A 351,815-nucleotide genomic window follows, 5' to 3' on the forward strand; every position below is an offset into this window, starting at 1 on the left:
ACTCTGTATCGCAAATTATACCTGTTATATTAAAAACAAACGATATAACCTTAAAATCCCAAAAGCTACTTTTGGAAAAAGGCGTATTTGTTGGTGCAATAAGACCACCCACAGTACCAAAAAATACTTCAAGACTTAGAATATCGCTTAGGGCAGATTTAGACGAAAACGATTTAAAACTTATAAAAGATGCTTTTGTGCATTTAGGAAATGCCTTATGACATTTGTATCTGGTTGGGCAGGCTTTCGGGAAATTTTTCATAAACTTCCTTTGCAGGGGCGTTTTTTTATGCCATTTGTAGATTTTTTCCCTAGCCAAACACCAGATGTTATAAGTGCAGAAAAAGAGTTACTAATTGGCTGGTCTTTGGGTGCACACTTAGTATTAAAACACGCTTGTAGTGTAAATGCAAAAAAAGTACTGTTATTTGCCCCTTTTTTGTATTTTTGTGATCATGTTAACAAAAAACTACTAGATAGAATGATTTTGGCATTTGAAAAAGATAAATCAAAAGTCGTTAGCGATTTTTTACACAATATAGGCGCAAGAGCCTACAACAAAAACATCCCAGATAGCTTAAAAAGCGGCTTAGAGTTTCTCAAAGTATCAAAGATAGAGAATTTTGCAAAAAAAGACAATTATTACTGCGTGTGCGCAAAAAAAGACTTTTTAAATTTGGCAAGCGCTTGCAATAAAATTTGCAAAAAACCAATAATTGTTAATTCAAACCACTACTTTAGCGAGGATACAATTAATGACATTATCAAAAAACTACATAAAGCGCTCGTTTGATTTGGCTGCTAAAACATACTCAAGCTTTAGCGAGCTTCAAAATGAGATAGCAAAAAATCTTGCCTGCATAATAGAAGAAAAATTTTTTGAAAATGTCCTTGAAATTGGTGTGGGAGATGGAAAATTAGCTAATCTAATTAATTTTTGGTATAAAAATTACATTGGGATTGATTTGTCGCCAAATATGGCTAACTTCTTTAAAAAAAATCATCCCCATAAATACTGCATTGTGGCTGATGCAGAAAAGTTACCCTTTAGGTCAAACACTTTTAATTTAATAATAAGTTCATCTGTTTTCCAGTGGCTTACAAATCCTAAAGAGTCTATACTAAAACTTACAAGCTTGCTTAAAAGTAATGGTAATATGTTTTTTAGTGTTTTTTCAAAAGGCACATTCTGGCAAATGCAGGAGGTCTCTAAAATAACTGGCTTTGGCAGCGTATTAGAGTTAAAAGACAAAAATTTCTACGAAAGTTTAGGTTTTGATTGTAAAAACAAACAATACACGATCTACTATAAAAGCGTCAAAGATTTTTTGCACTCTCATAAAAAAAGCGGCGCAAGATACACAAATCACACTACATTGTGTGCAAAATCAAAATTCTTTGAGTTTTGCTCAACGTATGAAAAACTTTTTAGCACAAAAAAAGGTATAGAAGTAACCTATATTATAACTTTTTGCAAAAATCACTAAAGCTTGGAAAACGAGTCATTGTTAAGCTGTCAAGGGACTTATGTGAAGTTTTTGACTTATACTTGATATCTGCAAATGGCTGAAATTACAATAATAACTTCGCTTAATGTTAAAATTAATATACACTTGCAAATAGGTTTTAATCTTAAATTCATATGCACTATTTAGTTGTAATTTGTATTTTTTAAATCTTTTGTGTGGTGCAGTGCTAATGCAGTCAACTGAACTTTTTGATGCCCTAAAAAATCTGGTATATTTGGTGTTTTGCCTTTAAAGAAGAAGGTAAAGACTACCATTTTTTTGTTACAAAATGGCGTGAGCATATAACTTTGTATGGACAATTGACACATTTATTTTCAATATCTTCGTCTGTACACTCAAAAAACTCGCAAGAAACAATCTCATTTATTATAAATCTTAGTGTGTCTTTATAAGCTTCAAGCAACTCGCTATTAACCTTAAAACGCTTGATTTGAGAATCCTTTAAGCTCCAAAACTCAAATTTTATATCTTTAGCATTTAAAATGTCATTAACCAAAAGTGCGTATATAGGAAGCTGAAAAGACTTTATTTTGCTTAACCATTGACTTTTATTATCCATTGATGGCACGAAATCAATATTTGGTTCTTTTAGTATACCGGTTTTGTAATCCACTATTATAGTTGTGCCATTTTCACTATCTATTTTATCTAACCTGCCTTTTATGTGATACACTTTACCATTAACCTCAATATCCATCTTTAGAGGAAATTCTAAGTGTTGCACAAGCCTTTGATCTATATCTTTAAAATTGTGCCTAAAAAAACGCTTTATTGCGTATTTAACTTGTTCTTTTTGCAGCCAGATGGATTTTGAAGGCGAAAGAATCTCATTATCTACCAACATATATATTTTTTCTAATTCAGAAACCAAACTATTTGGGGCATATGCTTTCCCCTCATAATCCTTAAAGTAATTATATAAAATCTTGTGGGATAGGGTGCCTATAGCCATTGCATCTAAATCTTCTTCAAAAGAAACTTCGCTTAACCTTAAAATATATGAAAAATAAAACTTTGCCTTGCAGTTTAAAAAGGTATCTATGGCTGAAGCAGAAAAATAAAAGTCGTCGCTATTTAATATTTGTCTTGCTTTTTGAGAATTTTCTATCTTTAGTGGTTTGCTTTGGCTAAATGTTACATCTAATAATGCATCGTCTTCTTTTGGAACTTCCAAACTTTTTTCTTGTTTTTGAATTTCCCAAAAAATTGCTTCCAAAAACCTTGATTTACTTTTGTCTTGTGCGGTTTCATAAAAGAAAAACACTTCATCTGCACTGTTTACAAGATTAAAGAAGCTGTATCTCTGCATATCAAGCCTATCTTTTGATGTTGATAGACCTAGAATTTTTCTGATATCATCTGTTAAAATCGTATCTTGCTTTGGTATAGTTGGTATTATACCTTCGTTTGCGCCCAAATAAAAAACTCTATCGAATGTTAAATTTCTTGTTTCTAAACTGCCAAGCACCTGAAAACCTTGTGTTGGGTTTGATGGGAACGCAACATTTTTGGTTTTAATAAAATTTTTCAGTAAATTAAAATAACTTACACTGCTATCTAGCTTATATTTTTTAATACTTAAGCTTGAGAGTTCATCGAGGCTTTCCAATACACTTTCAATATACTTCGATTCAATTGCGTGAAAGCTTGCGTTTGAGTTATTTTGTAAAAAGTCAATCAGCGTTACTACTTTATCTAAAAAATCACCAATATTTTTTATATTTAAAAAATTATCAATAACATATGAATCTAAAAGCTTTACAAAATCCAGTAACTCATTATAAGAAACATCAAAGCCTTGCTGTTGAAGTTTGCTTATAGCATTTAAAATCAATTGTTCGGTTTCTAATTCTTTGGGTTCAACAAACGATTTGCCTTGGCCCAAGAAATAACTTTTGGCACAATAAGCATAAATTTTAACCACAAAATCAATATTGCCAAGTCTTAGACTTTTTACATACGGGTGTAAGATTACTTTTAAATAATCGCTTATGTAAATAGTGTTGTCTGATTTTTTGTGAAGATTTAAAAGGGCATCAAATAGGGATACAATGGGCGTTCTTGATAAAGGATATCCGATTGAAATGTTAAAAGTGTCTAGTTTTGGGTCCAAACAATTGTGTATTATGGGGAAAAGGTAACTTTCATTTGAAAGTACGATTAAGTCGCCCTCTTTGAAACCGTTAAACTCTTTTTTTAGCTCTTTTAGCTTAAATATTTCGTTGTGCAAATAAGGTGCTTTAATAAAATGATAACCGGTTTTATTTTGTTGTGTTTGATCGTTTATAACCTTTTGTATATTAAGTTTTGGTAGTAAATTATTTATCTTTAGACCATTTTTTGAAATAAAAATACCATTGGCAGAATCTATCAGATTTTTAAAAAGCTCTTGCTCGGTTTTTGTTAGATCGTAAAACCCGGCAAATATAATATTTTTTATATTTTCTTCTGTGTAACTCTTTGAAAATACAGAGGCTTTCTTGTACTTTACAGATCGCGTGCAAAAACCATTTGCATCTAATTTTTCATAAAAAGCGCTATATATGTTAGAAAACCTTGAAACTCTATTGGAAAAATTTTTTAAATCATTCGGTAGGTTGTTTTGTATTAAATAATCAATGCTTGATACATTAACCTGTTCTAAGTACAACTCTTCAAAATCAGAGTACATTTTATAGCCCCAAGGCCAAAAGTAATCAATATTATTGGTATTTACAAAAGAAACCCTTTTATTTATCTCAAAAAGGTAAAACACAGCTTCAAGTGTAGAAATTTGTGGGTAAACTACGTTGCTAAATTCCTCATATATCCTATCCACGAAATCATCAATTGAAAATAGCTCCATAAACCCTGTGGCTTTGTTTTTTTTGCTTGCAATGGCTTTTGATAAATAAATAACGGGCCTTCTGTTTGGAAAAATCACCGTTGTATTTTCTAAGTCTTCGTTTACAATTAGACGTGAGATAAATTCTATTAAATTGCTTGAGTTGTCAATCAAATAAGCCTTGCTCAACTTTTATAACCCCTTTTGTATTAATATTGTATATAATGCCAAATACGTTATCGCTATCAAAAAAATCTTTTAGTATATTGATATAATTTAGAACCTGTGATTTATACTCAGCAATTTCTTGCGCAGTAAAGTTACCTGTTTTGTAGTCCAAAACCGTTATATATCCATTAGAATCAATTACAACTCTATCCATTCTAAAGATTTTGCCATTTTTATCTATAAAAGTTTTTTCGGTAAATACCTTATTGCTTTTATCAAAGAGCTTTTTTAACTCATCTACATTTAAAATATGCAATATTTGCTGCTTTATCCTATCTGCATCTGATTCTATAAACTTTGTATATTTTAAAACCAACTCATCAAGCTTTAAAAAATCCTCTTCATATTTTAAATGGGCAAGTAGTTTATGATAAATCTCTCCTTTCTTTGAATCTTTTATCCGCTTTATTGTCCAGGCGGGAGATTGGGTTAGGAGTTTGTTATAGCTTACGCTAAATCGCACGAAGTTTCTATTTGCGTCTGCAGTTAATTCTTTACTAAATGATGAAAGCTTTGTGCCAACTTCTTCTTCTATTATTGGGCATTGTGGTTTATCTGTTTGCTTGTAGTATATAAAATTATACATTTGCATTTTTGCCCTTGTTAGTGCAACGTAGAGAATATTAAAGTTTTCTATGTTGCCCTTTAAAAGTGCATTACTGTATACACTATTCAAAGTGTCATTTGCTAAAAAATCTTTTTTTATAAATAAATAATCAAGTGAATTTTCATTTTCATTTTCAAAGACAAATTCGTTTTGTTTGCCTGATTTTTTATTTGGGTTTAGTGCGTAGTTTTTATCTGCATTTAATATATTTATCACTACATCAAACTGCAGGCCTTTAGACTTATGTATTGTAAGCAACTGTATACCCTCTTGTGCTTTTGAAAACTCGCAAGAAAATAAGTTAGACTCACCTTGAGCGTTGTTTTCAAAATACTCAATAAACGAACCCATATCGTTTATACCACTTTGTTCTAACTCCAGTATCTTATCAAGTAAAAAACTTAAATAATGGCTTTCTTGCTGAAAATTCTCATCTATTTTAAACCTTTTTATTATATTTAACAAAAGCTCATAAACAGGTATATGGTCAATAGAATTAAAGGTATCTTTAAAAAATGTATCCCATGTATCTTTGAATGTGTTTTTAAAGTTTATGTACAATATTTTATTTGAGCGGTTTTCTAATAAAAAATTTATTATTTTATCCCTTTTTAAAAAAAAGTTAAACACATCGCCTAATAAAAATGCAGCAAGACTTAAGTTGTCAAGTGGATTATTAAAAAATTTTAGAAGCTGCATTATCTCATTTATGATTTTTCTCTGCCTTATATCGCTTGCACTTTGAGACAGCACAGTGTAGTTTTTTTCCAAAAGCCAGCCACTTATGGTGTTGATTTCTTCATTTGTATGAGCCAGGATTGCAATTTGCTCAAGTTTGTAGCCATTTTTTAGCAAATCATCAATTGTTTTAAGCAAGCTTTCTTTTATACAATTAATGCCCTCGTCGTTTTCAAAATTAAACAGCTGAGTTTTTACATAACCTTTAGATAAATGCTCGTTAAGCGGAATTGCCTCAAAATCTAAATAATGCGTTGGATCATTGGTTTCATTTATTATGTCTTTTAAGTATTCTTTAAAAACCTTTTTGGAGTAGTTTACAATATGCTCAAAAGAGCGATAATTATAGTTAAGCGATCTGCTGATACATCTACTTTGTGGAAAAATTTTTTCTGTGTGTTCTATCAAATTTTTCATAATCTCAAAATCTGCTTTTCGAAAACCATAAATTGATTGCTTTAAATCTCCTACTATAAATAACGACCCACCTTTTGAAAGAGATTCTTCTATTAAAGGTTTTAATATTTCCCATTGCATCTTTGATGTATCTTGAAACTCATCTATTAAATAATGGTAAATGTAGCTGCCTAACGTAAAGTAAATTGTTGGCACATAGCCTTTTTCTAGCAAATTAACAATGCGCTTGTTTACGTCTGGCAAGAATGTTTTACCCAAAATATTGTATGTTTTAACAATGTGTTTTTTAAACTCCACAAATAGCTTTAAATAGGGAAAATTTTTTGTCCTTGCAATTGTATAAAGCTTTGAGTTTATTTCTTCAAAGCATCCTTTCCATTGTAGTTCTGCAAGTTTATCTTTATATGGAAATTTTATTTTATTTGCTAAAACACTTAGTACATTTTTTTCTTTTAAAGCATTTTTTAAGCTGCTAATTTTAGCAGGTCCTGTATTGCCTCGAATTTTTTGAGCAGAGTATTGCTCCAATAAATTAAGCATTTCATCAAGTATAGGCTCTAACTCTAGCTTAAGCTTATTAATAATTTGTTCATCAAAGATAAAGAAACTTTTATGCGAAGACTCTTGATCAAGCAGGTAGTTTAGTTTTTTTTTGATTGATTTAACAACCTGAAAATCTATATTTTGATTTGAATATTCATTTAAAAAAATTAAAAATTTACGCAAATCCGAGTCAGATACGCTTTCTAAAAACTCATCAAATGCATAGTCAATTATACTATTAGAACTAACATCTACTTCGAAATCCGGGTTTAAACCTAACTCAATGGCACTTGAGCGGATTATTTTTGTGATAAAGCTATCTATTGTTAACACAAGATCACTATAGTTGTTTAAGATTTCTTCAATGCTTTTAGATGCTAAACTTGTCAAATCTTTATTGTCAGTACCTATTAGTTGTATTATTTGCTTTTTTTCTTCTTTGCTAAGTTGGTCTAGATAAATTTTCTTTACCCACTCTAAAACTTTATTTTTAATATCGTTTGTTGCGTTTTTTGTAAACGTTATGGCCATTATATTGTTTATTTCGTTGTTTAATATGGACTGTGACAGTAAAAACTGCACAACCCTTTGTGTTAATGTGTAGGTCTTGCCAGAGCCTGCGCTTGCCTGTACAATTTGTATATGTGGAAAATCAGATTTTTTAAGAGGCGTCAGTATGTCATTTGAGCTTGGATTTTGTGTATTCATACCTTTATATTAGCAAATTGATTTTTTTATTCAACTTAAAAACTATAATTTTTTTAAGAAAATTTTCAAATCATGCGCATGAAAGTTTCGTTTTGAGATAAAGTGACTCTTTTATACTAACTTTGAGAAATCGCAAAAAAAAATTTTGCTGGACTTTTTGTTAAAAAAGTATTTAAATAATACTATGAAGCTACGCTTTGGATTTGTTTTTATTATATTGTTTTTCTTTCTTAATTCTTGCGGTTACCAATTAAGCGCAAATCACATTTATTTACCAGACCATATTAGCGCAGTTTATGTAGAAAACCCAAAAAACTCTACCTATGAGCCAAATATAAGCATTTACCTAAAAAATGCTATTATAAATGATTTAAGATTAGAACCAAATTTAAGGATTGTATCAAATAAATCCGATGCTCAGGCATTTATTAAAACGGATATTGTATCTTTCTCAGCGCTACCAGCCTCTTATAATGCAAGTGGCTTTGCATCAATGTATAGTTGCAGCATCATAATAAAATTATCATTAATAGCGAAAGATGGCAAAAAACTCATATCAGAAAAAACTTTGACAAGTTCTACTAATTATAGCACACCTTCAAATACAAATATAAATAATATAAATTCAATAGAATCAGCAAAATTAGAAGCAACAAAAGCAACAATATCCGATTTAGCCTCATTAATTAGAGAAGAACTGTTTATGTCGTCTGGGTTTTAGCTCCAAAAAATTGAAATTTTTGATTTAGCAAAAGTATAGCTTGGTTTGATGCTAAAAAAGCGCAACAACAAAAAACTAATTTATTGTCAATTTTTACAAGCGCAAATAATCTCTTTTAAACCATTATCTTCTAAAAACTTGTTTGGTAGGATAGTTAGAATCTTGGTAGCCTCAGGGGGAATCGAACCCCCGTTACCGACGTGAGAGGCCGGTGTCCTAACCGCTAGACGATGAGGCCATGGCTGGGAGAGGAGGATTCGAACCTCCACTAGCGGATCCAGAGTCCGCGGTCCTACCGTTAGACGATCTCCCAAAGCTAGAGCAGTATTGTACTTATTTAATGCCTTTTTGTCAAACTGTTGCAAAAAAACTTTTATTAAACAATTTACAAAGAAGTTAAGATATGATAAAATGATCCAACTTTTAATTAATGGAGGTAGTAATGATAGAAAATCAGCTTAAAGATTTGCAAATTACAAACCTAAAAAAGGTTTATCGCAATTTGCCAACACCAGTCTTAGTGGAAGAAATTTTAAAAAGGGATGAGGGTGTTCTCGCACATTTGGGTCCTATTGTTGTAAAAAGCGGTAAATACACAGGTAGGTCTCCTAAGGATAAGTATATAGTAAAACAAAATCCAAGCCAGCAGCATATTTGGTGGAGAAAGGAAAATCAAGAAATAACCTCAGAAGCTTTTGATAACCTATACAAAAAAACACTATCCTACCTTCAGCAAAAAGAGCTTTTTGTTATGGATGGCTATGCTGGTGCAGATTCACGCTATAGATTGCCAATAAGGGTAATATCTACATTTGCCTGGCAATCATTGTTTACAAGGAACATGTTTATAAGAGAGCTTGATCCTAAAAAATTAGAAAATTTTGAGCCTGGATTTACAGTAATTGCAGCACCTGAATTTAAAGCGATACCAGAAATTGATGACACAAGGAGTGAAGTGTTTGTGGTGCTAAATTTTGAAAAGAAAATTGTCTTGATTGGCGGAAGTGGTTATTCTGGAGAGATAAAGAAGTCAATTTTTAGTGTTATGAATTACTTGATGCCGCTAAAAGGCATAATGAGCATGCATGCCAGTGCGAACTTGGGTAAAGGGGGAGATGTAGCTATCTTTTTTGGATTATCTGGTACGGGCAAAACTACGCTCTCATCTGATCCTGAGCGATTTTTAATTGGCGATGATGAGCATGGTTGGAGTAATGATGGTGTGTTCAATTTTGAAGGTGGCTGTTATGCAAAGGTTATAAATTTATCAAAAGATGATGAGCCACTGATTTATGAAACCACAAGGAAGTTTGGCACGATATTAGAAAATGTTGTGGTAGATGAAAAATCACGCAGAGTTGATTTATTTGATGACTCTATAACAGAAAACACCAGGGCGTCTTATCCTATTAATTATATACCAAATGCACTAAAAGAAGGGGTGGGGCCTCATCCAAAAAATATCATAATGTTAACTTACGATGCATTTGGGGTTTTACCACCTGTATCAAAACTTACAACCCAGCAAGCCATGTATCATTTTATTAGTGGTTATACTGCAAAAGTAGCTGGCACAGAGGCTGGTGTTGAAGAGCCAACAGCTGTATTTTCAACATGTTTTGGAGCTCCGTTTATGGTATTACCACCTACTGTTTATGCAAAGCTATTAGGTGAAAAGATAAAAAAGCACAGTGTAAATTGCTGGCTTGTAAACACTGGTTTAAATGGCGGGCCATACGGCGTTGGAAAACGCATTAGTATTTCACATACCCGTGCTATAATTAGAGCTATTCTCAATAATGAATTAAATGATGTAGATTACGAAATATTACCAATATTTAACCTGCATATACCAAAGAGCTGCCCGGAAGTCCCATCCAGCATCCTAAACCCTAGACAAAGCTGGAAAGATAAAGATGCATACGATGCTCAATTAAAAAAGCTTGCTTTAGCTTTCAAGAAAAACATTGAATCATTTGGCTTTGAGATTGATAAGACCATTATCGATGCAGGCCCACAAATCTAGCTTTAAAAAATATTTTTAGGCAATTAGGGAAGTTTAATAAACTTCCCTAATTTTAGTATTTTTGTTAGTTTTGCCCTGTTGCATTAGATGCGGTTGAAGCTAAATCAGAGTTTGAGTAAAAATTCATATCTTTGAGCTTGTTTAGCGCATATTCGCACCCTAATGTATAAATCTTTATAGGTACGACACCAACCTTAATCATACCAAGCTCTTTTGCTGCACCTCTTGATAAGTCCAAAATGCGTCCCCTTATATAAGGCCCTCGATCTACAATTTTAACAAACAGCTCTTTACCGTTGTAGAGATTTTTGACTAATACTTTGCTACCAAATGGCAAAGTCTTGCTTGCTGCAAAAATCTCATCACTATTGTATGTACTTCCATTAGCTGTTTGCATAAGAGAGTCTGAAAGTCCATACCAAGAGGCATAACCTTTTTGAATTTGACATGCATTGTTTTCATTTGAAATGGATTTTAAAATGTCATCAACTGTAGCTTCACCCGCAAAAGCTCTTGAAAAACTAACAAAAAATACTACCGCTACAATTAACCAAAACTTCCTCATGTTTAAAGTATAAAAATTTTTCATAAAATTGTCAAGAAAAAACTTTAGTTTTTAAAAATCAATAATTTTCTATCTAAAATATGTATTTTTTTGTTAAAATTTTTAATAAGTAACAAAATTATATACTAAATTTAGAACTCAATGTTAATGTTTTGATTTTTTTATGATCATTTTGTATAATGCCAAATAAAAAGGGGTGGATGGATGTTATTTTCAAAAAGTGCGATTTATACAATAAAAGAAAAACCCAAAGATGCTACAATTGATAGTCACGAATTACTCATAAGAGGTGGCTTTATCAGTCAAGTTTCAAGCGGTGTATACACATATATGCCTTTAGGTCTAAAAGTTATCAAAAAGGTATCTAAAATTATAGAAGAAGAAATGGATGCAAAAGGCGCCCAACAAATACTGATGCCAGCAGTTCAGCCAGCTGAACTTTGGATTGAATCAGGCAGATGGAATGAATACGGAAAGGAACTTTTACGCTTTAAAGATAGGAATGATAGGGATTTTGTAGTTGGGCCAACACACGAGGAAGTCGTATCGGATATTGTAAGGCGGTATGTAAATAGCTATAAGCAATTGCCTATAAACTTGTACCAAATTCAAACAAAATTTAGAGATGAAATACGCCCTCGATTTGGCTTGATGAGAGCAAAAGAGTTTATTATGAAGGATGCGTATAGTTTCGATACAGATCCTTCTTTATTGGATGTAAGTTATGAAAAAATGCGTGATGCATACAATAGGATATTTAAACGTTGCGGTATGAATTTTAGAATTGTGCAAGCAGACAGTGGGGCAATTGGTGGCAAGGATTCTGAAGAATTTATGGTGTTATCAAATGTAGGAGAAGATGAAATACTTGTATGTGATACATGTGATTATGCAGCAAATGTCGAAAAGGCTACAAGCATGGTAAATGAAAAACCATCCAAAGAAGGCCATATTGAAAAAATACACACACCATTTGCAAAAACAATTGGAGAGGTGTCTAAATTTTTAAATGTTGAGGAAAGCGAGCTTGCAAAATCACTGTTCTTTAAAAATGAAAAAGGTGAGGTTTTTTGTTTTGTAATATTAGGAAGCGATACACTAAATCTCACAAAAGCCAAAAATGTGGTTTCCAGTATAGAGCTGTCTGCTTTAGACAATAGAGAATTAAAGTCATTAGGTTTAATTGCTGGATTTTTAGGACCAATTGGTTTGGATAAAAACATTCGCATTATTGCTGATACAAGGCTAAAAGATATAGATAGTGCAATCGTAGGGGCAAACGAAGAAAACTATCACTTAAAAAATGTTTCTTTTAAAAAAGATGTAAATGCAGAATTTTTTGATATTAGAAGTGCACAAGAAGGTGAAATTTGTTCACAATGCAAAAAAGGTAAGCTTAAAAAATACATGGGCATAGAAGTGGGTCATATTTTTAAGTTAGGCTTGAAGTATTCAAAATTTATGAATGTTGTTTGCCTGGATAAAGAAGGAAAACAGCAGTACATTTACATGGGTTGCTATGGTATTGGTGTGGGCCGATGTGCGCAAGCTTGTGTTGAACAAAATCATGATGCTGATGGTATAATTTGGCCAATATCCATTGCACCATTTGAAGTTGAAATCATTCAACTTGATAAAACAGAAGAAATAAGCGAACTTTGTCATTTGCTTTATGCGCAGTTAAAAAAATCCAAAATCGACTGTTTATTTGATGATAGGGATGAAAGGGCAGGTGTAAAATTTAAAGATATGGATTTAATAGGCATACCAATAAGCGTTATTGTGGGTTCTAAAAATTTTAAAAATAATGAAGTAGAGATTAGATTAAGAAAAACGAAAGAAAAAAAATTATGCAAAATAGACGAATGTTTCAATGAAATTATGAACATAAGGAATTTAATGTATAAGGAATTGGAGGTTTAAATGAAAGATTTAAAAGAAAAGCTGTTCAGAAATCAAAAGAATGGGTGGTTTGGCAATAAAGAGGAAATTTTTGAGTTTTCGAAAGAATATATCAATTTTTTGAATGTATGCAAAACAGAAAGAGAAACTGTAAATTTTGTAAAAACATTTTTTTCAAAGCATTCAAAGCAAGAACTAATTTTTGTTAATAGAAATAAAAATGTCGCGCTGGTACGACTTGGAAAAGAAAACGGTATGAGGCTTATTGCAAGTCATATTGATTCACCCCGTATAGATTTAAAGCAAAATCCGATCTTTGAAGATTCAAATTTGTGTCTGTTTCATACACACTATTACGGTGGTATAAAAAAATACCAATGGTTAAATATCCCTCTCTCGTTACATGGAATCATTGTAAAATCCGATTTAGAAATTATAGAGTTTAATCTTGGCGAGAATGAGGATGATCCTGTATTTGTAATACCTGATTTATTACCCCATCTATCTAAAAAAGTGATAGATGAAAAGGTTGTAAAAGAAGCTTTTGATGCGGACAAGCTTAATTTGATTGTAGGCTCAATACCGTTTAGTAAAGAAGAAAAAGACCAGATTAAACTCAACATCCTAAAAATATTAAGCGAAAATTATGGCATTTCTGAAGAGGATTTTATATCTGCAGAAATTACACTAACACCTGCTTTTAAAGCAAAGGATGCTGGTTTTGATAGAAGTCTTATTGCAGGGTATGGGCAAGATGATAGAATTTGTGCATATACTTCTTTAAAAGCATTTTTTGATTCAAAAAAGGCTCCACAAACACAAGTAGTTCTGATGATCGACAAAGAAGAAATTGGATCAGAAGGAAATACATCAGCGCAATCAAGCTTTTTGTTTGAAATTGCAATTGAAATCTTGAAAGCAAAAAAAATTGAACCGACATTTGAAAACATTATTTCATTTTTTAAAACTTCTGAATGTTTATCCGCTGATGTTAATGGGGCGGTTAATCCAATGTATAAAGAAGTTCACGAAAAAGACAATGCCTCATACATCAACAACGGCGTGGTTTTAACAAAATTTACAGGACACGGTGGTAAATATATGGCAAATGATGCCAATGCTGAATTTGTAGGCAAAATTAGAAAAATTTTTAATGACAACAATGCAGTATGGCAAACCGGTGAGCTGGGTAAAGTTGATGAAGGCGGTGGTGGCACCATTGCAAAATACATTGCAAATCACAATATAGAAACAATTGATTGCGGACCTGCATTAATTTCAATGCATTCTCCTTACGAAATTTCGTCTAAAGCGGATCTTTATGAGACATACAAAGCCTATAAAGCTTTTTTGAGCTACTAATATGTTTGAATTATAACAGTTTCAGATATATATTCTGCTCTTGGAAGAAATAAGACCATATAGACCGCATTCTTTAGATCACATTCAAGCAATAGAATTTCTAAATGATTTGGTCTCAAAAGGCAAAAATAAATATAGAGATTAGTTGGTATTATCCCTATTACTATTAAGCTTTGGTGCTACTAATTTGATGAGCAAAAATCAAATATTGCCATCCTTACATACACGCCGTTTTCTACTTGCCTTGTAATAAGCACGTTTCTGTCTATATAAATACACGAATCTAACTCAACATCCCTGTTTACCGGTCCTGGGTGCATGATATAGGCATTAATTGTTTTTTTGATGCCGAAAAATTTGTTGTATTCGCTTAGCGAAGGTATGTTCACGCCGCTTTTTCGCTCAAGCTGTATGCGCAACAGTATCACAAAGTCTTTATTTGATGTAGCTTGTTCTAGATTTTTTTCTATTTTTATTCCTTCAAAATTTTGTGGCAAAAATGTATTTGGGCCATAAAAACTCAAATCCCAATTAAACATCTTTGCTAAATATATGTGACTTCGTGCTACACGTGAATTAACAATATCGCCTATTATACAGACTTTAAGATTCTCTATATCTTTTGTGTGCTCATACATTGTCATCAAATCAAGCAAAGCTTGAGAAGGATGTTCATTTGTCCCATCACCTGCGTTGATTATATTGGCTTTAGTAAACTGGCTCATATATAAAGGGAAACCAGAATAGGAATGCCTCGTCACAAAAAAATTCGGGTGCATTGCATTTAAATTTGTTATTGTATCTATCCAGTTTTCACCTTTTTGCAAACTTGACTTCGTATAATCAAAGTTAACAACCTTTGCACCTAGTTTAAGCGCAGCTATTTCAAATGATGTTTTGGTTCTTGTGCTATTTTCAAAAAACATATTTATAACAATGGCATCTTGCAGGCTTTTAGTATAATTTGTGTTATTTTTAAAGTAGATAGCTTTTTCTAAAATACTTAGCACCTGATTTTTATTAAAGTATTTAAGACCCAAACAATGCATAAGCTTACCTTCCTATATCTCTGTGAATTGTATTTACTATATAATCCATATTTCTTACAAATTCCTCCAAATGCTTAACAATTGCAACCGAGCGGTGCTTGCCGCCAGTGCAACCAATTGATATCGTAATATAGCTCTTTGATATTTGTGTAAAAAGAGGTAAAATAAATTTCAAAAAGTCTTTAATTTTATCAATAAATTCTTTAGCATGCGGTTGAGTTAATACAAAATTATAAGTAACCTCATCCAACCCTGTTGTATTTTTAAGTGACTCGATAAAGTAGGGGTTTGGTAAAAATCTTGCATCAAATATATAATCGCTTTCTGCTGGTAAACCATACTTAAAACCAAACGATTCAAGCTGAACAATCGGTTTTAGTTGCTGATCATCTCCAAATTTTGCTAAAAGTAAATTCTTAAGGTTATTAACATTTAAATCGGTTGTATCTATAACAAGATCGGATATCTTAGCAACACCGTCCATAATTGACTTCTCTTCTTCTATGGCTTGCATAAGGGATAGTTGCTTAAATAAAGTTAAGGGGTGCTGCCTTCTTGTTTCTTGGTATCTGGCAATTAGCTTTTCTTTATTGGCATGCAGGTAAACTATTATAACATTTATGTTCTTGCTTTTAAGCCACTCTACTGACTCAAAAAAATACTTTTGAAAATCAATTTCTCTAATATCGCAAACTATAGCTATATCTTTAACCGCAAAAGTACCTTCTTCTGCAATGTCAATAAATTTTTTGATTAATTGCAGTGGAAAATTATCCATGCAAAAAAATCTTAATTCTTCAAAAACTTTTAGAGCGCTACTCTTGCCTGAACCAGATAAACCGCTAATAAATACAAATTTGTTAATTTTACTCATCTTCTTCTAAGGTTTTTAGATAATCTTTTATTTCTTGCGGACTTTTATTCAAAAAATGCTCCACATTCGATTTTTTTAATATTTTGGCAAGGAATGTAAGCGTTTTCAATTGCAATGATGGCTTATCAGATGGAGATAATACAACAAATATCACACTTACTGTTATATCATCAATTGAATCAAAGTCAATTGGTGCTTTTAAAACAAAAACACCAATATAAGACTTTACATCCTTAAGTTTTAAATGAGGTAAAGCAAACCCATTACCTATAGCCGTAGAGCCCAATAATTCTCTTTCTTTTAATAAGTCATAAATAATACTACTATCTACATTGACCTTTAAAGCCACAGACTGGCTGATTTTTTGAAACAAATCATACTTATCGTTTGCCACAACATTAACATCAACATCTTTTATTTGGTTTATCAGATCTTTAAAATTCATTTTAAGTTTCTATAAGCGTGAAACTACCGTCGTTATTTTTGTACAAAACATTGACATTTTCTGTTTCTGAATTGTAAAAAACCAAAATTCCTTCTAGTGATTTTTGAGCTAAACTCAGGGCTTCTTCTAAATTAATAGGCTTTTCATCAATATTTTTTCTAATAATCTCAATACCTTCAAATTCACTTTGAACTTCATTTATTGCGCTAGTTTTTCTTTTATTGGATTTTTTTTCTTTAAGTTTTTTTAATTGTCCCTCAAGGTTATCATATAGTAAATCAATACTTGCATAAAGATCGCGCGAGGTTTCTGTGGCTTTAATAATATCTTGCTTTGTGATTAATTTTGCATCGGCAATATGTCTATATTTTTCAACATTAATCATAATTTCAGCTTGCAATATATTGTATATCTTTTCAAGCCTGCTCAATTTTTTTACAACGTAATCTTTTATAGCATCTGTAAGTTCTATATTTTTTGAAGCAAAAACGAATTCCATATTACCTCCAGATGGTTAATGTTCGCAAACAGATTTGTTTGTATAAATCAATGTACCGTCTAAATAGTCCTGCATGGTTTTTGAGTGTTCCTGTGGTGCAACACCAGATATAACATCTATACCATAGCTGTTAAAAAACTCTATAGCTCTTGGCCCAACACCGCAAAGTATAACTAAATCAACATTCTGTGACTTTGCCCAAGCAGGAAAAGCGCCTTCTTGGTGCTCTATTGAGTCGTAAAATTTTTTATCTTTTACAACACCATTTTCAATTTCGTAGATTACAAACCTTTGAGCTCTGCCAAAGTGTTCACTTAAAACATCACCAATTAATGGCATCATGACCTTCATTAAACCTTTCCTCCTAATTTATTTTCGAGTGATTCCATTTTTCCTTTTAAAGTTAGCTGTTTGTCGTTTCTTTCGTCAATATATACATTCATAACAACCCTATTTAATCCTTCGCTATAAATTGTATCTCGCACTTTTGGTATAAGCTTAAGAATTTCTTCTAACTCACCTTCTATTGCTGTACCAATAGGTGTAGGCATTACTTTAAAACTGCTTTCTTTTATTAGCGATACAACTTTTGCGATGCAGGCACTTACGCTTGGTGACGATGTACCAATCGGTATAACTGTAATGCCACAGACAGCCATATTGACCTCCTTATCTAGTAAATGCTTCTGTATCGTTCGAAGTATGATTTATCATCCTTTATGTTAGCTTTTATTTTGATTATCTTTATATCAAATGCACTTATTGTAACAAATTTTTCGTTTAGAATTAAATCATCCCATTGTGTTAAAATTTTATAAGACAAAGAAATATCTTGAAATTTTTTTTTGGCTGATTCACTGCTATTAACATCTGGGTGATATTTTTTTGCTAGGACAAGGTATCTCTTTTTTATTTCCTGTGAAGATTTAGCATCCCACACATTTAGAATTTCTTTGGCTATTATTTCATAGAGTTTCTTTTGCTTAATGTTTTTTCTAAACTCAAAATCGTATATCATAACTGTACTAATTGTTTTGGAAATTTTGTTAAACTTTCTACACCATCTTTTTTTACAATATAGGTATTTTCTAATCCAACTGCACCTTCATTGAAAATAAGCTTTGGCTCAAATGCAAATACCATATTTTCTTCTAATGGATAATCCATGCCTTTGGCAATAAATGGGTACTCATCCAACTCCAAACCTAAACCGTGGCCTAAAAAACTTACCCTATCTTTACCAATGCCCATAAAGATATTTTCATACCCTGCGCTTTTTGCTTTTTCAAGAGACTTTATATATATTTCGTGAGCATTTGTGCCTACTTTTGCATAATCTTCAAACCAATTTATTAAATCAAGACAAAACTGGTAGCCTTTTTTCATCTGATTATCTAAATCGCCAATTACAAATGTGCGTGTTTGATCTGCCAAATAACCATTGTAATTAAAAACAAAATCCACAATTATGGACTTGTTTTTCTCAATCCTATTTGTGCTTGCACCTTCTGGGTAAGTAGGGTACATACCTTTGCCTGTTAGAGGTTTCATGTAGCCAGAAAAACCCACAGCGCTTGTACCGCAAATAACATGACCCATAAAAATCTCGCCATTAAACATTCGCATGCGGTTTCTGCCTTGATGGCCCCTTAGGCGTGCAAAGTATTCTAATTTTGCGCTTATATCAATTTCTCTTTTGTTTTCTTCTAAATATATTTTTGCATCAGCCATTAAACAATCAAGATTTTTAGCAGCTTGTGCTATACTTCCTATCTCTTGCGGTTCTTTTATTCTCCTTTGCCATCTAATATCATCTGAAACATCTGCTATGTGGCTTCTATCAAAAATTTCTTTAAATTTCAGATAAAAATTTGCAGGCAATACATCAAACTCAAGGCCTATTGTGTCAACCTTAAAACCTTGCTGTTGAATAAATTTTTTAATGTCTGAAAAACCATTCATATAATTTACGCTAACGTTGGTCTCTTCTTGAGCTCTATCCAAACCACGCCTGACAAATAAAAATTTTCCATTATCTTTTGTTATAATAAGTACGCCGTTTGCAAATGTACCAGTATAATAATAAATATCGGTTGATTGCATAAGTAGAGCAATATCAATATTTTTAACTCTCAAGACTTCTGAGAAAGTTTTTGTTCTCATGCAACCCCTCCATCCATTTGTCAGTAATAATACACGCAAAAAATAAAAAATTCAACTATTGTTTTAAAGTATTTGACTTAAAAACGCATAAATGGTAAAAAGTAAATGTATGGTACAAGTGGGCGAGATGTTTTCTTATATCTCAAAAACATACGATTTGTTAAATCATGTGTTGAGTTTTAATATTGATAAGTCATGGAGAAAAACTGCTATATCCTACATTAATGGCCCAAGTGTTTTGGATGTGGCAACAGGCACCGCTGATATCGCTCTTGCCATTAATAAATCTGATTTTCTAAAAAAAGTAATAGGTGTTGACATAAGCCTTGGCATGTTAAAAATCGCTAAAGAAAAAACAAAAGGCAAAGGTATAATGCTTACTTGTGCGGATGCTTTAAATTTGCCTTTTAGAGATAATTCTTTTGACAATGTCATAATTTCTTTTGGCATAAGAAATATTAAAAACAAAATACAGGCATTATATGAGTTTAAAAGGATATTGAAGCCTTCTGGGAGACTGCTTGTTTTGGAATTTTCAAAACCAAAAAATCAATTTATAAATGCCGCTTATATACTTTACAAGGATTATTGCTTACCTAATATAGCCGGGTTTGTTTCAAATAACAAAGAGGCTTATAAGTATCTTGCTAAAACAATTAGATATTTCCCAGATCCAGAATTTTTGTCAAATGCAATGTTGCAAGTTGGTTTTGAAAAAGTAAATTTTAACTTTCTCAGTTTTGGTATTGCTTGTTTGCATGTTGCATACAAGGAGGGATAGTCTATGGAGAAATATCTTTTAGATATAGAGGTCCAGCAAAATGCTGTTGACTTTTTTCAGCAGGCAGAAGTTATTAACTACTGCGTGTTTGATATTGTTTGTGATGTATTTTTAGCGGAAGAAGACAAACTATGGATGCTTTTAGCATACAACTATTTTTTTGACGATTTTACTGAGGACAGTATATATGATGAAGTATGCGTTTGGTGATGTGGTTGTAGTATCGTTTCCTTTTACGAATTTAGACAAAACAATAAGAAGACCAGCTTTGGTGCTCATTGATACAGGAGATGAAGATATTGTGGTGGCAAGGATTACCACGCATAAGCACAATGAAGAAATGGAGCTTGAAATCGAAAATTACAGAGAGAAAGGTTTACTTTTGTCAAGCTTTGTAAGATTTAATAAAATAGCTACACTAAACAGAAAAGATATGTACAAAAAAATAGGCGAATTATCTCCAAGCGAGGTAAAAAAGGCGCGAAAGATTTTAAGAAAAATGTTTTTAAATAACCAAAGGGAGAAAGATGATGACACTAAAAGAATTAAGGAAAAAACTAGATAATATAAAGGAGTATCTTTGACTTAGACAAAAAGTCTCAAGCCATAAAAGAAATTGAAGAGAAACTTCAAAATAAAGAGATCTGGAATGACTACGCTCTATTGCAAAAACTTGAAAGGACAAAAAGAAATTTTCAAAGCATTATAAGTCAAGTTAAAGAGTTAGACGACGAACTTAGCTTGATTGAAGAAATGGTTTCTCAAGAAAATGATGAAAATTTATTTGAAAGTGAAACTCAAGAATTAAGCAAAAAAATCGAAGCGTTTGAAATCCAATCGCTTTTGTCAGGACCGCACGATGAAGATGATGCAATCGTTACTATTCATTCGGGTGCGGGTGGCACTGAAAGTTGTGATTGGGTTGCTATGCTATTTAGAATGTATACAATGTGGGCCCAAAATAATAATTATAAAATTGAGATAGCTGACATGCAAGAAGGCGATCAAGCTGGGTATAAAAGTATTACCTTCATTGTTTCTTTAGGCGACCATCCGTATGGTAACTTAAAAGGTGAAAATGGTGTCCATAGGCTAGTGAGGATTTCCCCTTTTGATTCTAATAAAAGACGACATACATCCTTTGCTGCAGTTAGTGTGTTGCCAGATATTGAAGATGATATAAATATTGAAATAAAACCAGAAGATTTAAAAATTGACACATTTAGAGCAAGCGGGGCAGGGGGCCAGTATGTAAACAAAACTGATTCTGCCATAAGAATTACTCATATTTCAACAGGAATCGTTGTTACATGCCAGACCGAGCGAAGTCAGATGAAAAACAAAGCTACTGCCATGAAAATATTGAAATCAAAGCTATACAAGCTTGAAGAAGAAAAGAAAGCAGCCCAACTAAAAAATATTAGCGGAGAAAAAAAGAAAGTTGAGTGGGGCAGCCAGATAAGATCGTATGTTTTACATCCATATAAAATGGTTAAAGACCACAGAACAAATTTAGAAAAAACAAATGTCGCAGCAGAAAGTGTTTTAAATGGAGAGATTAACGACTTTTTATATGAGGATTTAAAATATCTAAAAGGAGAAGAAAATGAATGAAGACGAGAATAAACTTATAAAAAGAAGAATAGAAAAATTAGAGGAAATAAAAGCTTTAGGTATTGACCCTTACCTTAATGGTTTTTCACCAGAGTATTTCTTAAATGACATTGTAAGCCACTACATTGACGTTGATGTAGACCAGCTAAAAGAAATTCAAATAAATTTTAAGATCGCTGGAAGGATTATTTCTATTAGAGATTTTGGCAAAGCAGCGTTTTTAAAACTAAAAGATATGAGCGGTAACTTACAGATTTATTGCCAAAAAAATGTATTAGGCGATCAATACAGTTTATATAAAAAGCTAGATATCGGCGATATTATAGGTATTGAGGGCAATGTATTTAAAACAAAAACGCAAGAAATTACAATAAACGCTCAAAAATTGTATTTATTGACAAAATCTATAAGACCATTGCCTGAAAAGTTTCACGGACTTCAAGACAAAGAGTTAAGGTATAGACAGCGTTATGTAGACTTGATAGTAAATGACGATGTTAGGGAGACTTTTTTCAAACGCTCAAAAATTATTGCTTTAATTAGAGAATTTATGATTAACAATAAATTCCTTGAAGTAGAAACACCTATGCTTCACAAACTTGTAGGTGGTGCTGCCGCTAAACCATTTACTACGCATTTAAATGCACTAGATCTTGATATGTATTTGAGAATTGCACCAGAACTATATTTGAAGCGACTGGTTGTTGGTGGCCTTGAGAGGGTTTTTGAAATAAACAGGAATTTCAGAAATGAAGGCATGGATTTAAAACACAATCCCGAATTTACAATGATGGAGTTTTATTGTGCATACAAAGAGTATAATTTTTTACTTGATTTTACAGAAGAGTTGTTTGAGCACCTACTTAGTAATTTAGGCTTGGATAAAAAAATAACTTACGGTGATTTTGAAATAGATTTTTCAAGACCATACAAAAGAACAAAATTTATTGATGCACTAAAAGAAATAGGTGGTCTTGCAGATGAAGTAATTAAAGACAAAATGCAGTGTTTAGAACTTGCAAAACAACTAGAAAAAAAGGTCGATGAAAATACAACGCATGCAAAAATTTTAGCAGAACTCTTTGATGCTTTGGTGGAGCCAAAGCTTATAAACCCTACTTTTATTACAGAATACCCAGTTGAAATTAGCCCGCTTGCAAAGAAAAACAAACAAAATCCGCTTATTGCAGACAGGTTTGAGTTATTTATAGCAAATATGGAAATAGCAAACGGATTCTCTGAATTAAACGATCCCTTTGATCAAAAAGAACGATTTATCAAACAACTAGAAGAAAGAGCCAACGGTGATGAAGAGGCTTCTATGTATGATGAAGACTACATAGTTGCGCTTGAATATGGCCTTACACCAACAGCAGGTGAGGGCATTGGCATTGACAGACTCGTTATGCTTCTTACCAACAACCCATCTATTAGGGATGTAATTTTGTTCCCTTTAATGAAGTAGCTACTCTTACAAGATAATCATCTAAGTAACCTGCTTCTTTAAAGCCTTGTGCGCGCAAAATGCACGAATCACACTCACCACAAAATTCTTCTCTTCCTTCGTAGCATGAATAAGCAAAGGAGTAGTCTGCATTGTGTTTTTTACCCAGTTTTATAATCTGTGATTTTTTTAGGCCAATTAACGGCGCAATGATATTAAAAGGTTTTTTTTGACCAATTTTTGTACCAAGTGTAGCGGTTTGTTGAAAGCTTTTCAAAAAGTTTGGCCTACAGTCAGGGTAGCCTGAATAATCAATTACATTCCAACCGCCTATAATGTCTGTAATATCCAAAGTTTCTGCATATGCAACTGCAACAGACAAAAAAATACCATTTCTAAAAGGCACATAAGTAATTGGTATCTCATTGCTATTAACATCCCTGTTTTTTGGCACATCAATTGAAAAATCCGTTAATGCACTTGCACCCATTGTAGATAAATCTATTTTAAACTCAAAGTAGCTTATTTCCTTTTTCTTTATACTTTTGACTAGCTCAATTGTTTTTTGTGCCATTTCTTTTTCTATAATATGCCTTTGGTTGTAGTCAAAAGTTATTGTATAAACCTTGTCGTAATTATCCAGTGCCCAAAAAAGGCATGTTGTAGAATCAAGGCCTCCAGAAAAAATTAACAAACATTTCCTCATTTATACACCCCTTTGTTCTGCGTATATTATTTTATGATTTTGAATAATTAGTCTTACATTGCTATTTGCAAGGTTACTTTTTTTAAAAGCTTCAACAATATCTTGTGTTCGCTTTATAAATTTATTTAATGGCTCGTTTGAAAAATAGATAGGCTGTATCGTAGCCGATATTAAGTTAAGATTTTTAAAAAAAGTTTCAATGTCTTTTAATGATTGAGCATTTTGTACTAAGATTTTGAACTCCACATTCTTTAGTGTTTTATAATTTTCTAATACCTCATAATTCAAACTATCAAATTTTGGACTTACTACAATATGGTCAAACTCGCTCGCAAAATCTACCCATATTGTACCATTTGTTTCTAAAAAGAATTCATACTTCTTTTTAAATTGTTTAATAAAAAGTTCTATAAAACTTGCATGCAACAGTGGTTCTCCACCGGTAAAAATTATTCTTTTACACCTATAGCTAGAAACTACCTCTTCAACTTCTAATAAAGACATAATTTTATATTCATCAAAAGCGTACTTAGTATCGCAAAAATCACAATTGAGGTTACACCCACTAAACCGCACAAAAACGGCCGGGTACCCCAGCATTGCGCCTTCTAATTGAAGGGAATAAAAAATTTCACAAATTCTATCCTGCATCTTTAATATATTAACATAAAATTTTTATAGTGGCAAATTACTCAATCCATAAGATACAAGATAGATACAGAATATAGTCTTAAAGACGTTTCTATTTAAAAGTAATAATGGAAAAGTAAATCTAACCTACCATGTTTGATTAAGTAAATACCGCTAAATTTCATTATTTTTTTAATTTTTTCTCTATTTTGAGGGCTATAGCAATGAATGGGACATTTTTTGCACATTGGTTTAGGGTTTAGTGGACAATTATTTAATTTTTTATATGCGTAATTTAATAGTTCATAACAATCTTTACACAAACCATCTTTATAAATTTCAACATCCTTTTCTAAATGCTGTTTTTTGCAGTATATTTTTATAAATATTTTCAAAATCTTTTTGTCATGCTCAATTTTCTTTTGTTTTTCTCTCACACCTCATATTCTACTTTAAAGCTTTATAAAACAATTGACTTATGTCAAAAATTATCCTCTATGAAACGCTTAATTTTTTCTGTTTGAGCGCTTCTTTTATATAATGGTTTTTTATCCTCTTTGTAGGCAATTAAATATTCTTCAAATGGAATTTTTTCGTTTATATAAAAAATTCCAAGTGGCAGTGGGTCATTTTCAAGCGCTTTTTGTAAAGCTTGCATTTTGTCTTTTGGATTATGGTTTTGCATTATGTATGTGTGTTGGCTGTACCATTGGTAGGTATTTACTTTATTGAAGCTAACGCATGGCTGAAAAAGTTCAACGATAGAAAAACCTTTGTGATTAATTGCTTGCGCTAAAATTTCTGCAGTATGCTGTATATTACCTACATAACCCCTTGCTACAAATGAAGCATTTAGTGTTATTGCTAGAGCAATAGCGTTCAGCGGCTCTTCAAATACCCCAAAGGGTTGCGTTGTTGTGTGCTGGCCTATCATTGTTGTAGGTGAGCCTTGACCTTTTGTTAAGCCATAAATTTGATTGTTATGAATAATAACCGTTATATTTGCATTTCTTCTTATGCCGTGCAAAAAGTGATTGCCCCCTTCTGAGTACATATCACCATCACCACCTTCTGCAATCACCACTAATTCTGGGTTTGAAGCTTTTAGGGCTGTAGCTATAGGTATAGCTCTTCCATGTAGTGTGTGAAAGCCGTGAGTATTTATGTAATGAACAATTTTTGCAGCTTGGCCTATGCCGCTAATTATTGCTATGTCTGTAGGTTTTAATTCAAGCTTTTTAAAAGCTAAAGCTAAAGCATCTCTTAAGGGAAAATTGCCACAACCAGGACACCATGATACATCAAAAGAATCCGGTCTTTTTGGTTCAAACTCTCCTAAATTACTCATTTTCCCTCCAATGCATTTTGTAGACGTTCTTTTAATTCTTCAACAAAAAACTGCCTTCCTGTGTATTTATTTATCAATTGATTTGTTTTTATACCATATTCTCTCCAAATCAATTGAGCAAACTGACCAGAAAAATTTTGCTCAACAAAAATTAAATTTTGAGCTTTTGTAAGATAATCCAAACCTTTATCATTTAAGGGATACAGTTGAGAATAGGCAAGTAGTCCTGTGTCGTCTAGACCTAGCAACTCCAAAGCTTCTTTTATATTTTCATATAAAGAGCCATAACAAACAACTAAATTTTTAAATGTTTCTGGACCAATGTAGAGAGGTTCTAGTGCTTCACTTTTTATACCGTTTAGTTTTTGCATTCTTTTTTCAAGCATAAGTTTGGTTAGTTCTTCGTCCTCTGTAATATCGCCATACTCATCATGCTCATTTCCGTTTGCTACTACAATCCCACTACCAAAACCCGGAGCACCCCTTTTAGATACACCGTTTTTGGTGAATTCGTACCTTTTGTAGTCTGTTGGTGTTTGTATAATATAATTTTGAGGTTCAATAAATTCTAAATGCGACGTATCTACATTATACATCATACTCATAAAAAACTGATCGGTTAGAATATAGGAAACACATTGATGCTTATCTGCAATATCAAAAGCTTTTTGCATTACAAAAAACGCATCTTCCAAATTTCTTGGAGAAAATATAGCTCTTGGAAAATCGCCATGTGAAGAGTAAAGCACTAAATTAAGGTCACTTTGAGATGTTCTTGTGGGAAGGCCTGTTGCTGGTGCGGGCCTTTGCGCCAAATGAACAACTAAGGGCGTTTCGCTCATTGCAGCTAAACTAACGCCTTCTTCCATTAGTGCATATCCACCTCCAGATGTAGTTACAAATGATCTAGTTCCACCAAACCATGCGCCTATTGCGGCATTTACTGAAGCAATCTCATCCTCAAATTGTTCTACCACGATATCAAACTTATCCATTTGGTGTGCTAAGAAAATTGCTACGTCTGTAGATGGCGACATTGGATAAAACGATAAAAACTTGGCATTTGCGCTCAATGCGCCAAATGCTACTGCTTGCGAACCACTAAGCAAAGCGTATCTTTTTTCTGCAATTTTTTCAATATTAAGTTTAATACTTTTATATGTATTGTCTTGAAATAATTTGTAACCCTCGTTATATGCAGTTATGTTTTTTTGGACAACATCTGGAGCAAGAAAGTGATTTTTGATAGCCTTATATGCAGTATCCGTATCAATTTTAAACATAGCCGATATAAAGCCAAATGCCACAGTATTTGCAAAAACAGCACTTTCTAAATCTTTGGCTATCTTTAGGAAGTCAACTTCCAAAAATTGCGATTTGTACTCATCTGTAATAAAGTCGTTTTCTCCAAATATTATGGTATTATCTGATATGCGATTTTTTGAATGTTCAAGCGCTTGTTTTGTAAACAAAAACAGAAAGTCAGCAAATTGTTTGTAGCCTTTATTTTCTTTTGAAGATACTCGAATTGTGGTTGAGTTAACTCCTCCTCTTACGCGAGACATGTATTCTTTATCTGAAAATACAAAAAAATTTGAGTCTTTAAAAGCTTTTGATAATAGAGTTTCAATGGTTTCGACACCTTGTCCTGCAGCAGCAGTTAATACTATAGTATAATCCATAATTACTCCCCTCTTAATAGCTGATCTATATGACTAAACTCAGCTGATTCTACCCATTCTTTGCCTTTTCTTGTAAATTCCATTAAATTTTCTAATATTATCCTGTGTTTGTCCTCTTCGTTAGAGATAATTTCTAAAATTTCTCTTTCCTTTGAGTTATTAGACTCAAGTGCGCTTTGTTTGTAAAAATCTCTCGATTTTATCTCAATTTTAATTGCTTCATCATAAACTTTCAATAAATCTTCACTACCGGATAGATCAATATTTTGATTTTTAAGATTGTTAAATAAAGTAGGCATATTTTTAAAGGTTTGCGTGGGCAGGTACTCATAAACACCTTCTTTAAATTTTTCAATAATTTTATAGTGCCTATCTTCATCGCTTGCAAGCATTAAAAAAAGAGATCTAATTTCGTCTCTTTTCGATCTTAGAGATTGCTCATTATAGTATTTTTTTCCATCTTCTTCAAAAGCTAAGGCATAATCAATAGCATTCATCGACTATCTCCTTAAAAATTCAATGATTTCATTGATATCTGGTAATTCTTTTATAGGGTAAACCTTTGTAAAAATTACATTAAAATTTTCGTCAAGTAATATATTTACTCTGCCAGAAAATCCATATTTTTCAATAAAAACATCGCATTTTTTTGAAACTTCGCCGTGTGGCCAAAAATCGCAGAGAAGTTGTGTTTTTGCGATATTTAACTGCTCAGCCCATGCTTTTTTGGATGGCACTGTATCAATGCTTAAACCAAAACATACGGTATTTAATTTTTTAAAAACCTCATAATTATCTTCCAACGATTGCATTTGTTTTGCACATACATCTGTCCATGCAAGTGGATGAAAAGATAAAAGTACTTTACTGCCCTTGTAAGTCTCAAGACTAACATCTTTGGAATTTTGATCTTTCAGTGTAAAATTTTCAACTTTTGTGCCAATTGCTAATGCCATAAGGAACCTCCTACTTAGAAAATAAATTACTTAGTGACAATTTAATTAAATTTTCAAAAAAACTTTAAAGCTTTCGCCTTTTTTTACAGAACTATCAATTAGAATCTTAAAAATTACTTTTCTTCAATTTTAATAACGTGCCAAATACCCACTGGTGTTCTTAGATCATTACCAAAAGCTTCACCGGGTCTTTTATCCATTGCAAAAAAATACAAAGGCTTATTATTATATGAAATTTGTAGTTTTCCGTCTGGCCTTTTAAAAATTTTAAAATCTTTTGATTTTAATGCTCCTGGCAATGCCAATTCTTTTTCGTAAAAAATTGGCCATTTAGCTAAACAGGTTTGGTTAGCACATTTAATGTTGTTGTCTGTTTCGTCTTCTAAATAATACAAAGTCATACCGTTTGGTCCTGTAAGGTACGTTCCTATTTTTGGACTTTGTGCAATATTAACGGTATATGTAGTGATAATTGAGCAATTACCTTCAACCTTCAACCCTGTATTTGTTTTAATATTGTCAGCTAATGCACTGTTTAAACCTACAAATAGGAAAAGCCCCGCAATTAACGCATGATATTTAAGCTTCATAAAAAACCTCCATGTAACTTTCAACTTATAAAATACTCCTAAAAAACCATATTTCAATAATAATTATTAAAATGTTATTTTCCATTTTTTAACTTTCTAACATTAGCATCAATTTCTGCTAGAATCTTCCTCAAAGAGGCTTCATGTCCCTTTTCTTGATCGGCTAAAGATAAAAATAACTGTATTGATTCTGGAGTTTTAAACTTTTTTGCAGCGTTTAAGTAAAAATCCCTTGCGCTAATTTCTTTTGGTATAGCAATTAATATTGCCTGTTTCATTTCTTCCAATTCTTCAAGTGTATATTCCATACATTAACCTCCTTGTTTAAATTTAAGCCCAAGTGATCTTTCCACCTTCATAAGCTATAAACAATACAACAAGCAAATTGGCAAATATAAGTACATTGTACAAAACATATACAAAATCATGATCAGCTAGTATATTGGGATGTGTAACTCTAAGAACTATGTTAAATACTCCTATTAAAAGCAGTATAATAGAAAATGTAATTTTGTTTTTGAAAATTTTTGTAGCATGCATGTCGTAGTTTATCCACCAACTAAGAAGACCAGCTAAAATTGCAGGCACAGCCATAACAGTGGCTGCAAAAAAAGCATAAATAGCGCTATCGTCAAAACCTTTAAGCGATGTAATTAAAAATAAAGCTTGCATAAGTGCTGCAAAAAAGAATAATCCTAAAGGATAGCGAATAAGTACCGGATGTGGGTGAAACTTTTTATATAAGCTAATTAGCGCTTCCTTTGTTTTTGTAGCAGAAGATTCTTCAACTTCCAGTGTGTCTACTACTTCGAAAGATTTTAAAACTTCATCTGTGTGTGGGGCAAGAGCCAAAAAATCAGTCAAATCTTCTCCAGATTTATGGCGCCCCATATGAACGCCATTTTTCCATCTTTTGCTATTTGTAACGTCGTAAACTTTACCTTTATAGGCAATGTAGGCTTTTTCACCATTTTGACCGTTATATTTGTATAATTCTTTTAGTTTCATTCGATCCTCCCTTGCCTTGATTTCTATTTAACTAGTTTCCTTAAAACAAAACTCAAGATACCGTCATTTTTGTAATACTCGATTTCCATTGGAGTATCTAGTCTTGCAATAACATCAAACTCTACTTTTTGATTGTCAGATTTTAGTGCAGTAACACTTAATAGTTTGTTAGGTTCAAGATTTTCAAGCCCCTTTATAAAGAATACCTCACTACCGTCAAAATTTAGCGTTTTATAGTCTTGATTTTCTTGAAACTGCAATGGCAGTATGCCCATATCAATAAGGTTGCTACGGTGAATTCTTTCGTACGATTTGGCAATAACTGCTTTTATTCCAAGTAGTTTTGGTCCTTTTGCAGCCCAATCGCGAGAAGATCCGCTTCCATATTCTTTGCCGGCAATCACAATAAGCGGTATGCCTTCTTCTTTGTATTGAACTGATGCATCATATATAAACTCAATATTTTTTTGATCAAACTTTAACGTATAAGGACCTTCTTTTGGCCCAACTAAAAAGTTTTTTAACCTCACATTTCCAAAGGCACCTCGAACCATTATCTCATGATTACCTCGTCTTGACCCATATGTGTTAAAATCTTTTTCTTCTACGTCGTTATAAATTAAATATTTACCTGCTGGATAATCTTTTGGGATTTTACCAGCAGGCGAGATGTGATCTGTAGTGACAGAATCTCCAAGTAATGCAATTACTCTTGCGTTACCAATATTTGATTTTGGCTTAATGTCTATTTCAAAATTATCAAAATATGGAGCTTTTTTTATATAAGTAGAATTTTCTTGCCATTGATGCAAATCAGTTGCTTTCACAGGAAGTTTATCCCAAATTTTGTCGATAAAAATGTTTGAGTATTTGTTACTAAATATAGCTTTGTTTATATATGTATGTATATAATTGTTAATATCATCACTGCTTGGCCACAAGTCTTTTAAAAATACTTTGTTGCCGTTAACATCAACACCCAATGGATCAATTGTCATATCGATATCTACCCTTCCAGCAATAGCAAAAGCAACAACTAGCATAGGTGATGCAAGATAATTTGCCCTTACGCTATTGTGTATACGCGCCTCAAAATTTCTATTGCCAGATAAAACGCTAGCTACAACTAAATTTTCATTTTTTACAACCTCTTCTATTACTGGATGCAGCGGCCCTGAGTTGCCAATGCAGGTTGTGCAACCATGAGCTACAACATGAAATCTTAGGGCTTCTAAATATGGCAATAGGTTAGACTTTTGCAAGTATTCATCTACTACACAAGAGCCAGGTGCTAGTGATGTTTTTATATAAGGTTTGACGTTCAATCCTAATTCTACCGCCTTTTTGGCCAGGAGACCAGCGCCAATCATAACAAAAGGATTAGAGGTATTAGTACAAGAAGTAATAGCTGCAATAGCTACGCTACCATCTGCTAGCAAAAACTCTTCATTTTCAAATTCTATTTTTACAAACTTTTTACCGTTATATACTCGTGTTTCTCCTGCTTTCATATCTTTTAGGAATTCATCTGTTGAAGCGATATCTATATTTGTATTCTCTTTACTTTCTACACCTTGGTTTAACAATTTGTAAAAGTCGCGCTTCATATTTTTTAAAACAATTTTATCTTGTGGTCTTGATGGCCCAGCCAATGAAGGCTCTACAACCGAAAGATCAAAATCAATAATTTTAGAATATACTGGCTCATATGAATTATCATAAAATAAACCTTGGTGCTTTGCATATAATTCTACCAAATCAATCAGATGACCTCTATTTGTTAGCTCTAAGTAATCTAAAGTTTGTTGGTCAATAGGGAAAAAACCTAACGTAGAGCCATATTCTGGAGACATATTTGATATTGTTGCTCTATCTGGAACGCTTAAATAACTCAATGCAGGGCCAAAATATTCAATAAATTTATCCACAACATTGTGCTTTCTCAACTCATTTGTTATACTTAATGCTAAATCTGTTGGCGTTGAGCCTTCTTTTAATTTTCCTTTTAATCTTACTCCTACAACTTCTGGTATTTTCATATAGTAGGGCTCACCTAGTATTACAGCTTCTGCTTCTATACCACCTACACCCCATCCAAGTGTACTTAAACCATTTATCATTGTTGTGTGTGAATCTGTGCCAATTAATGTATCAAAGTAAGCTATTTCTTCGTTATCAATTTTTTTTACTTTTACGACTTCACCTAAATATTCAAGGTTTACTTGATGCACAATACCGGCATTGGGCGGAAAAACTCTAAAGTTTTTAAATGAAAGACTAGCCCACTTAAGTAATTCATAGCGCTCGATATTTCTTTTGTATTCTCTACCAAGGTTATATTCTAAAGCCTTAATTGTTCCATATTTATCAACTTGTACAGAGTGATCAATGATTAAATCTACAGGCACAGATAAATCTACCTCGCTGGGATCTTTTCCAAGTGCGTATATTGCATCTTTTAAGGTAGCTATATCTACTACAGCCGGCACACCTGTGAAATCCTGCATAATAACCCTTTCTGGGAAAAAGGCTATTTCTTGTAACTTTTTAGTTCTATTACTATCAATTAAATTTAAAATATCATCTTTGCTTACATATTTGCTATCTTCATGTCTTAGCATATTCTCAAGCAAGATTTTTAACGAAAATGGCATATATTTAATATTCTCGTTTATTTTTGACAATGCTTTTAGACTAAAAATAACATAATTTCTATCTTTTACTTTCAGTATACTTTTTGTGTTAAAACTATCCATTTTCCCCCCCTTATTTGTTAGTTTTTTAGACAGTATGTGTTTAAACAGGCAAACTCTTTAAATGTTTTTCGTGGTGGCCTCTCTAGTTCATCTTGTCTTTGTTTTTCGCTCAATAAAGGATCGATTTCCTTTTTATGTTTGCCAAAAATTATTAAAGCGATAATCTGCAAATCGTCTGGACTGCCAATTGCATCTTTTACTTTTATTGGGTCATAACCTGCAATGGGATGTGCAACATAACCTAACTCAGTTGCTCTTAATATCAAGAATGCCACACTCATGCCTGTATCAAACAAATAATACTTTCTATCTGACAATATACAATCATCTGTCTCTTTTGCTAAGACTGCTATAATCATAGAAGCATTGTATGCCCATTCATTGCCTTTTGATAGTGCTTTTTTAACAGAATCCAAGTAAGATTCTTCGTAGATAAATACAAACTTTTCTGGTTGTTTATTAAAACATGATGGAGCTAGCGTTGCAATTTTAGCAAGATCATAAATCAAATCTTTTGTAATAGGTGTTTTTTCTAATGATCTGTATGAGTGCCTTTTTTCAATTGTTTCTAAAACATTCATAAATTACCTCCTTGTTTTCTTAAATCGTCTATTTTTTCTACTTTTGTCTTACTATATTTTGATTTAGTCGCCATTTGTTCAAAATTTATGATTTTGTCTATAGATAACAAGAAGAGTCCGAACCTGTACTCGCCTACTTTATTTTTGTCATAGTTTTGTTGAAAAAAGGCATATTCATCTTCTTCTTCTATAATTTTCATCTGATATAATACTTCAACTTGGGCTTGAATTGGCAAATTGCAAAAATAACTAAGTTTTTCTTTAAACAGCTTACTATCTATATGGGTTATTTGTTCAATAAAAGAAAAATTATAGTTCAACTTCATAGAATTGTAAGATAAAATATTGAGCTTTAACTTTCATACCTAAACCTACCTAAAAATTAAAAACACTAAGATACAAAAAAGATATCAATACTTAAAATAAGTCTCTTTTTTATATTGTCAATAACAAGTTATATTTTTTAGTATTTGCTAAAATTAATTAGCTTGTTTTTAGTAAATTAGAGTAAACCTCAAGGTACTCTTGGGAAATCTTTTGCCATGAGTAGCTTTTTTTTATAAACTCATCGGCTTTAAAGTGGTTTCTTTTATCATTTAAGGATTGCTTAATGGCACTATATATAGAAGACAAATTACCGCTTTCGCAAAAATAAGCGTAGTTTTCAAAATATTCTTTTGTGCTATCACATTTTCCAATTACTAAATTTGCCCCAAATAAACCTGCCTCCAGGCTTGCGAGACCTGGTGTTTCAAGCCAGCTTACAAGCGCATGCGTATGGGCACACTTGTAGGCACCACAAATTTCGTTTTGTGGCAGTGTAGTATTTATATGCATGACTTTATCTGGCTTCATATATCTGAGGCATTTTTTATAATATTCTTTGTGAGTAGGATACACCTTACCTATTAGAACAATTTTAATACTATCATCATCAAAAGTTGCCTTAAGTAAGTTTAAAATGTTTTTTCTTTCGTCAATCCGAGCTACACACAAAACAAAATTATCAAAATTAATTTTGTATTTTTGTCTAAATTCTAAAGCGTCCATCGCATTAATTAAAAAATTTTCGTCAACGCCGTTTCTTATCACTTTTATTTTTGATTCATCGCTCATAAACGATTTTAAGTAATCTTTTTCAGCGATAGAGTTGGGCACTATGCAATCACAAGCATTCAGTGTATTTTTAAATAATTTATCAAAATTGTATAGGTTTTCTTTTAAAAAAATTGCATAAGATAAGCCTCTTATTACTCTGTTTGCATCTTTTGCTAAGTTAAAAAAATTTTTTGGCAACAAATTTTTAACAAGCTTATAGTACCTAGATCTGCCTTTTTCTTCCATTGTAGAAAAATCAGCATATATTGGGGAGATGACAATTTTTTTATTGTATCTTTTAGCTAATTTTACAAAAAAAGCCGTTTCACTTAAGCGTTGAATGTTAAAAATATGGATTATATCGTAATTTGGAATGATTTTTTCTATGACTAAAGGGTCTGTTTGAATATCACTGATAATTTGATTGTTTAAGTTATTGATAATAGACAGCATCTGAATTGTATCACCGCCCAAATTTTCTAAATAGTCTTTTCTATTTATAAATAAAACTTTTAAATTTTTGCAATTTTTTTCATAAATTTGATTATTCTGCAACTTGCACATCCTTTTCTGTTATATGTTGTATCAAATTCACTGATTTTGACAGTATCAATATTTCTTGAAACTTCCTTTAATGTTGTTTTTAATTGCTCTTGATCGTAGCATTTGTAGAATGGTAGACTTTCAATGTCAATATAAAACCCATCTCTTTGAACTTGATACTCTTTGATATCGTATAAAAATAGAATGGTTGGTCTTTCTAAAATTGCATAGTCAAAAAAAACGGACGAATAATCGCTAATGAGCATATCGCTTGCGATTAATAATTCTTGAATGTCAATATTTGGATTTTTAAAATATATTCTATCCCTATCCAAAGGGTGAAGTTTTACTATCAATTCAATGTCATTTTGTCTAAAAATTTCTTGAAGCTCTTTGATTAAATTTACTCTGCAGATATGTTTATCCCTGAATGTTGGAGCATATAGAGCAATTTTCTGGCTTTTTATATTTAATTCTAAAGAGATGCTTTCTTTTGTGCTTTGTGCAAATTTGGGATCACTTTTTGCCTTAAATAACACGTCGTTCCTGGGTTGGCCTGTAGGTAGAATTTTTTCTTTAGCTATACCAAAAGAACTTTTAAAAGCGTAAATTGTATGCTTTGAAGCTACGCATAGGTAATCAATATGTTTGTGCTCAAAAAGCCCAAGCTTTTTCTTTAGGTAAAATTTTTTTGAATCAACCTTAGCATCAAAACCCATTTTTTTCAATGGCGTGCCATGCCATAGGTTAATTACAGTTGTTTTTTTATTTTTTACATAATATACATCTTGGTAATTATGCGTTGTAACAAAAAATTTAGCCCTAATAGCAACAAAAAACATCCCAAACCCTATCTTTAAAACAGGCAATTGCTTACTTTTTAGAAGATTGTATGTATGAATATCGTGCGCTACCCAGTAGGCTTTAAAATCTTTTTGTTTAAGCATTGCCAAATATAAATACTTAGAGTTATCCATAAAAAAGCCATTTAGCGAGGAGAATAAAACAAGACCATTATCTGTTTTAACAAAATGTGATATTAGATCTTTAGCAAGTTTTAACAAAATAATTTCTGTATATTTTTTAAGCTTCTTTATCACTAAAAAGCGCCTTTGCCGTTTCTAAATCTTCCAAAAAATCAATTTCTATACAACGCTTAACGCCTAAGTCTAGGGGCGCAATCTTGATACCTTTTTGTATCAGTTTATTGATAGCTTCTTCAAAATAGTCTTTGTTTGTGCATTCTTGCAAGCAAGTTTTAAACAAATTTAAATCTTTTGCTTTTATAAAGTTTATACCAAGTGCTTCACCTTTTGCGTCTGTTAAATTTTTTGACACTTTTGAAATATATCCCTTTTCATTCAAAATATACTTTACTTCTTCTTGGGCGGTATTTGATACATTTGTCGCCATACAGTTTTCGTTAAAGCGTAAAATATCAGCAATAATGGCATCGTCAAATACAATATCAGCATTTAGCCAAAGCACGTCTTCGTTGTTGATTTTATTTAAAGCAAGTGAAAGACTTTTTGCAGTATTTGTAGAATGAAAATTACTATTATATACAAATAAAAGTTCCGGAAAGCTTTCCATAATCATCTCTTTTTTAAAGCCCACAACAATGATAATATCATTTATGCTAATGTATTTTGTTATGTTTTCTATTTGCTTTTCTAATATAGACTTGTTGTGAATTTTAGTCAGTGTTTTTGGGATTGAATTTTCAAGCCTCATACCAAAACCGGCTGCTAGCACTACGACTTTCATTTTGACTCCTTTAAAATACTAATTATCCTTTGAGATGTTTTTCCATCTCCATATGGATTTACTTGGTTTGACATAGAATTATAGGTGCTTGTGTCTGCAATCAGCTGTTTTGTTGCCCTTAAGATACTTTGTGTATTTGTGCCCACAAGTTTTGCAACATTTGCTTTTATGCCCTCTTGTCTTTCAGTTGTTTTTCTAATAACCAAAACGGGGATTCCAAAGGCAGGCGCTTCTTCTTGGACTCCACCAGAATCAGTTATTACAAGGTGAGATTTACTTAGGATATATACAAATTCAGGATATGTTAGAGGTTTTATAAGTTTTATGTTATCAAAGCCAGAAAGCACATCATAGGCTAAGTTTTTAACATTTGGGTTTAAGTGTACAGGATATACTATTTCAATGTCTTTAAATTCTAAAGCGATTTGTTTTATTGCTTCAAAAATTGATTGCATAGGTTTGCCAAAACTTTCTCTTCTATGAGAGGTTAAGAGTATAATGCGTTTACTAAAATCAATACTCATTAAAGCTTCTGGAGTAATATTTGTTTTTTTGAGTTTATCTAAAACAATATACAGCGCATCGACTACACTATTGCCCGTTAAATAAACATTTTTTTTAATGCCCTCATTTAGTAGATTATCGTAAGCAATTTTTGTTGGTGCAAAATGGTAAGTGGCTATAGCGGATATAAATTTTCTATTTGCTTCTTCGGGGAACGGGTTATAAAGATCAAAACTCCTAAGTCCTGCCTCTATATGGGCTATTTTAATTTTAAGGTAAAATGCAGACAATGCTGCTGCAAAAGCAGTCGTTGTATCGCCCTGCACAATTACAATATCTGGTTTTTGGGTTTCATAAATTTCTTTTATTTTAAGTAAAATATTGCTTGTTATATCAAAAAGCGATTGCGAATTTTTCATTATATGAAGATTGTAGTCTATATGGATATTAAAAAAGTTTGTAACCTGATAAAGCATTTCTTTGTGCTGTTCGCTAACGCACACAATTGTGTCAAAATGCTTTTTAGCTTCTAAAATTATGGGTGCCAATTTAATAGCCTCTGGCCTTGTGCCAAAAACAAACATTACTTTCATAAAGCTTACTTTTATCACACATTAGAGAAAAAAACAAGGAATAAAAGGTACGTGATAGCAGACACCCCTACCATTAGAGATTATAAGTTTAAAAATTCATTTTATCGCTCCCTATGTCTATACCCATCTTGTTGAATTAGAAATTTTTTATTTTCCGCTTATGCTACTTCCTCTATACCAGCCTTATAAACACTCATAGTCGTTTTATAAAATATACTTGCGTGCGGTTTTATCGTAATTGTAAAAGTAAACATACGCTTCTTTTGCCTCTCTAGCCTCCTTAATTCTATGTCATGCGGAATGATAAAATACACTAAGAAGTGCAATGGAAAATGCACCAGAAAATGATAATCTTTTAAAAAAATGAAAAAAAGCAATGATAAGTAAAAAGGTGTTGTGCAAACGATATGCACATTCACATTGCAAATGTACTCAATAAGGGCAATTTTAAGGAGATGAAAGAATTTAATAGCAGAATTATTTCTAAAGGATAAACCTCTAAAAGGTTTTACAAAAACCACTTGACAATTAAGAGTAATATAGCTATTTGTGAGAACTAATGGTGCGCCCGAGAGGATTTGAACCTCTGGCCCACGGCTTAGAAGGCCGTTGCTCTATCCAGCTGAGCTACGGGCGCATAAAGTGGTCGGGGTGAGTGGATTTGAACCACCGACCCCCTGCTCCCAAGGCAGGTGCGCTAACCAAACTGCGCTACACCCCGCAAACAGCTTCGAGTCTTTTACCATATTTATTTTAAAATTGCAACACTTTTTATAGCCTTTCAAATTAATAAAAAATCAATTTGCAAGTTTACAAAACTTGTGATATATATAAAAAGGGAGGTAAACAATGCTTAGCGAAACTCACATAATCCTTGTAGTGTTGCTTATAGCATTAATTTTTGGCGCTAAAAAATTACCAGAAATTGGTGCAGGTCTTGGAAAAGGTATAAAAAATTTTAAAAGCTCCATAAAAGACGCAAAAGAAAATGAAGAAGAGCACGAAAAAATAGAAAATAAAGAAAATAAACAATGAAATTACTCATTAAGTCAGTTATTGATAAGTATCTTGAGTTTAAACAATATAGTAATATTAATTATACTATAGATTATCCTCCCGAACCTGATTTTGGCGATTATTCAACGAACCTAGCCATGATTTTAGCAAAACCAACAAAACAAAATCCTCTAAATATAGCTAACGATTTTAAATTATATTGTCAACAAAGTAATTTTTTAGACAAGTTTGATATTAAAGTTGAGAAACCAGGGTTTATAAATTTTTTTATTGGAAAAGGGCTACTAATTCAAGAGCTAACATCGCTTTTAGAAAAAAAAAGGTTATATTTTAAACTAAATGATATTGTTGACAAAAAATTACAAATTGAGTTTGTTAGTGCTAACCCCACAGGCCCTTTGCACATTGGCCATGGAAGAGGTGCTGCAATTGGTGATAGTCTAGCAAGAATTCTGTCTTTTTTGGGCTATAATGTGGTAAGGGAATATTATATAAATGACGCTGGATATCAAATGCATATGCTTGGTTTGTCAACTTTTTTAAGATACCAAGAGCTGCTTGGCATAAATATCGAATTTCCCCAAGATGGTTATCAGGGAGATTATATCAAAGATATTGCAGAACAATTATTAAACACTTATAAAGATAAATTATTGAAAATGGATAATGCCATTGATATTTGTTTGGATACGGCAAAAAGCATTATAATGAACGATATCTTAAATGATATGGATCATTTTAGAGTAAAGTTTGATGTGTTTTTTAATGAAAGTAGCTTATTTAAAGATAATGAGGTAGAAGGCACATTGGAGCTTCTAAAAGAAAAAGGCTATACATACGAAAAAGATAGCGCTTTGTGGCTTGGGACGACTCAGTTTGGTGACGATAAAGATAGAGTGCTTATAAAACAAGATGGAAAGTACACTTACTTTGCAAGCGATATTGCATACCATAAAAACAAATTTTTATTGAGAAATTTTGACAAAGTTATTGATATTTGGGGTTCAGATCACCATGGTTATGTACAAAGGATAAAAGCTTCATTGGAAGCTCTCAATATAGATAGCCAAAAATTAGTAGTGTTGCTTGTTCAATTTGTAAATTTAATTCAAGAAAATAACAAGATCTCAATGTCAACTAGAAAAGCTAATTATATAGAGCTCAAAGAGCTTATAAAAGAAATTGGTACAGATGCTGCAAGATTTATTTTTGTATCTAAAAGTATTAATTCTCACCTGGATATCAACATATCTCTTTTAAAGCAGCATTCTATGGATAATCCTGTCTATTACATACAATATGCACATGCTCGCATAATGAGCATTTTAGAAAAAAGTGATTGCAATAATGTTTTTAATGAAAGTTTATTTGAACTTTTAAGTGAAACAGAAGAAATAAGTCTTATAAAAGCTATGCTCCAATTTAAGGACTACTTGCACGATTGCGCAAAAAACTTAGAGCCATATTTAATTACAAAATCTTTGCTTTCTATTGCTGAAAAGTTGCACCAATTCTATAATAAACATAAAGTAATTAATGAAAATAAAGACTTAAGCTGTGCAAGGATTGGGTTGGTAAAAACCGTTGCTTTTGTTTTAGCTTTAGGCTTATCTTTAATAGGTGTAGAAGCAAAGAATAAAATGTGAGGTTGACTATGGAGCAAGACAAATTTAAATTTGAGCAGCAACACCAAAATCCCCCGAAGAAAACAAGTTTTGGGATTTGGACACTTATTATTTCTATCGTAATAGCTTTTGGGTTTGGGTATGGAGTTGGTTTTGTATCATCTGCGTATTTTAGAAACGTAAGCATCAACAAAGAACTTGCAAATAATATCCAAATACTTCAGGCAAATAGCACATCTGTTAAAAACGAACAACCCCCAAAGACAATTGTTCCAACAAATCAAGCAAAAATAGCCATTCAAACAAACAATGCAAACGCTACAGAATCTGAAATAAAAGCTATTACAAGTAGCTTAACAAATCAGACTAATTCAACTAAAACAGTTAATATTCAAGCAAATCAAGAGCCAAAAGGGCCACAAATCTCTACCCAAACTAAAACAAAAACTCGAGAAAACAAAACCGCTGCTCATGCAATGACAGAAACAAAAGGCAACTTCGTGGTTCAAGTAGCATCATTTCCAGATAAGTCAAAAGCTCTTAACTTAGTGATTTCGCTAATACAAAAAGGCTTTAATGCCTCAAGCGAGCAAACAATAATAAACAATGTAGCTTATACGAGAGTAATAATAGAAGCACATAACCTATCTGAGGCAAATAAAATTGCTACAAAATTAAAAGCAGATGGCATAACTAATTTGCCCATAATCTATGAGAGAAAATAATGATACCATATCCATACATTAATCCTATAGCTTTTTCGATAGGTCCATTTAACATTTTTGGTAAAACAATCGGCCCCTTTAGTGCAAGGTGGTATGGGATTGCTTATGCACTCGGATTTTTGATAGGCTACTTTTACATAAAGCATAGAATAAAAATTTCTAGCTACTTTAAAAACAAAACCATCGCAGATGATTTAATATTTTACTCTATAATCGGTGTAATTGTAGGGGGTAGGCTAGGGTACGTTTTGATTTATAATTTAGCATATTATATGAGTCATCCTTTGAGAATATTTTATGTCTGGCAAGGTGGTATGAGCTTTCACGGTGCCTTAATTGGCTTAGTGGTTGTTGGCCTTTATGTTACAAAAAAGTACAATGTTAGATTTTACAAGCTTGCTGACGAGGTGGCAGTTATTGCACCAGTTGGGATTTTTTTTGGAAGAATCGCAAATTTTATAAATGATGAATTATGGGGTAGACCATCTAATTTACCATGGGCCATTGCATTCCCAAGAGGCGGCTACATACCAAGGCAACCCTCACAACTTTACGAAGCATTATTTGAAGGTTTGATATTATTTTTAATATTATACTTTTCTAGAGATAAACTTATTAAAAAAGAAGGGTTTTTGTTTTGGTTATTTGTTTTGCTATATGGTATTTTTAGGTTTTTTGTTGAATTTACAAGAGAGCCAGATCCGCAAATAGGTTTTATTTTAGGACTTACCATGGGTCAGTGGTTGTGCTTGGCTATGATAGTAACAGCTACAATTTTCTTTATCGTTTTAAGGAGAAAATGGAAAAATGCTGCCTGAAGAAATAAAGGCTCTAAAACTCAAAGCTATAGAAGATAAGAAAAAAAGCTTACCTGTGCATATTTTAGAAATGGGTTTAAATATGCTCTATAAAGAACCAATAAACTTAAAAGAGGTATTTTCACAAGGTTTTTGCGAAATTATAGAAATCAAAAATTTCAATCAAGCTAGATCTTACGAGATTGATAAAAATACTAGCGCTCTCATTATAAATTCTGATGAAGTTTTTTTAAATGGCTCCCTGGAAAACATTTCTTTTGCCAAAGAAAGCTTTAATCTACCTATAATTGCCAGAGATTATTTTTTAGAAGAATATCAAGTTTACTTAAGCAGAATATACCAGGCAGATGGAATCATTATAGAACCAAGTTTAATTAATAACGAGACATTAGAAAAAATTTCCCTTTTAAGCCTTGCAATGGGAATCGAGCCAATATTTAACATACGTACACAAAGTGATATAGAAAGACTAAATAAGTTTGATTTTGCCAGTACGTTTATTTTTGAGGATACAAATTTAATATCTAATATCGATAAGCCAAAATTAAATCTTTTTTACGATACAGAAAACAAAGAAAATTTAGTTAAAATGGGGGTAAGATTATTTATCAGGATTTTAATTTAAACAATTTTAAAGAGAAAATCATTTACTTCGTCGGTATTGGCGGTATTGGGATGAGTTCTATTGCTCAATATTTGCATTCGAAAGGTTTTAAAATAAAAGGCTCGGATCTAAGCGAAAATAAAAATGTGCTTGCGTTAAAAGAGATTGGTATTGAAGTTCATATAGGTCATAACCCGCAAAATATTACAAACGATGTTGCCTTTGTTATAGCATCGTCTGCTATAAAAGAAGACAACCCAGAAATTATTGAAGCAATAAAACGTAGTATAAGAGTTTTTAGAAGATATGAACTGCTGGCTTTACTCTTTAACGAAAAATTCGGTATTGCAATTGCAGGTTCTCATGGAAAAACCACAACTACATCTCTTGCAACAGAACTCTTATGTGAAGCCTCTCTAAATCCTGCTGCAATTATTGGCGGTAGAATTCAAAAAATAAAACAAAATGTTATGTGTGGAAACAGTAATTTCTTTATTGCAGAGGCGGATGAAAGTGATGGGGGGTTTTTACTTTTAAACCCAAAAATCGCTATTGTAACCAATATCGACAACGACCATCTAAATTATTACAAAATTTTTGAAAATGAAGTAGAAGCATTCAGAGAATTTATAAAAAAAAGCAATTATGCAATATTGAACATTGATGATGAAAATCTATCTAAAATTGCAAATCAATTAGATAAAGGACGTTGTTTTACTTATTCTTTACATAACAAAAGCGCTCACTTTTGGGCCGAAAATACAATTCATACTGGGAAATTTAGTCAATTTGTTGTTAATACGCCTCAAGGCAAAATTGATATAAAATTAAATATACCAGGTGCTCACAATATCTCAAACTCATTGGCAATTGTGGGTTTAGCACACATATTACGCATAGAAAAACAACATCTTCAAAAAGCACTTGAGTTTTTCAGTGGTGTTGATAGAAGATTTAGTTTCAGATCTTTTTTGAAAGATAATGTAGAAGTATATGATGATTATGCACATCACCCAAAAGAGATCGAGGCTACGCTCCAAGCAGCTAGACAAGTAACTAAATCTCGTGTGGTTGCTATTTTCCAACCACATAGATACACAAGAGTCCAATCTTTAATGGATGAGTTTTCTAAATGCTTCAGGCTTGCTGATATCGTTTTTTTACTTGACATATATCCAGCTGGAGAAAAATCAATTGAAGACATAAATTCAAAGGTTTTGGCTGAAAACATTAATAAATTTTCAAATAATTGCGTATATATAGATGATATAAACCGTATAAAGCCAATTTTGCTCAAAGAAACCAAAGCAGGCGATTTGGTAATCACGATGGGTGCAGGCGATATAACAAAACTTTCATATCAGCTAAATTCTAATGCATCAAGTTGAAATAAATACTAGCAATATAACATCTTTTAAACAACATGGTTTTTGTACATTAAATTATATAGAAACCATAGATGACTTTAACAAAATAGAGCAGGGTGGGTTAATTGGTGGTGGTAGCAATTTGCTAATTAAAACAAATCATTCTTTATTTAAGCTTTCTAAAACGTTTTCTTATATAAATATAAACAACTCTTTAGTAATCATTGGTGGCTCAACCAGCATAAGTTTTGTAAATAGAACATTAATAAAAAACGAATTCTCAGGGCTTGAATTTTTAGGTGGTATACCGGCCACTATTGGTGGTTGCGTTAGAATGAATGCCAGCGCTTTTGGAAAAAGTATAGAAGAAATTTTTGAGTATGCCATTTGCTACAGTGCAGATAAAGGTATCCATACTGTTTATAAAAATGAAGCTAGTTTTGATTATAGAGACTCTAACTTTAAAAACAAAATTATTTTGGAAGTAGGTTTGTGCCTTAAAAAAACGCATTCAGATGATATTGAAAAAAAAATTAGAGAAAACATTCAAATTAGACTTACAAAAGCTCCAATTTTAAGGACATTTGGCAGTACTTTTAAAAATCCCCCACATATGGCTGCTGGAAAATTGATAGAAGAATGCGGTCTTAAGGGGAAAACTGTAAATGATGCCATGATTAGTCAAAAACACGCAAACTATATTATAAATTTACATAAGGCCGTCGTAGATGACGTATTGCATTTAATTGACATTGCTAAAAATAATGTTTATAAAAAGTTCAATATTGAGCTGGAAGAGGAGGTCATAATATTATGAGTATTTTGGTTGTCTGCGGTGGTAACTCATCGGAAAGAGACGTATCTATAAAAAGCGGTAGCGCAATACACCAAGCTCTCCAAAATTTAAAATACGATGCGCAAAATTTTATCTGCTACAATAAAAAAGACTGCATTGAAACAATATTAGACAGAAAACCAGATATTGTGTTTATTGCCCTACATGGTGGCTTTGGAGAAGATGGTACACTGCAGGCAGCACTTGAAATGCACAATATTAAACACACTGGATCAAACTCTCTTTCAAGCAAAATTTGCATGAATAAATTTTTTACAAAAGCTATTTTAAAAGAATATCACATTCCAACCAAACCAGCCTTTTTAGTAAAAAACATAGAAGATATTGAACATATAAAAAGCTTCCCCGTATGTATAAAACCAAACAGTGAAGGCTCTTCAATTGGTGTTGAATTTGCATACGATAACATCCAACTTGAAGCAAAATGTATTGAACTAATTAAACAATTTAAAGAGTTAATCATTGAAGAAAAGATAACTGGTATAGAAGCTACACTTGGTATGGTTGATGGCGAATGCCTGCCTCTAATAGAAATTGCACCAAAGAAAGGCTTTTATGATTATAAAAATAAATACACAAAAGGTGCAACTGAGTATATAATACCTGCTAGAGTCAACCAGTCTATTATTGATGAAATTAACAGAATTGGAAAAATAATCTACAAAGCTCTTTCATGCAAAGGCGCAATAAGAATTGATATGATGCTAGAAAAAAATATACCCTATGTATTAGAAGTAAATACAATACCTGGTATGACTCTAACAAGCCTGCTGCCAAACGCAGCAAAAAATGTAAACATAAGTTTTGAAATGCTTGTAGAAAAAATACTTAAATCTGCGTATGAAGGACTTTAAGAACTTTAAAACCTATAAAAAACAAAAAAAAGATTACTCTTTAATTAAAAGAAAAATCTTTTTAATAGTATTATCTGCATGTTTATTTATAGCTTTTTTTTATGGAATATACAAAGGTTTATATTTTCTTAATAACACACAAAAGTCAAAGTTAAGATATGTATACATTAAAGGAAATAAAATTCTTAAGTCAAGCTATTTAGTTAACACTTTACATACAGGGAATAATACGAAACTTAACAACAAATTAAAAGTAGATGTTTACAATAAATTGATGAAAAACCCATTTATTGCTGAATCACGCGTAGCTATTATTAAACCTGATACACTTTATATAGATATTAAAGAAAAAGTACCATTATGTATCCTAGATTTTAACAACAAGCAGTTTGTTTTTTCTAATAGTGGTCAATACATAACAGACCGCATTGATCCCCAAAAAATAAACATATATAAAATTTTACACATTAAAATGGCAAACTTAACACCTCAAATTAATAATAAAAATGTCATATTAGCACTTGTAGATTTATACAAAAAGTTAGACAAATTAGAAAAAATTAGTTATATTATGATAGTAGGCAATGAATTTGAAGTTTTTTTAGAAAACGGTGTTATGGTAAAAGCAAATGTATTTAATTGCGATTATAATAAATCTACAGGAAGGCTTGAAACAATTTGGCCTAAACTTTTGCCAGATATCAAAAAGATAGAAAGCGTTTCAATATGTTATCCAGATAGAATTATAATAAAATGGAAAACAAAGGAGATAAACAGTGGAAGATAGCGGTAGAATTATAGTAGGCTTGGATATAGGCACAACAAAAGTATGCACAGTGGTTGGCAAATATGAAACGACAGAATTAAAAATAATAGGCATAGGAACAAACCCATCTTCCGGACTTAGAAAAGGTATAGTGATAAACATAGATCAAGCCGTTGATTCAATTAAAAAATCAATATTCAAAGCCGAACAAATGAGCGGTATTAAAATAACAAATGTCTATGCGGGTATTTCAGGTAGTCATATTCGCTCTTATAATTCAACTGGCGTGATAGCAGTAAAAGGCAATGAAGTTACAGAACCTGATATAAAAAGAGTAATAGACGGTGCTAAAGCAATTATCATACCACCAGACAGGGAAATCATACATGTTATACCGCAAGAATTTATTGTTGATGAGCAAACCGGTATAAAAGAACCCTTAGGCATGTCTTGCATTCGACTTGAAGCTAAAGTGCATGTGGTTACAGGCGTGGTATCAAATATACAAAATATTATCAAATGTTGCCAAAAAAGTAATTTAAATGTTACTGATATAGTACTTCAGCCAATTGCTTCATCTTTGGCTGTATTAACACAAGACGAAAAAGACATTGGTGTTTGTTTGGTTGATATTGGTGGTGGTACTACAGATATAGCTGTTTTCTTAAATAATTCCCTTAAGCATACTTTTATCTTATCCATTGGCGGAGATCATGTAACAAACGATATTTCTGTGGCATTTAGACTACCATACAAAGAAGCCGAAAGCTTAAAAATCAATTATGGAACCGCTTTAATTGAAGGTGAATATGAAGATCAGGTTATTGATCTTCAAAGAAACTTCTCTTCAAAAATTAAGCAAATATATAAAAGCGATTTAGCTCAAGTTATTGAGCCTCGAACGGAAGAAATTTTTTCTTTTGTCAAAGAAGAATTAGAAAAACTAAATATATTGGGTTTACTTGGTGCTGGAATAGTGTTAACAGGCGGTAGTGCAATGTTAGAAAATATTACCGATCTAGCAGAAAATGTGTTCAAATTACCAGTTAGAGTAGGCTATCCGATCAATATTGGTGGCATAAAAGATGCACTGGATAACCCAATGTACTCAACGGCAATTGGTTTAACAATGTATGCAATAGAAAATCGTCAAGAAAAGGGTGATGTTTTAGCAACACCAATTAGTGGTGATGCGTCTTTTTCTTCTATTATTTTAAAAATGAAGAAATGGATCAAGGAGATGTTCTGATGAGCGATATAAAGCAAAAAAGCAATGAATTAATTCGCGAAGGTGCTGTCATAAAGGTTTTAGGTATAGGTGGCGGTGGTTCTAACGCTGTAAATAATATGGTAAAATATGGTATAAAGCATGTAGAATTCATATCTATCAACACAGATAAGCAAGCGCTTGATTTATCGTTATCACCAAACAAATTGCAAATCGGCAGTAATTTAACAAAAGGCTTAGGAGCTGGAAGTGATCCTCAAAAAGGCAAAAAGGCAGCAGAAGAAAGCATAGAGGATATTAAAAAAGCTTTGCAAGGCACAGATATGGTCTTTATTACAGCAGGCATGGGTGGTGGTACAGGCACTGGTGCAAGTCCTGTAGTTGCCAAAGTTGCAAAAGATTTAGGAGCACTAACAATTGGTGTTGTTACCAAACCTTTCAGTTATGAAGGAAAAAATAAAGAGAAAATTGCAAAAGAGGGTTTAGAAGAACTAAAACAGATTGTTGATAGTATTATTATAGTACCTAATCAAAAGTTATTTGATTTCTATAAAAATTTAACATTAATTGATGCTTTTAAAAAAGTTGACGATATTTTAAGACAAGCTGTACAAAGCATCGTTGAGCTTGTTCAAAAACCAATCGACAGTGCATCATTTATTATTAACATTGATTTCGCCGATGCCCAAACAATAATGAGCGAAAAAGGCATTGCTTTGATGGGAATAGGTGAAGCAGCAGGTGACAATCGCATAAAAATTGCAACAGAAATGGCAATCTCAAATCCTCTGCTTGAAAACACCAGCATAGAAGGTGCAAAAGGTATCTTGATGAATATTACAGCAAGCAGCAACTTCGGCTTGCAAGAGTTAGAAGAAGCGGCTACCATAATCCAAAATGCTATGAATGATCAAGCAATCTTTAAATATGGTTTCATTGTTAATGATGCACTCGAGGAAAAAGTTCGTGTAACGATTATTGCAACTGGATTTGATGAAAAGGGCAAAGCTACTTTAACTAAAAAAGGAAGCGCACGATATAGAAACATAGATAAAGATTATTTTAATGAAATACGAAAAATATCCGAGATGCCTATTGAGGATAAATTTGATATACCAACATATATAAGGAACAAAGAAGAGTAGTAAATTGATTTGGATATTCTTAGTATCTGCTTTTTCTTTTTTGATAGGTAGCGTGCCATCTGGTTATTTAATAGGAAAAAGCAAAGGTATGGATTTAAAATCCGAGGGTAGTGGCAATATTGGAGCCTCTAACGTTTATAGAGTGCTTGGCAAAAAAGAGGCTTTACTCACTTTGTTGTTTGACATGGCAAAAGGTTTTGTTGCTGTGTTAATAGTTAAACAATTACCCTTTACACAAAATGTAAAAGAGATTTTAATTTCTATTTCCATAATATTTGTTGTTTTAGGTCATGATTTCTCAATATTTTTAGGATTTAAAGGTGGCAAAGGTGTGGCTACAACTTATGGCAGTATTTTATTGTATTCAAATTACGCTTTTGTCGGGTTATTTTTGTGGATTTTAATACTTAAAGTTACAAAATATGCGTCGCTAGCTTCTCTATTATCTTTTACCGTTACTACACTGTTAGTTATAATATTTGAGAGTAGCCTTAAGATGAAAATAGTTTTTCTTATTTTATTGGGCTTGATGGTAATAAGACACTTTAGTAATATAACTAGATTGTTTACAAATAGCGAACATAAAATAAAAGGGAGCGTTTAAAAATGGCATTAAATGAAAAAGAAATTAATTTTATCGCAGATAAGATAGTTAATGTAATGATAAAAAAAGGCTTGGTTCAATTAAAAAAAGACAAAATGGTTATTGCAGACTTTGTTCAGAAAACATTAGAACAAGATGCGCTAAAAGAAAAAGAAATTGACCAAAAAACGCTTTTATACATTGAAAATTATAAAGAACAGATTATTCAGGAAAATATCGATCAAACAAAGTTTTTTCAGATGATGAAAAGAAAAGTTGCAGAAAAAGAAGGTTTTGTTTTATGAAATACTCAAAAGATAGAATACGCAACATAGCAAGAAATATAATAAAAAATCTTGAAAATAATAAATTAGTTGACTTTTTAGTCTCAAGAGATATTCTATTATCAGAGATTGAAAATGTTATTGAGGATTATTTTAAGATAAATGCTCAAGCCTATGAAGTTGCTTTAGAGGAAATTAAAAAGAAAAAGAAAATTATGGCCGGCAGTATTGAGTGGGATATCACATTTCATCAACTATATGAGCAAGAGCTAAATAAAAGGTTATTAAAATGACAAAAGCTTATTTTATATTAGAAAATGGAACAATTTTAAAAGGTTGCTCTTTTGGCGCAAAAGGTACAACAATTGGTGAAGTTGTATTCAATACAAGTATGAGCGGATATCAAGAAATATTAACAGATCCATCCTATAAAGGCCAAATTGTTCTTATGACATACCCGCAAATTGGAAATTATGGCATAAACGATATTGATATTGAAAGCGAAAAACCTATGGCAGAAGGATTTATTGTAAAAGAATTATCGCCTATAGCATCAAATTTTCGAAGTAAATATACGCTAGATGAATATTTAAAAGCACATTCAATAGTTGGTATTTCTGATATTGATACTCGATATTTGACCAAAATTTTACGCCAAAACGGTAGCATGATGGGTATGATAACAACACAAGACTATGCAAAAGATGAACTTATAGCTCAATCGAAAAGTTTAGGCACAATAATTGGAAAAGATTTAGTTCAGTATGTCACATGCCCGTCTTCTTATAAATGGGAAGAGCCATTGTATCACTTTGATTTTGAAAATAAAAAGACACAACAAAATTTATCCAAAAGGCCAAAGGTCATTGTATATGATTTTGGTACAAAAAAGAACATTTTAAGGCACTTATACAGTGCAGGTTTTGAGGTAATTATTGTAAACGCTTATTCAAAATATGAAGACGTTAAAAAACTATCTCCAGATGCTATTTGTTTATCGAACGGTCCCGGAGATCCAAGAGGCTTGAGAGATGAGTATTTGCAAGAAATAAAAAAAACAATCCTAGAATATCCTACATTTGGTATATGTTTTGGACTGCAAATAATTGCAAGGATATTTGGAGCAGAAATTTATAAATTAAAATTTGGCCACCACGGCGCTAATCATCCAGTAAAGAATCTACTTACAGAAAAAATAGAAATAACTGTTCAAAACCACAATTACGCAGCAAAGGAAAATAGCTTAGAAAATAATGGTTTTGAAGTAACATATAAAAATCTAAATGATAATAGCATAGAAGGCGTAAAACACAAAAACTTACCAATATTTGCTGTCCAATACCATCCAGAAGCAAGTGCTGGTCCGCATGATTCGCAATATTTATTCGGTGAATTTTACAAAATGGTTATGGGAGGCGTAAATTGAGAAAACAAAGAACAATCAGTGAAATTGTCAAAGTGTCTGGCATAGGCGTTCATACAGGGAAAAAAGTAGATGTTGTAATAGAACCTGCACCAGAAAATACAGGCATAGTTTTTCATAGAACAGATAAAAATGTTTTTATTAAAGCTAATCAAGTTAATGTAGTTGATACAACTTTATCAACTACATTAGGAATAAACGGAATATATGTGAAAACTGTGGAACATTTATTGTCAAGCTTATATGCATTAAATATAGATAACTGTATTATAAAAATAGACAATGAAGAAGTACCTATACTTGACGGTTCGAGTGCGTCTTGGGTATATTTGTTAAAAAGTGCTTCGTTTGTTGAACAAAAACATTACAAAAAAGTTCTTATTGTAACCAAACCTGTAAAAATTAAAGATAGCGGCAAATTTGTTGCACTTCTACCTTGCAGAAAATTTAAAATAAGTTATTCCATTTCATTTGATGGTACTTTTATAAATAAACAAAAATATGAATTGGAAATAAACGAGCAAAGTTTTATAAAAGAAATCAGCAAAGCAAGGACATTTTGTTTTTTAAGAGATATTGAGTATATGCAACAAAATAATTTAGCACTTGGGGGTAGTTTAGATAATGCTGTTGTAGTTGATGATTATGGCATAGCAAATGAAGATCCACTAAGATATGAAAATGAGTTTGTAAGGCACAAAATTCTTGATGCAATCGGTGATTTATCAATTTTAAATTACGATATAAAAACTCACTATATTGCATACAAATCAGGTCATAATTTAAATTATAGACTTGTATCAAGTTTGCTTGAAGATAAAAAATCTTATGTCATTATAGGCTCACCAAAACAAGAAACACAAATTTTAGAAAACTTAGGTTATTTGAGCCCAGTTGTTGGTTAAGTTTTAATTGGTAAGACATTATTTTAACTTCGTATAATTTACATTATGTCAACTCAAGGTAGGTAGGTAATGAAAGTTTTGGTTACAGGTGGTGCTGGCTATATTGGTTCACATACATTGAAAGCCCTAAGAAATGAAGACATAGAAACACTAACATTTGACAATTTATCTACCGGTCATGAGTGGGCTTTACTTGGAAGTAAATTATTTGTTGGTGATTTATCTGACTTTGAATCAATAAATAAAGCTATCTTGTATTTTAAACCCGACGCTGTTATGCATTTTGCTGCATCAATACAGGTTGGAGAGTCTGTTCTCAATCCCTTATTGTATTACACAAATAATTTGAAAAATACAATAAATCTTCTAAATGCTATGGTAAAAAATAATATAGAAAAAGTTGTTTTCTCATCAAGTGCTGCGGTTTATGGTACACCGCACAACAACAATCCGGTACAAGAAATGTGCACAAATTCACCTATTAATCCCTATGGTCAAACAAAACTAATGACAGAAAAAATTTTGTCTGACATGGCTAATGCAAAACAAATTAAATATATAGCCTTGAGGTATTTTAATGCTGCAGGCGCTGACAAAGATATAGAAATTGGTCAAGCATATAAATTCGCTACACATTTAATAACAAGAGCATTAAAAACAGCTAAAGGCGAGTTTGAAAAACTCGAAATTTATGGCACTGATTACCCTACACCTGATGGCACTTGCATTAGAGACTACATACATGTTGGTGATCTAGCTTTAGCGCATGTGCTTTCACTAAAAGCACTTTTTAATAATATTAAGAATGAAGTGTTCAATGTAGGCTACGGAAATGGCTATTCTGTTAAAGAAGTTATAAGTAAGGTAAAAAAAGTAACAAATATCGACTTTAATGTTTGCAGCGCTCCACGCCGAGAAGGAGACCCTCCTTTCCTTGTAGCAGACAGCTCAAAAATCAAACAAATGCTTGGATGGCAGCCAAAATATAACGATTTAGAGTATATTATAAATACCGCATGGGAATGGGAAAAAAAATTAAGTAAAATCCAATAAGATTCTATGGATCTTGATCTATGTGACTTCAAATTAGTAAAAGTTTATCAACCAAAACATGGCTACCGATTTAGTTTTGAACCATTCGTTTTAGCCGACATTAATAACACAAAGCGAATTAACGAGGTAGCTGATATTGGCAGTGGATGTGGAATTATTGCTATCTTATTATCAAAAAAATATTCAATTAAACACATCTATGCGGTGGAAAATGATCTGGAATTCATCGACATCATCACAGAAAATTTAAAATTAAACAATATTAATAATGTTGAAGTTATTGATAGCATAGATAAATTACCAAACAATTCTTTAGACTTAGTTTTTAGTAACCCACCCTATTACACAAAATCAAGCTTCAGAATATCAAAAAAATATGAAACACAAAAATTTGAAAACACATCTCTTTCGGATATGCTTAATAAAATTAGTATAAAAATAAAAAATGGCGGACTTATTAGACTTTCATTTCACCCAACCAGATTGCTTGAATTATTTTTCGAACTGGCTAATAATAATTTTGGCGTAAAAACAATTCAACCAATATATGGCAAAAAAAATAAAATATCAAAGGCATGCATTGTTGAGGCTAAAAAAAATGCTAAAGCTTATATAACAATCAAAACACCTATTTTTTTAGAAGATTATAGACTGTATGAATAAGATTATCTGTGGATAAACCGTACTTTTGTCTTAAAAATTCTGCTTCACCCTGCTCTATAAAAGCATCAGGCAAAGCTATATGGGATATTTTAGGGCTTTTTTCTAGTTTATTTAAATACGCAAAAGCAATTAAATTTTGACCTAATGATCCAATATAGGTGTTTTCTTCCATTATAATGATATTATCAAATGTTTTTAATATGTTCAAAAATGACTGTGTATCAAATGGTTTTATAAACCTGGCATTTACAACATGAAGATCTATGCCTTTTTCTGCCAAAAAAGAAACTGCTTGCATTGCATATTTTACACAATTTCCATAGGTTATTACACAAATATCAGAAGAATCGGAGTTATTTAAAATTTGCCACTTGCCAAACTCAATTGTATCAGCAAATTGATCGCCAAAGTTAATTGATTCTCCTCGAGGATACCTTATAGCAAATGGGCCATAATTATTATTAATTGCAAACTTAAGCAAAGCATCCAATTCGGTTGCATCCTTTGGTGCAGTAATAACCATATTAGGCACTAAATTCAAGTAAGAAACATCAAATATACCTTGATGCGTTTCACCGTCATCACCCACTATCCCGGCCCTGTCAATAGCAAATACAACATTTAGTTTTTGAAGCGCAATATCATGAATGATTTGATCATAGGAACGTTGTAAGAATGTAGAGTAAATAGCAACAATTGGCCTCATACCAGATATAGCAAGCCCCCCTGCAAATGTTACGGCATGCTGCTCTGCTATACCCACATCAAAAACCCTATCTGGAAAACTAATTTTAGCTTTTTCAAGACCTGTTCCTATAAGCATTGCAGCGCTTACAGCTGCAACCTTAGGATTATCCTGCATAATGTTAATTACGCTATTTCCAAAAACTGATGAATAACTGGATCGTTTATTTTTTTCTAGTGTTTCGCCGGTTTTTATATCAAAAGGACCAATACCGTGAAATTTTGATGGGTTTTCTTCAGCGAATTTATAACCCTTGCCTTTTTTTGTCAAAATATGTACAAAGACAGGACCTCTTAAATTTTTTACATTCTCAAATATCGTAACTAGATCTTCTATGTTTTCACCATCAACTGGCCCAAAATACTTAAAGCCAAATTCTTCAAAAAGCAAACCCGGTGAAAAAAATTTAAAAGACTCTTCAATTTTCTTAGCCAACTTTAAAGCCGGCTCGTTTAAGACAGGAAAACCTTTAATAGCTTTCTCAATTTCTCTTCTTAATGTATTGTATGTAGGACCTGTTAATCTTTTTGTTAGATAGGTAGATATTGCACCTAATGATTTAGATATGGACATCTTATTATCATTTAAAACAACAATTAAATTTTTATCAAGCTCACCGGAATTATTCAGTGCCTCAAAAGTAATTCCACTTGTAAGCGCTCCATCGCCAATAACAGCTATAACTTTACTCTTGATACCTAGGAGATCATTTGCTGTTGTCATACCAAGTGCAGCGGATATAGCCGTGCTTGCATGACCTACATTAAAAGTATCGTACTCACTTTCAGTAATCTTTGGAAACCCACTCAAACCAGCGTATGTTCTTAGCGTTTTAAATTGTTCTCTTCTACCAGTAATAATTTTATGTGCATACGCCTGATGTCCTACATCCCATACAATTTTATCTTTAGGTGTATTAAAGACATAATGTAGAGCTAAAGTAATCTCCACAGCACCCAAAGAAGAAGCTAAGTGGCCACCATTTTTTGACGTAACATCAATAACAATATCTCTTATTTCACTTGCAAGAACGTTTAAATCTCTTATTTTGAGCTGTTTTAAATCATTTGGTGTATTAATATTTTCAATCATTTATATTTTTTTAAATAAACTTTTGCTTGCTTTGCTTCTTGCGAATTTGGATACGTTTTTATAACTTTTTCTAAAAGAAAACGTCCATCTATTTTATCGCCTAAGTTAATAAATGACAAAGCCTCTTTTAGCATAGCTAAACTTGCAAACTTGCTTTTTGGGTAAGCATTCACAATTTGGTCAAAATTAATTATAGCTTTATCGTATATTTTCAAATTATAATAGCTATCGGCAATATAAAAAAGTGCCTGATCGTTTAATTTTGAATTTTTATAAGTTTTTTGAAAATTACTAAAGGCCTTGATAGCTTGATTGTACCCTTTAGCATCAAATAGTGCTTTTGCTTTTTTAAAATCAGCTTCTTCTGGCGAAACTGGCAATGCTTGAGGCGATACTTGATGAACGCTAGCTTGAGTAGATGATGATGATGATAAAGGCTGAGCAGATATCTGCTGTTTTAGAGCATTTACTTCTGCATCTAATTTATCAAGTTTTCCTTTAATTTCAGGCGAAGCACCGCTGCTTGTTTGAATACTTTCTATTTTTCTAGCTAAATCATCTATTTTACCTTTCAATTCGCCATACTTTACAAGCAAATCCTCTATTTTTAAGTACAAGCTAGCTTGATTAGACTGAAGCGTCTTAATATCCTGTGTATTTTTTGATATTTGTTCTAATTGAGAGCTATATGGATTTTCTTGAGCAAAAGCACTACATGACAAACTAAGCACCGCAACCAAAACTATCAAAACCTTTTTCATAGTTTTACCTTAAAATAAAGTTATTTTGATAGTATTACAAATTGATCATTTCTATTTTTAGCCCAAGCGTATTCGTTTTGTGCCGGATCCACTGGTTTTAGCTTACCATTGCTCAGCGTTTCAATTCTGTCTGCTGATATTCCATGCATTACAAGATAATTCTTTGCTGAGTCTGCCCTTCTTTGGCCTAGGGCTAGGTTGTAGGCTTCCGTTCCGCGCTCGTCGCAGTTACCTTCAATTTTAACTTTGATATCAGGGTGTTTTGCCATATAGTCTGATATGCCGTCTAAAGATTTTGGCACATCCTGGTTAATGCCCCATTTGTCAACATGGACTAGGTTCGATTTGTCAAAATTAAAATGGATTCTTTGAAAGATCTCTTTCATGACCTCCTCTTCATTTACCTGTGGCTGAGCTACTGGTGCGGGTGCTTGCTGTTGTACCTCCTGTTTTACTGGCGCTGGTGCTTCTGCTACGGGTTTCTTTGGTGTTGTGCAGCTACAACTATAAGCCAAAAAAGATGCACTAACAATTGCTGCGAGCGAAAGATAAGTCTTCTTCATAATAATACCTCCTCTCAATTTATTTTTTTACTTACGTCTAAACCACCAAAATCAGAATACAACTTATTAGCGCCAATTGCAAGTGAAAAGTTACCGTTAATTGTATTAATTATATATATTCCTTCTTTAGAGTCAATACTACCGTATACAGCAATGTACCTTGAATCATACGACCAGCTAGGAGAATCAAGATAATAAGAGCTGATTATGTTTTCACTGTTCCCACCATTTATTCCTATTATATTTAAAGCAAAATTAGAACCTGCACAAATATAGGCTATCTTTGTACCATCCGGAGAAACAGCTGGCGATTGCGAATTTTGACAATCGTAGGTTAATCTATTTGAAACTCCTAAACTTAAATCAAGAGAATAAATTTGAGGCGATCCTTCAGAATTTGAAACATAAACCATTTTTGACAAGTCAGGCGTAAAATAAGGAGAGATGGTAATACTATGATTATTAGTCAACTGTTTTACAATTTGACCAGATTTATTAACCAAAAAAATATTTATATTGGAGTTTTTATTTATAGATACTGCATAAAGACCATCTTTATAATAAGTTGCATTTTCGCTAAAATTTGAATTTGAGGATAAATTAGTGATATGACTACTTGACAAATTTAATAAATACACACTTGGGTAATTATTTAAATATCCAGTAAAGCTCACTTCATTGTTGGTTACCCACATCGGAAGTAATAAATTGCTATTGTAATGCGTAATTTGTTGAATATTTTCGCCATCAAAATCCGCGATATATAAATTCTTAACTTTCTTGTTTCCTGCTGAAAATATAATCTTACTTTCAAATGGACCATATATACCAGTATCATATAACATAAAATTGTCCACTAACTTATGCGAAACCCATGCAAAGTTATTAGATGTTATTTTAGTATTTATAACAATTTTTTGGTTTGTTACATTGTAAACTTTTGCATCTAAAACAACATTACTATTGCTTTCACTTACACTGCCAAAAACTGCATAATTGCAACCACTAACATTAGAAGGATTGCTGAGCGTTGTATTAATATCATTTACCTGATAAAAACCACTCATATTTAAATCTCTAACTATTACGCTTTTGACTTTTTGGGCTAGTACGGGATTGGAAGATTCGAGATTATAAACATTTATCAATATTTTTTGATAATTTGGGTTTGTGATATTTAGCTCATAATTTTGAGCATACGATACACCGACAAAAGTTAAGAAAAATGCAAAAAATAAAAATATAGCTTTTTTCATCGTATCCTCCTTACTCTTTTATAAAGAAATTTAAAACTAAGTCAAGAGTATTTCGATTATTTAAATAGCGCTTTGGGACTGGAGGAAGTGTAGAGTTATTTATCGCGGTTATAACAGTTCTATCATAATAAGGATTGCCACTTGATTTGACAATGCTTGCATTAATAATCTTACCATTTGCATCAATAACAATTTTAACACGCGTTACAAGTTTGTTGTTTGGTATTAAATTTTGATCCATAAACCAATTTGAATGAATTATACCTTGCACTACAGATAAATAATCAGAAAAAAGCTTATCTTGATTACCTACGCCACTGCCTTGTGCTTTAATATTGCCCACACCAGATTGAGTTTGAGAATTTTCTTTAAGTTGTTGGGCAATTTCTCTAATTTTATTTTCTAGCATAGCTTCTTTCAATTGCGTAATTTTTTCCTGCAGAGCTTTTGCTTTTAATTGCTGAATTTTATTTTGTATATTTTTTTGTACTTCTTTCTGATTAACTGTTTTAGGTTTTGGAACCATTTTTTCAACTTTTCTCGGCTCTATTGTCGGTTTTTCTGTTATCTTTTTTTGTTCTTGTTTAACTTCCTTTTTTTGTGGGATTGCCTCTTGAGCTTTTTTAATTTCTTTATTTATTTTTGGTGGCAGTGTTGTAGCAGGAGTTGGTATTTCTTTAGGTGATGTAGTTAAGGGCTGTATAGTATGCTGGTTTCCTGCCCTACCCTCACCTGGCGTAAGCAAACTAACCGTATAAGTTGGCAAAGTATGCGTTACAATATTCCTAAATAATAAAAATAACAATCCGATAATTATTATATGTATAGCTAAAGATAATACAAAACTAATTAGTTTCATCTATGTTTTATTAGATTTATTAGTTGTTGCAAGACCTACTTTCTCAATACCGCTTTGTTTGGCTATATCAATTATTTTTACCACAAGCCCATATTCTATAGCTTTGTCTGCTTCTATTATAACTTCATTTCCGTGATTATTTTCAAATGCTTTTTTTAAGCCGTCTAAATCTGTTTGCTGTTTATTCAGGTATATTCTTCCCTGGTCATCTACGCTTACGATCAAATCTTTTTTTGTAATGTTGGTGCTACCTGAGTGCGTTTTAGGTAAATTTACTTTTATACCTTTAACTAACATTGGCGTTGTAACCATGAATATAACAAGCAATACTAACATTACATCAACTAGAGGCGTTATGTTAATATCAGAAAAAACTCCTTTAGAGCTATTTAACTTCATTCAATTGCCTCAAGAAAATTCTCTGTTTCTCTAATTATAGAAGTATACAGAGAATATAGGAGATTGTAGCCAATTACAGCCACCACAGCAACAAATATACCCGCTGCAGTCGTAATCAATGCTTCAGATATTCCTGGTGCCACCACACTTATACTTGTTGAATCGGATAAGCCAATATTTCTAAATGCGTTTATTATGCCCCAAATAGTTCCAAACAACCCAACAAAAGGCGCAGTTGCTCCTACAGATGCCAGTATACTAAAACCTCTTTCTAAGTGATTCACTTCTTTTGTTAAATAAGCTTTCGAAACAGAAAGCGATTGTTTGCTCAACATGTAAATTTTAGCATTTAAAGATTCATTTATGCGAGCAAAACTATTCAATGTACTTTCGCTTTCACCATCAATAAACCTCTCTAAAAAAACGTTATTTCTTGTTTTTAAAGAAGATAATTGGATCCATTTATATATCATTATAGTCCACGAAATAATCGACATAATAAGTAAAACACCAAGGACAATAATTGCAATAGCGCCAATGTGTTCAAATCCAATACTTGAAGACATTATTTTTCTCCTTCAAACAAAACATTTAATATGTATTTGTACTTTAATAGGTCCTTATTGATATTTTCATATTCTGATGTGTTAGGCTTTTCTTCATTAAGTTTTGATTCGAGTTCACTTAACGCTTTATTTGCCTCTTCTTTGGTAACATTGTCTTTTGTAAAAACTTCATCACATAGAATATTTGCAACATTGTTATCAAACTCTAAATAACCACCGGCCACAACATATTTATCCTGTAAATTATCATAAAAAAGCTTAACAACACCTACATCCAAAATGCTTATAAAAGGAACGTGGTTTGGCAAAACACCAAACTCACCAACAATTCCTGGTGCTATAACCTGGTCAACTTCTTTGCTTACTATCAATTTTTCAGGTGTAACTATAGTACAATTTATCTTTTCCATAATTACCCCTTAAGTGTTTTTGCTTTTTCTACAGCATCTTCAATTGTACCAACAAGGTAGAATGCCTGTTCTGGTAAATCATCGTATAAACCATCAATGATGCCTTTGAAACCTTTTATTGTATCTTGTATTTTAATATACTTACCTTTCATGCCTGTAAACGCTTCTGCAACGAAAAATGGCTGAGAAAGAAATCTTTGGATCTTTCTCGCTCTTATAACAATAAGTTTGTCTTCTTCTGATAATTCTTCCATACCTAGTATGGCTATAATGTCTTGCAATTCTTTGTATCTTTGGAGTATTTCTTGAACATTTCTTGCTACCAAATAGTGTTCTTCTCCAAGCACATATGGATCAAGAATTCTTGATGTAGAATCCAGTGGGTCAACTGCTGGGTATATACCAAGCTCAGCAAGACGTCTTGAAAGAACAGTTGTAGCATCAAGATGAGAAAACGTAGTAGCGGGTGCTGGGTCTGTTAAGTCGTCTGCTGGGACGTATACAGCTTGAACTGATGTAATTGAACCATTTTTTGTAGAAGTAATGCGCTCTTGAAGCTCACCCATGTCTGTGCCTAGTGTTGGCTGATAACCTACAGCAGAAGGTATCCTACCTAAAAGCGCAGAAACCTCGCTGCCTGCTTGAGTAAACCTAAATATATTATCTATAAACAATAGAATATCTAGTTTACTAGCATCTCTAAAATACTCAGCTATCGTAAGACCCGTTAAACCAACACGAGCCCTTGCTCCAGGTGGCTCGTTCATCTGTCCATACACAAGCGCTGTGTTTTTTAATACACCTGATTCTTTCATTTCATTCCATAAGTCGTTGCCTTCTCTTGTTCGCTCACCAACACCGCAAAATACTGAATAACCACCATGCTGCATAGCAACATTATTAATAAGTTCCATAATAAGCACAGTTTTACCCACGCCAGCGCCACCAAATAAACCTGTTTTTCCACCTTTTGCGTACGGACAAAGCAAATCTATAACTTTAATGCCTGTCTCAAACATTTCGCTGGTTGTAGACTGGTCTTCAAGTGGGGGTGAATCTCTATGAATAGGCCATCTTTCTTTAACATCAACCACTCCTAGCTCATCCACTGGATCACCCACAACATTAATTATCCTACCAAGCACTTCTTTGCCGACTGGTGCAGTTATATAGCTGCCTGTATCAATAACCTCTATTCCTCTAACAAGGCCATCTGTAGAATCCATTGCGATTGTTCTTACCCTGTTTTCACCTAAATCCTGAGCTACCTCCAAAACAAGATCAGAAGCAACATTTTCAATAAATTCTTTTTTTATTATCAATGCATTATAGATAGAAGGGACTTGGCCCTCGGGAAACTCAACATCAACTACAGCGCCTAAAACCTGAATAATTTTACCTTTATTCATACCCTTTACTCCTTTTTTATTTCATTGCTTCTATGCTTGTTGTTATCTCTATTAGTTCTTTTGTAATGGCAGCTTGTCTAGCTTTATTATAAAACAATGTTAACTTTTTAATCATATCTTGGGCATTCTTTGTAGCTGCTTCCATAGCAAGCATTCTGGCTGCATATTCGCCTGCAAGCGACTCTAAGAAACTATCATAAAGTGACATGTAGACATACTTTAACAGTATTTCATCCAAAACCGCTTCTTTAGAAGGTTCAAATGTAAATTTTTCGTATTTTTGCTCTCGATCATCTTCACTTTCAAAACTAATAGGCAAAACTTTCTTAACAGTAGGTCTTTGAACAAGCATATTTACAAACTTATTGTATATAATGTAGACTTCGTCTGTTTTTTCATCGAGAAAATCTTTAATGGCGACACTCATAATCTTTTTTGCATCAATAAACCTTGCTTCATTTTTGAGCATACCTGTGTAGAAATGCTTTGTTTCTAAGCCTTTAAAGTGAAAATAATCGTAAACTTTTTTACCTATAACTGTTATAGACACAGACTTATTCTTAGATGAAATGCTTTTTACTAGATTCTCTGTTTCTTTAATGATATTGTGATTAAAGCCACCGCATAGGCCTTTGTCTGATGCTACAACTATAATATCAACGGATTTCACATCCCTTATAAAAAGAAATTTATTTTCATACGGCGGTGTGTACTCAGACAAATACTGTATTATTTCTTCAAATTTTTCCATATATGGCCTAAACTGCAAAGCTGTATGTTGAATTTTTCTAAGTTTTGCAGCAGCTACCATTTTCATGGCTTTAGTTATTTGCTGTGTTTTGCCTATGCTGTTTATTTTTCTTTTAATATCCCTACTTGACATAATTTAACCTCAAGCCCTAAATATAGTTTTGAATTCTTCTAAAGCTTTATCCATTTTTGACTTTAGCTCGTCATTGATTGTCCTTTTATCTTTCAACTCTTGAAATATATCCGGATATTTGGTTTCAATAAACTTATAAAGCTCTTCTTCGTATTTTTTTAAAGCTTTATTTGGTAAATCATCTAAAAAGCCGTTATTGCCCGCATATATAATGAGTATCTGCTTATGAACCGTAATCGGGGCAAAAGGAGGCTGTTTTAACACTTCTACAAGCTTTGAACCTCGGTTTAGCTGTTGAAGGGTTAATTTGTCAAGGTCGCTTCCAAACTGAGCAAATGCTGCAAGCTCTCTGTACTGAGCAAGCGAAAGTCTAAGCATACCAGCAACCTGTTTCATAGCTTTAATCTGAGCTGCACCACCAACCCTTGATACAGACAGACCTACATTTACAGCAGGTCTAATACCTGCGTAGAATAAGTCTGCTTCCAAGAATATTTGACCGTCTGTAATAGATATAACGTTTGTAGGAATATAGGCTGAGATATCGCCTGCTTGCGTTTCAATAATTGGTAGGGCAGTTAGAGAACCTCCACCTAATTCATCCGACAATTTGGCCGCTCTCTCAAGTAGTCTTGAGTGAAGGTAAAATACATCACCTGGATAAGCTTCTCTGCCCGGTGGTCTTCTAAGCAGCAAAGACATTTGTCTGTATGCTTGAGCATGTTTGCTTAAATCATCGTATATCAATAAAGCGTGTTTTCCATTGTCCCTAAAATGCTCACCCATTGTAACGCCAGCATATGGGGCTAAATACTGTAGTGGGGCTGGATCTGAAGCAGTTGCTGCAACGATTGTGGTATATTCCATAGCGCCTAAATTTTCCAATTGCTTTTTCATTCGGGCTATAGTAGAGCGTTTTTGCCCAATGGCTACATATATACAGTAAACATTTTCCCCTTTCTGGTTAACAATGGTATCCAGCGCTATTTGAGTTTTGCCTACTTGCCTATCACCAATAATCAATTCCCTTTGGCCTCTACCTATTGGAATCATCGTATCTATTGCTTTGATACCTGTCTGAAGCGGCTCTTTTACGGGCTGCCTTTTAACAATACCGGGGGCTTTAATTTCTATCCTTCTATAGTGTTGAGAATTAATGGGACCCATACCATCAATAGGGTTTCCCAGTGCATCTACAACTCTACCAACTAGCGCATCCCCTACTGGCACCTGTGTAATCTTGCCGGTTCTTTTTACAGAATCACCTTCTTTAATGCCAGTATCTTCACCTAATATAACAGCACCTACATTATCTTCCTCGAGGTTTAGAGCCATACCAACTACGCCATTTTGGAATTCAATAAGCTCATTGGCCATAACATTTGTTAGGCCGTATATACGCGCTATGCCGTCACCAACGCTCAAAACTTTACCAACTTCGCTAACTTCAACAAAGTCTTTGGCTTGTTCTATTTCTTTAGCGATTATTTCACTAATTTCGCTAGGTTTGATATTCATCCATTCCCTCCTTGAGAAATGTTCAAATTATTTAGTCTATTGGCTATATTTGATAAGTAGGTCTTTATACTGCCATCGTAAATTTTACCTTCTATTTCAACTACAATGCCGCCTATTAAGTTTTTATCTGCAAAAAACTCAAAATCCAGCATCTTACCTGAGATTTTGGAAAAGATATCAGACAATACTTTTTTTTCATTGCTGACAAGCTCAATAGCGCTTGTAACTACAGCTTTTGCTTTGTTTTGGCTTTGAAGCATTAATTGGTTAAAACTATCGAGCACATCGAAAATAAGCCCTATCCTTCCGTTTATCACCATAAACTTTAGCAAGTTATAAACAACACCGTCTGAGATATCTTTGAGTATTGACAGCTTGTTTTCCATTGGATAAATAGAAACTTTCAACAATTCGAGCAATTTTTTATTTTCTTGAAACACCGCGCAAACTTTACTTAAATCACTATAAGCAGAGTCCAAACTAATAGACTTAAACTTGCAAACTTTTTCTAGAGCCCTTGCATACCTTAGAGAAATTATCTTATTTATCATACTCAACCCCGAAAGAATCAAAGTAGCGTTTGTTTATATTGCGCAGATCTTGTTCATTCAAAGATAAAAACTGCTGTCTTGCTTTTGCAATGGCTTTTGATATGATTTTCTCAATAAAGTTCTTGTAAGCTTTATTTAAAATCATAGCTTTTTCTTGCTCTATGCGCTTTTTAAAAATTTCTTCAAGCTCTTTTGCAGCATTAGCGTAATCCTCTTTCTCTTTTTCGCCCATTTGTTTGTAAATATTTATTATGCTTTCAACTTCACTTGAAAGTTTAGATAACAAACTTTGAGCCTCACTAAGCGCACTTTGAGCTTCTTCTTTGGCTTTCTTGGCATTTTCTATCTCTTCAAATATTTGTTTTTTTCGGTTTTTGAAGTAATTTACGATGGGCTTTCGCACAAAATAGACAATTAAAGCAGCAAAAATAATGAAATCGATAACACGCCAGACCATGTGTGCACTGCCTGCTTCGGATTGACTTGCAAAAGCAGCAATGGGCGTTGCAACTAAAATTACCAAAGAATAAATGAATTTCATGTCTAGCCCTCACTTTTTACAATATTTTTCAACAGAAGGCTCGATATTTGGTTCGCAATAGAATCGATGTTTTGAGCTTCTTTTTGTATATCTTGCTCAGTAGTGCTGGAAAAAGCCGCCTGTTCTTTCTTAAACAGCTCATTTATTTGAGAGAGTTTTTCTTCTTTTATCTTCTTAGCTTCTTCAAGCATAGAGTTAAATATCCTCTTGCCTTCTTCTTCTACATTGAGTTTTTCTTGATTGTACTGCTGTAGTTTTAGTTTTACTTCTTCTTTTAGCTTTTGACTTTCAGCTAACAAATTTGAAACAAACTCTTGCCTTTTTTTAATCATTTCAAGCACAGGTTTATATAAAAGGACATTGAGAATAAAAAGCAAAATGGTAAAACCAAGCATTTGTGCCAGTATAAACTGCCAAACCAAATTAACGCTTATCACGCGCACCTCCTTATCAAAAATCTGTGGTAGGTTACCAAATTTAAAAAAAAAAGTCAATTGTTATTTAATCGTGTTACGCCAAAATAAAAATGTCACCTTTACGGTAATGCTATAAAATATCCTTCTGGAATTTATTAACAAGGAGGATATAATGGCAAAGGACACTATCATGGCAACGCAAGGAGAACTGAACAGACTCCACGTAATTAAAAATGTTTTAGAAGGCAGCCTTACGCAAGGCAAAGCGGCAAAAATGCTTTCATTATCCGTAAGGCAGGTAAAAGGATTAGTTAAAAAAGTCAAATCAACCGGAGATATTGCAATTGTGCATTCCTCAAGGGGAAAGCCTTCACACAGAAAATTATCAGGCGAGATTAAAACAAAAGTGTTAAATTTGTACAAGGAGAAATATCCCGACTTCGGTCCGACTCTTTTTTGCGAAAAACTTCTCGAATATCATGACATAAAATTAAGCGACGAGACATTAAGAAAATGGTTATTGCAGGAGGGATTATGGAAAAGAAAGAGAAAAACAATAATCCGCAAACAGCTGAGGGAAAGAAAGCACTGCTTCGGCGAAATGCTTCAGCTGGACGGCTCTCATCACGACTGGTTCGAGGGCATAAGTGATAAATCCGTTCTTATATCTTTTATAGACGATGCCTCCGGTATGGTCTATGCAAGATTTTACGAATACGTTGGAACTATTCCCGCAATGAGCCTATTAAAGCAATATATTGAAGAATACGGTCTTTCCGATGAGCATTTACTCGGATAGGCATACCACATATAAATCGACCAATAAAAATAAAGAGTCCTTATCCCAGTTTGAAAGGGCTCTTTTTGAACTCGGAATAGAATTAATACATGCCAACAGCCCTCAGGCTAAGGGCAGAATAGAAAGATTGTTTAAGACACTGCAGATAGGTTAGTTAAAGAGATGAGATTAAAAAATATAAGCGATATTAATACCGTCAAATAGTTTTTTAAAAGAATATCTGCCTATTTTCAATGAAAGATTCGGCATCGTTCCCTTTGACGATACAGACGTAAATGTAAGGATAGACAAAACTGTCAATCTTGATAGTTATTTCTGCATTAAGCAGGAAAGAACCGTTAAGAACGACAATACGATATCCTATAACTCTAAGCTATATCAGTTAGAGCCTCTAATCAGGGCAAAAAAGGTAACGGCAGAAGAACATTTAGATAACTACTTGCATTTAAAATATAACGGCTCATATATTAAATACAAGGAGATAACAAAAAGGCCGGTTAAACTCATAGAGAAAGTAACTAAAATAAGAAAAAAATATATACCTCCTTCGGATCATCCGTGGAGAAAACCGTTTAAGGAATATTTTCAGGCGGCGGACGAAAAATGAATCCCTTCGCAAACTCTTTTTACTTGCGCTCAAAGAGTATTACTACTTAGTTTTCGTCCGCCATTAAACAAAGCTGAAAAGAGTTTAAAAAACGTCGGCATATTAATATTAATTTTAATTTTAACCAAAAGAAGACATTCCTATTTTGCCTTGACATTGTTAAAATTAAATTTGACTTCTAAAAAATTAATGTGATACAACACTAAATATAGGGTTAATACTGAGGAGGAAAATATGGCAAAAAACGCTATTTTTATCAGGACGCCCGAAATAAGCTGGACGCCCGCAAGTTCTATTTACGGCGAATCCGTATTGTACAACGGTAAAGAAATAGTTTTTGTAAAACAGTTGACTAACAGGCTTGAACAGGGAAAAGGAGTAGCTTATTTAATTAAACTCATCCCTCCTGAAAGCAAAATAATTAGAACGGTAGCCGTTGCCAGTTCAGACGAACACGTTTATATACTTGAAGGGGGATACTGTTACAGGAACGGAGAGCAAAGATTATTCCCCGGAGATTATGTATTGAATCCCGAAGGTCATCCGCATGCCGCTTTAGTTAATATTGAAACGGTGGCTCTTGTAGTATGCACTGGAGCAACGGACGAGGTAAAGGAAATTACTGTGATAGAACCGAAACTTTAATAAGGAACATCTTTCTCGTTTACGAGCATTTTTAAGTCGTTTAACAACTGAATCTGCATCCTTAAGGAAATAGTTTTTGCAAGAGGGAGTCTTTTCGCGGGAATAAAAAATAAAGGTGTCGAACATATCACAGAATTAAAGAAATTTGATACCTTTATTTTTTATTCCTTTTTCTTTAAAAAACGTCGGCATATTAATATTAATTGAAAGGTGGCATTGTTATTTAATCGTTTTTTTATATAAATTCTTTAATAGTAGCCAAAATAAATCTTTTGAGCTTTTTGCCCCTTTCAAATAATCAGCCAATACGCTTTCATTGCCTTTTGATAGTTTTGAAAAAACGAAATAAGGAAACTTTGCAACTATCTGGGATATATAGTAACTATACTTATTACCTTCTAAAATTTTGCTTGCAAGGCACACATAAGCTTCATAGGGGTTTTTAGGAAAACTCAAAATGGAAGCTGCAGCTAAATGGGCACTGTAAATTGCGTTATATATGCCTTCTAAACTAAAGGGGTCAGCTAAACATGCCGCGTCGCCAACGAGTAAAATATTACTTTTCCCTAAGTTATTTTTAGAAAAAGCGATAGGTATAAAATAACCTTTAACATCAAAAACATCATCTGTTTTATAATATTTGTAAAAAAGTTTGTTTATATTCTTTTTGGGTGATGCAATGCCACATGCTTGATTTTGAGGAAAAGACCAATAATAATTGATTTTCCCAAATCCTATGTCAACATTTATATAATCTATTAAAGTATTGCTTTTGCCTTGTAAAGTTTTTATTGTAAACTTTGGCTTTATATGCAAAATTTTTCTTACCGTTGAGTTTGCACCATCGGCACCTATTAGATATTTTGACTTGTAATGGTTCTTGCTAGTATATACTTCTATCATGGTATCATCGTAACTTAAGGCTATTAATTTTTCATTTTCAAATTTACAACCGCTTTTTACTGCGCTCTCAAGTAAGTAGTTGTCAAATACTTTTCTATCAACAAAATAGGCAAAAGGCTCTGTTGATTCTATACTCAAACAAGCACTTTTTTTATAGCTTAAAATAGCTTTAAAAGCTATTTTCTCTGACAAATCGCCAATATTTGGTATGTAATCGATAATTTTTGCAGAAACACAACCACCGCACAATTTAACTCTTGGAAAAGCTTTTGAATCAATAATTAAAACTTTATAGCCACATTGAGATAAAATTTTTGCAGCTGTAGAGCCCGCTGGGCCTGCACCTACCACAATACAATCATAAAACATAATTGATTTTTATACAATTATGATATAAAATGCAACAAGTTTTTTTGGAAGGTTAAGGTTGAATAGAAAAAAAGTTTTGATTTCACTATTAATAATAAGCATAGCTATCGTGCTGGGGTTGGCATATAGATTTTATAGCATCCATGTATGGAATCAAAATCCTTCCAAATACTACTATAAAGGCAATGCCCTATATACAGAGTATGACGCTTTTTACTACTCGTACTATGCAAAAGCTTTTAACGAAGGTCACTACAAGCCGCTAAAGCAAGATCCATTAAGGTTTTATCCTGATAAAATAGCTACATTTCCACCTGTAATTTTCATGATTAGCTTTTTGAGCGCTGAGCTTTCAAAACTATTACATGTGTCAATTGAAAATTTATCAGTTTACATGGTCCCAATCTTAGCTGTTTTATTTGTTATACCGCTTGTGTTTTACCTAATGGATTTAGGCTATCCATTTGCTGCTTTTAGCTCTTCTGTTACCGGTGTTTTATCTTTGATTTATATAGCACGCACACTCATAGCCAGGCTAAGGCCAGATTGCATGAATTTATTTTTTCCTTTGGCGATAGCTTATTTTTTGTATCTGAGCCAGTTTAGAAAACCCAAGAAAAGCTACATATATGCATTTTTAGCGGGGATTTTTGCCCAATTGTACTATTGGTGGTATATGCATGAAGGCATTATACTGGCATTTGCAATTGTATATATTGTTTCATTTGGTTTTATTGAAATAAGTGAAAAAAGTTTTCTGCATATATTTAGTTTTGGTATTTATAAAAAACGATGGAAAGAAATTGTTATTTTTCTTATAAGTGCAAACCCAATTATACTTTATATGGGTATTCACAATGCAATTTTTTTGATTAATGTATATTTGATTGATTTTTTTAGACCCACTATGGGAGTATTTCCCAATGTTTTTGTATCAATTGCAGAAGCTGCAAGGGTTAATTTGCATTATTTAGCTAAGCTTACAAGTGGCAATTTTGCTGTATTTGTAGCATCTTTAGCAGGATTAGCGTTGTTTTTAATGTTTAACTACAAAAAGTTTCTTGTTTTTTTACCTCTGTTTTTCATTGGTCTTATGGCTTTTAAAGGTGCTGAACGCTTTGCTATGTATTTGGCACCATTTTTAGGTTTAGGTTTTGGCTATGTGTTTGATTTGTTAATAAAACCTAAATTAGGAAAACTGACTAATGTGAAAAATGTTTTGGTTGGGCTTTTTGCCGTATCATTAACACTTATTCCGCTTGCTCCAAATATTGTTATAGCAGAACCAAAAATTACACCTCAGCTGGAAGCTGACTTTATAAATTTGGGAAAAATTACGCCAAAATCGGCTGTAATCTGGACATGGTGGGATTATGGCACTGCTATAGAATACCTTGCAAATAGAGCTACATTCCATGATGGCCAATCACAAATTTACCCAAAGACATACTTTATAGCTACAAGTTACTCTGATTCGGATCCCAAAATTGCATATAACACCATTAGCGCTATCTCAAATATTGGCAATACTGGTATAGAAAAATTGCTAAAACAAAAAAACTCACCCCAACAAATAAGAGATAAAATATTTAACGGCCAATTCAATGCACCGCTCAAAAGACCAATATATTTTTCATTTACTGGGGATGAAATTGGCAAATTTGGGTGGATAAATTATTTTGGTACATGGGACTTCAAAAAGAAAAAAGGGTTATTTGAGCCAATTGGTCAGCTTGGAAACTGCAGAGAAATTTCAAAAGACACTATTTCTTGTGGTTTAAATGAAATAGACACAAAAGAAATGTATCTAAAAACTCCATCGCTAAAACTTAATATAAACACACTTGCAATTTACAATGATAAAAAACTTACCCTTAAGAGCTTAGATACGGGAGGTTTATATATAGATATAGTGTATTTTAAAAACTCAAAAATAAATGTTTATATTCTCCAACAACAATCCTTTTACTCTATGTTTAACCAAATGTACATCTTAAGAAACTACGACCAAAAATACTTTCAGCTTGTCTATAATAACTTTCCTACAATGGTACTCTACAAAGTAAATAAAGAGCCATTAAAATAAATCTTTTACGTAGCTGAGTAATTCTTCCTTTTTTTTGTTTTTGATCTCACATTCTGGACAAATTTCAGCATCAGTATAGTAAACATTGCCACAAGAACAAATTTTTTTCGGTTTTTCACAAAGCTTTAGTGCTTTCGGTATTAAATCATCTACGAAGGCTTTTTCTTCAGATATGGCGTTTTTTGGACACGCATCGATGCAATTTTTGCAAGCGCTGCACACAGAGGGGTTAAAATAAATTGCGGCTGTTTGATCTTTTTCTATAATTATAGCACCTTTTGGACACACTGACTCACAAATTGAACAAAAATCACAATTATCGTTTATTGATAGGTTTATTGTGCCGTTATAACAAGCGCGATTTTTGATATTTTCTTTTACAAGCTCAATCAAAAAATTTCTTTTGGGTAAATTTCCTTTTATTTTAAATATATTCCTCCTTGGTATACCAAGGTTTGGCTCAAATGGCTCGCTTGATTTGGCTTGTGTAATTTTGATTGATTCAGTGCTCATATCCAAAGCTTTTAGGATTTCTCTTGCTTTGTTTAGATTTTTTTCAAAAACTTTAAGTGAGTTTTTGAATTTACAATCATTGCAATCACCTGTGTAAATGTTAATATAACCAAACTTCAATACAAAATAATCAATCAAATTTTCAGATAACCTTGCAATGCACGATAATTTGTTTTCGCCTTGCGCAAAAATACAACCAAACGAAGGCTTTTCTACACTTTTAATGATTTCAATATCCAAATTTCGATTCAAATCAATTGCGTCGTTTTCGCAAGCGCTATAGCATACACCACAGCCAATACAATCCAAAACAACTACCTTATTATTAAAATCGATAGCTAAAGCTTCAAATGGACAAGCCTTTATACACTCATTGCAGGCACTTTTCCAGTAAGTGATGTGGGAGCAAAACTCATTTATGCTGATTTTTCCTGTAAATACAAAATCGTTCATTTGTTTTCTAAATTAAGCTCCTTTAACTTTTTGCTGTAAATATCAGATATGTCAGCAAAACTCACAATACCTAAAAATTGAGAGTTTTCAACAATAGGAAGCCAAGTGGTTTTATTTGCACTCATTAATTTCCATGCATCTTCTAAAGTAGTTGAACAAGTAGCAGATGCTGTTCCTAGTTTTACAAAACCTTTTATTGTCTTATTGGTTTCATTTATGATATCGTACAAATATACAGTTCCAACAAACTTATCATTATCCACAACAGGCAAAGAAGAAAAGTAATTTTTAAACATCAAATCTTTTGCAGTTTCTATGCTATCTTTTGTATTCACAGCAATTTTTCTATACATTCCAATATCTGATATTTTTAATCTTTCTAAAAATGGAATATTAAATTCGCCAAAATGCGCCGGCGAGTCTTTTTGTGTATTCACTTGAGATTTGTATATAGTAGTGCTTCCAGATATTAGGTAAGATATAGATACTGCTATCATTAAAGCTGGCAGAAGCTGCAAGCTACCCGTCATTTCTACAACCATTAATGTAACAGCAATGGGCACTTTACCGGCAGCACCAAATAATGCTAACATACCAACAATAACAAATGCCCCAATATTGTACTGGCTAACAAGTGCAGGAAATAAATAATGAAAAATAATTCCTAGGCTAACACCAATAGATGCACCTATAAACATACCAGGTGCAAACACACCACCCGAGCCGCCAGAGCCAATTGTGAACGCAGTAGCTATAATTTTTATAAAAGGCATTAATAAAAAAATCACCAAAACAGGCAAACCAAATGAAGGGAATATACTAAATTTTCCGTTTATAAGCAATTGAAGCCAACCATACCCCACACCCATAACTTCAGGGAAAGCTAAAGATATCAAACCACTTACAAATCCACCGATCGCCGGTTTATATATGTTGTTAATATTTAGTTTTGTAAACTTATCTTTTACATAATAGAATGTTTTTGGGTATAATATTGCAATATAGCCACAAACAACCCCTAAAATAACATAGAAAGGTAACCTAAGCGGGTTAAAGGGCGATTTGTAAAACCCAAAAATTGGTTCAAATCCAACAAAACTTCCAAATATAGAGTATCCTATAGCGCTTGCAACAATAGCCGGGTAAATAATTTCGGATTGCAAATCCCTCTTGTAAAGCACTTCAGCAGCCAAGATTGCACCGCCTATTGGAGCTTTAAAAATTGTGCCAATACCTGCACCAATCCCAATTGCGACAATTATTCTCTTATCTTGCACATTAAGGTGTAAAACTTTACCAATCAACGAACCAATACCAGCAGAAATTAAAGCAGTTGGCCCTTCTCTGCCGGCTGACCCACCAGAGCCAATTGTTATAGCAGAAGCTATGGTCTTTAAAAAAATCACGCGAGGTCTAATATTGCCCTCTTTGTTATGGTAAGCATCAATTGCCGCATCCGTACCGTGCCCTTCTGCTTCGGGTGCGAACTTAAATATTAAAAAACCTGATATTAAACCACCTAAAACCACTACAAAAGGTATTAAAAAAGTTCGCTTTATTACAAAAACTTCGCTGACACCCTCACCTTTTGGCAGTGGCAATACAGCACCCAATAAATAGTGCAAAAAAAACCATTCAGCAAGCTTTATGCTATAGTAAAATACTAAAGCACCAAAACCCGCAACAATGCCAACTATAGCTCCCAAAATAAGCCACTTCAAAAAATGAGACTGACTTGAAATTAAAAAGCCCAAACCTTTAGTTAATTTGTAAAATTGAATCTTTATTACACTAAAATTACTCATTCTTAAGTTATTATAGCGCAATTTAAAGTGTTTTCAAGCTTTTGGTATTGACAAAAAAAATAAAATTTATACAATAGCGCGTAAAGAAAGGCGATGGAGTTCGCCTTAAAATGCCCACCTTGGCTGATGACTCCTGCATAAAATGTAGGAGTCATGTATGCGTTCTAAATTTCAATTTATAATAATGCGAGGGTTTATATGCTGGTTTTTTTGAGTATTTTACAATTGCTATATGTCATTGCCTTATCACCACTTGCTATTGGCATATTAAATTTTTTTGATGAAAGATTGTCTTCAAGAGGCGGTCCCTCTATATTTCAAGAATATTACAATATATTTAAGTATTTTAAAAAGCAAAGCATCTACCCAAGCACTGCTTCAGATTTTTTTTCTTATGTGCCGTACATTACATTTGCAATGTACCTATTTTTAACCTTAGTATTGCCTATAATTACAGCTTTCCCTCTAACATTTGGACCTGTTGTTGATTTTGTTGGTGGCGGGTTGGTATTTGGTGCTGCTTCCACTTTAATAAAATTAGCTTCTTTAGATTCTAAAAACAACTATTCCATTTTAGGCGCCTCAAGAGCTTCAAGCATAGGAATATTCACAGAACCTATTATACTTTTGATTTTTATTATGTTTGGTGTTATATCTGGCACGAATAACCCCTATGTAATTAACAATATTCTGCAGACATCAACAAGCTGGTTTTTTTCTTTAGTCCATTTGTTTATTGCTATAGCATTTTTCTTTGTTTTGATAATTGAAACAGGACAATTGCCCATTGAGAGCCACACACCAAACGAGCTTGGATCTATTGATAGTCTTATGAGTCAAGAATACTCAGGAAGAGAATTAGCTCTTGTGAAATGGGGAAGCTATGCAAAATCATTTATTTTAATGAATGTTTTTTTGAATGTTTATACATTTCCATTTTTTGTACCTATGAAGCTAAACCTCTTGTCTGTATTTATTTATATGTTTATAAATTTCTTTAAAATTACTGTATTGTTGGCAGTTTTTGCCATAATAAACAATATAGTTTCAAAATACAGGTTATTTAAGATTTTTGACTATATTGCCATAGCTTTTAGCTTTGCTTTGATGGCTATGCTGGTATTTTATATCGTAAATGGAGGATAAATGCACAGCGAAATATTTGTATTGGTGGGTTTTTTGGAAATTGTACTTTCAATTTTTATGCAGTGGCAAACATACATACTGAGCAACATCAAAACATTCGCCATACAGTCCTGGATTTTAGGCATCTTTTTGATGTACTTTGGTTTATTTAATGGCAACCTTTCAATGATTATTCTATCATTGTTAACAATTATTACAAGGGCGGTTTTTATACCTTTGTACTTAAGTAATACCATAAATAAACAAACATTCCGAGCAAGAGAAAATAAACATAGGGTCAGTGTTAGTCTTTCTATATTAACATCTGTTCTGCTGGCTATATTTAGTTATATCCTCTACTCTTTAGTATTATTCGAGTTTGGTAAATCCCTAATTTCTATTCCTATTACACTTATGCTACAGGGTACATTTTTAATAATTTCGCGCTCAAATGCCTATGCACAGCTAATTGGCTATCTCGTAATGGAAAATTCTATTTTTTTATTGTCATATTTGTTTAGCGGACTGCCATTTATTGTAGAAGCAGGCATCATTTTAGACATCCTGGGCGTTGTTATGATTGGAGGGATACTGATGAAAATACGTGATGAAGATATTCAAAAAGAGGAGGAACTTTACGGATGATATACACACTGCCTGCAATTTTTGCGACAATTGGCGCTATTTTAAGCTTTGTCTTTTTTAGAAAAAAAGAACGCGAAATTTCAATTTTAGTAAGTATCTTGTCCTTAATTGTATCTATTTTTAGTCTATTTAAACCCAATTATTTTACAAATTATTTTTATGTCGACAATTTATCAAAAATTTTTCTACTTATGATCTCAATTGTTTATCTAGGAGTTGTGCTATTTTCAATAGAATATATCTCAAGCATGAAAGAGCGTTTTATTAAAGTTTATCAATACTTTACACTATTAAACTTATTTGTAGCCGTTATGTTTTTTAGCGTAATTTTAAATAATTTTGGCCTTATATGGGTATGTATAGAAGCTACAACATTTACAAGCGCCTTGCTTGTGGCTGTTGAAAACGATTTTGCAGCACTTGAAGCAGCATGGCGATACATCATAATAGTTTCTGTGGGTCTTGTTATATCGCTTATTGCTACATTATTCTTGTATTCTTCAGCCAAAACGCTATTAATAGACGAACTTTTGATTCAAAAAGCACCTGGTAGTTTATTCTTGCTTGGCGGAATTTTGTTAATAGTAGGCTATGGCACAAAGGGTGGAATTTTTCCTATGAATACATGGCTTGCTGACGCACACGGAAAAGCTCCAGCTCCAATAAGTGCCATATTCAGCGCAATTTTACTACCTGTATCACTATACCCAATAATACGCCTTTTTGAGATATACAATAATGTACTACTTTCTGAATTTGCTTTTGTTTTAGGTTTTTTAAGTGTTGCCACAGCAAGTATTATGAGTCTAAATCAAAAATTATACAAAAGATTGTTTGCTTACTCATCAATCGAAAATATGGGGCTTGCGTTAATTGGAATAAGTTTAGGTTCATACGCTTTATTTGGGGCAATTATTCTGATTTTTACACATGCACTTGCAAAATCTGGTGTTTTTATGCTTACAGGTAACATCTTTCATAACTTTAAAAGCAAAAAAATCGAAGATATTAGCGGTCTTATTAAAACTATGCCCAAAACCGGCTTATTTTTATTTTTAGGTACACTCGCTGTCACAGGCGCACCGCCTTTTGCTACCTTTTTTGCAGAACTATTAATTTTAGCAAAAACTATAAATCTTTATGGTTGGCTTGTTGGGATGACCTTGTTTTTCTTTGTTGGGTGTGGTTTTTTGTTTATAAATTACAAAGTCATAAACATGGTGTTTAGTAGTAAATCTAAACCTTTAGTCAAAGAGAGTCTTTTTACACTTATACCAATTATATATATATCACTTTCTGCAATAATAATAATTGCTGTGCCTGTTTTTTACAAGCTACTTGATGGAGTTATAAAATGAAACGATTGCTTGGCATAATAAACAATAAAGGCAAAGAACAGTTACTTGTAAGCTCTGGTTCTTTTGTTGGTCTTATTGATAGCTCTCAAAGCAAAGACTTTAAAGCTTATTTGTGGCAAAAAGGCTTAAACAAAACTGGACAGGTGCAAGATGAATTGTTTAATTTTAGGCTTGGTCCCTCAAGCGGGGCGTTATTGGAATCTGTCATTTTTAACATATTTACATACGGCGAAAGAATGAAAGAAGTATATATTGATAATACTTACAAATCCCGCTCTATAGAGCAAAAAATGCGCGCGAAGTGCCCTTTTGAAGCCCTAAAGTTATCAGAGCAAATTTGCGCAAGTTTCGCTTTTTCCCATTCATGTGCTTTTTCGCGTGCAATTGAAGAGGCATTTAACATAAACATAAGCGACAATGTAAAAATAATGCGCTTAGTTTTGCTTGAAGTCGAGCGTATTTTTAATCACATATATGTCATTTCACGCTTAAGCGGCGCTGCAGCACAAAAGGTTTTAACAAACCACTTAATCTACCTATTTGATGAAATTTTAAGCCTAAATAAAACTTTTTTTGGAAGTAGATTCTTAAAAAACATAAACACCATAGGCTCAATTAAGTACATACCAAAAGCTCAAATGGAGATTTTTTCAAAAAAGCTCGAAAGTATAGTAAACGAGTTCTCAAAACTATACGAGTTTTCTCTAAAAAGCCATAATTACTTAGATAGACTTTACAATACTGGAATCCTGACAATGGATGATTTTGAAATGTTTAATTTCGATGGGCCAGCGCTTAAAGCCATAAACATTTCTTTAGATACAAGAGTTTATGAAGATTTTTTTGACAATTTTAAGAGTGTGATAGAAGAAGATGGGGATGCACTTTCAAGAATGATTGTCAGAGCAAAAGAAGTCTTCCAATCAATGAGGCTCATAAAACAATTGATAGAAAAACTCAAAGAAGATGTACCAAATAGTAATATTGTCATAGAAGACGATCAAAAAGAAAAAAACTCAATTGCTTTTGCAGAATCTCCAAGCGGAACCATTTATTATTATATTGAATTAATTGGTAACAAAATTGACTATGTGTATATTGCGGCACCTTCTATGTTTTTAATAAAAGCAATAGAAAAATCACTAGAAGGTCAAATTTTTACTGATTTTGCATTTACCGTGGACTCATTTGGCGCTTTTTTTGCGGATGCAGCAAAATAATACGGAGGAATAATGTTACTTTGGCCATTTTACGGACTTTCAAAACATTATAGCAAAAAATACAAATTTAAACTACACTCTAAGCCAAACCCATTTAGACGCTCTTTACATGTATTCGTTATTGATGCTGGGTGCGATGTTGAGTTGCTTTTAGAATTTTACAGCCTTTTATCACCAAAATACAATACGCACAGATGGGGTATTTTCTTTGTAAATACACCAAGAAGTGCTGATTTACTTGTCATTTTATCCAAACCAACACCAAAAATGCTGCCCATAGTTAAAGAGGCAATAAATCAAATGCCAAAGCCTTATGGTGTAATGCTAATAGAAAATAGTAGTTTTGATAAATATGATTTAAACTTACCTAACATCGTAGAACATTTAAAGGGCGATATAGAAGCAGAGGAAATTTTTAAAAAATTAATAGAAATAGCTCAAGGTGGTTTGATATGTTAGCATTTGGTCTTGCAATACTATTTTTTTGTATGGGTATGGCAGTTTATTTTAATAAAACTTTAAGTTACATTTTTGGATTTTTAGGGGCTTTATGTGTGGTTATTTTGGGTTTTGAAAGCTACCATGCGGGTTTTTCCTATCAGATAGACATATACAATATTTTTAAGTTAGGCATAGGCACAGACAAATTATCGTCGTTTTTTCTCATTGTTGCCTATATTTGTTTTAGTGCTATAGCAGTTTATTCTATAGATTTTGGTAAGCTGTTTAGCAAAACAATGGCTTTTTTGATTAATCTTATTATGCTTAGTATGCTTTTTATATTTTGTGCCAAAGATGCTATAACTTTTTTGATAGCCTTTGAGATAGCAAATATCTGTCTATTCTTTAGCATATTAGAGAGAGTTAACTCACATAATCAAGCCTACCGCTTTCTAGCCTTTTCCGAAGGATCTTCGGTTCTTTTAATGATTGCTTTTGCAATCGTATTTTCTGCAACAGGCTCATTTTTGTTTCAGGCAGGCCAAAATAATTTTCTATTTGCGCTTTTTGCATTTTTAGGGTTTATAATAAAAATGGATATAGTGCCAACGCATGTGTGGATTGCTCAAACTTATTCTAAAGCCCCTTCAAACATAGCAGCGATACTTTCTGTGCCTTTAACGCTTGTAGGCACATACGGCATATTTAGAATTTTATCTTTAGAAAAATCATACACACTTGCAATTTTGGCGATAATACTGGGTTCTTTGAGTGCCTTTTGGGGCGCTTTGCAATCAGCAAGAGAAACTCAGTTAAAAACGCTACCTGCATATTCGACCGTAGAAAACAATGGCATGATATTAGCAAGCCTTGGCGTAAGCATGCTTGCACAATACAGTCAATTAACAGTGTTATCAGAGTTTTCTTACCTTACAACGCTTTTTTTGATAATATCTCACTCTTTCTCAAAAACAACAATGTTCTTGTCAATTGGACATGCAAAAGAAACGCTTGGGAAAGAAACAATAGATGACGTAAGAGGTATCTTAAAAAATGTTAGTAAATCTGCTGGCTTTGGCATACTAATTTCTGGCTTATCATTTAGTGCAGTACCTCCTTTAGTAGGTTTTGTCTCTGAGTGGATGCTGCTTGAGAGCCTATTCCAATCGTACAAATTCTCTGACGCCACATTTAAATTAATTATTACATTTACAGGTATACTAATTGCCCTTGCGATAGGACTTAGCTCGTTTGGTATAAAGAAACTGATTGGTTTTTCAAGTTTGGGTGAATTTAGCTCTAAAATTAAAAAAATCCCGGACTTTAGTATCAAACTAGCCGAGAATACAATGAGCGCCCTTGTAGTTATAAGTGGTATTTTCTCGTTTGTAATTCTAATTTATCTTGGATATGGTAATTTATTAAATGGTCTTTTGGGGGTTTTCAAACCTGCCTTAATTGTTTCAAGCAAACCAGTTTTTGGTGTTTTATCACCCTTTATGTTCGCTGTTGTGTTTGTGTTTTTGCTCATTGTTGTATTATTGCTTAAATTTTCAAACAAAGATACAAAGACTACTATGCCGTGGGTTGGCGGTCTTGCTCTAAAAGACAATGAATTATACAACACGCGAGGTTATTCATTTATAGTAGAATATGTTCTAAGAGGTATTTACAGGACCAAAGAGAAAAAAACATACGTAGAAAGCTACGATATCTCAAACTCTATATACGATTTTTTGGAACGCTTATTTAAAAAATTGAGTTCTACCATATCAAAAATTATAATGAATGGTCACTTGTATTATTATGTAACATATATTGTGGCAATATTTATTATTGCATTGTTTGTTTTTAAATTTAATTAAACCCATCAGCCTTTTTAAGTCCCCCAAAATATTGGGGGCATATTTATTTTATGAAATGGTATTGTCCTTATTGCTGGAAACCGATAGATAAAGACACAACACAATGTTCACATTGCGGGCATAATTTAAGTGAATTTGAAAAAATTTCTTATGAGGATAAACTGATTTTAGCACTCAAAAACCCTATACGAGAATACAGAATGTTTTCAATTTACATGCTTGGGCAAATTGGAAGTACAAAAGCAATCAAACATTTGTGCGAACTTTCACAGTTAAGCGCTGATACGATAGAACTCTTATATATTGCAAAAACGCTCAAATACATAAACACGCAGGAGTCGCTAAATTGCCTGCATCAGCTAAGAGAAAAAAACAATGCACTGCTAAATAACTTTATTAATAAATTGGAGGCTAAAGATGGAGATTGAAATTTTTGGTATGGGAAGTGTATCTTTTAAGCGCATTATACTAGATTTCAACGGTACACTAGCAGTTAGCGGTGTGCTAAAAGAAGGTATAAAAAACATCTTAGAGAAACTTTCCAAAGAATTTGAGATCCATGTTGTAACAGGTGATACTTTTTCAAGTGCAAAAGAGCAATTAAAAGACTTAGATGTCAAGACCGTCATTGCACCACTAATAAACCAAACAGCATTTAAATTAGACTACGCTAAGTCCATTGGGCTTTCAAATTTAGTGGCTATCGGTAACGGTAAAAATGACTCATTGATGCTAAAACACGCCCACCTTGGAATTTGTGTGATTGGTCAAGAAGGTGCAAGCATTGAAGCAATCCAAAATAGCGATATAGTTGTATGTGATATAATATCAGCACTTGAGCTATTTGTTTATCCAAAAAGACTCGTTGCAACGCTTAGAACTTAATTATTTTTCGACTAGATGCGAAAGCTCATACATGCAAAAAGGGAATTGGTTTCTTGATATATTGGAATTTTTTAAGAATACAAAGGAGACTTTTTGAGCGTATATTCCTTGGAAACCGTCAAATACTTTTGATGAGACAAGGTATATTTTAGCCGAATCGGCGTTTATCTGAGCTTGCCTTTCCAATAAAGCATTCCTGAATATGCGCGTTTTGTAAATGGTAATTTGTGAGTACCTATCGGCCAAAATCCCGCTGTTATTATCAAAGATAAAGCTGTTTAAAACTTTCAAGCTGCTTTGTTTTGTTGCATAAATTACAAAAGAGTTTTTGCCAGCATACAGCAAAGATTCTGTGAGTTTTCCTTTTGAGTTTTCAATGTATACTTGAGAGAAATCTTGGTTTAACAAAGAATTATCGTAAATTTTAGCTTTTCTTATGGAAAATCTGCAATTTTCTAAATGTATGGCGCTAGCATCATTTAATAATATTTCTGTGCTGTCTAAGCTTATAAATGAGTTTTTTGCAAACAATGCAGTTGAATTTACGCCTTTTGTAATCCTTGAGTGTAAAATATTTGCTTTAGAATTTTCAAGCGATATTTGGGCACTAAATATTTCAAAGCCGTTGATACAAATATCACAGTTTTCGATATCAACTGCTGAGCCCACAGCACTAACTGCATACTCTTTATTGTAGGAAAGCCTTGATTCTCTAATTATTAAACTGCTATTTCTTGATCTTACCGCCACATTTGCGTTTTGAATGAAGCAATTTGTTATTTTTACCTTAGCGTTTTGTGCAAAAAGGCCAATATTTGCTTTTTTGCACCTATAAAACACTATCTTGCAATTTTCAAAAATTACCCTACAGCCAATACACGCAATACCAACTTGAGATCTAACTAAAAAAATAGTATTCTCAAATTTAATGTCTTCCTTTATAGCTAAAGCTTTATCAATCCTAACTACTTTGCGCTTCACCATTGGATTTTTTCAAAATACTTTTGCCTGCAAAAACAGACTTGCCACTAAGAAACTCCTCTATACGCAACAGTTGATTGTACTTTTCTACACGCTCACCCCTTGCTGGCGCACCAGTTTTTATGTGGCCTAAACCTAACCCCACAACAAAATCTGCTATAAAACTATCTGTTGTTTCTCCACTTCTATGAGACACAAAACAACCCCAATTATGTTGTCTGGCAAAATTTACCACATCTATGGTCTCAGATAGTGTGCCAATCTGATTTAGTTTTATCAAAACGGCATTTGCAATGTTATCTAAAACGCCTTTTTTAACGATATTTAAGTTTGTTACAAATATATCATCGCCTACAATTTCAATGTTTCTGCCAAGCCTGTCATTCAGTATTTTCCAATTATCCCAATCATACTCAGCAAGCCCATCTTCTAGTAATACAACTGGGTAGTCATTGACAATTTTTTCATAATAATCAATCATAGAAATTGAGTCTAACTCTAAATTTTGATTTTTTAATATATATTTGCCGTCTTTGTAAAACTCGCTTGAAGCTGGGTCTATCGCAAAACCTACATCTCTACCAATACTTAAGCCAACATTTTCAACTGCCTTAGAGATTAAATCAAGCGGCTCTTCATTTGAGCTCACAAGCGGTACAAAACCGCCTTCGTCGCCCACACTTACATTGTAGCGTTTTTCCTTAAGCAAGCTTTTTAGGGATTGGTAAATCTCGCTTCCCCATTCGTAGCTTTCTTCAAAGCTTTTAGCACCATAAGGCGCAATCATATATTCCTGAAAATCAGCACCCTGCCAATTGGCATGCACACCGCCATTTATGATATTCATAAAAGGCACTGGCAATAAATTTGCACCAAGACCCCCAATGTAGCTAAAAAGTGGTAAGTTTGCATAAATACTAGCTGCCCTACACACAGCTAGCGATACACCAAGTATTGCATTTGCGCCTAAATTTGACTTATCTTTAGTGCCATCTAATGAGATTAAAAGTTCGTCAATTTCTCTTTGTTTTGTTACATCCATGCCTATAATTTCTGGTGCGATAATGGAATTAACATTATTAACAGCCATTTTCACACCTTTGCCAAAAAAATGCTTTTTGTCATTATCGCGCAACTCAAATGCCTCTTTTGAACCAACCGATGCGCCAGAAGGCACGCCTGTTCTTACAAAAATACCGTTTTCAAGTGTGCAATCCACTTCAATCGTTGGGTTTGACCTTGAGTCTAAAATCTGTCTTGCTTTAACTTGAGAAATTTTCATAACACTACTCCTTATTAAAAATTTTTTTAAATAAATCTTCAGCGTAACTTTTTGCTTGTGGCTTTGATTCTATAATCTTAAATGTCCTTGTGCCATCGGGATTTCTCTGTGCCTTTAAAAACATTACATTATTAGAGTTTTCTTTGTTTATTAAAGAAGCAAATTCCCAAAGGTGCGTAACAAAAAAAATCCTAATTTTCTTTTCAATTAAACCTTCTGTGATGTATTTTGCTATTATCGAAGCCTCGTGGTCATTTGTTGAAGAAAATGATTCATTAAAAAGCACTAATGCGTGAGGCTTTAGAAAATCCACGATGTTGCTCAAACGCTTTAGTTCTTCGTCGAATTTTCCGCTTTTTAGTGTTTTATCTTCCTGTCTTTTAAAATGCGTAAAAATACCGCTTGACAAACTGTACTCAAAAGATTTGGCAGCTACAAACATGCCGCATTGGCTAAAAAGGCAAGCTTGCCCAATGCTGCGCAAAAAAGTCGTCTTACCACCCATATTGGCACCTGTAATCAAAACCAAATCTTTATAGTTTACACATAGTCTGTTTGCTACCACAAGACCCTTTTTTACCAAAGCTAAGCTAGGCTCACTTAAGTCTTCAAAAGATAAAACTCTCTCGCTTTGAGAGTAAATAACTGGAAAGCATAAACTAATGCCTATTTCTTGAAGTTTCTCGTATAGTTGGTTACAAGCTAGATAAAACGTTAACTCGACTTTTAACTGATTAAAAAAATCCAATAAGTAATAAACAGCATTTGCCAATATATTTGCAATTTTGTTAAGAGAATTATTTTTAAGTTCTGATAAAGCCCTAAAGCCACCTTCGTCGCGCTCTGGTATGTATATTGTATAAGCACTCTTTGACTTAAGAATTGATTTGAGAAAACTCTGCTTTTCTTTTTTAGGGTACATTATTTGAAAAAATGAAGGCTTTGCAGACATATTAAGCTTTGAACTTATTGAAATACCATCTTCAAACCTTAAATGTTTCAATATTGAGTCAACTCTATCTAAATATTCATCGCTTAATTTTGTTTTTATACGGCTAAAAAATAACTGAAAGCCTTGAGATCTAAAATTTAATTCACTCTCAAGAATAATATTTTTAAGTTTTTTTAAAATATCAAAAAAGTCTTCTAAAACTTGCCTTGAGCTATATACAATTGAATCTGGATGCTTTATAAAAATGCCAAATAGACTCTCTTTTTCTTTTTTTATAGCTTCTATTGAAAGCTCATACATGGCTTTTACCGTTTCTTTATTATTTATACAATCTTTCAGTACGTTTTGTCTATAAATAACTTCTTCTTTATCTTTTAAGCTTAAAAGTATCCCTGTTTTAATAACTTTATATGTAAACTCATCTTTGTTGCTGGCCGCTTCAAAAATAACATCCAGCCCCAAATCGCTTACTAAATCTTCCAAATACTGAGGCAAACTTTCTTTATAATCGAATTTTTTTTCTTTAAACATCAAATAAGCTTGCATTTTTAATCCTTTGGTCAATGTCTTTTTTTGTTAAATGGTATTTTGAAACAATAGACATTGCATAAGCCAAACCATCTGGGGGTTTTCTTACAATCTTAAATGTTCTATTTTGATTTTGATCGATCGCTGCAACAAAACTTGCTGTTTTTTCTGTTTTGCATAACTCATCCATAAAGGTAACCCAAATACACACACAGCCCTTTTCCAATATTATTTTTAGAACCTGTTTACTCAAAAATAAAGCGTCATCGTATGTTGTAGAAGAAAAAATCTCGTTTAATATAAGTATGCTGTCACTTGCCGTATTATCTAAAATTTTCTTTATTCTTATTAAATCATTTTCTAAACGGCTTCTTAGGCTTTGAACTTGCTCTTGCCTTTCAAAACAAGACCAAATATTATCAAACAAAAATATCTGTGCTTTGGTTGCTGGAACCTTTAAGCCCAATTTTGATAAATGAGTAATCTGGCCAATACACCTTACAAAAGTAGTTTTTCCTCCCTGATTCGGACCTGTGATAATAGCTATTTTTTCGCTTTTTTGGATATTAAAATCATTTCTTGCGCAAATTTTATTATTTTTTATGAATTCATCTGCTAAGTCTATATCACATGCGTTTTCTATATATATGGTTTCTTTAGAAAACTCTGGGTAGCTAAACTTAATATTATTTTTCTCAAAGTGCTTCATATAACCCAAGAATGCAAAATAAAACTGTATCTGGTCGACAAATGTTTCTATTATTTTGTCAATAAAATCTTGCATTTGATTAAAAAAACCGTCAAGACGCGTAAAAATGTCTGGATAAAGTTTTTCTACTTTTTCCAATATCTGATATTCTATATGATTTATGTCTGTGCTTTGTTTAAAAATAGTGTATTCTTTGTCTACATTTCCTACTAAGTGCAAAAAAGTATCTATTACATCTTGCTCAAAATCATTTACATTATCGTCACTTATTGTGATAGCTGCATCTTTGATTAATATATTGAATTTAATACTTAGTAATTTTTCTTCTAACTCTGCGGCTGTGTCTGATAAATTTACAAAATCTGGTTTTTTGGTATAATTTGTTAGATAATTTATAAAAGCTTTTAAGCCTTGTGATTTAAAATCTAACTCTAAGGATTTTCTTTGCAAGTAAAAAATAGCACTACAGTAATTATTTACCGCATTTAAAAAACAAAACTGCTTTTCATACTTGTAAAAGGACTTTTCAGATTTTGCTAGCAAATCGTTTACTGTTTCAAACTGGGAGCAAAAATTATCAAATACGTTAAAAATTTCTGAGTTTTCTAAATCCATTAACACTTTATGCCTATACTCAATATCTTCCAAATTATTAAGTGTTGTAAAAAAATATGGTTTTAAAGTATATTTGGGCTTAATTGCAACAATTTGCTCAATAATTTTGTCTAAGTTCAAGTCGTAAAAATATTCTGGCTGATTTTCAGCCAATTTAGTCGGTTTTTTAAATAAAATGCTAAAATTTTCCATCTTGCTTTAGCTGATTTTTTAAATTTTCAAGATTAGTTCTAATTGACGACAATGACTTGATACAATTATCAATTTTGTTAATCTCATTTTGCCTTTGCTCGTCATTTTGTTTCTGAAGAGCTGCGTTTAGTATATCTTTTATAGCATCAATGTTTTGGTTTAGCTTTTCTTCAACTTGAGAGCTAAATTTTTGGGCGGTTTCTTTAATGCGCTTTACAAAATCATACCTTAACCTTCCGCAATGTCTGTCAAACAATTCTACACTGCGCTCACTAATGGATTTGTAAATTACTTTTTTGCCTAAAAATAATGGTAATTTACTCTTGAAAAAGTCGACCATTATGTCAAGCACGCCAGGTTGCTCTTTTATAAGAAAATAAAATTCGCTTTTTTCAATCAATTGCTCTACTTGCGTGAGCTTTGAAAGCTCAACCTCAAATACTTCTTCAGCAGTTTTTGTGATATTGTCAATAAGGGCATTGATTTTTTCAAGAAGCTGGTTGTAAATATCTTCAACTAATTGTCCAATCTTTTGATTTTCAATCTGCAAAAATACCGAAAAGATCTCTTCTATTTGCCCTTGAAGGTAGGATTTTAATTGTTCGTTAAGCATTGAAGTGCTCGATGTGTTAAGTGTATTGAAATAATCGGTGATTTTTGATATTAATTGAGGCAGCTGTTCTTTTAGAGTTAAAATATCTTTATCTAAAACATTAATTACCTGTTTTGTCTTGTTTTCAAGCCAGTATATATACTCATCTAATTCAAGTTTTTCAAGAGAGTCTTCGAATAGCTTAATTTTTTCTTGTAGTTTTGCTTGACTCATTGATAGACTTGCTAAGTTAAGCTTAAAAAAGTTCATTTGCGTATCAATGTATCGTATGAGGTTATTTATAATTGAATACCAAAATACGCTTGCTTGCTCTTCTTTGATAAAGTTGTCCAGCCTATGATAAAGCTTTTCTATATTTGATTGCTCTTGCTTGTCTTTGTTAGACTCAAATCTAGCTTCTTGAGCAAGTTTGGCAGATATAGGTATAATATCAACCTTTTTTGAAACTAAGTTCTCTATTACTGAACGGTTGAATTCAATGATTTCTTTTAGCTCATTTGGCTTAAAATTATCGATTTTATTTAACAAAAAGAAAAATTTGTCTATATACTTTTGAGCATCTTTCAAAAATTCTATTTCTGCTTGTGTGATTGGTGGGTCTGGACTTAATACAAACAAACTTGCATCTGCTTTTGGTAAGAATTGATAAGAAACATCGCTGTTGTGTTCATATACTGAACCAATGCCCGGTGTGTCTATAATTCTTACAGAATTTTTTAAAAAATCAGCTGGGTAAAATATCTCAACATATTCCACATTTAATTTATTGTTTGGGTTGTACTTTTCTGTTACAAAAAAGCTAATCTCATTAAGCTCTATATTTTTGCATGAACCACCTTTAAAACATACAACTGCTTTTTGCTCGCCGTAGTTTATTATTGTAACAATAGAAGTAAGAGGCAATACAGATATAGGCAGTATGTCTTTGCCAATCAAAGCATTTATAAGTGTTGATTTACCTCGTTTGAATTGTCCTATGACAACAAAGTTAAACTGCTTGGATTGGATTTTATCTTCTATGGCACTCAAATGGGAAAAATCAAGTGGTAGAGCTTTTAATGCTTGAATTGAACTTTGAATCGCCTGCTCGAGGTTAACCATAAACTACCCCTCCCCTTTTAGCTAAATAACTAAAAAGTAGAGGTCATCAGCTCAAAAAAGAGCGTATAAAGGCTAACCTCATAGCCTGCCATTATTATAGGCATCTTGCGATAAAAATCAAGCCAAAACAGCTAATACAAAGTTTAAAAATGTGGCGGTGTGTATTTGAAAATATCCAAACAGATTTCATTAACGGGCGAGGCGGAAGCGAAAAGGACGATTTCAAGTTTTTCTAATTTTCCTTACTAGCTACTATAATTCTAACAAATTTTAGTCTTGGCGGCAAATTCTTTTATAAGCTTTCCACTTAATTATTTATTTGACATTGTTTATTTTGTTTGCTATATTGAATACCGATAACGCTATACGGTAATTGTAAATGCAAAATAATATGATACGTGAATTTTTCCTTGGTTTTATAAAAATACATATTCTTCATCATGCTACTAAACGGCCAGTTTATGGCCTTTGGTTAATAGAAGAATTAAGCAGGCATGGATATCAGCTTAGTCCTGGTACACTCTACCCGATCCTCCATTCATTAGAAAAAGAAAAATATCTTAAATGCCGTCAAAAAACTATTGAAGGGAAAAAACGGAAATACTACAAAATAACCCCGAAAGGCAAGAAAGCGCTTATTGAAGCAAAAGAAAAAATTAAAGAATTAATCAACGAGGTAATAATATGACTCAAAAAAACAATCAAGGGCTTACTACAAATGAAGCCCAGAAAAGGCTTTTAGAATTTGGCCCCAACCAAATTTTTAAACCGACAAAAATCAGTTTTTTGGGCATAGCTAAACATGAAGTAATGGAACCAATGATTCTTCTTTTGTTAGTTGTTGGTTTCTTCTATAGTATCTGGGGGAAACTTGAAGATGCCATTACCATTTTCGTGATAATTTCCTTGTTGGTTTTGGCGGAAGTTTATAACGAGTTTCGGGCAAAGAAGGCAATCGCTTCCTTGGAAAAAATTACTGCGCCAAAAACAAAGGTGCTAAGAGACAGCAATATTATTGAAATTGATTCGGAAAATGTCGTGCCAGATGATATTTTGATTTTAACCTCGGGGACTAAGATTGCCGCTGATGCAAAAGTAGATCACGATGTGAGTCTGCAAGTTGACGAATCGGCCTTAACAGGCGAATCCTTTCCGCTGGATAAAAATTATAATGACGAGATTTACGCTGGAACAATTGTTGTTTCCGGTGAGGGAAGAGCAGAGGTTTTTGCGACAGCTGAAAACACAAAACTTGGTAAAATCGCCAGTACCCTAAAGGAAGTAAAGCCGCCAAAAACCGCTTTGCAACTGGCGATGAAATCGTTGGCTGGGAAATTGGTCTATCTTGCTGTATTTTTCTCTATTCTAATTCCAATAATAGGAATCATGCGGGGACAAGATCTAAAAACAATGGTTTTAACGGGTCTGTCTCTTTCTTTTGCCACTATTCCCGAAGAACTGCCAATTATTATTACGATGGTTTTAGGGTTAGGCGCATATGAGCTTTCTAAAAATAATTTTCTGGTTAAAAGAATCAAAGCCGCCGAAACATTAGGCAATGCTACGGTCATTGTTACTGACAAAACGGGGACTATTACTGAAAGTCAAATGAAAATTGCTTCACTTTATCCTGGTAACGAGAAAGAAATTATAGAAAAAGCCTTTTGTGCGATTTCTCAATATTCCGTATCACCCATGGAGCTGGAAATTAAAAACAAGGCGGTAGAATTAAAAATAGATAAATCTTTACCGGAAATGATTCGCGAAAGAATTTTTGGCAATGGTAGGAAATCAAAATCGGTAATAAGGAAAAATGAGAATGAATATGAACTATTTACCAGTGGCGCGCCTGAAGAAATTTTTACTATGTGCCGTGATATAGGTGACGATATTAAAAATGGATTGGCCGAGCAAACATCCAAAGGCAGAAGAGTTATTGCGGTTGCTTACAAAAAATTAACAGCTGCGGAAAAAAATCTTGATTTTGCCGAACTTGAAAAAGATTTGAATTTTGCAGGCTTAATAAGCTTTGAAGACCCGCCAAGAAAAGGAGTTAAAGAAACGATTGCTAAAGCGGTCGAAGCCGGCATCAGAACAATTATGGTTACAGGCGATCATCCTTTAACCGCCCGTTCTATTGCTAAAGAAATTGGTATTTTAGCAGAAGACAATCAAGTATTAACTGGTAAAGATTTAGATAAATTATCAGAGGAAGAGTTGCAGAATATTATAAAATCTGCTTCGGTTTTTGCTAGAACTACTCCCCATCACAAATATCGCATAGTTCAAGCGCTCCAGAAAAACGGAGAAGTAGTCGCGGTCACCGGCGACGGTATCAACGATGCTCTGGCTCTCAAGGGCGCGGATATAGGCATTGCTATGGGTATTCGCGGTACGGATGTTGCCAAAGAGGCGGCCGAGGTCGTTTTGGCGGATGATAACTATATCACCATTATGCAGGGTATTTTTGAAGGTAGAAAGTTTTTTGATAATTTACAAAAAGGAATTAAATATTATCTCTCTGTCAAAGTCGCCCTGATATTAATATTTCTTCTGCCCGTCCTTTTGGGCATTCCTATGCCTCTTGCCCCAATTCAAATAATTATTTTGGAATTATTTATGGATTTAGCAGCCTCGGCAGGTTTTGTCGCCGAGCCCAAAGAAAGAAATATCTATTCTCGTCCGCCGCGTAATCCTAAAGAAAGCATAATTAATAATCGCGTCATTAAAGATATATTAATTAAAGGAACGGTCTTGTTTATAGCCGTAATTTCTGTTTATTTCTATGCCCGCTCTCAAAATTTAAGTCTTGTTCAATCCCAAACTTTTGCTTTCTCGGCTTGGATTTTTGGTCATATTGTTCTGGCCTTTATTTCTCGCTCAGACAAAGAATCAATTTTTTCTTTAGGAATGTTTACGAATAAAATCATCAATCTCTGGGCGCTTACGGCGATTACCTTTCTTGTTTTAGGGATTTATCTTCCATTTCTGAAAGAGAGGTTTAATCTTTTTTCGATTAGTTTCACACAATTAATATTTATTGCCTTAATAGTATCGCTCATTGTTGGTTCTTTAGAATTAAGAAAAATGTTTAATCTAAACAAAAGATGAAAAGCCCGCTTCTGGGCAAAAAATTCAATTTTGCGCCTAAAATCGGCTGGCGAGCCAAACTTCGCTTTTAGCAACTGGCGGAGAGGACAGGATTCGAACCTGCGGAAGGCTAATTGCCTTCAGCTGATTTCGAGTCAGCCGCCTTCAACCACTCGGCCACCTCTCCAGTTATGGATTGTAAACAATTTACGCTGAAAATCAATTGTATATTTAGCGCTTTAGAATACTTTCAGACTTTATAAAAACTTCCCCATTAAAAACTGCAATAAGCTTATTATCTGATTCTCTCTCGACCGTAATTACATATATACCTAATTTTCTTGTTCTGTTGAGTTCTTTTGCCTTTGCAATAAGTACATCACCTTCTTTGGCGGCATTTGCAAAATTAATATTGGCTGATATTGCAAGCGCAACATTGCCATAGATATTTGATGCAATCGCAAATGTATAATCAGATAAAGAAAAAATTACGCCCCCATGACAAACCCCTGCTGCATTCAACATACCTTTTCTTACGGTCATTTGTGTGCACACATAACCCTCTTTTGCCTCAACAACATCGATATTCAACCATTTGCTAACCTGATCATTTTCTTTTAGAAACTCAACAACATTCATCAATTGCTCCTTTTAAGAATTGCTTAACCTAAAATTAATTGGAATAACAATTTTAACATTTTTGTTAATATTTACAAGCGGTTCAATTTTTTTTATTGCATCTATAGCACTTTTGTCCAATATTGAATACCCCGAGCTTTTTACAATATTAATATCCTTAAAGCTTGAGTCTTGCAAGATAAATGATAAAACTACCGTGCCTTCATATCCATTTCTTCTTGCTAAATATGGGTATCTCAAATGTTTTTCTATTAGTTTTCTTAAAACAGTATAGTCTTCTTTTGAGATGCTTTGTGTTGCATTTTGTGTTTGTATAATATTTTCGCTTTTGTTTTCTTTTTGCAAATTTTGCTTAAGAGTTGCAGTATTTGCTTGTCTAAGCTGATTTAGAGTATCTTTGCTTGCATTTTGGGCTATATCTAATTGATTATTATTTTGAGTTTTAATTTCGTTTGTGCTTTTTATTTGAGGCTGCAATTGTTTTTCTCTAATACTTTTTTGACTTACTTCTAGAATAAGATTATTGTTAGGAATAGTAGGTAAAACTTTTCGATTAATCTTTTTTTGAACTACTTCTTTAGGAAGCCTCCAATTAGTGTAACTTTTTTCAATATCATTACTAACTAGCAAAACCACCTCTAAAGGTTTTTTAATAGAATAGACAACGTTTAAAAGCTTAATGCAAAAGAAAAAAATCAATGCATTAATTAAAACAGATATAACAAAAGACCAACTTAGGGTTTTTTTTGAATAAAATTTTTCCATACTTAAACTCAAATCTAACAAAAAACTTCTTATCAGTCAATAATTTATACTATAGATACAATATCTTTGTAAATATAATTATACTTTAAAAAACATATCGCACGTTAATAAATTTTCTTTATTTTTTTATTGACAATCTGACTAAATATATGTAGAGTGGAATAAAGTGGAATAAAGTGGAATGTTAAGAGGACATTTTGAGTGCATTTTAGACGATAAGGGAAGAATAAAAATACCCTCTAAATTCTTAGAAACTCTACGGGGAAGTGGTGTCAACACGCTCGTTATGACTTTTTTTGATCAGTCAATATACGCCTACCCTAAAAACACATGGGAAGAGCTCGAATCAAAAGCGCTAAATTTACCTTTAACAAATAAATCAGCTCGAAGGTTTAAGAGAATGTTTTTTTCAAGTGCAATAGATGTTAACCTTGACTCTCAAGGAAGGATAACAATACCACAAATCTTAAGACAGTTGGCAAATATAGAAAAAAATATAGTAGTGCTTGGGAACTTAGACCATATCGAGCTGTGGTCCAGCCAAAACTGGCTGCAAGAAATGGATCTTTTAAGGCAAGATGAAGACAAGTTGGCCCAAGAAATAGAAAGTCTTGGTATAAAACTATGATACACAAAAGCGTACTACTAAAAGAGTCAATGGAAATTTTACAACCAAAATCAGACGGCATTTATCTGGATTTGACATTTGGCGGTGGCGGACATAGTGAACAAATTTTAAAACTCAGTGAACCAAACGGTATTGTTATTGCGTTTGATCAGGACCTTTACGCAATTGACTGTGCACTAAAATTAAAAGAAACTTACAAAGATAGACTCATAGCAGTAAAAGAAAATTTTTCAAAATGTTATGTAAAGCTTTTAAGTATGGGTTATAGCTTGGTTGATGGCATAATTATGGATATTGGTGTGTCATCTTTTCAATTAGACGATGCACAAAGAGGCTTTAGTTTTTTAAAAGACGGCCCACTGGATATGAGAATGAGCAAAGATAACCCGATAAGTGCCAGAATTATTGTTAACCAGTGGAGCAGATACGAATTAGAAAATATTATACGCGACTATGGCCAAGAGCGTTTTGCAAAAAAAATTGCTGCAAAAATAGATGAACGAAGAGCTAAAGCAACTATTGAAACGACACTTGAGCTAGCTAATATTGTAAAAGAAGCAATACCCTATTCCTTCTACAAAAAAATCCATCCTGCCACAAAAACTTTTCAAGCATTAAGAATAGTAGTAAACTCTGAGCTTGATAACTTAAAAGAAGGTTTAGTCAACGCAATAAAGCTTCTAAAACCACAAGCAAGGCTTGTGGTGATTAGTTTTCATTCACTTGAAGACAAAATAGTAAAAAATATTTTTAAAGATTATTCACAGCGAAAAATAGTAACAATACTAACTAAAAAACCCATTGTGCCATCTTTAGATGAAATAAAAGCAAACTCAAGAGCTCGTAGTGCAAAACTAAGAAGTATTGAAAAAACTGGAGGTACGTATGATTGATTATTCTGACTATTGGGCAACAACTACCAAAACTTACGAAACAGCACAAGAATCAATTAGCTTTGCGCCTATTGTGCTAAGTAAAAAATTAGTGATTTTAAGCTCAATTTTCCTTATTTTGATCATACTAAATGTCGTTGTAGCTCTAAGGGTATCAATGCTAAACTACAATATAAGCAATCAAGAAAAAATACTTAAAAATCTGCAAATTGAGAAAACCGCTATGCTTAATAAAGCGGATAATATTCAAAGCGCAGACAAAGAATTACAAGAAGCAACCACGCTTGGTTTAAAACCAATAAATACTGATCAAATAAGATTTTATCAGTGAAGAAAGCACGGTTTCAATTATTATTTTTTTTTATCATAATTGGTTTTTTATTGGTCTTTTTAAAGGCTTTTTTGGTCCAGATAGCAGATAGCAAAAACTATAAGCAAGAGTATGCCAAATTCATAGAACCATTGATAGACCTGCAAGGCAAAAGGGGTAATATATATGATTGCAATAACAAAACACTTGCATTGGATGTGCCAAATTTCCAGCTTTTTGTAGATCCTAAATTTTATTTAGAATACAATAAAACAGACAATCAAAGCTTTTTTAACTACGTAAACTCACATTTTTATGTAAATGTTAAAGAAATTATAGAAAAAAATAAAAGTTTAAGGTATATCAGTTTAGGGACTATAGACCCAAAAAATATTGTTTGGGTAAAAAACAACTTACCAAAAGGGTTTGGGTTAATTAAAAATTATAAAAGATTTTACCCCTATGCTAATAATGTTTCTCAAATTCTTGGCTTTTCTGGAAAAAACAAACAAGGACTTGAAGGACTAGAAAAAGAATACGATCTTTATCTTGCAGGTCAAAGCATAAAGCAAAGGGTAAACATTACACCGTATGGAAACCTTGAGTTTTCAAAAAAACCCCTCAATGGAGCAAGTTTGCACCTTACCATTAATGAAGATATTCAAAATTACCTTCATTTCCAGCTTAAAGAGGCCTTAAAAGAACGAAAAGCAAAAATGGTAATTGGTATTATCGCCAGACCAGATGGTGCTATTGTTGCTATGGACAGCGTGCCTAGTTATGATAACAACAAATTTTCAAATTATGATTATACGCATATAAGAATCAATCCTATAAATTATTTATTTGAACCAGGCAGTGTGTTTAAAATTGTTACTATGTCAAGCGCCCTAGATTCGCATACATTTAGTGGAAACGAAACGCTGTTTTGTGAAAACGGAAAATGGAAATTTTCTGGTCATACAATTTCTGATGTTGAAAAAAATGGAGATTTGCCATTTGATAAAGTTTTTGCATACTCAAGTAATATATGCTCGGCAAAAATTGCGTTAAAAGAGGATAAAGAAATATTCTACAAGTACCTGTGGGCTTTTGGTTTTGGGAAAAAAACCCATATTGACTTACCTGGAGAAGCCGATGGTCTTGTAAAAGACTATGTAAATTTGAAACCATTTGATCTGGCTACAATGGCTTTCGGACAAGGCATTGGCGTAAGCGCAATTCAAATTATCAGAGCATATCTGGCAATAGCAAATGGTGGCTACCTAGTAGACCCATATATAGTAGATTATATAAGCAAAGATGGAAAAATTTTATATAAGCACAAAGAAACAAAAAAACAGATTGTACAACCACAAACCGTTGAAAAAGTAAAACAAATACTGACGCTTGTTGTAGAAGAAGGCACGGGCACAAACGCGCAAGTTAAATACTACGCAATGGGCGGCAAAACTGGCACAGCACAAGTTGCCTCTCATAAAGGGGGCTATAGTTTAAGCGATTATACGGGCAGTTTTGTGGGTATATTTCCTATTGATAAACCTCAATTTGTAATTTTAGTTACCGTTTTTGACCCAAAAGGTGTAAACTATGGTGGAGAAGTAGCAGCTCCTATTGTAGCAAAACTGGCATCTATGCTTGCTGCGTATTACAAAATTGAAGGGGGCGAAAATGTTATTAGGTGAAATTGAGAAAATTTGCAATTTGCAAGTATCAGAAAACCTAAAAAATAAAGAAGTAAAAGGTCTTACTTACGATTCGAGAAAAGTACAAGAGGGATTTGTATTTTTTTCAATAAAAGGCCAAAAAACAGATGGCAATTTGTTTATAGATGAAGCATTTTCGAAAAAAGCACTTGCTGTTGTAAGCCAAGACTGCTCTGGAATCAATAATTGCATTGAAGCAAAAGATACTCGCAAATGCATGGGCGAAATTGCCAACTATTTTTACAAAGAGCCTTCAAAATCACTCAATGTTGTCGGTATTACAGGAACAAATGGTAAAACAACCACCACATACTTACTTAAATCAATATTTGAAAAAAGCGGTATAATTGGAACAACCGGGTATTATTTTGACAGTATTGCAAAAAAACTCGATAACACAACCCCTGAATCAATAGATTTAAATGAGATATTTCTTGAAATGAAGCCTTTTGTTAATTATGCGTTTATGGAAGTTTCATCTCATGCTATCACATTTGAGCGTATATCAGGTATTGATTTTAAGTTAAAAGTTTTTACCAATTTAAGCCAAGATCATTTAGATTTTTACCAAACAATGGAAAATTATGCAAAAGCAAAGGCTTCTTTTTTTAAAGACAATGACTTTAGAGTAATTAACACAGACGATTATGTGGGAAAATCTTTGTTTAAAAAAGGCTACACCATAACATATGGCTTTCAATCTGCCGATATCTACCCAACTCACTACGAGTTTGATATAAACGGTTTATATTTAAAACTCAATGTATTTGGTGATACTTATGAGATTAACTCCCACCTACTTGGGTTATACAACATCTATAATATCATGGCTGCAGTAGGCTCTAGCGTGTATTTTGGTGTATCTAAATCACGCATAATACAAGCACTTTCTAGCTTCAAAAATGTACCAGGAAGATTAGAAAAATTCATAAAAGAGGGCCGATGTGCCGTTGTGGATTATGCACACACAGATGATGCTGTGAAAAATGTATTAACAACACTAAGACAGCTTGCAAAAAATAGATTGATAGTAGTCTTTGGCGCAGGAGGCGACAGAGACAAAACCAAAAGGCCCAAAATGGGCAAAGCGGCAAACGATTTAGCAGATATAATTATCATTACAAACGATAACCCAAGAACAGAAGATCCTGATTTAATCATATCTGATATTGTAAACGGCATTTACAACCATGAAAAAATTATAATTGAAAAAGATAGAAAATTAGCTATGATTAAAGCGCTTGAAATGTCAAAAGAAGGTGACATTGTAGCAATTTTAGGAAAAGGACACGAAGATTACCAAATTATCGGGGACAAAAAATATCACTTCGATGATAGAGAAGTTGTAAGGAATTTTTGGAATGTGGAATCTAAATGAGATTATTGATCAACTAAAACCCCTAGAAATTTTAAAGCCTCAAACACAGACTTTCAATAACATTTGTATAGACTCAAGGACCATTGAAAAAGATGATATTTTTTTGGCGTTTAAGGGTGAGTTCAAAGATGGCCACGATTTTATAGATGAGGCTTTCAAAAGGCAATGTGGCCTATGTATATGCGAAAAAACTATAAATAAACCTTATTTAAAGGTCAATGATTCAAAAAAAGCCCTAAAAAATTTAGCTAGCTTCAATAAACTAAGAAACAAAGCTAAAGTAATTGCTATCGTAGGCTCTGTTGGAAAGACAAGTACAAAAGAATTGTTAAAATCATACTTTAGCGCTGCAAATATTAATATTTTTTACACACAATCAAACGAAAACAATTGGATTGGTGTTTGCAAAACATTACTTAGGGCTTCTTGTAGTACACAATTTGGCATAGTAGAGGTAGGCACAAACCACAAAGGTGAGATTGCAGATATTGCTAGTTTTTTAAAACCGGACTTTGTTATTTTTACAGAAATTGGCACCTCACATTTAGGAAATTTTGACTCGATTGAAGCTATATTCAAAGAAAAAACTTCAATAGTAAACTTTCTTACCGATAAAAAAAACGTTGTTTATAACAAAGATAATGCTTTACTTAAAAGTCGATTTTCCAAAAATCATATTAGTTACTCAAACAATGATACAGATGCTGATGTTTATATAATCGATTGTAAAAAAAATGAGCAGATAAATATCTTAACAGTAAAAGTTTTTAATCAAATAATAAAATTTAGCTCACCCTTTTGGCTTAATATTTCAAATATACTATCTATACTAGCATTTGTTGGTTCTCAAAAATTACTAGACGCTGATTATTTTCAAAAAGCCCTTAATAGTATTAATTTGCCATCCTATCGAATGCAACTTGAAAAACTTAACAGCACAAACTTTATTTTAGACTGTTACAATGCAAGTTTTGAGTCAATTAAGTTTGCTATTAACGAGCTAAATACAAAAAAAGGCAAAAAACTTGCAATTTTAGGCGATGTATTGGAGCTTGGAAGCCACTCAGAAAGCCTGCATAAAGAAATTGGTGAATACATTGCTGGCTTTGATATAGATACCATAGCTTACGGAAAAGATGCAAAATATATTGCCTTAGCTAAAAATAAAGCGCTTTTTTTCGAAAACAAGGAAGAGTTATCCAAAACTTTGAAAGCTACCTACGAAAATTATGATTGGATTTTAATTAAAGGTTCAAGAGGCCTGAAAATGGAAGAAATATTTAATAATTTAAAAAAAGAGGTAACTTAGGTGTTGTACTATTTATTTTATAAACAATTAATCGCTTACGCCCATTTTTTCAATATATTTTATTATATAACATTTAGGGCAATGGCAGCAGCTGCAACGGGTTTTTTACTTTCAATGGTATTTTCGCACTACTTTATACCTTTTTTAAAAAAGAAACAGATAGGTCAAACTATAAGGGAAGATGGCCCCAAAAGACATCTTCAAAAAGCAGGTACTCCTACGATAGGTGGGGTAATAATATGGTTTGGATTTATAATAAGCGTTTTACTGTGGGCAAGACTGGATGTCAACTGGGTGTGGATTATTTTATTTACGGCAATTTCTTTTGCTTTTATAGGCTTTTTGGATGATTTTTTAAAGATAAAAAGAGGTAAGGGAAACGGCCTTAAAGCCAGAACAAAATTCTACCTTCAAATCTTTTTTGCAAGTGTTGTGTCTGTTTTAATATTTGTGGTGTACAGCAGGTATTCAAACTGCCCTGGTTGTTTTTATATGCCTTTTTTTAAAAACCTAGTGTTTAATATGGGCCTTTTTTATATACTATTTAGTATATTTGTAATAGTGGGTGCTTCAAATGCCGTAAATTTAACTGATGGTTTAGATGGCCTAGCTACAGGACCATCCCTTACAACAATATTTACGCTCGCTATTTTTGCTTATGTTTCTGGCAACTTAGTATTGGCTACTTATTTAAGGTTACCTTATGTTTTTGGAAGCGGTGAAGTTACGGTGGTTTTATCCGCGCTTTTTGGTTCGTGTTTGGCATTTTTGTGGTATAATTGCTACCCAGCTGAGGTTTTTATGGGTGACACGGGATCTTTAGGCCTTGGAGCAATTTTTGGCGTAATTGCTATTATAGTTAAAGAAGAAGTGGTACTTGTGATAGCAGGCGGTATTTTTGTTATTGAAACAATTTCAGTTATTTTGCAAGTAGCTAGCTTTAAAACAACGGGTGAGCGTATTTTTAAAATGGCGCCTATTCATCATCATTTTGAGCTTAAAAACTGGCCAGAATCGAAAGTTATCATCAGGTTTTGGATAATGTCTATTTTACTATCATTAGTTGCACTTACTGCATTAAAATTGAGGTAAAGAAATGAAAATTGCAATATTAGGCTTTGGAAAAAGTGGAAGAAGCGTACTTAATGCACTTTTAGAAAAAAATCAAGATGAAGTGTTTGTATTTGACGATTCTAAATTGCCGGATGAACCCAATTTTTTTGGTGGAGAAAATGCTAAACTTTTTTTAGAAATGGATTTTGATTTAGTTGTAGTCTCGCCTGGTATACCAAAACACCACCCATACATAAAGTATGCCAAAGAAAAAAATATGACCATAATCAGCGAACTAGAGTTTGGCTTTAGGCTTGCTAAATGCAAAATAATTGCCATTACGGGCACAAACGGCAAATCCACAACTGTAAAACTTATTGACAACATACTCAAAAAAGCTGGCAAAAAAGCGCTAATGTGTGGCAATTATGGCCTACCGTTAACAAAAGCTGCAAAAGTTTCCCATTTGCTCGACTACTTAGTCACAGAAGTAAGCAGCTTTCAATTAGAGTTCATAGACACATTTAAACCATACATTGCAATTATTTTAAACATCTCACAAGATCATTTAAGTTGGCATGGAAGTTTTGAAAAATACAAAAAAGCTAAATTAAAAATAGCAAAAAATCTCACAAATGAAGATTATCTAATAAGAAACCTCGATGAAAACTATACAGTTGCTGCTCCAAATGTTATTGGGTTTTCAACTGTAAGAGAAAATGCTCAATCCAAAATAACACAAAAAAAGGTTACTATTAATTTTAGAGAACATTTTGAGATTGAAAATACAAAATTGATCGGCATACATAATATGCAAAACATTGCAGCAGCAAGCCTTGCATGTCTAATATGCAATATGCCAAAAGATACAATCAAGGAGGTTGTTATGAATCAAGAAACATTACCACATAGATTAGAGTATGTATGCGAAATTGAAGGTGTAAAATTTTATAATGACTCAAAAAGCACAAATATAGACTCTGTTAGAAAGGCCATTGAATCGTTTGAAAACAAACAAAATATCGTAGTTATACTTGGTGGTAAGCATAAAGGCGAGTCATATGCGAACTTAATGGATTTATTAACACAAGTTACTGGCGTTGTTATTTTTGGAGAAGATAGAGGAAAAATTCTTTCTGAACTGCATAAATTAAAACCCATACCGCTTCCAGCTATTAATGTAAAAGGCGCTTGCTTGGCAGCTTTCCATATAGCAAAACCAGGCGATATAGTATTATTTAGTCCAGGTGGGTCTAGTTTTGATCAGTTTAAAAATTTTGAAGAGCGGGGCGAAGCTTTCAGGGCAGAATGTTTAGCTTTTAAAGAAGAATATGACAAAGCACCGCGCCTTTGAACCTATTGCTATAGTTTTTTGTGTTTTTATATTAGTTTTTATAGGCTTAATTGAAACATGGAGCGCATCTAATTACTTTTTTTTCCAGCATTTTAACAAACCAAATTTTTTACTTGAAAGAGACATAATATACATTATTGTGTCTTTTTTTGTAGGTTATTTTTTCTATAGATTAAACCCTCAAAAGTTAAGACAATTGATACCACTTTTACTTAGCTTAGCTATTGTTTTTTTGATAGCTCTTCATTTAGGCTTTGGCGTAAACATCAGAGGGGCTGTAAGGTGGATAAATTTTGGTATTTTTTCATTTGAACCAACCGAGTTTGCTCGCTTTGCCTTTATTTTATATTTAGCAGATTTCATTGACAGGAAATATGAGCATTTAAACAACTTAAGTGTATTTCTTCCACTTTTTTTAGTTTTTGCCGTCATAACTTTACTAATTATATCTCAGCCAGATATTGGTGGTGCTTTCCTTTTTGCCATTGTAGTGCTTTGCGTGCTTTATATTTTTGGCTTAAGGTTTAGCTATATTGGGATTATTCTCATATTGGGTGTTATACTTTTTTCTTCTGTATTTTTGATCCATCCAGAGCGTTTGGAAAGAGTTATAAGCTTTTTGCATAACCACAACCTACCCTATCAGGTTCATCAAGGTTTTGTTGCGCTTGCAGGGGGCGGGTTATTCGGCAGAGGTATCGGTAATGGAAGTTTTAAAAGTTTATTTTTGCCAGATGCTTACAATGATTTTATTATAGCCTCAATTGGCGAAGACTTAGGTTTTTTTGGCGTATCGTTAGTCGTTATCCTGCTTTTTTTGCTTGTTTATTCAATATTTTCAATCGCTACTAAATTGGATGATTATTACGAAAAAGCATTTGTTTTCGCTGCAGGTTTTGTATTTTCAATTCAAATATTAATAAACCTTTTTAGCGTATTTCATATAATACCCACAAAAGGCACTGTGCTGCCGCTTGTAAGCTATGGCGGATCAAGCCTTGTTGTAAATGCAATGTTTATTGGCGCAACACTCAGTATGTCAAGAAAATTATAGTTTGCAAATATAAATTTTTACTGTAAAATACTAAACGTGGAAAAGTTGGAATTTTTTAAGAGAAAGACAATCAGCATCTACATTGTAAGGCACCCGGAAGTTGAAAATGCTTTGTTAAAAGTGTTTAATGGTTCTTTAGATGTAGACTTATCAAAAAATGGACTGGTGCAAGCCAAAAAACTTAAAGAGTTTTTTAAAGATAAAGAAATAAAAAAAATATTCTCAAGCCCGCTAAAAAGATGTATAAAAACTGCAAGTATTATTCAAGAAGCTATAAATTGCGAGTTAATTGTTAATAATAGACTTAAAGAGAGAAATTTTGGGATTTTTGAATCACTTAGCTGGCAAGAAATAGAAAAAAATTACCCCATTGAAGCATCGAGTTTTTTAAAAGACCCATTTAATTTTAAAATTAAAAATGGTGAAAGCTTTTCTGATGTGTATAATCGTGTAAAAAGTTTTCTAGAAGAATTTGATTTTAGCGAGCATACTTTAATTGTAGCTCATGGTGGTGTTAATCGTGTTATGATAAAGCATTTTATGGATTTAAAAAATGAAAAGATTTTATCCATATCGCAAGATTTTGCTTGCATAAATCATTTTTTAACCGACGGTAACTTTTTTTTAACCAAACTAATAAATGGTGTGCTATGATTGGCGTTTTTGATTCTGGCGTTGGTGGTTTAACCGTAATAAAACCGCTAATCGAGCATTTTAAAAGCGATATAATCTATCTTGGTGACACAGCAAGAGTGCCTTATGGCAACAAATCAAGAGAAACAATCATTAAATACTCTATAGAAAATACAAGGTTTTTGCTGAAAAAAGGCGTTGATTTTATAATTGTTGCATGCAATACGGCTTCAAGTCTTGCCATTGAGGCCTTAAGAAACACTTTCAATGTGCCTATATTTGGTGTTGTAGAATCTACAGCAAAAGTAGCTTCAAATTTTTCTAGTATCGCAGTAATAGGCACAAAAGCTACCATAGAAAGCAATGCCTACAAAAAAACGATAAAAATGTTTAATAGAAACGCTCAAATAGAACAAAGAGCATGTCCTTTGTTTGTGCCGCTCATAGAAGAAGGATTAATTAATGACGAAATAACGAAAATTGTAGCAAAACGCTACTTAAGCGGTATAAATGCTCAGACGCTTGTGCTTGGTTGTACGCATTATCCTCTAATAAAACATGTTATCCAAGATATCTTACCAAATACGAATATAATAGATTCTGGCACATCTCTAATTCATACAATTGACAAAAGTATGTTCAAAGGTTCAGGCAAAGTAGAATTTTATGCAACAGACTCTCCAGAAAATTTTTCAAAAATTGGAAAATTTTTTTTGGGTAAAGATTTTAATAGTGTAAAATTAGTTGACCTGGAGGAATTATGATTGCGGTTATAGATTACGATGCTGGAAATGTTGCATCTGTTACAAAAGCCATAGAGAAAGCTGGCTATCAAACCTACTTAACCAAAGACCCAAAAACTATTAAAAATTCAAGTGGTGTAGTGTTGCCAGGTGTGGGCGCTTTTGGCGATTGTATTGATAAGCTAAAAAAGTACAATTTGATTGATAGTATATTAGAGAGTATTGAATCAAAAAAGCCATTTTTGGGTATATGCGTAGGGTTTCAATTGCTTTTTGAAGAAGGATACGAATTTGGTATACACAAAGGACTTGGTATATTTAAAGGCTCATGTGTAAAATTTACACCTAACGCTAATCAGAAAGTGCCTCACATGGGCTGGAATACCGTATATTACACCAAAGTCTGTAAATTATTCGATGGTATTAAGAATAATTCATACTTTTATTTTGTCCACTCATATTATACAGACTCTGATGACAATTGCGCAGCAAAAACAGACTACATTTGTACATTTACAAGCGCAAGCCAAAAAGACAATGTGTATGGGGTTCAGTTCCATCCAGAAAAAAGCCAAATATTGGGTTTAAAAATATATGAAAATTTTTGCAGAATGTGTGAAGAAACATGTTAGTTATACCAGCTATTGATTTAATGGGTTCAAAAGTCGTAAGACTAACAAAAGGCAAAGCAGACAGTGCAAAAACATACAGTGAGAATCCGATAGAATTTGCATTATATTTTGAGTCGCTTGGCTTTAAAAGAATTCACATAGTTGATTTAGATGCTGCATTTGGGAAAAACGATAACTTTCAAACAATTCAAAGCATTGCAAAACATACACATATCGAACTAGAGGTTGGCGGTGGCATAAGAAACTTTGTAACTGCGCAAAAGTTAGTAGATTTAGGCATAAAAAGGCTTATAATTGGCAGTCTGCCATTTAAAAACAAAAAAGAATTTGAAAATATATTAAAAGAATTTGCAGAATACATTATAATGGGCATAGATGTAGATAATAATAGAGTTAAAATTTATGGGTGGGTAGAAGATACCCAGGTAACATGCATAGATTTTTTAAAACAGGTTGAACGGTGGGGTTTAAAAGAAGCAATAGTAACCGATATCTCAAAAGACGGAACACTAAGCGGGCTAGACGAGAATTTTTATGGTAAAATAGCGCAAGAAAGCAAACTTAACATAATTGCCTCAGGTGGAATAAAAAGTATAGATGATATAAAGCGCCTCAAAAAATTCGAGCAGGATGGCGTCTTGGGTGTTATATTAGGAAAAGCTATATATGAAGGCACTATTGATCCAAGCAAGATCAAAGAGGGGGAGTTATGAAACTCTTAACACTTGTAGAAAATACCTCAACAGGGGGTATTTTAAAATCAGAACATGGCTTAAGTGTGCTGGTTGAATCAGATGGTCAATATGTATTGTTTGATACAGGCCAAAGCGACTGCATTATCCACAACGCAAAAACCTTAAATGTAAACTTAGAAATGATTAATAAAATCGTTTTAAGCCACGGCCACTATGATCATGTAGGAGGTCTTAAGTATATACTGCAGCATACAAAAGCGCCCATTATTGCCCACCCAGAAATTTTTCGCAAAAGGTACTCAAAAAAAGGCGATAAATTAAGATATATAGGCATAGAAGACAAAGAGTTTTTTGAAAATTTAAGCGCCCATTTCCAGTTTAGTACAACACCCACAGAAGTGATAAAAAATGTTTACACAACAGGTTTTGTTGATTTAAAAACCGATTTTGAAGAAGTTGACAAAGATTTTGTTTTTGAGTCAAACGGTAAATACATAAAAGACAATGTGCCAGATGATTTAAGCCTAGTACTAAACCTAAAAGAGGGCCTTTTTATTGTTTTTGGTTGTGCCCATAGGGGAATAATTAATATAATGAATCACAGCGAAAAAATATTCAACAAAAAGGTAATCGGTTTTATTGGCGGTACGCATTTGGGCCCTGCAAACAGTTTGCAAAAAGAAAAAACTATTAAACAATTGCATAAAATACTGCAGCTAAAAATTATTGGGCCATCACATTGCACAGGTATAGCTATGACTTGTGTTTTGGCAAAAGAGTTTCCAGATAAAATACTTTACAATAATGCAGGAACTATGCTTGACGTAGGTGATTAAATGTTAGCAAAACGCATTATTCCATGCCTCGATGTAAAAGAAGGCAGGGTAGTAAAAGGTATAAACTTTGTTGATCTAAAAGACGCTGGAGACCCAGTAGAACAAGCAATAATATATGATAGCCAGCTGGCTGATGAGCTTGTATTTTTAGATATTACGGCAAGTTACGAAAAACGCTCAATTATGATAGATGTGGTTGCCTCCTGTGCTCAAAATATTTTCATGCCTTTAACAGTAGGCGGCGGAATAAGAAATATTGACGACATAAGAAATCTTCTTAAAGCAGGGGCTGACAAAGTTTCCATTAACTCAGCCGCTGTTAGAAATCCTGATTTTTTAAACGAAGCTGTAAAAATTTTCGGAAGCCAGTGCATTGTGATCGCAGTTGATGCAAAAAAAGTAAATAACGATTTTTTTGTTTTTATTGATGGCGGAAGGAAAGCTGCAAACATAAAGGTTATCGATTGGTTAAATGAAGTTCAAGAAAGAGGAGCAGGAGAAATCTTGCTTACAAGCATGGATAAAGATGGCACAAAGGAAGGTTATGATTTAGAATTAACAAAACTAGTATGCAAAAATTCTTCAATCCCTGTCATTGCTTCTGGCGGGGCTGGCAATGTTGAACATATAAAGGAAGTATTTGAAATTGGAGCAGATGCTGCACTTGCCGCATCAATATTTCATTTTGGCGAAGTATCAATTATTGAAACAAAAAAATACTTGTTACAACACAATATAAACGTACGTATTTAAAAATTGAGTTATTTTTTTGTAGTTTTTTTGATCGTTTATGGTTTATTCCATATATACTTCTTTTGGTTTTTTACCTCAATAGTTAAAAATACTTATATTGACGCTTTTGTTTTTCTAATTTTAATATATATGGTTTTCTCTTTATTTATAATAAGAAAGATTGAAGAATTAAAACCGACTCTTGCAAACTTTCTTGCTCATATCAGCTTTTATTGGATGGGTTTTTTAATTTTATTTGTAGTTTTTTCGGTGGCTTTATTGTTATTTGGGATTGTCTATAAGCCATTTTTGGACAGACAAATAAACTTCACTATTGCATGTATAATTAGCCTTTCCCTTATAGGTTTTGGCTACATTAATGCGCAAAAACTGCACATAAGAACCATAACAATAAAATCTAAAAAAATCCAAAAAAACACTCGAGTTGTATTCTTTTCAGATTTGCATGCTGGTCTTATGATAAACGACAGGTATGTTGATAAAGCATCAAAGACAATCAACGATCTAAAGCCTGATTTGGTTATAGCTGGCGGTGACATTATTGACTCATCCATTGATGGTATGGAAAAAAGCATTGAACCTCTCAAAAAAATTAAACCTATCTATGGCAAATATGCCGTACTTGGTAATCACGAATTTTACAGAGGCATAAATAAGTGCCAAACACATCTTGAAAATGTTGGTTTTATTGTTTTGCGAAACAACTGTGTAAAGATAAATGGATTTTTAAATATAGCTGGTATAGATGACACTACAATAACAAATAAAAAAGATAGAGAAATTTTAAGTAAATGCGATAAAAATACTTTCATAATATTTGCAAAGCATAGGCCATTGATAGAAAATAATGATTCTTACTTATTTGATTTAACTGTATGTGGGCATACACATGCCGGCCAAATGTTTCCGTTTACTTTATTGACAAAAGCTTATTATCGCAATAGAGATTTTGGCTATTTTAATATTAATGGCTCTCATTTAATCATTAGCAGCGGCGCTGGCACTTGGGGTCCACCTTTTAGAATTTTTTCTTCATCAGAAATCGTTCTGGTTAATCTAGAAAAGCTAAATTAATTATCTGTTAAATATTACTTATTTTTTTCTACATATTTCATTAAGTTTTGTAATTCGCTAATTTTTTCATCGACATTGCCTGTTTTTGCGGCATCTTTTACGCAAGTTTCTATGTGTTTGTTTATAACAGAAATATTTGCTTTTTTTAACAAGGATATAACGGCTAATAACTGGTTAGATATGTCAATACAGTATCTTTCTTCTTCAATCATTTTAATGACACCATCGATATGACCCCTTGCAGTTTTAAGTAAGACAAGAGCCTCTTGATGCTTGGGATGTAAATTACAACACTCTTTCATTTTATGCTTTCCATATTATTTCTCGATTTTTACAACTTCATATGCAGTATCTACTAAAGCATCTGAAAATTTCTTATCTTCAACTTTAGACTTTAATATTACATCTGCATATGCGTCTTCTAGATTAACATTAACACTCTCTACACCCTCTATAGCCAAAAATGCCTTTTCAACTGCTATTTTGCAATGCTGACAACTCATACCGCTAACATAAACTCTCATTTTACCTCCTTTTTTAATATAGCCTCTATTTGCGGCTTTTGCACATCAAATGTTCCATAAAAAAACTTATCTCCAATGACTGTAATCGGAGCAACCCTTACGCCATATTTATTTTTTAAATACTCACTAATACCAGGTTCTTCAATGTCGATTTCAGTATATGGGATGTTTTTATAGTTTAACCATTGTTTGAGCCCATAACAATCTGGACAGCCTTTAGTTGTATATATGATAATTTTCATAATAGTCTCCTCAAAATTTGTATTTTTTAAGCCTTAAAGAGTTTGTAACAACATTAACTGAGCTTGCAGCCATAGCTGCTTCTGCGATAGCTGGATGCAAAAGCCCAAGCGCAGCGATGGGAATGGCAATAATATTGTAGATAAATGCCCAGAACAAATTTTGTTTTATTTTATTAAAGGTGACTTTAGAAAGCTTTATTGCCTTTACTAGTGCTTCCAAATCTGACCCAACTAAAGTTATATCACTTGCTTCTTTAGCAATGTCTGTACCTGAACCTATTGCTATGCCTATATTAGCTTGTTTTAGCGCAGGAGCGTCGTTTATACCATCACCTACCATCGCTACTACATGCCCTTGCTGAAGCTTTTTAATGTGTTCTAATTTTTCTTGAGGCATAAGGTTATAGTAAACCTCATCAATATCCAAAATACTTGCTACCTGTTTTGCGCTTGATTCATTATCGCCTGTTAACATAACTGTGCGGATACCCATGTTTTTTAATTCAAGCATAACTTTTTTAGCATTTTCTTTTAAAGCATCCTTGAAGGTAATATAGCCTAGGTAATTCCCATTTATGTCCATTACAAAACTAGATGTTTTATCCTGATCTATAACATCTTTAGGTAATGAAAAGCCAAAAATTTTTATGTAATTTGCATTGCCTATAATTATCGTTTTGTTCAAAACAGTGCCTTTAATGCCAAGACCTGGGTTAATTTCAACATTTACTGCATTTTCAAGCACTATATTGGCTGATTTTGCATAATCAATTATGGCTTCTGACAGCGGATGTTCTGAATAGTTTTCTACACTTGCTACTAACCTTAAAAACTCACTTTTATCAATTGTGCTGTGTATTTCTGACAAACCTATTTTGCCAGTGGTCAAAGTTCCTGTTTTGTCAAAGATTACTGTATCAATATCTTTTGCACCTTGAAGGGCATCGCCTGTTCTTATTAATATGCCATGGCTTGCTCCAAGACCAGATCCCACCATTAAGGCAGTAGGTGTAGCTAAGCCCAACGCGCAAGGACACGCCACAACAAGTGTTGCAACACTAGCAAATACCGCAGCAGACAATGCGTTTAAGTTAGGGTTTACCCATGGTAAAATTGAAGCTCCCCATAAGGAGATTGCATGGGTAGTTTTAGGATCTAAAATCCAAAACAAAAAAGTAGCAAGCGACACAATAAGCACAAAAGGTACAAATACGCCTATAACTTTATCAGCAAAGCGCTGTATAGGTACCTTTGTGCCCATTGCCTCTTCTACAAGCTTTATCATCTGGGACAAAAATGTATCTTCACCGACACTGGTTATTCTAACCTTTATAACGCCAAATTGATTGATGCACGACCCTATTACACGATCGCCAACAGTTTTTGTTTTTGGCAAAAACTCACCTGTAACCATAGATTCATCAATGATTGTTTCGCCTTCAATAATTATGCCATCTGCAGGTACCGCTTGTGAAGGCTTAACTAGTACCACGTCCCCTACTACAAGATTTTTAGTATCAATTGATACAATATCACCGTTGTCATCTATAAGATTAGCTGTTTTTACATTCATTGAAATAAGCTTCTTGATAGCCTCTGAAGCTTTACCCTTGGCTTTTGCCTCTAGATATTGACCAATTAAATAAAAACCCATAATCATGGCGCCTACTGCAGAATAATCTGCAATTTGTTCGCCTAATATTGATAGAATGCCGCTTAAGTAAGAAGCACAAACACCTAAAAATATCAATACATCCATATTAAAACTTCTGTGCAATATAGCTACAAACCCCGATTTAATAAGATCTTTTCCTACAACAAATATTACTATAAAAGATGCTGCAAGACTAATTTCGCTAAAGTAAGGTATAGCTAAGCCACTCATGTGAAAAATCATAAGCAATGACAAAGGAACCGTAATAGTCCAGGCCCAAATCATTTTTGACTTGGCTTTTTTTAGTTTTTGCTGAGAATCATCTTGGCTAAGAGAACGACTATCTTGGTTTATTACCAATTCGTATCCAGCATTTTTAACGGCTTTAGCCATTTCTCTTTCTGATACAATGCCTGGATCTATTGTAACATGAGCTTTTTGCGTTGCTATGTTTACATTTGCTGCTATTACGCCTGGTATTTTTTTAAGTGCTTTTTCTACATTTATAGCACACGCTGCGCAACTCATACCATTTACTTGGTATAATTTTGTGTTTTTCATAATATCTTCTTTATTTTTTTCTACGCTATCTAAACTTGCATCATAACCAGCGTTTTTTACCGATTGAATTAATATACCTGGTTCTAAATCGGTGCCAACAATTAAGGCTTTCTCAGTCATCAAGTTTACATTTACTGTTTTGACACCATCAATTTTTTTTAATGCTTTTTCTATAGATAAAGCGCAAGAAGCGCAGCTCATGCCTTCAAGGCTTAAGGTTACTCTATCAATACTCAATTATTGTCTCCTTTTTTAATAGACTTAAGAAACTTAGAGATGTAATAAATATTTTTTTGATTTTTTAATTGAGGATTTGTACTTACTGAATTCATCATTGAAACGTTTTTTAGTGCCCAGTTAATATTGCTTAGAGAAGCACCTTGGATATTTGGTCCAATTTTTCCTTGAGCATACTGACCGTGACATTGTGCACATAGTGATTCAAACAATACTCCCCCTTTTTTTGCATCTTCTGACAATTTAGCGTTAGGGAAGCTTTTGGCAGAATAGTTCTCATTATTATAATTATAACCACCATTCATCATATCTCTCATCATCATAGGCTCATAACCACTTTGTGCATAAACATACATTGCCGTACTAAGAAAGGCTAAAAAGCCGATTATTAAAAATGCGGTTATTTTATTTTTCATTTAAACCCCTTTTTTTTAAAGATGTTTTTTAATTTCTTCAAATTCATCTTTCGTTATCTCACCTTTTGCGTATCTTATTTTTAAAATCTCTAAAGCATCGTTGTTATTTTTAAGTGTATGACTTACTCCACAACCACTATATCCAAGTATCCATCTTATTGCAAAAAACAAAGCAGCTATTACTATAAAGAAAAAAACAAACATCATAACCATACCTCCAATTCCATACCATCCATGATAAAAAGGTCCACCGCCAAACCACGCCATAAATTACCTCCTAAAGTTTTAGTCCGATTATTTATAATCCTGTGCAAAGATCTTGATATGTAAGATAGTACAACTTTTAACTGCCCATCTTTTTTTGGCTCAATATAAATATGATAGCCATTGGCTTTTTCAAGCACTTTTCCACTAATAATAGGTTTCATTACTTACATCCTTACCCCTCAGGGCTAGGGGTAGTATAAATATATACTTAATTCTGATAATGTCAAGTACCAATTTATGTATGTTCATGATTATATAACGCCTAGACACAGTAAGCACAAAACTCAAAAAATATTTTTAATCTTGAAATTATAATCAGTTAGTATTATTATAAACTAATGTGAGGAGGGGTAAATTATGTTAAACAAGTTTGATATATCAATTTTTATTATTAGGTTAGCTTTGGCATTAACATTTATTTATCATGGCTCTAGCATACTTTTTGACGCTTTTGATGGTCCTGGTTTAGTTGCTTTTTCTGGCTACATGCATTTTCCTTTATTTATTGCTTTTCTTGTGGGATTAGCTGAATTTTGTGGCGGAATTTCTATGCTAATCGGCATATTTACGCGCCTTGGGGCATTGGCTATTATGATTGTAATGATTGGAGCTATATTAATCGTTCACCTGCCACATGGCTTTAATATACAAAAAGGCGGTATGGAATATGCATTAACTGAGTTTTTAATGGCTTTAAGTGTATTTATAACGCAAGGTGGAAAAATTGGAATAAAGTTTAAAAAGAAATTTCTAAATTCATTTTGAAATTTATCATAAGGAGGAAAAACTATGAGTAAGGCAAAAGTGGTTATTATTTTAGTTAATCAAAACGTTGATGTTGTAAAAACAGGCATTCTTTTTGGATCTAATGCATCAAAGTACAATTGGTTTGATGATGTTAAATTTTTTTTAATGGGTGAAAGCGAAAATACTATTTTAGGCAACGATGAGCTTATAAACACTCTAAAAGAACTTGAAGCTATTGCATGCAAATTTGTTGCAAAGGAAAAGGGCATAGATCAAATTTACAAAGAAAAAGGCTTTAAATTGGAATACATAGGTGAACCTTTATCTAATCTTATTAATAATGGCTATGTTCCTATGGTGTTTTAGTAAACTGCGTTAAGTAAAAATTGTTTTTATTGCAAAATAAAATTTCTACGCCCTTATCATTTTAGTACCACATTGTGGACACTTTTCTTGTGCACATTGGATACCAGGTTTATGGGCTATCTTTGCTCCACAGTTAGGACAAATACATTCTGCACTTGGGCCAAGCCCTCGCCCTGTCATTTTACCTTGGCCTCTTGCTCCTCTTCCTGACCCAGTGCCCACTGGTCCTAATCCATTGCCTCTTGGCATGTTATCCTCCTTATAGTTTTTAACCTAAATTTTTTACTTTAAAAAAATCAATAGTGCGGGGATAACCCCACACTAAATTAAACATTTTGCGCATCCGTTTTGCGCGAACTTAAAAGAACCTCTAAATCCTTAATTCTTCTTTCTAAAATGCGTTTTTCTTCTTCTAAATATTCTTTTTCATAAGTTGAATCCAAGGATAAGTTCCACCTGCACCCGAATCCTCTACCATAACCTAAGCCTCTACTGTACCCAACTTCTCTACCATAGCCGTATCTCTCAGTATGATAGGCCCATATTGGACCTCTGCCGTCTCCAAATGGCATAAGACACCTCCTGCTAAATTACACTTAAAGCTTGTTCTATGTTTTTCTCTTGTGTTTCAATACATTTTATACCCATCCTTTGCATATTAGCCCTCATGCCATCTCCAATTTCTCTAGCAAGAAAAACTTCTACACCCTTTTGCGCGATAAGAGATGGTATTATTCTTCCTGCACCAAGCCCCCTACCTTCATGAGTATGTAAAGGTGCTGATGATTCTTTTAAATTCTCAACTAAAGGGTTTTCAATTTTATCTACTTGTTTACTATCTTCATAAATATAAAAAAACTTACTCAACGCCACATGTTTGGATATATTTTTGCCGTCACTCGTCGGTACTGCTAATTTCATCAAAGACACCTCCTTTTTTATACAACCTTAATTATGGTCATATGTCCATAAAGAAATATATTACTTTATGGACATATGTCAAGTATAAAATTCAAATACAAAATGTAAACACTCACTACTAAAAACACATATTCCAAAATATCATATAGGCTAAACTCTTCTTTACACTGCAGTTATAATGCTAGGGAAAAAAGGGGACAGGCTACTTTTATAGGTAAAAAATGGCAAGCAAAAATCAAAAAAGTATTTGGCTTGGAATCAACCATAAAGCGAAATGGAAGACCAAAAAAGAAATAGAAAATAGAATAAAGTAGCCTGTCCCCTTTTTCCTAAATCCCACAATTGGGAGCTAAAACCAAAAACTTGTTTGTTGTGCTCAAGTAATTCCCATTCTTTAAATCCCACAATTGGGAGCTAAAACAGGCAACCATAACAATTGGTATGTTTTTCATACCAGCTTTAAATCCCACAATTGGGAGCTAAAACGTAGTAAAACAGCTTGTCACCATTGCAACAGCAATAGTCTTTAAATCCCACAATTGGGAGCTAAAACCACTGTATTTTATTTACTATGAATATAAGAAAAATACCTTTAAATCCCACAATTGGGAGCTAAAACTCAAAACATGATAGTGCCTGCATATGATAATCAAAGCTTTAAATCCCACAATTGGGAGCTAAAACTCAAAACATGATAGTGCCTGCATATGATAATCAAAGCTTTAAATCCCACAATTGGGAGCTAAAACACATTGACTTATGACTATTATAACAATGTTTTCTAACTTTAAATCCCACAATTGGGAGCTAAAACTCAAAATATGATTGTTCCTGCATTTGATAACCAAAGCTTTAAATCCCACAATTGGGAGCTAAAACTAATTTAAATAAAGATATACACGACCCAAGACAAAAAGCTTTAAATCCCACAATTGGGAGCTAAAACCTGATTTAATGCTTTTGCAAGTTCTATAACTTCTGCGCTTTAAATCCCACAATTGGGAGCTAAAACCCATTGTATTATACTAAATAAATCTTATTTGTATAGTATTTTTATATAAAAGAACGTGCGATTTCTTCGCGAATCTTAAATATGGGATTTGCTTAAATGATAGTATTTATACGCTCATTGTCTTTCCCAAAACACTCTCTTTTGCAGTTATTTTTATTGTCTATTCTATAAAAAATCAAATAATCTTCTTTATCATTTATATTTTTTTTGACTTCTATTATTAAAGATTTAAATTTTGACTCACTTAGCTCACCTTCAAATACAGATTTCTGAGTATGGTGTAAATATTTCCTAAATGTTTTCATCGTTTTTACCAATCTAGTTTGGCCTGCTGAATCAATAGTGCAAATATCATATACCGCAATGATATACATTCTTCACCACCAAAAATTTAAACTTCGGTACTTTTCTTCATTCATAAGATGTTTTATGAGCTTGTAAAGCTCAAGCCTAATTAATTTTCTATAGCTTACTACTCTGCCCAACCCTTTATGGTGAAAGGTAGTATTCAATTTATCTTCAAAAGCCTTAACTGCAATTTTTCTTCCTTCTTCTTTTAAATAAGCAAAATTTAGGTCTTTATCAAAATGGCTTTGCTTTAAAACTCCATCGTTTAGTAAAGTAAAAATTAGCCTATCGCCAAAAATCGGCTTAAAAATTTCGCTTATATCAAGTGATAAAGAAAATCTTCTTGTGCTTGGTTCGTGTAAATATGCGATCGTTGGATTTAATTGGGTTTTATAAATTTCTTTTAACACTGAGCTATAAATAAGACTATTAGTAAAAGAAATAAGAGCGTTCATCATATTATCTGGTGGATTTTTGACTCTTTTTTTAAATTCTATTTTTTGATTTATTATTTTAGGAAAAGCATTATAATAGATTTCTTTTGCGTTTCCTTCTACGCCCATTATCATAGAAATACTGTGCTGCTCTTCGATGCTTTTAATCAGGTTTTGTAATTCATCTATTTCGTTGTCAATTTTTTCTTTATATCTTTTAAGATTTAAAATAGCTCCATATATAGCACCTAGTACAAATTCTTTAGCTAACTCTATTCTTTTCTTATTAGAATAATAATGTAAAACTTGTTTAACAAGCAGATCACCAGAGAGCAAAAATTCTTTTGGATAAAAAGTCCCTGTATAAAATCCATAATAATTAAAAAAATGAATCATTATGTTATTTTGAGACAAAAAATTAATTAGCTTATTATTTATATCAATTTCGCCAAATAGATATATTGAATCTATATCGACTATAGGTATTGGAATTTTTTTTTCGACACCATCTTCTGTATATTCAAAGATAATTGAATTATCCTGTTTTTTAATTCTGCCACTTTTAAAAATATAATAATTACGCATAGCAAAACTCATAATAACTGCATTTTTTACAAATTTTTTGGGCGATTTTCTGCGGTGGCAATGGTTCTTTGAGTATCTGTTTTAATTTAGAAATAATATTTGAAATTACCATTTCGTCAGTATCGCTTAATGATATGCTTTCTGTTTTTTTCTGCAATGGATAATCTATTTTACCTTCTACATTAATACCTAATTCTTTTAAACGGTAAAGATAATATTTAATTTGCCATATATGAGATTTTTCTATTGCAGTGCTTTTTTTAACTTCGTGAATTAGTGCTTTGTTTTTTTCAAAAAAATCTATTTTAATACCATCAAATTCTATTTCTTTACGTCTTTTCTTATAAGAATCCTTATGAAGCAAACTTCCTAACTCAACCAATTCGCTATTGTGTTCCATTGTAATATTGTGAGAAAATAACCACAATTTTCGTTTGCACACAAAAAAATAATTTATTTGAGTAGCTGTAATAAAAATAGATTTTCTTTCCATACAAATCTTATATGACGTTGTCTATTTTTTCTGAATCATTGATAAATTTCAACCCTTCTTTATCATCGTAACTAACACCAGTAAGTATTTTGATTCCACTATTCCTTAAAAAATTGCTTTTAATTGTAATTGGTAAAAGCCTATGTTTATTAAAAACTTGTAACTCAGTGTAATGTAACTCAATGCAATAATTGAATAGCTTCTCTTTTTGCTCCAGTCTCTTTATGCCTTTACTTGAATCTATATTACTAATATATTCATTTATTAAGGTTTCGTTACTCTTGTAAACGGGTTCAGGTATAACTGTATATTCATTTGTAATTTTTCTAAATAACTCTTGAGACTCGACTTTACCTGTCCTAAAGCCACTTTTTAAAAGTTGCTTATAATCACTATACGATTGATAATATTTTGTAGATTCAATATCACTAAACACTTCATTTATCATTTCTTGCTTTTGTTTTTCTGTTAATAATGAGCCATTGTATTTGGAAAGCGCTTTATGTGTTCTTTCAAGTAATTCAGCATCATAAATTTTTTTGGAGATATCATCATATCGAAAGATTAAAATATTTGGAGTTATTTTACAATAGTCTCTTTTTCTATAGCATCTACCAAATCTCTGTAACATACTATCTATAGTAGAACATTCAGTTAATAATAAATCAAAATCAATATCAAGACTTGCCTCTACTATTTGTGTTGTTATCCATACACCAGTATTATTACTATTTGCAAACTTTAATATATCCTTTTCTTTTCTTGCTTTATCTAACTTAGTAAAACGCGCATGAAGCAAGTTTGCTTCAACGCTTCTTTCTTTTAATTTTTCGTAAATCGACTGAGCTTTTTTAACTGTATTGCAAATGATTAAAACCTTTTTATTATTGAAATCTACACTTGAAAAATCGTAATTTTCAATAAAGTAATCTTTAATCTCAATTTTATGCCTTCTTTCTTCTGATAATTGAGGCTCTTCAAGGCACGCGATTTTTTGAAATTCATCTTTTATAAAAGGCGGTATTGTTGCGCTCATAATCAAAAATTTTGCACCAAGCCGCGAAACCTCTTGCAAAAATACTACAATACAAGCAATTGTTTCCGGACTAAAACTTTGTATTTCATCAACAATAATTTTCGAATAACTAGCCGTTAGATAGTGCAGTTCAAAACCGTTGAATTTAAATACGCTTGTAATTAACTGGTCTGCGGTAGCAATTGTTACTGGGTAACTAAATTGCCTTATTTTAGCAAGCTTAAACTCATAATCTTTTTCACCATCTGTTTCATCAAGTAATTGATAATTTATATCCCCATGTAAAAGCGATACATTGTTATTAAAAAAATTCTTAAACCTTTCGTACATCGCATTTACAGCAATTTTTATGCCAAGCAAATAAAAAACCTTGTTTCCGTTTATCCAACTCATAGAATATTCTGTTTTGCCCATACCCGTAGATGCAACTAAGATAACATTTTTATCAGATAAATTTTTGGCATTAGATTGAAATGGCTTCAATGTGATATTTTTAGATTTCAACCCATTTATAAAATCTGTTTGGTAATTTCCTATATACCGTTGCTCTACATCAATTCCGGCAGAAGCACTGTAGTCGCATTTATGCAAAATACCTTTCAAAAAAATCAAATCAGTAAAATAATTAGTAAAATACTCATTCACTTTCTCATTAAAATCTTTATTTATGTCATAATCGGTATCCAACATATCTTCCGGTATATCTTCCGGTATATCCTTGATAATTGCATCTTTTAGCTTAGCTGCTAAATCTACTAAAAGTTCTTTGTTTCTTGTGTGATGATTTGCAATTATATAACAAAAAAGAGTATAGAAATTAATGTTATCATCATTAAATGTTTTAAGCCAATTTTCAAGTTTTTTATCAATGAAGGCGATGCTCAACCACTCATGTGGCATCTCTCCTTGCTCTTTTTTGCCATTTTTGATTTTATTTTGAAACTTTTTATTAATTTTACCAAAATCATGATACTCTATAATTTTATAAATTATATCCTTGTATCGCTTAACTTTGTCTTCTGGTAAATATGGCTCTAATTGACGAAACCTGTATTTTAAATCTTCGTTGTGTTGAAAAATTGTAATAGGTGGGTCTGATTTTGCATAGTATTTATCAAGCAATTTTTCCATTTATGAAACCTCCAAGAAGCAAACAACGTCTTCATCATCATCAATATAAAAATTATCTAATCTTGTTTCTGATGATACATACACGCAATCTACAAACTTAAAAATACGCAGGTCATTAAAATTTTGTACACTCTCGTAACAAAATGGCAATCTATAATGTGTGCCAACTACCTGATTTTTTAAAGCAGTTCGCTTATCTAAATATATTGGGTATTTTAACCTAATTTCATCTTTTTGTCTAATTTCAACTAATTTTGATCTTTCAAGATCAACCCTTGCTATGTCTTCGTTTCTGCCTAATATTACAGTATTAGTGCGTGCTTTTTCGTATAACTTTTTAGTTAATCCTTCATCATCAAAAGCTATATGCAAGATAATTTTGCAATCAACTAAACTATCCACAAACAATATACCATTGAGAGCTGTTTTTTTTGAAGTGCCAATAGTCACTCTGTATGGGTTGCTTGGCCGGTTCCTATCAAATTTTATGATCTTTTGCATATTTACGCACACACTATCAAAACTACCCTGTATGGATATTTTGAGTGGCTTATATTCTTTTAAGTCTAATAAACTATGAGCCATACCCCTAACCATAGATGGTGTTGGTAATGGGTAGCTTTGAATATAACCAAAACTATTTTCCTTCCGATAGTTCACCATATTTTGGTACAATTGCAGTTTTAAAGTAACCATAAATTAATCCCCGTAATAATTTGCTATATTATTTTTTAACGATTCAAAAAACTTTTCTATCGTAGTTTTTCTATCATTTTCGATACTTATTTTATCAACATTATTGAAATGTCCTTCTAAAAAACCTAAATAGGTCTTGTCTCTAACTGGATCGCCATTAAACATTGTTATTTCTAAAACAGAGTTGATAATTTGATCATTTATTGAAATACCATCTTTAGAAAAAAGCAGTTTTATCTGGTTATAAAAAAATGGGTTGCCACTTGTATATATACCACCAATAATAAATAATGGAGATAGGTTTTCTCTCTTGCCTTTTATATCTCTGTTTAGCACTTTAATAGCATATAACAGTGCGTTTAACCTTTTTATCTTCTCTTCTTTGTTAAGGTTAGGTTTTTTATAGTTTTCATCAATACCAACTTTATCTAAGTCAATAGTAATGCTGTATGTATAGTAGCTTTTATGGATTTCAGATTGATAAATATCATTATCTAGGTTTTTCCTGCTTGCAAGGCCCATATTTGTAGAAAAATCCATCTCACTATAAAATGGTTCCAGACTAACTGCATCAGTAAGCCTTACTACTGCTTTCCTAATTTTTGTTTTAGCTTCTTCTTGATATTGTTTATTTGGTTGTTGTTGACTTTTCTTTTCGGTTTTCATATAGCCAAAAAAATCTATTTCTGGATATTTATCAATCGTTGATCCTTCTGTAAACTGAATAACGCCTTTAGCTTTATCCACTTCAGCTTTACCATATCTACACTCTTCATCTAAAATTCTAACGATATCGTACCTTAAAGCTTGCCTACTAATATAAGAAAATGTTTTTTCTTCGACTGTTAATTTTTTGAGAGATAATATATTTCCTATACTTTCACCATAGTTTAAATTGGACGCTTTAAAAATTATACTGCAATGTAAATAACCATTATTCATTTTCATTCTCCTTGGTTGAATTATTTTGTTGGTACAAAAGTCCATTTAGAAAACTATAACCGAAATGTAAAAAAGCTTCCTTGTTATTCATTTCTTCTAAACCAAAATACAACTCTAACTCATTTGATATAGAAATTCTAAGATACTTATCTAAAAATCTATCTTTATCCCCTACTCTTAAGTCATTTAAAAACTGATAAACAAAACCATTAATCTGGTTTTCTCTTCCTTCTTTGCTAAGTTTGTTTCTAAGTTTTTTACCATTTACATAACCTGTTTTAGATATTTTTTCTAAATCCACATTAACACCTCCTTTTAACATATAAGTAATATATTTCAAAATATAGTTTACTACTTTATTTATATCATCTGCCTTAAAATTCAAATTGGTATTTTTATTTTTAGATGAAAGATACATTCTTAAATATCTATTAATATCGTCATAATAGAGTTTTTTCTCTATTGTTTTTCTTAAAACTTCATATTCAATATCAAAATAGTTATTTTTGTTAGTATAAGAACCCGTTGGTATTTTATCAATATTATTATCAATAAATTCTGCAAGTTTGCTAGTTAAAGAAAAAGAATAGACATTGTAATTTTTTGTACTCTGTCCACTCATATTATTTTCTTGACTTTCAATGAACGAAATATTTTGCAACGATTTAGCTGCTTGTTCTTGCTTGGTAAATTTAACCGCCTCTTTCACCATAATAGGATATATTTCTTGGGTTTTTATTGAATTAACTTGTTTTTCGAACTCTATATAGCTTTCTTTTAATCTGGAAATATTTCTGTTATTGTTTATAAAGTAAAAACAATTGATATAATTACCGCCTTTTTTGTGAAATATTAAACTTACGCTTGCGCTTAAATAAATAAGTGAACAAATAGAGCAAAGTTGAACTTTTGTACTATTAAAACCCCAAATCCAATTAGCATTATCTTTATTAAAACCTATAATATTTGATATTGCATTATTAAACTCAAATTTTCTTTTTCTTATTTGGCATGATATACAAGGCTTATCGGAATCTTTTTCCAATTTAAATGAGTTGTCTCTTGCATCTTTTAAGTATTTTTCTAAATTTGAAAGTCCTATTATTCCTTTTGTGACTTTTTTAACAAAATCAGTAATAAAATCTGTTGTTTTTGTTTCATCGTAAATCCGCTCTTTTGTATATTCATTTATTGTTTTTTGATAACTTACAAGATCATCGTAAGTTTCTAATTTATGACCTAAAGACTCATATAAGCCTTGAAATGGATATTTATCTATATTTCTTGTGATTAAGGGATTTTGTTTATCTTTTTTATCTTTTAATGCTTCATTATCTTTTAATGCTTTATTGATATAACTTTGATATTGATTTAGATCAAAGTATTTCAAAAAAAGTTGTTCATAAAGTTTCTCTTTAAAATTATCAAGAATTTCTAAATCAAACTCAATGTAATTTTCATCAATATGCAATTTATCACCAAAATCTTCTAATTTATCAAAATCTCCATTGCAGATGATTTTTAAAAAACCTATAATGCCTGCGTTGTAATACCAATCTCTCAAAAAAACTTTTTCCTTCATAAAATTTTCTCCACCATACCAAAACCTTGACTTCTTTTTGCACCAATACCTATATCATACAAAAGCTGTAAGTATTCCGACTTTAAACTTAATTCAATTAAACCGCTATTTACATATAGGCCGTAAAGGTTTTTATTGCTGCCAAAGCTATTTATGTTATCTGATTTCATTTTTAATACTTTAATGAAAATGCTGCTTTGATCAATGTATTGATTTTTAAAAGTTTTTATTAAACTTTTTATTGAAAGTTGAAGGTTATCAACAAATTTTTCATCGCTAAATTTTAAGGTCTTATTGCCATTTTTATTTATCATATCTCGTACCACTATTGGGCTTAGGGTTTTAAAGACAACGTAATCTTTATCAATTTTAGCTTTACTTAATAACATTGCTTTAATCAGAGTATTCTTGCAATTTTGAAAAATATTATAGGTACTTAAACGGCTTATCATAAAGTTATAAACTGACATTAAAATTAGATAATCATTTGTCGAAAAATAAAAATCAAATACATTATCTTTAAGCTCTAATTGCCCATCGCTAAAATTTTTTATTAAAAATTTTAAAGAAAATGTAAAAGGTTTTGGTTTGGCGCTTAAGTTTAGATCCTTTATTTCTTTGTTTCCACTCTGGTTAAAAGCCTCTTTAATTAATGAAACAAAATTTTTACGGTATGTTGCAGGAATTTTAGTGCAATTTAATAGACTAATTTTAAATCTAACTATCAAGGAAACCTCCTCTTTGACTAGCATATCTACGATTACCATTTGTCTTAAATTAAGTTGAACAATAAAATTGTTTTACTCTTTTTGTCCTAAATTGCAAATAAAAAATGCTAGAAAAACTAAAACAAAATTTTCTTGACAATCGATATGTATTTTTATATACTCCGATGAAACAAGGGGAAAAAGTGAAAAAACTTTTTTTAGTTCTATTTGTCCTGTTGATTTTTTTGCCAAAGGCTTGGTCTAGCACAATAACTGTTTATAATTTTGGGAAAAAAGTTGAAATTAACAATACAAAGAGGTTTGTTGTGCTATTTCCGCAGGCTTTGCCTTTTGTATTTATGATTAATGCTCAAGATGGTCTTGTAGGTTATCCTGGCATGGGTAGGGATGCTATGCCCTATTTTAGTGGTCAGCTAATTTTAAAAAAAATGCCAAGTTTTAAGCAAAAAGTTGCTGATGTAGGCTATCCCTTTGGCCCCAGTATCGAGAAAATTGTATCCCTAAAGCCAGGATTTATAGTAAATGTAAATATGCAGGCAAACAACGAACAATTTAAAAAATTGGGTATACCTGTTATAGCTTTTAGTGCTTGCTTTGGCAATTTAAACGATTTATATGAAAGTATAAAAAGTCTAGGCGAGGCAACAAACCATGCAAAAGAAGCTCAAAACCTAATTTCTTATTATAAAAATACCGTCAGTTTTGTAGGAAATCATCTAAAGGATATTAAAGAAAAGCCCAAAGTGCTTTATTTAAGCTATCAAGGACCTCAAGGTAATAAGCTTACCTCTGGTGGCCAATTTGATACACTGGTGAACGACATTATCCAAAAGGCTGGTGGCATTAGTGTATCTAAAAATGTAAAGGGTAAATTTGGTCAAATATCAAAAGAAGACATTCTTAAATGGAACCCTCAATATATTTTTTTGGGTACAGGAAACCAAAAAGCTATAAGCGATATTTATCATGATAAGGATTTGCATTTTGTAAGCGCTGTGGTGCACAAAAAAGTATTTTTAGTACCTCAAGATAGTGGAGGTCTTTATTCTAATTGGTTTGCGCCAGAGAAAGCCCCACTTGGCTTGCTGTGGTGTGCTAAAATCCTGCATACCAAACATTTTGAATCACTTGATTTAAAAGCTCAAGCACAATACTATTACAAAACTTTTTGGGGTATAAATTTAAATCAAATCCATATTAACTGGCAGGAAAATTGAAAAACACTTACTTAATTTTGCTTTCAATAATCACAATTGTGGTTTCGCTTGGCATTGGGCCTTACAGGATTGCGCCAATTGATATTGTTAAATGTTTAGTAGAGCCAAAAAACTCTGTTAATACAACAATTGTCTGGGATATTAGGCTCCCTAGAGTTTTGTTTGCTTTTTTTGTAGGAGCAGGTTTATCCGTAGCTGGAAGTGCCTATCAAGCAATGTTTAAAAACCCCCTTGTCTCGCCCGATATTTTAGGGGTCTCAAGCGGTGCCGCCTTTGGTGCCGCTTTGGCTATACTTGTGTTTAATCATTTTTATTTTGTACAAATTTTTGCTTTTGCATTTGGCCTGATAGCAGTATATACAGCTTATTTTCTTGCAAAATCAAAATACGGTTTGCCAATTCTAAACCTCGTAATATCGGGAATTATCATTGGCTCTTTTTTTTCTGCCCTTTTGGGTATAATAAAATACCTTGCAGATCCAAATAATCAATTACCACAAATAGTTTTTTGGCTAATGGGCAGTTTTGCAAATGTAAGTTTTAGCGCATGGGGCGCATTTGTAGTAATAGCATTATGCGTATTGCTTTTATATCTGCTTAGGTGGCAATTAAATATTGTTGCTTTTGGTGATGATGAAGCAAAATCTTTAGGTTTAAATATTACATTATTAAGGAAACTAATCATACTTTTATCGTCTCTAATTACAGCAGCAAGTGTCGCTATTGTTGGTATTGTTGGATGGGTTGGGCTTGTGATACCGCACATATCCAGACTTCTCGTAGGCAGTGATAATAAAAAAGTTATACCAACAAGTATATTTGTGGGCGGTATCTTTATGGTTTTAATGGATGATTTAGCGCGGAGTTTAATTTCTGGTGAGATACCCATTGGTATTTTAACCTCTTTAATTGGCGCGCCATTTTTTGCATGGCTTTACAAAAAACAAAAACACTTATGATTGAAGCTAAAGAGCTAAATTTTTCCTATTTTGATACCACTGTATTAAAAGATATTGCTTTTAGTATAAAGAAATCGTCGATATGTGCTATACTTGGCCCAAATGGCTCTGGTAAAAGCACACTGCTAAAAGTATTGGATAAATTACTAAAACCTCAAAAAGGTACAGTGCTTATCGAAAATGAAAATCTGGATAAATTATCTTTGAGAATGGCTGCAAAAAAAATAGCGTATTTATCTCAAGAAACCGACATATCTTTTTCGTTTAGCGTATTTGATATAGTATTAGCTGGCAGAGCGCATAATGTAGGTTATTTAAGCCAGCCATCAAGACAAGACTTAGAAATTGCCCAAAAAGCCATATCGCTTGTAGGCATTGATCATTTAAAGAATAAAATTTATACACAATTAAGCGGTGGTCAAAAAAGACTTGTGCTTATTGCCCAAGCCCTAGCACAGCAAGCAAAAATTTTACTGTTTGACGAGCCAACAAATCACTTAGATTTTTCAAACCAATACGTAATTTTAAACCTAATAAAAAACCTCATAAAAAATAACCATTTAACAGCGATCATAACATTGCATGATCCTAATCTAGCCGTATGGTTTAGTGATACTATAATAATGATAAAAAACGGTTCTTTGCTAAATTATGGACCTACAAAAACCATAATGACTGCTCAAAATTTAAGCGAATTGTATGATGAAAAAATAACAATATTAAACAACAACAACAGGTTGTTTATAATGCTTTCGGAGATTGTATGAGCAAGTACGAAGGTTTTATTGATGTGGCAGAAAATATTTTTAAAGACATATACCCTCAAATTGCAAAAAATATAACGGCATTTTATAAAAAACAAAGCGGCACTGTGGTAGAAATAGGCTGCGGTAGTGCTATATTATCAAGAAGCTTTTATAACTTTGGAAATTATCGCATTTTTGCACTTGATTTAGAATTCGATATGATCTTTAGTGCAAAAAAATTTATAGAAAAAGAAAACAAAAGCACAATTTTCCCCATTGTGGCAAATGTAGGAGCAATACCGTTTAAAAGCGACTTTGCTGACCTAGTTATTAGCAGAGGTTCAGTGTTTTTTTGGGAGGACAAAGTACAAGCTTTCAAAGAAATTTATAGAATTTTGAAAAAAAGTGGTATAACGTATATCGGTGGTGGGTTCGGCAACAAAGATCTAAAAGAAAAAATTCATAAAGTAATGTCAGAGAAAAACCCAAACTGGCAAAATCAGGTTCAAGAGCGTCTAAGGCAAACAAATCCACAAACAATAAAAAACATCCTGCAAAAATCAAACATTGAAACTTACAAGATCATAAATGATGAAACCGGGTTTTGGATAATAATAACAAAGGAGTAAATTAATGAAATGCAATATTTGTGAGTTTAGGTGCGACATACAAGACTCTAAATTTGGTTTTTGTGGGATGTATGAAAACAAAAACGGCCAGATAGTTGAGCGTTTTAAAAACGCTTATTTATTTATAAACCCCATTTCTATCGAAACACAGCCAATGCTGCATTTTTTTCCAAACCATAAGTTTTTGCAGCTTGGCAGCCTAGGGTGTAACTTCAAGTGTGAAGGCTGCGTGTCAAATGTATTTGTAAAACACGCGGATGTTTTTAAAGATGCTTTGAGAATTTTAAGTGCTGAAGAAATCGTACAAAAAGCGCTTAAGGAAAACTGCAAAGGTATAGTTTTTGGCATAAATGAACCCACAATGCAGTACTTTAGTCTGCTTGATCTTGCAAAAAAAGCTAAAGAAAGCAAGCTGCTTTTTGGTATATCTACAAACCTCTATTATACTAAAGATGCGCTAGAAGAACTAATTAAATATTTAGATTTTGTAAATGTAGGCTTAAAAGGGTATACACAAGCCACATACAAAAAATTTTGCAAAGCTCTGTCTTCAAAGCCGGTATTTCGAAATATTGTTTACTTGTTTAGAAACAATGTGTATTTTGAAGTTTCTATTCCCCATGTAAAAGGCAATGAAGTTGAGCTTGCAAATGCAGCAAAATTTTTATCAAAACTATCACGCCAGATACCTATGCAGGTTATGCGCTTTGTACCGTTTGATAGTGCATCGGCTGAGCTTGAGCCCTCAATTAGCGAATCAGAAAAACTAGCTGAAGAGCTTAAACAATATTTAGATTATGTATATCTACTCAACTCTCCAGGCACAAAACACCTACATACTACTTTAGATAAATTTAGCATAAAACGCTGTTTTTATGGGCCAATGGGTGCACACATTATCTCTACAACAGGCAAACCATCACACATTATAGGTAATATTTGCAAAAAAGATTTTGAAGAAGACGGATTTTTTGGCGGCTACAGGCTCACAAGGGCTATAGAGATGGTAGTAGGCATATTAAATGCCCTTGGCGTAAAAGACAAAAAAACCATAACTTTTGTTATTGGCACAATTTTAAAAGATAAAAATTTTTTAGCTTTTTTTCACGAAACCCAAGATGGCGAAAATACCAATTTAGAAAATTACTTTGACGTTGTAAATTTATTAGCAAAAATCTCAAATACGGATCCTTCAAAGCTTATCAACTTTTACAGCGAAATTTTAGAAGATGTTAAACAAAAACGCAAAAACATAGAAAAAAAACTAAAATCCTACTATGTTATGGGCACACCAATCTTTGCACTTAATACACACAGGTTTGAAAACAAACTTGCAAGCTTTGCTGGTTTAGAAACAATTAAATTAATCAAAGAAGGAAAGCCAGGCGTCAATATAACACATGAGGAACTTATTACATATAACCCCGACATTGTATTTATTTCAGGATTTATTTCTTGCAAAGAAGAAGACTTTTACGCGTACTGCCAAACACACAACATAAATATTCATGCAGGAAAAACAAAAAAAGTTTTCAGGTTACCATTTGGCTGGGATTTTGGTACAGTTGAGTGGATATTTGGCTTGATGTTTATTGCAAACGCAGCCTATCCTCACATATACAATTTTGATATTGAACGCAAATACTACTTATTTAACAATAAAAGCTACACTCAGGCAAATAAATCATTCTATGCGCATATTGTATAATTTTTTTTTAGAAGCGTTATATAAAAATTTATATATTTATTGGAGGAGTTATGGACAACATTAGACTTGCGTGTGCACCAAATTTAAGTGGTATTATAGAAGAAATTATTGATAGTTTTTACGACAAAGCAGTTTCATTTGAATTAACAATTGGTGATAATTGCAATGTTTACTACAAAGAGATATTAAGCGGCAAACCATACGATATATTTTTAGCTGCGGATGAGAAAATCACTGACGATTTATTTTTTTCAGGTCTTGCAAAAAAAAGTGCTATTTATGCCAAAAGCAAGTTATGCCTGTGGTCACTTGAATACAACATTTCAAATTTAAGTAATATAAAAATTGCACTACCCGACCCAAACTCAGCCCCTTATGGAAAAGCGGCTTTTGAATATTTGGAAAACACAAAAATATTAAACTCTGTGAAAGAAAACCTGCTTTTTGGCACAAGCCCGTTTGAAGTTTCAAGGTTAGTGCTTGATCAAAAAGCTCAAGTAGCGTTTTTACCCGTTTCTTTTGTAAAAAGTGTTTTAAAGAACGATAACTTTAAAGTCCTAGAAGATGGCTATAATCCAGTTGTCCAAAAAGGTGTTTTGCTCTTGCAGGCAAACAATAAGGCTCAAGAGTTTTTTGATTTTTTAGTAAATTCTAAACAATCAAAACAAATCTTAAATAAATTTGGTTTTTAAAAGGGTGACCTATGAAAAGAAAATTTATTTCGGTAGCTGTTTTGTGGTGCTTGTTGCTTGCACAAAAAACTTATGGCGTTGAACTGCCAAGCATAACAGTAAGTGCACCTAAAAAAACTCTTATAAATCAGTATACAAAAACACTTGATTCTCAAACGCAAAATCAATACAACCTAGATAGTTCTGCCATAAAAACATTTTCTAATACAAGCAATTCGGTATTCAATGCGATAAATATGATACCATCTGTAAATGCCCAAGGACCTGATGCGTATGGAAATGATGAAACTTTGCGATTAAGAGGCATAGATAGCACAAAAGCTGGCATAATAAACATAAATGGCGTTCCTACACCAAATGGTCCAACAGGTAGCTTAACTGCCAATGTTTTTGATTTAGAAAACATAGAAAACATAAATGTTTATGACGGTGCAATTAAACCCAATATTGGCTTTAACTCATTTGGAGATTTTCCTGGTATAATTGACTTATCTATAAAAAAACCTTCGGATAAATTTGGTATTACACTAAATCAAAGCTTTGGTAGTTTTGATTATTCAAAAAGTTTTGTAAGGCTAGATTCTGGTGATATTAATGGTTTTAGAGCATTTGCTTCTTCATCATTGGCTTATGCAAATAAATGGAAAGGCAATGGTAATTTCGTAAGGAAAAATGCTATGTTTGGGCTAACAAAAAATTTTGATAATTTTGTAGATTTTGCATTGTATTTAGGATACAACAGTGACTTTCACAATAACTATTATGGTTTAAACTACAACCAAGCTTCAAACATAAACAAAAATTATGCTCTTGACTACAACAATAACCCAAACAGCACTTCCTACTACGATTACAACAAAGTAAATAGCAGAAACTACTTTGTTTTGCCAACCTTTACAATTAATACATCAGACTCATCAAAACTCGTTTTAAAACCATATTACTGGTCAGTTGAAGGAAATAGTTATTATACTGGGAATAACCCTAAGTTTGTCCAAAAATTTTTATACAATAGCAATATTTTTGGCATAGTTTCAAATTTTGATTGGAAGATTGCAAAAAACTACACATTTACAGTTGGCTATTGGTTCAATAAACAGCAAATGCCAGGGCCCCCTTATGCAATTGAAAATTTTATTCCCAAAAATGGGTCTTTGCAATTTTCTAACTGGGCAATTCTAGCAGATCATGGTTATCATACTATAAATTCACCATTTGTAAATGTAGAGGCTAACATAGGTAAATTAAAAGTTGATGCAGGTTTAAAGTATTTAATGTACAAAACATCAGCAATTAATGGCTACAACACAAATGGTATAAGCACATCAAATGTGGATGAAGCGCTAAACCTTGCAAAGCCAGACCCTTTTGAAACAGCAAACTCCAAAATTTTTAGAAATTACCTACCCTATGTGGGCATTAATTATCAGTTAAGCAATTATGTTAATCTATTTGGGAATTACGGCAGGAGTTTTCAAGCACCCAATTTTAACTTATGGCCATCTTATGCAAGCAACAAACAAGCTTTCGAGTCAAAAGGCATAACGCTTCAATCGTTATGGGATAAATACTTCAAAATGACAACAGCAGACAATTTTGATTTAGGTCTAAGGTACAATAATGAAAATTTATTCTTTTACCCAACGTTGTTTTACAGTACTATAAAGAATATCGGCACTTACGCTCCAATAAATGTAGGAAACGGCCAAATTGCAGAAATGCCATCAAATACTGCAAAAGCAAAGTCATATGGTATAGAAATTTCTGCCGGTTATACGCCGTTTAAAGATTTATTGTTGTTTGCTTCATACAGTTATAACAGATTTTATTATACAGAGAATGTATCATTTATGAATAATTTTTATGATGTAAAAGGTAAACAAATAGTTAATGTACCCAAAAACATCATTAAAGCGGGTTTTACTTACAAATACAATACTGTTTCAATTACACCATATTTTAGCTACATTGGTAAACGCTACGGGAATTTACTCCATACACAATTAGTACCATCAGTTTTTCTTGCCAATTTAAATATTGGCTACACTCAGAAAAATTTGTGGAAATTTAAAGATGTAAATTTTAGCCTTGATTTTATAAATTTATTCAATAAACGCTATATAAGCACCATAAACTCACCTGATTCGAATTTTTCTATGTATGGTCAAACAACCTATCAAGTAGGTGCGCCATTTAGCGTAGTAGGCAGTGTCTCTATAAAGTTTTAATTAGAAAAATTTTTCTAAATTTTAAACCTCAAGCTGAGTTTTAACAAAAATCATCAAAACTCAGCTTGGGTAGATAAATTAAAGCGATATTTTTACATCTAGCACTTCTAAAAATTTCCTAATCCACTCTGGATGTGCAGGCCAAGCTGGCGCTGTAACTAAATTTCTATCTACACAAGCATTGGAAAATGTCTGATTTGGATCAACCCATTTTCCGCCAGCTCTGACAATATCTGGCTTAAGAGCTGGGTATGCGGTTAATTCATAGCCTTCAACTGCATCTGCTGCAACCAAAATTTGCGGACCGTGGCATATAGCTGCAATGGGCTTTTTGCTTTGAGAAAAATGTTTTACAATCTCAATTACTCTATTATCTAGCCTGATATACTCAGGTGCCCTACCCCCTGGAAGCACTAGCGCATCAAAACTTTCAGGCTTTATGTCTTCAAAAGTACAATTCAGCATAAAATTATGTCCGCGTTTTTCAGAGTAGGTTTGATCTCCCTCGAAGTCATGAATAGCGGTTTTTACAAATTCACCCGCTCTCTTATTTGGACAGGCACAATGAGTATCTAGACCTACCATTTGCAACATTTGAAAAGGCACCATAACTTCATAATCTTCTACATAATCACCTACCAACATCAAAACTTTTTTTGCCATAAACGTACCTCCCTTTCAGGAGAAAATAACTCACTTTTTGAAATTATCAAGCCATACTCTTTTCTACTACTTGGGCAATATCAAGCACACCTATATCATCTCTGGAGATATCTTTTACACCATCATCAAGCATTATCATACAAAACGGACAAGCAGTAATAATGTTTTGAGCATTTGTGCTTATGGCTTGTGCAGTTCTAACCTTATTCATGCGCTCACCATCCTCTTCAAGCCACATCATACCACCACCTGCTCCGCAGCAAAAGCTATTGCAGTGAGAATTTTTCATTTCTGTTAGATTAAAACCTGCTTGCGTAGCAATTTGTCTAGGTTCTTCATATATATTGGAGTGCCTTCCCAAATAACATGAGTCATGAAAGGTAGCAGTCTGATTTATCTTATTTGAAAGCTTTATTTTGCCTTCTTTTATGAGTTGGCTTATAAATTGGCTGTGATGTAGGACTTCAAACTCACCTCCAAGCTTAGAATACTCATTTTTTAGCGTATAGTAACCGTGCGGGCATGTTGTAACGATCTTTTTAATATTGTATGCTTTGAAAGTTTCTATGTTTTCTTGAGCAAGGTTGTAAAATAAATACTCGTTGCCAAGACGTCTTGCGTTATCACCACAGCATTTCTCTTTTTTGCCAAGTACAGCAAACTTGACATTGGCTTTTTGTAACACCCTTACAAAGCTTTGAGCAAGTTTTTTGCTTCTATCGTCAAATGAGCTTGCACAACCCACAAAGTATAAAACCTCTGCATCTTTCAGTTCATCTATAGTTTTTACATCAAGATCTTTTGCCCAATCAAGTCTATAATCTGCATTGATACCCCAGGGGTTAGAGTTTGTTTCTATGTTATTAAAAATAGGTACAAGTTTTTCTGGAAACTCGCCTTGGGTTAGCACAGCATAGCGCTTTAGATCGACCATATCTCTTATATGTTCATTGCTTACAGGACAAACATTCTGACATGCACCGCATGTGGTACACTGCCAGAGTGCTTTATCTGGTATTGCAAAACCATACTCAAAATAGCCGTGTGGATTTTCCTGTGGCAAATCATTTGTTACAAGCGGTGTAAGTTCTTGTTTTGTGATTAAGTTTTGGGCGTTGTGAAAAAGATTTTCTTTTATACCAAGTATAATTTCTCTTGGCACCAACACTTTGCCAGTGTTTGCCGCAGGACATACCTGGGTACATCTGCCACATTCTGTGCAGGCATAACCATCTAACAACTGCTTCCAGGTAAGCTCGTTTACATTTTTTACCCCGAAGCTTTCTGCGTTTTCATCTTCAAAATTAAGGTCTCTTAATGCCATAGAAGGACCTAAATTTGCAAAGTAGTTGTTAGGAATACCGGCTAAAATGTGCAGGTGTTTTGAGTTTGGTATAAAATCCAAAAAAGCAAACAATACGATCATATGCACCCAAAAGGCTATATGGTAGGCTACTTCGTTGTATGAGTGGATATTTAAAAGCCTATACACAAGGCCTGCAAAAGGCTCATACGGGTTTACTTTGCCAGTTTTTGCCATCTCAAGAGCAGCCATATAAAACAGTGTAAACACCACAATAGTGATAAAAATCAGTATCAAATATGCGCTAAAGTGGTAATTGAGCTTTTTGGGATGCCAAATAAAGCGCCTCACCAAAGACATTACAATAGCAACAAGCACCAAAAATGCAAACAAATCTTCTAAAAACAAATAAACGGGGTACAAAAACCCCAAAAAGCTAAAACTAAAAGATGGAGCAAAACCTTTAATAATTAGCTCTATCTCGCCAAAAAGCAAAACCACAAAACCAAAGAAAATCAGCGCATGCATTATGCCAGCGTAGTTTATATCCTTGTCATTTATCTTAAAATGACACATCTGCAAAAGTCCGTTTTTTACAGCAGTATTTAGACGCTTTAAAGGACTACAAAAGCGATTTTCTGCCTGGCCAAATTTAAGCAGTGAGTATAAATAATTTACACGGTAAAAAAAATAGCCCACACTTGCCAAAAGAACAATGCCAAAAATCAAACTCTCCATATCGACTCCTTCAAGAACCTACATATTTCTTCTGTATTTACCGCCAACCTCAAACAAAGCATTTGTAATTTGGCCTAAAGATGCGTATTTTACGGTTTCCATTAATTCTTCAAATATATTGCCTCCAGTTTGCGCAACATATCTTAATTTGTCTAAATACTGTTTTGAAAACGCTCCATTGCGTTTTTGAAATGCGATCAAGTTGTCTAATTGCCATTTTTTTTCTTCTTCGGTTGATCTTGAAAGCTCGATTTTCTCTTCTTGAATATAATTGTCGCTAACAAAAGTATTTACACCTATTATAGGTAGCTCTCCTGTGTTTTTTAATTCTTCATAGTATAGGGATTCTTCTTGAATTTTGTTTCTCTGATACCTTGACTCCATAGCACCTAGCACACCACCCCTTTTTGAGAGTCTCTCAAACTCATTCAACACCTCTTCTTCGACTAAGTTTGTAAGCTCTTCTATGATATAACAACCCTGAAGGGGATTTTCGTTCTTAGTCATTCCAAATTCGTTGTTGATTATCATTTGAATAGCCAAAGCTCTTCTCACAGATTCTTCTGTAGGCGTTGTTATTGCTTCATCGTATGCATTAGTATGAAGTGAGTTGCAGTTATCGTAAATGGCAGTTAAAGCTTGCAATGTGGTTCTAATATCGTTGAAAGCAATTTCCATAGCGTGAAGCGATCTACCTGATGTTTGGATGTGATATTTGAGTTTTTGGCTACGCTCGTTAGCTGAGTATTTATTTTTCATTGCAATTGCCCATATACGGCGTGCTACCCTGCCAATAACAGAATACTCTATATCAAGGCCGTTTGAGAAGAAAAATGACAAATTAGGTGCAAAATCATCAATATTCATACCACGCGCTAAATAGTATTCTATATAAGTAAAACCGTTAGCCAAAGTAAAGGCAAGCTGCGTTATGGGATTTGCCCCTGCTTCTGCTATATGGTAGCCTGATATGGATACAGAATAATAATTTTTTACAACATTATCTATAAAGTACTTTTGAATATCACCCATTAGCTTAAGCGAAAAATCCGTCGAAAACAAACACGTGTTTTGCGCCTGATCTTCTTTTAAAATATCGGCCTGTACTGTCCCTCTTACCACATTTAGTGTGTATTTTTTAATTTGATCGTAAGTAGCAATGTCTACAACCAAATCGCCACTTATACCAAGCAAGCCCAAACCTAAGTGGTTTTCGTCTGCATCTTTAATGCCAAATGAATTATTGTATACGGGGCGCTCTACATTGAGTTTTTTGTAGTAGTTATTGATCTTATCCTGCGCTTGCCCCCATTTATTGTTATCTTTCAAGTACTTTTCTACTTGTTGGTCAATGGCAGTATTAAAAAACATTGCAAGCATCATGGGTGCTGGACCATTTATCGTCATAGAAACAGAGGTATTTGGGTCGCATAAATTAAATCCGCTATAGAGTTTTTTTGCATCATCAACTGTAGCAATAGATACACCTGCATTACCAATTTTGCCGTAAATGTCTGGCCTCATATCTGGATCCTGACCATAGAGTGCTATAGAGTCAAATGCAGTAGATAGTCTACTAAACGGCTGACCTGTCGATAGATAGTGGAATCGTTTATTTGTGCGCTCTGGCGTGCCTTCTCCAGCAAACATCCTTGTGGGCTTTTCATCCTGCCTTTTTAGGGGAAAAGTACCAGCTGTGAAAGGGAATTTGCCAGGTACATTTTCTAACAACTGAAATTTTACGATTTCGCCGTAATCATTCGATTTTGGCAGAGATATCTTTGGTATTTTGTTGCCAGATAATGTTTTGGTCGTGAGTTCATACTTTATTTCTTTGTCTCTGATCTTTGAAATAAGATAGTCTTTAGCATAAATTTCTCTTAAGTTATTCCAATTTTCTATGAGCCTTATTGTTTGCGTATCAAGCAGTACATTTATTTGCTGTATTTCTTGCGTTATAACATTGAGTGCTTTTTCCAGATTTTCTTTTTTGAGACTTTCATCGATTTTTGTGTCAACAAAATCTGCTTCTTCACTTGGCTCAATAGAGGTATTCAACTGTAGCTGCAACAATTTTTTAGCGCCTTCAAGCGCATACAAATTACTAGAAAGTCTGATTTGCTCGTTGGTTCTGGTTTTGTAATCCATTATAGTAGAAACAATCTCACTTAAATATCTTGTACGCTGAGGTGGTATTAAAAAGTTTACAGATGCATCACTTATGGGCTCAAAAACCTTTTGGCTTTCAATGCCAACAAGCTGCATAAGTTTATAAAAAAGGTAATTTGCGCCAGCATCATTGAAATTTGAAGCAACTGTATGGTAAACAGGCATTTCTTCTAACTTTTTGTCAAAAAGCTTGTGGTTTCGCATGTACTGTTTTCTTACTTCATAGAGAGCATCTTCGGCGCTTTCCTTATCGTACTTATTTAACACGACCACATCAGCATAATCTAGCATATTGATTTTTTCAAGCTGTAATGCTGCACCGTATTCTGGAGTCATAACATATACATTGTAGTCTGCTATATCAATGACTGCTATGTCACTTTGACCAACGCCAGCTGTTTCTAATATTATTAAATCAAAACCAGACATTTTATACAAATCAATAACTTTTCGCGTAGCTTTTGAGATAGACATATTTGAACTTCTTGTTGCCATCGAACGCATATAGGCGTTTTTATGTGGCAGAGAGTTCATCCTAATTCTATCACCAAGAAGAGCACCTTTGCTTTTCTTGGTAGGGTCCACTGCTAATATACCAATTTTTTTGTCTTGATAGTTGTTCAAAAATCGTCTAAGCAACTCATCAATTAACGACGATTTGCCAGCACCACCTGAGCCTGTAAAACCAAGTACTTTAGTATCTTTTGAGAGCTTTTCAAAATACTTTTGAAACACCTCTTCATGATATGGCGTCCAACTATCTTGTGTTATGAGCTTTTCAACCAAGCTTATGGCTTTTGGAAGTGTTTTTGGCAAACTTTGCAGGTATTCTTCAAGCTTTTCTTCATCAAATGTCAAAAAGTCGCTTTGTTCAAGCATGTAATCTACCATGCCTGTTAAACCCATCTGCATACCATCTTTTGGTGAAAAAATCTTGCAAATGCCGTACTCTTGCAGTTCTTTAATCTCATAGGGGACAATAACGCCCCCTCCACCACCAAAAATATTGATATACTCAGATTTATTTTCTTTTAGTAGATCATACATATACTTGAAAAATTCAATATGGCCACCTTGGTAGGATGTTACAGCAATGGCATTTGCATCTTCTTCAAGTGCAGTTTGGATAATTTCATAAGCACTGCGGTTATGACCTAAATGTATAACTTCTGCACCACTATCTTGTATGATTCTCCTAAAAATATTTATAGAGGCATCGTGACCATCAAAAAGGCTTGTAGCTGTAACAAACCTTATATTATGTTTAGATGCATGCATAAAAAGCCTCCTAATTATTGTAGCTTAAACTCCCATGCACAGTGATAACCAGCATTCGTAATATCATCTGGAGGGCATTTTATTACGCTTGTTTTTATGCGATTATCAATTGTGCTTGCAAAATAACCATATTCAATAGTCCCAACGCTTTTACATGGAAAAAATGGTAAGTTTTTTCTCTGACGCGCCGATTGAACGCGGCATGAGGTCATTTTTAATATAAGCGTGTGATCGTCTAACCTTTCTATTGCTTGCTCATTTATGCGCCTATACATCCTAAAATTTAAAGCCTTTTCTAAACCATCAAGACCGCTATTTTGAGGCAAGTTAAGCCGCTCCATTATTCTTTTTGCCTCAATTTGCGTAAAATCTTTCCATGCTTCCTCGTCAAGCTTTATTGCAGCATCCATACCAAAGTGTGTTTCGACAGCCTGAAACCATAAACCGTCATGGGCAAGCCAGTTTTTTGCTTCATCCTCTATTACTTTTACTAACTCTTCTTTACTTAAACTATCCAATTCTGGGTATTTTGACATTAAACCCTCCTATTTTAATAGCATCTTTGATATTACTATCCTTTGAACCTCGTTTGTACCTTCATATATTTCTGTAATCTTGGCGTCTCTATACATGCGCTCTATTTCATACTCTGCTATATATCCATAACCACCGTGTATTTGAAGTGCTTCTTTGGTTACATATGTTGCCGTCTCTGAGGCGTAAGCTTTTGCCATTGAAGACTTTATTATAAGGTCATTGTAGCTTGCACCGTTTTTTAGATTGTCTTTTATCCATGCAGACTCATATACAAGCAGTTTTGCTGCTTCAATGTGCATTGCCATATCGGCTAATTTAAATTGTATTGCTTGAAACTCACTTAGCGTTTTGCCAAATTGCTTGCGCTCTTTGGCGTACTCTAGCGCTTTCTCGTAGGCTCCTTCTGCTATCCCTAAAGCTTGAGAAGCTATGCCTATTCTGCCACCATCCAAGCAGTCCATTGCAATTTTAAAGCCTTCGCTTTCTTTGCCAAGAAGATTTTCTTTTGGTATTTTGACATTTTCTAAGCTAAAGACAGAAGTGTATGTACCTCTTATGCCCATCTTGTCTTCATTTCTTTGAAGTTCTACACCTTCTGATTTTAGATCCAGTATAAATGCGTCTATGCCTTTGTGACGAAGTGATTTATCATGTGTTGCAATCAATATACCAAAGTCTCTATAACCACCATTTGTAACAAATATCTTATTGCCATTTGATACGTAGTAGTCGCCTTCTTTTTTAACCGTTGTAGATACATTTGCAGCATCAGAGCCAGCCTCAGGCTCAGTTAGCAAAATGCAGCCTATTTTTTGACCACTTGCAAGGGGCACTAAGTATTTTTCTTTTTGTTCTTTGGTGCCAAACTCGTATATGGAGTTTGCACACAGTGATGTGTGGGCACTTATAAGCACACCGGTTGAAGCACATACTTTAGAGATTTCTTCTACAGTTATTGCATAAGACAAAAATGAAAGCCCCGCTCCACCGTATTCTTGAGGTATATACACGCCAAAAAGTCCAAGCTCAGCCAAACCTTTTATTATGGAGTCTGGTATCTTGTGGTTTTTATCAATATCTGCTGCTATAGGCTTTAGCTCTTTTTGCGCAAAACTCCTTACGGTATCCTGAACCATTTTTTCTTCGTCTGTTAATTGGAAATTCATTTTATCCTCCCGTATAATTAGGTTTTCTTTTTTCTACAAATGCGCTTAAGCCTTCTTTGGCATCAACACTTGAAAATACTACACCAAACAAGCTTGCTTCATATCTTAGGCCATCTTCTTTTGATAGTCCAAACCCATCTACTATGGCTCTTTTGGCAAACCCAACGGCCAAAGGGGCATTCTTTTGGATTTGAACCGCAAGCTCTTTAGCTGCGCTTAAGAGCTCTTCTCTTGTTTGATAAATCTCGTTTACTATACCAAGCTCTTTTGCTTTGGCAGCATCTATCATCTTTGCACTAAATATAAGCTCTTTTGCTATAAGCTTGCCTGCTAGGCGAGATAGGTTTTGTGTGCCGCCAAAGCCTGGTAGTATACCAAGGCTTACTTCTGGGAAACCAAACTTAGCGTTTACTTGTGCAAAAATTATATCGCATGAAAGGGCTACTTCAAAGCCACCACCTAAAGCATAACCATTCACACAGGCTATATAGGGCTTGTTTGAGACTTCCATTAAGTGAAGCGTCTCTTGGCCCAGCCTTGCAAACTTAAGGGCTTCATTGGGTGTTAGCTTTTGCATGTATTCTATATCTGCACCTGCTACAAAAGCTTTTTCACCTGAACCTGTAACAATCACACACTTTATTGTTTTATCTTGCTCTACTTTTAAAAACGTTTCTTTTAGCTCATTTATTGTATCAATGTTTAAAGCATTTAGCTTATCTGGTCTATTTATGGTTAAATAGCCAGTGCCGTTTTTTGATTCAAACAATACATTCATAAAGCCCCCTTATTTTTTTGTGTAATCGTAAAAGCCGCGGCCGCTTTTTCTTCCTAAATAGCCAGCCTCTACCATTTTTACAAGCAACGGGCAAGGTCTATACTTTGAATCTTTAAAACCCTCATAAAGGACATTTTGTACAGCAAGACACGTATCCAAACCAATAAAATCAGCTAACACTAATGGCCCCATAGGCTGGTTTGTGCCAAGCTTCATAGCCTTATCTATGTCTTCAATAGAGGCTATACCCTCATAGTAGGCGTATATTGCTTCATTTATCATTGGTATAAGTATGCGGTTTACGATAAAGCCTGGGTAGTCTTTTGATAAAGCAGGGTTTTTGCCCAATGATTTTGCCAGTTCAAGTATCGTACTGTAAGTTTCTTCGCTTGTTGTAATGCCTCTTATAACTTCTACAAGCTCCATAACAGGCACTGGGTTCATAAAGTGCATGCCAATTACCTTATCTGGTCTTTTCGTTTGGAAAGCTAGTTTTGTAATGGATATGGAAGACGTGTTTGAAGCGATAATTGAGCCTTCTTTAACGATAGAGTCAAGCTTAGCGAAAAGCTCAAGCTTCAAAGCTTCATTTTCAGGTGAGGCTTCAATGCAAAAATCTACATCGGATACATCATTTAAGTTTGTCGTAGGTTTTATGTTCTTTAGTGTTGATTCAATCCGACTTTCTTCTATTACATTCTTTTTAGCCTGCCTTTTTAAGTTCTCTTCTATTATCTTTAGTGCTTTGTTAAGCTGAGTTTGGGCTATATCGTAGAGCACAACAGAGTAGTCGTGCAAAGCAAAAGCATGGGCTATACCATTTCCCATCTGACCTGCGCCCACAATGCCTACTTTTTTAATCATTGTAAACCTCCTTAAATGTTTTCAAAGATAGCTGCTACTGCTTCGCCGCCACCTATGCACAGTGTAGCTAGACCGTATTTTGCATTTTGTCTTTTCATTTGTTTTGTCAGCGTTGCAACAAGCCTACCACCGCTTGCACCAATGGGGTGACCCATAGACACCGCACCACCATTTACATTTACCTTATTGATATCAAGACCAAGCTGCTTTATAGCAATCAGTACTACCACAGCAAAAGCCTCATTTATCTCAAAAAGATCTATGTCTGCCAAAGATAAATTAGCCTTTTTGACGACCTTTTCTATTGCACCAACAGGAGCCTCTGGGAACTGCTGCGGTGGCAGCGAGTTTGTAGAGTAAGCAACAAGTCTAGCAAGAGGCTTTAGGTTGTAGCGCTTTAGAGCGTCTTTACTTGCTAACACACACAGCGCTGCACCGTCTGAGATTGTAGAAGAGTTTGCTGCAGTTACCGTGCCGTCTTTTACAAACGCACCCTTAAGTGTAGAAACTTTTTCAAATACCACTTTATATGGGTCTTCATCTTTATCAATAACTTTATCCCCTTTTTTGTCTTTTATCACAAAAGGCACTATTTCATCTTTAAATACTGTATCTTGAGCTTTCTGTGCTAACTTGTAGGACCTTATTGCATACTCGTCTTGTTCTTCTCTGGATATTGAGTGTTTCTTTGCCATATTTTCTGCAATGTTACCCATGTGTATATTATCGTATGGGTCCCATAAGCCATCAAAAATCATACCATCTATTAAATCACCGTTGCCCATGCGGTAGCCATACCTGGCGTTTTTTAAAACATACGGCGCTTTAGACATATTTTCTGCGCCGCCAGCTAGCACAATCTCACTGTCGCCAAGCATAATAGAACCAGCACCAAGCATAATGGCTTTTAAGCCAGAGCCGCAGACCTTATTGATTGTCATTGCATGCACTTTATAGGGAAGGCCTGCATAAATCATAGCTTGCCTTGCTGGAGCCTGACCCACACCACCACTTAGAACTTCTCCCATTATAATTTCGTCTACATCATCGCCTACAATATTTGTGTGCTTAAGCAGCTCTTTAATTACCTCACTTGCAAGCAATGGTGCTTCCACACCAGCTAGCGCTCCACCGAAAGAACCAAAAGGCGTACGTAATGCTTCTACCACGTAGACTTCTCTCATAAAACCTCCTTGTTTATTAAATTTATTGCTATCAGTTTAGTATCATTGGTATAATAAGCTAAAAAAATTACTATTATTTCCAAAAATTCAGCAAGAAGAAGGTCCGCTAAAAGTATATATTTATGGTTATATCTTTTCTTTTTCGTTTTTGAAAGTAATTTCTTGTTTTTAATTCTTTTTTTAAATTCACTCATAATACCTCCCCTTTACGTTAGTTTTACATACAAACTAACACAAAGGGGAGAGAAAGTCAAGTATAATTTAATAATTACCTATTTAGTTAATTTACTTGTTAGCATAGGTATAAACTCCAACAAATCAGCCGCTACAAATACATCTGCAACTTCTGCTATAGGTGCATCTTTGTCTTTGTTAATTGCGACAATGAAGTTTGATTTTTTCATACCAACCAAGTGTTGTATAGCACCTGATATGCCACATGCAATATAGAGTTTTGGGGCAACAGTCTGACCAGTTGTCCCAACCTGATAGCTCTCATCAAGCCAACCTGCATCTACTACCGGCCTTGAAGCACCAAGTTCTCCTTTTAGAGCTTTTGCTAAGCTTCTTACAATTTCAATGTTTTCTTTTTTGCCAACCCCTCTTCCAGCTGATATTATAACTTCGGCCTTTGTTAAATCAACGCCAGTTTTTTCTGCAACCTCATAGCCTTGAAACTCTAAATTTGTATCCTCTTCTGTGTAATCGAAAGGCTCAATTTGAGCAGTATTGTTTTTAAGCGGGGCAAATGCTCCAGACTGTAGAGTAAGGACAGCCTTTGGGGTATTGGGTTTTACTTTTCTTCTTAGCTTTGCGTTACAAAAAGGCACAATATACTCACCGTTATCTACATCTATGACTTCAGATATCTGGCCTGCCCTTAGGGCTGCTGCTAGCCTTGGCGCTAAGTCCCAGCCATATGAGGAGTGGCTAAATACAACTACATCTGGGTTTTCTTTTTCTACTAACTTTAATATCAAACCTTTGTGTACTTTGGGGTTATAATCTTTTGCCTTGCTTATATCTGCTATGTATACTTTGCCATCATACTCTGGCTTTACATCAAGTGGCGCTACCATAAAGCCCACTGAACTTGCACCAATTTTGTTTGCAAAACCCACAAGTTCATAGAAAGATTCATCTATGTGTCCATTTTTGTATTCACCGATTAATAGTGCTTTCATATCATACCTCCTACTACCTTAAAACCTGTGTTTTTTCTTTGAGTATACTTATTAGTTTATCTGCTACTTCATCAGCTTTGCCTTCAAGGAGTATACCGCCTTTTTTCTTTTCTGGTATATAGGCCTGCAGATTTACAACCTTTGGCTGTTCATTTAAAAGATCGTTTACATTTATAGTATTTAGTTCTTTCTTTTTTGCTTTCATGATATTGGGTAGTGTTGGGTATCTTACAGTATTTAAACCAAGCTGACAGGTTAAAATTACAGGCAACTTTACAGATATTTTTGCTTTTATGCCACCTTCTAGCTCTCTTTTAACATTTACTTTTGACTCTTGGTGCTCAAAACCAACAATAGTCGTTACACAATTATAACCTAATAATTCAGATAAAATGGGCCCTACCTGAGCAGAAGCCCTATCTTGAGACTGCATACCCAAAAAAACTATGTCAAAGTTTTTATCTTTCGCATAGTTTGCAATAATTGTAGCAATCTGAAGGGGATCCTTTTCATGAGAGTCATTATCCAGCACATGTACACCTTTATCTATCCCAATAGCTAGTGCTTTTCTTATGACTTCTTTAGTACGTTCCGGGCCAATAGAGAGTGCCACAACTTCTGCATTGCCTAGCTTTTCTTTAAGTCTAACTGCTTCTTCAATGGCATACTCATCGTACTCGTTGATTTTAAATGTTAGGTCTGATTGATCATACCATTGTCCATCACTTGAGATTTTAAACTTCGATTCCATATCTGGAACCTGTTTAATGCAAACCAAAATGTTCATGCTAACCTCCTTTTAAGAAAAACCTACTTAATTAAAATATTAACTATAAATATTTTACAATATCTTACGTAAATGTCAAGCCAAAATTTATTTATTTTTCTATTGACAAACTAGATTTAGTATGATAGATATAAATTATGATTTTTAACGTAAGAGTGAGTAGAGATGAATAACATTAACAATGAAGAATATTTTCAAATTGGAGAAGTTTCTAAAAAACTAGGTATAACTCCTAGAACTATAAGGTATTATGAAGAGTTTGGTTTGTTAGATCCCCCGCTGCGCATAGAAAACGGCATAAGACTATACTCTAATGAAGACATAAGGCGCATTAAATTTATTTTAAAATTAAAAGAGTTGGGCTTAACATTAAAAGAGATGTTAGAACTTGCAGATATTTATAACCAGCACAAGCAATCACTAATCATTATGCCAAAGCTAATTGAAATATTAGACGACCATATTGACAAAATTGATAGCAGAATTACTAAACTTGCATCTCTCAGAAATGACATTGTAGAATATAGAAAACGCATTTTAACCATAATTGAAGAAAATAAATAAAAGCGGGGGGTTTAAAATGAAGAGAGTATTGCTGGTAATGCTTGGCGTGCTTTTTTTGTCAAAATCTGCATTGGCAGTCAACGTAGAAGGTATAAATGTAAAGAACACATTGTTGGTAAATTCAAAACAATTACAATTAAACGGTTATGGAATAAGACATTATAGTTTCCTTGGTATAAAAATTTATATAGGTGCTTTATATACGCAAGAAAAGGTCCATTCAACAGAGCAACTTTTATCATCTAAACAAGATAAAGCAATTGTTATGTATTTTCTCTACCCAAATGTAAGTAAAAATAAGATAGTAGGTGCGTTTAAAGAAGGATTTAGAGATAATTTCTCTTCAATTTTAGGCACAAATGAAGAAAAAAGTTTTCTTGAACTGTTTAAGCATAGTGCAAAAAAAGGCGATTCGATTGAAATAGCTTTGCTAGAAAATGGCAACACACAAGTATATGAAAACAACTCTTTAATTGGCCAAATTCAATCACCAGAGCTTCAAAAAGCTATACTGATGGTTTACTTTGGGCCAAAGCCACCTGATAAATCAATGAAAGAGGGAATGCTTGGGAAATGATGGTAGAAATTCAAAAACGATTCAGTGATTTTGACATGTATGGTCACGTCAACAGCGTTGTGTATTTTTCTTACTTTGAGTATGCACGCATTCAGGCATTAGGAGAAATTTTTGAAAACGTTGCAGACACAATTTGGTTTGTAGTAGCAAAACAATCATGCGATTATTTAGAGCCTATTTTGTTTAAAGATCTAGTATTTGTCGAGATAAAAATTGCTAAAATTGGCAAATCAAGCTTTGATTTGGAATATATTGTAAAAAATGATCACAAATTATTTGCAAAAGGATTTACCACGCTTGTTGCAATAGATAAAAATACAAAAAAAGCTACACCTCTTAATCAAGATATACAAAACTACCTTTCAAAAATCTCCTAAACCCACTTGAAAAGTCCTGGGTTAGCAGGATTTTTCAGATTTAACTAATAAAATAATGAATTTAGGTTTTAACCTTTGACTCACCCCAAAGCTTATTTAGTACACTCAATGAAGCATTTTTAAAGTCGCCATTTAGTTCTTTTTCGATATATTCAAATCTCTGAACTATTTTATCTACTGACAAATGCAGAGCTTCTTGTGGATCAATATCAAAAAAACGAGCTAGATTTACCAAGCTAAAAACTACATCGCCTAACTCTTCACTTTTTTGCTCTTTCGTTTTAGATTTTTTTAACTCTTCTAACTCTTCGTAGATTTTACTAAAAATATCTTGAATATCCTCAAAATCAAAGCCAACCTTAGATAACCTCTTTTGAACTTTATAAGCCCTCAAAAGTGCTGGCATTCTTTTTGGTATGCCATCTAAGAGTGAATCCTTTTCTGTTTGCTTGATATCATCCCATTGAGATAAAACCTCTTCTTTAGTATTAAGCTGTTTTTCACCAAATACATGCGGGTGACGCCTTATTAGCTTGTTTATAAGGTTATCAACTACATCAACTAAACTAAACTCACCATTTTGATTTTTGATCACACAGTGAAAAATCACCTGAAGCATACAATCGCCTAATTCTTCTATAATTTTTTTATTATCATCTTCTTCTAAAGCTTCGTAAAGTTCAAAAGCTTCTTCTATTAAATCATTTTTTATGGACTGATTTGTTTGCTCTCTATCCCACGGACACTCTTTTCTTAAACGCTCAACAATTTTCACAAGCTCATTAAATTTTGCAGCATATACATCACACATAAAAACTCCTTATGGCTTGACAAATAAACGTTCATTTTGTATGAATTATACACGAAAGGAAAAAAAATGGAAAATTTTTTAAACCTCATTGAAAAATTCTATCAAGGAGAGATAAACGACTATTATTTGTATTTAAAATTATCTAAATCTCAAAAAGACGCAGAGCTAAAAAAACGTCTGTATGAGATTGCCCAAATAGAAAAAAATCACTCGCTATTTTGGAAAAAAATTGCCCTAAAATACAATTTAACACTAAAAGACAAAATAAACACACCTAAAATTAAAATCTCAGCTTTTTTGCAAAAAATTATATCTGCTGCAATCATTGTATCTTTGCTAGAAGCTGGTGAGAACTCAACTGTAAAAGAATACTACGACTTTTTAAAATCAAGTGCCCTGGATGAAAAAGAAAAATCAGTTTTGAAAAACATTGTTCTAGAAGAAATTGAACATGAAAGTATATTTAAAAAAGAATCAAAAAAATTTGGAGCTAACAATGTAAGGGATTTTATACTTGGCATGAATGATGGAATCGTTGAGATTTTGGGTACTGTAGCAGGGCTTAGCGCCGTATACTTTACAAATCCTTTTTTGGTTGGTATAAGTGGCTCAATCGTAGGCATTGCCGGAGCACTTTCTATGGGTATTGGCGCATTTATCTCTGTAAGATCTCAAAGGCAAATTGCCCAAAGTAAAAACGAAAGAAATGAGATGCTCTTTAGTGTTGCTCCAAAGCGCGCTTTTGAAGTACTAAAAGATGAGCTCATTGAGTCAAATATTGACGAAAATATAGCTACTGAAGTTACAAATAAATTGCAAGACTCTAAAGTTGACCTATCAAAATTTCTTACGCAAGAAGTAGAAGAAAATGAGATAAAATCGGGATTTTTTACAGCAATTGCATACTTAATTGGCGTGTTGTTTCCTGTCACACCGTTTTTTATCTTTAAAACTTCAATGAGTGCTTTGCCCTTCTCTATCTTACTTGCGTTTTTGGCATTATCCACAGTAGGGGCTATTGTATCAATTGTATCTGGCATATCTATTAGAAAAAAAGTATTCGAGATGGTTGCTTCATCATTTTTTGCAGCAGCGTTTTCTTTTGGTTTTGGAAAACTAATGCAAATCCTGTTTCATCTGAGTGCGTGATTGCTGTAATTCTAAATAGGCATTATATGCATTTTTACAATCCTGGTTTTCGTACATGAGTTTGCCGTAGTTTTGCTTGCAGTAATTAAATCTTTCAACACATTTTTGCGGATGAGATAAATAATATTCTTTAGAATGATACTCGTGACATGCGCTAAGCAAAAACGGCAAACACATAAGCATAATTAATTTTAATTTTTTTATCATTTTTTTACTTTAAAGATTGAGTTATATTGTTTAAATTTATTAAAATAGCACCCGCTCTCAACATTTTATTAATTGATTTTTTTTCATCATCTGGTTTAATATTTACAGCTTTTGAAGCATCTGATAAAAAAAACACGGTATAGTCTAAAGAAAGTGCATCTAAAACTGTTGCTTTTACACAATAATCCGTAGCAAGACCGCCTACAAATAAACGCCTAATTTTTAAATTTTTTAACTTGTTATCAAGGTCTGTACCATCAAAACCAGAATAAGCATCTTTATCGGGATTTGTTGCTTTTGAGATAATAATTGCGTTATCTGGTAATTTTAGCTCTTTATAAAACATTGAGCCAAATGTATTTTGAACACAATGAACAGGCCAAATACCTCCAAAATCTTTAAAGGATGAGTGATTTTTAGGGTGCCAATCTCGAGTTGCAAAAACTGGCCTATCGTTTTTTTTAACTAGTGCTATATAAATATTAGCTTTCTCTATAATACTGAGTGCATCCGGCACAGCCAAGCTTCCCGTGCAAAAATCATTTTGGATATCAACTAAAATCAATGCATCATTTTTAGCAATTGTCAATTTCATAATACCTGCCTACTCCAGTTTTTTTAAAAGACCCAAGGTGTAGTCTTTGCTGCACAACTCGCTAATACTTAATATTTGCCCTTCTTCTAACCGGGTAAGCAAATGAAATACTACAGCTATATCGCCTTCTTGCATTACAATGGCTACACGGTTGTATTTAATCTCAGCTTCCAAAAGATCACTCAAAAGCATTGCAGTTGCCTCATGACCCACAGCAGATATAAAGGTACTACTTTTAAGAATTTTCTTTGCCTGCAAAATAGTTATTCTTCTGTACCTAAATAAACCAAAATTTGTTAAAATAGGTCCGTTTAACACATATACCATAATGTGTATAGTAGCAAATTTCAACAGAATTTCAATATCAAAAAAATTTTTTGAAATTAAACTTTGCAAAAACACCATTACATAAAATAATGACAAATTTGAAATGCATAGCAAACGATTTATTTAAAAAAGCAAAAAATGTTGCAGATAAGTACAATTGCTGCTACAAAAGGAGGGCTATAATCAAAGGGTTTATAATTTGTTTTGCAAACGCAAGGCTATGTACTAAAAATTAAAAAATGCTTGACTAAAATTTTTAAAGCTACTATAATTTGTAAAATTTTGAAAAGGAGGTATGGCATGAAAAAAGTTTTAGCTATGTTGGTTGCATCAATGTTTCTAACTACTGCTCTTTCTCTTGGAGCAAAAGCTACTGAGGTAAAAAAAGTAGAAAAGAAAGTTGAGAAAAAAGTAGAAAAGAAAGCTCCAGCAGCTCCAGCTGCAGCTGCTAAAAAAGCTGCAAAACCAAAGATAGAAGGTTGCTAATCAACTACAAACAGGCGTTAGCGCCTGTTTGTTTTTACTTTTGTAGACGAATGTTGTATTTATGGATTCTGTAGTCTAGTTGCCTTAAAGTTAAGTTAAGTAGCCGCGCTGCTTTAGATTTTACAAAGCCTGTCTCTTTCAAAGCCATTTCTATATGTTTTTTCTCAATATTTTGTATTTGGCTAGGTAAATTTTTGTCATTTAGGTTATCTAATTCATATCTTCTTAGAGATACTTTCTGAAAAATGTAGGCTGGTAAGTGATTAATATGAATCATCTGATCATTCATTACAACAAGCCTTTCTAAAATGTTTTCAAGTTCTCTCACATTGCCAGGCCAGTTGTAATTAATTAACTCTATCAACGCCTCTTTGGAAAGCTGGATATTTTTGTTGTATTTTTCGTTGAATAACTTTAAAAAATAATCAATTAAAATTGGTATATCTTCTTTTCGTTCAACAAGCGGGGGGATTTTTATTGGTATCACATTTAACCTATAGTATAAATCTTCCCTAAATCTTCCTTCTTTGACAAGCTCAAATAGTTTTTTGTTGGTGGCTGCAATAATTCTGACATCTACAGAAATAGTTTCTAAACTACCAAGCCTTGAAAACTCTTTTTCCTGTATCACACTTAAAAGCTTTCCTTGTAATGACAATGGTGTATCGCCAATTTCATCCAGAAAAATTGTGCCTTTGTCTGCTATCTCGAACTTCCCTTTTTTTTGAGAAATTGCGCCAGAAAAAGCACCCTTTTCGTAACCAAAAAGCTCTGCTTCTAAAAGATTTTCAGGTATACTTGCACAGTTTATGCCAACAAACGCCTCTTTCCCCCTATTGCTCAGTTTGTGTATGACTTTTGCAACCAAGCTTTTGCCTGTACCGCTCTCGCCCTCTAACAGCACCGTAGAATCAACATTTACAACTTTTAAAATTGTGTTTTTTAAATTATTTATCTGCTTAGAAACGCCTATAATTTCTTTGATTGATGTTTTAAATTCTATTTTGTTTAGCAAAATCTCTTTTTCTTCCTCGAATGTTCTTTTTTGAAATTCTAGCTTTTCATTCATTTTTTGTGCAAAACCAATCAGAATACTTATCATTGATAATAGTTTAATTTCATTTTCGTATGATAAATTTCGCGTTTTCTCTTTATATACACCAAGCACACCTAACCTTTCTCCACCAATTTTAATAACAGTCCCAATAAAAACTACCTCAAAATCAAAACGGTTAAGCACGCCCATTTTATTCAAAAAAGATTTATTTTCTTTTGGATCGTATATGACAGCTGGTATTTCATTCTTAAATACGCTCCCTACAGTTCCCTCGCCTACCTTAAATACACCTTTATATTTTTCTTTTTTTAGCAACCCAAAGCTTTCTTTAATTTCTAATGTATTTTCAATAGGATTGTATAAAGCAATAAAGCTTGCAGGTATATCTAAATAAGAATAAAGCAATTTCAGTATACTTTTAAAGGCATCTTTTATATTATTTTGTCTGCTTAACACTTTACTTACTTCATGCACTATGCTAAAATAGTTTTCATTGATATTAATACTTCTCATTGTAAACAATTATACAATTTTGTTAACAAAAATACAAGGTTTTAAACATTACACACATGACAAAACGCTCTAAAAATAAGCAACATAATAAAGGAACGTTTTTTGCTTAACGTAAATTAATTATATTTAGGAGGTATTTTATGTCAGTTGAAAAAGTCTTAAAACTTATTAAAGACGAAGAGGCAAAAATTGTTGATCTGAGGTTTGTAGATTTGCTTGGTACATGGCAGCACTTTAGCGTACCAGCGCATGTAATCGAAGAAGACACCTTTACAGAAGGTCTAGGATTTGATGGTTCGTCAATTAGAGGCTGGCAGTCGATCAATGAAAGTGATATGCTGGTTGTGCCAGATGCACAAAGCGCATTTTTAGATCCATTCACAGAAGTAACAACACTTAACTTGATATGCTGCATACTCGATCCGATTACAAAACAGCCATATCCCAAACACCCACGCTATATTACATACAAGGCCCAAGAGTATCTAAAATCCACAGGTATTGCAGATACGGCTTTCTTCGGACCAGAGTTAGAGTTTTTTATACTTGATAGTATAAGGTATGATATCAAGCAAAACGCAAGCTACTACTTCCTTGACTCCCAAGAAGGCATATGGAACTCAGGCAAAGATGAAGAACCCAATTTAGGCTACAAAATTAGAAACAAAGAAGGCTATTTCCCTGTCGCGCCCACAGACAGCCTACAGGATTTGCGCACAGAAATGATACTAAACCTTGAAAAAGTTGGCATAGAAGTAGAAACTCACCATCACGAAGTAGCCACAGCAGGTCAGTGTGAAATTGACATGAAGTTTTCTACTCTTTTGGATATGGCTGATAAGGTATTAAAGTACAAATACATAGTAAAAAATACAGCCGCTATGTATGGCAAAACAGTAACGTTTATGCCAAAGCCCATATTTGGGGACAACGGCACGGGTATGCACTCACATCAAAGTTTATGGAAAGATGGCAAACCATTGTTTGCAGGAAACCTTTATGCAGGATTGAGTGAACTTGCAATGTATTATATGGGAGGCATTATAAAGCACGGAAAAGCCATAGCAGCCTTTACAAACCCTACAATCAACTCATATAAAAGGCTTGTGCCGGGGTTTGAAGCACCCATTAACCTAGCTTATTCTTCAAGAAATAGAAGCGCAGCGCTAAGGATACCAATGTACTCATCATCTCCAAAAGCAAAAAGGGTTGAAGTAAGGTTTCCAGACCCCAGTGCAAACCCATACCTTGCATTTTCTGCAATGCTAATGGCGGGCATAGATGGTATAATTAACAAAATTGACCCAGGAGAACCACTTGATAAAAACATATACGATTTGCCCCCACAGGAGTTAGCAAATGTCCCAAAAGCGCCTGCTAGCCTAGAAGAAGCCCTTCAGGCTTTGGAAGATGACCATGAGTTCTTACTAAAAGGTGATGTATTTAGCGAAGATCTCATTCGAACATGGATAGACTATAAGAAAGAAAAAGAATTAAAACCCTACAGTATGTCTATCAATCCTCTTGAATTTTTCATGTACTTTGATGCATAGCAAGTCTATGTCTATAGCAGCCACAAGGTCAAACCAGACTTTGTGGCTTTCTTTTGAAGTTTCAGAATGTAAAATTGTAAAGAAATTTTTTGAATAAAGCCCAAAAATGACTAAAAAGGCAACAGATCCTTCCAAGCGAAGGACCTGTTTTTTTCAAGTCTTAAACTTACCTACAACAGATAACAGACCATCAGATATTGTCTTTAGGTTTTGAGCATTAGCTGAGATAGACTCTACTGCCTTTGCATTTTCTTCTTGAGCTTTGCTGATTTCTTTTACCTGCATCTCAAGCTCTGAGACTGTAGAAGAAAGCTCCTGTGTTGCAGCAGATAGGGAGTTTACCTGATCTGAAACATTGGCGATTTTATCTGATACTGTCTGGACACTGTCTTGAGTTTGGGCAATGGCATCTGCTTTTTGTTGTGTATCTGATTGGGTTTGGTTCATAACGCTTACTACTTTTGAAGTTTTTTCCTGTATGGATTTTATGATTGCTGCCACTTCGTCTGTAGCTTTTTGTGTTTTTTCTGCAAGCTTTCTTATCTCATCTGCAACTACTGCAAAGCCTCTGCCGTGCTCACCTGCACGGGCCGCTTCAATGGCAGCGTTCAATGCAAGGAGGTTTATCTGATCTGTTATATCGTTTATTATCTTTAGAATGTCTCCTACTTTCTTTGAAGCTTCTCCAAGGTCATTTACATCAAGACTTGCTTTTGAGATAGAATTGGATAGCTCTCGGATTGCTTCTACATTGAGCTGGATTTCTTTTACCATCTTGTCTGTAATCTCTTTTGCTTCATCGGAAGATACTCTTATGTCTTCTGTAGAGCGGGCTATGCCAGATAGGGCGTTTGCTGTATCTTCTGTTGCATGTGATATCTCTTTTGTGTTTGATGAGACCTGCTCACTGGATGCAGAGATTTGAGCTGCAGATGATGCAAGTGAGTTTGTGGAAGATTGAACCTCTGTGGCTTTTGATAGTACCTCTTGCACTATACCTTTAAGCGTAGAGATAAATTTGTTTAAGTGGTCTGTGAGCTCACCAAACTCATCATTTGACTGCTTGGGCAGTACAATAGTTAAATCACCTCCGCCTTTGGCAAGTGTGGAGACAGTGGAGTTTATATGCTTTAGGGGGATGAAAATTTTATTAAATAAAACTCTCCAGACAATTATAACTACAACTAGCATAATAATCATTGCTGCGCCTATTATAATAATTGTTAGCATCATAGTGCTTTCCATATTATGCTTAATGTTATCAAAATTTTTGCTTTCTTTTACAATTAAGTCTAAAACAAAAGATCTAGATTTGCGCCAGGTAGGTGTTTCTTTGGTTACAAGTAAACTGTATGCTTGTTTTTGTTTACCAGACTCAGCCAAAGATTTAACCTGTAGTTGAAGCGCATCGTCTTTTGACAGCATTTCTTTTAGTTTTTGAAGTTGTAATTTTTGTGAAGAGTTTGCAGTACTGAAACATTTATCAAAAGATTTATTCATAGACTCAGTTGCATTTTTATAATTTTGCATAGCCTTTGTGTCATTTGGGTTCAAAAGAATATTTCTTATTGCTTGACCTTTTTGCAAGCCTTGGGCGTAGATGTTGTTAATATTATTTGAATACACAATCTGCTTATCAAGCTGAGTTATTGTGTCTTTGAGATTTAAGCCAGCTATACCAATAACTGTAAAAAACACTAAAGCGCTAAAAAAATAAAAACCGTTTGAAAAATTCAATAGCTTTTTAATGCTCATATATACTACCTGCTTGTTCAGCAATAGCCTCTATTTCTACAAGCGCATCTTTTGGCAAAGCAGTAACGCAAATGGCTGAGCGTGCTGGTGGATTATTTTTAAAAAACTCAGCATATACCTCATTAATTAAAGAAAAGTCTTCTTTTTGCGTAAAAAATATAGTCACCTTTACAACTTTCTCTAAACTAGAACCTGTGCTTTCTAAAATTGCCTTTAAGTTTTCCAACACTTGCTTTGTTTGTTCTTTTGTGGTTAAAGGCATATTAGCCTGATTATCTATACCCAATTGACCTGAAACAAAAATAAAACCGCCTGCCATTATAGCTTGCGAATACGGACCTATTGGCTTTGGAGCTTTGTCAGTAAAAATAACGTTTTTCATTTAAACCTCCATTAATATGAATGTAGAGTATATTAAATTTGAGTATTATTGTCAATAAAGGCCTTAAGGGCGTTTTAGCAGTAAGCCTTAAGACCTTTATGAAAGTGGGGTTTACTTTGCAATAATAGGAATATTGTAAACACGGGAGATTTCTGCCATCGAGCCATCGTAATCGCTAACTAGCTTTGTATCCAGCATAGCTTGTCCAATAAACCACAAACCGCTTGCCAGATGGCCTGTGTTGCAGTAAGAAATAATTGGCTTATTTATATCAACATCAGCATTTTTTAAAATTTGTTCGATTTGGGATTTTGGTTTTATAACCCAGTAGTTTTTCTCTTTCTGCATAAAATTAGCAACATACACCCACTTTGCGTCTTTTAAATGACCAAACCTTGCAAGTCTTTTATCTTTTGTATCTTTTCCGGTAAATTGATCATAGTTTCTTGCATCTACAAACTGTACAAGGTTTTCATGATTTAGTCCCCACTCAACAAACGGCAAAAAAGAAAATACTGTGGTTCTATTTCTATTAATCACAAAATTAGACTTTGGCAGTCTAAATTCACCTTTTGCAATAGGTCTTCCTTCATCGACCCACTTTTGATACCCTCCATCCATATAGTAAATATCTTTTACACCAGCCCAGTATAAAATGGCAGCAACACGCGTTGCGTTTGTTAAAAAGAATTGAGGCTTGTCGAAATTCTCACCAGAATATACAACATAGGAAGCATTTTCTTTTAAACCAAAATCGGACAATTTTTCTTCCAGTTGTCTGTTATAGGAAACCAACCCTACCACATCGCCTCTTTTTACGCTTAACATAGCATTTGTAAGATTAACTGCATTGGGCAAGTGGCCATTTAAGTAATCTTTATCCGCTCTTGTGTCTATTACAATAACGTTCTTGTTGTTTTGCAAAAGTTGTGCTGCTTGTTGCGTTGTAATTACCTGAAGTTTTGCAAACGCCAGATTGAAAAAACCAAAAAACAAAGTGACTAAAATGGTCATAAACGACTTGCGGAACATAGAAAACCTCCTCTTAAAAAATAATTTAGTTATATAATAACTGAGTTATTATATTTGTCAAGTACTTTAATAGCCTATTTATTTATTGCTTTTGTTGATAGTAATCTAAAGCTTTTTTTGTGGCAATTTGGCCAATCTGTATTAGCTGCTGAGCTTTATGAAAGTCATATACTTTGCAGATGCTTTGTGGAATTTCTATTAAAATGTCTACTTTGTTTTCTGCTAGCCTATAGGATTTAAGTAAATTTTGCATAATGTCTAAGGATATTGCTGCCACATCAAACATAGAATACCGATTTTGTGAGTTTTTCCCAATTTTTTTTGAAATTTTCTGAAACTGCGCAAACAGAGAATTTTGCCTTTCTTCTTCATCTTGGGTAATGTAAACATCATATTTTGTTTTAGTATTGGAGTTTATATCCACAGCAATTACATAATCGCTTTGAGCATTTTTAAGTGCACCAACAGGTAGGTTATTCAATATCCCACCATCTACATACAAGTGGCCATTAGCTTCAACAGGGTAAAATATTGATGGTATTGCGCTTGAAGCTCTTATGGCAAAAAGCAAATTACCTTCTTGAAACCAAACCTCTCTTTTGCTAATAATATCCACACAAACAGCACAAAACTTTATCGGTAGATCTTCAATTAAAGTATTTTGACCAATCATTTCTCCCAAAACACTAAAAAGTTTATCAGTGTTAATTAAGCCACCTTTTCTTGAAAAACCTAGTAAATTAATAATATCATGTTGATAAAGATTTTTTACCCATTTTTCATATTCATCTAATTTATTTGCTGCAAACATGGCACCTACCACAGCACCCATTGAGGTACCTGCTATAGCATTTATTTTAAAACCATTGTTAATAAGCTCCCTAATAACACCAATATGTGCATATCCTCTTGCAGCTGCGCCACTTAGAGCTAATGATACCGTTTTCATAATAAGTACAAAATATAATTTTTTTTCGCTATAGTCAATTTTTTGACAAAAGGCCACTAATGCCTTAAACTATAAAAAGCAGGTGGTTTATGAAAATTTTGATTTATGGAAGCGGGGCTTTAGGCCTATTGATGGGATATCATTTAAAAAAAGAAAACGACGTATTCTTTATCGGAAAAACAGCAATTCAAAAAACCTATAAAATAAAGAAAGGACCAAGCATTATTGAACATACATTTGATATTAAAGACAAGTTAGACAGCACCTATGATTGTATTATTCTTGCAACAAAATCTTTCGATGTTGACAAAGTCTTAGAAAATATTTTAAAAGCAACACGCAATACGCCAATCTTAACAATTCAAAATGGTATATATGTTGAAGAACTATTATTATCAAAGTTAGACAAAAGCCTTATTTTTCCTATTGCAAGCCTTATTGGGGCAACAAAAAATGAAGATACTATAAATAACTTTATGGACAATGGCCAGAAGTTAGGCTATTTCGAAGATAGGCAAAAAGCACTATTATTTGCACAAAATTTCAATAAATGTGGCCTAAACACGGCAGTTGTTGATAATATCATGAGCGAAAAATGGTGGAAATTTATCTTTTACTGTAGCTGTGCCACAATAAATGCACTAACGGGTATCAAAAGTTTTGATCACGATGACTTAGAGTTTTCATCAAAATTAGCAAAGGAGATTGCAGTTGTATTTAGTGGCTCTTATGGTTTGGATTTGGACATAATTGCAAAACAGGTTATAGATTTTGCAAAAAATTTTAAACCAGATACATGGAAGGCCAGTGTTGGCGAAGATTTAAGAAAATGCAAAAAGACAGAAATTGATTATCTAAACGGTTATGTTGTTAAAGTAGCAAAACAAAAAGACAAAAGCGCTCCGTACAACGAAAGTCTTTACAATATCGTTAAAATTCTGGAAAAAACAAAACTCTATGCTGGGATTGTTTAAAGCAAAATATTCATATTTGTGCTAAAAAAGTAAAAATCTCTAGCGCCTACAAATCTCTCTACGGTATTGCCGTTTTTATCAATTAGGATCGTAGTGGGGGTATAGGCTATGCCACCTAGTTTTGATAAATCTGATTGGTTTATTGTATATATGGGATATTGAATTTTATAATAGTTTATAAATGAATGAAGACCATCTGAATTTAAACTAATACCAATAATTTTTACATTGTTGTTGTTTTTATAGTGATCGTATAGCTTATTTAAAGAAGGGATCTCTTCTTGACATGCAGGACAATCTGTTTGAAAAACATTTATCAAAATAACTTTCCCTTTTAAAGAAGATAAATTTATACTTTGTGTATTTTCACCATTTAAGTGAATATCCAGATTTTTGTTCGTGCTGCAAGAGGCTATAACAAAACCTAGCAAAAAAAGCAAAAACCACTTTACCTTTAACATGCTATGTGAATAATATCATATTGTCTTGAAGAATACAATAATTTTTGATATAAGATTTAGCGGGAGGTTCAATAAATGATTAATTACAGAAATATTATACTTTGGCTTGCCATAATTGTAGCAACCATCATACTGTTTAACATATTTAACAAATCACAATATAGCCAAAATCAAATGAGCTATAGTGAATTTATTAATGCAGTTAATTCAAATACGGTTAAAAAAGTTACAATAAAAGACGATAAAGAAATTTATTTTTCTATTAACAGCGAAAATTTTAAAACCTATATTTTGCCATCGAGTGGTCAAAGTGTCATTGATTTATTAAGCAAACATAATGTGAAAATAGATATAGCTCCAAAAGAAAAAAATACAATGCTTGATATATTTTTGATGTACTGGGCTCCTATGATTGTCTTTTTATTGCTATTTTTCTACTTTTCAAACCAAATGCAAAAAGGCGGAAAAGTTTTATCGTTTAATAAAAGCAACGCTCAGCTTATAAATTCAGACAAAAACCCTATTACATTCAAAGATGTAGCGGGTGTTGAAGAGGCAAAAGAAGAACTCCAAGAGATAATAGAGTTTTTAAAATACCCCAAAAAATTTATCCAACTTGGCGCAAGAATACCAAAAGGTGTTTTGCTTGTAGGGTCACCTGGCACTGGCAAAACTTTGCTTGCAAGAGCTGTGGCAGGTGAGGCAAAAGTACCTTTTTACAGTATAAGCGGTTCTGATTTTGTAGAAATGTTTGTAGGTGTTGGTGCAAGCAGAGTAAGAGACTTATTTGCTCAAGCCAAACGCTCAGCTCCATGTATAGTATTTATCGATGAAATTGACGCTGTAGGCAGACAACGTGGTGCAGGCATCGGAGGTGGGCATGACGAAAGAGAACAAACACTCAACCAATTGCTTGTAGAAATGGACGGTTTTCAAACGCATGAAAGTGTAATTATAATGGCTGCAACAAATAGACCAGATGTTTTAGACCCAGCTTTACTCAGACCTGGCAGATTTGATAGAAGAGTAATTGTGTCAAAATCAGATGTAAAGGGAAGATTAGAAATATTAAAAGTTCATACAAAAAATATACCTCTTGCAAAAAACGTTGATCTTGAAATTATTGCTAAGTCTACGCCTGGGTTTTCAGGAGCAGACTTAGCCAACCTTGTTAATGAAGCTGTGCTTTTTGCTGCTAGAAAAGATAAAAAAGAAGTTGAGATGGAAGACTTTGAATTGGCTAAAGATAAGGTACTTATGGGTCCAGAAAGAAAAAGCGTAATCATAAGCGATGAAGAAAAAGAAATCACAGCGTATCATGAATCTGGTCATGCTATCGTTGCAAAACTTCTACCAAAAACAGATCCTATACATAAAGTAACGATAATACCGCGTGGCATGGCGCTTGGTATTACACAGCAGCTGCCAGAAGGAGATAAATATACATACGACAAAGAATATCTAATTAACAGAATATGTGTACTTTTGGGTGGCAGAGTATCAGAAGAAATAATGTTAAATACTATTACAACAGGCGCTGGTAACGATATTGAAAGGGCAACAGATATCGCAAGAAAAATGGTTTGCGAGTGGGGTATGAGTGATCTTGGTCCTTTAAATTACGCTACAAACAAAGATGAAGTTTTTTTAGGAAGAGAAATTGCAACCCATAAAGATTTTAGTGAAGATACAGCACGATTGATAGATAGAGAAATTAAAAGAATCATCGATGATGCATACCAAATTACAAAAAATATTATTTTACAACACAAAGGACACATTGTAAAAATGGCTCAGACTCTACTTGAAAAAGAAGTTATCACGTTAGCAGATATTAATGAAATACTAAAGGAACCCCAAAGTGAAGTTTGATTTGATAAAAATAAGCTCTAAAGACCAAGTAAAAAAAATAATGAAAAATATAAATGCCGACGATATTGGTATTGAACTAATGATTAACAAAACCCTAAACCTTTCTTTTTTAATTTATGAGTGTGATTTTTATATAGCAAATATTTTAAAACAAGAAGCTCTTGCTAGTGGCATTGATGCATGTGTATCAAAAGACACAATAACAGCAAAGGTTACTAAAACGGATTGTCTTGTTTTTGGAGATGTAAAAAAACTTTATACACTGGCCAATAAATTAACAAAACAAAACTTTAAAGATTTAAGAGAACTAGGCAGTAAGCTCAAACAGCAGCTTGATGCATACTTTGGTAATTTTTTGTGGCAAGTAGGCGAAAAAACCTTTGACTTAACAAACAACTATTTAATCATGGGTATATTAAATGTTACACCTGATTCTTTTTATGATGGCGGTAAATATGATACTGTTAGCAAAGCTTTGTTTAGGTGCGAGCAAATATTAAACGAAAGAGTTGATATTATAGATATAGGTGCGATTTCAACAAGGCCATTCAGCCAAATAGTTTCAGTAGATGAAGAAAAAAGGCGTTTGCTCCCTGTGCTGGAAGCAATTAAAAAAAGATTTTCAGACGCAATTTTATCTGTTGATACATTTAATTCAAGCGTTGCAAAAGAGGCGTTCAATTATAATGTTTCTATAATAAACGATATAAGCGGTTTTACCTTTGATGAAAAAATGAGTGAGTGTATTTTAGAGTGCGATTTCAGTTGCGTAATAATGCATATTAAAGACAAGCCAAAAACAATGCAAGAAAATCCAAGCTACTCTCATTTAATTACAGAAATTAATGACTTTTTTGATAGTGCAATGCAAAAATTATCAAAAAACAATTTTGATACAAAAAAAATTGTTTTGGACCCAGGCATTGGTTTTGCTAAAACCACACAACATAACCTTGAGATAATAAAAAACATTGAAAGCTTTAAAATATTTGGCAGACCAATATTAATTGGTTTATCAAGAAAAAGTTTTATAGGCAATATTTTAAATAAAGATGCAAATGAACGTCTATTTGGTACAATTGGAGCAAATGTTGCAAGTTATTTTCACGGTGCGCGCATTTTTAGAGTTCATGATGTAGCCGCAAACAAAGAAGCGCTTGAATTAGTTTACCAGTTAAATAAATAAAAACAGCAAATGCGTTATAAAAGCCAGTATTGAAGCAATAAGTATACTAGATAAAGTAATAATAAGCGTACCTTTTAGCTTTATTTCCCTATAAAGTGTTGAAATTGTAGCAAGACATGGTATGTAAAACATTACAAATATTGTAAATACAAAAATTTGCTCAACTGTAAGTACTTTTGAAACCATAGCAATTGAGCTTAAGCCTAATGCTTGAGCAAGCATAAGAAGCGTTAATTCTTTTTTAAAAATGCCAAAAATAAGCACTATACCAACCGATATTGGCAAACCCAAAAGCCCCATAAACGGCATAAAAGCGTAATTTACATATTTTGCAAAGTTAAAATAATCAATTAATGCAAGCACAATACTACCACCAACCAATAGCGGTATTGCTACATAAACAAAATCTTTGATTCTATACCAAGTTTTAACAACAGTGGTTTTTATGGTAGGTGTTCTATAAGGTGGTATATCAAACAAAATTTCAGGGTTTACGCCTGGTAAAAATTTTTTTAAGACAACCCCAGCAAAACCAATTACAATTAAATTAAGCAAATACAGCAAAATTGCATATAATGGACCTATAAAAAAAGCCACAAGTCCCATGATTACGGTAGTTCTTGCAGCACACGGCACAAGCGTAGCCAAAAAAGCACTGATAAATTTTTCTCTTTTATCTTTGATAATTCTTGTTGCCATAACGGCTGGCACACTGCATCCATATCCCATAATAAACGGTATTACGCTTGTTCCGTGAACACCAATTTTGTGCATTAAAGAATCCATTAGAAAAGCTATGCGTGATAAATAACCACTATCTTCAAGTACGCTAAGTATTACAAAAAAAGGCACCAAGTACGGTAAAGCAATACCAATAGCTGCACCAATACCATCAACTCCACCTTTTGTTACTGACAATAAAAAAGCATTGTGGATGTTTTTAGAAAGATAGTCTTCTGTAAAAGTAAAAAATTTATCAATCAAACTCTCAAATGGAGAGCCACCTTCAAAAACTATAAAAAAAATAGCTATAAATATCAAAAATAAACTTACATAGCCCCATATGGGATGTAATAAGATTTCATCAATTTTTTCACTTAAGGGTAAGCCTTGCGAATCTTTCACTTTCGCGCTATATTCAAATATCTCAAGACATAAAGCGTGTCGCTCTTTTGTTATTTCAACACCGTTATTCAACAAAACCCGTGTGGCCTCAAGTAAATTTTGACACTTAGGGTACCAGCTGACAATTTCCTCACATGCAGAAAAACCCTCAATAGCCTTAATTGCAATAAGTTTTGGAGGCAATATTAGGTTACTTGCTTGATTTTCTAAACATTGTTCTAAATTTTGAATTAAACTCTCTATCCTCTTTGAGTAAATACACTTTTTTATTGGTGGATTAGCTTTTAGGGCAGCGTTTATTAAATCTTTTATACCTTTAGCTTGCTTTGCTATAACTGGCACAACTTTAACACCGATCGAATCTTCAAGTTTAGTAATATCTATATCAATACCTTTTTTTTTTGCCTCATCCATCATATTTAATGCCACAACCATAGGCTTATTTAAAGAAATAAGCTCCAGTGTAAGCTCTAAGCCTCTTGTAATGGTAGATGCATCTAAAACGTTTATTATGCAATCAAAATCCACGCTTGATAGGGCTTTGACGCTTTCTTTTTCTGCATCATCATACCAGCTCAATGAGTATGTTCCAGGCAAATCCACAAGTTCAATGGATTTATTTTGAAAATAAAATTTCCCTATTGTATATGATACTGTAGCACCAGGAAAGTTTGCACTTATGCTTTTGTAGCCTGCAAGCTGATTGAATATAGTACTTTTACCACAATTAGGCTGTCCAATTAATGCTAACTTCATACCTTTTCTACTATTATTTTTTTAGCTATGCCTCGTCCTAAAACAACATCACTGCTTTCAATTGATACAATTAAAGGTCCAGAAAATGGAGCAAGACGTTTGATTTTTAAAACAACACCAGGTATTATACCTAATTGCAATAGCCTCTCTTTAGACCTGCATCCAGCATCAAAACCCACTATCCTCACTTCTTGCGAAACTTCACAATCTATCAACCTCATACGATAATTTATATATTAAGCAAATGCACTTGTCAACTGCGTTTATTGAGTAGTTGACAATTTTAAAAAATAGTGCATTATTTTGTAGTGTTTGGGAGATTGTTTTGAGCGCAAGTATAATTTTGGCATTGCCTGTTTTATTGCTAGCAATAGTAATCCACGAAGTATCACATGGTTATGTAGCTTATCTTTTGGGAGATTCTACAGCAAAAAGAGCAGGAAGGCTTACATTAAATCCAATAGCCCATATAGATTTATTTGGCACAATACTTTTGCCAGCACTGTTAATATTTGTTCATTCTCCTATACTCTTTGGCTGGGCAAAACCAGTGCCAGTAAACTTTTATGCTCTAAAAAACCCAAAAAAAGACTCAATTTATGTAGCAATTGCTGGTCCTGCATCAAATGTTTTAATGGCGCTTTTTTTTACATTGGTGTATTGGCTAACTTCTACTGTTAATCCCGCTAATATTTCTATTTTCATTGAAGATTTACGTCTTATGTGTTTATATGGCGTCCAAATTAACATTATATTTGCATTGTTTAATTTAATCCCAATTTTGCCTCTAGATGGTGGCAGAGTACTTGCGGGGCTACTTCCAATAAAGCTTTCATACAAATACTCAAAATTAGAACAATATGGCATGTATATTGTAATATTGCTTCTTTTTCTTGGAGTTTTAAACTTTATAGTTTCTTTATCAAATCCAATTGTTAGTTTTTTATTAGGAGGCTAAATGTCAATAGTGCTAAGCGGTATGAGACCAACCGGCAAACTTCATTTAGGAAATTTGTATGGAGCTTTGCAAAATTGGATAAATTTGCAAGATAAATATGAATGCTATTATTTTGTGGCAGATTGGCATGCCCTTACTACAGGCTTTAACGAATCAAAAGAAATCTATAATAATACACTTGAGATGATTATAGATTGGCTAGCATTTGGGCTTGATCCTCAAAAAACCACCTTATTTATACAATCGCTCGTAAAAGAGCACGCGGAATTATTTCTATTACTATCAATGATCACACCTGTTGGTAAATTAGAACGCGTACCTTCCTATAAAGATCAAATTGCTCAACTTGGAGAAAGCAGAACTGCAAATTATGGCTTTTTAGGCTATCCTGTGCTAATGAGTGCAGATATTATTATTTACAAAGCAAACTACGTACCAGTAGGCATAGACCAGCTAGCGCACCTTGAATTTACAAGAGAAATCGTCAGAAGCTTTAACCATTTAGTTCAAAAAGAAGCATTTATTGAACCAGAACCGCTTTTGAGCGAATTTCCCAAAATACTTGGTACAGATGGAAGGAAAATGAGCAAATCATACGGCAATGCAATTTATCTAGCAGATAGCGAAGAACAAACAGTCCAAAAAATCAAAACCATGTTTACAGATCCACGCAGAATTAGGAAAACTGACCCAGGCGTTCCAAAAGAATGTGGCGTTTTTATGCTTCATAATATTTTTACTGACTCTCAAGTTTACAACGAAATAGAGACTTCTTGTACAAATGCATCTATTGGCTGCACGGATTGCAAAAACATGCTCATCAAAAATCTAAACAACAAATTAAGACCTATTAGAGAAACAAGAAGATATCTCCAAGAAAACAAGAAAAACGAGATTATAGACAACATAAAAGAATCTAGCAAAACCGCTTCTTTAGTTGCTAAAGTTACGCTCGAGGCTGCCAAAGAAGCGATTTTTGGCAATTATTTAGGATGATTTAAAAACACTCTGTCTATAAAATTTGTATCGTAGGTATTATTTATAAAATCTTGAGAATTTAGTATTTTTTGAAAGAATGGTATATTTGTTTTTATACCTTCTATTTTAAACTCACTTAATTTGTTTAACATTCTTAAGCGGGCTTCTTCGCGTGTTTTGCCGCTTACAATAAGCTTTGCTATCATCGAATCATAATAGGGGCTTACATTGTAACCACAATAAATATGGGAATCTACGCGTGTATGCGAACCTTGTGGCATAAACAAAAACTTGATCTTACCAGGTGATGGTATGAATTTTTCTGAATCTTCTGCGTTAATTCTGCACTCTATTGCACAGCATTTTGGTTTCAGCTCTTCTTGCTTAAAAGACAATTCATAGCCATAGGCTACCATAATTTGCTCTTTTATTAAATCCACATCATAGACCATCTCACTTACTGGATGTTCCACTTGAATACGTGTATTAATCTCAATAAAGTAAAAATTTTTATATTCGTCAAATAAAAATTCCAGTGTACCAGCATTCCAATATTTCAAAATAGAAGCTGCCTTAACGGCTGTTTCTAAAAAATCTGCCCTTTTTTGATCGTCTAAATAAGGACTTGGAGACTCTTCCAGAACCTTTTGATGTCTTCTTTGAAGTGTACAGTCTCTTTCTCCTACATGTACAATATTGCTAAATTTATCGCCAATAATCTGAGCCTCAATGTGTCTTGGGTGTTCTATAAATTTTTCTACATATATATCTTCTCTGCCAAATGAGCTTTTAGCCTCACTTTGTGCAGCATTGAATTCATTGACAAGCCCATTTTCGTTGCGCACAATCCTCATACCTCTGCCGCCACCGCCCCAAGAAGCTTTTAATAATATCGGGTATCCTATTTCGTTTGCGACAGATTTTAATTCATCAATATTTTTTACAGCACCATCGCTTCCTGGTATTGTAGGTATACCGTTTTCATTTAATATTTGCTTTACTTTGGACTTATCCGCAAGGCGTGCAATAGTGTCTTCATCTGGCCCAATAAAAACTACATCTAAATCATTGCAAATTTTAACAAACGTTGGGTTTTCGCTCAAAAAACCATACCCTGGGTGAACTGCGTCTGCACCAGAATTGTGAATAGCTTGAGCTAAAGAAAATAAATTAAGGTAGCTCTGCATTGATTGGGCTGGACCTATGCAAATAGCTTCATCTGCAAGCATAACGGGTATTGAGTCTTTATCTTCAACAGAATAGCCAATGCAAGTTTTAATACCAATCTCTTTGCATGCTCTAAGTATCCTTAGGGCTATTTCTCCCCTATTAGCAATAAATATTTTCTTAAACATACTTTTTTAGCTAACCTTTCTAACCAAAAATAAAGGTTGGTCAAATTCTACTTTTTGAGCGTTTTCAACAAGAATCTTTTCAATTGTGCAATCAAACTCAGCTTCAAGCTCATTCATTATCTTCATGGCTTCTAAAATGCAAAGCACCTCGCCTTTTCTGATTTTTTGGCCTTCTTCAACATAAGCTTTTGCATCCGGCCCCGGTGCTCTGTAAAATGTAGCAACCATAGGTGATCTTATCTCAACTAAATTGGGATCTTGCGTAGATTCTTGAGGTGAGCTTTGGGCAGTAATAGTTTGAGTTTGATATTGAGATTGAGGTATAACTTCGGTTACTCTAAAGTTATCTGGGGCCACAACGCTTTCTGGGAACGCTTCCTTCTTTTTTAATGTAATTTCAAGCTCATCATCTTTGTAAGTAAATTCAACAAACTGACTATTCTCCACAATTTTTATAATATCTTTCAGTGTTTTGACATCCACCTTTGCTCCTCCTTCTTAATACTTATTAGACTTTAAAATATCATAAAATAAAAGTTTTTGCAAATTTTCAATTAGTAGTTAGAGTAAATATATATTTTGCATATTATTAATTAAATTTTACAATCAAACATCTAAAACGCTTACAATTATAATCATAACCGAATATAATTTATTCTATCTTCGAATTAATACGGAATTTTTGGAATTTTTATTTCTTCCAAAAATTCTTTTAATGATTTAAAATATATGAAGTGGCACAAATAGAGAATTAAGGATAAATTAGAAATTTTTAACTTGAGAAATGGCTGTACCTTAGAGGGTCTAATTAATTGGGAATAAAATTCTCTAAAAACTGATTTTAGAAAAGGAAAGCTTTCTGACTCAAAATACTCTTTTGCCTTTGCATAAAATTTCCTCCTCCCTGCATTTTATCCCACTTATTTTTTATAATCCTAGATTATATTAGAACTCATTATTCCATGCGTTTTTTGTTTTTAACACAAAACGCATCCAAAGTAAATAAAAGAATAAAAAATTATACTTTTATGAATTTAATATGATTTTTTATTGTGTTTTTTAGGTTTTTTTATATTTTACTCCTTAAGACTTTTATCAAATGCTTCATAATCAGAGTACTTTATTAGTTTATACAGCTCTTGTCTGGTTTGCATTTTATCAAGCAAGTCTTTCTGGGACCCAAACATCTTAATAAATTCAAAAGCTTCTTTTGTAGCTTTGTTTGCAACTCTTAGAGCGCTCACTGGGAGAATTACTATTTTATAACCCAACTCTTTGAATTCATCAATGCTAATGCATGGGGTTTTTTCAAATTCAGTCATATTTGCCAAAGGGTGCACACTTATAGTCTTAGAAAAGGCCAAAAACTCATCTTTGCTTTCTAGAGCTTCTGGAAATATTATATCTGCACCAGCTTTCTCATAAAGCTTGGCTTTAAAAAATCCGCTTCTTCTAAGCCATACACCGACCTTGCATCAGTGCGTGCGTGCTACAACAAGCAAATCTTTTGCACTCTTTTTTGCAGCTTTTGACTCAAACATTTCTTTTTCGGTTCTGGCAACATTTAGCGTTTCACCAAAACCAATATCTACATCAACAATAATAGGCAAGTTACAAGCCCTATAAATAAATCTCGTCATACTCGCAACATCATTATCATTAAATTTTTCAATATTAAAAATCGCATCAATAAGCCTTTCTTGATCGCTCTGGTTTAAAATCCCCAGCGTAACTCGATTTGGTATGCCATCAAGATAGCCTTTTGTAAGATCTTCACTTTATTTCAACGGAACTTGTATTTTAAGATTTTTTTTATTTTTTCATCCGAAATTCTTTCTTTGCTAAAAGAATACTTTGTAACATCACCATCAAGCAAACCTACAACGCTAATATACTGCAAGCTATGGTCTGCTGTTTCTTTTGTTTTTGGCTCCCATTTTTTTTGTCTTTTGCAATAATTTCGTATGTTGCTTTTAACCCCTCTTTACCACCTGTAGTTCGATAATGCTATTATAACAGCATTATTTTTTCTATGGGTACTACAGTATTTTTTGTTAAATTTGCAAGCAGCGAGTTTATTGGTGGCTCAAGCCTAGAAAGTGATTCAAGAGCTTTATTATCAAAACCGCAAGACCAAAATAGTTGATCAAAAAACCCATTTCTCCAACAAAAGGCTCATAAGACCCACTCATACCATATTGAGTCAAAGATACTGCAAATAACGCATTTGCAAAAATTGGCAGCTGCCGCCCCTTTCCACTTCGAAAGCTCACCAGCTCTTGTTTGCCTAAGAGAAATATTTGGTATAGCTACTATAGAAACAGCATGCTCAATTTCTTGTTTTTTTAAGCCAAACAACCTTCCAAGACCACATGCTTCATCAATAACAATATAATTAACGTGGTCAAATCCATGCGCACGCAGGCTTGCCGCATCACATAAATTCACAGAGATCTCATAGGCAATAGCAATAGCTTTTAAGAGCTCTAAACCACTTTTGTGCTTATATTGAGCTGCAGCAATAAGACCTGAGATTAAGTCTGAAGGGTGTAGAGGTTCTTTTGATAAATATGTGTCATTAAAATCCAAATATCTAACAAGTACACCATTAGAAAAAGCTGCCACCTTTGGGGCAGTATAAAAAATTAAACCAAATAAGCTCGAACCACCTTTAAAACCAAAATTGTAGGCGTAATTTCTAGCTGCTTTTGGTGCATCTTCTCCAAAAGCAAGATACATCACTCCAAAAGAATCCAATATTTGTCGCTTTGTTTCATGCAGTGTTGTCCAAGAAAAATCACCTACATTGCAAGCATAATTTGCAAACAAATTTGTGCATTTGTCCATTTTTTGCCTCCTTGCAGTCTAATTACACAAAAAAACATATAAATTAGAGGTTTGCCTTGAAAATAATTTTTTGCAATATAAAAATTTGTGTGGTATTATTTTGTTGTGGAAATTTCGAGTGGGGAAATTTTTAAAACTTCTTTTTTAGTCATCAAAAAGATATGAAAAGCGTACTGGTTGGTGTTAGTGGGGGTGTAGATAGCACCTTTAGCGCAATTTATCTTTCAAAAAAGGGTTTTAGAGTTATTGCAGTTAATTTTTTATTAACAGACCAAAACAATATTTCAAACCAAGTTTTAAATTTGCTCAAAAAACATGATATTGATTTTTATACACTAAACATAAGAGATTACTTTAAGGAAACAGTAATCGAGCGCTTTGTTAGTGATTACAAAAATGGGCTTACACCAAATCCCTGCAGTATTTGTAACCCTCTTGTTAAGTTCAAAATTTTAGCCCAGGAAGCTGATAAAAAAAATGCGGACTTTATAGCTACAGGTCACTATGCAGATATACAAGATGGTTTTATAAAAAAACATTTTTCCAACAAAGACCAAACGTATTTTTTAGCGTATTTGCCAAAGTCTATTATAGAACGCATTGTTTTTCCGCTTAAAGACTTTGAAAAAAAAGATGTAAAACTAAGCATACCTTTTAATTTAAAAGAAAGCAGTGATTTGTGTTTTGTGAGTGATTATAGAAATTTAATCAGTAACACAAAAAGCGGCTACATTCTTTACAACGGTAGGGTTGTTGGAGAGCACAACGGGTTTCATAACTACACAATAGGACAAAGAAAAGGTATTAAATTTTCTAATGAGCCATATTATGTTAAAAATATTGATGTATCAAGTGGTAATATTACGATAGCCAAAAGACAAGAGCTTTATTCAAAACAATTCATTATCACCAATACGCATTTATTAAAAGAAGAAGAGTGGTTTAAACACAACAAAGTGGAATGTCTAGTCAGACACAGAGCTAAAAGCACGACAGCCCTATATGAGCCCTACGCGAAAAAAGTTTTACTGGACGATGAGCTTTTTGCTATAACTAAAGGTCAGATCGCCGTATTTTACCATAATAACTTAATTGTAGGCTGTGGAAAAATAAATGGGTTTTGAAGATGTATTTAAAAAGTTTGTAAAAATAAAATTTATAAGAAATTTAAGATACGAACCCCACATAATAGAAGCAATTCAGTATATTAATCCAGAAAATTTTGATAATGTTTTAGTGTTTTATAAAGAAATAAATTATTTAAAGTCAATCTTGCTTGAGCATCTTACAAAAGATCACATTTTTGAGTGTAACATAGAAAGTCTCGATAAGTGCTTATTTGAAGTAAAATTTGATTGTATTATTGTGTTTCTTTGTAAAAATAGTTCAAACCAAAATGCAATATATGAAACTATAAATAAAGTGGCCAAAAAAGGAGCAAATATCTTTTTTGTTGACTACTTAATGGGAAACAAACTTTTTAATCTGGCTTTGAGGCTATCTGATAAAACTTCTTACGAAGATATAAAACATGCAACGCCGTCCATATTTGAAGAAAAAAATCGCTTAATAGATTGTCTTGAAAGCAAAAAAAACAATATCACAATTAAAAAATTTTTGGTATGAATTTATATGTTTACATACATATACCTTATTGTTATAAAAAATGTCCTTATTGCTCCTTTGTTTCTTATGAAAAATTATTAAATACAAAACAGAACTACTTAAGTGCCCTAAAAAAAGAAATTGAAAATTTTTTTTCTAATAATAATCAATGTACAATTCAAACGATTTATATAGGCGGCGGCACACCATCTCTATTGAAGTCAGATGAATTACAGTCAATTTTAGATAGTTTAAGAAAAAATATAGTCTCAAAGGATTGCGAGGTAACTATCGAGGTTAACCCAAACAATGCAAACAAAACCTACTTAAAGTTGTTAAAAGAAATGGGTATTACAAGAGTAAGCTTAGGTACCCAGTCTTTTAACAATAAAAAACTACAATTTTTAAACAGACTTCATGATTCAAAGCAAAGTTTTCAATCAGTAGAAAATACATTGGAATTTTTTAAAAATGTAAGTATTGATTTAATATATGGCTTTGAAGACTTCAGTGATTTTCAAGAAGACTTAAAATATGCAGTGAGCCTTCCTATAAAACATATCTCGGCATACATTTTATCCATCGAAAGAAGCACTTCATTTTACAGACAAAAAATTGCACTATCAGAAGAAAATGTTGAAAAGCAATTTTTATACTTAGTGAAATTTTTAAAGACTCATAAGATTTATCAATACGAAATATCAAATTTTGCCAAAAAAGGCTTTGAGAGTAAACACAACCAAGCTTACTGGCAAAATTGTAATTATGTAGGACTTGGTTTAAGCGCAAGTTCTTATATTAACGAGGTAAGATACAAAAACACAGACAAGTTAGATGAATATATTAATAAAATCTTTGAAGGAAAAGATCCTATTAAAAAAAGAGAAAAATTGGGACCAAAAAGAAAAATTAAAGAAGCTTTTATTTTAGGCTTGCGTACCATTAACGGTGTAAATATAGAGCAGTTCAATAATAAATACAATTGTAACATAGAAGATTTTTTTAAATCACAACTATCAAATCATTATCAATTAAAAACTCTAAAAAAAATTAATGGTTCAATTAAAATCGCAAACCCAAAAAAACTCCTTATATCAAATTATATACTGTCTGATTTTATTTAAATATATCAGCAGGGCTATCAAGCCCTGCTTTAAAAGAGGGATTAAAATCTGTTTCTTGAGTTAGAGTAGTTAGATCTTGGTCTTGGGTTTGACTCCCTAGGTTTTGCTTCATCGACCCTGACGTTTCTGCCGTCTAAGTCTGTGTTGTCTAGAGCATCTTTAGCCTTTTGAGCATCATCTTTTGATTCCATCTCTACAAAGGCAAAACCTTTACCTTCAATAACTTTTACCGATACCACACTGCCATAACCTGAGAAAACTTCTTTAAGTTTCTCTTCCGTTGTTCGGTAATTTAGATTACCTACATACAACTTGTTCGTATTCACAAAACACACTCCAAAAAAGAATTTTCCGATGAGACCGTTTGTACAGCCCGCACCTACGTTGTTTAATATAAACCTTAAATGATTAAAAGTCAATAAAATTTTTAAGGTCTTGACAAATTTTAGAAAGTTATTATATTACTTATGCCCCACTATAAGCGGGGGTGTATTTGGGTTCGACAGGATGTAATAGTAATTGGGAATCATGCCGATGTCTTATCTGATCGTTAAACAGATAAGAAAAAATAAACGCAAATTCTGAATTAGCTTTAGCTGCTTAGTTAATTGTAGCTAGGTGGTTTTAGTTTATCGCTTGCTTTGAGCTAAAGCTGCCTAATAATTCAGGCAAGCATCTTCCTTTGAGTTTTTTTGTGCACTCAAAGTAAGATTAAAGAGCGCAAAATCGGATTCTTGAGGTTTGGCTTTTGCCAAGAGGATCTTAAAAATCAAAAAGGGCCTAAGCATGTAAAAAGTTTCCAACTACGAGACATTACTGGACGCGGGTTCGATTCCCGCCACCTCCACCAATAAATCAAGCACCATAAACTTCGTCTTTTATAATCTTCGATTTTAAATCGTATATAAGTGTAGAAAATTCGTCTGTAGCTTTAATTAAATCAACGCACTCGTACGCTTCTTTTCTATTATTTTCTTTTACATATAATAATCCTGCTGTGTAAAAGTCACTAGCAGCGCCTTTTTGGCTATTTTCATGTTTGTAAACCAAACCTCTATTAAAATAAGCATTCGCATCATCTGGGTTAATTTCGATTGCATTTGTAAAATCAGATTTAGCCACCTTGAAGTTAGCCAATGTATAATACACAATACCTCTATTGTAATATGCTTTATAATCAAGCGGTTTTAACTGTATAGCTTTTGTAAAATCATCAATGGCGTCTTGGTAAAAAGCCAGTTCATAGTTAACTAAACCTCTATTTATATAAGCTTTATAAAAATTAGGGTCGTTTTGTATCGCTTTTGTTAACTCGTCTTTTGCTTTTTTATAAAAAAGGTAAGTATTATCATTTTCCAAAGCAGTTGAAGCCATTTTAGTATAAACTATAGCGCTGTTGTAGTAAGTATATGCATTTTTTGGGTCAATGGTTCGAGCTTTTTTAAAATTCTTTAGCGCTTCATCGTACCGATTAAGTTCAAAAAAGATTATGCCTCTGTTTATATACGCCATATAGTTATTTGGACTTTCTTGTATCGCTTTAGTATAATCATCAATAGCTTGCTGAAATTGATTTTGATCATAGTAGTTTTGAGCTTGGTTAGAATATACCATAGATTTAGCCAGATTGGATAGTTCTTGAGCGTAGCTGCTACTTGTAAGTATTAAAAATATTACGCCTATAGCTAAAATAAATCTCTTCATGGAAAACCTCCAATAAGTTTATTTACTTAAGTTTATACATAATATTTGTCTATAATGCAATAAAAAATTTAATTTTATTAAATCAAGTTGACATAATCGATCATCTATACTATACTAATATAGATGATAAACAAGTTTTTATTTGGTGATAAGTTTTTAATTCTAGGTTTAGTTGTTGCATCTTTTGTTGTAGGATTCATTTTTAGTAACTTACTTAGTAAAATATACATGATAATTGCAAAAAAAATCCCCTTGCATCAAGAAATGAAACAATATTTTTATTTTCCAGCGTGGTTTCTTATAAGCATTTTGTTATTTAGCGCAATAAGTTCAATAGTAAATTTTAAACAACCAAATAGTGATTATATTATTATAAAAATCGTTCAAATTCTATACATTTTATTTTTTGGTATAGTATCAATAAAAATAATATCGTTTTTTGAGTATGTTTTAAATGAAAAACAACCTAAAAATATTGCTGATTTTCACAAAAGACAATTAAATACACAATTAAAAATTATCAAAAATATAGCTTCAGCTATTATTTTAGTAATTTGTACCGCATTGATTTTTTTAAGCTTTAGCTCACTAAAAAGCCTTGGCTCAACAATTTTAACGTCAGCTGGAATCATTGGCATAATTGTTGGCTTTGCTGCCCAAAAAACACTCAATCTACTTTTTGCAGGTATTCAAATTGCAATAAGTCAACCTATAAAAATAGGTGATGTGCTTATAGTTGAAGGTGAGTGGGGAACTGTTGAAGAAATCACATTAACATATGTAGTATTGCGAATTTGGGATTTAAGAAGACTTGTTATACCAATTAATTACTTTGTAGACAAATCCTTTCAAAATTGGACTAAGACAAGCACGCAGCTTTTAGGAACAGTGTTTGTTTATGCAGACTATACAATTGATATTGAAAAATTAAGGAAAGCCTTAAATGATATTTTAAACAACACACCGCTTTTTGATGGAATGGCAAGTGGTATTCAAGTTACTGATGTAAATGATAAAACTATACAAATCCGTGCGCTTGTAAGTGCAAAAAATTCTTCTGATTTATGGGATTTAAGATGTTTTGTTAGGGAAAAACTCATAGAATATATAAGAAACGAAGTGCCTCAGAACTTGCCTAAGCTTAGAAATACAGTTTCTATGGAGAAAAAAATATGAGAATAGTTATAGTATCAAATAGATTACCAGTAAGTATTACAAAAGATAAAAAAAACAATAATAAATTTCAAAAAAGTGCAGGTGGCCTTGTAACAAGCATTGGTGCATATACTGAAAAAATGACCGAGCTTTCTTATGCGTGGGTTGGCTGGCCTGGTATTAACACAACAACTAAATCAGAACAAGAGGAAATAACAAGTTCACTTGAAACAATTCACTGCTACCCTGTTTTTTTAACAGAAAAAGAAATGGATAAATTTTATTTAGGTTTTTGTAATCGAACCATATGGCCTTTATTTCACTACTTTCCAACTATTGCAAGTTTTGAAAAAGAGCACTATGATATATATAAATCCGTCAATTTAAAGTTTGCAAAAGCGCTTAACAATATCATTGACCCAAAAGAAGATATTGTATGGGTACACGATTATCATTTAATGCTTTTACCAGACTTAATTAGACAAAATTTTTCTGATGTTCCTATTGGTTTTTTCTTGCATATACCGTTTCCTGCTTACGAAGTTTTTCAACTATTACCATCAAAATGGAGGATTGAAATCCTTGAAGGCTTACTTGGTGCCGACTTAATTGGCTTTCATACGCATGAATATACGGATAATTTTTTAAGAGCTACACTGCGTTTTCTTGGTTTAGAAAATCACTTTGGTGTAATTAATAACAAAGGAAGACTGACAAAAGTAGGAACTCACCCAATAAGTATTGACTATTTAAAATTTAATAAGACTGCTAATAGTATCAGTGTTGCCTTAAAAGCTGGAGAAATAAAAAATCAATTTAATAACAAAAAAATTCTCTTCAGTGTGGATCGCTTAGATTATACAAAAGGGATAATAAACAGACTCCTTGGGTTTGAATATTTTCTTGATCAATACCCTGATTGGCGAGAAAGAATAACGCTAATAATTGTGGTAGTACCGTCTCGCACAGGTGTTTATCATTACCAACAAATGAAAAAGCAGATAGACGAAACAATAGGACGTATAAATGGAAAATTGAGCACAGTTGAGTGGAATCCAATAGTATATAAATTTGGTTCACTTGATTTTGAAGATCTTGCAGCCTTCTATAGCGCAAGCGATATTATGCTTGTGACACCTCTTAGGGATGGAATGAATCTTGTTGCAAAAGAATACGTTGCATCAAGGGTAAACAAAGATGGTATGTTAATATTGAGCGAGATGGCAGGCTCTGCAAAAGAATTACTTGAAGCTTTAATTATTAACCCAAACAGTATAGAAGAAATTGGAGAAGCGATCAAAACCGCTCTTGATATGCCAAAAGACAAAGAAGCACAAATAATAGAAAGTATGCAAAATCGCATAAGTAACCATAATGTATTCAGGTGGGTTAGTGATTATTTAAACGAATTAAACAAAATTACGCTTTCACAAAAACAATTAGAATCGCAGTTTATTAATCAAACAATTGAAAATCAGATAGTACTAGAGTACCAAAAAGCAAAAAAAAGGCTTATTATGCTTGATTACGATGGAACACTTATAGAATTTGTAGATTCACCACAAGAAGCTACGCCAACTAAAGAATTAATCCATCTCATATACTTATTAACACAAAGAAACAATACCATCGTTTTGGTAAGCGGGAGGGATAAGAATACACTTGAATATTGGTTTGAAAATCTAAATATTAGCCTTGTAGCAGAACATGGTGCTTTTTATAAGCATTTTAATACAAACTGGAAGCTTTACCAAAACAACATTGATACAGGCTGGAAAAGTGCTATTATAAATATTTTGAAATTATACAGTGATAGATTACCTGGCTCTTTTATAGAAGAAAAAACTTTTTCTATTGTTTTTCATTACAGAAATACAGACCCACAAACACAAACAACATTCATACCAGAGCTTAACGGCCATCTTCAAAATTTTTTAGTAAACACTAATCTTAAAGTATACAAAGGCAATAAGATATTGGAAATCAAACCTGCAAATATCGGAAAACATTGCGTTGCCGAAATTTTTAATTTAAAAAATTATGACTTTTTGCTTGCTATAGGGGACGATTATACAGACGAAGATATGTTTAAGGCCTTGCCAGAAGAAGCCATCACAATAAAAGTTGGCGAAATTTCAACGCTAGCAAAGTACAACATTAAAAACCCTCAACAGGTAAGAAAACTTCTAGAAAAACTTACTAATGCTACTTAAATCACCAGATTACATTCGCACTAGGCTGTTGCAATATTACAAGTAGTGTCAAATATTCCCTTACGTGCCTAGTAATAAGAAAATTATCCTTAACAAATTCCTTGCCTTTTCGCTTTAGCCTTTTGAATAAATCTTGATCGCTTAATAGCTGTTTTATTCTAAGAGCTGCACCCTCTGGCGTATTAACTAAAAAACCATTATAATTGTTTATTACCTGAAGCCTAATACCGCCTGTATTGCCGCCAATAACAGGTTTGCCCTTCCACAACGACTCTGTAACAGTAAGGCCAAAACCTTCTTTTGTGGATTTTTGTATAACAATATCAGCCGCCCTTTGAAGCGCATTTATTGTAACATTAGCATCTGATGGAAGCGACAAAACATGAATATCATTATCAGAATTTGCAGCAGTAAGCGTCTCTTCTAATACAATGCTACCTTCTGGATCATCATCTGCTGAACCCCCTGCCAAAACTAGCTGAATTGATGGGATTGACTTTTTTACCAATTTATAAGCACTAATAACACCTATTGGGTCTTTAAACCTATCAAAGCGTGAAACTTGCAATAAAATCGGCCTTGTGGGGTCTAAGTTAAACTCAGTGTAGGCTTTTTCTACTTCTTCTTTGTTTAACTCTTTGTTTTTATCGCTTAATGGGTTAATACTTGGTGCTATTATATACTGTGGATGAGGCAAATTTCTTGCAAAATCAACTAACGAAAAAATACTTGCATCATACTGGGCAATAAATTGCTTTAAAAATTTCCATACCTGTCTGCTTGGTCTTGAAATGTCAATATGACATCTCCAAACCCATTTGCCTTTACGATTTGGAAAAAACTTTATCAAGGCAGCTGGTTGTGGGTCGTGAATAAACACAAAATCCGCTTCGTTAAGCAAATTAAATAATCTTTGCGCATTTTCTTCGTTTGTTTGCTCATAAATTTTTAGTAATGTATCTGGTACAATCTGATTTTTCATACCTTGCAACATGTTGTGAAACATTTTTGTGCATTTATAAAACTCCGCTTGACCAACTACAATCTCCCATGTAGCATCCAAACCTAACTCATGTTTAAGTGGTATAATATTCGTCAATAATTCTGCAACTCCACCGCCTATCTTTGTTGAGTTTATATGAACAATTTTTTTATCTTTTAGAAAATTAGCTAATCGAACTAAATGATCAATTTCGCTAAAACCTACTATTGATTCCAATTCTGCAAGCATTTAAAACCTCATTTAAAATATGTTCTAAAAATATTTGATACTTTTTCTTTTAGTTTTGATAGTGGCAAGAAAAATGGGTCAATATTTACTATCATATCAATAAGCTCATCATATCCTTCAAATAAAGCGATCCAATTTGAAAAATCATCCCTATGGTTTTGTGTGCGCCTCCTTGCGTCAACAAAATGAAAATACAAAGAACCATAAGATAGATCATCAATAAAATTTGCAAATTCTTTTGGTTCATTTATTATCTTAGATGTATCAAAAACAACCATACTTAGTTTTAAAAAATAAAAAGGTTCTTGTGCATTCGTATAGAGCAATACTGTATTTTGTTCCAAAGAAGACTGTATAATATCAAGCATTTCTTGACGCAATTCATCTAGACTTGGGTAATCTTGGGGTTCAAGTACAGAAAGCCTCTCGGCTAAAGACTTATCATGAATTTGCTCTGAAATCCACTGAGCAAAATCATTATTGAATTCGGGTGTGCTAAATGAGGTACGCAACAATTTTCCCCAAAAATGATAATATATAGAATCTTGATCAACGCTAAGCAGTTGTGTAAATAACTCTTTTGTATTCAGTGCGTGTTTGCCTATGGCAATTGATACAACCGAACAATCTTTTATTTCAAACGCTGAAATATTATTTTCAGGCATAATTTCCTCCAAAACATGCCCTTTATTATATACCAAATAAACAAATAATCAACTATCACAATTTTAGTTGCAAAAAAATAAACTACATTGTATAAATAAAACAAGGAGGCAAACAATGAAAGTAGCTGATTACATTTTAAAAATTACACCTTATGAAGGTGGCAAACCTATAGAAGAACTTCAAAGAGAACTTGGCTTAAAAGATGTAATAAAACTTGCATCAAATGAAAATCCACTTGGTCCGTCTAAAAAAGTGATTGATATAATTTGCAAAACCGCGGAGCTTGTAAATTTGTACCCAGATGGAAATATGTACTACTTGTCTCAAAAATTGGCAAATAATTTGGGTATTGGCGAAAAAAATCTAATATTTGGCAATGGTTCAGATGAAATAATAGAACTTTTATATAAGGCATTTGCTACGAATGAAAACGATGAAATTTTATACTGCTACCCTACTTTTATAGAGTATCGCATCATTGGAATGGCTTTCAATAAAAAAATTATTGAATTACCTTTAAAAAACTATGCATACGATATTGACAACTTGATTAGCCATATTAACAATAATACGCGCATTATTTTTATAAATACACCAAACAATCCCACTGGCACACTAACCACATATGATGATATATTAAGGATAATCAATAAAGCGACCAAAGATACTTTAATTGTAATAGATGAAGCATATTATGAATATGCTAAGTCGTCTTCTGATTACAAAGAGCTACTTGATCTTTACAAAAATGAAAATGTCATAATTTTAAGAACATTTTCCAAAGTTTATGCGCTAGCTGGACTCAGAGTTGGATATGGTATTGCAAGCGAATTTATAGTGCAGACACTAAACCGTGTAAGACCGCCTTTTAATGTAGATATTATAGCGCAAGCAGCTGCAATTGCTGCCTTAGATGATAAAGAGCACCTAAAAAAAACTATACAAACAAATGAAGAGGGGAAAAAATACTTATACGAGCAGTTCAATAAACTTGGTTTGTTTTATGTATCCACCTACGCTAACTTTATATTATTCTCTACCCCAAAGGATGCCCAAACCATTTATGAAAACCTTCTGAAAGAAGGTGTTATAGTAAGAAGTATGAAACCTTATGGTTACAATAATTTCTTAAGAGTTACTATTGGTACGCAAAAAGAAAATGAGATTTTTATAGAAAAACTTAAAAAGGTCTTGAATGTTTAACACTATCGGTATAGCTGGACTAGGTTTAATCGGTGGCTCTTTTGGACTTGCAATTAAACATAACAAGCTTTCAAAAGTCGTTATTGGCTTTGATACCAATGAAGAAAACTTAAATGATGCTTTAAAATTAGAACTAATAGATATAGGTGCAAGCTCATACAAATCATTTTCAATTTGCGATTTTGTAATAGTAAGCGTACCACCTTCTCAAACTGCTAAAGTGGTTTTGGGCTTATTTGAAGTTTTGAAAGAAAATACAATAATAATAGATGTTGCAAGCGTAAAAGGACCCATAATAGCTGATATTAAAAACTCTATACCAAAAGGTATTAGCTATATTCCAACCCACCCCATAGCAGGTACAGAAAACTTTGGCCCCAGATCGGCTTTTAGACAGCTTTTTAATGATAAATACTTTATAATAACACCAATTAACAATATAACATTTGCAGAAAAAAAAGTAGAAGAATTTGCAAAAAAAATTAAAATGAAAGTAAAATACATGGATGCCCAAAGACATGATGAAGTATTTGCCTATGTAAGTCACTTGCCACACGTTATAGCTTATAACCTTGTAAATCTTATATGGCACAAAAAAGAAAATGATGAAGCTTATAGCTTTGTAGGCGGTGGGTTTAAAGATTTTACGCGCATAGCAAAGTCAAATGAAAAAATGTGGAGCGATATATTTTTTCTAAACAAGAAAAACATTTTAAGTGCCATTGATGATTATATTGAAAATTTATTAGTTTTAAAAACAATAATAGAAAACAACGAGGAAAAAAAACTTTTAGAAACTCTAAAAAATATTAGATTATTTAAAGAACATTTAGATGGCTAATTTTATTGTAACAATTGACGGGCCAAGCGGCAGTGGCAAAAGCACTATTTGTAAAATGCTTGCAAAAAATGATGGCTTTATTCATATAGATACAGGAAAGATTTACAGAAGCATCGCATATCTACTTGGAGAAACATTTAGCCAAGATAAGCTAAATAAGCTAAAATTAGATTTTAAACTGCAAGACTCGCAAATCCTGTTAGTTGCAAATGGTAAAATTTTAAACGATTTATTATCTAGCGAGTATATAGCAAAAAAAGCTTCATTGATCGCCCAGAAAGAATTTGTTAGAAGTTTTGTAAATGATTTTGCAAGAAAAATTGCATATAACGGGAAATTTGTAATAGATGGCAGAGATGCAGGTAGTTTAATTTTTACAAATGCGCAGTTAAAATTCTTCTTAACAGCTAAAACAGAAGAAAGGGCAAAAAGAAGGTCGATAGAGTTGTCTATAAACTACAAAGAATCGCTAGATTCTATAATTCAAAGAGATAAACAAGATTCTGAAAGAAAAGTTTCCCCTCTTGTTGTCCCAAAAGGGGCAATAAAAATAGATTCCAGCAATTTAGCAATTGAAGAGGTTTACAGTTTAATAAAAAGCTACCTTTAAGCTTTCATTTTTTCGATGTATTTTTGGGCATTGGATGCTGCAATTGCACCATCTGCGCATGCTGTTACAACTTGCCTTAGGGATTTTTTTCTTACATCGCCTACCGCATAAATACCCGGAATGTTTGTTTCCATTTCCTCGTTTGTAATAATGTAACCATATTCATCTGTTTGTATTAAATCAGAAGCAAACTTTGAGTTTGGCGTAAGGCCAATATAAATAAATATACCATCTATATCCAACCTTGATTGCTGTTTAGTCTTAACATTTTCTATAAGCACACCTTTTACAAATTTATCGCCTAAAATTTCTTTTACAACGCTATCAAATATAATTTCTACTTTATTATTTTTCTTTATTCGATCCTGTAATATTTTTACAGCTCTAAATTGATCTCTTCTATGAATTAAATATATTTTTTTAACAAGATTGGCTAGATACAAAGCTTCTTCTAAGGCAGAATCACCACCGCCAATCACTGTAACAGTTTTTCCTTTAAAAAATGCACCATCGCATGTTGCGCAATATGACACGCCTTTTCCTAAAAACTTAGCTTCCCCTGGACAGCCTAATTTATCTGCACTAGCACCCGTTGCTATAATAACCGTTTTTGTTGTTATGCAGCTTTTGTTTTTTAAGATAACCCTCTTGCACGAAATATCATTTTCTATACTCTCAATGCCATCATAGCTAATTTCAACATCAAACTTTTTGGCTTGTTTTAAGAATTTATCTATTATATCCATTCCGCTTATACCCTCTGGAAAGCCTGGATAGTTTTCAAGATCGGCACTGAAAACAATCTGACCGCCAAAAACCTTGTCTTCTAATACAATTGCTTTTAAACCGCTTCTTGCTGCATAAATACCTGCTGTCAAACCAGCTGGACCGCCACCTATAATCACAACATCATACATCCATTACCTCTTTTAAGAATTGGACCGAGAAAATCTCGGCCCAATTATAAAATTTTATCCAACCTTTGCGTGAAATATTCTTTTGGTGCAGCGCCAATGATCTGGTCTACTACTTCGCCATTTTTAAACACCATTAGCGTAGGTATGCTCATTATACCATATTTAACGGCAATATCAGGTTCTTCATCGGTGTTTAATTTTCCAATTTTTAGCTTACCCTCGTATTCATGTGCAATTTCTGACACTACAGGAGCAACCATTCTACAAGGTCCGCACCATGGTGCCCAAAAATCTACTAAAACTGGAATGTCTGATTTTAATACCTCTTGTTCCCAACTATCAGTGGTCAATTTTACTTCAACTGCCATAATTCCTCCTTACATAAATCTTGAGTAGATTTTATAACGAAAAACATTTTTTGTCAAATGTAACTCATTAATACAGTTTTTTGAATACTTCAACAACCTGTTTTCTTGTATCTTCTAATGAATAAGAATTATCAATCACAAAATCAGCTTTTTTCTTTTTTTCTTCTATATCCACTTGCAATTTGATTAAATTTAGCGCCTCATCGTAAGTTAAATTTTGCCTTTTCATTAATCTTTCTATCTGGATATTTTTGGTTGTATAAACTACAATAATTTTATCAAAACTACCTTCTAAATGTTTTTCGAATAGCAGTGGCACATCATATATAATCATAGCATTTTTGTTTTTTTGTAATATTAATTCTTCAATTTCTTTTCTTTTTTGCTGGACATACGGATGTATAATTGATTCTAAAACCGCAAGCTTTTGCTTATCTTTTAATACTATTGAACCTAGTTTTTTTCTATCAATATTTCCTTGCTCATCTAGAATAAAAAAACCAAATACTTCCAATATCTGTTTGTATGGTTTCTCTGTTTTTTTTAGTGCCTCGTGGGCAATCTCATCTGCATCTATGATGTATGCACCCAACTCTTTCAACATATTGGCTACAGTTGATTTACCGCAAGCAATGGAGCCAGTTAAACCTATACGCATTTAATAGGGCATCCCGCACAATTAGGTTTTTTTCTGCAAAAAATTTTACCTAACTTTACAATTAAAGCATGATATTCTTTAAATAATTCAATATCATGTGGTAAGTTTTGCATAAAAAATTGCTGCACTTTATTATATTCTAACGAGTAAAAAAGCTTTTTTCGCTCAACAAGGCGTTTAGTATAAGCATCCACAACAAAAATTGGCCTAGAAAACACATAAAGCAAAATAGAGTCTGCTGTTTCAAAACCTATACCTTTAACATTCAAAAGCATTTTTCTAAAATTTGCTGTATCCGTATTATTCTTATCAAAATTTTTAAAAAAAGACGCTATTTCTTTTAAATATAAGCTTTTTTGTCTATAAAACCCAGAGGGCTTTATTAACCCTTCTATAATGCTTTGCGAGGAGTTTCTTATTTTATCTAAGCTGCAAAGATTTGTTTTTTTTAAATTTTCAATGGCCTTTTCTACATTTTGCCACGCAGTGTTTTGAGTCAAAATTGCCCCTATAATTACCTCGTCTTGACTATCAGCTGGCCACCAGTGTTGCTTACCGAAAATTTTAAAAAGCGTTTCGTATATTTCAATTAGCGTCAAGTTCAATTAATATCTCTTTCAAAATTTCAGAAGCACTGCCTTCCAAAAATACATCTACAATTTTATCCGTGTATTCAGTGAATGTTTTATTTATCTCAATGATTTTGGCCCCACTCTTGTGCGCTAGCATAGGTAAAAAAGCAGCTGGGTAAACCAGTCCACTTGTACCAATTACGATTAATAGATCACACTGCCTCATCAATTCCTCGCTTTTTTCCTGTGCTACTTTGGGTATCATCTCGCCAAAAAAAACAAAATCTGGCTTTAGTGGGAATTTGCAATCTGGGCACAAAGGTATGCTTGATAAATCAAAATCGCTTGCGTTAAACTTTTTAGCACACTTTCCGCATACTAGCATTCTTGAGTTGCCATGATATTCTATAATATTTTTGCTACCTGCCAAATAATGCAAATTGTCTATATTTTGAGTAATTATTGCTTTCATATAGCCTAATTCTTCAAGTTTAGCCAAAGCGTAATGGGCTTTATTTGGTTTTTTATCTTTTAATACTTCAAAAAAGATCCTATTAATCAAAGCCCACGATTTTTCTGGATGTTTATAAAAATAATCTATTTCAAATAAACTTTGGTCATACTTTTCCCATAGGCCATCTTCGCCTCTAAAAGAAGGCACTCCGCTTTCTACGCTGATACCTGCGCCTGTAAAACAAACAGCAAACTTTGATTGTTTTAATAAATATGCCGCCCTTTTAATCTGACTCAAACCTGCCCCCAATCCCTCAAAAATCTAAAATCCCAATTTATGCTTCGGCGGCTAACTTTTGCTATAATAGGCGGTAATCTTTTAAATTGATTTTCCCTTACTCTTTCAAAAATTCCATTTACAATTTTTTTTGAAAAACCCAAATTTACAACTTCATCAATACTAAATCGCTTGTCAAATAGGTGATATAAAATCAAATCTGCCTCGTCGTAAGAAAAACCTAATTCTTCCTCGTCGCTTTGACCAACCCATAAATCAGCTGTGGGGTTTTTATTGATGATATTTTCTGGAACATCCATGTGTTTTGATAAAATTCTTACTTGAGTTTTATACAAATCGCCTATTGGATTTAGACTCGAAGCCATATCACCATACCATGTACCGTAGCCTAGCAAAAGCTCTGTTTTATTGCTTGTGCCAACAACAAGCGCACTTAAGTCATAACTTTGATCGAATAAAACAATCATCCTTGTTCTTGCTAGTATATTGCCAATTCTAACTTTATTAAAACTCTCATCAATATAACCGTCGGCCATTTTTGTTATTTCTATTGTTTTATAATGTATCCCAAGCTCATTTACAACCTTAAAAGCATCTTCTGTGCTTTCTTTGCTGCTTAATCTATAAGGCATAATGAGAGCATATACATTGTCTTTTCCTAAAGCCTCTTTTAATAGATATACAACCAGGCTTGAATCTATACCACCAGATAGGCCAACAACCGCTTTTTTAAAGCCAACCTTTTCTATTTCATCTCTTAAAAACTCAATTAAATAATCTGCAATTACAGTCTCATTAAAGCCCAATACTTTATATGGATCCATAACTCTTATCCTTTGATAGAGGCATAAATTCTTTGGCATGAGAAATTTCGTTTAAATTTAAATCAACAATGTAGAGTTTTTCCTTTAAAAAATCAGACTTGAAAATACACTCACCATATGGATTATAAACCAAAGAACCACCAAAAAAACCAACGCCATCTTCAAATCCTACCCTATTGGCATAGATAACAAAATTGCCCGTTAAAGAAGAAATATTATTGCATATATTGTCCCATATTTTTCTTTTATCCAGTCCATTTTCATAAATCCAAAAAGGGGACGCAGATATAATAATTGTTATATCAGTCTTATTTTGCTCTATAAAATGATGAACACTTAAATGAAACGCTTCTTCGCATATTAATACATTTATTTTGCCAAATTTTGTTTGCGTAGTTTCCAATAATCCGCCCCTTGCAAAATATCTGGCTTCTTCAAACATACCATAGTCTGGCAGGTATATTTTTTTTCTGTTTGTTGCAACAATACCATTTGACAAATAAACTGCACTGTTGTAATAAAAACCTTCTTCTTTTTGTGCATAACCCAATACAATGTCTATAAAATTGCTCTTTTGAATTACATCACTCAAAATTTTACTTTTTAAATCTATACTTGAATAGCTAACTAAATCACGCAAAGCATAACCACTTGTAGATAGTTCTGGAAAAACAATTAAACCACACTGTTTACTTAAAGCACTATCTATAAAATCCAATATTCGTTTTATGTTGTCTTTGATTTTCCCCAGCTTTGGCTTAAATTGGGCAATTGCAATTTTCATCTACACACCTATTTTCATATTTACATCAACCCACACTGCATGATGTATTATAGAGCCACTTGATATAAAATCTACACCCGTTTTTGCAACCTCAACTATATTATTTTCGTCAATATTGCCAGAAGCCTCAAATAAAGCTTTATCTTGGAATGTTGAAATACATAGCCTCATAGTATCTATATCCATATTATCAAGCATTATGACATCAGCTTTTGCAAGCACTGCTTCTTTTACTTCTTCAAAATTTGATGTTTCAACTTCTATTTTTTTCATGAAGTTTGTTTTTCTTGCTAGCTCAACTGCTTTTGTTATACTACCAGCGACTTTTATATGGTTATCTTTGATTAAAATTGCATCAAATAAACCAATACGGTGGTTTAAACCACCGCCAACAAGTACCGCATACTTTTCAAAATACCTAAAACCTGGAGTAGTTTTTCTCGTTTCAACAATTTTTGCTTTATAATCTTTTATTAGCTGGCTAAAGTAGTGCGTTTTGGTTGCAATGCCAGATAGCCTTCCTATAATATTCAAAATAAGTCTTTCTGCTTGCAAAAGCGTAGTGTCTTTTGCCTCAATAACTGCAACTACACTGGTATTTTTCACAAATTGACCATCTTGAGCATAAAAATCTATCAAAACCTCTTCTTTTAAAACATCAAAAATGGGCTTTATAAAAACCAAACCAGCAACAATAAAATCCTGCTTTACTCTAATTAGCGCTTTGGCTTTTAAACCTTTACATATGCTTTCTGTTGTTACATCTGCGTAGTATATATCTTCCAATAAGTACGATTTTAATAAGTCTTCTAAAAATAGTTTGTTCATTGCCTTTTAATTGCTATCATACGCTCTATGGGTTTTCTTGCCTTTTCGATCTGCTCATCTGTAAGATTTATTTCGTAAATATCGTTTTGTAGTGCATCTGCAACATTTTTTAGTGTAGTTTTTTTCATATTCACACAAATAGCCTTTGTGCCTAAAGTGTAAAAAACCTTGTTAGGTAGCTGTTTTTTTAGCTCAAACACTATACCATTTTCTGTTGCTATTATGAATTCTTTTACGCTACTTTCTTTGCAGTATTTTATAATTCCAGCAGTTGATCCCACAAAATCGGCTAACTCAATAACTTCTAGAGGCGATTCTGGGTGAACACAAACCTTTGCATTGGGGTATTTTGCCAGTAAGTTTTCTATGTCTTGCTTGTTAAAGCTATCGTGCACAGCACAGTAGCCATCAAATAAATAAATTTCTTTATCGCTAACATTTCTCTTCACATAGGCCCCAAGGTGTTTATCAGGAACAAAAAGTATTTTTTTAGACTCAAGACTTTTTACTACATTAATAGCATTTGCAGATGTGCAGCAAATATCTGAGATCATTTTTACATCTACGTTAGTGTTAACATAAGAAACAATACTTGCATCACCAATTTCATCTTTCATTTTCATTACATTTTCGGCAGTTGCCATATCAGCCAAAGGACAACCTGCATCCAATACAGGCAACAAAACCTTTTTATCTGGTGATAGAATTTTTGCAGTCTCAGCCATAAACTTAACACCGCAAAATACAATCATGCTGGCATTAGTTTTTGAAGCTTCTATTGATAATGCCAAAGAATCACCAATAAAATCAGCAATTTCTTGAACCTCATCCCTTTGATAATAATGGGCAAGTATAATAGCGTTTTTTTCTTTTTTTAGCTTTGTTATTTTATCTTGCAAAAGTGTTTTGTCCATAAAACCTCTTTTTTTAGTATATAAAATTTCAATATTTAATCAAGCTTTTTTAACACTATTTTGCAATTTGCTTTTTAACTAATTGACAAAAACTTAACTATATGCTAAAAGTAAACTGTTGCAAGTTCAAGGGAAGGAGGGTGAGATTCCCTCGCTGTACCCGCAGCCGTGTTAAGGTAAGCGCTGAGCATAAAGTCACTGCCAAATGGTGGGAAGGCGCCTGGCGCAAAATACCTTTTAGCCGGAAGACCTACTTGCGTAACAAAACTATCTTTTTGTGCAGCGGGAGTTCTGCTAAAAAGATTGTAAACATTTATATAGGAGGCTTTATATGTTGTATAGAGTACTGACAAGTTTATTATTGGTGGGGGTTTTGTGTAATTTTTCATGGGCTGATGAAAATGTAGTGGTAACAGCTTCTAAAATTAAAACGCAAATTGCTCAAACACCTTCTTACACACAGGTATTAACGCAAAAGCAAATTGAAAACTCTGGCGCATTATTTGCTCAAGATGCGCTAAATGGTCTGCCCGGTATATCTGTTTCTTCAAACGGTCCGTTTGGTGGTCAAACCTCTTTTTATATGAGAGGACTTAATAGTTATTATACAAAGTACTTAATGGATGGTGTAAATATTGGTGATCCGTCTGCCCCACAATCATACTTTAACATGTCTTCGCTTTTGCCGTACAATTTAAGCCGCATAGAAATTGTTCAAGGCTCTCAAAGCGGACTTTATGGTGCTGATGCAATTGCCGGAGTTGTTAATTTCATTACAAAAAAAGGCAAAGGCAAACCCCATGCCACATACACGCAAATGTATGGCTCTTTTGGCACATACGCAGAAAATCTATCATATTCTGGAAAAGTTAATAATTTCTCTTTTTATTTAGACGGCACAAGGTTTGATACATCTGGCACCTCAAAAACAAACTCTTACAACCCACAAACTCAATCTTACTCCTACGGTGGAAAGCAAGATGGCTATCACAAAACGGCTTTTAATTCACGCTTAGAATACGATTTAAATGATTTTAAAATAGGTTTGCTTCTTAATGCACAAAAATCACAAAATTATATGGACCAGTATAGTCCAACTTACAATGTTCCAAATAATAGCTCGTGGGTAAATACAACATATCCAGGAAAATCATACAGAGAAGATAGCGAAAGTTATTTAACAAAAGTTTATGCACAAAAGACTTTTAATAATCTAACGCTAAAATTAGATACTTATTACTTTGAACATTTAAGGTACTATAAAGATAGTTATAGTTACCCATACCCGGCCGTTATACCAGCTCCACAAAGCGATTTCTACAGCAACAACTACAAAGGCTATCGATACGGCAGTGATTTGCAGTTAGAGTATGTTTTTAGTAAAAATTTCAAGACATTGGGTGGGATAAACTACACAGTAGATAGAATGAGCCAAGATTACCCAAGTTACTTCAGCAAAAACCGCGACAATGTAGGCGCTTTTATTGAATTTTTGCCCAGTATTGGCAATTTAAACCTACAGGCAGCTTTTCGTGAAGATCATTTTCAAACATTTGGCGATCACGGTACATATAAACTTGGCGCAAGTTATCTATTTGAACCCACAGGAACAATTTTTAAAGCAAATTGGTCAACAGGTTTTGAAGCGCCAACCCTCTATGAGCTATATGCAAGCAGCGTACCAGCTTGGTTTTTTAGCGGAGGAAATAGAAATCTCTCGCCAGAGCGCTCAAAAAGCTGGGATATAGGCTTTATGCAAAACCTTTTTAACAATAAAGTCTCTTTTGGTACCACTTACTTTAGAACAACAATTACAAACAGAATAGATTATTACACAAACCCAAATACATGGGTGTCTACTTATGAAAATGTGCCAGGAAACACTGTAGCAACAGGTATTGAATCATATGTAAAGTTTAGACCAATAAAGCAAATAGAATTTGGTATAAACTACACCTATACAGATAGCACCGACCCAACTGCGAACATGCAAGCAGCTCACATACCATACAGTGTAACTACGGGTTATATCAATTATTCACCTATAGATAAACTAACACTGCATTTAGATGGTAGATATATAGGCACAAGGTATGATGATAGCTCTCATACACACCAAACAGGCAGGTATGCAGTATTTGATGGCAACATTGCATACAACATCACAAAAGACCTAAAAGCATCTTTGGCTATCTATAATATTTTTAACAGGTTTTATCAGGATATTTGGGGTTATACCACTCTAAAACGCAGTGCCTATGCAACAGTTAGCTACACATTCTAAAAAGCTTTATATAAGCTGGGCTTTAGCTTTTGTGTTAAATATAGTAATAGCTTTTGCTTTTGCAAGAGCTATTAAACTTTACACAATAAAAACTTCCAAAGTATATGCAATCTATCTGGTTTCTCAAACAGGTTTACAAAACACACAACAAAACACTAAGACAAAAAACAACATAGAAAACCTAAATACTCAAAAAAAACTTGCAACAATTAAAACAACAAACACTAAAAAATCAGAATTAATAATTCCACAAAAAACTTATAATTTTTCAAAAACCCAAATGAACGATACATTTGATTCTAAAATAAACATCAAAGACAATCTTGAACCACTGGATATTTCAAAAAATACACAAAACGCTCAAATTAAGCCAACAAGTTCTCAGACCAACTCGGCCACTCCAGTAAATTCTTATTCTTCAACCAAAATAACTACAGGCGATAACCTTCAAAACCTCACTAATATACAAATCAAACCACAAATAGCTAATTGGATTGAAAATCACAAATTCTACCCTCAAGAGGCTGTTTTTAAAGGTGAAGAAGGCAAAATCCAGCTGGTTTTTGTGATTGATAAAAATGGCTTTCTGCAAAATATTTCAATACTAAAAAAGTCCCCATACGATAGTCTAAATAAAGCAGCAATAAAAATAGTTCACAATTCCTCACCAGTTCCTCATCAACTATTAACAAATGTAAATTTGCCTTTTTATGCAAAAATTAACATAATATTTAAGCTTGAGTAACAAACTTTAAAAAAACACGCTTGTAGCACTCAATAATTTGTTGCCTTTTTTGTTCTAGATCGCAAAATGCTAAGTTTGGCTGTTTTAAATAATTGCTTAGCTCATCTATATCATTTATTTGCGCAAGACAGCCTAATTTTTTAAGAAAACCCACCTCTTCTTTAAAACTATCCATATATAAGCCACAAAAAACAAAGTTTTTATAAATAGCTGGCTCGATTGGGTTATGACCTTTTAGAGTACCCGCTACAGATCCACCCACAAATACCTTGTCACTAATTGAATATATTGCTTCCAAAACGCCAAAACTATCCACTAAAATACAATCTTTAATAGTGTTTTTCATGGATGAGAGCAAATTGTAATCTAAACCCAAATCTTTAAGCATTTTTTCAAATAAAGGCAAATCTTCTAAATAACGAGGGGCCAAAACTACCTTATACCCAAAAGACAAAACTCTAATTATAGCTTTACTTAAAAAATCTAACTCTTGACAATGAAAGCTTGAAAAAACAAATATCTTTTTATTATGAGACTTTAAAATAGGCAAAAACTCATACTCAAATTTTTTGCTTTGTAAGGCGTATTTTACATTATCGCAAACTTTTACATTTTTGTTAAATTTATAAAATCTTTCTTTGTCATTTTGTGATTTTGCAATTATTACATCAAACTTTGAGATTGAGCTAAAAAAAACCTTTAGCTTTTTATAAAACTTATAGCTTTTTTCCGACATTCTTGCGTTTATTAGAAATATTCTTATGTGGTTATTTTTAAAAAAATTGATATAGGCTGGCCAGATTTCAGTTTCAAAAAAAATGGAAAGAAAAGGTAAGTTATCATTAAAAAGTTTTTTATATAAGAAATAAAAATCAAGGGGAGCTAAAAATACATCGAAACCTTCTTTTTTTAAATAATCATAGCCAATATTGCTTGTAACACTAAATATGATCTTTTTTTTAAATAAATTTTCAATGGTATCTTTAATGTTTAAAAATGCCTTTGCTTCTCCCAAGCTTGCAAGGTGCACTAGAATATAATCTTTTTCTTGGACCGCTTTTGGTATAACCCTGTCAAAAAGCCTATATCTAAAGCGTTTTTTGGTTATTGCCTTGTAAAGTAAAAAAGGAGAGATTATGATAAAAACTAGCAACAGTATAATATTGTAACTAAGCATTTTCAAATTGAATCTCTACAAGACCTTGGTAATAATTATTGCTTTCTAACAATTCTTTGTGAGTGCCAATACCTACAATCTGGCCTTGCTTAATAACAACAATTTTTGATGCACTAAGAGCCGTAGATAACCTATGTGCTACTAAAAATACGGTTCTGTTTTTAATTAAATTTGCTATGGCTTTTTGAACAAAATTTTCTGCTTCCGCATCAAGGGCGCTTGTAGCCTCATCTAAAATTAAAATATCAGGGTTTTTCATAATAGCACGAGCTATGGCTATTCTTTGCCTTTCCCCGCCAGAAAGGATTATGGCCTGTTCTCCAAGATTTGTATCATAGCCTTCTGGCAACTTCATTATAAAATCATGCGCATACGCTAGCTTTGCAGCTCCTATTACTTTTTCTCTATCGGGGTTTTCCAAACCATATGCTATATTGTTAAAAACTGTATCGGCAAATAATAGAACATTTTGAGACACACTGGCAATTTTTTTTCTTAAACTCTTAAGTTCAAAATCCCTTATATCAATTCCGTCTATTAGGATCCTTCCTTTTGTTGGGTCATAAAAGCGCGGTATTAAATCCATTAGCGTTGTTTTTCCACCGCCACTTTCGCCTACAAACGCCACAATTGTTTGTGCTGGAACTTCAAAATTTATATCCTTTAGAGCATATTTTGTACCATCATATGTAAAACTAACATTGTCAAATATGATGGAATCTTTTATACCATCAAAGGTATATCCATTGGATTTGATTTCTTGCGTAGACTTGGTATCTAAAATATAGAATACCCTTTCAATTGCACCAACAGAAGAATTAATACTGTTGCTTGCTTTGGCTATAGTTTTAAATGGCCTATAAAGCATAAAAAGACCAGCCATAAAAGAAAAAAAACCACCTACGCTAATTGTGCCTCTAAAGACCAGTAAACCACCAAACCAGATTAAAAATGCAATACCCAAAGAGCCAATAAATTCCATTAGAGGACTTGTAATCTCTGATATTCTAAAGCTTTTTAAGTTAATATTTAAAAACTCATGGCTTTTTTTTAAGAACTTCCCTGTTTCTTTATCTTCTGTAATAAAACCTTTGATTAAGCGAATATTAGAAAAAGACTCTTGAATAAGTGTGGTAATATTAGCTATCGAAATTTGCCTTTTTTTGCCGAGCTTTTTCATATCCTTGCCAAATTTAATAATTGGGTAAAGAGCAATAGGAAATACAATAGTAGAAATCAATGCAAGCTTAAAATCAATTGTATAGATAACAATAAATAAAAATATAATGGTAAAAAATTCTCTTATTGCTTCTGGCATAACTTTTGCAATTGCATCTTGAAGACGTTCGGTATCGTTTAAAACGCGCGACAATAATTCTGAAGTATGAAATTTCTCAAAAAAATCAATGGGCAAATTGATAATGTGTTTAAATATCTGATTCCTAATATTAAACAACACATTTTCTGCCACATACGCTGTCTGGTAGGATTGAATATATGTAAATAAACCTTTAAAAAAATAAGTGGCCATAACAGCAAAAGGTAGCAATATCAACATTTTTTTGTCTTTTGCAATAAATATTTTATCTAAAACAGGCTTAATTAAATACGCAGTAAGTGAAGTTAAAGCGCCCACTATAATCATAGCAACAAATGATAAAATTATCCTTTTCCAGTATGGCTTTAGGTATAATAAGAGTCTTTTTAGGTATTCTTTATTTATTTTCATACAACTCCTTTTAGTAGCGCGCAATAATCAAGTTTTGCTTCTATATCTAAGTAAACTATCCCAGGCTGTTCAATCTTTACAAAATCTTTGTATGTAGTAAGCAAAACTTCAGAACCAGTTTGATGTTTTAGAGATCTTAAAAGCTCTATATCTTTTTTGGTATAGTAATAGTGGTCTTTAAAACACTTAAAGCCGTTTATTTTAATGCCAAGAGTTTTTATACTTATTAAAAACTTTTGTGGATCTCCAATAGAACAAAACACAAATACACTTTTTGGTTTATCAAAAGCCCCATTTATATCAAAAAAACCTTTGATCGTAATTTCTGATTTAATCTCGCAATCTCCATCAAAACAAACTATTTTTTGGCACCTTTTAAGACTTTTTTTGCTATCGCGCAAATACCCAAAAGGCAAATAAAACCTTTCAGAATCTATTATACAAACCTCTAAATCTTTTGCAATTTTTCTGTACTGAAGACCATCGTCAAATATTATATACTCTGGTTTAAATTGATTTAGTGATTCTATAGCGCTTAATCTATCTTTGGTGCTAACTATAATTGAATGAGTTTTTTTTGCAAGCATGTAAGTTTCATCGTTTACAATAGGCGTTTTGTAAAAAATATTACTGCCATCTGATACAATTAAAGTACTTTTTTGTTTGGCTTTGTAGGCATTTGTAATAATGGCAGTTTTAAAACCAAGCGTATTTAAATAGTTAGAAATTCCTATACACAATGGTGTTTTACCTGTACCACCAGTTTTAATGTTTCCAATGCTAATAATTTTTACACCATCTACCTTTGTTGTTTTGAAAAACCCAATATCATATAAAAAATTTCTTACATTTACTATAGCCAAATACAGCATTGATATGGGAAACAAGATTGGTGTTAAAATTTTTTGAAAAAATCTAACATTAAGCATTGTTAAGCTTGTTTTCTAGCTCAATAACTTTTTCAGTTATCTCTTCTTTTGATTTTACATAAATAGGTTCTTTGTATATAAAAGTAAGTGTAGAAAGTGGCTTTGGTACAACAAATTTGTCCCAGCTATTCAATCTCCAAGCATTGCTTGGTTCAAACGCTATAGGCACAATCGGATACCCAGAAAGATAAGCTAATTCCAACACACCCAACTTTGCTTTCCTGCGCGGACCCTTTGGGCCATCTGGAGTTATGCCAATATCACACCCTTGAGTTTTAATTAGCCTTATCATCTCCAAAAAAGCTTTTTTGGGGTTTCTATTTACAGAACCGCCAATAGTACCCATTTTAAAGTACCTTATAACATCGCTTGCTAATTTACCATCTTTGTGCGTGCTTATCAAAATATTGAGATTGTTGCCTAAATAAACAAAAGGTAAAAATAGTATACTTTCATGCCAAAATGCATAAATAATAGGTGTATTGATAGATTTTATAGGATATTCTTGAGCGATTTTTATGCGTAAAAAAAGCCTGTAAAATCTCAAAAAAACATAAAAAACAAAAGGTATCATACCAAATAATCTAATATCGCTTTTGCAATCTTTGGTGTTATGGGGTATTGGCCAAGAGCATATTGTATCTGAGCAAGTTCGCGCTTTATTTGTAGCCTATATTGAGTATTTTCAAGCATTAATTTTGCTTGCTCATAGATATTTTGAGCTGTTACATTAAATTGAATCAATTCTGGTATAATATTTTCACCATGTATAATATTTGGCAAAGCAATAGAGCCTACACCATGGATAAGGGCTTTTCCTACTAGATAGCTTAAATTTGATAGTTTGTATGCTACCACAGATGGTAAACCAAACAGTGCGGCTTCTAAAGTAACTGTGCCACTTTTTGTTATTGCAAGCGTTGATTTTTTCATCAAACCGTAGGTATCTGTGTTAATCTCAATAAATGGGTATGTCTTTATAAATTGCTCAAAATAGCCTACAAAGTGCTCTTGCGTTGCTACAACAAACCTATAATCATCAAACTCTTTCTTAAGCAAATACGCAGCATCAAAAAAAACCTTTGTGTGAAAGTGCAGTTCAGACATTCTCGAGCCCGGCAAAATCAACACAATCTTTTCTGTTTTTGTCTTTTGTTCTAAATGCTTATGTAGTACGTCTATAATCGGGTGGCCAAAATAAACAACCTTTGAAGATTTAAAACCGTATTTAACTGCTTGAATGCCAAAAAATGTACGTTCAAATGGCAAGATAGGTACTATTAAATCAGCGTACTTAAACAGCTGTTTTATGCGATTCTTCCTCCATGCCCATACCTGAGGTGAAATGTAATAAATAACTTTCTTGTGATATTTCTTTGCAAACTTTGCCAGTTGAAAGTTAAAATCTGGAAAATCCATTAATATTAATGCATCTACATCTCTTTGAATGATTGTTTTTTTAATGATATTCAAAATTTCTACGGCTTTTGGGAGTATATTGAGTGCTTCTTTGAAACCTATTACACTAATATCTTGATAATCGGCTATCTTTTCTGATTGTGTAGCTAGTAAACTTGAACCAAACGATAAAATCTCAGTATTACTTAAAATATTTTTTAGCTCTTTAGCCAACAAATAAGCATATTTTTCTGCTGATCTTTCTCCTACGGACAGAAATAATTTCATCTTTCTCTGCAAAAACCACGCTCTGATTTTCTTAAAAACTCTATCATATCTATAACATGTTTTGATGGGCTTTCTTTAAGTTTATCATAGGCTTCATCAAATTTGAGATTGGACCTAAAGATAATTCTATACGCCTCTTTGAGCTTCTCTATATCAGATAAACTAAAACTATTTCTTCTTAAACCCACTAAATTCAAACCATTAAGTCTAGCCCTATTACCAACAGCGAGTGTAAAAGGAGCTACGTCGAGAGATACACCGCTCATACCGCCAATCATTGATAAACTACCAATTTTTACAAATTGGTGGATAGCACTCATACCGCCAATAACTGCGCTATCTTCTACAACTACATGGCCAGCAAATTGTACCATATTGGCAATGATTGCATTATTGCCAATAACACAATCATGCGCAATATGCACATAGGCCATAATTAGGTTACCACTGCCAATTTGAGTTTTGCCAATACCGCCTTTTGTGCCACGGTTGATCATAGCAAATTCTCTAATAGTATTGTTATCACCTATAATTAGCTCACTGTGCTCGCCAGAAAACTTAAGATCTTGCGGTATAGTTCCAAGCACAGCAGAGTGAAAAATTTTACAATTTTCCCCAATAGTGGTGAATTCATCAATTACCACATGACTTCGGATTTCACAGTTGCCACCAATTTTTACATTTGATTTTACAATAGAATAAGGTCCGATTGTCACATTTTCGCCCAATTGAACATTATCTTCAACTATTGCCGTTTTGTGTATATTTACCATATTTAACTCCTTAATCCAATTTTGCACTCATTGTTGCCTCTGCTACAAGCGTATCACTAACAAAACACTTGCCAGACATTTTCCATACTTTCATTTTATGCTTTATAATTTCAACTCTCATTAGTAAAGTATCACCTGGCACAACAGCTTTTCTAAACCTTGCGTTTTCTATACTCATAAAATAAACTACTCGATTAGCATTATCTTCTTCCTCTAAAGACAAAAATGCCAATATTCCACCTGCTTGTGCCATTGCCTCAATTATAACAACTCCAGGCATAATATGTTTTTTGGGAAAATGCCCTTGAAAGTAAGCTTCGTTGTATGTTACATTTTTTATAGCTTCTATAAATTTGAACTTCTCATAATTTAATACTTTATCTACAAACAAAAACGGGTATCTATGAGGTAATATTTCTTTTATCCTTTCGATATCAATCATTTTTTCTCAAGCTCCTTAATTCTATTTTCTAATTCCTGAATTTTTCTATAAAGCTCCGGCAATCGTGGCATTGTTGCGCTAGATTTCAGCCACTTTGCATGATCATACACCGGTATGCCACTGTAAATACCGCTTTTTTTGATATTTGTCCCAACACCAGATTTTGCTGTTATTATAGTATTATCAGCAATTTTTAAATGACCTGCTATGCCTACTTGACCTGCTAGAATAACATTGTTTCCTATTTTTGTAGAACCAGATATACCACATTGCGAAACTAAAATAGAATTTTCACCAATTTCAACATTATGGGCAATTTGGACTAAATTATCTATCTTTGAACCTTTTTTAATTATTGTTTCATCAAGCGTAGCTCTATCGATTGATGTGTTTGAACCTATCTCAACATCATCTTCTATAATTACTTTGCCAACCTGAGGTATTTTATAATGTTTACCATTATTATTTACATAACCAAAGCCATCACTGCCTATTACACTACCAGAATGAATTATCACATTGTTTCCAATTTCTACATTCTCACGAATTGTAACATTTGGATATATAATGCAATTATCTTTAATAATCGTGTTTTCACCAATATAAACCATAGGCATTATAGAGCTATGTCCTATTTTTACATTTTCTGCTATATATGTAAAATCTCCAATATAAGCTTCCTCGCTTATTTGCGCTGTTTTATCAATTGAAGCTTTATGACTTTTGAAATTGCTTTTTAATTGATTTTTATAAAAGTAACTCAAAGCTAAAGCAAACCCAAGATAAGCATCTTTGCATACGACAAAATTTTTATAATTGTAAGCTGAAATATCAAATGCTTGATCAACTATTATGCAACCTGCTCTAGTAGTAGAAATATATTTGGTGTACTTTTTATTGGAAAGAAAACTAATTTTATGTTCATCAGCCCGATTTAAGCTTGCTACGCCATCTATATCTATGTCACTTTTACCCAAATATTGTCCATTAATAATTTGGACTAATTCTTGCACTCCAATCATTTTTTGCTTTGCTCATATATTTTATTATATACTTTGATAACCTGAGGCGTTATATCTAAAGCATCGTTCCAATACACTAATCCCTGGTGTACTTCAAAAACTAAATCAATACTTTCTTTTTGACTAATATTTTTTATTGTTTCGACAAGACCGTTTATGATATTTTGAGTGTATTCTCTTTCTTTTGATACTACATCGTCTGTGGCATCAGCTTTGTATCGCTCTAAATCTCTTAATTTTGTTTGATACTCAATTTCCAATTGTTGTTTATCTTTTTTAGGCGTTGATGGGTTTTGAATTTTTTGAGATAAAGTATTTAACTCTTGCTGTTTACTGTCAATTACCATTTTCTTCGCCTCTATAATCTTTTGAAGCATAGATTTTGCATCGATGCCTGCTTGACAATCCTGTAGCGCTTTATTTAAATCTACAACAGCAACTTTAAGCGCGAATGCATTACTATTAAGCACAAGTAGTGCTGCTAAAACTACAAACCCCGAAAAAAATTTCCTCATAAGTCCTTATGCCTCCTTACTAATAATTCTAAAATAAAGCTCCCATAGAGAACTGAAAAACATAAGATTTCTCGCCATTTTTAGGTGCCAGATTCTTGCCTACCTCTACTCTAATTGGTCCAAGTGGAGATATCCATTTTATACCTACACCAACATCTTTTTTAAGGTCGCCAAAATCGTATGAATAAAGCCACGAATTACCTATATCGAAAAATGCATCACCGTATAATTTTAAAGCCTCTACTAATGGAAAAATCGTCTCAGCTTGAGCGTATGCATCCCTTGTGCCACCAATGTAGTTTCCATATTGATCTGTAGGACTTACTGTGCCATAATCAAAACCTCTCAAGCTATCTATACCGCCTAAGAAATATCTATCCGCAAGCGGCACTCCTTTCCCACCTATGCCTTTTGCAAAACCAATACTACCTTTTAAGTGGCCTATCATACCCCAAAATATAGGATGGAAATACTCCACAGTATTATCCCACTTAACATACCTTGCGTTTCCGCCAAATCCTGTAAAACCTAAACTTGACGAAGCAATCGTTCCCTTTGTCGGGAAAATAGTATTGTTAACTGAACTCCATTTTATAAAAGGTGTAATGGTACTTTCTGTCGTAGTGCCAGCTTCTTGTTGTAAATAATAGCTTGGCGTGCCAGCTGTTATATCAATTTTATTTTGAGATAAAGAATACGAAGCTCCAACACTTAACTGATCGTCATAAAATCTCTTTGCAACGGTAAATTTAAAACCGTATGTTTTTTGATTGTAATCCCAACCGTAATATTCCATATTGTACAAATCTAAGCCGACAGATATTGGCTTATTATCAACCCAAGGGTTTACTAAACTTATATCGAATAAATGGCTATTTGCAGAAAGGTTTGCGTAAAACTTTCCATATACACCTGATCCAAACAAATTCCTTTGCGTAATAGAGCCCATAACACCTACTTTGTAGTAAGAACTATAACCTACACCTAATGATAACATACCAGTCATTTTTTCTTTTACATTGACTTTCATATTTACTTCATCTTTACCTGGAATACGCTCTGTGCTTATCTTTACGTTATCAAAGTAATCCGTGTTATAAATTTTTTCCCTGGATTCTTGTATTTTTGATTCAGAATATAAACTGCCTTGATTGAGGCGAATTTCTCTTCTTATGACATTATCCCATGTTTTATCATTGCCCGTTATTTCAATTCTGTGAATATAGACTTTGTTACCCTTGTTAATATCAAATGTAACGTCAACTGTATGATTTTGTCTATCCAGTGTAACTATAGGGTTAATATCACAAAAAGCATAACCCTTGTCTGCGTAAGCCGTAGTGAGATCTCCTATGTCTTTCCTTAATTGAACACCATTGAATGTTTTTCCAACTTTTAATTTGACAATTTTTTCAAGGTCTTTTAATGTATACGGTTCAATATGCTCGTATTTTAAGCTCTTTAATGTATATTGTGCCCCCTCATCAATCGAAATGTCCATATCAATATAGCCTGTGTCTGGCTCTATATTTACAGTTGGCCCATTAACTTTTACATCAGCATAACCTTTTGACAAGTAGAGATCTCTAATTGCCTGTATATCAGAATCAAGATCCTGTGGATTTAATTTACCCGTATAAAACCACGGTAAAAAAGTCAGTATATATGGACCATATTTTTCATGATTTTTCATAACATCCAATATTTCGCTAGTTTTTATATGTTTATTGCCAATAATATTTATTTTATGAACGAAAGTTTTCTTCCCTTCTCTTATGTCAAAAACTATATCTACACGATTACCTGCAACAGGTTCTAGCTTATATGAAACATTTGTAAGGTAAATACCTTTTGACGCATAAAAGCCTACAATAGCCGATATACTTTCCTGCAAGTTTTTTTTGCTTAAAATTTGGTATTCCTTTACTTTACACACTTTATACAGTTCTTCATCCTTAAACATTTTGTTGCCCTTAAATTTAACAAACCTAATTGCGGGTTTTTCCTTGACATTAAATGTTAAAATCACGCCGTTTGAGGTATTGGTTACTTTAGCTGTTACTGTTTCAAAAAAGCCTAAGTTATAAATGTTTTTAATATCTTCGTTAACAGCTTTTATATCTAAAGACGTATTTGTTTTTTCTTTCACAGCACTTAATATTGTAGGTTTATCTATTCTTACATTACCTTCTACATTAATCTCAACAATATTTTGAGCGTATGCAAAATTTAGTAACAAAAAAAATATGAACAAAAAACTAACTATTGTCTTCATTGGTTAAAACCCCTTCTGATAAAAAATATGTAGTATCACAAAACCGCGCAATTTTATTGCTATGGGTAGAAATTACCACCGTAGTATTAAACGATTGTTGTAAATCGCGTAGCAGTGACATTAATAACTTTGCATTATTCTCATCAATATTAGATGTAGGCTCATCTGTAATTATTACTTTTGGGTTATTTATTAAAGCCCTAGCTATAGCAACTCTTTGTTTTTCGCCACCAGACAAATTATAACTCCGCTTGTTAAAAAACTCTTGATTGATTCCAACTCTCAATAAGAGCTCTTTTGCATAATCTATTTTTATTATACCATTAATCATTGTGGGAAGCAAAACATTTTCTAGTACTGAAAGCTCGTTTATAAGTGAATAGAATTGAAAAACAAAACCAATATTGGCATTTCTTAATAAAGCAAGGTTTTTTTTATCCGTAAAATTTATTTTTTCTCCAGAAAAATACACGTCTCCACTATCAGGCTCATCCAATAAACCCAATATATGAAGGAGTGTAGATTTGCCAGAACCTGAAACACCCATGATGGCTACCATCTGGCCTTCTTCGACATTAAAATTTATGTTGTTTAGTACTAACGTTTCACTTTTACCGCTTTTAAAAGATTTTTTTATATTAGAGGCGCTTAAAATCACTGTCTTAATACCTCTATTATATTCATCCTAGAAGCTTTCGATGCAGGATAAAGGCTTGCAAGTACACATAAACCAACAGAAACTATGGAAATTCCTACAACATAAGTCAAAGTAATATCTACTGGAATTTTTGTAATGTAATAAACCTGTTTGGGTAAGCTTACAATATCGTAATGCTTTAAAATATAGCCCAGAGATAATCCCAAAAAATCACCAATAATAGTACCTATAAAACCTAAAATCAACCCTTGCTTTATGAATATGCTTTTAATATTTTTTGATGTAGCACCAAGAGAAACAAGTATCGCTATATCTTTAACCTTTTCCATAACCAGCATAGTAAGTGAGTTCATGATATCAAAAGCCGCCACAATTATAATTAAAAGCAAAATAATACCCATAGCAATTTTTTCTAATTTTAAAGCAGTGAAAAAATTCTTATTCATTTGAGCCCAAGTAACAAAATAATACTGACTTGGCAGTATTTTACCCAGAAAGCTACCTACTTTATTTATATTGTATGGATTATACAAATTTACAGCTATGGTATTTATCTGATCATATGTCTGCATATTTTTCCATAATACATCTAAAGGTATATATGAAAAAGCCAAGTCATATTCATACATCCCAGAATCAAACACACCCGTGACAGGAACTTCAAATGATACGGGAGAAAAACCCATAGCTGTAGGATTAGAATAAGCTAGTGTAACTCTAACATTTTGGCCAGCAGATACACCAATTGCTTTCATTAATTCCTTACCCAACACTATCCCATTTGTCCTACCCTTTATATACTTTTCAACATATGGTTTATCGCTAAAATCTACACCGTTTAATATAGAACCACTTGATTGACCATTAGCACTTACAATACACTGTTCAACTAAAGAAGGATAAACGTTGGCAACCATTTTATCAGATTTTATTTTTCCAAGAAGTTTCCTATCTAGATTAAATGTTCCATCAAAATTTTTAATAATTATGTGTGGGTTTGCACCTATTATTTTTGATTCCAGCATTTTGTCAAAACCATTCATAATCCCTAAAACTAAAATTAGCGCGCCCACACCAATTGCAATACTAATAATAGAAAGCAAAGAAGAAAGCGAAATCAGTTTTTCCTCTTTTTTAGAACTTATGTATTTTATAGCTAAAAAGTTTTCAAAATTGAATTTCTTCATTTATCAATTAATCGTCTTTTAATGCGTATTTTAAAACCTCTTGCATGTCCTTAACAAAATAAAATTTTACGTCTTTTATCTTTAGTTGCGATTGAATTTCTGACACATCTTTTTTGTTGTCAAAAGGTACAATAATTTCTTTTATACCAACCCTCAGTGCTGCTAGAGTTTTTTCTTTAAGCCCACCAATTGGTAAAACTCTACCAGTAAGTGTAATTTCACCCGTCATTGCAATATCAGATCTGACTAGTTTATTAGTTAGAGCAGAAATAATAGCACATGCTATGGTTATGCCCGCACTTGGGCCATCTTTTGGCGTTGCACCTTCTGGTACATGTATATGGAAATCGTACTTTTCGTAAAATTCTTCCTCCAGATTTAGCTCTTTATATTGAGTTCTCGCAAAAGAAACTGCAGCTTGTGCTGACTCTTTAAATACATCGCCAAGTGAACCTGTAAGCATTAGTTTTCCACTACCTTTAACCTTTAGGGCTTCAATAAACAATACCTCACCGCCAACAGGTGTCCACGCAAGACCCGTAGCAATGCCAATATAATCTTTGTCTAGCTTTTCGCTGCTATAGTACCTTGGTATACCTAAATATTTTTCTAAATTTCCTACATTAATTTCATATATGGTTGATTGATCTTTTTTTGGAGATTCTACAATTTGTCTTGCAATTTTTCTTAAAATAGCTGTAATATTTTTTTCTAAATTCCTTACGCCTGCCTCTTTGGCGTAGTTTTCAATAACGCTTTGGATGGCTTTATCTGTAAACTTTATATTGTACTCATTAAGCCCGTGGTTTTCAATCTGCTTGGGTATAATGTATTTCTTTGCAATTTTCATTTTTTCTATCGTTGTATAACCAGAGAGTCTAACAATTTCCATTCTATCCAATAGTGGCGCAGGTATCGTATCTGTAGAGTTGGCTGTCGTTATAAAAAAGACTTTTGATAAATCAAATGGAACACCTATATAGTGGTCTTCGAATTCATAATTTTGCTCTGAGTCCAAAACTTCAAGCATGGCACTAGCTGGATCACCTCTAAAATCGCTGCCTAGTTTATCAATTTCATCTAAAACAAAAACAGGGTTATTTGTTCCTGTTTGTTTTAGACCTTGTATAATCCTTCCCGGCAGTGCCCCTACGTATGTCCTTCTATGTCCTCTAATTTCTGCTTCGTCTCTAACGCCACCCAAAGATATTCGCCACAATTTTCTTCCCATAGCACGGGCAATAGATTTTGCAAGTGAAGTTTTGCCTACACCGGGTGGTCCAATAAAACATAAAATAGGGCCTTTTATATCATTTTTTATTTTTTTAACGGCCAGATACTCCAGAATTCTTTTTTTTGCTTCTTCTATGTCATAGTGGTCTTCATTCAGAGTTTTTTCTATAGACTTTATATCTAGTTTATCTTGTGAAGAAACACTCCATGGTAAACTAACCATCCAATCAATGTATGTACGAATTACATTGGCCTCGGCAGAATCGGAGTACATTTTTTCTAATCTAGACAGTTGCTTTAGACACTCTTTCCCTGCTTGCTCGCTCATTTTTACTGCTTCAATCTTTTGCCTAAGCTCTTCTATCTCATCTGAGTCTGCCTTTTCGCCTAACTCTTTCTTTACAGCTTTTAGCTGCTCTTTCAAGAAATACTCTTTTTGTGCTTTTGAAATTTCTTCCCTGGCTTCTCTTTGGATTTTAGCCTGCATATCAAGTATTTGCAGTTCTCTATTCAAGATGCTGACTATTTTTCTTAATCGCTCTTTCACAGATAATATTTCTATTAATTCTTGCATCTGATTTATCTTTAATTGTAGATTTGCAATGATAATATCAGCAAACTGTTCGCTTTTTTCTATATTGTTTGCAATTACAACAATATCATTGGGTATATTCTTATTTAAAGCTACAAGTTTTTGGAGTTGATCTTTAATTGTCCTAATCAGGACCTCTATTTCAATCTCTTCTTCTGGTGTTGATGCTAATTGGTCTTGCAATAGCGAAACTTCAGCTTCAAAAAAGGGGTTATCTTTTATCGTTTTGGTATAGCTCACAATAGATGCTTTTCTCAATCCTTGGACCAATATTTTTACTCTACCATCTGGCATCTTAAGCATTCTTAAAATCAAGCATACTGTGCCAACGGTATTTATTTGATCTGGTGTTGGTTCATTTTCTTCAAAATTTTTCTGGCTCACGGCAAAAATCATTCTATCTTTTGATAAAGCCTCATCTATTGCCTTAATAGAAAATTCTCTACCTACCAGCAACGGTGTAACCATATAAGGAAAAACAACCATATCTCTAAGTGGCACAACAGGCAAAACACTAGGTATTTCTATATCTTGGTTGGCTAAGCTTTCGTTATTATTACTCATAAATCAAAACCTCTCTAAAATAATTTCTAATACTCCGTTGTTATAGTTTACTTTACTTACATTTTCAACATAGAATGGCAAATCTATGTATTTTTTAAAATAACCAAAAATACGCTCTGCCCTTATATATGCTACGTTACTTCTTTCTTTTTTTTTCTTAAAACCAGAGATAATCAAAGAAGTGTGATTTGTATCGATTGCCAAACTATCTAACTGCAAATCTGGTATTTCAAGCTCTATGTGTACTTTATCACCTTCTTCGTAAATATCCGCTAAAATCGAATCTGAACTTGCGTTTTTTTGTAAAACTAAAAAATGAGCAAAAAAAATCACTCTGTTATTAACCATATTATTTACTCTTTTTTTCTAACTCTTTGTAAAATAAAACAATGTATTTACTGTTTGGATATTTCTTTTTTAATTCATTAAAAAAATCCATAGCCCCTTGCTTTTTGCCTAAATGATAGTAAGAAGATGCCAGTAAATACAACATTTCATCGTTAAAATTCAAATCAGAAAAATGCTTTGCCATATAATCAAGCTCAATTTGAGCTGCCCTATACCTTCCTAAGTCATAATAGAAACGAGTAATAAACAACTGATGTTGGTAAAGTTGTTTTGCACATTCAGTTAAATAGTTATAAACTTCATCTTTGTATGGATTATCTGGATATTTATCCAAGAGTACAAGAAAATTTTTTATAGCATTTTTTGTAGGTGTTTGATCGAGTCTATATCCATTCATCATTTTGTAATAACTCATAGCAATTTTATATTGAGCAAACATGGCATCATTTGTATCTGGATACAACTCTATAAATTTTTTGTATTCGTCTATTGATAAAAGATAATCTTCCTCGCTGTAATAAACATCACCTAAAATAAGATGCGCTTTCTTTGAATAAATGCTACCTGGATGTTGTTGATTAATCATCAATAAACTATGTTCGGCTTCTTTGTAGTTATGATTAATGTAATACTGGACTCCCTCGTTGTACCATTCATAGGCACTTTTTTCTAGCTCTGTTTTAACTAATTCTTTAGGAGCAGAACATGCAGAAACAAAAAAAACAATTAAAGCAATTGCAATGTAAGTGAAAATAGTTTTTTTCATGATAATAACCCATTTTTTATATCAAGTGCTGAGCTAATCATAAGCTATCTCCTTTATAATAATTTTTTCAAATTGCATATCACTTGATAATTCATTTAACTTTTTAATAAGTTGATCCTTCATGCTTTCCATTTCTTGATGCCAAACGGAGCTAAATACACCTATAGTTAAAACACCATCTTTAAAGTTTAACACAACAACATCATCTTCACTAAAATTTAACTGTTTAAATATATCTTTAGCTTTCAGTATATATCCAGCCCTTTCTAACCCCAAATCCTTCAACAAATCAAAAGTAGCTGTAGATATATCAACTAACGCCATATTCTTTAAGCGTTTTCTGCTTGTTTTACATCGTTTCTAATCATTATAATAAAATCGCGTTCATTTTTTTTGAGCACATTTTCTATGTAAGCACCTAATTGAGGCAATTTTTGAGCAATTTTTGATATATAGTCATACTCGTTTACATATGCAAGTATATATTTACCTTTTGGAGCAGACTTAATCGAGCTGTCTAAAATACCGCAGGCCTCAGATTCATTTTTACCTCTTAAATCCACTTCTTTTGCTATATCAAAGCTATCGCCTTTGCCGTCCATAAAACCTCCTTATTTTTTTGCATATTTTTTCTGGAATTTATCAACCCTTCCGCCTTCATCAACAATTTTTTCTTTACCTGTAAAAAACGGGTGGCATTTATTACATATCTGGACCTTAAGATTTTTAATAGTTGAATGAACTTCTACTTTATTGCCACATGCACACTCGATAGTTGTTAACTCATATTTTGGATGAAAATTTTTTTTCATTAGCTACCTCCTTTTTGCTAATCGTAAAATATCACAAATTACCTATTTTATCAAGTGCTCATTGTTTATTTTTGATACATAGTCTTTTAATGTCTGGTTCAGCTTTTTAAGTTCATTTCTCATCGAAAAAAGAACAATTGGTAAAGCTATCCACATTAAAAAACTCACAGTCAAAAATACAATTAAAGCTAGAAAAAAAATATCATACATTGACGATGTAAAAGATTTAGTTAATACTGAAATCATTTTTCACCTACCAACACGCTAAATCCACCCTCACCAAAGCCTTCTTTGGGTTCTTCAACGGCATTTATTTGTCTATAATCGCCTAACAACACTTGATAGGCTTGCTTGAAAGTAAAACCCGATTTTTCCAACAAATCTATAACCTGTTTTGATGAAAAAAATCTTGCATGCTTATAGAATACACTGTTTTCTTTTTTTTCTAAGTAAAGTCTGCCTAAAGTTGTATCTGAATCTACAATACCTATGATAATTTTACCTTTTGGTTTTAATATGCGATAACACTCCTTTAAACTCTTTAGTGGATCATTTACAAAGCAAATCGTTACAGCCATTAAGGCAAAATCAAAACTATTGTCTTCAAGCGGTAAACTTTCCGCTACGCCAAATATTACATCTATGCCATTTTTCTTTGCAATATCCGCCATTTGCTTTGATGGTTCAACACCCACTTTAATACCAAGTGGCAAAGCAAATCTCCCGCTACCTACCCCAATTTCAATACCTTTGCCTTCTTTGGGCATGACTTTTTTAAGAGCCTCTACTTCTGATAAGTAAACGTACTTATTCTTTTCAAACCATTCTTCGTAATCTTCTGTATTGTTATCAAATACTTGAATCTTATCTGAATAATTCTTAAAGTACTCTAAAACTTCAACTGCATTAACAAAATCCAAAAAAATGTATTCTATGCTTTTACTTGTAATTATATTTTTAAATTCAACTGAAACACTTTTGCCGATTAATACACTATCGCCAAGCTTGTTTATATCTAATGCGCAGTCCTGAATTTTCTTTTTTTGATCGCCTTCAACAATTAAATAAAATGGCGAGTCTTCAAAATTGCCATCGAATATATCACCGTTTTCATTAATTGATATAACAGCTTTCTTCATTTTATCCTCCCTTTTTTTTCGTTTTTATTATACTTAAAATATATCCAAAACTCAACAATTTTAAGATTTTTGTTGCAAAATAGTCAATTTTTTATAGAATCACCTATGTTGAAGTAAAAAACTTTACTAAAAAAATGAGTTTACCTTGTTTTATTGGCAAAATTTTAGATAACAAAATAATCATAGAAGGTCAAGAGTACCACCACGCAATCAATGTTAAAAGATTAAAGATAGACGATAAAATTGAAGTAAACAACTTAAATGGTAATTATCTAATTGGAACAATAAGCAAAATAGAAAAAAAATATTTTATTGCCACGATTGATCGCACAATTGAAAAAGCTCTTCCACATATCAATGTAACGCTTTATCAGTGCCTGCCAAATAAATTATCAGTAATTGATGAGCTTATAGAACCTATTTCTCAGCTTAACGTAGCTACTTTTGTACCCACTATATCAGATTTTTCTAGATTAAAACTAAAAGATATTCAAAAAAAAATGCTTAAATGGGAAAAAATAGCCGTCCAGTCTCTTAAGCAGTGCAAAAGGCTATACCCGCTTACTATACAAAATCCGCAAAAACTTCCAAACATTGATTCAAAAGAATCTTTAAAAATAGTATTTTATGAAAATGAAAAAAATAAAACGCTCAAAGATTTGCCAGTTAAAAATATTGAAAGTGTTGCAGTTGCAATTGGCCCAGAAGGTGGATTTAATGAAAATGAAATTACGGTTTTACAAAAGAAAGGTTTTGTTGCGCTCAGTTTATCAACAAACATATTAAAAGCAGAAGTTGCAACAATTGCGGCACTTGCTCAGATAGAATTAATATTTAGATAGTCTTCCAGCCATCTAAAACTAGGTACTTGAAACCAAACACTTTATTAAGCTTAATGGCAAAATCCTCTTTGTCTTGCACAAACTTATCTACATAAACATCAATACCATCTATATTAAGCAAAATATACTTATCTGAGTTTTTGGGTGAACCGATTGACACTTCAGGGATCGTTTTTATATCTATGCAGGTATTTGCGACATCATGGTAAGTTATGCTAACCTTTCCACCTTTTTTAACCCGTCTTTACCACTTTTTGACAGAATCCACCAAAAAACAGGCGTTTTTTGCATATAAACCTTTTAGCTACCTTGGGCTTTTCTAAAGCCCATATTGACCTATCTATACTATCTATCATATAAAGGCTTGTTTACCCAAAAAGCGAGCATGCTGTTAAATACTGGGCGCAAAACTAAGCGCTTTGGATGTTTTACTTTCCACCGCATTTGAGCATATAAGCCAAAATGCACTCTATAGAATATCAGATAAGCTGCTTTTGCATAAAGACCAAATAGAAAGCTTGCGTAGCGCAAAAGTAAAAACGGCTTTTGAAGAAAAGCTAAAGTCTATAATAGAAAGCAAGCGTCTGAAAAGGTACGATAAAGCTTTAGAGCAAATCTCAAGACTCAAATAGAAAGAAAAAGCATAATAAAATAAACTCGCTGCTTGCAAATTTAACAAAAAATACTGTAGTACCCATAGAAAAAATAATGCTGTTATAATAGCATTATCAAACTACAGGTGGTAAAGAGGAGTTAAAAGCAACAAAATAGAAATTCTACCCGCTAAAATATAGCCTCTGTCAAAAGGTACACAATCTATGTCAGTAAGCTTGTTATTTATATAAAATGCCCTGCTAATATTTATTTTATTCTCACTGCAGACGCTATTTTGAAGCGGCTTTAAGTCTAAATTTTGTGGATAAGCAGAAATCACTTGTTTATCTGAACTTGTTATCAAAACAGCATAGATATCTGGGTGTTGATCTACAAAGTTTTTTATAGTAAAACGAGCTTTTTGTGTATAGAAATTTGTAGCAATAGAATCTTTAAGCAAATTTTCTGAATTACGTAACAGTCTTACGTAAGTTTGGATAGTAAATGCACTCTGCTGTGCTATTGTATTTAACTCAGACTATGTATAGCGCACAAAATTTCTGTAAACCCTAATAAATACTACAGAAACAATCAAAAAAGCAATGAGGCTTATGATAGCCCAACTTAGCATAAAGTATTTTGATAAATTTGCTTTAAAAGCCTTTATGTTCGCTTAAATACCACCACTTTTTTTTGTTACAACAAACCAGCTTTTTTGCTTGCAAACGTTATTGCTAGATAATTGAGAAAATAATAACCCTTATATGTCAAATTTTGTTTCACTTAGATAACTTTATTATATACTGCCAAATAATTCTTAAGTAAAAATTGTCACTAATTAAGCCTTTTGAGCGCCAGGTTTCAGCCTTGAGCCTGCAATCTGGCCTGCCACGGATGCCACTAAAAATAACGGTATAAAGTAATAGCTAATACCAAGCAAAATTCTAGGCAGTGCAATAAATGGGATTGGAATGTGAATATAAGCAAACCAGCGCCAGGAAAATTTCTTTACTTTAGATCTTAATCGCCCAAAAGGAATGTTAATTAAAAAAGCAAAAACTGCTAACAATACAAACATTGTATTATTTTAATTATTTTTATTAAAATTGCAAATTTTTCTATTTTTGAATTTATGGTTTGCAAAAAATATTTTTTTAGATATAATTTTGTTATCTTTAATGTGCTGGAGGATTATTATGAAAAAAATTTTCTTATCTATCTTGGGTCTTATTTTAATGTTTTCTTATGCAAACGCCACAGTTAATTACGCATCCATTGCTAAAAAACTTGTTCCTGCTAATGTAAACATTGAGCTTAAGCAGACTAACGATTTTCAAATTCCAGGTTTTAAAACATTTATTGCAACTCTAAAACCACAGAACGCATCGGTAACTGTTTATAAGTATTTATGGATTTCAGAGGATGGCAAATATGTAATACCAAACCTTTTAGCCTATGCAAACAATTCTGTCTCACAAATTGAGCCCAAAGTTAAAGAATCCTATAATACAGTAAATATTGAGTGGTTCAATAGAGTATTGTCAACATTAAGCTCAAACTTGAAAAAAAGCTATGGCAACGGAAAAATCGAGGTTTATATATTATCTGATCCATATTGTCCTTTCTGTAAAGAGCAGCTTGCTCAAGCAATTGAACTTGCAAAACAAAATAAAATTAAATTATATGTTATACCATTTGATGTACACGGGGAAAAATCAACACAAGCTTCAATGTTATTCTGGGATATAGAATCAAAAACAAACCTTGCTGACGCTTTAGCAAAAGTAGAAGCTGCATCATTTGAAAATGTTGACAAAATTGTCTCTCAAAATCAAAACTTAATCAAACAACTAACACCAAAATATCAAGCAAAACTTCACTACTTAAAAGAAGAATTTTTTAAACAAAAGTTAAACGGTACGCCTTCTATTATCATTAGAAAAACAAATATAACAGGCATAGTAATTGTAGGCCTAACCAATCTTGCTAATTTTGTAAAGTAAACCATGAAAAAAAAGCTTTTAATAGCTTTTATCGCTCTAATAACTCTTTTTGTTTTAATGCTAGCAGGTTACTTTAGCCTGCCCCTTTTTTTAAAAAGCCAGTACTTTTTGCATTTTGTTGAAAATAAAGCACATATAAAAATAGAAAAAATCGAAAATTACAAAATTTCTCAAACGCTAAATTCTATAAAAGTAAATATCTCTGATCTAAAAATAAGATCAAGCAAGTTTAATTCTTGTGCAAAAAATGTATCATATACACTTAAATTAGGCGAATTGCTTTCCAGAAAGCCCACATTCGGCAATCTCAAAATTCAAAACTTAGATATTACAATATACCCTTCAAAAACACCAACAAAAACTACAACACTCATAAAGCCGCTCCCTTTATCCATCGATATAGCAAATTTAAACGCATCATATGAAAACTATAAAATTAATGGCGCATTAAATGTGGTATTGAATTTGACAACAAAAAATAACAACTTTTTTTTTAAAGGTGATGTAAACAACAGCCCAATTGAGCTCGCAGGTGATATAAATCCAAACAACCTTCATATTAACTTAAATGTAAAAAAATTTTCACCAAAAGATTTCCCGGCATATCTAAAAGTCATTAATAACACAAGCTCAAAATTAAATTTAACACTCAAAAACAACCTGGAACTAATAGACGGTAAATTAAAAATAAGCGATATAAACTACAAAGGACTAAAACTTATAAGCCCAAGCGCCACTTATGCACATAACGAACTTTACTTAAATATTCCAAGTGTTATGTACAAAGAAAATATCACTGGTAAAAATGCCAATCTAAAACTCAATACTAAAAATTATAACGCTACACTTTTATTTAGCCAGATAAGTGTAGCAAACCTTAACATCAAAAAACCAACAATAAATTTTATATATGACAAAAACAACGATAATTTTTCTCTCAAAGGATCTGGAGACGGCTTTTTAGCTAAGGCAAAAGGTACACTAGATACCAAAAGTTTTGATAATACCCAGCTAGAGGGTTTTTTTGAAACACCATATATTGATTACAAACAGATAAAACCATTAATTAGCAAAAAACTTCAAGAATATATATTTTCTGGAGAAATAAAAGCAAAAAAAATTACATTTAACGGCAAAATAAAAGACAAAGAAAATATTATTAAAACTGGAGAGCTTGTTGCGCAAAATGCTAAATTTGTAGTTGAAAAAGACACATACCCATTCGTTGTTACATTTGCAAATATCAAGGTTACGCCAAAGGATGTTATTATTGACGGAACAGGCTTTAACGATGAAGTTAATTTAATTAGCTCAAAGATGGTCATTGCACGGGAAAAAGGCTATCCGGCAAACATGCATTTAGTGCTAAATGGCGAATCTACAAAAAATACTGAGGATTTTTTATACAAGGCAATACTTAGCCACGACGATGCAAAGTATATTGATTATGCCAAAGACATCAGAGGTCCATTTGGTGCAGTAATTGATATCAAAGATTATTACTGGCATCCGCAGCCACATTTTGATTTTAATGTTAATATAGATTCTCACTTAAATCTTGTGGACAAAAAAATTTCAAAAACACCGATAAGCTTGGTTGGTAAGTTTGGTATTCAAAGAAAAAATCAAACACTTAAAGTTAGCGCAAATAACTTAAAAATAAAAAACGACACATCTTTTGTTAACATTACAGGTTTTTTGGAACACTCAAATACCCTTTTCTACAATGCTAGTTTAAGCGGTAAAATAAACCCAAACGACATAAAAAACGTTTCTTATTTAAAACTAGACGAAAAATACCTGCCAACAAGCAAGATTACAATAAAGCCCTCATCTATTTGGGGTACACTGTCAAAAATTAATTTTAATGCTGATATTGAGGGTAAAAAATTATTTAAAGAACAGGGGTTTGGTGTAGATGAAATTCTAGCAAAAGGCTACTTTGAAAAAAACCTAATCAGCCTAAACCCTATAAAGCTAGATAATACAGTATCAATAAACGGCTTATACAATATTAAGGCAAAAACTTTTAATGGTGATATTGCATTAAATAATTTTAGGTTATCAAGTATAAAAAATTTGCTAAAGTTGCCAATAGATGAAGCAATACTTAACGGAAACGTCAAATTGGGTCTAAAAGATAAAAAATTTCAATATATATACTCAAATAATTTAGTACTAACAGATTTGGTGTATGATGACGATTTAAGTGTAAAATCTGCCCATATTACATTTAATAAAAATTACGCTACTATAACAGATGGCTATGCACTAGTTTTAGGCAACCCTGTAAGCTTTAATGGAAGCTTAAATTTAGAGCCACTCACTATAAGCCTAAATGCAACAAGTCAAAAATTTATAGTAAAAAAATCACAAAGTAAAACAAAAAGCTACATAGGAAACATTAAATTTAAAATACCAAATGCTCAGATTTACGCAAATGCTCACATAAATGAGCTTATTATACAAGGTTCAAAGCCACTTATATTTAATAATGTAGAGGCGCATTTAGAACTTGCAAGCAAGCGCTACCTTATTATTAAAGCACCAAAAACGCAAATAAACATACAGATGGCTAAAAACACAATTAATATTAATGCAACAGACTCATATCTTTTTGCACACTACATTCAAAGCAAAACAAAAAAACCATCTATAACAACACTTAACGCCACACTTCAAACACCATCCGCGGACGAAATAGATTTTAAAAAACTAAACGGCACGCTTAAATTTGTTTCGCAAAATGGCAATATTAAAGATTTTCCAGATATCTACAAAATTTTATCGCTTGCGGATGTTTTAGGTCTAATTACAGGACAAATAGATTTGCGGAGTGGATTTTATTTTGATAAAATGGTAGGCAACTTTGAACTTAAAGATGGTACCATAAAAACTACAAAACCATTAACAGTAAAAGGTACATCAAATAACTTGTTTATAAATGGAAATGTGAATTTAACAAACTACCATGTTGATACGTTATTTATGATAACTACATTCACTTTTATAAATCGCATTATTTCTTATATACCCATTATTGGCCATATTTTAGGCGACAAAGAAAAGAGTTTTACAGGCTTAAGCTTTAGGGTAAATGGCTACTTAGATGGAAAAATGAACATATACCCCGTCCCATGGGAAAGTCTTGGTAAAGGTTTGCTTGATATAATAACGCGTACAATTACACTTCCTGCATATTTGCTTGGTGTAAATGGAGACCATAAACAATCTAATGGAGAGAAAAAATGAGGATTTTAGTTGTAGATGATGACGAACAATTAAGAATTGCACTTTTTTCTACACTAAAACATCTATCGTGCGAGTGTAGTCTTGCTCAGAACGCCAAAGAAGCCCTAAATCTTTTAAAAAAAGAAACATTTGACCTAATCTTAAGCGACCTTAAAATGCCAAAGGTTGACGGAATAGAGCTGCTAAAACAGGTTAAACAAAACAACATAAATATACCATTTGTCATAATGACAGCATTTGGTACTATCGAAACAGCCGTTTTAGCAATAAAACTTGGTGCTTTTGATTTTATTGTCAAACCTTTTAGTAAAGAAACAATAGAAAAAATAATGTCGTTATCAGCTAACTATAACGTTTTAAAACCCATACAAGAGTTTAGTGTCGATAGTGAATATATTTTTGAAAGTAAAAAGATGCGAGAAACGCTTGAGCTTGTTGAAAAAGTAGCAAAAACTGACGTCACAGTGCTACTTAGCGGAGAAACAGGTACAGGCAAAGAAGTCATTGCAAAACTTGTTCACAAATTATCAAACCGATCAAAAGAAAAATTTGTAAGTATAAATTGCGCAAGCATACCTGCTAATCTTTTAGAATCAGAACTATTTGGATATGAAAAAGGGGCTTTTAGCGGTGCAGTGAAAACATACAAAGGCAAATTTGAGCAGGCAAATGATGGCACATTGCTTTTGGATGAAATTAGCGAGATGCCACTTGAACTTCAAGCAAAGTTACTAAGGGTGTTGCAGGAGAGGGTTGTGGATAAATTAGGCTCAAGCCAAAGTGTGGCAATTGATACAAGAATTATTTGCACAACAAACAAAAATCTAGCAGAACAAGTTAAAAATGGTTGTTTTAGAGAAGATTTATTTTATAGAATCAGTGTGTTTCCTATTTTATTAAGCCCACTTAGGGAAAGAACAGAAGACATTCCTTGCTTGATTGACTTTTTTATCAAAAAATACTCAAGGAGATTTCAAAAAGACATGCAAGGTATTTCAAACGAAGCCTTAGAAATATTGCTAAATTATGCTTGGCTAGGCAATGTAAGGGAGCTTGAAAATACGATTGAGCGCGCAATAATTTTATCTAAGCAAAATTTTTTAAGCAAAGAAGACATATTTTTGCACGGCATTTAAGAACAATTTTTGCTAGTAGATTACTAGGATTGTTTTGGGAGGTAGAGATGATTTTTAACGACCCTACAGTAAATTATATCCAGCTTGGCATGGATGTTGCCTCTATTAGACAAAATGTAATTGCAAGCAATATTGCAAATATTGATACACCGCACTACAAAGAAAAAACCGTTAAATTCAGTGATTTTTTAAATAATAACCAGTTACCTTTGTATATTACACATGAAAATGACATAAACCCTCAAAAAAACCTTCAAGACAGCATTGTTGTAGAAAAAAATGACTCGTACGGTAAAAGAAACGACAAAAACAATGTAAACTTGACATCTCAAGAAGCTGCCTTAGCCAAAAATCAAATATTCTACAATGCTCTTGTGGCATTTGCAAAATATAAGTTTAGTGAATACAAAAATATAATATCCTCATCTCAAGGAGCCTAAAGTATGAGTTTTTTTGGAAGTTTAGCCGTAGCCTCAAGCGGCATGCAGTCTCAACGATTAAGGTTAGATATTATAGCAAGCAATATTGCAAATGCAAATACAATCACTACACCCGAAGGCGGGCCATATAAACGAAAAGATGTGGTTTTTGAAAGCGAAAAATTTTCAAAGTACTTATCAGGTGTCAAAGTAGCAGATGTGGTACGGGATGATACGCCCCCAAAATTGGTTTATGATCCCACAAACCCATTAGCAGATTCAAAAGGCTATGTAGCTTATCCTAATATTAACCCAATAGTCGAGATGGTAAATTTACTGGATGCGACAAATTCATATCAGGCAAATATTTCGGCATTCAATGCGGCAAAACAGATGGCTCAAAGCATAATTGGTGTATTAAATGTTTGATTTTTTTAAAAAATGCTATATCATTAATTAGGTGATTTTTATGAAAATTGACTCGATACCTACAAATAATATACCAAATACAACAAATGATAGCAGCACGAAGAAAGATACTTCTAGTTTTGCCGATCTACTAGCTAAATCACTTAATGATGTTAATAAATTACAAATAACTGCAGATAATACTATAAAGGAAATTGCTACAGGAAAAATGGATAATATACAAGATGCGGTTATGGCTATCGAAAAAGCAGATATATCTATGAGACTTTTGTTGGAGGTCAAAAACAAGGCAGTCCAAGCATACAATCAAATTATGAATATGCAGGTTTAGTGTAAGTTTTTTATCATATGGACATAAGAAAATTTCTTGAAGAAATAAAAAGTTTTTATAGTAAAATGTCAAAAAAACAAAGGGCAGTTTTGTTTTCATCTTTTGCTGTATTAATTTTGACTTTGGCATTGGTTTTTATTATTGGTTCTCGTGTAAATTACGCTGTATTGTTTTCTAACCTTGGCGATAAAGATGCTGCAAGTATTACAAACTACCTTGATCAACAAAAAATACCTTACAAAATTGTTGGTGGCAATACGATCGAAGTACCAAGAGACTCAGTATATAAACTCAGACTAGATTTGGCAGCAAAGGGATTACCAAGCGGCGGGGTTGTAGGTTTTGAAATTTTTGATAAACAAAATTTAAGCATGACTAATTTTTTGGAAAATGTGGACTATACGAGAGCGCTTGAAGGTGAATTGACTCGCACAATTGAAAATATCTCAAGTGTTGACTCTGCGAGAGTAAACCTTGCCATACCAAAGCCTTCCGTTTTTGTAGATAAAGAACAGCCCCCTACTGCTTCTATTGTATTAAAGTTAAATTCTCCGATTAGTCACAATCAAGTGTATGCTATACAAAAACTAGTGGCAGCAAGTGTACCAAATTTAACACCAGACAATGTGACAATTGTGGATTCAAATGGAAATTTACTATCTAAAAAGCAAAACTCCGATGACGAAATAGCAAGCAATGAGCTCCAATACAAACAATTGATAGAAAAAGAATATGCACACAAGATAAAAGACCTGCTTTTGCCAATCGTAGGTGAAAATCAAATTGTAACAACAGTAAATGTGGATTTAGACTTGAGCAAAGTTACACAAAAAAGCATTAAGTATGACCCAAACAGCGTTGTTAGAAGCGAACAAACAGAAGAAGAAAAAAACTGGGCACAAACTGCAGTGGGCATACCAGGTGTTATATCAAATATCGGTGCCAATCAACCCACAGCTGCAACAACACCAACTGCTACAGGCTCTACATCAACACCTGCTACTGTCCAAACTCCAGCTAATCAACAAGGACCACTGACTAGTGAGAAAACAAAAAACACTACTAATTACGAAATCAGTCAAACTGAAACAAATGTAGTAGAGCCACTTGTAAAAATTAAGCACGTATCGGCAGCAGTCATTGTAGATGGAAACTACAAGTATGATAAAAAAACAAAAAAAGACATCTACGTGCCTCTTTCAACAGCACAAATGTCCGATATTAGAAAAACCGTAGAACAAGCAATAGGCTTTGATCCAAAACGAGGCGATACGATTAGCGTTGTTAACATGCAGTTTGAAAGCACAAAACCAAAGCAGGTGAGTGTAATGTCAAATTTAAGTCAATATTATCCGATGCTAAAATACCTACTAAGCATTATTTTATTGATTTTGTTTTACTTGCTTTTTTTGCGAAAATTTATCAACAATGTGTTGTCTTACAAAAAAGGCAGAAGTGCCTATCAGCAAGCTCAAGCTGCTAAAGCCTACGCTCAAGGGGAAGCAGAATCTAAAATCAAAGGCAAAAGCATAAAAGATCTTGAGGAAGAAATATCTAGAGAATTAGACAGCGAAAATCTATTAGACGAAGAAACCTTGAAAGATAAAGTAGTAGAAAAGAAATTAAAAGAAGAAGTAGAAAAAAATCCAGAAGAGGCATCAACTGTTTTGAAAGCCTATATTTCTTCAAAGTGAGGTTAGTAAAGTGTGCGCTCAATCGTCTTCTGCTATAAATTCAATTGATGATTTAACTCCGTATCAAAAAGCGGCTATTTTATCGGTTACTCTAGGTGACGAAGTTTCTGCAAAACTATTTAAAAATTTAAGCAAAAATGAAATAGAAGCAATTAGCCGAGAAATTGCCCTAATGAAAAAAATAGATCCAGATATAGCAAAGGCAGTTGTTAGAGAGTTTTACCAAATGCTCAAAGCAAAAGAATACGCAGCTACTGGGGGGCTAGAGTATGCAAAAGAGCTACTCATGAAAACACTTGAGCCAGAAGAAGCAAGAAAAATCATTGATAAGCTTGTAAAGTTGCTTGAATCTAATGTAGGCTTTGGGTACTTAGAAAATATTGATCCAAAACAATTGGTAAAATTTATACAAAACGAACACCCACAAACCATAGCTGTAATATTATCTCACCTTGATCAATCCAAAGCTGCAGAGGTTTTGGGTTTGTTGCCAAAAGAAACACAAATTGATATTGTACTTAGAATGGCTTCGCTAGAAAATATATCGCCAAATGTTATAAAGCGTGTTTCAGAAATGTTAGAAACAAAAATGGAGGACTTAAGTGGAAGCAATGTAGAAATTGGTGGTATAAGAGCAGTATCAGAGGTCATTAACCGAATGGGCAGAACAGAGTCAAAATCATTGGTTGATCAGATTGCTGAAAAAAACCCAGACCTTGCAAGTAAGATTCGCGATATGATGTTTGTATTTGAAGATATTATAAAGCTATCCAACTCTGATATACAAGAAATACTAAAGCATGTAGACAAAAAAGATCTCACAATTGCTTTCAAGGGTGCACCAGAAGAGCTAAATAAGAAGTTTTTCTCAAATATGTCAAACAGAGCGGCAGAAACACTCAAAGAAGAGATGGATTTCTTAGGTCCTGTAAGGGTAAAAGATGTGGAGAGGGCACAAAAAGCTATTGTTGATATTGTAAGGCGGCTTGACGAAGAAGGCGTCATATCAATCAGCGGTAGCGGAGAGGAAATGCTTGAATGAAAAACCCTCCTATTGAAGAATTTCTATTGGAAGAGTTTGAGATAAGTCAGCAAATTACACAACAAACTCAACCAGAAAAAGAACAAACAAAAGAACCAGGAAAAGCATTACCAAATATAGATGAAATATACCAAAAAGCTTTCAACGAGGGCTACGAAAAAGGTAAAAACGAAAGTGCGCTAGACTACGAACAGAAATTATCAAGCCTTAAAAACCAATATGAAGCAAAATTATTAAACTCAAACGCAGAGCTTAAACAATCAATACAATCAATAGATACAAAATTTAGCGAAATGAAAGAGGCAATCAAAAATATAGAAAATGACATAGTAAATATTGCAATTGAAATTTCGCAAAAAATAATAGAAAAAGAAATACAAAACCCAGAAACTTTGAAAAATTTAATAAAAAAAACCTTATCATTTGCAAAATCAGATAAAGTGAAATTAAAACTAAATGCTAAACAGGCAAAATTAATAGAAGGGGAATTTGAAAATATAGAAATAATAGGTGACCCTGCTTTAGAGATGGGAACTATTATTATCGAGGAAGATTCAAACATTATAGATGCAAGTATTAATACAAAACTGGAAGAACTAAAGCGCAGTTTGATCAATGAATCATAACAAGATAAAACAACTATTAGAAAATAACAGTTTTATAGTAAATTGCGGAAAAATAAAAGAGGTTGTTGGCTTAACAATAGTTTCAAGCGGCCCAGGCAATATAAAAGTAGGCGATGTATGCTTAATAGAAATCGACAATGGCTACATTGAATCAGAAGTTGTGGGGTTTAGAGATAAAAATGTCGTGCTTATGCCGCTTGGAAACATGGATGGCATAAAACTTGAAAGCGTTGTACGTTCTACTTCAAAAAGCTTAAAGATTGGCGTTGGAAGCAATATGCTTGGAAGGATACTAAACGCGCTGGGCAAACCTATTGACTCAAAAGGGTCAATAACAATAGAAAAACATCTACCACTATATCCAAAACCCATAGACCCAATGATGCGAGAAATAATAAACGAACCAATTGTTACTAAAATAGAAGCTATCGACGCTTTATTAACGCTTGGTAAAGGCCAAAGAATAGGTATATTTGCAGGAAGTGGCGTTGGCAAGTCTACGCTACTTGGCATGATTGCAAAAAAAGCTAAAGCCGATGTTAATATAATAGCGCTTATTGGCGAGCGGGGGCGTGAAGTTAGAGAATTTATAGAAAATGATTTAACAGAAGAAGGTTTAAAGAAAAGTGTCGTTGTGGTGGCAACAAGTGACGAAGCACCACTTTTGAGGCGCGAGGGGGCATTTCTTGCGAGTGCTATTGCAAAATTTTTTAGCGACCAAGGTCTTGATGTAATGTTTATGATGGATTCTGTCACACGATTTGCAATGGCGCAAAGAGAAATTGGCCTTGCCGTTGGTGAGCCTCCTACAATGAAAGGCTACACGCCAAGCGTATTCTCACTTTTACCAAGACTTATGGAAATTCCAGGTAAATTTCAAAAAGGCAGCATAACTGCTATTTACACTGTATTGGTTGATGGAGATGACTTTAACGAACCCATAGCCGATACTACACGATCAATTTTAGACGGCCATATTGTATTATCAAGAAGAATTGCAGAAAAAAATCATTACCCTGCGATAGATATCTTAAAAAGCGTCTCGAGGCTCATGCCTTCTATAGTAAATAGCGAGCACAAGTTTTTAGCAAATAAATTAAGAAAACATTTATCGGTATATGAACAAGCAGAAGACCTAATAAACATAGGTGCGTATACAATGGGCTCAAACCCAGATATAGACGCAAGCCTAAGGGTAATAAATAAAATTAATGACTTTTTAGTTCAAGGCGTTGATGAGTCATATGAATTTTCTCAAACCATTACTTTACTCAATCAGGCTGTAGAATAAATGTTTGCTTTTAAATTTGAAAAAATCAAAAATTTAAAAGAAAATCTTATAAACATTAAAATAATAAAACTTAGCGAAATAAACAACCAGATAAAACAAAAAATGCAGCGCATAAGTGAACTCAAAAACCAGATAAAAATTTTTTATAAGCGCTTTGATGACCAGATAAAAACACATGTGGATTTTAGTATTTTAAAGTATCTATCTGAAGAAATTCTAGCATGTGAGCTAGAAATTAAATCAATTCAAAAAACTATAGAAGAACTAGAAGTAAAAAAAAAGATACAAATTGAGGTTATCAAAAACCTACATAAAGAAATAAAAAAATTTGAAAAATTAAAAGAACACTATAAAGAGAGGTATATATATGAAGAAAAGCTCAAAGATCAAAATTTTATTAACGATATCAGTACTATTTTTTACAATAGGAACAGCTAAAGCCTTTGCTCAAAATATAGGCGATGTAAATCAAAAAATTAATGAACTCAAAGCTTTGGAAAAAGTAATTGACGAAAAAACTGCCCAGCTAAGAGTGCAGCAGCAAAACATAGAAAACCAAAAAAAACAACTTGAACAAAGCCAAAATACTCTTAAAAATCAGCTAAAAAATCTTAACAATCAAATAGAACAAGCCAAAAAAGAATTAGAAAGTTTACAAAAAAATATCATTAGTCAAAAAATTCAAAAATTAGCAACAATTTATGCCCAAGCAAAACCATCTGCCGCAGCAGAAGAATTATCAAATATGGATCCCCAAACTACAGCAGAAATTCTAACCTTTATGCAATCAAGGCAAGCTGGCGCAATTATCTCCAAAATGGACCCAAAGACAGCTGCAAATATATTTAGCTTATATTTAAAATCTAAACATCAATAAACTTTTTTTCTAAACTGGAAAATGCTTCCTAAACCTACTAAAAGAAGAAAAATCAATACTGCACTAAACGTATGCCATCCGTATTGCTTATAAATAAAACCCGGAGCATAAGAACCAATGACACCACCACCGTAGTATGAAGCTATATATATACCATTTATTATACCTTTTTTTTCTTTTGCTAGTTTGTTTAAAAAACCACTTGCTACAGAATGTATCAAAAACATGCCACCACAAAAAATAAACATGCCACCAAATATTATGTAAACATTTGGAATGTTTAAAATTAAAATGGAGCCCATATAAACCAAAAACCCAAACATCATAGTTTTTATTTGATTACCAAACATCTTAATAAATTTTGTAGCAAAAAAAGATACAAATATACCCATTAAGTAACCACTGTAGGCTAGCGCAATAACAATTTGAGAACTATTTTTGTCAACGCTTTCAATTCTAAATGGTAAAAAGTTCGTCAAAGCGGCAAATACAAAAAACATACAAAAAACCGCCAGATAAACAAAAAAATACAATTTATTTTTAACAATAGACAGATAATTTTTAAACAAACTCTCTGGTTTTTCGTTGCTACCAACACTTTTAGTATCCCCAATAAAATAAAAAACCAATAAAGCCCCTATAGCAAAACTCAATGTTACAAAATAAAAACTGTAGCGCCACGGCAAAATATAAGCAATAATACCAGAGATTAGTCTGCCAGAAAAACCACCCATTATGGTAGTTGCTATGTAGTATGACATATATAATGAAACTTTATCACTTTCCACGCTTAACGAAATATAAGTCATATTTGAAGTTAGCACAGCTGATATTAAAAATCCTTCGATTAACCTTAGTACAATGATCCAATAAATATTTTGTGAAATTGATATAAAAAAATTAATGAAGACAAGAACTATCAAGGATACTAGTATTAGTTTCTTTGGCGTTAAAAACGATAAAACATAGCCATAAACTATAGGTACAATGGCCAAAGGCAACAAGGCAACACTAATGGTCAAAGATACTGTGTTCATGCTTTGACCAAAATACTTGCTAATTTCTGGCAAAAGCGGTTGAGGCACGTATATGGCCCCTATCGTAACTATTGTAGTATACATTAAAACAAGAAAGACTTTCGCATTCATAGTTTTATAATAAACAAATACCATATTAAATCAAGTATTAAGTTACAATTTCATTTTTATTTAATATTGCTTTATGCTATTGAATTTAACAATTAAATATATATAATATATAATAGAATTGTTATGTTTTATTAGGAGGATTAATATGCACAACATAGAAGAACCAAAATCAAAGAAAGTGGGGCAGCTATTAAATACTTTGCGCTCCATACAAGAAAATCTTGGGCATATACCGCAAGCATCTATTCATGAATTGTGCAAGTCTTTTAATCTATCATACGCAGAAATGTACGGCTTCATAGCTTTTTATAAAGATTTTCGCTTAGAGCCAAATATTTCAAAGCACCATATACGCCTATGTCAGGCAGAAAGTTGTCAGGCAAAAAATGTCAAAACACTAACAGAATATATAAAAAACAAACTAAATTTAAATATTGGCGAGCACAATAAAGATTTTTTTTTAGATAGTGTTTACTGTTTGGGTAATTGTCCGCGTTCACCTTCAATCATGATAGATGGGCTAGTGTATGGCGATATGGGTGAAGAAAAATTTGATGAAATATTAAACAAATTGAGGAATTTATGAATGTGTATATATCGCTTGATTCTACCGCTCAATCAGTTGGCTCGCTTGAAATTTACAACAAGCTAAAAGCTCAAAATAAACCCCAATTAAACATTAAAAAATACTCAACATTAGGTTTAATGTGGCTTGAGCCTCTCTTGGAATTAGAACATAATAACCAAAGATGGGCTTTTAGAAATGTAAACGAAAAAAATATCGATGATATTTTACAAAACCCGCAAAACAGCAAAAATTATTTGGGAAATATTGAAGATCAACCTTACCTTAAAAACCAGCATAGGGTAATTTTTAGACACTTAGGCAAAAATGATCCAACAAATATCGAAGACTACATTAGATTAGGTGGGTTTTTAGCTCTAAAAAATAGTCTAAGCCAGTCCCCTCAAAGTATTATCGACAAAATAAAAAAAGCAGACATTAGAGGCAGAGGTGGTGCGTTTTTCCCAGCTTACATAAAGTGGCAGACTGTATTAAATGAGTCGTCTGATACAAAGTATGTTATTTGCAATGCAGACGAAGGAGATTCTGGTTCTTTTGCAGATAGACTAATTATAGAAAATGATCCATTTAGCTTAATTGAAGCTATGATTATTGCTGGGATTGCAGTTGGGGCAAAAGAAGGCATCATTTATTTAAGGTCTGAATACACCAATGCAAAAAATATACTTCAAAAAGCCATCGACGTTGCCTATAAAAAGAACTACTTAGGCAAAAACGAGAGCTACTGCTTTGACTTAAAGCTTGCAATTGGAGCTGGAGCTTATGTGTGCGGTGAAGAAACGGCTTTAATTGAAAGCTTGGAAAACAAAAGGGGGCTTGTGCGCCCTCGCCCACCTGTACCAGCTATAAGTGGTCTTTTAGATAAACCAACACTGTTAAGTAATGTACTAAGCTTTATTGATATTGTAAGGCTTCTTGAAGGCTCAAGAGATATGCATACAACACCCATACAATTAAGCGGTGCTTGCAAACAGTGTGGTTTGTTCGAAGTTTCAAATGATATAACAATAGAAGAATTAATAAGCGAATTTGGGGTAACACCCGTAGATGATGTGAAAGCTGTTCAAGTCGGTGGACCTCTTGGTGCATTTATCCCAAAAGAAAAGTTTTACTTAAAATTAAACAACGATGAGTTAAGCAAGGAAGGTTTTATTTTAGGTCATGCAAGTGTAGTTGTGTTTGACAAGCATATAAACATGAAAGACATTCTGCTAAATCTTATTGATTTTTATATACACGAATCCTGTGGCAAATGTACACCTTGCAGAATTGGCCAAACACGATTAAAAGAAATTTTAACGGATTTGCCAAACAACGCTCAATCAAACTTAAATCTGTTGTATGATCTTTTAGAAACAATGAAAGAAGCATCTTTATGCGCTCTTGGTGGCCTTACACATTTGAGTGTTTTAAGTGCTTTAAAATACTTTAGCGGCGATTTTAATATAGGAGAACTCAAATGAATGGAATAAGCATAACAATCGATGGCAGGCAAATTACCGCACAATCCGGCCAAACTATTCTAGAAGCAGCCAAAAATGCGGGTATAAAAATCCCTACGCTTTGCGCATACGAACATCTAAAACCGTACGGTTCCTGCAGGTTATGCATTGTAGAAATCGAAGGTAAAAAAGGGTTTTCAACAAGCTGTACGACATTTGCTCAAAATGGTATGGTAATTCGCACGCAAACAGAGCAAATTAATAAAATCAGGCGCAATATATTAGAATTGTACTTAAGCGAGCATGATTTTGATTGCACAACATGCGCAAATAATCTAAGATGCGAACTTCAAGAAGCCGCAAGTCTTGTTGGTATAAGACAGATTCGCTACAAATCAAAAACGCATATTAAAAATGTGATAGACTCTTCTAACCCTTATTTTGAGTTTGATTCATCAAAGTGTATCATGTGTGCACGTTGCGTTAGAGCATGTGAAGAAATTCAGGGTAATTTTGCCCTGACTATAATTTCTAGAGGTTTTGACTCTTATATTAGCCCTGGAATAAATGATTTTATAAATTCAGAATGCGTATCATGCGGTGCATGCGTAAAAGCATGCCCAACTGGTGCTTTGATTGAAAAAAATGTAGTTTATTTAGGGCGAGGTACAAATCTTACAAAAACAACTTGCGGTTTTTGTGGAGTTGGTTGTCATGTAATAGTAGAATCCAAAGCAAATACGATAGTAAATATTGTAGGCGATGATAACGGTCCAAATGAAGGACATTTATGCGTAAAAGGCAGATTTGCATGGGAGTTTGTAAACTCAAAAGACCGCATAACAAAACCACTCCTAAGAGAAAACTTAAAAGAAGATTTTAGGGAAGTTTCAATAGATGAAGCTTTAGATTTTATTGCCAAAAAATTTATCCAAATAAAAGAAAAATACTCAAAATACGCCCTCGCCGCTCTTGCTTCTTCAAGGTGCACGAATGAAGAGGTTTTTTTAGTCCAAAAATTAGTACGATGCGCTTTTGAAAACAACAATATTGATAATTGTGCGAGGGTTTGCCATATGCCAACAGGGTTTGCTTTAGGCAGTGCATTTGGTACAGGTGCTGGCACAGCCGATATAGAATCTCTAAAAAAAGCAGACTGTATAATGATTGTGGGTTCAAATACCACACACGCTCATCCAGTCGTAGGCTCACTAATAAAACAGCTTGCAATTGCAGGCAAAAAAATTATTGTCATAGATCCAAGAGCGATTGACTTGGCAAGCCAACCACACATACAATCGCTTTATTTGCAAATAAAACCTGGTACAAATGTTGCTTTATTGAATGCAATTGCATATACCATTGTAAAAGAAAAACTTTACGACAAAAATTTCATAGAAAATCGTTGTGATTTGGAGTCATTTAAATTATGGCTGGATTTTATATCAAGCGATGAAAATAGCCCACGCAATGTTTCCAAAATAACTGGAGTAGAAGAAAAATTAATAATAAAGGCGGCTATAGAGTTTGCCACTTCAAATAAAGCTACCATCGTATATGGACTTGGTGTTACAGAACACACATACGGTTCAAGTGGCGTTTTTTGCTTAACTAATTTAGCTATGCTATGTGGCTTTATTGGTAAAGAAGGCTGCGGTGTTTCACCGCTTAGAGGCCAAAATAATGTTCAAGGCGCTTCAGATATGGGCGCTTTTCCAACTGTATTTACATTTTACAGACACATAAGCGATGAAAAAACACGCAAACAATTTGAAAATGTTTGGCAAAAAACATTAGATACAAATGTGGGTCTAACTATACCACAAATGTTTCAAGCAGCAATTGATGGTAAGATCAATGGTATGTATATTGTCGGAGAAGATGTGTTTCAAACAGATCCAAACACTTACCATATACAAAAGGCTCTAAGCTCACTGGAACTTCTCGTTGTTCAAGAACTTTTTTTAAGCCCCACTACACAGTTTGCACATGTAGTTTTACCTGGTTCATCGTATTTAGAAAAAAACGGCACATTCATAAACTGGGAAAGACGAATATCCAAGCTAAATAAGGCAATTGAACCTCTATGTGGCATTGATGAGTACAAAATAATCACGAAGCTTTCAAAAAAACTCGGCTACCCAATGGATTATAACACTGAAGAAGAAATTTTTAAAGAAATTGCACTTTTAAGCCCACAACTTAGCACTTTAAATTATAAAAAGTTAAAAGAGTATGGTTCACTTTTGTGGCCAGTTGATAATAACAACGAAAAAGGCACGCGTATTTTACACCAAGATGAGTTTTTGAATAAAAAAGGTAAATTTTTTATAACTTCCTATATTCCAAATAAAATACCAGATGACTCATACCCATACATACTAACAACCGGTAGAAATCTTTTTCATTACAATTCCAGCAACCAAACACGCAGAACACAAAATACGCTGTTTTTTGGTGCAGACTATTTAGAAATTAACACAACAGATGCTTCGAAATTAAACGTATCCGATAATGATTTGGTAGAAGTAAAAAGCGAAAACGCCAGAATAACACTAAAAGCCAAAGTTACAGACAAAATAAAGCCTGGCGTTTTATTCACAACATTTCATTTTCCTCAACCAAAAACAAATGCACTTTTGTCACAAAATACAGATTGGGCTACAGATACCCCAGAATACAAATTTAGCCTTGTAAATATCAAAAAGATAAACAAAGATACGTATGAAACATACGAAGTCAATCACCCAACAGTTTTAGAGCAATACCTGAAGGTTTATAATTTTTTTGAAAGATATCCAGAACAATTAAAGATTGAGCTTGTGGCAGGCCATATAAAGAAAAACTGGGGTACATTCAGAATTAGCGAGCTTAAAGCGCTAAGTATTAATGATGCTAAATTAAAACAAGTAACAGATAAAATTTAAAACAGGAGGATTTATGAGTGAAATTTTAACATCAAAGGATGGCAAAATTGGTTTTATTACGCTAAATAGGCCTGAAACTTGGAACACGTTTAATGTACCATTTGCAAGGCAATTAAATGATGCTTTGATCGACTTTGACAAAGATAATGAAATACAGGTGGTTATCATTAAAGCAAATGGTAAAAGCTTCTCTGTAGGCATAGAGCTCGAAGAATTTAGAAAAGGGAAATCCCACAAAGAATACAGAGAATTTATCAAACTGATGGATGAGCACAACCATACAATTGCAAACATGAAAAAACCAGTAATTGCCCAGGTACATGGATACGCTCTAGCAAATGGAGCGGGCCTTGTTTTTGCATGCGATTTAGCCGTTGCTGCAAAAAGTGCAAAATTTGGTACCACTGCTATTAATGTAGGTCTGATCTGTCTTGGTCCAGCTGTGCCGCTTACTCGCCTTGTTGGCAGAAAAAGAGCACTAGAAATGGTATTAACTGGCGAAATCATATCAGCTCAGCAAGCTTTTGATTTTGGCCTCATAAACCGTGTTGTAGATGACGAAAAATTAGAAGAAGCTACACTTGAGCTTGCAAATACTCTTGCCAATAAGAGTCCGCTTGCTTTAGAAATAGGTAAAACAGGTATTTACAAAATGAGCGATTTAGAATATCACAAGGCTGCAGATTACATGAGTGAATTATTTGCAAGTTTGGCTGCTACAGAAGATGCACTAGAAGGCGTCAATGCATTTGTTGAAAAAAGGCAGCCAAACTTTAAGAAAAAGTAATTTAAGATTTTTTAAGTTGACAATCAAAGATTTTTTTTTATACTAGTAACTGCGTGGCCGAGATAGCTCAGTCGGTAGAGCAAGGGACTGAAAATCCCTGTGTCCGTGGTTCGATTCCACGTCTCGGCACCATTAGAAATCTTGTTTTTAAGCCAATCTTAAAAAGATTTTGAAACAAATTTTTTTCTTCTTTAAAAACCCGTCGGACGTATATTGGACAAATTTTTAAGCCTTCTATAGTGTATACACCTTGCTAAAAATATATAATGGAGTATAATAATATTATTGTTAGAATAGTAAAAAAGGAGGTTTGTTGTGAGTTTTTTAAATATAAAAAAAGCAGTAATTTCTTTGAGTTTATCGTTAGTTTTGTCTCAATTTGTTTTAATGTCTAATTCTTTTGCCTATTCTGTTAGCTATTATTCACCAGTAACAAATTTGCAAACAGTAGATTTAAATTGGCTGCAAAAAGCATTAATACCAAAAACATTGTATATCGAAATGTACAGCTTCACCGACAAAGTTTTAGCCAAAAAAATAATCCAACTTGCAAGGCAAGGCGCTAAAGTTTACATCTACCGTGATGATTCACAAATGCGTGATAAAAACGATGTAACATATATGTTTCGTGGAGTAAAAAACATTCATATCAAAGCAAAGCACGATAAAGGTTTTTGGAATATTATGCACGATAAGATTTTTATCATTCCTAATGTTGTTTTTCGTGAAGGCTCTGCTAATTGGTCTCCATCGGCAGAAGGAGCTTCCTGCTGGCACAATAGATGCGGAGACAGCGAAAATCAAGATAATAACGCAACATACATAACAGATAAATCTGCCATAAACCAAGCGATAAAAGTATTTTTGCATATGTGGAACAGAAAAAGCAATTTAATAATTCAATAAGCTATGGGGCAGTTTATGGCGGTTTTCATTGACATAGGCAACACTTTATGGAATTTTGGAGCACCCCTTTATGTTAAGCTTTACTCAAAAGGCTATAACATTTTGCCATCAAGACTTTGGGATTGCTACTTTACAAAAGGTTTTGTGCCTGATGATGAGTTTTATAATGCAATTAACGAAGTTCACGAAGAGCAAAATAACTACAAGCCATATGCTTATGTAAAAGAATTTTTAAAAAACCTAAAGGATATGGGCTATACTATCATTGCTACATCAAACAAAAGCCATGAACTATATTTCAGCACATATAAATGGCTTGAAAAAAACAACATTATTTTTGATGATTTAATTCTAAGCGACGACAAAAGAAAGCTTTTTAACAAAAATACTGAATTTGTCGTTGACGACTCGCCGATAGTTTTAGAGCATGCTTTAAAACTAGGAATTCCTGCTACGGGTTTGTTGTTTAATTGGAACAAATATTTGATGGATAAGATTACACTGCATAAAACACTGAAACATTGTAGTCAATTTATCAAAACTAATTTTGCGCCAAAAAACTGGCGTCTTCCCACGCGTGAAAGTGAAAATTCATATCTTATCAATACGAGGTGATTTTTGTTTGATTTTTTAAAAAGTAAAACTCAAAATAGACAAACAGAAAAAGTAACTGTAAAAAAAAGCAACCACAAAGTAGTTGTTTATAGTACGCCTTCTTGTGTGTGGTGCAACGAAGTTAAAAAATATCTTAAGAAAAATAAGGTTGATTATAAAGATTATGATATTAGCAACAATTTAGCGAAAAAAATGGAGATGGTTCAGTTGTCAGGACAAATGGGAGTGCCTGTAGTTACAATAGATGGCAAAGTAATAGTTGGTTTTGACAAAAAAGAAATAGACAAGATACTGGCAATTAATGGCAAATAAAACAAAAATGACTGCTAATACTGCAATATTCGTATTTGTTTTTTTATTGCTTTTCAGTATTCCAAACAGTCGTGCAAATAATATTGTAGATGCGCCGATCCCTAATTATCTTGCCGTTGTTATAAAAAGAACACAAAAAGAAATCCAAAGAATTAACAAGGCTTTTGATAACAGTAAAAGCAATAACACTATTATTTATAAAAATAGCAAATCATTCATTAGAAACAATACGGCCAATAAAATCAATGTTGCCAACAAGGACAGCAAAAAAAATCTTATAAACACCACTGCTAAAAATTACACCAACACCACTATAGTTAACCCATTGGATCTACCTACACTAACCAACAATGTCAATTTGCTTTACAAAATGGGTTATTTACCGTTTTATGCCCAAAAAGTAGATAATAAAACAGGTATTGTTATATGGCAGTGGGATACAAAAATAGTGCCAAGTAAACTTGCCTTGCTAACCCCAAAAAGCTTGCAAAGCATTTTATACAAATCAGCTATTAATCATTTTCTTAATGATATGGGCCTTAATAGTAACATTGAATCAAGAATGGATATAAGCAGTTTACTTGAAAATGAATACAAAAACCACTGGCAATCCTCTAAGCCTTTTGTGTGGGTTTTAATTAATCAAAAGTTGCCTGAAAGGTTAAAGGTTTGGCAAAATGGCAATTGGCTAATTGAATCTAATTGCAACACAGGAGTGGATCACCTAACGCCCGATGGCAATTTTATTGTTTATGTAAGGTATAAATATTTTACAATGAACGGCATATTCCCGATAAATGACAAACCATATCACGATCCTAATGTTCCTTATGTCAATTTTTTTAATGGCAACAATGCTATACATGGGTTTCCAAGACATGCCTATGGCTACCCACAAAGTGCCGGGTGCGTAGAACTGCCAATTAAAATCGCAAAGAGATTGTATCGTTATCTGTACGTTGGAACGCTTGTAACAATTATCAACTAAAGTGCATTTATTAGCAAAAACGTATTTTTGGTGTTCTTAGTAATTTATGTTTTACTTTTAAGCTTTAAAGTAAAATAAGAATATTTATATTTTACTTTTATCAATATTCTTCAAAATCTTTTAGCCAAAAGAGTATTGTTTCGTTTTTTATACCTTCTTCAATATCTCTTTCTAGTTTTTCCATAACTTCGTGGTCTGGTATTTCGTAAAGAGTGATCAAACTCCGTGATGCTTTCTAGTATTTCTTTTCTTATTTGGCCTCATTCACTTGTAGGAAACAATAAAACATTTTTGCCTATTTTGTCCATTTGTAAACCTCACAAATTTTCCATTAACTATTATGTGTTATCTCTTCTTCAGGATAGTCTTCCATTATGTAGGCATCAAAAACAATATACTGTTTTTTAGGTTATTTATGCTAGAAGATGAAAAAGGGGACAGTCCCCTTTTTCATCTTTCATTTCAATATTGTTCTTGACATTAAGTGTAGTTAACTTTATATATACTATTGACATTTAAAAAATAATTTAATAAGATCCAATTAAGTTAATTAAATTAGATGGGGGCTGTTGCATGGAAACTACGATTGACCAGAAAAGGATGGCAAGAGCAGCATTTTTAACATTTTTTATTGACATGTTTGACGTGTATCTTCCTATTACGGTACTGGCTCCAGCAATGGAATATTTTCTACCAAAATCATTGCCAGTTTCCGAAGTCTCAACTATATATTTTTTAATTTTTGCTGCCACACTTATTGGTAGACCTGTAGGAGCCTTTTTGTTTGGACACTACTCAGATGTAATCGGCAGAAAGAAAATGGGTTTAATCTCGATAGGCGGTTTTAGTGTTGTTACTTTATTGCTTATTTTTATACCAGGGTTTCAAACATTAGGTTATATTACAGTAGCGTTATTTATCTTACTAAGGTTTATTGATGGTATCTTTTTGGGCGGAGGATACACAAGCATAGTGCCATTAGCTATAGAAAATGCCCCTAAAGAAAAAAGAGGGTTATGGGGAGGCATTATAGGTTCTGGTTACCCGGTAGCTTTTGTTATAATTTCAATAATTACATTACTGGCTTTAAAAATCTTCCCAAAAGAACAGTATCAATTATACGGCTGGAGGATAATATTTGTTGTTGGTGTTATTTTAGGTCTTTCGATTGTTTATTATATTCACAAACTTGTTCCAGAATCAAAAATATGGCTTAAAACAGCTCAGAAAACTAAAGCTCCTTTGAAAGAGTTGTTTAGCGGCAAAAATTTTATTAATTTACTTCAAGTTTTGCTTTTAATGCTTGGCTTGTGGTTCCAAATTATGGTAGTTGCTGGCACAATGAGTATTGTGTTCATAAAACAACTGCACATCAGCGCATCTCTTACTACCACAGTTACATTAATTTCATATCTTTTCTTGATAGGTGGCTATATATCAGCTGGGTGGATAAGTCAAAAGATTGGCAGGAAAACCGCATTTATTATTTTAGGTTTGCTTATAGGCTTTTTTACCTCATTATTATACTATCTTTTAGTAGCAGGGATGTATCAAAATACATTTATACTGTTTTTATTCTCAATCATAATAGTCACAGTTGCAGGTATGGCTTGGGGTATTGTGCCATCCTACATAAATGAGAGGTTCCATACTTCTGTAAGAGCATCCGCCTATGGCATAGGCTACACTTTATCCATATTAATTGCTTCTTTTTATTCATTTTATATGCTTGCTTTAAAAGCATTTGTGCCTTATAAATACACTCAAATTGTTCTTCTAGTGCTTGCTGGAATACTTGTAGTTATTGGCGCTATTTTAGGTCCAGAAACAAAAGAAGTTAATATGGAAATATAGCTTAGATGGAGGCTAAAATGACCGACATAAATACTCTATCACCAAAGAATGTGAGATTAAAAATTAGAAACGCTGAATATACTAGCCAAACAAGCGGTTTGTGTAAAGGCTTCACCCAAGCAAACCTAGTTGTTCTACCAAAAAAATATGTAATTGATTTTTTTGCTTTTGCGCAAAGAAACCCAAAGCCATGTCCTATACTTGATGTTACAGAAAAAGGAGATCCCCATCCAAAACTTATAGCGCCTGATGCTGATGTAAGAACAGATATGCCGAAGTACAGAGTATATGAAAAAGGAGAATTAATTGGTGAATATACAGATATCTTAAATTTTTGGAATGAAGAAATGTACGCATTCTTACTGGGTTGCAGTTTTACTTTTGAGAATGCTTTACTTAATGCCAATATTCCGGTAAGACACATTGAAGAAAAAAGAAATGTTCCGATGTATATAACAAGTATAGAGTGTGTGCCATCTGGTGTATTTAGAGGTCCTTTGGTAGTTTCAATGAGGCCAATACCTTATCAATTAATAGTTAAGGCTGTTCAGGTAACTTCTAGGTTTCCACAAGTGCACGGTGCACCTGTTCATATTGGTAACCCAAAAGAAATAGGTATAAAAGATATTGATAAACCTGATTTTGGCGATCCAGTGACAATTAAAGACGGTGAAGTACCAATATTTTGGGCGTGTGGTGTAACTCCACAAGCTGTTGCGATGAAAGCAAAACCAGATATAATGATAACACATGCACCGGGTCACATGTTTATTTCTGATGTAAGAGATGAAAACTATTCTATTTTGTAGTTGTTAATTAAGATGAATAAACTAAAGTGGCAGGTAATTCTGAGTGGTCTACCAATCACATCGAGCAGGGGTTTTGTTGGTTGGAGCAGTGTATCCTTAATAAACTTTAACAATCATTTGGGTTTATTTGATGTAGGAGCAGAAGGTGCTAGGGAACCTTTGCTGAATAATTTAAAAAGTTTAGGAATAAAAGCATCGGATATTGAATTTGTCATTTTTTCTCATCTTCATTTTGATCACTTTATAAACATTGAACTATTCCCCAACGCAACAGTTTATACCACAAATGAAGAACTAGATTACGCTTTATCTGACGAGCCAGAGCAACATGGTGACTTTAACTACATAAAATCATCGCTCTATTACTATAAAAATAGATTTACGTTATTATACCCCCAAGATCAAGTTTATGATGGAAAAATTGTTGCCTTACCTGGCCATACAAAAGGATCGATTGGTTTTGAGTCTGAAGGCTGCATTTTTACAGGCGATGCTTTAAAATACGCGACAGAAGCAAAAAACAAAAGCACAACTTACGCGTATTACAATAAGCAAATGGCAGATTCATCAATACGCGCTATAGTTGCAAGAAACAAAATTATAATCCCAGGTCATGATCCAGTTTTTAAGCTTGAGAATGACAATATAGCGTATTTAAATGACGCTTCAGTGGAAGTATACAAGAAAAAAGATTCTTGTGTAAGTATCTTCTTAAAAGAAGTATAGGAGAGTATGGTTGTATGTTTGCTATTGATTTAAATGCGGATCTAGGCGAAAGTTTTGGTGCATATAAGATGGGTTCTGACGAAGAATTAATGAAGTACATAACTTCTGCTAATATAGCTTGCGGTATGCACGGCGGTGATCCTATTGTCATAAACAATACAATTTTAATGGCAAAAGCCCACAAAGTAAATATAGGGGCCCATCCAAGCTACCCAGATTTACAAGGTTTTGGTAGAAGAGATATGGTGCTATCAGAACTGGAAATAGAATGTTTTGTTCTCTACCAAATTGGCGCAGTCGATGCATTTTGCAGAGCCAATAGTGTTGAATTAAAACACACTAAACCACATGGAGCTTTATATAACGCAGCAGCAAAAGATTTGAATATAGCTTTAGCAATAGTAAACGCTATCAAAAAATTTAATAACAACACCATATTGGTTGGTTTGGCGAATTCAAAATTCATTCAAGCAGGCAAAGAGGTAGGCATTAAGGTAGCTAAAGAAGTATTTGCAGATCGAGCATACGATGATAGTGGTTTTTTAGTTCCAAGAAAAGTCCCAGGTTCTGTAATCACTGATATTGATTTAGCGGTTAACCAAGCACTTCAAATTGTAAAATACAAAAAAGTTCAAACAATTAGCGGAAAAATTATTGATATTCAAGGGGATACAATATGCGTACATGGAGATAACCCAAAAGCCAAAGATTTGCTAGATAGTTTATTTTATGTATTTAAAAAAGAAGGTATTACTATTTTACCTCTTTCGGAAATTGTAAATGGAGCGTAATATATTGCCAAAATTTTTACCAGCAGGCGATAGGGCTTTAACAGTAGAGTTTGGTAACGAAATATCAGAAGAAATTAATAATACAGTAATAGGTTTAAAATACATTCTCGAACAACAAAACATGCCAGAAATAGAAGAAATTATACCTACATATCGCTCGCTTTTGGTCTACTACAATCCTTTGCTTACAGATTTGGTATCATTAGAAAATAAAATAAAATACATAGCAAATAGTAAAATAAGTACTAACAATACCACAAAGACCAAAAATAAAACATGCGTCGTGCCTGTTTTGTACGGCGGAGAATATGGCCCTGATCTTGCTTTTGTCGCTAAATACAATAATCTTACAGAAAATGAAGTTATTGAAATCCACTCTTCTGTTGCTTACAAGGTTTATATGATAGGTTTTGCTCCCGGTTTTCCGTATTTGGGCGGAATGTCAAAGAAAATAGCTGCACCTAGACTAGAAACACCCCGCAAGCTAGTTTACGCTGGTTCAGTAGGCATTGCAGGATCTCAAACAGGCATATACTCTATTGATGATCCAGGCGGTTGGCGCATTATTGGAAGAACACCGCTAAAACTATACAACCCAAATAATAACCCTCCTGTGCTTTTTTCTGCAGGTGACTACATAAAATTTAAGCCTATAACAATTGAAGTATGTGAAGAAATCAAAAAACAAATTGCGCTAAAAAGCTACAATTTGGAATGGATATAGACGAATGAAGCTATTGGTTAAAAAACCTGGTTTGTTTTCAACTATACAGGATAATGGCAGAATGTTTTACCAGAAATATGGTATATCCCAATCAGGCGTTTTAGATGATTATTCTTATAAAATATCTAATATGCTTGTAGGTAATAAACTAGATGAAGCTGTTTTAGAGTTGACTTTATTCGGTGGTGAGTTCGAAGTAATTGAAAGCGGCACAATTGCAATTACAGGAGCCGATATGTCTCCAAAAGTTAATAACAAACAAGTGCCTATGTGGGAAACTCTCGAGCTTTCAAAGGGTGATGTGCTGTATTTAGGTTTTGCAAAAGAGGGGTGCAGAGCATACATAGCGCTTGGTGGTGGTATTGATGTGCCAATTGTGCTCGGAAGCAGATCTACTTATCTTAGAGGTAAAATTGGTGGCCTTAACGGAACTATACTTCAAGAAGGAGATATTGTCTCATCTTTCAAAACCAAAGCACTATCAAACAAATGCCGACTGCCTGCAGAATTTATACCAAAATATTTACAAGATAATACAGTTAGAGTTATACTAGGTCCTCAAATAAACTATTTCACAAGAAATGGAGTTAAAACTTTTTTAACGGAAAAGTTTATATTTACAAATGATATAAATAGAATGGCTTGTAGACTAGATGGAGCATCTATAGAGCATAAAATCAGTGGTAACATAGTTTCTGATGGCACCCCAAATGGAGCCATTCAAGTGCCGGAAAATGGAAAACCTATTATTCTTTTAAACGATAGACAAACAACGGGCGGTTATCCAAAAATTGCTTGTGCAATAACTGTTGATATTGAAAAGATTGCTCAAGCTAAACCAGGAGATTCGGTTGGTTTCAAAGCTATTTCTGTACCAAAAGCCCATTTGATATACAAAAATTATTTAGGTAATATTATTCTTATACGTAATGTATTAAATAGTTTTAGCACATAATGAAAGATCGATTTTTGAAGCTCGTCCATTTATTAAGTCAAAAATTTTTGACTTTTTATTCCAAACCACACATTTCCTATATACCAGTCTTATAAACACCCGTAGTGCTTATGGCTAAAACCTGTGATAACTTTCTAAAATTTTATTGTGGATTTATTATTTGTAAAGAAGAAAGATTCGCCAAGTAATCAGCACATCTATCTATATCATTTTGTAAAAAAGGATATGGTTTGCAAAATTCACATACAAATAAAATAAAAATGACAAAAATTCAAAAAATTCTGCATTGACTTTTAATTATACTATAGTTATCTAAAGATAATAACTGAAAGGAAAGCGCCTACAAAAATCACATAAAGTATATTTACTTTTTTATAAAGGGCAAAAAAACTTAACAAAACCATAAATAACTTTGTCCAACTCCAGTCTACTGATCGAGCAAATTCAATCGATGCAAAAAGGAGTAATCCTAAAAATGAGGCTAAAAGTCCTTTCTTTGCTCTCAAAAATATCTGTGAATCCTTTACTTTTGTAGAAATTTCACAAGCAAAAGCCATTATTACAAATGAAGGAGTAAATACAAAGATGGTTCCTACAATAGCGCCTGTTAGTCCTTTCAATAAATATCCCACAAAGGTTGCTGTAATTACAATCGGTCCTGGCGTTACCTGTCCAAGTGCAATTCCATTCATAAAAGTTTTGCTATTAAGCCAGTGTAGTCTACTCACAACTTCATGCAACATTAAAGGCACAGAGGCATAACCACCTCCAAAGGCAAAAAAGTCTATTTTCATCATGATTAGAGCAATACTAAAAAGAGTTTTGTCAAAGAAATAAAGAAAAGTTAATACTGTCAATACGATAAAAATAAGAGTTGCAATGCCTGTAAAATTTACTTTCTTGAAATTTTTGTTGTCTAGTGTTGTTTTGTCTTTAAAAAATAATTGGGAAATAAGAAAGCATAATATGATTATCAAAAAAGGATTAAATTTTACAAGAAAAAGAGCAAAAGAAAGAACAGCTACTGCTATTTCACCTTTTGATTTAATTACAGGCTTTGCAAAACTTAAAAAAGCATTGGCAACTATTGCGACAACTATAACCTGTAAACCTGTAAAAACTGACATAACCTGCGGTATCGTATGTATTTTTTCATAAACATATGATAAGATAAGCATAAACAAGAAAGCAGGAAATCCAAATCCTATAAAACTTAAAAGTCCACCTATAATTCCTCTTGTTTTAAGTCCAACATAAGCTGCAACCTGCATGGCAGTTGCTCCTGGAATCGCCTGTGCGAGAGCAACGCCTTCTTGAAAGGTTTTGGTGTCTATCCATTTCTTTTTTTCAACAGCAAGCTCTTTAATGTAAACAACCATTGCGGGACCACCAAAAGCAGAAAACCCGAGTTTTAAAAAGGATAAAAACAAATCTAATGTTTTATTGTTTTCATACTGATTATAACTGATAATCTTTTTAAATATCATCTTTCGTGTTTATCACAAGTAGATTTGCTTAAATATGATAGAGTGCCATTTAAACAGTCTTGTATAATTTTAGAATGCCCTTTAGGCTCAACACCAGATATTACACCTATGCCATAGCTATTAAATAGGTCTATAGCTTTTGAACCAATGCCGCTAGACAATAATAAGGTCAACATTTTAAGACTTAACCCATACTGAGAATGTTCCTTCTTGGTGCTCTAGAGCGTTGCAAAATTTTGTATCCTTTATCGTAGAATTTTCAATCTCATAAACTACAAAGTCTTGAGCTCTTCCAAAATGATCACTTAAAGTATCGCCAATAAACGGTATCATAATTCTCATTTGAACCTCTATTATGAACATATGACCAAAACAATATAACTTATTCTCATATATATGTCAAGCATGCGATGTTCTAAATACAATAGCTATTTTTAAATATCAAACTTTAATACAAAAAGTCAACTAAAATTAATCCACCTAGGAAAACAAAATCGAGCTGAACTTTTTATTGTATTATTTGTTTAATATTTCATAAAAATAATTAAAAAACAAAATATTAAATTAGTTTACACATTAAAAACTACCCAAGCCAAACTATCAAAATTTAAAGCCTTTAGAAAAAGCAAAGAATACTCCAATGTCCAAAATAAACCATAAGATTATGCCTATAATAGTGTTAACAACCTGTGAAAATTTAAGAAAATACAGGACAAACATTGTAATTGAAATAACTAGCGTAAAAGAAGCCAAATACAGCGTAGTAACGTCTGGTTTTTTAGATGCAAAATAGGTTAAAAAGGTAAAAGTTGGAAAACTGGCTAGTAAAGATAATATTAAATACTGTTGACGAGACATAAAAAAGAAAATAACAATCAAAAGCAAAAATGCAATAACAAATTTTACCAACATTTTCATCTCCATCAGTTTACATTTATGAATTGCAAATAATGGCATTGTAAGCCCTTACTGCATTTATAAATCTACACATTTTTCCATTAGTTGACTTTTAACAGTTGCACTATGTTAGGCAGCAGTGTAAAAAAATGGACCAAAAGTGTCAAATATGTAGTTCTAAAAACACTTTTTCAGGAATCACATCCTTGAGGTTTTGAAAAGAATCAAAGCTTTATAAGATAAATAGAGCTTGTTAAGCCTATTATTAAAGCATTTATTAGGTATATTGTCGTTGTAAGAGGTCTTTTGAAAAATTCTAGAAAAATGTTATAGTTTGGACTGAAAATCCCTGTGTTCCTGGTTTGATTCCACGTCTTGGCACCATGTTTAGCGAAATATTAAAAATATAAATTAAATTCTATTAATGTAGTGATAGCATGCTGTTGGAGTTTTTAGGCTATTTTCGGGTCACCGCTTCCTCCACTCAAAAATTTCTAGTTTCTTATACTCTATTTATACCCATTAATAGTTATAATTAGTGGAATTTTTTGAAATAAAAATTAAAAAAATTATGTATTGTTTTTTTAATGTAAGCTTATGAACTATAAAATATTTACAATTTTGTAAATATAGTAACAATTTTGTAAATTAGTGTATTTATTTTATATGTATTTTTAGGAGTATATACTGTTATAATAATATTGGAACATTTTATGCTAATAATGTAACATCTTGTTTTACATGGAGGGAGTATGAAGAAAGTAGAGGCCATCATCAAGCCATTTAAGCTTGATGAAGTAAAGGAAGCTTTGATTGAAGCAGGTATTGGCGGTATGACTATTGTTGAAGTAAAGGGCTATGGTAGACAAAAGGGTCATACAGAAATCTACCGCGGCGCTGAATATGTGGTCGATTTCATACCAAAGGTAAAAATTGAGGTGGTTGTAAAGGATAATCAATTGGATTTAGTTGTTGAAAAGGTTATCGAACACGCTAAAACAGGCAAGATTGGAGACGGCAAAATTTTTATCTACGACGTAAGAAAAGCTATTAGAATCAGAACACTCGATGTAAACGAAGATGCACTATAGGAGGGTTATATGAAGAAAGTTTTATTTATATTTTTTTGGATATTGGGCGTGCCTGCTTTTTCTTTTGCTGCTAGCGCTCCAGTGTTGAACTCTGGTGATACTGCATGGATGCTTATCTCAAGCGCGCTTGTTATGCTTATGACGCCAGCTGGGCTTGCTTTGTTTTACGGCGGAATGGGAAGATCAAAAAATATACTAAACACTATAGGTTTATCGTTAATTGCCTATGCGGTTGTTAGTGTGGTATGGATGCTTTGGGGATTCAGCTTTGCATTTGGACCAGATATTGACGGTATCATTGGTTCTACCAAGTACTTATTTTTGGGTGGCGTTAGCGGATCCGATATCTTTCCTGGCACTAACATACCTGTTTTTGTAGAAGCCGCATTTCAGATGACATTTGCTGCAATTACCGTCGCTCTAGCAAGCGGCTCTGTGGTAGAGCGCGTTAAATTTTCTTCATGGATATGGTTTAGCTTGCTGTGGGTTACTTTTATCTATGCTCCTATTGCCCATTGGGTATGGGGTGGCGGCTGGCTTTCCAAACTTGGGGCACTGGATTTTGCTGGCGGTACTGTAGTGCATATCAATGCAGGTGTTGCAGGTTTAGTATTTGCCTTAATGTTAGGTAAAAGAAAAGGCTACGGTACTCAAGCAATGCCTCCTGTTTCCATAACGTTAACCATTTTGGGTGCAGCGCTTTTGTGGTTTGGGTGGTTTGGGTTTAATGCAGGCAGCGCAGGTGCGGCAAATGGCCTAGCAGGCAGCGCGTGGGTTGCAACAAATACAGCTGCGGCAATTAGCGCGTTAAGTTGGATGTACTGTGAGTGGGTTGTAAACAAACATCCAACGATGTTAGGCGCAGCAAGTGGCGCTATAGCTGGCCTTGTGGCTATTACACCGGCAAGCGGTTTTGTAAATTTAGAGGGATCGTTAGTAATCGGTTTAATATCTGGCATTGTGGGCTTTTTAGGCGCTGGAGCTATAAAAAGATTTTTTAAATACGATGATTCTTTGGATGCATTTGGTGTGCATGCGCTAAACGGTATATGGGGTGCGCTGGCCACAGGCATATTTGCAGATCCTCTGATTAATGCTGCGGGCAAGGGTGCGCTATATGGCAACCCAAAGCAAATCCTTATTCAGGCAATAGCGATTGCAGCTACTATTGCCTATACTGCTGTTGGCACGTTTATAGTGGTAAAAGTGGTATCACTGTTAACAGGCGGTATAAGGGTTGATGAAGAAACGGAAACGATGGGTTTGGATTTGGCGGTACATTCAGAAAAAGGTTTCGATTTATAAGTATTTTTAAATAAGGGGGAAACTTATGAAGCGCATTTTATTAACAGCGTTTGTAGTGCTGTGTTTTAGCACAAGTGCATTTGCCTTTGATGTAAAAACAGATATAGGTAATATAAACATAAACGGTACACTATCTGGCTACAGTATATTAACAGACAATGCAAACCCTACTGGCTCGCTTGACACTAATGGAGAAGACAAACATGTAAGGTACGATATAAGTAATGCATTAGTAAATGTATCAAAAACAACAGGCATTGTAAGGTTTAATGTTTTTGGTGGAGCGTATGCTTTTCCAACTGTAGGAGTAGCGGGCAACAAAACTCTGACAGACGATGCAAACACGGGTCTTTTTGGGCCACTACCTATTGCCTATGTTGAGCTTGACCCTACTTCCTTTTTATCGATCCAAGCAGGCAAACTGCCTACAATTATAGGGTATGAATCGGCATTCACCTATCAAAACATAAACATACAAAGAGGCCTTGTGTGGAACATGGAGCCTGTAGTCTCAAGAGGTATAAGAGTTATAGTTGCAACAGGACCATTAACATTAAAAGCAGGGGCAAATGATGGTTTTTACTCTAAGGATAAGCTAGCGCTAGAGGGTTCTGTTGGGCTCACCTTAGGAAACTTTTCAACATCATTTAATGTTCTTATACCAAACAAAAACACACCCGCAAATGATACAGCGCCCATTGCAAACAAACAGGAGTACGACCTTATAGCATCCTATACTGCAGGAAAGTTAACACTGGGTTCTGATTTGCTATACGTTTATTCTCCTAAAAGTTCTAAAGCAGGTTTTAGTGATTCAGCTGCAGCTTATGGGTTGGCTGGTTTTGCAGACTACAACATAAATGATAAATTTTCTTTAGGCGCAAGACTTGAATACGCTTTCAACAAATCCACAAATAACCCAAACAGCGCAAATGCTGATTTAATAGGCTACGGACCTTCTTCAAAAGCTCTGAGTTTTACTCTAACACCTATGTATAAATACAAGTATTTGTTTGCAAGGGTTGACTTTTCCTATGTGCGTATAAATAATTATTCGGAAGGGAGCGGATTTGGAGTAAATGGCAATAAGGCAAATCAATACAGACTTGGTATTGAAGGGGGCATAATATTTTGAATAAACGCATCATCCGTATCCAAGTATCCAAATAAAAGAAGAGGCTTTACGCTTCTTCTTTGCAAAAAAGGAGTGTTGCATGAGTAAAGCGCTTGCCATAAGGCATGTTAAAATTGAACATGCAGGTCTATTAGGAGAAGTTTTATATAATATGGGCTGTCAGATACACTACCTTGATACGCCAAAAGGACAGCTCTTAGAAGAGCCGCTTGAAAATTATTCTTTAGTAGTAGTACTTGGCGGCTATATGGGAGCATATGAAGAGGACAAATACCCATTCTTAAATTATGAGTTTAAAATTATGGAATACGCTCTAAAAGCAGACATCCCGCTTATTGGCATATGTCTTGGCTCTCAAATGCTTGCAAGGGTTCTGGGCTCAAGAGTGTATAAAGGTAACAAAAAAGAGATTGGGTTTTTTGAGGTAAAAAAAGTCGAAAAACACCCATATTTTGATAATTTTCCAGATAGTTTTAAAGTCTTTCAATGGCACAACGATACGTTTGATTTGCCAGAGGGCGCTGTTAGGGTATTTACTTCAGATACCTATCAAAATCAAGGCTTTGTTTACAATAAAGCAGTAGGCTTGCAGTTTCATATTGAAGTAGATGAGAATATGATTAAAGAGTGGCTACTTGAGTATTCTGATGAGATAAACAAAGAAGGCATAAATATATCGGATATACTAAAAGATGCTTCAGTGCAAACACAAATTTTAAAAAACTACACACAGGGCTTTGGCTTGTTAACTAAAATAGCGCAAGGAAACAAAATTTTATAATGACTATCAAAGAGTTAAAAAAATAAGGAGGCTTTTTTTGTGGAGCTTTTTGATTTGTCGTTCAAAAGTTTTATCACAGTGTGCTGCGTGAAAAAGGGAGATAATCCCTTTTTCCACGCAGCACCTCTACTGTTAAATTATTCCATTTAATCAAGTCATTTAACGTATACATTCCCGTTAGATTCAAATCTTCAAATTTTCCAGATTCAGTGTAAAGTAACCTTCTATAGTTTGCACCGATTCCCATAAAAGGGACTGGAAACATTTTCATTAGTTTTATATTTGAGCTTGGTAAATCCATGAACCACCCGCCATCTCGTGGAAATAATATTTGATACGCTTTTAAAGCGTTTGGTATCTCCTCTATAGGAATTCCTGTTTTCTGAGATAGAACTTCATATTCTTTTTCCTCATAATCTTTCAAGATAAAACCTCCAAATAACCACATAAACCATTGCCAAAAAAGAGGATATTTGTGGAAATATTTATCCTTAAAAATGACATCTAAACCTTCTTTAAATGATTGTGGCAAATCCTTTAATATAATATCATCCGATATTTTTAGATTCTTTGTTTTATCTTTAATGCCAGCATCTTTATCAAGTCTATAATCTATTGCACTTTTCAATATAGCCAATCTTGCTCGATGTTCTATAAACGTGGATATTTGAATATCATTGTAACTGCACTCATAGTAAGTATCCTCATAGATTTTCTTCGGTAAGTCATAATATTCCTTATCAAAAGTGTTACCAATAAGTTCATTTCCGCATTTTGCTGAAATACGTGGAAATTCTTGGAAGATAGAGTATAATGTATGTACTTTTTGGATAATACTTTCAGTAAAGAATATCTCACTGTTTACTTTAAAATAGTAATCTTCTAAAGCTCTAAAACATTTCTTATCTGGCTGGGATTTTTTCTTATGATTTAGATGTTTCAATAAATTGCGTTCAACCCAATAAGAGAATCTCCAAACTGAAATATCCACATCTTTAATATTAGGAATCACTACTAAATCTATATTTAGCCGTTTAGCTTTCTCTTTGAAAAAATCTATTTTGTCTTTTTCTTTACTAGCGACAAATACCCACTTAGAGATATTCAGATAATCCATCCAACCCCGCACTTTAAATAAGTCTGGAAATCCCCACTCACCAGATTTTACTTCAAGAAGTTTGATCTCTGGTGGAGATGAGCGATAATCTGTGGCAACAATATCCAATTCCAAAATCTCTTCAACCTCTCTTTCAATGATGTTTCTTTCAATATAATTCCCCATTAACTGAAAAAAAGCAGAAATGTATTCTTCAAACTCCTTTCCTTTCGGCAAATCAGGTAAGCTAACAGATGTCATTTTTCATCTCCTTTGACGTAGTAAAAAAAAGGGACTGTCCCTTTTTTTTACTATCGTGGCTTGAAAAATTGAATTCCTGTTTGTTTGCGAAGGATTTGGGTGAGCCGAAGACGAATCGTTTATGCTGCGTTGTATGAAGTGGCGGTATCATTTTATCTTCTCTGGGCAGAGACTAATTCTTTAATGTTCTTAAACCTGTATTTTTCAAAATCTGCCTGATCAACTCTTATGAACGACCACTTACTTTTCATTAAGTTAGTGGCATCCTCGCACCATAATTTTATCCTCTTATCTTTGTGCTCTACATCTACATCTTCTCTACCCTTTGTCTCAATAATTATGTGTTCATCCTTATCAGTTGACACGACAAAATCTGGATAATAAAGCCTGAGGTTTCCATTTGAATCTCTGTATTCTACAAAGAACCCCATTTTGACAACGATTTTACTGAAAGCCTTTACATCCTCGGCTTTGTCTAAGAATTTGGCAAAATCTACCTCAAAATTATTATCACATGGCACATAGTTAAAAATACATCTATTGGCAGGATAAACCAATTTTGACCATACAAAAGGTATCGTATCCGAGAGTTTTATAGTATTCCTCTTTTCAGGTTTTCTTTCGATGAAAGTCATATCTCTGAATGCATTTACAAACAAATTTATCAATTGTTCCTGCACTTCAGGAGAACTCAACTTGTAAAGAACTCTGGGGTCTTCAAGATCAACTTCTTGAGTAAACAATTTTTCGACAACATATCTTTTTACCATAGGATAAAATCTGGCAAAAGCACCGCCAATTTTCAGTTGCTTAAGTATCTGGTCGGTATAATAAGCAATTACGCTTTTAGAATCCTTAGGTACAGGTAATTCCCATTTTCTCTTTATAACTTCCATCCCCTTGAGCATATCTATCGCCACATACTCCATTTCTATGATTTTGTTTTCTAAAGGAATTTTTAAGGATGGTAAATTGTTAATCTCTATTTCATCTAAATAAAATTCTCTTATGAGAATTCTTGGACTCAAGATTGGTATTTCGATATCTTTATCCAGTTTATTTTCATCTAAAAATATGGTGGTTAAATTAAGCGACTTGTCAGTATCAAATTCGACAAACTTTATTCCCTCTTGATTTTCTAATTCCTCAAGAATATCTATCAATCCTGGAGGTCCAATAACCTCAAGGACGTTTATTGATTTATCCACATTTGCATCTTCCTCAGGAAACATTTTCCTTAAGCCTCTTCCAATGACCTGTTCTGAAAGTACTCTTCTTTTTGATGTATAAGACCGTAGCCCCACAATCACATTTACATTTCTCACATCCCAACCTTCATTTAACATCAATGTACTTACTATCGCCTCATAGGGATTCTTTTCGGGGTCTGGGTCATCAATATTCTTCGCAAATTCTCTTGCCATAGGCAAGTCTGCCTTGTTTACCTCTCCTGTGCTATCAGTATGTATCCGTAATACCTTATTTTTAAGGTCTGGAACAGTAGAATTAATATATTCAAAGATTTCATCCGCCTCCTTGTTTTCAGGACATTGGAAGAAAAGCACAGGCTTCTTTGATAATGGCTTTAATGCCTTTTTGTATTCTCGCCATCTTCTTATTCCAGCATCAATCCATGCTCTATAGCGCTCAACAGCTTTCGTTGAAGCAATCTCTTTTGCATTCTTAACCATCCCCTTTAATGGAAATTTAACGATATTCATTTCAATGGCTTCTTTAAGTGAGAAGTCCACAATAATCCATGGGAATAGAGCACCAGTCTCAGTTTTAGGTGTAGCTGAGAAATCCAATTCCATATTTATGCCTTTCCCGTACCCCGAAACTAAATTTTTATTAAGACCTAAAAGTATCTTCTTCCATGCTTTTTCAAAACTATAGATATGGTGTGCTTCATCCTTCAGGATCATTATATTGGGACAAGAAGTTAAGACCTCTTTTATCCTGTTCTCCTGGTAAATATCAGAAACATTATAAACCTCAGGCAATTCCATAACATTATCTACATACTCTTCTACTTCTTTCTTTTTGCTCCGCCTTTGTTCTAACTGCTGAATATTGGTTAAAAATAGCACTTCCTCTAGGATAACATGAATAAGATCTTCTTTAAGGATTACCTTCAGGTCAAACTCTTCCTGCCATTCTGGTGGAATTAGCGGCAAATTTCTAAATATTTTTCCATCCTTAAAATCTCTTGTGAGCCTGTCATAAATGACATTTTTCTCCCCGGCGATAAGCAAAAACTTAGAGGTATAATCCTCTTTATTTTCTTTTTTATAATTAAAATACTGCCATATAATGCTTAATGCCATCACAAAAGTCTTACCTGAACCTGTGGCCATTTTGAAGGCATAAAAGGGATACTGGTCATAAGAAGGGTCATAGCCTTGTATGGGTCCGGCCCCAAAGTCTCTTGCCATATCTATAAAGTTCCTCTTTTTCATTGCCTCATAAACATAAATCAGCGTTTCAATCCCTTCTCTTTGACAAAACCAGAGTTCAAAAAGCTCATTATTTACAATATGGTCTTCACTAAACCAGAATTGAAGCAACCGTCTGGTAGTAGGAGTTGTGTTTGGATAGCCCTGTTCCCGCCAGCTAAAAATAGCCTTTCTTAGTTCATTAACCAAGTATGCCTTGCTCGGAAACCTTTGTTCAGGAAGTAAAAGTTCAGTTGGTTTCATTTTACCCTCACCTTCAAAACCTTATTTGTATCATTTCCAAATACATCGACCACTTTTACCATTACCTGATATTCACTTGCTTCTTTAAAGCATCCTTCGTTTGAAAGTTCTTGGTTCGGATATAAGGAGTTCAACATCTTCATAACTTTATTCCTAAGTTATCCAAAATCTTTTTTGTTTTTATTAACACTCTTTGAGCTAACTCAAAATCAATTGTTTTATCTTCATCATAGTCAGAATAATTCCTATTTCTCCTCAGATCATCAAGATATTTACCAACAATTTTTTCATTGTTATCATGAGAATTTTTGTATTTGTTTATGATAATCCGATGAATATTTTCGCCTTTTTTCAGTTTATAATTTTTAAAATCCTTCTTATTTCTTGAAATACAAAATACCCCATAATAAGCTCTACTAATTGCTGAGCGTAAACTTGCTTCATCATGATGGTTCATAAGATTTTCTGCTAATCTAACGAAATTTTTCCAATCAAAGTTCATAACGGTTCTTCTGTAAAATTTAATCTTCCGCTGACTTTATCTAATATACTCGCAAACCACTCTTCAAAAAGTTGATTTTCAAGATTAACTGCTTCTTCTGGGGAATGTTGTGTTTTTATCAAAATAAACAATTCATCCCATTCTTCTTCTGGGTCATGGTAAAGTTCAAGGTAAATAGGAACTTGTCCAAAAACTTTATAAATATGTTCTTGAGCACCCAGGAGGATTTGGATCAAGTCATCATTAGATATTAAAAACATCTTTATTTCTTTGGAATTTTTAAAAATATAAATATTTTCTATATAATCAATCATATTCTGGCGAAAGCAATAAACTGAGTTCTCTTCATTTATATCTATATCGCTATAAATCTCAGGTGTCCCTGGTATAGGATAAGTGACATTTTCAAATGTAACAGAAACCCCTGGTGAAATCATCAAATCGGAACTACTAAATTTTGATGGCTGTATCATAATTTTTCCTCCTCAAAAATCTCTCTGGCTTTATTTGTAATGGATGACTCAAACGCATTTTCTGCCCTCTCATGAGCTTTGTCTAACCATTCTGAAATTTGCTCGAAAGATATATATTCGGGGACAACCATTGCATAATCAATGTCTAACAAAATAGAGATTATATCTGGTTTTTTAGGAGTGAGACTGCTCAATGTTAATATAAGATTCTCATTTCCTTCTTCGTATGTAAATTCCACTCTTGTTGAAAAAGGGCCATGTAGTTGTGGCATATCACCCGGGATAAAAGGATAATATTGAAAATAGTCTTTTATATCAGCCTTTTCAAATTCTATGATATTTATATATCGCAGTCCTACTCTCCTAAACCCTTTTGGGTTAACAATTTCTTTATACACCCTAAAGCCTTCCAGAATCATCGGCTTGAATTTATTCCATGTTAGATATGGCTTTAATTGATTAACAGCAAGAAGGTCTGGAGCAACCTGAATTAACGCTGTCTTATCTTTTTTGTAAAATTGAACACGCGGTAATGCAGGTTCTACTTTGTGCTCAAGCCCTTTTTCAGTTGCTTTAAATTGAACGCCTATTCCAATTTGTTGCTTTCTATCTGGAAATTCATCCTTTAATTTCTCGTATATCAATCCTGGTATAGTTAAATCCCATGGTTGACTAGGTATAAAATTAAATTCACATAGTGTTTCAACAACTGGTGGATTTTTATATTTCTTTCCCATTATTTACCTCCAATCCCTAATTTTAAAACCTTATTTGTATCATTTCCAAATACATCGACCACTTTTACCATTATCTGATATTCATCTTCTTTATCATATTTATGGTTTGCTTCATAATCTACTCTTGGATTACTCTTTATTCTGAAACTTTGCCATTGATTGTGGAATGTATCGCTTTTATAATCCCAGTCTATTGCCCAGTAATCTATGAGTTCTCTTGAATCCTTTACCTTACTTGCAATCTCTACGAGCTCTGCGGTTGGTGGTATTTGAAAATCAGTTATTTTTAAGACGACTTCGTTATTCTCAGCCTTTATTTCAATCTCTAAATAGGCAACCTCAGCAAATTTTACGTGTTTTAGAAGTTCTTTTTCTACTGCTTGGTCAGGCACTTTTAACAAATTCAAATCAAAACCTACAAGGGAAGATTTTATTTCATTCACTGATGGGATCTGAACAAGTTTTATATCAACACCATCCTTTTTGGCCAATTCCTTTGACAGTTCATTTACTTCATAACTCCACTCCCAGCCAAGGACATCAGCCTTATTGAACTTATTATCCCTGCATTCATGGACTACCTTTTCTACTTCTTCCATCGTAACAGGGGCATTCAGAGGACCAATATGAACTGCTCTGTCTCCTTTTCTGCCATGCAAATATCTAAAGCCTGTCAAAGGCTGTGATTGATAAAGTTTGAGCATAAAGGCAAGGTATTCATCCTGCTTCTCCTGCCAGTAAACAGTCTCGTAGTTTCCTATGTTCCAGAGTTCAAAAGGTCTTGCAGGGTTATCGTATTTTCCCTTGTTCTCTTTCAGCAAATCCTTTGAGCTGTGAATATCCAAAAGTCTTTTCCTTGCCACTTGTATTGCAAACTTGGATAAATCAGAGCCTATCCATCGCCTACCAAGTTTTTCTGCAACTGCTAAGGTTGTACCTGAGCCACAGAAGAAGTCTGCTACGATGTCGCCTTCGTTGGAGGAGGCAAGGATTATTCGCTTTAATAGGGATTCGGGTTTTTGGGTGTCAAAAGCTAAAGCTTCCTGAGACTGACCTTGTAATGGATTTACTTCTTTATCAACCCATAAGTCCGAAACAATTTGACCGGTTATATCCTTCAAATAAACCTTTAATCTATATCCCGATTTTGTTTTATAAATCCTTCCTTCTTGCCAAAATATTTCAAGATTTTCTAAAGAATATAACCAAGGCGCTTTCACACCTCTAAATTCAAAAATCTTTCGACCTGCAGTTCTCTGAATACCTCCAGCAATTAATGCCGTTGTTTGATATAGACCTTTTCCATCGTGGTCGTCGTGGATAAAACTTTTAAGATATTCTTCATCCGGTTCTCTATAAATTGGATTTATATTATACGCCCCCACGTTCTTTATATAGATAAAAATTATGTCATGCTGCGTTCCTAAGCATTTAGTTTGTGCTTTAGGACTGTTTGTTTTTCGCCACACAACTTCATTAACAAAATTCTCATACCCAAAAATCTCATCCATCATCACCTTGACATAATGTCCCGCATGCCAGTCTAAATGGACATAAATAGAGCCGTTCTCAGCTAAAAGTTCTCGCATCAAAACCAATCGCTCATACATATATTTAAGATAAGAGGCAATCCCCCCGCTCCATGTGTCTTTATAAGCCCGTTCTTCTATAATAGATGGCTCTTTTTCTATTTGTTCATCACCGATTTTTGTCCTAACCGTGAAATCTGCTCCAGTAAAAAACGGCGGGTCAATGTAAATTAGATTTATCTCCCCCGCCCAGCCCTGCTTAATCAAAGAACTCATCACAAGTTTGTTATCACCCCAGACAAGTTTGTTTTTCCAGTCTTTTGAATAACTTTCAGGATATTTAGCCTTTGGGAAAAAATCTCTACCTAATCCTCTTTCCCATTCTTTCACTCGTGGTTCATTTACAGTCTCTACAACCTGAAAAGGAAGGTTTGGGTTTTTGATTGGTATCTTTTCCCCTTTCTCAAATTTATCATATTTTTCTGCCCAGAGCAGTTCTACATACTTTTTATTTTCCATCTTCATCCATCCTTTAACATTAATACCGCCATTTCATATAACGTTCCGGGGATATGTGAAGTTTGCCGTAAGCAAATTTGGAGGGTGAAAAATGGGACAGTCTCCTTTTTCACTTCTATCTCTTCCTTTTGTTCCCATTTTTATTACCTCTTTTCTTTTGATTAGTAATGCACTTTCATTTTTTAAATTTTATCATCTTTACACCCTAAGTCAACAATTTTATATAACGGCCGGCGGACATGCTAAGTTGTAACTAAAGGTCTCAATTTGTGTGGAATCAGGTCTACTAGGGGGGTAAAAAAGGGACTGGGATGATGAAAAAGGGGATAAACACCTTTTTGTTTGTCAAACCGTGTGTAAATAAGCAGATTTGTTTTCATAAAAACATCCTATGCGTAGAAATCTTAACTCAACCCCCATGCCAAGCGCATTGTATATGCTAATTATATCTTTTCTAACAAGCAGGTTTTGGTTTATGAGGTTGTATTAGCATTGAGCAAATTTATCTTGTAGTTTAGGTATGTTATGTAATCTACTGGCAGGTGGAAAAGGGGGCAGTCCTTTTTTCCACCCCTAAGAACATTGAAAAACTAGTCTCTGCCCAGAGAAGATAAAATGATACCGCCACTTCATATAACACAGCATAAAAGATTAGTGCCTTCGGCTCACCCAAATCCTTCGCAAACGAACAGGAATTCTTTTATACTAAAACCGTTATATCAAATCGTTGACTTCTGTCACAAAAATGTTAAAATACAAAATAATATAAAAATGTCGTAAGATATATTCACTAGTCTCTTTTTTTACTCCTATAATATTAGAGGAGGTGAAAGATGGTAAGAAATAAAAGTTTACGAAGTGTAAGTATATCCGACATAAAGGTCGGATATAAAGCCAGTTTGTGGGGATATATGACAAAATTGTCGTATATGAACAAGTTAGGCGACATATTACCAAGTCTCTTTTTAAAAAATAAGAAACGAGTGAGAAATTTTCTTTTTAAAATGAGGGGAAATAAGGAGTTTTCTCCGCTATCACTCCGAAAACAATATATTTATAATTTGAAACCATGGAACTAATAATAGGAATAATTGGAATAATTGGAATAGCAATAATTTGGGGAATTATTTCTTGGATTATTGAAACTATTCGAAACTCTGAGAAATACGTTAAACTAAAACCAAAGTTGGATAATTTAGAGCGTTCGGTTTCGGAACATGAAACAAAAGTAGAAAAAGATAGAGAGGAGTGGAAAATAAAGGTTGAAAAGTGGAATGAGAAAATTAAAAACGATAAAGCCGAAGTCGAAACAAAAGTAGAAAAAGATAGAGAGGAGTGGAAAATAAAGGTTGAAAAGTGGAATGAGAAAATTAAAAACGATAAAGCCGAAGTCGAAAAAATTGCTAAGCAAAAATCTATGGGATTCCCTTGGCTTGCTGAAGCATATGCTGATTATTTTGCACTAAAAGATGGGGAGCTGGAAAAGTATCTTAAATATAAAAAACATCCTGCTTACACTACCGCCGAAAATGTAAAACAAATTAAACAAGCAAAACGAGAATTACTAAAAGAGAACAAAATAGTTAGTTATAAAATAACCTATTTTGAAAAATTATTTCCTTGGCTTTCTGAACTCATTGCTGATAATGAAGATGAATATATTCCTGTGAAAATAGGCGACAATGACGAAGACGAGGGTAATGAAGACAGAGTAAATGATTTTCTTACACCAGAAGAATACAAAAGTTTACCAACGGTTGAGAGAAATCAAATGGCTTTGGATAGATACTTAAAGAATAGAAATAAATCAAAGTGGGCAATCGGTAGAGACTACGAAATGTATGTTGGTTATTTGTATGAACAAAATGGCTACTCCATTGAATACAAAGGTATTTTAGACGGCTTTGAAGACCTAGGCAGAGATGTTATCGCCAAAAAAGATGAAGAGGTTTGTATTATTCAATGTAAATATTGGGCACAATACAAAGAAATACATGAAAAACATATTTTCCAACTTTTTGGTACAACAATGGAGTACTGGATTCAAAACTTTAGATACTCTAAGAAACCAAAGACTTTTGAGGAGTTTGCCAAATTTTTAAACGAAAACAAGCTTAGACCAATATTTTTTACATCAGCCAATCTATCTGGAAAAGCTAAAGAAATAGCAAATGCATTAAATATAGAAATCAGAGAAAACGAGCCAATAGGAGAATTCCCAAGAATTAAATGCAACATTAATAGCGATGAGTTTGGACAGACAAAAATCTATCACCTTCCAATGGATCAACAATACGACCGAACTATAATTGGTAATCGTTCAGGTGAGTTTTACGCTTTTACAGTTAAAGAAGCAGAGGATGCAGGATTTAGAAGAGCTTTTAAGCATAGATTTTAAAAGATGAATAAGGTGTTTTGGGCTACGGACATTCACCTCTTTGAATAGGAAAAAGGGGACTGTCCCCTTTTTCACCATAGTTCCCATAAGAAAAATAATGCTGTTATAATAGCATTATCGAACTACAGGTGGTAAAGAGGGGTTAAAACTTATTAAATGCAACAAATTAAAATTTATGGCAAGCATGTGTCAATGCAACACACTAATAGCTTTTTTGAGCACTTTCCTTTAGAGAAACCATTATACCTGAAATGGATATTAGTATAATGCCTGCAATCTGCATAATTGTTGGTTTTTGACCTAAAAATATAAAACCCAAAGCTATGGCAAAAAAAGGGTCTAAATAGGAAAATACTGCGCTCGTTGAAACCTTTATGTAATTTAGTGAATCATACCATAAAAACAAAGCCAAAGCCGTATGAACTATGCCTGTTACAATAAGGAGTAAAATGACATACAAATTTAAGCTAAATTTGAAGAAAAAAACAAAGGGAAATGTGAAAAATATGGAGATAAATATCTGATAGATTGTTATTTTCACTGAAGAGTGACTAGATGTGGCTATCTTCGAAATAAACCCTAAAAGGCCGTACAAAAGGCCTGAAACTAAAGCAATAAAAACACCAAATACAGAACCGCCAGGTTTTATAGATGGAACAAAGGTTAAAAAAGCACCCATAAAAGCTATGATGATTGCGAAAATTAAGGTCTTATTTAAAGGTTCTTTTAAGAATATTACAGCAAGAATAATAGTAAAAACAGGGCCAAAATAATAAAGCACAACAGCCGTTGCGATATCTGTAATATTTATAGCCCAAAAGAAAAATATCCAGTTTAGAGATAAAACAATGCCAGATAAAATTAGTGGCCATATTGGCTTAACTTTTAAAAGCTCTTTAAATCCAAAACGTCTTATAGAGTAAAAAAGCATACAAGGAAAAGCAAAAAGCACTCTAAAAAAGACAAAAACCACAGACGGTAGAGCACACCAAATAGAAAAAAGCGGTATAGAACCCCATATAAATGTGGCAAAAAACATCTCAAGTAAGCCTTTATGTTTTGGCTTAATACATACACCCCTAAAAGATCAAGAATAGTAGGAAATCTTATATCACATTATTTTTACAAAGTCAAATTTGCAAATTATTTTATGCCAAGCAAGGTTTTTGATTTGTAAGCTTGAAAAAAATGCTTAAACATTTTTTTACAATTTTAAAGAGATACACATGTACCCTTTTTTTTATAAACCATCATGTCTTTAATAGCGTTTTTGGTTAACTCAAGAATAACAAAAAATTTGGCTCCCCCGGAGGGACTCGAACCCCCGACCCGCTGGTTAACAGCCAGCTGCTCTACCAACTGAGCTACAGAGGAGCAATCTTTTTTTATGATATTACAATAATTTTTTTTTGTCAAGCATTAAAAAACTTGACATTAAACGCTTTATAATCTATCTTTTTTACTAATCATACTTTTTTAGAGGTGTATATATGCGTTTTGTATATTTTTTTGGTAACGGTTTTGCAGAAGGCAATGGTTCAATGAAAGACATTCTTGGCGGCAAAGGTGCAGGCCTAGCAGAAATGGCTCTTGCAAAAATTCCCGTACCACATGGTTTTACAATTAGTGCGGAGGTTTGTGATTATTATTACAAAAACAACAAAACTTACCCGCCTTCTCTAAAAGAAGAGGTAGAGTACAACTTAAAACGCTTAGAAACAACAACTGGTAAAAAATTTGGTGACAAACAAAACCCTTTGCTTGTTTCTGTACGGTCTGGCGCAAAAATATCAATGCCTGGGATGATGGATACAATATTAAATTTAGGTCTAAACGATGAAACAGTAATTGCATTGGCTAAGTCAACCAACAACGAACGCTTTGCACTTGATTCGTATAGAAGGTTCATTCAAATGTTTGGTGATGTGGCACTTGGCATTGATAAAGAATTATTTGAAGATAAAATTAAAGAAATAAAGAAAAAAGAAAAAAGAAAATTTGACCATGAAATAAGCATTGAAGGTCTCAGGTGGCTTATTGACGAGTATAAAAAAATATACAGCGCACAAAACAAATCATTTCCTCAAGAGCCATACAGGCAGCTTTGGATAGCCATTGATGCAGTATTTAATTCGTGGATGAACAAGAGGGCAATAGACTATAGGCGCATTAATAAAATTAAAGAGAGCGATTTGCTTGGTACTGCTGTGAGTGTAGTAAGTATGGTTTTCGGCAATATGGGAGACGACAGCGGCACAGGCGTAGCTTTTACGAGGGATCCCTCCACAGGAGAAAAAAGGCGATTTGGTGAATTTTTAGTTAATGCTCAAGGAGAAGATGTTGTTGCTGGTATTAGAACCCCCTACCCGCTTGATTATTTAAAACAAATTTCGCAAGAAGCCTATGACGAATTGTTAAAGATATTCGACATATTAGAGTCGCACTATAAAGATATGCAGGATGTGGAATTTACGGTCGAGCGCAAAAAACTATACATGCTCCAAACACGCTCTGCAAAAAGAACCGCAAAAGCAGCTGTTAAAGTTGCAAAAGATATGGTAGAAGAAGGCTTAATAACAAAGCAAGAAGCTTTATCAAGAGTAAGCACAGACCAAATTGACCAGCTGCTTCATCCTTATTTTGATGAAAAAGCAAAAGCACAAGCAAAGTTAATTGCAAAAGGCCTTGGGGCATCACCTGGTGCTGCTTGCGGCAAGGTGGTTTTTAGTGCGCAAAAAGCAGAAGAGATTGGCTCTAAAGAATCGGTTATTCTTGTAAGGCACGAAACAAGCGCAGAGGATGTTGCTGGTATGGCTGCATCTTCTGGAATATTGACTGCCCAAGGCGGCAGGACATCGCATGCAGCAGTTGTGGCACGCGGTATGGGCAAAAGCGCTGTAGTGGGATGCGAAGACATTGTTATAGATTATAATAACCTCCAATTTAGCACAAATGGCACTGTTGTTAAAGAATTTGACACAATAAGCATAGATGGATCAACCGGCGAAGTTTTTTTGGGTGAAATAAAAACGCTCATACCTACTGGATTAGATAAAGATTTGGCACAAATACTGCAATGGGCAGATGAGGTAAGTAAACTTTATGTTAGGGCAAATGCAGATACACCGCAGGATGCAAAAGTAGCTCTTGAGTTTGGCGCAAAAGGCATTGGTCTTTGCAGAACAGAACATATGTTTTTTGCACCAGATAGAATAAATATCGTAAGAGAAATGATAGTAGCAAAAGACACTCAAAGCAGGCAAAAAGCACTAGATAAACTATTGCCAATGCAAAAAGAAGATTTCAAAGCCCTTTTTAAGACTATGCAAGGACTTGAAGTAACAATAAGACTCATTGACCCGCCACTACATGAATTTTTACCACAAACTGACGATGCGATACAAGAAGTTGCAAAAAGTTTAAATATTTCTGTTGATGAGCTAAAAAGTACTGTCAAAAGCCTTCATGAATTTAACCCAATGCTTGGTCACAGAGGTTGCAGGCTCACCATTACATACCCAGAAATTGCCATAATGCAAACCAAAGCAATTATTTTGGCAGCTTTAGAGTTAAAAGCAGAAGGCATTGAGTGCTTTCCAGAGATTATGATACCGCTTGTTGGTATTGATGAAGAGTTAAAATATTTAAAAAACATTATCAAGCAAACAGTCGATGATTTAATGAAGCAAAGCAATATACTATTAAAATATTTAGTGGGCACGATGATAGAAATCCCAAGAGCCTGTGCAGTTGCAGATCAAATAGCCAAAGAAGCTGACTTTTTCTCTTTTGGCACAAATGACTTAACACAAATGACATTTGGCTTTAGTCGAGACGATGCAGGCAAATTCTTATTTGATTATTTGGCAAAAGGTATATTAAAAGAGGATCCTTTTAAAACTATTGATACGCAAGGCGTTGGCGCTCTTATGAAAATCGCTGTAGAAAAAGGCAAAAATGCCAATAAAAATTTAAGGCTTGGCATATGCGGCGAGCACGGGGGCGATCCTGAATCTATTGAGTTTGTTCATTCAATAGGCCTTGATTATGTTAGCTGCTCACCGTATAGAGTGCCAGTTGCAAGGCTTGCTTGCGCGCAAGCAGCTATTAACAGAAAAGCTGAAAAAGATTAAATTAATTTGGAGAATTTTAACTTTAAAATAAGCAAGCTTAAAAACACCAGTGCAAATGGCAATAAGAGATAAAAGAGCATTGTAATGTTGAGAAAGTGCAGTATATAACCAAAAATTAGAGGCGTAAGTGTACCTATAATGTTTACAAGAGAGAAAAAGTAGCTGTTTGCTTTATTTCTCTGTTTTATATCAAAGCCTCTTGATAGGCTAATAAGTGATAAAACAAATGTAAAGCCATGAGGAAAGCCTAAGATAAACAAAGAAATTGCAAAAACTAAAGCAGAGTTTGAAATAATCATCAAAAATACGCCTACAATTGTAAGAATACCAGAAATTATCATATCGTGAAAAATTTTATTCGGTGGTTTAACAACCAGATACAGCCTACCCAAAAAAGATGCGCTAAAAAATAAGCTAAAATAAAGATTAATCGTAGAAAGATCTAGGCCAAACATATCTTTAGCGTAAATGCCTCCAAAAGCAATTAGCGCTGCAAAAGGTATATTGTAAATCAAAATGCTAAGTATCGCAGACAGAAAATATGGGTTTTTTATTACTGAAACTTTTTCATCTGAATCTTCTGATTCATTTGGAAATTGTATAAAAAAAGAAAACACAAAAGCAATAAAAGGGAAAAAAGAAAAAATCAAAAAAGACTCTCTTAAATTTACAATTTTTAGCAAAAAAGATTCTATTATTGGACCAATGATTAACGAAGTACTAAGCGTTATTGTATATATTGCAATAATACGCTCTCTTTTAGCTTTATCTTCGCACAAACCCGCTGCTGTTATTATGTTTGGCATTAAGGCACCTAAAGAAAATCCTACAATTGAAACTAAAAACCAAATATTTATTTTATTTGAAAAATAAAACATTACGAAGCTTAAAAAATATAAAAAAGCTGAAAAAATAAAAAATTTCTTTCTTGCCAAACTTTTGAGTTTAGCGTTTAAAAAAGCGCTTACCAAAAATGGAAAAACGCCAAACAAAGCGCTCAGAAACCCAATTTGTACTGTATTAAAGCCTAAATCATACTTACCAAGCAAAGGTACCATTGTAAACAACATATTGTTGCTTGCCCTTAGTGCAAAGGTCATCGATAAAATAATCAAAACAATAAATATAAGATTAAAACTTTTTTTCATATATAGTATTTTACTTAAAAATAAAATTTTTACAAATACACAATATGCAATTAATAAAAATAAAAAGCGGTAAATAATTCTTGTAAATTGGTGGACAGTAGGGGATTTGAACCCCCGACCTCATGCGTGCGAAGCATGCGCTCTCCCAACTGAGCTAACCGCCCACAGTAATTTAAGTATTGTGTTTATTTTGTTCAATTTGTCAAGGCTTGATCTTGTGGTTTGACAAAAAACAATAAAAACGCACCCCCAAGTGCAATAACGGTATTTATACCAAAAGCAATATTAAAACCAAAATTGTCTATCAAAAAGCCTATTAAAATTGGAGCAATTGAAGCGCCTACCATAACCATAGTATAGCTTATTGCAATATTTGTGTTCATTGATTTTCCACCTACTTCGGCTGCCAAAGCATGCCTTACGGGTATGGATACGCTTGTTGCAAAACCTAGCAAGAAAAGTAACACTAAGTTTGGAAACAACAAAAATAACACTAAAAATAAAGCCATTGATGTATAACTTACAAATATTACTTCTTTTCTGCCAAATTTATCAGAAAATTTACCACCAATAGGCTGCGCAATAATGCCTGCAAGCAGCATAACACTAGCCATTAAGTTAGCATCGAGTATACTCTGGCCTTTACTGTAAAAATAAGCAGGTAAAAATGCAGAAATACCCCTTGAAAAAAAAGGCGATACCATTGCAACAAAACCTACCAAGATAAGCTCTTTTGAAAAAGCGTGCTTTAGCGTAATAGAAAGCGGCTTTTCTTCTTGCTTGCAAAGCATTAGTATTGCTACCATCAAAAAACCTGGTATAGCAACAATAAGAAAAGCTTTTAAACCAAACCTCGACAATAAGTAACCCATACTAACTGGCGCTAAAAAGAAACCAATAGCACCGCCTATGCCATTTATGCCCAATGCCATACCTTTTTGGTTTTTAAACACATTGGCAAGCAGCCCCATACCTTGCGGATGGTAAATGCTAAGTCCTATACCAATGATCAAAGCTGACAAAACCATAAACAAAAAAGAATCAGAAAAGTAAAAAAGAATGAAAGACAAGCTCAGTATCAAAAACCCTAATTTTAGAGCTAACACTCTTTTTGCCTTTTTTTCTGCCATATAAGCAATGTATGTTTGCAAAATTGCACTGACAATATAAGGTGTGCTAACAAGCACACCGCTTTGGACATAACTAAGATGGTAAACAGCTTTTAATAAGGGTATAGCTGGTGGTATTAAAAGCGAGTACCAATCATTAACTAAATGTGATAGGCTAACAAGCAATAAAGTACGAGCTGGTTTTGGCATTTATTTATTTGTTTACCCTCTCAACGTACTCTCCTGTGCGTGTATCAATTCTTAGTATATCGCCTTCTTTTATAAAGAAAGGAACCTGAATGGTTGTATTTGTTTCAAGTACAGCTGGTTTTGTGCCTGTTGCTGCGGTATCACCTTTAAAACCAGGCTCTGTCTCTATAACTTTTAACTCAACAAAGTTTGGTAAAGATATGCCAATAGGCAAGTTTTTATAAAGCAAAACAAAGACATCTTTATTTTCCTGCAAAAATTTAGCTTCTTGTTCAATCACGTCTTTTGGTATTACATATTCTTCATAGTTTGAATTATCCATAAAATGATAGCCATGTTCGTCTTGGTAGAGAAATTGCATAGGCTTTTCTTCTACATCAGCTTTTGGAATTTTAACACCCGATTTGAAAGTCTTTTCAACAACATTTAAAGTCTTTAAATTTTTTAATTTTACTCTAACAAATGCCTGACCCTTGCCTGGTTTAATGTGCTCATAACTTACAATCTCATATGGCTCATCATCCATCTCAACTTTAGAGCCTTTTTTAAATTCATTTGTACTAAGCATCAACTCCTCCAACTAAATAATTTCCATAAATGGTGCATAACCTAATATTTCAACATCGTTTTCTTTAACTAAAATTGTTTGTTCAATTCTAACACCATATTTGCCAGGTATGTATATGCCTGGCTCAATTGTAAAAACCATATTTGGCACAATAAGCGTATCATTTGATAAGTCAATATTGGGTAACTCATGAATATCAAGCCCCACACCGTGTCCTGTTGAGTGAATAAAGTATTTGTCAAGACCGTATTTGGCAAGCTCATCGCGCGCCCTTTTGTCAATATCTTTGGCTTTTGTCCTATTTGGAGCAATAAACTCCCTTGCAAAAGTTTGGGCATAAAAAAGCGCATTGTAAAAATCTCTTTCTTCATCTGTGCGCTTGCCCACCAAAAAGGTATATGTACAATCACTGTTGTACCCATCAACGCAGGCACCAAAATCTATCATTAAAAAATCCCCATCTTCTATTTTTTTATCCGTTGGCTTATGATGCGGGAATGAAGTATTTACTCCACTTGCAACAATTGTTTCAAAAGCGCTTTTTTGAGCTCCATGCTTAACCATCTGATAATCTAGCTCACCTTGAAGCTCTTTTTCGCTAATACCTATTTTAATCATTGAATAAACTTTTGTAAAGGCATTGCGCGCAATTAAAGCAGCTCTTTTTATTGAGTTTATCTCACTTTGCTCTTTTATTATTCTAATTTGCTTAGAAAAGTCTGTTGCATCTTTTATCTCAAAATTTTTCCTTAATGTTTCGAGATTAAAAGCGCTTGTGCTTTTTAAATCCAGGGCAATTGAGTGAATTTTATTTTCAATTAAATACTCTTGCAGGCTTTTTACACCATGCAAAGCCTGTATTACTTCTGCATGAGGTTTTTGGTTTATTATGCTATCATAAGAAAGCTTATTTGCAAATATAAAAGTTTTTTGCTCGATAATCAACAAAATACCCTCGCTGTCTGCTTGCGTAAAATAAAGCATATCGGAATTATCAAACGATACGAAACAATCAGCACCAATCTCGTTTACTCGTTTAAAAATCTTTTCTATTCTTGTCATATAGTCTCCTTTGACGTAGTATTTCTTGTTTTTTTTGCTTCATAGAGCACTCTATCCGCTCGCTCAATAAACATTTCTATGGTATCTTTGAGTCTAAACTGTACAACCCCTAAGCTAACTGTGATATGAAACTCCTTGTCTTTGTATTTGAATTTTAGCTTTTCTGTTTCTGTCCTGATTTTTTCAGCAAACTGGCAGGCTTGTTCTAAATTAGCTTCTGGTACAATTATTAAAAATTCATCACCACCATATCGTGTCATAATATCAGAACCTCTAGATAAAGATTTAGCAGTACGCGCAAAAACTTCCAAAACTTTGTCGCCTGCTTGATGACCATAAGTATTGTTAATTTCACTAAATGTGTCCAAATCACACATTATGATAGATAAATTTTTATCATACCGTCTGGCTTTTTCTATCTCATACTCAAGAAAATGCCACAGACCCCTTCTGTTATAAACTTTTGTAAGCGAGTCAATAATTAAGCTTTCTTGTGCCTCTTTTAATTTGTTCTGTAATTCCTCTATTGTTTGTTTTGACTTTTGGATTGTTTCGCTTAGTGTTTTAATTTTGTTATTCATAGAAATTGTACTTTCTTTAATTTTTATCGCTATACCTATGAACTTTTTACTCATTTCATCTACATCTATACTTTCTACATTAACAAGGCTGTCAATTTGGTCAATATGCGTTTGAAAAATATCGCCGTAATTATTTATATCTTTTGTAAATGTATTCATAACATACGTTAGGGCTTTTACCGCTTGTTTTAACTTTTCTTGGAGTTGATTAAAGTACTCGTCTTCAAGCTTTTCTTTTTTTTCTATGAGTTTTTTTATGCTTTCTCTAACCGAATATGTATTTAAAAGTGAGCTGTTAAAATATATTTCTTTCTTAAGTGCCAAAAGCTCTTTTTTATACTCTGAAGCCTTTTCATGTTCTATAGCTACATCCAGCATAGAAAATATTATCTCAGATAATTCTTTATACACAATCTCTTTTGTGTCTTTTGTGGAAAATAAGAGATTTTTTATGATAGTATTGATGTTTTCAAGCACAGAGTATGTAATTTCTGATTTTAACAGCTCTTTGATATGTTGAAAACTCTCTTGCCAGTACTTTGATGGATCATAATCTTTTGCAATTTGAGATAGAGAATTAATAACAGCCTTTATTAGATAGTCGTTTTGTTTTTTCTTGTTATCTAGGTAGTCGCCGTATTTTATAGAAAAATTTACAATATTTTCGCGCACTTTATTCATGCTATCTTCATCTTTTATGCTTTTTATCAGATTTATGTATTTCTCAATAGCGTCGTTTATGCTAGCATCATCTGTTTTCAACAACTTAAAGACACTTATTGTTATATTTTTAAGACTATCTATATATGATAGATTACGTTCTTTTTTGAAAAACACTGATACAACCCTCGTTGACACTTCCTTCAAATAATGCTATCATTATATTACTTTTTTTAGGTGAATTTGCAAGGAAAATGAGAATAGAATACATTGAGCGCATAATACCGCCCGTATACTTAAACTTCATAATACTATTTATTAGGATCATATCTACCGTTGCCGCTGTGTTTTGGTGTATGTATAATGCGCAAAGCAATGATTTAGTTTATTATATTTTTTTGGGCTTGATTTATATCTACATCCTGTTCTATATAATAAGAATAACAATTGATAGCAAATACTGCCACCTATTTTGTTTTTTTACTTTTTTTGTAGACCAGTTTGTTATTACATACTTTATGTACAATACGGGAGGTATCTACAGCGTGTTTTACAGCGGATACTTCGTTATTATCTCTATAGCCTCAATACTCCTTGGCCTTTCTTATGGGCTTTTCCTTGCTCTTGCTGCCAGTGTATTTATATTGTATCTTGGCATAAGTGTGTCTTTTAATACCCTAGATTTGGTTTACAAAATTATACCACTTTTTATCATAGCTTTGCCTTCTGGTGTTATTAGTGAGTATATGGCGTATTACTCAATTATCAGGGAAAATTTAAAAAACGAGCTCGAAGAAAAAAATCTACAACTTACAAAATACATTAAAGAAATAGACTCACTCCAAAAACAATTAATAGAGCAGGAAAAAAGAAAAATATTAGAAACCTTCACAGAAGATATGTCGCATGTGTTAAAAAATCCATTAATGTCCATTGGTGGTATAGCAGATATCCTTGATAGAAAAATCAAAGAGGGCAAAATTGAAGATATTGACAAATATATTGAAAGAATTAAAAACGAAAGTAAAAAGCTCAATGTTGTGCTAAACAATGTTTTACAAATATCAGACGGAAAAATGGTATTTGAAGATCTTAACATCATTGCCTTGTTTGATGGAATAATTGCAGATTTTAAAAAAAGAATAAAAAATTTAAATTTTAACGTTAACATGGATGGACATGTAAAATTTGTCAAACTAGATAAAAAGAAATTTACAGTAGTAATTAACAATGTTATAGATAGTTTACTTGAGACAAAAAAAGACTCTACAACTATCTATATTCAATCATACCAAAAAACAATCTCTAACAAAAAAATATTGATCATAGAAATCTCAAATAGACAGTATGTGATCCCGCAGGCTATTCTAAACAACATATTCGAGCCATTTGTTTCTGGTGGTTCTACTAAAAAAGGTATAGCTTTGCCTGTTGTAAAAAATATAATAAATCTGCATGGTGGAACTGTTGATGTTGAAAGCGATGAAAATGGCACTATATTTAAAATAAGTTTACCAATTTTATAAGGAGTCAAATATGAAAGAAGCGTATTTATATAAGCAATTAAATAATAAAAAAGTAAGATGCGATTTATGTTCTCACAGGTGCGTAATTGAAGAAAATCAGGTAGGAATTTGCAAAGTAAGAAAAAATATCAACGGCAAACTCTACAGTTTGGTTTATGAAAAAGTCATAGCCCAAGCTGTTGACCCAATTGAAAAAAAACCTCTATACCACTTTTTGCCTGGATCTAAAAGCTACTCTATAGCCACAGTTGGGTGTAATTTTACATGTTTAAACTGCCAAAATTACGAGATCAGTCAATATATGTATTATCATGATGAGCCAGCTGGAAAATATTATTCTGTAAATAATGTGGTATCTGATGCTATATTTTTAGATTGTAGCTCTATTTCCTATACCTACACAGAACCTACCGTATTTTTTGAATATGCTATAGATTGCGCATACAATGCTAAATTAAAAGGCTTGAAAAATGTTTTTGTTACTAATGGATTTTTCACCAAACAAGCCTTAGACAAAATGACAGGTTTAATCGATGCAGTTAATATCGATCTAAAATCTATGAGTGAATCTTTTTATAAAAACATAGCTGGCGGGAGATTAAAACCTGTGCTAAATTCTATTGAATACTCAAAAGGAAAAGGCATCTGGGTTGAGATAACTACACTTGTTATGCCTACACTAAACGATACTGATGATGAAATTGAAAAAATAGCTAGATTTATCAAATCCATAGATGTAAATATACCATGGCATATCAGCGCATTTTACCCCACATATAAATTAACCAACATAGGTCCAACAAGCATTAAAACCATTCAAAAAGCCTATGAAATTGGGAAATCTGTCGGTTTAAGGTATGTTTATGGTGGTAATATAACGAAGAACAATCTTGAAAATACGTATTGCTACAATTGTGGAGAATTGTTGATTGAACGTAACGGTTTTGCTATAATAAAAAATACTACTTTAGGCAACAGGTGCCCAAAGTGTAATGCAGAAATTGCTGGAGTGTTATGAACTTAAAAAAAATTATCGATAAAAAAGATATAGAACGTCGCATAATCGAGCTTTCTAAACAGATCAATAAGGCATTTCAAAATAAACATGTAGTTGTATTTTATATAGAGAAAGGTGCAAAACCATTTTTTGATAAACTATCAAAGTATTTTGAGTTTGACTATAAATACGAATCAATTGGTGTGAAAAGTTATGAGTATGACAAAAGCGCACAGTTAAAATGGCTTAAAAAACCAACATTGGATGTCAGCGCTAATGTGTGTTTATTAATTGACGATATACTAGATACGGGTCAAACAATATCTAAAGTCAAGGATTACATTTTAGGAATGGGGGCAAAAACTGTTTATATATGCGTAGCAATAGATAAAAAAGAAAGTAGAATAATGAATATTGAGCCTGATTTTAAATTATTTGATGTGAAAAAAGGTTTTTTAGTTGGCTTCGGTATGGACTATAATGAAAAATACAGAGATTTGGAAGATATTTATGAAATTGCACTTTAAAAACAGAGAGCAAGTTGGTATAGAATTAGCAGAAAAATTAAAAGATATGGTAAAAGGAGAGCCTGCAGTTGTACTTGGCCTGCCGCGTGGGGGTGTGCCTATTGCTTCAATTATAGCAAAAACACTCAATCTAGAATTTAATATCTACGTTTCAAAAAAAATACCACATCCTCAAGACGAAGAATTTGCTATTGGGGCTATTGGTGAATTTGGCGAGGTATCGGTTAATCCTTTTTTTCCAAATGTAATTACAAAAAGCTCCATTGAAAACATTAAGAATAAAATTAATTCTTATATAAATAAATACCGAAAAAAACCTCTACCTAGTCTTGAATCAAAAATAGTTATTTTAGCTGATGATGGCATAGCTACCGGTCTTTCAATGATGGCAGCGATAAAAGATATACAACAATTTCATCCAAAAAAAATTCTAGCGGCAACAGGTGTAGCAGCACAGGATACTTTTGAAAAACTAAATAAAATGACAACAGTTGTTGCTTTAATTATTTCCAATGATCCCTTTTTTAGCGTTGGTATGTATTATGAAGATTTTCACCAATTAACCGATCAAGAGGTCGAAAGAATCCTGTCTGATGAACAATAAAGCTATAATTTTATACTCTGGCGGTTTAGATAGTTTGCTTGCTTTGCATATAGCACTAAGACTTGGCCTCGAAGTGTCAGCACTTTTTATAGAAACACCATTTTATAAAAAAGATGCAAAAACATTACAGGATGATCTAGAAAAACTTCACGTAAAACTATATATAGCAGAAATCAGCGATACATATCTGGGTATTTTAAAAAACCCCACTTATGGTTTTGGCAAAAACTTAAACCCATGTCTTGATTGTAGAATCATGATGTTTGACGAAGCTAAAAAGCTTATGGAAAAAATCGGCGCTTATTTTATCATAACAGGAGAAGTATTGAGTCAACGCCCATTTAGTCAAAGAAATAAAGCAAATATCCTTCTTATTGAAAAAAAGTCTCAACTTGAAAACCTTGTATTAAGACCGCTGTCTGCTAAACTGCTTCCTCCAACACTACCAGAGCTAAAAGGAATTGTTGATCGTAATAAGTTGTATGCCATATCGGGCAGATCTAGAAAGCCGCAACTTGCCCTAGCTAAACTTTTTAATATTGAACACTTTGAAACACCATCCGGCGGTTGTTTACTAACTGAACCGTACTTTGCAAATAGACTTAAAAATTTCTTAGATCTAGATTTACTAGAACATTATAAACTAGCCCATGTCGGAAGACACTTTAAAATTAATGATAATTTGCTTATTGTTGCCCGTCAACAAAACGAATTTGATATAATTGCCAATTATAAAAACATGTTTGATTTTTTTGAAACAAAGGATTCTCCTGGAACATGCGCTATATTCCTAAAAAAATCTACGCAAAATGAAAAAATACTTGCATCAAAAATTGTTTTAAGATATTCTAAAAAAGCAAAAAGCGTTTTATGTTTTTCAAATGGCAATTACCAGTTATTTGAAGATCTTGAGCCAATAGAAGAAAATAAATTAATGGAGTTAAGGGTAGAGGCATAGATGATAGACAAGTTAGAAGCTTTAGAAAAAAAATACAATGAAATCCAAGAGCAAATGAGTTCTCAAGAGGTATTAAACAACTATGAAAAACTAAAAAACCTAAATGAAGATCTAAAAAAAATTACACCGGCCGTTGAAAAATATAAGTTATACAAAAGCATTCAAAATCAGATAAACCAAAATGAAGAGCTCTTAAAAGACAGCGAACTCAAAGAATTAGCTAAGGAAGAAATAAAAGAGCTGGAAATAAAAAGCTCACAATTAATGGATGAACTTAAATTCATGTTATTGCCCAAAGATCCCTTAGATGAAAAAGATATAATATTAGAGATTAGAGCGGGCACTGGTGGTGAAGAGGCGGCACTTTTTGCACAGGATTTATTTAGAATGTATACCCGATATGCAGAAAATAAAAATTTCAAAGTAGAAATTTTAGAAAAAAGTTTATCAGACACTGGTGGTATAAAAGAAATAATAGCAAATGTTAGGGGAAAAGGGGTATACTCTAAATTTAAATTTGAAAGTGGCACACATAGGGTTCAAAGAGTACCTATTACTGAATCTCAGGGCAGAATTCATACATCAGCAGCGACGGTTGCAGTGCTGCCAGAAGCTGATGATGTTGAGGTAAATGTGAACCCAGATGATTTGAGAATTGATGTATACAGATCCTCTGGATCTGGTGGCCAACATGTAAATACTACTGATTCTGCTGTAAGGATAACTCATATACCAACTGGTCTTGTAGCTACTTGCCAAGACGAAAAATCCCAATACAAAAACAAAGAAAAAGCAATGAAAATTCTATATGCAAGGCTTTCTGATTTTTACAGAAGCCAGCAAGAATCGCAAATTGCACAAGCTAGAAAGGCTCAAGTTGGCAGTGGGGATAGGTCAGAGCGCATTAGAACATACAATTTTCCTCAAGGGCGCGTAACAGACCACAGGATAAATTTAACTTTATACAAGCTTAATCAGATACTTGAAGGCGAACTTGATGAACTTATTGAGGCATTATTAATTGCAGATCAAACTAAAAAATTAAGTCAAACAGAGAATTAATTGAGCAAAAACAACCTTTTTAACATTTTAACCAGTTTTTCTTTAATCACTTTTGGAGTATTGGTAGAAAGCTTTGGTATAAAAAGTTTCTTGCTACCAAATGAATTTATAGACGGCGGCATAACTGGTATTTCGATGTTAATTCATTTTGTAACACATATTGATTTGGGCTTGCTAATAATTATTCTTAACATCCCATTTTTGATATTCGGTTATTTTAGTATTTCAAGATTATTTATGATAAAAAGTATTTTTGCCATTTTATTATTGGGTTTTTTTGTATTTTTTATCAATTTCCCAATCATAACGCATGATAAATTACTAAGTGCTGTATTTGGCGGATTTTTTTTGGGTGCGGGGGTTGGCTTAGTTGTAAAAAATGGGGGTATATCTGATGGCACCGAATTAATGGCTGTAGTTTTAGGCAAAAAATTATCTGTAACAGTTGGTAATGTAATACTGTTTTTAAATATACTGATATTTATTAGCGCTTCATTTTTTTTAGGAATCGATAAAGCACTATACTCCATTTTGGCTTACTTCAGCGCTTACAAGACAATGGACTTTATTATATACGGCATAGAAGAATACAATAATGTGATTATAATATCAGACAAAAACCAAGAAATCAAAAATATGATTATTCACGAATTCAAAAAAGGCGTTACGGTTTATAAAACATACGGAGGCTTCACTGGTTTAGAACAAGAATCCTTATCATGCGTCGTTACGCGACTAGAAATGATAAAATTAAAAAAGTTAATTTTTGATATAGATGAGGGTGCTTTTGTTATAGTGCACCCGATCTCTCAGGCAACTGGCGGAATTATTACAAAGCATATTAAAGCCTGAGTTTTTAGAGATTTGAAACTTTTAAACCCATTGACCTTTTTTGCTCATATTGTCTTATCAGTTCAACAAACAAATAAGATACAAGCTCCATTTCACTTTCACTAACCACACAGGCAATCCTTGCTTGAGTGTTAGCGAAAGCATTTTGGTTTTTATAAAAACCTCTAACAGGAGCAACTAAAAGCGTCAATTTTTGACCTGATATTTCCACAAAGCCATCGTTAGCGCAATACATTACGAAATCATCCATGTCAAAATTGGGCTTTACAATATTTCTCACATCAACGATAGAGTAGATAGATGCTTGAGGCTGAGTTACGATAATATTTGGATCAAGTTTTTTAAAGTTAGTATATAGGTTTTTCAGTATTTTTTTATAGTGCTCTCTCAAACTTTTAACCCAATTTTGAAGATCACTCACAGACTCATGCGCCAAAGCACCTCCAATATACTGATCAACAACAGATGGGCAAATATACGTAGTGTTAGCAGCACGTGCTTGTTCAAAAAATAATTTGTTATCTGTAACTAAAGCACCCATCCTCAAGCCACATGCATTAAAGACTTTAGAAAGCGTCTCTATGCTTATTCTTATACCAGCACTTTCAATGCCTTTTACATCTTGCTCTGATATATTCCATATTGAAGGTGCATAATCAATTCCATCTACGTAATAAAGACCACGGTAAGCTTCATCACTAATTAAAAACATATTGTGCTTCATACAAACTTTTGCGTATTCATTTATTTGTTTTTGTGTGGTTAGTGTGCCAGATGGGTTATCGTATGGAATCATAAGCATACCGCCTGGTTTGTACATTTCTATAAGATTTTCTAAATAATCTATGCTAATTTCGCTAAAGATTCCATCTGGTGTTAAGTTTCTACTTACAGATATAACACCCACACCTAGTTCTTCACCTATTGATACATAGTTTGTATAAACTGGATCCAACACTAAAAGAGGTTTTTCTCCACTTAAAGATTTACCACAAGCGCCAAGCATTACAAGTTTCATTATGTGAGAGCCACCAGTATCGACTAAACTATAAAGGTTAGGTTTGCATTCTGGTTTTAAAAAAGATTTTATGATATTTTTAAATGCGTCATTTATTTCATCAATACCTTCTGTTTGTGTATAACGCCAGATACCTTTAATTAAATTTTCGTCTTTTGGGTTTAAAAACCTCTCAAGCATAGCCGGGTGCGTTGGTAAAGACACGTTACCTATTGCTACATTTATTGCTTTTATATTTTCGGTTGGATTTTGAGATTGTCTTTGGTTAAAGAAAATACCTGCTTTCCTAATACACGACGGCTCAATATGTTCAAAAAACTCTGATATTTTTGTACCCATACATCCCCCTTTTTTTTAAAGTTTATTAGGCCAATCTATACCACCTTTTATTATATTTTGTCAAGTATAAAATTAATTGTCATTTAATGGCAAAAAGTCATTGTTTGGCGTTTGGACATCCTTTAGGGCAAGCTGTATTTTTCTGGTCCTAACACCGACTAAGTCATCTAATTCTTTATCTGCATCTCTTATTTTGCTTTGGGCTTTTTCTAAAACACCACCAAACTTTTCAAATTCTTTTTTAACCTGCATGAGCGTTTCCATTATTTTATGGGCATTTTTTTCAATTGTTAGGGTCCTAAAACCCATTTGCAAACTATTTAAAAATGCGGCCAAAGTAGTGGGGCCTGTTATTACTACCTTGTAATCCCTCATTATGGATTCAAATAAACCATCAATGCGCAAAACTTCAGAATACAGACCTTCGTAAGGCAAAAACATTATGCCAAAATCTGTAGTGTATGGAGCTTCAATATATTTGGTCTTTATGTCTTTTGCAAATTGCTTAATATTTTGCTCAAGGGATTTTTGCGTGCTAGCAATCTCATTAAGCTGCCCTGTTTCGTAATATTCAAGTAAACGCTGATAATTTTCAATAGGGAATTTTGAATCGACAGGTAACCATACAGTTTCATTGTCACCATTTCCAGGTAATTTAATGGCAAACTCAACCACCTCAGTGCTATTGGGTTTTGTTCTAACATTTTTTTCATAAAAAGTTGTGCTCAGTATATCATCAAGTATTTTCTCAAGTTGCAATTCTCCCAGTATGCCCCTATTTTTTACATTTGTTAAAACTTTTTTAAGATCACCAACACCGTTTGCCAATGCCTGCATCTCGCCAAGACCCTTGTGCACCATCTCAAGCCTTTCACTAACCTGTTTAAAAGATTCGCCTAACTTTTTCTCAAGCGATTCATGAAGTTTTTCGTCGACGGTTTGACGCATCTGCTCTAACTTACTTTCATTATCAATCCTAATTTTTTCTAATTTTTCTTCAACCATATGTCGTATATTATCCAAATTTTTATCTATAGTTTGGCTTTGTAGCTTTAACTCTTGCGTAAACTTTTCAAGCTTGTCTTCGTTTGATGTAATAAGTTTTTCATGCTTTAAAGAAATATCTACAAGTGATTTAGAAACTATCGATTCGATACTTTCCATCTTCTCTTTTATTTCTCTACTTAACGCACCAAGCAATTTGTCGTTATTGTTAAGCATCATGCTAAAATTTGAATTTATGTCGCTTTTAGTTCTAGATAATTCGTCTTTTAAGCTTGCTTCAATTTGATTTAGTACGTTGTTTAATTGATCTAACTTTAAAAAAAGGGAATCCAATTTTGAAAGCTTAAATAACACATAAAACGCCACAAAAGTTGCTATAACCGATACAGTCAATATAACAAAATCAATCATACCTTTGATTAAATGGTGCGAGCGGGGAGACTCGAACTCCCACACCTTGCGGCACTAGATCCTAAGTCTAGCGCGTCTACCAGTTCCGCCACGCTCGCAAAAAAATCTATGTTAATATAACAAAGCACGCCAATTTTGTCAATTAGATACTCACAATTAACAAAAAAACTATTTGTCTTCACAATTACAATCTTGTGGTCTTTGGCCTGTATCGGCAAAATAATAAAAATTATTAAGCCACCTTGGAAAACCATCTTTACATTTAATAAATTTCATAAATGCTAAGATATGCTCAATTGTTTCTTTACTCAGATAATGCTCAATTTTACAGGCATCATCTTCTGCAATTTCCTCATTTAAATACAGCACTTTATGCAAAAAATCTTTTAAAAGAAGGTGCTTTTTGTAAACTTCTTTAGCAAATTCCATACCTTTTGGTGTAAGCGTAATAAACCCGTATGATTCTTGTTCAACAAGCTCATCTTTTTTTAATTTTGAGACCGCATCAACAACAGATGGAGCTTTTACCTTAAAGTAATTTGCCAGATCTTTTACCCTTGCCACTGTATTTTCTTCTTGCATGATGAGTATTCTTTCTAAGTAATCTTCCAAAACAGGCGTAATATTCATTTTACATCCACAAATTTAATTTTGATTAAATATATTAGATTTGTTTAAAAAAGTCAATACAAGAATTTACAAAATCAGCGTCACACACTTTCTTTGTAGATTTTAAGTTTATTTTTACTCCAAAAAAATATATGGTGTGAAAATTTAGTAAGTAAAATAACAACAGGTTATAAAATATATCAAAAGATAAAAAATATTTGAAAATTTTATTAAATTTTTGTACATTCTAATTTAAATTAACTCATGGAGGTTATATGGAGTTTGTCAGTGCGGTTAACTGCATGGATGGAAGAGTCCAAGAGCCAGTCATAAACTGGATGAAACAACACTATAGAGCAAAATTTGTCGATATGGTTACAGAGCCAGGCCCAATAAAAATACTCGCAGATAACAAAAATGATTGTTTGGTAAAATCTATTAAGGCAAGACTTGCTATTTCAGTTGAAAAACACGGATCAAGTGTGATAGTAGTAGTTGGTCATGATGATTGCGCGGGCAACCCATCTAGTAAAGAAACCCAAATTAGTCAGATAAGAGACAGCATAAAGTTAATTTCGAGTTGGTTTAATAATGTAACAATTATTGGTCTTTGGGTAAATCAAGATTGGCAAGTTGAACCTTTAAATTTTCAGTAATTGCAAATGAAATGTAATTTAAAAATGTGAAATTTTGATATATTAGGTATTTTTAAACATAAACATACCGAACAAATTTCTTGACAATATGCTGCAAATTAAATAAAACAATACTATGAAAAAATTAATTGTTGGACTGATATTATTGAGTCTGGTGCTTGGAAGTTGCGGAAGAAAAACAGATATAGTGCCTCCTAACTCTAATACAAAAATAGGGGTAATTAAGTGAGAGATTGTATCGTTATAGGCAGTGGGGTTGCTGGCCTTAGGGCTGCTATCAAACTTAACACTCTTGGTCTTGATATAGCTATATATACAAAAGACAGCGCAAAAGAGTCAAATACAAACTACGCTCAAGGCGGTATAGCAGTTTGCTTATCAAAAGATGATAATTTTGATTTACATATAAAAGACACTCTTATTGCTGGCGCTGGACTTTGCAATAAAAAAAGTGTTGAAATTTTAGTGAAAGAAGGTCCAGATAGAGTCAAAGAGTTAATCAATTGGGGTTGTAAGTTTGATAAAAACGAAAATGGAGAGTTAAATTTTACAAGAGAGGCTGCACATAGTGTAAACAGAATACTGCACGCACATGGCGATGCAACAGGCGCCGAAATTGAGCGGGCTTTATTGAGTAAAGCATACACAGAAAATATAGAAATTAATGAACATTATCGTTTATTAGATTTGATTGTAGAAAATAAAAAGATTGTGGGTGCAAAATTCCATAATTTACAAAATAACACGCTTGAGTATATTTACGCAAAATCTGTCATTTTAGCAACGGGTGGCTATGCAGCCATATACAACCACACTACAAACCCTTTAATTGCCACAGGCGATGGCATAGCAAGTGCATTTTTGGTTGGTTGCACAGTTGAAGATATGGAATTTGTCCAATTTCACCCAACAGCCCTAAACTACAAAAAAGCTCCTTCTTTTTTGCTATCTGAATCCATGCGCGGTGAAGGAGCAATACTAATTAACGATAAAGGTGAGCGTTTTATGGAAAAATATAGCAAACATCTCGAGCTTGCACCAAGAGACATTGTAGCAAGGAGTATTTTTTCAGAAATGCAAAATAATTTAAAAGACCATGTGTACTTAGATATTTCTCACCTTGATAGCGATTTTGTTAGAAAGAGGTTTCCAACTATTTACAACGAATGTCTAAAGTATGGCTTGGATATTACAAAAGAGCCCATACCGGTATCGCCTGCTGCACATTATACAATGGGCGGTATAAAAACTGATGTTAATTGCAAAACCAATATCAATGGACTTTTTGCATGTGGCGAGTGTGCGTGTAACGGAGTGCACGGGGCTAATCGGCTAGCAAGCAACTCTATGCTAGAGGGTCTTGTATTTGGCACAAGAGCTGCTCAATCTGCTTTTGATTATGCACAAGATAAAAATTTCACACACAAAGCCAACGAAACATTTAAGTTAGAAGAAACAGCTAAAAATTATCGAATTAAAATAAAAAACCTTAAAGACAGGATTTTTAAAGATCTTGGAATTGTAAGAAAATTATCATTAATGGAAGATTTGCTTGAGTGCGATCTTTCTAGCTTTCAGGTAATTAAAAATAATAATAGCACAGATGTTGATTACAGAAACTTGCTAATTATATCTATATTAGTATCACACTCTGCCTTAGAGCGAAAAAACTCTGTGGGAGCGCACTACTGCATTGACACACCCTGGCCTCCAACAGACAAATCTCACATTAGTCTTAACATTAAAGACTTAGAAAAATGGGCCTAGAAGATATTATTGGTTACAAATTTAAAAATAAAGCCTTACTTGATAAAGCGCTAACCCACAGGTCTTATACAAAAAATCCTTTTTATTCAAATGAATTGTTGGAGTTTTTAGGCGATGCAGTGTTAGAATTAATCATTAGTGAATATTTAGTTACCAATTATCAAAACTTAAGAGAAGGAGAATTATCAAAAATTAGAGCATCTACAGTAAACTCAGATGTTCTCTCTGATATTGGAAAAAGTCTAAAGCTTTATGATTATTGCAAATTAGGTAAAAGTGAAAGGCAAAAACAAATAGCGCAAAACAAAAAAATACTGGAAGACTCGTTAGAGGCGCTTATTGGCGCTATCTATTTAGATTCTGGTTTACAAAGTGCCAAAAATTTTATCCTGCCTCTATTAGAGGCAAAAATTGAAAAGTTTAGTGAGTATAAGCTATTTGACCCAAAGACAGTTTTACAAGAATTAACACAAAAAAAATTCACTATGCTTCCCGAGTATGTTTTAATAAAAGAAGAAGGTGAACAACACAACAAAACTTTTTACAGTAAAGTAATCATTGGTAATAAAAGCTACGGCATAGGTATAGGTAAGAGTAAAAAAGAAGCGGAAAAAAATGCCGCACTAGAAACGATGGAGATTTTAGAAAATGTTTAAATCAGGATATGTTGCATTAATAGGAAAGCCCAATGTAGGCAAATCAACATTTTTAAATTTAATGCTCGGTGAAAAATTATCAATCGTCACAAGTAAACCACAAACCACGCGAACACCAATTAAAGGTATCTTAACAGGTGATAACTATCAAATAATATTTATTGATACGCCAGGCATACACGAAAGTCTAAAAAAACTCAATCAAATAATGCTGTCAAGTATAAAATCCACGATAGAAGACGCTGATGTATGCCTTATTATAGCAGACAGCCCAAATAATAACTATATAAAAAACTATGAAGATTCGCTTTTGAAAAAAAATACTATACTGCTGATCAATACAGCTGACAAACTAACCAAAGAGCAAATAGATGCAATAAAAGCTGAATTTTTAATTATTGATCCAAAAAAAACAATCGTTACAAGCCTAACAATAGATAACCCAAAAGAAGAGACCTTGAATGCCATTTTGGACGAATTAAAAGAAGGTCCTAAATATTACGTCGAAGATGAAATTTCTACACATAGCGTTAGATTCATCGCTTCGGAGCTAATCAGGGAAACATTGATAGAAAACTTAGCAGAAGAGTTACCCTACTATGTGGCAGTAGTAATTGATGAATTTAAGGAACGCAGCGAAAATCTTACATACATTAAAGCAATCATATACACAGAAAAAGATTCTCAAAAAGCTATAGTTATTGGCCAAAATGGCGCAATGCTTAAAAAAATTGGCTCAATTGCTAGAAAAAAAATAGAAGATCTGCTTGGCACAAAAGTTTATTTAGAGTTATGGGTAAAAGTCAAAAAAGGCTGGACCAAAAATGAGAAGCTTATAAAAGAACTTCTAAATAGTTAAGGAGCATTTATGAAAATTTTTGGCACAGATGGTATAAGAGGTAAAGCGAATGTCTTTCCACTTGTTGGCGATTTAGCTTATAAACTTGGCAGAGCATTGGTTTATGCCCTAGATTCGCAAAAAAACAAAAAAAAGAAAATTATTATTGGCAAAGACACAAGAATTTCTGGATATATGCTGGAGTCTGCTATAACATCTGGGATTGTTTCAATGGGGGCTGATGCGTACTTAGTGGGTCCAATGCCAACGCCAGCTATCGCATTTTTAGTCAAAAGCATGAGAGCCGATGCTGGCGTTGTGATATCCGCATCTCATAACCCATTTGACGATAATGGCATAAAGATTTTTTCGCATGAAGGTATAAAGATTCCTGTTGAGCTAGAAGATTTAATTGAATCATACACGCTATCTGATACATTAGACAATATTAAATTTTTAGGCGCAAATATCGGCAAAGTATACAGGATAAGAGATACGCTTGGCAGATACATAGTTTTTGCAAAAAATGTATTTCCATACAACTTAGAGCTTGATGGTATAAGAATTGTAATTGATTGTGCAAATGGTGCAACATACAAAGTAGCGCCTATGGTTTTTGAAGAACTAGGCGCTGAAGTCATTGTTATAAACAACGAACCAAATGGCATAAATATAAATGAAAAATGTGGCTCCACCTACCCTAACAACATAATAGAAAAAACCACGCTCTTTAGAGCTGATGTTGGTATTGCTTTTGATGGTGATGGCGATAGAGTAATAATGGTTGACGAAAATGGCAAATTAATTGACGGTGACGCAATCTTATCAATCCTGGCCATTGGCTTAAAAAATAAAGGGAAATTAAAAAACAATACCGTCGTTGGTACAATTATGAGCAATTTTGGTCTCGAACACATACTAAAACAAAATGGCATATTACTTGAAAGGGTGGATGTTGGAGATAAATATATTATTCAGAAAATGATTGAAAAAGGCTACAATTTAGGTGGTGAACCATCTGGCCATGTAGTGCTGTCTGATTTTAACACAACAGGAGATGGCATCATTACGGCTTTGGCTGTTTTATCGATTATGGTTGAGAAAAGTGTAAAGCTTTCATCTTTGTTTCAGAGTTTCATAAAAGTGCCAGAAAAGACCAAAAATGTGCATGTTAGTAAAAAAATTAATCTGGATGAGATTGACGAAATTCAACAAGCTATAGAGCATGTTAAAGATAAACTAAATGGCCAAGGAAGGCTGGTCGTGCGTTATTCTGGCACAGAACCAGTTGTAAGAATTACAATTGAATCTAAAGATATAAATATAATAAACGATGGCATAGGTTTGATCTCAAAAACTATTGAGAAACATTTATCATGAAAACGATTATACTGCACGATTTTGAGCAAGAAGAGCTAATTAAGTTTGTAAGACTATACAAACAACTAGAAAAAGACTCACTGTTGCCTCAAGCCATAATTGCTGCCACAACAAGTAATTCTCTAAACCAAATATTAAAAGATTTATTAAACGAACTTGAAAAGGAGCACATAGAGTTTGCTTAAATGAACATATTAGGGTCTTACATAAGTGGATTTTTATTGGGTTTTGGTGCAAGCGTGCCCATTGGGCCCATCAATATATTGATAATCAACGAAGCGCTTGAATCTTATAAAAACGCATTCTTAATAGGGCTTGGCGCAATGTGTGCAGATATTACATACTTGACGCTTATTTTTTTTGGTATATTTACGCATATAAACGAACATTCTTTTATTTTTCATGCCATAAGTTTTTTTGGCAGTGTTTTTTTGATGTATTTAGCCTTCAAAATTTTTAAATCGCGTGCGATTGATAACTCAAAACTAAAGACAAAAAAATATTTCAAAAGCTCAATAAAATCTTACTCAAAAGGCTATGTACTTACAATTTTAAACCCATACACAATTTTTTTCTGGGCCAGCATGCTTGCCTATGTTAACCAGAATAATTTGCACTTTGGTTTTACAGTCATTGGGCTTGTTTGTGCAATTATGTTGTGGATTACCATTATGCCTTTTTTTGTTCATAAAACCAAATCTTTCTTTAATCAAAAAATTAGCGCTTATATAAATGTACTATCAGCATTAATCATATTTGGTTTTGGCATTTCGATATTTATAAAACTAATAATTACATTACTAATTTGAATAATTGAAGTGAGCGGATCAAAAAATATACGGAAAAACCAGCCAGTATAAAAGATAGTAGTATGTTAATTTTCTTTATGAGATCTTTATTAAAGGATTTTCTTGCATGGTTTAAAACTTTTGCTAAAAGCAAAAGATAGGCCGACAAACCTAAACCGCTAAATAAAACAAAGACTAGCAAAAAGATTGGATTATAGTAAGGTATTACACCAATATCATAAGAAAACTGAACATAAACTATCCAGAAAACTACCATTAATGGATTTGTAAATGACATAGTAAATCCCGTTATAATAGACATATGATGTGTTTTGAATTTAATTTGAGACAGTGATACATTTTTTTTAATTACATCTTTAAAAGTTAAAATTGATAAAATAGCAAGCAAAATACCACTTCCAAACAAAAGAGTTGCTTTTACCTTTTCATCATTTAAAAAGCTTGTTATACTAAAGCTTGCGATAAAGCCATATATTACATCAGAGCAAACCGAGCCCAAAGCTACCATGTATGCAGATTTTAAATTATCATTAATAGCCCTTTTAGCTACTTCAATTTGAACGGCCCCAATTGGTATAGCAATTAAAAAACCAACTAAAAAGGCAAAAACTACTATAATTATTAAATGCTCATAAAACAATATCATTTAATATACAACTTGCCAATTTTAAATCTTCTTTTGTAGTTATTTTTATATTATATCTATAGCCTTCTACAACCGCTACGCTTGATATGTAATGCTCCCACAAACTTGCTTCATCTGTAAAAATTAAATTATCATTTAAAGCTTTCTTGTAAGCTATTTTAAGTAATCTTGCATTAAAACCTTGAGGTGTTTGAGCACAAAAAATATTATCGCGCTTGATTGTAAATTTTATATGGCCACCTTGAGCAAACTTTAATGTATCCGTGCATTTGATTGCCAAAATAGCACTTTTTTTTTCATACACTTTATCTAACAACTCAAGAATTTTTTCTTTGTCAAGTATTGGCCTTGCTGCATCATGAATAAGCACTATACCACCGCTAATTAATTTTAGACCATTATAGACGGAAAAAAAACGCTCAATCGAGCCTTCAACAACTTTAGCAAAGCTAAAACGCTCTTGCACAAAATCTACATCCTCTTTTGGAACCGTGATAATAATATCAAATCCTAAATCTTTGAAAAACTCAACACTGTAATCTATAACTAGCTTTTTATTGAGTTTTTCAAACTGTTTTTTTGATCCAAAACGGCTACCGCTACCAGCCGCTGTTATTATTACAGTTTTCATAAAAATAGTTGTTTAAAATTTTAATTCCTTTAATTATATCTAAGCTGGGTCTTTCAATTAAAGTATTGTCTATAAACAGCACTTTATGTTTCTTGTAAAAGTAACCCAAAAGTTTGTTTTGCTTAAAAAAGTCATTTTTAAGACGTGAGTTTACAATTAAGAACATTGGATTCTTTTTTATTAAATACTCGCTTGTAACTTCTGGCCAGCCATTTTTTTTAATTATATTTTGACCGCCTGCTACACTTATAGCATTTGAAATAAACGTGTCATTGCCAGCAACAATTATAGGCGAAAGCCACACTAAAAATACAACAGATGGTTTTTGTTTGATATGATGCAATTCGCTTAATTCGGCATTAAAATTGCGTATTTTGTTTTTTGCTTGACCAATTTTGCCTGTAATTAATCCAATTTTCTCAACATCTTTAACGATACCTTCTATGTTTTTTGGCTCAAAAACAAATACCTTAATACCAAGTGCACTTAGAGAGCTTATTCCGTAGCGTTCATATATAAATTTTGGCATAATAACAAGCTCTGGTTTAAGTGCTATAATTTGCTCTATATTGAATGTGCCAAACGCTCCTACATTTACAGCCTTTGGGTTTGGCTTTTTTGCATAATCTGTATAGCCTACAATGAAGGATGAAGCACCAATTTCTTCCAATATATCGCATGCAGCAGGACTTAAGACTACAATGGAGCTTACTTTAGAAATATTCACTATTCTGTTTGCATCGTCTTTTATAGTCAGGGCAAAAGCATTAGAAACAAAAGTAAATAAAAACACAACTGCAATTATTGACCTTTTCATAATTTTATTATAATCTTTAACATTAAAACGCGCAAGGAGGTTTTTTCATGTTGGATGAACTTATAAAAAAAAATAGAAGCTACAGAAGGTTTACTCAAGTAAAAATTGATTGCTATACTATAAATAAAATATTGGAAGTATTGCGTTTTATACCTTCTGCTAGAAACGCTCAACCTTTAAAATACATTGCCTCTTGCAATGCTCAAAAAAATGAGCAAATTTTTAACACGCTCAAATGGGCAGGCTATTTAACAGATTGGGATGGCCCAAAAGAAGGCGAAAGACCCAGCGCTTATATAATCATTTTGCAAGACAAAAACATATCTAGAGACAATTATGTTTTAACTGATGCAGGCATAGCACTTCAAACGATACTATTAAAAAGCGTTGAGATGGGCCTTGGGGGATGCACAATCGCTGCCATAGACAAACCTAAACTTGCTTCAATATTAAACATTGGCGAAAATTTAGGCATACTGTATGTGGTGGCAATTGGCAAGCCAGCAGAAACTATAGAAATTATTGATGCCACAGATGATATTAAGTACTATAGAAAAAATGACATACATTATGTGCCAAAAAGAAGCCTCTCTGAGTTAATTTATTCTGTTATAGAATAGTTTTTGCTGTATATTTATGAAGGGGTAAATAATGTATGCTAAACGATAAAACAATTTTAATTACAGGCGGCACAGGATCTTTTGGTAAAGCCTTTACAAAAGCAATTTTAAAATCCTATAAACCAAAAAAACTAATTATTTACTCACGGGATGAGTATAAACAGTTTGTAATGCAAAAAGAGTTTTCTCGGTTCGAGTCTACTTTGCGATTTTTTATTGGCGATGTGAGGGATAAAGATAGACTTTATAGAGCATTAGATAGCGTTGATATTGTAATACATGCGGCCGCCTTAAAACAAGTACCGATAGCAGAGTACAACCCACTAGAAGCTATAAAAACAAATGTATATGGTGCAGAAAATGTAATTGATGCTAGTATTGATTGCAGTGTTGAAAAAGTTGTGGCACTTTCTTCTGATAAAGCCGTTAACCCCGTAAACTTATACGGTGCAACAAAATTGGTTTCTGATAAACTATTTATTGCAGGTAATTCCTATGTTGGCAAAAGGAAAACCAAGTTTTGCGTAGTAAGATACGGTAATGTTGCAGCAAGCAGAGGTAGTGTAATACCGTTTTTTAAAAACCTCGTAGATTCAGGAAAAAAAGAGCTTCCAATAACAGATTTTGAGATGACAAGATTCTGGATTAGTTTAGAAGAAGGTGTTGAACTTGTATTTAGCGCAATTAGAGAGGCCACCGGTGGTGAAATTTATGTTTCAAAGATACCTTCTTTTAAAATTGTAGATTTAGCAAAAGCCATGTGCGAAGATTGTACACTAAAAGAAATAGGCATAAGAGAAGGAGAAAAATTGCATGAAGTAATGATAACGCCAGAAGATGCAAGAAATACCTATGAGTATGATGATCATTTTATCATCTACCCGCAATTTAAATGGTGGGGGAATAGTAATATTAAAAGCGGTGGTAAATTGGTAAAAAAAGGTTTTCGTTATTCTTCTGATACAAACGATAAATGGCTTAGTATAGAAAATATTAAAAACAAGCTAAAGTCACTTAACATTGAATATTAGGCAAGAGGTACTTTATGTTATTGTTTATTATCCTTATCATAGCAATTTTGCTAATATCTGTGGTGGTCATTTTAATAAATAAAAAAAATGCAAAAAAAACCATTAAACCAGACATTGATGCCTATGGAGCAAGTTTTGGAGATTGTAGTTTAGATTTAGAAGAAATGCGCAAAAAAGCTCAAGAAAAAAAAGATAAACCTCAACAGTAACCTTTTATTTGACATTTAGGCAAAACTTTGTATAAATAAAGTCGGCAATGGAGAGGTGTCCGAGCGGCCGAAGGAGCACGATTGGAAATCGTGTGTAGGGCAACCTACCGCGGGTTCGAATCCCGCCCTCTCCGCCAAGTTTTACATTCAGCAAAATTGAAAGGTGTTGTTTCAGCGTTTCGCTTGATGATTTAGTGAAATAAAATTATGAAAGGAATTATTTACATAATGACAACAGCCGTTTCTGGTTTGATAAAAATAGGTCAGACTGGCACCGCTAGTTTTCAAGAACGAATGCGCTTTCTTGAGGCAAATGGCTACTATAATGTTTCCGGTCTTAAAAGATTTTTTGCGATTGAACTTGAAGATTACAACGAGAAAGAAAATCTTTTAAAAGAAATTTTTAATAAGCATCGTGTTGGTGATAGTGAACTATTTGCTCTTGATTATGATTTAGTGCGACAACTTTTGTTATCATTTGATGGCAAAGTGATTTATCCCAAAGATGTAAACAAAGAAAAGGAATTTGACGAAGTTTCAAAAGCTAGAGAACAAGGAGCAAGGTTTAGTTTTTATAAAAAAGGGATTAAGAACGGAGAAGAAATTGTTTTTATAGCTGACAAAGAAATCACCGCGAAAGTGGTTGGCGAGCATGAAGTGGAATATGGCGAACAAATTTGGAAACTTGCACCGCTGACCTACAAAATATATGAGCAAAAAGGAGAATTAAACAAAAGTGGCGCATACCAAGGGGCGGCTTATTGGCAATATAAAGGCAAAAGATTAAGAGACTTACCTGATATTAACTAAATAAAATTATGCAAAAAGAAGGAGGAAAAAGGGGACAGGCTACTTTTATAGCAGAAAAGCACAAGCCGAACAAATCACAACTGCCCTCATCTATAAATTTATGGACGATATAAAAAAAATAATTCACGGCTACGCTACAAGCGATCAAATCGAAGCAATTGACCACATTGGCAGTCATGCAAGATTACTTGCTGGACCAGGAACAGGGAAAACAAAAACGCTTACTCTGCGTGTACTTTCTTTAATTCTCCAACATAATGTTGACCCCGAATCAATTCTTTTGCTTACATTTACCCGTTTAGCCGCCACTCAACTAAAAGATGAAATCAAAAAAGCTCTAGAATCTTCAAAAAAAACAATTCCTCAAGTATCAACGCTTCACTCCTTTGCGTTGAGACAAATTCTCCATAATTCAAGTAGAATTAACACATTGCCAAGTCCAATCAGAATAGCAGATAAGTGGGAAGAAAGATATATTATCCAAAAAGATTTAAAAAAAGTATTAAGCCTCAAAAAAATTGGCGATGTTCAAAACTTGATCAATCAGCTTTCAACTGACTGGGAAACTTTAAGAATTGATGAAATTGGCTGGGAGAAACAATTTCCAAACCCCGCTTTTCTTGGTGCGTGGCAAAGCCACAAAGAGCAGTATGGCGAAACCTTGAGAGCAGAACTTGTTTATCAACTGAAAAAGCAATTAAACCAAAGCAGGGATTTCCAATTGGACAAAGAGTATAAACATATTTTGATTGATGAATATCAAGATCTGAACGCATGCGACCTTGCAATAGTCAACGAGTTGGCAAAACGAGGTGCGGAATTATTTGTTGCGGGAGATGATGACCAAAGTATTTACGGCTTCCGTTTCGCAACCCCTGAAGGTATAAGAAATTTTGGACAGATATATCAAGATTCCAAAAAATTGGCGTTAGAAATATGTTTTCGTTGTGATAAACTCATTTTACGTTCAGCTGAATTTGTTGCCAGTCTTGATCCTAAACGATTACCGAAACCAACACGCCCGAAAGACCAAGCGGAAGACGGTGAGGTTTTGATATTTGGCTTTAAAGATCAAAACCATGAAGCCGAAATCATAGCTAAGAAAATAAAAAGCTTGATTGCCAAAGATATTAAGCCAGATCAAATCACAATTTTGCTAAGGAGCGACCGCAATGCCTCGTTATCTAAACCAATTATTGAAGCCCTGAAAAAGCAAAGCGTTGATGTATCTTTGACGACTGATTCTGAGTTAGAGAACAACAATGAGTATAGAATTGTTTTATCAGTAATTCGTTTGCTAGTTGATCAAAACGATTGTTTGGCTTGGCGAACATTATTACAAGTTGATAAAACAAACGGTTTAGGTGATAAGTGCATAAAAAATATATGGAATTATGCTCAAAGTAAGGGAATACGATTTAGTGTGGCTCTACAAAAAATAGCTGAATTTCCAAACGAATTACAAAAATTTAGACAAAAAATAGCAAAATTTGTTTCCGAAAAAAACACGGCAATAGTTGGACTCAAAGCAATTCAAAATCCTATTGAAGCGATTACTGCGATAGTTGATAAATTTATGAGCGAAGGGGAGATTAAGGAACAAGTAAAAAAATATTTTATTGGAATTTTGGAGAGTCAAGAAAAAGCTGATCTCGAAAGTTTAATTAAAATAGTAAGTACTTCGTCAGGATATATTGAACAAGAAACAAAAGAAAATGCTGTTAATATACTCACTATGCACCAAGCGAAAGGTTTGTCTTTTGATGTGTGCTTCATAGTTGGTGCAGAAGACGAGTATATTCCTGGGCGAAATACTGGAGATAAGGAGGGCGATGAAAGACGGTTGTTGTATGTTTCTATGACAAGAGCAAGACATAAATTATTTATCAGTTATTGCAATAAACGAATTGGACTGCAAAGACATTCGGGAAGTAATAGCGGAACAGAAAAGAGAACATTGACCAGATTTCTTCGAGATTCCAAAATTCCGATAGAACAGGTAGAATAAGGATAGAAATTTTAATTAGTCCCGCCGAAAAGTTTTGGGGGCGAAGCCCAAAGCAGACAGGCAAAAAGAAAGCGGGGCCTTGTGGGGGAAATGCCGCCCGCCCCGCGGAAGGCAATCTTTTCTGATTGAAAAACTGCCAAAGAACCTGAAAAAATATCGGCTCAGACTTCATTTGGGCAAAAAGCGGGCTTTTTATCATCTTTCCCTTGTAAAAATTTGCTTGCTTTCATTATATTTGTTTAGTATAATAATGAAAGAAGGAAATATTAACAATTTTATGGTATCAAAATATGGAAAATAAGCAAGGTAATAAATTAAGAAAGAAAATCAAAAAGTTGAGAATTGATCTTGGTTTATCTCAAGACAAACTTGCCCATAAAGCCGGTATACCTTATACGACTTTGACCAAGGTTGAGAGAGGCGTTATTAAAAAGCCTTTGGTATATGTAGTAGCGAAGATTGCAAAAACATTAAATATTTCAATAGAGAAATTAATATAAATTATGCAAAAACCATACTACAAAAAACCAAGATTTGAATTATATCAAGCTGATTCTTTGGAATTCTTAAAAGAATTTTCGGAGAATTCAGTTAATATGGTTTTTGCTGATCCTCCGTACTTTCTTTCAAGCGGTACATTTACTTGTCAAAACGGAAAAATGGTTAACGTCAAAAAGGGTGATTGGGATTTAAGCAATGGAACAAAAAAGAATTTTGAATTTCATCTTGAATGGATAAAAGCAGCTAGGCGAATTTTGAAGCCTAACGGAACAATTTGGCTTAGCGGTACCTATCATTCTATTTATCAATGTGGTTTTGCTTTGCAACTTGCCGGATATCACATCTTAAATGATATTGCTTGGTTTAAACCAAACGCTTCTCCAAATTTGAGTTGCCGTTTCTTTACTGCTAGTCATGAAACCTTAATATGGGCAAGAAAAGAAAAAAAGGCGAAACACACTTTTAATTACAAAACAATGGTGGACTGGGAAAATAATTATACAAAAGAGATAAAATGCAGATACTGCGACAAGAAAGATAGATATGAAGTATTACACGAAAAAGGAAAACAGATGAGAAGTGTTTGGGCGATAAATACACCACAAAAAATTGAAAAGAAATTCGGCAAGCATCCAACGCAGAAACCAGAAGAACTTTTAAGGAGAATTGTACTATCGAGCACAAACAAGGATGATTTAGTTTTCGATCCATTTACTGGAAGCTCAACAACAGGGCTTATTGCTTATTTATATGGTAGAAAATTTATTGGTGTAGATACAGAAAAGAAATACCTTGATTTATCAATTAAAAGATTTGAGGACTTAGAGAAAAATTTAGAAAATAAATTTTCTAGAAAATAACCATGAAGTTTTTATCTTTCTACAAAGACATTTTGAAATGCAAAAGTGATGACCAAGTTTTTTATTACCTTATTTCCACTTTAAAACCAAGCAACACTCTTTGGTCTTATTTTGTTAATTGGGAGAAGGTTTTAAAAAACACCAAAGAAATTGAACTCGCCCTTAATACTTTTAACTACTTAATAGGAAAAGATAATTTCGACGAAGAATTTAAATTTTTGCTGAAGGAAAATCCTAATATTATTAAAGTCATTCCTGCTTTAGTGGTAAGAGACGGATCTAACAAAAAGAAATTTAAAATTCTAGTGGATTACAAAAATAAGAAATTAGTTTATGAAGATTACGATTTTACAAAGAAAGATATCGCCGATGAAGATATAGAGAAATATTTAACTTTTGTAAAAGAAACCCGGATTAAAGATTTAATTGTAAGTAAGAAGATAAAAAACCTTGTTGATTATATGATTGGTGTTGAAGCAGGGCTTGATAGCAACGGGCGTAAAAATCGTGGCGGACATGCAATGGAAAATATAGTGGAAGTATTTATCAAAGATGTCTGCAAGAATAATAATTTTAGATATTTGAAAGAAGCAAATGCTGAAAAAATAAAAAACGAATTTGGTTATGATGTACCAGTTGACAAATCATCTCGTCGTTATGATTTTGTAATAGATAATGGAGAGAAATTATTTATTATTGAGACAAATTTTTATGGTGGCGGTGGTTCGAAATTAAAATCCACTGCCGGCGAATATAGAAATTTATTCGATGTTTTAAAGGGGGATTACAATTTTTTTTGGATCACCGATGGTATGGGTTGGAAGATAACGGCAAAGCCATTACGAGAAACTTTTGATCATAATGATTATCTCTTTAATTTAGCAATGTTAGAAAAAGGTATTTTGGAATTTATATTAAAGCAGATTAAATAATAAAAAGAATTTGCCGTCAAGATCGGCAAAGCCGAGCAATCCGCCCTTGGCGGATTAGAAAAACTTGAAATCCCAATCCGAAAAAGTCGCCTTCCGTGGGGCTGGGCGGCACCCCCACCCCCACTTCCGCTCGCCCACACGAGTTTTATCGGTTTTGGGCGAAATCGGTTCGATTTTTTTCGAACAGGCACCGCCAAATTTGTTTCTTATTTAATTTGATTTTTTCGTATATTGTGTTATCTTTACAAGGAGGAAGTGCTCAATGTTTAATGCTAATATAAACGCAATCCAAAACACTTTGTTAAAACAAACAATTGTAACCCAAAATGTAGCTAATCTAAACACAAAAGGATATCAAGAAATAGATTTAAATAATAAGAATACTGCTTACGCACAAACTTCAAAAAGCACTCCAAACAATGTAAATTTAGCAAGTCAACTAGTGTATTCTAATCTTAATGCAATTGGTTTAAAAGCAAATGTTGATGTTTTAAAATCACAAAACAAAATGCTTGGATATCTTTTAGATATGAATATTTAAACTGATGGTATACATATACTTTGCATTATTGGTAGTTATCTGGTCTTATTCCTGGGTTGTAGCTAAGGTTGCTTTGGAATTTACTAGCCCTATCGCGTTTTCCCTCTTAAGAACAATTGTTGGCACATTGGCAATATTTTTATTCATTGTATCAATAAAAAAAATTCACAAACTAAAAGAACCCCTTCTTGTTGCACTGCTTGGTTTAACACAAACAACTGGTTTTTTTATTTTTGCTAATTTATCTTTGGTTTCAGGTGGTGCTGGAAAAGTTTCACTGCTTATCTATACAATGCCATTTTGGTCTATAATTTTTGCAAATATTATCTTAAAAGAAACAGTTAGTAGAGCTCAAAAAATTGCTATTGTTGGCTCTTTTTTGGGTCTTGTATTTATCGTGGAACCATGGAACCTGCAAAGTAATTTTCTGAGCGATTTTTTTGCACTATTAAGTGCCGTTTCTTGGGCAATTAGCATTACTATTGCAAAGATTATACTTAATAAACAAAAAATGAACGTGCTTAGTCTTAATTCTTACCAAATGCTTTTTGGTTTTATCGGCATTTTAATATGCTATATATTTATACCACAGCAAAAAGAAACTATCTTTTCTTCTTATCTAATATTTGCGGTTTTATATGCTGGTATCGTTGCTACAGCGCTGGGGTGGTTTTTGTGGTTATATGTATTAGAAAAAATGAAAGTAAATATTGCTAGTCTTAGTTCTCTTACCGTGCCTATTCTAACAATTTTGGAGTCATGGTTTCAGCTAGGCGAAAAACCTGATGTATTTGAAATTTGCGGTATAGTTTTGATTGCGCTGTCTTTGCTGCTAATTTATTTAGATGCTACGTTTAAAGTAAACAAAGTGGCTACTTAAAAAGCAGCCACTTTGCATTTTTAATGGGATGATTCTTCAGCTTCTACATCTTGAGCAAATTTTTTGTTTAGTATCCTATCACCAATTAAATAAAGCAGTCCTGCAACGCCAAGTGCGCTTATAAAAAGACTAATTTCTGATAAGGATGGCGTGTAGTTTACATAGAAAATTTTATCGTAATACACGCTATTTACTGGCACCAATTGGCCTGCGACAATTGTATTGTACCTTTCAAAAAATATACCAATTATAACCAGTATAGCAGCAATCAGTGCTCCAACATTTGATGGTTTTTTGATAAGCATAAAAAATGGCACAATTAACCCTAAAAGTATCTGGAAGAACCAGAAATTAAACGATAATTTACCCCATAATAAAGCCATAGCTGCGCCAGCTACTTCTGGTTGGTAAGCATAAAGGGCTGTTCCAAATCTCCAGCCGGTAAAAAACATCATTCCCAAAACAACAAAGAATAATGTTCTTCCCAATATATTTGATATACTAGATAACTTTTCTTGTAAAGCTGGCACCAACCTTTTTGTAAAGTAGCACAAAATAAGTCCAAAACCAGCACCTAAACCTAAAGCGGAAAGTATAAAAAAGATTGGAATATATGCACCAAACCAAAACGGCCTTGAAATATTTGCTGCAAAAACAAAACCCATATTGCTGTATGCGCTGATTCCTATTAAAAAGCTAATAATTGCAATTGGTAGCAACCATTTATGGTTTTTTGTAAAAATAAGGTAAATTTCAATGATGATTATAGGAAGTTCTAAAGCATAAAGCGTTGACATCCACCAAATAGCACTTTCTATATGAGGCGGAAAAAAGTTAATTACAAATCGCATAATCTGTAATTTAAAAGGCCCACCTAAATCCCAAAAGATTACATAAAATCCACCCAAGAGTGCTGTTAGAGCAAGTAAAATTAATTTTCGCTCCATTAATTGCACATGCTTTAAACCAAACAAATGACACATAATAACTAGCAAAGATAAACCTGTAGTAATACCAACCAAAAATGAATATCCAATAATTAACAAACCCCACGAGACATACCTTGTAACGCCATAACTAGACTCCTGACCGTAAAAAAATACATGCGCCATTCCATACAAACCTATAGCGGCCATTACAAAAAACAAAATAGTCCAGCTGTCCACTAAAGGCTTTCCTGCTACCTCTGAGCCACTCCTCATAAAACCTCCTTACACATGAAAAAACAAACACTTCTAACTTATTTTTAGACAATCTCAATTAATCTTTTCTAGCAACCTGTGCATATTTTAATATTTTATATTTTTTTGTCAATTAAATTTTGCCCTGTTTATTTTTTATAAACAAAGGTTTATTTTGTTAATGCGCCTGCTGCAGCCCCAAGACCAGCTCCTACTGCTGCCCCTACTGCAGCTCCTGCTGCTGGGCTTCCTGCTGTTAAACCGCCCACTACTGCACCGCCTACTGCACCAATGCCTGCACCGCTTAAAACTCGCTGCTGCGTAGGTGTCATAGTTGAGCAACTACTCAATGTTGCAATACAAAACACAACAGCTATACCTTTTATAACTGACTTTTTCAAGTTGATTGACAATACTTTAGACATATGCCCTCCTTTTTTTAAACAATCGTTCTTTATTTTATACTTTTACGATTTATTATCAAGTGTGTATTTTTTGTAACTATAAATCTTTGAAAGCCCTTTCTTTTTCAAGGTTCAACTCTCTTTCTTTTAAGGTTCGTCTTTTATCATAGAGTTTTTTGCCTTTTGCTAAAGCTAGCTCAACTTTAATAAGACCATTTTTCGTGTAAACTTTTGTGGGAATTAAAGTAAAACCCTTTTCTTTTGTTTTACCTACTAATTTAGCAATTTCTCTTTTGCGCAAAAGCAATTTTTTTGGTCTTAGAGGCGCATGGTTAAATTTTTCACTGGCAAATTTGTAAGGACTGATATGAAAATTATACAACCATACTTCACCATTTTCTATATCTGCATAAGAATCTCTTAGGTTGGCATTGCCCATTTTGATAGACTTTACTTCAGTACCTAAAAGTGCAATGCCTACTTCAAAAGTTTCTAAGATTTCATAATCATGACGCGCTTTTCTATTTAATATCTGGCTCATAGTATCTTTGGTGTTATAAAAATATAAAGTTCATTTTCTGGTTTTGTGATTTGCTGTGATTTAAACAACCACCCCAAAATGGGTATACTCTTTAAAAATGGTACACCATTCTCGCTTTTAGATGTAGCAGTCACGTATACACCACCTATTGCAATAGTCTGACCATTTTTTACAATGACCGTTGAAGTTACAGTATTTTTCATAATTATTATTTCGCCATTTGGAGCTGTTCCACCCTGAGAATCATCTTTAATATCAAGCTTCATAATGATATCACCGTTGTTTGTAATATGCGGTGTAACCTTTAGAGATAAAACTGCATCTTTAAAGCTTGTGCTTTGCGTACCTGTAGTTGTAATAGTGGTATATGGAATTTCTTGGCCACTTTCTACTGTAGCTTCCTGATTATCTAAAGTTATAATCTTTGGAGAGGATAAAGTTTTTGAGTAGCTGTTCATCTCAGCAAGTGATAGTTTCAAATCTAAATTATAATTTGCCATAACATTTCCAACCATTAAGGAGAAGTTCCCAGAAGGGTTTGCAGTAGGTGCAGGTGTATTAACAACATAATTGCTATTTGCAAATGCATTGTTAACAGAAAAACCACCTGTGTTAATACCCCCGCTTGATGCTGTACTTGGAGCATTAACAGACAATGGAAGTGTAGCACCACCTATTGCCATATAAGAATTTTGGCCAAAAGCTTTTTGAGCATAGTTTCCACCCCACTGAATGCCTAAGTCTCTCTCATACTTTTTGCTAACGATAACAATTTTTGCACTAATTTCTATCTCGCGTTTTTTCATATCGATAGCTTTTACTATGTTTTCAATTTTTTGAATGTTTTGTTTTGTATCATAGCATATGATTGAATTATTAACTTTATCTGCAACAACGAAACCAATGCTTTCTTTTTGCTTATTATATACCAACGAATCAATAATGTTTTTAGCATAATCTGGGTCTATATAATTAAGTTTAATAATTTTGGCTATTGCATCGTTTTTTCTTTCTAGGTTTTGCTGCACCGCAAGAGCTTCTAATTGTTCTTTAGTAAGCTTTGTTGCTTCAGATGCACTATTTATTAACAAAACATTTCCTTGTCTTTGCACAACAAGACCCTGCTGCTTAGCAATTAAATCTAGCGCTTCATCCCATGGTATATTCATTAAACGCATGGTTATTTTGCCTTTAACGGAGCCACCAATCATAACATCCAAATTTGCAGTAGCAGCTATTACCCTTAAAACATCCTGCAAATCGGCATCACGTACATCAAATGAAATTTTTTTACCAACAAATCTTGTATTTTCTTCTTTCGATACAATATTCAAATTTTCAACTGATTGACTTGGTGATAAAACAACAAATATTGATTTATCTGTGCTGGATATTGCATCAATATGAGCATTGTTTGTAAGTATTTTTATATTATAATCGTTTTTTTCAATGCTCGTTGTGATATTTTCAACTAGCTTTGATGTATTAGAAATAACTGGCTTCGAAGGTCCAACATTCTTTATACTAATTAAAATATTCCCATTTTCGTTTTTAACTTCGTAAACGGGTTTTTTAGTTGTTGTTATGCTAAGCTGAGTTTTATCTTTTAATGCACCTGCAGTTATGGATTCTATTGTATTTTTGTTAGAAACAGTTTCATTGCTGGTTATAACAGTATTGTCTTTTGAAGCATTTAAACTTGCTTGTGCAGGTTCTTGAGTTAATGGTTGGGGTTTTGGATTTTCTTTATTTGCTTGTTGTGCGGAATATTTGTTAAAAACTACCGTAATCGTGTTATTATTTCTATCAATTTGATATTGAGCGCTTTTTTTAATATTAAAAACTACCCTCAAGCCAATATTTCTGTCTTTGTGTAACGCTAGCTTGATTAAATTTACAGCATCAGAATCTTTTGCAAGGATAAAGGAAGGTATATCTGGGTTATAAGACTTTATGCCAAGGATATCTATAGCTACAACCTTTGAGTTATCTTTATCCAGCGTAAATGTCCTATAAAACATATAGCCATTGCCTTTAATAATGCATTTATTATTCTCAAAAGTAAGTGACTCAACATTTGTTGCTCTTTGAAGGGCATAAGAATAATTTATAGCAATTAAAAACAAAATAATACTGAAAAAATATTTTTTCATGGCTTAACCTCATTAGAAAGGATTTTATTAGGTGTATTCAGCATGTTTTTGCTTGTGTCAGTCGAGTTTTTTGATTGAGCAACAATGTTGTTTGGGTTTTTTAGTGAAATTTCTTTTATGCCGCCTGGCGTTTTTAGTAAGACTTTATTTGGCATTATTTTTAGCACCTGAGTTTGGCCTATTTTAGAACCTTGCTTTACCACATACACGATACCATTATTGTCTTCAAGTAAAGCACCTTCTAAGCCACCCCAAATCACCATTTTAAGCGTAAAATCTGAACCTGGAGATACAGAAAACTTATTAGATGGCTTTGAAGGTACACTTTGCGTTTTAACAAGTGGAGCAAAAGGGTCTCTTTGAACATTAAAGGCAAACACATTCGACACCATAATGCTAAGAAAAATGATCACTACGCTTAGTTTTTTCATTTTGCTTTCCCATTTTTTGTGTTTTGATCAGGGTTTTTTAGTGAATAAGTCTCTGCTTTAAAATCAACGTTTAAAACATTGCTATTGGCATTGCTTGAAGGACTGATTGAAAAATCTGTTACTTTAACTAGTCTTAGCATGTTGCTTAATACTTCAAATGTATTACCAATTTGGTTATACGTACCTGTTATGCTAATCTGTAGGGGTGTAGTTGTATAAGTGGCATTCTGGTTTTGAGTGCTAATAGATTGTGGCGAAAACTTATTCATTGAAACACCAACCTTTGTTATTGTAGAATGAATATCTACAAGTAGTTTTGGGATCGCTTCTTTTCCAGGCAACATTTCTTTATACCTTTGTAGTTTTTTACTTATATCGGCATATTTTTTCATCTCTAAAGGAAGTTTTTTCTCAAACTCGCTGAGTTGTGTAATTTCCGAATTAAGCTGTTTTGCTTTAGAATATAAACCTTGAAAATAGCTAAAATACCAAATGAGAGCCAAACCGATCACAATAACTACAGCTATAATGATCTTTTGGGATTGTGGTATATCGCTAAACTGACTGGAAAGTTGGCTTTTGCCAATTAATTTATTTTGCGCCATAATTACCTCGTAAGGCGCAAATAAGTGAAAATTGATAAATATTTTGCTGTGAAACGTTTGTCTTTGTCACACCCTGGTTAAACCGTACTTCGTTTATAATTTTTTCTTTCAAAAGGTTGTTCATAAATAATGAAATAGAGTCAATATCTAAGCTTGATGCAGTAATATTTAGTGTATTCCCTTGTTTTTCCACTCTGCTTAACCACACATTGTTTGGCAGTGCGCTTGACAAAGCATATAAAATTTCAACTGGAAGGTTTTTGCCAGTTTCAAGCTTTGATATTGTATTAACAAGCTGACGGGCCTTTGCCTCATCATTTTGAATAACCCTTATTTTGTTAGACAAATTACTCAAATAAGCTTTTTTTTCTTCTAAGTGTTTTATTTTTGATTTCTCAAAAGCACTTATGCCAAATAATAAAGCACACTCCACTAATACCACAATTAACAGTACAAACCAAAATCTCTCTTGTAAACCCCTTTGTTTTTGTTTTTCACCAATACTACTAAGTAAATTTATCTCTATCATGCTTTCTTCAAGGCTAAACCTAAAGCTACATCAAATAAATACTTATTATCCGTATTAAACTTTGTATCTTCTATTGTTAATGTTTCAAACGGATTCAATTTTACTACACCGATATTGAATACTGTAGCCAAATATGAAGCTACTTCGTTAATAGAACAAGCGCCGCCAGACAAAACAAAATTGTCGATATGCTGATCGGCAATAAGAGAAAAATTAAAATTCAATACATTTGATATCTCATTTTGTAAATTCATTAAATTGCTTTCAATAATGCTGATCAAATGTGTGTCTTTATTTTTTGATAATAACAAATCCAAACTTTCTGACTCTGAAATGGAAAGTTTATTTGCAATGTCTGTCACAATAGAATCTAAATTAAAATCAATATAGCTGAAATATATTGGTTTAGTGCCATTCACTAAAGCTAATTTTGTTGATTTTGCGCCAATATTAAGTATAAATACAAGCTTATCTTTTTCTGCCGTGTTTTCTAAATAAGCATTAATTGTAGAAAATATATCAACATCAACACATTCAAGCTTTAATTTTGCACCATTAAACACTTCTTTTAAAAATTCTATCTTTTCTTTCTTAGCCGCTACAATTAGTATTTCGAAGTTTTTGTTCTTTTGATCTACATTTAGAATTTGATAATTAACATTCACTTTATCAAGCTTAAATGGTATGTATTGCTCAGCTTCCCACATCACAGCCTGTTCAATTTCTGACTCATCAACCATTGGTATCGTTAAGTGTCTTGCGATGCATTCCGAAATATTCAACGCATAGGCAATGGGTTTGCTTTTCAAACCATTCTGTGTTGCCAGTACTGTTAAAAAATCTTTCATCGCAATAGGATCTTCCATGTTTATTTCTTTAGGCGTGCTAACAAGTTGAGCATTGGTTAAAAACTTTACACCGCTTTTTTCTTTGAGTTGAACAATTTTTGTAAATTTAGAGCCTATATCAAGACCTATAAGATTTCTACTTCCCATTTTTCATACCTTCTTACAAAAGTGTTGGTTAATTCTAACATTGTCACTTAACAATTGTCAATAAAAAAACACAAAAAAAATTTTATTCTATTTTTGTTTACTAGCAAATTTTATTCTTAAATTAAAATTTGATTTTTAATGTTTAAATGTATATATTTGAAAGTATGAAAGAAAAACGTTTTAATATTGATATTGTTTTAAAAAAAACAAAAAGATGGGATTTCAAAGATTTGCTAATTGAAAAAAATATAATCTATTGTGAGTGGTTTGTAGAGCTTAATGAAGATGTATCAATCATTTCTGTGGATGTAAGTATCGAAGAATTAGAGAGCTTGTATAATTTTATAATAAACGAACTTTCTGAATCAAGAATTATATTGCCAAATGGCACAAGGCTTCAAGCAAAGCTGCCGTTTGATTTTATTAAAACAAAGTTAATAAAATAGGAGTTTTTATGGGATTTCGTATTATTGAGCCAAAGGAAATTAAATTAAACATAGATATACCAAATAGCATATTTGAAGAAGATAAAGCAGATTATTTTGTAAATCAAGAACGCTTAAATCAAGCACTAAAAATGCTCGTAGACATAGAAAATCCATACTATAACCTCTATATATCTGGAGATATGGGGCAAATTAAAGACTACATAAAAGATAAAATCATAGAACTATCTAAAAATAAAGAATTTAAAATATACGATTATGCTTATTTAAATAACTTTAATAATCCAAAAATGCCACAACTGCTTGTTTTACCAAAAGGTAAAGCAAATATTCTAGCTAATAAAATGAACGAATTTGTAGAATACTTAGTGTCAAATATACCTGCAATCTTTGAGAGTAAAGAGTATGAGAACAGGATTCAAACAATTAACCTTGAGTATAACGAAAAACAAACTCAAATATTTGAAGAATTGGGTAAAAAAGCTTCAGAATTGGATTTTGCCATTAAACCAACACCTTCTGGTCTTATAGTAAATCCCGTTTTAGATGGTAAAATTATAACAGAAAAAGAGTTTTCTGCACTTGATGTAAGTATAAAAAAAGAAATAGAAGAAAAAAGAAAACAGCTTGAAGTGTTTATAAATGAATTTATGTTTGCCTCAAGGGAATTAGAAAAAGAACGATTCCAGCAAATTAAAAAAATCAATGATGAAATAGGTCTATCTATCATAAGCAATAAATTAGATGCCATAAAAGCTGAATTTGAAGGCATACAAGCTGTTGAAAATTATCTAAATGATGTAGAGCACTACACAATAAGCAATATTGCTATTTTTTTACCAAGCAAAAATGAGCCTTATCCTTTTGTGAGCCTTCCTTCTAAATATATTGAATATAAAGTTAACGTTATAGTAGATAATTCTAATATAGACATACCTATATTTTATGAACAAAATCCCACATATGCCAACCTTTTTGGTAAAATTGAAAAACAAGCTTACTTTGGAATGCTTGTAACTAATTTTACCAATATTGTAGCTGGTCAAATGGCAAAAATCAATGGCGGTTTTTTAATATTAGATGCTATAAGCGTTCTAACAAACCCATTTGTATGGGACAGCCTTAAAAAAACACTTAAATCCAGGCAATTAATCATAGAAGATCCAGTTGACAAATACGGTGCCATAACTACAGAAAGTTTAAAACCAGAGCCCATAGATTTAAATTTAAAGGTAATTTTAATAGGCGATGAGTTTATTTATGATATATTGTACGAATACGATGAAGATATGAAAAATTTATTTAAGCTAAAAACCAACTTTAATCATACAATAAAAGCAAAATCTAATACTGTAACACAGTACCTATCAAACATAATTAAGTGTTGCAAAGAAAAAAATCTCACAATACCAACAAAAGATGGTTTGGTTGCCGTTGCAAAATACGCATTTAGGCTTGCTGAAAGTTCTGATAAAATTTGGTCTAAGGTTGATGAATGTGTAGATATTATTGAAGAAGCAAATGCACTAAATAGTCAGTCAATTGGCTATAAAGAGATTCAGCAAGCAATAGAAAATAAAATTTTTATCAAAGATTTATATCGGGAAAAAATTCAAGAAATGATCAAAGACGGGACAATACTGCTTAATCTGAAGGATGAAAGGATCGGTCAAGTAAATGGATTGTCTATTTCGCAAATTGGCGATTTTTCTTTTGGTAGGCCAAATAGAATAATAGCTAAAGCTTATGTTGGAAAAGGCGGTGTAATAAATATAGAAACCGAAAGTAAGCTTTCTGGTAAAATTTTTGATAAATCTTCTTTTATTATTGGGGGCTACTTTGGATCAAAATACGCATACGACAAGCCGCTTAGCCTTCAGGCTACAATCAGTTTCGAACAATCCTACTCCTATATCGAAGGAGACAGTGCAACAGTAGCTATGACAATAGCCCTTTTATCATCAATCGCAAAAATACCTGTTAAAAACAATTTAGCTGTTACGGGTTCTATGAGTCAAGATGGCTTAGTTCAGCCCATTGGTGGCGTTAATGAAAAAATTGAGGGTTTTTTTGATATTTTAAAAATTTCTAATAATTTAGGCGATGCAGGTGTAATTATTCCTCACCAAAATAAAAAGGACCTTGTTTTAAGGGATGATGTTTTAGAAGCGATAGAAAAAGGTTTATTCAAAATATACACTATCGAAACAATTGACGATGCTATTGAGATTTTTACAGGAAAACCTGCAGGTAAAATGATTAAAAATAGGTATGAAAAAGAGACTTTCCATTATTGCGTGGATTTGTCTTTTAGAAAAACAATGAAACAGTTGAAAGACAACAATGATTAGTTACTTAGACGCAGGTGAATCGCATGGCAACAGCCTTTGTGCAATAATAGATGGCATACCTGCTGGTTTGGAAATAGATGAAAGCTTTATTAATCACTTGCTTTGCCTAAGGCAAAGCGGTTATGGTAGAGGCGGCAGGCAAAAAATAGAAAAAGATAAAATAGAAATTTTAAGTGGCGTGCGTTTTGGTAAAACCATAGGAAGTCCTATTACCTTAAAAATTAAAAATAACGATTATGAGAATTGGCAAGATATTATGGCCCCTTTTGCAACATACACAAATCGAAAGCAAATCACAAAACCAAGGCCCGGTCACGTTGATTTAGCAGGTTACCTAAAGTATAACAGAAATGATCTGCGTGACTGTTTAGAGCGCTCAAGTGCAAGACAAACTGCTATAAGAGTGGCTGTGGGAGCAATTTGCGAGTTGTGCTTAAAAGAAGCAGGTGTTGAATTTTACAATTTTGTAAGTGCTATCGGAAAGGTAAAGGCAAACGTAAATTACGCTAACTTAGATGAAATAAAAAACAGTGCAAACAATGAATTATTTTGCCCTGATAAAAACGCTCTATATGAAATGAAAAAAACTATTGATAAAGCTATAGAAAATAGCGATAGTTTAGGTGGTGTTGCTGAAGTTTTAATAAGTGGTGCGGTAGCAGGTATTGGGTCTTACAAATGGGATAAAAAACTAGATGCCAGATTGGCTTTAGCTACAATGAGTGTGCAGGCTATAAAAGCCGTAAGTATTGGCGATGGCATAGAAAACGCCTTTAAATACTCAAGCGAGGTTCAAGATGAAATCTATTATGATTTTAACTCAAAAGAATATCGACGATATACAAACCGCTTAGGTGGTATTGAAGGTGGTATCTCAAACGGAGAAAATATTGTCATAAAAGCATTCATGAAACCAATTCCAACAACGCGCAAAGGTCTAAGAAGTATTGATGTAAAAACCAAAGAAACCTCTGTGTCTGTTTATGAGCGCTCTGATGTATGTGCAACAAGCGCAGCGAGTGTGGTGGTAAGAGCTGCTGTTGCATATGAAATATTAAATGCTTATCTGGAAAAATTTGGCGGCGACTGCATGAGTGAGTTTAAAAGGAATGTGGAAAATTATAAAGAGTATTTGAAAACCAAATGAATTTAATTTTAATTGGTTTTATGGGCAGCGGCAAATCAACAATTGGTAAGCTGCTAGCAAAACAACTTAACTGTGAATTTGTTGATACAGATGTACTTATTGAGAAAAAAATGAAAATACCAATAAAAAAGATTTTTCATTTGTATGGGGAATATTTTTTTAGGCGACTTGAGCGGCATATTTTAATTAATACAAACCCCAAAAACCCTTTTGTTTTAGCAACAGGCGGGGGTATGCCCTGTTTTAAAAACAACATTGATATAATGAAAAAGAAAGGTACTGTAGTGTACTTAAAAATACCAAAAAAGCATCTATTCAAAACTGATAACAAAAATAGACCTCTGTTTAATAAAGCACAAATTCTTTTGAATAAAAGGAAAAACTGTTATGCGAAAGCAGATTTTACAATAGAAAATGATAAAATAAAAAAAACATTGAAAAATATCAAAAAATTAATGAGGTGAATGATGGCATTTGTGCATTTACATAATCACTCAGAGTATAGCCTATTGGATGGCGCTACAAAAATAAACGCAATGGTAGAAAAGGCTAAAGGTGATGGACAAGAATACATTGCGCTAACAGATCATGGCAACATGTTTGGTGCACTTGATTTTTATAAAACATGCACTAAGGCTGGGGTTAAACCCATAATTGGTTTTGAAGCATACATTGTGCAAGATAGGTTTGATAAAACAAATAAAGGTAATTTTCATTTAACTCTTCTTGCAAAAAATAACACAGGCTACCAAAATCTGCTTAAATTATCAACTTTTTCATACACTGAAGGTTTTTACTATAAACCTAGAATAGATAAACAACTGCTTAAGCAATACGGTCAAGGTATTATAGCAGGCAGTGCCTGTTTGCACGGCGAAATCAATTACTACCTATTAAACAACAATTATGATTTAGCAAAGAAAGCCTGTCTGGAATATCAAGAGATTTTCGGAAAAGACAATTTTTTTATTGAGCTTATGAGACATGATTTAGAAGAACAAAAGCAGATAGAGCCACTTTTGCTTAAACTTGCAAGCCAAACAAACGCACCCCTTGCAGCTACAAACGATTGTCATTACCTAAACAAACAAGACGCAAAAGCACAAGATGCCCTACTTTGCGTTCAAACAAACAGACTTATAGAGGAAGCCGACAGAATGAGGATGAAAACGGAAGAGTTTTATTTTAAAACACAGCAAGAAATGTACGATAAATTTCACGATTTAAAAGAAACGGTAGATAATACTTTTTTAATAGCAAAAAATTGTTCAATAGAACTTGAGCTTGGTAAGCTAATTTACCCTATTTTTTCGCAAAACATGGGAACAGACAGCGAAATGCTCGAGAAATTGGCCAAAGAAGGACTTGGAAAACGCATAAAAAATTTTGGTCTAGAAAATCAAAGAAATATCTATTATAACCGCCTTGAGTATGAGCTAAATGTAATCAAACAAATGAATTTTAGCGGATACTTTCTAATTGTGTGGGATTTTATTAATTATGCCAAAAGCCACTCTATTCCCGTAGGCCCAGGGAGAGGTTCAGCTGCTGGGAGCCTTGTGTCTTACAGTCTTGGTATTACAGATATTGATCCATTAAAATATGGTTTACTGTTTGAGAGATTTCTAAACCCAGAACGTATATCGATGCCTGATGTTGATGTGGATTTTTGTGTTGAACGAAGGGATGAAGTTATAAACTATGTTCAAAACAAATATGGCCAATACAATGTAGCTCAGGTTGCAACATTTGGTACAATGCTTTCAAAAGCTGTCATTAGAGATGTAGCAAGGGTCATGGGATTTAGCTACGCACATGCTGACAAGATAGCTAAGCTTATACCAACAAATGCAACGCTTGATGAAGCTATTAACCAGGTCGGCCAGCTAAAAAAAATGATTCAAGAAGATAAAAATATAGAAGAATTATTTAGACTATCAAAAACTCTTGAAGGTTTGAAGCGCCATGCATCAAAACATGCAGCGGGCGTGGTTATTTCTCAAGAGCCCATCTATAATAGGTGCCCTTTGTATAAGCCAGCAGGTGAAGAAGCCATTATTGCACAATTTTCAAAAGAACATTTAGAGGATGTAGGGTTAATAAAATTTGACTTTTTGGGTCTAAGAAACCTAACCGTGATAGATTTTGCCGTTAAGCTAATAAAAAAATACGAAGACGAAAATTTTGATCTGCTAAATATACCAACGGATGATAAAGAAGTTTTTAAGCTGCTTCAAAGTGGTGCCACGTTTGGAGTGTTTCAGCTTGAAAGTTCTGGGATGCAAAAGCTTATAAGCGATCTTAAGCCAACCGTTTTTGAAGATTTGATTGCGTTGGTTGCACTCTATAGACCTGGACCACTTGGCAGCGGTATGGTAAAAGATTTTATTGAAAGAAAGCACGGTGTCTCAAAAGTAGAATACCCCCTGCCACAATTAGAGCCTATCTTAAAAGAAACCTACGGGATTATATTGTACCAAGAACAAGTTATGCAAATTGCAAATGTTTTAGCTGGCTACAGCTTGGCAGAAGCTGATATTTTACGCAAAAGTATGGGTAAAAAAGATAAAGAAAAAATGGCACAGCAAAGAAGCGTATTTGTTCAGCGTTGCGTAAAAAATGGCATAGATGAGAAAAAAGCCGAAAGCATTTTTGATTTAATGGAATACTTTGCAGGCTACGGCTTTAACAAATCACACTCTGCTGCTTATGCCTACATTGCATATCAAACAGCTTATCTCAAAACGCACTACCAAGCCTACTTTATGTGTGCTCTCCTTACAAGCGAGGCAAATAATACAGACAAAGTAGCTATTTATATTGATGAGTGCAATAGGTTGAATATACCAATTCTACCTCCTGATATTAACGAAAGCTATACAAACTTTACTGTGGTTTCCAAAAAAGATTTGGATAAAAAAGCAATAAGATTTGGTTTGTCGGCAATAAAAAATGTGGGTGAAGCTGCAATTGAAAGTATTATTGAAGAAAGGGAAAAAGGTCCTTTCAAAGACTTATCTGATTTTCTAAGTCGTGTGAATCAAAGAAAGGTAAATAAGAAAGTTGTGGAAAGTTTAATAAAAAGTGGCTGCTTTGATTTTTTTGATAAAAATAGAAATCAATTACTGTTTCAAGTCGAAAATCCAAAAAAAGCATCACTTGACTTGTTTGGGATGGATAATGCTTTAATTTTACAACCCCAAGCCACAACTACACAAGAAGAAATAACAAAATATGAAAAAGAGTTATTAGGTGTATTTATAACTTACAATCCACTTAAAAAGTACGAAAACATTATAAAATCGCTCGATACAAATTACACTTCGCAGTTAGAAAATTTAAATGATGAAGCGGAAATTAAACTTATAGGTGTTATTTCAAGCTTAAAAGAAATCAATACAAAAAACAAGCAAACAATGGCTTTTGTTAACTTTAATGATTTGCATGGTAGCGTTGAGATCGTGGTTTTCCCAAGTATGTACGCAGAGCTAAAACAATTAAAAAGCATAGAACCTATTTTAATAGTTGGAAAGTTGGAAAAAAATGAAGAAAAAACTTCAATAACAGCTAAAAAAATTATCCCCATTGAACAGTTAATAAAACAAATCTCAAAAATAACCATTGAGCTTGATTCTAGTACAGCCACAGAATCTCTATTAAAAGACATAAAACAGCTTCTTGATAAGTACACAGGGAATGTAGAGCTATTTATTTGTTCAAAAAAACCGCAATTTAAGCAGACTCTATTTAGCACAAAGATTAGCCTAAAATGCGATTTTGATTTATTGGATAACCTTAAAAAATACGATGTTGAGGTAAAATTAGAGTTAGCTTCATGAAAGAAGAAGATTTTATAAATGATAAATTTTTACAAGATGCTTTATTTAGGCTCGAAACAAATTATTTTGAAAAAAGAAAGCACTTAGAAAAAATTTTTGACTATGAGTTGTATAAAAATCTCACACAAAAAATAAAGAAAAAAAATATAAATGCTTTAGAATCAAATACACAAAGCCTCATAAAAAATCTAAAGAAAAAAAATATAAATGTAATTTTTGCTGAAAATGCACACCAAGCTCAAGATGCTATGCTTAAAATATTACAAAATCACGACGCCAAATACGTTGTCAAATCAAAATCACTCACAACAGAAGAAATCCACCTAAATGAATTTTTAAAACAAAATGGCATAGAAGCATACGAAACAGACCTTGGTGAGTGGCTTGTGCAAATTGCAAACCAACCAAGCTCCCACATGACAGCCCCTGCAATTCATATGTCGAAAGAAAAGATTTGCAATTTGCTCAATGAAAAGTTCTCAGAGAATCTCTCAAGCGATTTAGACGAGCTTGTGCAGTTTTCTAAAAACAAAATTAGAGAATACTTTGATTATACGCGCATAGGTATTTTTGGATCAAATGTCGTATCGAAAGACGGTGTATTTTTTATTATAAGCAATGAGGGCAATGTAGAAAAGGTTTTGCTTAATGATGTTAATATTTGTATTGTAGGTATAGATAAAATCGTAAGCAATACACAAGAAGCGTTAAACATTGTTGATTTTCTACCAAAAGCCGCTACTGCTCAGCTATCAACATCATATGTAGACTGTTTTGAAAAACCTTTTGGCGAATTTCATGTGATTTTGCTTGATAATGGCAGATCTACATTGTCAAAAAATGCTGAGTTTTCACCAATTTTGCAATGCATAAGATGCGGTGCCTGTCAGAATGCCTGCTGTGTATATACTAGCGTAAGCGGCCTTGCCTTCAGAGGGGATGCATATGCAGGCCCTATTGGCGTTTTATTATCTTATCTAACTGGATACAAAGACATTGGAGAGTTTGCAAATTTTTGTCTTGGTTGTATGGCTTGTGATTCAATCTGCTCAAGCAAAATACCCATACAGTCTTTAATTTTGAAAATTAAATCTCTGTACCCAATAAATAATATAATTAAAGATAAAATTTTAGACAGTCTCTCAAACTATTCTATTTTGCGTCTTTCCATTAGAATCTTGTCAAAGTTTTTTAAAAACCAAACGAAATTTGGCTTTAAAGCACCTGATGAGTATTTTGGGTTTGATTTTAGGGCTTTGCCAAAACCTAACAAAAGATCATTCGACCTAACAAAAACCCACAAATCAAGTGTGGGCTTGTTTGCAGGGTGCTCTGTTAATATTTTTTATGAGGATTTAGGCAAAGATTGTTTAAATATAGGGAAAAAACTCAACATAAATGTTTCTGTGATAAAACAGCCTGCCTGCTGTGGCGCTGCTTGCTACTATAATGGAAAGCAATCTGAAGCCATAAATAGTGCAAAAAAAGTTTCAAATACAATAGAAAACTTCGATGAAGTGATTTTTTTAGATCCTCACTGCCAACACATGATCGATAGAGATTACTTTGAAATTGCAGGTATTGATCTTGAAGCAAACTTGCAAGATGCTAGCTCTTATTTTTTAAAAAAAATCAATAAAACTCAAATAAAGCCAATGGGTAAAAAAATCACATACCACCACCCATGCCACTTACTAAGAGGTTTAAAAACCTCTCTAGAGCTTGAAGTTTTTTTAAGAGAAATTGAGCCTCAATTTGTAGAGCTAAATGAAAGTGATAAATGTTGCGGCTTTGCTGGGAGCTACTCTATCATGCACAAGGGTATATCAAAAAAACTCGTAGAAAGAAAAGCACAAAATATAATAAATACACACTCAGAAATTCTTATTACAGCGTGCCCGGGCTGCATTATGCAAATTGATGGCTATTTAAAAAACAAAGGTATTAATATAAAAGTAATGCATTTTGTCTCTTACTTAAATGCAATTTTAGGAGGATAAACATGAAAGAAAAAGGCTATGTGCAGGTATACACGGGAAATGGCAAAGGCAAAACAACCGCTGCTATTGGTTTAGCCATAAGAGCCCTGGGGGCTGGTTTGAGAGTATTGTTTGTGCAATTTGTTAAAGGTTTACCATACAGTGAACACATTGCGCTTTCGAGGTTTGAAAATCTCACTATAAAGCAGTTCGGCAGACCAGAATTTATTCATTCCAAACCCTCTTTGGAAGATATACAAGCTGGGAAAGACGGTTATAATTTTGTCATGGATATTTTTAAGAATAGCAGCACAGCTTACGATGTTGTTATTTTAGATGAAGCAAATATTGCTGTATTTTTTGACCTTTTCAGCGACGATGATCTCTTAGAGCTCATCAAGAAAAAACCTCAAAATACAGAACTTGTAATAACTGGCAGATACGCCACTCAAAAAATCATTGATGCAGCCGATTTAGTTACAGAAATGAAAGAAATAAAACACTACTACTCACAAGGTGTAATAGCCAGAGATGGCATAGAAAAGTAATTAGTCAAGCAGGACCTTTTTTAATGAAAAATTAAACGCTTTGGTTGTTATCAGTATTTTATCTCCAATAGAGAGGTTTAAAAATTGTTCTGTGTTTGCTGGCATATGAACTATGCTGTTTCCAATTAACACTTTTAGCATACCAAAAAGGTCTCCAGGTTTTTTATCAATCACTGTCCCAAAAATATTCACATTGTTTGCATCAATATCAAAAATTGTTTGAGGATCGCCGTGTTTTGTAATTTTTCCGTTATTTATGAAAAAAACATGATCGCTTAGTTTTGCAACTTCAGAAATATCATGGCTTACCATTATTGAAGTAATATTGAATTTTTTTTGTAAAAGCAGCAACTCATCCTGCAAGTTTACCCTCAATGGCAAATCCAAAGCAGACATAGGCTCATCCAAAAGTAACAATTTTGGTTTTCTTGCAAAAGCCCTAATAAGTGCAAGCCTTTGTTTTTGACCACCGGATAGAAGACTGATTTTTTGGTTTTTATACTCTTTCAAATGCACAAGTTCAAGTAATTCGTCTACGACATTTAAGTCTTTTTTTGATTCTAGCGCAAACTCGATATTTTTTCCTACACTCATATTTTCGAACAAAGCATAGTCTTGAAAAACAAAACCAATTTTTCTCAACCTGACAGGCAAACTTATGTTGTCCTTGCTTGAAAACCACACCTCATTATCAACGCAAATGTAGCCCCAATCTGGCTTGTCAAGCCCAGCTATAAGACGCAATATTGTAGTTTTGCCTGCACCTGATGGCCCAAAAATCGATATAAAATTATTACTTTTTATGGTTAAATCCACATTCAACTCAAATGTAAAAAGTTTCTTTTTTAATTTAATTTCTATCATTTGATACAAACTTTTTATTCAAAAAAAACACAAACATCAAAAAACTCAAAGACACTAAAGACAACAGAAATGAGTAAAAATTTGCCAATTTATAATTAAGTGCCATTGAAGCATCAAAAATTGCAATTGAAGCAACCTTAGTAACACCTGGAATATTACCACCAATCATTAAAACAACACCAAATTCGCCAATTGTATGCACAAATGTTAAAACAACTGCACTCAAAATAGAAGGCTTTATATTTGGCAATAATACTTTAAAAAATGTTTCAAGCTTTGTTTTGCCCAAAGTGTATGCTGCTTCTTTAAGCGATTTTGGCAAAGCCCTAAAACCAGAAACTAAAGGGTTTACCATAAAAGGAAAACTATAAAGAATACTTCCAACAACAAGGCCAGAAAAACTAAAAACTATTTTAATACCAAAATACTCAAGCAATTTTCCCAAAAAAGAAGCGGGGCTAAAGAGTACTAGCATGTAAAAACCCAACACAATCGGAGGTAAAAATAATGGTATATTTACCAAAGCTTCGTATAAAAACCGCAAAGGCGAATTTGTATATGCCAAAAAATATGCTACAAAAATGCCGATAAGAAACAACACGATTGTGGCAATAGTTGCCAACTTAAATGTTAAATACAGAGGCAGCAAAAAATCACCCACAAAAAACCTCAACAGAAAGCGCTTTTACTAAAAAATAAACCCCATCATTAATTTTAATATTTAATTTTCTTAGAGACCTTTGCGTTATCAGGCTATAAAGCGATTTTTCCTTATAGGAAAGCTCAAACCTAGCAAGCAAACTGTCATTTTCTATGTTTTTTACAATTGCTTTATGAATGTTGGAAATACTAATCTCTGGGCATATTTCTTTTGCTATGCTTATATCTCCTTCACGAAACCGTAACTTAACATTACTTCCTGTCTTGTATCCATTGTGCAACTGAAGTGCAAAAAATATATCACCATCTACATTAATCTCAAAAAAATACACACCATTTGCATACCTAATATCTTGTAATATACCCTCAAGTTCATTAATCATCATATTGGGTATATTATACAATATATATCGCTATAAGTCAAGCAGTCTAAGCCTAACTAATTCTTTTTTAATACTGTGATTACTTACTAAACGAGTTTATTTAAATTTCGTTAGCCTATTTTAAAAAATTTTTTACTTGACAAATTGTTAGATTTATCTAATATTATTCGTAGGTTCTATTTTGGAGGTCTCATGAAAGAATACATACTGCATCTTTTACGAAAGCAAAAAAGTCTTACATTCGACAATCTGTTGAAAAAAACAAACCTTAGGCGGGAAATTTTGCTACAAGTTATATTTAAACTTGCAAAGGAAAATAAAATCTACTTTATAGATTTATCCAAAGCAAGTCAAAACAGCTGTTCAATGTGCAGTGCAAAAATTTTTTGTGAAAAAAAGGAGGCAAAATGACTTATTTAAGTGAAACCCAAGAGGATTATTTGCTTGATATTTTAGAGCAAACCACAATGCATACAGTTGCACGCATTAAGGATATTGCAAGATCACGTAGCGTTAGCTTGCCTACTGTTGTAAGTGCAATAAAAACACTCGCCGAAAAAAACATCATAAATCACCAAAAGTACGGATATATCACACTTACAGATTATGGTATAGAGCTTGCAAAAAATCTGCTTGAGCGCAAAAAAAACATACTGAAATTTTTGACTTTTACACTGGGCATTCAAGAGGATACCGCAATTGTCGATGCACACAAACTAGAGCATGATTTATCAAAAGAAACCTATAATAGTCTTATTAAACTAACAAGCTTTTTTGCAGCAAACCTGCATATAAAAGAGCAGTTTGAAAAATTTTCAAAAAAGGAAGCGTATATGAGGTTAAGTGAAATAAATGTTGGTGAGACAGCTAAAATAGTCAAAATAGAAAACTCATCCATAAAAGGCAAGCTACTTTCTATGGGCACAACGCCTGGTACAATAATTAAAGTAGAAAGAGTAGCACCTCTTGGCGATCCTATAGAAGTAACTTTGTTAGGTTACCATTTAACGCTAAGAAAAGACGAAGCGGAAAAAATAATTGTTGAGAGGTGAAGCTATGCCACTTATTTTAGCTAACGAAAATATTGAGTACAAAGTTGTAAGAATAGAGGGTGGGCATGGTTCGAACACAAAGTTTTTAGAAATGGGTTTAGTGCCAGGTACAAAACTTAAAGTAATTTATAATGCAAAAGGGCCCATTATTGTATCAATTAACGGCTCAAAGTATGCACTAGGCAAAGGATTAGCTTCTAAAATAATAGTCAGGGAGGCTGTATGAAAAGTTTTAATATTGCGCTGATTGGAAACCCCAATGTTGGAAAATCTGCAATATTTAATGAATTAACAGGCGCAAGCGCACATGTGGGCAATTGGCCTGGTGTTACAGTTGAAAAAAAAGTAGGCAAATTCACTTATCTTGACACAGAAATTAATGTGGTAGATTTACCTGGCATTTACAGCTTAAGTGCAGACTCAATTGATGAGCGCATAGCAAGAGACTACATAGTTAAGCAAAAACCAGATTTAGTTGTTTGCATTGCAGATTCTACAAATTTAGTAAGAAATTTATACCTATTTGTATTATTAAAAGAACTCGGTGCTAAAACCCTGCTTGCACTCAATATGATAGATCTTGTAAAAAACAAACTTGAAATAGATGATGCAAAATTATCTCAAAGCCTTAAAACACGCATTGTTAAAACATCTGCTACAAAAAAAATCGGCATAGATAAGCTCAAAGAAGCAATATTTGACGAACTACATCACGCTGAAGAAGAACTATTTGTTGATTACGGTAGCGATATTGAACGCTCAATTGAAAAGATTAAAAATTTACTAGAGGACATAGATTTGCCACAAAATAAACGTTTTTTAGCAGTAAAACTTTTAGAACAGGATGCGGCTATTACAGAAGAACTAAAGAAATTGCAAAAAGATAATATTGTTGAAAATGCACTACTAGAGATAAATAACTTAGAAAAAATATACCCTGATTTGCAAACAGAAATAATAGAAAAAAGATACGCTCTTATAGAAGGGACTGTCAAAAACACGACAAAGCATTTAGTAAGCATTGAAGACAGGCTAACCCTATCGGATAAAATAGATAAAATTGTAACAAATAGGTATTTAGGCATACCTATTTTTGCCATTGCAATGTTAATAGTCTTTGAAGCAACATTTAAGCTCGGAGGTTTTTTTGCCGGTTACATTGAGCAATCCTTCGGGTGGTTTGGCGAGGCTTCAGCGCAATACATTCATAATCCGGTTTTACAATCATTTGTTAAAGATGGGTTAATTGGAGGTGTTGGCACGGTAATTGTTTTTTTGCCAAATATACTAATTTTGTTTTTGTTTTTATCTTTCTTGGAAGATGTAGGCTATATGGCAAGGGCCGCATTTGTAATGGATAAGCTCATGCATAGCATTGGTCTTCCTGGTAGAGCTTTTATACCGCTAATATTGGGTTTTGGGTGCAATGTCCCAGCAATTATGGCAACTCGCACAATTGCCGATGAAAAAGACAGACTGCTTACAATTCTTATAAACCCTTTTATTTCTTGCACAGCTAGGTTACCCATTTATGTGCTTTTAACGAGTATTTTCTTTAGCAATAAAAATCCCGCACTAATTATATTTTCTCTTTATACTTTGGGCATAATTGTTGCAGTAGCGTCTGCAAAATTATTTAGAAGCACAATCCCAAAGCTTAAAGGCAAGGTTTCATTTTTAATAATGGAACTTCCTATTTATAGACTGCCCACTGTAAGAGCACTAGCGCTGCACTCATGGGAGAAAACAAGGGAATTTTTGAAAAAAGCAGGTACAATCATACTTTTTGGCGTTATATTAGTATGGTTGCTCTCTAGCTTACCATTTGGCGTAGAGTATGCAAGTGAAAAATCATATGTAGGCGTTTTAGGTAAATTCTTTGCACCAATTTTATCACCCGTCGGGTTTGGTTTTTGGCAAGCGGCCGTTGCTTTATTTTTTGGACTTTTGGCAAAAGAAACGGTTGTTGGCACAATGGGCACACTTTTTGGCGGGGAAGATAAACTATCAAGCACACTACCACACTTGATGGACCCTTTAAGTGCCTATGCTTTTATGGTAATGAGCTTGTTGTATATCCCATGCCTTGCCACAATCGGTGTAATTTATAGAGAAACCAGCTCTTTCAAATGGACTGCATTTAGCGTAGCTTACAGTTTGTTTATAGGCTGGGTCAGCGCGTTTTTAATCTACCAAATAGGATCAATATTTTAAGGAGGATAAGATGGATTGCAAGATTTTTGGCTCAAAAACAACCAAAGGGGCTATAGTGGTGTATATTAAAAACTGCAACGGTTTTATAGTCAAAATTTTATCTTTAATGCTTTTTTGTTTTTTTCCAATAGCAACATTTGCAGGCAGTGTTACTTCTTACGATGATACAAAAATATCGCTGTATGGATCAATTAAGCAATACTTTGTTTGGGGGAATGGCAACTACCAAGAAGGCTATCCTGCAAACACAGCCATTAGAAAATCTAACCTAACAACATTTAATTCTTACACTGGAACTACTACACTAGGCTTTGATATTGAAAGTGATAAAATTTTAGCTAACATTGAAGGCGATTTTGAAGGAGAAAACAATACGCTAATCCTTTTGAAAGCCTACTTTGCTTATAAATTATCCGATAGTCTAAACTTGCTTATTGGCCATGACATGGGGATTGGTGAGTTAAATACATTTTCTGACAACTACTACGCCATGCCAGGATTTGATAAAACAAGACCAGAAGGTGTAAGTCAGGTAAGGCTTGAAGGTAGTTTTGATCTGGGCTCTGTTAGTTTAGCACCTGCTATTGCTATAGAAAATATCTATCCGTATATGTTTAAAGATGAAGAGCAAGAAGAAAAAAATATTTCTGTAAAAATGCCTGGCGTGGGTGCAAAATTGGCTTTAGAGTTTCCATTTTTTCAACAAAAAGCAAGAACATATGCTTTTTTTGAAACACAACAGGTATATTTTAATAACAAAGATTCACACTGGCCATACATTTATGGTATTGGAATACAGCTTCCTATAAAAATGGTTACTTTGCAATCAGAGTTTTTGTATGGAAAAGGCTCAACACACTATGTTGGTTTAATTGAGGCTGTAAATAAATTGGGTATGGAAACAGAGGTACCGCGCGGCTATGCAGACAGTGGCCAGGCAAGAAGGCTTAGAGCATACAACATTGAAGCAAGTATAGCACTAAGCGACAATTGGGGTATGTACGGTGGCTTTGATAAGGTAAATTTTATGAACGCATTAAGCAATGCAAATATTCAATCTGCAGATGGTAAGTTTGTTGGCCTTTCATACAACTTAACAAAATCTACCACGCTAAAGCTTGAATACGATAATTTCAAAACTTATTATTATCATCACGAGAATCATGAGCTACAAAAAGCAACAGCCAACCAGCTATTCTTAAGTGCCCAATATGATTTTTAAAAAAGAGGGGCACGCTCCCTCTTTTTTACACATTAGCCAATATTACAATATAAAAGCTAACTTCTATATATGCTTTGCTCTTAAGTACTGATTGGGCCAGTCTATATCTACATTAAGCGCCTTTGCAGCATGCAAACACCAGTATGGGTCGCTAAGCAAAGCTCTACCTAAAACAATAATATCGGCTTGTTTTGTTGAAAGTATGTGCTCTGCTTGATATGCATTCGCAATTAAACCTACAGCGCTAGTTAAAACATTAGCCTTGTGTTTTATTGTGCTGCTAAAAAAAGTCTGATACCCAAAATCTGTTTCCAATTGAGCATAAGACACAAGGCCACCACTTGATACATCTATCAAATCGACACCTAATAACTTTAGCTGTTTTGCAAATTCCGCAGAACTTTCTAAATCCCACCCGCCTTTTGCCCAATCTGTCGCAGATACCCTCACAAAAAGCGGCATGTTGTTTATTTCTTCTTTTACTGACTTTGCAATTTCTAGCGGATAGCGCAGCCTATTTTGTAAGTTTCCGCCGTACTCGTCTTCTCTAATATTTGATAGAGGGGATAAAAACTCATGCGATAAATAACCATGTGCCATGTGAAGTTCTATAAAATCAAAACCTGCTTCTTTGGCCATTTTAGCAGAATTTACAAAACTTTCTTTCACAAAATTCAACTCTTTCTTATCCATTTGTTTTGGCACAGAAGAATCTTCATCAAAGGCAATTGGGCTTGGTGCAATTGTCTCATAGCCATTCTCTTGCTTTGTTAAAAGTTTCTCTCCAAGCCACGGCTTATCTTTTGAGCCTTTTCTCCCCGCATGGGCTAGCTGGATGCCTATTTTAGTGTCTGGGCTAAGTTTTTTAATCAATTCAACCAACTTTGAAAATGCATCCTTTTGTTCACTATTGTAGATGCCCAAATCGTATGGTGTTATGCGACCTCTAGGCTCAACTGCACTGGCTTCTACTATTATACCACCCACACCTCCAATTGCTCTTGATAGATAATGAGTAATGTGCCATTCATTTACAAGGCCATCCTGTGCGCTGTACTGACACATTGGAGACATAAAAACACGATTTTTAAAAACGACATCTTGGATTGTAATGGGCGAAAACAACAAGTTTTTCATGCAACCTCCTTAAAGTTAGCAAAATGCTATCTTAAAATATATGCTGATTTTAGCAAAAAACAATACTTCAACTTTGTCTTGATTAAAAAACGAATTTGAATAAACTCTACAGTGTGAAAAACAAAAATGCTTACTTGATAATTTTAATTATTTTGTTGATTTTAGTCTTTTTTTGGTCTTTGGGCTTGGGTGATGTTCACATCAGCACAAAAAAAATTATTGAAATTTTTGAAAATCAGATATTCGGTACAAATTATAATATAAGCTTTACCGATAAGTATGTGTTGTTAAACATCAGATTGCCAAGAATTCTTTGCGCAATGCTTGTAGGTGCAAGCTTATCGCTTTGTGGTGCAATATTTCAAGCTGTATTGCTAAACCCACTAGCTGATTCATACACACTGGGTGCTGCAAGTGGCGCAGCTTTTGGGGCCACGCTTGCTTTTGTACTTAACATATTCTATTTAAGCATATTTTCTATTTCTCTATTTGCATTTTTTGGTGCCCTACTATCACTTGCTATTGTTCTTTATGTAGCTGGCTTTAAATCAAACCTTTCAAGCATTAATTTAATCATATCTGGTATAATTGTAGCAACAATTTTTTCATCTGCCATAGCTTTGCTTGATTATTTGGCTTCAAAAGATGTAGCTTATATAATTTTTTGGCTGATGGGTAGCTTTGATGCAAGCAACTGGCAAAACATTCGTATTTTAGTTGTAACTCTTGCAATTGTGTTGTTTTTTGCATTTTTTTGGGCAGATGAACTTGATATTATTTCTCTAAATGAATTATCAGCTCAAAGTTTAGGCGTAAATGTCGTTAGGGTAAGATTCATTGCTTTAATTTTAGCTACTTTACTTGCTGCTGTTTGCGTGAGCTCATCTGGCATAATCGGCTTTATTGGTCTAATTGTACCGCATATTGTAAGATTTATGATAGGACCAAAAAATAGATGGCTTGCAATCCATTCTGTGTTGCTGGGCGCAATATTGCTCTTAATTGCCGATACATTTTCAAGGAGTTTTTCGTTCCAAGTGCCAATTGGCGTTTTGACAGGCCTTATTGGTGGTCCATTTTTTCTTTACATATATAAAATAAAGGTAAAAAAATTTGTATCAGTTGGATAATGTTTGCTTTTCTTATAAAAGGCCGATTTTAGAAAATATCAGTCTAGCCATACAAAAAAATAAGTTTTACTCAATAATAGGACCCAATGGAGCTGGCAAAACTACGCTTCTTAGGCTACTGGCTGGTTTACTAAAACCTAAAAGCGGAAATATTTTTTTGGAAAAAAAGCCCATCTCATTCTATTCAAAAAAACAATTTGCAACGAAAGTATCTTTGGTTTCTAAAGAGTATATTCATTTTGACTACACAGTTTATGAAATTGTAAGCATGGGCAGATACCCTTACAAGAAACGCTTCAATTTTTCAAACCAAGACTATATAAAAATCGAACAAGCAATTAAGATTTGCGGCCTCGGCCATCTAAAAAATGAAAACATACTTAGCCTTAGCAGCGGCGAGCACCAAAGGGTGCTCATTGCCCGTTGTCTTGCTCAAGACACACCTATACTACTGCTCGACGAAGCTTTTTCAAACCTGGATTTAAAGTATATTTTATCTATCATTGATGCTTTAATGTCTTTAAATAAAACAATAATTAGTGCCTTCCACGATATTAAGCTTGCACGCTTAGCGGATTATACAATTTTTTTAAAAAACACACAAATATTTAAAATTATTGATAAGCAAGAAATACTTTCCTCTCGCTTTTTTGAGCAATTTTACGATATAGACGCATCTAATCTCTCAAATATTGGCTTGAATTCAATACTTATTTGATTTTACAAGGTTTGATCTTGCTGGATAAAAAAGGAGGCACAAAGCACCTCCTTTTTTTTTAGCGTGATAGAGAAATTAAATATTAATACATGTCTGGCATGCCGCCTGGCATTGGGGCAGCAGGTTTATTTTCTTCTGGCATATCTGTAATCAAAGCCTCTGTTATTAGCATTAAGCCTGCAACGGAAGCAGCATTTTGCAGTGCTGTTCTTTCAACTTTAGTTGGATCGATAATGCCAGCTTTCAACATATCTACATATTCGCCTTTTCTTGCATCAAAGCCAAAAGACTTGCTACTGTTTTCTTTAATTTTATTTATAATAATAGAGCCTTCAAAGCCAGCATTTTTAGCAATTGCCCTAATAGGTTCTTCTAATACTTTAAGGATTATTGAGGCACCTATGTTTTGATCTTCATTTTCTAATTTGAGACCCTCAAGCGCTGATTCGCACTTTAGTAAAGCACTACCACCGCCTGGCACAATGCCTTCTTCAACTGCTGCTTTTGTTGCGTTTAAAGCATCTTCAACTCGTGCTTTTTTCTCTTTTAATTCCGTTTCGGTTGCTGCACCTACTTTAATTACAGCAACACCGCCTGCTAGCTTTGCTTTTCTTTCTCTTAATTTTTCTTTATCATATTCACTTGTTGATTGTTCTATTTGGGCGTCAATCTGTTTAATCCTGCCCTGAATATCATCTTTTTTACCAGCACCGTCAATTATGGTTGTATTTTCTTTATCAACTACAATTTTTTTGGCTCTTCCAAGCATTGATAAATCTGCAGTCTCTAATTTCATACCAGTTTCTTCGCTAATTACAGTGCCGCCTGTCAAGATTGCTATATCTTTAAGCATTTCTTTTCTTCTGTCGCCAAAGCCAGGAGCTTTTACAGCTACACAAGAAATTGTACCTCTAATCTTGTTTACAACTAAGGTTGCCAAAGCCTCGCCCTCTATTTCTTCTGCAATAACCAAGAAAGGCTTGCCGGCTTTTGCCATTTTTTCTACTAAAGGCAAAAATTCCTGCATAGAGGCAATTTTTTTATCTGTTATAACTATAAATGGGTCTTCTAACTCAGAAACCATCTTTTCAGTATTTGTAGCAAAATATGGAGAAATATAGCCCCTATCAAATTTCATACCTTCTACAACTTCTAGCTCTGTTTGGGTCGATTTTGCCTCTTCAACAGTAATTACACCATCTTTTCCCACTTTATCCATAGCATCTGCAATAATTTCGCCAATTTCCATTTCATTATTAGCTGAAATTGACCCTACTTCTGCGATTTCTCTTTTTTCTTCTATAGGTTTGGAAATTTTCTTTAATTCTTCAACAACTTTTCCTACAGCTTTATCTATCCCTCTTTTTAGCTCTATTGCACTCACACCAGCTGTCACATGCTTTAGACCTTCCCTGTAAATTGCCCTTGTTAAAACTGTAGCTGTTGTTGTACCATCGCCTGCTATATCGCTTGTTTTGCTTGCTACTTCTCTTACAAGCTGTGCACCCATATTTTCGTATGGATCTTTGAGTTCAATTTCTTTTGCAACCGTAACACCATCTTTTGTTATTAAAGGGCTGCCAAATTTCCTATCAATAACAACATTTCTACCCTGTGGTCCAAGTGTAGCGCTTACTGCATCGGCTAATTGATTTATACCTTTTAAAATTTTTGATCTTGCAGTATCTCCAAATTCTATTTGTTTTGCACCCATACAATCACCTCCTTATGAATTACTCAAAAATACCTAAGACATCGTCTTCTTTTAAGATAATGTAATCTTGATCATTTAGCTTTAACTCTGTGCCTGAATATTTTGCAAATAAGACAAGATCACCTACTTTGACATGCTCAACATCACCACCTACAGCTTCCACTTTTGCTTTCTGCGGTTTTTCTTTTGCAGTGTCTGGTATTATGATTCCAGACTCGGTTTTTTGTTCTTGCTCTTCGATTTTACCCAATATCCTGTCAGCCAATGGCTTAAACTTCATAAACTCACCTCCCATTTTTATTAGCAGTAAACTAACACTGTTGCTAATAATACACTTAAAATTCAAATTTTCAAGTGAAAATATTCATCTTTACGATAAATTAAAATACTCTAGAATCAATTAAATAAAAATAATTGCGGTTTTTAATTAAAAATTTGCTTGCTTTTTTTTCTGATTTAGAATAGACTGACTTGAAGAGAGGATTTATATGCATACAACTGAAAAGGGTAATTATTTAATAGAGTTCTTGCCATACATAAAGGAATTTGCTGGTAATACATTTGTGATAAAATATGGCGGTAGCGCTATGGTTAACGATGAGCTGAAAATGGCTTTTTCAAAGGACATAGCGCTGTTAAAGTTTGTTGGTATAAATCCCATCATTGTTCATGGCGGTGGTAATGAAATCGGCGATACGCTAAAAAAACTTGACATAACAACAAAATTTCACAAAGGCTTGCGCATTACTGACGAAAAAACTATGGAAGTCGTTGTAATGGTACTGGCTGGTAAAGTAAATAAAGAAATTGTGTTGAACATAAACCGTTTTGGGGGCAAAGCCGTAGGTTTAAGTGGTGTTGACGCAAACATTATAAAAGCAAAAAAATTACTCCTTGAAGACGTAGATTTGGGCCTTGTTGGAGATGTAGAAGAAGTAAACCCGGATATATTAATGAATCTATCTAAAAGTGGATATATACCTGTGGTATCACCAATTGGTTTTGATGATAGAGGCAGCAGGTACAACATTAACGCAGACACTGTAGCTTCAAGTATAGCGCAAGTTATTCAAGCAGAAAAGCTTATATATATATCAGATGTTGATGGAGTGTTGGATAACAACGGCAAACTAATTAGCGAAATAAAGATAAAAGATATTGATAAAATGATAGATAGCGTGTTAACAGGTGGCATGATCCCAAAAGTATTGTCTGCCAAAGAAGCCATAGAAAACGGAGTGAAAAAGGTGCATATTATAAATGGAAAAAAGCACCATGCCCTACTCGAAGAAATATTTACAGATGCGGGCATAGGCACGCAAATAGTGAGGTAAACATATGAGCGAGCTAAGAAAAGACCCAATTATTGAAAGATGGGTTATAATATCTACGGAGCGTGGTAAGAGACCACACGATTTTAAGCAAGAAGAGCAAATAAAAATAAGTGGTGGTTTTTGCCCGTTTGACCCAGGAAACGAAAAGTACGTACCTCCAGAGATTTATGCAGTTAGAGCACCAGGAAGCCAACCCAATGACCCAAACTGGACATTGCGTGTTGTACCTAATAAATTTCCTGCCTTAGGCATTGAGGGGGATTCAGATAAGCACGCCGTTGGAATGTACGATGTTATGAACGGTATTGGTGCACATGAAGTTATCATTGAAACGCCAAATCACGCAGAAACGCTTGATGATATGCCACTTGATAGGATGAAAGATGTAATTTTTGCTTACAAAGCCCGAATAGAAGACTTGAAAAAAGATAAACGCATGAAATACGTACTTGTGTTTAAAAATTATGGTGCTGTGGCTGGAGCTAGCCTAGAGCACTCTCACTCTCAGCTTATTGCCCTTCCTATTATACCAAAAAGACCACTTGAATTATTTGGAGGATCAAAAATCTACTTTTCCTATAAAGACAGGTGCCCATTTTGCGACATCATAAGGCAAGAGCTAAATGATAAGGTACGCTTAATCGAAGAAACAAAGCACTTTATTTCGATTACACCATTTGCATCAAGGTCGCCATTCGAGGTATCCATACTACCAAAAAAACACAATGCACATTTTGAGTTTGAAGATGCAGAAATCTTGTATGACTTCACCTACATTTTGCAAAATACGCTTAAAAGACTAAAAATTGCTTTAGATAACCCGCCTTATAATTTTGTTTTAATTAACGGCGCATTTATTTTTGATCATGACGATTACTTTCACTGGCATTTAGACATCACGCCCAGACTAACAAAAATAGCTGGTTTCGAGTGGGGCAGCGGATTTTATATTAACCCAACACCACCAGAAGATGCGACCAAATATCTAAGAGAAATTACCCTATAGGAGGAAACAATGAATGTAGTTTTAGCCTCAAGTGAGGTTTTTCCTTTCTCTAAAACAGGAGGATTAGCAGACGTTGCCGGAGCTCTACCAAAAGCGTTGGTACAAAATGGTTTGAGAGTCAGCGTATTTAGCCCACTTTATAAATCAATTGACAAAACTAATTTGACGCTTGCAATTGGTGTAGATATTGATTTTAATGGTCAGATTGTTCACACAAGAATCTATAAAACAACTAAAGAAGCTTGCGATTTTTATTTTGTAGAAAACGAAGAGTATTTTAACAGAGACCATTTATACGGTATTGGTGCGCACGATTACGAAGATAATGCGCTAAGATTTGGTTTTTTCTCAAAAGCTACCTTGGATAGCCTAAAGGCGCTTGGTATCAAGCCAGATGTTTTGCATTCAAACGATTGGCAATCTGCATTGGTTAATGTTTACTTAAAATTATTTTACAAAGAGGAATTTCCTCAAACAAAAACTGTTTTTACCATACATAACTTAGGCTACCAAGGCGTATTTGATAAATATTATATGAATAACTTGGGCCTTCTGTGGGATATATTTACAATCGATGGGCTTGAGTACTACGACAAGGTTAATTTTCTAAAAGGTGGCATTGTTTTTGCAGATGCAGTTACCACAGTAAGCAAAACTTATGCTCAAGAAATCCAAACACAAGAGTATGGTTTTGGGTTAGACGGGTTGTTGAGAAAATTTTCATACAAGTTAAGTGGCATTATAAATGGTATAGATGTAGATGTTTGGGATCCCAAAACAGATAAATTTATAGATTATAATTTTAATGATCCAAAACACAAAATAAAAAATAAAAATGCCCTTCAAAAACTGCTTAATTTACCGATTAAAGAAGTGCCAGTATTTGGTATAGTATCAAGGCTTGCTGCACAAAAAGGCATGGATATTTTCTCAAAAAGCATCAAAGAACTATTAAAATCAAATATAGATGCACAATTTATTATTTTGGGCAACGGAGAAAAGGATATAGAAGATACGCTAACAGAAGTTGCTAATAGCTATAAAAATAAAGTGTCGTTAAACTTAAAGTTTGATGAACCTTTAGCACACAAAATTTACGCTTCAAGCGATTTTTTTGTAATGCCTTCGAAGTACGAACCGTGCGGTCTAGGCCAAATGATAGCCTATAGATATGGAACTTTACCAATAGTAAGAGCAACAGGTGGCCTTAAAGATACGGTAAAGAATTATTCAAATCGTGTAAAAAACCCAACTGGTTTTGTATTTGAAAAATACGATCCTCTAGAACTTACAAAAGCTCTCAAAAAAGCTATAGATCTTTTTAACAAAAAAAACGAATTATTAAAAATTGCCCAGTATGCTATGGGGCTTGACTATTCATGGGAAAACCAGGCAAAAGAATACATAAAACTTTACAAGAAAATTTATGGATAGAGACAAAATTGTAGAAGAGTGGAAATTATTATACGAATTAGGCATAGTAATAAGCCTTACAACTGAATTAAAAAAATTGCTTCATGTTGTGCTCACTGCTGTAACAATTGGTGATGGCCTTGGATTTAATAGGGCAGCGATATTCCTGTACAATAGGCCCAGTAATACAATTGATGGCGTCTTAGGTGTTGCGCCAGATTCTATACAAGAGGCCACGGCCATCTGGAATAATTTAAAAAATCTAGATATTCGAGGCAAGATGGCCTCATGGCTACTAAATGAAATAAATATAGAAGCACAAAGCAGCTCAAACTTCAACAAAAGTATTAGCCAATTTAGAATTAGCCTCGGAAAGGACACAGTTTTTAAAAATATTGATCAAAAGCAGGCTTTTATATTTGACCTAAGTAGTTTGGGTAGTGATGATAAAATTTTTCAAGAACTCCAGTTTGAGCAGTTTGTATTTGCACCACTGATTTCCAGAGAACAACCTATTGGTGCAATTATTGCCGATAATTTTTACAATAAGCGACCCATAACGCAAGACGACATAGACACACTATTTTTGTTTTCAAACCAGTCTGCTATTGCCATAGAAAACCTAATGAGCATAGAAACATACAAAAACATGAGCAAGCGTCTCATTGAAGAACAACAAAACCTAATTCACCAAAAACACATCTTTAATTTAGGTAGAGCGGTAGCAGATATTACGCATGAAATAAAAAATGCACTTATTGGAGCTATAGGTTTTCTTGAAAGGGCTAGAAAAATTTCTGATAGCGACTCACAGGTTTTTAAATACCTTGATATTGTAAAAAAGGAATTAGATAGAGTTTATAATCTTACACTGGATATCAATAGATATGCCAAAGGCCAAAACAAAAGCATCAAAAAACAATTTGACTTAGAAAAGCTCATTTTAGAAACTATTGAAACAATAAAAAGCATTAACTTTCCAAGCATAAACTTTATAACAAACTTATCTGAATTTGCCAAGTATATCTATGGTGATCCAGATCAAATTAAGCAAGTTCTTATTAACTTAATAAAAAACTCAACAGAAGCTATAGCAAATAAAAAAGGTGGCTTTATTAAAATTTCTACATACAAAGAAGATAAGTTTATTGCCATAACTGTGGAGGATAATGGGGGTGGTATTGATATAAAGTTTTTGCCCTATGTATTCAAACCATTCTATTCTACAAAATCACATGGAACAGGCTTGGGTTTATCAATAGTTAGAGAAATTGTTCAAGAACACAATGGTGTAATCAGTTTAGATAACTTTGTAGGCATTGGAGCAAAATTTATCATTAAAATTCCCAATATGGTTGAGGAGGAGAAAAATGAAAAAAAAGATAATGGTAGTTGATGACGAAGACTCCATAAGGTTTTTGTATGAAGAAGAATTAAAAGATGAGGGTTTTTATGTAGTCTCTTACCCAGATGCACTATCTGCTATTGACGATTTTGATAACCAAAAACCTGATTTAGTGCTCTTGGACATAGCAATGCCAAAGATGAGTGGTTTAGATGCTTTAAGAATACTAAAAGACAAATCGCCAAATACACCAATTATTATGTCAACAGCATACTCGCATTACAAGCAGGATTTTTCCACCTGGATAGCCGACGCTTATATTGTTAAATCTCCTGATTTAACAGAATTAAAAGAAAAAATAAAAGAATTATTGGAACTTAACGCTTAGTATTCTTTTGTTAGCAAGCTTTCTACGTAATTTTGATCTTTGGGGTTAAGCGGGTAATATTTGCCCTTAGCTGTAGCTATTATTTGTCCGCTCTCATTAGAAATTGTGGCTTGTGCGAACGCTATTTTGCTTTTGATAGTTAAGAATTGTGCTTTAGTAAAAAGCTCCATATTTGGCTTAGCAATATTTTTGTATTTAATACAAAGCTCTACAGTGTAATAAAAATAGTTTGTTTTTACGGTGGCTACCCAACCCATTGTTTCGTCTAAAATAGCACAGACTATACCGCCATGAATCCTTTCTGGGTAGCCAATATAATGCTTATCTAGCAAGCAATTATTATACACAAATTCAAAATCTGTAAAAAACCAAGTTTTTAAACCAAAGTCATTTTCATTGCCACACACTATGCAACTATTATAGCGCGGTAGTTTTTTGTGCAAAGTTGGGTCAAATCTTACCAATGCCAACCCTTGTCAATTAATGTGCGCATAATAGGCAAAACCTTATCGTATGAACCTTCAAAATAACCCTTTACTATGTTTTTTTTTGTTAAGTCATAATTAATACCAAGGTCTTCGAGTTCTTTTTTTACTTGAGCTTCATCATGTTCATTAACCTCAGCGTAAACATCTAGTGTGCAAACACCATCCATAGCCCACTTTGCCGCATTGTAAAAACCAATTAGTCTTTTTTTCGAATCTACATGTTCATGTTCATGCTCTGCGCTCACTTCTTGCCTCCTTTAAACTCTAAATACTTCTTTATATCTTTTTCTACCAAATAAATACAAAAACCAATCAGTAAATCACTATCAATATTTGTCTTTAAAATATCTAGCTTTTTAATTTTTTTCCCAACAGCATAAGTTAAAAGCAAAATAAGTGCAATAAGTATATTTTTTGGTATAAAGCTTTTTTGTTTTAAAAAATCTCTTAACAACTCAAGTATAGTTGCTATATCGCTTTTAGAAGCAATCAAAAAATCGATGGGTTTATTTTTTATATAGACACTTCTTTCTTTAAGTAAAGACATAAATTCTTCTATATCGCTTGTTTTAATAAAACCCTGCATAATATCTAAAACTTTTTCTTTCATAAACATTTACCTTCTTTTAAAGTCTATATTTATGATAGTTAAATTTTTCTTTTTGTCAATTATTGTCAAAAAAATATATTGCAAAATAGAAAAAAGGTGGTATAATCAAAATGGATTTTAAATGCGCTTTACATAAAGCTCATTGTCTAAAAGAAATGCGGGGCTTATTTGAACGTCTTGTCTTATTTTTTTTATCTAATGACATTTGTGCTTTCTAGCGCAAAATTAAAAACATGCTTTTTAGCTAAATAAAGGTTTTTAATCTGTTTAAAATTACAAGGAAGTAATATGCAAAGGTTAGAAAAGTTTGCAAATTTGGGCATCTCGGAAAATGTTTTGAAATCTCTACTAAAAAAGGGCTATGAAGAGCCAACACCAATACAAGAACTAGTAATTCCACTGATGTTAAAAACAAATACCGACTTAATTGCTCAAGCTCAAACAGGCACTGGTAAAACAGCAAGTTTTGGAATACCACTTATAGAAAAAATCGAGGAAAAAGCTCAACATACGCAGTGTTTGATTCTTACACCCACAAGGGAACTTGCCCTTCAAATTTCTCAAGAACTTAATTCCCTAAAAGGAATAAAAAAACTCAAAATTTTGCCTATCTATGGTGGTCAGTCCATAGATTTGCAAATATCTAAGCTTAAAGGTGGCGTCGATATAATTGTAGGTACGCCAGGCAGGATATTAGACCATATTCAAAGAAAAACTATTAATTTGTCCAATATTAGCGACATGGTTTTAGATGAAGCTGACGAAATGCTAAATATGGGCTTTATCGATGATGTGGAAGAGATTTTACAACACACGAACGACAACAAAAGACTTTTGATGTTTTCTGCTACAATACCACAACAAATAATTTCTATTGCAAAAAAACACATGAAAAAATACGAAATTATAAAAACAAAAAAAGACGAAGCAACGTCAAACCTTACACAGCAAATTTACTTTGAAGTTAATTACGAGGAGAAGTTTCAAGCCTTATGTCGCATCATTGATATGCAAAAAGAATTTTATGCGCTTATTTTTTGCAAAACAAAAATTGAAACAGACGAGCTTGCCAATAGATTGCAAGATGCAGGCTATAGCGCAGCAGCTCTTCATGGCGACATGACGCAAAAATCCAGAGAAGTTGTTTTAAATAAATTTAAAAAAAGAAGTGTAGAAATACTTATTGCCACAGATGTAGCCGCAAGAGGCATTGACATAGAAAATCTCACGCATGTCATAAATTACTCAATACCAGAAAATGTTGAATCCTATATCCACAGAATAGGACGCACAGGAAGAGCTGGAAAAAGTGGTGTAGCCATAACTTTCGTTACACCAAATGAGTATAGCAGGCTCATTTATATGCTAAAAACCGCAAGACTTGATATCAAAAAACAGGGTTTACCTACAATCGATGAAATTATAAACTTCAAGATAAGTAGGATTCAAAGTGAGATTGAAAGTACAATTCAAGAAAATCCAGAAGAAAAATACACAAATTTAGCAAATCAGTTGTTAGAACAGCATTCAGCTTTAGAAATTATTGCAGCGTTGCTAAAATATAGCTTTGGTGAAGACCTTGATGAGAAAAATTATCAGGATATTAAAGAAGTTAAACCGCTTGAAGCATACTCAAAAACACGCCTTTTTATCGCCCTTGGCAGACAGGATGCCATGACGCCAAGAAAATTGATCGATTTTATAAAACAGCAAATCGAAATCAATGAAAGAGATATTAAAGACATTAGAATATTTGACAAATTCTCGTTTGTAAGTGTTCCATTTGAAGAAGCTCAAACATTACTTCAAATATTTAAAAAAAGATCCAATACAAAAAGTTTAATAACAAAGGCAAGGGAAAAAAATGTCTAAAAATTTTAACGATAGCATTAGAAATATAGCCATAATCGCACATGTTGACCACGGCAAAACAACGCTTGTTGATGCTATGTTTAAACAGTGTGGAACATTCAGACAAAACCAAAATATACAAGAACGTGTACTTGACAGTATGGAGTTAGAAAAAGAAAGAGGCATTACCATTGCAGCCAAAAACTCATGCGTGTTCTGGAATGGTTTAAAAATTAACATTTTAGATACACCCGGCCACTCTGACTTTGGTGGAGAAGTTGAACGCGCTTTATCAATGGTAGATGGAGCTGTACTGCTAGTGGATGCTGCAGAAGGACCACTGCCTCAAACACGTTTCGTATTAAAAAAAGCACTGGAAGCAAAGTTAAAAATAATTGTCGTGATTAATAAAATTGATAGACCAGACGCAAGAACAGATAAAGTTTTAGACGAAATATACGATTTATTTATTGATTTAGATGCAAATGATGAACAATTGGAGTTTAGCGTCCTTTACGCAATAGGCAAACAAGGCATAGCAAAAAGGGATCTAAATAGTACTGAAAATGATCTCTCGGCTCTTTTTGAAGAAATTATAAAACAAATACCGCCGCCTACTTACCAAAGCAAAGACAGTTTTTCAATGCTTGTAAGCGATCTAGGATATTCTGATTATTTGGGTAAACTAGCCATTGGGAAAATATTTAGTGGGTTTTTAGATAATATTAAAACCACAACTTTTTTTTATTTTGATGCAAATGGCAACAAAAAAAGCGCTTTTATAAGCAAGATGCAGACTTACGACGGCATAGTCTTAAAACCTATTGAAAAAATTGAAGCTGGTGATATTATCGTAGTATCAGGTATAGAAGACATAGCAATAGGCGATACAATTTGCTCAAGTGGCGTAGAAAAACCACTAAAGCGTATAGTTATAGATGAGCCCACCGTTTCAATGGTATTTAGCGTAAACAACTCACCTTTTGCTGGCAAAGAAGGCAAAATAGTCCAATCACGAAACATTAAAGAACGCCTAATTAAAGAAACGTTAAAAAATGTATCGATAAAATTTGAAGAAACAGACGATACTGATAGTTTTATTATAAAGGGACGCGGCGAATTCCAGATGGTTATAATTATCGAACAATTGAGAAGAGAAGGCTTCGAATTTTGCGTAAGTAGGCCGAATGTCATATATAAGTACGAAAATGGTATAAAGTTAGAACCATATGAGCATTTGTTTATAGATTGCGCTGAAGAATTCATGGGCATTGTAACACAAAAAATCCAAGCTAGAAAAGGCAAAATGATTAACCTTTCAAATAATTTTAAAGGACGCATAAGGATTGAGTTTCTTGTACCTTCACGATCGCTTATAGGCTTTAGAGATGAATTTTTAACAGACACAAAGGGTACTGGCATAATGAATTCATACTTAGAAAAATATGACGATTATGCCGGTGATATAGCAACACGCTATAGCGGATCTTTGGTAAGTGACAGGCAAGGCAGTGCAGTTGCATATGCTTTATTTAATTTGCAACCAAGAGGACAATTATTTATTGCCCCGAATGATCCTGTTTACGAAGGTATGATAATAGGCGAGCATAACAAAGAAACAGACTTAAACGTTAATCCATGTAAAGAAAAAAAGCTTTCAAATATGAGGGCTGCAGGAAAAGACGATAATGTTATACTATCAAGTCCAAATATTATGACGCTAGAAAAAGCTATAAACTTTATAAAAGACGACGAAATGGTTGAAATAACACCACTTTCTATTAGACTAAGAAAAACAGAACTGGGTGCTCAAAAAAGAAAAACTTTAAATCACACTCATGAATCAAATTAGTTTTTCAATAGGTTTACAAAATAGTTTAAAGCGCAAGCATAAGAGTATCCTTCCAACCCACTCACAACGCCTTGCGCTATATCGCTTAAATAACTTTTATGCCTAAAAGGTTCTCGCTTGAATATATTTGATAGATGAACTTCTACAAATGGTATATTCACGCTTAAAAATGCGTCTCTTATGGCAATACTTGTATGCGTAAAAGCACCCGGGTTAATAATGATTCCATCTATTTTTCCAAAAGCTTGGTGAATCTTTTCAACAATAGCTCCTTCATAGTTTGACTGGAAAAACTCAACCTCTACACCCAAGCTTTCGGCTAGTTTATTTATATTGCCTTCTAATTCGGCCAAAGAAAGTTTACCATAAATATTGGGCTCTCTTTTGCCAAGCATGTTGAGGTTTGGTCCATTTAAGACTAAAATTTTCATATTTTAGCAAATAATTTTGAGCCTAAAAAATTACCGCCCAACAAATGCATGTGTATATGATAAACTTCTTGGCCAGAATCTGGTCCATTATTTATTACAACCCTATAGCCAGACTTATCAATACCTAATTTTTTAGCTAAATTTTTTGCAATAAGTGCCATATCCGAAATTATACCAATGTCGGATTCATCGATATCGTTGAGATTTTCAATATGTTTTTTTGGTATGATTAAAAGATGTATGGGTGCTTTTGGGTTAATATCATAAAAAGCCATGTATTTTTCATCTTCGTATTCAATTTTTGAAGGCAACTCCTTGTTAGCAACCTTACAAAAAATACACATAAGAAACCTCCTTATCTAAAACCTAAAAATCGTATCGTTTCTATCTGTGCCTGTTGCTATAATGGATATTTTTGTTTGAAGGATTTCCTCTATCTCTTCAATGTAATTTTTAGCCTCTTTGGGTAATTTATCAAAGGCATTGATACCTTTTGTACCATTAAAACCATTAAATGTTTTGTAAATAGGCTTTACTTTTTCAAAATCGCTGTTTAAAGCAGGTACGTAGTCTATTGTTTTTCCGTTTAGCTCGTAGGCTACGCATACTTTTATCTCATCTAAACCGTCAAGCACATCTATTTTTGTCATTGCAATCTCATCTATGCCGCTTACCATTATGGCATACTTTACAGCTACCAAATCAAGCCAACCGCATCTTCTGGGCCTGCCAGTTGTAGCACCATACTCATTACCATTTTTTCTTAGGTATTCACCTTCACTGTTTAACAGTTCAGTAGGGAAATGGCCGTTTCCTACGCGCGTTGTATAGGCTTTCATTATGCCTATAACCTTATTTAGTGCCTTGTAAGGCAGTCCTGTGCCACAGAAAGCTCCACCTGAGGTTGGGTTTGATGATGTAACATAAGGGTATGTACCAAAATCCACATCAAGTAAAGAACCTTGAGCACTTTCAAATAGTATACTTTTGCTTTTTTTGTACGCATCATTTAAAAAGTAAACGCTGTCTTTTATGTATGCTTTTAAGATTTGCCCATATTCCACATATTCTTTGTAAATTACTTCTGCGCTTAATGGCTCTATATCGTATAGACTGTATATTCTGTTTGCATGTTCTACATTGCTTTTTATTTTTTCTTTAAGTGTGTCTTTGTCTAACAAATCACACGCCCTAATACCTACCCTTGCATATTTATCCACATAGGCTGGACCAATACCCCTTCCTGTGGTGCCAATTTTTCTATCACCTAGTATTTTTTCGCTATTTACATCCATGCTCTTGTGGTATGGCATAACAATATGACATCTATTGCTAATGAGCAACTTTGAATCCAACATTACGCCTAAACCTTCAAGCTGCTTTTTTTCTTCAAAAAAACTCTTTGGGTCAAATACTACACCGTTTCCAATAATACACGTTTTGCCATCATGCAAAATACCAGATGGGATAAGGTGTAAAACAAATTTTTTACTATCTACGCACACCGTATGACCTGCATTGCTTCCGCCCTGGTAGCGCACAACGATGTCTGCTTTTTCACTTAGAATATCTACAACCTTCCCTTTGCCTTCATCGCCCCATTGAGAACCCAAAACTAAGGTATTCATTTTAAATCTCCTTGGTATATAAAAAATCCATCAATTTATCCAAATTTATCGCAAAACCTGTAGCTGGTATATATTTACCCATAAGTTTCATTAGATTACCGTATCTACCACCTGTGCACAAAACTGAATTTTCGCTAAATATATCAAAAGAAACCCCGCTATGGTAAAGTGGGTATTCATAGTAGAAAAAATCCAAAAATACTTGGCATTTTTTGTTAATTTTTTGGGAAATTTCAATTAAATCGCTAACATTTTGTGCTATTGGTTCAATTTTTAATAAAGCATCAATATCTCTTAAAAACAACGCGTCAAGCACAGATCCAAATTTGCCTAGTGGTAATTCTTTTAGCGAGGAGAGATTTTTTTTATTAATTAAGCTCAAGACAGCTTTTTTTTTATCTATAAGATTTGTATCTAAATAAGCATCAAGCAACTTGTCAATAATCTGACTATCGGATACTCTAACAACAAGATTTTCTATATCTACAAGATTTAGCACATCTATGGCTAAATTGACTATCTCTATATCTGTTTCAATGGAGTTTTGCCCAAAGACCTCAGCACCTATCTGTTTAAACTCTCTTTTTAAGTTTGCATGCTGCTTTTCATCTCTATATATATAATGAGCGTATGAAAATTTAGCAGGCAGCTCTATATCTGCAAGCAAAACGGCTAAAGCCACCTGCAGAGTCACATCTGGTCTCAAAATAATTGTTTTACCACTGTTTCTATCAACAAATTTAAACAATTTTGATTTTAGCGGCTCGTACAAATCCTGGTAAACATTGTCTTCATAAATGAACGTGGGCGTTACTATTTCTTTGTAATCTTTTAAATCAAGATAGTCCATTATCTTATTTTCTATATTGCGGCGCTTACGTGAATATGGATAAAAGAATTGCAATACGCCCTTTGGGATATTGTGCTTAATACTCAACAAAAATCTCCAAAGCTTTTTTTGTGCCTACGCCTAGTTTATCTATACCTAGTTTTTTTAAGGATATCTCAAGCGTGCCAATGGTTAATATAATATCTGGTGGATAAAAATAACCCAAATGTGCTATTCTAAAAATCTTACCTTTCATAGAACCTTGACCATTGGATATAGAAACGCCAAAGCTGTCCATAATGTCTATAATTTGTTTTGAATCTATCCCTTGTGGTGATTTAACGGCAGTTAAAGACAACGAGGGTCTTTTTGCAAAAAGCTCTAGCCCCATTACTTTAACAGCTTCTTGCGTTGCTTTAGCTAAAAATTGGTGCCTTCTGAAAACATTTTCTAAGCCTTCTTCCAGCATCATATTAACTGCTGCATTCAAACCTAAAATCAATGTTACAGGCGGTGTAAAATGGCCTGCTTGAGCGTTAAGCTCGCCTAAAATATCAAAGTAATACCTTTTGTTTTTGTTTTGACTTGCTATTTCTTTTGCTTTTTCGCTAACAGAAGCAATCGCAAGACCGGGCGGTAACATAAAAGCCTTTTGAGATCCAGTCAAAAGTATATCAATACCCCACTCATCGGTTTTGATATCAATGCAACCCACAGCTGTAATACCATCTACAACAAAAACGATTTCTGGGTACTTTTCTTTAAGTATTTTACCAATCTCATCAATGGGATGGTACACGCCCGTGGATGTTTCGCATGCTTGCATATAAATAGCTTTTGGACTGTATTTTTTTACATACTCCTCAATCTCATCTGGACTAACAAATTCACCGTATTCTTTTTTTAATACTACAGCTTCAGCTCCAAAGCTATTTACAAGTTGACTAAATCTCTCGCCGAATTTTCCCGCTTCAACAACAAGCGCTTTATCATTGTCTGACAATATATTAGAAACAGAAGCTTCCATTGCCCCTGTGCCACTTGATGAAAAAATCACTATGTCGTTTTTAGTTTGAAATATTTTCTTTAAATTTTCCCTTGCTTGCTCATGCAGCTGTATATATTCTTTTGTTCTATGATGTATAATAGGCGCAGCCATAGCTAATGCAATTTGTTCTGGTACAGGCGTTGGACCTGGTGTCATTAAGTATTTTTTCATAGCCTACTCCTTGTTTTAGAAAGATATATCGTTAATATTACCCAAACAGGTTAAATGCATTTTATCAACGCTAATTAAATCCAAAACTTCCATTATATCGTCAAGGCTCACTCTATCAACCTTTAAAAAAATATCTCTTGGATCCTGGTATGCATTGTAAGTCAAAGAATCACTTCCAAGTTTTATCATCATGCTATTTGTGCTCTCAAGCGATAAACCATATTGGCCTTTAAAGTTAGTTTTTATATCATCTAATTCGCTTTTTGTCATACCACTTTTTTTAAATCTATCAAGCTCTTCAATACAGGCATCTACTAAGCCTTGCGCTTTGGCGTTAGAAGTTGAACTAGATATATAAAAACATCCGCCTTTTTTAAAAAACATAATACTTGAGTAAATGCTGTAACATAATGATTTTTCTTCTCTAATGGATTGAAAAAGTTTAGAACTCATGTTGCCACCAAAAAAATTATTTGCTAAGAAACTTGCGTATTTTCTATCGTCGTATATGCTAAACAACTCACAGCCCAAAATCACATTGGTCTGTTCAAGCTGCCTGTTTATAATATTTTTGCCAGGTACAAATCTAAACTCATAATCATCTGATATATCAGAGTTTTTAAAGTAATCTTTGTAGGAAAACTCGGGCGGGTTTTGATAATCAAGCTGTGCGCCCTCTCCTACATACGCAATAAGTATGTTTTCCGGCTTGTAAAATTTACCCATAAAATCAAGAAAATCTTCTCTAGTGTATGAAGCAATTTGCTCTTTTGTGCCAAGGATAGGTTTTCCTACGCTTGTAGGCATCGCACTTTCAAAAAAAGCGTCAAAAACGGCCGACTGGGGGTCATCATTTGATGAATTTATTTCTTCAATAATAACACCTTTTTCTTTTTCTAATTCCGCTTCATTTATCGTAGGGTTAACAACAATATCAATTAAAACATCCCATGCTTTCTCTATATAATCATTCAAAACTTTTACATAAAAGCACGTGTACTCTTTTGAAGTAAAAGCGTTTATAATACCACCTAGGCGATCGATTTCTTTAGCAATATCAAAGTAAGAGCGTTTCTTTGTTCCTTTAAATACCATATGCTCGACAAAGTGCGACAAACCCCTTTCTCGGTCATTTTCGAATACGCTCCCACACTTAACAAAAATACCAACACTACCTACAACGCCTGATTTCTTAAGTGTCTGAAACTTCATTTTGTTCTTCTTGTTGATTTTCTAATTTAAGAGCTTTAAGTGATAAAGAAACTCTGCCAAACTTATCTATGCCAATGATTTTTGTAGTTACCCTATCGCCAATGTTTAATATTTCGGAAACACTTTTTACTCTTTTTGTGTCAATCTGAGATATATGTATTAAGCCTTCTTGATTTGGAGAAAATTTTATAAAAGCACCATAATCTTCTATGCGGCTTACCATACCTTCTACGATTTGACCTTCTTCTAACTCACCAATTGATATTTTTATGAGTTGCATAGCCTTTTCTAAGCCTTTTGTGTTGCTTGCAAAAATATTTACCTTGCCATCTTGTTCAATGTCAATTTTTGTATTTGTCTCTTCTATGATTGATTTAATTACTTTACCACCAGGACCAATCAAATCTTTAATTTTGTCGGCACTAATGTTTATCACTGTGACCTTTGGGGCATATTCAGACAAATGAGCCCTGCATGTTGGCATTGTCTGAAGCATTTTATCAAGTATAAAAAGCCTTGCTTTTTCTGCTTTTTCAAGCGCATACATTAAAACTTTATCACCAACACCTTCTATTTTTATATCCATTTGAAGCGCATTAATGCCATCTTTTGTACCTGCAACTTTAAAATCCATATCCCCGTAATGGTCTTCGTCGCCCATTATATCTGTCAAAATATAATAATTATCTTCTGACTTAATAAGCCCCATAGCTACGCCGCTAACAGGTTTTTTAATAGGAACACCAGCATCCATTAAAGATAAGGTAGCCCCGCATACAGTTGCCATAGAACTCGAACCATTTGACTCTAGTATATCAGAAACTATACGTATGGCATATGGAAAATCTGCCTCGTTTGGAATTACAGGCTCAATAGCCCTTTTTGCCAAAGCACCATGCCCAATTTCTCTTCTTCCTGGTGCCCCAAGGCGTTTAACTTCTCCCACGCTAAATGGTGGAAAATTATAGTGAAGCATAAATCGCTCAAATGTTTCACCACCAATGTTATCTATAATTTGCATATCGGTTTTAGATCCAAGTGTAGTCACAACTAAAGCCTGAGTTTCTCCTCTTGTAAATACAGCAGATCCATGTGTTCTTGGCAAAACACCAACTTCGCAGGTAATGGGTCTTATATCATCAAGCCCTCTACCATCAATCCTTATACCCGTTGATATAATTTTATCCCTTACTAAGTTTTTTATAATACTTTCAAAAGCCGCTTTTAACTTTGTTTCAAAATTTTCTTCTTCGCTAAACTCTTCTTTTAATTTGTTAAATGCCGCTTCGAATACAGAATTTATTTTTTCATGTCTTATTTTCTTATCTGTTATGTTAAGAGCCTCTTGAAGCTCATCTATGCATAAAGCTTCCATTGATGTCAAAATATTGTCGCTAACAACCATAGGCTTGTATTGTCTTTTTGATTTAGCAGCATCTTTGATTATTTTTTCTTGCAAATCAATAAGCTTGTTAATAACTTTCTGCGCGTAAGATATAGATTCTACCATGTCTACAGTAGATATCTCAACTGAACCAGATTCTATCATATTTATAGCATTTTTAGTACCTGCTACGATTAAGTTTAAAAAAGAATCCCTAATTTCTGACTGAGTTGGTAAAGGTATAAATTCTTTACCTCTAAGGCCAATTCTGCATGCTGCAACTGGTCCAAAAAATGGTATATCAGAAATATTTAAAGCGCAAGAAGCTGCTAAAACTGAAGCAACAACAACATCATTTTCCTGGTCGGCAGATATTGTAGTAACTATAACTTGCGTTTCTTGTTTATAACCTGATGGAAACAACGGCCTAATTGATCTATCTATAAGTCTTGAAACGAGCGTTTCATAATCGCTGGGCTTGCCTTCGCGCTTTACAAAACCGCCAGGTATCTTCCCAATTGCATAAAACTTTTCTTGGTAATTAACAGTTAACGGAAAAAAATCCAAAAATTCTTTTGGCGGCTCCTTCGCTGAAACCGCGGTAGCCAAAACTACCGTATCGCCAATCGACACTACGCAAGCACCATCAGCTTGCTTTGCCCACTTTCCTGTTTGAATCGATATCTTTTTACCATATATATTGTCTTGTATTTCAAAAATCATATTTGACCTTTAACCCTTAATCCTAACTCTTTAACTACTTTCTTAAATTCTGCAAAATTGTATTTTTCTAGGTATTTCAATAATCTCCTTCTTTGGTTAACAAGCCTCAATAAGCCTCTACGTGTTTGAAAGTCTTTCTTATAATTTTTAAGATGATCTGTTAAATAGTTTATGCGCTCCGTCAAAAGCGCAATTTGCACAGATACCGAGCCACTGTCTTTTTCACCAGCACCAAATCTTTTAATTATTTCTTCTTTTTTTTCCTTAGTCAACATACACAACTCCTTTTCTTCATCTTGGTGTTATTATACTCGATATAATCTACTTTGTAAAGAATAATTAAAACAAATCGTTACTTTTGCAAAAATCAAACATACTCTTTAGAGCGCGTTTTGCCTTTTCTAATTTTGGAAAAGGCGTTTCAATCAAACCAAAATTTGGTCCCATAGGTTGCAGGGTATCTTTTGGTTGGCTAATGTAATTGATTAAACCACCAAGCATAGTGTTTGGGGGCAGTGATATTAAATTCATATCTTTTAAAAGTCTTGAGATATTTATACCAACAAACAATCCACTTGCAGCGCTGGCAATATAGCCTTCAACACCTGTTATCTGACCGGCAAAAAAAATGTTTGGCATACTCTTTAAGTTTAAATATGGCGTTAACAAATGCTGTGATTGTAAATAAGTGTTCCTATGCATAGAACCCAGTTTTGCAAATTCTGCATTTTTTAGTGCTGGAATCAATCTAAATACCGTTATTTGCTCTTTGTAGGTTAGCTTTGTTTGAAAACCTACCATTGACAATATTGTGCCTGAAGCATTTTCTTTCCTTAACTGAACCACAGCATACGGTTTAAAACCATGTTTTGCCAAACCAACGGGCTTCATAGGTCCAAAGCACAAAGTGTTAAAACCTCTTTTTGCAAGCTCTTCTACAGGCATACAACCTTCAAAAAAACGTGGTTTCTCAAAATCTTTATACGCTACACATTCAGCTTTTACCAATGCATTGTAAAACTCTTCGTATTCTTCTTTTGATAACACACAGTTAAAATAATCTAAGCCTTCTTCATACCTATTTGCAAAGAAACCTTTAGAAAAATCTACGCTTTGGGTTATTATATGAGGCGCAATTGCATCGTAGAAATACAAATTTTCCTTGCCTGTGATGTTTAAAATTTCATTTTCCAGATCTTGAGAAGTCAAAGGGCCACTCGAGATAACCACTAAGTCATAATTAACAGGCAATTTTTTCATCTCTTTTCTTATAATATTTATGTTTGGATGTTGTTCAATAATTTGTGTGATATTTTTAGCAAATAGGGTCCTATCTATAGCCAAAGCCCTTCCTGCTGGCACCACGCAGGTTTTTGCCACTGAGATTACTAATGATCCAAGCAGTTTCATCTCTTTTTTAAGTAGACCTGACGCTGTTTTTATCGATTTCGCACCAAAAGAATTAGAACAAACAATTTCAGCTAAATAATCTGTAAGATGCGCTGGTGTTTGCTTTATAGGACGCATTTCATACATATCAACTGCAAAACCATTTTGAGCTATTTTATAGGCTACCTCGCACCCAGCAAGGCCACCACCAATTATACATACTCTCATAACTGTTTTATATTATACAATATTCATATTTTTTGCAAGGCGAGAGGGGCTTTAAAAAGCCCCCGAATTTAGATAGGTCGATGAGGTGGCGCCATAAATTCTGGGCCAATAGGATCTTTGATGAAGGTATTTAATATAAGATCAATTTGGTGGCTATCTTGTTCTGATACTTTAAAATCAAACAATTCGTTTATATAGAGCAATTGAGAAGGTTTTCTTGCACCAATAAGAGCAATATCGGCTCCTTTTTGATCCAAAATCCATCTTATTGCTAAATGAATAACGCTTTTATTGTAATTTTGCTTTGCAAATTTATCCAACTCTTCAGTTGCTTTAAGGTAGTTTTCAAACCTACCTGGTTGAAATTTCGGATCAATCTTTCTTAAATCGTCGCCTTCAAACTGCGTATCTTTTTTCATTCTGCCGCTCAATAAACCTCTACATAAAGATCCATAAAGCAGTGTTTTAATATTATTTCGATAACAATAAGGCAAAATCTCTTTTCTTGATTGTTGCTCATAGAGGTTAAATGGTGGTTGTGCGCTGTGAAGTGGCACAAATTTTCTAAGAGCATCCATCTGGCCTAGAGAGTAATTGCTTACGCCTATTGCTCTAATTTTGCCTTGTTCATAAAGCCTAAGCATTGTGGAAGCGGTTTCTTCTAGCTCCACAGTCTCGTCTGGCCAATGTATCTGGTATATATCGATATAATCTGTTTGTAATCTTTTAAGTGAATCTTCGATTTCTTTTTGGATGCGATTCTTGCTCGAATTTCTAAAAACCTGACCATTTTGCCACTCCAGGCCCACCTTTGTTGCCAAAACTACTTTATCCCTTTGACCATGCATTTTTAGCGCTTTCCCAACAATTTCTTCTGACAAACCAAAACCATACGCAGGGGCTGTATCAATTAAACTAATACCTATATCCAAAGCTGTTAAGATTGTGCTAATAGATTGTTGTTCATCGCTGCCACCCCACATCCATCCACCAATAGCCCATGTTCCAAGGCCTATTCTTGAAGCCTTAATTGTGTTGTTAACATATACAAACTCCATTTTGCCTCCTCCTTTTTAAAATTTTTCTAATTGCTTTGTTATTTATAATAAACATAATTTATAAATTGTCAAGGCTATGCTTTGCTTTAACAGGAAAAAATTAAACCTAAAATATATTTGCAAAAACTGATCTTATAAAAAGCTGCAAAGGAACAAGAATTTATTGTTTGCTAGCAATCTTTAAGAAATTAGAAATTTTTGAGTTTACAAAGTGGTATTTTTAACATCAACATAATAAAAATTTTACACACACTGGGGGTTTACATAAAGAAAGTTACACTCCCCTATTAAACCCTACAGGTTAACACAATTAATGGGCTTTCCGCCACTAAAGACCCTTTTAATATTTTCACACACATAAAAAGCTATTGCTTTATAGGAAACATCGGTAACTCCAGCGATATGTGGTGTAACTATAACATTTTTGAACTTAAAAAAATCTTCCTTATCCGGCGGCTCTTTCCAAAAAACATCCAAAGCAGCACCACCTAAGTAATTTTTCTCTAAAGCTTCAATGAGAGCTTGTTTTTCAATTATCCCACCACGCGATGGATTAATCAAATATGCGCCTTTTTTAAATTTAAATATATTTTGAACATTTATTAAATTTTGTGTAGAATCATTTAAAGGTAAAGCCAAAAACACATAGTCAGAAATTTTTAAATAATTTTCCATATTTCTTAACTCATCAAGCGCATCTAATTTATACTCCTTGCTTAGCCCACTATCTATATTACGCTTAATTGCAAAAATATCCACACCAAATGGTTTTAATCTTTGCGCGATAGCCCTACCAATACCACCAAATCCTATTATCAGAGCTTTTTTTCCAATCAAACTCATCCCCACTGGACATCCCCAGCCAACAGCGTTGTAAACATTATCTTGAATATACGGAAATCCTCTTGAAAGTGCAATTGCAGCCATAATAGACCATTCAGCCACAGATTCGGCATTACCAGTATTAGCAGTAGGTACATTTGCCACATAAATGCCTTTTTTCTTAGCAGCTTGAATGTCAACGCCATCTAGTCCTGCACCCCATTGATGAATAAGTTTCAAATTGAAAGCTTTTTCTATAAGGCTTGCGCTTATTTTTGTCATTGCAGGGATAAGTACATCACACTCATGAATTCTGTATTCTAGAGCACTTTCTGGTATAAATTCAAATTCTAAATTTTCTGTACATTCACTTATAAAATTTTGCATGCCGACAAAGTGTATGCCAGCAGCAAATACCTTTATTTTTTTCATTTACTCATATCGTTTTGAAAGAATTTAAAATTTATAACATCTAAAATAAAGTTTTTTGCTAATTCAAAATCCGCGCAAGATAAGTCTATTACAATATCATAATTTCTTAAATCATACCTGTTCAAACCGGTCAACTTTTTTATATATTTAATTCTTTCTTCTTCAGTTTCTTTAACAAGATCTATTGCTTTACTCTGACTTATATTAAACTCTTTTGAAACGTTTTTTACCCTATAATCTAAATTTGCTTTTAAAAAGACAGATAAGTGTTTTGGATGGTCTTTAAAAATAAAAAAAGAACCTCTTCCCAGCGCTACGATGTTATGTTGTTGAGCAAAACTTTTCAACACTGTAGTTTGTGCTTCAAAAATCTCCGTATAATCTGGATAAGTATTGTTTGAAAGAGACCCTACTTCTGGTGTACCAATAGAAAAGACACCTAAAATACTTTCAATTAAGCTTGTTACTTTCTCTTCTTTTTTTTCTAAGTAGGCTGTATCTGTTTTTAAAATTTCTGCAGCACGAGTAACAAGCTCCCTATCAATCAATTTAAAATTAAATCTCTCAGCAATTGACCTTGCAAGATCATAACCGCCAGACCCTATTTGTCGTGCAATAGTAACCACAATATTTTCCATCAATCCCCCTTGATATCCTTAAAGCCTTTCAAGAAAAAAGCTAATGGCAAAGATAAAACGAATATAAACATTATAAGTAAATACACATGGTTGTACGAAAGCATCATAGCCTGCTGCATGACCGTCTCGTTGAGCATTTCTTTTACTTTTAAATCTGGCATTTGAAGTGGCATACCAAACAACTGCTCTAGTTTTGCCAGATACTCCAACGTGTTTCTGCTAAATATTGAAACATTTTGAGTCAAAATTGAGTAATAAGTGTTTGTTCCCCTATCAACAAATGTAGCAACCAATGCCACACCAATGCTACCCGTTATAAGTCTGAAAACGTTATAGATGCCTGTTGCAAATGTTAAATCGCTTTTTTCGATTGTAATTAATGCAGATGTGCTGACAGATACAAAAATAAAACCAAAACCTGCACCCTGTAAAAATTGTGGCATAAATATATCCCAAAAACTTGCGTTTAAATTTAAATTTGCAAATTGGAAAAATGAAATGATTACAAGTATAAGCCCAAAACTAACAAGGATTTTTGGACCAAGTTTATTAAATAGTTTCCCACCGATTGGCATCATTAAAGCCATTGCTAAGCTTCGTGGTACCATTGCAACGCCCGCATCAAATGCGGTGTATCCTAGTAAATCTTGTAAAAAAACAGGCAAAATAAACAAACTTGCAAAAAGCCCCATACCAAGTACACCACCAAGCAACGTCCCTAAAGTAAAATTTATATTTTTCAAAATTCTCAAATTTACAGCAGGCTTTTTAACCGTCAACTCCCTTATTATAAAAAATATTATACCTGCGCTTGCAATAATCGCAAGATTGGTAATATACTGAGAGGTAAACCAGTTTTTATTTTCTCCATCTGCAAGAAATACCTGCAAAGCACCAAACCCTATAGCCATAAAGATTAAACCTAGAAAATCTATCTTACTTTTTTCTCTGACTAAAAAATCAGGATCTTCTATAAATAAATTAACCATAATGAAAGCAATTATACCAATGGGTAAATTGATATAAAAAATCCATGGCCAGCTATATCTATCTATAAGCCACCCGCCAAGCGTAGGCCCAAAAGCAGGACCCATTACAACACCCATGCCGTATATACCCATTGCCATGCCTTGCTCTTCTTTTGGGAAAACCTCTCTTAAAATTGCTTGAGCGATTGGTATTAAAACGCCTCCACCGATTCCCTGTATAATTCTAAAAATAATAATGGCATACAAATTCCATGCAATGCCGCAAAGTGCAGAGCCCAATGTAAACAAAACTATGCCAAACATGTAAAAATTCTTTCTGCCAAAACGGGAGCTTAAAAGCGCAATTATTGGCATGATTATAGTATTAGAAAGCAAATACCCCGTTGAAACCCATGTAATTTCTTCAATTGAAGCACCCATTGAGCCTTGAATATAGGGTACTGCAACATTTACAATACTAGTATCTAGTGAACTCATTATTGTGCCTATCATTACAGTAACTGTAACAATCCACTTATTCATTTTATGCTGACATAGGGCTCAACAGACAGTCCAGGGTATAATGGAGTTTTTGGGTTATAGGGTGTTGTGATGTTAATTTTAACAGGAATGCGCTGGACTACTTTAATGAAGTTTCCAACGGCATTTTGCGGTGGAAGCAAGCTAAATACTGCCCCGCTGCCTGTTTGAAAACTATTTACATAACCATAAAAAGTTTTGCCAGGGTAGGCATCTACTTTTATTGCTGCTTTTGCGCCAATGTGAATATTGTTTACAGAAGTTTCTTTAAAGTTTGCTACAATCCACACATGGTGTAAATCCACAATATTCAAAACAGGCAACCCTACTTGTGCATACTGACCTACTTCTACATTACGCTTTGTTACATAACCATCCATTGGTGCAACTATGTTTGTTCTTGATAGATTTACGCTTGCTATATCAAGCTGAGCTTTGGATTGCTTTATCAGGTGCTCTTGCTTTGTAGTTTGCGTTTTTAAATCATCTATTTCGATACCCAATTGCTTTATTGCGGCAAGTTGAGCATTAAAATTAGCTTGCGCAACATTAAAATCCATCTTTATATTATCGTATTCTTGCGGGCTTATTACATGCTCTTTTAGTAGATTGTAATAGCGAGTGTTTTGTTTTTGAGCGTAGAGTAGTTTCGCTTCTTGGGCTTTGAGCTGTTCTTGGGCTTGTTCCAGACTAGCTTGTTTTTCTAATATTGAAAGCTTAAGGTTTTCAAGTTGAATTTGGTTTGCTTGATAGGCGTTTTGTGTATTTTTTACCTGTTGAATATAATCTGTTTTATCTATTTCAAATAAAATTTGACCTTTTCTAACAAACTGGTTTCTTTTTACACAAACTCTCACAACCTTGCCAGCCACTTGAGGTGATATAGGCACAATGGTGCCATCGATATACGCATCGTCTGTTGATACATGGTTAAAATCATAGACAAGCTTGGGTATAAAGTATATAGCCAAGCCCGCTAATACAATTAAAATAACTAACAGTTGTGTGAGTTTTTTTGTTTTTTTAGTCATTTTTTAATAATAGATACAAATTCATCGTTTCTATTTTTAGCCCAAGCATATTCGTTGTTTTGGGAATCAACAGGTTTGGATTTTCCGTTGCTTAATGTTTGAATTCTATCAGCAGAAACACCCTTTAATATTAAATAGTTTTTCGCTGCATCTGCTCTTTGCTGTCCAAGAGCTAAATTATAAGCATCTGTACCACGCTCATCGCAGTTACCCTCAATAACAATATTAATTTCTGAGTGATCAATCAAAAATGATGCTATTTTATCTAAAACTTCAGATGGGTTTTGCTGTATACCCCACTTATTAATATTTGTAATCGAAGCACTGTTGACTTTGAAATAAATTCTTTGCATCACTTCTTTTGCTTGCCTTTCAAGAGCACTTTCTTGTTGGTTTTGATTTTGATTTTGCATATTGTTTATGCTAGATGATGGCATATTAATAGGAGAGGTAGTGCTTGTACCATTTGAGTTTATTGCTTGCGGCACACTTGAGTGAATAGGAGCTTTTGTTCCTGGAACGCTTGAACAGCTACTAACCAATAATGAAAAGCCAGCCAAAAACAAAAATAAAAATAACTTTCTCATACATCAAACCTCCGTTCAAATTTTTATAATCCTTTTTTCCAATAATGTCAATGCAGTTTTAAAGGTTAATTAATTTAAGACTCTTTATAAATCTTTCAAAATCTTGCACGCCTTTTTGTAATTCAATAGCTGCTTGCGTGCCAATTATTACACCATCTGAGATTGAAAAGGCTTTAGCTATATCATTTGCGTTTCTTATGCCAAAACCTAAATACACTTTGGTATGCTTCTTGCAATAATTTATTTTTTGCACAGTTTGACTATCAAGAGCAAAATCACCCCCTGTTATGCCCCTTTTTGAAATAAAGTATATAAAATCCTTTGTGCTTTTGATGGCTAAATCCAAATCACTTGACCTGCTTTCTGGTGTAGCAAATTTAATAATATTGCAGCCAAGTTTTTTTTCAAAGCCAATGGCTTCCCTCACAGGTAAATCAGCCAAAATAACACCGCTTGCTAGCTTTGAATACTTATTAAACTCATCTTTTAAGCTGTAGGGAATATTTGTATAAGTCATAATATAAAGCCTTTTTTGAAACAATCTTTTTACTTCAAAAAGGCTTTCAAGAAAATCCCGCGTGGTATATTTATCAAGCATCTCAAACGATGCTTTTTCCAAAACCGCACCATCCGCTATGGGATCTGAAAACGGTATGCCAATCTCTAAAAAATCTACATCTAAACTATTGCAAATCTCAACCGCCTCTAAAAAGGTACTTTTTTTTGGGTAGTTGGATATTAAATATATACCTATATTCATTCTTGCACCATCCTTATAATATCTAAATCCTTATCGCCTCTACCAGAAAGATTAATTATAATAGTTTTATTTTTAAATTTTTCTTTTTGAGCCAATACGTAGGCTAAAGCATGAGAACTTTCAAGCGCCGGTATAATCCCTTCTAATTTTGATAAGGCAAAAAACCCCTCAAGCGCCTGATCATCAAATACATAATCGTAAATTACACGCTTTGTGTCTTTTAAAAAACTGTGCATTGGACCAACACCAGGATAATCAAGGCCAGCAGATATAGAGTGTACCGGCATAACATTTGCCTGTCTTTGCAGCAAATAGCTCAACGAACCATGTAAAATTCCCTTTGTACCCAAGCTCAAAGTTGCTGAGTGATCGCCTAAATTTATAGACCGACCACCTGCTTCTATGCCGTATAGCTCCACATCATCTTTTAAAAAGGCACTAAATATACCATAAGCATTACTGCCGCCACCTACGCACGCAACAACCGCATCACAAAGCTTCCCCTCACACTTTTTTATTTGCCTTTTTGCTTCTTTGCCAATTACTGATTGGAAATCTCCAACAATCGTTGGAAATGGGTGTGGGCCAACAACACTACCTAATAGATAATACGTGGTTTGCACATTTGCCACCCAATCCCTAAGCGCTTCATTTATAGCACTCTTAAGTGTACCACCAGATTTTTCCACGCTTATTACTTCTGCCCCCAAAATTTTCATTTTATCAACATTAGTGCTTTGGCGTTCAACATCCGTTTTACCCATATACACAACACACTCTAAGTTTAATAAGGCGCAAACCGTAGCTGTTGCCACACCGTGTTGACCTGCACCCGTTTCTGCTATAATCCTTTTTTTACCCATAAACTTTGCCAATAAACCCTGCGCTAGCGTATTGTTTATCTTGTGGGCACCTGTGTGAGCCAAATCTTCCCTTTTTAAATAGACTTTAGCACCCACATAATCGCTAAAATTTTTTGCAAAATACAGCGGGGTGGGTCTTCCCACATATGTTTTAAATAACTCATTCAGCTGTTGTTGGGTATTTTTATCTTTTTTAAACGCAATATAGCCTTCTTCTAGCTCATCTAGTGCGGGAATAAGAGTCTCTGGCACAAATTGGCCACCAAATTCTCCAAAATAGTGTTTGAGTTTCATTTTGTACTCCTTAGTTTATCAATAAAATTTTTCATTTTAACAGGATCCTTCTTTCCAGGAAAAGATTCAAGTGAACTTACCAAATCAACTCCGTATGGTTTGTGCTTTGCAATCGCTTCAATGTTGTCCAAACTTACACCTCCAGCAATAAAAGCTCTATCTATAGCACAAAAATCTTCCAATATACTCCAATCAAACTTTTGTGCGCTACCTCCAACCTGCGCAGTTAAACTATCAAGCAAAATCAAACCGTCATAAACTTTATCTGGCAAAGTATCTTTAATTCTGTAGGCTCTAATTGTACTTTGTATATTTAAATCATTATAAACTTGAGCATATTTTAGTCCACAATAATCCATTATAGATATAATTTCATTCTCATTTTCTTCTATAAATACACCAACACTTTTTGTATCTTTAGGCAATTGTTTTAGTATATTTTTTACCTCTTGTGGCTTTATAAAGCGCGGGCTTTTTTTATAAAAAACAAATCCTATAAAATCTACACCCAAATCCAGCGAATAAAACACATCTTCTAGGTTAGTCATGCCACAAAATTTCACAAGCATAAAAGCTCCTTAAAAGTTGCCTCAATATCGCTTGATTTTAAGAGTGCTTCACCTATTAAAAATACATTGGCAACAGGCAAAAAAAACTCTACATCAGGTCTATTTCTAATACCGCTTTCTGCGATTTTTACAGGCACACAAAACTTGCTTAACATTTCTTTTGCTGCTTTTTTATCTATGTTTAAAGTGTCAAGGTCCCGCGCATTGACGCCTAAAAAGTGCGGTTTAAACTCGATTTTGTGTAAGTCTTGCTGTCTGTGAACTTCAACTAATGCTTCTAAACCCAACCCGTAAGTATAATCGTACAGCTCTTTAAGCTGACCTTTGTCTAAAACCCTCGCAATAAGCAAAACTATATCAGCTCCAGCAGCTGCTGCCCAATCAATTTGTTTTTTGTCAATTATAAAATCTTTACATAAAATTGGCAAATTTGTTCGCCTTGACACCTCATGCAAAAATTCAAAGCTACCCCCAAAGTATTTTGAATCCGTTAAAACACTTATAGCTTTTGCATATTTGGAATAAATTTCAATAAGGTTCGACATATTTACATTGAAGTTTCCAAAAGAAGGTGATTTTGACTTTAATTCAGCGATAATATTTACTGTATCACTAAAATCAGGCTTTAAAATGGGTTTTGTTCGCTTATAGGGACAACTTCTTAGCGATTTCACTTCACGTGCTTTATTTGTAATAATCTGTTCAATCATTTGCTATCTCCATTAATTTTTCATACGCTTTTTTGTTTTTTATGCTTTCTCTTGCAAGCAAAAACCCGTCTTTTAAATTGTCTTCAATACCCGATAGACTAAAGGCAAATGCACAATTTATTGCAATGGCGTCCGCCAAAATTTCATGCTCACCTAAAAAAACCTCTTTGAGAATTTTTGCGTTTGTTTTAGCATCAAAACCTTTTAATTTGTCTTTTGTTGCATATATGCCAAATCCCCTGGGATCAAACTCAAATCTTTTAGTAAACATACCCTTTTTTTGGTAACACAATGTTACATCAGAAAGACTCACTTCATCCATATCAGAAGACACAAGCAATACGTTTTGAAAATCCAGTATCTCAATGGCTTCAAAGTACAATGGTAAATAATCCTTGCTAAAAACACCTATCATTTTATAAGCAGGTTTTATAGGGTTGCATAAAGGACCAATAAGGTTAAAAATCGTGCGTTTTGCAATCTTTCTTCTAATGGGCATAATTGGTTTTAGTTTTGGATGCCAAAATGGTGCAAACAAAAAAGCAAAGTTTTTGTTATCCAGGTTTTCAACAATTTTATCCTTTTCTTGCTCTATTTTGACCCCAAGTGCCTCAAGTATATCTGCAGCACCGGACAAAGAAGAAACTGCTCTATTCCCATGCTTTGATACCTTTACAAATAAGCTAGAGACAATTGAAGCTGCCGTAGAAATATTAAAGCTGTTTGAGTCATCACCTCCGCTTCCTACAACATCAAGGCACTCACCGTGGTATTCTATCAACCGAGCATTTTTTAGCATAACTTCTGCAAGCGCAGCTACATCCATTGGGTCTTCTTTTTCTTGCGCTAATTTAATTAATGCACTTTCAATTTCTTTTTCGCTCATTTTACCAGAAAGCATAGCATCAAAAAACTCTAAAGATTCGCTAAACTTTTTCATTGCACAACCTCACAAAATTTTCTATAAATTTCAAACCATCTTTTGTTTGATAAGATTCTGGATGAAATTGCAAACCATATAACCTAAGTTCTTTGTTTTCGATAGCCATAATTTCATTGTCGCTTTCTGATATTGCAGACACTTCAAAGTCACCTTGTACATTATCTACCACTAATGAATGGTATCTAACGCCCAAAAATGGAGGCTCAATACCGTCAAATAAAATGCTTTTCTTCAATACAACCATCCTTTCAACCTTTCCATGCATAATTGTTTTAGCTTTTCTTATAGTTTTTTCATATACATAGCAAATTGCCTGCATACCAAGGCAAATACCTAAAATAGGCATCTTCGAGCTAAATGCACTGATAGCCTCGAGGCTCAATAAAGCATTTTTGGGGTGTGAGGGGCCTGGAGAAACTACTATGCCTTTTAGGTTCTTGAGATTTTTTATCTGCTCAATCGAGCTATTGTTTAAAATGACACTCACATCGTCGAAATGTTTTAAGTAATCGTACAAATTGTATGTAAATGAATCAAAATTATCTATCAAGACTATCATGTATGCCTCCTGCTTGCAAAAGAGCACCCAACTTTGACAAAACCTCTTTGTACTCATTTTCTGCTACACTATCATAAACAATACCTGCACCTGCCTGGAACCTTGCTTTATCTTTCTCAAAAAATGCGGTTCTTATTGTTATTGCCATATCCATATTGCCATTTAAGCCAATATAGCCAACGCATCCTGCATAAAAGCCCCTGACTTTTTTTTCTGTTTCTTCAATTAGTTCAATAGCTCTAACTTTTGGAGCACCGCTAACGGTTCCTGCAGGGAATGTATTTGTCAAACAATCAATCAAATCAAATGATTCATCTACTTTTCCTTCAACTTCTGACACAAGGTGCATAACATGCGAGTAATGCTCTGTCTGCCTAAATGACTTCACTTCTACACTCAAAGGCACGCTCACACGGGAAAGATCGTTTCTTGCAAGATCAAGCAACATCAAATGTTCTGCGTTCTCCTTTTTATCAAGCAATAATTCTTTTTCAAGTAAGAGAGTTTTTTCTTTAGTGCTTGCAATTGGTCTTGTTCCTGCTATGGGCTTTATTGTCGCTGTATTTTTTCTTACACTTATGTGTACTTCTGGACTTGAGCCTACAATATAGCTTTGAGCATCTTTAATAAAAAACATATATGGCGAGGGATTAAATTTTCTTAGGTTTCTGTAAAACTCAAACGGGTTCAAGCCATCTACTTCAATATAATCGCTTAGCACCACCTGGATAGCTTCACCATCTTCAATCTGCCTTTTTAAAAAATTGACTTTCTCAATAAAATCTTTTTTAGGAATTTTCCTTATTATTTGTGGGTTTGAGTTGTTCTTTTCTACGCTTGTGCGCTTTAACTCTTCTTTGAGCAACAAAAGCTCTTCTTGAGCTTTAGAGTAAGCATCGGGATCTTTTGTTAATTGAGATTTTGCCAAATAAAGCTTGTTGGTGTAGTTATCGTAAACTAAAAACTTATCTACAAAATAAAATACACCAAGTGTTTGTGGTAGATTTTTTATTTTTTTTCGTAAAGTACCACACGCGTTTACAAATTCAAAGCTCAAAATGGCTATAAATCCACCTGCAAAATTGCCAAAAGCCTCAAATGACGCAGATTTGTTTTGTTTCAAAAAGCTTTTTACAAAGCTTAAACCTTCATTATAGCCTTCAAACAAACCGTCGTTTTCTAAAACAAATTTTTTTGCGTTGAATGCCAAAAAAGAAAATCTGCTGTAAATCTTTTTTTGATCAGCGCTTTCAAGCAACAAACAATTGTCTTTGTTTAATAAGCTATTAAGTAAACTTACGGGCGTGTCTAAATCACCATCCACTTCAAGATACACAGGCACTCTATCGTAGATTTTCGATAAATCTATAAACTCACTGCAAGTTGGATACATTAAACCTCCTAAAACAAAAAGGCCGCTTAAACCATCTTTGGCTTAAGCGGCCTTAAAATAAAAAAACCGCTTAAAGCTCACCTGGGCTACCCCAAGCGCGCTTTAAGCGGCAAATTAATAGGGATAGCTTTTTTAGCTATCCCACCACCATATATTTTTTACTGTTAAAGTCTTACACAACACTTTCATGGTTTGCCAGTATATCAAATCTATGCCAAAAGTCAAGAATTTTTTTCTTTTTTATAAACATTTAACACCGCATCGGCTAAACTGATAATAATTGGTCCTATAAAAATACCAATCAAACCAAAAAAAACTATACCGCCCATTATGCTAAAAAATAAAAGCAAAGGGTGAATACTCATATAAGAGCCAATCAACAATGGCCTCACATAATTATCAACACTGCCAACAAATATACCACCCCAAACAAGCAAAAAAATGCCTTTTAAGTAAGAACCTGTAAGTAAAAAGTACACGCTTGCTGGAGCCCATAAAAGTGCTGTTCCTACAACGGGAACAAACGAAATTACAGCACCTAGTGCCATCCATATAAAAAACCCACCAATACCAACAATCAAAAAACCTAAAGCGCATAAAAAACCCTGGATTAGTGCTATAATAAAACCGCCTATAAGCGTAGCTTTTAGACTTAATCTAATTGTGTCTTTTAGTTTTTCAAATGTTTGTTTATCTTTTATAAAACTTGTTATGTAGTCTAAA

The 351,815-nt window shown here is 33.3% G+C and carries 365 protein-coding genes, 10 tRNA genes, 1 other RNA gene, 1 pseudogene, 1 CRISPR repeat array and 3 riboswitches (2 of these 381 only partly in view); of the genes and pseudogenes, 172 read left to right on the plus strand and 205 right to left on the minus strand.

Features of this window, described 5'->3' with window-relative positions:
• The 3 genes from bioF to DESAMIL20_RS04610 form a co-directional block, all read left to right on the plus strand.
• On the plus strand, positions 1 to 221 hold the 3' end of the coding sequence (gene bioF / locus DESAMIL20_RS04600; protein ID WP_086033641.1) for an 8-amino-7-oxononanoate synthase. It extends 934 nt beyond the left edge of the window; the window shows 221 of its 1,155 coding nt (coding positions 935-1,155); its start codon lies beyond the left edge, outside the window; it ends in the stop codon at positions 219 to 221.
• Between the two features lie 68 nt (positions 222 to 289).
• Positions 290 to 793 carry a hypothetical protein gene (locus tag DESAMIL20_RS04605; protein ID WP_143340247.1) on the plus strand — a complete coding sequence of 168 codons (504 nt, stop codon included), beginning with the start codon at positions 290 to 292 and terminating at the stop codon, positions 791 to 793.
• On the plus strand, positions 756 to 1,487 hold the full coding sequence (locus DESAMIL20_RS04610; protein WP_086033643.1) for a methyltransferase domain-containing protein: 732 nt from the start codon (positions 756 to 758) through the stop codon (positions 1,485 to 1,487). Before DESAMIL20_RS04605 ends, DESAMIL20_RS04610 begins: the two co-directional genes overlap by 38 nt.
• Positions 1,488 to 1,776: 289 nt before the next feature.
• Here DESAMIL20_RS04610 and DESAMIL20_RS04615 read toward each other — a convergent pair whose 3' ends face one another.
• Both DESAMIL20_RS04615 and DESAMIL20_RS04620 read right to left on the minus strand, forming a co-directional pair.
• Positions 1,777 to 4,542 (minus strand): PD-(D/E)XK nuclease family protein, encoded by a 2,766-nt coding sequence (locus tag DESAMIL20_RS04615; RefSeq protein ID WP_086033644.1) that lies wholly within the window; start codon positions 4,540 to 4,542, stop codon positions 1,777 to 1,779.
• Positions 4,520 to 7,594 (minus strand): UvrD-helicase domain-containing protein, encoded by a 3,075-nt coding sequence (locus DESAMIL20_RS04620; protein ID WP_086033645.1) that lies wholly within the window; start codon positions 7,592 to 7,594, stop codon positions 4,520 to 4,522. Before DESAMIL20_RS04620 ends, DESAMIL20_RS04615 begins: the two co-directional genes overlap by 23 nt.
• A 184-nt stretch (positions 7,595 to 7,778) precedes the next feature.
• Between DESAMIL20_RS04620 and lptE the strand changes: the two genes are divergently transcribed.
• Entirely contained in the window at positions 7,779 to 8,315 is a 537-nt protein-coding gene (lptE, locus tag DESAMIL20_RS04625; RefSeq protein WP_086033646.1) for an LPS assembly lipoprotein LptE, read from the plus strand.
• A 163-nt stretch (positions 8,316 to 8,478) separates the two neighbouring features.
• Here the strand turns inward: lptE and DESAMIL20_RS04630 are convergent.
• Together DESAMIL20_RS04630 and DESAMIL20_RS04635 are read right to left on the minus strand one after the other, a co-directional pair.
• Positions 8,479 to 8,553: transfer RNA gene (locus DESAMIL20_RS04630), tRNA-Glu, on the minus strand.
• A 1-nt stretch (position 8,554) separates the two neighbouring features.
• Positions 8,555 to 8,628, minus strand: a tRNA-Gln gene (locus DESAMIL20_RS04635).
• Positions 8,629 to 8,757: 129 nt separating this feature from the next.
• Here DESAMIL20_RS04635 and pckA point away from each other — a divergent pair.
• A complete protein-coding gene (gene pckA, locus DESAMIL20_RS04640; protein ID WP_204218564.1) occupies positions 8,758 to 10,341 on the plus strand; it encodes a phosphoenolpyruvate carboxykinase (ATP) in 1,584 nt (527 codons plus the stop codon).
• Between the two features lie 64 nt (positions 10,342 to 10,405).
• On the opposite strand, the gene DESAMIL20_RS04645 is transcribed toward pckA, so the two are convergent.
• Positions 10,406 to 10,906, minus strand: a complete 501-nt coding sequence (locus DESAMIL20_RS04645) for a septal ring lytic transglycosylase RlpA family protein (protein WP_204218565.1) — start codon at positions 10,904 to 10,906, stop codon at positions 10,406 to 10,408.
• Positions 10,907 to 11,110: 204 nt separating this feature from the next.
• Between DESAMIL20_RS04645 and DESAMIL20_RS04650 the strand changes: the two genes are divergently transcribed.
• Positions 11,111 to 12,829, plus strand: a complete 1,719-nt coding sequence (locus tag DESAMIL20_RS04650) for a proline--tRNA ligase (protein ID WP_086033649.1) — start codon at positions 11,111 to 11,113, stop codon at positions 12,827 to 12,829.
• Entirely contained in the window at positions 12,830 to 14,170 is a 1,341-nt protein-coding gene (locus DESAMIL20_RS04655; protein WP_086033650.1) for an aminopeptidase, read from the plus strand.
• Positions 14,171 to 14,352: 182 nt separating this feature from the next.
• On the opposite strand, the gene DESAMIL20_RS04660 is transcribed toward DESAMIL20_RS04655, so the two are convergent.
• The 8 genes from DESAMIL20_RS04660 to DESAMIL20_RS04695 are packed head-to-tail and all read right to left on the minus strand — an operon-like array spanning position 14,353 to position 19,200.
• Positions 14,353 to 15,219 carry an aspartate carbamoyltransferase catalytic subunit gene (locus tag DESAMIL20_RS04660; protein ID WP_086033651.1) on the minus strand — a complete coding sequence of 289 codons (867 nt, stop codon included), beginning with the start codon at positions 15,217 to 15,219 and terminating at the stop codon, positions 14,353 to 14,355.
• A gap of 4 nt (positions 15,220 to 15,223) precedes the next feature.
• Entirely contained in the window at positions 15,224 to 16,093 is an 870-nt protein-coding gene (gene rapZ, locus DESAMIL20_RS04665; protein ID WP_086033652.1) for an RNase adapter RapZ, read from the minus strand.
• Entirely contained in the window at positions 16,086 to 16,538 is a 453-nt protein-coding gene (locus DESAMIL20_RS04670; protein ID WP_086033653.1) for a PTS sugar transporter subunit IIA, read from the minus strand. The genes rapZ and DESAMIL20_RS04670 overlap by 8 nt, the downstream gene beginning before the upstream one ends.
• Position 16,539: 1 nt before the next feature.
• Positions 16,540 to 17,037: a ribosome hibernation-promoting factor, HPF/YfiA family gene (gene hpf, locus DESAMIL20_RS04675; protein ID WP_086033654.1), complete on the minus strand. Its 498-nt coding sequence runs from the start codon at positions 17,035 to 17,037 to the stop codon at positions 16,540 to 16,542.
• A 15-nt stretch (positions 17,038 to 17,052) separates the two neighbouring features.
• On the minus strand, positions 17,053 to 17,388 hold the full coding sequence (locus DESAMIL20_RS04680; RefSeq protein WP_086033655.1) for a NifB/NifX family molybdenum-iron cluster-binding protein: 336 nt from the start codon (positions 17,386 to 17,388) through the stop codon (positions 17,053 to 17,055).
• On the minus strand, positions 17,388 to 17,696 hold the full coding sequence (locus DESAMIL20_RS04685) for an MTH1187 family thiamine-binding protein (protein ID WP_086033656.1): 309 nt from the start codon (positions 17,694 to 17,696) through the stop codon (positions 17,388 to 17,390). Before DESAMIL20_RS04685 ends, DESAMIL20_RS04680 begins: the two co-directional genes overlap by 1 nt.
• A 14-nt stretch (positions 17,697 to 17,710) precedes the next feature.
• Positions 17,711 to 18,055, minus strand: coding sequence for a DnaJ domain-containing protein (locus DESAMIL20_RS04690; protein WP_086033657.1), 345 nt, complete (start codon positions 18,053 to 18,055; stop codon positions 17,711 to 17,713).
• A complete protein-coding gene (locus tag DESAMIL20_RS04695) occupies positions 18,052 to 19,200 on the minus strand; it encodes a M24 family metallopeptidase (RefSeq protein ID WP_086033658.1) in 1,149 nt (382 codons plus the stop codon). Before DESAMIL20_RS04695 ends, DESAMIL20_RS04690 begins: the two co-directional genes overlap by 4 nt.
• 109 nt (positions 19,201 to 19,309) lie before the next feature.
• On the opposite strand from DESAMIL20_RS04695, the gene ubiE reads away from it, so the two are divergent.
• The 5 genes from ubiE (at position 19,310) to lysS (ending at position 23,060) form a co-directional block, all read left to right on the plus strand.
• On the plus strand, positions 19,310 to 19,981 hold the full coding sequence (ubiE, locus tag DESAMIL20_RS04700; RefSeq protein WP_158090521.1) for a bifunctional demethylmenaquinone methyltransferase/2-methoxy-6-polyprenyl-1,4-benzoquinol methylase UbiE: 672 nt from the start codon (positions 19,310 to 19,312) through the stop codon (positions 19,979 to 19,981).
• A gap of 3 nt (positions 19,982 to 19,984) precedes the next feature.
• The gene (locus DESAMIL20_RS04705) at positions 19,985 to 20,191 is read left to right on the plus strand and encodes a hypothetical protein (RefSeq protein WP_086033660.1); all 207 of its coding nucleotides are present in this window, start codon (positions 19,985 to 19,987) and stop codon (positions 20,189 to 20,191) included.
• Positions 20,172 to 20,546 carry a type II toxin-antitoxin system PemK/MazF family toxin gene (locus DESAMIL20_RS04710; protein WP_158090522.1) on the plus strand — a complete coding sequence of 125 codons (375 nt, stop codon included), beginning with the start codon at positions 20,172 to 20,174 and terminating at the stop codon, positions 20,544 to 20,546. Before DESAMIL20_RS04705 ends, DESAMIL20_RS04710 begins: the two co-directional genes overlap by 20 nt.
• Positions 20,509 to 21,595 (plus strand): peptide chain release factor 2 gene (gene prfB / locus DESAMIL20_RS04715; protein WP_409212523.1). Its coding sequence is split into 2 segments (ribosomal slippage): positions 20,509 to 20,553 and positions 20,555 to 21,595, totalling 1,086 coding nucleotides; the frame shifts between segments, so codons are not numbered across the junction. The genes DESAMIL20_RS04710 and prfB overlap by 38 nt, the downstream gene beginning before the upstream one ends.
• The gene (gene lysS / locus DESAMIL20_RS04720; RefSeq protein ID WP_086033662.1) at positions 21,588 to 23,060 is read left to right on the plus strand and encodes a lysine--tRNA ligase; all 1,473 of its coding nucleotides are present in this window, start codon (positions 21,588 to 21,590) and stop codon (positions 23,058 to 23,060) included. The genes prfB and lysS overlap by 8 nt, the downstream gene beginning before the upstream one ends.
• Here lysS and queC read toward each other — a convergent pair.
• From queC to DESAMIL20_RS04815, 19 genes are all read right to left on the minus strand, one after another.
• The gene (queC, locus tag DESAMIL20_RS04725) at positions 23,026 to 23,745 is read right to left on the minus strand and encodes a 7-cyano-7-deazaguanine synthase QueC (RefSeq protein ID WP_086033663.1); all 720 of its coding nucleotides are present in this window, start codon (positions 23,743 to 23,745) and stop codon (positions 23,026 to 23,028) included. The two genes, lysS and queC, sit on opposite strands and share 35 nt — an antisense overlap.
• Positions 23,746 to 24,396, minus strand: a complete 651-nt coding sequence (locus tag DESAMIL20_RS04730; RefSeq protein WP_086033664.1) for a 7-carboxy-7-deazaguanine synthase QueE — start codon at positions 24,394 to 24,396, stop codon at positions 23,746 to 23,748.
• Between the two features lie 95 nt (positions 24,397 to 24,491).
• Positions 24,492 to 24,812, minus strand: coding sequence for a nitrous oxide-stimulated promoter family protein (locus DESAMIL20_RS04735; RefSeq protein ID WP_086033665.1), 321 nt, complete (start codon positions 24,810 to 24,812; stop codon positions 24,492 to 24,494).
• 44 nt (positions 24,813 to 24,856) lie between these two features.
• Positions 24,857 to 25,723 (minus strand): thiamine pyrophosphate-dependent enzyme, encoded by an 867-nt coding sequence (locus tag DESAMIL20_RS04740; protein ID WP_086033666.1) that lies wholly within the window; start codon positions 25,721 to 25,723, stop codon positions 24,857 to 24,859.
• On the minus strand, positions 25,720 to 27,405 hold the full coding sequence (locus tag DESAMIL20_RS04745) for a 2-oxoacid:acceptor oxidoreductase subunit alpha (protein WP_086033667.1): 1,686 nt from the start codon (positions 27,403 to 27,405) through the stop codon (positions 25,720 to 25,722). Before DESAMIL20_RS04745 ends, DESAMIL20_RS04740 begins: the two co-directional genes overlap by 4 nt.
• Before the next feature lie 2 nt (positions 27,406 to 27,407).
• Positions 27,408 to 27,902, minus strand: coding sequence for a ferritin family protein (locus DESAMIL20_RS04750; protein WP_086033668.1), 495 nt, complete (start codon positions 27,900 to 27,902; stop codon positions 27,408 to 27,410).
• A 3-nt stretch (positions 27,903 to 27,905) separates the two neighbouring features.
• Complete coding sequence (locus DESAMIL20_RS04755; RefSeq protein ID WP_086033669.1) at positions 27,906 to 28,361, minus strand: redoxin domain-containing protein; 456 nt, start codon at positions 28,359 to 28,361, stop codon at positions 27,906 to 27,908.
• A 113-nt stretch (positions 28,362 to 28,474) separates the two neighbouring features.
• Positions 28,475 to 28,951, minus strand: coding sequence for a COG4315 family predicted lipoprotein (locus DESAMIL20_RS04760; protein WP_086033670.1), 477 nt, complete (start codon positions 28,949 to 28,951; stop codon positions 28,475 to 28,477).
• Between the two features lie 74 nt (positions 28,952 to 29,025).
• Entirely contained in the window at positions 29,026 to 29,259 is a 234-nt protein-coding gene (locus DESAMIL20_RS04765) for a ferritin family protein (RefSeq protein WP_086033671.1), read from the minus strand.
• Positions 29,260 to 29,281: 22 nt separating this feature from the next.
• Complete coding sequence (locus DESAMIL20_RS04770; protein WP_086033672.1) at positions 29,282 to 29,959, minus strand: DUF2231 domain-containing protein; 678 nt, start codon at positions 29,957 to 29,959, stop codon at positions 29,282 to 29,284.
• Positions 29,960 to 29,982: 23 nt separating this feature from the next.
• Positions 29,983 to 32,715, minus strand: coding sequence for an aconitate hydratase AcnA (gene acnA, locus DESAMIL20_RS04775; protein ID WP_086033673.1), 2,733 nt, complete (start codon positions 32,713 to 32,715; stop codon positions 29,983 to 29,985).
• A 17-nt stretch (positions 32,716 to 32,732) separates the two neighbouring features.
• Positions 32,733 to 33,296 carry a nitroreductase family protein gene (locus DESAMIL20_RS04780; RefSeq protein WP_086033674.1) on the minus strand — a complete coding sequence of 188 codons (564 nt, stop codon included), beginning with the start codon at positions 33,294 to 33,296 and terminating at the stop codon, positions 32,733 to 32,735.
• Positions 33,293 to 33,622 carry a hypothetical protein gene (locus DESAMIL20_RS04785; protein WP_086033675.1) on the minus strand — a complete coding sequence of 110 codons (330 nt, stop codon included), beginning with the start codon at positions 33,620 to 33,622 and terminating at the stop codon, positions 33,293 to 33,295. The genes DESAMIL20_RS04780 and DESAMIL20_RS04785 overlap by 4 nt, the downstream gene beginning before the upstream one ends.
• Positions 33,623 to 33,779: 157 nt before the next feature.
• A complete protein-coding gene (locus DESAMIL20_RS04790; RefSeq protein WP_158090523.1) occupies positions 33,780 to 34,949 on the minus strand; it encodes a glycosyltransferase family 4 protein in 1,170 nt (389 codons plus the stop codon).
• Complete coding sequence (locus DESAMIL20_RS04795; protein ID WP_086033677.1) at positions 34,907 to 36,037, minus strand: CDP-glycerol glycerophosphotransferase family protein; 1,131 nt, start codon at positions 36,035 to 36,037, stop codon at positions 34,907 to 34,909. Before DESAMIL20_RS04795 ends, DESAMIL20_RS04790 begins: the two co-directional genes overlap by 43 nt.
• On the minus strand, positions 36,021 to 36,704 hold the full coding sequence (locus DESAMIL20_RS04800; protein WP_086033678.1) for a phosphocholine cytidylyltransferase family protein: 684 nt from the start codon (positions 36,702 to 36,704) through the stop codon (positions 36,021 to 36,023). The genes DESAMIL20_RS04795 and DESAMIL20_RS04800 overlap by 17 nt, the downstream gene beginning before the upstream one ends.
• Positions 36,701 to 37,801 carry a non-hydrolyzing UDP-N-acetylglucosamine 2-epimerase gene (gene wecB / locus DESAMIL20_RS04805; protein WP_086033679.1) on the minus strand — a complete coding sequence of 367 codons (1,101 nt, stop codon included), beginning with the start codon at positions 37,799 to 37,801 and terminating at the stop codon, positions 36,701 to 36,703. The genes DESAMIL20_RS04800 and wecB overlap by 4 nt, the downstream gene beginning before the upstream one ends.
• A 560-nt stretch (positions 37,802 to 38,361) precedes the next feature.
• A tRNA-Arg gene (locus DESAMIL20_RS04810) sits at positions 38,362 to 38,438 on the minus strand.
• Between the two features lie 6 nt (positions 38,439 to 38,444).
• Positions 38,445 to 38,522, minus strand: a tRNA-Pro gene (locus DESAMIL20_RS04815).
• Positions 38,523 to 38,650: 128 nt separating this feature from the next.
• On the opposite strand from DESAMIL20_RS04815, the gene tatA reads away from it, so the two are divergent.
• The 18 genes from tatA to DESAMIL20_RS04905 all read left to right on the plus strand — a co-directional run bounded on the left by tatA (position 38,651) and on the right by DESAMIL20_RS04905 (position 53,717).
• Positions 38,651 to 38,836: a twin-arginine translocase TatA/TatE family subunit gene (tatA, locus tag DESAMIL20_RS04820; RefSeq protein ID WP_086033680.1), complete on the plus strand. Its 186-nt coding sequence runs from the start codon at positions 38,651 to 38,653 to the stop codon at positions 38,834 to 38,836.
• Positions 38,833 to 40,464, plus strand: a complete 1,632-nt coding sequence (gene argS / locus DESAMIL20_RS04825) for an arginine--tRNA ligase (protein ID WP_086033681.1) — start codon at positions 38,833 to 38,835, stop codon at positions 40,462 to 40,464. The genes tatA and argS overlap by 4 nt, the downstream gene beginning before the upstream one ends.
• A gap of 8 nt (positions 40,465 to 40,472) precedes the next feature.
• Complete coding sequence (locus DESAMIL20_RS04830) at positions 40,473 to 41,168, plus strand: SPOR domain-containing protein (protein WP_086033682.1); 696 nt, start codon at positions 40,473 to 40,475, stop codon at positions 41,166 to 41,168.
• Positions 41,168 to 41,986 (plus strand): prolipoprotein diacylglyceryl transferase, encoded by an 819-nt coding sequence (gene lgt, locus DESAMIL20_RS04835; RefSeq protein ID WP_086033683.1) that lies wholly within the window; start codon positions 41,168 to 41,170, stop codon positions 41,984 to 41,986. The genes DESAMIL20_RS04830 and lgt overlap by 1 nt, the downstream gene beginning before the upstream one ends.
• On the plus strand, positions 41,976 to 42,611 hold the full coding sequence (locus DESAMIL20_RS04840; RefSeq protein WP_086033684.1) for a beta/alpha barrel domain-containing protein: 636 nt from the start codon (positions 41,976 to 41,978) through the stop codon (positions 42,609 to 42,611). The genes lgt and DESAMIL20_RS04840 overlap by 11 nt, the downstream gene beginning before the upstream one ends.
• Positions 42,612 to 42,631: 20 nt before the next feature.
• A complete protein-coding gene (gene murC, locus DESAMIL20_RS04845; protein ID WP_275074320.1) occupies positions 42,632 to 43,978 on the plus strand; it encodes a UDP-N-acetylmuramate--L-alanine ligase in 1,347 nt (448 codons plus the stop codon).
• A complete protein-coding gene (gene murB, locus DESAMIL20_RS04850; RefSeq protein WP_086033686.1) occupies positions 43,965 to 44,774 on the plus strand; it encodes a UDP-N-acetylmuramate dehydrogenase in 810 nt (269 codons plus the stop codon). The genes murC and murB overlap by 14 nt, the downstream gene beginning before the upstream one ends.
• On the plus strand, positions 44,771 to 45,667 hold the full coding sequence (locus DESAMIL20_RS04855) for a D-alanine--D-alanine ligase family protein (RefSeq protein WP_086033687.1): 897 nt from the start codon (positions 44,771 to 44,773) through the stop codon (positions 45,665 to 45,667). The genes murB and DESAMIL20_RS04855 overlap by 4 nt, the downstream gene beginning before the upstream one ends.
• Positions 45,654 to 46,454, plus strand: a complete 801-nt coding sequence (locus DESAMIL20_RS04860; RefSeq protein WP_086033688.1) for a cell division protein FtsQ/DivIB — start codon at positions 45,654 to 45,656, stop codon at positions 46,452 to 46,454. Before DESAMIL20_RS04855 ends, DESAMIL20_RS04860 begins: the two co-directional genes overlap by 14 nt.
• The gene (gene ftsA / locus DESAMIL20_RS04865) at positions 46,444 to 47,682 is read left to right on the plus strand and encodes a cell division protein FtsA (RefSeq protein WP_086033689.1); all 1,239 of its coding nucleotides are present in this window, start codon (positions 46,444 to 46,446) and stop codon (positions 47,680 to 47,682) included. Before DESAMIL20_RS04860 ends, ftsA begins: the two co-directional genes overlap by 11 nt.
• The gene (ftsZ, locus tag DESAMIL20_RS04870) at positions 47,682 to 48,806 is read left to right on the plus strand and encodes a cell division protein FtsZ (RefSeq protein ID WP_086033690.1); all 1,125 of its coding nucleotides are present in this window, start codon (positions 47,682 to 47,684) and stop codon (positions 48,804 to 48,806) included. The genes ftsA and ftsZ overlap by 1 nt, the downstream gene beginning before the upstream one ends.
• Positions 48,807 to 48,810: 4 nt before the next feature.
• Positions 48,811 to 49,410, plus strand: a complete 600-nt coding sequence (gene plsY, locus DESAMIL20_RS04875; RefSeq protein ID WP_086033691.1) for a glycerol-3-phosphate 1-O-acyltransferase PlsY — start codon at positions 48,811 to 48,813, stop codon at positions 49,408 to 49,410.
• 2 nt (positions 49,411 to 49,412) lie between these two features.
• Positions 49,413 to 49,694, plus strand: a complete 282-nt coding sequence (locus DESAMIL20_RS10775) for a DUF507 family protein (RefSeq protein ID WP_086033692.1) — start codon at positions 49,413 to 49,415, stop codon at positions 49,692 to 49,694.
• Positions 49,691 to 49,966, plus strand: coding sequence for a DUF507 family protein (locus DESAMIL20_RS10780; RefSeq protein ID WP_086033693.1), 276 nt, complete (start codon positions 49,691 to 49,693; stop codon positions 49,964 to 49,966). The genes DESAMIL20_RS10775 and DESAMIL20_RS10780 overlap by 4 nt, the downstream gene beginning before the upstream one ends.
• Positions 49,963 to 51,099, plus strand: a complete 1,137-nt coding sequence (gene carA / locus DESAMIL20_RS04890; protein ID WP_086033694.1) for a glutamine-hydrolyzing carbamoyl-phosphate synthase small subunit — start codon at positions 49,963 to 49,965, stop codon at positions 51,097 to 51,099. Before DESAMIL20_RS10780 ends, carA begins: the two co-directional genes overlap by 4 nt.
• The gene (gene lpxC, locus DESAMIL20_RS04895) at positions 51,096 to 52,001 is read left to right on the plus strand and encodes a UDP-3-O-acyl-N-acetylglucosamine deacetylase (protein ID WP_086033695.1); all 906 of its coding nucleotides are present in this window, start codon (positions 51,096 to 51,098) and stop codon (positions 51,999 to 52,001) included. The genes carA and lpxC overlap by 4 nt, the downstream gene beginning before the upstream one ends.
• Positions 52,002 to 52,070: 69 nt before the next feature.
• Positions 52,071 to 53,054, plus strand: coding sequence for a UDP-glucose 4-epimerase GalE (galE, locus tag DESAMIL20_RS04900; RefSeq protein ID WP_086033696.1), 984 nt, complete (start codon positions 52,071 to 52,073; stop codon positions 53,052 to 53,054).
• Positions 53,055 to 53,060: 6 nt separating this feature from the next.
• Complete coding sequence (locus DESAMIL20_RS04905; RefSeq protein WP_086033697.1) at positions 53,061 to 53,717, plus strand: tRNA1(Val) (adenine(37)-N6)-methyltransferase; 657 nt, start codon at positions 53,061 to 53,063, stop codon at positions 53,715 to 53,717.
• On the opposite strand, the gene dxs is transcribed toward DESAMIL20_RS04905, so the two are convergent.
• From dxs to DESAMIL20_RS04975, 14 genes are read right to left on the minus strand one after another with little or no spacing between them, the layout of a single operon-like run.
• On the minus strand, positions 53,683 to 55,554 hold the full coding sequence (gene dxs, locus DESAMIL20_RS04910) for a 1-deoxy-D-xylulose-5-phosphate synthase (RefSeq protein ID WP_086033698.1): 1,872 nt from the start codon (positions 55,552 to 55,554) through the stop codon (positions 53,683 to 53,685). The genes DESAMIL20_RS04905 and dxs overlap by 35 nt on opposite strands.
• A complete protein-coding gene (ybgF, locus tag DESAMIL20_RS04915; RefSeq protein ID WP_086033699.1) occupies positions 55,551 to 56,315 on the minus strand; it encodes a tol-pal system protein YbgF in 765 nt (254 codons plus the stop codon). The genes dxs and ybgF overlap by 4 nt, the downstream gene beginning before the upstream one ends.
• A gap of 20 nt (positions 56,316 to 56,335) precedes the next feature.
• The gene (locus tag DESAMIL20_RS04920; protein ID WP_086033700.1) at positions 56,336 to 56,878 is read right to left on the minus strand and encodes an OmpA family protein; all 543 of its coding nucleotides are present in this window, start codon (positions 56,876 to 56,878) and stop codon (positions 56,336 to 56,338) included.
• Between the two features lie 14 nt (positions 56,879 to 56,892).
• Positions 56,893 to 58,134 carry a PD40 domain-containing protein gene (locus DESAMIL20_RS04925; RefSeq protein ID WP_086033701.1) on the minus strand — a complete coding sequence of 414 codons (1,242 nt, stop codon included), beginning with the start codon at positions 58,132 to 58,134 and terminating at the stop codon, positions 56,893 to 56,895.
• Positions 58,135 to 58,144: 10 nt separating this feature from the next.
• Complete coding sequence (locus DESAMIL20_RS04930) at positions 58,145 to 58,993, minus strand: energy transducer TonB (RefSeq protein ID WP_086033702.1); 849 nt, start codon at positions 58,991 to 58,993, stop codon at positions 58,145 to 58,147.
• Entirely contained in the window at positions 58,994 to 59,392 is a 399-nt protein-coding gene (locus DESAMIL20_RS04935) for an ExbD/TolR family protein (protein WP_086033703.1), read from the minus strand. It lies immediately after the preceding gene.
• Entirely contained in the window at positions 59,389 to 59,958 is a 570-nt protein-coding gene (locus DESAMIL20_RS04940; protein WP_086033704.1) for a MotA/TolQ/ExbB proton channel family protein, read from the minus strand. Before DESAMIL20_RS04940 ends, DESAMIL20_RS04935 begins: the two co-directional genes overlap by 4 nt.
• Positions 59,958 to 60,368 carry an ATP synthase F1 subunit epsilon gene (gene atpC, locus DESAMIL20_RS04945; protein ID WP_086033705.1) on the minus strand — a complete coding sequence of 137 codons (411 nt, stop codon included), beginning with the start codon at positions 60,366 to 60,368 and terminating at the stop codon, positions 59,958 to 59,960. Before atpC ends, DESAMIL20_RS04940 begins: the two co-directional genes overlap by 1 nt.
• Positions 60,369 to 60,370: 2 nt before the next feature.
• On the minus strand, positions 60,371 to 61,777 hold the full coding sequence (gene atpD, locus DESAMIL20_RS04950; RefSeq protein WP_086033706.1) for a F0F1 ATP synthase subunit beta: 1,407 nt from the start codon (positions 61,775 to 61,777) through the stop codon (positions 60,371 to 60,373).
• A 16-nt stretch (positions 61,778 to 61,793) separates the two neighbouring features.
• Positions 61,794 to 62,660, minus strand: coding sequence for an ATP synthase F1 subunit gamma (gene atpG, locus DESAMIL20_RS04955; protein ID WP_086033707.1), 867 nt, complete (start codon positions 62,658 to 62,660; stop codon positions 61,794 to 61,796).
• Between the two features lie 9 nt (positions 62,661 to 62,669).
• Positions 62,670 to 64,178: a F0F1 ATP synthase subunit alpha gene (gene atpA / locus DESAMIL20_RS04960; RefSeq protein WP_086033708.1), complete on the minus strand. Its 1,509-nt coding sequence runs from the start codon at positions 64,176 to 64,178 to the stop codon at positions 62,670 to 62,672.
• Positions 64,175 to 64,729 carry an ATP synthase F1 subunit delta gene (atpH, locus tag DESAMIL20_RS04965; protein WP_086033709.1) on the minus strand — a complete coding sequence of 185 codons (555 nt, stop codon included), beginning with the start codon at positions 64,727 to 64,729 and terminating at the stop codon, positions 64,175 to 64,177. The genes atpA and atpH overlap by 4 nt, the downstream gene beginning before the upstream one ends.
• Complete coding sequence (locus DESAMIL20_RS04970; protein WP_086033710.1) at positions 64,719 to 65,270, minus strand: ATP synthase F0 subunit B; 552 nt, start codon at positions 65,268 to 65,270, stop codon at positions 64,719 to 64,721. The genes atpH and DESAMIL20_RS04970 overlap by 11 nt, the downstream gene beginning before the upstream one ends.
• Positions 65,271 to 65,272: 2 nt before the next feature.
• Positions 65,273 to 65,707, minus strand: coding sequence for an ATP synthase F0 subunit B (locus DESAMIL20_RS04975; protein WP_086033711.1), 435 nt, complete (start codon positions 65,705 to 65,707; stop codon positions 65,273 to 65,275).
• A gap of 151 nt (positions 65,708 to 65,858) precedes the next feature.
• On the opposite strand from DESAMIL20_RS04975, the gene DESAMIL20_RS04980 reads away from it, so the two are divergent.
• A complete protein-coding gene (locus DESAMIL20_RS04980; RefSeq protein WP_086033712.1) occupies positions 65,859 to 66,485 on the plus strand; it encodes a hypothetical protein in 627 nt (208 codons plus the stop codon).
• An 841-nt stretch (positions 66,486 to 67,326) separates the two neighbouring features.
• Entirely contained in the window at positions 67,327 to 67,737 is a 411-nt protein-coding gene (locus tag DESAMIL20_RS04985; RefSeq protein WP_086033713.1) for a cupin domain-containing protein, read from the plus strand.
• 219 nt (positions 67,738 to 67,956) lie between these two features.
• Here DESAMIL20_RS04985 and DESAMIL20_RS04990 read toward each other — a convergent pair whose 3' ends face one another.
• On the minus strand, positions 67,957 to 69,009 hold the full coding sequence (locus tag DESAMIL20_RS04990) for a geranylgeranyl reductase family protein (RefSeq protein ID WP_086033714.1): 1,053 nt from the start codon (positions 69,007 to 69,009) through the stop codon (positions 67,957 to 67,959).
• A gap of 58 nt (positions 69,010 to 69,067) precedes the next feature.
• Here DESAMIL20_RS04990 and DESAMIL20_RS04995 point away from each other — a divergent pair, with 58 nt between their 5' ends.
• On the plus strand, positions 69,068 to 71,095 hold the full coding sequence (locus DESAMIL20_RS04995; RefSeq protein ID WP_086033715.1) for a hypothetical protein: 2,028 nt from the start codon (positions 69,068 to 69,070) through the stop codon (positions 71,093 to 71,095).
• Here DESAMIL20_RS04995 and DESAMIL20_RS05000 read toward each other — a convergent pair.
• A complete protein-coding gene (locus DESAMIL20_RS05000; RefSeq protein WP_086033716.1) occupies positions 71,087 to 72,061 on the minus strand; it encodes an ATP-binding protein in 975 nt (324 codons plus the stop codon). The two genes, DESAMIL20_RS04995 and DESAMIL20_RS05000, sit on opposite strands and share 9 nt — an antisense overlap.
• On the minus strand, positions 72,058 to 73,866 hold the full coding sequence (locus DESAMIL20_RS05005) for a chloride channel protein (RefSeq protein WP_086033717.1): 1,809 nt from the start codon (positions 73,864 to 73,866) through the stop codon (positions 72,058 to 72,060). Before DESAMIL20_RS05005 ends, DESAMIL20_RS05000 begins: the two co-directional genes overlap by 4 nt.
• Positions 73,867 to 73,946: 80 nt before the next feature.
• Positions 73,947 to 74,009: riboswitch (Fluoride riboswitch) on the plus strand.
• A gap of 55 nt (positions 74,010 to 74,064) precedes the next feature.
• Here DESAMIL20_RS05005 and DESAMIL20_RS05010 point away from each other — a divergent pair.
• The 8 genes from DESAMIL20_RS05010 (at position 74,065) to DESAMIL20_RS05045 (ending at position 81,405) form a co-directional block, all read left to right on the plus strand.
• Positions 74,065 to 75,012 carry a respiratory chain complex I subunit 1 family protein gene (locus DESAMIL20_RS05010; RefSeq protein WP_086033718.1) on the plus strand — a complete coding sequence of 316 codons (948 nt, stop codon included), beginning with the start codon at positions 74,065 to 74,067 and terminating at the stop codon, positions 75,010 to 75,012.
• Positions 75,013 to 75,636 (plus strand): hydrogenase 4 membrane component (E)-like protein, encoded by a 624-nt coding sequence (locus tag DESAMIL20_RS05015; RefSeq protein WP_086033719.1) that lies wholly within the window; start codon positions 75,013 to 75,015, stop codon positions 75,634 to 75,636. It abuts the gene before it with no gap.
• Between the two features lie 191 nt (positions 75,637 to 75,827).
• Positions 75,828 to 76,994, plus strand: a complete 1,167-nt coding sequence (locus DESAMIL20_RS05020; protein ID WP_204218567.1) for a proton-conducting transporter transmembrane domain-containing protein — start codon at positions 75,828 to 75,830, stop codon at positions 76,992 to 76,994.
• Positions 76,991 to 78,214, plus strand: a complete 1,224-nt coding sequence (locus DESAMIL20_RS05025; protein ID WP_086033721.1) for a hydrogenase large subunit — start codon at positions 76,991 to 76,993, stop codon at positions 78,212 to 78,214. The genes DESAMIL20_RS05020 and DESAMIL20_RS05025 overlap by 4 nt, the downstream gene beginning before the upstream one ends.
• Before the next feature lie 12 nt (positions 78,215 to 78,226).
• Positions 78,227 to 78,673, plus strand: coding sequence for an NADH:ubiquinone oxidoreductase (locus tag DESAMIL20_RS05030; protein ID WP_086033722.1), 447 nt, complete (start codon positions 78,227 to 78,229; stop codon positions 78,671 to 78,673).
• A complete protein-coding gene (locus DESAMIL20_RS05035; protein WP_086033723.1) occupies positions 78,667 to 80,520 on the plus strand; it encodes a proton-conducting transporter transmembrane domain-containing protein in 1,854 nt (617 codons plus the stop codon). The genes DESAMIL20_RS05030 and DESAMIL20_RS05035 overlap by 7 nt, the downstream gene beginning before the upstream one ends.
• A 50-nt stretch (positions 80,521 to 80,570) precedes the next feature.
• Positions 80,571 to 80,948, plus strand: coding sequence for a hypothetical protein (locus DESAMIL20_RS05040; RefSeq protein WP_086033724.1), 378 nt, complete (start codon positions 80,571 to 80,573; stop codon positions 80,946 to 80,948).
• The gene (locus tag DESAMIL20_RS05045) at positions 80,938 to 81,405 is read left to right on the plus strand and encodes an HAD family hydrolase (RefSeq protein WP_086033725.1); all 468 of its coding nucleotides are present in this window, start codon (positions 80,938 to 80,940) and stop codon (positions 81,403 to 81,405) included. The genes DESAMIL20_RS05040 and DESAMIL20_RS05045 overlap by 11 nt, the downstream gene beginning before the upstream one ends.
• Here DESAMIL20_RS05045 and DESAMIL20_RS05050 read toward each other — a convergent pair whose 3' ends face one another.
• Genes DESAMIL20_RS05050 through DESAMIL20_RS05070 form a run of 5 tightly spaced genes read right to left on the minus strand, consistent with a single transcriptional unit; the run spans position 81,406 to position 88,378 of the window.
• A complete protein-coding gene (locus tag DESAMIL20_RS05050) occupies positions 81,406 to 82,386 on the minus strand; it encodes a right-handed parallel beta-helix repeat-containing protein (RefSeq protein ID WP_158090524.1) in 981 nt (326 codons plus the stop codon).
• Positions 82,367 to 83,668 carry a phosphopyruvate hydratase gene (gene eno, locus DESAMIL20_RS05055; RefSeq protein WP_086033727.1) on the minus strand — a complete coding sequence of 434 codons (1,302 nt, stop codon included), beginning with the start codon at positions 83,666 to 83,668 and terminating at the stop codon, positions 82,367 to 82,369. Before eno ends, DESAMIL20_RS05050 begins: the two co-directional genes overlap by 20 nt.
• A 4-nt stretch (positions 83,669 to 83,672) precedes the next feature.
• Positions 83,673 to 85,151, minus strand: coding sequence for a MutS-related protein (locus tag DESAMIL20_RS05060; protein WP_158090525.1), 1,479 nt, complete (start codon positions 85,149 to 85,151; stop codon positions 83,673 to 83,675).
• Positions 85,144 to 86,664, minus strand: a complete 1,521-nt coding sequence (locus tag DESAMIL20_RS05065; RefSeq protein ID WP_086033729.1) for a MutS-related protein — start codon at positions 86,662 to 86,664, stop codon at positions 85,144 to 85,146. Before DESAMIL20_RS05065 ends, DESAMIL20_RS05060 begins: the two co-directional genes overlap by 8 nt.
• Entirely contained in the window at positions 86,651 to 88,378 is a 1,728-nt protein-coding gene (locus DESAMIL20_RS05070) for a dynamin family protein (protein WP_086033730.1), read from the minus strand. Before DESAMIL20_RS05070 ends, DESAMIL20_RS05065 begins: the two co-directional genes overlap by 14 nt.
• Before the next feature lie 30 nt (positions 88,379 to 88,408).
• Positions 88,409 to 88,473: riboswitch (Fluoride riboswitch) on the minus strand.
• A gap of 296 nt (positions 88,474 to 88,769) precedes the next feature.
• On the opposite strand from DESAMIL20_RS05070, the gene DESAMIL20_RS05075 reads away from it, so the two are divergent.
• Entirely contained in the window at positions 88,770 to 89,066 is a 297-nt protein-coding gene (locus DESAMIL20_RS05075) for a PadR family transcriptional regulator (RefSeq protein ID WP_204218568.1), read from the plus strand.
• Positions 89,063 to 91,489, plus strand: coding sequence for a cation-translocating P-type ATPase (locus tag DESAMIL20_RS05080; protein WP_086033732.1), 2,427 nt, complete (start codon positions 89,063 to 89,065; stop codon positions 91,487 to 91,489). The genes DESAMIL20_RS05075 and DESAMIL20_RS05080 overlap by 4 nt, the downstream gene beginning before the upstream one ends.
• A gap of 75 nt (positions 91,490 to 91,564) precedes the next feature.
• On the opposite strand, the gene DESAMIL20_RS05085 is transcribed toward DESAMIL20_RS05080, so the two are convergent.
• From DESAMIL20_RS05085 to DESAMIL20_RS05095, 3 genes are all read right to left on the minus strand, one after another.
• Positions 91,565 to 91,655 (minus strand) — tRNA-Ser (locus tag DESAMIL20_RS05085).
• A gap of 44 nt (positions 91,656 to 91,699) precedes the next feature.
• Positions 91,700 to 92,107, minus strand: coding sequence for a hotdog fold thioesterase (locus tag DESAMIL20_RS05090; RefSeq protein WP_086033733.1), 408 nt, complete (start codon positions 92,105 to 92,107; stop codon positions 91,700 to 91,702).
• A 12-nt stretch (positions 92,108 to 92,119) separates the two neighbouring features.
• Positions 92,120 to 92,872 carry an energy transducer TonB gene (locus DESAMIL20_RS05095; RefSeq protein WP_086033734.1) on the minus strand — a complete coding sequence of 251 codons (753 nt, stop codon included), beginning with the start codon at positions 92,870 to 92,872 and terminating at the stop codon, positions 92,120 to 92,122.
• 181 nt (positions 92,873 to 93,053) lie between these two features.
• Between DESAMIL20_RS05095 and mraZ the strand changes: the two genes are divergently transcribed.
• The 16 genes from mraZ to DESAMIL20_RS05175 all read left to right on the plus strand — a co-directional run bounded on the left by mraZ (position 93,054) and on the right by DESAMIL20_RS05175 (position 107,923).
• A complete protein-coding gene (gene mraZ, locus DESAMIL20_RS05100; protein ID WP_086033735.1) occupies positions 93,054 to 93,500 on the plus strand; it encodes a division/cell wall cluster transcriptional repressor MraZ in 447 nt (148 codons plus the stop codon).
• Positions 93,497 to 94,393, plus strand: a complete 897-nt coding sequence (rsmH, locus tag DESAMIL20_RS05105; protein ID WP_086033736.1) for a 16S rRNA (cytosine(1402)-N(4))-methyltransferase RsmH — start codon at positions 93,497 to 93,499, stop codon at positions 94,391 to 94,393. Before mraZ ends, rsmH begins: the two co-directional genes overlap by 4 nt.
• On the plus strand, positions 94,386 to 94,724 hold the full coding sequence (locus DESAMIL20_RS05110) for a hypothetical protein (RefSeq protein ID WP_086033737.1): 339 nt from the start codon (positions 94,386 to 94,388) through the stop codon (positions 94,722 to 94,724). Before rsmH ends, DESAMIL20_RS05110 begins: the two co-directional genes overlap by 8 nt.
• Before the next feature lie 50 nt (positions 94,725 to 94,774).
• Positions 94,775 to 96,388, plus strand: a complete 1,614-nt coding sequence (locus tag DESAMIL20_RS05115) for a peptidoglycan D,D-transpeptidase FtsI family protein (RefSeq protein WP_158090526.1) — start codon at positions 94,775 to 94,777, stop codon at positions 96,386 to 96,388.
• Positions 96,375 to 97,787: a UDP-N-acetylmuramoyl-L-alanyl-D-glutamate--2,6-diaminopimelate ligase gene (locus tag DESAMIL20_RS05120; RefSeq protein ID WP_086033739.1), complete on the plus strand. Its 1,413-nt coding sequence runs from the start codon at positions 96,375 to 96,377 to the stop codon at positions 97,785 to 97,787. Before DESAMIL20_RS05115 ends, DESAMIL20_RS05120 begins: the two co-directional genes overlap by 14 nt.
• Positions 97,771 to 99,096, plus strand: coding sequence for a UDP-N-acetylmuramoyl-tripeptide--D-alanyl-D-alanine ligase (locus DESAMIL20_RS05125; protein ID WP_086033740.1), 1,326 nt, complete (start codon positions 97,771 to 97,773; stop codon positions 99,094 to 99,096). The genes DESAMIL20_RS05120 and DESAMIL20_RS05125 overlap by 17 nt, the downstream gene beginning before the upstream one ends.
• Entirely contained in the window at positions 99,097 to 100,188 is a 1,092-nt protein-coding gene (gene mraY, locus DESAMIL20_RS05130) for a phospho-N-acetylmuramoyl-pentapeptide-transferase (protein ID WP_086033741.1), read from the plus strand.
• Positions 100,189 to 100,192: 4 nt separating this feature from the next.
• Positions 100,193 to 101,503 carry a UDP-N-acetylmuramoyl-L-alanine--D-glutamate ligase gene (gene murD, locus DESAMIL20_RS05135; RefSeq protein WP_086033742.1) on the plus strand — a complete coding sequence of 437 codons (1,311 nt, stop codon included), beginning with the start codon at positions 100,193 to 100,195 and terminating at the stop codon, positions 101,501 to 101,503.
• Positions 101,481 to 102,557 carry an FtsW/RodA/SpoVE family cell cycle protein gene (locus DESAMIL20_RS05140; RefSeq protein ID WP_086033743.1) on the plus strand — a complete coding sequence of 359 codons (1,077 nt, stop codon included), beginning with the start codon at positions 101,481 to 101,483 and terminating at the stop codon, positions 102,555 to 102,557. The genes murD and DESAMIL20_RS05140 overlap by 23 nt, the downstream gene beginning before the upstream one ends.
• Before the next feature lie 36 nt (positions 102,558 to 102,593).
• Positions 102,594 to 103,211 (plus strand): alpha-ribazole phosphatase, encoded by a 618-nt coding sequence (cobC, locus tag DESAMIL20_RS05145; protein ID WP_158090527.1) that lies wholly within the window; start codon positions 102,594 to 102,596, stop codon positions 103,209 to 103,211.
• The gene (gene murI, locus DESAMIL20_RS05150) at positions 103,208 to 103,954 is read left to right on the plus strand and encodes a glutamate racemase (RefSeq protein WP_086033745.1); all 747 of its coding nucleotides are present in this window, start codon (positions 103,208 to 103,210) and stop codon (positions 103,952 to 103,954) included. The genes cobC and murI overlap by 4 nt, the downstream gene beginning before the upstream one ends.
• Positions 103,951 to 104,565 (plus strand): imidazole glycerol phosphate synthase subunit HisH, encoded by a 615-nt coding sequence (gene hisH / locus DESAMIL20_RS05155; protein ID WP_086033746.1) that lies wholly within the window; start codon positions 103,951 to 103,953, stop codon positions 104,563 to 104,565. Before murI ends, hisH begins: the two co-directional genes overlap by 4 nt.
• Positions 104,559 to 105,278, plus strand: coding sequence for a 1-(5-phosphoribosyl)-5-[(5-phosphoribosylamino)methylideneamino]imidazole-4-carboxamide isomerase (gene hisA, locus DESAMIL20_RS05160; protein WP_086033747.1), 720 nt, complete (start codon positions 104,559 to 104,561; stop codon positions 105,276 to 105,278). The genes hisH and hisA overlap by 7 nt, the downstream gene beginning before the upstream one ends.
• Positions 105,275 to 106,096 (plus strand): MBL fold metallo-hydrolase, encoded by an 822-nt coding sequence (locus DESAMIL20_RS05165; RefSeq protein ID WP_086033748.1) that lies wholly within the window; start codon positions 105,275 to 105,277, stop codon positions 106,094 to 106,096. Before hisA ends, DESAMIL20_RS05165 begins: the two co-directional genes overlap by 4 nt.
• Complete coding sequence (hisF, locus tag DESAMIL20_RS05170; RefSeq protein WP_086033749.1) at positions 106,097 to 106,849, plus strand: imidazole glycerol phosphate synthase subunit HisF; 753 nt, start codon at positions 106,097 to 106,099, stop codon at positions 106,847 to 106,849.
• A gap of 216 nt (positions 106,850 to 107,065) precedes the next feature.
• Positions 107,066 to 107,923, plus strand: coding sequence for a metallophosphoesterase (locus DESAMIL20_RS05175; protein ID WP_158090528.1), 858 nt, complete (start codon positions 107,066 to 107,068; stop codon positions 107,921 to 107,923).
• A gap of 14 nt (positions 107,924 to 107,937) precedes the next feature.
• Here the strand turns inward: DESAMIL20_RS05175 and DESAMIL20_RS05180 are convergent, their stop codons facing one another.
• Genes DESAMIL20_RS05180 through DESAMIL20_RS10475 form a run of 7 tightly spaced genes read right to left on the minus strand, consistent with a single transcriptional unit; the run spans position 107,938 to position 111,985 of the window.
• A complete protein-coding gene (locus tag DESAMIL20_RS05180) occupies positions 107,938 to 108,225 on the minus strand; it encodes a metal-sensing transcriptional repressor (protein ID WP_086033751.1) in 288 nt (95 codons plus the stop codon).
• A 15-nt stretch (positions 108,226 to 108,240) separates the two neighbouring features.
• Entirely contained in the window at positions 108,241 to 108,447 is a 207-nt protein-coding gene (locus DESAMIL20_RS05185; RefSeq protein ID WP_086033752.1) for a cation transporter, read from the minus strand.
• Positions 108,444 to 108,689, minus strand: coding sequence for a glutaredoxin family protein (locus DESAMIL20_RS05190; protein ID WP_086033753.1), 246 nt, complete (start codon positions 108,687 to 108,689; stop codon positions 108,444 to 108,446). The genes DESAMIL20_RS05185 and DESAMIL20_RS05190 overlap by 4 nt, the downstream gene beginning before the upstream one ends.
• A 10-nt stretch (positions 108,690 to 108,699) precedes the next feature.
• Complete coding sequence (locus tag DESAMIL20_RS05195; RefSeq protein WP_086033754.1) at positions 108,700 to 111,141, minus strand: heavy metal translocating P-type ATPase; 2,442 nt, start codon at positions 111,139 to 111,141, stop codon at positions 108,700 to 108,702.
• Positions 111,138 to 111,557 (minus strand): c-type cytochrome, encoded by a 420-nt coding sequence (locus DESAMIL20_RS05200; RefSeq protein ID WP_086033755.1) that lies wholly within the window; start codon positions 111,555 to 111,557, stop codon positions 111,138 to 111,140. The genes DESAMIL20_RS05195 and DESAMIL20_RS05200 overlap by 4 nt, the downstream gene beginning before the upstream one ends.
• A 15-nt stretch (positions 111,558 to 111,572) precedes the next feature.
• Positions 111,573 to 111,824 (minus strand): SHOCT domain-containing protein, encoded by a 252-nt coding sequence (locus DESAMIL20_RS05205; protein ID WP_086033756.1) that lies wholly within the window; start codon positions 111,822 to 111,824, stop codon positions 111,573 to 111,575.
• On the minus strand, positions 111,761 to 111,985 hold the full coding sequence (locus DESAMIL20_RS10475; RefSeq protein WP_158090529.1) for a hypothetical protein: 225 nt from the start codon (positions 111,983 to 111,985) through the stop codon (positions 111,761 to 111,763). The genes DESAMIL20_RS05205 and DESAMIL20_RS10475 overlap by 64 nt, the downstream gene beginning before the upstream one ends.
• 196 nt (positions 111,986 to 112,181) lie before the next feature.
• Here DESAMIL20_RS10475 and DESAMIL20_RS05210 point away from each other — a divergent pair, with 196 nt between their 5' ends.
• Together DESAMIL20_RS05210 and DESAMIL20_RS05215 are read left to right on the plus strand one after the other, a co-directional pair.
• Complete coding sequence (locus DESAMIL20_RS05210; RefSeq protein WP_086033757.1) at positions 112,182 to 112,589, plus strand: DoxX family protein; 408 nt, start codon at positions 112,182 to 112,184, stop codon at positions 112,587 to 112,589.
• A gap of 24 nt (positions 112,590 to 112,613) precedes the next feature.
• On the plus strand, positions 112,614 to 112,937 hold the full coding sequence (locus DESAMIL20_RS05215) for a hypothetical protein (protein ID WP_086033758.1): 324 nt from the start codon (positions 112,614 to 112,616) through the stop codon (positions 112,935 to 112,937).
• Positions 112,938 to 113,263: 326 nt separating this feature from the next.
• Here the strand turns inward: DESAMIL20_RS05215 and DESAMIL20_RS05225 are convergent, their stop codons facing one another.
• From DESAMIL20_RS05225 to cas6, 10 genes are all read right to left on the minus strand, one after another.
• Positions 113,264 to 113,509 (minus strand): hypothetical protein, encoded by a 246-nt coding sequence (locus tag DESAMIL20_RS05225; protein ID WP_086033760.1) that lies wholly within the window; start codon positions 113,507 to 113,509, stop codon positions 113,264 to 113,266.
• 13 nt (positions 113,510 to 113,522) lie between these two features.
• Positions 113,523 to 113,858 carry a NifB/NifX family molybdenum-iron cluster-binding protein gene (locus DESAMIL20_RS05230; protein WP_086033761.1) on the minus strand — a complete coding sequence of 112 codons (336 nt, stop codon included), beginning with the start codon at positions 113,856 to 113,858 and terminating at the stop codon, positions 113,523 to 113,525.
• Between the two features lie 327 nt (positions 113,859 to 114,185).
• A CRISPR array of direct repeats spans positions 114,186 to 114,870; the repeat unit is 29 nt; unit sequence CTTTAAATCCCACAATTGGGAGCTAAAAC.
• Positions 114,871 to 114,962: 92 nt separating this feature from the next.
• Complete coding sequence (cas2, locus tag DESAMIL20_RS05235) at positions 114,963 to 115,244, minus strand: CRISPR-associated endonuclease Cas2 (protein WP_086033762.1); 282 nt, start codon at positions 115,242 to 115,244, stop codon at positions 114,963 to 114,965.
• Between the two features lie 3 nt (positions 115,245 to 115,247).
• Positions 115,248 to 116,237 (minus strand): type I-B CRISPR-associated endonuclease Cas1b, encoded by a 990-nt coding sequence (gene cas1b, locus DESAMIL20_RS05240; protein WP_086034722.1) that lies wholly within the window; start codon positions 116,235 to 116,237, stop codon positions 115,248 to 115,250.
• Complete coding sequence (gene cas4, locus DESAMIL20_RS05245; protein ID WP_086033763.1) at positions 116,230 to 116,730, minus strand: CRISPR-associated protein Cas4; 501 nt, start codon at positions 116,728 to 116,730, stop codon at positions 116,230 to 116,232. The genes cas1b and cas4 overlap by 8 nt, the downstream gene beginning before the upstream one ends.
• 7 nt (positions 116,731 to 116,737) lie before the next feature.
• Positions 116,738 to 118,897: a CRISPR-associated helicase/endonuclease Cas3 gene (locus tag DESAMIL20_RS05250; RefSeq protein ID WP_086033764.1), complete on the minus strand. Its 2,160-nt coding sequence runs from the start codon at positions 118,895 to 118,897 to the stop codon at positions 116,738 to 116,740.
• A complete protein-coding gene (gene cas5 / locus DESAMIL20_RS05255) occupies positions 118,898 to 119,593 on the minus strand; it encodes a CRISPR-associated protein Cas5 (protein WP_086033765.1) in 696 nt (231 codons plus the stop codon).
• 3 nt (positions 119,594 to 119,596) lie between these two features.
• Entirely contained in the window at positions 119,597 to 120,535 is a 939-nt protein-coding gene (gene cas7i / locus DESAMIL20_RS05260) for a type I-B CRISPR-associated protein Cas7/Cst2/DevR (protein WP_086033766.1), read from the minus strand.
• Positions 120,528 to 122,117, minus strand: coding sequence for a type I-B CRISPR-associated protein Cas8b1/Cst1 (gene cas8a1, locus DESAMIL20_RS05265; RefSeq protein ID WP_086033767.1), 1,590 nt, complete (start codon positions 122,115 to 122,117; stop codon positions 120,528 to 120,530). Before cas8a1 ends, cas7i begins: the two co-directional genes overlap by 8 nt.
• On the minus strand, positions 122,114 to 122,845 hold the full coding sequence (cas6, locus tag DESAMIL20_RS05270; protein WP_158090530.1) for a CRISPR-associated endoribonuclease Cas6: 732 nt from the start codon (positions 122,843 to 122,845) through the stop codon (positions 122,114 to 122,116). Before cas6 ends, cas8a1 begins: the two co-directional genes overlap by 4 nt.
• 182 nt (positions 122,846 to 123,027) lie before the next feature.
• Between cas6 and DESAMIL20_RS05275 the strand changes: the two genes are divergently transcribed.
• Genes DESAMIL20_RS05275 through DESAMIL20_RS05305 form a run of 7 tightly spaced genes read left to right on the plus strand, consistent with a single transcriptional unit; the run spans position 123,028 to position 131,024 of the window.
• Complete coding sequence (locus DESAMIL20_RS05275; protein ID WP_158090531.1) at positions 123,028 to 124,062, plus strand: ABC transporter substrate-binding protein; 1,035 nt, start codon at positions 123,028 to 123,030, stop codon at positions 124,060 to 124,062.
• Positions 124,059 to 125,021, plus strand: a complete 963-nt coding sequence (locus DESAMIL20_RS05280; RefSeq protein ID WP_086033770.1) for a FecCD family ABC transporter permease — start codon at positions 124,059 to 124,061, stop codon at positions 125,019 to 125,021. Before DESAMIL20_RS05275 ends, DESAMIL20_RS05280 begins: the two co-directional genes overlap by 4 nt.
• Positions 125,018 to 125,788 (plus strand): ABC transporter ATP-binding protein, encoded by a 771-nt coding sequence (locus tag DESAMIL20_RS05285; RefSeq protein ID WP_158090532.1) that lies wholly within the window; start codon positions 125,018 to 125,020, stop codon positions 125,786 to 125,788. The genes DESAMIL20_RS05280 and DESAMIL20_RS05285 overlap by 4 nt, the downstream gene beginning before the upstream one ends.
• Positions 125,785 to 126,396, plus strand: a complete 612-nt coding sequence (locus tag DESAMIL20_RS05290; protein ID WP_086033772.1) for a class I SAM-dependent methyltransferase — start codon at positions 125,785 to 125,787, stop codon at positions 126,394 to 126,396. The genes DESAMIL20_RS05285 and DESAMIL20_RS05290 overlap by 4 nt, the downstream gene beginning before the upstream one ends.
• Before the next feature lie 4 nt (positions 126,397 to 126,400).
• The gene (locus DESAMIL20_RS05295) at positions 126,401 to 128,104 is read left to right on the plus strand and encodes a radical SAM protein (protein WP_086033773.1); all 1,704 of its coding nucleotides are present in this window, start codon (positions 126,401 to 126,403) and stop codon (positions 128,102 to 128,104) included.
• A gap of 50 nt (positions 128,105 to 128,154) precedes the next feature.
• Entirely contained in the window at positions 128,155 to 128,796 is a 642-nt protein-coding gene (gene modA / locus DESAMIL20_RS05300) for a molybdate ABC transporter substrate-binding protein (protein ID WP_086033774.1), read from the plus strand.
• Positions 128,797 to 128,807: 11 nt separating this feature from the next.
• The gene (locus tag DESAMIL20_RS05305; RefSeq protein ID WP_086033775.1) at positions 128,808 to 131,024 is read left to right on the plus strand and encodes a TonB-dependent receptor; all 2,217 of its coding nucleotides are present in this window, start codon (positions 128,808 to 128,810) and stop codon (positions 131,022 to 131,024) included.
• A gap of 78 nt (positions 131,025 to 131,102) precedes the next feature.
• Here DESAMIL20_RS05305 and DESAMIL20_RS05310 read toward each other — a convergent pair whose 3' ends face one another.
• From DESAMIL20_RS05310 to DESAMIL20_RS05360, 11 genes are all read right to left on the minus strand, one after another.
• The gene (locus tag DESAMIL20_RS05310) at positions 131,103 to 131,687 is read right to left on the minus strand and encodes a DJ-1/PfpI family protein (RefSeq protein WP_086033776.1); all 585 of its coding nucleotides are present in this window, start codon (positions 131,685 to 131,687) and stop codon (positions 131,103 to 131,105) included.
• Between the two features lie 46 nt (positions 131,688 to 131,733).
• A complete protein-coding gene (locus DESAMIL20_RS05315) occupies positions 131,734 to 133,728 on the minus strand; it encodes a heterodisulfide reductase-related iron-sulfur binding cluster (protein ID WP_086033777.1) in 1,995 nt (664 codons plus the stop codon).
• A gap of 18 nt (positions 133,729 to 133,746) precedes the next feature.
• Positions 133,747 to 137,175 (minus strand): methylmalonyl-CoA mutase family protein, encoded by a 3,429-nt coding sequence (locus DESAMIL20_RS05320; protein WP_086033778.1) that lies wholly within the window; start codon positions 137,173 to 137,175, stop codon positions 133,747 to 133,749.
• Positions 137,176 to 137,189: 14 nt separating this feature from the next.
• Entirely contained in the window at positions 137,190 to 137,711 is a 522-nt protein-coding gene (locus tag DESAMIL20_RS05325; RefSeq protein ID WP_086033779.1) for a DUF6125 family protein, read from the minus strand.
• 9 nt (positions 137,712 to 137,720) lie between these two features.
• Positions 137,721 to 138,878 carry an acyl-CoA dehydrogenase family protein gene (locus DESAMIL20_RS05330; RefSeq protein WP_086033780.1) on the minus strand — a complete coding sequence of 386 codons (1,158 nt, stop codon included), beginning with the start codon at positions 138,876 to 138,878 and terminating at the stop codon, positions 137,721 to 137,723.
• Position 138,879: 1 nt separating this feature from the next.
• Positions 138,880 to 139,656: an enoyl-CoA hydratase/isomerase family protein gene (locus DESAMIL20_RS05335; RefSeq protein ID WP_086033781.1), complete on the minus strand. Its 777-nt coding sequence runs from the start codon at positions 139,654 to 139,656 to the stop codon at positions 138,880 to 138,882.
• A gap of 9 nt (positions 139,657 to 139,665) precedes the next feature.
• Positions 139,666 to 140,520, minus strand: coding sequence for a 3-hydroxybutyryl-CoA dehydrogenase (locus tag DESAMIL20_RS05340; protein ID WP_086033782.1), 855 nt, complete (start codon positions 140,518 to 140,520; stop codon positions 139,666 to 139,668).
• Between the two features lie 11 nt (positions 140,521 to 140,531).
• Positions 140,532 to 141,704 (minus strand): thiolase family protein, encoded by a 1,173-nt coding sequence (locus DESAMIL20_RS05345; RefSeq protein ID WP_086033783.1) that lies wholly within the window; start codon positions 141,702 to 141,704, stop codon positions 140,532 to 140,534.
• Entirely contained in the window at positions 141,701 to 141,898 is a 198-nt protein-coding gene (locus tag DESAMIL20_RS05350; protein ID WP_086033784.1) for a hypothetical protein, read from the minus strand. Before DESAMIL20_RS05350 ends, DESAMIL20_RS05345 begins: the two co-directional genes overlap by 4 nt.
• Positions 141,899 to 141,976: 78 nt before the next feature.
• Positions 141,977 to 142,888 (minus strand): electron transfer flavoprotein subunit alpha/FixB family protein, encoded by a 912-nt coding sequence (locus DESAMIL20_RS05355; RefSeq protein ID WP_086033785.1) that lies wholly within the window; start codon positions 142,886 to 142,888, stop codon positions 141,977 to 141,979.
• Between the two features lie 13 nt (positions 142,889 to 142,901).
• On the minus strand, positions 142,902 to 143,675 hold the full coding sequence (locus tag DESAMIL20_RS05360; protein ID WP_086033786.1) for an electron transfer flavoprotein subunit beta/FixA family protein: 774 nt from the start codon (positions 143,673 to 143,675) through the stop codon (positions 142,902 to 142,904).
• Between the two features lie 165 nt (positions 143,676 to 143,840).
• On the opposite strand from DESAMIL20_RS05360, the gene DESAMIL20_RS05365 reads away from it, so the two are divergent.
• From DESAMIL20_RS05365 to DESAMIL20_RS05375, 3 genes are read left to right on the plus strand one after another with little or no spacing between them, the layout of a single operon-like run.
• Positions 143,841 to 144,239 (plus strand): helix-turn-helix domain-containing protein, encoded by a 399-nt coding sequence (locus DESAMIL20_RS05365; RefSeq protein WP_086033787.1) that lies wholly within the window; start codon positions 143,841 to 143,843, stop codon positions 144,237 to 144,239.
• A 16-nt stretch (positions 144,240 to 144,255) separates the two neighbouring features.
• On the plus strand, positions 144,256 to 144,816 hold the full coding sequence (locus tag DESAMIL20_RS05370) for a chalcone isomerase family protein (protein WP_086033788.1): 561 nt from the start codon (positions 144,256 to 144,258) through the stop codon (positions 144,814 to 144,816).
• Positions 144,813 to 145,193: an acyl-CoA thioesterase gene (locus tag DESAMIL20_RS05375; protein WP_086033789.1), complete on the plus strand. Its 381-nt coding sequence runs from the start codon at positions 144,813 to 144,815 to the stop codon at positions 145,191 to 145,193. Before DESAMIL20_RS05370 ends, DESAMIL20_RS05375 begins: the two co-directional genes overlap by 4 nt.
• A 61-nt stretch (positions 145,194 to 145,254) precedes the next feature.
• Here DESAMIL20_RS05375 and mazG read toward each other — a convergent pair whose 3' ends face one another.
• Positions 145,255 to 146,004 carry a nucleoside triphosphate pyrophosphohydrolase gene (mazG, locus tag DESAMIL20_RS05380; protein ID WP_086033790.1) on the minus strand — a complete coding sequence of 250 codons (750 nt, stop codon included), beginning with the start codon at positions 146,002 to 146,004 and terminating at the stop codon, positions 145,255 to 145,257.
• A gap of 66 nt (positions 146,005 to 146,070) precedes the next feature.
• On the opposite strand from mazG, the gene DESAMIL20_RS05385 reads away from it, so the two are divergent.
• A complete protein-coding gene (locus DESAMIL20_RS05385) occupies positions 146,071 to 147,153 on the plus strand; it encodes a VIT1/CCC1 transporter family protein (protein ID WP_086033791.1) in 1,083 nt (360 codons plus the stop codon).
• Here the strand turns inward: DESAMIL20_RS05385 and DESAMIL20_RS10400 are convergent.
• Genes DESAMIL20_RS10400 through DESAMIL20_RS05395 form a run of 3 tightly spaced genes read right to left on the minus strand, consistent with a single transcriptional unit; the run spans position 147,121 to position 148,351 of the window.
• Positions 147,121 to 147,360 (minus strand): EexN family lipoprotein, encoded by a 240-nt coding sequence (locus tag DESAMIL20_RS10400; protein ID WP_143340251.1) that lies wholly within the window; start codon positions 147,358 to 147,360, stop codon positions 147,121 to 147,123. The two genes, DESAMIL20_RS05385 and DESAMIL20_RS10400, sit on opposite strands and share 33 nt — an antisense overlap.
• A gap of 4 nt (positions 147,361 to 147,364) precedes the next feature.
• Positions 147,365 to 147,955, minus strand: coding sequence for a nicotinamidase (locus tag DESAMIL20_RS05390; protein WP_086033792.1), 591 nt, complete (start codon positions 147,953 to 147,955; stop codon positions 147,365 to 147,367).
• Positions 147,956 to 147,964: 9 nt separating this feature from the next.
• Positions 147,965 to 148,351 (minus strand): STIV orfB116 family protein, encoded by a 387-nt coding sequence (locus DESAMIL20_RS05395; protein ID WP_158090533.1) that lies wholly within the window; start codon positions 148,349 to 148,351, stop codon positions 147,965 to 147,967.
• 231 nt (positions 148,352 to 148,582) lie between these two features.
• On the opposite strand from DESAMIL20_RS05395, the gene DESAMIL20_RS05400 reads away from it, so the two are divergent.
• Entirely contained in the window at positions 148,583 to 148,768 is a 186-nt protein-coding gene (locus DESAMIL20_RS05400) for a hypothetical protein (protein ID WP_086033794.1), read from the plus strand.
• Positions 148,769 to 148,802: 34 nt separating this feature from the next.
• On the opposite strand, the gene DESAMIL20_RS05405 is transcribed toward DESAMIL20_RS05400, so the two are convergent.
• A complete protein-coding gene (locus DESAMIL20_RS05405; protein WP_086033795.1) occupies positions 148,803 to 150,338 on the minus strand; it encodes a sigma-54-dependent Fis family transcriptional regulator in 1,536 nt (511 codons plus the stop codon).
• A 140-nt stretch (positions 150,339 to 150,478) separates the two neighbouring features.
• Here DESAMIL20_RS05405 and glnA point away from each other — a divergent pair, with 140 nt between their 5' ends.
• The gene (gene glnA, locus DESAMIL20_RS05410) at positions 150,479 to 151,891 is read left to right on the plus strand and encodes a type I glutamate--ammonia ligase (protein WP_086033796.1); all 1,413 of its coding nucleotides are present in this window, start codon (positions 150,479 to 150,481) and stop codon (positions 151,889 to 151,891) included.
• A 153-nt stretch (positions 151,892 to 152,044) separates the two neighbouring features.
• Here glnA and DESAMIL20_RS05415 read toward each other — a convergent pair whose 3' ends face one another.
• The 4 genes from DESAMIL20_RS05415 to DESAMIL20_RS05430 all read right to left on the minus strand — a co-directional run bounded on the left by DESAMIL20_RS05415 (position 152,045) and on the right by DESAMIL20_RS05430 (position 156,009).
• A complete protein-coding gene (locus DESAMIL20_RS05415; RefSeq protein ID WP_086033797.1) occupies positions 152,045 to 153,646 on the minus strand; it encodes a methyl-accepting chemotaxis protein in 1,602 nt (533 codons plus the stop codon).
• The gene (locus tag DESAMIL20_RS05420; protein WP_086033798.1) at positions 153,636 to 154,028 is read right to left on the minus strand and encodes a Rid family detoxifying hydrolase; all 393 of its coding nucleotides are present in this window, start codon (positions 154,026 to 154,028) and stop codon (positions 153,636 to 153,638) included. The genes DESAMIL20_RS05415 and DESAMIL20_RS05420 overlap by 11 nt, the downstream gene beginning before the upstream one ends.
• Positions 154,029 to 154,139: 111 nt before the next feature.
• Positions 154,140 to 155,060 (minus strand): sulfurtransferase, encoded by a 921-nt coding sequence (locus DESAMIL20_RS05425; protein WP_086033799.1) that lies wholly within the window; start codon positions 155,058 to 155,060, stop codon positions 154,140 to 154,142.
• 82 nt (positions 155,061 to 155,142) lie between these two features.
• Positions 155,143 to 156,009 (minus strand): patatin-like phospholipase family protein, encoded by an 867-nt coding sequence (locus tag DESAMIL20_RS05430; RefSeq protein ID WP_143340252.1) that lies wholly within the window; start codon positions 156,007 to 156,009, stop codon positions 155,143 to 155,145.
• 89 nt (positions 156,010 to 156,098) lie between these two features.
• Between DESAMIL20_RS05430 and DESAMIL20_RS05435 the strand changes: the two genes are divergently transcribed.
• Positions 156,099 to 156,983 carry a ketopantoate reductase family protein gene (locus DESAMIL20_RS05435; RefSeq protein ID WP_086033801.1) on the plus strand — a complete coding sequence of 295 codons (885 nt, stop codon included), beginning with the start codon at positions 156,099 to 156,101 and terminating at the stop codon, positions 156,981 to 156,983.
• Here the strand turns inward: DESAMIL20_RS05435 and DESAMIL20_RS05440 are convergent.
• A complete protein-coding gene (locus tag DESAMIL20_RS05440) occupies positions 156,980 to 157,444 on the minus strand; it encodes a TlpA disulfide reductase family protein (protein ID WP_086033802.1) in 465 nt (154 codons plus the stop codon). The two genes, DESAMIL20_RS05435 and DESAMIL20_RS05440, sit on opposite strands and share 4 nt — an antisense overlap.
• Positions 157,445 to 157,519: 75 nt before the next feature.
• On the opposite strand from DESAMIL20_RS05440, the gene ftsH reads away from it, so the two are divergent.
• Positions 157,520 to 159,316: an ATP-dependent zinc metalloprotease FtsH gene (gene ftsH, locus DESAMIL20_RS05445; protein WP_204218569.1), complete on the plus strand. Its 1,797-nt coding sequence runs from the start codon at positions 157,520 to 157,522 to the stop codon at positions 159,314 to 159,316.
• On the plus strand, positions 159,306 to 160,502 hold the full coding sequence (gene folP / locus DESAMIL20_RS05450; RefSeq protein ID WP_158090534.1) for a dihydropteroate synthase: 1,197 nt from the start codon (positions 159,306 to 159,308) through the stop codon (positions 160,500 to 160,502). The genes ftsH and folP overlap by 11 nt, the downstream gene beginning before the upstream one ends.
• On the opposite strand, the gene feoB (DESAMIL20_RS05455) is transcribed toward folP, so the two are convergent.
• The gene (gene feoB, locus DESAMIL20_RS05455; protein WP_086033804.1) at positions 160,491 to 162,383 is read right to left on the minus strand and encodes a ferrous iron transport protein B; all 1,893 of its coding nucleotides are present in this window, start codon (positions 162,381 to 162,383) and stop codon (positions 160,491 to 160,493) included. The two genes, folP and feoB (DESAMIL20_RS05455), sit on opposite strands and share 12 nt — an antisense overlap.
• Entirely contained in the window at positions 162,380 to 162,604 is a 225-nt protein-coding gene (locus DESAMIL20_RS05460) for a FeoA family protein (RefSeq protein WP_086033805.1), read from the minus strand. The genes feoB (DESAMIL20_RS05455) and DESAMIL20_RS05460 overlap by 4 nt, the downstream gene beginning before the upstream one ends.
• Positions 162,605 to 162,708: 104 nt before the next feature.
• Here DESAMIL20_RS05460 and DESAMIL20_RS05465 point away from each other — a divergent pair, with 104 nt between their 5' ends.
• Positions 162,709 to 163,341 carry a site-2 protease family protein gene (locus DESAMIL20_RS05465; protein WP_204218570.1) on the plus strand — a complete coding sequence of 211 codons (633 nt, stop codon included), beginning with the start codon at positions 162,709 to 162,711 and terminating at the stop codon, positions 163,339 to 163,341.
• The gene (gene trpS, locus DESAMIL20_RS05470) at positions 163,342 to 164,337 is read left to right on the plus strand and encodes a tryptophan--tRNA ligase (RefSeq protein WP_086033806.1); all 996 of its coding nucleotides are present in this window, start codon (positions 163,342 to 163,344) and stop codon (positions 164,335 to 164,337) included. It begins immediately after the preceding gene.
• Here the strand turns inward: trpS and accC are convergent.
• From accC to DESAMIL20_RS05490, 6 genes are all read right to left on the minus strand, one after another.
• On the minus strand, positions 164,325 to 165,674 hold the full coding sequence (accC, locus tag DESAMIL20_RS05475; RefSeq protein WP_086033807.1) for an acetyl-CoA carboxylase biotin carboxylase subunit: 1,350 nt from the start codon (positions 165,672 to 165,674) through the stop codon (positions 164,325 to 164,327). The two genes, trpS and accC, sit on opposite strands and share 13 nt — an antisense overlap.
• A 6-nt stretch (positions 165,675 to 165,680) precedes the next feature.
• Complete coding sequence (gene accB, locus DESAMIL20_RS05480; RefSeq protein WP_086033808.1) at positions 165,681 to 166,157, minus strand: acetyl-CoA carboxylase biotin carboxyl carrier protein; 477 nt, start codon at positions 166,155 to 166,157, stop codon at positions 165,681 to 165,683.
• A 593-nt stretch (positions 166,158 to 166,750) separates the two neighbouring features.
• Positions 166,751 to 167,077, minus strand: a complete 327-nt coding sequence (locus DESAMIL20_RS05485; RefSeq protein WP_086033809.1) for a beta/alpha barrel domain-containing protein — start codon at positions 167,075 to 167,077, stop codon at positions 166,751 to 166,753.
• 72 nt (positions 167,078 to 167,149) lie between these two features.
• Entirely contained in the window at positions 167,150 to 167,314 is a 165-nt protein-coding gene (locus tag DESAMIL20_RS10480; protein ID WP_158090535.1) for a hypothetical protein, read from the minus strand.
• A 143-nt stretch (positions 167,315 to 167,457) separates the two neighbouring features.
• On the minus strand, positions 167,458 to 167,640 hold the full coding sequence (locus DESAMIL20_RS10785; RefSeq protein WP_143340254.1) for an MmgE/PrpD family protein: 183 nt from the start codon (positions 167,638 to 167,640) through the stop codon (positions 167,458 to 167,460).
• Between the two features lie 209 nt (positions 167,641 to 167,849).
• Positions 167,850 to 168,521: an MmgE/PrpD family protein gene (locus DESAMIL20_RS05490; protein WP_086033810.1), complete on the minus strand. Its 672-nt coding sequence runs from the start codon at positions 168,519 to 168,521 to the stop codon at positions 167,850 to 167,852.
• 161 nt (positions 168,522 to 168,682) lie between these two features.
• Between DESAMIL20_RS05490 and DESAMIL20_RS05495 the strand changes: the two genes are divergently transcribed.
• From DESAMIL20_RS05495 to hemW, 3 genes are read left to right on the plus strand one after another with little or no spacing between them, the layout of a single operon-like run.
• A complete protein-coding gene (locus DESAMIL20_RS05495) occupies positions 168,683 to 169,645 on the plus strand; it encodes a tRNA-specific 2-thiouridylase (protein WP_086033811.1) in 963 nt (320 codons plus the stop codon).
• On the plus strand, positions 169,635 to 170,147 hold the full coding sequence (locus tag DESAMIL20_RS05500) for a hypothetical protein (protein WP_086033812.1): 513 nt from the start codon (positions 169,635 to 169,637) through the stop codon (positions 170,145 to 170,147). Before DESAMIL20_RS05495 ends, DESAMIL20_RS05500 begins: the two co-directional genes overlap by 11 nt.
• On the plus strand, positions 170,144 to 171,250 hold the full coding sequence (gene hemW / locus DESAMIL20_RS05505; RefSeq protein ID WP_086033813.1) for a radical SAM family heme chaperone HemW: 1,107 nt from the start codon (positions 170,144 to 170,146) through the stop codon (positions 171,248 to 171,250). The genes DESAMIL20_RS05500 and hemW overlap by 4 nt, the downstream gene beginning before the upstream one ends.
• Positions 171,251 to 171,291: 41 nt before the next feature.
• Here hemW and DESAMIL20_RS05510 read toward each other — a convergent pair whose 3' ends face one another.
• Positions 171,292 to 171,576 carry an RNA recognition motif domain-containing protein gene (locus tag DESAMIL20_RS05510; protein ID WP_086033814.1) on the minus strand — a complete coding sequence of 95 codons (285 nt, stop codon included), beginning with the start codon at positions 171,574 to 171,576 and terminating at the stop codon, positions 171,292 to 171,294.
• A 157-nt stretch (positions 171,577 to 171,733) separates the two neighbouring features.
• Here DESAMIL20_RS05510 and ssrA point away from each other — a divergent pair.
• Positions 171,734 to 172,100: a transfer-messenger RNA gene (ssrA, locus tag DESAMIL20_RS05515) on the plus strand.
• 5 nt (positions 172,101 to 172,105) lie between these two features.
• Here ssrA and DESAMIL20_RS05520 read toward each other — a convergent pair.
• Positions 172,106 to 172,954 carry a tetratricopeptide repeat protein gene (locus DESAMIL20_RS05520; protein WP_086033815.1) on the minus strand — a complete coding sequence of 283 codons (849 nt, stop codon included), beginning with the start codon at positions 172,952 to 172,954 and terminating at the stop codon, positions 172,106 to 172,108.
• A gap of 123 nt (positions 172,955 to 173,077) precedes the next feature.
• Here DESAMIL20_RS05520 and DESAMIL20_RS05525 point away from each other — a divergent pair, with 123 nt between their 5' ends.
• Both DESAMIL20_RS05525 and DESAMIL20_RS05530 read left to right on the plus strand, forming a co-directional pair.
• The gene (locus tag DESAMIL20_RS05525; protein ID WP_086033816.1) at positions 173,078 to 174,130 is read left to right on the plus strand and encodes a mechanosensitive ion channel family protein; all 1,053 of its coding nucleotides are present in this window, start codon (positions 173,078 to 173,080) and stop codon (positions 174,128 to 174,130) included.
• Complete coding sequence (locus DESAMIL20_RS05530) at positions 174,127 to 176,322, plus strand: bifunctional alpha,alpha-trehalose-phosphate synthase (UDP-forming)/trehalose-phosphatase (protein ID WP_086033817.1); 2,196 nt, start codon at positions 174,127 to 174,129, stop codon at positions 176,320 to 176,322. The genes DESAMIL20_RS05525 and DESAMIL20_RS05530 overlap by 4 nt, the downstream gene beginning before the upstream one ends.
• 1 nt (position 176,323) lies before the next feature.
• Here DESAMIL20_RS05530 and DESAMIL20_RS05535 read toward each other — a convergent pair whose 3' ends face one another.
• Together DESAMIL20_RS05535 and DESAMIL20_RS05540 are read right to left on the minus strand one after the other, a co-directional pair.
• On the minus strand, positions 176,324 to 177,553 hold the full coding sequence (locus DESAMIL20_RS05535; RefSeq protein WP_086033818.1) for a glycosyltransferase: 1,230 nt from the start codon (positions 177,551 to 177,553) through the stop codon (positions 176,324 to 176,326).
• A gap of 8 nt (positions 177,554 to 177,561) precedes the next feature.
• On the minus strand, positions 177,562 to 178,218 hold the full coding sequence (locus DESAMIL20_RS05540; protein WP_086033819.1) for a DUF5752 family protein: 657 nt from the start codon (positions 178,216 to 178,218) through the stop codon (positions 177,562 to 177,564).
• A gap of 115 nt (positions 178,219 to 178,333) precedes the next feature.
• On the opposite strand from DESAMIL20_RS05540, the gene hisC reads away from it, so the two are divergent.
• From hisC to cmk, 3 genes are read left to right on the plus strand one after another with little or no spacing between them, the layout of a single operon-like run.
• Positions 178,334 to 179,422 (plus strand): histidinol-phosphate transaminase, encoded by a 1,089-nt coding sequence (hisC, locus tag DESAMIL20_RS05545; RefSeq protein WP_086033820.1) that lies wholly within the window; start codon positions 178,334 to 178,336, stop codon positions 179,420 to 179,422.
• Positions 179,415 to 180,263, plus strand: a complete 849-nt coding sequence (locus tag DESAMIL20_RS05550) for a prephenate dehydrogenase (RefSeq protein ID WP_086033821.1) — start codon at positions 179,415 to 179,417, stop codon at positions 180,261 to 180,263. Before hisC ends, DESAMIL20_RS05550 begins: the two co-directional genes overlap by 8 nt.
• Positions 180,256 to 180,873, plus strand: a complete 618-nt coding sequence (gene cmk / locus DESAMIL20_RS05555) for a (d)CMP kinase (RefSeq protein ID WP_086033822.1) — start codon at positions 180,256 to 180,258, stop codon at positions 180,871 to 180,873. The genes DESAMIL20_RS05550 and cmk overlap by 8 nt, the downstream gene beginning before the upstream one ends.
• On the opposite strand, the gene trxB is transcribed toward cmk, so the two are convergent.
• The 9 genes from trxB to nadA all read right to left on the minus strand — a co-directional run bounded on the left by trxB (position 180,870) and on the right by nadA (position 187,489).
• The gene (gene trxB / locus DESAMIL20_RS05560) at positions 180,870 to 181,790 is read right to left on the minus strand and encodes a thioredoxin-disulfide reductase (RefSeq protein ID WP_086033823.1); all 921 of its coding nucleotides are present in this window, start codon (positions 181,788 to 181,790) and stop codon (positions 180,870 to 180,872) included. The genes cmk and trxB overlap by 4 nt on opposite strands.
• Positions 181,791 to 181,834: 44 nt before the next feature.
• Positions 181,835 to 182,158 carry a thioredoxin gene (trxA, locus tag DESAMIL20_RS05565; RefSeq protein ID WP_086033824.1) on the minus strand — a complete coding sequence of 108 codons (324 nt, stop codon included), beginning with the start codon at positions 182,156 to 182,158 and terminating at the stop codon, positions 181,835 to 181,837.
• A gap of 67 nt (positions 182,159 to 182,225) precedes the next feature.
• A complete protein-coding gene (coaE, locus tag DESAMIL20_RS05570; protein WP_086033825.1) occupies positions 182,226 to 182,816 on the minus strand; it encodes a dephospho-CoA kinase in 591 nt (196 codons plus the stop codon).
• A complete protein-coding gene (locus DESAMIL20_RS05575) occupies positions 182,807 to 183,421 on the minus strand; it encodes an endonuclease III domain-containing protein (protein ID WP_086033826.1) in 615 nt (204 codons plus the stop codon). The genes coaE and DESAMIL20_RS05575 overlap by 10 nt, the downstream gene beginning before the upstream one ends.
• Positions 183,402 to 184,139, minus strand: a complete 738-nt coding sequence (locus DESAMIL20_RS05580; RefSeq protein ID WP_086033827.1) for an SIR2 family NAD-dependent protein deacylase — start codon at positions 184,137 to 184,139, stop codon at positions 183,402 to 183,404. Before DESAMIL20_RS05580 ends, DESAMIL20_RS05575 begins: the two co-directional genes overlap by 20 nt.
• Positions 184,136 to 184,963 (minus strand): NAD+ synthase, encoded by an 828-nt coding sequence (locus DESAMIL20_RS05585; RefSeq protein ID WP_086033828.1) that lies wholly within the window; start codon positions 184,961 to 184,963, stop codon positions 184,136 to 184,138. Before DESAMIL20_RS05585 ends, DESAMIL20_RS05580 begins: the two co-directional genes overlap by 4 nt.
• Positions 184,950 to 185,747, minus strand: a complete 798-nt coding sequence (locus tag DESAMIL20_RS05590; RefSeq protein ID WP_086033829.1) for a nitrilase-related carbon-nitrogen hydrolase — start codon at positions 185,745 to 185,747, stop codon at positions 184,950 to 184,952. Before DESAMIL20_RS05590 ends, DESAMIL20_RS05585 begins: the two co-directional genes overlap by 14 nt.
• Positions 185,748 to 186,575: a carboxylating nicotinate-nucleotide diphosphorylase gene (nadC, locus tag DESAMIL20_RS05595; RefSeq protein ID WP_086033830.1), complete on the minus strand. Its 828-nt coding sequence runs from the start codon at positions 186,573 to 186,575 to the stop codon at positions 185,748 to 185,750.
• Positions 186,572 to 187,489: a quinolinate synthase NadA gene (gene nadA, locus DESAMIL20_RS05600; RefSeq protein ID WP_086033831.1), complete on the minus strand. Its 918-nt coding sequence runs from the start codon at positions 187,487 to 187,489 to the stop codon at positions 186,572 to 186,574. The genes nadC and nadA overlap by 4 nt, the downstream gene beginning before the upstream one ends.
• Positions 187,490 to 187,594: 105 nt before the next feature.
• Positions 187,595 to 187,761: riboswitch (cobalamin riboswitch) on the plus strand.
• A 59-nt stretch (positions 187,762 to 187,820) separates the two neighbouring features.
• Between nadA and DESAMIL20_RS05605 the strand changes: the two genes are divergently transcribed.
• Positions 187,821 to 189,773, plus strand: coding sequence for a TonB-dependent receptor (locus DESAMIL20_RS05605; protein WP_086033832.1), 1,953 nt, complete (start codon positions 187,821 to 187,823; stop codon positions 189,771 to 189,773).
• Positions 189,748 to 190,518, plus strand: a complete 771-nt coding sequence (locus tag DESAMIL20_RS05610; protein ID WP_086033833.1) for an energy transducer TonB — start codon at positions 189,748 to 189,750, stop codon at positions 190,516 to 190,518. The genes DESAMIL20_RS05605 and DESAMIL20_RS05610 overlap by 26 nt, the downstream gene beginning before the upstream one ends.
• Here DESAMIL20_RS05610 and DESAMIL20_RS05615 read toward each other — a convergent pair.
• The 20 genes from DESAMIL20_RS05615 to DESAMIL20_RS05710 are packed head-to-tail and all read right to left on the minus strand — an operon-like array spanning position 190,505 to position 208,365.
• Positions 190,505 to 191,695 (minus strand): 3-deoxy-D-manno-octulosonic acid transferase, encoded by a 1,191-nt coding sequence (locus tag DESAMIL20_RS05615; protein WP_239393480.1) that lies wholly within the window; start codon positions 191,693 to 191,695, stop codon positions 190,505 to 190,507. The genes DESAMIL20_RS05610 and DESAMIL20_RS05615 overlap by 14 nt on opposite strands.
• Complete coding sequence (locus DESAMIL20_RS05620) at positions 191,688 to 193,424, minus strand: ABC transporter ATP-binding protein (protein ID WP_086033835.1); 1,737 nt, start codon at positions 193,422 to 193,424, stop codon at positions 191,688 to 191,690. Before DESAMIL20_RS05620 ends, DESAMIL20_RS05615 begins: the two co-directional genes overlap by 8 nt.
• The gene (lpxK, locus tag DESAMIL20_RS05625) at positions 193,421 to 194,353 is read right to left on the minus strand and encodes a tetraacyldisaccharide 4'-kinase (RefSeq protein ID WP_086033836.1); all 933 of its coding nucleotides are present in this window, start codon (positions 194,351 to 194,353) and stop codon (positions 193,421 to 193,423) included. The genes DESAMIL20_RS05620 and lpxK overlap by 4 nt, the downstream gene beginning before the upstream one ends.
• Positions 194,346 to 194,927 carry a lysophospholipid acyltransferase family protein gene (locus DESAMIL20_RS05630; RefSeq protein WP_086033837.1) on the minus strand — a complete coding sequence of 194 codons (582 nt, stop codon included), beginning with the start codon at positions 194,925 to 194,927 and terminating at the stop codon, positions 194,346 to 194,348. Before DESAMIL20_RS05630 ends, lpxK begins: the two co-directional genes overlap by 8 nt.
• Entirely contained in the window at positions 194,924 to 196,039 is a 1,116-nt protein-coding gene (gene lpxB / locus DESAMIL20_RS05635; protein WP_086033838.1) for a lipid-A-disaccharide synthase, read from the minus strand. Before lpxB ends, DESAMIL20_RS05630 begins: the two co-directional genes overlap by 4 nt.
• Positions 196,036 to 196,812, minus strand: a complete 777-nt coding sequence (lpxA, locus tag DESAMIL20_RS05640; protein WP_086033839.1) for an acyl-ACP--UDP-N-acetylglucosamine O-acyltransferase — start codon at positions 196,810 to 196,812, stop codon at positions 196,036 to 196,038. The genes lpxB and lpxA overlap by 4 nt, the downstream gene beginning before the upstream one ends.
• 10 nt (positions 196,813 to 196,822) lie before the next feature.
• Positions 196,823 to 197,254 carry a 3-hydroxyacyl-ACP dehydratase FabZ gene (gene fabZ / locus DESAMIL20_RS05645; protein ID WP_086033840.1) on the minus strand — a complete coding sequence of 144 codons (432 nt, stop codon included), beginning with the start codon at positions 197,252 to 197,254 and terminating at the stop codon, positions 196,823 to 196,825.
• Positions 197,251 to 198,276 carry a UDP-3-O-(3-hydroxymyristoyl)glucosamine N-acyltransferase gene (gene lpxD / locus DESAMIL20_RS05650; protein ID WP_204218571.1) on the minus strand — a complete coding sequence of 342 codons (1,026 nt, stop codon included), beginning with the start codon at positions 198,274 to 198,276 and terminating at the stop codon, positions 197,251 to 197,253. Before lpxD ends, fabZ begins: the two co-directional genes overlap by 4 nt.
• Positions 198,273 to 198,791: an OmpH/Skp family outer membrane protein gene (locus DESAMIL20_RS05655; protein ID WP_086033841.1), complete on the minus strand. Its 519-nt coding sequence runs from the start codon at positions 198,789 to 198,791 to the stop codon at positions 198,273 to 198,275. Before DESAMIL20_RS05655 ends, lpxD begins: the two co-directional genes overlap by 4 nt.
• Before the next feature lie 28 nt (positions 198,792 to 198,819).
• Entirely contained in the window at positions 198,820 to 201,066 is a 2,247-nt protein-coding gene (gene bamA / locus DESAMIL20_RS05660) for an outer membrane protein assembly factor BamA (protein WP_086033842.1), read from the minus strand.
• On the minus strand, positions 201,050 to 201,724 hold the full coding sequence (locus tag DESAMIL20_RS05665; protein ID WP_086033843.1) for an ABC transporter ATP-binding protein: 675 nt from the start codon (positions 201,722 to 201,724) through the stop codon (positions 201,050 to 201,052). Before DESAMIL20_RS05665 ends, bamA begins: the two co-directional genes overlap by 17 nt.
• Entirely contained in the window at positions 201,721 to 202,911 is a 1,191-nt protein-coding gene (locus DESAMIL20_RS05670) for an ABC transporter permease (RefSeq protein WP_086033844.1), read from the minus strand. The genes DESAMIL20_RS05665 and DESAMIL20_RS05670 overlap by 4 nt, the downstream gene beginning before the upstream one ends.
• 7 nt (positions 202,912 to 202,918) lie before the next feature.
• The gene (gene lon, locus DESAMIL20_RS05675; RefSeq protein ID WP_086033845.1) at positions 202,919 to 205,300 is read right to left on the minus strand and encodes an endopeptidase La; all 2,382 of its coding nucleotides are present in this window, start codon (positions 205,298 to 205,300) and stop codon (positions 202,919 to 202,921) included.
• Between the two features lie 3 nt (positions 205,301 to 205,303).
• Positions 205,304 to 205,648, minus strand: a complete 345-nt coding sequence (locus DESAMIL20_RS05680; protein WP_086033846.1) for an Hsp20/alpha crystallin family protein — start codon at positions 205,646 to 205,648, stop codon at positions 205,304 to 205,306.
• A 1-nt stretch (position 205,649) separates the two neighbouring features.
• A complete protein-coding gene (locus DESAMIL20_RS05685; protein WP_086033847.1) occupies positions 205,650 to 206,414 on the minus strand; it encodes an outer membrane protein assembly factor BamD in 765 nt (254 codons plus the stop codon).
• Between the two features lie 33 nt (positions 206,415 to 206,447).
• Positions 206,448 to 206,738, minus strand: coding sequence for a DciA family protein (locus DESAMIL20_RS05690; protein WP_086033848.1), 291 nt, complete (start codon positions 206,736 to 206,738; stop codon positions 206,448 to 206,450).
• Between the two features lie 5 nt (positions 206,739 to 206,743).
• Positions 206,744 to 207,016 (minus strand): hypothetical protein, encoded by a 273-nt coding sequence (locus DESAMIL20_RS05695; protein WP_086033849.1) that lies wholly within the window; start codon positions 207,014 to 207,016, stop codon positions 206,744 to 206,746.
• 9 nt (positions 207,017 to 207,025) lie between these two features.
• A complete protein-coding gene (gene rpmE, locus DESAMIL20_RS05700; RefSeq protein ID WP_086033850.1) occupies positions 207,026 to 207,226 on the minus strand; it encodes a 50S ribosomal protein L31 in 201 nt (66 codons plus the stop codon).
• A 42-nt stretch (positions 207,227 to 207,268) separates the two neighbouring features.
• Positions 207,269 to 207,472: a hypothetical protein gene (locus DESAMIL20_RS05705; RefSeq protein WP_086033851.1), complete on the minus strand. Its 204-nt coding sequence runs from the start codon at positions 207,470 to 207,472 to the stop codon at positions 207,269 to 207,271.
• Positions 207,469 to 208,365 (minus strand): class I SAM-dependent methyltransferase, encoded by an 897-nt coding sequence (locus DESAMIL20_RS05710; protein ID WP_086033852.1) that lies wholly within the window; start codon positions 208,363 to 208,365, stop codon positions 207,469 to 207,471. The genes DESAMIL20_RS05705 and DESAMIL20_RS05710 overlap by 4 nt, the downstream gene beginning before the upstream one ends.
• A gap of 134 nt (positions 208,366 to 208,499) precedes the next feature.
• Here DESAMIL20_RS05710 and DESAMIL20_RS05715 point away from each other — a divergent pair, with 134 nt between their 5' ends.
• Positions 208,500 to 209,207: an RsmE family RNA methyltransferase gene (locus DESAMIL20_RS05715; RefSeq protein ID WP_204218572.1), complete on the plus strand. Its 708-nt coding sequence runs from the start codon at positions 208,500 to 208,502 to the stop codon at positions 209,205 to 209,207.
• Here DESAMIL20_RS05715 and DESAMIL20_RS10485 read toward each other — a convergent pair.
• A pseudogene (locus DESAMIL20_RS10485) lies at positions 209,200 to 209,430 on the minus strand (CC/Se motif family (seleno)protein); the annotation flags it as partial. The gene DESAMIL20_RS05715 and the pseudogene DESAMIL20_RS10485 sit on opposite strands and share 8 nt — an antisense overlap.
• Positions 209,431 to 209,626: 196 nt before the next feature.
• On the opposite strand from DESAMIL20_RS10485, the gene DESAMIL20_RS05720 reads away from it, so the two are divergent.
• Entirely contained in the window at positions 209,627 to 209,839 is a 213-nt protein-coding gene (locus DESAMIL20_RS05720) for a hypothetical protein (protein WP_086033853.1), read from the plus strand.
• A 101-nt stretch (positions 209,840 to 209,940) separates the two neighbouring features.
• Here the strand turns inward: DESAMIL20_RS05720 and DESAMIL20_RS05725 are convergent, their stop codons facing one another.
• Together DESAMIL20_RS05725 and DESAMIL20_RS05730 are read right to left on the minus strand one after the other, a co-directional pair.
• Entirely contained in the window at positions 209,941 to 210,261 is a 321-nt protein-coding gene (locus DESAMIL20_RS05725) for a hypothetical protein (protein WP_086033854.1), read from the minus strand.
• A 378-nt stretch (positions 210,262 to 210,639) separates the two neighbouring features.
• Positions 210,640 to 210,879: a hypothetical protein gene (locus DESAMIL20_RS05730; protein WP_086033855.1), complete on the minus strand. Its 240-nt coding sequence runs from the start codon at positions 210,877 to 210,879 to the stop codon at positions 210,640 to 210,642.
• A gap of 118 nt (positions 210,880 to 210,997) precedes the next feature.
• Between DESAMIL20_RS05730 and DESAMIL20_RS05735 the strand changes: the two genes are divergently transcribed.
• From DESAMIL20_RS05735 to DESAMIL20_RS05790, 12 genes are read left to right on the plus strand one after another with little or no spacing between them, the layout of a single operon-like run.
• Entirely contained in the window at positions 210,998 to 211,804 is an 807-nt protein-coding gene (locus DESAMIL20_RS05735) for a DsbA family protein (RefSeq protein WP_158090537.1), read from the plus strand.
• A gap of 3 nt (positions 211,805 to 211,807) precedes the next feature.
• Positions 211,808 to 215,056, plus strand: coding sequence for an AsmA-like C-terminal domain-containing protein (locus DESAMIL20_RS05740; protein WP_086033857.1), 3,249 nt, complete (start codon positions 211,808 to 211,810; stop codon positions 215,054 to 215,056).
• The gene (locus DESAMIL20_RS05745) at positions 215,053 to 216,192 is read left to right on the plus strand and encodes a sigma-54-dependent transcriptional regulator (RefSeq protein WP_086033858.1); all 1,140 of its coding nucleotides are present in this window, start codon (positions 215,053 to 215,055) and stop codon (positions 216,190 to 216,192) included. Before DESAMIL20_RS05740 ends, DESAMIL20_RS05745 begins: the two co-directional genes overlap by 4 nt.
• A gap of 47 nt (positions 216,193 to 216,239) precedes the next feature.
• Positions 216,240 to 216,632, plus strand: coding sequence for a flagellar basal body rod protein FlgB (gene flgB / locus DESAMIL20_RS05750; protein ID WP_086033859.1), 393 nt, complete (start codon positions 216,240 to 216,242; stop codon positions 216,630 to 216,632).
• Between the two features lie 3 nt (positions 216,633 to 216,635).
• On the plus strand, positions 216,636 to 217,040 hold the full coding sequence (flgC, locus tag DESAMIL20_RS05755; RefSeq protein ID WP_086033860.1) for a flagellar basal body rod protein FlgC: 405 nt from the start codon (positions 216,636 to 216,638) through the stop codon (positions 217,038 to 217,040).
• Between the two features lie 40 nt (positions 217,041 to 217,080).
• On the plus strand, positions 217,081 to 217,371 hold the full coding sequence (gene fliE / locus DESAMIL20_RS05760; RefSeq protein ID WP_086033861.1) for a flagellar hook-basal body complex protein FliE: 291 nt from the start codon (positions 217,081 to 217,083) through the stop codon (positions 217,369 to 217,371).
• A 17-nt stretch (positions 217,372 to 217,388) separates the two neighbouring features.
• Positions 217,389 to 219,065: a flagellar basal-body MS-ring/collar protein FliF gene (fliF, locus tag DESAMIL20_RS05765; protein ID WP_086033862.1), complete on the plus strand. Its 1,677-nt coding sequence runs from the start codon at positions 217,389 to 217,391 to the stop codon at positions 219,063 to 219,065.
• Positions 219,066 to 219,075: 10 nt separating this feature from the next.
• Positions 219,076 to 220,107: a flagellar motor switch protein FliG gene (gene fliG / locus DESAMIL20_RS05770; protein WP_086033863.1), complete on the plus strand. Its 1,032-nt coding sequence runs from the start codon at positions 219,076 to 219,078 to the stop codon at positions 220,105 to 220,107.
• Entirely contained in the window at positions 220,104 to 220,733 is a 630-nt protein-coding gene (locus DESAMIL20_RS05775) for a FliH/SctL family protein (protein WP_086033864.1), read from the plus strand. The genes fliG and DESAMIL20_RS05775 overlap by 4 nt, the downstream gene beginning before the upstream one ends.
• The gene (locus DESAMIL20_RS05780) at positions 220,723 to 222,024 is read left to right on the plus strand and encodes a FliI/YscN family ATPase (RefSeq protein ID WP_086033865.1); all 1,302 of its coding nucleotides are present in this window, start codon (positions 220,723 to 220,725) and stop codon (positions 222,022 to 222,024) included. The genes DESAMIL20_RS05775 and DESAMIL20_RS05780 overlap by 11 nt, the downstream gene beginning before the upstream one ends.
• Positions 222,025 to 222,462, plus strand: a complete 438-nt coding sequence (locus tag DESAMIL20_RS05785) for a flagellar export protein FliJ (protein ID WP_086033866.1) — start codon at positions 222,025 to 222,027, stop codon at positions 222,460 to 222,462.
• Positions 222,392 to 222,901 (plus strand): MotE family protein, encoded by a 510-nt coding sequence (locus DESAMIL20_RS05790; protein ID WP_086033867.1) that lies wholly within the window; start codon positions 222,392 to 222,394, stop codon positions 222,899 to 222,901. The genes DESAMIL20_RS05785 and DESAMIL20_RS05790 overlap by 71 nt, the downstream gene beginning before the upstream one ends.
• On the opposite strand, the gene DESAMIL20_RS05795 is transcribed toward DESAMIL20_RS05790, so the two are convergent.
• Positions 222,895 to 224,049 carry an MFS transporter gene (locus DESAMIL20_RS05795; protein WP_158090538.1) on the minus strand — a complete coding sequence of 385 codons (1,155 nt, stop codon included), beginning with the start codon at positions 224,047 to 224,049 and terminating at the stop codon, positions 222,895 to 222,897. The genes DESAMIL20_RS05790 and DESAMIL20_RS05795 overlap by 7 nt on opposite strands.
• A gap of 145 nt (positions 224,050 to 224,194) precedes the next feature.
• On the opposite strand from DESAMIL20_RS05795, the gene DESAMIL20_RS05800 reads away from it, so the two are divergent.
• From DESAMIL20_RS05800 to DESAMIL20_RS05870, 15 genes are all read left to right on the plus strand, one after another.
• Positions 224,195 to 224,635 (plus strand): NADH-quinone oxidoreductase subunit NuoE family protein, encoded by a 441-nt coding sequence (locus DESAMIL20_RS05800; RefSeq protein ID WP_086033869.1) that lies wholly within the window; start codon positions 224,195 to 224,197, stop codon positions 224,633 to 224,635.
• On the plus strand, positions 224,632 to 226,098 hold the full coding sequence (locus tag DESAMIL20_RS05805; RefSeq protein ID WP_086033870.1) for an NADH-ubiquinone oxidoreductase-F iron-sulfur binding region domain-containing protein: 1,467 nt from the start codon (positions 224,632 to 224,634) through the stop codon (positions 226,096 to 226,098). The genes DESAMIL20_RS05800 and DESAMIL20_RS05805 overlap by 4 nt, the downstream gene beginning before the upstream one ends.
• Positions 226,095 to 229,004, plus strand: coding sequence for a formate dehydrogenase subunit alpha (fdhF, locus tag DESAMIL20_RS05810; RefSeq protein ID WP_086033871.1), 2,910 nt, complete (start codon positions 226,095 to 226,097; stop codon positions 229,002 to 229,004). Before DESAMIL20_RS05805 ends, fdhF begins: the two co-directional genes overlap by 4 nt.
• 13 nt (positions 229,005 to 229,017) lie before the next feature.
• The gene (locus tag DESAMIL20_RS05815) at positions 229,018 to 229,791 is read left to right on the plus strand and encodes an enoyl-CoA hydratase/isomerase family protein (protein WP_086033872.1); all 774 of its coding nucleotides are present in this window, start codon (positions 229,018 to 229,020) and stop codon (positions 229,789 to 229,791) included.
• Positions 229,792 to 229,847: 56 nt separating this feature from the next.
• A tRNA-Phe gene (locus tag DESAMIL20_RS05820) sits at positions 229,848 to 229,923 on the plus strand.
• Between the two features lie 183 nt (positions 229,924 to 230,106).
• A complete protein-coding gene (locus DESAMIL20_RS05825; RefSeq protein WP_086033873.1) occupies positions 230,107 to 230,697 on the plus strand; it encodes a phospholipase D-like domain-containing protein in 591 nt (196 codons plus the stop codon).
• A 15-nt stretch (positions 230,698 to 230,712) separates the two neighbouring features.
• Positions 230,713 to 231,312, plus strand: coding sequence for an HAD family hydrolase (locus tag DESAMIL20_RS05830; protein WP_086033874.1), 600 nt, complete (start codon positions 230,713 to 230,715; stop codon positions 231,310 to 231,312).
• A gap of 3 nt (positions 231,313 to 231,315) precedes the next feature.
• Positions 231,316 to 231,624 (plus strand): glutaredoxin family protein, encoded by a 309-nt coding sequence (locus DESAMIL20_RS05835; RefSeq protein ID WP_086033875.1) that lies wholly within the window; start codon positions 231,316 to 231,318, stop codon positions 231,622 to 231,624.
• Entirely contained in the window at positions 231,614 to 232,612 is a 999-nt protein-coding gene (locus DESAMIL20_RS05840) for a L,D-transpeptidase (protein WP_086033876.1), read from the plus strand. The genes DESAMIL20_RS05835 and DESAMIL20_RS05840 overlap by 11 nt, the downstream gene beginning before the upstream one ends.
• A gap of 573 nt (positions 232,613 to 233,185) precedes the next feature.
• The gene (locus DESAMIL20_RS05845) at positions 233,186 to 234,466 is read left to right on the plus strand and encodes an MFS transporter (RefSeq protein WP_086033877.1); all 1,281 of its coding nucleotides are present in this window, start codon (positions 233,186 to 233,188) and stop codon (positions 234,464 to 234,466) included.
• A gap of 17 nt (positions 234,467 to 234,483) precedes the next feature.
• Entirely contained in the window at positions 234,484 to 235,275 is a 792-nt protein-coding gene (locus DESAMIL20_RS05850) for a putative hydro-lyase (protein ID WP_086033878.1), read from the plus strand.
• A gap of 12 nt (positions 235,276 to 235,287) precedes the next feature.
• On the plus strand, positions 235,288 to 236,001 hold the full coding sequence (locus DESAMIL20_RS05855; RefSeq protein WP_086033879.1) for an MBL fold metallo-hydrolase: 714 nt from the start codon (positions 235,288 to 235,290) through the stop codon (positions 235,999 to 236,001).
• A gap of 14 nt (positions 236,002 to 236,015) precedes the next feature.
• Positions 236,016 to 236,792, plus strand: coding sequence for a 5-oxoprolinase subunit PxpA (locus tag DESAMIL20_RS05860; protein WP_086033880.1), 777 nt, complete (start codon positions 236,016 to 236,018; stop codon positions 236,790 to 236,792).
• Entirely contained in the window at positions 236,782 to 237,516 is a 735-nt protein-coding gene (pxpB, locus tag DESAMIL20_RS05865) for a 5-oxoprolinase subunit PxpB (protein WP_086033881.1), read from the plus strand. The genes DESAMIL20_RS05860 and pxpB overlap by 11 nt, the downstream gene beginning before the upstream one ends.
• Before the next feature lie 4 nt (positions 237,517 to 237,520).
• Positions 237,521 to 238,471 (plus strand): 5-oxoprolinase subunit C family protein, encoded by a 951-nt coding sequence (locus DESAMIL20_RS05870; protein WP_086033882.1) that lies wholly within the window; start codon positions 237,521 to 237,523, stop codon positions 238,469 to 238,471.
• A gap of 308 nt (positions 238,472 to 238,779) precedes the next feature.
• On the opposite strand, the gene chrA is transcribed toward DESAMIL20_RS05870, so the two are convergent.
• The 3 genes from chrA to DESAMIL20_RS05885 are packed head-to-tail and all read right to left on the minus strand — an operon-like array spanning position 238,780 to position 240,300.
• Positions 238,780 to 239,958, minus strand: a complete 1,179-nt coding sequence (gene chrA / locus DESAMIL20_RS05875) for a chromate efflux transporter (protein WP_086033883.1) — start codon at positions 239,956 to 239,958, stop codon at positions 238,780 to 238,782.
• On the minus strand, positions 239,955 to 240,134 hold the full coding sequence (locus DESAMIL20_RS05880) for a hypothetical protein (protein ID WP_086033884.1): 180 nt from the start codon (positions 240,132 to 240,134) through the stop codon (positions 239,955 to 239,957). Before DESAMIL20_RS05880 ends, chrA begins: the two co-directional genes overlap by 4 nt.
• A gap of 1 nt (position 240,135) precedes the next feature.
• Positions 240,136 to 240,300 carry a NifB/NifX family molybdenum-iron cluster-binding protein gene (locus tag DESAMIL20_RS05885; RefSeq protein ID WP_158090539.1) on the minus strand — a complete coding sequence of 55 codons (165 nt, stop codon included), beginning with the start codon at positions 240,298 to 240,300 and terminating at the stop codon, positions 240,136 to 240,138.
• Positions 240,301 to 240,598: 298 nt separating this feature from the next.
• Here DESAMIL20_RS05885 and DESAMIL20_RS10490 point away from each other — a divergent pair, with 298 nt between their 5' ends.
• From DESAMIL20_RS10490 to DESAMIL20_RS05910, 5 genes are all read left to right on the plus strand, one after another.
• Positions 240,599 to 240,751, plus strand: a complete 153-nt coding sequence (locus DESAMIL20_RS10490; protein WP_158090540.1) for a hypothetical protein — start codon at positions 240,599 to 240,601, stop codon at positions 240,749 to 240,751.
• 856 nt (positions 240,752 to 241,607) lie between these two features.
• The gene (locus tag DESAMIL20_RS05895; protein ID WP_086033887.1) at positions 241,608 to 241,946 is read left to right on the plus strand and encodes a P-II family nitrogen regulator; all 339 of its coding nucleotides are present in this window, start codon (positions 241,608 to 241,610) and stop codon (positions 241,944 to 241,946) included.
• A 9-nt stretch (positions 241,947 to 241,955) separates the two neighbouring features.
• The gene (locus DESAMIL20_RS05900) at positions 241,956 to 243,251 is read left to right on the plus strand and encodes an ammonium transporter (protein WP_086033888.1); all 1,296 of its coding nucleotides are present in this window, start codon (positions 241,956 to 241,958) and stop codon (positions 243,249 to 243,251) included.
• Between the two features lie 25 nt (positions 243,252 to 243,276).
• A complete protein-coding gene (locus DESAMIL20_RS05905) occupies positions 243,277 to 244,386 on the plus strand; it encodes an outer membrane beta-barrel protein (protein WP_086033889.1) in 1,110 nt (369 codons plus the stop codon).
• Positions 244,387 to 244,465: 79 nt separating this feature from the next.
• Positions 244,466 to 245,167 (plus strand): type 1 glutamine amidotransferase, encoded by a 702-nt coding sequence (locus tag DESAMIL20_RS05910; RefSeq protein WP_086033890.1) that lies wholly within the window; start codon positions 244,466 to 244,468, stop codon positions 245,165 to 245,167.
• A 73-nt stretch (positions 245,168 to 245,240) separates the two neighbouring features.
• On the opposite strand, the gene DESAMIL20_RS05915 is transcribed toward DESAMIL20_RS05910, so the two are convergent.
• From DESAMIL20_RS05915 to DESAMIL20_RS05940, 7 genes are all read right to left on the minus strand, one after another.
• Positions 245,241 to 246,524, minus strand: coding sequence for a hypothetical protein (locus DESAMIL20_RS05915; protein WP_086033891.1), 1,284 nt, complete (start codon positions 246,522 to 246,524; stop codon positions 245,241 to 245,243).
• Between the two features lie 152 nt (positions 246,525 to 246,676).
• Positions 246,677 to 249,223 (minus strand): DEAD/DEAH box helicase, encoded by a 2,547-nt coding sequence (locus DESAMIL20_RS05920; RefSeq protein ID WP_086033892.1) that lies wholly within the window; start codon positions 249,221 to 249,223, stop codon positions 246,677 to 246,679.
• Positions 249,220 to 249,366, minus strand: a complete 147-nt coding sequence (locus DESAMIL20_RS10495; RefSeq protein WP_158090541.1) for a hypothetical protein — start codon at positions 249,364 to 249,366, stop codon at positions 249,220 to 249,222. The genes DESAMIL20_RS05920 and DESAMIL20_RS10495 overlap by 4 nt, the downstream gene beginning before the upstream one ends.
• Positions 249,363 to 249,725 (minus strand): hypothetical protein, encoded by a 363-nt coding sequence (locus DESAMIL20_RS05925; protein WP_086033893.1) that lies wholly within the window; start codon positions 249,723 to 249,725, stop codon positions 249,363 to 249,365. Before DESAMIL20_RS05925 ends, DESAMIL20_RS10495 begins: the two co-directional genes overlap by 4 nt.
• Complete coding sequence (locus DESAMIL20_RS05930; RefSeq protein WP_086033894.1) at positions 249,722 to 250,198, minus strand: hypothetical protein; 477 nt, start codon at positions 250,196 to 250,198, stop codon at positions 249,722 to 249,724. The genes DESAMIL20_RS05925 and DESAMIL20_RS05930 overlap by 4 nt, the downstream gene beginning before the upstream one ends.
• The gene (locus DESAMIL20_RS05935; protein WP_086033895.1) at positions 250,195 to 250,935 is read right to left on the minus strand and encodes a TIGR04255 family protein; all 741 of its coding nucleotides are present in this window, start codon (positions 250,933 to 250,935) and stop codon (positions 250,195 to 250,197) included. Before DESAMIL20_RS05935 ends, DESAMIL20_RS05930 begins: the two co-directional genes overlap by 4 nt.
• Positions 250,935 to 252,983 carry a site-specific DNA-methyltransferase gene (locus tag DESAMIL20_RS05940; protein ID WP_086033896.1) on the minus strand — a complete coding sequence of 683 codons (2,049 nt, stop codon included), beginning with the start codon at positions 252,981 to 252,983 and terminating at the stop codon, positions 250,935 to 250,937. Before DESAMIL20_RS05940 ends, DESAMIL20_RS05935 begins: the two co-directional genes overlap by 1 nt.
• A 1,069-nt stretch (positions 252,984 to 254,052) precedes the next feature.
• On the opposite strand from DESAMIL20_RS05940, the gene DESAMIL20_RS05950 reads away from it, so the two are divergent.
• Positions 254,053 to 255,381: a PDDEXK family nuclease gene (locus DESAMIL20_RS05950; RefSeq protein ID WP_086033898.1), complete on the plus strand. Its 1,329-nt coding sequence runs from the start codon at positions 254,053 to 254,055 to the stop codon at positions 255,379 to 255,381.
• Between the two features lie 202 nt (positions 255,382 to 255,583).
• Here DESAMIL20_RS05950 and DESAMIL20_RS05955 read toward each other — a convergent pair whose 3' ends face one another.
• Positions 255,584 to 256,450, minus strand: coding sequence for a DMT family transporter (locus DESAMIL20_RS05955; RefSeq protein WP_275074321.1), 867 nt, complete (start codon positions 256,448 to 256,450; stop codon positions 255,584 to 255,586).
• 229 nt (positions 256,451 to 256,679) lie between these two features.
• A tRNA-Asn gene (locus DESAMIL20_RS05960) sits at positions 256,680 to 256,755 on the minus strand.
• A gap of 116 nt (positions 256,756 to 256,871) precedes the next feature.
• Between DESAMIL20_RS05960 and ppdK the strand changes: the two genes are divergently transcribed.
• Entirely contained in the window at positions 256,872 to 259,514 is a 2,643-nt protein-coding gene (gene ppdK, locus DESAMIL20_RS05965) for a pyruvate, phosphate dikinase (RefSeq protein ID WP_086033900.1), read from the plus strand.
• Here ppdK and DESAMIL20_RS05970 read toward each other — a convergent pair.
• The 6 genes from DESAMIL20_RS05970 to DESAMIL20_RS05995 all read right to left on the minus strand — a co-directional run bounded on the left by DESAMIL20_RS05970 (position 259,511) and on the right by DESAMIL20_RS05995 (position 265,050).
• A complete protein-coding gene (locus tag DESAMIL20_RS05970; protein WP_086033901.1) occupies positions 259,511 to 260,662 on the minus strand; it encodes an MFS transporter in 1,152 nt (383 codons plus the stop codon). The two genes, ppdK and DESAMIL20_RS05970, sit on opposite strands and share 4 nt — an antisense overlap.
• A gap of 88 nt (positions 260,663 to 260,750) precedes the next feature.
• A tRNA-Ala gene (locus DESAMIL20_RS05975) sits at positions 260,751 to 260,826 on the minus strand.
• Positions 260,827 to 260,856: 30 nt separating this feature from the next.
• On the minus strand, positions 260,857 to 261,981 hold the full coding sequence (locus DESAMIL20_RS05980; protein ID WP_086033902.1) for an MFS transporter: 1,125 nt from the start codon (positions 261,979 to 261,981) through the stop codon (positions 260,857 to 260,859).
• A 4-nt stretch (positions 261,982 to 261,985) separates the two neighbouring features.
• Positions 261,986 to 262,549: an elongation factor P gene (gene efp, locus DESAMIL20_RS05985; protein WP_086033903.1), complete on the minus strand. Its 564-nt coding sequence runs from the start codon at positions 262,547 to 262,549 to the stop codon at positions 261,986 to 261,988.
• Positions 262,550 to 262,561: 12 nt separating this feature from the next.
• Complete coding sequence (locus tag DESAMIL20_RS05990) at positions 262,562 to 263,611, minus strand: M24 family metallopeptidase (RefSeq protein WP_086033904.1); 1,050 nt, start codon at positions 263,609 to 263,611, stop codon at positions 262,562 to 262,564.
• Complete coding sequence (locus DESAMIL20_RS05995) at positions 263,608 to 265,050, minus strand: GGDEF domain-containing protein (protein WP_143340255.1); 1,443 nt, start codon at positions 265,048 to 265,050, stop codon at positions 263,608 to 263,610. The genes DESAMIL20_RS05990 and DESAMIL20_RS05995 overlap by 4 nt, the downstream gene beginning before the upstream one ends.
• A gap of 56 nt (positions 265,051 to 265,106) precedes the next feature.
• Here DESAMIL20_RS05995 and DESAMIL20_RS06000 point away from each other — a divergent pair, with 56 nt between their 5' ends.
• The 7 genes from DESAMIL20_RS06000 to DESAMIL20_RS06030 are packed head-to-tail and all read left to right on the plus strand — an operon-like array spanning position 265,107 to position 271,378.
• Positions 265,107 to 266,378 (plus strand): sensor histidine kinase, encoded by a 1,272-nt coding sequence (locus DESAMIL20_RS06000; RefSeq protein ID WP_086033906.1) that lies wholly within the window; start codon positions 265,107 to 265,109, stop codon positions 266,376 to 266,378.
• 10 nt (positions 266,379 to 266,388) lie between these two features.
• A complete protein-coding gene (gene amrS / locus DESAMIL20_RS06005) occupies positions 266,389 to 267,396 on the plus strand; it encodes an AmmeMemoRadiSam system radical SAM enzyme (protein WP_086033907.1) in 1,008 nt (335 codons plus the stop codon).
• Positions 267,393 to 267,902 carry a phosphoribosyltransferase gene (locus DESAMIL20_RS06010; RefSeq protein ID WP_086033908.1) on the plus strand — a complete coding sequence of 170 codons (510 nt, stop codon included), beginning with the start codon at positions 267,393 to 267,395 and terminating at the stop codon, positions 267,900 to 267,902. The genes amrS and DESAMIL20_RS06010 overlap by 4 nt, the downstream gene beginning before the upstream one ends.
• A complete protein-coding gene (locus DESAMIL20_RS06015; RefSeq protein ID WP_158090542.1) occupies positions 267,886 to 268,506 on the plus strand; it encodes a phosphoribosyltransferase in 621 nt (206 codons plus the stop codon). The genes DESAMIL20_RS06010 and DESAMIL20_RS06015 overlap by 17 nt, the downstream gene beginning before the upstream one ends.
• A complete protein-coding gene (locus tag DESAMIL20_RS06020; protein WP_086033910.1) occupies positions 268,496 to 269,464 on the plus strand; it encodes a hypothetical protein in 969 nt (322 codons plus the stop codon). Before DESAMIL20_RS06015 ends, DESAMIL20_RS06020 begins: the two co-directional genes overlap by 11 nt.
• On the plus strand, positions 269,465 to 270,526 hold the full coding sequence (prfA, locus tag DESAMIL20_RS06025; protein ID WP_086033911.1) for a peptide chain release factor 1: 1,062 nt from the start codon (positions 269,465 to 269,467) through the stop codon (positions 270,524 to 270,526).
• Complete coding sequence (locus DESAMIL20_RS06030; protein WP_086033912.1) at positions 270,527 to 271,378, plus strand: YitT family protein; 852 nt, start codon at positions 270,527 to 270,529, stop codon at positions 271,376 to 271,378.
• A 4-nt stretch (positions 271,379 to 271,382) separates the two neighbouring features.
• Here the strand turns inward: DESAMIL20_RS06030 and DESAMIL20_RS06035 are convergent, their stop codons facing one another.
• The 4 genes from DESAMIL20_RS06035 to DESAMIL20_RS06050 form a co-directional block, all read right to left on the minus strand.
• Positions 271,383 to 272,735 (minus strand): aminotransferase class I/II-fold pyridoxal phosphate-dependent enzyme, encoded by a 1,353-nt coding sequence (locus DESAMIL20_RS06035; protein ID WP_086033913.1) that lies wholly within the window; start codon positions 272,733 to 272,735, stop codon positions 271,383 to 271,385.
• A 72-nt stretch (positions 272,736 to 272,807) separates the two neighbouring features.
• Positions 272,808 to 274,151 (minus strand): DNA recombination protein RmuC, encoded by a 1,344-nt coding sequence (gene rmuC, locus DESAMIL20_RS06040; protein ID WP_086033914.1) that lies wholly within the window; start codon positions 274,149 to 274,151, stop codon positions 272,808 to 272,810.
• A gap of 13 nt (positions 274,152 to 274,164) precedes the next feature.
• A tRNA-Leu gene (locus DESAMIL20_RS06045) sits at positions 274,165 to 274,249 on the minus strand.
• Between the two features lie 70 nt (positions 274,250 to 274,319).
• The gene (locus DESAMIL20_RS06050; protein WP_086033915.1) at positions 274,320 to 274,781 is read right to left on the minus strand and encodes a metal-dependent transcriptional regulator; all 462 of its coding nucleotides are present in this window, start codon (positions 274,779 to 274,781) and stop codon (positions 274,320 to 274,322) included.
• 254 nt (positions 274,782 to 275,035) lie between these two features.
• Between DESAMIL20_RS06050 and DESAMIL20_RS06055 the strand changes: the two genes are divergently transcribed.
• The 7 genes from DESAMIL20_RS06055 (at position 275,036) to DESAMIL20_RS06085 (ending at position 280,866) form a co-directional block, all read left to right on the plus strand.
• The gene (locus DESAMIL20_RS06055) at positions 275,036 to 275,416 is read left to right on the plus strand and encodes a carbonic anhydrase (RefSeq protein ID WP_086033916.1); all 381 of its coding nucleotides are present in this window, start codon (positions 275,036 to 275,038) and stop codon (positions 275,414 to 275,416) included.
• Positions 275,417 to 275,641: 225 nt separating this feature from the next.
• Positions 275,642 to 277,183: an L-aspartate oxidase gene (gene nadB, locus DESAMIL20_RS06060; RefSeq protein WP_086033917.1), complete on the plus strand. Its 1,542-nt coding sequence runs from the start codon at positions 275,642 to 275,644 to the stop codon at positions 277,181 to 277,183.
• Complete coding sequence (gene rnc / locus DESAMIL20_RS06065; RefSeq protein ID WP_086033918.1) at positions 277,174 to 277,839, plus strand: ribonuclease III; 666 nt, start codon at positions 277,174 to 277,176, stop codon at positions 277,837 to 277,839. Before nadB ends, rnc begins: the two co-directional genes overlap by 10 nt.
• A complete protein-coding gene (gene era, locus DESAMIL20_RS06070; protein ID WP_086033919.1) occupies positions 277,832 to 278,698 on the plus strand; it encodes a GTPase Era in 867 nt (288 codons plus the stop codon). The genes rnc and era overlap by 8 nt, the downstream gene beginning before the upstream one ends.
• Before the next feature lie 9 nt (positions 278,699 to 278,707).
• The gene (gene glmM, locus DESAMIL20_RS06075; protein WP_086033920.1) at positions 278,708 to 280,057 is read left to right on the plus strand and encodes a phosphoglucosamine mutase; all 1,350 of its coding nucleotides are present in this window, start codon (positions 278,708 to 278,710) and stop codon (positions 280,055 to 280,057) included.
• On the plus strand, positions 280,054 to 280,242 hold the full coding sequence (locus tag DESAMIL20_RS06080) for a DUF3783 domain-containing protein (protein WP_086033921.1): 189 nt from the start codon (positions 280,054 to 280,056) through the stop codon (positions 280,240 to 280,242). The genes glmM and DESAMIL20_RS06080 overlap by 4 nt, the downstream gene beginning before the upstream one ends.
• Positions 280,243 to 280,866, plus strand: a complete 624-nt coding sequence (locus DESAMIL20_RS06085; RefSeq protein WP_086033922.1) for a LysE family translocator — start codon at positions 280,243 to 280,245, stop codon at positions 280,864 to 280,866. It begins immediately after the preceding gene.
• Here DESAMIL20_RS06085 and DESAMIL20_RS06090 read toward each other — a convergent pair.
• Genes DESAMIL20_RS06090 through DESAMIL20_RS06100 form a run of 3 tightly spaced genes read right to left on the minus strand, consistent with a single transcriptional unit; the run spans position 280,850 to position 282,960 of the window.
• Positions 280,850 to 281,512, minus strand: coding sequence for a LysE family translocator (locus tag DESAMIL20_RS06090; protein ID WP_086033923.1), 663 nt, complete (start codon positions 281,510 to 281,512; stop codon positions 280,850 to 280,852). The genes DESAMIL20_RS06085 and DESAMIL20_RS06090 overlap by 17 nt on opposite strands.
• Positions 281,496 to 282,143, minus strand: coding sequence for a 2-C-methyl-D-erythritol 4-phosphate cytidylyltransferase (ispD, locus tag DESAMIL20_RS06095; protein WP_086033924.1), 648 nt, complete (start codon positions 282,141 to 282,143; stop codon positions 281,496 to 281,498). The genes DESAMIL20_RS06090 and ispD overlap by 17 nt, the downstream gene beginning before the upstream one ends.
• Positions 282,112 to 282,960 carry an ABC transporter substrate-binding protein gene (locus tag DESAMIL20_RS06100; RefSeq protein WP_086033925.1) on the minus strand — a complete coding sequence of 283 codons (849 nt, stop codon included), beginning with the start codon at positions 282,958 to 282,960 and terminating at the stop codon, positions 282,112 to 282,114. Before DESAMIL20_RS06100 ends, ispD begins: the two co-directional genes overlap by 32 nt.
• A 47-nt stretch (positions 282,961 to 283,007) precedes the next feature.
• Between DESAMIL20_RS06100 and DESAMIL20_RS06105 the strand changes: the two genes are divergently transcribed.
• The 11 genes from DESAMIL20_RS06105 to DESAMIL20_RS06155 all read left to right on the plus strand — a co-directional run bounded on the left by DESAMIL20_RS06105 (position 283,008) and on the right by DESAMIL20_RS06155 (position 291,352).
• On the plus strand, positions 283,008 to 283,580 hold the full coding sequence (locus tag DESAMIL20_RS06105) for a nitroreductase family protein (protein WP_086033926.1): 573 nt from the start codon (positions 283,008 to 283,010) through the stop codon (positions 283,578 to 283,580).
• Positions 283,581 to 283,615: 35 nt separating this feature from the next.
• The gene (gene pseB / locus DESAMIL20_RS06110) at positions 283,616 to 284,611 is read left to right on the plus strand and encodes a UDP-N-acetylglucosamine 4,6-dehydratase (inverting) (RefSeq protein ID WP_086033927.1); all 996 of its coding nucleotides are present in this window, start codon (positions 283,616 to 283,618) and stop codon (positions 284,609 to 284,611) included.
• Positions 284,612 to 284,625: 14 nt separating this feature from the next.
• A complete protein-coding gene (locus DESAMIL20_RS06115; protein WP_086033928.1) occupies positions 284,626 to 284,820 on the plus strand; it encodes a hypothetical protein in 195 nt (64 codons plus the stop codon).
• A gap of 49 nt (positions 284,821 to 284,869) precedes the next feature.
• Positions 284,870 to 284,957 (plus strand) — tRNA-Ser (locus DESAMIL20_RS06120).
• Positions 284,958 to 285,027: 70 nt separating this feature from the next.
• The gene (locus tag DESAMIL20_RS06125; protein ID WP_143340256.1) at positions 285,028 to 285,630 is read left to right on the plus strand and encodes a GIY-YIG nuclease family protein; all 603 of its coding nucleotides are present in this window, start codon (positions 285,028 to 285,030) and stop codon (positions 285,628 to 285,630) included.
• A 100-nt stretch (positions 285,631 to 285,730) separates the two neighbouring features.
• On the plus strand, positions 285,731 to 287,638 hold the full coding sequence (locus tag DESAMIL20_RS06130; RefSeq protein WP_086033930.1) for an ATP-dependent helicase: 1,908 nt from the start codon (positions 285,731 to 285,733) through the stop codon (positions 287,636 to 287,638).
• 290 nt (positions 287,639 to 287,928) lie between these two features.
• Positions 287,929 to 288,138, plus strand: coding sequence for a helix-turn-helix domain-containing protein (locus DESAMIL20_RS06135; protein WP_086033931.1), 210 nt, complete (start codon positions 287,929 to 287,931; stop codon positions 288,136 to 288,138).
• 3 nt (positions 288,139 to 288,141) lie between these two features.
• Complete coding sequence (locus DESAMIL20_RS06140) at positions 288,142 to 288,999, plus strand: DNA-methyltransferase (protein ID WP_086033932.1); 858 nt, start codon at positions 288,142 to 288,144, stop codon at positions 288,997 to 288,999.
• 2 nt (positions 289,000 to 289,001) lie between these two features.
• Complete coding sequence (locus DESAMIL20_RS06145; protein ID WP_086033933.1) at positions 289,002 to 289,931, plus strand: type II restriction endonuclease; 930 nt, start codon at positions 289,002 to 289,004, stop codon at positions 289,929 to 289,931.
• 262 nt (positions 289,932 to 290,193) lie between these two features.
• The gene (locus DESAMIL20_RS06150; protein WP_086033934.1) at positions 290,194 to 290,472 is read left to right on the plus strand and encodes a hypothetical protein; all 279 of its coding nucleotides are present in this window, start codon (positions 290,194 to 290,196) and stop codon (positions 290,470 to 290,472) included.
• Between the two features lie 4 nt (positions 290,473 to 290,476).
• The gene (locus DESAMIL20_RS06155; protein ID WP_086033935.1) at positions 290,477 to 291,352 is read left to right on the plus strand and encodes a DMT family transporter; all 876 of its coding nucleotides are present in this window, start codon (positions 290,477 to 290,479) and stop codon (positions 291,350 to 291,352) included.
• Between the two features lie 20 nt (positions 291,353 to 291,372).
• On the opposite strand, the gene nrfD is transcribed toward DESAMIL20_RS06155, so the two are convergent.
• From nrfD to pilM, 8 genes are all read right to left on the minus strand, one after another.
• The gene (gene nrfD, locus DESAMIL20_RS06160) at positions 291,373 to 292,554 is read right to left on the minus strand and encodes an NrfD/PsrC family molybdoenzyme membrane anchor subunit (RefSeq protein WP_086033936.1); all 1,182 of its coding nucleotides are present in this window, start codon (positions 292,552 to 292,554) and stop codon (positions 291,373 to 291,375) included.
• Between the two features lie 149 nt (positions 292,555 to 292,703).
• The gene (locus tag DESAMIL20_RS06165; protein ID WP_086033937.1) at positions 292,704 to 292,958 is read right to left on the minus strand and encodes a hypothetical protein; all 255 of its coding nucleotides are present in this window, start codon (positions 292,956 to 292,958) and stop codon (positions 292,704 to 292,706) included.
• Positions 292,959 to 293,034: 76 nt separating this feature from the next.
• Positions 293,035 to 293,478, minus strand: a complete 444-nt coding sequence (smpB, locus tag DESAMIL20_RS06170) for an SsrA-binding protein SmpB (protein WP_086033938.1) — start codon at positions 293,476 to 293,478, stop codon at positions 293,035 to 293,037.
• Positions 293,475 to 295,631 (minus strand): type IV pilus secretin PilQ, encoded by a 2,157-nt coding sequence (locus tag DESAMIL20_RS06175; protein WP_086033939.1) that lies wholly within the window; start codon positions 295,629 to 295,631, stop codon positions 293,475 to 293,477. Before DESAMIL20_RS06175 ends, smpB begins: the two co-directional genes overlap by 4 nt.
• Positions 295,628 to 296,062 carry a hypothetical protein gene (locus DESAMIL20_RS06180; RefSeq protein WP_086033940.1) on the minus strand — a complete coding sequence of 145 codons (435 nt, stop codon included), beginning with the start codon at positions 296,060 to 296,062 and terminating at the stop codon, positions 295,628 to 295,630. Before DESAMIL20_RS06180 ends, DESAMIL20_RS06175 begins: the two co-directional genes overlap by 4 nt.
• Positions 296,059 to 296,667 (minus strand): type IV pilus inner membrane component PilO, encoded by a 609-nt coding sequence (locus tag DESAMIL20_RS06185; protein ID WP_086033941.1) that lies wholly within the window; start codon positions 296,665 to 296,667, stop codon positions 296,059 to 296,061. Before DESAMIL20_RS06185 ends, DESAMIL20_RS06180 begins: the two co-directional genes overlap by 4 nt.
• Positions 296,654 to 297,196: a PilN domain-containing protein gene (locus DESAMIL20_RS06190; protein ID WP_086033942.1), complete on the minus strand. Its 543-nt coding sequence runs from the start codon at positions 297,194 to 297,196 to the stop codon at positions 296,654 to 296,656. The genes DESAMIL20_RS06185 and DESAMIL20_RS06190 overlap by 14 nt, the downstream gene beginning before the upstream one ends.
• Positions 297,193 to 298,191: a type IV pilus biogenesis protein PilM gene (gene pilM / locus DESAMIL20_RS06195; protein WP_086033943.1), complete on the minus strand. Its 999-nt coding sequence runs from the start codon at positions 298,189 to 298,191 to the stop codon at positions 297,193 to 297,195. Before pilM ends, DESAMIL20_RS06190 begins: the two co-directional genes overlap by 4 nt.
• Before the next feature lie 164 nt (positions 298,192 to 298,355).
• Here pilM and DESAMIL20_RS06200 point away from each other — a divergent pair, with 164 nt between their 5' ends.
• From DESAMIL20_RS06200 to DESAMIL20_RS06230, 7 genes are read left to right on the plus strand one after another with little or no spacing between them, the layout of a single operon-like run.
• Positions 298,356 to 298,637 (plus strand): hypothetical protein, encoded by a 282-nt coding sequence (locus DESAMIL20_RS06200; RefSeq protein WP_143340257.1) that lies wholly within the window; start codon positions 298,356 to 298,358, stop codon positions 298,635 to 298,637.
• 8 nt (positions 298,638 to 298,645) lie between these two features.
• Positions 298,646 to 300,988, plus strand: coding sequence for a Lon protease family protein (locus tag DESAMIL20_RS06205; RefSeq protein WP_086033945.1), 2,343 nt, complete (start codon positions 298,646 to 298,648; stop codon positions 300,986 to 300,988).
• A complete protein-coding gene (aroC, locus tag DESAMIL20_RS06210) occupies positions 300,981 to 302,135 on the plus strand; it encodes a chorismate synthase (protein ID WP_086033946.1) in 1,155 nt (384 codons plus the stop codon). The genes DESAMIL20_RS06205 and aroC overlap by 8 nt, the downstream gene beginning before the upstream one ends.
• On the plus strand, positions 302,132 to 302,599 hold the full coding sequence (locus tag DESAMIL20_RS06215; protein ID WP_086033947.1) for a shikimate kinase: 468 nt from the start codon (positions 302,132 to 302,134) through the stop codon (positions 302,597 to 302,599). Before aroC ends, DESAMIL20_RS06215 begins: the two co-directional genes overlap by 4 nt.
• A 3-nt stretch (positions 302,600 to 302,602) precedes the next feature.
• The gene (gene dnaE, locus DESAMIL20_RS06220; protein WP_086033948.1) at positions 302,603 to 305,974 is read left to right on the plus strand and encodes a DNA polymerase III subunit alpha; all 3,372 of its coding nucleotides are present in this window, start codon (positions 302,603 to 302,605) and stop codon (positions 305,972 to 305,974) included.
• Positions 305,971 to 307,974: an LUD domain-containing protein gene (locus tag DESAMIL20_RS06225; RefSeq protein ID WP_086033949.1), complete on the plus strand. Its 2,004-nt coding sequence runs from the start codon at positions 305,971 to 305,973 to the stop codon at positions 307,972 to 307,974. Before dnaE ends, DESAMIL20_RS06225 begins: the two co-directional genes overlap by 4 nt.
• Before the next feature lie 2 nt (positions 307,975 to 307,976).
• Positions 307,977 to 308,501 (plus strand): cob(I)yrinic acid a,c-diamide adenosyltransferase, encoded by a 525-nt coding sequence (locus DESAMIL20_RS06230; protein ID WP_086033950.1) that lies wholly within the window; start codon positions 307,977 to 307,979, stop codon positions 308,499 to 308,501.
• Here DESAMIL20_RS06230 and DESAMIL20_RS06235 read toward each other — a convergent pair whose 3' ends face one another.
• The 3 genes from DESAMIL20_RS06235 to DESAMIL20_RS06245 are packed head-to-tail and all read right to left on the minus strand — an operon-like array spanning position 308,502 to position 310,411.
• Positions 308,502 to 309,365, minus strand: coding sequence for a sulfate/molybdate ABC transporter ATP-binding protein (locus DESAMIL20_RS06235; protein WP_086033951.1), 864 nt, complete (start codon positions 309,363 to 309,365; stop codon positions 308,502 to 308,504).
• Positions 309,352 to 310,026 (minus strand): molybdate ABC transporter permease subunit, encoded by a 675-nt coding sequence (modB, locus tag DESAMIL20_RS06240; RefSeq protein WP_086033952.1) that lies wholly within the window; start codon positions 310,024 to 310,026, stop codon positions 309,352 to 309,354. The genes DESAMIL20_RS06235 and modB overlap by 14 nt, the downstream gene beginning before the upstream one ends.
• Positions 310,019 to 310,411, minus strand: a complete 393-nt coding sequence (locus DESAMIL20_RS06245; RefSeq protein WP_143340258.1) for a TOBE domain-containing protein — start codon at positions 310,409 to 310,411, stop codon at positions 310,019 to 310,021. Before DESAMIL20_RS06245 ends, modB begins: the two co-directional genes overlap by 8 nt.
• Before the next feature lie 189 nt (positions 310,412 to 310,600).
• Between DESAMIL20_RS06245 and DESAMIL20_RS06250 the strand changes: the two genes are divergently transcribed.
• Genes DESAMIL20_RS06250 through DESAMIL20_RS06270 form a run of 5 tightly spaced genes read left to right on the plus strand, consistent with a single transcriptional unit; the run spans position 310,601 to position 314,896 of the window.
• On the plus strand, positions 310,601 to 310,819 hold the full coding sequence (locus DESAMIL20_RS06250) for a winged helix-turn-helix domain-containing protein (protein WP_086033954.1): 219 nt from the start codon (positions 310,601 to 310,603) through the stop codon (positions 310,817 to 310,819).
• Positions 310,816 to 311,460: a metal-dependent transcriptional regulator gene (locus DESAMIL20_RS06255; RefSeq protein WP_086033955.1), complete on the plus strand. Its 645-nt coding sequence runs from the start codon at positions 310,816 to 310,818 to the stop codon at positions 311,458 to 311,460. The genes DESAMIL20_RS06250 and DESAMIL20_RS06255 overlap by 4 nt, the downstream gene beginning before the upstream one ends.
• 4 nt (positions 311,461 to 311,464) lie before the next feature.
• Entirely contained in the window at positions 311,465 to 311,686 is a 222-nt protein-coding gene (locus tag DESAMIL20_RS06260; protein WP_086033956.1) for a FeoA family protein, read from the plus strand.
• Positions 311,683 to 313,674 (plus strand): ferrous iron transport protein B, encoded by a 1,992-nt coding sequence (gene feoB / locus DESAMIL20_RS06265; protein WP_086033957.1) that lies wholly within the window; start codon positions 311,683 to 311,685, stop codon positions 313,672 to 313,674. The genes DESAMIL20_RS06260 and feoB (DESAMIL20_RS06265) overlap by 4 nt, the downstream gene beginning before the upstream one ends.
• 10 nt (positions 313,675 to 313,684) lie before the next feature.
• Complete coding sequence (locus DESAMIL20_RS06270; RefSeq protein WP_086033958.1) at positions 313,685 to 314,896, plus strand: hypothetical protein; 1,212 nt, start codon at positions 313,685 to 313,687, stop codon at positions 314,894 to 314,896.
• Positions 314,897 to 314,959: 63 nt separating this feature from the next.
• Here DESAMIL20_RS06270 and DESAMIL20_RS06275 read toward each other — a convergent pair whose 3' ends face one another.
• Positions 314,960 to 316,033, minus strand: a complete 1,074-nt coding sequence (locus DESAMIL20_RS06275; RefSeq protein WP_086033959.1) for an NADH:flavin oxidoreductase/NADH oxidase — start codon at positions 316,031 to 316,033, stop codon at positions 314,960 to 314,962.
• A 113-nt stretch (positions 316,034 to 316,146) separates the two neighbouring features.
• Here DESAMIL20_RS06275 and DESAMIL20_RS06280 point away from each other — a divergent pair, with 113 nt between their 5' ends.
• Complete coding sequence (locus DESAMIL20_RS06280) at positions 316,147 to 317,163, plus strand: FecCD family ABC transporter permease (protein WP_158090543.1); 1,017 nt, start codon at positions 316,147 to 316,149, stop codon at positions 317,161 to 317,163.
• Entirely contained in the window at positions 317,156 to 317,881 is a 726-nt protein-coding gene (locus tag DESAMIL20_RS06285) for an ABC transporter ATP-binding protein (protein ID WP_158090544.1), read from the plus strand. Before DESAMIL20_RS06280 ends, DESAMIL20_RS06285 begins: the two co-directional genes overlap by 8 nt.
• An 82-nt stretch (positions 317,882 to 317,963) precedes the next feature.
• Here the strand turns inward: DESAMIL20_RS06285 and groL are convergent, their stop codons facing one another.
• On the minus strand, positions 317,964 to 319,595 hold the full coding sequence (groL, locus tag DESAMIL20_RS06290) for a chaperonin GroEL (RefSeq protein WP_086033962.1): 1,632 nt from the start codon (positions 319,593 to 319,595) through the stop codon (positions 317,964 to 317,966).
• 19 nt (positions 319,596 to 319,614) lie between these two features.
• Positions 319,615 to 319,875, minus strand: coding sequence for a co-chaperone GroES (groES, locus tag DESAMIL20_RS06295; RefSeq protein WP_086033963.1), 261 nt, complete (start codon positions 319,873 to 319,875; stop codon positions 319,615 to 319,617).
• 208 nt (positions 319,876 to 320,083) lie between these two features.
• Between groES and argB the strand changes: the two genes are divergently transcribed.
• The 5 genes from argB to DESAMIL20_RS06320 are packed head-to-tail and all read left to right on the plus strand — an operon-like array spanning position 320,084 to position 325,081.
• Entirely contained in the window at positions 320,084 to 320,929 is an 846-nt protein-coding gene (argB, locus tag DESAMIL20_RS06300; RefSeq protein ID WP_086033964.1) for an acetylglutamate kinase, read from the plus strand.
• A 4-nt stretch (positions 320,930 to 320,933) separates the two neighbouring features.
• Positions 320,934 to 321,935 carry a galactose-1-phosphate uridylyltransferase gene (galT, locus tag DESAMIL20_RS06305; protein WP_086033965.1) on the plus strand — a complete coding sequence of 334 codons (1,002 nt, stop codon included), beginning with the start codon at positions 320,934 to 320,936 and terminating at the stop codon, positions 321,933 to 321,935.
• Between the two features lie 9 nt (positions 321,936 to 321,944).
• Positions 321,945 to 323,369: a glycogen synthase GlgA gene (gene glgA, locus DESAMIL20_RS06310; protein ID WP_086033966.1), complete on the plus strand. Its 1,425-nt coding sequence runs from the start codon at positions 321,945 to 321,947 to the stop codon at positions 323,367 to 323,369.
• A complete protein-coding gene (locus DESAMIL20_RS06315) occupies positions 323,362 to 324,744 on the plus strand; it encodes a sensor histidine kinase (RefSeq protein ID WP_086033967.1) in 1,383 nt (460 codons plus the stop codon). Before glgA ends, DESAMIL20_RS06315 begins: the two co-directional genes overlap by 8 nt.
• Entirely contained in the window at positions 324,719 to 325,081 is a 363-nt protein-coding gene (locus DESAMIL20_RS06320; protein WP_086033968.1) for a response regulator, read from the plus strand. The genes DESAMIL20_RS06315 and DESAMIL20_RS06320 overlap by 26 nt, the downstream gene beginning before the upstream one ends.
• On the opposite strand, the gene DESAMIL20_RS06325 is transcribed toward DESAMIL20_RS06320, so the two are convergent.
• From DESAMIL20_RS06325 to DESAMIL20_RS06335, 3 genes are read right to left on the minus strand one after another with little or no spacing between them, the layout of a single operon-like run.
• On the minus strand, positions 325,078 to 325,545 hold the full coding sequence (locus DESAMIL20_RS06325; RefSeq protein WP_086033969.1) for a PaaI family thioesterase: 468 nt from the start codon (positions 325,543 to 325,545) through the stop codon (positions 325,078 to 325,080). The genes DESAMIL20_RS06320 and DESAMIL20_RS06325 overlap by 4 nt on opposite strands.
• Entirely contained in the window at positions 325,539 to 325,814 is a 276-nt protein-coding gene (locus tag DESAMIL20_RS06330) for a hypothetical protein (RefSeq protein ID WP_086033970.1), read from the minus strand. Before DESAMIL20_RS06330 ends, DESAMIL20_RS06325 begins: the two co-directional genes overlap by 7 nt.
• Complete coding sequence (locus DESAMIL20_RS06335) at positions 325,811 to 326,179, minus strand: hypothetical protein (protein WP_086033971.1); 369 nt, start codon at positions 326,177 to 326,179, stop codon at positions 325,811 to 325,813. The genes DESAMIL20_RS06330 and DESAMIL20_RS06335 overlap by 4 nt, the downstream gene beginning before the upstream one ends.
• Positions 326,180 to 326,467: 288 nt before the next feature.
• On the opposite strand from DESAMIL20_RS06335, the gene DESAMIL20_RS06340 reads away from it, so the two are divergent.
• Together DESAMIL20_RS06340 and typA are read left to right on the plus strand one after the other, a co-directional pair.
• Positions 326,468 to 328,051, plus strand: a complete 1,584-nt coding sequence (locus DESAMIL20_RS06340; RefSeq protein ID WP_086033972.1) for a DEAD/DEAH box helicase — start codon at positions 326,468 to 326,470, stop codon at positions 328,049 to 328,051.
• On the plus strand, positions 328,044 to 329,882 hold the full coding sequence (typA, locus tag DESAMIL20_RS06345) for a translational GTPase TypA (RefSeq protein ID WP_086033973.1): 1,839 nt from the start codon (positions 328,044 to 328,046) through the stop codon (positions 329,880 to 329,882). Before DESAMIL20_RS06340 ends, typA begins: the two co-directional genes overlap by 8 nt.
• Here the strand turns inward: typA and aroQ are convergent.
• The 23 genes from aroQ to DESAMIL20_RS06460 all read right to left on the minus strand — a co-directional run.
• Positions 329,879 to 330,313: a type II 3-dehydroquinate dehydratase gene (aroQ, locus tag DESAMIL20_RS06350; protein WP_086033974.1), complete on the minus strand. Its 435-nt coding sequence runs from the start codon at positions 330,311 to 330,313 to the stop codon at positions 329,879 to 329,881. The genes typA and aroQ overlap by 4 nt on opposite strands.
• A complete protein-coding gene (locus DESAMIL20_RS06355) occupies positions 330,310 to 330,657 on the minus strand; it encodes a histidine triad nucleotide-binding protein (RefSeq protein WP_086033975.1) in 348 nt (115 codons plus the stop codon). Before DESAMIL20_RS06355 ends, aroQ begins: the two co-directional genes overlap by 4 nt.
• A 15-nt stretch (positions 330,658 to 330,672) precedes the next feature.
• Complete coding sequence (locus DESAMIL20_RS06360; RefSeq protein ID WP_086033976.1) at positions 330,673 to 331,941, minus strand: adenylosuccinate synthase; 1,269 nt, start codon at positions 331,939 to 331,941, stop codon at positions 330,673 to 330,675.
• A gap of 1 nt (position 331,942) precedes the next feature.
• On the minus strand, positions 331,943 to 332,878 hold the full coding sequence (locus DESAMIL20_RS06365; protein ID WP_086033977.1) for an ATP phosphoribosyltransferase regulatory subunit: 936 nt from the start codon (positions 332,876 to 332,878) through the stop codon (positions 331,943 to 331,945).
• Positions 332,868 to 333,989, minus strand: a complete 1,122-nt coding sequence (locus tag DESAMIL20_RS06370; RefSeq protein WP_086033978.1) for a pyridoxal-phosphate-dependent aminotransferase family protein — start codon at positions 333,987 to 333,989, stop codon at positions 332,868 to 332,870. The genes DESAMIL20_RS06365 and DESAMIL20_RS06370 overlap by 11 nt, the downstream gene beginning before the upstream one ends.
• 15 nt (positions 333,990 to 334,004) lie before the next feature.
• Positions 334,005 to 335,201 carry a M16 family metallopeptidase gene (locus DESAMIL20_RS06375; RefSeq protein WP_086033979.1) on the minus strand — a complete coding sequence of 399 codons (1,197 nt, stop codon included), beginning with the start codon at positions 335,199 to 335,201 and terminating at the stop codon, positions 334,005 to 334,007.
• Positions 335,182 to 337,308, minus strand: a complete 2,127-nt coding sequence (pnp, locus tag DESAMIL20_RS06380) for a polyribonucleotide nucleotidyltransferase (RefSeq protein ID WP_086033980.1) — start codon at positions 337,306 to 337,308, stop codon at positions 335,182 to 335,184. The genes DESAMIL20_RS06375 and pnp overlap by 20 nt, the downstream gene beginning before the upstream one ends.
• Positions 337,305 to 337,583 (minus strand): 30S ribosomal protein S15, encoded by a 279-nt coding sequence (rpsO, locus tag DESAMIL20_RS06385; RefSeq protein ID WP_086033981.1) that lies wholly within the window; start codon positions 337,581 to 337,583, stop codon positions 337,305 to 337,307. Before rpsO ends, pnp begins: the two co-directional genes overlap by 4 nt.
• Positions 337,584 to 337,647: 64 nt before the next feature.
• Positions 337,648 to 338,925, minus strand: a complete 1,278-nt coding sequence (gene trmFO, locus DESAMIL20_RS06390) for a methylenetetrahydrofolate--tRNA-(uracil(54)-C(5))-methyltransferase (FADH(2)-oxidizing) TrmFO (protein WP_086033982.1) — start codon at positions 338,923 to 338,925, stop codon at positions 337,648 to 337,650.
• 68 nt (positions 338,926 to 338,993) lie between these two features.
• Positions 338,994 to 339,983 carry an aldo/keto reductase gene (locus DESAMIL20_RS06395; RefSeq protein WP_086033983.1) on the minus strand — a complete coding sequence of 330 codons (990 nt, stop codon included), beginning with the start codon at positions 339,981 to 339,983 and terminating at the stop codon, positions 338,994 to 338,996.
• 294 nt (positions 339,984 to 340,277) lie between these two features.
• Positions 340,278 to 341,237 carry a 2-hydroxyacid dehydrogenase gene (locus DESAMIL20_RS06400; protein WP_086033984.1) on the minus strand — a complete coding sequence of 320 codons (960 nt, stop codon included), beginning with the start codon at positions 341,235 to 341,237 and terminating at the stop codon, positions 340,278 to 340,280.
• Positions 341,234 to 341,875 (minus strand): cytidylate kinase-like family protein, encoded by a 642-nt coding sequence (locus DESAMIL20_RS06405; protein ID WP_086033985.1) that lies wholly within the window; start codon positions 341,873 to 341,875, stop codon positions 341,234 to 341,236. Before DESAMIL20_RS06405 ends, DESAMIL20_RS06400 begins: the two co-directional genes overlap by 4 nt.
• Positions 341,875 to 343,386, minus strand: a complete 1,512-nt coding sequence (locus tag DESAMIL20_RS06410) for a DHA2 family efflux MFS transporter permease subunit (protein WP_086033986.1) — start codon at positions 343,384 to 343,386, stop codon at positions 341,875 to 341,877. Before DESAMIL20_RS06410 ends, DESAMIL20_RS06405 begins: the two co-directional genes overlap by 1 nt.
• The gene (locus DESAMIL20_RS06415) at positions 343,383 to 344,414 is read right to left on the minus strand and encodes an HlyD family secretion protein (protein WP_086033987.1); all 1,032 of its coding nucleotides are present in this window, start codon (positions 344,412 to 344,414) and stop codon (positions 343,383 to 343,385) included. Before DESAMIL20_RS06415 ends, DESAMIL20_RS06410 begins: the two co-directional genes overlap by 4 nt.
• A complete protein-coding gene (locus DESAMIL20_RS06420) occupies positions 344,411 to 345,001 on the minus strand; it encodes an OmpA family protein (RefSeq protein WP_086033988.1) in 591 nt (196 codons plus the stop codon). Before DESAMIL20_RS06420 ends, DESAMIL20_RS06415 begins: the two co-directional genes overlap by 4 nt.
• A 58-nt stretch (positions 345,002 to 345,059) precedes the next feature.
• Positions 345,060 to 345,761: a tryptophan synthase subunit alpha gene (trpA, locus tag DESAMIL20_RS06425; RefSeq protein ID WP_086033989.1), complete on the minus strand. Its 702-nt coding sequence runs from the start codon at positions 345,759 to 345,761 to the stop codon at positions 345,060 to 345,062.
• Positions 345,758 to 346,918 (minus strand): tryptophan synthase subunit beta, encoded by a 1,161-nt coding sequence (gene trpB / locus DESAMIL20_RS06430; RefSeq protein WP_086033990.1) that lies wholly within the window; start codon positions 346,916 to 346,918, stop codon positions 345,758 to 345,760. The genes trpA and trpB overlap by 4 nt, the downstream gene beginning before the upstream one ends.
• A complete protein-coding gene (locus DESAMIL20_RS06435) occupies positions 346,915 to 347,487 on the minus strand; it encodes a phosphoribosylanthranilate isomerase (protein ID WP_086033991.1) in 573 nt (190 codons plus the stop codon). Before DESAMIL20_RS06435 ends, trpB begins: the two co-directional genes overlap by 4 nt.
• Complete coding sequence (locus tag DESAMIL20_RS06440) at positions 347,478 to 348,197, minus strand: indole-3-glycerol phosphate synthase TrpC (protein ID WP_086033992.1); 720 nt, start codon at positions 348,195 to 348,197, stop codon at positions 347,478 to 347,480. The genes DESAMIL20_RS06435 and DESAMIL20_RS06440 overlap by 10 nt, the downstream gene beginning before the upstream one ends.
• Positions 348,190 to 349,137: an anthranilate phosphoribosyltransferase gene (trpD, locus tag DESAMIL20_RS06445; protein ID WP_086033993.1), complete on the minus strand. Its 948-nt coding sequence runs from the start codon at positions 349,135 to 349,137 to the stop codon at positions 348,190 to 348,192. The genes DESAMIL20_RS06440 and trpD overlap by 8 nt, the downstream gene beginning before the upstream one ends.
• On the minus strand, positions 349,124 to 349,699 hold the full coding sequence (locus DESAMIL20_RS06450; protein WP_086033994.1) for an anthranilate synthase component II: 576 nt from the start codon (positions 349,697 to 349,699) through the stop codon (positions 349,124 to 349,126). The genes trpD and DESAMIL20_RS06450 overlap by 14 nt, the downstream gene beginning before the upstream one ends.
• Positions 349,680 to 351,092, minus strand: coding sequence for an anthranilate synthase component I family protein (locus tag DESAMIL20_RS06455; RefSeq protein ID WP_086033995.1), 1,413 nt, complete (start codon positions 351,090 to 351,092; stop codon positions 349,680 to 349,682). The genes DESAMIL20_RS06450 and DESAMIL20_RS06455 overlap by 20 nt, the downstream gene beginning before the upstream one ends.
• A gap of 221 nt (positions 351,093 to 351,313) precedes the next feature.
• A protein-coding gene (locus tag DESAMIL20_RS06460; RefSeq protein WP_086033996.1) for an AI-2E family transporter crosses the window boundary here: on the minus strand, positions 351,314 to 351,815 show its 3' portion. Its footprint extends 470 nt past the window's final position; only the last 502 of its 972 coding nucleotides appear in the window; its start codon lies beyond the right edge, outside the window; the stop codon is at positions 351,314 to 351,316.

Source organism: Desulfurella amilsii (genome assembly GCF_002119425.1).
Lineage (GTDB): Bacteria > Campylobacterota_A > Desulfurellia > Desulfurellales > Desulfurellaceae > Desulfurella > Desulfurella amilsii.

Excerpts from the sequence above, each read along its gene's own strand:
- DESAMIL20_RS05910 (WP_086033890.1), top strand. The coding sequence starts at position 244,466 with ATGAGTAAAGCGCTTGCCATAAGGCATGTTAAAATTGAACATGCAGGT.
- DESAMIL20_RS05680 (WP_086033846.1), bottom strand. The coding sequence starts at position 205,648 with ATGGTTAATAACAGAGTGATTTTTTTTGCTCATTTTTTAGTTTTACAA.
- DESAMIL20_RS06420 (WP_086033988.1), bottom strand. The coding sequence starts at position 345,001 with ATGAGAAAGTTATTTTTATTTTTGTTTTTGGCTGGCTTTTCATTATTG.
- DESAMIL20_RS04860 (WP_086033688.1), top strand. The coding sequence starts at position 45,654 with ATGAAGGACTTTAAGAACTTTAAAACCTATAAAAAACAAAAAAAAGAT.
- nadC (WP_086033830.1), bottom strand. The coding sequence starts at position 186,575 with ATGAACAAACTATTTTTAGAAGACTTATTAAAATCGTACTTATTGGAA.
- DESAMIL20_RS06115 (WP_086033928.1), top strand. The coding sequence starts at position 284,626 with ATGTTATTGTTTATTATCCTTATCATAGCAATTTTGCTAATATCTGTG.
- DESAMIL20_RS05905 (WP_086033889.1), top strand. The coding sequence starts at position 243,277 with ATGAAGCGCATTTTATTAACAGCGTTTGTAGTGCTGTGTTTTAGCACA.
- DESAMIL20_RS06140 (WP_086033932.1), top strand. The coding sequence starts at position 288,142 with ATGCAAAAACCATACTACAAAAAACCAAGATTTGAATTATATCAAGCT.
- DESAMIL20_RS06035 (WP_086033913.1), bottom strand. The coding sequence starts at position 272,735 with ATGGGTACAAAAATATCAGAGTTTTTTGAACATATTGAGCCGTCGTGT.
- DESAMIL20_RS06260 (WP_086033956.1), top strand. The coding sequence starts at position 311,465 with ATGCCACTTATTTTAGCTAACGAAAATATTGAGTACAAAGTTGTAAGA.
- flgC (WP_086033860.1), top strand. The coding sequence starts at position 216,636 with ATGAGTTTTTTTGGAAGTTTAGCCGTAGCCTCAAGCGGCATGCAGTCT.
- cas4 (WP_086033763.1), bottom strand. The coding sequence starts at position 116,730 with ATGGAAAGAAAATCTATTTTTATTACAGCTACTCAAATAAATTATTTT.
- lptE (WP_086033646.1), top strand. The coding sequence starts at position 7,779 with ATGAAGCTACGCTTTGGATTTGTTTTTATTATATTGTTTTTCTTTCTT.
- DESAMIL20_RS05460 (WP_086033805.1), bottom strand. The coding sequence starts at position 162,604 with ATGAGGTTGATAGATTGTGAAGTTTCGCAAGAAGTGAGGATAGTGGGT.
- DESAMIL20_RS05885 (WP_158090539.1), bottom strand. The coding sequence starts at position 240,300 with ATGAGAATTATGATACCGTTTATTGGCGATACTTTAAGTGATCATTTT.
- fabZ (WP_086033840.1), bottom strand. The coding sequence starts at position 197,254 with ATGATTGATATCGAAAGGATAAAAGAAATATTACCTCATAGATACCCG.
- DESAMIL20_RS05325 (WP_086033779.1), bottom strand. The coding sequence starts at position 137,711 with ATGTCAAAATACCCAGAATTGGATAGTTTAAGTAAAGAAGAGTTAGTA.
- DESAMIL20_RS06410 (WP_086033986.1), bottom strand. The coding sequence starts at position 343,386 with ATGAATAAGTGGATTGTTACAGTTACTGTAATGATAGGCACAATAATG.
- atpA (WP_086033708.1), bottom strand. The coding sequence starts at position 64,178 with ATGAATATCAAACCTAGCGAAATTAGTGAAATAATCGCTAAAGAAATA.
- DESAMIL20_RS04935 (WP_086033703.1), bottom strand. The coding sequence starts at position 59,392 with ATGAAGTTAAATAGCTCTAAAGGAGTTTTTTCTGATATTAACATAACG.
- DESAMIL20_RS05805 (WP_086033870.1), top strand. The coding sequence starts at position 224,632 with ATGAATGTGTATATATCGCTTGATTCTACCGCTCAATCAGTTGGCTCG.
- DESAMIL20_RS05355 (WP_086033785.1), bottom strand. The coding sequence starts at position 142,888 with ATGAAAGCACTATTAATCGGTGAATACAAAAATGGACACATAGATGAA.
- DESAMIL20_RS05120 (WP_086033739.1), top strand. The coding sequence starts at position 96,375 with ATGTTATTAGGTGAAATTGAGAAAATTTGCAATTTGCAAGTATCAGAA.
- DESAMIL20_RS06150 (WP_086033934.1), top strand. The coding sequence starts at position 290,194 with ATGTTTAATGCTAATATAAACGCAATCCAAAACACTTTGTTAAAACAA.
- modA (WP_086033774.1), top strand. The coding sequence starts at position 128,155 with ATGGACAACATTAGACTTGCGTGTGCACCAAATTTAAGTGGTATTATA.
- DESAMIL20_RS05930 (WP_086033894.1), bottom strand. The coding sequence starts at position 250,198 with ATGATACAGCCATCAAAATTTAGTAGTTCCGATTTGATGATTTCACCA.
- DESAMIL20_RS05295 (WP_086033773.1), top strand. The coding sequence starts at position 126,401 with ATGAAATGCAATATTTGTGAGTTTAGGTGCGACATACAAGACTCTAAA.
- DESAMIL20_RS05610 (WP_086033833.1), top strand. The coding sequence starts at position 189,748 with ATGCAACAGTTAGCTACACATTCTAAAAAGCTTTATATAAGCTGGGCT.
- DESAMIL20_RS05880 (WP_086033884.1), bottom strand. The coding sequence starts at position 240,134 with ATGTTGACCTTATTATTGTCTAGCGGCATTGGTTCAAAAGCTATAGAC.
- DESAMIL20_RS05795 (WP_158090538.1), bottom strand. The coding sequence starts at position 224,049 with ATGAATGCGAAAGTCTTTCTTGTTTTAATGTATACTACAATAGTTACG.
- DESAMIL20_RS05320 (WP_086033778.1), bottom strand. The coding sequence starts at position 137,175 with ATGCATGCATCTAAACATAATATAAGGTTTGTTACAGCTACAAGCCTT.
- DESAMIL20_RS05020 (WP_204218567.1), top strand. The coding sequence starts at position 75,828 with ATGATCTCAATTGTTTATCTAGGAGTTGTGCTATTTTCAATAGAATAT.
- DESAMIL20_RS06080 (WP_086033921.1), top strand. The coding sequence starts at position 280,054 with ATGAAAACGATTATACTGCACGATTTTGAGCAAGAAGAGCTAATTAAG.
- trpB (WP_086033990.1), bottom strand. The coding sequence starts at position 346,918 with ATGAAACTCAAACACTATTTTGGAGAATTTGGTGGCCAATTTGTGCCA.
- galE (WP_086033696.1), top strand. The coding sequence starts at position 52,071 with ATGAAAGTTTTGGTTACAGGTGGTGCTGGCTATATTGGTTCACATACA.
- hisH (WP_086033746.1), top strand. The coding sequence starts at position 103,951 with ATGATTGCGGTTATAGATTACGATGCTGGAAATGTTGCATCTGTTACA.
- amrS (WP_086033907.1), top strand. The coding sequence starts at position 266,389 with ATGAAAGAAGCGTATTTATATAAGCAATTAAATAATAAAAAAGTAAGA.
- DESAMIL20_RS05900 (WP_086033888.1), top strand. The coding sequence starts at position 241,956 with ATGAAGAAAGTTTTATTTATATTTTTTTGGATATTGGGCGTGCCTGCT.
- prfA (WP_086033911.1), top strand. The coding sequence starts at position 269,465 with ATGATAGACAAGTTAGAAGCTTTAGAAAAAAAATACAATGAAATCCAA.
- DESAMIL20_RS04905 (WP_086033697.1), top strand. The coding sequence starts at position 53,061 with ATGGATCTTGATCTATGTGACTTCAAATTAGTAAAAGTTTATCAACCA.
- DESAMIL20_RS05065 (WP_086033729.1), bottom strand. The coding sequence starts at position 86,664 with ATGGAAAATTTTAGCATTTTATTTAAAAAACCGACTAAATTGGCTGAA.
- DESAMIL20_RS06335 (WP_086033971.1), bottom strand. The coding sequence starts at position 326,179 with ATGAAAGAAAAAGTTTTAGATATTATGCAGGGTTTTATTAAAACAAGC.
- DESAMIL20_RS05035 (WP_086033723.1), top strand. The coding sequence starts at position 78,667 with ATGTTAGCATTTGGTCTTGCAATACTATTTTTTTGTATGGGTATGGCA.
- DESAMIL20_RS05025 (WP_086033721.1), top strand. The coding sequence starts at position 76,991 with ATGAAACGATTGCTTGGCATAATAAACAATAAAGGCAAAGAACAGTTA.
- DESAMIL20_RS06255 (WP_086033955.1), top strand. The coding sequence starts at position 310,816 with ATGACTTATTTAAGTGAAACCCAAGAGGATTATTTGCTTGATATTTTA.
- ybgF (WP_086033699.1), bottom strand. The coding sequence starts at position 56,315 with ATGAAAAAGGTTTTGATAGTTTTGGTTGCGGTGCTTAGTTTGTCATGT.
- DESAMIL20_RS05925 (WP_086033893.1), bottom strand. The coding sequence starts at position 249,725 with ATGAACTTTGATTGGAAAAATTTCGTTAGATTAGCAGAAAATCTTATG.
- chrA (WP_086033883.1), bottom strand. The coding sequence starts at position 239,958 with ATGATATTTAAAAAGATTATCAGTTATAATCAGTATGAAAACAATAAA.
- DESAMIL20_RS05250 (WP_086033764.1), bottom strand. The coding sequence starts at position 118,897 with ATGGAAAAATTGCTTGATAAATACTATGCAAAATCAGACCCACCTATT.
- DESAMIL20_RS05360 (WP_086033786.1), bottom strand. The coding sequence starts at position 143,675 with ATGAACATTTTGGTTTGCATTAAACAGGTTCCAGATATGGAATCGAAG.
- nrfD (WP_086033936.1), bottom strand. The coding sequence starts at position 292,554 with ATGAGGAGTGGCTCAGAGGTAGCAGGAAAGCCTTTAGTGGACAGCTGG.
- DESAMIL20_RS06400 (WP_086033984.1), bottom strand. The coding sequence starts at position 341,237 with ATGAAAAAAATAAAGGTATTTGCTGCTGGCATACACTTTGTCGGCATG.
- eno (WP_086033727.1), bottom strand. The coding sequence starts at position 83,668 with ATGAAAATTTCTCAAGTTAAAGCAAGACAGATTTTAGACTCAAGGTCA.
- pseB (WP_086033927.1), top strand. The coding sequence starts at position 283,616 with ATGCTAAACGATAAAACAATTTTAATTACAGGCGGCACAGGATCTTTT.
- DESAMIL20_RS05110 (WP_086033737.1), top strand. The coding sequence starts at position 94,386 with ATGATTGATTATTCTGACTATTGGGCAACAACTACCAAAACTTACGAA.
- DESAMIL20_RS06145 (WP_086033933.1), top strand. The coding sequence starts at position 289,002 with ATGAAGTTTTTATCTTTCTACAAAGACATTTTGAAATGCAAAAGTGAT.
- DESAMIL20_RS10490 (WP_158090540.1), top strand. The coding sequence starts at position 240,599 with ATGTCCAAAATAAACCATAAGATTATGCCTATAATAGTGTTAACAACC.
- DESAMIL20_RS04705 (WP_086033660.1), top strand. The coding sequence starts at position 19,985 with ATGGAGAAATATCTTTTAGATATAGAGGTCCAGCAAAATGCTGTTGAC.
- glmM (WP_086033920.1), top strand. The coding sequence starts at position 278,708 with ATGAAAATTTTTGGCACAGATGGTATAAGAGGTAAAGCGAATGTCTTT.
- DESAMIL20_RS06100 (WP_086033925.1), bottom strand. The coding sequence starts at position 282,960 with ATGAAAAGGTCAATAATTGCAGTTGTGTTTTTATTTACTTTTGTTTCT.
- DESAMIL20_RS05305 (WP_086033775.1), top strand. The coding sequence starts at position 128,808 with ATGAAAAGAAAATTTATTTCGGTAGCTGTTTTGTGGTGCTTGTTGCTT.
- era (WP_086033919.1), top strand. The coding sequence starts at position 277,832 with ATGTTTAAATCAGGATATGTTGCATTAATAGGAAAGCCCAATGTAGGC.
- DESAMIL20_RS05230 (WP_086033761.1), bottom strand. The coding sequence starts at position 113,858 with ATGAAATTAGCAGTACCGACGAGTGACGGCAAAAATATATCCAAACAT.
- DESAMIL20_RS06320 (WP_086033968.1), top strand. The coding sequence starts at position 324,719 with ATGAAAAAAAAGATAATGGTAGTTGATGACGAAGACTCCATAAGGTTT.
- DESAMIL20_RS05200 (WP_086033755.1), bottom strand. The coding sequence starts at position 111,557 with ATGAAAAATAAAATAACCGCATTTTTAATAATCGGCTTTTTAGCCTTT.
- lpxD (WP_204218571.1), bottom strand. The coding sequence starts at position 198,276 with ATGATTGGAGTGCAAGAATTAGTCCAAATTATTAATGGACAATATTTG.
- dxs (WP_086033698.1), bottom strand. The coding sequence starts at position 55,554 with ATGATTGAAAATATTAATACACCAAATGATTTAAAACAGCTCAAAATA.
- DESAMIL20_RS05225 (WP_086033760.1), bottom strand. The coding sequence starts at position 113,509 with ATGCCATTTGGAGACGGCAGAGGTCCAATATGGGCCTATCATACTGAG.
- DESAMIL20_RS05165 (WP_086033748.1), top strand. The coding sequence starts at position 105,275 with ATGAAACTCTTAACACTTGTAGAAAATACCTCAACAGGGGGTATTTTA.
- DESAMIL20_RS04690 (WP_086033657.1), bottom strand. The coding sequence starts at position 18,055 with ATGATATACGATTTTGAGTTTAGAAAAAACATTAAGCAAAAGAAACTC.
- DESAMIL20_RS05845 (WP_086033877.1), top strand. The coding sequence starts at position 233,186 with ATGGAAACTACGATTGACCAGAAAAGGATGGCAAGAGCAGCATTTTTA.
- DESAMIL20_RS04930 (WP_086033702.1), bottom strand. The coding sequence starts at position 58,993 with ATGAAACTAATTAGTTTTGTATTATCTTTAGCTATACATATAATAATT.
- DESAMIL20_RS05705 (WP_086033851.1), bottom strand. The coding sequence starts at position 207,472 with ATGATTTCAGTATTAACTAAATCTTTTACATCGTCAATGTATGATATT.
- DESAMIL20_RS05215 (WP_086033758.1), top strand. The coding sequence starts at position 112,614 with ATGAGTAAGGCAAAAGTGGTTATTATTTTAGTTAATCAAAACGTTGAT.
- ftsZ (WP_086033690.1), top strand. The coding sequence starts at position 47,682 with ATGAGCGATATAAAGCAAAAAAGCAATGAATTAATTCGCGAAGGTGCT.
- DESAMIL20_RS05695 (WP_086033849.1), bottom strand. The coding sequence starts at position 207,016 with ATGGACGGCAAAGGCGATAGCTTTGATATAGCAAAAGAAGTGGATTTA.
- DESAMIL20_RS05370 (WP_086033788.1), top strand. The coding sequence starts at position 144,256 with ATGAAGAGAGTATTGCTGGTAATGCTTGGCGTGCTTTTTTTGTCAAAA.
- groL (WP_086033962.1), bottom strand. The coding sequence starts at position 319,595 with ATGGGTGCAAAACAAATAGAATTTGGAGATACTGCAAGATCAAAAATT.
- DESAMIL20_RS06215 (WP_086033947.1), top strand. The coding sequence starts at position 302,132 with ATGAATTTAATTTTAATTGGTTTTATGGGCAGCGGCAAATCAACAATT.
- DESAMIL20_RS06010 (WP_086033908.1), top strand. The coding sequence starts at position 267,393 with ATGAACTTAAAAAAAATTATCGATAAAAAAGATATAGAACGTCGCATA.
- DESAMIL20_RS05185 (WP_086033752.1), bottom strand. The coding sequence starts at position 108,447 with ATGAGAGTTTATGTTAGCGGTATGAGTTGTCAGCATTGCAAAATAGCA.
- lgt (WP_086033683.1), top strand. The coding sequence starts at position 41,168 with ATGATACCATATCCATACATTAATCCTATAGCTTTTTCGATAGGTCCA.
- DESAMIL20_RS04785 (WP_086033675.1), bottom strand. The coding sequence starts at position 33,622 with ATGAAGTTGAACTATAATTTTTCTTTTATTGAACAAATAACCCATATA.
- trxA (WP_086033824.1), bottom strand. The coding sequence starts at position 182,158 with ATGGCAGTTGAAGTAAAATTGACCACTGATAGTTGGGAACAAGAGGTA.
- ftsH (WP_204218569.1), top strand. The coding sequence starts at position 157,520 with ATGATTAATTACAGAAATATTATACTTTGGCTTGCCATAATTGTAGCA.
- tatA (WP_086033680.1), top strand. The coding sequence starts at position 38,651 with ATGCTTAGCGAAACTCACATAATCCTTGTAGTGTTGCTTATAGCATTA.
- DESAMIL20_RS04940 (WP_086033704.1), bottom strand. The coding sequence starts at position 59,958 with ATGTCTTCAAGTATTGGATTTGAACACATTGGCGCTATTGCAATTATT.
- cmk (WP_086033822.1), top strand. The coding sequence starts at position 180,256 with ATGGCTAATTTTATTGTAACAATTGACGGGCCAAGCGGCAGTGGCAAA.
- DESAMIL20_RS06165 (WP_086033937.1), bottom strand. The coding sequence starts at position 292,958 with ATGTCTAAAGTATTGTCAATCAACTTGAAAAAGTCAGTTATAAAAGGT.
- DESAMIL20_RS06055 (WP_086033916.1), top strand. The coding sequence starts at position 275,036 with ATGGAGTTTGTCAGTGCGGTTAACTGCATGGATGGAAGAGTCCAAGAG.
- DESAMIL20_RS05345 (WP_086033783.1), bottom strand. The coding sequence starts at position 141,704 with ATGAGAGAAGTCTACGTGGTAGAAGCATTACGTACGCCTTTTGGTTCT.
- DESAMIL20_RS06435 (WP_086033991.1), bottom strand. The coding sequence starts at position 347,487 with ATGCTTGTGAAATTTTGTGGCATGACTAACCTAGAAGATGTGTTTTAT.
- ispD (WP_086033924.1), bottom strand. The coding sequence starts at position 282,143 with ATGAAAACTGTAATAATAACAGCGGCTGGTAGCGGTAGCCGTTTTGGA.
- DESAMIL20_RS05980 (WP_086033902.1), bottom strand. The coding sequence starts at position 261,981 with ATGCCAAAACCAGCTCGTACTTTATTGCTTGTTAGCCTATCACATTTA.
- DESAMIL20_RS05385 (WP_086033791.1), top strand. The coding sequence starts at position 146,071 with ATGGAAAATTTTTTAAACCTCATTGAAAAATTCTATCAAGGAGAGATA.
- DESAMIL20_RS04925 (WP_086033701.1), bottom strand. The coding sequence starts at position 58,134 with ATGAAAAAAGCTATATTTTTATTTTTTGCATTTTTCTTAACTTTTGTC.
- DESAMIL20_RS06395 (WP_086033983.1), bottom strand. The coding sequence starts at position 339,983 with ATGGAGTTTGTATATGTTAACAACACAATTAAGGCTTCAAGAATAGGC.
- DESAMIL20_RS05840 (WP_086033876.1), top strand. The coding sequence starts at position 231,614 with ATGGCAAATAAAACAAAAATGACTGCTAATACTGCAATATTCGTATTT.
- DESAMIL20_RS06315 (WP_086033967.1), top strand. The coding sequence starts at position 323,362 with ATGGATAGAGACAAAATTGTAGAAGAGTGGAAATTATTATACGAATTA.
- pilM (WP_086033943.1), bottom strand. The coding sequence starts at position 298,191 with ATGGGAAGTAGAAATCTTATAGGTCTTGATATAGGCTCTAAATTTACA.
- DESAMIL20_RS06230 (WP_086033950.1), top strand. The coding sequence starts at position 307,977 with ATGAAAGAAAAAGGCTATGTGCAGGTATACACGGGAAATGGCAAAGGC.
- trpA (WP_086033989.1), bottom strand. The coding sequence starts at position 345,761 with ATGAATATAGGTATATATTTAATATCCAACTACCCAAAAAAAAGTACC.
- DESAMIL20_RS04765 (WP_086033671.1), bottom strand. The coding sequence starts at position 29,259 with ATGGAATATACACTTGAAGAATTGGAAGAAATGAAACAGGCAATATTA.
- DESAMIL20_RS10775 (WP_086033692.1), top strand. The coding sequence starts at position 49,413 with ATGGCATTAAATGAAAAAGAAATTAATTTTATCGCAGATAAGATAGTT.
- DESAMIL20_RS04685 (WP_086033656.1), bottom strand. The coding sequence starts at position 17,696 with ATGGCTGTCTGTGGCATTACAGTTATACCGATTGGTACATCGTCACCA.
- trxB (WP_086033823.1), bottom strand. The coding sequence starts at position 181,790 with ATGTATGATGTTGTGATTATAGGTGGCGGTCCAGCTGGTTTGACAGCA.
- DESAMIL20_RS05430 (WP_143340252.1), bottom strand. The coding sequence starts at position 156,009 with ATGAAAACGGTATCATTAGCTCTAAGTGGCGCAGCTGCAAGAGGATAT.
- DESAMIL20_RS06440 (WP_086033992.1), bottom strand. The coding sequence starts at position 348,197 with ATGATTGAACAGATTATTACAAATAAAGCACGTGAAGTGAAATCGCTA.
- DESAMIL20_RS05175 (WP_158090528.1), top strand. The coding sequence starts at position 107,066 with ATGGGTTTTTTAATTTTATTTGTAGTTTTTTCGGTGGCTTTATTGTTA.
- DESAMIL20_RS05390 (WP_086033792.1), bottom strand. The coding sequence starts at position 147,955 with ATGAAATTGACAATTGCTAAAAATGATGCATTGATTTTAGTTGATATC.
- DESAMIL20_RS04670 (WP_086033653.1), bottom strand. The coding sequence starts at position 16,538 with ATGAATTTTAAAGATCTGATAAACCAAATAAAAGATGTTGATGTTAAT.
- aroC (WP_086033946.1), top strand. The coding sequence starts at position 300,981 with ATGATTAGTTACTTAGACGCAGGTGAATCGCATGGCAACAGCCTTTGT.
- hpf (WP_086033654.1), bottom strand. The coding sequence starts at position 17,037 with ATGGAATTCGTTTTTGCTTCAAAAAATATAGAACTTACAGATGCTATA.
- DESAMIL20_RS04745 (WP_086033667.1), bottom strand. The coding sequence starts at position 27,405 with ATGGATTATACTATAGTATTAACTGCTGCTGCAGGACAAGGTGTCGAA.
- DESAMIL20_RS05070 (WP_086033730.1), bottom strand. The coding sequence starts at position 88,378 with ATGGTTAACCTCGAGCAGGCGATTCAAAGTTCAATTCAAGCATTAAAA.
- DESAMIL20_RS05290 (WP_086033772.1), top strand. The coding sequence starts at position 125,785 with ATGAGCAAGTACGAAGGTTTTATTGATGTGGCAGAAAATATTTTTAAA.
- DESAMIL20_RS05405 (WP_086033795.1), bottom strand. The coding sequence starts at position 150,338 with ATGAGAAGTATTAATATCAATGAAAACTATTTTAGCATAGTGCATGAA.
- DESAMIL20_RS05740 (WP_086033857.1), top strand. The coding sequence starts at position 211,808 with ATGAAAAAAAAGCTTTTAATAGCTTTTATCGCTCTAATAACTCTTTTT.
- hisC (WP_086033820.1), top strand. The coding sequence starts at position 178,334 with ATGAAAGTAGCTGATTACATTTTAAAAATTACACCTTATGAAGGTGGC.
- DESAMIL20_RS10400 (WP_143340251.1), bottom strand. The coding sequence starts at position 147,360 with ATGATAAAAAAATTAAAATTAATTATGCTTATGTGTTTGCCGTTTTTG.
- DESAMIL20_RS05780 (WP_086033865.1), top strand. The coding sequence starts at position 220,723 with ATGAATCATAACAAGATAAAACAACTATTAGAAAATAACAGTTTTATA.
- DESAMIL20_RS10780 (WP_086033693.1), top strand. The coding sequence starts at position 49,691 with ATGAAATACTCAAAAGATAGAATACGCAACATAGCAAGAAATATAATA.
- atpC (WP_086033705.1), bottom strand. The coding sequence starts at position 60,368 with ATGGAAAAGATAAATTGTACTATAGTTACACCTGAAAAATTGATAGTA.
- DESAMIL20_RS05415 (WP_086033797.1), bottom strand. The coding sequence starts at position 153,646 with ATGAGCATTAAAAAGCTATTGAATTTTTCAAACGGTTTTTATTTTTTT.
- wecB (WP_086033679.1), bottom strand. The coding sequence starts at position 37,801 with ATGAAAGTAATGTTTGTTTTTGGCACAAGGCCAGAGGCTATTAAATTG.
- DESAMIL20_RS05495 (WP_086033811.1), top strand. The coding sequence starts at position 168,683 with ATGAAAAGCGTACTGGTTGGTGTTAGTGGGGGTGTAGATAGCACCTTT.
- DESAMIL20_RS06250 (WP_086033954.1), top strand. The coding sequence starts at position 310,601 with ATGAAAGAATACATACTGCATCTTTTACGAAAGCAAAAAAGTCTTACA.
- DESAMIL20_RS05330 (WP_086033780.1), bottom strand. The coding sequence starts at position 138,878 with ATGAATTTCCAATTAACAGACGAAGAAAAAATGGTTCAGGATACCGTA.
- lysS (WP_086033662.1), top strand. The coding sequence starts at position 21,588 with ATGAATGAAGACGAGAATAAACTTATAAAAAGAAGAATAGAAAAATTA.
- ppdK (WP_086033900.1), top strand. The coding sequence starts at position 256,872 with ATGCGTTTTGTATATTTTTTTGGTAACGGTTTTGCAGAAGGCAATGGT.
- galT (WP_086033965.1), top strand. The coding sequence starts at position 320,934 with ATGAGCGAGCTAAGAAAAGACCCAATTATTGAAAGATGGGTTATAATA.
- feoB (WP_086033957.1), top strand. The coding sequence starts at position 311,683 with ATGAAAAGTTTTAATATTGCGCTGATTGGAAACCCCAATGTTGGAAAA.
- DESAMIL20_RS06405 (WP_086033985.1), bottom strand. The coding sequence starts at position 341,875 with ATGGAAAATATTGTGGTTACTATTGCACGACAAATAGGGTCTGGCGGT.
- DESAMIL20_RS04830 (WP_086033682.1), top strand. The coding sequence starts at position 40,473 with ATGGAGCAAGACAAATTTAAATTTGAGCAGCAACACCAAAATCCCCCG.
- DESAMIL20_RS05710 (WP_086033852.1), bottom strand. The coding sequence starts at position 208,365 with ATGAAGAAAGCTGTTATATCAATTAATGAAAACGGTGATATATTCGAT.
- DESAMIL20_RS04985 (WP_086033713.1), top strand. The coding sequence starts at position 67,327 with ATGGCAAAAAACGCTATTTTTATCAGGACGCCCGAAATAAGCTGGACG.
- DESAMIL20_RS10475 (WP_158090529.1), bottom strand. The coding sequence starts at position 111,985 with ATGAAACCTATTATTAGTGGAAAAGTGCTTGAAAAAGCCAATGGCTAT.
- DESAMIL20_RS06175 (WP_086033939.1), bottom strand. The coding sequence starts at position 295,631 with ATGAAAAAATATTTTTTCAGTATTATTTTGTTTTTAATTGCTATAAAT.
- pxpB (WP_086033881.1), top strand. The coding sequence starts at position 236,782 with ATGGAGCGTAATATATTGCCAAAATTTTTACCAGCAGGCGATAGGGCT.
- DESAMIL20_RS05775 (WP_086033864.1), top strand. The coding sequence starts at position 220,104 with ATGAAAAACCCTCCTATTGAAGAATTTCTATTGGAAGAGTTTGAGATA.
- DESAMIL20_RS05935 (WP_086033895.1), bottom strand. The coding sequence starts at position 250,935 with ATGGGAAAGAAATATAAAAATCCACCAGTTGTTGAAACACTATGTGAA.
- trmFO (WP_086033982.1), bottom strand. The coding sequence starts at position 338,925 with ATGAGAGTATGTATAATTGGTGGTGGCCTTGCTGGGTGCGAGGTAGCC.
- DESAMIL20_RS05550 (WP_086033821.1), top strand. The coding sequence starts at position 179,415 with ATGTTTAACACTATCGGTATAGCTGGACTAGGTTTAATCGGTGGCTCT.
- DESAMIL20_RS05915 (WP_086033891.1), bottom strand. The coding sequence starts at position 246,524 with ATGACATCTGTTAGCTTACCTGATTTGCCGAAAGGAAAGGAGTTTGAA.
- DESAMIL20_RS04755 (WP_086033669.1), bottom strand. The coding sequence starts at position 28,361 with ATGGCATTAGCAATTGGCACAAAAGTTGAAAATTTTACACTGAAAGAT.
- DESAMIL20_RS06185 (WP_086033941.1), bottom strand. The coding sequence starts at position 296,667 with ATGGCGCAAAATAAATTAATTGGCAAAAGCCAACTTTCCAGTCAGTTT.
- DESAMIL20_RS06360 (WP_086033976.1), bottom strand. The coding sequence starts at position 331,941 with ATGAATACCTTAGTTTTGGGTTCTCAATGGGGCGATGAAGGCAAAGGG.
- DESAMIL20_RS06355 (WP_086033975.1), bottom strand. The coding sequence starts at position 330,657 with ATGTGTATTTTTTGTAAGGTTGCTAACAAGGAGTTGCCTTCAAAAATT.
- DESAMIL20_RS05335 (WP_086033781.1), bottom strand. The coding sequence starts at position 139,656 with ATGAATGTATTGTTTGAATCAAAAAACGGCACTGGCTATTTAACCATA.
- DESAMIL20_RS05400 (WP_086033794.1), top strand. The coding sequence starts at position 148,583 with ATGAAAAAAGTTTTAGCTATGTTGGTTGCATCAATGTTTCTAACTACT.
- DESAMIL20_RS10480 (WP_158090535.1), bottom strand. The coding sequence starts at position 167,314 with ATGACGAGATTTATTTATAGGGCTTGTAACTTGCCTATTATTGTTGAT.
- DESAMIL20_RS06125 (WP_143340256.1), top strand. The coding sequence starts at position 285,028 with ATGAAAGGAATTATTTACATAATGACAACAGCCGTTTCTGGTTTGATA.
- DESAMIL20_RS05080 (WP_086033732.1), top strand. The coding sequence starts at position 89,063 with ATGACTCAAAAAAACAATCAAGGGCTTACTACAAATGAAGCCCAGAAA.
- DESAMIL20_RS04760 (WP_086033670.1), bottom strand. The coding sequence starts at position 28,951 with ATGAAGCTTAAATATCATGCGTTAATTGCGGGGCTTTTCCTATTTGTA.
- DESAMIL20_RS04695 (WP_086033658.1), bottom strand. The coding sequence starts at position 19,200 with ATGAGAACAAAAACTTTCTCAGAAGTCTTGAGAGTTAAAAATATTGAT.
- DESAMIL20_RS04605 (WP_143340247.1), top strand. The coding sequence starts at position 290 with ATGCCATTTGTAGATTTTTTCCCTAGCCAAACACCAGATGTTATAAGT.
- DESAMIL20_RS05530 (WP_086033817.1), top strand. The coding sequence starts at position 174,127 with ATGAGAATAGTTATAGTATCAAATAGATTACCAGTAAGTATTACAAAA.
- DESAMIL20_RS05615 (WP_239393480.1), bottom strand. The coding sequence starts at position 191,695 with ATGCTTAGTTACAATATTATACTGTTGCTAGTTTTTATCATAATCTCT.
- DESAMIL20_RS05005 (WP_086033717.1), bottom strand. The coding sequence starts at position 73,866 with ATGAGTAATTTTAGTGTAATAAAGATTCAATTTTACAAATTAACTAAA.
- murI (WP_086033745.1), top strand. The coding sequence starts at position 103,208 with ATGATTGGCGTTTTTGATTCTGGCGTTGGTGGTTTAACCGTAATAAAA.
- DESAMIL20_RS05365 (WP_086033787.1), top strand. The coding sequence starts at position 143,841 with ATGAATAACATTAACAATGAAGAATATTTTCAAATTGGAGAAGTTTCT.
- DESAMIL20_RS05940 (WP_086033896.1), bottom strand. The coding sequence starts at position 252,983 with ATGGAAAATAAAAAGTATGTAGAACTGCTCTGGGCAGAAAAATATGAT.
- argB (WP_086033964.1), top strand. The coding sequence starts at position 320,084 with ATGCATACAACTGAAAAGGGTAATTATTTAATAGAGTTCTTGCCATAC.
- glnA (WP_086033796.1), top strand. The coding sequence starts at position 150,479 with ATGTCAGTTGAAAAAGTCTTAAAACTTATTAAAGACGAAGAGGCAAAA.
- DESAMIL20_RS06105 (WP_086033926.1), top strand. The coding sequence starts at position 283,008 with ATGTTGGATGAACTTATAAAAAAAAATAGAAGCTACAGAAGGTTTACT.
- DESAMIL20_RS05815 (WP_086033872.1), top strand. The coding sequence starts at position 229,018 with ATGAGTGAAATTTTAACATCAAAGGATGGCAAAATTGGTTTTATTACG.
- DESAMIL20_RS06015 (WP_158090542.1), top strand. The coding sequence starts at position 267,886 with ATGAAATTGCACTTTAAAAACAGAGAGCAAGTTGGTATAGAATTAGCA.
- rmuC (WP_086033914.1), bottom strand. The coding sequence starts at position 274,151 with ATGATTGATTTTGTTATATTGACTGTATCGGTTATAGCAACTTTTGTG.
- DESAMIL20_RS05205 (WP_086033756.1), bottom strand. The coding sequence starts at position 111,824 with ATGGCGTGGTTTGGCGGTGGACCTTTTTATCATGGATGGTATGGAATT.
- DESAMIL20_RS05500 (WP_086033812.1), top strand. The coding sequence starts at position 169,635 with ATGGGTTTTGAAGATGTATTTAAAAAGTTTGTAAAAATAAAATTTATA.
- DESAMIL20_RS06135 (WP_086033931.1), top strand. The coding sequence starts at position 287,929 with ATGGAAAATAAGCAAGGTAATAAATTAAGAAAGAAAATCAAAAAGTTG.
- DESAMIL20_RS06375 (WP_086033979.1), bottom strand. The coding sequence starts at position 335,201 with ATGAAGTTTCAGACACTTAAGAAATCAGGCGTTGTAGGTAGTGTTGGT.
- cas5 (WP_086033765.1), bottom strand. The coding sequence starts at position 119,593 with ATGGTTACTTTAAAACTGCAATTGTACCAAAATATGGTGAACTATCGG.
- DESAMIL20_RS06155 (WP_086033935.1), top strand. The coding sequence starts at position 290,477 with ATGGTATACATATACTTTGCATTATTGGTAGTTATCTGGTCTTATTCC.
- DESAMIL20_RS06235 (WP_086033951.1), bottom strand. The coding sequence starts at position 309,365 with ATGATAGAAATTAAATTAAAAAAGAAACTTTTTACATTTGAGTTGAAT.
- lon (WP_086033845.1), bottom strand. The coding sequence starts at position 205,300 with ATGAGTAATAATAACGAAAGCTTAGCCAACCAAGATATAGAAATACCT.
- DESAMIL20_RS05075 (WP_204218568.1), top strand. The coding sequence starts at position 88,770 with ATGATACGTGAATTTTTCCTTGGTTTTATAAAAATACATATTCTTCAT.
- DESAMIL20_RS05375 (WP_086033789.1), top strand. The coding sequence starts at position 144,813 with ATGATGGTAGAAATTCAAAAACGATTCAGTGATTTTGACATGTATGGT.
- DESAMIL20_RS05490 (WP_086033810.1), bottom strand. The coding sequence starts at position 168,521 with ATGGACAAATGCACAAATTTGTTTGCAAATTATGCTTGCAATGTAGGT.
- cas7i (WP_086033766.1), bottom strand. The coding sequence starts at position 120,535 with ATGAATAATGGTTATTTACATTGCAGTATAATTTTTAAAGCGTCCAAT.
- atpG (WP_086033707.1), bottom strand. The coding sequence starts at position 62,660 with ATGTCAAGTAGGGATATTAAAAGAAAAATAAACAGCATAGGCAAAACA.
- DESAMIL20_RS05590 (WP_086033829.1), bottom strand. The coding sequence starts at position 185,747 with ATGAAAATTGCAATTGCCCAATTTAAGCCAAAGCTGGGGAAAATCAAA.
- DESAMIL20_RS05010 (WP_086033718.1), top strand. The coding sequence starts at position 74,065 with ATGCTGGTTTTTTTGAGTATTTTACAATTGCTATATGTCATTGCCTTA.
- DESAMIL20_RS10495 (WP_158090541.1), bottom strand. The coding sequence starts at position 249,366 with ATGAAGATGTTGAACTCCTTATATCCGAACCAAGAACTTTCAAACGAA.
- carA (WP_086033694.1), top strand. The coding sequence starts at position 49,963 with ATGACAAAAGCTTATTTTATATTAGAAAATGGAACAATTTTAAAAGGT.
- DESAMIL20_RS05000 (WP_086033716.1), bottom strand. The coding sequence starts at position 72,061 with ATGAACGATTTTGTATTTACAGGAAAAATCAGCATAAATGAGTTTTGC.
- DESAMIL20_RS06370 (WP_086033978.1), bottom strand. The coding sequence starts at position 333,989 with ATGAAAAAATACTTAATGACACCAGGTCCAACGCCTGTACCAGAACAA.
- DESAMIL20_RS05685 (WP_086033847.1), bottom strand. The coding sequence starts at position 206,414 with ATGAAAAAAACTATTTTCACTTACATTGCAATTGCTTTAATTGTTTTT.
- DESAMIL20_RS06190 (WP_086033942.1), bottom strand. The coding sequence starts at position 297,196 with ATGATAGAGATAAATTTACTTAGTAGTATTGGTGAAAAACAAAAACAA.
- DESAMIL20_RS06270 (WP_086033958.1), top strand. The coding sequence starts at position 313,685 with ATGGATTGCAAGATTTTTGGCTCAAAAACAACCAAAGGGGCTATAGTG.
- DESAMIL20_RS05605 (WP_086033832.1), top strand. The coding sequence starts at position 187,821 with ATGTTGTATAGAGTACTGACAAGTTTATTATTGGTGGGGGTTTTGTGT.
- DESAMIL20_RS04970 (WP_086033710.1), bottom strand. The coding sequence starts at position 65,270 with ATGAAATTCATTTATTCTTTGGTAATTTTAGTTGCAACGCCCATTGCT.
- DESAMIL20_RS05315 (WP_086033777.1), bottom strand. The coding sequence starts at position 133,728 with ATGGAGAGTTTGATTTTTGGCATTGTTCTTTTGGCAAGTGTGGGCTAT.
- DESAMIL20_RS05015 (WP_086033719.1), top strand. The coding sequence starts at position 75,013 with ATGCACAGCGAAATATTTGTATTGGTGGGTTTTTTGGAAATTGTACTT.
- DESAMIL20_RS06085 (WP_086033922.1), top strand. The coding sequence starts at position 280,243 with ATGAACATATTAGGGTCTTACATAAGTGGATTTTTATTGGGTTTTGGT.
- DESAMIL20_RS04610 (WP_086033643.1), top strand. The coding sequence starts at position 756 with ATGACATTATCAAAAAACTACATAAAGCGCTCGTTTGATTTGGCTGCT.
- DESAMIL20_RS06245 (WP_143340258.1), bottom strand. The coding sequence starts at position 310,411 with ATGATGATTAATGAACTTGAGGGTATATTACAAGATATTAGGTATGCA.
- cas8a1 (WP_086033767.1), bottom strand. The coding sequence starts at position 122,117 with ATGAAGGAAAAAGTTTTTTTGAGAGATTGGTATTACAACGCAGGCATT.
- acnA (WP_086033673.1), bottom strand. The coding sequence starts at position 32,715 with ATGGATAGTTTTAACACAAAAAGTATACTGAAAGTAAAAGATAGAAAT.
- DESAMIL20_RS05895 (WP_086033887.1), top strand. The coding sequence starts at position 241,608 with ATGAAGAAAGTAGAGGCCATCATCAAGCCATTTAAGCTTGATGAAGTA.
- DESAMIL20_RS04660 (WP_086033651.1), bottom strand. The coding sequence starts at position 15,219 with ATGCATTGTTTGGGTCTTAAATACTTTAATAAAAATCAGGTGCTAAGT.
- DESAMIL20_RS05190 (WP_086033753.1), bottom strand. The coding sequence starts at position 108,689 with ATGAAAATTATCATATATACAACTAAAGGCTGTCCAGATTGTTATGGG.
- accC (WP_086033807.1), bottom strand. The coding sequence starts at position 165,674 with ATGTTTAAGAAAATATTTATTGCTAATAGGGGAGAAATAGCCCTAAGG.
- DESAMIL20_RS04730 (WP_086033664.1), bottom strand. The coding sequence starts at position 24,396 with ATGCAGGATAGAATTTGTGAAATTTTTTATTCCCTTCAATTAGAAGGC.
- efp (WP_086033903.1), bottom strand. The coding sequence starts at position 262,549 with ATGCTTAGTACAAATGAATTTAAAAAAGGCTCTAAAGTTGAGATGGAT.
- DESAMIL20_RS04780 (WP_086033674.1), bottom strand. The coding sequence starts at position 33,296 with ATGAATGTTTTAGAAACAATTGAAAAAAGGCACTCATACAGATCATTA.
- DESAMIL20_RS05040 (WP_086033724.1), top strand. The coding sequence starts at position 80,571 with ATGAAATGGTATTGTCCTTATTGCTGGAAACCGATAGATAAAGACACA.
- feoB (WP_086033804.1), bottom strand. The coding sequence starts at position 162,383 with ATGAAGTTAGCATTAATTGGACAGCCTAATTGTGGTAAAAGTACTATA.
- DESAMIL20_RS04710 (WP_158090522.1), top strand. The coding sequence starts at position 20,172 with ATGAAGTATGCGTTTGGTGATGTGGTTGTAGTATCGTTTCCTTTTACG.
- rpsO (WP_086033981.1), bottom strand. The coding sequence starts at position 337,583 with ATGTTGACTAAGGAAAAAAAAGAAGAAATAATTAAAAGATTTGGTGCT.
- DESAMIL20_RS05745 (WP_086033858.1), top strand. The coding sequence starts at position 215,053 with ATGAGGATTTTAGTTGTAGATGATGACGAACAATTAAGAATTGCACTT.
- typA (WP_086033973.1), top strand. The coding sequence starts at position 328,044 with ATGTCTAAAAATTTTAACGATAGCATTAGAAATATAGCCATAATCGCA.
- pckA (WP_204218564.1), top strand. The coding sequence starts at position 8,758 with ATGATAGAAAATCAGCTTAAAGATTTGCAAATTACAAACCTAAAAAAG.
- DESAMIL20_RS04990 (WP_086033714.1), bottom strand. The coding sequence starts at position 69,009 with ATGTTTTATGATTGTATTGTGGTAGGTGCAGGCCCAGCGGGCTCTACA.
- DESAMIL20_RS06050 (WP_086033915.1), bottom strand. The coding sequence starts at position 274,781 with ATGAATATTACGCCTGTTTTGGAAGATTACTTAGAAAGAATACTCATC.
- rsmH (WP_086033736.1), top strand. The coding sequence starts at position 93,497 with ATGATACACAAAAGCGTACTACTAAAAGAGTCAATGGAAATTTTACAA.
- queC (WP_086033663.1), bottom strand. The coding sequence starts at position 23,745 with ATGAGGAAATGTTTGTTAATTTTTTCTGGAGGCCTTGATTCTACAACA.
- DESAMIL20_RS05340 (WP_086033782.1), bottom strand. The coding sequence starts at position 140,520 with ATGATTAAAAAAGTAGGCATTGTGGGCGCAGGTCAGATGGGAAATGGT.
- hemW (WP_086033813.1), top strand. The coding sequence starts at position 170,144 with ATGAATTTATATGTTTACATACATATACCTTATTGTTATAAAAAATGT.
- DESAMIL20_RS05125 (WP_086033740.1), top strand. The coding sequence starts at position 97,771 with ATGTGGAATCTAAATGAGATTATTGATCAACTAAAACCCCTAGAAATT.
- DESAMIL20_RS06340 (WP_086033972.1), top strand. The coding sequence starts at position 326,468 with ATGCAAAGGTTAGAAAAGTTTGCAAATTTGGGCATCTCGGAAAATGTT.
- lpxB (WP_086033838.1), bottom strand. The coding sequence starts at position 196,039 with ATGAAATTATTTCTGTCCGTAGGAGAAAGATCAGCAGAAAAATATGCT.
- DESAMIL20_RS04920 (WP_086033700.1), bottom strand. The coding sequence starts at position 56,878 with ATGAAGAAGACTTATCTTTCGCTCGCAGCAATTGTTAGTGCATCTTTT.
- argS (WP_086033681.1), top strand. The coding sequence starts at position 38,833 with ATGAAATTACTCATTAAGTCAGTTATTGATAAGTATCTTGAGTTTAAA.
- DESAMIL20_RS06180 (WP_086033940.1), bottom strand. The coding sequence starts at position 296,062 with ATGAAAAAACTAAGCGTAGTGATCATTTTTCTTAGCATTATGGTGTCG.
- dnaE (WP_086033948.1), top strand. The coding sequence starts at position 302,603 with ATGGCATTTGTGCATTTACATAATCACTCAGAGTATAGCCTATTGGAT.
- DESAMIL20_RS06130 (WP_086033930.1), top strand. The coding sequence starts at position 285,731 with ATGGACGATATAAAAAAAATAATTCACGGCTACGCTACAAGCGATCAA.
- DESAMIL20_RS05800 (WP_086033869.1), top strand. The coding sequence starts at position 224,195 with ATGCACAACATAGAAGAACCAAAATCAAAGAAAGTGGGGCAGCTATTA.
- DESAMIL20_RS04980 (WP_086033712.1), top strand. The coding sequence starts at position 65,859 with ATGGCAAAGGACACTATCATGGCAACGCAAGGAGAACTGAACAGACTC.
- DESAMIL20_RS04655 (WP_086033650.1), top strand. The coding sequence starts at position 12,830 with ATGAAAGATTTAAAAGAAAAGCTGTTCAGAAATCAAAAGAATGGGTGG.
- DESAMIL20_RS05585 (WP_086033828.1), bottom strand. The coding sequence starts at position 184,963 with ATGGATCCATATAAAGTATTGGGCTTTAATGAGACTGTAATTGCAGAT.
- DESAMIL20_RS05540 (WP_086033819.1), bottom strand. The coding sequence starts at position 178,218 with ATGCCTGAAAATAATATTTCAGCGTTTGAAATAAAAGATTGTTCGGTT.
- trpS (WP_086033806.1), top strand. The coding sequence starts at position 163,342 with ATGTCAATAGTGCTAAGCGGTATGAGACCAACCGGCAAACTTCATTTA.
- DESAMIL20_RS04650 (WP_086033649.1), top strand. The coding sequence starts at position 11,111 with ATGTTATTTTCAAAAAGTGCGATTTATACAATAAAAGAAAAACCCAAA.
- DESAMIL20_RS04620 (WP_086033645.1), bottom strand. The coding sequence starts at position 7,594 with ATGAATACACAAAATCCAAGCTCAAATGACATACTGACGCCTCTTAAA.
- smpB (WP_086033938.1), bottom strand. The coding sequence starts at position 293,478 with ATGAGCCAGATATTAAATAGAAAAGCGCGTCATGATTATGAAATCTTA.
- DESAMIL20_RS05785 (WP_086033866.1), top strand. The coding sequence starts at position 222,025 with ATGTTTGCTTTTAAATTTGAAAAAATCAAAAATTTAAAAGAAAATCTT.
- DESAMIL20_RS05690 (WP_086033848.1), bottom strand. The coding sequence starts at position 206,738 with ATGGCGTTAGTTGATATATCTACAGCTACTTTTGATTTGTTGAAGGAT.
- DESAMIL20_RS06450 (WP_086033994.1), bottom strand. The coding sequence starts at position 349,699 with ATGATAGTCTTGATAGATAATTTTGATTCATTTACATACAATTTGTAC.
- DESAMIL20_RS06090 (WP_086033923.1), bottom strand. The coding sequence starts at position 281,512 with ATGATATTGTTTTATGAGCATTTAATAATTATAGTAGTTTTTGCCTTT.
- DESAMIL20_RS04840 (WP_086033684.1), top strand. The coding sequence starts at position 41,976 with ATGCTGCCTGAAGAAATAAAGGCTCTAAAACTCAAAGCTATAGAAGAT.
- coaE (WP_086033825.1), bottom strand. The coding sequence starts at position 182,816 with ATGCGTATAGGTTTAACTGGCTCCATTGCTTGCGGTAAATCAACTGTA.
- DESAMIL20_RS05950 (WP_086033898.1), top strand. The coding sequence starts at position 254,053 with ATGGAACTAATAATAGGAATAATTGGAATAATTGGAATAGCAATAATT.
- atpH (WP_086033709.1), bottom strand. The coding sequence starts at position 64,729 with ATGATAAATAAGATAATTTCTCTAAGGTATGCAAGGGCTCTAGAAAAA.
- fliE (WP_086033861.1), top strand. The coding sequence starts at position 217,081 with ATGAAAATTGACTCGATACCTACAAATAATATACCAAATACAACAAAT.
- DESAMIL20_RS05425 (WP_086033799.1), bottom strand. The coding sequence starts at position 155,060 with ATGTTCCGCAAGTCGTTTATGACCATTTTAGTCACTTTGTTTTTTGGT.
- DESAMIL20_RS04740 (WP_086033666.1), bottom strand. The coding sequence starts at position 25,723 with ATGAGTAATTTAGGAGAGTTTGAACCAAAAAGACCGGATTCTTTTGAT.
- DESAMIL20_RS05435 (WP_086033801.1), top strand. The coding sequence starts at position 156,099 with ATGAAAATTTTGATTTATGGAAGCGGGGCTTTAGGCCTATTGATGGGA.
- rpmE (WP_086033850.1), bottom strand. The coding sequence starts at position 207,226 with ATGAAAAAAAATTTTCATCCAAAATATGAGTTAACAACTATCGAGTGT.
- DESAMIL20_RS05310 (WP_086033776.1), bottom strand. The coding sequence starts at position 131,687 with ATGGCAAAAAAAGTTTTGATGTTGGTAGGTGATTATGTAGAAGATTAT.
- nadA (WP_086033831.1), bottom strand. The coding sequence starts at position 187,489 with ATGGACAAAACACTTTTGCAAGATAAAATAACAAAGCTAAAAAAAGAA.
- DESAMIL20_RS06205 (WP_086033945.1), top strand. The coding sequence starts at position 298,646 with ATGGGATTTCGTATTATTGAGCCAAAGGAAATTAAATTAAACATAGAT.
- DESAMIL20_RS05715 (WP_204218572.1), top strand. The coding sequence starts at position 208,500 with ATGAGTTTACCTTGTTTTATTGGCAAAATTTTAGATAACAAAATAATC.
- mraZ (WP_086033735.1), top strand. The coding sequence starts at position 93,054 with ATGTTAAGAGGACATTTTGAGTGCATTTTAGACGATAAGGGAAGAATA.
- DESAMIL20_RS05180 (WP_086033751.1), bottom strand. The coding sequence starts at position 108,225 with ATGAAAGAGTGTTGTAATTTACATCCCAAGCATCAAGAGGCTCTTGTC.
- DESAMIL20_RS05285 (WP_158090532.1), top strand. The coding sequence starts at position 125,018 with ATGATTGAAGCTAAAGAGCTAAATTTTTCCTATTTTGATACCACTGTA.
- ubiE (WP_158090521.1), top strand. The coding sequence starts at position 19,310 with ATGGTACAAGTGGGCGAGATGTTTTCTTATATCTCAAAAACATACGAT.
- hisA (WP_086033747.1), top strand. The coding sequence starts at position 104,559 with ATGTTAGTTATACCAGCTATTGATTTAATGGGTTCAAAAGTCGTAAGA.
- DESAMIL20_RS05655 (WP_086033841.1), bottom strand. The coding sequence starts at position 198,791 with ATGAGGAAATTTTTTTCGGGGTTTGTAGTTTTAGCAGCACTACTTGTG.
- fliF (WP_086033862.1), top strand. The coding sequence starts at position 217,389 with ATGGACATAAGAAAATTTCTTGAAGAAATAAAAAGTTTTTATAGTAAA.
- DESAMIL20_RS05620 (WP_086033835.1), bottom strand. The coding sequence starts at position 193,424 with ATGAAAATAAATAAAGAATACCTAAAAAGACTCTTATTATACCTAAAG.
- aroQ (WP_086033974.1), bottom strand. The coding sequence starts at position 330,313 with ATGAAAATTTTAGTCTTAAATGGACCAAACCTCAACATGCTTGGCAAA.
- DESAMIL20_RS06000 (WP_086033906.1), top strand. The coding sequence starts at position 265,107 with ATGAGAATAGAATACATTGAGCGCATAATACCGCCCGTATACTTAAAC.
- DESAMIL20_RS05630 (WP_086033837.1), bottom strand. The coding sequence starts at position 194,927 with ATGATACCTTTTGTTTTTTATGTTTTTTTGAGATTTTACAGGCTTTTT.
- DESAMIL20_RS04645 (WP_204218565.1), bottom strand. The coding sequence starts at position 10,906 with ATGAGGAAGTTTTGGTTAATTGTAGCGGTAGTATTTTTTGTTAGTTTT.
- DESAMIL20_RS05855 (WP_086033879.1), top strand. The coding sequence starts at position 235,288 with ATGAATAAACTAAAGTGGCAGGTAATTCTGAGTGGTCTACCAATCACA.
- DESAMIL20_RS04680 (WP_086033655.1), bottom strand. The coding sequence starts at position 17,388 with ATGAAGGTCATGATGCCATTAATTGGTGATGTTTTAAGTGAACACTTT.
- DESAMIL20_RS06225 (WP_086033949.1), top strand. The coding sequence starts at position 305,971 with ATGAAAGAAGAAGATTTTATAAATGATAAATTTTTACAAGATGCTTTA.
- DESAMIL20_RS05520 (WP_086033815.1), bottom strand. The coding sequence starts at position 172,954 with ATGAAGAGATTTATTTTAGCTATAGGCGTAATATTTTTAATACTTACA.
- DESAMIL20_RS06275 (WP_086033959.1), bottom strand. The coding sequence starts at position 316,033 with ATGAAAAACTTGTTGTTTTCGCCCATTACAATCCAAGATGTCGTTTTT.
- DESAMIL20_RS06020 (WP_086033910.1), top strand. The coding sequence starts at position 268,496 with ATGAACAATAAAGCTATAATTTTATACTCTGGCGGTTTAGATAGTTTG.
- rapZ (WP_086033652.1), bottom strand. The coding sequence starts at position 16,093 with ATGAGTAAAATTAACAAATTTGTATTTATTAGCGGTTTATCTGGTTCA.
- cas1b (WP_086034722.1), bottom strand. The coding sequence starts at position 116,237 with ATGCGTAATTATTATATTTTTAAAAGTGGCAGAATTAAAAAACAGGAT.
- DESAMIL20_RS05790 (WP_086033867.1), top strand. The coding sequence starts at position 222,392 with ATGAAGAAAAGCTCAAAGATCAAAATTTTATTAACGATATCAGTACTA.
- DESAMIL20_RS05030 (WP_086033722.1), top strand. The coding sequence starts at position 78,227 with ATGTTACTTTGGCCATTTTACGGACTTTCAAAACATTATAGCAAAAAA.
- DESAMIL20_RS05970 (WP_086033901.1), bottom strand. The coding sequence starts at position 260,662 with ATGAAAAAAAGTTTTAATCTTATATTTATTGTTTTGATTATTTTATCG.
- cas2 (WP_086033762.1), bottom strand. The coding sequence starts at position 115,244 with ATGTATATCATTGCGGTATATGATATTTGCACTATTGATTCAGCAGGC.
- murB (WP_086033686.1), top strand. The coding sequence starts at position 43,965 with ATGCATCAAGTTGAAATAAATACTAGCAATATAACATCTTTTAAACAA.
- DESAMIL20_RS06200 (WP_143340257.1), top strand. The coding sequence starts at position 298,356 with ATGAAAGAAAAACGTTTTAATATTGATATTGTTTTAAAAAAAACAAAA.
- DESAMIL20_RS05670 (WP_086033844.1), bottom strand. The coding sequence starts at position 202,911 with ATGAAGAAATTCAATTTTGAAAACTTTTTAGCTATAAAATACATAAGT.
- DESAMIL20_RS04750 (WP_086033668.1), bottom strand. The coding sequence starts at position 27,902 with ATGAATGCTATTGATTATGCCTTAGCTTTTGAAGAAGATGGAAAAAAA.
- DESAMIL20_RS06415 (WP_086033987.1), bottom strand. The coding sequence starts at position 344,414 with ATGACTAAAAAAACAAAAAAACTCACACAACTGTTAGTTATTTTAATT.
- DESAMIL20_RS05850 (WP_086033878.1), top strand. The coding sequence starts at position 234,484 with ATGACCGACATAAATACTCTATCACCAAAGAATGTGAGATTAAAAATT.
- bamA (WP_086033842.1), bottom strand. The coding sequence starts at position 201,066 with ATGAAGACAATAGTTAGTTTTTTGTTCATATTTTTTTTGTTACTAAAT.
- lpxK (WP_086033836.1), bottom strand. The coding sequence starts at position 194,353 with ATGCTTAATGTTAGATTTTTTCAAAAAATTTTAACACCAATCTTGTTT.
- pnp (WP_086033980.1), bottom strand. The coding sequence starts at position 337,308 with ATGATTTTTGAAATACAAGACAATATATATGGTAAAAAGATATCGATT.
- DESAMIL20_RS05830 (WP_086033874.1), top strand. The coding sequence starts at position 230,713 with ATGGCGGTTTTCATTGACATAGGCAACACTTTATGGAATTTTGGAGCA.
- DESAMIL20_RS05420 (WP_086033798.1), bottom strand. The coding sequence starts at position 154,028 with ATGAAAAACGTTATTTTTACTGACAAAGCTCCAAAGCCAATAGGTCCG.
- DESAMIL20_RS05535 (WP_086033818.1), bottom strand. The coding sequence starts at position 177,553 with ATGCTTGCAGAATTGGAATCAATAGTAGGTTTTAGCGAAATTGATCAT.
- rnc (WP_086033918.1), top strand. The coding sequence starts at position 277,174 with ATGGGCCTAGAAGATATTATTGGTTACAAATTTAAAAATAAAGCCTTA.
- DESAMIL20_RS04770 (WP_086033672.1), bottom strand. The coding sequence starts at position 29,959 with ATGAAACTAAAAGAATTATACAAATATAACGGTCAAAATGGTGAAAAA.
- DESAMIL20_RS05730 (WP_086033855.1), bottom strand. The coding sequence starts at position 210,879 with ATGTTTGTATTGTTAGCAGTTTTTGCTTTTTTAATTAACATTCCTTTT.
- murD (WP_086033742.1), top strand. The coding sequence starts at position 100,193 with ATGAAAATTGCAATATTAGGCTTTGGAAAAAGTGGAAGAAGCGTACTT.
- DESAMIL20_RS04855 (WP_086033687.1), top strand. The coding sequence starts at position 44,771 with ATGAGTATTTTGGTTGTCTGCGGTGGTAACTCATCGGAAAGAGACGTA.
- DESAMIL20_RS05920 (WP_086033892.1), bottom strand. The coding sequence starts at position 249,223 with ATGAAACCAACTGAACTTTTACTTCCTGAACAAAGGTTTCCGAGCAAG.
- DESAMIL20_RS05870 (WP_086033882.1), top strand. The coding sequence starts at position 237,521 with ATGAAGCTATTGGTTAAAAAACCTGGTTTGTTTTCAACTATACAGGAT.
- DESAMIL20_RS05060 (WP_158090525.1), bottom strand. The coding sequence starts at position 85,151 with ATGTTTAAAGAAAAAAAATTCGATTATAAAGAAAGTTTGCCTCAGTAT.
- DESAMIL20_RS05045 (WP_086033725.1), top strand. The coding sequence starts at position 80,938 with ATGGAGATTGAAATTTTTGGTATGGGAAGTGTATCTTTTAAGCGCATT.
- DESAMIL20_RS05440 (WP_086033802.1), bottom strand. The coding sequence starts at position 157,444 with ATGTTAAAGGTAAAGTGGTTTTTGCTTTTTTTGCTAGGTTTTGTTATA.
- mazG (WP_086033790.1), bottom strand. The coding sequence starts at position 146,004 with ATGTGTGATGTATATGCTGCAAAATTTAATGAGCTTGTGAAAATTGTT.
- atpD (WP_086033706.1), bottom strand. The coding sequence starts at position 61,777 with ATGAATAAAGGTAAAATTATTCAGGTTTTAGGCGCTGTAGTTGATGTT.
- DESAMIL20_RS05735 (WP_158090537.1), top strand. The coding sequence starts at position 210,998 with ATGAAAAAAATTTTCTTATCTATCTTGGGTCTTATTTTAATGTTTTCT.
- DESAMIL20_RS05090 (WP_086033733.1), bottom strand. The coding sequence starts at position 92,107 with ATGAATGTTGTTGAGTTTCTAAAAGAAAATGATCAGGTTAGCAAATGG.
- DESAMIL20_RS05860 (WP_086033880.1), top strand. The coding sequence starts at position 236,016 with ATGTTTGCTATTGATTTAAATGCGGATCTAGGCGAAAGTTTTGGTGCA.
- glgA (WP_086033966.1), top strand. The coding sequence starts at position 321,945 with ATGAATGTAGTTTTAGCCTCAAGTGAGGTTTTTCCTTTCTCTAAAACA.
- DESAMIL20_RS05140 (WP_086033743.1), top strand. The coding sequence starts at position 101,481 with ATGACAAAGCACCGCGCCTTTGAACCTATTGCTATAGTTTTTTGTGTT.
- DESAMIL20_RS05210 (WP_086033757.1), top strand. The coding sequence starts at position 112,182 with ATGTTAAACAAGTTTGATATATCAATTTTTATTATTAGGTTAGCTTTG.
- flgB (WP_086033859.1), top strand. The coding sequence starts at position 216,240 with ATGATTTTTAACGACCCTACAGTAAATTATATCCAGCTTGGCATGGAT.
- hisF (WP_086033749.1), top strand. The coding sequence starts at position 106,097 with ATGTTAGCAAAACGCATTATTCCATGCCTCGATGTAAAAGAAGGCAGG.
- DESAMIL20_RS05525 (WP_086033816.1), top strand. The coding sequence starts at position 173,078 with ATGATAAACAAGTTTTTATTTGGTGATAAGTTTTTAATTCTAGGTTTA.
- fdhF (WP_086033871.1), top strand. The coding sequence starts at position 226,095 with ATGAATGGAATAAGCATAACAATCGATGGCAGGCAAATTACCGCACAA.
- groES (WP_086033963.1), bottom strand. The coding sequence starts at position 319,875 with ATGAAGTTTAAGCCATTGGCTGACAGGATATTGGGTAAAATCGAAGAG.
- DESAMIL20_RS04800 (WP_086033678.1), bottom strand. The coding sequence starts at position 36,704 with ATGAAAGTCGTAGTGCTAGCAGCCGGTTTTGGTATGAGGCTTGAAAAT.
- trpD (WP_086033993.1), bottom strand. The coding sequence starts at position 349,137 with ATGAAAAAGTTTAGCGAATCTTTAGAGTTTTTTGATGCTATGCTTTCT.
- DESAMIL20_RS05095 (WP_086033734.1), bottom strand. The coding sequence starts at position 92,872 with ATGGAAAAATTTTATTCAAAAAAAACCCTAAGTTGGTCTTTTGTTATA.
- DESAMIL20_RS05990 (WP_086033904.1), bottom strand. The coding sequence starts at position 263,611 with ATGACAAGAATAGAAAAGATTTTTAAACGAGTAAACGAGATTGGTGCT.
- DESAMIL20_RS06455 (WP_086033995.1), bottom strand. The coding sequence starts at position 351,092 with ATGTATCCAACTTGCAGTGAGTTTATAGATTTATCGAAAATCTACGAT.
- lpxA (WP_086033839.1), bottom strand. The coding sequence starts at position 196,812 with ATGGTAAATATACACAAAACGGCAATAGTTGAAGATAATGTTCAATTG.
- DESAMIL20_RS05350 (WP_086033784.1), bottom strand. The coding sequence starts at position 141,898 with ATGAGTGAATTTAAAAAAAGAATTAAAAACAAGAAATTACTTTCAAAA.